Here is a 449,497-nt window from a genome sequence, read left to right as displayed (position 1 = left end):
CCGTGTGCCTGTTGCCCCAGTTCCTGGTGGTTGCAGCAAACGTTCCGTTCTACCTTGGCGGGACCTCGTTGCTGATCGTGGTCGTGGTTGTGATGGACTTCATGTCCCAAGTACAATCGCACCTCGTTTCGCACCAGTACGAATCCCTGATGAAGAAAGCCAACCTGAAGGGTTACGGCAGCGGCATGTTGCGCTGAGTACCCATAAGGTTCGAGGAGTTGGTGATGAAAGTTCGTGCATCGGTGAAAAAGCTGTGCCGTAACTGCAAGATTATTCGCCGCGAAGGTGTTGTTCGAGTAATTTGCAGCGCGGAACCGCGTCACAAACAGCGCCAAGGCTGAGTGTGATTGTGCTTCAAGCCCGGCAGCTAGTGCGCTGCCGGGTTGATTATTTGTTATTACAGCGATATTATCTCGCGCCCTATTTCTTGGCTTCCGGGGCGTAGGTAGCTGTCAATTGGAGTCCCACTGAATGGCCCGTATTGCAGGCGTTAACATTCCAGATAACAAGCATACTGTTATCTCGCTGACCTACATCTATGGTGTTGGTCGCACTACTGCGCAGAAAATCTGTGCAGACACTGGGGTAAACCCAGCAGCAAAGATCAAAGATCTGAGCGACGAGCAAATTGAACAGCTGCGTGGCGAAGTGGCGAAGTTCACCACTGAAGGTGACCTGCGTCGCGAAATCAACATGAAAATCAAGCGCTTGATGGACCTCGGTTGCTATCGCGGTCTGCGTCATCGTCGCGGTCTTCCAGTACGCGGTCAGCGTACCAAGACCAACGCGCGTACCCGTAAAGGTCCGCGTAAGCCGATCCGCAAGTAATCGCCCCAGCGAATCGACAGGAATTTAATCATGGCAAAACCTGCTGCTCGTCCTCGTAAAAAAGTTAAAAAGACAGTGGTTGATGGCATCGCCCACATCCATGCTTCTTTTAACAACACCATCGTGACCATTACCGACCGTCAAGGTAACGCTCTTTCCTGGGCTACCTCCGGTGGTTCGGGTTTCCGCGGTTCCCGCAAGTCCACCCCGTTCGCTGCTCAAGTAGCTGCTGAGCGTGCTGGTCAAGCTGCGCTGGAATACGGCCTGAAAAACCTCGACGTTAACGTCAAGGGTCCAGGTCCAGGTCGTGAATCCGCAGTCCGCGCTTTGAACGGCTGTGGCTACAAGATCGCCAGCATCACCGACGTGACGCCAATCCCGCACAACGGGTGCCGTCCGCCGAAGAAGCGCCGCGTGTAATCCAGGAGATTGTAAAGAATGGCTCGTTACATTGGTCCAAAATGCAAACTCGCTCGTCGCGAAGGCACCGATCTCTTCTTGAAGAGCGGCGTGCGCGCGATCGAATCGAAGTGCAACATTGAAGCAGCACCTGGTATCCACGGCCAACGCCGCGGTCGCCAGTCCGACTACGGCACCCAACTGCGTGAAAAGCAGAAGGTCCGTCGTATTTACGGCGTTCTCGAGCGTCAGTTCAGCGGCTACTACAAAGAAGCTGCTGGCAAGAAAGGTGCAACCGGTGAAAACCTGCTGCAACTGCTCGAATGCCGTCTGGACAACGTTGTATACCGTATGGGCTTTGGTTCGACTCGTGCCGAATCCCGTCAGCTGGTATCGCACAAGTCGATCAGCGTTAACGGTCAGACCGTAAACGTTCCGTCGTATCAGGTTCGTGCTGGTGACGTGGTCGCAGTTCGCGAGAAAGCAAAAAACCAACTTCGCATTGTCCAAGCTCTCGATCTGTGTGCCCAACGTGGCCGCGTAGAATGGGTAGAAGTAGACACTGAGAAGAAGTCGGGCGTTTTCAAGAACGTTCCTGCTCGCAGTGATCTGTCCGCCGACATCAACGAAAGCCTGATTGTCGAGCTCTACTCCAAGTAAGGGCTAGAAAATAGGTGCATCCATGCAGATTTCGGTAAATGAGTTCCTGACACCCCGCCACATTGATGTGCAGGTTGTCAGTCCAACCCGCGCCAAGATCACTCTCGAGCCTCTCGAGCGTGGTTTTGGCCACACCCTGGGCAACGCGCTGCGCCGCATCCTGTTGTCCTCAATGCCCGGCTGCGCAGTAGTCGAGGCCGAGATTGACGGTGTGCTCCACGAGTACAGCGCCATCGAAGGTGTACAGGAAGACGTAATTGAAATCCTGTTGAACCTTAAAGGTCTGGCCATCAAGCTGCACGGTCGTGACGAAGTTACGCTGACCTTGTCGAAGAAGGGTTCGGGGGTGGTTACCGCTGCCGATATTCAGCTGGATCATGATGTCGAGATCGTTAACCCCGATCACGTAATCGCTAACCTGGCGTCTAACGGCGCCCTGAACATGAAGCTCACCGTAGCTCGTGGTCGTGGTTATGAACCAGCCGACTCGCGTCAGAGCGATGAAGATGAAAGCCGCAGCATTGGTCGCTTGCAGCTTGACTCTTCGTTCAGCCCGGTTCGCCGTATCGCATACGTGGTGGAAAACGCCCGTGTCGAGCAGCGTACCAACCTGGACAAGCTGGTTATTGATCTGGAAACCAACGGTACTCTGGATCCTGAAGAGGCTATCCGCCGCGCTGCAACCATCCTGCAACAGCAGTTGGCTGCGTTCGTCGACCTCAAAGGTGACAGTGAGCCAGTGGTTGTCGAGCAGGAAGACGAGATCGATCCGATCCTGCTTCGCCCGGTTGACGATCTGGAACTGACTGTACGTTCGGCTAACTGCCTTAAGGCGGAAAACATCTACTACATCGGTGACCTGATTCAGCGTACCGAAGTAGAGCTGTTGAAGACTCCGAACCTGGGCAAGAAATCCTTGACTGAAATCAAGGACGTTCTGGCCTCCCGCGGTCTGTCCCTCGGCATGCGCCTCGACAACTGGCCGCCTGCAAGTCTTAAGAAGGACGACAAGGCGACTGCCTGATCGTCGTAATCACCGAACGTAGTGTTTGGTAAGGAATGAACCATGCGTCATCGTAAAAGTGGGCGTCACCTGAGCCGCACCAGCTCGCACCGCAAGGCCATGTTCCAGAACATGGCGGTGTCGTTGTTCGAGCACGAGCTGATCAAGACTACTCTGCCAAAAGCCAAAGAACTGCGCCGCGTTGCCGAGCCGCTGATCACTCTGGCCAAGACAGACAGCCTGGCTAACCGCCGTCTGGCTTTCGACCGTACTCGTTCGAAAGCTATCGTTGGTAAGCTCTTCAACGACCTGGGCAAGCGTTACGCTACCCGTGAGGGTGGCTACCTGCGCATCCTCAAGTGCGGTTTCCGCGCTGGCGACAACGCGCCTATGGCGTACGTCGAGTTGGTTGATCGTGCTACTGCTGGCGAAGCTGTATCCGCCGAGTAAGACGTCAGTCTGAAACGAAAAACCGGGCCTAGTGCCCGGTTTTTTGTGTCCGCAAGAAAAAGCGCTGTTCGTACAAGATTCTGACATTGTTCAGTTGTCACTATGTGCTGGGAAAAATCATTAGTAATTATCTATCGATGGATGCAAGTTAATGAATTTGTAGGTGTCACATCGATGATCAATACTTCCCAGCAAGCCGATTAGCCGGCAGTTTCAAGACTGACAGAGGAAGAAGACCGTATGAGCCAGATCAAAACGCTTACGACCGCCAGTGGCGCACCTGTCGCTGATAACCAGAATTCTCGCTCCGCCGGCCCTCGTGGCCCGTTGCTGCTCGACGATTTTCACCTGATCGAGAAGCTTGCCCATTTCAACCGTGAAAATATTCCTGAGCGCCGCGTACACGCCAAAGGCTCGGGTGCTTACGGTACTTTTACTGTTACCCGCGACATTACCGAGTACACCAGCGCCAAGCTGTTCGAATCTGTAGGCAAACAAACCCCGACATTCCTGCGTTTCTCTACCGTTGGCGGTGAGCGTGGTTCGGCTGACACCGAGCGTGATCCGCGCGGTTTTGCCCTGAAGTTTTACACCGAGGAAGGCAACTGGGACATCGTTGGCAACAATACTCCGGTGTTCTTCATTCGTGACCCGCTGAAGTTTCCCGACTTTATCCACACCCAGAAGCGTCTGCCGCAGAGCAACCTGAAAAGCGCGCAAATGATGTGGGACTTCTGGTCGCATTCGCCTGAAGCGCTGCACCAGGTGACCATCCTGTTCTCGGATCGCGGCATCCCCGACGGCTACCGTCATATGCACGGTTTTGGCAGCCACACCTACAGCCTGATCAACGCAAGAGGCGAGCGTCACTGGGTGAAATGGCACTACAAGACCCAGCAAGGGATCAAGAATCTCGCGCCGGCTGAAGCCGCTCGTCTGGCCGGTACCGATCCGGATTACGCGCAGCGTGACCTGTTCGAAGCCATCGAGCGTGGCGACTTTCCGAAATGGCGTGTGTGCATTCAGATCATGACCGAAGCTGAGGCTGCGGCGCATTACGAGAACCCGTTCGACGTGACCAAGACCTGGTCGCAGAAGGAATTCCCACTGATCGAAGTCGGTGAGCTGGAGCTGAACCGCAATCCGCTGAACTACTTCGCCGAGGTTGAGCAAGCTGCATTTGGCCCTAGCAACATGGTGCCCGGTGTCGGTCTGTCGCCGGATCGCATGCTGCAAGGACGCGTGTTCGCTTACGCCGATGCGCACCGTTACCGCGTGGGTACCAATCATCAACAATTGCCGGTAAACGCGCCGCGCAGCCCGGTGAACACTTATCAGCGCGACGGTTCGATGGCGTTCGGCAGCAACGGTGGTGCAGCGCCTAACTACGAACCGAACAGCTACATCGAATCACCGAAGCAAGCCCCGCACTACGCCGAACCCGCGCTGGCCTTGAGCGGTGCTGCTGATCGTTACGATCATCGCGAAGATACGGACTACTACAGCCACGCCGGTGCGCTGTTCCGCCTGATGAATGACGAGCAGAAGGCCTTGCTGGTCAGCAATATCGCCGGCGCCATGAATGGTGTTTCGCCTGATGTGGTTGACCGTCAGTTGCAACATTTCTTCAAAGCTGACCAGGCGTATGGAGAAGCAGTCGCAAAGCTGCTCAACGTACAGCTTAACGAAGTCTAAACGAGAAGCAGAACCGCCCTCATTAGGGCGGTTTTTGCGTTATTTAGGTTGATTTTCTCAGAATATCTTCGCTTTTATTGCGCGATACGGGGTGACCTTCCGGTCAGCTTGGTTCAAACTACAGACTTTCAAGCAGGGAGATGTAGGGCGATGCAAGGCCACCCAGACGTTATCGATTACCTCAACACGTTGCTGACCGGCGAACTGGCCGCGCGTGACCAATATTTTGTGCACTCGCGGATGTATGAGGACTGGGGTTTCACCAAGCTCTACGAACGAATCAACCACGAGATGGAAGAAGAAGCAGGTCACGCAGACGCGCTGATGCGCCGGATCCTGATGCTCGAAGGTACGCCGCGCATGCGCCCGGACGATCTTGACGTCGGTACCACCGTGCCGGAGATGCTTGAAGCCGATCTGCGTCTTGAATACAAAGTTCGCGCCGCACTGTGCAAAGGCATTGAACTGTGCGAGCAGCACAAGGACTACGTCAGTCGCGAGATTCTGCGTGTTCAGCTCAACGACACCGAAGAAGATCACACCTACTGGCTGGAAAAGCAGTTGGGCCTGATCAAACTCATCGGTCTCGAGAATTACCTGCAATCCCACACCTGATTGCACAGACACAAAAAAGCCCCTGTCACTGTTGAAGTGACAGGGGCTTTTTCGTTCCTGGCTTTTAAGCCCGGTCGCGAATCAACAACGGCTTGAGGTAATGACCCGTGTGAGACTGCTTCATCTCGGCCACTTCCTCAGGCGTGCCGGTGGCGATGATCTGCCCACCCTTGGAGCCGCCCTCCGGCCCTAGGTCCACCAACCAGTCGGCGGTCTTGATCACGTCCAGGTTGTGTTCGATCACCACTACCGTATTGCCGTGGTCGCGCAAGCGATGCAGCACGTCGAGCAATTGCTGGATATCGGCGAAGTGCAGGCCGGTGGTCGGCTCATCGAGGATATACAGGGTCTTACCGGTGTCGCGCTTGGACAGCTCGCGTGACAGCTTGACCCGTTGCGCTTCACCACCGGACAGCGTGGTCGCCGACTGCCCGAGTTTGATGTACGACAGGCCCACATCCATCAACGTCTGCAGCTTGCGCGCCAGCGCCGGTACCGCGTCGAAGAACTCCCGGGCTTCCTCGATGGTCATCTCGAGGGTTTCGTGGATGCTCTTGCCCTTGTATTTGATCTCAAGGGTTTCGCGGTTGTAGCGCTTGCTCTTGCACACATCGCAGGGCACGTAGATGTCCGGCAGGAAGTGCATTTCCACTTTGATCAAGCCGTCGCCCTGGCACGCCTCGCAGCGACCGCCCTTGACGTTGAACGAGAAGCGCCCCGGGCCGTAACCTCGGGAGCGTGACTCGGGCACGCCGGCGAACAGTTCGCGGATCGGCGTGAACAGCCCGGTGTAGGTGGCCGGATTGGAGCGCGGCGTACGGCCGATCGGGCTTTGGTCAATGTCGACGACTTTGTCGAGATATTCCAGGCCTTTGATGCTGTCGTGCGCGGCCGCTTCCAGCGTAGTCGCACCATTAAGTGCAGTAGCGCTCAACGGGAACAGCGTGTTGTTGATCAGTGTCGATTTGCCCGAGCCGGAAACGCCGGTCACGCAGGTCAGCAGGCCGATCGGGATTTCCAGGTCGACGTTGCGCAGGTTGTTGCCGCGCGCGCCCTTGAGCGACAGCGTCAGCTTCTTGTTACGCGGCGTGCGTTTGGCCGGCACTTCGATCTTCACCCGCCCCGACAGGTATTTACCGGTCAGGGAGTCCGGGTGCGCCATGACTTCGGCCGGCGTACCTTCAGCCACGATCTGCCCGCCGTGCACCCCGGCGCCCGGGCCGATATCCACCACATAGTCAGCCAGGCGAATCGCGTCTTCGTCGTGCTCGACCACGATCACCGTGTTGCCGATGTCGCGCAAGTGCTTGAGGGTGCCGAGCAAACGGTCGTTATCGCGCTGGTGCAGACCAATGGACGGTTCGTCGAGGATGTACAGCACCCCGACCAGGCCGGCGCCGATCTGGCTCGCCAGACGAATGCGCTGCGCCTCGCCACCGGACAGGGTGTCGGCACTGCGATCCAGCGACAGATAGTCGAGGCCGACGTTGACCAGGAACTGCAGACGCTCGCGAATTTCCTTGAGGATCTTGTCGGCGATTTCGCCGCGACGGCCGGTCATCTTCAGCTCGCCGAAGTATTCGCAGGCATCGCCAATCGGCAGGTTGGTCACTGCCGGCAGGGTTTTCTCGCCAACCCACACGTGCCGCGCTTCGCGGCGCAGACGAGTGCCGCGGCAATCCGGGCAGGCCTGGGTGCTGAGGAACTTGGCCAGTTCTTCACGCACGCTGGCCGATTCGGTTTCGCGGTAACGACGCTCAAGGTTCGGCACGATGCCTTCGAAGGGGTGCGAACGTTTGACGATGTCGCCGCGATCGTTCAGATATTTGAAGTCGACATTCTGTGAGCCGCTGCCATGCAGAATGTGTTTCTGCTGTTCGGCGGTCAGCTCGTTGAACGGCTTCTCCAGGCTGAACTTGTAATGCGAAGCCAGCGAGCCGAGCATCTGGAAGTAATAGACGTTGCGCCTGTCCCAACCGCGAATCGCGCCCTCGGCGAGAGTCAGTTCACCATTGACCAGGCGCTTGATGTCGAAGAACTGCTTCACGCCCAGACCATCGCAGGTCGGGCAGGCGCCGGCCGGGTTGTTGAAGGAGAACAGCTTCGGCTCCAGCTCGCTGATGGCGTGGCCACAGATCGGGCAGGCGAAGCGCGCGGAGAAGATCATCTCTTCGCCCGGCTCATCGTCCATCGGCGCCACCAGGGCAATGCCGTCCGCCAGCTTCAGTGCGGTCTCGAACGATTCGGCCAGACGCTGCTGCAGGTCGGCACGGACCTTGAAACGGTCGACGATCACATCGATGGAGTGCTTCTTCTGCTTGTCCAGTTTCGGCAGTTCGTCGAGCTCGCAGATTCGGCCGTTGACCCGGGCGCGAACGAAGCCTTGGGCGCGCAGTTCTTCGAACACCGACAAGTGTTCGCCCTTGCGCTCGCGGATCACCGGGGCCAGCAACATCAGTTTGCTGCCTTCCGGCTGGGCCAGCACCAGGTCGACCATCTGGCTGACGGTCTGCGCTTCCAGCGGAATGTCGTGATCGGGGCAGCGCGGCGTACCGACGCGTGCATAGAGCAGACGCAGGTAGTCGTAGATTTCGGTGATGGTGCCGACCGTGGAGCGCGGGTTGTGCGAGGTCGACTTCTGTTCGATGGAGATGGCCGGCGACAAACCTTCAATGGTGTCGACATCGGGCTTTTCCATCATTGACAGGAACTGTCGGGCGTAGGCCGACAGGGATTCGACATAGCGGCGCTGACCTTCGGCGTATAGCGTGTCGAAGGCCAGGGACGACTTGCCGGATCCGGACAGGCCGGTGATGACGATCAGTTTGTCCCGTGGCAGGGTCAGGTCGATGTTCTTCAGGTTGTGGGTACGGGCCCCACGTATCAGGATCTTGTCCAAAGTGGCCTCGCTCGGCGGGCGTCGAAAACGTAGGAGTATACGGGCAAATACTGGATGGATGCACACTATCAAACGAAGGGTTTTTTACCTTGCATGAAGAGAGTTTCATCTATACGCGTCATAGCGTCGCGATATACCCCGTCTTTCGATGGGACTGGTAGAATCGCCGCCGGTTCACACGAGGTTTTTCCATGCACGATCCCCACAGCGAACGCATGAGTGGCAGCGAGACCCGCGCAGCGAGCGGTCTGGCCCTGGTGTTCGCCTTCCGTATGCTTGGCATGTTCATGGTGTTGCCGGTACTGGCGACCTACGGCATGGACCTGGCGGGAGCGACCCCGGCCCTGATCGGGCTGGCGATTGGCGCTTACGGCTTGACCCAGGCGATTTTCCAGATTCCGTTCGGGATCATTTCCGACCGCATCGGCCGGCGTCCGGTGATTTTCCTCGGGCTGGTGGTCTTCGCCCTCGGCAGTGTGCTGGCGGCCCAGGCTGATTCGATCTGGGGCGTGATTGCCGGACGTATCCTGCAGGGCGCCGGGGCGATTTCTGCCGCGGTGATGGCCCTGCTCTCCGACCTGACCCGTGAACAACACCGCACCAAAGCCATGGCGATGATCGGCATGACCATCGGCCTGTCGTTCGCCGTGGCCATGGTGGTCGGGCCGCTGCTGACCCGTGCATTCGGCCTGTCCGGGCTGTTCCTCGCGACGGGCGGCATGGCCCTGTTCGGGATCGTCATCGTGATGTTCATGGTGCCGAAATCCACCGGGCCGTTGAGCCATCGTGAATCCGGCGTGGCGCGTCAGGCTTTGATGCCGACGCTAAAACATCCGGATCTGCTGCGCCTGGATCTGGGCATTTTTGTGTTGCACGCAATGCTGATGTCGAGCTTCGTCGCCCTGCCGCTGGCACTGGTGGAAAAGGCCGGGTTGCCCAAGGAACAGCACTGGTGGGTTTATCTGACTGCGCTGCTGATCTCTTTCTTCGCCATGATCCCGTTCATCATCTACGGCGAGAAAAAACGCAAAATGAAACGAATTTTGCTCGGCGCCGTCCTGACGTTGATGCTCACTGAGCTATTCTTCTGGCAGTTCGGTGACAGCTTGCGGGCGCTGGTGATCGGCACGGTGGTGTTCTTCACCGCGTTCAATCTGCTGGAAGCTTCGTTGCCGTCGCTGATCAGCAAGGTTTCACCGGCAGGCGGGAAGGGCACGGCCATGGGCGTGTATTCCACCAGCCAGTTCCTCGGTTCGGCACTCGGCGGGATACTCGGCGGCTGGCTGTTTCAGCATGGCGGTCTGTCGGTTGTGTTCCTTGGATGTGCCGGTCTGGCTGCCATCTGGCTGGCCTTTGCTGTTACCATGCGCGAACCTCCCTACGTGACGAGCCTGCGCTTGCCGTTGTCGCCCGAGGCGATCCGCGAAGCGGGTCTGGTCGAGCGCCTCAAGGCCCTCGTAGGGGTAACAGATGCAGTGATAGTTGCTGATGAAGCGGCTGTTTACATCAAACTGGACAAAGAATTAGTGGATCGCGACACCCTCGAACGCCTGGTGAACAACCCGGCCGAGGCTGCTTGCGAAGCCTAGGAGAACGTTATGGCCCGTGGGGTTAACAAAGTCATATTGGTCGGCACTTGCGGCCAGGATCCCGAAGTTCGCTACCTGCCTAACGGTAACGCCGTGACCAACCTGAGTCTGGCAACCAGCGAACAATGGACCGACAAGCAAACCGGTCAGAAGGTCGAGAAGACCGAATGGCACCGTGTTTCGATGTTCGGCAAGGTTGCCGAAATCGCCGGCGAATACCTGCGTAAAGGTTCACAGGTGTACATCGAAGGCAAGCTGCAGACCCGCGAGTGGGAAAAAGACGGTATCAAGCGTTACACCACCGAAATCGTGGTCGACATGCAAGGCACCATGCAACTGCTCGGCGGCCGTCCTCAACAGGGCGATCAACAAGGCGGTGGCAACAACTACCAGCAGCAGGCGCCACGTCAACAGGCTCCACGCCCGCAGCAGTCGGCTCCGCAACAGCGTTCAGCCCCGGCTCCACAGCAGGCTGCACCGCAACCGGCTCCGGATTTCGACAGCTTCGATGACGACATTCCGTTCTGATTCGATGCTGCATCCGCGCTGAATAAAAAGGCCCGTCGTTCAACACGACGGGCCTTTTTTGTGGCGCAAGGTCCGCGATTAGCGCTGATCTACTGTGGGAGCGGGCTTGCTCGCGAAGGCGTCGGGTCAGTCAAAGCATTTGTTGAATGGCAGTCCGCTTTCGCGAGCAAGCCCGCTCCCACCGGTGCGGATGTATGTCTCAGTCGAGGATCAGGTGCGGCAGAAACCGGCTCGAATCCTTGGTGATCAGACTGTTGTCTTCGCGCACGCCAATCCCAGCCGCCTGATCACCAATCACCCACGAGCCGATCAGGGTGTAGCTGTCATCGAACTTCGGTAATGGCGCAAATTCCTGCAGGATGAACGGCGCATCGGTGTAGGGCCCGTCCTCTTTGACGATCAGACCTTCCGCCGTTTGCAGTTCGATGTTGGCGCCTTCGCGGGAGAAGTACGGTTTGCGTACCCAGCCCTTGGGCACCGCACGGGTCGGATTCGGATCAAGGTGCGCCGCGAGCAGATTCGGATGCCCCTTGTGCAGCTCCCACAGCAAGGGCAGTGCGCCTTTGTTCGACAGGATCGATTTCCACGCCGGCTCAAAGAACTGCGTATCGCTGTCGGCAATTGCAGCACCGAACGGCTCGTGGAAGATGAATTCCCAGGCGTGCAGTTTGAACAGGTGCGGGATCCAGCGATCTTGCAGATCGACGAAGCGACCCTCGGCGGTCAGGCCGATGTCTTCGATGTCGATATGCCGGGATTCGATGCCGACTTTTTCCGCGATCAGGCGCAGGTAATCGGTGGTGCCCTTGTCTTCGACCGAGTCTTTCATCGAGGCAAAGTAGAACGGCCGCTTGAGCTGCAATTCGGCAAAGGCCTGATGCAACTTGGTGTCGATGCTGTTGAACTGGTCGGCGTGACGCGGCAGCATCTCGCGCTCGATGCACTGTTCCAGCCAGCCCCACTGAAACGCCGCGGCCTCATAGAGGCTGGTCGGCGTGTCGTAGTTGAGCTCCAGCAGCTTCGCCGGGCCGTTGCCGCTGTATGAAAAGTCCATGCGCCCGTACAGATGCGGATGACCTTCCAGCCAGGACGTGCGGATCATGTCGTAGTACGGCGCCGGGATGCTCAGGCGATCCAGCAACTCTTCGCTATGCACCACGCGATCGACCAGGTCCATGCACATCTCGTGCAGTTCGGTGGTCGGATCCTCCAGATCGTTTTCAATCTGCGCGAGCGTGAACTGGTAGTAGGCGCTTTCGTCCCAGTACGGTTCGTCGTCGATGGTGTGGAACAGAAAGCCGAGGCTTTCGGCCGTCTGTTTCCAGTCGGGGCGCTCGGCGCAGTGGATCTTCTTCATGGTCAGCTGCTCGAACTGCCCCAGCCGCCCCAACCGCTGCGGGCGGAAGACTGGCTGCCGAAACCACCGCGGGACGTCGACGAAGCGACGTTGACCGGTTTGCTTCGGGAGTTGTCGTAGCGGGTGTCGGTGCGAGTTGCCGGCGCCGATTCGATTTTGCGGTACTGCGTCGAGGTGTTGTAGGTCTGGCGGGTATCGCGGTCGCGATAGACCGTGCGGTTGGCGTTGTTGCTCATCGCATTGCCGATCAACCAGCCTGTGAGCCAGCCGTTACCTGCGCCACCGGAACCGGAAGAGTGGGAAGTGCTTTGCGCATTCTGCGCAGCGGCGGCTTCACCGGCAGGCATCTGCGCATTGGCAATCGCATTCAGGTCCTGCGGCGCCTCACCGCTCTGTGGCACCTTGAAACCGCCGAGCTTCGGCACGAAGCGACCGTCGGAATTCTTCTGGCACCAGTCGGCCGCAAAATCCGCATCGCACTTGGCTTTGTCGTCGTAGGCCGGTGCAATGCGTCGGTGCTCGGTCAATGCCGCGACATAGGCGTTCGAGCAGACATCGGCGGCCACTTCGGCGCCGACGCACTCCTCGACAGTTTGAAAGCGTTGCTGATCCTGCGCGGCAACCTCGCCGGAAATCGCCAGCGCCACCGAAGCGGCGAGAGACAGTTGAACGTACTTGCTGCGTTTCATCGAAGGCTTCCTGCCGATCAGTTGGACGGGGTCATGCACGCGGCGTTGAGCATGCCGACGCTGATGGCCACCGCGGCCACGTAGATACCGGAAGCGATTTCACCGTTGGCGATGCGCTGGGACGTGCCTTTGAGCACCAGCCCTGTGGCGAGGAAGGCCAGCAGTTGCACCACGGCCGCAATCACTGCCCACAGCACGAAATCGAGGACGTTGACCGAAAACGCGATCACGTTGCTGGCCGGAATCGCAAAACCGATGATCGCCCCCGCGAGGGCAATGGCGGCGGCGATGTTGCCGGAGCGAATCAGCTCGAACTCTTTGTGTGGCGTGATGCGGGTGTAGACGAACTGAAACAGCATGAACAACAGCACGGCGCCGAGCAGGTAGATGACGAAACCGACCAGCGCGGTCTTGTTCAGGGAAACGGCCAGCACTTCCAGCATGGAAAACTTCCTTTTTTAAATGGTGCTCAAATCAGTCGTGTACAGCGAAATGCCCAGCGAGGTGCTCAGGCTGACGGTGCCTTCCTCGTCCTGTTCGACGGAGAACAGCAGCAGCTCGCGGCGATCGGTCAGGCCGGTCTCGCGGGCGTAGAGCATCGAGTGGTGCTCGATGGTGTAGGACTCGTCCGGGTTGATCACGTGTTCGGTCAGCGGCACCAGTTCGGTCTGGCCCTGCTCGGTGCCCCATTCGCGGCTGTACTGGACGCCGTCGTGGGTGTAGGTCGGCAGGCCGATCGGGCTGGCGGGGCCGGCCAGGCGCTGCAGTTCGGCGTCACTGTTGACGGTCACGTAACTGAGGTAGTTGAACAGGGTGACCGACTCGATCTGGTCGTCACCGGTGACGTGGATCTGTAGCCAGAAATCCTCGTCATTCATGTAATAGCGGTGCAGTTTGTTGGATTGGCCGAGGTCGACCCAGCCGGCGCTCCAGATTGCCTGATCGAATGGCACTCGCACTGACGTCGAGCCGTCGAGCAGCAGGGCGAGAGTCGAATCGAATCTGACAGCCTTGCCTTGCGCCATCCCGAGTGGGCCACTGGCAACGGTTGGCGTTGGCGCAGCGGACTGCCAGTTGCTGGTGCCCAGCAAATCTTTGAACCATCCCATGGGTACATTCCTTGAGGCGGGTGGAGGTGTTCGTCGTAAAAAGCGCCGCTAGTGTACCGGGCCGGGCGGTAAACAAGCAGAAGCAATTGCATGGCGTAAACCATATAGGAGTGAGCCTGTTCGCGATGGCGGCGGTGCAGACAACGCTGAGGTTGAATGTTCCGGCCTCATCGCGAGCAGGCTCACTCCTACAAAGTATTGCGATGCTGCTTACTGCGCTGATTTTTGCTTCAGACGCTCAAGAATCGCATTGGCGCTGCCTTCGTTCGGCGTGATGCCGGCGTCGCGCAGTTTGCGTTCCAGGTCGTTGCCGGTCGAAGCGTCAGCCAGCTCATCGGCGGCGCTCAGCTCGGCGGCGCGTTGCTGTTGCTTGGCCTGCAGACGGTTCAGGGTGCCGACCGCGGTTTCCAGTTTGCCGTTGGCGCCACCGCTGGCGATGGATGCGCTGACCTGCGCCTTCTGCACGCTTTCACGGGCCTTGGCCATGTCCACCTGCTGGCGCAGGCTCTTGATTCGCGACTCGGCCTTGCTGATGTCCTTGCGCATGTTTTCGGCGTAGGTGCCGAACTCGTCGCTCTGGGCTTTCTCGGCGGTCAGGTCGTTGGTCAGGGTCGAAATCGCTTCGGCCACTTCCATCGCCAGGTCTTCGCGGCCGGCGTTCAGCGCGGAAACAGCCTTGGCTTCCAGATCCTTGATCTTCGCGTCGTACTCGCTCACGCGGTCGGCGGCCAGCTTGTGCTTGGCCATGATGGTGACCAGCTCGCGGCGGGCGTTGGACAGCGCGGTGTCGGCGTCGCGGATTTCCTGGTCGAGGATGCGCAGAGCCTGTTGGTCGACGATCGCTTCGCCGACTTCATTGGCGCCACCGCGCAGCGCGGTGAACAACTTGCTCCAGATGGACTGAGTCATTGGATATTCCCTGTTGATTACTTGAAGAAGTGTTCGAAGGCTTCGCTCGCGCGCTGCACGTTGTCGACCAGGGTTTTCACCTCGGTGACGACGTTGGTCAGGCTCGAGTCGGCGCTGAGGGCGCCAAACATGTTGTAAACGGTCTGGCCGTTAGGCATCGACTCGATACCGATCGACGACAGCGGGAACATTTCCCGGCTGCGCAACACGGCGTCGTTGAAGGCGCGTACGTCAGTGATCGAATCGATATCCACCAGCACGGTGTCAACGATGATCTGTGCACCGGCCACGGCGATGTGAATCGGCAGACCGCCGAATTCGTTCATTTCCAGCTTGATGCTGGGTTCGGAGCTCTGGATCAGAGACAGCGTGATCTCGTGCGAAGCCACCTCGTCCAGTGCCTTGAGGGCGTTGAAGAGGCTATCGATGTTCCAGTTGTTGCCTGCGCTCATGTAATTCTCCGACATGAATGAGCCAGCCAGAATCGGTTGGCGTAGCTGTTGCTCCATCTGCTTGAGCAAGCTTCGGTTTTCCGGAAGTACCCAAGTTTCGTGTTTCACATAACCGGCGGCAGCCAGGCCCGCGCGCATCTGCTTCATGTAGAAGCTCGACGGCTTTTTCGCGGACGGTTTCGAGCGCTCTCCCTTTGGGCTCTCTGACGCAACAGTGGGGGAGCGGCTTTTCATGGCAATGACTCCGTTATGAACATCTCACGCGTGAGCCACACTACAACCAATTCAAAATGCCATCAATGGCTCACGCGTGAGATTTTTATGACAGGCGAAAAAGCGGCGAATATCTAATGTAGGAGTGAGCCTGCTCGCGATTGCAATCTGTCAGCCGGAAATCAGGTGACTGTTCCAACGCTATCGCGAGCAGGCTTACTCCTACAGGGTTCTGTGTGAGCAGCGGTCGTGCAAATTGCCGCGAATTTGCGCTGTTTCGTGCAGATTGAAACGGGCGTGGTGCCATCACCGTTTTAGCAAGCCTTTGATCGGCCAGAGTTTTCCACAGGACGGTCGTTGGCCTGATCTCTGCACCCTTCACCGCTACATTCACCGAACCGCTGCAAGGGGGACGCATGACCCCGACGCCAGGCAGAAAAATCGTCGTCGCACACTCGGTGCGCGCTGGCGCGCCGCAACATGAAGTGCAGACCAACAAGGCACTGGCCCGTTGGCTGGCGCAAATTCTCGGGCTCAAATTTGCTGGTAGCTACGACCCGGAAAAACACCGCGGTCGCGACCTGTACTGGCTACCCACGCAAACCATTGTCGGCGCCAGACAGGCGCAGGCACTGGGCATCAAAGGCGCACAGAACTTGTGGGGCGGATTCGTCGAACACGATTTCATCTGCACCAAGGCCATCAGCCACGGCTTGCGCAGTCATCTGGCTCACGCGCCACAAGGTTGGGCGCCGCAATTCTCTGAGCGCGTGCGCGATGTGGTGCTCGACGGATTGACCGTGTTTGCCGTGGAAGATGCGCGACCCGCTGCCGAGCATCTGCTGTACGGCGGGCCGATCCGTCTGAAGCCGATTCACGCCTGCGCCGGTCGCGGCCAGGAAGTTATCAATAGCCTCGACGCATTCGATGAAGTGCTCGCCCGAGCGGAGGTCGCCGAGCTGTTCCGCGATGGCGTGGTGCTGGAACAGGACTTGAGCAAGGTCTTCACCCACAGCGTCGGCCAGTCATTCATCGGCGACAAAGTGCTGAGCTACTGCGGTGATCAATACTTGACCAAGGATGCTCAGGGTGAAGACGTCTACGGCGGTTCGAATCTGCTGGTCGTGCAGGGCGGTTACGCCGATTTGCTGGCGCTGGACTTGCCGGATGACGTGCGACTGGCCATCAAGCAGGCACAGATTTTCGACCGAGCGGCGGATGAGGCTTATCCAGATTTCTACGCCTCGCGGCGCAACTACGACATTGCCCAAGGACTGGACAGCAATGGCAAACCCCGTAGCGGGGTACTCGAACAGTCCTGGCGCATGGGCGGTGCCAGCAGCGCTGAACTGGCCGCGCTGCAAAGCTTTGTCAACGATCCAGATATGCCGGCGATCCGTGTGTCGACGGTGGAGACCTACAACGATCAGACCCTGCCGGCCGACGCCATCGAAATCTATCGCGGGCCAGCAGAGAACAGCGACTTCCTTCTCAAATACGTAACGGTCAAATCCTATGACGGCTAGAAGCGAAAGCATTCAGATCGACATTGATGACGAGCAGATGAGCGGGACGTTTCTCAGTCCCAAATCGAAAGTCCCCGGCGTGTTGTTTGTTCACGGCTGGGGCGGTAGCCAGGAGCGCGATCTGGAGCGCGCCAAGGGCATCGCCGGGCTTGGCTGTGTCTGCCTGACCTTCGACCTGCGCGGGCACACCGGTGGCACCGGCATTCCGTTGACTCGGGTCACGCGCGAGGACAACCTGCGCGACTTGCTCGCGGCCTACGATCGCCTGCTCGCGCACCCGGCGCTCGACACCTCGGCGATTGCGGTGGTCGGCACCAGTTATGGCGGTTATCTCGCCTCAATCCTCACCTCGTTGCGCCCGGTGCGCTGGCTGGCGCTGCGAGTGCCGGCGCTGTATCGCGACGAGCAATGGCACACGCCCAAGCGTGATCTGGACAAGGCTGACCTGCGGGATTACCGGGCGACGTTGGTCCGTGCTGACAGTAATCGTGCGCTGCACGCCTGTTCGCAATTCACCGGGGATGTGTTGCTGGTGGAATCGGAAACCGACGACTACGTGCCCCACGCGACGATCATGAGTTACCGCGCCGCGTGTCAGCAGACGCATTCGCTGACGCACCGGATTATCGACGGCGCCGACCATGCCTTGAGCGAGCCGGTTTCGCAGCAGGCCTATACCTCGATTCTGGTGGACTGGATTACCGAGATGGTGGTCGGTGAGCGGTTGAGCATCATCCAGTCCACATGATCTTTGGTGCCCTTTCGGACGCCATCGCGAGCAGGCTCACTCCTACAATTTGAAATGCGCTCCCCCTGTAGGAGCGGGCTTGCTCGCGAAGGGGCCATCAGCCATAGCCACAAAATCAGGACGGTTTCTTCTCGATCCGCAACGCCTTGGCCTTGGCCTCCACCAACAAATACATCACCACCGTAATCAACAACGGCAGCAGAAAATAAATCGCCCGATACGCCAGCAACCCCGCCACCAGACTGCCCCGCGAAGCTTCGTGCTGCAGCAGCGCGACGAACACCGCCTCCAGCACCCCGAGTCCCGCCGGAATGTGCGTGATGACCCCGGCTATCGCACTGATCAGCAGTACGCCAAGCACCAACGGATAATCCAGTTTGCTCGGCAGCAGAGTGAAAATCACCGCAGCCATCAGCGACCAGTTCAATGCGCCGAGCAGCAACTGCAGCACGGCCATGCGCAGTGACGGCAGGTTGATTTCCACCCCGCGAATCGACCACTCGCGGCGCTTCGAGAACTGGCACGCGGCGAGGTAACCGGCACTCAACAGCAGTAACAGCACGCCGATGCCCTGCAATGCATCGCTGCTGATTTTCCAGCCCGGCGGCATGCTCACCAGACCGCTGCTGAACACCGCGCCGGCAATCGTCATGTAGCCGAACCAGTTGGTCGCCAGGCTCAGGCCGAGGATTTTGGCGATGTTGCCTTTGCTCACACCCAGGCGCGAATACAGCCGATAGCGCATGGCGATCCCGCCGACCCAGGCACTGAGATTGAGGTTGAACGCATAGCTGATGATCCCCACCGGCAGGATCTGCTTCCAGGTCAGGTCCTGGCGAATGTAGGTGCGGCCGATCAGGTCGAAACTGGCGTAGGTGAGAAAGCTCAGCAGGGTCAGGCTGGCGGCGATGATCAGCGTGCGGACCTTGAAGTCGGCCAAGGTTTGCAGGACTTCCGCCCATTCGATGCGGCTGGCGAACATCGTCAGCAACACGATCAGCGCGAGGAAGAACAGCAGCGTCAGCGGACGTTTCCAACGACTCCATCGAGATTGCACGGCAGGCGCCGATTGCGCATGGGAATGGCTCATGACGTGCGCCCCCGAAACGGCTTGAGCCGCGGTTTGTGCGCCGGCAACCAACCGGCCATCGACGGGAAATGCCGCAGGAAGTGAAACACCAGAAATCCCACGGTCATGTGCCAGATCCGCCCGCGTGGCGACATGTCGGCGTCCATGGCCTTGCAGTGGTTCTGGCTCAGGTCTTCGAGGCGCTGGAACAAATGCTGATTGAACGCGCGGTCGCGGATCAGCACGTTGGCTTCGAGGTTGAGCGACAGGCTCAGCGGGTCGAGATTGCTCGAGCCGACCGTGCTCCATTCCTCATCCACCAAGGCGACTTTGCCGTGCAGGGGGCGCTGGCAATATTCGTGGATCTGCACGCCCGCCTTGAGCAGGTAGTCGTAGGTCATGCGCGCCGCCAGTTTCGCCACCAGCATGTCCGGCTGGCCTTGCAGGATCAGCCGCACCTCGACGCCACGGCGCGCGGCATTGCGGATCTCACGCAGCAGGCGGTAGCCGGGGAAGAAGTAGGCGTTGGCGATCACCACCCGACGTTTGGCCCGACGCAATGCGTGCAAGTACACATCTTCGATGTCGGTGTGATGCTGATCGTTGTCGCGAAACACCAGCCGTACCTGACCGTCGTGCTCATTGAACGCCATGTCCGCCCGGCGCTGACGCCGACGTTGCCACCAGAACCGTGCGCGTCCCGGGCGACCGCTTTGCAGCAGGGCGAAGTGATGGATGTCAGCGACCGCCGGCCCCTGAATCTGCACCGCGTAATCCTGTTTCGCCTCGGGGCCGAAATCGGCCAGGTGATCGCCGGAAAAGTTGATCCCGCCAATGAACGCAATCAATCCGTCGACCACCACGATCTTGCGGTGCAGGCGGCGGAACCAGTTGGTGCGAAAACCCAGATGTTTGGGCGCCGGATCGAACATTTGCAGGTGCACGCCAGCATCGCTCAAAGCCGCGAGATAACCGGTGGACAATTCGCCACAACCAAAACCGTCGAGGCTGACAGTGGTGCGCACGCCACGTCGTGCGGCGTCGATCAGGATCTGCTGCAACTCTGCACCGACCTTGTCTTCGAAAACGATGAAGGTCTCCAGCAGGATTTCACTCTTCGCCGCACGCATGGCGTCGAACACCCGGGGGAAATATTCCTCGCCGTTTTCCAGCAACTCGACGCGGTTGTTGCCCTGCCAGCCATACTCGACATCGACATGCCCGGGCTCGCGCACCGGCGGGTTGATGCTGATCGGTGCCAGGGCGGATTTCTCCAGCGGTGCGCTGCTCATAATTCGATCTCCACCGATAACGGGGCGTGGTCGGAAAGGTGTGACCAGGGCCGATTCGCCAGGACTGTCGGCTGGCTGGCCTTGAGGTTGCGCACGTAAATGCGGTCGAGCCGCAGCGTCGGCAGGCGTGCCGGAAAACTGCGCGCCGGTTTGCCGTGATGCTCGGCGAACACCTCGCGCAGACCGCAGGGTTCGAGCAACGCATCGGCACGCTGGCGCCAGTCATTGAAGTCACCGGCGACGATCACCGGGGCGTCAACCGGCAGCTCCGCCAGACGCTCGCCGAGCAGCTTCAGTTGCGCATTGCGATGGCTTTCGCGCAGGCCCAGATGCACGCAGATCGCATGCACCTCGACGCCATCGCCGGGCAGGCGCAGCACGCAATGCAACAGGCCACGGTTTTCGTGGCCGTTGATCGAGACGTCGAGGTTGTCGTGGCGGATGATCTGGAATTTCGACAGCAACGCATTGCCGTGATCGCCCTCCGGATACACCGCGTTGCGTCCATAGGCGAATTGCGGCCACAGACTGTCCGCGAGGAACTCGTATTGCGGCATCGTCGGCCAGTTGCTGTAGCGTTTTGGATGGTGTTCGTGGGTGCCGTGGACCTCCTGCAAAAACACCACGTCGGCCGCCACGCTACGCACCGCGTCGCGCAACTCCGGGAGGATGAAGCGTCGATTGAGGGCGGTGAAGCCCTTGTGGGTGTTGACCGTCAGCACGGTGAAACGGCGCACCGACACTTCAACGCTGGTCTGCTCGTCGGTGAACCCGACCGGCTCTGGAATACTCATGCCAACACCCCTTCGGCTGCCGGTTCGCCGGGGGTGGTGGCGAGCGTTTTATCCAGCTCAAAACGGTGCAGCAAACTGCGGGCGTCGTAGGGCGCGCGGACTTTGATGTCGTTGTCGAAATAGCAGAACACTTCACGGGATTTACGTGCCCGAGGCTTGAGGCGCGGCGCGATCAGATGCGCATCGCGCGGTTGCTGACCGTGGTGCCAGGCGTCGATGCGTTCGGCCCAACTCTGCAGCGCCGGTTCGCTATAGCCGCTGGCGTAAAGTGCCTCGGCACCGTGCAGACGCAGGTAGACGAAATCGCTGGTGAGGTCTTCGCGGTACGGCCACTTGCCGGCGGTGTCAGCAATCACCAGCGCGGTGTTGTAGCGTTTCAACAAGCGCACGAAGTCGGGGTCGATGAAGCTGTCGTTGCGAATTTCCACGGCATGGCGCAGCGGTTTTTTGCGCCAGGCCTTCAGGCTGGCGTGGCCGTGCAGGTGCGAGTCATGCTGGCGGGCGAGGGCGGCGGCCGCTTCAGTGTCGTGAGGGAGCAGGGCGAGGAAGTGTTCGAAACGCTCGGGATCGAATTTGAAGTTCGGCGGGAACTGCCAGAGGATCGGCCCGAGTTTTTCCTTGAGTTCCAGCACCCCGGAGGCGAAGAAATTCGCCAACGGTTTTTCGATCTCGCGCAAACGGCGAATGTGGGTGATGAAGCGCGGCGCCTTGACGCTGAACACGAAGTCGTCGGGCGTTTCGGCGTACCACTGGGCATAACGTTCGGGCCGTTGCAGGGCGTAGAACGATCCATTGATTTCGATGCTGTTGACGGCCCGCGAAGCGAATTGCAATTCGCGTTTCTGCGCCAGTCCTTTCGGGTAGAAATCCCCGCGCCACGGGGCGTAGCGCCAGCCGGAAATACCGATGTGAATCGTTGCCATGTCGCCCTCCCGTTGTCAGTCCTCGTACAGCCTGTGTCTGTTGATGACTGTGGGCGGTTCGGGAAAGTTTCGGTGGCGTTACGGACGGTACATCCCTGAGAGCAACACAAAGCTAATGTGGGAGGGGGCTTGCTCCCGAAAGCGGTGTATCAGTCGCCATTGATGCTGACTGACCCTCCGCCTTCGGGAGCAAGCCCCCTCCCACAGGGTTACTCAGTGACCCGTGAATACTCGGCTTTGAGCCGGTTTGGCATAGACCGGGCCGAGCCGATCCAGTCGACCGCTCCATGCGGTGAGTGCCAGCGCCACCAGCACCACCAGACCACCGATCCACGCCGTATGAATCAGGCCCAGATGCTCGACGATCAGCCCGCCGCCCCACGCACCGCCGGCAATCCCGAGGTTGAACGCAGCAATGTTCAGCCCCGATGCCACGTCCACTGCCTGCGGTGTGTGATGTTCAGCCTGACGCACCACATACACTTGCAGACCCGGCACGTTGCCGAACGCCACCGCGCCCCACACCAGCACCGTGGCCAGCGCCAGCCATGGATTGCCGGCGGTGAAGGTCAGTACGAACAATACGGCGGCGAGCAGGGCAAAGATGATTTTCAGGGCGCTGATCGGCCCGCGTTTGTCCGCCAGTTTACCGCCCCAGATGTTGCCGACCGCCACCGACACGCCGTACACCAGCAACACCAGACTGACAGTGCCGGCGCTGAAGCCGGAGATGTCCTGAAGGATCGGCGCGAGGAAGGTGAAGGCGATGAACGAGCCGCCGTAACCGATCGCAGTCATGGCGTACACCAGCAACAGACGCGGTTGCTTCAGCACTTGCAGCTGTTGCACCAGGGACGCCGGTTTGCTGTGGGCGATGTTGTTCGGCACATACAGCAGGCTCCCGATGAAGGCGATCACACCCAGCGCCGAGACGGCGAGGAAGGTTTCGCGCCAGCCGAAATGCTGACCAATGAAAGTGCCCAGCGGTACGCCGGTGACCAACGCCACGGTGAGGCCGGTGAACATGATCGCAATCGCACTGGCAGCCTTTTCCTTGGGCACCAGACTGGTGGCAATGGTCGAGCCGATAGAGAAGAACACCCCATGCGCCAGGCCGGTAACGATCCGCGCCAGCACCAGCGATTCGTAACTCGGCGCCATCCACGCCAGCAGGTTGCCGAGGGTGAATAGCACCATCAGCGACAGCAGCAACAGTTTGCGCGGGACTTTGCCGGTGAGGGCGGTCAGCACCGGCGCGCCAATGGCAACGCCCAACGCATAGAGGCTGACCAGCAGCCCGGCGGACGGCAGGCTGACGCCGAGATCGGCGCCAATGGTGGGTAACAGGCCAACGATAACGAACTCGGTCGTCCCGATGGCGAATGCGCTGAGGTCAGCGCGAGCAAGGCAATGGGCATGACAGCACTCCGGTAGAGGTTTGAATGGAGCGCAGTGTCGGGGTTTGGCTTGTGCGGAAAAATACGGGGTTGGGCATTTGATATTTGCCTTGGACGCAAAGGTCAAAAGCGCTCACCCTCACCCCAACCCTCTCCCCCAAAGGGGCGAGGGGGAAGGGAGCTGATCTCGGTTGCACTCAATATTGAGTTCGGCTGGATATTTCAGGTCGATGTAGCTCGAGAGTACAACTCGGTCGGCTCCCTCTCCCTCGGGGAGAGGGCTGGGGTGAGGGTGCTTTTGAACTTGCCAGACAATTACCGATCAGTTCCTTACAGGTTCAGCCAAGGGGGATCGGAGTTTTGATCAAGTTCAGGGTCGCTGTTTTGCTGGGGGCGCTGCTGTTGGGCGCTGGCCAGATGGTGCAAGCCGCCGCGTTGCCGGGCGTTCCGGCCACCGCTGAAGAACCGGCCAAACCCGAGCCGATCGTGCAGGGCGGTCTGCTCGGCGCGATCAGTACGAGCATCGACGACGTGCAGGACAAACTCGATCTCAACGAGCATCTGGTCGACGCCTGGCGCCTGCGTGCCGATCGCGCGGCGGACGAGGTCGACAAACTGGTCAACCAGCCGTCGGATCGTTCGGGCTGGAGCGTCGCCGGGGATTTCCTGATGTTGTCCGGCGTCTGGCTTGGCACTTTTGCGCTGCTCACGGTGCTCGGCAGCCTGCTGGCCAAGCGGCTGAGTCAGGGTCGTTGGCTGCGCACCCGCCAGCGCAGTCAGGACCTGGTTGGCTACCTGCTGCCGTACACGCTGCCAGCGCTGATCTGCTTGCCGCTGACGCTATACGTCAGCCACTTTCTGCAAGCCTCGGTCGGTCGGGCGCTGGCGCTGTGTTTTGCCTACGCCACCAGCAGCGGGATTTTCTCCACCTCGATGCTGTTGTGCGTGGTGGTGATGTTCAACGTCGGCCACAAACGGCCCGCCGCGCGGATCATCCGCGACTACTGCCCGAAACCGCTGTTCCTGATCGGTTTTCTCGCCGCCCTCAGTGACGCGTTGACCAGCCCACAGATCGCCCGTCAGTTAGGCGGCAACATCACCAGCAGCGTCGCGGTGTTCACCGGGTTGATCGCCTCGATCATCTTCGGTCTGCTGGTGATTCGCCTGCGCCGGCCGGTGGCGCACCTGATCCGCAACCGACCGCTGGCGCAGCGTCTGAAACAGCCGTCGTTGCAGGAGTCGCTGCGGATTTTTTCCGGGCTCTGGTACTGGCCGATCGTGTTGATGGTGCTGGTCTCTGCGGTCAATCTGATCGGCATCGGCGAGGACAACCAAAAGGCCCTGCGCTGCGCGTTGTTCACCACGGTGCTGCTGATCGGCACGGTGTTCCTCAGCACCATCCTCCAGCATTTGTTCAAGTCGCGAAAAGCCGAAGCGATCCAGCGCAGCAGTGCCTACAAGGAGCGCTTTCTCAGCCTGTTGCACGCATTGCTGCGGATCGTCATAGCGATTGCCTTCATCGATATTCTCGGGCGGATCTGGGGCGTTTCGCTGCTCGATTTTGCCCAGAGCAGCACGGTCGGACGGGCGATCAGCAATGCGTTGAGCAGCATCGGCCTGATCTTCCTCGTCACGTGGCTGTTGTGGGTGGTGCTCGACACGGCGATTCAGGAAGCGTTGAAACCACCGGTCAGCAAACGCTCGTCGCGTCAGCCCAGCACTCGGGTGAAAACCATCCTGCCGCTGCTGCGTAACGCGATCAAAATCATCCTGGTGGTGATCTGCGCGATCACCACCATGGCCAACCTCGGGATCAACGTTGCGCCACTGTTGGCTGGTGCCGGGGTGGTCGGCCTGGCCATCGGTTTCGGTTCGCAGCAACTGGTGCAGGACGTGATCACCGGGTTGTTCATCATCATCGAAGACACGCTGTCGATCGGTGACTGGGTGGTGCTTGATTCCGGACATGCCGGCACCGTCGAAGGCCTGACCATCCGCACCCTGCGTCTGCGTGACGGCAAGGGTTTTGTGCATTCGGTGCCGTTCGGTCAGATCAAGGCAGTGACCAATCAATCACGGCAGTTTGCCTACGCGTTTTTCTCGGTGCAGTTCACCTACGACACCGACGTCGACAAGGCCATCGAACTGATCCGCGAGACTGGCGATTCGATCCGCGAAGACCCGTTCCTCAAGTACAACCTGCAAGGGCCGCTGGATGTGTTCGGGGTGGACCGGATGGACTTGAACGGCGTGGTGCTGACCGCTCAATTCCGTACCGTGTCGGGCGGGCAATATGCGGTGAGCCGGGCGTTCAACCAGCGTTTGAAAAAGCTTGTGGATAACAGTCCCGACGTGCATTTCGCGCAGACTTATCCACAGCAGGTTTTGTTGCCCAAGCGGCAGGGTGAGGGGGCGCTGTTGGCGAGCGAGGCGCCACAACGGTCGAATACCTGACCGCCGGATTTTGTGGTGGGATTGCCGGCCTCTTCGCGAGCAAGCCCGCTCCCACATTGGATTGGTGAACGCCGCCGATCCCCTGTGGGAGCGGGGTTGCTCGCGAAAGGGCCGGAACTGTCGACATCAATGCCGGATCAGCTTGCTCCGCACCTGCTCCATGGCCACCTGATCCAGATCTGTCCAGAAAACCTGCTTGCCGGCAATCTCGGCAGCAACCGGCGCCCCATCGCGATACACCAACCGATTGCTCGCCAGCGCCGGCACTTTCGCCCCCGGCAACAGCGTCCCGGCCAGGTTCAACGGATCCACCCCGCACACCGCGATCAAGCTGCCGTCATGCGCCCGCCGCCGAACTTCGCGCAGCAACGGAATCGCCTCCGGCAAGGCAAACTGTTCCCCCGCCAGACCACTGACAAACCGCCCGCCGCGAATCTCGCCACGGGCCTCCAGCCGATGAAACGTGCGCAGCAATTCGCGCCAGCTCGGCAGCCAATCCGCCTCGCGCTCCAGCAAACGCCAGAACACCACGCCGTAGCGGCGCAGCAAGGTCATGGCGACATGTTCGAGGGTTTCCGGCGAAGCGCTCTGGCTGTTCTCCATGAGCGGCCCGCGTCGCAATAACGCCCAGCGCCCGGCATCGTCCATGCCGCCGATAAACGCTCCGCGTCCGCGTCGACTGCTGCGTTGCTGGCGCTTGCTCGCCGGGGTGATCAGCGCACGCAGACCGGCGAAGCTGTCGGCGTTTACCAGGCCGGCACCGACCAGTTCCTGCAAGGCGATTTCCAGCTCGGTGCGCAATAGGTGCGCTTCATGGATCAGTTCATCGAAAAACAGCGCGCCGTGCTGACTCAGCGCCTCGTAGACCTTCTGCGTTTTCGCTGACAGTTCGCTGACCGGCGTTTGCTCGGCCAATCCACTCCACAGTCCGACCTGACTGCGCGGCAGCAGCACAATCGGCGTACTGCGCAACGCCGTGCCGCTGACTTTCTGTCGGGCGCTGAGCCGCGTCCACACCAGTTTGCCGTTGCGGCACAGCTCATCCAGCCAGCTCGGCGAGTAGTCCTTCAGGCGTGCCGGGAGAATGTCGCTGTCCCACGCGGAGGCCGCCGCCGGGTAACCTTCGAACTGACCGACAATCGCCGGCAACACCACGCTGCCCTGAGCGCGCGTAGCGGGGGACAGATGCTGCCAGTCGAACAGAAAACGCATGAAATCCTGCAGGGCCACCGGCTCGATTTCCCGGCGCAGACGCTTGACCGTGTAGCGATGAATGCGCGCCAGCAGATGCCGTTCGCACCATTCTTCAACGGCCACATTCGGAGTGAAATGACCGCGCAGCACATAGCCTTCCCGCTCCAGTTGCGCGAGCGCCTGCGCGACTTGTGTGGCGGGCAGCGCCAGCGGTTCGGCAATGGCGGCTAACGGCAGCGGGCCAAACGCGCCGAGCCGCACGCGGACCACTTCGACCAGCGCTTCCTCGAACGTCCACGGCTCGTTGAAACCGGGCAAGGCCTCTTGCTGCGGTTGCAGCGTGGCCTGTGGATAAAGCGCCAACAGGCAGGTCAGGCGTTCTCGCGCCAGCCACAACGAGCCAGGCTGTGGATGTGTAGTGACGGTGAGGCCGTCTTCGCGAGCAGGCTCGCTCCCACAGTTGACTGTGTTCCAACTGGCGGAACGCGGTTGAATGTGGGAGCGAGCCTGCTCGCGAAGCTTTTCTTTTGCCGTTACTGGCGGAACGGCCAAGCGGCAGGCGCGACCGCTCGCAGTCAGCGCGTCAAGCCATTCGCGCCAGTGTTCGCCAGCCTGAACTTCAAGGTCGCTGACGCAGGCCAGGCTCATCAGCGCCTCATGCATTTCATCGATGTTGGCCGGCGTCGGCCACGCTTCTTCACGCACCGCGTTAATGGCGTCTGCGTCCAGCGCACCGAGATCATCGGTGGATTGCGGGTCGCTCCAGCGCCGGTTGAGCACCGCTTGGGTGCGGCGTTCTTCCAGCGGCGCATCGTCGAGAAAGCTGTACGGCCGCGCGCTGAGAATTTCTGCGGCCAGCGGTGAAGGCGCCGGCAGGTCGCGGCTGATCAACCGCACCTCGCCGCGCTCCATGCGCCGCAGCAGATTGAGCCAGCCGTCGCTGTCCATCGCCTCGTGCAGGCAATCGTCGAGGGTCTGTTCCACCAGCGGATGTTCGGGAATTTCCCGTTCGCCGGCGAGGTTTTCCAGACAGGCGATCTGATCGGGAAACACGCTGGCAATCAGGTCTTCGCTTTTCATCCGCTGCAACTGCGGCGCGACTTTGCGCCCGCCGGTGAAACGCGGCAACGCCAGCGCTACCCCGGCATTCCATCGCCAGCGCACACCGAACAACGGCGCGTCGAGAATCGCCTGAATCAGGATGTGCTCGGCGCTGTTGCTGTGCAGGTAACGCCAGACGTCATCCAGCTCGAAACTGTGGCTGGTGGACAGCGACAGGACAATCGCGTCTTCGCTGGCGGCGGCCTGCAACTCGAAGTTGAAGGTGCGGCAGAAACGCTTGCGCAAGGCCAGGCCCCAGGCACGGTTGATGCGGCTGCCGAACGGTGAATGGATGATCAGTTGGGTGCCACCGGATTCATCGAAAAATCGCTCCATCAGCAGCGTGTCCTGCGAGGGCAGGGCGCCGAGGGTCAAGCGAGCGCGGGCGAGATAGTCCACCAGTTGTTCGGCGCTGGCGAGGTTCAGGCCGAGGGTTGCGGTCAGCCAGTCGAGCGCCGGTTGCAGATCGCCGGGGCGGACGCCAAGCAGCTCGTCGAGGATCGCTTGCAGGCGCGCCACTGCCGCAGACAATTCATCACTGCGCCCCGGTGCTTCGCCGAGCCAGAACGGAATGGTCGGCGGCTGGCCTTGGGCATCCTCGACCCGCACCTTGCCGGTTTCCACCCGCAGGATTCGGTAGGAGGTATTGCCGAGCTGGAACACGTCACCCGCGATGCTTTCCACGGCAAAGTCTTCGTTGACGCTGCCGATGTTCAGACCCTGCGGTTCCAGCAGCACGCTGTAGTCGGCGTTGTCGGGGATGGTGCCGCCGCTGGTCACGGCGGTCAGTTGCGCGCCACGGCGGCCACGCAGAGTGCGGCTGACGGCGTCGCGATGCAGATAGGCGCTGCGAATGCCCTGACGACCGTTGTAGCCTTCGGCGAGCATCGTCAGCAGCGCCTGATAGTGTTTTTCGTCGAGATCGCGGTACGGCGAGGCTTTGCGGAACAGCGCCAGCAGCGCTTCTTCCGCCCATTCCCGGCAACTGACTTCGGCGATGATCTGCTGCGCCAGCACATCCAGCGGCGCTTCGGGGATGTGCAGGGTGTCGAGTTCGCCACGGCGCACGCAGTCGAGCAGGGCGGTGCATTCGATCAGGTCGTCGCGGGTGGTGGCGAACAAGCGGCCCTTGGGTGTGCCGCCGACCTGGTGCCCGGAGCGACCGACTCTTTGTAGGAACCCGGCAATCGAACGCGGCGAGGCGATCTGGCAGACCAGATCGACTTCGCCGATATCAATGCCCAACTCCAGCGACGCAGTGGCGATCAACACTTGCAGCTCACCGCGCTTGAGCCGCTGTTCGGCGTCGAGACGGAACTCCTTGGCCAGGCTGCCGTGGTGCGCCGCCACCGCCTGTTTGCCCAGACGTTCACTGAGGTGTCGGCTGAGGCGTTCGGCCAGACGCCGGGTGTTGACGAAAATCAGTGTGGTGCGGTGCTCGCGGGCCAACTCGGCGAGGCGGTCGTAGACCAATTCCCAGACATCGTTGGCCATCACTGCCGACAACGGCACCGGCGGCACTTCGATGCCCAGATCCCGTGGCCGGGCGTGGCCGATGTCGATGATTTCGCAGGGGCGATCAGTGCCGACCAGAAACCGCGCCACGGCATTGATGGGTTTTTGCGTGGCCGAAAGACCGATGCGGGTCAGTGGTTCTGCGCACAGCGCCTGCAGGCGTTCGAGGCTCAGCGCCAGATGACTGCCACGTTTGCCGGCAGCGATGGCGTGAATCTCGTCGATGATCACCGTGCGTGTGCTGCCGAGCATTTTGCGTCCGGACTCGGAGCCGAGCAGCACGTACAGCGATTCCGGGGTGGTCACCAGAATGTGCGGCGCGCGCTTGCGCATGGCGGCGCGGTCTTTTTGCGGGGTATCGCCGGTGCGCACGGCGGTGGTGATTTGCAGTTCGGGCAGGCCCATCTGGCGTAATTGTTCGGTGATTCCCGCCAGCGGGTTTTGCAGGTTGATGCGGATGTCGTTGGACAACGCCTTGAGCGGCGAAACGTAGACGACGAGGGTTGCGTCGGGCAGGCCTTCGGGGTTTTCCAGGCCACGGTGGACGAGGTCGTCGAGTACCGCGAGGAATGCGGTGAGGGTTTTACCGGAGCCGGTGGGCGCGGCGATCAGCGTCGAGTGGCGCTGGCGGATCAACGGCCATGCGCGGGCCTGGGCGGCGGTGACCGTCGGGAAGGTGCTGCTGAACCAGGCGCTGACGGCGGGGTGGAAGCCTGCCAGGGCCGCGTCCTTGGGAATGGGCAGATTCATGGCTCAAGTTATGCGGGTGGGGGCGGCAAGATGCAAGTACCGCTGGGATCTTCAGCGTTTGGCCGGGCCTCTTCGCGAGCAAGCCCGCTCCCACAGGGGAACGCGATCAACTGTAGGAGTGAGCCTGCTCGCGATGGGGCCAGTTGATTCAGCACAATTCCCGGCGATCTACACTTTACGGGTGACGGTTGCGCACTAAACCCGCAAAATGCAACGATTCCGGCAATTATCGATGACGGTGTCACCAGCACCGTCGCTAAAGCCATCGTTCCAATCAGACTGGGCCTGCTGACTCTATGCGAATGCGCCTTATGTTACTGGGCGGCGGAAATGCCCTTGGGCAGGCGCTGATTCGCCTCGGTGCGGAAGAAGACATCGGTTTCCTCGCCCCCCGCCCGCCAGAAGACGGCTGGGATGCCGCGAGCCTGACGCAACTGCTCGACGATACCCGTCCGGATGCGTTGATCAACCTCGCCTACTATTTCGACTGGTTCCAGGCCGAGACCGTCAGCGAAAGCCGTCTGGCCGGGCAGGAACGCGCCATCGAGCGGCTGGCCGAACTGTGCCAGCACCACAACATCATCCTCGTGCAGCCTTCCAGCTATCGGGTGTTCGACGGTTCACGGGCGACCGCCTACAGCGAGAAAGACGAGCCGGTGCCGCTGGGCCTGCGCGGTCAGGCGCTGTGGCGCATCGAGCAAAGTGTTCGCGCCACTTGCCCGCAACACGTGCTGCTGCGCTTCGGCTGGCTGCTCGATGACAGTCCTGAAGGCACCCTCGGACGCTTCCTCGCCCGCGCCGAACAACCGGACGAATTGCTCATGGCCGATGACCGCCGTGGCAATCCGACACCGGTCGATGACGCGGCACGGGTAATCATTTCGGTGCTCAAGCAACTCGATTGCGCCGCGCCGCTGTGGGGTACTTACCATTACGCCGGCCACGAGGCGACCACGCCGCTGGCGCTGGGTCAGGCGATTCTGAGCGAAGCGCGCAACCTGCATCCGCTGGCGATCGAAGCGCCGACCGCGCAGGCCCATGCCGCGCGGCCGGACGCTGCCGAGGAACCGCAACACGCGGTACTCGCCTGCAAGAAAATTCTGCACACTTTCGGGATCAAGCCCCGCGCCTGGCGCGCCGGGCTCCCGGCTTTACTGGATAGGTTTTATCGTCATGGCTGAAGGCCCTGTTTTAATCACCGGCGGCGCCGGTTTCATCGGCTCGCACCTGACGGATGCATTGCTCGCCAGCGGCCATTCGGTGCGGATTCTCGATGATCTGTCGACCGGCAAACGCGCCAACCTGCCGCTGGACAATCCGCAGGTCGAACTGATCGTCGGTGACGTTGCCGACGCCGCGCTGGTTGCGCGGGCCATGCAAGGCTGCAGCGCCGTCGCGCACCTGGCGGCGGTGGCCTCGGTGCAGGCTTCGGTGGACGATCCGGTGAAGACCCACCAGAGCAATTTCATTGGCACCCTGAATGTCTGCGAAGCCATGCGCCAGGCCGGAGTGAAGCGTGTGCTCTACGCGTCCAGCGCAGCGGTGTACGGTAACAACGGTGAAGGCGAGTCGATTGACGAAGACACGCCAAAAGCCCCGCTGACGCCGTATGCCTCGGACAAACTGGCCGGCGAGCACTACTTCGATTTTTATCGTCGCCAGCATGACCTGGAACCGGTGATCTTCCGCTTCTTCAACATCTTCGGCCCGCGCCAGGATCCGTCCTCGCCGTACTCCGGGGTCATCAGCATCTTCAGCGAGCGGGCACAGAAAGGCCTGCCGATCACGGTGTTCGGCGATGGCGAGCAGACCCGTGATTTCCTCTATGTCGAGGATCTGGTCGACGTGCTGGTGCAGGCGATCGACAAGCCTGAAGTGGAAGTGGGGGCGATGAACGTCGGCTGGAATCAGGCAATGAACCTCAAGCAGATGCTGCAAGCGCTGCAGGAAGTGGTCGGCGAGTTGCCCCCGGTCAGCTACGGCCCGGCGCGCTCCGGCGACATTCGCCATTCGCGGGCGAACAACGCGCGTTTGCTGCAACGCTTCCAGCTGCCAGAGCCGACGCCGATGCGTGTGGGGCTGGCGCGGTTGCTCGGCAAGTAGGTTTATCGCAGACATGAAAAAGGCGCCTTTTTACAGGCGCCTTTTTCACGGCCGGAATTTGTCGCTAATCCTGTGGCGAGGGGATTTATCCCCGATCGATCACGAAGTGATCGTCGTCAGTTCTAAGCCTGCTCACCCAAAGCCTCATTCACCACCACGCGAATGTTCGACTGTTGCTTAGAACTTGTAGCCCAGACCCACCATGTACACAAACGGATCGACATCCACATTCACCTTGGCACGGGTGCCCGGCGCCACGGCGTTGTTCTCGACAGTCGCGCGGGTGTCGATGTCCATGTAACGCACCTGGGCGTTGAGCATGATGTTGTCGGTCAGCATGTAGTCGGCGCCGACCTGCCAGGCCAGGCCCCAGGAGTTTTTCGCCTTGAAGTTGCTGAAGCCGTTGGACTGGGCTTCGCTGCCGACGTGCTCGTCATAGATCCAGGTGTAGTTGATGCCGCCGCCGATGTACGGCTGGAACGGCGACTTGGAATCCAGCGGGTAGTACACGACGCTGAGGGTCGGCGGCAGGTGTTTCAGCGTACCGAGTTTGCCGTTGGCGGCTGGCAACGCGGTGCCTTTGATTTTCACGTCATGCTCGAATGGCGAGGCGGCCAGCAACTCGATACCGATGTTGTTGGTCAGCATGTAGGCGAAGTTCAGACCCAGTTGGGTGTCGCTGCTCATGGTCGCCTTGCCGCCCAGGTTGGTGCCGCTCAACGGACCCTGATCGACCTTGACGCTGGAGCTGTCGGCTTTCGGGTTGACGGTGATCGCACCGGCGCGAACGATGATGTCGCCGGCTTCGTGGGCGTGGGCGAGCGGGGCTGCGAGCGCGACTGCAAACAGCGCGGCGCTGAGCAAGGACTTGTTCATGGGAGCTCCAAAAGGACGTTAAAAATGTCTGATGTCCTATGGTATGAAGCCAACTGATACGGTCTTTTGACTCAGCTCAATGAAACAGTGATGGCGGGTTTATTTGTGGAACCTTGGCCGACCCCTTCGCGAGCAAGCTCGCTCCCACATTAGAGCTCGGTCAACTGTGGGAGCGAGCCTGCTCGCGAAGACAATGGGCCGAACAGTGCAGAATTACCGGAATTACTCCGGCAGCTCATACACATAAATCTTGTCCGCCGCCATCTGATACCCGGCATCGGCCAGTTCGCTGGTGGACGCCTTGACCTGCAACGGTCCTTCGACCCAGTACGGCTGATACAGCTCGTCGAGCTTCACGCCCAACTCGCTTTTCACATGCACGATCTGGTTCGACGGCGGTGGCGGCACATGGATGCAGGCGCCGAAGTACGGCACCAGCAGGAAGTCGGTGGTGCGCCCCTCTTCGTTGACTTCCAGCGGCACGATGTAACCCGGCAGGCGTATGTTCTGCCCGTCGAGACTCTGCACCACCGGCGCGTTGGGCATGTCCTGTTTCGCCGCCGGCGCCGACTCGGCGGACAGCGCATCACTCATCTTCGACATGTCGTGCAACGGCGTCATGTTCGGCACTTCCGGCGCGGCGTCCGGCGGGATCATCTCCGACCAGGTCAGGTCTTTCGGCGCCGCTGCCCACACGGGCAGGGCAACCAGCAACAGCAGCGCAAGCACGGCGCGGGGCATGGTGAACATCCTCATAAACGGATCGACAGGCCATCGGCCAGGGATTGGCGATACGCGCGCCAGGCCGGCACGCTGCCCATCAGCAGCGCGGCTGCCAGAATGCCACCGAGCAGCGTCCATTCATACTCGCTCGGCCACGCCAGTGGCAGATACAAACCGTAATTGGCCTGTACATAACCCTGCGCGGCGGCGATGCCGATGTACAGCAATGCCAGTCCGGCGATTACGCCGGTCAGCGCCAGGGCAAAGGCTTCCAGCACCAGCAGGCTTGCGATATGCCAAGGCCGGGCACCGACCGAACGCAAAATCGCCATCTCGCGGCGACGCTCGTTGAGGCTGGTGAGAATCGCCGTGAGCATGCCGATCAACCCGGTCAGCACCACGAACAGCGAGACCACGAACAAGGCTTTTTCCGCAGTACTCATCAGGCTCCACAACTCCTGCAAGGCCACGCCCGGCAGGATCGCCAGCATCGGCTCGCCACGGTATTCGTTGATCTCGCGTTGCAGGGCGAAGGTGGAAATCTTGCTGTTGAGGCCGAGCATGAACGCGGTGATCGCCTGTGGCGTCAGGTCCATGTTGCGTGCCTGATCCGCCGTGATCCGGCCGGTGCCGCGCGCCGGCACGCCGTTGTGCCAGTCGATGTGAATCGCTTCCATGCCGCCGAGGCTGATGTGCAGCGTGCGATCCACCGGGGTACCCGTGCGCTTGAGAATGCCGACCACGGTGAACGGCTTGTCGTCATGCTTGACCAGACTGATCGCCGCCACGCCGTGGGCCAGCACCAGTTGGTCGCCGAGCTTGTAATGCAGCGCTTCGGCCACTTCGGCGCCGAGCACCACTTCGAACGGATCGGTGGCGAAGGCGCGGCCGTCGGCCAGTTCCAGGTGCTGCTGACGGCCGTACTGGTAATGCTCGAAATAGGCTCCGGTGGTGCCCATCACGCGGTAGCCGCGATGCGAGTCGCCGAGGGACATCGGGATCGCCCACTTCACTTTCGGGTTGCTGGCGAAATGTTCGAAGCTGTCCCAACGGATGTTGTTGGTCGCGTTGCCGATGCGGAACACCGAGTACAGCAGCAGGTTCACCGAGCCGGAGCGGGCGCCGACGATCAGGTCGGTGCCGCTGATGGTGCTGGCGAAACTGGCCTTGGCCTCGGTGCGCACGCGCTCGACGGCGAGCAACAGGCAGACCGACAGGGCAATCGCGAACGCGGTGAGCAGGGCGGTAAAGCGGCGGTTGGCCAGGCTGGCCATGGCCAGACGAAACAGATACATCTCAGACCTCGGCAGACGTGGCGGCGCGATTGAGCTCGGCCAGGGACAGGTGACGGTCGAACAGCGGCGCCAGGCTTTGGTCGTGGCTGACGAACAGCAGACTCGATCCGGCCTCGCGGCATTCGGCGAACAGCAGACGAATGAAGTTTTCCCGAGCGTCGTAATCCAGCGCCGAGGTCGGTTCGTCGGCGATCACCAGTTCCGGTTGGCCAATCAACGCGCGTGCGGCGGCAACCCGTTGCTGTTGACCGATCGACAGCGAATCGGCGCGACGACCGAGGATGCTTTCATCCTTCAGGCCCAGGTGGGCGAGCAGGGTGGCGGCGGCCTGATCGACGCTGCCGTGACGCTGTTTCGCCCGTTCGGCACGCAGTCTGGAGAAGTGGCAGGGCAACTCGACGTTCTCGCGTACCGAGAGAAACGGCAGCAGGTTGAACTGCTGGAAGATGTAGCCGGTGTGATCGACGCGAAAGCGGTCGCGGGCGCCGGCACCGAGTTCGGTCAGTTCCTGGCCGAGCAGGCGAATGCTGCCGCGCCCGGGTTTCTGCACGCCACCGAGCAGGCCGAGCAGGGTGGTCTTGCCACTGCCGCTGGGGCCTTTGAGGAACAGGGTTTCGCCCGGCTCCAGGCGAAACGCCGGGATGTCCAGCAGCGGCGGGTGACCGGGCCAGTTGAAGCCCAGGTCGGACAGTTCGATGAGTGCTTGGGTCATGGCACCAATTTCATGAAGTGAACACGTAACCCCTTGTGGGAGCGGGCTTGCTCGCGAATGCGGTGGATCAGCCAAATCCATGTTGACTGACCCACCGCATTCGCGAGCAAGCCGCTCCCACAGGGGATTGTCGGTGTGATCAGAATTTCAGGGCAGCAGCCTTGGCCGTCACTTCCGTACCTTGCTGGCCGTTCGGGCCGATCAGTTGTACCTGAATTTTCTGGGTGGCCGGGAAGGTATTGAAGAGGTTTGCCAGATCCAGAGTCTTCAAAGCCCCCGGTGCAGCGCAACTGAATTGATAGTGCGCGTGGATTTCGCTGTGTTCATGGTGATGCGCTTCACCGCTCTTGGCGGCGGCATCGTGATCATCATCGTCATGCTCGGCGGCATCCGGTTTGTCGCCGAACAGCGGGCTTTCCAGTTCCTGGCTGGCGACTTTGCAACCAGCGGCGGCCGGCAGGCTGAACAGCGCCAGCGGGTTTTCCAGTTTGGTGCGGGCGGCGGCGACTTTGGCCTTGTCGGCGTCGCTGGTGGCGGCGTGTTCGAAGCCCACCAGGTTCATCGCCGGGCTTTCCAGTTCCAGTTCCAGGGTCTGGCCGTCGAGTGCGGCGTTCAGTCGGCCGACGCCATGTTCGTGGGCGCCGAGGCTGCCGTGCTCATGGTCATGATCGTGTTCATCGGCGGCATGGGCGATGGCCAGCGGCAACAGGGCAAACGGCAAAGCGAGCAGCAGACGACGCATGGCGGTCTCCGGAAAGTAAAGTGAAGAGTTTGTTATGTAATCTTATAACGAAAGTCCGCAGAGTTTGCCCGTGCGCTTGGCGTTGCACAAGTCCCGTGGGAGCATGCAGGTCAGAAATGTGCAGGAGCGATGCAGATGTTGCGGATACGCGGAACCGTCGGCGCGATGCCGGTGGATTTGACGGTGGAACTGGATGACAGCGATTGGGCAAAGCTTGGCGCAGCCCTTGGCACGCAGTCGCAGGGCAATCAGCCTGAAGCGGCATTGAGCGCGCCGGCAGCGAAACCGCTGAACCAGGACGATGCGTTGTGGCAGGTCGCGCAGGATCTGTTGCGCAAGGCCAGGCAACTCAGCGGGCCGGATCTTCTGGAGCAGCTTGAGGGCCTGACCGGCAGCGCGGCCGCAGGCAAACGCCTGCTGGTGCGCTTGCGCCACAGTTCACAGGTGAAAGTGGCGAGCGGCGGCGATACGCCGCTCTACAGCTGGGTCGAGTGAGCCGCAAAAGATCGCAGCCTGCGGCAGCTCCTACAGGTCAGCGTTCATCCGCAAATACGGGTGAACACGATCGAATGTAGGAGCTGCCGACGGCTGCGATCTTTTGATCTTAATAAAGCGCAGCGAATACTTTACGGCGGTAAGCGGTCACCAGCGGGTGATCGTTGCCCAGCAGTTCGAACACCTGCAGCAACGTCTTGTGCGGCAGACCCTCGCCATAACTGCGGTTACGGATGAACAGCTTGAGCAAGGCCTCCAGCGCCGCTTCGTATTGCTGACGCGCCAGTTGCTGGATCGCCAGTTGATACACCGCTTCGTCGTCCTGCGGATCTTTGGCCAGACGCGCCTTGAGGTCGGCAGCGTCCGGCAGATCACGGGCAAGTCCCAGGAATTTGATCTGCGCCTTGGCCCCGGCCAGTGCAGCCTTGTGCTCATCGCTCTTGACCGCATCGAGCACGGTTTGCGCTTCGCCCAGTTCGCCGCGTTCGGTCAGGCAGCGGGCGTAGAGGATCAGCGCCTTGGCGTTGCTGTTGTCTTCGGTGAGCATCACCACCAGCGCGGCTTCTGCTTCAGCGAAACGCCCTTCATCGAACAGCGCCTGCGCCTGCTCGAACGGATCGGCGGCGGCCGGCGGCGGCATCTGCACATGCGGCTCAAGCAAGGCGCGTACGGCGGATTCCGGTTGCGCACCGGCAAAACCGTCGACTGGCTGACCGTCCTTGAACAGCACCACGGTCGGCAGGCTGCGGATACCGAAGCGGGCCACGATGTCCTGCTCGATGTCGCAGTTGACCTTGGCCAGCAGCAGTTCGCCCTGATAGCTCTCGGCAATGCCTTGCAGCATCGGCATCAACGCCTTGCACGGCGCACACCACTCGGCCCAGAAATCCACCAGCACCGGTTTGTTGAAGGAAGCTTCGATCACCGACTGGTCGAAATCGGCAGTCGTGGCGTCGAAGATGTACGGCGTTTGCTGACTCATGGGGGATCTCGTAAAAGCGTGGATGGGGCAACTATACGGCTTGGCGGGGGGGGCCGGAAGCGGGGGCAGGTTTAGAGATGTGTTGCCTGATAGGACGCCTTCGCGAGCAAGCTCGCTCCCACAGGGGGAACGCAATCCAAATGTGGGAGCGGGCTTGCTCCGGGCGGCGATCCGACGAAGCTTTTTAGCTCCGCCGCGCGTGGTACAGGCTCACATGCCGAAATTCTTCCGGCTCCGCCAGATCCGGCAAGGTCATCGCCTCAAGCATTTCGATGCGCTCATATAACGGATGACGAAAATCCCGAACCCGCGAATCCGCCACCAGCGCCTCGCGGCCACGGCTGAGAAACGCGTCGAGCAGCGGCAGGTTCTCACGGTCGTAGAGCACATCCGCCACCAGGATCAGATCGAAGCGATCAGCCTCGGCAAAGAAGTCCGTCGAATAACTCATCTGCACATCATTGAGTTCGGCGTTGGCCCGGCACGCAGCAATCGCCTGCGGATCAAGATCGCAAGCCACCACCTCCAACGCCCCGGCCTTCACCGCCGCAATCGCGGCGATCCCGGAGCCGGCGCCGAAATCCAGCACCCGCTTGCCGCGCACCCACTCGGGAAACTCCGCCAGATAGCGAGCCACCGCCAGGCCGCTGGCCCAGCAGAAACTCCAATATGGCGGTTCGTGGAGGATGCGCCGGGTTTCGTCGGGACTGAATTCGCGATCCATGTTGTCGCCGTCGATCAGCCACAGCTGCAAATCGGTACCCGGCAATGCACAGGCCTTGAGCCGGGCATCACCGAGCAATTCACCTAACGCCAGTTGCAGGTCGAGCGGTGGCGTCATGGTGCTTTGACAAATTGCAGTTGGCCCAGCGCCTGAGTGGTCGGCTGGGTAATGGGTTGCGACGGCAGATGCAGGATCAACTGGCCGGACTGCGTGGCGCGGCCGCGCAGCTCAACCCGCGCGCCGGCGGGGAATGCTTCGGGGTTGAAACGCAGACGGAACGGCAACGCCTGGTTATTGCCTATCAGCGTGGAACTGGCGAGCAACTGTTGCGGGCGGGACTTATCGTCGATCACCAGCAACGCCAGTTCGACTTCGGCCCCGGCTGGCACGCCTTGCAGGGTGCCGCTCAGTTCCCGTTGATAAGCCGGCAGCGGACCGAGGTCAGCGGCTTCCCGGGCTTTTTTCTGCGCCTGTTGTGGCGCCGGGCCCGGCGTGGGCGGCTGCGGCTTGGGTTTATCGCTGCCACAGGCCACCAGCAGGGCGAAAAGACTGAGCAAAACGAGCGGTCGTAGCGGCATGGGCTGCTCCAGCAAAATGAAATCCATGGATCAAATGATCATGGCAGTCTGTATACCGCAAACCCTATGGCTTGTCTTGCCACCGGGATGCGCTACCATGGCCCTCCCTTTTTTTGTTGCCAGCCACCATGCACTGTCCCTTCTGCGGTGCCAACGACACCAAGGTCATCGACTCGCGTCTGGTCGCCGAGGGCGAACAGGTGCGCCGCCGGCGTGAATGCCTGGCCTGCGGCGAGCGTTTCACGACATTCGAGACGGCCGAACTGGTGTTGCCGCGCCTGATCAAAACCGACGGCAGCCGCCAGCCGTTCGACGAAGAAAAGCTCCGTGCCGGCATGCAACGCGCCCTGGAGAAACGTCCGGTGAGCGTCGAGCGCCTCGAATCCTCTCTGGTTCACATCAAGCACAAGCTGCGCGCCACCGGCGAGCGCGAGGTCAAATCCCTCGTGGTCGGCGAACTGGTGATGGCCGAGCTGCAAAAGCTCGATGAAGTGGCCTACATCCGTTTCGCCTCGGTGTACCGGCGCTTCCAGGATCTCAATGAGTTCCGCGAAGAGATCGACCGTCTCGCCCGCGAACCGGTGAAAGAATGACCAGCGCCGCCGAGCAGGCGATCCTCGACGCCCACTTCATGACGCGCGCGCTGCAACTGGCGCGCAAGGGCCACTACACCACCCACCCCAATCCACGGGTTGGCTGCGTGATCGTGCGTGACGGGCAGATTGTCGGCGAAGGCTTTCACGAGCGCGCCGGCGAACCCCACGCCGAGGTCCACGCCCTGCGCGCTGCCGGTGAATTGGCCCGGGGCGCCACGGCTTACGTGACCCTTGAGCCGTGCAGCCACCATGGCCGCACACCGCCGTGCGCCGATGCGTTGGTGACTGCCGGGGTGGCTCGGGTGGTCGCCGCGATGCGCGATCCGAATCCACAGGTCGCCGGGCGTGGCTTGCAGCGTCTGAGCGATGCCGGGATCGCCACCGAAAGCGGCGTGCTCGAAGCCGAGGCGCGCCAGCTCAATCAAGGTTTCCTGAAACGCATGGAACACGGCTTGCCGTTCGTGCGGGTCAAGCTGGCGATGAGCCTCGACGGCCGCACGGCGATGGAAAGTGGAGAGAGCCAGTGGATCACCGGCCCGGCTGCGCGTTCCGCCGTGCAGCGTTTGCGCGCGCAGGCCGCCGTGGTGCTGACCGGCGCCGACACCGTACTGGCTGACGGCGCACGCCTGACCGTACGCGCCGACGAACTGGGTCTGGATGCCGAACAAACTGCACGGGCCATGAGCCGTCCGCCGCTGCGGGTGCTGGTCGACGGGCGCCTGCGGGTGCCGCTGGACGCGCCGTTCTTCAAGGCCGGCCCGGCGCTGGTCGCGACGTGCATGGCAGTCGAAGAACAATACGCCAATGGCCCGGAATGCCTGATCGTGCCGGGTGACGACGGTCAGGTCGATCTGCATCAACTGCTGATCGAACTGGCCAACCGTGGCGTCAACGAAGTGCTGGTCGAGGCCGGTCCGCGTCTGGCTGGCGCATTCGCCCAGCTCGGTCTGGTCGATGAGTTCGTGATCTTCATTGCCGGCAAGTTTCTCGGTTCCACGGCGCGGCCGTTGCTGGACTGGCCGCTGGCCTATATGAAGGACGCTCCCGAGCTGAAAATCACTGAAATCCGCGCGGTTGGCGATGACTGGCGAGTCACTGCGACGCCAGTCGTTTCGGCGAGCGTATAATTCCCGGCCATCGCGTTAGCGCTGGCTTCGTTCTCAAGGAGAACCCCATGTTTACCGGCATCATCGAATCCATCGGCAGTATCCGCGCACTGACCCCAAAGGGCGGTGATGTGCGGGTGCATGTCGAAACCGGCAAGCTCGACCTGAGCGACGTCAAACTCGGCGACAGCATCGCCGTCAACGGCGTGTGCCTGACAGCGGTTGAGCTGCCGGGCAACGGCTTTGCCGCCGACGTCAGCCGCGAAACCCTCGACTGCACCGCCATGAATGACCTGAAAAGCGGCAGCCCGGTCAATCTGGAAAAAGCCCTGACCCCGACCACCCGTCTCGGCGGCCATCTGGTCAGCGGTCACGTCGACGGTGTCGGCGAAGTGGTGTCACGCAGCGACAATGCCCGTGCGGTGGAATTTCGCATCCGCGCGCCGAAAGAACTGGCCAAGTACATCGCCCATAAAGGCTCGATCACCGTCGATGGCACCAGCCTGACCGTGAACGCGGTCGATGGCGCCGAATTCATGCTGACGATCATTCCGCACACCCTGAGCGAAACCATCATGGCTTCCTACAAGCCGGGCCGCCGGGTGAACCTGGAAGTCGATTTGCTGGCGCGTTATCTGGAGCGGTTGCTGTTGGGTGACAAGGCCGCAGAGCCTGCATCCGGTGGCACGATCACTGAAAGCTTTCTGGCCGCCAACGGCTACCTCAAATCCTGACTGAAGGGGGTGCCTTGTGGCGCTCAATAGCATCGAAGAACTGGTTGAAGACATCCGCCAAGGCAAGATGGTCATCCTCATGGATGACGAAGACCGCGAGAACGAAGGCGACCTGATCATGGCCGCCGAATGCTGCAAGGCCGAGCACATCAACTTCATGGCCAAGCACGCCCGTGGCCTGATCTGCATGCCGATGAGCCGCGAGCGCTGCGAACTGTTGAAGCTGCCACTGATGGCGCCACGCAACGGTTCCGGTTTCGGCACCAAGTTCACCGTATCGATCGAAGCCGCCGAAGGCGTCACCACCGGTATTTCCGCCGCCGACCGTGCGCGCACCGTGCAAGCGGCTGCGGCGAAAGACGCCAAGGCGGAAGACATCGTCAGCCCGGGGCACATCTTCCCGCTGATGGCTCAGGCCGGTGGCACCCTGGCCCGTGCCGGTCACACTGAAGCCGCCTGCGACCTGGCGCGCATGGCCGGTTTCGAACCAAGCGGCGTGATCTGCGAAGTGATGAACGACGACGGCACCATGTCCCGTCGCGCCGAACTGGAAGCGTTTGCCGCCGAACACAACATCAAGATCGGCACCATCGCCGACCTGATTCACTACCGGATGATCCACGAACGTACCGTTCAGCGGATTGCCGAACAGCCGCTGGACAGCGAACTGGGCCAATTCAACCTGGTGACCTATCGTGATTCGGTGGAAGGCGATGTGCACATGGCCCTGACTCTGGGCACGGTTTGCGCCGAAGAGCCGACCCTGGTTCGCGTGCATAACATGGATCCGCTGCGCGACCTGCTGATGGTCAAGCAACCGGGCCGCTGGAGCCTGCGCGCCGCGATGGCTGCGGTCGCCGAGGCCGGCAGCGGTGTGGTGCTGTTGCTCGGTCACCCGCTCGACGGCGACGTGCTGCTGGCGCATATCCGCGAAACCGGTGAGCAGGCAGCGGTGAAAAAACCGACCACTTACAGCATCGTCGGTGCCGGTTCGCAGATCCTGCGTGACCTCGGCGTGCGCAAAATGCGCTTGATGTCTGCGCCAATGAAATTTAATGCGATATCCGGTTTCGATCTGGAAGTTGTAGAATACGTGCCCTCCGAATAATGACCCGGTGAATTCGGCATTGTTGACGTAGAACGATTGTGGCGAGGGAGCTTGCTCCCGCTTGGGTGCGCAGCGCCCACAAAAGGGGGGCGCTACGCTGCCCAGCGGGAGCAAGCTCCCTCGCCACAGGTTCGTCATCGAACAGCAATGCGGTGTTTCCGGTCATGAATTTGTGGCTAATATCACTGAGGGATGCGTACGAAACGCGTCCCGGCTCTTTAAGAGATCTGACGAATGACCCTGAAGACCATCGAAGGTACCTTCATCGCCCCTAAAGGCCGCTACGCTCTGGTAGTGGGCCGTTTCAACAGCTTCGTGGTTGAAAGCCTGGTCAGCGGTGCAGTTGATGCCCTGGTTCGCCACGGCGTGAGCGAAAGCGACATCACCATCATCCGCGCACCTGGCGCCTTCGAAATCCCGCTGGTTGCGCAGAAAGTCGCTCAGAAAGGCGAGTTCGCAGCCATCATCGCCCTCGGCGCGGTCATTCGTGGCGGCACTCCGCACTTCGAATACGTGGCTGGCGAATGCACCAAGGGCCTGGCCCAGGTGTCCATGGAGTTCGGCGTACCGGTCGCGTTCGGCGTCCTGACCGTTGATTCCATCGAGCAAGCCATCGAACGTTCCGGCACCAAGGCCGGCAACAAAGGTGCTGAAGCTGCCCTGTCCGCTCTGGAAATGGTCAGCCTGCTGGCGCAGTTGGAGGCCAAGTGATTAGCGACGATAGCGATCGTTTCAACCCGCGCGATCCGAAACCTGCGGATGCCGGCAAGCCATCGAAAAGCGTCAAGCGTCGCGAAGCCCGTCAGCTCGCGACTCAGGCCCTGTATCAATGGCACATGGCCAAGGCTTCGCTGAACGAAATCGAAGCGCAGTTCCGCGTTGATAACGATTTTACCGATGTCGATGGCGCGTATTTCCGCGAAATCCTCCACGGGGTTCCGGCGAGCCGCACCGAAATCGACACCGCGCTCAAGCCGTGCCTGGACATCGAAATCGAAGAGCTGGACCCGGTTGAACTGGCGGTTCTGCGCCTGTCCACCTGGGAACTGCTCAAGCGCGTCGACGTGCCGTACCGCGTGGTGATCAACGAAGGTATCGAGCTGGCGAAAGTCTTCGGTTCGACCGATGGCCACAAGTTCGTCAACGGTGTACTCGACAAGCTGGCTCCGCGCCTGCGTGAAGCTGAAGTCAAGGCGTTCAAGCGCTGATCAGCGCTTGATATCGCAATGGGCGAGTTTGAGCTGATCCGCAATTTCTTCGCCGCCGCGCCTTGTGCGCAGGGCGGCGAGGGCGTTGCCCTGGGGATCGGCGACGACTGCGCCTTGCTGGCGGTTCCCCCCGGGGAGCAGTTGGCGATTTCCACCGATACGCTGGTGGCCGGCGTGCACTTCGCCGATCCCTGCGATCCATTTCTGCTCGGTCAGCGCTCGCTGGCCGTTGCGGTCAGCGACCTGGCCGCCATGGGCGCCACGCCCGTTGCCTTTACCCTTGCCCTGACTGTGCCGACGGTGACCGCCGATTGGCTGCAAGCCTATGCTCGCGGTTTGAACCGCATGGCGCAGAGCTGCGGCGTCGCGCTGGTTGGCGGCGACACCACCCGTGGGCCGTTAAGCCTGACCGTCACCGTGTTCGGTCGCGTTCCGGCCGGGCAGGCCTTGACCCGCAGCGGCGCACAACCGGGCGACCTGCTTTGTGTTGGCGGCGAACTGGGCAATGCCGCCGGTGCCTTGCCGCTGGTGCTTGGCCAGCGTGAAGCCGACACTGATATTGCCGAGCCGCTGCTCAGTCATTACTGGGCGCCGCAACCGCAACTCGGGCTTGGTCAGGCCTTGCGCGGCAAGGCCACCTCGGCCCTGGATATCTCCGATGGCCTGCTTGCCGATTGCGGCCATATCGCTCTGGCTTCGCAGGTGCGGCTTGAGGTTGAACGCGAGCGCGTACCGTTGTCCGATGCTTTAGTGGCGTTTCTCGGCCAGCGTGGCGCCGAACGGGCGGCGTTGAGCGGCGGCGATGACTATGTGCTGGCCTTCACGCTACCGTCCGTCGAGTTGCCGGCACTGCTGGCCGATGGTTGGCCGATCCATGTGATCGGGCGTGTGGCGCAGGGCCAGGGTGTGGTGCTGCTGGATCGCGAAGGACACGACATCACCCCGCAAATCCGGGGTTATCAACATTTTCAGGAGACACCGTGACAGATCACCCGAAACAGGTTCCGGCCGAATTCGTTCCGCCGTCGGTCTGGCGCAATCCCTGGCATTTCCTCGCGTTCGGCTTCGGCTCCGGCACCTTGCCGAAAGCGCCGGGCACGTGGGGTTCGTTAGTTGCGCTACCCTTTATTCCGTTGTGGCAGATGTTGCCCGACTGGGGTTACTGGCTGATGCTCGGGATCACCATGCTGTTCGGCTTCTGGCTGTGCGGCAAGGTCGCCGACGATCTGCGGGTACACGACCACGAAGGCATCGTCTGGGACGAAATGGTCGGGATGTGGATCACCCTGTGGCTGGTGCCGGAAGGCTGGTACTGGTTGCTCGCGGGGTTCCTGATGTTCCGCTTCTTCGACATTCTCAAGCCATGGCCGATCCGCTGGATCGATCGGCATGTCCATGGCGGCGTCGGCATCATGCTCGACGACGTGCTGGCCGGCGTGTTCGCCTGGCTGGCGATGCAGGGACTGGTGTGGATTTTCGCCTGATCCGGATTGTCAGGGTTAAGTGGGGAGACTAAGGATGGTTAGTCGCTGGCTGGCGCTGGTGTTTTTTACCTTGCTGGGCACTGTCGCCAGTGCGCAGGAAGCTGCGCCGACGCCCACGGTCATCCATCTGGCCAGCGAAGACTGGGAAGACTATACCGCCGCTGACGGTCACGGCCTGGGCTGGGACGTGCTGCGCAAGGTCTTCGAACCGGCCGGGGTGCAACTCGACATCCGCACCGAGCCTTACACGCGCTCCGTGGGCCTGGCCCAGCGCGGCGAAGTCGATGCTTGCGTCGGCTCGTATAAAAACGAGGCCAGCGACCTGCTATACCCGCGCTGGAATTTCGATACCGACCACATCTACGCCCTGGGCCTGGCGAGCAATCCTTCACCGACCCCGGACACTCTCGGCAGCTATCGCCTGGCCTGGGTGCGCGGCTATGACTATCAGGATTATTTGCCCAATGTGCATAACTTTAACGAAGTCATGCGACGTACCGGGATCCTGTCGATGCTCACCCACAACCGCGCTGACTATTGCATCGATGCGCAGACCGAAATCGATTACGTGGTTGGCCGGGCCAAGGATCCAACGCAGTTTCGCAAGACCCACATCGCCGAATTGCCGCTGTACCTGTGCTTCGCCGATACGCCGCAAGCGCGCACGCTGATGGCGCTGTTCGACAGGCGCATGGAGCAGTTGCTGAAGAGCGGCGAGCTGAAGCCGATTTTCGAGCAGTGGAAGCAGCCGTATCCGTTTGATACGCCCTGATTGCGAATCTTGTGCCCAACACTGTCCCCTCTGTGGGAGCGAGCTTGCTCGCGAATGCGGTAGTTCAGCCAGCCTATTGCCGACTGACACGACGCCTTCGCGAGCAAGCCCGCTCCCACAGGGGGGGCCAGGCAAGTCGGGTGTTATCAAACTTTTTGATCGTTATGCCCGATAATTCAGCCTAAGCGCCTGCCGGAACCTGCTGTTACAATGCCGGCCTGCGAATCTTCAGACTTTTTAGATCAGGAGCACACAGGTGCCTGTCGTTTTTGTCGCCGCTTGCAAGCTGCCAACGCCTTTTGCGCAATTCACCATGCACGGTTTTCTCGATGAAGCCACCGGCCGCGAGCACGTTGTGCTGAGCCTGGGTGAAATTGACGACGGTGCCCCGGTCCTTGGCCGGTTGCATTCCGAGTGCCTGACCGGTGACGCCCTGTTCAGCCAGCGCTGCGACTGCGGTTCGCAACTCGAAGCGGCGCTCAAGGCCATCGCCCGCGAAGGCCGTGGCGTGCTGCTGTACCTGCGCCAGGAAGGTCGTGGCATCGGTCTGCTGAACAAGATCCGCGCCTACGAGTTGCAGGACGGCGGTGCCGACACCGTGGAAGCCAACGAGCGTCTGGGTTTCGCCGCCGACCAGCGTGACTACGCGATGTGCCTGCCGATGCTCGAGCACCTGGGCGTGAAGTCGCTGCGCCTGATGACCAACAACCCGCGCAAGGTCAAAGCCCTGACCGACATGGGCATCGTCGTCGCCGAGCGCGTGCCGCTGCACACCGGCCACAATCCGCACAACAAACTGTACCTGGCGACCAAGGCCAGCAAGCTCGACCACATGATGGGCAACGAGCATCAGGGCGAGGTCGACCGCGCGTGACCCGCGGTCAGGTGCGCCGCCGCCTGGCGGTCGACTGGTGGAAGTATCTGGCGTTGGCGCTGCTGCCGCTGTTCGTGCTCAACGCACTGTTCGGCCAATATGAAGCGTTTCTGCCGGTACTGACCATGCCAATGTTCATTGCCGGTGTCGCCTCGATGTTTGTCAGTCTGAAGTTTTTTGGTGGCTACAAACACGCACTGATCGCCACCCAGAAAGCCCTCGATACGCCTGCCGAGCCGGCGGCCTGGATCGCGCTCGCGGCCCGTCGTCGTGTCGCGTTCCTCGCTGCATCGCTTCCGGCGTGGATCGGTGCGCTGGCGGTGTTCGTCGGCCTCGAAGCCGTACCGCTGATGCTGCTGGCGCTGTCCACGGCCGTGCTGTTCTACCTCTATCGCATCCCGCGTCAACTCGGCTGATGCGTCGTCTGTGGCTGGCGCTTCTGCTGCTGGCCGTCGCCGGCCCGGCGCTGGCGAGCCTGCGGGTGGTCAGCCTCGCGCCTTCGCTGTCGGAAATTGTCGTTGAGCTGGACTCGGCCGATCTGCTGGTTGGCGTGCTCGATGCCGGCGAGCGTCCTGCCGCGCTCAAGGATGTCCCGTCAGTGGGCCGCTACGGTCAGCTGGACATGGAGCGTCTGCTCAGTTTGAAGCCCGATTTGTTGCTGTTGTGGCCCGGCAGTGTCGGCCCCGCGCAACGCGATCAACTCAAACGCCTGAACATCCCGACCTACGTCGCCGAACCGCACAATCTCGAACAGCTTTCTGCACAGATCGAAGCCATTGCCGCGCAACTCGGCCGGCCTGAACGTGGGGTGACACTGGCGGCGGATCTGCGCCAGAAACTCGATGACCTGCGCCAACGCTATCGCCGGGAGACGCCGCTGACAGTGTTCTATCAAGTCTGGGACAAGCCGCTGTACACCGTCGGTGGTGGGCAGATCATCAGCGATGCGCTTGAGGTATGCGGCGCGCGCAATGTGTTTGCCGATCTGAGTTTGCCGGCGCCGCAGGTCAGTATCGAAGCGGTGTTGCAGCGCGATCCCGCGGTGATTCTGGCCGGTGATCAGGCCCAGCTTGATGCCTGGAAAGCCTGGCCGCAGGTGGCGGCGGTGAAGCAGGGGAAACTACTGTTGGTTACTGATAAAGGCCTTGAGCGCCCGAGTGGGCAGATGATCGAGGCAACCGCCAAACTCTGCCATTTGATTGCGCCTGACCGCTGAGACCGAGGTGAATTCTTCGCGAGCAAGCCCGCTCCCACATTTGGAATGCGTTCCCCCTGTGGGAGCGGGCTTGCTCGCGAAGAGGCCAGTCGAAGCAGCGCAAATTCTGGATCAGAGCTCCGGCGTCCAGGTCACCCCAAACACCCAGGCCCGACTTTCCTCGCGATAGCCATACTGGCTGCCGTCATAGCTGTAGAGCGCGCGGCTATAGCTTTTGTCGAACAGGTTCTCGACCTTCATATCCAGTTTGATCTCGCGGTTCAGTGCCCAACTGCTGCGCAATCCGATCAAGCCGTAGCCGCCCAGTGACTGGGTGTTGTCCTTGTCGTCGTAGCTACTGCTTACCGCCTGCCAACTGGCGCCCAGACCCAGTCGGTCAAACTGTCGATCCAGATCCCAACTCATCGTGCGCCGTGCGCGGCGGGCCAAGGTGTGCCCGGTATCGCGATCACGCGGATCGATGATCGCCACGCCGAGATTGCTCTGCCAGCCGAACAGCTCCTGCTTCAATGCCGCTTCGAAACCGTTGATCCGTGCCGAGGCCACGTTCTCCGGGCGTGAGTTGCTGCCGAAGATGATCGCGTCTTGCAGGTCGGTGCGATAAATCGAAGTTTCCAGACGACTGGAATCGCTCAACTGGCTACGCCATTGCAACTCGTAGCTTTTCGAGGTTTCCGGTTTCAGGTTCGGGTTGCTGAAATCCGGGTAGTACAGGTCGTTGAAGGTTGGCGCGCGGAAGCCTTCGCTGTAGCTCAGCAGCAGATCGTTGTCCGGGTTCAGCGGCAGGGTAAAGGTGCCGCTCCAGGTGTTCTGGCTGCCGAACTGCTGGTTGTCGTCGTGGCGCAGGCCCAGCTCTGTGGAGAAGCTGTCGGCCTGATAGCGATGCTGGATGAACGCGGCGCGGTTCCAGCGGCTGTCCTCGTCGAACGCGGTGCTGCTGTTGACCCGGTCTTCGTACCAGTCGCCGCCGAGGATCAGGCTGTTGCGCGCATCCAGAGTCAGGTCGTTCTGCCAGTTCAGCGAATCGCGATAGGTGTTGAACACCGTGCGCTCGTCGCTGAGCTTGTCGAAGGTTTTCTCGCGATTCTCGCTGTGACCGAATTCGACGCGGGTTTTCCAGATTTCGTTGACCCGGGCATCGACGTAGCTGCTGACACTGCTGACGTTGAAGTCGCTGTAGGGCTGCTGTTGCACCGACTCGAAAGTGGTCGTATCGAAGCGCCCGAACGGGTTGTCGAACTCGCTTTTGCCGCGGTTATCCAGCAGGTTGGCGCCGACTTCGATGTCATCGGTCAGCGCATGGCTGAGACTCAGGCTGACGGATTGATTGCGGTACGCATCGTGATCGCCGTCGCTGGGGTAGGACACGTGCGTACGGTCGATACCGGCAGTGTCATCGAGGCTGGCGCCCAGGTTGAAGCGGGTTTTCTCGTCGCCACCCGACAGGCCGAGACTGCGTTCCCAGGTCTGGTTGCTGCCGAAACCGACGTGCAAGCGAGGCTGTAAACCTTGCTGGTTACCGCGTCGGGTGAAGATCTGAATCACCCCGCCAATCGCATCGCTGCCGTAAATCACCGAACGCGAACCGCGCAGCACTTCCACACGTTCGATCTGGTCGATGTTCAGGTGCTGCAGGTTGCTGTCGCCGGAGGTCGAGCTGCCGATGCGCTGGCCGTCGACCAGCACCAGACTCTGCGCCGACTGGGTGCCGCGAATGTAGATCCCCGGCAGGCTGCCGCGCCCACCGGCCTGCGCCACCTGCACGCCCGGCACCCGTTGCAGCAGGTCGGTGACGCTGCCCGGTTGCAGGCGGTCGATGTCTTCGCGGGTAAACACGGTGTTGGCGGCGCTGCTGTCGTTGCGCGCTTCGACCTGGCGGTTGGCGCTGATCAGCGTGTCCGGCAGTTTCAGGGCTTCGTCGCGTTCGAAGGTGTCGGCGAAGGCACTGGCGGCTGGCAGCAGGAGGAGGGGCAGGGCGAGGCGCGAGAGGTTCATCGGTGATCCAGTGGATATTTCTGATGTACACAAATCAAATGTGGGAGCGGGCTTGCTCGCGAAGGCGCCGGCTCAGTCAACTCATCATCGACTGAACCGGCGCCTTCGCGAGCAAGCCCGCTCCCACATGGGTATTGCGTGTTACTTGTTGAGCAGTTCCAGACGCTCACGAATCGAAGCTTCGATTCCCGCTTCGTCCAGCCCACACTCGGCCAGCATCTGCGCGGGTTTGGCGTGCTCGACGTAGATGTCCGGCAAGCCCAGATGCAGCATCGACTTGAGGATGTTCTCGCGCGCCAGGAATTCGCTGACCGCGCCACCGGCACCGCCCATGACCGCGTTCTCTTCGATCGTCACCAGCAACTCGTGGTTGCCGGCGATTTCGCGCACCAGTGCCTCATCCAGCGGCTTGACGAAGCGCATGTCGACCACGGTCGCATCCAGCTTCTCGGCGACTTTCAGCGCTTCGCTCAGTTGCACGCCGAACACCAGCAGGGCGACTTTGCTGCCCTGGCGACGGACGATGCCCTTGCCGATTTCGATCGGCTCCAGATCCTTATCGATGGTCGCGTTCGGGCCAGTGCCGCGCGGGTAACGCACGGCCGCCGGGCCGTTGTACAGGTGGCCGGTGGTGAGCATCTTGCGCAATTCGTTTTCATCGCTCGGGGTCATGATGACCATCCCCGGGATGCAGCGCAGGTAGGACAGATCGAAGCTGCCGGCGTGGGTCGGGCCGTCTTCGCCCACCAGACCGGCGCGGTCGATGGCGAACAGCACGTCGAGGTTTTGCACCGCGACGTCATGCACCAACTGGTCATAGCCGCGTTGCAGGAACGTCGAGTAGATCGCCACCACAGGCTTGGCACCTTCGCAGGCCATGCCGGCGGCGAACGTCACCGCGTGCTGTTCGGCAATCGCCACGTCGAAGTAGCGCAACGGGAAACGTTCGCTGAACGCCACCAGGTCCGAACCTTCCTTCATCGCCGGGGTGATGCCGACCAGCCGCGGATCAGCCGCCGCCATGTCGCACAGCCATTCGCCGAACACCGCCGAATACTTCGGCCCGCCAGCCTTTTTCGGCGCCGCGGCCGGAGCGTCGAGCGGTTCGAGCTTGGTGATCGCGTGGTAACCGATCGGATCGACTTCCGCCGGGGCGAAGCCTTTGCCTTTCTTGGTGACGATGTGCAGGAACTGCGGGCCTTTCAGATCGCGCATGTTGCGCAGGGTAGCGATCAGGGTTGGCAGGTCGTGGCCGTCGATCGGGCCGATGTAGTTCCAGCCCAGCTCTTCGAACAGGGTGCCGGGAACCAGCATGCCTTTGGCGTATTCTTCGGTGCGACGGGCGATTTCCCAGGCGCCGGGCAGGCGCGACAGGACTTTCTTGCTGCCCTCACGCATGCTCGCGTAAGTGCGGCTGGAAAGGATCTTCGCCAGATAATTCGACAGACCACCGACGTTGCGCGAGATCGACATGTCGTTGTCGTTGAGGATCACCAGCATGTTGGCGTTGACTTCCGGCGCATGGTTCAGCGCCTCGAAGGCCATGCCGGCGGTCAGCGCGCCGTCGCCGATCACCGCAATCGCCTTGCGATCGCTGTTTTGCAGGCGGGCGGCAATGGCCATGCCCAGCGCGGCGCTGATCGAGGTGCTGGAGTGGCCGACGCCAAAGGTGTCGTACTCGCTCTCGGCGCGACGCGGGAAAGCGGCGATGCCGTCCTTCTGGCGCAGGGTTTCCATGCGCTGGCGGCGACCGGTGAGGATCTTGTGCGGATACGCCTGATGACCGACGTCCCACACCAGCCGGTCATCCGGGGTGTCGAAGACGTAATGCAACGCGATGGTCAGCTCGATGACGCCCAGGCCGGCACCGAAATGCCCACCGGTCTGGCCGACCGTGTAGAGCAATTCCAGGCGCAACTCATCGGCCAGGGTTTCCAGCTCGGCTTCGCCTAACCGGCGCAGGCCGTCCGGCGTGTTCGCGCGGTCGAGCAGGGGCGTGGTCGGGCGCTTGCGGGGAATCTCATGAAACGTCGTGGGCATCAGGCGAATCGTTATAGGTATAAAAGATGCGGCAGTTTACCTGATGCATCGCCCCCTGCCCACGCGTTGGTCTTTTTTGGCAGGTTGGCGTTCAGTTACGCCGCTCGACGATATACCGGGCCAGGTCGCGCAAAGGCTCGGCTGCCGCGTCAAACGGTCGCAGCGCGTGCAGTGCCTGATCGCGCAGTTCCAGGGCGTAGACCTTGGCCGCGTCCAGCCCCAGCAAGGCCGGGTAGGTCGGTTTGTCGCGGGCGATGTCGGCGCCCTGGCGTTTACCGAGGGTTTCGGTATCGCTTTCGACGTCGAGAATGTCGTCCTGTACCTGGAAGGCCAGACCGATGGCCTGTGCATAAGTCTGCAGGGCATTGAGTTGATCCTGCTCGGCACGGCCGCTGGCCAGGGCGCCGAGTTTGACGCTGACTTCGATCAGCGCGCCGGTCTTGTGCCGGTGCATCTGCTCCAGTGCTTGCTGATCCAGCTTCAGACCGACCGAACCGAGGTCGATGGCCTGACCGCCGACCATGCCCGCCGGGCCTGCCGCGTGCGCCAGCGCCGTGACCTGTTGCAGACGGATGTCAGCGTCGAGGTTGCTCAGGCGCGGGTCGAGCAGGGCGCTGAAGGCCAGGCTCTGCAAACCGTCACCGGCGAGAATCGCGCAGGCTTCGTCGAATTTCTTGTGGGTGGTGGGCTGGCCGCGACGCAAATCGTCGTCGTCCATCGCCGGTAAATCGTCGTGCACCAGCGAATAGGCGTGGATCAGCTCCACCGCGCAGGCCGCGCCGTTGGCTTGCTCAGCCTTGCCACCGAGCGCTTCGCACGCGGCGTAGGCCAGCAGCGGGCGCACGCGTTTGCCGCCGATCATCACGCTGTAGTGCATTGCCTCATACAGGCGCGACAGTTCCGGCAGCGGAGCCTTGAAGAGGATTTCCAGTGCCGCATTGACCCGCGCCTGACTGGTCGCCGAATACGCCGCAATCATTCTGGCTGTTCCGCGTCGAAGGGTTCCTCGGCGAGTTCGCCATCGCGCTCCAGCAGCACTTGCACCTTCTGCTCGGCCTGGGCCAGCGCTGCCTGGCAGTCACGGGTCAGACCGATGCCCTGCTCGAAAGCGGTCAGCGAGTCTTCCAGCGACAATTCACCGTTCTCCAGACGCTCGACCAGTGTTTGCAGGTCGGCGAGGGACTGTTCGAAATCCAGTGCAGCTTTTTTGCGGGCCATGGCGGCGATTTCCGGTTGACGTTAAACCGGCGCGACACTAGCAGATAGGGGGTTTATGGGCAAATGAGGAGCCCCGGACGACCCCGCTTTACTGTGGCGAGGGAGCTTGCTCCCGCTGGGTTGCGTAGCGACCCCAAAACCCGCCGCCGCAGTTCTTCAGGCAGATTGTAATGACCGGATTGGGCCTGCTGCGCAGTCCAGCGGGAGCAAGCTCCCTCGCCACAGTATTTGTGGTGACTTATGAAGGTTGGAGCTTATTCGGCTCATTTTGTGAGCCGAATAACGCTTCTATTCGGCTCACGCCCAACAAACCTGCGTGATTCCCACAGCAAATCCAGATGTATCCGATTGTTAAAAAACTGCCGAATCGCTAATCTTCGCGCCTTCTACGACCCGCTGGTCACGGGGTCTTTCAGACGAAACGCAGTTTCCACCGCTGTGAAGTACCGAGGATCGGGTGCAAGGTTTCGTTCAGGCATGGCAGGAGGCACTACATGCGTTCATTTCTTTTGTTGCTGATCGGTCTGGCTGGCGCGCCTGCGCTGCTGGCGGCGCCGACTGCCGAACTGTCGGAACCGTCGGGCGGTTGGCGCTACAACGGTCTGCTTGATCGCAGTGAAAACCCGCAAGTCGCCTATCCGACGCCGCCAATCGACCGAGGCATCCAGCGCAATCGCACGATGATCCAGGGCCAGCTCAAGGCCATCGGCAATCAGCGCGGGCCGCACACGCTGGCGGTCAATGGCAATCCACTGAATCTGTACACCGACGATGACGGGCGATTTGCCCGCCCGTATGCGTTCGGCGCCGGTTCCAACAGTGTCGAAGTGCGCAGCGCCGAGGGGCAGTCGCTCAAGCGCGTGCAGTTCTACGAAGCGAACAACCTGCGCACTCCGGCGAAAATCCGTGTGGTGCTGGGTTGGGACGATCCCAAGGCCGAACTCGACCTGCACATCATTACGCCCGACGGTCAGCACGCGTTTTTCGCCCACACGGCGCTGACCAACGGCGGCGGTCTGGACCCGGACGGCGTCGATGGCCCCGGCCCGGAAATGTTCACCATGACCGCGCCGCTGCATGGCACCTATCTGGTTTACGTCAACTATTGGGGCAACTTTGGCGACGGCGGCTATAACTTCGAGGAGGCCAGCAATCAGAACGAGGTCATCACCTCGCAAATCACGCTGGTGCTCAACGAAAACACGGTCGACGAAAAACGTGAAACGTTCATCGTGCCCCTGCGGGCGATCGGTGATCTGCTGCTGGTCAAGACTTTCAACTATTAAGCATCCCGCTCCACGGATGAACTTCGGGTTTTGTGAACATGAGTGATAACGCTGCTTCTCCGGCCGTCCCGACACCTGCCGGCAAACCTTCCCGGCGCTGGCCGGCGCTGCTGATTGGCCTGGTCCTGGTGGCCGGGGTAGCGGGTGGTCTCGGCTGGCTGCTGCACAAGCCCAAGTTGCCGGCGGCTCTACTTGCCAGCGACAAGCTCGGCCTGAGCCGCCCGGACGCACTGCTGGAAACCCGCTCCCTGAGCCAGTTGCCCAAGGACCTGCTGACGGTGCCGTTCCTCAAGGCCACGCTCACCGAAGATTTCGTCTTCTATTACGAAACCCACGCTGACCGCCTCGGCCTGATCGGCAGCCTGCGACGGATCATCTACGAGCACGACCTGAAGCTGCAGGACAGCCTGATCGAGCAGCTTTTCGATCAGCCAGCCGATGTCGCGTTGTGGCGCGGCGCCGATGGCCGACTCAAGGATTTCCTGCTGGTGATGGATCGCGGCGGTCTGGCGAAACTGCTGGAGCCGCTGGCGAAAGTCGCGCTGGATGACTCGCAACTGAGCAAGTTCGGCACACTGAAAGTCGGCAGCGACGAGGTGACGCTCTATCAACTCAGCTACAACGCCAGCAAATCGCTGCTGTTCGCTTCGCGCGGCGACAAGCTGGTGGTGCTGTCCAATCCGGCCAAATACTACGACGCCGACAACGGCGCCTCGGAGGAGTCGGGCCACGTGTCTTCACAAGCGCTGGCAGCGTTGCTCAATGGCGACAAACTGTTCCCCGAAGCCTTCGGTTTGGCAACGAAAGCGCCGGAAATCAAACAACGCCTGTCGGTGAGCTCCAGCGTGCTTGCCATGGGGTATCAGCGCTTCATCCCGAACTTCGCCGGACTGCGTTTCGACATGGACGACAAGGGCTGGCACAGCTTTCTGGCCATGGACGAACTGGACAATCAACCGGACTTCGATTTCAAACCGGTGTGGCAGGCCATGCCGCTGGGCGCCAGTGCCTGCGTGACCTTGCCGGTGGCGGCCGAACCGCAGAAACCATTGCTGGTGAAACTCGGCGCCGACGAGGCTGTGGCCGGACGCATGATCACCCACGTCGCCGGTGCCGCCGGGCTGTGCTGGTATGCCGACTCACGCCTGTACACGCCGTTGCTGGTGGCGAGCCTGAAGAACGAGGACACCGGCCGGATCGACGGTGAACTGGGTGCATTGTTCAGTTCGATGATCGGCGCGTATGAAAACAACGTTGAGTACCACGCATTCCCGGTGGTCGAGAAACAGGAAGGCCAGAGCCACGTGTGGCAGCGTCAGGTCAGCTCGAATTTTGGCCAGTACCCGGCCAAGGATGCCGAGAACCCGGACGCGATCACCGGCAAGGCGTTCATGAAAGTCAGCATGGCGCGTCACAACTCGACCCTGCTGTTTTCCCTCGACGACAAACTGGTGGAAAAGGCGATTGGCACCCTCGACAAACGCTTCCCGCCGATGGCCGACGTGCTGCCCAAAGACGTGCTGATGCCGATCTACTTCGGTCCGGATGCGATGGCGCAACTGATGCAGCAGGAAACCCTCGACAGCCTGCCGCAGGACATGGAGCCGGTGTTCTACAACGCCGCGCAAACCTACCTGATCCCGAAACTGCGCACCCTCGGCGGTTATGGCAAATACGCGCTGACCCTGCCCGAAGGCAGCGAGCCTGACGGCCACTGGCAATGGCTGCCGCTGGAATGGAAAGCGCTGTGACGACACTGATCCGCAGCCTCGGCCTGCTCGCGCTGTTACTCAGCGCCGGCGCCCGAGCCGTCGAAGCGCCGGCGCTGGATCCGGCGCAGTCCCAGGTGTTCCGCGCCTGGTTCGTGCGCATCGCTCAGGAGCAACTGAGCCAGGGGCCGAGCCCGCGCTGGTATCAGCAGGATTGCGCGGGGCTGGTGCGTTTCGCTGCCAACGAAGCGTTGAAAGTCCACGACGACAAATGGCTGCGCAGCAATGGCCTGTCCAATCGCTACCTGCCCCCGGAGCTGACGCTCAGCGATGAGCAGCGCAAGCTCGCCCAGCAATGGCAGCAGGGCGGCGGCAAGGTCGGGCCGTACGTCAACGCGATCAAACTGATTCAGTTCAACAGCCATCTGGTCAGCCGTGACGTGTCCCAGGCACGCCCCGGCGACCTGATGTTTTTCGATCAGGGCGACGACCAGCACCTGATGATCTGGATGGGCCGCTACATCGCCTATCACACCGGCACGACCACCCCCACTGACAACGGCATGCGTTCGGCAAGCCTGCAGCAACTCATGACATGGAAGGACACCCGATGGATACCCGACGCAGCCAACCCCAACTTCATCGGCGTCTATCGACTGAACTTTCTCTCCCAATGACCGGTGCCCGCATGCTGCGACTCTGCGCTCGAATTCCCCTGCTGCTGGCGCTGTTGCTGCCACTGGCGACCGTCAACGCCGAAGACTCGGTGGAGCCGAGCGGCTACACGCCGGTCTCTGGCGAAAGCTTTTTCCTGCTGGCTGACAGCAGTTTCGCGGCGGACGAGCAGGCGATGGTGCGTCTCGAAGCACCCGGTCGCGACTACCGCCGCTTCCGCATGGAACCGTACGGCGGTGCCGACATCCGCGTGTACCGCATCGACAAACCGCTGGATTTCCTCAAGCGCCAGAAGAACCTGCACCGCGTGGTCAGCGACGGTCAGTTCAAGGGCGAAGGCCTGTCCAACACCCTCGCGTACCTGTGGGACAACTGGTACCGCAAATCGCGACGGGTGATGCAGCGTGCGTTCTCCTACGAATCGCGCAAGCAGGTCACCGAGGAAGTGCCGGAACTGAAGATGGGCAACGCCATCGCCGCGCCGACCCCGTACGACGCACAGCCGCAATTCGCGTTGATTCCGGGTCTGCCGCTGGTCAGCCAGTTCCGTTATCCACTGTGGCAGGCCAAACCGATCCAGCCGCCGGCCGGGGTCAATCTGGCAGGGTCTTCCAGCGAGTTCGTCAGCGTTGCACCGGGTAACGTCTACATCCCGTTGGGCAAGCTGAAACCGGGCCTGTATCTGGTCGAAGCGCTGATCGGCAAGTACCGCGCGACCACCATGGTTTTCGTCTCCAACACCGTGGCAGTGAGCAAGATTGCCGGTGATGAATTGCTGGTCTGGGCCGCACGCAAACACGAAGGCAGTTCGGTGCCGAAGGTCAATGTGCTGTGGACTGACGGCCTCGGCGTGATGAGCAGCGGCGCCACCGATGCCGATGGTTTGCTGCGTCTGAAACACGTCAGCCCCGAGCGCTCGTTCGTGATCGGCGAGGACGAAGAGGGCGGGGTGTTCGTCTCCGAGAACTTCTATTACGACAGCGAAATCTACGACACCAAACTCTACGCGTTCACTGATCGACCGCTGTATCGCCCGGGTGATTGGGTGTCGCTGAAAATCGTCGGTCGCGAGTTCAAGAATGCGCGGGATTCGGTATTGCCGGGTGCGGCGGACGTCACGGTCAGCGTCCTGGATGCCACCGGCACCGAGCTGCAACGCCTCGACCTGAAACTCGATTCCAAGGCCGGCACGCAGGGCCGGTTCCAGTTGCCGGACAACGCTGTGGCCGGTGGTTACGAGATCCGCTTCAACTACAAGGATCAGGCCTACAGCAGCGCCTTCCGCGTGGCTGAATACATCAAGCCGCACTTCGAGATTTCGCTGAACCTGGCCAAGCAGGATTACCGCACCGGCGAGCCGGTGAAGGGCAGTCTGGTGCTGCTGTACCCGGACGGCAAACCGGTGGCCAACGCCAAACTGAGCCTGAGCCTGCGTGCCCAGCAACTGTCGATGGTCGACAATGAGCTGCAATACCTCGGGCAATTCCCGGTGGAGTTGACCAGCACTGAACTGACCACCGACAGCAAGGGCAACGCGACCCTCGACCTGCCGGCCGCCGACAAACCGAGCCGTTACATGCTCACCGTGTTTGCCAGCGATGGCGCGGCGTATCGGGTCAAGACCACCAAGGAAATCCTCATTGACCGTGGCGCCGCAAGCTTCCGTCTGAGCGCGCCGCAACGCTTCAGCGCGGTCAACGACAAGGTAGCGTTCAGCTACGCCAATGAGGGCGGCAGCGAGCAAAGCAAAGCCGTCACCCCGAGCAGCTACAGCTGGGTGCGCCTGGAAGACCAGAGCACCGCTGAAGGCAAGCTTGCGGCGACGGACAAGGGCTTCAGCATTGCTTTCGAACGTCCGGGTACTTACAACCTGACGCTGAAGGATCAGCACGGTCGCGTCCTCGGCGCCACCGGCCATTCGGTCACTGGCGACGGCGTCAAAGCGGTGCCGGGCACTGTGGAAATCGTCCTCGACAAGCCCGAGTACAAGGCTGGCGATGAAGCGCTGGCGCTGATCACGTTCCCGGAGCCGGTGAGCGATGCCCTGCTGTCGCTGGAGCGTGACAAGGTCGAAGCCACCGCGCTGCTGGCCAAGGGCGGCGACTGGCTGAAACTGGAAAAACTCAGCGACACTCAATACCGCGCACGCATCCCGGTGAAGGATAACTTCGCGCCGAACCTGACCTTCTCGGTGCTCTACACCAAGGGCGGGCAGTACAGCTTCCAGAACGCCGGGATCAAAGTGATCGCACCGCAAATCGACGTGGCGATCAGCACCGACAAAGCGGTGTATCTGCCGGGCGACACGGTCACGGTTGACCTGACCACGCAGTTCGCCGGCAAAGCGGTCCCGGCGCACCTGACCGTCAGCGTCGTCGATGAAATGGTCTACGCGCTGCAACCGGAAGTCGCACCGACCATCGACCAGTTCTTCTACCACCCACGCCGCAACAACGTGCGCACCAGCGCCAGCCTGTCGTTCATCAGTTACGACGTGGCGTTGCCGGGCAGCCCCGGCGCGCCGGGCAAGGCCAACCGCAGCGAGCGTGGGGTGAAAGTGCTGGAGCGTCCGCGTCGCGAAGACGTCGACACCGCTGCTTGGCAGCCGGAATTGTTGACCGGTGCCGACGGCAAAACCCGGTTCACCTTCAAGATGCCGGACTCGCTGACCCGCTGGCGCATCACCGCCCGCGCCATTGCCGATGACGGTCAGGTCGGGCAGAAGAAGCAGTTCGTCCGTTCGGAAAAACCGCTGTACCTGAAATGGAGCGGGCCGAGCAAATTCCGCAAGGGCGATCAGCCGCAACTCGGTGTGTTCGCCTTCAGCCAGGCGGAAAAACCGGTCAAGGCTGAGCTGGTCACCCATTACGCTGGCGCCGAACAACGCCTGCCGGTGACCCTGAATAACGGCATCAACTACGTGCCGCTGCCAGCGTTTGCGCTGGCGACGGGTGAGTGGACTGCCGAGCTGGTGCAGGATGGCAAAACCGCGGACTCCCTGGCTGTGCGCCTGAGCGCGACCGGTGACGGCTGGCAAGTCACGCAAACCCAGAGCCTCGACGTGGCCAGCGGTGACACTCCGTTGAGCCTGCCGGCGGACGCCACTGACATTCGTCTGCGTCTGGATGACAGTCCGCAAGCGCTGTTCCGTTCCGCGCTCGACGATCTGCTGAGCTACCCGTACGGCGGCGTCGAGCAGACGGCCAGTCGTTTGCTGCCGCTGAGCATCGCTTATCCGTCGCTGGCGTCGAGCCCGCAGATCCGCGATCGCCTGCGCCTGATCATGCAGAACAGCCGTCTGCGTCTGGTGCAAATGGCCGGCCCGTCGGCGAGCTTCACCTGGTGGGGCTTCGACGGCGAGCCGGACGCGTTCCTCACCGCTTACGCCTACTACGCCGACTGGAACGCCAGCCAAGTGCTGGAGCTGACCTTGCCACCGGAGCACTGGCAGCGAGTGCTGGAGGTCTACGCCAAGCAAGCGCCGAACACGCCGCTGCTGCAGCGGGCACTGATTCTGTCGTTCGCCAAGCAGATGCACCTGCCGGTGAATACCCTGCTCAGCGGTTTGATGGACGATCTGGCCAAGGCCGGTGAGGGCAATGCCGAAACCCTGATGGACGACGGCGAAGACAGCCTGGTGATGAGCGACCCGGATTCGGCGCTCGGTCTGGCGGCGGCGCGGGTGTTGACCGCGTCGCTGGCGACGCAGTCGAAAGTCGCGTTGCCGGACGCATTCAATCGTCAGGTTGGCGCGGCGCAACAGCGTCTGGCGGTCAGTTCGCAGCCGTTTGCCGAAGCGCTGAACCTGTCGCTGCAAGCGTTCGATCAGGCCCGTGCGACGGCGTTGCTGCAACGTCTGCTGCCACAGCAATCGACCCTCGAACGCGCCCTGGCGCTGAGCTGGTTGCAACGCAGCATCGCCCAGGCCTCGCCGACCATCGCGCTGATGCCGGGTGAAGGCTGGAAGAAAAACTACGGCGCGACCGGCGAGATGTTCTGGACGTGGCAGGGTGCGACGCCGGTGCCGAGCGTGTTGTCGGTGTCCGGCACTCAGGAGCGTCCGCTGCGGGCGGCGCTGAGCTTCCAGACCCGGCAACCGGCGGTCGATCCAATGGCCGTGACCATCACCCGGCGCCTGTCGCGACTGGTGCCGGGCGATGAAGCCTTCACCTTCAAGCTGGAACCGGTCGGCAGCAAACCGCTGTCCAGCGACAGCCTGTACCTGGACGAAGTGATCCTCACCAGCAAGGCGCCGAAACCGCTGCGCTACGGCATGCTCGAAGTGCCGCTGCCACCGGGTGCCGATGTCGAACGCACCACCTGGGGCATCAAGTTGCAGGGCAAGGATGGCACCGAACCGACCGCGCTGGAGAAAGCGCGTTTCGAGCCGGGGCAACTGGCTTATGCGGTGCCGGTGGATGCGCTGAGCGGCGAATTGCGTCTGCGCCATCTGGTGCGTTTCTCGCAGAAGGGTCAATTCAACCTGCCGCCGGTGCGCTTCACTCAGGTCTACGCCCCGCAGCATCAGGCCCAGGAAGCGAAAGCCGCCCTCGGTCAGGTCACGGTCAACTGACATGAACCGGCCGCTGCTGTGGCTGCTGATGTGTGTGATGCCTGCGCTGGCGACGGCGCAGGATGAGCCGTTGCGGCTGGCGTACAAGGGCGAGTTGCTGTCGTTGAATCAGACGCAACTGATCGCCCGCGAGCCCTTGCCGTCGACGCTGGATACGCCGCTGGGCAGTCTGTGGAAATTGTTCGTCTATGCGTGGCTGGTGGATACCGGCGCGCGCGAGCCAGCGTATGAATGTCGCGGGCAGTCGAAGGAGGAGGTTTATTGCTGCTCGGCGGGCGGCAAGATCGAGCGCGATCAGGCGTTGGTCAAATCCTGCGGCTTGTACTTTGAGCCGGCGCGATTGGGCATTGCTGCTGCCGATTGGCGCACGTATTGGCAATCGCGGCAGGCACCGGCGTGGTTGCTGGATTTGCCAGCCGTGCAACCGGCTACCCGGGTTTCCGTGGCTGACTTGCTGAAGGTGTTGTCGGTGCTGCCGGCGCAGGAGCAGATGCGCCGAGTATTGCTCGACGTCGTGCTGAATGCGGCGGATGGCAATGTCGTCGGCGAACTCGGTGGTCGCCTGCGGGTGAAAACCTGGAGCTGGCTCGGCGATCAGGATCCGCAATCGCGGCAGGGTGGTTTCGCCGGTTGGACGGCAGATGGCTCGCCGATCTGGGCCGGTGGACGTGGCACCAGTCAGATGGTTTTGCGCCATTACGGGCAGGCGTTGGCTTCGGTGTTGCCTTCATCGTGGCCGGCGGAAGCGGGGCGTTGTGTCGAGGTCGGACTGTTCTCGCGTTATCCGTTGATGCGGGTTCTGGCTGGCGAGCAGGTGGTGACTTCTGGCCCATTGCAGGGCGACTACCGCGTGGAATTCGCCAACGGCAATGCGCTGGATATCCACAGCGCCGGCGAACTGTTTCTGCTCAACGACAAACTCGTCGCACGGCTCGATCGCGAAGAATACGTCGCCCGCGTCCTTGAGCGTGAAGCCAAACCCGAACCCGCCGAAGCCGCCAAGGCGCTGGCCGTGGCGATCCGCACCTACTTGCTGCAAAACGCCACGCGCAATGGCGATTGTCTGAGTATCGACGACAGCAGTAACCGTCAGCGCGTCGCGCCACGCCCGGCTTCCGCCGAGTCGCGCAACATCGCGGCGTGGACAGCGGATCTGGTGCTGGCCGGCAGCACCGTCACCTATCACTCCGATCAACCCGGCCCGGACAAACTCGCCTGGCAACAAGCCGTCGAACAGGCCAACGCCGGCCAGCGCTACGATGCGATTCTGCTGCACGCCTACCCGCGCGCCAGTCTCAGCCGCTGGGACAACCCGGTCGCCTCCTGCGAAGCACTGCCCGCCGCGCAAGACTGGCTGCAAAAGCAGCGTCGTGGCTGGCGTCCTAAGCTTGAAAGCGAAACCGGCTACAACGAAGTCAGCACCTTCGCCGTGTGCAAACTCGCTTTCGGTCGCCCCTTTGTCGATCGCGAACGCCAACGTATTTACGTGCGTGGCGTGCTGACGCTGCAGGATCGCCTCGACCTGACTCACGAATACCTGCACCTGGCCTTTGAAGCACATCCCAATGGCCAGGATGAAACCTACATTGAAGGGCTCGCCCGTCACCTCTTGCTGGAATAGACCATGACACTCCGTTATCCACAGGTCTTGCTGTTGCTCTGCGCGTTCAATGCATTGCCGATGGCAATGGCCGCCGACAGCGTCAAACTCGACACCCCGGTCGGCGGCTGGCGCACCGGCGCGCCCGAGGGCGAAGGCGAAAACTTCCGCCAGACCGTCAACTACCCGGCCTCCTCGGTCAATACACCGGTTGGCCAGGCCAACACCGCACGCATCAGCGGTGAAATCAAAGCCACCCCCAAGAGCAAGGAGCCGGGCCGACTGATCGTCAACGGCGTCAGCATGCCGCTGAAAATCGACGACAGCGGCCACTTCGACCGTCCGTTCTCCTTCCCCAACGGCAGCAACAGCGTCGAAGTACGCAGCCCTGACGGTCAGCAACGCCATCGCACCCAATTCCTCAACGCCAGCGGCGGCGCCACCCCGGCCAAACTGCGCGTGCTGCTGTCGTGGGACAGCGACGGCACCGACCTCGACCTGCACCTGATCACCCCCGACGGCGCCCACATCTGGTACGGCGACCGCGTCGCACCCAACGGCGGTACGCTCGACGTCGACGTCACCACAGGTTATGGCCCGGAAATCTTCGCCATGCCGGCACCGATCAAAGGGCAGTATCTGGTGTATGTGAATTATTTTGGTGGCGGCTATCGTGGGGATGACGAGGGTGGGGAAGAGGCGGTGCAGCCGTTGACCACGGCGCAGGTGACGGTGATTACCGAAGAAGGTACGCCGAGCGAGAAGATGGAGACGTTTGTGGTGCCGATGCGGGCGGTGGGGGAGTTGACGTTGGTGAAGGCGTTTAGTTATCCCTGAGCAGCTACCTGCTCAGGGTTGCACTAGAAACCGGGCGGAATGTAACCGGGCACGAACGGGACGTTGATGCACTTGCCGTGAATGATCTTTCCGTCCTCGATCCTGAACAGCACGATCTTTTTCGCCTTGTTGACGGTAGCTTCGAGTTTGCAATCCGAGCTGTGGCCGACCGTCTCGTAATACTCGGTATAAACCATGCCGTTGCCGGTGTGATTCATTGAAGTACCGGCCGCTTCCGTGGTGGTCCAACTGGACGATTTATACCAGGTGAGCACAGCCAGATTCTCGCCGTTGGCACCGGTCTGTTTTTTCATCGAGTCCGGTTTGCCGAACAGGTCTAGCGCTTCCTGAACATCACGTCCTTCCCAGCGCGACTGCGCAATCAAGTGGCAGCCATTGATCAGCAAAACAGCGGGCGTTATCAGCAGCGCCAATAACGTTTTAGTCCATTGATTCATCATGATGCCCGCCGCTTACTTGTTACCCAGGATCGAGTCGAGGTTGTCCATCATCTGGCCTTTTTCCTGAATCGGCGCGAGCTTGAAGAACATCTGCTGCAAGCCCTGAATCATCTGCAGATACTCCATCTTGCCCAGCGCAATCATGTCCTTTTTATTGGGTGAGCAAACAAACTCGCTGGTGCGCTGCACCCAGAACTCCTTCGGCTGCTGCCATTGCTCATTAACTTTCAGGTTGCGCATCATGTAAGCGATGCGATCAACCGACTGGCCGTTGAGAATTCGGACCTTGTTCGTTGAACACTGAACTTCGAGGTTGTAGGCATCGATCATCGGTTTGCCGGGTTCCTCATACACCAGCGTTACGGCGACCAACTTGGCCCCCTTGGTTTGCTTCGACGGCACGACTGAAGTGCTGTCGGCTACATACATGATGTTCTTTTGGGGTATGCCATTGCCGTAAATGATCCACCAGTCACCTACGAGCTTCTGCTCCTCTGCCAAGGCTGAAGTGCTAGCGGTCAGGAGTGCGGTCAGTAGAACAGCGAATTGATTGAGTTTGAAAACCGACGACATGGTGTTGCTCCATTCCTTGGCGCTTTTGTAATGCACAAAAACAGAATGGAAATTTAGTGGTGAGGTTGGGCGCGGGGCAATTAGGGCGGATGTGCTAATGGCTTATTGCAATGCCCGTTTCAGTCTGGGGACGGTAAGGGGGCAAGTACTTCTTGCCCCCTTTCATAACGATATCAGGCCGCTAGTTCCGGGCTGAAACTGCTGGATGTCAGACGAGTGATCGCGATTCCCAGTGCCTGATCATCGAATAACTTGTTTTTACGCACCGCAGCTCCTGACCCACCGTCCCAGTTCTTCAGTGCTTTACGTACCGCAGGAACGGTTGGAGCAATCCTTTCCCGAATCAGCAACCAATCAACGGTGGCCAGCAACTCCATGCCGAAAGGTGACTCAAAACCATCGATCAATTCAGCCGTTCGCTCTAAAGCCTGGGAGTATTCCTTGGCTTCGGTTTTGAGGTAGGTCTGCAAAAACGTTTTGCGATCTTGATCAAACCAAATGACATCGGTGATTCCTGCATCACTGATGCGCTTGTCGCAATGTAGATAGCTGCCATCAAGATTGTTGAGCAGATGCTCCAATCGATTGGCATACGGGCCGAACTTATGAGCGACAAATTTGAGGTTTAGCGGATTCTCGGTACCTGGAATTTTCTCGATGGCACGCTCAAGAAACCAAGCCAGTTTCTGAATTTCGAGCAGGCTGCATTCCATGCCTAGAACCCAATAACGCCGGACCAGTTCAGCAATCAGTGCGCGTGCCGGAGTGAGTTGCTCAACGCCATCGCGCTTAGCGACATTCAGATACTGATTAGAGGGTTCGAACACTAATACATCGACATCCAGGTCACCCAGCACTTCTACAATCTGCTCGCGTACTTCAGGCCACTTCAAACCGCCGTTACCAGCACCGAGAGGTGGGACGGCGACAGATTTCACGTCGTTCTCAAGCAGAAACCGACGCAGATCATGCAAGCCTTCAGTTATCCACGCCATTTGCGACGGTGAACGCCAATGGCGTTTGGTAGGGAAGTTCACGATCCAGCGTGGGCCATCGAGTTCATTGGTGGCCGTCACGTGCATCTTGCCGGTTTCTACTTCCCCGGCCTTACATGCCGCTGCATACACGCGGTAATTTTGCGCAAAGCGCTCTTTGAACATCAGCGCGATGCCCTTACCCATCACGCCCACGGTATTCACCGTATTGACGAGGGCCTCGGTTTTGGCTTCCAGCAGGTTGCCTTGGGTGAATCTGATCATTGGAAATACCATTTGGGGCGCGCATGAACCGGCAACGTCAGGCCTCTGGCGGCAACGTCTGCTTCTATGCGTACTTTCATTGCATCGGTGTGGCACATGATGCCCAGTAGTCCCGTAATCGGTAAGTGATGGTGGATCAGAGCCTCAGCCTGATAACGCTCCATTTTTCGAGGGTCATCAGGGTCGCGCTTGAAGTCGCGCTGTTGAAGGATAGACCAATCGATCTGGTCGAGATTCGCCAGATCGCTGTAATAGTTTGTCCAGCTCGGATAGGCGTGCGCGTTTGTGAAGACAAACGGTAGGCCGAGCTCTTCAACGCGATAGAGGCTTGAGACCAGAATCACGATCTCGTCGTTGCTGCGTTGCTGAACACTCCAGCCAGAGTGAATGTTCTGCATCATCACCGAGAAGGGCGTGAAATAGAAGGGCACGTAGTCGGCCAAAACACCTTCGGGAGCGATGGGCACCTGACGGGAACGGCGCTTGTCGATCAAATCGACGTTACCGATATTCACGTACTGAGGTGCCTGTGCTTCCGAGTTTGCGCAATGCAGACCGTTGTCCAGAATCCAGTGCAGGTTATCGCGGTGGACGATACGCCAAATCAGAGCTTTCTCTGGATTCAGGTTGGTGTAGATCATTGATAAAACATTCTCTGGTTCACGCTGGTCTGCACATTAACATCGGCCGCCTGCAATTTAGCTACGCAAAGTGCATCGACTTCTTCGCTGGGGGTGAAGATTTTGAAGAAGGCATCAGGTTTAACAACCCCCGGTGCGAGACACTCTGCCATGCAGATGCTTTTGCAATGAGGGTCCAGATAATCGCGACTGCTCATGACATCCCACTCGATGGCTTCGAAACCCTGTTCATAATCAAGTAGCTGTATTGAGTCGCCTGCTAACGGGTGGCGTGGAATGACTTTCCAGCCGTATTGCTTGGCTGTTGATCTGTAGACCGAGATCAACACAAATTGGGCCTCTGGCCTGTTGCGCTGTACGCTTCCGTCAAATGGATTCTTCGCAAACCAGTGGAAGGGAACGTAGTTGTCGAGCTGCAGAGTCTGCCGCTTTTTCAGGATTTCAGCATCTGCGACGTCTTTGAAGCCCGAGAGGCCGGCGCGAGGTTTCAAGCCCTCCCTGAAAATTCCATCCAGGTTTTCAACTGAAGTGAGATGGTAGAGAAGCTTCTGATCCTTGATGCTCTTAACGTCCGACATAGTGGTCTCCTTGACCTGCACATCAACCTAAGCTGGATTCAGTCCCGACCTTGCCCCGCGCTGATGTAACCCTCGATCCGTGGGGGTTGGTAGAACAGTTGGTGTGATTCTAGTGTGCCATCACTTTTAGCCACAAGCTCAACGTGGAAATTGGTTAGCAGGATCCGTCAGCAAGACCTTTGATCTCACTCTTCATCAAAGTAATCGCGGTCCAGCGTCGGCAGCCGCAACAAACGCGATGTCACGCCCACTTCATGATCCATCATCAGATGCACCAGCCGCGTACCGTCTACCAGCACAATTCCGTCCACCGATTTGGCAAAGTCGACAGCGTGCGCTGTGAAGCCGGACGTAGTGATGAAAACGCCACGCTTGGCTTTTTGCCCCGCGAGCGCTCCGTAGAACGCCTGCAGTTCAGGCCGGCCAACCGTGTTCTGCCAGCGCTTGGCCTGAACGTAAACCTTCTCCAGCCCCAATTTATCGAGCGAGATAATGCCGTCGATACCCGCATCACCGGAACCGCCGACACGTTGCAGATCATTACGACTGGCGCCGTAACCCAGGCGATGAAGCACATCCAGCACGATCACTTCGAAGCGGTTGGGGCTGACTTGCAGCAAGTTATCCAAAAGGTCGGCCGCCGTGGCATCGCGCAATTCTTTTAGCGCTCGCTCCAGTCGGTCGTCGGGGCTTTCGGTGGCGGAGGCCAGATCTGGCTCAACGTTTGGTTGGTTATCCAGTGGCTCGGCATCAGGCGCGACTTTCAGCTTCACATTCATGTAGCCGATTGCTAAATGCTCCACATCCTTGGCCGACAGCGGAAATGCATGCTCCTTGGCGTACTGCACACCTGCATCGGTCAATTTCCAGTAGCCGCGTTTGGCACTGCTGGAAAGACCGGCACGCTTGAGACGGTCGTGTGCCCAGCCTGACCGGTTCTTGTAGGTGAACTGCCCACTCGCGAGCTGTTCTTCACGCCGTGTCTCGGCTCATTTGTATGCCGAATGGCTGAATAGAGCATTTTTTAGCGGGCATTAAAAAGCCGGCTTGTGGCCGGCTTCTCGGGGACTGGCTTGGTTTATTTTTGGTAAACCGCGCCAGCCTTCAAAACGTACACCCGGATCTGCGTCCGGCTGTGGGACTTGGTCAGACGTTGGTCTGCCGCGTCGGGCGTCATCTGGGCCGCGGGAGCGGGGGATGCGCAAATGTGGGGCGCAGGATACTGAGTTTTGTGGGGGATTCCCAGTCTCAACTGCGGAATAGAGCCACTGCGGCGGTCGATATTTGTAATTTGTACTGATTTTCGGGGCCTCTTCGCGAGCAGGCTCGCTCCCACAGGGTTTGGTGCAGGGTTGAAGATCCGTATCCGATCAGAGAAACGGCACCACCGGCCGGCGTTTGCCCAGAGTCGACCACCAGAATACCCAGCCCAGAATGTGTATCCGCTGCTCATCGATCTGCGCCGCGCGAAAGATTTCGTCCGGGTATTCGGCGCTGTTGTGGCTGCGCAGGCGCAGGGCGTTGCCGGGCATGCGGTGCAGGTATTTGATGCGCAGCATGCCGTCGTGTTCGATGGCGTAGATTTCGCCGTCGACCACCTGGGTCAGGCCGCGGTCGATGCCGATGATCGAGCCGTCTTCGATGCGCTCGGCCATGCTGTTGCCGATCATGTGTGCGCAGATGGCGTCGCCGGGGCGGATTTCCAGTTGGGCGAGGTGGGCGCGGGGCAGGCGGACGGTATGTTCGGGGTCGAGGATGACGTGGGTTTTGTCGGCGCCGGCGCTGAGCGGTGTTTCCTTGAAAAACGGCAGTTCGATGTCGTTAGGGTCGATGATCGAATAGACGCCGTTGACGGACTGCGCGTCAAAGATGTCGCCGTTGCTGGCAGGGGTGTGCAGGCGGGGTGACTCCTTGGTGCCTTCGCCGGTTTTCAGCCAGTCGCTGTTGACCGAGAGCAGGCGTGAGACTTCCTCCATGCGATACGCCGGGGCGCCCCGGGTGTACCAGTTATGAATATTTTGGGCTTCCGTGCCCCAGAACTTTGCGAATCCCGTGGTGGTGATGTTCGCTGCTTCCAGGAGTGCCTTGAATCTTGGACCGCTAGTGTTCTTTCTCATAAACACGGAGTCTACGGCCGTGCTAGAGCGGTTTGAATAAACTGGGTGTTCAAAAAGCGGCTGTATTTTGCGACTGGATGTAAGACGTGCTTGTGGGAAATTACACGCCTTAAAACTTTTCTGTAGTCCGTCGTAAACACACTGTTTAAGACGACTTTTCCCAGGCACAAAAAACCCCGGATCAACCGGGGTTTTCTTCAAGCGTCATGCAGCAAGCAGGCGCTTAGCCCTTGTAGGCAGCAACCGACTTGGTGATCGCAGCGCGAGCGGCGTCAGCGCCGTCCCAGCCTTCGATCTTGACCCATTTGCCTTTTTCGAGATCTTTGTAGTTTGCAAAGAAGTGCTCGATCTGCTGGATCAGCAGCGGTGGCAGGTCGGTGTATTCCTTCACGTCGACGTACAGCTGGGACAGCTTGTCGTGTGGGACTGCGATGACTTTGGCATCGCCGCCGCCGTCGTCGGTCATGTTCAGGATGCCGACTGGACGCGCGCGGATCACCGAGCCTGGAGCAACCGGGTAAGGGGTCACAACCAGCACGTCGAGGGGATCACCGTCGTCAGCCAGGGTGTTCGGGATGTAACCGTAGTTGGCCGGGTAGAACATTGGGGTGGCCATGAAACGGTCAACGAACAGGCAATCGCTGTCTTTGTCGATTTCGTATTTGATCGGCGCGTGGTTGGCCGGGATCTCGATCGCGACGTAGATGTCGTTCGGCAGGTCTTTGCCAGCCGGAATCTTGCTGTAGCTCATTGGGCGTTGCCCCCGTAGTTGACCAAAAACACTTGGCCGGATTGACCAAAAAGTGGCGGCGATTATAGGCATATTCCTAAGCCGACGCCACGTACCAGAAGTCGTGCAGCGCTTACTCGTGCGCCTGATAGACCGGGTCTGTGGCCTGAAGTTGCCGCAGCCTGCCCAGCGGATCCTGCCGGTAGAAAAGCTGCAGCTGCAAGTAGACCTGTGGATAAGCCGCGTGCAGCAGATCCGGGGCGCTGAAGAAGTATTCGCTGGTGACCGCAAAGAACTCCGCCGGGTTCTCGGCGGCGTAGGGGTCGATGGCGGTTTCGGCATCGGGGTTGCGGTCGAGCTGGCGGTTGAGGTCATCGTAAGCGTGTTGCATGACCTCGGCCCAGTCGCTGACGCGCATGTCGGCGTGCAGCGGCGGGAGGCCGTTGGCGTCGCCATTGAGCATGTCGAGTTTGTGCGCCAGTTCGTGGATCACCAGGTTATAGCCTTCCCAGCCCCCACTGGCCATCACGCCCGGCCAGGCGAGGATGATCGGCCCCTGTTGCCAGGCTTCGCCGCTGTGCTCGCCGTCCCACTCGTGCTCGACCCCGCTGGCATCGCGATGCCGTTGCGGGCTGAGGAAGTCATCGGGGTAGAGGACGATTTCGTGGAAACCCTGATACCAGTTCAAGTCGCCCAGATTGAGCAACGGCAACTGGGCCTGGGCGGCGAGCAGCAGGCGTTGTTCCTGATGCAGTTCGACACCGGGCAGGGCGGTCAGGTGTTTTTCTTCGAGGAACAGGACGCTGGCTTCACGCAGCCACTGGTCTTCGGCGGCGCTGATGCCGTCGAGAAAGCTCAGGTGATGACGCACCCGTTGCCACATCTCGTCGGCAATCGGGTGCCTGGCCAGAATGCGCCGGCGACGCCAGGCGCTCAGTGACCACATCGGATCAGTGGGTTTCGGCTTTGGCGCCGCCGAAACGGCTGCGCACCACGCCGATGATCATCGGAATCAGCGACAGCAGGATGATGCCGACCACCAGCAACGACAGGTTTTTCTTGATGAATGGCACGTTGCCGAAGAAGTAACCCAGGGTCACCAGGCCGCCGACCCAGAGGATGGTGCCGAACACGCTGAAAGCGAAGAAGCGCGGGTACGGCATTTTCCCGACGCCGGCGACGAACGGGGCAAACGTGCGGATGATTGGCAGGAAACGCGCCAGAGTCACGGTTTTACCACCGTGCTTGTCGTAGAAATCGTGGGTTTTCTGCAGGTAGTCGCGGCGGAAGATTTTCGAATTCGGGTTGCTGAAGAGTTTTTCGCCCGCCGTTCGTCCAATCACATAGTTGGTGCTGTCGCCGAGGATCGCCGCGAGCATCAGCAGACCGCCCAACAGCACAGGATCCATGCCACCGCCCGCAGCAACGGCACCGGCGATGAACAACAGCGAATCGCCCGGCAGGAACGGCATCACCACCAGTCCGGTTTCACAGAAGATCACAGCGAACAGAATCGCGTAGATCCACGGCCCGTAGTTGGTTACCAGCAAATCGAGATACACATCGAGATGCAGGATAAGGTCGAGCGGGTTGAAATCCATGGGGGCACCTGTGGTGATGGCCTGACTCGGCAAGCCTGTGCGGATGATTCGGGTGTAAGCCTACAGCGGGGTGTAGTTTTTCTTACAAGCCGGAAAGCTCGGGATTATACGGGCTGAGAGGTGAAAAGCGCGTTGGTTTTGTAGCGAGGGATGTCGGGGTGTGAACAAATGTCAGGCAGGCATTGATGGTGGCGGCAAGGTGGGTGTGGCGAGGGAGCTTGCTCCCGCTGGAGGGCGGAGCACTCCCAAGCCTTGATTTGCCTGACCTGTTGAGATGACTGAGGTGGGGCCGCTTCGCAGCCCGGCGGGAGCAAGCTCCCTCGCCACAACAGGCCCTTGATGAGTGCTAGAGCTCGTCGCTGATCGGCAGCACGTAGTTCTTGAACTCGGTGTCTTCCTTGAAGCCGATCGACTCGTAGGTCTTCTGCGCCACTTCGTTATTGCTGCTGGTGGAAACGCGCATGCGCACGGCCTGGGTTTCCTTGGCCATTTTCTTCGCGGTGCGGATCAGGTTGTCGGCCACCAGTTGGCGGCGGGCGTCTTCGGCGACATAGATGTCGTTGAGGATCCACACGCGCTTGAGCGACAGCGAGGAAAAGCTTGGATACAGCTGACAGAAACCCATCAGTTTCTTGTCGTCATCATCGGCCAGGGCCAGATAAATCACCGATTCCTTGCGGCGCAGGCGTTTTTCGAGAAACGCGCGGGAGGAATCCGGGTAAGGCAGGGAACCGTAGAACTCGCGATATTTGACGAACAACGGGGTCAGCAAATCCAGGTGTTCGAGGGTCGCTTGAATAATCCGCATGATAGGTCTCGTCTTCAAGTGGCTGTCTTCAACTGCTCTGACGGCGATGGGAAACCCTGCGGCCGTGCATCGATCCTGCCTTAAAGCAGCGCAGAAACGCAATGCGGAAACGGTTCAGGTTGTGGGCGGATCAAGTAGGAAGTTTCCCTTCATGTCCGCACCGGCGTCCGACTCCAGCGTCTGAACCTGTGCTTCGTCCTTCAGATTGACCCCCGACAGCTGCCGCCGACAGGCTTCGCGCATCAGATACAGCAAGCGATGTGCCGCCATCCCGTAACTCAAACCCTCGAGCCGCACGTTGGAGATGCAATTGCGGTAGGCATCGGTCAGCCCGATCTTTGGATTGTAGGTGAAATATAACCCCAGGCTGTCGGGCGAGCTGAGGCCCGGGCGCTCTCCGATCAGCATTACGAGCATTTTCGCGCCGAGCAACTGGCCGATTTCGTCACCGACGGCGACACGGCCCTGTTCCACCAGTACCACCGGGGCAACGGACCAGCCGTCGCTGGCCATTTGTTCCTCCAGACGGCCGAGAAACGGCAGGGTGTGCCGGTGCACTGCCAGTGCCGACAGACCGTCCGCCACCACAATCGCCAGATCGACGCCGCCAGGGTGCGCCGCAGCGTAATCACGCAGGGTCTGTGCCGACGCGTCGCTGAGCTTGCGCCCCAGATCCGGCCGTTGCAGATAGCTGTTGCGATCCGTTGCCGCGCTGTGCAGCAACAGGCTCTCGCGCCCGCGTTCGCGCAGTTGCGCGCTGAGCCCGGCATGATCGAACGGCAGATGCACCGCATCCCGTGCCTGAGCGTGGGCAAACTGGAAATCCAGTTGCGCGCTGGTCGGCAGGCTGGTGCCGGTGCGGCCGAGGGCGATGCGCGCTGGGGTCAGGCGGCGCAGTTCCAGCCATGGGTTTTGCGGGTCGACAGGCGGTTTTTCCATAACACTCATCCCAGTTGCGCCAGCGCCTGGCGGAAGGCCGGCGGCAGGTTGTTGCCAAAGCGAACCTTGCCGTCCGCCTGGGTGAAGATGCCCATGTTCGCCAGCCATTGCTCGAACTCCGGCGCCGGTTTCAGGCCCAGGGTCTGGCGCGCGTAGAGCGCGTCGTGAAACGAGGTGGTCTGGTAGTTGAGCATGATGTCGTCGGAGCCGGGGATGCCCATGATGAAGTTGATCCCGGCCACACCGAGCAGGGTCAGCAGGGTGTCCATGTCGTCCTGATCGGCTTCGGCATGGTTGGTGTAGCAGATGTCGCAGCCCATCGGCACGCCGAGCAACTTGCCGCAGAAATGGTCTTCGAGGCCGGCGCGGATGATCTGTTTGCCGTTATAGAGGTATTCCGGGCCGATGAAGCCGACCACGGTATTCACCAGAAACGGCTTGAAATGCCGCGCCACGGCGTAGGCCCGGGTTTCGCAGGTTTGTTGGTCGACACCATGGTGGGCGTTGGCCGACAACGCGCTGCCCTGACCGGTCTCGAAATACATCAGGTTCTGCCCCAGAGTGCCGCGCTTCAGGCTCAGCCCGGCGTCATAGCCTTCCTGCAAGACATTGAGGTTGATGCCGAAACTGGCATTGGCCGCTTCAGTGCCGGCGATCGACTGAAACACCAGATCCAGCGGCACACCACGGTTGATCGCCTCGATCGAAGTGGTGACGTGGGTCAGCACGCAGGCTTGGGTCGGGATGTCGTAGCGCTGGATGATCGCGTCGAGCATTTCCAGCATCGCGCAGATCGAGGCGATGCTGTCGGTGGCCGGGTTGATCCCGATCATCGCGTCGCCGTTGCCGTACAGCAGGCCGTCGAGAATGCTCGCGGCGATGCCGGATGGCTCGTCCGTCGGATGGTTCGGTTGCAGACGGGTCGACAGGCGCCCGCGCAGGCCGAGGGTGCCGCGAAACCTGGTGACCACGCGGATCTTCTGCGCCACCAGCACCAGATCCTGCACGCGCATGATCTTCGATACGGCGGCGACCATTTCCGGGGTCAGACCGGGGGCGAGGGCGCGCAGGCTGGTTTCGTCAGCGGCGTCGCTGAGCAGCCAGTCGCGGAAGCCGCCGACGGTGAGGTGGCTGACCACGGCGAAGGCTTGTTTGTCGTGGGTGTCGATGATCAGTCGGGTGACTTCATCAGACTCGTACGGAATCAGCGCTTCCTGTAGGAAGTGCGTGAGCGGGATGTCGGCCAGTGCCATTTGTGCGGCCACGCGTTCGCCGTCGTTGAGCGCGGCGACGCCAGCCAGAAAGTCCCCGGAGCGCGCCGGGCTGGCCTTGGCCATGACGTCCTTGAGGCTGTCGAAACGGTAGGTCTGGGCGCCGACGGAATGGGCAAATGTGGCCATGGGGCGGTGTCCTCCTGATTCTGTGGGTAACTCGGTCTCCCTGTGGGAGCGGGCTTGCTCGCGAAGGCGTCGTGTCAGACGACATCGTTGTTGGATGACACGACGCCTTCGCGAGCAAGCCCGCTTCCACAGAGGGATCTTCATGCACTTTTATATAGCGGGCATCGGGCGATGAGCCCGGTGCCGGTGCAACTAGATACCTTCGAGCATAGCGTCTGCCGGGGCTTCGGCGCGTTGCCTGGCGGTCAGCTGGAAGTACAGATAGCCAGCGGCCATGAATCCAAGGAACACACAACCGATCAGCGTGTTGAACCACGCCATCGCCACCAGGCACACCACCGCCAGGAACAGCGCAATCGCCGGCACCAGCGGATAGCCCGGGGCGCGGAAGGTGCGTTCCAGGTTCGGTTCGGTTTTGCGCAGTTTGAACAGGCTGAGCATGCTGATGATGTACATCACGATCGCGCCGAATACCGACATGGTGATCATCGCTGCGGTCAGGGTCATGCCTTGCAGATTGACCAGACCGTCGCTGTAGATCGCCGCGATGCCGATCACCCCACCGGCCAGAATCGCCCGATGCGGGGTCTGGAAGCGTGACAGCTTGGCCAGGCTTTTCGGCAGATAACCGGCGCGGGCGAGGGCGAAGAACTGTCGCGAGTAGCCAAGAATGATGCCGTGGAAACTCGCCACCAGACCGAACAGGCCGATCCACACTAGCATGTGCATCCACGATGAGTTGTTGCCGACCACGGCTTTCATCGCCTGCGGCAGCGGATCGTTGATGTTCGACAGTTGGCGCCAATCGCCGACGCCGCCGGCCATCACCATCACGCCGATGGCGAGAAACACCAGGGTCAGGATGCCGCTGACGTACGCCTTGGGAATCGTGCGTTTCGGGTCCTTGGCTTCTTCGGCGGCCATGGCGGCGCCTTCGATGGCGAGGAAGAACCAGATCGCGAACGGGATCGCGGCAAAGATTCCGGGGATCGAGCCCAGGGTGAACTCGTTGGACCCCGACCAGCCGTTGAGCACGAAGTTGCTGAAGCTGAAGCCCGGCGCGACTACGCCCATGAACACCAGCAATTCGGCGACCGCCAGCACGGTGACCACCAGTTCGAAGGTGGCGGCGATGCTGACGCCGAGGATGTTCAGGGTCATGAACACGAAGTAAGCGCCGACCGCGGCGATTTTCGGATCGAGCCCCGGATATTGCACGTTGAGGTAGGCGCCGATGGCCATGGCGATGGCCGGTGGGGCGAAGACGAACTCGATCAGCGTGGCGATCCCGGCGATCAACCCGCCTTTTTCGCCGAACGCCCGGCGGCTGTAGGCAAACGGCCCGCCCGCGTGGGGAATTGCGGTGGTCAGTTCGGTGAAGCTGAAGATGAAGCAGGTGTACATGGTCGCGACCATCAGCGCCGTGACCAGAAATCCGAGGGTGCCGGCCGTGCCCCAGCCGTAACTCCAGCCGAAGTATTCGCCGGAAATCACCAGGCCGACGGCAATGCCCCACAGATGCAGGGTGCCGAGTGTGGGTTTGAGCTGTGTGGTGGAAGTCATAAGTCCTCTCTGTTTTTTATTGTTCGATCTGTTGGACTTTCGGGTGCAGTGGTTGAGGTGGATGGAAGCTGTTCACGCAGCGGCAGTTTTCACGACAATTCCTGAATGACGGGTACGCAAGGGCCGTGCCAGAGCGGCCAGACCTATTGTTGTGTCATTGAGGGCGCCTTCGCGAGCAAGCCCGCTCCCACAGGTTTATGTGGTGAACCCAATATTGAGATCGAATACAGATCCCTGTGGGAGCGGGCTTGCTCGCGAAGACGATTGAACAGGCAACACAGAATCATCTGTGTTGCCCAGGGTTTTAGAAGAAGCCCAACGGATTGATGTCGTAGCTCACCAGCAGGTTTTTGGTCTGCTGATAGTGATCAAGCATCATCTTGTGGGTTTCACGGCCGACGCCGGACTTCTTGTACCCGCCGAACGCGGCGTGCGCCGGGTACAGGTGGTAGCAGTTGGTCCACACACGACCGGCCTTGATCGCACGGCCCATGCGGTAGGCGCGGTTGATGTCGCGGGTCCACAGGCCGGCACCGAGGCCGAACTCGGTGTCGTTGGCGATCGCCAGGGCTTCGGCTTCGTCCTTGAAGGTGGTGATGCTCACCACCGGGCCGAAGATTTCTTCCTGGAACACACGCATTTTGTTGGTGCCCTTGAGCAGGGTCGGCTGGATGTAATACCCGGTCGCCAGATTGCCCTCGAGTTTTTCCACCTTGCCGCCGGTCAGCAGCTCGGCGCCTTCGCCCTTGGCGATTTCCAGGTACGAAAGAATCTTGTCGAATTGCTGCTCGGACGCCTGCGCGCCAACCATGGTGTCGGTGTCCAGCGGGTCGCCACGTTTGATCTGCAGGACTTTCTTCATCACCACGGCCATGAACTCGTCGTAGATCGATTCCTGTACCAGCGCGCGGGACGGGCAGGTGCAGACTTCGCCCTGGTTGAAGAACGCCAGCACCAAGCCTTCTGCGGCTTTCTCGATGAAAGTCGGCTCGGCTTGCATGATGTCTTCGAAGAAAATGTTCGGCGACTTGCCACCCAGTTCCACGGTGGACGGAATGATGTTCTCGGCTGCGCACTTCATGATGTGCGAGCCGACCGGGGTCGAGCCGGTGAAGGCGATCTTGGCGATGCGTTTGCTGGTGGCCAGTGCTTCGCCGGCTTCTTTGCCGAAACCTTGCACCACGTTGAGCACGCCCGGTGGCAGCAGATCACCGATCAGCTCCATCAGCACGCAGATGCCCAGCGGAGTCTGCTCGGCAGGCTTGAGCACCACGCAGTTACCGGCGGCCAGTGCCGGAGCGAGTTTCCACGCGGCCATCAGCAGCGGGAAGTTCCACGGGATGATCTGGCCGACCACGCCCAGTGGTTCATGGATGTGATAGGCCACGGTGTTGCCGTCGATTTCGGCAGCGCTGCCTTCCTGCGCGCGCAGGCAGCCGGCGAAGTAGCGGAAATGGTCGGCCGCCAGCGGGATGTCGGCGTTGAGGGTTTCGCGGATGGCTTTGCCGTTGTCCCAGGTTTCGGTGATCGCCAGCAGTTCGAGGTTCTGTTCGATGCGGTCGGCGATTTTCAGCAGGATCAGCGAGCGCGCCTGCACGGAGGTCGCGCCCCACGCATCGGCAGCGGCGTGGGCGGCGTCCAGTGCCTTGTCGATGTCTTCGGCAGTGGAGCGCGGGAATTCGGCAATCGGTTGGCCATTCACTGGCGAGGTGTTGGTGAAGTACTGACCTTTGACAGGCGCGACGAACTCGCCGCCGATGTAGTTACCGTACTTGCTCTTGAACGAGACTTTGGCGCCTTCAGTACCGGGGTGAGCGTAACGCATGATTTGTTCTCCTTGGCTTTGTACTTATTAGAGAAACGCGCAAGTGCGCTTGCTATAAGCGTAGAGCAAAGGTCGGGCCACTGCCGTGCAGGGCAGGCAAATCAAGGCCTTGCGTATTTTTTGTCGGACGGGCGGGCGGCGCCTGTGATGGTTTCGGTACAGAGGGGGTGACAGTTTGTACCGCTTTTGGCACAGCCTGTGACCGGGTGGTCTTGCCAGCATTGCAATGCGCCGATGGCTGGAGGATGCTGACTGCCAATCGCCCAGCGGTTGATTTTTGTGGCGAGGGAGCTTGCTCCCGCCGGGCTGCGCAGCAGTCCTGAAATGTTTACCGCTCATATACTTTGGCGAGCGCTTCGCACTCGAGCGGGAGCAAGCTCCCTCGCCACAGGTCAGTGTTGGTAGTCTGAAAGGGTCGACCTTTCGGGGAGAATAATAAGAAATGCACGACAACCATTTGAGTCGCCATGCCCAACAGGTGCTCACCGTCACTCAGGGCAAGCCGCACCTGCACGGGCCCGGTGCCGACCCTTCGATTGCCCGTTCGTGGCTGCGCTGTCTTGAGGACTATCACCTCGATCCGGCCCTGACCATGGCGCCCACCGTGCTTGAGCACGGGCGTGTGCTCGAAAGTCGTGAACGCCTGCAACAGGTGCTGCAGATCGCCGGCAATGAAATGAGCAGCCTGCATCAGCAACTGTCCGGCGCTGGTCATGCGGTGCTGCTGACCGATGCGCGCGGGGTGATCCTCAACTGCGTCACCGCACCTGCCGAGCGCAAGATTTTCGAACGGGCCGGGCTCTGGCTCGGCGCCGACTGGAGCGAGGCCTGCGAAGGCACCAACGGCATTGGCACCTGCCTGGTCGAACGCCAGGCGCTGACCATCCATCAGGACGAACACTTTCGCGGCCGCCACACCGGCCTGACCTGCTCGGCGAGCCCGGTGTTCGACCCGCACGGCGAACTGCTGGCGGTGCTCGACGTGTCCTCGGCGCGCCATGACGTCTCGCGGCAGAGCCAGTTCCACACCATGGCGCTGGTCAATCTGTCGGCGAAGATGATCGAGAGCTGCTATTTCCTGCGCTGCTTCGATAATCAGTGGCTGCTGCGTTTCCATCTTCAGGCCGAATCGGTCGGCCTGTTCAGTGAAGGGCTGCTGGCGTTTGACGGGGAAGGGCGGATCAGCGCGGTCAACCAGAGTGCGCTGAACCTGCTCGGGCATATTCGCGGTGGTTTGCTCGGCAAACCGGTGGAAGCGTTTTTCGATTGTTCGCTGGATGAGCTGCTCGGTCGTGCCAGCGCCAATGCCAGCGCCAGTTGGCCGCTGCGCACCCGCGATGGGCGACATCTGTTTGCCTTGTTGCGCGGCGAATCGCGCAAGCCGCTGCCGATCACCCCGGCCCCAGTAGTGGCCAAGGCTCAGCCACTGGCGGGCATTTGCCTCGGTGACGCAACGCTGCAAGCGGATTTCCGCAAGGCGCTGCGGGTATTCGAACGCGACGTGCCGCTGCTGATCAATGGCGAAACCGGCTCGGGCAAGGAAGCCTTTGCCAAGGCTGTGCATCACGCCAGCCAGCGCGCCAACAAAGCCTTCGTCGCCCTCAACTGCGCGGCGATCCCCGAAAGCCTGATCGAGAGCGAACTGTTCGGTTATCGCGGCGGCAGTTTCACCGGTGCGCGCAAGGACGGCATGCGCGGCAAGTTGCAGCAGGCCGATGGCGGTACTCTGTTTTTGGATGAAATCGGTGACATGCCGCTGGCGCTGCAAACCCGTTTGTTGCGGGTGCTGGAAGACCGGCAGGTGGTGCCGATCGGCGGCGAGCCGGAAGCGGTCAACGTGCGGATCATCAGCGCCACTCACCGTAATCTGCTGGAGCGCGTGGCGGACGGCAGTTTCCGCGAAGATTTGTATTACCGGCTCAATGGCCTGGAGGTCGCGTTGCCGGCGTTGCGTGAGCGCAGCGACAAGTCGCAGTTGCTGGATTTCCTGCTGGCCGAGGAGGCGGATGGCGAAGTGATTGTGATCGACGAACCGGCGCGTCAGGCGTTACTGACCTTCAACTGGCCGGGCAACGTGCGGCAGTTGCGCAATGTCCTGCGCACATTGGCGGCGTTGTGCGATGAGGGGCGGATCGGGCTGGAGGATTTGCCGGCGATGATTCGGCAGGCGCGGCCGACGCTGGAGCTGAAGTCGGTTGAGTCCGAGCATCCGCTGGAAGACGCTGAACGTGTGGCGCTACTCAATGCGCTGGAACAGACACGTTGGCATATGACCCAGACCGCGCAGCAGCTTGGGGTCAGCCGCAACACCCTCTATAGAAAGCTGCGTAAGCACGCGATCTCCCGTTAAACCGCGTCGCGCCATTCGCGAGCAAGCCCGCTCCCAAAGGATTAGCGCCATCCTTGTGGGAGCGGGCTTGCTCGCGAAGGCGTCGGCGCAGGCGAAACACAAGGTGCGATTTCCCCCTCCCTGCGCTAACCTGCGGCCATGTTTTACGAGGTCGACTATGCACATTCATATTCTGGGTATCTGCGGGACTTTCATGGGCTCGATGGCGGTTCTGGCCAAAGAGCTGGGCCATCACGTGACCGGCTCCGACGCCAACGTCTATCCGCCGATGAGCACGCAGCTTGAGGCCCAGGGCATTCAGCTGACCCAAGGCTACGATCCGGCCCAGCTCGATCCGGCGCCGGATCTGGTGGTGATCGGCAATGCCATGTCCCGCGGCAACCCGGCGGTGGAATATGTGCTGAACAAAGGCCTGCCGTACGTCTCCGGCCCGCAATGGCTGGCCGATCACGTGCTGCAAGGGCGCTGGGTGCTGGCGGTTGCCGGTACTCATGGCAAGACCACCACCAGCAGCATGCTCGCCTGGGTGCTGGAGCACGCCGGCATGAGCCCGGGGTTCCTGATCGGCGGGGTGCCGCAGAATTTCTCGGTGTCGGCGCGGTTGGGCGGGACGCCGTTCTTCGTGATCGAGGCCGATGAGTACGACAGCGCGTTCTTCGACAAGCGTTCGAAGTTCGTCCACTACCGTCCACGCACCGCGATCCTCAATAACCTTGAGTTCGATCACGCCGACATCTTCCCCGATCTGCCGGCGATCGAGCGGCAGTTCCACCACTTGGTCCGCACTATCCCGAGCGAAGGTCTGGTGATCCACCCGACCACCGAACCTGCCCTGCAGCGTGTGATCGAAATGGGCTGCTGGACCCCGGTGCAAACCACCGGCGTCGGCGGTCAGTGGCAGGTCAAGTTGCTCAAGGATGACGGTTCGGCGTTCGAAGTGATGTTCGAGGGCGTGTCCCAGGGCACTGTCGAATGGGAGTTGACCGGTCAGCACAACGTCGCCAACGCCTTGGCTGCGCTGGCAGCGGCGCGGCATGTCGGTGTGGTGCCGTCGATGGGCATCGCCGGGTTGAGCGCATTCAAGAACGTCAAACGCCGGATGGAGAAAGTCGCCGACGTGCGCGGCATCACCATCTACGACGACTTCGCCCACCACCCGACCGCCATTGCCACCACCCTCGATGGCTTGCGCAAGCGCATCGGCGACGCCCCGTTGATCGCGATCATCGAGCCGCGCTCCAACTCGATGAAGCTTGGCGCGCACCGTGACGGTCTGCCGGACAGCGTGGTCGATGCCGATCAGGTGATCTGGTACGCCCCGGCCAATCTCGGTTGGGATCTGGCAGCCACTGCCGCGCTGTGCACGGTGCCGTCGATTGTCAGCGATTCGCTCGAAGGCATCATCGAGCGCGTTAAGAGTCAGGCTCAGCCTGGCACTCACGTGGTGATCATGAGCAACGGCGGCTTCGGCGGTCTGCACGGCAAGCTCGCCGAGGCGCTGCAATGAACACTTTTTCCCAGAGCGGCGGCCCGGAACGCATCACGCTGGCGATGACCGGCGCGTCCGGCGCGCAGTACGGTTTGCGCCTGCTCGATTGTCTGGTGCGTGAAGATCGCGAAGTGCACTTCCTGATCTCCAAGGCTGCGCAACTGGTGATGGCCACCGAAACCGATGTCACGCTGCCGCCCAAGCCGCAGATGATGCAGGCGTTCCTTACCGAATACACCGGCGCCGCTGCCGGGCAGATCCGTGTGTACGGCAAGGAAGACTGGATGTCGCCGGTAGCCTCGGGCTCCGGCGCGCCGGCGGCGATGGTCGTGGTGCCGTGTTCCACGGGTACCTTGTCGGCGATTGCCACGGGCGCGTGCAACAACCTGATCGAGCGCGCGGCGGACGTCACTTTGAAGGAACGTCGCCAGTTGATTCTGGTGCCACGCGAGGCACCGTATTCGAGCATTCATCTGGAACACATGCTCAAGCTGTCGAACATGGGCGTGACCATCCTGCCGGCCTCGCCGGGCTTCTATCACCAGCCGCAGACCATCGACGACCTGATCGATTTCGTCGTCGCGCGGATTCTCAATCTGTTGGGCATTCCGCAGGACATGCTGCCGCGCTGGGGCGAACATCATCTGAGCAGCGATGAATAAGCTGTTGGCAATTGCGCTGGCCCTGCAACTGGCCGGCTGCGCCACCGCGCGCACGCTGGATGCGGCCAAGCCGGGGGCGCCGGTGGTGTATTCCGGGACGCGCCTGGATTTGTATGCGATGAATGGCGGGTGCTGCGCGATGGATCGCTTCGGCGCTGAGGCGCCGAGCTATCCGGGCGTGGATCTGCCGGCGAGTGCATTGCTCGATACGCTGCTGTTGCCGTTGTCTTTGCTGACCGTGATTGGCGTGGGATTTCAGGCGACTGGCGGGTTGTAGGGGAGTGTGTCGCACTCCTGTGGCGAGGGAGCTTGCTCCCGCTGGGCTGCGAAGCGGCCCCAAAACCCCGCGATTAAATCCTTCAGATACACCGCATCTTTCAGGGTTGGCGACTGCTGCGCAGTCGAGCGGGAGCAAGCTCCCTCGCCACAAAGTCCCGCTGTTATTTGCCGAGCTTGCGTAATTCATCCGACTCGACTATCCGCACCCCGTCCTGTTCTTCCAGCGCCAGACGCCACATCGCCCGGGCCAGTTGGCAGGCTTCGATGCCGCGGTACTTGCCGGGAATCAGCTTGGAAAACGGCGCCGCAAGCTGTTCGCCCAGGCGCGGCTCGCTGCGATCTCCCAGCAATAGCGATGGCCGGCAGATGGTCAGTTGCGGCCAGTCCTGTGCGCGTAATGCCTGCTCCATCTCGCCTTTGACCCGGTTGTAGAAAATCGACGATTTCGGATCGGCGCCCAGCGCACTGATCACGATCAAGTGCCGCGCGCCCATCTCCCGTGCGCGTTTGGCGAAGGCCACGACCATGTCCAGATCCACCGCGCGGAACGCGGCTTCGGAACCAGCCTGTTTGATCGTGGTGCCGAGGCAGCAATAGGCGATATCGACGCGTCCGCTCAGTTGCGGCAGGAAGGTCTGGGGGTCGCCCACCGGGTTTTCCAGGTGCGGATGTTCCGCCAGCGGCCGGCGGGACGGCGCGAGCACGCGGGTGATCGTCGGCTCGTTGAGCAAACGGTCGAGCAGATGCTCACCGGTCAGTCCGGTGGCTCCGGCAAGCAAAACGTGCTGAGGCGTCAAGTACATAGTGTTTCTCCCTTGATACTGTTCAGCTTAGTTGCTGTTTGTTGCGCCGTCGTTCAATGCAGCACTCTGCAACGCTTTTCTCGCTTGCTGTTTACGCAGCAGTTGCCAGTGCGCCAGTACGGTTTTCGGTGCCCAGATCTGCGGCTCCGAGGCTTCGAAGTTGTCCGCCAGTTCGCGCTCGGCGACGGTGGCCTTGGCCAGTTTGAACGCTTGCTCCAGATCGTCGGTCTGGTTCAGGGCCTGAGCGAACAAGGCGTCGCCGAAGTAGGTGAAGTTGGCTTCTTCCGAGCAACCGAACGACACGCGGTCGGCGCGCGAGGCGGTCATGATCAGGGTGCGCTCATCTTTCAGCGCGGGGATGAAACCGCCGGAATAGCACGAGGAAATCACGATCACCTTGTCGCGATTTTTCAGCGGGGCCAGCACCGTGGCAAGTTCGTCGGCGGGCAGGTCGGCCAGTTCCATGCGCGGCTGGTCGAGCACCAGTTCGTGTTCGGCGGTGCCGTGGCTGGTCAGGTAGATGAACACCAGATCTTCCGGGCCGCTGCGCTCGGCCAGGGTCTGCGCGGCGCGGCGCAGGTTTTCGCGGGTGGCCATCGGTCGGTCGGTGAGATGGTCGCGATGGTTCACCAGGCGGATTTGTCCATAGGCGCCAAACCGCGTGGAGAGCATGTTGGCGACATAATCTGACTCGCGCAGGAACACGCTTTGCTTGCCGTCGCCACCGAGGGTCAGGGTGTACAACTCCACCGCAGGCGTTGACGCGGGCACGGCGGCCAGCGCCTCGTCCAGCAGACGACCCTGGGCCAGCAGGCCGAGTTCGAGGGTGTCGGGCAGCAGCTTGCCGTCGGCGTCACGTACGCGCTGGCCGTTGATCCAGGTGCCGCTGAGGACGGTGCCGTCGGTCAGCACCAGAGTGCCGCGTCCCGCGTAGCTGTCGCTGTCGAATTCGCCGATGTAGAAACTGCCGTCGGCCAGGTTCAAACGGCCCTGTCCGCTGAAGCGCCAGTCGTTGAAGTAGCCGACGTAATGGCTGCCGTCGGCACCGATCAGTTCACCCTTGCCGGTCAGTGCGCCTTCCTTGAATTGGCCGAGCCATACGTCGCCGTCGGCGTTTTCATAGCGGCCCTTGCCGTGCAGCTGGCTGTTCTTGAAGCCGCCGACATAGATGTCGCCATCGGCACTGTTGAAGGTGCCATTGCCTTCGAGCTGGCCGTTGACGAAGTGGCCGCTGAATGTGTTGCCGCTAGAATCGCCGCGCTGGCCTTCGCCATTGGGTTTGCCGTGGGCGAACTGGCCCTGATAGGAACTGCCGTCGTCCATTTCCAGACGGCCGAGACCGGAATACTGGTCAGCCTTGAACTCGCCACGGTAGGTCATGGCGTTTTCTTTCAGCGTGCCTTCGCCATCGCGTCGGCCCTGCTTGAAACCGCCGGTGTAACTGCTGGCGTTGGTGGTCAGGCTGCCCTGACCGTCGAACAGTCCCTGCTGGAACTGGCCGCGATAGACCTCGCCGTTGCTGCCGTGCCACTCGCCCTGACCATGCCACTGACCCTTGTCGAACTGGCCGGCGTACCAGCTGCCGTTGGGGTAGTCGACGCGGCCCTGGCCTTGCAGCAAGCCGTTGACCAGTTCGCCGCGATAGCGTCCGCCGTCCGGCAGTCGTGCGTCCGGGGGCAACAGCGATTCGCCGTCGCCGCAAGCGGTGAGCATCAGGGTCAGGGCAATGGGTGCAAGAGAAGCGAGTGGGCGCATAGCGGGATCCGGGCAATTAGGCGACCGAGTATGCCGCAGCTATGTGTCGCATATATAGAGAGGGAACGCGAAACAGCGTGAGCCGCTTCGCATCCGGGGCACTTAGACGAAGCAGAGCGACAGCGGTTCGGCGATGTAGGCCGGTTTGTCCGAGCCTTCTATCTCCAGTGTCGCGGTGGCCTTGAGCAGCCATTGACCGGGTTTTTTCTCGGTCACTTCGGCCAGATCGACTTTCAGGCGAACTTTCGAATTGACCTTCACCGGCTGGATGAAGCGCACGCTGTCCAGGCCGTAATTGACCACCATCTTCAGGCCTTGCGGCAGCACGAGGATGTCTTCCATCAGTTTCGGGATCAGCGACAGCGACAGGAAACCGTGAGCAATGGTGCTGCCGAAAGGCGTTTGCGCGGCTTTGACGGGATCGACATGGATGAACTGATAATCCCCGGTGGCTTCGGCGAACAGGTTGATGCGCTCCTGATCGATGGTGAGCCATTCGGAACGTCCGAGTTCCTTGCCGACATAATCTTTGAGCTCTGCAACTGGAACATAGGGCATTGAGACTCTCCTTGGGTTCATCGGTTTTATAGTTTTTCAGGTGGGGGATTTGACCGCCCTGCGAACCACTGTAGATCAACATGGCGATTTGCTCCGGTCAACCGACCATGCTTTTGGCGAATGCCGATGCATAGCGCCGGCGTGCTTATAATGCGGGGCGCTTTTTCACAGGGGATGTCGGATGTTGTTACGTGGCCTGACCATGCTGGTGCTGTTCCAATTGCTCGGCACCGCGCTCAACCACTTGCTGCTGCCGGTGCTGCCGGGGCCGATCATCGGCCTGCTGCTGTTGCTGGTGTTCCTGATCATTCGCGGCGAAGTCGCTGAACCGCTGAACCTTGCTGCCGGCAGCCTGCTGCGCTATCTGCCGTTGCTGCTGGTGCCGCCGGCGGTGGGCGTGATGGTGTATGCCTCGGCGATTGCCGCTGACTTCTGGGCGATTGTCGGTGCGCTGGTGCTGTCGCTGATTCTGTCGATGGCGTTCGCCGGGGTGCTGATGCAACGCCTGGTCAAACGTCACGCACCGCGCTCGGAGGAAACCTGATGCTCTTCGATTGGCAAGGTGCCTGGGCTTCGGTCATCCATCATCCGCTATTCGGCATCGGCATCACCCTCGGTGCCTATCAGCTGGTGCTGGCGGCGTTCGAGAAAACCCGCTGGATCTTTCTGCAACCGGTGCTGGTCTCCATGCTGTTGGTGATCGGCGTGCTGGTCGGCTGTGGCCTGACTTACGCCGAGTACCGCAAAAGCACCGAGATCCTCAGCATTCTGCTGGGCCCGGCCACGGTGGCACTGGCGGTGCCGCTGTATCTGAACCTCAAACGCATCCGCCAATTGTTCTGGCCGATTTTTACTACGCTGGTGATAGGCGGGGTGGTTGCCACCGGCATGGGGGTTTTGCTGGGATGGTGGTTCGGTGCCGATCATATGATCCTGATGACCATGGCGCCGAAGTCGGTGACCTCACCGATTGCGATGCTGGTGGCCGAGCAGATCGGTGGCGTCGCGGCGCTGGCGGCGGTGTTCGTGCTGATCACCGGGGTGATCGGGGCGATCTTCGGCCCGGCCATGCTGACCCGGCTCGGTGTCCACAGCCCCGAGGCGCGCGGCATGGCGCTGGGCATGACCGCTCATGCGGTCGGCACCTCGGTGGCGTTGCAGGAAAGCGATGAGTGCGGCGCCTTCGCGGCGCTGGCGATGAGTCTGATGGGCGTGGCCACGGCGGTGTTCCTGCCGTTGGCGGTGTCGATGGTGGTCTAAGGAAATGTCTATGAGTCTGCCGCTTTTTCCGCTCAACACAGTGCTGTTTCCCGGCTGCAACCTCGACTTGCAGATCTTCGAGGCGCGCTACCTGGACATGATCGGCCGCTGCATGAAACAGGGCGGCGGTTTCGGCGTGGTGTGCATCCTTGACGGCCACGAAGTCGGCGTTGCGCCAGAAGGCTTTGCCCTGGTCGGCTGCGAGGCGCGGATCACCGATTTCCAGCAACAGGACAACGGTCTGCTGGGGATTCGCGTGCAGGGCGGGCGGCGTTTTCAGGTGCTGCGCACTGATGTGCAGCGTGATCAGTTGATACTCGCCGACGTCGAGTGGCTGGACGATGAGCCGGAGCAACCGCTGCAGGACGAAGACGCCGATCTGGTGGCGCTGCTCAAGGCCTTGGCCGAACACCCGATGGTCGAGGCTTTGAACATGGGCACTGAGGCCTTGGGCCAGCAGTCACTGGCCAATCAACTGGCGTATCTGCTGCCGTTCGCCGAAGAGGACAAGATCGACCTGCTGCAACTCGACGATCCGCAGCAGCGGCTGGATGCGATCCAGGCGCTGCTTGATGAACTGCAGGGCGAGTTGTTCGCCTGAGCGTCAGTAGGCGTAGCGCAGCATCGTATGCGGCAAATGCCGCAGAACAAAGAAGCCGAACAGCGCGACCAGTGCCGGCAGCACCAGCCACCAGACTTTCTGCGGCATGGGTTCAAGCGGCGTGTTGCGCTGGCTCAGCCACAAGGCAGCAGCGCAGACGCACGCTGCCAGCATCGCCCCGGCCAGAATATCGGTCGGCCAGTGCGCGCCCAGATACACCCGTGACAGCGCAATCGCCATGGCCGGAATACAGCCGAGCAGCAGCCACGTCAGGCGCATGCGCGGCGGTTGTCCGCGTCCGGCCAGCACGGCGAGGGTCAGGAACAACGCAAACGACCCTGACGCATGGCCGCTGGGCATGCTGAAGCTGGTCAGCGGTTCGGTCAGAACTTCCGGTCGAACACGAGCGAAGAATTGCTTGGTCGCGGTGTTTGCCAGCGCCGTGAACAGCAGTGTGCCGCCGACGAAAATAGCCTGTCGCCATTGCTTGCACAGCAACAGCAGGCCGGTCAGCAATGCACTGAACACGAACATGTTGCGGAACTCACCGATCAGCGTGAAGGTGACCGCAATCTCATCCAGCACGGGTTGACGGTGCTCCTGCACCAGCGTCATCACACCCTGATCGAGCGCACTCAGATACGGATAGCCGACGAACAGGCCGAGCAGAATCAACAGACTCATGCTGCTGATCCACAGCGTGGCGCGGCGATGCTGACGCAGGCTGCTGTTGACGCTCAGGCCGACCATCACCGCGATACTGCCGGCGACGATCCCGGCTTGCAGCCAGAAACCTTCCGGTAATGGCAGGCGGATTGCCGCGCCGGTGGCCCAACCCGGCAGCAGGTAGGCGACGCTCCAGCCGGCAGCGGCCAGCAGACTGACGGCGGCGAAGCGTGGGAAGGGCATGTCGCACATGCCGGCGACCATCGGCAGCATTGGCCGCAGCGGGCCAATGAAACGGCCGACCAGCAGGCTGGCAATGCCGTAACGCTGGAAGTAGGTTTCGGCCCCGGCCATCCATTCCGGGTGATGGCGCAGGCCGGGCAAACGGCGGATGTTCTGGTGGAAATGCCGGCCCAGGTAATACGACACCGCATCGCCCAGAATCCCGCCGAGAAAGCCCAGCAGCAAGGTTTCACTCAGCGACAGTGCGCCGCTGCCGGCCAGTACGGCCACGGCAAACAACAACACAGTGCCGGGCACGATAATTCCGGCAATCGCCAGACACTCCACGAATGCGACGATAAACACCGCAGCGGCCAGCCACTGCGGATTGGCGGCGAGCCACCCGGTCACGCTATCGAGCCATGGGCCCATACAAGCAACTCCATCAAATCTTCAAATTGGCCCCAAAGGGTGCAGGCTACTTTCAACAGCACTCAGTTCCCCTGTGGGAGCGGGCTTGCTCGCGAATGCGCTGTGTCATTCAACTTATCCGCTCCTGACACGGCCCTTTCGCGAGCAAGCCCGCTCCCACAGGGGGATTTCATCTATTTCAAATCCGTCACTTCAGGACAGCAAAAAATAATCGCGACCTTCGACCTGACCCCGGCGCAGCGGGTTCCGCGTACACCACTGGGCATACGTGGCGTCGACGAAGCGGTACATCAGGTGTTCGTCACGGCCATGGGGGATGCCCAGGCGAGTGGTCTGGATAATCTGGGACGGCGCCGGCCCGGTGTCTTCCACCAGTATCCGCTCATGATCGAAACGCTTGGCGTCCCACATTGGTACTTTCAGGCCCAGCGCCTTGCACAGCAGCGTCTGTCCGGCGCAAAGCTTTTGTGAAGGGCGCGGCCGACCCTGAGTGTCAGGGTTGTTCAGCAGCATCTGCGCCAGACTCGCCTGCCCGCTGATTTCATCGACCCAAGGGTAGGCGGACTTGATCAGCACCGCGTTGCCTGGCCCCTGGGCGCTGAAGTTCAGCGAATCGCCGCCCCGGGCGTAGTACATATAGATGTGCCCACCGTCCAGAAACAAAGCCTTACGCTTTTCCGTATAACCGAGCGACGCATGACTGCCTTTTTCCGCGCAGTAATAGGCTTCGGTTTCGATGATCCGGGCGCTGAGCCACAGATCGCCGACCCGGTGGCGGATGACTTTGCCGAGCAGATCGCAGGCCAGCACTTGCGCGTCACGGTCGAAAAAAGCGTCCGGAAGGCCCAGTGGCAAGCGCTCGGCGGTGGCGCGAACGGTCAGGTTGGACATGGCAAACGAGGTTTATCCAGGCGGAAGAGGTCGTGATGATAGCAATCCGAGGCTTAATTACGGCTGAACGTCGGCAAATTGCAGTCCATTTCGACCATCCGCCTGTCACCGCTGTTAGTCCCGGGACGCGACAGCTATAATCTGCCGCTTTCCTCTTTGCCAAGACCCCAGCAGACCATGACTGAGTCCGTTCTTGACTACATGACCCGATTGGGTCGCGCCGCCCGCGAAGCTTCCCGGGTCATCGGCCGTGCCAGCACCGCGCAGAAAAACCGCGCCCTGCAGGCTGCTGCCAATGCGCTGGACGCCGCGCGCGCCGAGCTGGCAGCAGCCAATGAGCGCGATCTGGCCGCCGGTCGCGCCAATGGTCTGGAGCCGGCCTTGCTGGAACGTCTGGAACTGACCCCGGCACGCATCGACGGGATGATCGTCGGCCTGCGTCAGGTCGCGGCACTGCCGGACCCGGTCGGTGCGATCCGCGACATGAGCTTTCGTCCGTCCGGCATTCAGGTTGGCAAGATGCGCGTGCCGCTGGGCGTGATCGGGATCATCTACGAATCCCGGCCCAACGTGACCATCGATGCCGCCAGCCTGTGCCTGAAGTCCGGTAACGCGACCATCCTGCGCGGTGGTTCCGAGGCGATTCATTCCAACCGGGCGATTGCCGCGTGCATTCAGCGCGGTCTGGCCGAGGCCGAATTGCCGGCAGCCGTGGTGCAAGTGGTCGAAACCACGGATCGCGCCGCCGTCGGCGCGATGATCACCATGCCCGAGTACGTCGACGTGATCGTGCCACGCGGTGGTCGGGGCCTGATCGAGCGCATCAGTCGCGATGCGCGCGTGCCGGTGATCAAGCATCTGGACGGCATCTGCCACGTGTATGTCAGCGAGCACGCGGATCTGGCGAAAGCCCAGCGCATCGCCTTCAATGCCAAGACTTACCGTTATGGCATCTGTGGCGCGATGGAGACCTTGCTCGTCGATCAAAGTGTTGCCAAGGATTTCCTGCCGTCGATGGCTGCCCAGTTCCGCGAGAAAGGCGTCGAGCTGCGTGGCTGCGAACGCACCCGGGCGCTCATCGACGCGGTGCCGGCCAGCGAAGACGACTGGAGCACCGAGTATCTGGCGCCGATCCTGTCGATCCGCGTGGTCGACGGACTGGACCAGGCCATCGAACACATCAACCATTACGGCTCGCATCACACCGACTCGATCGTCAGCGAAAACCTTGCGGACACCCGGCGTTTCGTCGCGGAAGTCGACTCGGCGTCGGTGATGATCAACACCCCGACCTGCTTCGCTGATGGATTCGAATACGGATTGGGTGCCGAGATCGGCATTTCTACTGATAAGCTGCACGCCCGCGGCCCGGTGGGCCTCGAAGGGCTGACCTGCGAGAAGTACATCGTGGTCGGTGATGGCCAGTTGCGCGGCCAGGCGACGGTCTGACTTGACCGACCTCGACCTGACAGCGCCGCTGCCTGACAGCGAACTCCGACCCCGGCGCATCGGCGTACTGGGCGGCACGTTCGATCCGGTGCACATCGGCCATTTGCGCGGTGCGCTGGAAGTCGCCGAAGCGCTGGCGCTCGACGAGCTGCGCATGATGCCCAGCGCCCGGCCGCCGCATCGCGATACGCCGCAGGTATCGGCGCAGGATCGGCTGGCAATGGTTGAATGCGCGGTGGCCGGAGTGCCGCCGCTGGTGGTGGACGCCCGCGAATTGCAGCGGGACAAGCCGTCCTGGACCATCGATACCCTGGAGTTGATGCGTGCCGAAATGGCCGCCGAGACCCAGGTTTTTCTGCTTTTGGGCTGGGACGCATTTTGCGGCCTGCCCACTTGGCACCGCTGGGAAGAGTTGCTCCAGCATTGCCACATCCTGGTGCTACAGCGCCCGGACGCCGACAGCGAACCGCCGGATGCCTTGCGCAACCTGCTGGCAGCGCGTTCGGTGAGCGACCCGCTGGCCCTGAAAGGGCCGAGCGGACAGATTGCATTCGTCTGGCAGACACCGCTCGCGGTTTCCGCCACCCAGATCCGTCAACTGCTGGCCAGCGGTAAGTCGGTACGTTTCCTGGTGCCCGACGCGGTCCTGGCCTACATCGATGCGCACGGTCTGTACCGTGCGTCGAACTGAACAAGGCGTGCTTCACTGATACGAATCCACGTATCGCCAAGCCGCCGAATACATGAGCAAAACGAGTTTTATATGACTGACAAAGATGTAAGCAAAGTTAAGCGTAAAGGCACGTTCAAGAGCGCGCCGCTGCCGGAAGTGGCCAACACCAACGAGCCGCTGAAAGGCGACGAACTGGTCAAGGTTGCCGTGGCCGCCCTGGAAGACGTCAAGGCACAAGACATCCAGATCATCGATGTTCGCGACAAGCAGAGCATCACCGACTACATGATCATCGCTACCGGTACGTCCAATCGCCAGATCAACGCGATGCTGGACAAGGTCCGTGAAGAAGTGAAAAAGCAGGGCGCCAAGCCGCTGGGCGAAGAAGGCAAGGGCGACAGCGACTGGGTGCTGCTCGACCTCGACCTGGTGATCGTGCACATGATGACTGCCTCGGCGCGTCAGTTCTACGACCTGGAACGCCTGTGGGCCGGTGCCGAGCAAAGCCGTGCGGCAGACGCCAGGCACCACAGCCCGGAAAACACCCACGAGCATTTCACCAAGCTCAACAAAGACCAGCTGTAAGGGATTGCTGTGCGACTGCGACTGATCGCCGTCGGTTCACGCATGCCCAAGTGGGTGGAAGAAGGCTGGCATGAATATGCCAAGCGTCTTCCGTCCGAGCTGGCGCTGGAACTGGTGGAAATTCCGCTCAATACCCGTGGCAAGAACGCCGACGTGGCCCGTTTCATCCGTCAGGAAGGCGAAGCCATGCTGGCCAAGGTCGGGCCGAACGAGCGGATCGTCACGCTGGAAGTCCACGGCAAGCCCTGGAGTACCGAGCAGCTGGCGGTCGAACTCGACCGTTGGCGGCTGGATTCGCGCACGGTCAACTTCATGGTTGGCGGCCCCGAAGGGCTGGCGCCGGAAGTCTGCGCCCGCGCCGATCAGCGCTGGTCGTTGTCGCCGTTGACCTTGCCGCACCCGCTGGTGCGGATCCTGATCGGCGAACAGCTGTACCGTGCCTGGACCGTGCTGTCCGGTCACCCTTACCACAAGTAGTCCTGCCCTCATGTCTCAGCCGATCCGCATCAAGGACCACGAAAAGGACGCCCGCCTGGTGCGTAGCCGCGTCGTGTTCGGGGCCATTGCGGTCATGCTGTTGATCTGCGTATTGATTGCGCGGCTGTACTACTTGCAGGTGATCCAGTACGAGTACCACTCGACGCTCTCGGAAAACAATCGCGTCCACGTGCAGCCGATTCCGCCGACCCGCGGCTTGATCTTCGACCGCAACGGCGTGGTGGTGGCGGACAACCGCCCGAGCTTCAGCCTGAGCATGACCCGCGAGCGTTCCGGCGACTGGCAGCAAGTGCTCGATGTGATCGTCGAAGTGCTGCAGTTGACGCCCGAGGACCGGGTGATCTTCGAGAAGCGCATGCGTCAGGGGCGCCGGCCGTTCGAGCCGGTGCCGATCCTGTTCGAGCTGACCGAAGAGCAGATCGCCCGGATCGCGGTGAACCAGTTCCGCCTGCCAGGGGTGGAAGTGGTCGCGCAGCTGGTGCGCCACTACCCGCAGGGCGCTCACTTTGCGCACTCGGTGGGTTACATGGGGCGCATCAACGAGAAAGAGCTGAAGACCCTCGACCCGGTCAATTACAGCGGCACTCACCACATCGGCAAGACCGGCATCGAGCGTTTCTACGAGCCGGAATTGCACGGGCAGGTGGGTTACGAGGAAGTCGAGACCAACGCCCGAGGCCGCGTATTGCGCGTGCTCAAGCGTACCGATCCGATTCCCGGCAAGGACATCGTCCTGAGCCTGGACATCAAACTGCAGGAAGCGGCCGAGGCCGCGCTGGGCGGGCGCCGTGGCGCGGTGGTAGCGCTCGATCCGAATACCGGCGAAGTGCTGGCGATGGTCAGTCAGCCGAGTTTCGACCCGAACCTGTTCGTCACCGGCATCAGCTTCAAGGCCTATGCCGAGCTGCGTGATTCCATCGACCGGCCGCTGTTCAACCGGGTGCTGCGCGGTCTGTACCCTCCGGGTTCGACGATCAAGCCAGCGGTGGCGATTGCCGGTCTCGATGCCGGTGTGGTGACAGCGTCGAGCCGGGTGTTCGACCCCGGTTACTACATGCTGCCCAACTACGATCATAAGTACCGCAACTGGAACCGTACCGGTGACGGCTTCGTCGATCTCGACACGGCGATCATGCGTTCCAACGACACCTACTTCTACGACCTGGCGCACAAGCTGGGCATCGATCGGTTGTCGGCCTACCTGAACAAGTTCGGCATCGGCCAGAAGGTCTCGCTGGACATGTTCGAAGAATCCCCCGGCCTGATGCCGTCCCGCGAGTGGAAACGCGCGACGCGCAAACAGGCGTGGTTCCCGGGCGAAACCCTGATTCTGGGGATCGGCCAGGGCTACATGCAGTCCACCCCGTTGCAACTGGCGCAGGCTACGGCGCTGGTGGCCAACAAAGGCATCTGGAACCGGCCGCACCTGGCCAAGACCATCGAAGGCGCCAAACCGGTAGACGAAAACCCGATGCCGGATATTGTCCTGCGCGATCCGTCGGACTGGACCAAGGTCAACCACGGCATGCAACAGGTTATGCACGGCGCCCGGGGTACGGCGCGCAAGGCGGCGATCGGTGCGCAATACCGCATCGCCGGCAAGTCCGGTACGGCTCAGGTGGTCGCGATCAAGCAAGGTGAGAAATACGACCGCTCCAAAGTTCAGGAGCGCCACCGCGACCACGCCTTGTTCGTCGGTTTCGCCCCGGCCGACAACCCGAAAATCGTGGTCTCGGTGATGGTCGAGAACGGTGAGTCCGGCTCGGGTGTCGCCGCGCCAGTGGTGCGTCAGGTCATGGATGCCTGGCTTCTGGACCAGGATGGTCGGTTGAAGGCCGAATACGCCGGTCCTATCAGTGCGGAGGCTACGGCCCGTGATGAATAATTTTGATCGCATGCTCTCCAGCGAGGATGTGATGCGTCGCCGCGCGACGCTGCTGCAACGTCTGCATATCGATGGCCCGCTGTTGATCCTGCTGCTGATTCTCGCCGCAGGCAGTCTGTTCGTGCTGTATTCGGCCAGCGGCAAGAGCTGGGATCTGCTGGGCAAACAAGCCACTTCGTTCGGCATCGGCCTGGTGTCGATGATCGTCATCGCCCAGTTCGAACCGCGTTTCATGGCGCGCTGGGTGCCGCTCGGTTACGTGGTCGGCGTGGTGCTGCTGATGGTGGTGGACATCATGGGCCACAACGCCATGGGCGCGACGCGCTGGATCAACATCCCCGGGGTGATCCGCTTCCAGCCCTCGGAATTCATGAAGATTTTGATGCCGGCGACAATTGCCTGGTATCTGTCCAAGCGCACACTGCCGCCGCAGCTCAAGCATGTGGGCATCAGCCTGTTGCTGATCGGTGTGCCGTTCATTCTGATTGTGCGCCAGCCCGACCTTGGTACGTCGCTGCTGATTCTGGCCGGCGGCGCGTTCGTGCTGTTCATGGGCGGGCTGCGCTGGCGCTGGATCCTCAGCGTGCTGGCCGCCGCCGTACCGGTGGCGATCGCCATGTGGTTCTTCATCATGCACGACTACCAGAAGCAGCGGATCCTGACCTTCCTCGACCCGGAAAGCGATCCGCTCGGCACCGGCTGGAACATCATCCAGTCGAAAGCCGCGATCGGTTCCGGCGGTGTGTTCGGCAAGGGCTGGCTGCTGGGCACCCAGTCGCACCTGGACTTTTTGCCGGAAAGCCACACCGACTTCATCATCGCCGTCCTCGGCGAAGAGTTCGGTCTGGTGGGCATCTGCGCGCTGCTGCTGATCTATCTGCTGTTGATCGGTCGCGGGCTGGTGATTACCGCCCAGGCGCAGACGCTGTTCGGCAAACTGCTCGCCGGCGCGTTAACCATGACGTTTTTTGTTTATGTTTTCGTCAACATCGGTATGGTCAGTGGCCTGTTGCCGGTGGTGGGGGTGCCGTTGCCGTTCATTAGCTACGGAGGAACTTCGCTGGTGACACTGCTGTCAGCGTTTGGGGTTTTGATGTCGATTCATACGCATCGCAAGTGGATCGCACAGGTTTGAATAAGGTGAAGAGTTCAATGCAAGTCATGCGCAGCTGGGCGACTCGTTACGCGCCGTGGGTCGGCCTGGTCGGCATCCTTGGCAGCGCGCAGGAAGCGTTGGCCGGCGATTACGAAGGCTCGCCGCAGGTGGCCGAATTCGTCGGTGAAATGACCCGCGACTACGGTTTTGCCGGTGAGCAACTGATGGCGGTGTTTCGCGAGGCCCAGCGCAAGCAGGCGATTCTCGACGCCATCTCCAAACCCGCCGAGCGGGTCAAACAGTGGAAAGAATATCGCCCGATGTTCATCACCGACGCGCGCATCGCCCGTGGTGTGGACTTCTGGCGCCAGCACGAGGCCGTACTGGCCCGTGCCGAGCAGGAATACGGCGTACCGGCACAAGTCATCGTGTCGATCATCGGCGTCGAGACCTTTTTCGGACGTAATACCGGCAATTACCGGGTGATTGATGCATTGTCCACGCTCGGTTTCGACTATCCTCCCCGTGCCGAATTTTTCCGCAAGGAATTGCGTGAGTTCCTGCTGCTGGCCCGTGAAGAACAGGTCGATCCATTGACCCTCAAAGGCTCATACGCCGGGGCGATGGGCTTGCCGCAATTCATGCCGAGCAGCTTTCGCGCCTATGCGGTGGATTTCGACGGTGACGGTCACATCAATATCTGGACCAATCCGGACGATGCGATCGGCAGCGTGGCCAGTTACTTCAAACGGCATGGCTGGGTCGCCGGGGAACCGGTGGTCAGTCGCGCCGATGTGCGCGGCGAGCAGGTCGATGAAGGCCTGACCACCGGCATCGAGCCGACGAAAACGGTCGGAGAGTTGCGGGCGCTGGGCTGGTCAAGTCATGATGCGCTGCGCGATGATATGCCGGTTACTGCATTTCGCCTCGAAGGCGACAACGGCCCTGAATACTGGATGGGCCTGAAGAATTTCTACGCGATCACGCGTTATAACCGCAGCGTGATGTACGCCATGGCCGTACATCAACTGTCTGAAGAGCTGGTAAAAGCACGGGGCGTCAAGTAATGCGGGCATTGCCTATCAATAAACCCCTGAAGCTGGTGGCATTCGCCGCGTTGGCGGTGCTGGTCGCCAGCTGTTCGACCAGCCGCGCGCCAACCCAGAAGACCTCGTCTACCGCCGTACGTGCGCAGCCGGGGCTGGACATCAACCGCGCGCACAAAGACGGCGCGCCGTGGTGGGATGTCGATGTTTCGCGGATCCCGGACGCCACGCCGACCCTGCACACCGGCCCGTACAAGGCCAACCCTTACACCGTGCTGGGCAAGACCTATTTCCCGTTGCAGGAATCCAAGACCTACGTCGCCTCGGGCACGGCGTCCTGGTACGGCACCAAGTTCCACGGGCAGAACACCGCCAACGGCGAAGTGTATGACCTGTACGGCATGAGTGCCGCCCACAAGACTCTGCCACTGCCAAGTTACGTTCGGGTGACCAACCTGGACAACAACAAGAGCGTGATCCTGCGGGTCAACGATCGCGGGCCGTTCTATTCGGACCGGATCATCGACTTGTCCTACGCGGCCGCGAAGAAGCTCGGTTATGCCGAAATCGGCACCGCGCGGGTCAAGGTCGAGGGCATCGATCCGCAGCAATGGTGGGCCGCGAAGGGCCGTCCGGCGCCTTTGATGCTCAACGAGCCGCAAGTCGCGCAGAATAGCGCCCCGGTGATCACGGCGTCGGCCGGTACCATCGAGCAGTGGACCCCGCCGCCGCAGCAACATGCCTCTGACACTGTACCTGTACAGATCAGCGCAAAAAAAAACGCTTCTGCACCAGCGTCTGGCCAGTATCTGCAGGTGGGCGCGTTCGCCAACCCGGACGCTGCAGAACTCCTGAGGTCGAAGCTCAGCGGGATGGTGAGCGCTCCGGTGTTCATCAGCTCGATCGTGCGCAATCAGCAGACCCTGCACCGGGTACGCCTGGGGCCGATCGGTTCGCCGGGTGAAATCGCCCAGGTGCAGAACAGCGTGCGCCTGGCCAACCTCGGTTCGCCGAGTGTGGTCACAGAGTAAGAAACGTAGCACTTGATTGACGGTTCACTTGCGGTTTTGGGGGGTGAACCAGGTTGTTGGCTCGTCGAAGAACAAAAGCCCGGCAAGGGTGACTGGAGTGAGCAACTGAACACGCGATGGCCCGTTAGAAGGCTGTCTGAATAGTTTTGCCCTCGGGCAAGTTTCCATTAGCGATTTCGAGAGACGGATGAACATCACCACCTTTGCCAAACGCCTGTGTCTGCTAGTCCCGCTGCTCCTCTCGCCAGCCGCCTTCGCGGCCGAGATGATGCCGTCGCCACCTCAACTGGCTGCAAAAGCCTACGTGCTCATGGACGCCAGCAGCGGCAACGTGCTGGTGGAGAACAACGGTGACCAGCGTCTGCCGCCAGCCAGCCTGACCAAACTGATGACTGCGTACATCGCTACGCTGGAAATCCGTCGTGGCCAGATCGGTGAGAACGACCCGGTGACCGTCAGCGAAAACGCCTGGCGTACCGGCGGTTCGCGGATGTTCATCAAAGTCGGCTCGCAAGTAACCGTCAGCGACCTGCTGCACGGCATCATCATCCAGTCCGGCAACGACGCCAGCGTGGCGCTGTCCGAGCACATCGCCGGCAGCGAAGACGCGTTCGCCGACCTGATGAACAAGACGGTCGCCGATCTGGGCATGACCAACTCCCACTTCATGAACCCGACCGGTCTGCCGAACCCTGAGCACTACTCGTCGGCTCACGACATGGCGATCCTGGCGCGCGCGATCATCCACGAAGACCCGGCTCACTACGCGATCTACTCGCAGAAAGAGTTCTTCTGGAACGGCATCAAGCAGCCGAACCGCAACCTGCTGCTGTGGCGCGACAAGACCGTTGACGGTCTGAAAACCGGTCACACCGACGAAGCCGGCTACTGCATGGTGTCCTCGGCTGTGCGTGATGGCCAGCGTCTGATCGCCGTGGTGTTCGGCACCAACAGCGAAGTGGCCCGTGCTGCTGAAACCCAGAAGCTGCTGACCTACGGTTTCCGTTTCTTCGAAACCCAGACCTTCTACCAGAAGGGCACCGAACTGGCTCAGGCCCCGGTGTGGAAAGGCACCACCAGTCAAGTCAAGGCCGGCCTGGCTGAAGACCTGACCATGACCCTGCCAAAAGGCCAGCTGAAAAAGCTCGCTGCCAGCATGACCATGAACCCGCAACTGACCGCGCCAATCGCCAAGGGCGACGTGATCGGTAAAGTCGAAGTGAAACTGGACGACAAGGTGGTGCACAGCGCCGACCTGATCGCCCTGGACGCTGTCGAGGAGGGTGGTATCTTCCGTCGCATGTGGGATAGCATCCGTCTATTCTTCTACGGCTTGTTCAACTGATTGAGTGTTGACCTGCATGGCCCCGCCCCGATCCGGCGCGGGGCCATGTGCGTTACCACGGCTTACGCTTACGAGGCCGTTACGCCATGACCGATACCGAAGTAAAGGCGCCAAAGATCGAATTCCCCGCTAAGGACTACCCGATTAAAGTGATCGGTGAGACAGGGGTTGGGAACAGGGACAAGATCGTCGCAATCGTTGAGAAGCATGCGGACATCAATCATAAGCTTGATGTCGAACGTCAAAGCACCAACGGCAAGTACACCACCATCCAGTTGCACATCGTCGCGACCGATCAGGATCAGCTGTACAACATCAACAGCGAACTGCGGGCGACCGGTTTCGTACACATGGTGTTGTGATGCCGGGCACGCTGGGCTTTCGCGAACTTGGCCAGATGGCTTACGAGCCGGTCTGGCATGCCATGCAACGCTTCACCAACGAACGCGGCAGCGATGCCGCCGACGAAATCTGGCTGGTCGAGCACCCTCCGGTGTTCACCCAGGGCCAGGCCGGCAAGGCCGAACATTTGCTGCTGCCGGGGGATATCCCGGTGGTACAGGTCGATCGCGGCGGGCAGGTGACCTATCATGGCCCCGGCCAATTGGTGGCTTACCTGTTGCTGGACGTGCGCAAGCTGGGTTTTGGTGTGCGTGATCTGGTCAGTCGCATGGAACACTGCCTGATCGAACTGCTGGCCAGCTACGGCGTGACCGCTGTAGCAAAACCAGATGCTCCCGGCGTCTACGTCGACGGAGCGAAAATCGCTTCTCTGGGTTTGCGGATTCGCCACGGTTGCTCCTTTCATGGCCTGGCCCTGAACGTGGATATGAACCTGGAGCCGTTTCGACGGATTAATCCCTGCGGCTATGCCGGGCTGGCGATGACCCAGCTGAGCGATCACGCAGGATCGATTGAATTTGCCGAGGTAAGTGCCCGGCTGCGCGCGCAGCTCGTCAAACACCTCGACTATGCTGAGCAGACGACCCTGACGGGCGGAATCGACTGATATGACTACTGATGCAGTGCAAACCATGATCCCGACGCTCGACGTGACCGAGCGCCCGGCCCCGCGTCCCAAGGTTGAAGCCGGCGTCAAGCTGCGCGGCGCCGAGAAGGTTGCACGCATTCCGGTCAAGATCATTCCGACCACCGAACTGCCGAAGAAACCTGACTGGATTCGCGTGCGCATCCCGGTTTCGCCGGAAGTCGACCGGATCAAGAGCCTGCTGCGCAAGCACAAGCTGCACAGCGTCTGCGAAGAAGCGTCCTGCCCGAACCTGGGCGAGTGCTTCTCCGGCGGCACCGCGACCTTCATGATCATGGGCGACATCTGCACCCGTCGCTGCCCGTTCTGCGACGTTGGCCACGGCCGTCCGAAGCCACTGGACGTCAACGAGCCGGAAAGCCTGGCGATCGCCATTGCCGACCTGAAGCTCAAATACGTGGTGATCACCTCGGTTGACCGCGACGATCTGCGTGACGGCGGTGCCCAGCACTTTGCCGACTGCATTCGCGAAATCCGCAAGCTGTCGCCGAACGTGCAGCTGGAAACCCTGGTTCCGGACTACCGTGGCCGCATGGACATCGCCCTGGAAATCACTGCCGCCGAGCCGCCGGATGTGTTCAACCACAACCTGGAAACCGTACCGCGCCTGTACAAGGCTGCGCGTCCGGGTTCGGACTACCAGTGGTCGCTGACCCTGCTGCAACGTTTCAAGCAGATGATGCCGCACATCCCGACCAAATCCGGCCTGATGCTCGGCCTGGGCGAGACTGACGAAGAAGTCATCGAAGTCATGAAGCGCATGCGCGAACACGACATCGACATGCTGACCCTCGGCCAGTACCTGCAACCGTCGCGCAGCCACTTGCCGGTGCAGCGTTTCGTGCACCCGGACACCTTCGCCTGGTTCGCCGAGGAAGGTTACAAGATGGGCTTCAAGAACGTTGCTTCCGGCCCGCTGGTACGTTCTTCGTATCACGCGGACGAGCAGGCGAAACTGGTCAAGGCCGAGCTGCTCGGTTCCTGATCCGGCGCTGATTGCCTCCAAAAATACCCGCCTCGGCGGGTATTTTTGTTTGGGCCTGCCGAGCACTCTTTTGTTTGTCTCTGTACCTGACTACTGTGTGTTCATGAATTCACAGGGAGACCCATGGATGACCGTTCGACCGACTCACACCCTTTTTCCGCATAAGCCTGTGCCGGCGCTGCCGTCCGAAGGGCAGATCGGCGTGATTGCCCCCGCCGGCCCCGGCGTGCTGGACACTGACAAGGCTGTGCAGTGGATGCGTGCCCGCGGCTATGCGCTGAAGGTGTTCCCCGGTGTCTACGAGAAGGACGGCTATCTGGCCGGCAGCGATGACGTGCGCCTCAACGACCTGCACGCCGCTTTCGTCGACCCTGAAGTCGACGCGATCATTTGCCTGCGCGGCGGCTACGGTACGCCGCGCCTGCTGGACCGGATCGATTACGACTTGCTGAGTCGTCACGCCAAGCCGTTTGTCGGCTACAGCGACATTACCGCACTGCATCTGGCGATCAGTCGCTACGCAGGGTTCGTGACCTTCCATGGCCCGCTGCTCAATGCCGACCTGCTGGGCGACAAGGAGCCACCCACCGTCACCTCATTCTTCGCCATGTTGCGCGGTCAGTTGAAGGCGGGGAGTGTGTTGAGCCATCCGGTGGCTTATCCATTGACCACGGTCGAACCCGGCATCGCTCACGGGCGCTTGCTTGGCGGCAATCTGGCGATGATTGCCTCGACGCTGGGCACACCTTATGAGATTGACGTCGAGGGCGTGATTCTGCTGATCGAAGACGTCAACGAGCCGCTGTATCGCATCGACCGTTTGCTCACGCAGATGCGCCTGGCTGGCAAGCTGGCCAGATTGCGCGGTGTGCTGGTGGGGGATGTCGCCGGGGTGGATGTCGAGGCGTTGAATCGCTTGCTCAAGCAGACCTTCGAGCCGTTACGGATTCCGGTGCTGTCGGGGTGGCGCAGCGGGCATTGTGATCCGAACCTGACGCTGCCGATGGGGGCGCTGGTTCGCTTGGATGCCGGGAAGAAGGAATTGATGTTGGAACAGGATGTAGTGATCAAACGCTAGGGTTTGGTTGCCAGTGAGTCAGTCTTCGGGAGCAAGCCCCCTCCCACATTTGATTCGTGTCGTACACAGAACCAATGTGGGAGCGGGCTTGCTCGCGAAGGCGGCTTCAGCCATACGACGATCTTTCTATTGGGAGCGCAGGCTCTCAAGCAGCTTATGCGTCGGATACCCGTCCGCCGGCCAGCCAAACGACTGCTGGGCACTGCGGATCGCCTTGCGGGTATTGGCGCCGATAATCCCGTCCGCCGTGCCCGCATCGTAATTACGCGCGCTCAGCAGGTTCTGCAATTCGATGCGTTCGGAACGGCTCAGTGGCAGGTCGTCTTTCGGCCAGGTGCCATTGATCAGGCCTGCGCCATTGAAACGCTCGGACAACAGACTGACCGCCAGTGCATAGGACGACGAGTTGTTGTACTTGAGGATCGCCCGGAAGTTATCGAGGATCAGGAACGCTGGGCCACGGTAGCCGGCCGGCAGCAGCAGGGCGGCAGACAGCTGTTCCGAGCCGGCAGGGGCCTGACCGCCATTGGGCAGGATCACGCCCAGTTGACGCCATTCGGCAACGGTCTTGCGCATCGAGCCATCGGCCAGGGTGTAGTTGAAACCGCTCGGCAGTTGCACCTCGAAGCCCCACGGCTGACCACGCTGCCAGCCTGAGCTTTGCAGGTAGTGCGCGGTGGAGGCCAGCGCATCGGCCGGGCTGCCCCAGATGTCGCGGCGACCGTCACCGTCAAAATCCACGGCGTGGGTGTTGTAGGTCGTCGGAATGAACTGGGTCTGGCCCATCGCACCCGCCCACGAGCCAAGCATCTTTTCTGGCGTGATGTCGCCCTGTTGCAGGATCTGCAGCGCCGCGATCAGTTGTGCATGAGCAAATGCGGGGCGACGGCCTTCGTAGGCCAGGGTCGCCAGCGAGTTGATCACCGATTTGGTGCCCTGGAACTGACCGAAGTTGCTTTCCATGCCCCATACCGACACCAGTGCCTGGCGATCCACGCCATAGCGCTGTTCGATACTTTGCAGGATGTCGGCGTACTGACTGATCAGCGCCTGCCCCTTGCGCACCCGCAGCGGCGACAGGGCGCCGTCGAGGTATTCCCATACCGGACGGGAAAATTCCGGCTGGCTGCGGTCGGCTTTGATCACGCTGGCATCGAAGCTGACATTGGCAAACGCGCGGTCGAACACATCTGCACGGATACCGGCTGCCAGCGCATCCTTGCGGAAACCTGCCTGCCATTCGGCAAAGGTCTGGGTTGGCTGCAAGTCGAGAGAGTCGGCGGACGGCACTACCGGCGGGATGATCGCTGGGGCCGTGACTGCAGGAACGGTCTGTAATGGTTGCGCATCGGCGGCGGTAGGTTTTTCCGCGCAGGCGACAAGCAGAATGAAGCTGGAGGCAGCGATCAGTTGGCGAACGGGCCAACGACGGGAAAGACTGAAGGGCATGCACAGTTCCAGGGGATACGAATCAGGTGCAGACCTTAACATGACCGGGGGGTACTGTGCTTCAGGCAGCCAGAAAGTAAGAAGCCTCCCAGCTATCAGACTGGAAGGCTTCGCGGCGGTAGCTGCCTTTGCCCTTGGTTGGTCGTTCCTGGCGGCTGCGGAACAGGGGTTGGGCGATGATGGATTTGGCCTTGTTGGGGCCATGTTTCGATGGCTTTTTGCTCATGATGGATCTCTCGGTGGGTGGGTGTTGCGGGGGAAATAATCTGCCGAAGCCGTGCGTCTGTCCAGTCTCTATTGCGTAGGAATATTCCGACGCCTTCGCGAGCAAGCCCGCTCCCACAGTCGATCGCATTCACATGATAGAACTCGGTCGACTGTGGGAGCGGGCTTGCTCGCGAAAGGGCGTTATGCGGTTGAACGTCTTACTCGGCGGGCAGTGAAAGACGCTGGCCGGACATCAACAACGCCAGCCGACTCAGGCTCATCCACGGCGAACCGGCGGCTTGCCCCTTGATCTGCGCATCGATGCGCTGGGCTTCGAGCAGCAACTGCGCCCAGCGTTGTGCCGAATAGCGTTGCAGGGCTTTGCTCATCAGCGGTTTGCGCTTGTCCCAGACCGGTGGTTTTGCCTGGCTGAAGCACTTGTCCAGTGGTGTGCCCTGGCTGTACTGCAGCGAGATATTGGCCAGCAGTCGCAACTCCCGCGCCAGCGCCCAGAGAATCACCGGTGGCTCGACACCCTCACCGCGCAGGCCTTCGAGCATGCGCAAGGCGTGGGCCGGTTCACCGTTGAGCACGGCGTCGGTCAGGCCGAACACGTCGAAGCGCGCACTGTCGGCCACCGCGGCCTGCACGGTTTCGACGGTGATCTGCCCACCTTCGGCCATCAGCTTGAGCTTTTCGATTTCCTGCGCGGCGGCGAGCAGGTTGCCCTCGACGCGCGCGGCGATCAGTTCAACCGCGTCCTGGCTGGCCGACAATCCGGCCTGCGAGAGGCGTTGGCGAATCCAGCTCGGCAGCTGATTGGCATCCACCGGCCAGATCTGAATGAACTGGGTTTGCTGGCCTTCGACCAGCGCCTTGCCCCACTTGGTCTTCTGCGCACTGCCATCGAGCTTGGGCAGACTGATCAGCAGCACAGTGTCTTCGGCAGGGCGCGAGCAGTATTCGATCAGCGCGGCAGCACCCTTGTCACCGGGTTTGCCCGAGGGCAAACGCAGCTCCAGCAGGCGCTTTTCAGCGAACAACGACATGCTGGCGCCGGCCTGCAGCAAGGTACCCCAATCGAAATTGGCATCGGCGGCGAACACCTGGCGTTCGTCGAAACCTTGCTGGCGGACGGCGCTGCGGATGGCGTCGGCGGCCTCCTGGCACAACAGCGGGTCATCGCCGCTGATGATATAGACGGGCGCAAGAGCGCCTTGCAGGTGTTTGCCGAGTTGAGCGGGAGCGAGCTTCATAAGAGAGGGCGAACGGGGCGCCTGAGCGCCCCGTACGTCTTACTGCTGCGGCAGTTCGAGCGGCGACTGACGCGGCGTTTCCGCTTCAGCCTTCTGTGCCGCTTTCAGGGCATCGGCTTCAGCCCGGGCGCGATCGTTGGCCGCTTGCTGCAGTTTCTCCAGTTGACCCGGAGTCAGCTGTTGCAGGCGCAGCATCATGCGCTGAACCAGCTCGCGACGAGTTTCGTTGCGGGCGTCGTTGGCTTCCTGATCGGAGCCGACCAGGTTGTTGCCGTCGTGAATGAACACTTTCTGTACTTCAAGCTTGTCGCTCAACAGGTTGAGATTGTGTTCGCCCACGATGTTGTAGTTCAGCACGGTGTTGACCTGGTATTCGCCAGTACGGCCGGCGCCGGCGTAGCTGAGGATGCGCTGGCTTTCCTGCTCGTCAGCCAGATACAGCTTGTACGGTGCACCGCTGTAGACCTTGACGCCGCTGGACTCCAGCACCTGACGCAGCTGGGTGACGGTTTCGCCATAGGCGTTGCGGGCGCTCAGGTCGAGTTCCTTGATTGCCAGTTCGGTGGTGCCAGTGCCACGCAGCTGGAAACCGCAGGCGCTCAGCAGAACAGCGAGGCCCATCACCAGCAGATTGCGTTTGATCATTGTGTTGCTCCCCTTGAAACCATGTGGGCCGACACTGCGGCCCGAAAGGTTTTACAGTGCGTCAGGCGAACCTGACGCCCAATCCAATTTAGCTGGCGACGATGTTGACCAGTTTCCCCGGTACAACGATCACTTTGCGAATGGTCAGACCGTCGACGAAACGCAGCACGTTTTCGTTGGCGCGGGCTGCCGCTTCGACTTCCTCGCGAGTGGCGCTGGCCGGCATTTCGATCTGGCCACGCAGCTTGCCGTTCACTTGAATGACCAGTTGCAGGCTGTCCTGCACCAGGGCGCTTTCATCAACCGCTGGCCAGCCAGCGTCGATCACCGGGTGAGCGTGGCCCAGTTGATTCCACAGCTCATGGCTGATGTGCGGCGTGATCGGAGCCAGCAGCAGCGTAACGGCTTCCAGGCCTTCGTGAATCAGTGCGCGATCCTGCTCGGTGCCTTGCGCGGCTTTTTCCAGCACGTTCATCAGCGTCATCACCTGAGCGATGGCGGTGTTGAATTTGTGGTTCTGGCCGACGTCATGGCTGGCCTGCTTGATGGCCAGGTGGATGGCGCGGCGCACGGCTTTCTGCTCGTCGTTCAGGCCGGCGATGTCCAGTTTGCCCGGCAGGCCCTGGGTGACGTGGGCCTGAGCCAGACGCCAGACGCGCTTGAGGAAGCGGTGCGAGCCTTCCACGCCGGAGTCGGACCATTCGGCGCTCATGTCCGGCGGCGAAGCGAACATCATGAACAGGCGGCAGGTGTCGGCGCCGAACTGATCGATCATCGACTGTGGGTCGACGCCGTTGTTCTTGGACTTGGCCATTTTCTCGGTGCCACCGATTTCCACCGGCAGGCCGTCGGATTTCAGTTTGGCGCTGATGACCTTGGCCTTGCTGTCACGCTCGAGTTCCACGTCCGCCGGGTTGAACCAGGTGTAGGCACCGTTGGCTTCGCGACGGTAGTAAGTCTCGGCGATCACCATGCCCTGGGTCAGCAGGTTCTTGAACGGCTCGTTGGAGCTGACCAGGCCTTCGTCACGCATCAGCTTGTGGAAGAAGCGCGCGTACAGCAGGTGCAGAATCGCGTGTTCGATACCGCCGATGTACTGATCCACCGGCAGCCAGTGGTCAGCCGCGGATTTTTCCACCAGGCCACCTTCGAAGTGCGGCGAAGCGTAGCGGGCGTAGTACCAGGACGACTCGACGAAGGTGTCCATGGTGTCGGTTTCACGCTTGGCAGGCTGGCCGCATTTCGGGCAGCTGCACTCGTAGAATTCCGGCATGCGCGCCAGCGGCGAACCGGCGCCGTCCGGCACCACGTCTTCCGGCAGAACCACCGGCAACTGGTCTTCCGGGACCGGCACGTCACCGCAAGTGGCGCAGTGGATGATCGGGATCGGGCAGCCCCAGTAGCGCTGACGGCTGATGCCCCAGTCGCGCAGGCGGAACTGGGTGCGCGAGGCACCGAGGTTTTTCTTGATCAGTGCAACTTCCATGGCATCGAACGCGCCAGCGAAGTCCAGACCGTCGAACTCGCCGGAGTTGATCAGCGTGCCGTGCTCGCCGTAGGCGTCTTGCCACGGAGCCGGGTTGGTGTCACCGGAGCTGGTGCGCACCACCGATTTGACCGGCAGGTTGTACTTGTGGGCGAATTCGAAATCGCGCTCGTCGTGCGCCGGAACCGCCATCACCGCGCCGTCGCCGTAGTGCATCAACACGTAGTTGGCGACCCATACCGGGAGTTTTTCACCGGTCAGCGGATGCTCGACGAACAGGCCGGTCGGCAGGCCTTTCTTCTCTTGAGTGGCGACGTCGGCTTCAGCGACGCTGCCGCCCTTGCATTCGGCGATGAACGCTTGCAGCTCAGGATTGTTCTGCGCGGCCTGGGTGGCCAGCGGGTGTTCGGCTGCCACGGCAACGTAGGTTGCGCCCATCAGGGTGTCCGGACGGGTGGTGAAGACCTTGAGGGTGCCTGCTTCGCCGATCGAGTCGACGTTGTACGGGAACTGCACTTCCATGCCGCGGGACTTGCCGATCCAGTTGCGCTGCATGGTCTTGACCTGTTCCGGCCAGCCAGTCAGTTCGTCGAGGCTCTCCAGCAGCTCATCCGCGTAGGCGGTGATCTTGAAGTAGTACATCGGGATTTCGCGCTTTTCGATCAGCGCGCCGGAACGCCAGCCGCGGCCGTCGATCACCTGTTCGTTGGCCAGAACGGTCTGGTCGACCGGGTCCCAGTTCACGGTGCCGTTCTTGCGGTAGATCACACCTTTTTCGAACAGGCGGGTGAACAGCCATTGTTCCCAACGGTAGTAATCCGGTTTGCAGGTGGTCACTTCACGGGACCAGTCCACCGCCAGGCCCAGGCTGCGCAGCTGGGACTTCATGTAGGCGATGTTTTCGTAGGTCCACTTGGCGGGTGCCACGTTGTTCTTCATCGCGGCGTTTTCCGCCGGCATGCCGAAGGCGTCCCAACCCATCGGTTGCAGAACGTTCTTGCCTTGCATGCGCTGGTAGCGGGAGATCACGTCGCCGATGGTGTAGTTGCGCACGTGCCCCATGTGTAGCTTGCCGCTGGGGTAAGGGAACATCGACAGGCAGTAGTAGGTCTCCTTGCCTGGCTGTTCACTGACTTCAAAGGACTTTTGCTCGTCCCAGAACGACTGGGCGGCGGCTTCGATTTCACGGGGCTGATATTGTTCGTGCATGGCTACTTTTGTACTGGATAGGGGTGGCCTAATCCTCTTCAACGCGCCCTCCGGGGATGCTCCGGACAAGCTGGAAGTGGAATTACAGGAAGCGCCGTAGCATACATGACCGCGCTTGGCCTAGGGAAACCCTGATTACAGCTGTCTGGCCCCGGAAAACCGTGGCGAGGGCCGTTGGTCGCGGCGTTCAGCCGGTTTGTGCAGCGAAGCTAAGCTCTTATTGGGGAGTGAGTCTTATCTTCAATGAGGTGAGGGATGGTGGAGCAACGGCAAAAAAACGTGACGAAACCCGAGTTGTACGAACGGTTGATGGATCGTCTGGGCATGGCCCTCGACGCTGCCAAAACCGCTGGCCGGCTGCGCGACGAGCGCCCCCTGGAACTGGAATTGCGTGGCTTGAGCCCCGCCGAGTTCAAACTGGTCAAGGCCTACCTGGATCGCTGTGAACGTGAAACGCATGGAAGCTTGTCTCAGGCAGTGAAGCAGCTCGATGCACCACAATCGGCCAAGGTCATCTGGCTCAAGGACAAGGCGCCCGGCAAAGACACCATCAAGGTTCGCTCTTTGCAGGCCAAGTAAGCGCAAGGCAGCAGGAAACGGATCTTTTTCAACAGGATCCGACCCTATCGGTTGTAACGCTCTATTAACACTCTTAGGCTTCGGGCATCTCTGGAGATGCCCCGATGCCTTTTCGTTACTTCATCAAACAACTTTTATTGCCGCCCGGCATTCTTTTGCTGCTGTTGTTGGTCGCCTGGTGGCTGCGCCGCTCCCGACCGCGGCTGGCCGCTGCGTGTTTCGCCATTGGCCTGGGTGGTTTCTGGCTGATGAGCCTGCCAGTGGTGGTGCAGTGGGGCGCCAAGGCGCTGGAGCGTGAGCCGCCGCTGCCCCGTGACGCGTGGTCGATGCTGGCGCAGCGGGCTGACGCCATCGTGGTATTGGGTTCCGGGCGTGAGCGCGGCGATCTGGCCTGGGGCGAGGATCAGCCGACCGGCGTTGGACTGGAGCGTCAGCGCTACGCCGCGCGGCTGGCCAAGGCGTCTGGCTTGCCGATCCTGACCAGTGGTGGTTTGCATTACGGCACACCGCCGACGGAAGCGAAGCTGATGGCCGATTCGCTGCGCGATGATTTCGGCGTGACAACGCGTTGGCAGGAAGGCGAGAGCCGTACCACATGGGAGAACGCCAAATTCAGCGCCGATATGTTGCTGCCACAGGGGATCAAACGCGTCGTGGTGGTGACCCAGGCCTGGCATATGCCGCGCGCCGTCTGGTGTTTTCAGCAGGCAGGGTTTGAAGTGGTGCCGGCGCCCGTAGGGTTTCTCGGGACCGACAATGCACGACCGTTTGGTGGCTGGCTGCCGGAGTTCAAATCGATCTGGCAGAGCGGACAGTTGCTGAATGAGGCGGTGGGGCAGGTGGGGTATTCGCTGTTTTACCGCTGAATCACTCAGTGGCAGTCAGGCCTTTTGTGGCGAGGGAGCTTGCTCCCGCTGGCCTGCGCAGCAGGCCTGATCCAGGTAAACGCACTGTCTTAGACAGATCGCGTGCGCTGGATTTACGACTGCTTCGCAGCCGAGCGGGAGCAAGCTCCCTCGCCACAGGTCAGTGACCTGCTTTTAAAGGGTTTTCGACATCCGGCTCGCCATCAGTGCCCAGCCAAACAGCAGCACGCACAGAATAATCAGCGGCCACGAACGCCATTCAAGGTACGGCGTCAGGTTGTGCATCGGCACCACTTCGCCATACAGAATGCCCTGCTCGAACTGCGGGATCTGCTCGGTGATCTGCCCGAACGGGTTGATCAGTCCGGTCACGCCGTTGTTCGTAGCACGGATCATCCAGCGGCCTGCCTCAAGTGCGCGCATCTGCGCCATTTGCAGGTGCTGCAACGGGCCGATCGAGGTGCCGAACCAGGTGTCGTTGCTGATCGTCAGCAGCAGATCGCTGCGTGCCGACAAACCGGCGGCGAACTCCGGGTACACCACTTCGTAGCAGATGAACGGCGCGATCTGATAACCCTTGGCCTGCAGCAACGGCTGATCCGCCGGGCCGCGAGCGAAGTCGGACATCGGCAAATCAAAGAACGCAATCAAACCGCGCAACAGATCCTGCAGCGGCACGTACTCACCGAACGGCACCAGTTTCTGTTTGAGATAGGTGCCATCGCCTTCGCCGACCACGGTGATGCCGTTGAAGAAGCGTTTTTCGTGGCGCACCGTCTCGCGGATCGGCACGCCGGTGATCAGTGCTGACTTACGCTCGGCGGCGAAGGTGCCCATCATGTTCAGGTAGCCCTCGGCGGACTCCTTGAGCACGGGTACCGCGGTTTCCGGCCAGATCAGCAGGTCCACCGGTTTGGAGCGGAAACTCAGGTCGCGGTACAGCGCCAATTGCGCGTTGAGCTGCGCCGGATCCCATTTCATGCTTTGTTCGACGTTGCCCTGAATCGCCGCGACAGTCAGCGGTGCACCGGCCGGACTGGTCCAGGCGTGGCCCTTGAGCGCAATGCCCGCCACCCAAGGTCCGACCAGCAACACCAAACCGGCCGCGATAAAACCTTTGCGAGCGGATTGCAGCAGGCGCGGCGCGTTGTAGATCAGCGCGGCAGTCAGTGCCAGAACGAAGGACACCAGCCACATGCCACCGACCGGCGCGAGCCCGGCCAATGGGCCGTCGAGCTGGCTGTAACCGGAGTAGAGCCACGGGAAACCGGTGAGGAACCAGCCGCGAAAGGCCTCCTGACCGACCCACAGTGCAGCAAACGCCAGCGCATCGGCCAACGGTGCCTCGTTGCGGCGCAACCAGCGCGCCCAGACCCACGCGGGCAGGGCGAAGAACAGCGCGATCGCTGCGGTGAACAGCAGCATCAGGAACCCGGCCAGCAGCACCGAGGCGCCACCGAAGTGGTGAATGCTGTAGTAGATCCAACTGGTGCCGGCGCCGAACAGGCCGAAACCGAAACACCAGCCACGGCCCAGCGCCTGACGCGGCTTCAGCTCGCGCAGGCCGGCATAGAACAGGCCGACCGCCAGCAAGGCCAGCGGCCAGATGTTGAACGGGGCCAGGGCGAAAGTGGTGATTGCACCGGCCGCCACGGCCAGCAGGTTACCGGGCCAGCCGGGGCGGGTTGTCCAGCGCATTTCAGTCCTTAGATTTAACGAGCGATTGGCGTCAGTCGCAGCAAATGAATCCGACGGCTGTCGGCATTCAGGATGCGGAAACGATAGGCGCCGATTTCAGTGATTTCGTTGCGTTTTGGCAAGTGCCCGAACGCGCTCATCACCAGACCACCGACGGTGTCGAACTCGTCGTCGGAGAATTCGCTGTCGAAGAACTCGTTGAAGTTCTCGATCGGGGTCAGGGCCTTGATCAGGAAGTCACCGCTGGGCAGCGGCTTGATGTAGCTGTCTTCTTCGACGTCGTGCTCGTCTTCGATGTCGCCGACGATCTGCTCCAGCACGTCTTCAATCGTCACCAGACCGGCCACGCCGCCGTACTCGTCGATGACGATGGCCATGTGGTTGTGGTTGGCGCGGAATTCACGCAGCAACACGTTCAGACGCTTGGACTCCGGCACGAACGTGGCCGGGCGCAGCAGGTCCTTGATGTTGAAGCTGTCGCCGTTCTCCTTGAGGATCAGCGGCAGCAGATCCTTGGCCAGCAGCACGCCCATCACGTCGTCGTGGCTTTCGCCGATGACCGGGTAGCGCGAGTGGGCCGAGTCGAGCACGGCAGGCAGGAATTCACGAGGGGTCTGGGTCGCCTTGATGCTGATCATCTGCGAGCGCGGGACCATGATGTCGCGTACTTGCAGGTCAGCCACCTGAATGGCGCCTTCGACGATGGCCAGCGCTTCGCTGTCCAGCAGTTTGTTCTGATGTGCATCACGCAGCAGCTCAAGCAGCTCCTGACGGTTCTTCGGCTCGTGGGCAAAAGCCTGGGTCAGTTTACCCAGCCATGACTTCTGCCCGTTGCTCGATCGATCTTCGCTCATAGCGATTACTCTGAATCCTTTGTTGTAACGATAGGGGAGGTTTCGGCTTCGTCGTCCGCGTACGGATCGGGATAGCCCAGTTCGGCAAGCAACTCGCGTTCCAGTGCTTCCATTTCTTCGGCTTCGTCGTCATCTATATGGTCGTAACCGAGCAGATGCAAGCAGCCGTGAATGACTAGATGTGCCCAATGGGCCTGGAGTTCCTTGCCTTGTTCGGCAGCTTCGCGCTCGACCACGGCCACGCAGATCACCAGATCGCCGAGCAGCGGGATGTCGAGAAACTCGTCCGGGACTTCGGCCGGGAACGACAGGACGTTGGTCGCGTAATCCTTGTGGCGCCAGGTGTGATTGAGTTCGCGACCTTCTTCCTCGTCGACCAGGCGAATGGTCATTTCCGAGTCGGCGGTGCGCTGGCGCAGGGCCAGTTCGCACCATTTGCGGAAGTCGGCTTCACTCGGGGCGTTCGCTTCGGTAGCGATTTGCAGATCCAGCTCAAGCATCGCGCGAGGTTTCCTTGGCGGCTTCGGCACGGGTCTCGAAGCGCTCGTAGGCCTCGACGATCCGTTGCACCAACGGGTGACGCACAACGTCTTTGGGCTGGAAGTGCGTGAAGCTGATGCCAGGAACGTCCTTGAGCACTTCGATCACATGATGCAGCCCGGACTTGGTGCCGCGCGGCAGGTCGACCTGGGTGATGTCGCCGGTGATGACGGCGGTGGAGCCGAAGCCGATCCGGGTCAGAAACATCTTCATCTGCTCGACGGTGGTGTTCTGGCTTTCGTCGAGAATGATGAAGCTGTTGTTCAGCGTCCGACCGCGCATGTAGGCCAGCGGCGCGACTTCGATCACCTGACGTTCGATCAGCTTGGCCACGTATTCGAAGCCGAGCATTTCGTACAGCGCGTCGTACAGCGGGCGCAGGTACGGGTCGATCTTCTGGCTCAGGTCACCGGGCAGGAAGCCGAGTTTTTCACCCGCTTCAACCGCCGGACGCACCAGCAGGATGCGGCGGATCTGCTCGCGCTCCAGGGCATCAACGGCGCAAGCCACGGCCAGATAGGTCTTGCCGGTACCGGCCGGACCGATGCCGAAGTTGATGTCGTTGCCGAGGATTTCCTTCACGTAGCGCAGCTGATTCAAGCCACGTGGGCGAATCATGCCTTTCTTGGTGCGCAGGGCGACGGAGGCTTCGGCGGGGGCGTGGTTGTCCAGTTCGACGACGGCCGATTCCTGGAGGAACAGGTGCACCATGTCCGGCGACAGCTCGGTACCCTTGGTTTCCCGGTACAGGCGGCGCAGCAGGTTTTCCGCAGACGTGGTGTGTTTGGGGTCGCCGATCAGCTCGAACTGGTTTCCGCGATTGCGGATCTCGATGGCCAGGCGTTGCTCGATCAAGCGCAGGTGCTCGTCGAATTGCCCGCACAGATTGGCGAAGCGGCGAGCCTCAAAGGGCTCGAGGATAAAACGATGTGGTTCTATGGGTGCGTTCAAGGTCGTATTTAGCCGCCCTGGGGCAATTAAGATGAAATCAAGGATAACGCCAGTGGCGTAGGTGCGAAAGCTCTTAAAACGGTCTCACCGGATAACTGTGGCGAGGGAGCTTGCTCCCGCTGGAGTGCGCAGCGCTCCCAAATCCTCCAGCCTCGATCATTCAGGATGATCGAGGTGTCTGGTTTGCGGCTGCTTCGCAACCGAGCGGGAGCAAGCTCCCTCGCCACAGAGGCACTTTGACGCCTTACGTTTACTGGACCAGCGAGCCGCGCAGCGAGTGCGGTTGCGCCGCGTCGATGTGCACGTCGGCGAACTGGCCGATCAGGGTCGGATTATCGCAGCGGAAGTTGACGATACGATTATTCTCGGTGCGCCCTTGCAGCTCGCCCGGGTCCTTCTTCGAATAGTCGGTGACCAGAATGCGCTGGATCGAGCCGACCATTTGTCGGCTGATCTCGAACCCTTGCTGATTCAAGCGATGCTGCAGGGCGTTCAGGCGTTCTTTTTTCAGTTCTTCCGGGGTGTCATCGGCCAGATCGGCCGCCGGGGTGCCCGGGCGCTGGCTGTAGACGAAGGAATAGGAGAAGTCGAAACCGACGTCGGCAATCAGCTTCATGGTCTGCTCGAAATCTTTTTCGGTCTCGCCGGGGAAGCCGACGATGAAGTCCGAGCTGATGCAGATCCCCGGCACCGCAGCGCGCAGTTTGCGCAGTTTGGACTTGTACTCCAGCGCCGTGTGGTTGCGCTTCATCGCCGCGAGGATCCGGTCGGAACCCGACTGCACCGGCAAGTGCAGGTGTTTGACCAGCTCCGGCACTTCGGCATGGGCCTGGATCAGGCTGTCGGAGAACTCCAGCGGGTGCGAAGTGGTGTAGCGAATGCGGTCGATGCCATCAACGGCAGCGACCACACGGATCAGCTCGGCCAGATCGGCCAGGCGCCCGTCGTGGGTCAGGCCGCGATAGCCGTTGACGTTCTGCCCGAGCAAGGTCACTTCACGCACGCCGTTTTCCGCGAGGTGGATGATCTCGGCAATCACGTCATCGAACGGCCGGCTGACTTCTTCGCCACGGGTGTAGGGCACCACGCAGAACGTGCAGTACTTGCTGCAACCTTCCATCACCGACACGTAGGCGCTCGGGCCATCGATGCGCGGCTCGGGCAGGTGGTCGAATTTTTCGATTTCCGGGAACGACACGTCGACCTGTGGCAGCTTGCTGCTGCGTGCCGCGTCGATCATTTCCGGCAGGCGGTGCAGGGTCTGCGGGCCGAAGACCACGTCGACGTACGGCGCGCGATCACGGATCGCCGCGCCTTCCTGGCTGGCCACGCAACCGCCGACGGCGATCACCATGTCCGGATTGGCCAGTTTCAGTTCACGCCAGCGGCCGAGCTGCGAGTACACCCGATCCTGGGCACGTTCGCGGATCGAACAGGTGTTGAGCAGAATCACGTCGGCGTCTTCCGCACGCGCGGTGACTTCCAGGGCCTGATGTTCGCCCAGCAGATCGACCATGCGCGAGCTGTCGTACTCGTTCATCTGGCAACCGTGGGTTTCGATGTAAAGCTTCTTGGCCATGGAGTTGGGTCGTCACGTGATTCAAAGAACCGCGCATTATAGGGAACAAGCCCTCAGGTTCCTACCGCTGTGCGTCCGGTGGCTATGCTATAGTTTGCGCCCTCATTTTTATCCCCGATGTTATCCGCCCGCCATGACCAAACGCGAAGCTCCAATCTACAAGGTGATTTTCCTCAACCAGGGCCAGGTGTTCGAAATGTACGCCAAGCAGATCTATCAAAGTGATCTGTGGGGTTTTCTGGAAGTGGAAGAGTTCGTCTTTGGCGAGCGCACGCAAGTGGTCGTCGATCCGAGCGAAGAGAAGCTCAAGGCGCAGTTCGAAGGCGTGGTGCGCAGCTTTGTGCCGATGCATTCGATCGTGCGCATCGACGAGGTGGAGCGTCTGGGCACCCCGAAAATCAGCGAAGCCCGTGGCGCGGTCGGCAATGTGATGCCGTTTCCGATGCCGATGCCTGAGAAGTAAGCCGCAAAACCGAGTCGTCTCATTCGCGAGCAAGTCGAATCGTCGCACCGTCGCTCCCACAGGGGATCTTCTGAACACTGGAGATCTACTGTGGGAGCGAGCTTGCTCGCGAAGGGGCCGGAAAGGTCGGCGCAAAAATCAGGGAAGTGGCGAAAACGGCGTACGCCCGTCGGCGCTCTGCAGTTCCATCAGGTATTTACGGAAAATTTGCCCGAGCACCTGGGTCGCGGTTTCGAGGTCTTCGCGGGACATTTTTTCCGAGACTTCGTCGGCGGTGTCCAGCGCATCTTCGGCGCCGTTGACCGCGGCCATCTTCAGCACGATGTACGCCTGAATGTTGTTGGCCTGCACGCCTTCGCCGTGGAAGAACATGGTACCGAGCTTGAACTGCGCCTGAGCATGGCCTTGCAACGAGGCCTTTTCGAAATAGCTCAGGGCTTGATTGAGGTCGCGGGGCGCATTCTTGCCGTCGTAGTAGAACTCACCCAACTCGTATTGCGCTTGCGCATCCCCTTCATCCGCCGCTTTCTGGCAGGCAGCCAGTGCCTGCGTGACGTCTTGCGGCTGAGTATTGAGGGTGCAACGACCCATCGCCGGGATCAACAACGAGTTGCCGCCTGCTTGTGCATGCGCGAGCAGGGGCTGAAGGAGCAACAGGCAGCCCAAGGCAAGGGTGCGGCCGGTGCGGTTCATGGGAATCGACTTACCTCTGAAGGGCACGCGGACCCATCGAGGGATCCAATAAGCGCGCATTATGAAATAAGCGGGGCCAACCTTACAAAGTCTTTACTCGTTTTTCTGCTGCGCGGGGAATATATCGCCCACTTTCTGGCGGATTTTTAGCAGAGGCGTGGGAAAAACGGCGTGGGTGTAGGTAAAAGCTGACGCTGGCCATGGCCAACGTCAGCGGGACGGCCATTACTTCAGTGCGGCGAAGGCGCGCTCGGCAGCGTCCAGGGTGATTTTCAGCTCGGTTTCGCCGTGGGCGATCGACGTAAAACCGGCTTCGAAAGCGCTCGGTGCCAGATAAACGCCGCCTTCGAGCATCAGGTGGAAGAAGCGCCCGAACATTGCCGCGTCGCTGGCCATCACGTCTTCAAAGGTGACGATGTCGTCGGCGCCGCTGAAGTACAGGCCGAACATGCCACCCGCTTGCGTGGTCACGAACGGAATGCCCGCGGCATCGGCGCGTTGTTGCAGGCCGTCGAGCAGGCGCGTGGTGTAGTCGGTCAGTTCGGCGTGGAACCCCGGACGGCTGATCAGGCGCAGGGTGGTCAGACCGGCAGCCATCGCCAGCGGGTTGCCCGACAAGGTGCCGGCCTGGTACACCGGGCCCAGCGGCGCGATGCGCTCCATGATTTCACGCTTGCCGCCGAAGCAGCCGACCGGCATGCCGCCACCGATGATCTTGCCGAACGTGGTCAGGTCCGGGGTCACGCCGTAGTGCGCCTGGGCGCCGCCGAGGGCAACGCGGAAACCGGTCATCACTTCGTCGAAAATCAGCACCACGCCATGCTTGTCGCAGAGCGAACGCAGGCCTTCGAGGAAACCCGGCGCCGGCGGTACGCAGTTCATGTTGCCCGCGACTGGCTCGACGATGATGCAGGCGACGTCCTGACCGACTTCGGCGAGCATCTTTTCCACTGCGTCGATGTCGTTGAAGGGCAGGGTCAGGGTGTGTTTGGCAAACGCTGCCGGTACACCGGCGGAGCTCGGCACACCTTGGGTCAGCGCGCCGGAACCGGCCTTGACCAGCAGGCTGTCGGAGTGGCCGTGGTAGCAGCCTTCGAACTTGATGATGCTGTCCCGACCGGTGTAACCACGGGCCAGACGAATCGCGCTCATGGTCGCTTCGGTGCCGGAGCTGACCATGCGCACCATGTCCATCGACGGCACCAGCGAGCAGACCAGATCGGCCATCTCGGTTTCCATCGCGGTCGGCGCGCCGTAGGACAGGCCGTGTTGCAGCTGATTGCGAACCGCGTCGAGAACGTCCGGGTGGCTGTGGCCGAGGATCATCGGCCCCCACGAACCCACGTAATCCACATAGCGCTTGTCGTCTTCGTCGGTGACGTAGGCGCCTTCCGCATGCTTGAAGAACAGCGGTGTGCCGCCCACGCTCTTGAACGCGCGAACCGGCGAGTTCACGCCACCGGGAATGTGTTTTTGGGCATTGGCAAACAGGGTTTCGGAACGAGACATGATCGGGCTCTCAAATCAGATTTTCAGAAGTTCGTTGAAGGCGCGGGCGCGGCGGGTCACTTCGGCGGTGCTCTCGGCACCGAACAAGCCGTGGACCACCGCCAGCAGGTCGACCCCGTGGGCCACCAGCGGCGCGGCGTTGTCGAGGGTGATGCCGCCGATCGCGCAGACCGGCAGGTGCAGCTTGCGTTTGGCCTCGTCGAGCAGATCGAGGCTGCAGCTTGGCGCGCCGGGTTTGGTGTTGGAATTGAAGAAGCGGCCGAAGGCGACATAACTCGCGCCTTCCTTGGCGGCCTGTTCAGCCAGTTCGAGCTGCGCGTGGCAGGTCGACCCGATGATGGCTTTGGAACCGAGCAGGGCGCGGGTCGGTGACAGCGGGCCGTCGGTCTGGCCCAGGTGCACGCCGACGTTGAGACGCGCGGCCAGCTCGGCGTCATCGTTGATGATCAACTGCGTCTTGTAGCGCTCGCACAGGTTACGCAGCGCTTCGGCCTCGCGCAGACGGCGGGCCTCGTCGCTGCTTTTGTCGCGGTATTGCAGCAGGGTGACGCCGCCTTCCAGCGCCGCCTCCACGTAAGACAGAAACTTGCCCGCCAGCAATTGGCTGTCGGTGATGGCGTACAGGCCACGGAGTTTCATCAGGCAGACCTCACGACGTTACGAGCAAAAATCCAGCGGCAGGCGACGCGGCACGAACTGGCCTTTGCCCAGTTGTTCGGCGTCGCGCAGGGTGCGCCAGGTGTAATCCAGTGCAGTACGCACGGCGCTGGCAAGGTTTTCACCCTGGGCCAGCCGACCGGCGAGGGCGCTGGCCAATGTGCAGCCGGAACCGTGATAACTGCCCGGCAAACGCTGGCAATAGAAGGTTTCACGCAGGCCGTCACGGCTGTACAGGCGATTGTGGATTTCAGTTTCGTCGCCATGGCCGCCGGTGATCAGCAGGTTTTTGACGAACGGCAAAAGTTTTTCCGCGCACTCGTCCGCCGTGCCTTCGGGCAATTCGGCGAGAATCCGCGCTTCGGGAAGGTTGGGGGTGGCAATGATCGACAGCGGCAGCAGACGCTCGCGCATCGCATAACCGACTTCGTCCTTGCCCAGGCGTCCGCCGCCGCCAGCACGCAGCACCGGGTCGCAGACCACCGGCAGGTGCGGGTGCGCCGAAAGCAGTTCGACCACGGTGTCGACCATTTCCAGCGAACCGAGCATGCCCAGTTTGACCGCAGCGACTTCGGAGTCGTTGAGCACGGCATTGGCCTGGGCCAGTACCCACTCACGGTCGAGGACGCGGAAGTCAGTGACGTTGACGGTGTCTTGCACGGTCAGGGCGGTGACGGCCGGAGCCGCATGGCAACCCTGCGCGAGCAGGGCTTCGATATCTGCCTGCAAGCCGGCGCCACCACTGGGGTCGTGGCCGGAGAGACAGAGGACAACGGGGCGGGAGCTGTAGATATTCATGGTGCGCGAGCTTACCACCAAACCTGATTTTGGGGTTCAGTCCTGACGGTGTTTGCGAGCAGATTGTCGGACAACACTGCAGCTACCATTGTGGCGAGGGAGCTTGCTCCCGCTGGGTTGCGAAGCAGCCCCCTGCATTTATTCAGGCACCGCGCATTTACAGGTTTTACGACTGCTGCGCAGCCGAGCGGGAGCAAGCTCCCTCGCCACAAAAGCGGATCGCAATGATTGAGCTGACCAACTCAATAGCTCTAGCTCGCTGCTTTGCTCTGAAACGCCCGTTCTAGAGCCTTTGTAGGAAAAATTTCGATGGTGCTCAATGGCCATCAACGGCTATGCTAGTCTGGATCCAAACCAATAACAGGTAATACCGGTTTTACGTCTACTCAAAGGGAATGGGGGGCTTCCTGACACAACCGGACGAGCCACGCTGGGGCTTCAATGCGCTATTTGCTGATGTTGCTGTTCTGCTTGCCCCTCTTCGCAAGCGCCGTCGAGTTCGACGAAAATACCCAGAGCCTTCCCCTGGGTCGCTCATTGCAAGTGTTCGAGGACCCAAGCGGTCAGGCGAGCATCGCCGACGTCCGCGCTCAAGCGGCGGCGGGCAATTTCAAACCCCACGATAAAGCCACGCTCAATGCCGGTTACTCGCGCTCGGCGTTCTGGCTGAAGATCGACCTGCATTACCGTCCGAACAACCCGGCCGCCCAGCGCACCTGGCTGCTGGAACTGGCGTATCCGCCGCTCGATCACCTCGACCTTTATATGGCCGATGCCAATGGCAACTACCGACTGATCCGGCAAACCGGCGACGCCTTGCCGTTCGCCAGTCGCGAGATTCGCCAGAACAACTACCTGTTCGACCTTGAGTTCAAGCCGGAGCAACAACGCACCGTGTACCTGCGCCTGGCCAGTGAAGGTTCGATCCAGGCGCCGGTGACCTTATGGTCGAGCACCGCGTACCTCGAGGATCAACCGGTGCGCCTGTATGTGCTGGGGATCATTTATGGCGTGTTGCTGGGGATGCTGGTCTACAACCTGTTCATCTACCTGAGCGTGCGCGACACCAGTTACCTCTATTACATCTTCTACATTGCCTCGTTCGGCCTTTATCAACTGTCGGTGAACGGCGCGGCGGTCGAGTATTTCTGGCCGGACAATCCGTGGTGGACCAACGCCTCCACACCGTTTTTCATCGGCTGCGCCGGCCTGTTCGGCAGCCAGTTCGCCCGCAGTTTCCTGCAGACAAGAACCCACAGCCGCTGGCTCGACTATCTGCTGATCGCCCTGATCGCATTCGGCGCGCTGGTGGTCGGGCTGTCGCTGATGACCAGTTACGCCTTGTCGCTGCGCCTGGCGACCCTCTTGGCGCTGGTGTTCACCGTGGTGATCTTCGCCGCCGGGATTCTCGCCTGGTGGCGCGGCTTGCGGGTGGCGCGTTATTTCATCATTGCCTGGTCGGCATTCCTGCTCGGCGGCATCGTCAATACGCTGATGGTGCTCGGCCTGCTGCCGAACGTGTTCCTGACCATGTACGCCAGCCAGATCGGCTCGGCGATCGAAGTGGCGCTGCTGTCGCTGGCGCTGGCCGACCGCATCAACGCCATGCGCGAGCAACAGGCGCAGACTCTGTTCGATGCCGGGCAGAAACTCGAAGTACTCAACCAGCAGTTGGCCCATAGCAACAAGCTCAAGGATGAATTCCTCGCGACGCTGACCCACGAATTGCGCACGCCGATGAACGGCGTGATCGGTTCGCTGGAACTGATGCAGACCGTCGAGCTGGAACCTGAACTGGAGCAATACCAGCAAACCGCCGCCGGTTCCGCCCGGGACATGATGCGCATGGTCAACGGCATCCTCACCCTCACCGAACTGCAGGCCGGCAAGCTCAAGGCGACGCCGGGCAGCTTCAGCCTGCGCGCGGTGGTCGAGGCCTTGCGCGTGCAGTTCGATGGCAACGCGGCCAGCAAGTCGCTGGACTTCAAGGTCGAGGTGCTGCCGACCCTGCCGGATCGCTTGCACGGCGATAGCGCCAAACTGGCGCAGTGCCTGGAGTGCCTGCTGGATAACGCGATCAAGTTCACCCGGGTCGGTGGTCTCGCGCTGCGAGTGACCGGCAAACCGTCGGCGGGCAATCGCTTGGCGTTGTCGTTTGCGGTGATCGACACCGGCATCGGTTTCACCGATCTGGGCGAGGCGACGATGTACCAGCGCTTCTTCCAGCTCGATGGCTCGATGACCCGCGAATACGGTGGGCTGGGCGTGGGGCTGGCGATCTGTCGGCAACTGGTGGAACTGCTCGGCGGCAAGCTCACGCACCGCTCCCAACCTGGCAGCGGCAGCCGTTTTCAACTGGATGTCGAGTTCGAGCTGCCGGAAGTCGAAGCGGCACCCACCGCGGACGCGCTGCACGAGCGCAGCCGTGCGCCGCAGGACTGCACGGTGTTGCTGGTGGATGACAACAGCGTCAACCAACTGGTGATGCGCGGCATGCTGCTCAAACTGGGGTTCCGCGTACGCACGGCGGACAACGGCGCGGCGGCGCTGGATTATCTGCAGCGCGAGGCCTTCGATGCGGTGCTGATCGATTGCCAGTTGCCCAGCCACGAAGGGGCCTCGTTGTGCTGCCAGATTCATGGGTTGCCCGGCTGCGCCAATCTGCCGGTGTTCATGCTGGCCCTGGGCACGGATCGCGAGCATTGCGCACCGGGCACGCGCATCGATTACCTGAACAAGCCGGTGAAATTCGAAGACCTGCAAACGGCGCTGGAGCGTCGGGTGCTCAGCGCGTAATAGGGTGAAAGCGCCGGAAGTTCGGCGCATATGACACTTTGATCGGCAGCGGCCCGGTGCTTAACTGGATTCCTTGGCTGACCAAAGGAGCCCCGTCATGAACCTGCATCAGTTCGCCGAAACCCACGAAGTCACCAACCAGCCACCGTCGCTGGAGGGTGCCAACCTTTACCGCATCGACCTGCCATTGCAGGAGTGGTCGCGCCGTTTTGGCGCCGGTTGGGCCGAGTCGCGGATCGACACCTATGGCGCTCTGGCCGGTGGGCCGCTGATGGAAGCCGGGTTCCTCGCCAATCAGAACAAACCGGTATTCGTCAGCCATGACCGCTACGGTCATCGCATCGATCTGGTGGAATTCCATCCCGCTTATCACGAGCTGATGCGCACCGCGATCGAACATGGCTTGACCTCGTTGCCATGGGCGCATCCGCAGGACGGCGCGCATGTCGCCCGCGCGTCCATGAGCTATTTGCACAGCCAGGCCGAGGCGGGCAGCGGTTGCCCGTTGACCATGACCTTCGCCAGCGTTCCGGCCATGCGCTTGCAGCCGGATCTGGCCGAACAGTGGCTGCCGAAGATCCTCGCCACCGAATATGACCCACGCAACATCGGCATGGCGCACAAGGCCGGCGTGACCATAGGCATGGCGATGACCGAAAAACAGGGCGGCACCGACGTGCGGGCCAACACTACCAAGGCCTATCCGGTGGGTGCCAGTGGTCCGGGCCAGGCCTATGAACTGCTCGGGCACAAGTGGTTCTGCTCGGCGCCGATGTGCGATGCGTTCCTCACGCTGGCGCAGACCGACAAGGGCCTGACCTGCTTCCTGCTGCCGCGCCATCGCCCGGACGACACGCGCAATCAGTTCTACATCCAGCGCCTGAAAAACAAACTCGGCAACCAGTCCAACGCCTCCAGTGAAGTGGAGTTTCGCGGCGCGCTGGCATGGATGGTCGGCGAAGAGGGGCGCGGCGTACCGACCATCATCGAGATGGTGGCGATGACCCGTTTCGATTGCATGGTCGGCTCCAGCGCCTTGATGCGTCAGGCGCTGACCCAGGCCAGCCACCACTGCGCGCACCGCAAGGTCGGTGGCAAGCTGCTCAGCGAGCAACCGTTGATGCAGAACGTGCTGGCCGATCTGGCCCTGGAAAGCGAAGCGGCGCTGGCGCTGAGCCTGCGCATGGGCAAGGCGCTGGATCATCTGGATGATCGCCATGAAGCGCAATTCGCCCGGCTGGTGACGGCGGTGGGCAAATACTGGATCTGCAAACGCGCCCCCGGAATGATCAATGAAGCTGCCGAATGCATGGGTGGCGCGGGGTATGTCGAGGAGAGCATTCTGCCGCGCCTGTATCGCGAAGCGCCGGTCAACTCGACGTGGGAAGGCTCGGGCAATGTGCAGTGCCTGGACGTATTGCGTGCGCTGTCGAAAGAACCGGGTGTGCTCGATGTGTTGTTCAGCGAATTGGGCGATGGCCATGGCGATAAGCGTTTGGCCGCGCATATCCAGCAGTTGCAGGCACAGTTCAAGGACACCAGCGACATTCAGTATCGGGCGCGGCAGTTGACCGAGGATATTGCCTTGGGGCTGCAGGCCAAGCTGTTACTGGAGGCCGGAAACTCAGCAGTGAGTGATGCGTTTATTGCCAGCCGTTTGAGCGGTGGTGGCCGGGTCTACGGTGCATTGCCGCGCGGCCTGGACGTCGAAGCCATCGTCGCCCGCTCAACCCCGCAGGGTTTCTGACTCAACACAAATCCCCTTGTGGGAGCGGGCTTGCTCGCGAATGCGTCGGGTCAGTCAATGGATAGGTCGACTGACACTGCGCATTCGCGAGCAAGCCTGCTCCCACAGGGGGATCTCCATTGATAGGGAGATTTGGGTATAGCCACAACGCCACTGTTCCCGTGACGCCACGATGCAGGCAAGATGAAGCTCTGCAAGTCAGAACACAGGAAGCTGATCGTGACCGAAGCGTTTATTGTCGTTCAAACCGCCGAACAAGCCGTGGATCGTCTGGCCGAGCTGCATGAGCGGGCCACCACTGCGCTGAACTCGGCACTCAAGCGGTATCTCAAGGATCGCGTCGAGCCCGACGCCGAACAGCGTGCTCTGTTTCGTTACCCCGAACTGCGTCTGACCTACCTGTGTCAGGGCGAAGTGCCGCAGACCACCCGCGCCTACGCCAAGGTGCAATTGCCGGGCACCTACAGCGTCACCGTCACCCATCCGAAGGCGTTCCGCAAATACCTGCTGGAACAGCTGGTGCCGTTGATGCACGACTTCACCGTGACCGTGGAAGTCGGCGTCAGTCAGCAGAACATTCCGTATCCGTACGTGGTCGAGCAGGGCGATGAACTGGCCGGCTCCGGCGTTACCGCTGCGGTGCTGGCGCGGGTGTTCCCGAGTACCGACCTGTCCGCCGCCACCGATGGCATCGCCGACGGTCTCTACGATTGGGAAAACACCGATCCGCTGCCACTGGCGCTGTTCGACGCCGCGCGCGTCGACTTCTCCCTGCGTCGCCTGGTGCACTACACCGGCAGCGACTGGCGCCATGTGCAGCCGTGGATCCTGCTGACCAACTACCACCGCTACGTCGACCAGTTCATCGTTCATGGCCTGGAACAACTGCGCAAAGACCCGCGTTTCGTGCGCATGGTTTTGCCGGGCAATGTGATCATCGAGAAGGGCATGGATCACGGCGAAGCCTCGGCGATCGCCGCTGGCGTGGTCTGGCACCGCTACCAGATGCCGGCCTATCACCTGATCGCCAACGATGGCCATGGTGTGACCCTGGTCAACATCGGCGTCGGCCCGTCCAACGCCAAGAACATCACCGACCACCTGGCGGTGCTGCGTCCGCATTGCTGGCTGATGATCGGTCACTGCGGCGGGCTGCGTCAGTCGCAGACCATCGGCGACTATGTGCTGGCCCACGCCTACATGCGTCGCGACGGGATTCTCGACCGTGTGGTGCCGCCGAACATTCCGATCCCGGCGCTCGCCGAAGTGCAGCTGGCGCTGCAACAAGCCGCGGCCAATATCACCGGCGAGAAGGGCGAAGAGCTGAAAAAGCGCCTGCGCACCGGCACCGTGCTGACCTACGACGACCGCAACTGGGAACTGCGCTGGGCGCAGGAACGTCCGCTGATCAACCTGTCCCGCGCCGTGGCGGTGGACATGGAAAGCGGCACTATCGCCGCCCAGGGTTATCGCCTGCGGGTGCCGTACGGCACGTTGCTGTGCGTTTCGGACAAACCGCTGCACAGTGAAATCAAGCTGCCGGGCTCGGCCAACGCGTTCTACGAGCGTGCGGTCAGCCAGCACTTGAAGATCGGCATCGAGGCGGTGGATCTGCTGCGCACCGAACTCAACTCGCTGCACTCGCGCAAACTGCGCAGCTTCGACGAGCCGCCGTTCCGTTAACGGTTAGTCGTGGTCATTTGGCGGTCGGCGCACTAGCATTGTCAGCCCAGATCGCCAGATGTTGTTTTACCCATGTCCCGTCCCCCGCGTCCTCCTTCCCGCCGTCCCGGTGCGAAGCCATCCTCCTCAGCTCCGCGTCGTGTCGCCAAGGCGCCGCCGGCCGAGCCGAAGCTGATTCTGTTCAACAAACCGTTCGATGTGCTGACGCAGTTCAGCGACGAAGGCGGGCGGGCGACGCTCAAGGATTACATTGACGTGCCCGGTATCTATCCGGCCGGACGCCTTGATCGCGACAGCGAAGGCTTGTTGTTGCTGACTAATGACGGCCAGTTGCAGGCGCGCATCGCTGATCCGAAACACAAACTGGCGAAGACTTACTGGGTGCAGGTCGAAGGCGTGCCGACAGGCGAGCAGTTGCAGCGTCTGCGCGAAGGTGTCGAGCTGAATGACGGCATGACTTTGCCTGCCGAGGCGCGACAACTGGAGGAACCTGAACTGTGGCCGCGCAATCCGCCGGTGCGCTTTCGCATGACGGTGCCGACCCGTTGGCTGGAGCTGGTGATTCGTGAAGGGCGCAACCGTCAGGTACGGCGGATGACCGCCGCGGTGGGGTTGCCGACGCTGCGGCTGGTGCGGGTGCGGATTGGCGACTGGACGCTCGAAGGGCTTGATCAGGGCCAGTGGAGAGAAGTGCCGGCGCGCCTATAGAGCGCCGGATTCGATCAGGCCGATCACCACGCTCTTGATGATGAATGCGGCCACGCCCAGGCCCAGGACGAAGAACAGGATGAACGAGCCGAAACGCCCGGCCTTGGACTTCTTCGCCAGATCCCAGACGATGAAACCCATGAAAATGATCAGGATGCTGACCAGGCCAGTCATCATCCACTCTTCGAATACTGCAGGATCCATCGGGCATCTCCGGCGCGCACAGGGCTGAAAGGGCTGGGCGATTATACGCCGAGGGGAATTGCGGGCGCATTGACCTGTGTCGGTGTGCCGCAGTGATGGTGGTCGCCTGTGCCGGCCCCTTCGCGAGCAAGCCCGCTCCCACAGTTGGAATGCATTTCCCTGTGGGAGCGGGCTTGCTCGCGAAGGCGATGTCAGCTGCGCAGATGGGTCAGCGGCAGTTCAGTGCTGTTGAGCACCTGATTCAGCACAAAACTGGAGCGCACGCTGGTTACGCCTTCAATCCGGGTCAGATGCCCCAGCAGCAGTTTCTGATAGTGATCCATGTCCGGCACCACCACTTTCAACTGATAGTCGGCATCGACGCCAGTCACCAGGCTGCATTCCAGCACCTGCGGCAGGGTGCGGATCGCCGCTTCGAAGTTCTCGAAACGCTCCGGTGTGTGCCGGTCCATGCCGATCAGCACGTAGGCGGTCAGGCTCAGGCCGAGCATCTTGCGATCGAGCAGGGCGACCTGGCGCGAGATGTAGCCGTCGTCTTCCAGTTGCTTGACCCGGCGCGAGCAGGGGGAGGGCGACAGACCGATGCGCTCGGCCAGTTCCTGGTTGGAGATGCGGGCGTCGCGCTGCAATTCCGCCAAAATGCTCAGGTCATAACGGTCGAGTTTGCTCATGAATCTGTCCTTGGTTGTAACTATTGCGGCGGATTATCTATCCAGGGTTAAAAATTGCGCAAGCGGTGTTTATTTGAGCAATCTTCGCAATCCTCTGTCGCGCTTCGCGGCCTATTCTTATCACCAGAATCACTGCTCGGTAACACAGTCCACTGCGGCCCGCCCAATCAGGCCCGCCGCGGCCGCCACCCCCACCGGGGATGTGCCGGCCCCCGAGCTGCACACTGTCCAGAAGACGGCGTGAGGTGAGCCGACGTCAAAAGCGTCGAGCCAGGACGAAGTTCTCTAAAGGGAGGCCGACGGGTCTCCCTTTTTTCTTGCCTGCGATTTTTGTGCCTCGCTGCACGGCCTTCCTCAATAAATAAGTTTCGTGACTGATAACCTGTCGCAGAACCCGGTGTGCGTATTCCCGGTCTTAGCTACAAGCCCTCTTAATACCCGCAGTGAGGAAAAGCATGAAGTCGCGCATCTGGCGTCTGGCCGGTGTTGGTTTGCTGTGTGTGAGCGTCGGTGCGCAAGCGCTGGCCGACGAGCCGCAGAACCGTGGTCCCGAGAATGACGGGCGTGGTCCGGAGCATCAGGGCAACAATCAAGGCCATGGTGGCAACAATCCGCCGCACGGGCAGAACAATCCGCCGCCGCAAAACCAGCCGCGGCCGCAGAACAATGAAATCATTCGGGGCGACAACAGCCGCCAGTTCGAGCACAACGGCCAGCAGCACAACAATGGCCAGTGGCAGAACCAGAACCGTGCGCCGAACTCGCCTGCTCCGGTTCATCAGACGCCACCGCCACCGGCCAACAACCTGCCGATCCAGCCACGGCCCGACGCCGTGCGCCAGACTCAGGAGCCGCGCCAGGGTTACTACCGCGACGAGCGTCCGCAAAACGGCTACAACAACCAGCACTGGCAGGCCGGCAACAATCGGCCCAACGATAATCGCTGGCCGGGTCGCCCGGACGGGCATGGCAACGGTTGGGGCCCCGGCCCGCAATACCGCCCGGGGCATGTGATCGACCGCTTCCCGGATCGCGAATACCGCGTGCCGTATCGCGGCCAAGACTACTTCTATTCCGGTGGCTACTGGTATCGCCCGCAAGGCCCACGCTACATCGTCGTGCAGCCGCCACGGGGCATTCGTACCCACTATCTGCCGGACTACGCCCGTGAAGTGTGGATCGGCGGTGCGCTGCTGTTCCTCGCTGCCGGTTCGTACTATGCGTATGAGGAGTCGACCCAGGATTACGTGGTGGTCGAGCCGCCGGTTCAGCCGCCGTCACCTCAACCACAAAGCCAGGGGTATGACGTGCAGGCTTATCCGGCCAACGGTCAGTCGCCGGAACAGGTGCAGCAGGACGGTTATCAGTGCTACCAATACGCCGTGCAGCAGAGCGGTTTCGATCCGCGCACCGCGACATATCAGCCGGCGCCCCAAGTGGTGCAGGCGTACCGTCAGGCTCAGGGTAATTGCCTGAGCAGTCGCGGTTATCAGGTGTCTTACTGAATCCGGGTTTGTGCCCGTTCGGTCTTGACCACTTCCTGCGGGTCGGCGTGCACCAGCACTTCGGCCCGCGGGTAGGCGGCGTGAATCGCATCGGCCGCCTGATCGCTGATGCCGTGGGCGACTGACAAGGTCAGCTCTCCCGGCAATTCCAGATGCAACTGCACAAACCAGTGGTTACCCGAGATCCTTGTGCGCAAGTCATGCGCGCCCAACACACCGGGCACCGCGCAAGCCAGTTCGAGCATGTGCTGACTGACATCGGTTGGCAGCTCTTCATCCATCAGCACCGAAAAGCTTTCTCGGGCGATCTGGATCGCACTCCACAAAATGTACCCGGCAATCCCCAGGCCGAACCACGCATCGAGTTGATGAAAGCCCATGCCGGCGAGGATCAGCGCGATCAGAATGCTGCCGTTGAGCAGCATGTCCGAACGGTAGTGCAGCGAGTCGGCGCGCACGGCGTTGGAGCCGGTCTGCTTGATTACTCGATGTTGCAGCGTCAGCAACGCCGCGGTCAGCAGCAGCGAGAACACGATCACGCCGATGCTCAGCCACGGCGCGCCCAGCGGCTCCGGTTGCTGAATGCGCTCATACGCCTGAAACGCAATCAGCACCGCACTGCCACCGATGAACAGCGCCTGCGCCATGCCCGCCAGCGATTCGGCCTTGCCGTGGCCGTAACGGTGATCGTCATCGGCCGGGCGCAGTGCGTAATGCACCGCCAGTAGATTCAGCAACGAGGTGACGCCATCCAGCGCCGAATCGGTGAGGCCGGCGAGCATACTCACCGAACCGCTCAGCCACCAGGCGATGGCTTTGGCGATGATCAGCGTGCAAGCCACCGCCACCGAGGCGCGGGTTGCCAGCCGCAGCAGGCGGGCGTGTTCGGGGCTGGTGGTCATGTGATTTCCTTATGCGGCGGGTTGCAGGCCAAACATCGCCAGTTGTTGAGTGCTGCCCTTGTGCTGGATCAGGCGTGGATCGTCCAGCGGCAGGTTGCGGCCCAATTCTGTTTCGAGAATAGCCTGCAACTTGAGGTTATCGACCTGACCGTCCGGGCCGACCGCCTGTTTGAGCTTGGCCGGATCGACCTGGGCGGTATGGCCCGGTTCGAAATAGATCGCGCCAGTGGTGAAGTCGACCGCGAAAGCGATCAGGCCGGGAATGACGTAGAACAGCAGGCCCACTGCGTCGAGCACGGCAATCGCCGGGTCGATCTTGCCGTCGATCTGGCCACGACGATCCGGGTAGAAAATCGAACCGCAGGCCGTGAGTTGAGTGAGCAGGGTGGCGACCAGTACACCGCCGATCAGGCGAGAAGGTAAGCGCATGGAAAATCTCCTGAGTCATCTATTAACGAAGCTTCGTCTTGTGAAGTTAAGACCCTGACGAACACCACGCAGTTCGCCGTTATACTCGCGCCTCTGTTTGGGAGCCAGCATGATTTCTTTGCCGATCGATGAAGTTTTACCCGCCCTGCGTGAAGCCTTGGCGACACGCCACGAAGCCGTGCTCGAAGCACCGCCCGGCGCCGGTAAAACCACCCGCGTGCCCCTGGCCTTGCTCGATGAAGCGTGGCTGGCCGGGCAGACCATTCTGATGCTCGAACCGCGCCGTCTTGCGGCGCGTGCGGCGGCTGAACGTCTGGCCAGCGAACTGGGTGAGAAGGTTGGCGAAACCGTCGGCTATCGCATCCGCCTCGACAGCAAGGTCGGCCCCAATACCCGTATCGAAGTGGTCACCGAAGGCATTCTCACCCGGCGTCTGCAGGATGATCCGGCGCTGGAAGGCGTCGGTCTGCTGATCTTCGACGAATTCCACGAACGCAGCCTCGACGCCGATCTGGCCTTGGCCCTGAGTTTGAACGGTCGTGAACTGTTCCGCGCTGAACAGCCGCTGAAGATTCTGCTGATGTCCGCCACGCTGGAAGGCGAGCGTCTGGCCGGGTTGCTGGATGACGCGCCGATCCTGCGCAGCGAAGGGCGCATGTACCCGGTGACGATGCGCTGGGGGCGGCCGTTCCAGCCCGGCGAATACATCGATCAGCGCGTGACCCAGACCGTACTTGAAGCCCTGCACGATGAAAGCGGCAGCTTGCTGGTGTTCCTTCCGGGGCAGGCGGAAATCCGTCGCGTGCATCAGCAACTGAGCGATGCCATCGGCGAGCGTGAAGACGTATTGCTCTGCCCGTTGCACGGCGAACTGGATCTGAATGCCCAGCGCGCTGCCATCGACCCGGCGCCGACCGGCCAGCGCAAAGTGGTGCTGGCGACCAACATCGCCGAGACCAGCCTGACCATCAACGGCGTGCGCGTCGTGATCGACGCCGGGCTGGCGCGGGTGCCGCGTTTCGATCCCGGCAGCGGCATGACCCGCCTCGATACGCAGCGCATTTCCCGGGCCAGTGCCACCCAGCGTGCGGGCCGGGCCGGGCGTCTGGAGCCGGGTGTGTGTTACCGCTTGTGGTCGCAGGATCAGCACGAGCAACTCGCCGCTTACGGCAGTGCCGAAATACTGTCGGCGGATCTGGCGAGTCTGGCGCTGCAACTCGGACGCTGGGGCGTGACCCCGGGCGAACTGGTGTGGCTGGATGTTCCGCCGGCAGCGGCCTATGCACAGGCGCAGGATTTGTTGCAGCGCCTGGGCGCACTTGAAGGCGAGGCGTTGACTTCCCACGGTCAGGCCATGGCCGAATTGCCGGCGCATCCGCGCATCGCCCATCTGTTGCTGCGCGGTCAGGCGCTGGGGCTGGCGAACATGGCGTGCGACGTCGCCGCACTGCTCGGCGAGCGCGATATTTTGCGCGGTGCCGGTGCCGATCTGCACAGCCGCCTGGTGCTGCTCTCCGGCGAAGAACGCGCGGCACGCGGTACTCAGGGCGGCGTGCAGCGTGCGCGGCAACTGGCGCGACAATATCGGGGTTACCTGCGCGGCAAGGCCAGCGCGCCGGTCAGCGATCCCGATCACCCGCGCTGGCTCGGAGCGCTGCTGGCGCTGGCCTACCCGGATCGCGTCGCCCAACAGCGGCGTGCCGGTGGCGCTGAATATCGTCTGGCCAATGGTCGCGCTGCGCTGTTCGCCGAAGCCGACAGCCTGATGAAGGAAGCGTGGATCGTTATTGCCGACCTCGGCAGCCGTCAGGGTCAGCGTGAGGAACGGATTTACCTGGCGGCGGATTTCGATCCGGCGCTGTTCGATTCGGTGCTCGCCGAGCAAGTGCACGTCGTCGATCAACTGGACTGGGACGAGCGCGAAGGCGTGCTGCGCGCCGAGCGTCAGCGCAAGGTCGGCGAACTGATCCTCAGCCGCGAACCGTTGACCGGTCTCGACGAAGCGGCGCGCAGTCAGGCGCTGGTCAATCTGGTGCGGCGCAAGGGGCTGGAGTTGTTGCCGTGGACGCCGGAATTGCGCCAGTGGCAGGCGCGGGTTGCCCTGTTGCGGCAATTGGATCTGAACGCTCAGGCTGAAAGCCAATGGCCGGATGTCAGCGACGCAACCTTGCTGAAAACCCTCGAGCATTGGTTAATGCCTTACCTGGGCAAGGTCTCGCGGCTCAGCCATTTCGCCAATCTTGACCTGTCGAGCATCGTCCGCAATCTGCTGCCGTGGCCGTTGCCGCAGAAGCTTGATGAGCTGGCGCCGCACCACATCAGCGTGCCGTCGGGGTCATCGATTCGTCTGGATTACAGCGAACAGCCACCGATTCTCGCGGTGCGTTTGCAGGAGCTGTTCGGCCTCGCCGAGACGCCGCGAATTGCCGGCGGCCGGCAAGTGGTCAAGCTGCACCTGTTGTCCCCGGCGCGCCGGCCGGTGCAGGTGACGCAGGATCTGGCCAACTTCTGGCGCAGCACCTATGCCGAGGTGAAGAAGGATCTGAAGGGGCGTTATCCGAAGCATTATTGGCCGGACGATCCGTTGGTGGCCGAGGCCACGGCGCGAGCCAAGCCGCGTGGTACGTAGATTTCAACGCTTAGTTTTAACGATGACCGTAAATAAAATCGAATCTGAGGGCGACGGGGGAACGCCTTCAGAAAATCCAAGAGCTGAACATAGATGTTCTCGACTCCGCACGAGTGGCGATTTCGTCAGGTAATCAACGATTTCTCAAGTCGATTGCATCTGACAGCTCAGACCTACTGCCCCATATGCTTTGAGTTGCATAGCCAATACGCCGCACTGGTGGTCTTTTCTGCTGGTTGTGACTGCGAAATATCCTTGGTGCCACAGCATATGAAGGTTTGGGAAAAACTGATAGGAGGGCGGAGACGACAATCAAAATGGGCGATGGATGCCTATGGGGCTCAGGATTTCCTCTCACGGCGCACGAGCCTTTCGGATGGTTTGGTGGCACAATGCTACGTCTATTCCCTCACAGGGCAATGGATAAATGGATTGTTTAACGCATTCTTGATTTAGTTTAACGTCGGATAGGGAAAACCCGGATGACCCCCGCTACTTACACGGCGATACTCCCCATCGCTTTGTTATTTATAGTGTTTATTTTGAAATTGGTAATTGGTAGGGCATGTAATTTGTTGGATGTTTGGCGGGCGGCAATGGAAGTGCCTGTTGATATTTCTATTTTTGGTGTTTCTACTTTAATTAGTTTTATGATCTTGGTTGGAGAGGGAGGGAGCTTGTCGAAACTAATGTTCTTTCTCCTTTTGTTCTTTTTTTTGAAAGTCGTGGCTATAGCGGTTTGGCGCAAGTCGATGTTGGTTTTGGATCGGGGGAATCTTGATGGTTGGGATTTGGCAGGTATTACGCTTGGTACCATTCTAAATTTCTTTTTTACTATTCTAATGGCAATTTTCGCAGTTTCACTACTGGTAGGTAAACAAAATGTCGGCTGATTTTGTACCGGAAGCAGTTTTATATGCTGCGATCGCATCTGTTTTTATTTCTATAGTTTCCCTGTTCTGCATATTGTATTTTAGACGTAGCAGGTCTTTCTACAATGAAGATACTAGAAGGGTAGAAATGGACATCATGAGGCGCTCCTTTGAAGAAAAGATATATCAGCTGACACAGCGGATGCAGTCTAATTCAGACAGGTGGAAGGAAGTTAATCACTTGGTTTTGGATGGCAATTCTAGGTCTCCTGCGCACTATGACAGGTCTAGTGGTTCGCCAAAATTAAATCCATTGCATTTTTTAGAAGAGCTAGGTATTGAGGTTGAATCTTTAAAGGTAGTGCCTAATCAGGTTTTTGTATTGACCCCATTTCATGATATGTATGAGTCTACATATCTTGCTATTAAGTCGGCCTGCGCTCTCAATCATCTCGTTGCTGTAAGGGGAGATGAGGTTTTTAAGTCGGGGAATATACTTAAGCATATTATCGAGCAAATACTCGTTTCTCCGTTTGTTATAGCAAATATTAACGGTCGGAATCCTAATGTGCACTACGAGTTGGGGATTGCTCATAGTTTGGGTAAGAATATAGTTTTGGTTTCCGAGACGCTTGAGGATGTTGCGTTTGATCTTCAGAGTGAGAGGATTCTAACTTACAAGAATCACGAAGAGTTAAATGTAAAACTGTATGTTTACTATACCAAGCTACTATCCGCGAAAGTGAAGTCTGAAGCCTCACTCAAAATTAATAATCAAATGGTTTAACGGATCGTTACTAGTATCTTGGCCTTACAATGCATCACCTAGTGCTCTAGTGTGGGCCTTGCCCGTCAGTTGTTCCCGGCAATAATCGGCGAACAACTGCGCCGGTTTGGTCAGTTGCCCGCGTTTGAGCCACGCGGCAACCAGGCCTGAACCGGTGACATCTTCGACAATGTCGACGCACACTACTTTCTTGCCGTCATAGGTGCACTCCGAGTGCGGCTTCGTCACCAGCACCGAGAAGCCAAAACCCTGGCCGACCATGCCGCGCACCATCTCGATCGAAGGCGAGCTGAACTCGATGCGCGGGGTCAGGCCAAGTTCTTCGAAAAGACTGACGAAGTAGGTTCGGCTCGGCTGCACGTCGAGCAGAATCATCGGTTCCAGGCACAGATCGCGCAGCGATACTTGCTTGTACTCGGCGAAGCGATGATCGGCCGGCAGCAGCGCATACGGCCGTTGTGCCGGCATCAGCGGTTCGGTCTGGATGGTGGCATCAAGTTCGTGTTCGTAGAGGATCACCAGATCGAACGTACCCGAGGTCAGGCCTTGCACCAGTTCCTGCTGCTCGCCGTCGCGGATGCGGATTTTCACTCCCGGATACAGCGCGGAAAATCCGGCAATCAACTGCGGCAGGTACAGCGGCGCGACGGTTTCGAAGCAGCCGATGTCGATCTGTCCGGCGACGATATCGTTGTCGGCGAGGGCGTTCTGCTCGAACTCCCGGGCCATGCGCAACAGCTCCTGCGCCTTGCGAAAAAACCGTGCACCGCTGGGCGTCAGGGAAACGCCCTGGGCGTGATGGCGGATCAGCAGTTGCACGGCGAAGCTGTCTTCCAGACCCTTGATCGCCGTAGAGATCGCCGGTTGCGCGATATACAGCTTGCGCGAGGCTTCGGCAACGCTGCCGCATTCGACGGTGGTGATGAAGTATTTCAGCTGACGCAAATTGTAGGCGGCCACGGCAAACCTCAGGACGAGCGGACTCGACTTCCAAGCAATTTGTGCGCCGCCGCGTCCGCTGCGCGACGATGTTTTTGTCCTTGAACAGTAGTCACCCACAGCGTTTTTGGGGAAACCGATTGAGCAGTTTTTTCATTGCCTGCGAAGACATTTTTACTATTTTTCGCCCGTCCGGGCCTGCGCCACCATCGACTGCACAATAACGTCCAAGGAGCATTCGACGTGTTCGAACTTGCAGAGTGGCAGCGCCAGGCCGTTGCCTTGAAGTTTCCCGATAAAGCCGTAATCAATGGTCAACACTGCGCCGCGCAATCGGGGCAGACCTTCGCCGCGATCAATCCCGCCACCGGCCGGTTACTGGCCAATGTCGCCGCGTGTGGCGAGGACGATGTCGACGCGACGGTGGCTAATGCGCGACAAGTGTTCGAGGCCGGCATCTGGGCACAACGTCCGCCTGCCGAGCGCAAGCAGGTGCTGCTGCGGCTGGCCGATCTGCTGATGGAGCATCGCGAAGAGCTGGCCCTGCTCGATTCGCTGAACATGGGCAAGCCGGTGATGGACGCTTACAACATTGATGTGCCGGGCGCCGCCGGGGTGTTTCGCTGGTACGCCGAAAGCATCGACAAACTCTACGACCAGATCGCCCCCGGCGCCGCCAATGTGCTGGCGACCATCACCCGTGAAGCGCTGGGCGTGGCGGCGGCGGTGGTGCCGTGGAATTTTCCGTTGGACATGGCCGCGTGGAAGCTCGCGCCGGCACTGGCGGCGGGTAACTCAGTGATCCTCAAGCCGGCCGAGCAATCACCGTTTTCCGCGTTGCGTCTGGCCGAGCTGGCGCTGGAAGCGGGCCTGCCGCCGGGTGTGCTCAACGTGTTGCCGGGGCTGGGTGAGCAGACCGGCAAAGCCTTGGGCCTGCACCCGGATGTCGATTGCCTGGTATTCACCGGCTCAACGCAGGTCGGCAAGTATTTCATGCAGTACTCGGCGCAATCCAACCTCAAACAGGTGTGGCTGGAGTGCGGCGGCAAGAGTGCCAATCTGGTGTTTGCCGATTGCAAGGATCTGGATCTGGCGGCGGAAAAAGCTGCGTTCGGGATCTTCTTCAACCAGGGCGAAGTGTGCTCGGCGAACTCGCGGTTGCTGGTCGAGCGTTCGATTCATGATGAGTTTGTCGAGCGCCTGAAAGCCCAGGCCGAACTCTGGTTGCCGGGGGATCCGCTCGACCCGCAAAGTCGTGCCGGGGCGATCGTCGATCAGCGGCAGACGGCGAGCATCATGCGCGCCATTCGCGGTGCCGAGCAGGCGGGTGCGAGTCTTGTGTTTGGTGGTCGGCAGCGGCGCTTGAATGGCTCGGACAACTTCATCGAACCGACGATTTTTACCGGCGTGAGTGCCGACATGCCGCTGTTTCGCGAAGAGGTGTTCGGCCCGGTGCTGGCGGTGGTGCCGTTCGATGATGAAGACGAGGCGGTGCGCCTGGCCAACGACAGCGTGTATGGGCTGGCGGCGTCGCTGTGGACCGATGATCTGCATCGCGCACACCGCGTGGCGCGACGACTGCGTGCCGGCACAGTGTCGGTCAACACTGTCGATGCCCTCGACGTGACGGTGCCGTTCGGCGGTGGCAAGCAATCGGGATTCGGCCGTGACCTGTCGCTGCATTCGTTCGACAAATACACCCAGTTGAAAACCACCTGGTTTCAGTTGCGCTGATTGCGGTTGATTCAAAAGCAAAGATCGTAGCCTTCGGCAGCTCCTACATGGGCCAGTGTTGCTCTGTGTAGGAGCTGCCGAAGGCTGCGATCTTTTGCTTTCAAAGCTGTGCACCATCTCCGCTCAGGTCGCGCTTTTACGGTGCGTCTTAAGCAGTTTTTTCATCATTTGCAGCCAACAATTTCCTGATTTTCCTCAGCCCGCACATGGGCCACCATCGATCTTGCCAGCCCGGTGTTTCCCGCCAGAGTCCAGCAGAGACCGCAGCGTGAATTCACCTCATCGGGGCCGGCCGTACTGCCCATGACAAAACTAAATCAACAGCGTCGGGAGTGCTCCATGATCAAGTCCTTGTGTATCCGTCTCACCCATCCTCTGGCAATCACCGCCCTGGCCGCCACGGTCGCGACTGGCGCCCAGGCCGGCACCCTGTCCATCGGCCATACCACCTGGGTCGGCTACGGCACGCTGTACCTGGCTCAGGACCTGGGCTACTTCAAGGAAAACGGTCTGACTGTCGAATTGCCGGTGGTTGAGGAAGCTTCGATGTACATGGCCGCCCAGGCCTCCGGGCAACTGTCCGGCTCGGCCTCGACCATCGACGAAGTGCTCAAGTACCGTCCGCAGTTCTGCTTCAAGGCTGTGGCGGCGCTGGATGACAGCCATGGTGGTGACGGCGTGCTGGTCGGCAAGGACGTGAAGTCGTTGCAAGAGCTCAAGGGCCAGGCGGTGGCCGTCAACGAAGGTTCGACGTCGCAGTTCTGGCTGTCGTACCTGCTGAAAAAGAATGGCATGAAAATGAGCGACATCACCGTGCAGAACATGACGGCCGACGATGCCGCCACCGCGTTCATCGCCGGTCGCGTGCCAGCCGCCGTGACCTGGGAACCGCACCTGTCGATGGTCCGCGACAAGCAGCAGGGCAAGGTGCTGATCGACAGCAGCAGCACGCCGGGTGTGATCGTCGATGTGGTGGCGCTCAATTGCAGCGTCATCGAAAAACAGCCGCAGGACGTCAAGGCGCTGGTCGCCGGTTTGTACAAGGCGGTCAAGTACACCCAGGAACACCCGGACGAGGCCTACGCGATCATGGCCAAAGGCGTCGGCGGTTATCTTTCCGATCCGAAGGAACTGGCCGCTGCCGCCAAAGGTGTGCGTTTCTACGATCAGGCCATGAGCGAAAAACTTCTCGGCTCGCCGGGCAAACCGGGTGACAGCGCCGCGTTGATCAAACTCGCCAACGAGACCGCCAGTGAACTGCAAGGCAAGCCCTACAACGTCAGCCACGACGAGCTGGTCGACAACCGTTTCGTCAGCCCGCTCTAGGAGGTCCGCATGTTCAAGCGCAAATCATGGCTGAGCCGCTGCCTGACGCCCAAGACCGGTTTGCCGGTGCCGGTGGTGTGGAGCGCCAGCGGTCTGGCCTGGGTGTTGTTGATCGGCCTGTGGGCCGGGTTGTCCTACGGCGGCATCGTCCCGGGGATGTTCCTGCCAACGCCCGGCGCGGTGCTCGAAGCGGCGGTGCGCCTGAGCCGCGACGGCACCCTCGGCACGCATGTGTGGGCCAGTGTCGAAGTGGTGATGGTCGGCTTCATTGTGTCGTCGCTGGTGGCGGTGCCGCTGGGGTTGTTAATGGGCAGCTTTCGCATCGTCCAGGCATTCCTCGAACCGCTGGTGAACTTCATTCGCTACCTGCCGGTGACCTCGTTCGTGCCGCTGTTCATTTTGTGGATCGGCATCGGTCTGGAGCAGCGCGTGTCGGTGATCATCTTCGGCGTGTTCTTCCAGCAACTGGTGATGATCGCTGACGTCTCCAAAGGGATTTCCAAGGACCTGATCAACGCCTCTTACACCCTCGGCTCCAATCGCCGCGATGCGGTGCTGCATGTGATCGCCCCGGCCTCGGTGCCCGGCGTGCTCGACACCTTGCGCGTGACCATGGGCTGGGCCTGGACCTATCTGGTGGTGGCTGAACTGGTCGCGGCGTCGAGTGGCCTCGGTTACTTGAGTCTGAAAGCCATGCGCGGTTTTCAGGTCGACGTGATTTTCCTCGCCATCGCGATCATCGGTCTGCTGGGTCTGGTCACCGATCAACTGTTCCGCTTTCTCCGCTTGAGGGTTGCCGCATGGGCTCAGTAACCGCCGCCAATCATCGTTTCATCGAACCGCGTGCTGCCGCGCCGCAAGTGGACAAGGTCAGCCTGCGCTACAAAAAGCCCGATGGCGGTACGTTCACTGCGCTGGAACAGGTGTCGTTCGACGTGCCGGATCAGCAGTTCGCGGTGCTGGTCGGGCCGTCGGGTTGCGGCAAATCAAGTTTGTTGTACCTGACCGCTGGCCTCGCCGAGCCGACTTCTGGCGAGATCTACGTCGGCGGTCAGCAAGTGCAAGGCCCCGGTGCCGATCGCGGCATGGTGTTCCAGAGCTACACGCTGTTTCCGTGGCTGACCGTGCGGCAGAACGTCGAGTTCGGCCTCAAGCGGCGCGGCATGCCGGCGGCGCGGCGCAAGGAGATTGTCGATTATTACGTCAATGAGGTCGGCCTCAGTGGCTTCGCCGACAGCTACGCCAAACAACTGTCCGGCGGGATGATGCAGCGCGTGGCGATTGCCCGGGCGCTGGCCAATGATCCGCAGATCCTGCTGATGGACGAACCGTTCGGCGCACTCGACAGCCAGACCCGTTTGCAGATGCAACAGCTGTTGCTGCGGGTCTGGGGCAACAGCAAAAAGACCGTACTGTTCGTCACCCACGATATCGACGAGGCGATTCTGCTCGGCGATCGGGTCTATGTGATGGGCGCGAAGCCGGGGCGGATCAAGCAGATCCTCGACGTGCCGATCGAGCGCCCGCGCTCACTGGACATGGTCATGGAGCGCTCGTTTATCGATATGAAACGCGAGATTTTCGGGTTGTTGCATGACGACCTCGAGGAAGTGCATTGATCACATGAACCCCTGTAGGAGCTGCCGAAGGCTGCGATCTTTTGATCTTGTTTTTGAAGATCAACAGATCGCAGCCTCGTTTCACTCGACAGCTCCTACAGGGGGCAATTGGTGATCAGGGGGTGGCGGGCAGCAGGAACCGCGCAATCACCGGCAAATGATCGGAGATGCGCAGCGTATCGTCCTGGCGCACCATCGCCTCGATCCGTTTGATCTTCGGGCTGTAGAACAGGTAGTCGACGGTGCGATCCGGGCCATCGAGGCCGGGGTCGTTGGGGTAATGGGTCAGCCAGTGGGCGCGGTCGATGCCGCTGGCTTCGTTGTTGGTCGGGATCATCGGGTACTTGTCCCATAACAGATGCAGCGCGCTGTCCACGGAGTAGGGCTTGCGCTGTTCAGTGGGCAGGCGTTGGTACTGGCCCAGCGGCAGCAGATTGAAGTCACCGCCGATCAGCCATGGCAGGCCCTGGCTTTCGTACGTGTCGAGCACTTTGGCCACCGCCGTTACCTGCGCCCGCAAGGTGTCGTCCGGTTGGCTGGCGCGATCCAGATGGGTGTTGAACACCGTCAGTTGCCCGCCGTCGCTCAGCGGCAGTTTGGTGGCGAGCAGGGCGTCCTTGGGTTCGAACTGGCGCGAGATGAAATTCGCCGGGGGTACCGGCAATTGCAGGCGTTCGGCATGTTCGATGCGATAACGGCTCAGGGTCGCCAGTTGCCGGCCGACGCTGCCGAAGATGTGCGGGTCGGGGACAAAATCGGCCTTCCAGTCGAAGGCGTGGGCGCTGCATGGGTAAAGGTCGGTGACCCGTTCTTGCAGCAACTTGAGCTGATTCTGGTAATCGCTGGCCTTGGCGCCGTCATCCACCTCCTGCAGGAGCACTACGTCGGGCTGCTCGTCGCGAATCACCCGCGCCACTTCGTCGAGGCTGAAAGCCATGTCTTCCAGGGTTGGCGACTCGTCGTCGCCGTGGGCCAGATCGTTCCAGAACACGTAGCGCTTGCCCGCCAGGTACTGCACGTTCCAGGTCATGACTTTCAGGGCTTGTCCGGGCACCAGGGTCGGCGGCGTACCGATGCAGCTGACCGGCAGGGTTTCGCGGGCGCCGGGGCGCCAGGTCAGGCTGTAGATCAGCCCGCCGATCAGGACGCTGGCGAGCACAATCAGCAACAGGGTGTAGCGCAGTAGACGGGGCATGGCTCGGCTTATCGCGTTACAAAGGTGGCTTCGAGCATACCTGACGGTGAACGCTTGGCCCAAGGGCCACGAGGTCAGACCGCGCCGTTACGTTTGTCAGGCAATTCGCTGATCAGCATGAACAGGCGGAACAGCACCACACTGGTGAACAGTTGCAGGAAGCTGTGCGCGCTGTCGATCATGACCGCGATCAGCGGATTCTGTGGGTCGGGGTACACCGCCAGCGTCGCGCCCTTGAGCAGCCACAACGGCCCCATCACACACAGAATGCACAGCAGGATGCGCCAGAAATGCCCGCGCGTCAGGCGCAGGCTTTCCTTCATCGCCTGCAACGGCCCCATGCCGCGCAACACCAGCAGGTATTCACCGAACGCGAGCATCACCATCAGCATCAGGCCCGGCAGGAAATACAGCGACAGCCCCAGCAGGATCAGCAACGTATTGAGCGCCGTGAGCAGGGCGAAGCGCGGCCACAGGCGGGCGGACATCGCCAGCAGGTCGAGAGTGCGCGGGGCTTCGCCACGGGTGCGGGCGTCGAGGAACAGGATCAGCGCAGCGGTGTACAGCGGATACACCAGCAGGCCGACGACCACGCTGGCGGCGGAGAAACTGTCGGGGTCAGTGGCGTGATCCACAACTTGCTGCAGCGCGGCCTCGAAGATCACCAGCGGCAGACACAACTGCACGATGCTGGCCAGATGGCGTTTGAAAAAATACAGCGAGTCGCGCAGTACATCGAAGGCATTCATCAGTCGGTATCGCAGGTCGAAAACAGTGGCTCACTTTAACCGATGATGGGCGGGCCGACACAAACGTAAACATTCGGTAAAGGTCGTTGAAACATCCTGTCACTGCCTCCATTACAGAGGTGCGCCATGTCCACAGTGGACACGGGCAACGTTATCCCCGGCAATCTACGAGGTCGCCATGAACAGCGAAGAGCAAACCCTGATCGATGGACTGTTTTCCCGGCTGCAACAGGCCGAAACGGAGGCAGCCCCGCGCGACGCCCAGGCCGAGGCGCGGATCAAGGAACACCTGACCCGCCAGCCGGCGGCAGGTTATTTCATGACCCAGGCGATTCTGGTGCAAGAGGCGGCCATCAAGAGCCTCGACGAACAGAACAAGCAGCTGACCCAGCAAGTCCAGCAATTGCAGGCTGAACTGCAAGCGGCCAAGTCCCAGAGCGCGGCCCCGGCGCCAAGCGGCGGCGGTGGTTTCCTGTCGAGCATCTTCGGCGGCGGCACCTCGCGCCCGGCACCTGCCCCGAGCGCTCCGGCTTCCACCGGCGGCTGGCGTGAACCGGCGCCACAACAGAATTTTGGTGCGACGCCGCCACAACAGAACTGGGGTGCGCCTGCGCCTAACTATGCCCCGCAGCAAGCAGCACCGGCTGCGGGCAGCAGCTTCCTCGGCGGCGCCCTGAAAACCGCCGCTGGCGTGGCCGGTGGCGTGATGCTGGCGCAGGGCATCAGCAGTCTGTTCCATCACAACCAGCAGCCCGAAGAAATCGTTGAAGTGATCAAGGAAGAGCCGGCGCAAGTGGCTGACCAGAGCGGTAATGACTGGGGCAATGACCAGCGTGTGGCGGATAACGGTTTCTCCGGCAATGACCAGGGCGGATTCACTGACACCGACTACAGCGATGACAACTCGTCGTTCTTCGATGACGACGATTCGTTCGTCTGACTAACGGTCAGGCACCAGGCAACACCGTTTCTGTGGCGAGGGAGCTTGCTCCCGCTGGGGCGCGCAGCGGCCCTTTCTTTTAAAAAGAAGGGCCTGCTGCGCAGTCCGGCGGGAGCAAGCTCCCTCGCCACACTGCTTTTTACTGGCATACTGAGCGCCTTTTTCGGGCCTGGTGCCTGATTCCGCTTCGTGCGCTCGCGCGCTCACAGGAATTCCGGTGAAAAAAATCGCAGTGTTCGCCGATGTGCAGAACCTCTACTACACCGTGCGTCAGGCCTATGGTTGCCATTTCAACTACGCCGCGCTGTGGGCTGACATTAGCAAGCAAGGGCAGATCGTCGAGGCCTATGCCTATGCCATCGACCGTGGCGACAGCAAGCAGCAGCAGTTCCAGCAGATCCTGCGCAACCTCGGTTTCACCGTGAAACTCAAACCCTACATCCAGCGCAGTGATGGCTCGGCCAAGGGCGACTGGGACGTGGGCATCACCCTCGACATCATGGACGCCGCCGACCATGTCGACGAAATCGTCCTGGCCTCCGGTGACGGCGACTTCGACATGCTGCTCGAACGCATCATCAACAAGCACGGCGTGCAGGCAGTGGCCTACGGTGTGCCGGGCCTGACCGCCAACTCGCTGATCCGCGCCGCCAGCCGTTATGTGCCGATCGAAGGCGCGCTGTTGCTCAAAAATTGATTTTTGTACGGAGTTGAACCCGGTTTGGAACGCATTGCAGTCATCGACTTTGAAACCACCGGCCTGTCGCCGAACAGCAGCTGTCGCGCGACGGAAATCGCCGTGGTCATGCTGGAAAACGGCCGTATCGTCGAGCGTTACCAGAGCCTGATGAACGCCGGCGTGCGCGTCCCGGCGTTCATCGAACAACTGACCGGCATCAGCAACGCCATGCTGCGCAGTGCGCCGCCGGCAGAGCGGGTGATGGAAGAGGTCAACGAATTCGTCGGCTGCACACCACTGGTCGCGCACAACGCGTCATTCGACCAGAAGTTCTGGGACTTCGAACTGGGGCGGATCAAACGCACCCGCCTGCAGAACTTCGCCTGCTCACTGCTGCTGGCCCGGCGCCTGATGCCGGCGGCACCGAATCACAAGCTCGGCACCCTCACCACCTTCGCCCGCCTGCCGCACACCGGCCAGGCGCACAGGGCGATGGCGGATGCCGAGATGGCGGCCAACCTGATGGCGCATCTGGCGGAAGAACTGCGGCACAAGCATGGGGTGCGTGAGCTGAACCACGACCTGCTGTGCAAACTGCAGAAAGTCCCCGCCGCCAAAGTCAGCGAGCATCTACAGCGCTACCGCTGATCCCAAGAACGCTACAAATCCCCTGTGGGAGCGGGCTTGCTCGCGAATGCGGTGTGTCATTCGACAAAAACGTTGTCTGACACACCGCATTCGCGAGCAAGCCCGCTCCCACATTTGGATCCTCTGAGTTGCTGATTACTTGCCGTTGCCTTCGATATGGCTCAACGGCACGCGCTTCTCTATTGCGCTCGACAACACAATCGAGGTCTTGCTGAAGCCGAACTTCGCCACCCGATTGATCAACTCTTCCAACTCCGGCATCGAGCCCACCGCGCCCTTCATCATCACGCATGGATCGCCGGTCACTCGGAAGCATTCGGTCAGTTGCGGGATTTTCACCAGTTCGTCATACACCTTCTGGCTGCCATTCTGGTGCAGGCGCAGTTCGATCATGCACTGGATCGGCAAGCCGATTTTCGACAGGTCGATGTTTGCCTGATACCCGGTGATCACCCCGGACGCCTCAAGCTTGGCGACGCGTTCGGCCACCGCCGGGGCAGAGAGGTTCACCTTGCGCGCCAGATCGGCGTAGGACGCGCGACCGTTTTCCAACAGGGCGCTGAGCAGCATGCGGTCGTATTTGTCCAAGGCCGGACTCCTGAAATTGCCAGACTTTCGAAATCGCGGTTAATCCCGTCGATCTCCGTTGTTTCAAAAGTGTACCGGCGCGATAAACAGGTTTTGTAACTTATTTTTGCGCGCCGGCCTTTCTAGAATAATTCACACCCTGCCTCTGACTGTCGAGCTGCCCATGCCTGCCTTGCGCCGTTTTTCTCTGCCGCTGATCGCCGCGTTTTTCGCGCTGTACGTGATTTGGGGATCGACCTATCTGGTGATCCGTATCGGCGTCGAATACTGGCCGCCACTGATGCTCGGCGGCGTGCGCTTCGTGATTGCCGGCAGCCTGATGTATGCCTTCCTGCGCTGGCGCGGGGCGCCGGCGCCGACCTGGGCGCAGTGGAAAGCGGCGGGGATCATCGGGATTTTGCTGCTCAGTTTCGGTAACGGCGCGGTCAGTGTCGCCGAGCACACCGGCGTGGCGTCCGGCGTGGCCGCGTTGGCGGTGGCGACGGTGCCGTTGTTCACGTTGCTCTGCGGCTATTTCTGGGGCGCGCGCAATACTCGGCTGGAGTGGGCCGGGGTGGCGCTGGGGATTATCGGCATCGCCATGCTCAACATGGGTTCCAACCTGCAATCGAGCCCGATGGGCGCGGCGCTGCTGATTTTTGCGGCGGCAACCTGGGCGTTCGGCTCGGTGTGGAGCAAACACCTGCCGTTGCCGCAAGGGGCGATGGCCAGCGCGGTCGAGATGCTGGTGGGTGGCGTGGTGCTGCTGATCGGCAGCGCGGTCAGCGGCGAACACCTGCAAGCCTTGCCGCCGGTGGAAGGCTGGCTGGCCCTGGGTTATCTGATTTTCTTCGGCTCGATCATCGCCTTCAATTCCTACATGTACCTGCTCAAGCACGTGCGTCCGGCAGCGGCCACCAGTTATGCCTACGTCAACCCGGCGGTGGCGGTGTTGCTGGGGATCGTGTTTGTTGGCGAGAGCATTGGCATGGAAGAGGCGCTGGCGATGCTGGTGATCATCAGCGCGGTGGTGCTGATCGGTCTGCCGCAGTGGCGGCGCCCGGCGCGGCCGCTCGTCGTGGAGACGCCGAAGACCGCCATTCCAGCAGAGCAACGTGTGAATTAGGGTAAACTGCGCGCCATTGCACCCTTGTTTTGCGCAACCGCGCTGATTTTTCCTACGGTACTCCCATGACTTTCGCCTCCCTTGGCCTGATCGAACCCTTGCTGCGCTCCCTCGAGAAGCTCGGCTACCAGACTCCAACGCCGGTCCAGGCGCAAGCCATTCCGGCCGTTCTGGCCGGTCGCGACCTGATGGCTGCGGCCCAGACCGGTACCGGCAAGACCGCCGGTTTCGCCTTGCCGTTGTTGCAGTTGTTGGCCATGGAAGGGCCGAAAGTGGCCGCCAATTCGGCGCGTGCGCTGATTTTGGTGCCGACCCGCGAGCTGGCCGAGCAGGTTCATGAGTCGGTGCGCCAATACGCTGAAAACCTGCCATTGCGCACGTATGCGGTGTACGGCGGCGTTAGCATCAACCCGCAGATGATGAAGCTGCGCGGCGGCGTTGATGTGCTGGTCGCCACGCCGGGTCGCCTGATCGACCTGTTCCGCCAGAACGCGTTGAAACTCGATCAGTTGCAAACCCTGGTGCTGGATGAAGCCGACCGCATGCTCGACCTGGGCTTCTCCGAAGAACTGGCGAACATTTACCGCATGCTGCCGAAGAAGCGCCAGACGCTGCTGTTCTCTGCGACCTTCTCCGATGACATCCGCCTGCTCGCCGGGCAGATGCTCAACGATCCGCTGAGCATCGAAGTCAGCCCGCGCAACGTCGCGGCCAACACCGTCAAGCAGTGGGTGGTGACGGTGGACAAGAAGCGCAAGCCGGAACTGTTCGTGCACCTGATGCGCAAGAACAAGTGGAAGCAGGTGCTGGTGTTCGCCAAGACCCGTAATGGCGTCGATGCGCTGGTGGAAAAACTCCAGGGCCTGGGCATCAACGCTGACGGCATCCATGGCGACAAACCGCAGGCGACCCGCCAGCGTGCGCTGGATCGTTTCAAGCTCAGTGAAGTGCAGATTCTGGTGGCGACCGACGTCGCCGCGCGTGGTCTGGACATCGAAGATTTGCCGCTGGTGGTCAACTTCGACCTGCCGATTGTGGCCGAGGATTACATCCACCGCATCGGTCGTACTGGCCGTGCGGGCGCGACGGGCGAGGCGATTTCGCTGGTGTGCGCGGATGAAGTGAACATGCTCTCGGCGATCGAGATGCTCACGCGTCAGACCTTGAAGCGTCAGAACGAGCCGGACTTCGAACCTGAGCACCGCGTGCCGGATACCGACGCCAGCGGTCAGGTGATCAAGAAGCCGAAGAAACCGAAAAAGCCGAAAGCATCCGGCGGCGGTGGCAAGCGCAATCTGGGCAAGTGGGTCGACAGTGGCGACACCCAGGCGCCGGAGCCGTCGATCAAGCCTGTGCGTAAAGTGCCGGTGTTCAATACCGGGCCGCGTAAGCGCAAGCCTTGATCTGATGTGGCGTCTGTAAGGACGCCTTCGCGAGCAAGCCCGCTCCCACATGGGTCTTCATTGAAATGGAGAACTCCTGTGGGAGCGGGCTTGCTCGCGAAGGGCGCGCCGCGGTCTTCAGCGCTGGCGCTGCAACCACTCCAACATCCCCAGTCCCGCCGCCCGCCCGCTGGCAAAACACCCGGTCAGCAGATAGCCGCCCGTCGGCGCTTCCCAATCCAGCATCTCGCCCGCACAAAACACTCCCGGCAACGCCTTGAGCATCAAACGCTGATCCAGCGCTTCGAACGTCACGCCACCGGCACTGCTGATCGCTTCATCCAGCGGCCGCGTTTTTACCAAAGTCAGCGGTAACGCCTTGATCGCCCGCGCCAACAGCGCCGGATCAGCAAACGTTGCTGCATCGCTCAGCTCTCGCAACAACGCCGCTTTCACCCCATCAATCCCGACCTGACTGTACAGATGCTTGGCCATCGAACGCGAGCCGCGGGGTTTGCTCAACGCGGCCTGTAATTTATCCACAGGACGGCCGGGCAGCAGATCGATGTGCACGGTGGCTGAACCCTGCGTATTGATCGCCTCGCGAATCGGTGCCGACAGCGCATAGATCAGGCTGCCTTCGACCCCAGTCGCGGTAATCACGCATTCGCCCAGGCGCGGGATATCGTCGTTCAAACCGATGGCGACATTTTTCAGCGGTGCGCCGGCGAATTTACTGACAAGGAACTCGCTCCAGGCCTGCACCTCGAAGCCACAATTGCTCGGCTGCAACGGCGCCAGTCCTACGCCTTTTTGCTCAAGGGGCAGCATCCACGCGCCATCCGAACCCAGCCGCGACCAACTGCCGCCGCCGAGGGCGAGCAGGGTGGCGTCGGGTTTGACGGTGATTTCGCCGTCGGGGCTGGCGATGCGCAGCGCATCGTGTTCATCCCAGCCGAGCCAGCGATGGCGGGTGTGGATAACCACGCCGCTGTCGCGCAGGCGTTTGAGCCAGGCGCGCAGCAGCGGTGCGGCTTTCATGTCGGTGGGGAACACCCGGCCGGAGCTGCCGATAAAGGTTTCGATGCCCAGATCATGGATCCAGCGGCACAACGCGTCGGCGTCGAAACCGCGCAGCAAGGGCGCTATCTGCGGCGCGCGTTCGGCGTAGCGCGCGAGGAACGCCGGGTAAGGCTCGGAGTGGGTGATGTTCATACCGCCGACCCCGGCCAGCAGGAACTTGCGACCGACCGAGGGCATGCCGTCATACAGATCGACGCGCACGCCGGCCTGGCTCAGCACTTCGGCGGCCATCAGGCCGGCGGGGCCACCGCCGATGATGGCGACGTGAGCGGGAAGGGGGGCAGAAGTCTGGGTCATGGCGTGCGCTGCGGTATGGCGGGATAAGGCGCGCATTCTAACAGCGCAGAGCAATGTGGGAGATCTCTGTGGGAGCGAGCCTGCTCGCGAAGACGTCGGTAGATTCAACATCCAGTTGACTGACACACCGCCTTCGCGAGCAAGCTCGCTCCCACAGGGGTATTTAGTGGATTCGATACCTGGTTAAAAATTAGTCAGTGTGCTGCAGGCCATGAGCGATATGGTCTGTAGTCCCTTTCGCTCAGGTTATCCACAGGCCGTTCCACAGCCATTGTGGGTAACGCAGCACAGCTTAGTGACAACCGTGTGACGTCCAGACCCGTTGCGCACTGTGATGGAGGATGCCGTGGCGGCGGGCGAGGGCGTGGCGATCCTTGCTGTAGCCGCCGCCGATCACGCCGACCACCGGGATGTCGCGGCCCAGGCAGTGACGCATCACGCTTTCATCGCGGGCGGCGACGCCTTCGTCTGTCAGCTGCAGATAACCGAGGGCGTCGTCCTTGTGCACATCGACCCCGGCGTCGTACAGCACCAGGTCCGGTTGATACAGCGGCAGCAGGTAGTTAAGGGTGTCATCCACCACCTGCAGATAGTCGGCATCGCCCATACCTTTGGGCAGCGGAATGTCCCAGTCGCTTTCGGCCTTGCGTGCCGGAAAGTTCTTTTCGCAGTGCAGGGAAACGGTGATCGCCTCCGGGGTGTCCTGCAGGATCCGCGCGGTGCCGTCGCCCTGATGCACGTCGCAATCGAAGATCAGCACTCGGTTCACTCGACCGCTTTGCAGCAGGTAATGGCTGATGATCGCCAGGTCATTGAAGATGCAGAACCCGGCCGGGTAGTCGTAGTGGGCGTGATGGGTCCCGCCGGCCAGGTGACAGGCCAGACCATGCTCCAGGGCTTTTTCCGCCGCCAGAATCGAGCCACCGACCGCACGCACCGTGCGCCGCGCCAAGGCTTCGTTCCATGGCAGGCCGAGGCGCCGCTGATCTTCGCGGGACAACTCGCCGCTCATGTAACGTTCGATATAGCGACGGTCATGGGCCAGGGCGAGGATGTCGTTGGGGCAGATCTCGGGACGCAGCAGGTCGGCGTCGCGGGTCAGGCCGCTGTCGACCAGGTGATCGCGCAGCAAGCGGAACTTGTCCATGGGAAAGCGGTGATCCGCCGGAAACTCGGGGCTGTAGTCTTCGTGGTAGATCAGCGGCAGTGGCATGGTGATTTCGTATGGCTGTTGAAGATTGGGAACGCAGGAAAGAGTGAACGATCCTACCAGCGATGTAGACTTGCGGCATGGAAATGGAGGGGCATGATGGAGCCGATTCAGCAACTCGAAAGCGCACGCCTGTTGATGCGTCAGTGGCGCGACGAGGATTTGCCGGCATTTGCGGCGATGTGCGCCGATCCGCAGGTGATGCGCTACTTTCCGGCCCCGCTCAGCCGCCTGGAAAGTGCGTCAATGATCGGCCGGGTGCGCGGGCATTTTGCCGAGCACGGTTTCGGTCTGTGGGCGCTGGAGCGCAAGGACAGCGGTGAGTTCATCGGTTTTACCGGCCTCGGCGTGGTCGGTTTCGATGCGCCGTTCACTCCGGCGGTGGAAATCGGCTGGCGTCTGGCCCGCGAGCATTGGGGCCTCGGCTATGCCAGTGAGGCGGCGTGGACGGCATTGCGCGCAGGCTTTGATCGGCTGGGGCTGAAGGAGATCGTGTCCTTCACCGCGCAGAGCAATCTGCCGTCGGAGAAAGTCATGCAGGCGATTGGCATGCAGCACGATCCGGCCGATGATTTCGATCACCCCAAAGTTGCTGTCGATCACCCCTTGCGCCGGCATTTGTTGTACCGAATTACCAGGGAGCAATGGCTGCAAACCCTGCATGGCTAAGCCGACACGGACGTTTACAATGGCGCGACAGTGGCTCGCGCCAGAACCTGAATGGGCCGCCGCAGCCAAGACTGCGCGGCATAGCGTTGTGTGAGGAGAGTCTGAATGAGCCAAGTGTTGGAAGATCTGGTCGACCTGCTGACCCTGGAACCGATCGAGGAAAACCTGTTCCGTGGCCGCAGCCAGGACTTGGGTTTCCGTCAGTTGTTCGGCGGGCAGGTGCTCGGTCAGTCGCTGTCGGCGGCCAGTCAGACGGTTGAAGAGGCGCGCCATGTGCATTCGATGCACGGCTATTTCCTGCGCCCGGGCGATGCCAAGTTGCCGGTGGTGTATTCGGTGGATCGCGTGCGTGATGGCGGCAGCTTCAGCACCCGTCGGGTCACAGCGATCCAGAAGGGCCACCCGATCTTCACCTGCAGCGCGTCGTTTCAGTATGACGAGGCAGGCTTTGAGCATCAGAGCCAGATGCCGGTGATGGTCGGCCCGGAAAACCTGCCGTCGGAGCTGGAACTGACCCAGCAACGCGCGCACCTGATCCCCGAGCATATGCGCGAAAAACTGCTGTGCCCGAAACCGATCGAAGTGCGCCCGGTCACTGAAAAAGACCCGTACAACCCACAACCGGCGGATCCGGTGAAATACGTGTGGTTCCGTGCCGACGGCGCGTTGGCGGATATTCCGGCGCTGCACAAATACCTGCTGGCCTATGCCTCGGACTTCGGTTTGCTGACCACTTCGATGCTGCCGCACGGCAAGTCGGTCTGGCAGAAAGACATGCAGGTCGCCAGCCTCGATCACGCGCTGTGGTTCCACAATGATCTGCGCGCCGATGACTGGCTGCTCTATGCGATGGACAGTCCGTGGGCCGGCAATTCCCGGGGTTTCTCCCGTGGCAGCGTGTACAACCGCGCCGGGCAACTGGTGGCGTCGGTGACCCAGGAAGGCCTGATTCGTCACCGCAAGGACTGGGCATGAGCCTGAGCGATGTGAAGCACTGGGTGTTCGACATGGACGGCACCCTGACCGTCGCCGTGCATGACTTTGCGGCGATCCGCGTGGCGCTGGAGATTCCGCCCGAGGACGACATTCTCACCCACCTCGCTTCGCTGCCGGCCGAGGAGGCCGCGGCGAAACACGCGTGGTTGCTGGAGCATGAGCGCGATCTGGCGCTGGGTTCGAAACCGGCTGCCGGTGCGGTGGAGCTGGTGCGCGACCTGCACGGGCGTGGCTATCGCCTGGGCATTCTGACCCGCAATGCGCGGGAACTCGCGCATGTGACGCTCGACGCCATCGGCCTGGCCGACTGCTTCGCCGTGGAAGATGTGCTGGGCCGCGATGAAGCGCCACCGAAGCCGCATCCCGGCGGATTGCTGAAACTGGCCGAAGCCTGGAACGTTCCGGCCAACGAGATGGTGATGGTCGGGGACTACCGCTTCGACCTCGATTGCGGGCGGGCGGCAGGGGCGCGGACGGTGCTGGTGAATCTGCCGGACAACCCGTGGCCGGAGCTGACGGACTGGCATGCGCAAGATTGTCTCGAGTTGCGGCGGATGCTTTTGGCCTGAGATCTTCGGTGCCTGTCAGATTGCCTTCGCGAGCAAGCTCGCTCCCACAGGGGAATGCATTCCAACTGTGGGAGCGGGCTTGCTCGCGAAGAGGCCAGAACGGCCACCGCAAGGATTACTGATCAAACAGCGCTTTCTGCCCCTCAGGCGACGTCAACATCCCATCGCCGTTATGCCCGACACCGGGCACTTCAACCAGCCGCTGATTGACCCCTTCCGGATGGCGGCGCAGTAGGTAACTGAAAAACGCCTTGCCCCGCTCCAGTCGATACGCGCCCTGCGCCTCGGCGGCGCAACTCTTGTCCAGCGCCGGATGTTGCGGGTCGGTGTCCTGCTGCCCCAGCAGATAAATCACCTCGCGTTTGATGTAACTGCTTTCAAGCTGCATCGGCGTTTGCCCACCGGCGTACACCGGCATGTCGGTCAGACCGTATTTCCAGCGATTGAAGCCCGGGCACTGTGCGTGATCGAACGCCACTGGCCGCTGTTCGTTGAAATAAGCGTACGACGACGGATTGGCCACCACATACCGCAGGCGAATGCCGTTGGCCTTCAGCGCCGGCTGATCCTTGACCAGCAGGGCGTAGCGCTGCACCACTTGTCCGCCACCGGAATGGCCGAAAATCACGATCTGCTGCACATCCGGAAACTGTTTGCGATCACTGACCCGGGCGACGATGGCGTCGAGTGCGGCGTAGGAGCTCAGCGGCTTCGGCCCTGTGGATAAACCGCCGCCCATCCACTCGTTGCCTTTCCAGCGCAGCAAAGTGTTGGGCAGGGAGTACAGGGCGACGTCGCTTTCGTTGAGAAACTGCGGCGCGATCACCAGCGTGTGCGCCGTTTGCCCGGCCAGTTCAGTGGCGCGTTCGGCACTCTTGCGGTAGGTCTCGGCATTGCGCAGACGACCGTGAATGACGATCAGCACCCGCTCGATTTTTTCCGGTGCCGGGCTGATGCCGACGGCCATTTCGCCGGCCTCGAATTGCAGGCGTCCGGGGCTGATGGCATCGACGCCCGCCGCATGGGCGTTGCCGCCGATGATCAGTAAAGCCAAAAGCCATTTGCGCATTTACAGGTTTTTCGCCGCGAAGGTATCGCACTGGCCGACCTGGCCTTGGGCGAAACCGGTTTTGAACCAGCGCACCCTTTGCGCCGACGTGCCATGGGTAAACGAGTCCGGCACCACACGGCCCTGACCCTGTTGTTGCAGGCGATCATCACCGATGGCGTTGGCCGCATTCAAGGCCTCTTCGACGTCACCCGGTTCCAGCCAGTTCAGGCGCTTCTGCGCATGGTAGGCCCAGACGCCGGCGAGGCAGTCGGCCTGCAATTCCTGGCGCACCAGCAAACCGCCGTCGCCCTGCATCTGCCGGCCTTGCTGACGGGCCGCCTGAATTTTTGCCGAGACGCCGAGCAACGTCTGCACATGGTGGCCGACTTCGTGCGCAATCACGTAAGCCTGAGCGAAGTCGCCGGCAGCCTTGAAGCGCTGGGCCATTTCCTGGAAGAAGGCCATGTCCAGATAAACCTTCTGATCCGCCGGGCAATAGAACGGGCCGGTCGCCGAAGTCGCCAGACCGCAGGCGGAATTCACCCGATTGCTGAACAGCACCAGGGTCGGGTCCTTATATTGGCGGCCGGCCTGCTGGAAAATCGCGCCCCAGGTGTCTTCGGTATCGCCAAGGATCGACCGCACGAATTCGGCCTGCTGGTCGTTGGCCGGTGGCGCCTGACGGGTTTGCGTCGAAGCCGGTGCCGATTGCTCGGTCATTTGCCCGGTGAGCTGGCCGAGGATCTGCAACGGATCCTGGCCTGTGATCCAGCCGATGCCGACGATCAGCAAAATCGCCCCCAGACTCAGACCCTTGCCGCCACCGAAACGCATGCCGCCGCCACCGCCGGTATCATCGCCACGGGCATCGACGACGTTGTCACTGCGTCGGCCTTTTTTCCATAGCATGTGGGAAATCCTCTTTCTGTACGTGGTGATGAGTGTTGCTGGTGTGAGAGTGTGGCGCCAGTCCGGTCGTCCGTCTATTCGCGCACACGCCAACAGGCCCGGCCTCGGGTGACGAGGGCGGGCCTGTTATTGACGAGCGTGTACGCGACTAATTCAATCCGTTGGCGGATTTCTCTCGGCGCGCTGTGCGTCAGCGATCGAATGCATCCCACACCGGGGCGAAATCCGGGCTGACCTGACGCTGATTCTTCGGCAGTGCGGCGATCAGTGCGCGGTCTTCAGCGTCCAGTTCAACCTGCAGCGAAGCCAGGTTCGCCAGTTGATTGGCGCGGCTGCTGGCCTTGGGAATCGCCGCCACGCTGTCCTGATCCAGCAGCCATTTCAACGCGACCTGAGTCGGCAGCACGCCGTGTTTTTCGGCAATCTGCTGAATCTGTGGAATCTCCGAGACCTTGTTACGCGCCAATGGCGTGTAGGCCGTCAGTGCCAGATCGTGTTGGCGGGCATAGTCGAGCAGGGCGTTCTGGCCGAGCAGGACGTGGTACTCGACCTGGATCGCCGAGAGGGGAATACCGTATTCCTCGACGACTGTGCGCAGCAGCGGCAGAGGAAAATTCGCCACACCGATATTGCGTGCCAGACCCTGTTCCTTGAACGAGGCCAACGTGTCGAGGGTGCGCGGCAGATCCCAGTCAGTGCTCGGCCAGTGGATCATGAACAGGTCGACGTAATCGCTGCGCAAGGCCTTGAGGCTGCGCTGCATCGAGTGGCGCATCGCGTCGGGTTGTAACTGATCCCACCAGACCTTGGTGGTGACATGAATCTGCTCGCGGGGTGTCGGTGTGTTCGCCAATGCTTGTCCGACGGCGTCTTCGTTGTTGTAGGCCGCTGCCGTGTCGATGTGCCGGTAGCCGAGTTCCAGCGCTTGCTCGACGGCACGGGTGCATTCGTCGCCGAGCATCGGCCAGGTGCCGAGGCCGAGTTTCGGCATGTTCAAACCCAGGGCGTTAACGATGTGCTGCATGGTCGATCTCCTGTTCGAAAGCAGTGATGCCGGCGATATGCCGGGCGGCGATGTAACCGAAAGTCAGCGCCGGGCCGAGGTTGATCCCGCCCGCCGGATAGTGCCCGCCCATGATGCTGGCCATGTCGCCACCGGCGGCGTAGAGCCCGGCGATGGGGCGGGCATGGGCGTCGAGCACTTGCGCATGCGGGTTGACCTTGAGCCCGGCAAAGGTACCGAAGCAGCCCGGTTGGACTTTCACGGCATAGAAGGGGCCTGTCTCTATTGGGGCAACGCAAGGGTTGGGAAGGTTCGCCGGATCGCCCTGTTTGCGGTTGTAGGGCGTTGCGCCGCGACCGAACAACGGGTCCTCGCCGTGGCGTGCATGGCGGTTGTAGTCCTCCACCGTGTGGCGCAACCCGCTGGGGTCGATACCGCAGGCGCTGGCCAATTCTTCAAGGGTGTTGCCGGTTTTCAGATAGCCGCTGCGGATAAATCCTGACACCGGTACGGGAAATGGCCGCGACATGCCCAAGCCATAACGCCGTTGAAAGGCGCGGGTGCAGATCAGCCACGAGGCGACTTCTTCGCCTTCAGGCGTGGCGGCAACCATGGCGCTGACGTAGTCGTAGTAACCGTTGGCTTCGTTGACGAAGCGTTGGCCGTTGCGCAGTACGCCAATAATTCCCGGCTTGCCGCGTTCGATGATGTGTGGGAAATGGCCGATGCTGCCGTCGGCATGGGGCACTTGCGAGACCGGCGCCCAGGCCACGGGCGAAGCCACGTCGGTGTTGACCGTGGCGCCGACACTTTCGCCCAGGCGCAGGCCGTCGCCATTCACCGCCAGCGGCGGCAGTGCCCAGTGTTCATGACCCGTGGGCGTGCGCGGAAACAAGGCCTTGCGTCGCTCGATGTCGTTGGCAAATCCACCGGCGGCCAGCACCACGGCTTTGCGTGCATGAATGCGGATCGGACCTTTGGCGCTGCTGACCAGCGCGCCGCAAACCCCTGCTTCATCGCGCAGCAGTTCAGTCACTGGCGCCGACGCCCAGAGCAGGACGCCAAGGTCCTCGGCGGACTTCGCCAGTCGTGCGACCAGCGCCACACCGTTGACCAGTTGCATGGCCCGGCCGTGTACCGCGAGGTCAAGCAAGTGCCGGGTAAAACGCCGGGTTACGTGCCACGCGGCTTTCAGTGATCGGCTGAGATTGAGGAACGCCGCAAGGTCGGCGCCGGCCATGATTGGCATGCCCATGAAGGAGGTTTCGCGCATGGTTGTACGCAGGCGCTTGAGCAGGCGTCCGACTTGTCGTCCGTCGTAAGGCGCCGCGATGACCGAGCGACCGCCCGTGCCCGCGCCGGGTGTATCGCCATGAATGTCGGCGATGGTATTGCCGTCGGCAAATTGCAGAGCGGTGTGCTGTTCAAAAAACGCGACCATGCGCGGCCCGGCGGTGAGGAAGGCATCGACCATTGCCGGGTCGTAATACTCGCCGAGTTCGTGGCGCAGGTAAGTGCGCGGTTGCTCAACGTCCTCGACGATGCCGGCGCGCCGGGCCAGCGGATTGCACGGCACCCACGCCCAGCCGCCGGACCACGCGGTGGCACCGCCGAATACCGGATCTTTTTCAACCACGATGACTTTCAGACCATGCCACGCCGCAGTGACCGCTGTGGATAAACCGGCGGCACCGGAGCCGACGACCAGAACGTCGCAGTCGATTTCGGGAAGTTCGGCAGGCATCAGGCAAAGCTCCGCAGCAGGGTTTATTGGAATTGGATTCCAGAAACTAACCAATGAAGCGTGGCTGCAACAAGGCTTGTTTCAGTAAAGTGGGCGGTTATCGCCCGGCCAGTTCCGGATTTCGCTTTGTGTGAGATGTCTTCTAGAATCGGCAAAATTTCACTTGGATTTCCCCATGGCCGGCAGTCAGATCGAACGGGTTTTCAGCGTGCTCGAAAGCCTCACCAGTGAGCCGCGCGGGCTGCCGATGCAGACCCTCGCCGAACAACTGGACATCCCGAAAAGTGCCACTCACCGGATGCTCGCCGAGCTGATTCGCCTGGGTTACGTGCGGCAGAATGCCGACACTTTGCGCTATCACTTGTCGACCAAACTGGTGGCGATGGGGTTTCAGTATCTGTCGAGCAGCGGTGCCGACATCGTGCAGCCGGTGCTGGATCGACTGGCTCAGGAAACCGGTGAACTGGTGCGTCTGGGGGTGATCGATGGCGAGCGCCAGACCTGGATCGCCAAGGCACAGGGCGCACGCACGGGCTTGCGTTATGACCCGGACATGGGGCGCGATGCGCCGCTGTTCTACACCGCCTCCGGGCATGCATGGCTGGCCTGCATGAGCGATGCCGAGGCGTTGTCGCTGGTCGAGCGCCAGGGCGCGGAAGTACCGGTGGGCGTCGGGCCGAATGCGCCGCGCTCCAATATCGAACTGCTGGAGCGCCTGCGCCTGGCGCGGGAACAGGGTTATGCCTGTGTCGAGGAAAGTTCGGCGGTGGGCACCTCGGCGATTGCCGCGGTGGTCAAGCATCCGGTGGACGGGCGAGTGATCGGCGTACTGAGCATTGCCGGGCCAAGCGCACGGATGCCCGGCGCGCGACTGCACGAATTGGCGCCGTTGCTGGTGAAGTTCACCGAGGAGTTGTCGGCGGCGAGTCTGGCGTCTGAGTTATTCATCTGACCTATCCCCTGTACGAGCTGCCGAAGGCTGCGATCTGTTGATCTTGACCTTAAAAACAAAGTCAAAAGATCGCAGCCTGCGGCAGCTCCTACAGGTCAGGCGTTGGTATGAAGTTGTGCGGTGTTCGCACGGTTTTCCCATCACTGGGTGTTTGATTGTGGAACGTGGTTCTAAATTGTTGCTGGAGTGACTTTTCCAACAACAATCACAAAAGGATCGCGTCTTGACTCCGCCCCTTCGTATCGCCCTGATCGGCGCTGGCAACATGGGCCAGCAGCATTACCAGCACCTGCAAACCCTCAACGAAGCCCGCTTATGCGCAGTGGCCGATCCCGGCCCGCAGGCTGCCGCGCTGGCGGGGCAGTGGGGCGTGGCGTATTTCGCCGATCATCGGCAGATGCTGGAGCAGGCGCGGCCAGACGCGGTGATCGTGGCCAATCCGAATAATCAGCACGTCAGCACCGCCCTGGATTGCCTCGCCGCCGGGGTTCCAGTGTTGCTGGAGAAACCGGTCGGCGTGCACCTGGATGAGGTGCGTGAGCTGGTGGCAGCGGTCAAACGCTGTGGCGTGCCGGTGCTGGTCGGCCATCATCGGCGGCACAATCCGCTGATCGTGCGCGCCCATGAGTTGTTGCGCAGCGGCGCGCTCGGGCGGCTGACCACGGTTACCGCGCTGTTCCAGTTACGCAAACCCGACCGATATTTCGAGATCCCGTGGCGCCGTGAACCGGGGGCGGGCCTGTTGCTGACCAATCTGATTCACGACCTCGATCTGCTGCGTCACCTGTGCGGTGAAGTGCAATCGGTGCAGGCCGTCACCGACAACGCGGTGCGTGGTTTTGCCAACGAGGACAGCGTGGCGCTGTTGCTGCAATTTGCCGACGGTGCACTCGGTACGCTGAGCGGTTCTGATGCGGTCGCCGCGCCGTGGAGCTGGGAGCTGAATTCCGGGGAAAACCCGGTCTACCCACGTCAAGTCGATCAGCCGTGTTATCTGCTGGCGGGTACCGCCGGGGCGCTGAGCATTCCGCAACTCAAGCGCTGGCATTACGCTGCCGATCAAGTCGATGCCGGTTGGCACGAGCCTTTGCTCGCGGTGCAGGAACATTGCGCGGCCGGGGACGCGTTGCGTTTGCAACTGCAACATTTTGTGCAGGTCGCGCGGCGTGAAGTCGAACCGCTGGTCAGTGCCGCCGATGCCGCGCGAACATTGGCGCTGGTCGAGGCGATTCGCGAGGCGGCGGCCAGCGGTCGTACCTGTTCCCCTGCAGTGGTCGAGGCTTGAACATGAACGAACGAATCCTGTCCCTGGCCAGTCTCGCCGTACTCGAATTGTCGCCACCGCAAATGGTCGAGGTGGCGGCGCGTGCCGGTTACAGCCATGTCGGCTTGCGTCTCGAGCCGGCGACGCCCGAGGAATATCACTTTCCGTTGGTGGCCGATGCTGATTTGCGGCGTCAGACACTGGCGCGTTTGCGCGACACTGGCATCGCTGTGCTCGATGTGGAAATCCTGCGCTTGAAACCGCAAACCGTGGTCGCCGATTTTGAGCAATTGCTGGCCGTCGGTGCGGAGTTCGGCGCCAGTGAGTTACTGGTCGCCGGCAACGATCCTGACGAGCAACGGCTCACCGACAATTTTGCTGCGCTGTGTGATCTGGCGGCACCTTACGGCTTGCATCCGCATCTGGAGTTCATGCCCTGGACCGATGCGCGCAACCTCGAGCAGGCGTTGCGCATCGTTGCCAACGCCGACCGGGAAAATGCCGCGGTGCTGGTCGATGCCTTTCATTTCGATCGCTCCGGCTCACGGCTGGAGGATCTGGCCCACGTCGCGCCTGCGCGCCTGCGTTATGCGCAATTGTGTGATGTGGCGGGCCCGAGACCGGCGGACATGGCCGAGATCTTGCGTCAGGCGCGCAATGAGCGGCGGTTTCCCGGCGAGGGCGATTGTGACTTGCTCGGGTTGCTGAAAGCGCTGCCGACTAATCTTGCGTTGAGCCTGGAAATTCCTGCGGTGAAATTGCTCGAGCAGGGCGTGAGTGGATTGCAGCGGGCGCAGATGGCGATTGATAGCACCCGAGCGTTGTTGGCGCAGCTTTAAGCGCTGCTGCGCACCTGTCGCGGGCAACCCCGTTGCCACAGGGACAGGGTTGTTCCAGTGGCGACGAGACTTGCCTGCGAAGATTTTTGATCTTTTTTGCAACACAAGGAAATCCGATGACCGTCAGCACCCCGCTCTCTGGTGTCAACCAACCCTTCAAGGGGATCTTGCTGATTGTCGTGGCGACTTTCCTGTTCTCCAGCCACGACGCCCTGTCGAAATACCTCTCGGGTTTCTACCCGATCATCATGGTGGTGTGGGCGCGGTATCTGGTGCACACCTTGCTGATGGCGGGGATTTTCCTGCCGCAGTCGGGGTTGCGCGTGCTGCGCACCAAGCGGCCGTTGTGGCAGTTGGCGCGGGCGTTGTGCCTGCTCGGCACCAGTCTGTTTTTCACCACTGCGCTGCTGTACATCCCGCTGGCCGAGGCCACGGCGGTCAACTTTCTTGCGCCGGTGCTGGTGACGGCCCTGTCGGTGCCGCTGCTCAAGGAACGGGTGACGCGCGGACAGTGGATCGCGGTGATCTGCGGTTTTATCGGGGTGCTGATCATCGTCCATCCGGGCGGCGAGCTGTTCACTCCGGCGGTGCTGCTGCCGTTCTGCTCGGCGCTGTTTTTCTGCTTCTATCAACTGCTGACGCGCAAGCTCGCAGAAGTCGACAGCCCGACCACCAGCAACTTCTTCGCCGGGTTGTGCAACACCTTGGTGATGAGTGCGCTGGTGCCGTTCTTCTGGCAAGTGCCAACGTTGTCTCACGCCGTGTTGATGCTGGCGCTGGGCAGCTGCGGGATGACCGCGCACCTGTTTCTGACCCAGGCGTTCCGCCATGCCGCGCCGGCATTGCTGGCGCCGTTCGGTTATTGCCAGATCGTGTTTGCCGGGTTGTTGGGGTGGGTGGTGTTCAATCACACGCCGAGTCTGTTGACGGTGATCGGGATTGCGGTGATCTGTTGCAGCGGCCTGGCGGCGGCGTGGCAGCAGAGCCGTAAGTGAGATAAAGACACAACCCTGTGGGAGCGGGCTTGCTCGCGAAGGCGGTGGATCAGTCGACATCAATGTTGAATGTCAATCCGCTTTCGCGAGCAAGCCCGCTCCCACAGGGTGAGGGTGGTGTAGGCAGGTTACTCGGTAACGTCTGGAATCTTGCGCGGCGCCATGAAGTACATCCAGGTCAGCGCCAGGAAGTACATCGCCGGAATCAGCGTGAACAACACGGTGTAGTTGTTGTTGGTGACGGTCAGGATGTGGCCGACGATCTGGGTCATGAACATCCCGCCGATCGCTGCGCACATGCCGCCGAAACCGAACACCGTGCTCATCATGTGCTTGGGCGTGTAGTCCATCACCAGGCTCCAGATGTTCGCAGTCCAGGCCTGATGCGCGCCGATGGCCAGAGAGATTGCCGCGACGGCGACCCACAGATTGCTCGAACCGGCGGCCATGATCACGCCGATGATGCAGCAGGCGAACAGGAACATCGACAGCAGCCGCGCCTTGATCGAGTTCATCCCGCGACCGATCAGGAACGACGACAGAATGCCGCCGCCGACGCTGCCGAAGTCGGCCGTCACGTAGATGATGATCAGCGGAATACCCATCTGGGTCACGTTGATGCCCAGGTTGTATTGCTGATTGAGAAACGGCGGCAGCCAATACAGGTAGAACCAGAACACCGGCGCTGTCAGCGAATAGGCGAGGGCGAACGCCCAGGTGCCACGCATGCGCAGGATTCGTGAAAACGGTACGCGGGCCTGTTCCGGTTCGACTTCCTGCTGGATGTAGTCGAGTTCGGATTTCTTCACTCGTGGATGGTCTTCCGGGTTGAAGTATTTCAAGCCCCAGAACAGCAGCCAGATTCCGCCGAGGGCCGACATGCACAGGAACGCCGCCTGCCAGCCCCACACGTGGAGAATCAGCGGCAACAGCATCGGCGTGAACATGGCGCCGACGTTGGTCCCGGCGTTGAAGATGCCGGTGGCCACCGCGCGTTCACCGGCCGGGAACCACAGGCGCGTGGTTTTCACGCAGGCCGGGTAGTTGGCCGCTTCGGTCAGGCCGAGGATGAACCGGCAGACCATGAAGCCGACGGCCGAAGTCGCCAGACCGTGCGCGCCGGTGGCCAGGCTCCAGAGCAGCACTGCGCAGAAGAACACGCGTTTCACGCCGACCCGGTCGATCAGGCGTCCCTGCAGGACGAAACCAATCGCGTAGCCGACCTGAAACCAGAAGTTGATGTTGGCGTAATCCATCGCCGTCCAGCTCATTTCCTTAGCGAGGATGGGCTGCATGACGCCGAGGGCGGCGCGGTCGATGTAGTTCAGGGTCGTGGCGAAAAACACCAGCGCCAGCATGCCCCAACGGGTCTTGCCGACAGCCATGGCGCCGCGGATCTTGTCGCCGATGCCACCCGTGGCAGTGCTCATGGCCGGGGCCATGCGGGAAGTCTGTGAAGGAATCATTGTTCCACCCGTTTTTGAATTTGTTATGTGGTGTTGTTTGCACGCACTGCGACCGAAGGTTCATTTCCGGACTCAATGTGAAGTCGATGGTGGGCAGTGGACGAAAAATCGTCAATTCGTCGAAACGCCATAGTGTTCGATAATCGCACGCAAAACTAACCGGCTGGTACACTTTAAATTGCTGCTGAAGACGATGCAGCCAATAATTTCCTCACGATAAAAACGATCCCCTGTAAAAAACTGCAGCGCAGTCCCGGGAGTAGAAACATGCAGCGTTCCATTGCCACCGTTTCCCTGAGCGGCACCCTGCCGGAAAAGCTCGAAGCCATTGCCGCCGCCGGGTTCGACGGCGTCGAGATTTTCGAGAACGATCTTCTGTATTACGACGGCAGCCCGCGGGAAATCAGGCAGATGTGCGCTGACCTGGGGATCGCCATCACCCTGTTCCAGCCGTTCCGCGATTTCGAGGGCTGCCGCCGTGATCGACTGGCGCGCAATCTGGAGCGGGCCGAGCGCAAATTCGACCTGATGCAGGAACTGGGCACCGATCTGGTGTTGGTCTGCAGCAACGCCTCGGCGGACAGCATCGGCGATCAACAGATTCTCGTCGATGACCTGCGCCTGCTGGCTGAACGGGCCGGCGCTCGCGGGTTGCGCATCGGCTATGAAGCGCTGGCCTGGGGCCGGCACGTCAATACTTATCAACAGGTCTGGGACATCGTCCGCCAGGCCGATCACCCGGCCCTCGGCGTGCTGCTCGACAGCTTTCACACCTTGTCGCTGAAAGGTGACCCAAGCGCGATTGCCGACATTCCCGGCGACAAGATCTTCTTTGTGCAAATGGCCGACGCGCCGATCCTCGCCATGGATGTTCTGGAATGGAGCCGGCATTTCCGTTGCTTCCCGGGGCAGGGCGAATTCGATCTGCCGGGGTTCCTCGCGCCGATCATCCAGAGCGGCTACACCGGGCCGTTGTCGCTGGAGATCTTCAACGATGGTTTCCGCGCCGCACCGCCACGGGCGAATGCCGCCGATGGTCTGCGTTCGCTGCTGTATCTGGAAGAGAAAACCCGTCAGCGCCTGGAACAGCAAGCAACGCCGGTGGCCAACCGCGAAATCCTCTTCGAAACGCCGCCGGCCAGCGAATACAACGGCATCGAGTTTCTTGAGTTCGCCGTCGACGAAAGCCTCGGCGCCAAACTGAGCAACTGGCTGGAGCGGCTGGGCTTCGTCAAGGCCGGGCAGCACCGCTCCAAGAGCGTGAGCCTGCTGCGTCAGGGCGATATCAACCTGATCCTCAACGCCGAACCGTATTCGTTTGGCCACAGTTTTTTCGAGGCCCACGGCCCGTCGCTGTGCGCCACCGCCGTGCGGGTCAAGGACAGCGCCAGCGCACTCGCTCGTGCGGTCGCTTACAAGGGCCAGCCCTATCGCGGTCTGGTCGGCCCCAACGAACTGGAACTGGCCGCGGTGCGTGCGCCGGACGGCAGCCTGATTTATCTGGTGGATGAAGCGGCGGATGTCTATGGCACCGACTTCAATCTGCTGCCGAACGCTCAGGCCCGTGGCGGCCTCAAGCGCATCGATCACATGGCCATGGCGTTGCCGGCCGACAGCCTCGACAGTTGGGTGCTGTTCTACAAGAGCCTGCTGGATTTCGAGGCTGACGATGAAGTGGTGCTGCCCGATCCGTACGGGCTGGTGAAGAGCCGGGCGTTGAGAAGCCGCGACAGTTCGATCCGCCTGCCGCTGAACATCTCGGAGAACCGTAACACCGCGATCTCCCACGCGCTGTCGAGTTATCGCGGCTCCGGTGTGCATCACATCGCCTTCGATTGTGATGACATCTTCGCCGAAGTCAGCCGCGCCAAAGAAGCCGGTGTGCCGTTGCTGGATATCCCGCTCAACTATTACGACGACCTCGCCGCGCGCTTCGATTTTGACGACGAATTCCTCAGCGAGCTGGCGTATTACAACGTGCTCTACGACCGTGACGCGCAGGGTGGCGAGTTGTTTCACGTGTACACCGAGCCGTTCGAGGGGCGCTTCTTTTTCGAGATCATCCAGCGTAAAAACGGTTATGCCGGTTATGGTGCGGCGAACGTCGCGGTGCGTCTGGCGGCGATGGCCAAATCACGCAGCGGCGCGGTGCGCCAGGCGAAGTTGTAGGAAATTCGTAAACGCGGGATTAAACACGGGTCGCGCAGCTTCCTTAGCGCAGTTGTGCGGCCCATAATCGCCAGCCTGTGCAGTGATGGCCGTGAGCCCGCAATGACAATGACTTCAGAACTCCCCGCAGCCCCCGTCGTATCTGGCATCGAGCCGCGCAAGAGTCGCAAGAACAACCCGGAAAAGACTCGCGAGAACATCCTGCAGGAGGCGATCGTCGAGTTCGTCCAGCAGGGTTTGTCCGGCGCCCGCGTCGACGCGATCGCCGAGCGTATCCACACCTCCAAACGCATGATCTATTACTACTTCGGCAGTAAGGAGCAGTTGTACGTCGAGGTGCTGGAGAAGCTTTACGGCGACATCCGCAGCACCGAAAACCGCCTGCACCTGGCCGAGCTGCCGCCGGTGGTGGCGATCCGCCGACTGGTGGAGTTCACCTTCGATCACCACGACCGCAATGTCGATTTCGTGCGCATCGTCTGTATCGAAAACATCCACAACGCCGAGTTCGTGAAGCGTTCGGACACGATCAAGGCGATGAACAATACGATCCTCGATTCACTGGGCGAGATTTTGCGTCGCGGTGCCGAGGAGGGTGTGTTCCGCGCCGGGCTGGACGCGCTGGACGTGCACTTGCTGATCAGTTCGTTCTGCTTCTACCGCGTCTCGAACCGTCATACGTTCGGTGAGATTTTTCAGATCGACCTGCCGGACGAAAGCATCAAGCAGCGTCATCGCGAGATGATCTGCGAGTCGGTGTTGCGCTACTTGCAAGCCTGACACCCTCCAATGTGGGAGCGGGCTTGCTCGCGAAGGCGATGTGTCAGCCTATACATCTGGCGCCTGACACACAGCTTTCGCGAGCAAGCCCGCTCCCACAGAATTGATGTTGATCTTCAGCTATTCATGCTTTGGAAATGCGCAAGCATCCGCTGCGCATCCGGCACCACGCCGCTGAACAATTCAAACGCCTTCACCGCTTGAAACACCGCCATGTTGCCGCCGTCCAGCGTGCGGCAACCGAGGGCGCGGGCGTTGCGCAGCAGTTCGGTTTCCAGCGGGAAGTAAACAATCTCCGCGACCCATAATTCCCTGCGCAGCAACTCCACCGGCACCGGCATGCCCGGCAGTTTGGCCATGCCCATCGGCGTGGTATTCACCAGACCATCGGCCTGATTCAGCGTGCCCGGCAGATCTCGCCCGGCCACCGCGCGGCCTGAGCCGAAATGCTGGTTGAGGTTGTTCGCCAGACTCTCGGCACGCTCGCGGTCGACGTCGAAAATGCTCAGTTGCTGTACGCCTTCGCTCAGCAGCGCGTGGGCCACCGCCGCCCCGGCACCACCGGCGCCCATCTGGACGACACGCTCACGCGCAGCGTCTGTCAGGCCTCGGCGAAAACCTTCGGCAAAACCCAGGCAATCGGTGTTGTGGCCGATGCGCTTGCCATCCTTGAGCACCACCGTGTTGACCGCGCCGATGCCCCGGGCTTCCGGCGACAGTTCATCGAGCAACGGGATGATCGCCTGCTTGCACGGGAAGGTGATGTTCAGGCCGGTGTAGTGCATGCGCTCGGCGGCCAGCAGCAAGTCGGGCAGCGCGTTGCTGTCGAGTTGCAACTGATCGAGGTCGATCAGTCGATACAGGTAGCGCAGGCCTTGGGCATCGCCCTCGTGTTCATGCAGTGCTGGCGTGCGCGAGGCCTGAATGCCCGCGCCAATCAGCCCGGCGAGTATTACGTTCTTACGGATCATGCTGCGCGTCCTTTCAGCCGTTGACTGAAATGCTCCAGGGCCAGGCGATAGCCATGGCTGCCGAAGCCGCACATCACCGCCGTGGCGATGGCCGAGACGAACGAGTGGTGGCGGAACGGCTCACGCGCATGCACGTTGGACAGGTGCACTTCGATCACCGGCAACTCACTGGCCACCAGCGCGTCGCGGATCGCCACCGAAGTGTGCGTCCAGGCCGCCGGGTTGATCACGATCCCGGCGCAGCGCCCGCGTGCCGCGTGAATCCAGTCGAGCAATTCGCCTTCGTGATTGGTCTGGCGAAACTCCACGGTCAGGCCGAATTCTTCAGCGGCGCGCCCGCACAGTGCAGAAATATCGGCCAGGGTTTCGTGGCCGTAGGTCGCCGGTTCACGGGTGCCGAGCAGGTTCAGGTTCGGGCCGTTGAGCACCAGAACGATAGGGGGCATGGGGGCAAACTCCACTTATTGTTTTTGGCTTGGGCCGAGGGTCTCAGCCTGTGGAGGTAAAATGTACCAGATGGTTACCATGGTCAATTGAGCAACGTTGCGCTTGGCGCTTAGTGTTCGTTAATCGCACAAAACAAAACATCACCCACAAAAAAGCCGTCAATCACGACGGCTTTCTCGTATCTGGCATTCGCTATCAACGCCGGGTCAGCAACACCCCGGACTCCATGTGATGCGTCCACGGGAACTGGTCGAACATCGCGCAGCGGGTGATGCGGTGCGTGTCGTGCAGTTGGGCGATGTTGGCCGCCAGGGTTTCCGGGTTGCAGGAGATGTACAGGATGTTGTCGAAGCGTCGGGTCAGCTCGCAGGTGTCCGGGTCCATGCCGGCGCGCGGCGGGTCGACGAACACGCTGCCGAACTCGTAGCTTTTCAGGTCGATGCCTTGCAGGCGACGGAACGGACGCACTTCGTTCAGCGCTTCGGTCAGCTCTTCGGCGGACAGACGCACCAGCGTGACGTTATCCACAGCGTTTTCGCTGAGGTTGCTCAGTGCGGCGTTGACCGAGGTCTTGCTGATCTCGGTGGCCAGCACGTTGCGCACGCGGGTGGCGAGCGGCAGGGTGAAGTTGCCGTTGCCGCAGTACAGCTCCAGCAGATCGTCGGGACGATCGCCCAATGCTTCGTACGCCCAGTTCAGCATCTTCTGGTTCACGGTGCCGTTGGGCTGAGTGAACGCGCCTTCCGGCTGACGGTAACTGAAGGTGCGACCGCCGACTTCAAGCTTCTCGACCACGTAATCGTGGCCGATCACTTCGCGCTTGCCCTTGGAGCGGCCGATGACGCTGACGTTGAGATCAGCCGCCAACTTCGACGCGGCCGCATGCCAGTGCTCGTCCAGCGGACGGTGATAACACAGGGTGATCATCGCATCGCCGGCCAGGGTGGTCAGGAATTCCACCTGGAACAGCTTGTGGCTCAGCGCCGAACTGGCCTGCCACGCCGCCTTGAGTTGCGGCATCAACTGGTTGATACGCAGGCTGGCAATCGGGAATTCTTCGATCAGGATCGGCGTGCGTTTGTCGTCCTGGGAGAACATCGCGTAGTGCCGCTCACCGGCCTCGCGCCACAGGCGAAATTCCGCGCGCAGACGGAAGTTCTGCAGCGGCGAGTCGAACACGGTCGGCTCTGGCGCATCGAACGGGGCCAGCAGGTCACGCAAACGCGTGACCTTGTCTTCGAGCTGAGTGGCGTAGGCCTGGGAATCGAATGTCATGCGTTGAACCAACCCAACTTGATCACGAACAGAATCGACAGGATCACCAGCGCCGGGTTCAGCTCACGGGCGCGGCCCGACAGCAACTTGATCACGGTCCAGGAGATGAAGCCGAAGGCGATGCCGTTGGCGATCGAGTAAGTGAACGGCATCGCCAGCGCGGTAACCACCACCGGTGCGGCCACGGTGATGTCTTCCCAGTCTATTTCCGCCAGACCGGAAGTCATCAGCACGGCGACGAACAGCAGCGCCGGTGCGGTGGCGAAGGCTGGAACGCTGGCCGCCAGTGGCGAGAAGAACAGCGCCAGCAGGAACAGGATCGCTACCACTACAGCCGTCAGGCCGGTACGCCCGCCAGCGCTTACGCCAGCCGCGGATTCGATGTAGCTGGTGGTGGTCGAAGTACCCAGCAGCGAGCCGGCCATCGCCGCGGTGCTGTCGGCGATCAGTGCACGACCCATTTTCGGCATGTGGCCGTCCTTGCCCATCAGGCCGGCGCGCTTGGCGACGCCGATCAGGGTGCCGGAGTTGTCGAACAGGTCGACGAACAGGAAGGCGAAGATCACGCTGACCAGACCGATGTCCAGTGCGCCCTTGATGTCCAGTTGCATGAAGGTCGGGGCCAGCGAAGGTGGCATCGAGGTCACGCCGCCAAACGGAGTGAAGCCCATGGCGATGGAAATGATGGTCACCGCCAGAATGCCGATCAGCACTGCGCCGCGCACTTTCAGCGCTTCGAGGGCTACGATCAGGGCGAAGCCGAGGGTGGCGAGGATCGGCGCCGGGGCTTTCAGGTCACCGAGACCGACCATGGTCGCCGGGTTGCTGACTACGATGCCGGCGTTGTGCAGGGCGATCAGCGCCAGGAACAGGCCGATACCGGCGGCAATCGCCGAGCGCAGCGGCAGCGGGATGCTGTTGATGATCCATTCGCGGATGCGGAAGATCGACAGCAGGAAGAAGCACACTGCCGAGATGAACACCGCGCCCAGCGCCACTTGCCAGGTGTGGCCCATGTGCAGGACCACGGTGTAAGTGAAGAAGGCGTTCAGGCCCATGCCAGGCGCGAGGGCGATCGGGTAGTTGGCGATCAGGCCCATGATGGTCGAGCCGATGGCGGCTGCCAGACAGGTGGCGACGAACACCGCGCCCTTGTCCATGCCGGTCTCGCCGAGAATGCTCGGGTTGACGAACAGAATGTAGGCCATGGCCAGGAAGGTCGTGACGCCCGCCAGAATCTCGGTACGCACGTTGGTGTTGTGTGCCTTGAGTTGAAACAGCCTTTCCAGCATGTCTGCTCCCCGTGGCGCGCGCGGCGCCGTGAATGTATCGACCTCAACAGCAAAGCACAGACCGTCGCAAGCGCCTGGGAATTTGTGGTGGGCCGGAAAAAGCCGCGCATCATACCAGCAGCGTGAGGAATATGGCGGTTGTTGGTGCCGAACGTCGTCGAAGTTTTGCCGGAGGGTTATCTGCGCCATACTGCGCGCTGAATTTTTGGGGAAATACGATCACATGGGCAAGCGCTGGATAAAGGCTTTGGGGGTAATGGCTGGGCTGATGGTCGGGTCGACGGCGGCGCTGGCAGCCTCGGCGCCACCGTTGACTGAAGTGAAGGTGATCAAGGTTCAGTCGCCGGCTTGCGGCCTCGAAGACATCGGCGATAACCAGCCGCAAACCCAGTGCAATCACAGCGGCCCGAGCATCAAGGTGTATGTGCTGGAAGTCGGCTATGGCCAGAACCAGCCGCACGCCACGCTGGACGGTTTTGAAGTCAACGGCACCCGGGCCCCGGTGTGTGCCTACGATAACGGCAATCTGACCGAGTGCACGCCCGGCAGCAAAACTGTCGGCTCGCTGTATACCTTCGATCTGGCGGGCAAGCAGGAAGGCACCTTCAGCTTCAGCAACACCTCGCTCAACGCGCCGCGCAACACCCTGTCGACCCAGCTTTACATCAAGTAACGGCTATCACCGGACGGGGCAGGACAAAGCTGACTACGCTTGGAAGATCACCCAGCGGATGGCGCCCATGACCTTTAGAGCCCTGATTACCCTCGCCGAGGGCATCGATGATCTGCAAAGCGTGACCCTGATCGACGTGCTGCGCCGCGCCGGTATCGAAGTGGTAGCGGCCAGCATCGAAGGCCGGCGCATGCTGACCTGCGCGCGCGGTACCCGCCTGACGGCGGATGGCATGCTGGTCGATGTGCTGGCACAGACTTTTGACCTGATTGCCCTGCCCGGTGGTGTTGTCGGTTCACAACACCTGGCAGCACATCAACCGCTGCAGCAATTGCTCAAGGATCAGGCCAGCGCCGGACGCCTGTTCGCCGCCATTGGCGAAGCCCCGGCCATCGCCCTGCAAGCCGCTGGCGTATTACGCCAACGGCGCATGACCTGCCTGCCGGCTACCAGCCATCAACTGTCGGGTTGTACGTTTGTTGATCAACCGGTGGTGGTCGACGGCAACTGCATCACCGCCCAAGGCTCTGGTGGCGCACTGGCGTTTGCCCTGACGCTGGTTGAGCAGCTTGGCGGCAAGGCGTTGCGGGCGAAAGTGGCGGGGGAGATGTTGGTGTGATGGCTTCAGGCGTGGGCAGCGATAGGCGTAATGGCTGGTTGCTCCCGATGCTCTGCTTGCCACAGATCGTAATCGGTTTGAACGCCTAGCCACACACGCGCCTTGCCAATGCCTGCTCGCTCCAGCCGTACTGCCAGATCCGGGCTGATCGGTGCATGGCCGTGCAATACGCGGGAAAGGTGAGGGCGGGCGAAGCCCAGATGTCTGGCCAATTCACTCACACTGATGCCTAACTCTGGCAAGACATCCACGAGCAGTGTTTCACCGGGGTGTGGCGGGTTGTGCATGGGAAACCTGAAGGATTTGATCATGGCGGCGAGTGTAAGGCGATACATTACACTCTGTGCGGTAACTATGTACCGCACCTTTTCAATCAATTTGTGCTTGGCGTGTTGATTTCGCTGATGTGCCTCAGACCTTCGCCTCTTCCACCGGCACATGCATCCGGTCGCGTTTGGCCAGGGTCGGGAACAGTTTGATCCAGGTCCCGGTGACCACCAGCGTGCCGATCCCGCCCATCACCACGGCCGGTACGGTGCCGAACCAGTGCGCGGTGAGGCCGGATTCGAATTCGCCCAACTGGTTCGAGGCGCCGATGAACAGGCCGTTCACCGCGCTGACCCGGCCGCGCATTTCGTCCGGGGTTTCCAGTTGCACAAAGGAGGCGCGGATCACCATGCTGATCATGTCCGCCGCGCCGAGCACCACCAGCACCGCCAGCGAGAACCAGAATGAGGTCGACAGGCCGAAGGCGATGGTCGCGACGCCGAATACGCCGACCGCGGTGAACATCACCCGGCCAACGTTGCGTTCGACGGAAAACCGGGCGAGGAACAGCGACATCCCCAGCGCGCCAACCGCCGGCGCCGAACGCAGCAGGCCCAGGCCCCATGGGCCGGTGAGCAGGATGTCTTTGGCGAACACCGGCAGCAACGCGGTGGCACCACCGAGCAGCACGGCGAACAGATCCAGCGAGATCGCCCCGAGAATGTCCGGGCGGCTGCGGATGAAGCGAATCCCGGCCAGCAGCGAGTCCAGCGTGGCTTTGCCTTTGTTCAGCGGCGTCTGCCGCGCGGGCAGATTGAGCATCAAGGTGCAGGCGATAACGTAGAGCAACACCGTCGGGCCGTAGACCCAGACACTGCCAAACGCGTAGAGCAGGCCACCCATCGCCGGGGCGACGATGGTGGCCGACTGCTGTGCCGACTGCGCTGCGGCGACCGCCCGTGGAAACAGGGCACTGGGCACGATGCTCGGCAGCAGTGCCTGGGTGGTCGGCAGCTCGAAGGAGCGTGCGCCGCCGAGCAGGAAGGCGAGGATGAAGATCATTTCCCGGGTGATGTGATCGGTGGCGCTGCCGATGGCCAGCGCCAGGGCGATCATCGCCTGCAACGACTGACAGATCGCCGCGACCCGGCGTCGGTCATAGCGGTCGGCGACGTGACCGGTGTGCAGCATGAACAACACCCGTGGCGCGAACTCGACCAGACCCACCAGACCCAGGTCGAGCACGTTGCCGGTCAGTTGATACAGATTCCAGCCGATCGCCACCGTGAGCATCTGAAAACCGCTGGCGGTGAAGATCCGGGCGAACCAGAACGCGAGAAATGGACGATGGTGACGTAACAGCAGGGGCTCTTGGCTGGGCATCTGAAGGCAAGTCTGGCTCGGGGGGGAACCGCGAGGTTATCACCAGTCTGTAACAGGAAGTTGCTATGACAAAAAATTTAGTTAGCCAGACATCTATCGTCCAAAACCCTCAGTTTCTTGTGGCGAGGGAGCTTGCTCCCGCTGGAGGGCGAAGCACTCCCGAGCATTTCTCTGGATAGGTCAAGGTGGCAGGCTTTACGACTGCTGCGCAGCCGAGCGGGAGCAAGCTCCCTCGCCACAGGGATTTCGCCGCTCCGGGAATGTCTTTCAGAACGTTGCTCAGGCAATGAGGCAACTTGTCACGCGGCAAACGACCACGCCGTTCTTCGTCGGAAATGGGACTACTCTTTCAACATTGCTTGATCCAGATCAAGACCCTCCCGGGCCATGGTCTGGTGGCCCGATGGCCAGACTCCCTGCGTTGCGATGGTTATTAAAAAAGAACGAATCAGAATTCGCCGCACTCGATATTCGTGGGGGCAGTAGGTGCAGGGGCCGCAAGCCCCATCGCCGGTATTACCTGACAGAGGAAGACGTATGTTCGGTTTAGAGGCGCTCGATCTCGCCCGAATTCAGTTCGCATTCACCATCTCGTTCCACATCCTGTTCCCGGCCATCACCATTGGTCTGGCGAGCTACCTGGCGGTGCTCGAAGGCTTGTGGTTGAAAACCCATAACGATACCTACCGTGACCTCTACCACTTCTGGTCGAAGATCTTTGCCGTCAACTTCGGCATGGGTGTGGTCTCCGGTCTGGTCATGGCCTACCAGTTTGGTACCAACTGGAGCCGTTTCTCGGACTTCGCCGGTTCCGTCACCGGACCGTTGCTGACCTACGAGGTGCTCACGGCATTTTTCCTCGAGGCCGGTTTCCTCGGGGTGATGCTGTTCGGTTGGAACAAGGTCGGGCGAAAACTGCACTTCTTCGCCACCGTAATGGTGGCCATCGGTACGCTGATCTCGACGTTCTGGATCCTCGCTTCCAACAGCTGGATGCAGACGCCGCAAGGCTTCGAGATCGTCAACGGTCAGGTGATCCCGACCGACTGGCTGGCGATCATCTTCAACCCGTCGTTCCCGTATCGCCTGATGCACATGGCGACCGCTGCGTTCGTGGCCACGGCGTTCTTCGTCGGCTCGTCGGCGGCCTGGCACCTGCTGCGCGGCAAGGACAACCCGGCGATCCGCACCATGCTGTCGATGGCGATGTGGATGGCGCTGATCGTCGCGCCGATCCAGGCGGTCATCGGTGACTTCCACGGCCTCAACACCCTTGAGCATCAGCCGGCGAAAATCGCCGCGATCGAAGGCCACTGGGAAAACAAAGGCAACGAAGCGACGCCGTTAATCCTGTTCGGCTGGCCGGACATGAAAGAAGAGAAAACCAAATTCGCCGTGGAGATTCCGTATCTCGGCAGCCTGATCCTGACCCACTCGCTGGACAAGCAAGTACCGGCGCTCAAGGAGTTCCCGCCTGAAGACCGGCCGAACTCGACCATCGTGTTCTGGTCGTTCCGGGTCATGGTCGGTCTCGGCTTCCTGATGATTTTCACCGGTCTGTGGAGCCTGTGGCTGCGCAAGCGCGACACCCTCTACACCTCGCGCCCGTTCCTGTATCTGGCGTTGTGGATGGGACCGTCCGGCCTGATCGCGATCCTCGCCGGCTGGTTCACCACCGAGATCGGGCGTCAGCCGTGGGTGGTCTACGGGCTGATGCGCACGGCGGATGCGTCTTCCAACCACAGCTTCATGCAGATGAGCATCACCCTGATCATGTTCGTCGTGGTGTATTTCGCGCTGTTCGGTGCCGGGCTCGGCTACATGATGCGTCTGGTGCGCAAAGGGCCGAAAACCGATGAGGGCAAGGAAACCAACGACGGTGGTCCTGGCCAGAAACGCACACCGGCGCGGCCGTTGTCCGCCGCCGATGACGAAGGCACCGACGCTGACTCGCAGCGCAGCCTGGAAAAGGAGATTTGACTCATGGGTATTGATCTTCCGCTGATCTGGGCCGTGATCATCATCTTCGGCATCATGATGTACGTGGTCATGGACGGTTTCGACCTGGGAATCGGGATTCTCTTCCCGTTCATCCCGGGCAAGACCGACCGTGACGTGATGATGAACACCGTGGCCCCGGTGTGGGACGGCAACGAAACCTGGCTGGTACTGGGCGGCGCGGCGTTGTTTGGCGCGTTCCCGCTGGCCTATTCGGTGGTGCTGTCGGCGCTGTACCTGCCGCTGATCTTCATGCTGATCGGCCTGATTTTTCGCGGTGTGGCGTTCGAGTTCCGCTTCAAGGCCAAGGACGACAAGCGCCACCTGTGGGACAAGGCGTTCATCGGCGGTTCGGTGGCGGCGACATTCTTTCAGGGCGTGGCACTGGGGGCATTCATCGACGGCTTGCCAGTGGTCAATCGGCAATATGCCGGCGGTTCACTGGACTGGCTGACGCCCTTCACCCTATTCTGCGGCGCCGCACTGGTGGTGGCCTATGCCTTGCTCGGTTGCACCTGGCTGATCATGAAGACCGAAGGCAAGTTGCAGGAACAGATGCACAACCTCGCGCGGCCGCTGGCGTTCGTGCTGCTGGCGGTGATCGGCATCGTCAGTCTGTGGACGCCGCTGGCTCACCCGGAAATCGCGACACGCTGGTTCAGCATGCCGAACCTGTTCTGGTTCATGCCGGTGCCGATTCTGGTGCTGATCACCCTTTACGGTTTGATCCGCGCGGTGGCGCGCAACGCCAACTACATGCCGTTCCTGCTGACCCTGGTGCTGATTTTCCTCGGCTACAGCGGTCTGGGCATCAGCCTGTGGCCGAACATCGTGCCGCCGTCGATCTCGATCTGGGACGCCGCCGCACCGCCGCAGAGCCAAGGCTTCATGCTGGTCGGTACGCTGTTCATCATCCCGTTCATCCTGGGTTACACCTTCTGGAGCTACTACGTGTTCCGCGGCAAGGTCACCCATGAAGACGGTTACCACTAGCCTGCGCTCCGCTCACCCAGTGGGAGCGAGCCTGCTCGCGATGGTGTCGTCAGTGACGCCATCGCCTGACGGAGGAACGATGCAATGAACGGCAAACATTCCCTGCACGAGATTGAAGAGGCCGAAAAAAAGCCGCTGTGGCAGCGGCTCGGCTGGTTGGCCCTGATCTGGATCGGTAGCGTCGGCGCGCTGTTCATTGCGGCCAGCCTGATGCGCCTGTTCATGAGCGCGGCGGGCCTGACCACGCACTGAAACATCCCGTCCCGTTGCCTCTGGGCACGGTTTACAACCCTCCGTACCACGGAGGGTTTTTTTTGCCTGAGGTTTTACTTGCGGGCTTTGAGAATCACGAATTTCGGCGTGGCCGCTACTTGCTCGACGCCACGGAACAGCCGCGCCAGTTTGCTGTGATAACCCAGATGACGGTTGCCGACGATGTATAACGCACCGCCCACCACCAGCGCCTCGCGGGCCTGCTGGAACATGCGCCAGGCGAGGAAGTCGCCGACCACTTGCTGTTGATGGAACGGCGGATTGCACAGCACCACGTCCAGCGATTGCGGCTCTTGTCCGGCCAGACCATCGCCGGCTCGCACGATCACTTCTCGTTCGCCCAGTGCCGCCCGCCAGTTCTCGCCGGCCGATTGCACCGCCATGAACGATTCGTCGACCAGCGTGTAATGCGCGTCAGGGTTGTGCAGGGCGCTGGCGATCGCCAATACGCCGTTGCCGCAGCCCAGGTCGGCGACCCGGGCCGAACCAAGGTTTTTCGGCAAGTGCGGGAGGAACGCACGGGTGCCGATGTCCAGCCCTTCGCGGCAGAACACGTTGGCGTGGTTGAGCAACTCGATGGCCGGTTCGTCGAGCAGATAACGCGACGGGTAGGGCGAGACCGTCGGGGCTTTCGCTTCAGGTGTGGCGATCAGCAAGCGGGCCTTCTTCACCGCCAGCGACGCCTGTACCGGACCGATGTAGCGCTCCAGCAGGTCGCCAGCCGCCCGTGGCAAATGCTTGACCATGGCCGCAGCCACCACTTGCGCGCCCGGAGCCAGTTGACCTTGCAGGCGAATCAATTGCTCTTCAAGCAACGCCAGGGTTTTCGGCACACGGATCAGCACCCGGTCGTAGGGGCCGACCAACGGCTCGCTGGCCGGTGTGCCGCGCACGGCATCAAACGCCAGGCCATTGCGCACCAGGTTTTTCTCAAGGCCCTGAAAAGCCAGGAACGAGTCACCACTGCTGCTGACCTGAACCTTGCCCGCCAGGCTGGCCGCGAGGGCGCCGAAGCTGTCGTTGAGCACCAGTACCCGGGTATCCGCTGCCGGTTGCTCGGCGGCCAGATGATTGAGCAGGTATTCGTCGGCCGCATCGAAGGCTTGCAGCGGTTCATTCTGCTGTTCAGGCTGGCGGATCAGATCGAGTTGGGCAAAGGGCGTATCGAGCAAGGGCATGGGACGGGGACTCTGGGTAATCAACGGGTGGCCCGCGGCCCAGGTGAGCGTGCTGCGGAACCGTCCGAGTGGACCACGACGCCAAAGTTGCCGTCATCACTCAGGAAGGTCGCAAATGGTACTTTTTTTTGCGCTCGAATACTCGCAGGTTTTAGCGTTTACGGCGTGTCCAGCAGGCCGATGCGCGTGGCCGCAATGACTGCGGAAATCTTGTTGCACACATTCAACTTCGAAATCACGTTCTGCACGTGATAGTTCACAGTCCGTTCGCTGAGGCAAAGGATCCGCGAAATTTCATAAGCGGTCTTGCCGACGGCCGAAAGCTTCAGCACTTCCAGTTCCCGGGGTGAAAGCTTCGGTCGGGTGAGAGGGTCGCTGTGCCTGGGCAAGGTTCTGGCGAACAACTCGCTCAGATGGCCGGTTACGTAGAACATGTAACCGAAATGCTCGTACAGCTCGAGAGGGCTCAAAGGACCCTTTTTTCTGGCGAGGCTCAGCGTGGTGCAGAGCCCGGATGCTTCATGATGGAACGACTGTGACCAGCCGTGGCGCAAGCCATGTTCTTGCAAGGCCTGCCAGAGTTCTGGTGTTTGCGAGTACAGGTCTTCGCTCCACATCACCGGCAACATACAGTGATTGCAGTGTGATATTACCGGATCAATCTTGCCGTAGCGTTCAAGTTCATAGAGTTCGTTCCACTCTTGAGGGTAGTTGTTGATTTGCAAGGGGTTTAAGTTGTCGTTCCGATTATTCGAAGTCAACGAGATCGCGCAGAAATTAAAACCGATATTCTCAGCGAATCTCAAAAGGATCGGATAGGCAGTCTCTATCTCCTTTGCGAAAGTCAGTTGCTTCAGTTGCGACTCCTTCCACATTTCCATTACAAACTCCGTGAGGCTTTTCCTGGGAGTGCGGTTTGGATCCAAAGGATCCGGCACGAACCCGAGTGTAGGATGTTTCTTACGTGGTGTTCTGATCTTTTCGCTCTTGGCTGCTTTGAAAATTAAATAAAGGGTTATTAGTGGGGTTATTTATAAAATGTCATCCTTAATTCAAAAGCTGAGCGGTTCCAGTTAGTTAACATTCACAATATGAAAATAAATTTAATTGTGAAATGCCGAGCGTACAACAGCACAAACTGTCGGTGTTTAAGCTGTTGATTTTGCGCGACACTGGGGGCATTCGTTGAATGGAGTGCCCCATGACCGCCAGCGCAGATAAGTTCACGGCCCAGACGTTGCTCGACGTGCAGCGCTTGACCCCCAGCCTGTTCACCCTGCGTACCACACGCGACGCCGGGTTTCGATTCAGCGCCGGACAATTCGCCCGCCTCGGCGTGACCAAGGCCGACGGCAGTACCGTGTGGCGCGCCTACTCGATGGTCTCGTCGCCATTCGACGAGTTTCTCGAGTTCTTTTCCATCGTGGTGCCGGGGGGCGAGTTCACCAGCGAGCTGAGCCGCTTGCAGGTGGGGGATACCTTGCTGGTGGAGCGCCAGGCCTTTGGCTACCTGACACTGGACCGGTTTGTCGATGGTCGGGATCTGTGGCTGTTATCCACAGGCACCGGGGTCGCGCCGTTTCTGTCGATCCTGCAGGACTTCGAGGTCTGGGAGCGGTTCGAGCGGATCATCCTGGTGTACAGCGTGCGTGAGACACGGGAGCTGGCCTATCAGCCTTTGATTGCGGGGTTGGCCGAGCGTGATTACCTGGCAGAACATGCCCATAAACTGCGATTCATTCCCACGGTTACCCGCGAACAAATGCGTGGCGCCTTGCACGGTCGGATTACCAGCCTGATTGAAAACGGCGAGCTGGAACGGGCAGCCGGTGTTGAACTGACCCCTGAGCACTCGCGCGTCATGCTTTGCGGCAATCCACAGATGATCGATGACACTCGGGCACTGCTGAAAAAACGCCACATGAGCCTGAGCCTGTCGCGGCGGCCGGGGCAGGTAGCGGTGGAAAACTACTGGTAGAAAAACGGCGCCATCAGGCGCCGATTTCATTCATTACGCGGTCAAGGCCGGTTGTTCTGGGCCTTGAGCAGATCGCGAATCTCGCCGAGCAATTCTTCTTCCTTGGTCGGAACCGGTGGCAGGGAAGGGGCCACGGCTTCTTCGCGTTTCAGGCGGTTGATGGCTTTGACGCCCATGAAAATCGCGAAGGCGACGATCACGAAGTCCAGAATGCTCTGGATGAATTTACCGTAGGCCAATACCACGGCCGGGGCGCTGCCCTCGGCGGCTTTTAGCGTAACGGCCAGATCACTGAAGTCCACCCCACCGATCAGCAGGCCGATTGGCGGCATGATCACGTCGCCGACAAACGACGAAACGATTTTGCCGAAGGCGGCACCGATGATGATACCGACGGCCATGTCGACCACATTGCCTTTGACCGCGAAGGCCTTGAACTCACTTAGCACGCCCATAGGTTATTTCCTTGTTACAGATGAGGTTGGTGTACGCAGTGTAAATCAGCAAAACGCGTCCTGCGCGAAACACCTTCTTACAATGCCCGTTTTTATCGACACATGAATCCACGATTAGTTTGCAAAGTGCCACTAATCGCGCGCGAAATACGCCGTAAACCTCTGATCAGGAAGCCATTTTTTTCAATCGTCGAGTTGCGAACTTTCTATTTATGTTCACCGGCATAGCCCTCTAGCCTCTGGTTGGCGCACCTGGATGCGCCCAAAAAAACCAGAGGAACCTGATATGAATTCCACTCTTGGACTGGGGGCTTTTCCCCATCGCCGTACGCTCGGCGTACTGACCGCCAGCCTGCTGACTTTTTCCGTGAACGCCGCACCCCTGACCCGAGATAACGGCGCAGCGGTTGGCGACAATCAGAACTCGCAGACCGCCGGCGCCACCGGCCCGGTGCTGCTGCAGGATGTGCAACTGATCCAGAAGCTCCAGCGTTTCGACCGCGAGCGCATTCCCGAGCGCGTGGTGCATGCCCGCGGAACCGGTGCCCATGGCACCTTCACGGTGACCAATGATCTCAGCGACCTGAGCAAGGCCAAGGTGTTCGCTGCAGGCCAGGTCACTCCGGTATTTGTGCGTTTCTCCGCGGTGGTGCATGGCAACCATTCCCCGGAAACCCTTCGCGATCCACGGGGGTTTGCCACCAAGTTCTACACCGCCGATGGCAACTGGGACCTGGTGGGCAACAACTTTCCGACCTTCTTCATCCGCGACGCAATGAAGTTTCCGGACATGGTTCACGCGTTCAAACCCGATCCGCGTACCAACCTGGACGATGACTCGCGTCGTTTCGACTTCTTCTCCCACGTACCGGAAGCCACGCGCACGCTGACCGAGTTGTATTCCAATTCGGGAACTCCAGCCAGTTATCGGGAAATGGACGGTAATGGTGTGCATGCCTACAAGTTGGTCAATGCCAAGGGCGAAGTGCACTACGTGAAGTTTCACTGGAAAAGTTTGCAAGGCATCAAAAATCTGACGCCCGAACAAGTTACAAAAGTTCAGGGGAAAGATTACAGTCATATGACTAATGATCTGGTCAGTCATATAAGCAAGGGTGATTTCCCGAAGTGGGACTTGTACATCCAAGTGCTAAATCCGAAAGATTTGTCCAAGTTTGATTTCGATCCATTGGACGCTACCAAGATCTGGCCGAATGTTCCTGAACGAAAAGTTGGACAAATGGTGTTGAACCGAAACCCAGCCAATGTGTTCCAGGAAACCGAACAAGTTGCGATGGCCCCGGCCAATGTTGTTCCGGGTATCGAACCTTCCGAAGATCGTCTGCTGCAAGGCCGAGTGTTCTCTTATGCCGATACGCAGATGTATCGTCTGGGTGCCAATGCCCTGCAGTTGCCGATCAACGCGCCCAAAGTTGCCGTCAACAATGGCAATCAGGACGGTGCGATGAACTTCGCTGCCACGCAGTCCGGGGTGAATTATCAGCCGAGCCGTCTGCAACCGCGTGATGAGCCACAAAATGCGCGCTACAGCCAAATGGCGCTGTCGGGCAGCACCCAGCAGGCGAAGATCCAGCGTGAGCAGAACTTCAAGCAGGCCGGTGATCTGTATCGCTCGTTCAGCCAGCAGGAGCGTCAGGACCTGATCGCCAGCTTCGGCGGCTCGCTGGCCACCACCGATGACGAGAGCAAGCACATCATCCTGTCCTTCCTTTATAAGGCCGATCCGGAATACGGCAGCGGTGTGACCAAAGTCGCCAACGGTGACCTGAGCCGGGTCAAGGCGCTGGCGGCGAAACTGGTCGACTGATCTCGACGCCATGTCATGCGGGGCCTGACTCAGGCCCCGTTCTGCTCAAGGAGACGGCTGATGCGATTTTGTCTGTTATTGCTGCTCGGTTGCCTGTCATTTACAGCGCTGGCCGAACAGAACCCCGAGGCGATCAAGGCCCAGTTGCAGGATTACTATTTCGATGCCGCCCGGCGCGGTGATGTGCCGATGCTCAAAACCTTTATCGAGTCCGGCTATTCCCTCGATACCCGCGACAGCAAGGGGTACACCGCTTTGATTCTGGCGGCGTATCACGGCCAGGGCGCGGCAGTTGATCAGTTACTGGCGGCGGGCGCAGATGCCTGCGCGCAGGATCAACGTGGCAACACGGCGCTGATGGGCGCGATTTTCAAGGGCGAGATGCAGATTGCCCGACGGTTGATGGCCACCGATTGCAGCCCGGATCAGCGCAATGGCGCCGGACAAACCGCTGCGATGTACGCCGGGTTGTTCAAGCGCGTCGAACTGCTCGACGCACTCAAGGCCAAGGGTGCCGACCTCAATGCCGAAGACCCGTTGGGCAACAGTGCCGCGCGTCTGGCCAACGGCGAAATCCGCACCGCCGCGCCGCGCTGAGCGGTGGCTGCGTTATCATCGCGGTTTTTGCCGGGGGATCCAGATGGCCAAGGCCAAGCGCATGTACGGCTGCACCGAGTGCGGCGCAACCTTTCCCAAGTGGGCGGGCCAGTGCGGCGAGTGCGGCGCCTGGAACACCCTGACCGAAACCATGATCGAAAGCGGCGGGGCCACGGCGCCCACCGGGCGTACCGGTTGGGCCGGGCAGCAGGCGCAGATCAAGACCCTGGCCGAAGTCAGCATCGAGGAGATTCCGCGCTTCTCCACCGCGTCCGGTGAGCTGGATCGGGTTTTGGGTGGCGGTCTGGTCGACGGTTCGGTGGTGCTGATCGGTGGTGATCCGGGCATCGGCAAGTCGACGATTCTGTTGCAGACCCTGTGCAACCTCGCCAAGAGCATGCCGGCGCTGTACGTCACCGGCGAAGAGTCCCAGCAGCAAGTGGCCATGCGCGCCCGACGTTTAGGGCTGCCTCAGGATCAATTGCGGGTCATGACCGAAACCTGCATCGAAACCATCATCGCCACGGCCCGCCAGGAAAAACCCAAGGTGATGGTGATCGACTCGATCCAGACCATTTTCACCGAACAGCTGCAATCGGCGCCGGGTGGTGTATCACAAGTGCGCGAGAGTGCGGCGCTGCTGGTGCGGTATGCCAAGCAAAGCGGTACGGCGATTTTCCTCGTCGGTCACGTCACCAAGGAAGGCGCATTGGCAGGCCCAAGGGTTCTCGAACACATGGTCGACACCGTGCTGTATTTCGAAGGCGAGTCCGATGGGCGTTTGCGTCTGTTGCGGGCGGTGAAGAACCGTTTCGGTGCGGTCAACGAACTCGGCGTGTTCGGCATGACCGACAAGGGCCTGAAGGAAGTCTCCAACCCGTCGGCGATTTTTCTGACACGTGCCCAGGAAGAAGTCCCGGGCAGTGTGGTCATGGCCACGTGGGAAGGCACCCGGCCGATGCTGGTGGAAGTGCAGGCGCTGGTCGATGACAGCCATCTGGCGAACCCACGGCGGGTAACTCTGGGGCTGGATCAGAATCGTCTGGCGATGTTGCTCGCCGTACTGCACCGCCACGGCGGCATTCCGACCCACGATCAGGACGTGTTCCTCAACGTGGTCGGCGGGGTGAAGGTGCTGGAAACCGCGTCCGACCTGGCGTTGATGGCGGCGGTGATGTCGAGCCTGCGCAACCGGCCGTTGCCGCATGATCTGCTGGTGTTTGGCGAAGTCGGTTTGTCCGGCGAGGTGCGTCCGGTGCCGAGCGGTCAGGAGCGCTTGAAGGAAGCGGCCAAGCACGGCTTCAAACGCGCGATCGTGCCCAAGGGCAACGCGCCGAAGGAAGCGCCGCCGGGGTTGCAGATCATTGCCGTGACCCGCCTGGAGCAGGCGCTCGACGCATTGTTCGAGTAACCGCTTACGCTCTCTCCAGCCGCAACTACTGCCCATTCCGCGAAAATAATCTGTGGCGAGGGAGCTTGCTCCCGCTGGACTGCGCAGCAGTCCCTTGCTTTTTTAGTGAAGAGCAGGGGCCGCTTCGCGACCCAGCGGGAGCAAGCTCCCTCGCCACGGTGGCAGCGTCCCCCTTACCTGAGCAGCATTATTTTAGATTTCGATCAAGGCACCCAATTCGCGCTCAAGCTCGGTTTCATCCGCCAGATTCAGCTCGATCAACCGCCGCAAGCGCTGGATCGATTCCAGGCTGATATGCCGACAGACAAACCCCAGTTGCCCGTGATCCTCATGGGCCAGATGCACATCCATCTGAATATTCACGTCATCGCTCAGATGAATGTCGACGAAGAAATCCTGCTCCTTGTCCCCCAGCCACGGCTGCGGCTTCTCGATCAGCAAGCCCTTGAGCGACAGGTCGATCAACTTCACCGGCCAGATGAAGTGGCCCTGACTCAGCTCGGTTCTGGCATCGAACGCAATACGTTTGAAGCGACGGCGATTGGCTGGGTGTTCGCTCATGGCGCAATCCTCGGAAGAGTTCGCTGACTATAGACCCGACCGACGGGTGGCGGCCAATCGACAAGGCGTCTAGACCAACGTCGGGGTATGGCCTTTGGCGCCGTAAGCGCTAAACTCGGGGTGGCTGTCTTTCTTGTCCACCCTGGCTGGAATAATAAAATGAAAAATAATAATAGCCTGCTACGCCACTTACCCTGGCTAGTGCTGGCAATCGTAGGAGCGTGCGCCCTGGGCGTAGTGGCATTGCGCCGAGGAGAGGCGATCAACGCCTTGTGGATCGTGGTCGCGGCAGTGGCCATTTATCTGGTTGCGTACCGTTACTACAGCCTGTTCATCGCAAACAATGTGATGCAACTCGATCCGCGTCGGGCCACCCCCGCCGTGCTCAATAACGATGGTCTGGACTACGTGCCGACCAACAAACACATTCTGTTCGGTCACCACTTCGCGGCCATTGCCGGCGCAGGCCCGCTGGTCGGCCCGGTACTGGCGGCGCAGATGGGTTATCTGCCCGGCACGCTGTGGCTGATTGCCGGGGTGGTGCTGGCGGGCGCGGTGCAGGACTTCATGGTTCTGTTCATGTCGACCCGGCGCAACGGCCGTTCCCTGGGCGACATGGTGCGCGAAGAAATGGGCCGCATTCCCGGCACCATCGCCCTGTTCGGCTGCTTCCTGATCATGATCATCATCCTCGCGGTGCTGGCGCTGATCGTGGTCAAGGCACTGGCGGAGAGCCCATGGGGCATCTTCACCGTGATGGCGACCATCCCGATCGCGATGTTCATGGGCATTTACATGCGCTACATCCGTCCGGGGCGCATCGGCGAGATCTCGGTCATCGGTGTGTTGCTGCTGCTCGGTTCGATCTGGCTCGGTGGGCAGATTGCCGCTGATCCGGTGTGGGCCAAGGCCTTCAGCTTCACCGGTGTGCAAATCACCTGGATGCTGATCGGTTACGGCTTCGTTGCCGCCGTGCTGCCGGTGTGGCTGATTCTGGCACCGCGCGACTACCTGTCGACGTTCCTCAAGATCGGTACCATCATCGCCCTGGCGATCGGCATTCTGGTAACCATGCCCGAGCTGAAAATGCCGGCGCTGACCCAGTTCGTCGACGGCACCGGGCCGGTGTGGAAGGGCGGTCTGTTCCCGTTCCTGTTCATCACCATCGCCTGCGGTGCGGTGTCCGGTTTCCACGCGTTGATCGCGTCGGGTACCACGCCGAAGCTGCTGGATAACGAAACCAACGCGCGTTACATCGGTTACGGCGGCATGCTCATGGAATCGTTCGTCGCGATCATGGCGATGGTTGCCGCTTCGGTGATCGAGCCGGGCGTGTACTTCGCCATGAACAGCCCGGCCGCCGTGGTCGGTGGTGACGTGGCTTCGGTGGCGCAGATGGTCAGCAGCTGGGGCTTCGCGATCACGCCGGAGGCGCTGCAAGCGGTGGCGCATGACATCGGTGAAACCACCATCCTCGCCCGTGCCGGCGGTGCGCCGACCCTGGCGGTCGGCATCGCGCAGATCCTGCACAGTGTCCTGCCGGGTGAAAACACTATGGCGTTCTGGTACCACTTTGCGATCCTGTTCGAAGCGCTGTTCATCCTGACCGCTGTGGACGCCGGCACCCGTGCCGGGCGTTTCATGCTGCAGGATCTGCTCGGCTCCTTTGTGCCGGCGCTGAAACGTACCGAATCGTGGACCGCCAACCTGATCGCCACCGCCGGTTGTGTGGCGATGTGGGGCTGGTTGCTGTATCAAGGCGTGATCGATCCACTGGGCGGCATCAACACCCTGTGGCCACTGTTCGGTATCTCCAACCAGATGCTGGCCGGTATCGCGCTGATGCTCGGCACCGTGGTCCTGATCAAGATGAAGCGTCAGCGCTACATCTGGGTGACCCTGCTGCCAGCCGCCTGGCTGCTGATCTGCACCACCACTGCAGGCTTCATCAAGCTGTTCGACGCCAACCCGGCGATCGGCTTCCTGTCGCTGGCCAAGAAGTACAGCGATGCCCTGGCCGCCGGACAAATCATCGCGCCGGCCAAGAGCATCGATCAGATGCAGCACGTGATCTTCAACGCCTACACCAACGCAACGCTTACCGCGCTGTTCCTGTTCGTGGTGTTCAGCATCCTGTTCTATGCGCTCAAGGTCGGCATCGCCGCCTGGGGCAAAAAAGAGCGTACGGATAAAGAATCGCCATTCCAGGCCCTGCCGGACGCGTAACCAGAGGATTGCACCATGTTCAATGACCTGAGTCGCCTCGGTAAATACCTCGGTCAGGCCGCACGCCTGATGGTCGGCATGCCCGACTACGACACCTACGTCGAGCATATGCAAACCAAACACCCGGACAAACCGGTGATGAGCTACGAGATGTTCTTCCGCGAACGTCAGGAAGCGCGTTACGGTGGCAAGGGTGGGCCGAAGTGCTGTTGAGCTGACAGCCTGCGGTTGATGCAATCCCCCCTGTGGGAGCGAGCCTGCTCGCGAATACGGAGTGTCAGTTGATGAATGATTTGACTGACACGACCCCTTCGCGAGCAAGCCCGCTCCCGCATTTGTTTTGTGTTTCTTTCAGGAGATCGTGTTTTGTCTTCTCCCATACCCGTAACGGTACTCAGCGGTTTCCTCGGTGCCGGCAAGACCACCTTGCTGCGCCATCTGCTTAAAGCCGAGCACGGCCTGAAAATCGCCGTGATCGAAAACGAATTCAGCGACGCCGGCATCGACACCCAGTTGCTTGGCGACGAACCGGTGCAAGTCATGACGTTGGCCAACGGCTGCGTCTGCTGCACCATCCACACCGATTTGACCAAGGCCCTGTACCTGCTGCTCGAACGCCTGGACAGCGGTGAAATTGCCTTCGACCGGCTGGTGATCGAGTGCACCGGTCTGGCCGACCCGGCCCCGGTAGCGCAAACCTTTTTTATCGACGAAGAACTGCGCGAACGCTATCTGCTCGACGGCATCATCACCCTGGTGGATGCGGCTCACGCCGACCAGCACCTGACCCAGACCATCGCCCAGGCGCAGATCGGTTTCGCCGACCGCCTGCTGGTGAGCAAGACCGATCTGGTGGATGAGGCCACGTTCACCGCGTTGAGCGAACGCCTGACGCGGATCAATCGTCGCGCGCCGATCCGCGTGGTCGAGCATGGCAACATCGATCTGGCCGAACTGCTCGACGTGCGTGGTTTCAACCTCAATGCCGACCTCGGCGGCGGGGTGAGCCTGCGTCCGGTGAGCAAGGCGCCCTCCATCGACCGCATCTCCAGTCTGGTGCTGCGCACTGACCAGCCACTGGATATCGATCAACTCAGCGAGTTCATGAATGAGCTGCTGGAAGAACACGGCAAGCAGTTGTTGCGCTACAAGGGCGTGCTGAACATCGCTGGCGAGGATCGGCGGCTGGTGTTTCAGGGCGTACTGAAACTCTACGGCTTTGATTGGGACACCGAGTGGGCCGAGGGTGAAGCGCGGGAAAGTGTGCTTGTGTTTATTGCCGATGATTTGCCGGAAGAGAAGATCCGGGCGGGGTTTGCCAAAGTGACTTCTGCCTGATGGGTCTTCGGCGCCAGGGCTGACGTCTTCGCGAGCAAGCCCGCTCCCACAGTAGGCCGCATTCTGTCAGGAGGAATGCAATTCACTGTGGGAGCGGGCTTGCTCGCGAAGGCGATCTAACCGGCGACACGATGCTCAAGGGCTGTACCCAGCAAAGTCTGCTCAAGATGATCCAGGTGTTGATTCATCAGTCGCTCAGCCATGGACACATCCCCAGACGCGACCGCCTCGACAATCGCCAAATGCTCCTGCCACGCGCAGCAACCCGGCGTCGATCCATCACACCGCGCAATCGCCAGCGACGTCAACGGCACCAGGCTGCCAAGGAAATGCGCCAACGGTGCATTGCCCGCCATTTGCGCCAACTGCAGATGAAACTCGCCGGACAACCGAATCGCCGCCGCACGCCGCTCCTGAACCACGGCCAGGCGTTCGCGTTCGACCAGTGCACGCAAGCGTTTCAAACCCTCGACTGATGCGTTCTGACAAGCCAGGCGCACCAGTGTCGCTTCGGTCAGGCGCCGCGCATGCAGGGTCTGTCGGGTCTGCTCGGCATCCGGTGCGGCCACCCGTGGCCGATGATTGGCGCGCAGCACAATCACCTGCTCGTGGGACAACTGCGTCAGCACCCGGCGCACATCGGCGCGGCTGACCCCGAACATCTGCTTGAGACTGTCTTCGGTGAAGCGGCTGGCTGGATCGATTCGCTGGTCCAGAATCGCGTCGAACAGCCGCGGGTACAGATCATCTGCCGGCGTCCGCACGCGGGAGAAGGGCAGGGGCGCCGACATCTGACGAGTGTGCAGCGATGTGGCAAGGCTGTTCATGGCCGGTCTCCAGTGTGAAGAAAGTCAGTTGCTGAGGTGGTCATCCGGAATGTTCAACTCAATGCCCATGCGCTGACCTTCGCGCAGAATGTGCCGGCGCATTTCGGCGCTGGCCTGGGCGCTGTTCTTGCTGCGGATCGCGCGCACCACCGCTTCGTTTTCTTCCAGGCGTTCGGCCAGATGCTCAGGTGAATTGCGCAGCACTTCGGCGCTTTGCTTGAGCGCGTTGCTCGTTTGCTGCACCACGCTCTGAAAGATCGGGTTCGAGGTCAGGGTGAACAGCTCTTCGTGGAAGGCGATGTAGGCGCTGACCCCGGCTTCGCTGTCGCCCGCTTCAAGGGCTTCGCGCATGTCCATCAGGGTCAGGCGCAATTGCCCGACTTCCTTGCTGCTGATCGACTGCGCGACCAGCCCGACGATGAACGGCTCAAGGGTGTAACGCAGTTGCAGCACGTCTTCGAGGCTGGCGCCGGCCACCGCGCTGTCGTGGCTCTGGCTGTCGCTGAGCTGGGCGTCGAGCACCACCACGCCTTTGCCCGGCATCGAGCGCACCAGACCAAGGGTTTCCAGAACGATCACCGCTTCGCGCAGGCTCGGACGGCTGATGCCCAGTTGTTCGGCCAGTTCACGCTGACCCGGCAGCATGTCGCCGGAGCGCCACTGACCGCGGGCCAGCGCTGCGCGCAGTTTTTCTACGACTGAGTTGACGACGGTTGATGTGGTTATCACTTGTCTAGCTCCGTAAGCCCATAGGGGATGCCGCAAACGAGATCAAAAGATCGCAGCCTGCGGCAGCTCCTGCGGGGTTGAAAATCAGAACTCTTGCTGGTGCGCCGGAGTTCCGGTTTTACGCGGTTGAAAGGTGTAGCCCTGCTGACCGCTGAGTACTTTGTTTGCGCGTTGCACATCGATGTCCTTTTCCCAGCGGGCGATGGCCACGGTGGCGACGCAGTTGCCGATCAGGTTGGTCAGCGCCCGGCCAATGCCCATGAACCAGTCCACCGCCAGCACCAGCACCAGCCCGACCACCGGAATCGCCGGGATCGCCGTCAGCGTCGCCGCGAGAATCACCAGCGCCGAGCCGGGAATGCCGTGGGCGCCTTTCGAAGTGATCAGCGACACCAGCAGAATCGTCAGCAGGTCGGTCATTGCCAGTGGCGTACCGGTGGCATTGGCGATGAATACGATGGCCAGCGTCAGGTAGATCGAAAAGCCGTCGAGGTTGAACGAGTAACCGGTGGGAATCACCAGCCCGACGGTCGAGCTGCCGATGCCCAGGTGTTCCAGTTTGCGCATGATCTGTGGCAGCACGGCGTCGGAAGAAGCGGTGCCCATGACGATCAGCAATTCTTCACGCAGGTACTTGAGCAGTGGCCACAGGCGCAGGCCTGACGCACGCATCACCAGCCCTAGAATCACGCTGACGAATGCCATGCAGGTCAGGTAGAACAAGCCCACCAGACTGCCCAGGTGTTGCAGTGAATCGAGGCCGTATTTGCTGGTGGTGAAGGCGATGGCGCCGAAAACGCCGATCGGTGCCAGACGCACGATCATGCCCATGATCCGGAAGATCACATGGCTCAGTTCGTTGATCAGCCGCGAGATCCCGGAAGCCGCTTCGCCCACCAGATTCAACGCACTGCCGAACAGCACCGAGAACAGCAGCACCTGGAGAATGTTGTTGTCGGCGAAGGCACCGATCACCGAGGTCGGGATCAGGTCCATCAGGAACTGCGTGGTGGTGTGCATGTGCTGGCCGCGTTCGGCGATATCGCCCATGTCGGCGGCGGACAACTGCTCCAGATGGATATTCGCGCCGCTGCCGATTCCGGTGCTGAAAGCGAACACCAGACCGATCACCAGGGCGATGGTAGTCAACACTTCAAAGTAGATCACCGACTTGAGGCCGATGCGCCCGACCTTCTTCAGATCGCCCGCGCCACTGATGCCGCTGACCACCACGCAGAACACGATCAGGCCGATGAGCATCTTGATCAGTTTGATGAAGCCGTCGCCCAGCGGTTTGAGCTGAGCGGAATATTCGGGAAGGGTCAGCCCGCAGACGATGCCGAGCACCAGTCCGAGAACCACTTGGAGGAAGATTGAACGCGAGCACCATCTGAGCATGGGAGGAATCCTGGTCGGTGTCCTGGCTGCCGTGTGCGGGGCACATCAGATTCAGGACTTAATTATTGTGGTCTTACCGGTATGTCCAGTGCAGGCGCAGTCTACGCTCGGTTTTTTCGGGATGACAAGTGAAAATCGCTAAATTGGCATGACCGGTCTGACCAGTGGCCAGAGATCAAAAGATCGCAGCCTTCGGCAGCTCCTACAGGTGAGCGCATTCCAAATGTAGGAGCTGCCGAAGGCTGCGATCTTTTGATCTTTCCGACAGGCGAAAAAAAACCGGCCATCGCTGGCCGGTTTTTCATGCTGCGGATTTAACGTCGCTATTACGCGCCGTACACCGGCAGTTTCTTGCAGATGGCTTTGACTTTCTCACGAACGGCGTCGATCACCGCTTCGTTGTTCAGGTCAGCCAGGATGTCGCAGATCCAGCCGGCCAGCTCTTTGCACTCGGCTTCTTTGAAGCCGCGAGTGGTCACAGCCGGAGTACCGAAGCGCAGGCCGGAAGTGACGAACGGCGAGCGTGGGTCGTTAGGCACGGAGTTCTTGTTCACGGTGATGAACGCTTTGCCCAGCGCGGCGTCGGCGTCTTTACCGGAGATGTCCTGCTTGATCAGCGACAGCAGGAACAGGTGGTTCTTGGTGCCACCGGAAACTACGTCGAAACCGCGCTCGATGAACACTTCGGCCATGGCCTGGGCGTTCTTCACCACTTGTTCTTGGTAAGCCTTGAACTCAGGCTGCAGCGCTTCCTTGAAGCAGATCGCTTTAGCGGCGATCACGTGCTCCAGCGGGCCACCCTGGGCGCCCGGGAATACTGCGGAGTTCAGCTTCTTCTCGATCTCGGCGTTGGCGCGCGCCAGGATCAGACCGCCACGAGGACCGCGCAGGGTCTTGTGCGTGGTGGTGGTGACCACGTCAGCGAATGGCACCGGGTTCGGGTAGACGCCAGCGGCGACCAGACCGGCCACGTGCGCCATGTCGACGAACAGGTAGGCACCGACTTTGTCAGCGATGGCGCGGAAGCGCGGGAAGTCCAGAATCTGCGAGTAGGCAGAGAAACCGGCCACGATCATTTTCGGCTTGTGCTCAACCGCCAGACGCTCGACTTCGTCGTAGTCGATCAGGCCGTTGGCGTCGATGCCGTACTGCACGGCGTTGTACAGCTTGCCGGAGGAGGAAACGCTGGCACCGTGAGTCAGGTGACCACCGTGGGCCAGGCTCATGCCCAGAATGGTGTCGCCACCTTGCAGCAGGGCCAGGTAGACAGCGGCGTTGGCTTGCGAACCGGCGTGCGGCTGAACGTTGGCGTAATCGGCGCCGAACAGCTCTTTGGCGCGGTCGATGGCCAGTTGTTCAACAACGTCGACGTACTCGCAACCACCGTAGTAGCGCTTGCCCGGGTAGCCTTCGGCGTACTTGTTGGTCAGTACCGAGCCTTGAGCTTCCATCACCGCAGGGCTGGTGTAGTTTTCCGAAGCGATCAGCTCAATGTGCTCTTCCTGGCGCTGAGCTTCTTGCTCCATGGCGGCAAAGAGATCGGCGTCGTACTTGGCAATAGTCAAATCACGGCTGAACATGGCGGTCCTCAAGGATCGGGGGCAGAAAAGGGGGGCATTCTAACCCAATGGGTTTTGGATGGCATATGAAACGACATCATGTCGCAGACAAGTGGCGTTCATGACAGATGTGCGGTGCTTTTGAAGGCCTCCACAATGGCCGCGTTTCAACCGAAGAATACTGATCTACGGCAAGTCCTTGGGCGAGCCAGCCTGCTGGGGATGACTGCACCGCAGATTTTTCATGCGTCTGTACCGGCCCTTTCGCGAGCAAGCCCGCTCCCACCTTTGAGCCGGTTCCTTCAGGAAAAATGCGGTTCACTGTGGGAGCGGGCTTGCTCGCGAAGGCGTCATGAGCGGCACCGCAAAAATTCAGTCGAACATGAAGAGGGCGTCGTTACTGAACTGCGCCTCGAAGCGGCTCGCCGGCATCGGTCGTCCGAACAGGTAGCCCTGCACTTCATCGCAGCCGTGCTCGCGCAGGAAGTCCAGTTGCTCATGGGTTTCCACGCCTTCGGCGATCACCGCCAGATTGAGGCTGTGGGCCATGGCGATGATTGCTCGAGCGATTTGCGCGTCCTGCTCGCCGGACGGCAGGCCGTCGACGAAGGTACGGTCGATCTTCAGCACGTCGATCGGGAATTGCTTGAGGTAGTTCAGCGATGAATAACCGGTGCCGAAGTCATCGACCGCGATGCTCAGGCCAAGGTTTTTCAGCCCGGCGAGGATCTGCATCGCCTCGCTGACTTCGCGCATCAGGATACTTTCGGTCAGCTCCAGCTCCAGGCACGCCGGCGGCAGTCCGGTTTCGCGCAGGATGGTGGCGATGCGCGTGCCGAGCTGGCCGTCGGAGAACTGCCGCGCCGAGATGTTCACCGAGACCTTCGGCACGCGCACCCGATTCTGGTGCCAGGTCTTGAGCTGACGGCAGGCTTCGCTGATCACCCAGTCGCCAACGTCGACCACCAGACCCAGCTCTTCCAGCACCGGAATGAAATCCCCCGGTGGCACCAGTCCACGACGCGGATGACGCCAGCGCAGCAGCGCTTCGGCGCCGGTCAGGCGTTTGCCGTCGCCGCTGAACTGCGGCTGGTAATACAGGACGAATTCGTTCTGCTCCAGCGCATGGCGCAGGTCGCTTTCCAGCTCCAGACGTTCCAGCGCACTGGCGTTCATGTCGGCCTGATAGAACTGGAAGTTGTTCTTGCCGCGCTCCTTGGCGTGGTACATCGCGGTGTCGGCGTTCTTCATCAGCTGGCTGAGTTCGTTACCGTCCTGCGGGCTCAGGGCGATGCCGATACTGGCGGTGACGAAGAACTCGCGGCCTTCCAGCACAAACGGACGCACCAGGCTGGCGAGGATCTGCTCGGCCACATGAATCGCCCGGTTCAGCGCCATTTCCCGGCTGGAGCGGTGTTGCAGGAGCAAGGTAAACTCGTCGCCGCCCATGCGCGCCACGGTGTCGTCATCATCGACGCAGGCCAGCAGCCGTGTGGCCATGTCTTTCAACATGCGGTCGCCAGCAGCATGGCCGAGCGAGTCGTTGATCGGCTTGAAGCGGTCGAGGTCGAGGAACATCAGCACCACCCACGACTTCTGCCGTTCGGCCGATTGCAGCGCAGTGTGCAGGCGATCCTGGAACAGTGTGCGGTTCGGCAGGTGGGTCAGGGCGTCGTAGTAGGCGAGGCGGTGGATGCGTTGCTCGCTGGCCTTGCGCTCGCTGATGTCGCTGAAGAAACACACGTAACTGGCGAGGTCGCCTTCATCGTCGAGTACCGCCGTGATGCCGACCCACGCCGGGTAATGCTCGCCGTTGCGGCGCTTGAGCCAGACTTCGCCTTCCCAGGTGCTGTGCTGGTGCAGTTGCTTGAGCACATAGCGCAGGTGCGCGTCCTGTTGCTCGTCGACGGTGAGCATGTTCGGCAACTGATCGAGCACTTCCGATACCGCGTAACCGCTGACCCGGCTGAACGCTTCGTTGGCCTGCACGATGTAACCGGCGGGGTCGGTGATCAGGATCGCCGAAGTCGAGTGCTCGAATACCGTGGCCGCCATGCGCAGGTCTTTCTCGGCGCGGCGTTGCTGGCTGATGTCGCGGCCGACACCGAGCACGCCTTCGAACGCGCCGTGTTCGTCCCACACCAGCACCAGACGCAGCTCGATCGGGATCTTGCGGCCGTCGGCGCGCAGGCAGTCGAACAGGAACATCTGGGTCTGCACCTGGTTGCGCAACACTGCCAGTTGTTCAGGTTTGTCGAGCGCTTTGCTGACCCGATCCATCAGGGAGTAGATGCCGCTCAGTTGCTGCGGGTTGGCGATGGTCGATTGCCAGCCGTTCTGGAAAATCCACTCGGCGTCGTAACCCAGTACCGCTTGCACTGACGGGCTGACGTAGTTCAGCGACAGCTTGCTGTCGGTGGAGAAGATCACGTCGCTGATGCTTTCGGCGAGCATGCGGTAGCGTTGTTCGCTGTCGCGCAGGGATTCACTGGCCTCGATCTGCTCGGTGATGTCCTTGGCCACGCCGATGATCCGCGTGACCTGATCGTGCTTGTCGCGGGCCAGCGCCTGTTCGCGGATGTCGAAGCGCCGCCACTCGCCATCGCGATGTCGGAAACGCAGTTGGCATTGCAACAACTGGCTGTAACCGGCGTGACGCTGCATCTGCCGCGAGCGATGGTAGTAGTCGGCGTCCTCCGGGTGCAGGAGGATTTCCCAGAAATACTCGCCCATCTGGTGCAGTTCGGTGCGGTTGTACCCGAGGGTCTGGCCGAGGTGGTGGTTGCTGAAAATCATCCGCTGGCTGATCACGTCCTGCACATACAGATGATCCGGCACGGTGCGCACCACGTCCGACCAGAAGCCTTCGCGTTCCAGCAGCGACAGTTCGATCAGCTTGCGGCTGGTGATGTCGTTGATGCTCAGGATCACCGCTTTATAGTCGTGCTGTTCTTCAGGCAGGCGCAGGACCATCCACAGGTGCTGATCGCGACCATTGATGTCCGGCAATTTGATTTCCAGTTCCAGCTGTTTTTGTTGCTGCAGAACGGCGTCGAGCACCTGGTTGCCGATGGCGCACTGGCTGTGCGGATGACCGTCGATCAGCAACTGCCAGGCGTGCTCGCAGGAATTGACATTGAGCAGTTGCAGCGCCACCTGATTGACCTCGGTGACGCGCAGTTCTTGCAGCAGTTGCTGGCGCTGGGCCGGTTGGTCGAGCCAGGCCTTGAGCTGGTCGCTGGTCTGGATCTGCGCCTTGTCGAACACCTGCTTGAGGCCGGACAGGTCGAGCACGCACAACGCCACGCCAGTGCCTTCGAAAATGTCCTGATAGCGCCGGCGACCTTCATGCAACTGGCGCTGACGGCGACGCATGTTCAGCAGCGCGATCACCGGCAGCATCGAGAACGCCAGACCCAGCAGGCATTTGCCGATGAACGCCGGCAGCAGTTCTTCGAGCACCCGCTGGCGGTCGAACAGCCCGCGCAACTGCCAGTCGCTGCTGCTCAGCGGCACGGTGAGCACGGTGTTGGCCATGTCGTCCGGACTCAGCACGCCGGGCCTGGCTGAGGACAGCGCTTCGTCGCGGCTGATGATCTGATGGTTGAGACGGTTTTCCACCAGCCACAACGGGCGGATGCCGGTTTCGCCCTGCTTGGTCAGCGAGTCGAAGAAGGTCGGGGTCAGGCGCAAAACCCAGTAGCCGCGCGTGCTGCCGCTGGCCTGATGCAATAACAGATGCACTACCGAGCCGTCGTCGGCGTTGCTGAAGTAATGCGCCTGGGCGCGGCTGCGGCGCACCAGTTCACCGAGGTAATCGGCGTCGTGGCTGTCGCTGGCGCTGTCGTTGATGATTTTCCCGGACGGGCTGAGCAGGGCCAGGCTGCGCAGGTCGGGCAGCGATTGCTGGAGCTTGCGCAGCAGTGCCTGCTGTTCGTCGGACGACTGCGGCTGTTCGACGATCGGTAACAGGTTGAGGGCGATCTGCGCATTCAGCGACATGTTCAGGCTGACCTGCGAGGCGAGGTCTGCGGTGTAGTCGATGGTGTACTGGCGCTGGTTTTTCTGGGTCTCGCGCAGTTGATCGAGCAACTGCCAGAACAGCAATGCCAGCAGCAAAAGTACCAGCGTCGCCAATGCACCCTTCAGTGTTCCGCGCAGGGGCGAGCCGGTCCCCGGATTGGACGCGCTCACAGAAGCTGGCGGGGTAACGTTGGACAAGCTGTAATCCTGCGGTTTGGCTGGACTGGCGCGACGTGCACTATAAGCCGGACGCCCGAAGGGCGGCTAGCATGCCTTGAGTTGTGGCGAAGTGCCAGCCCCACTCGGCTGGACTGCCTTCCGTCATTCAGGTAGCTTTGCCGGTTACGCGGGAGCCCAGACACTGTTAAAACTACTGCGCTCGGAAATACTGCGTTGAAAACAGGCTCGGACTGCTCATTTACAACCCGTAAACTCCGCGTCCTCGCCTGTTTCCGCCTTGTCTTTCCTTCGCTCGTTACGTTTTAACAGCGTCTGGCCCAGCTCCTAGACTCAGACTTTTTCAGCGCGCACGCATTGATGACCATCAAGTGAACGACGCGCATCGGTCTGGCCGGGCATCGCCTGCGCTCCAATCATTCATCTGTCACTGACCCAAGGTTCTCCATGGCTCAATACGTCTTCACCATGCATCGGCTGGGCAAAGTTGTTCCGCCGAAGCGGGAAATCCTGAAAAACATTTCGCTGTCGTTCTTCCCCGGCGCCAAGATCGGCGTACTCGGCCTCAACGGTTCGGGTAAGTCCACGCTGCTGAAAATCATGGCCGGCGTCGACACCGAGTTCGAGGGCGAAGCCCGTCCGATGCCGGACCTGAACATCGGTTATCTGCCGCAAGAGCCACAACTTGATCCGACCAAGACTGTGCGTGAAGTGGTCGAGGAAGCGGTCAGCGTGATCAAGGACGCGCAAGCGCGTCTGGACGAGGTCTACGCCGCTTACGCCGACCCGGATGCCGACTTCGACAAGCTGGCTGCCGAACAGGCCAAGCTCGAAGCGATCCTGCAGGCCAGCGATGGTCACAACCTGGAGCGTCAACTGGAAGTCGCGGCCGACGCCCTGCGTCTGCCGGCCTGGGACGCCAAGGTCGAACACCTGTCTGGTGGTGAGAAGCGTCGTGTGGCCCTGTGCCGTCTGTTGCTGTCCGCCCCGGACATGCTGCTGCTCGACGAACCGACCAACCACTTGGACGCTGACTCCGTGGCATGGCTGGAGCACTTCCTGCACGACTTCCCGGGCACCGTGGTCGCGATCACGCACGACCGGTACTTCCTCGACAACGTCGCTGGCTGGATTCTGGAACTCGACCGCGGCGCGGGCATTCCGTACGAAGGCAACTATTCGGGTTGGCTCGAAGCCAAGTCCGATCGTCTGGCGGCCGAATCCAAGCAGCAGTCGGCTCACGAAAAAGCCATGAAGGAAGAACTGGAGTGGGTGCGCAAAGGCGCCAAGGCCCGCCAGTCGAAATCCAAGGCTCGTCTGCAACGCTTCGAAGAAATGCAGTCGCAGGAATTCCAGAAGCGTTCGGAAACCAACGAGATCTACATCCCGGCCGGTCCGCGTCTGGGCGACAAGGTCATCGAGTTCAAGAACGTCACCAAGGGCTACGGCGATCGCGTGCTGATCGACAACCTGTCGTTCTCCATGCCGAAGGGCGCCATTGTCGGCGTGATCGGCGGTAACGGTGCCGGTAAATCGACCCTGTTCCGCATGCTGATGGGCAAGGAAACTCCGGATTCCGGCACCATCGAAGTCGGCGAAACCGTGCAACTGGCCTGCGTTGACCAGAGCCGCGAAGACCTCGACGGCAGCAAGACCGTGTTCCAGCAGATCTCCGACGGTTCCGATCAGATTCGCATCGGCAACTACGAGATTCCGTCGCGCACTTACGTCGGTCGCTTCAACTTCAAGGGCGGCGACCAGCAGAAGTTCGTCAAGGATCTGTCCGGTGGTGAGCGCGGTCGTCTGCACCTGGCGCTGACCCTGAAGGAGGGCGGCAACGTCCTGCTGCTCGACGAACCGTCCAACGACCTCGACGTTGAAACCCTGCGTTCGCTGGAAGAAGCCCTGCTGGACTTCCCGGGCGCCGCCATTGTGATCTCTCACGATCGCTGGTTCCTGGACCGCGTCGCGACGCACATCCTGGCGTACGAAGACGACTCGCAAGCAGTGTTCTTCGAAGGTAACTACACCGAGTACGAAGCCGACCGCAAAAAGCGCCTCGGCGAAGCGGCCGCCCAGCCACATCGGGTACGCCACAAGAAACTGGCCTGATTCGGGTTGGTTGGATGAAAAAGCGGAGCCTTCGGGCTCCGTTTTTTTTTGCCTGGGTTTTTCAGATGCAACCGAGTCGAACCCTTCGCGAGCAAGCTCGCTCCCACAGGGGAGCGCATTTCAAGTGTGGGAGCGAGCTTGCTCGCGAAGGCGGTATAACTGTTGGTGCATCACTTCAATCTGATCTCCCCAATCAGGTGCAAAACCAGCCCAAAAAACCACCTGATTTATATCCTGCGCACCATTTAATTTCATAACTGCGACATTTTGCGCTGTTGCTGTGCGCAAATCGTTTGTTACAGTCCGGCTCAATCGCTTCCAACGACAATAAATTTGCCGAGACTTTTCCCATGATCGAATCCGTCGAATCCTTCCTTGCCCGACTGAAAAAACGCGACCCGGATCAACCCGAATTCCACCAGGCTGTCGAAGAAGTCCTGCGCAGTCTGTGGCCGTTTCTCGAAGCCAATCCGCGTTACCTGACCTCTGGGATTCTGGAGCGCATCTGCGAGCCGGAGCGGGCGGTGGTGTTCCGCGTGTCGTGGGTCGACGATCAGGGCAAGGTTCAGGTCAATCGCGGTTTCCGCATCCAGATGAACAGCGCCATCGGCCCGTACAAGGGCGGCTTGCGCTTCCATCCTTCGGTGAACCTGGGCGTGCTGAAGTTTCTCGCCTTCGAACAGACCTTCAAGAACTCCCTGACCTCATTGCCCATGGGCGGCGGCAAGGGCGGTTCGGACTTCGATCCGAAGGGCAAGAGCGACGCCGAAGTCATGCGTTTCTGCCAGGCGTTCATGAGTGAGCTGTACCGCCACATCGGCGCCGACGTTGACGTACCGGCCGGTGACATCGGTGTCGGGGCGCGGGAGATTGGTTTCCTGTTCGGCCAGTACAAACGCTTGAGCAACCAGTTCACCAGCGTGTTGACCGGCAAAGGCATGACCTACGGCGGCAGCCTGATTCGCCCGGAAGCCACCGGTTTCGGTTGCGTGTACTTCGCCGAGGAAATGCTCAAGCGCCGCGGGCAGACCGTCGAAGGCAAGCGTGTGGCGATCTCCGGTTCCGGCAACGTCGCCCAGTACGCGGCGCGCAAGGTCATGGACCTCGGCGGCAAGGTGATTTCGCTGTCCGACTCCGAAGGCACGCTGTACTGCGAATCGGGACTGAGCGAAGAACAGTGGCAGGCACTGCTGGAACTGAAAAACGTCAAACGCGGACGCATCAGCGAACTGGCTACGGCGTTCGGTCTGGAGTTCCGCGCCGGTCAGTTGCCGTGGTCGCTGCCGTGCGACATCGCGCTGCCCTGTGCCACGCAGAACGAACTCGATGCCGAGGCTGCGCGTACGCTGCTGCGCAACGGCTGCGTGTGTGTGGCCGAGGGCGCGAACATGCCGACCACGCTGGAGGCTGTGGATATCTTCATCGAGGCCGGCATTCTGTTCGCCCCGGGCAAGGCGTCAAACGCTGGCGGCGTAGCGGTCAGCGGGCTGGAGATGTCGCAGAACGCCATGCGCCTGCTGTGGACGGCGGGTGAGGTGGACAGCAAGCTGCACGCGATCATGCAGTCGATCCACCACGCCTGCGTGCATTACGGCGAAGAGAACGGGCGGATCAACTACGTCAAAGGCGCGAACATCGCCGGCTTCGTCAAAGTCGCGGATGCGATGCTCGCGCAGGGTGTGGTTTAAGCCGGTTCGATGCGAATCACTTCAATCACCTGATCGCCGGCGGGGCGCTGCCACAGCACTTCGTCATTGAGCCGGGCACCGAGCAATGCCCGGCCCAGCGGCGAAGCCCAGTTGATCAGGCCCTGACTGGCGTCGGCCTGATCTTCGCCGACCAATTGCACCCGACTTTCGGTGTTGTGTTCGTCGGCGTAGGTCACCCAGCTGCCAATCTGCACCTTGTCGGTGGAAGTCGCGGGGGCAGCGACCTGTGCGCTGGCGAGGCGTTGATTGAAGTAGCGCAGATCCCGTTCCAGATCGGCCAGCCGCTGCTTGTCGGCCTGTTCGCCTTGGGCCGATTGCTCGGCGTGCAGGCTTTGCAGCTCGGCGACTTTGGCCTGCAACTGTGCCAATCCCTGCGGTGTGACGTAATTGGGCTGCGCACTGACCTGCCGTTCGACGGGCTGATCGGCTTGCGCGGCGGCGTTGTCTTCGTTGACGAAAGCGCGGCTCATGGTGTCCTCCTGTTATAGGAATTGGGCCATGGTCGCCGGCATTTGGTTTCACTGGATGTCTGGAAACGACCTATTGCGAGCGATAAGCCCGCCCGGCGTCCTGATCTTTCTGCTGCTGCCAGGCGCGCTCACGTTCGTCCCAGTGCTCGTTGCGATACTCTTCGCGGTCCTTGTTTTCCAGCATCGCCTGACATTGGCGAAAGCCGTCGGTCCAGCCTTCGGCGTATTGCTTGTCCTTGAGATAGCGCGGCACGTTCTTGCGAAACTCGCCACTGATCGAACCGGCGGCTTGCCGGCCACTGACGCAGCCATCGTCAAAACCGTCGGCGAAGGCCGGTGGATAACCTTTGGCGATCAAATCTTCGTGGGTGGTCTGGCAACCCCCGAGCAACAGCACAACACCCAACAGCCCCGCACACCGCCACATCGCACTCTCCCGCGCCGCTTCTCGGCTTATGGGGAAAGTCTAGAAGCGGATTCGTCGGACGTTGGTGAAAGGCATGTGAGTAATTCGTTAAACACCGGAGAACCCTGTGGGAGCGGGCTTGCTCGCGAAAGCGCTGGGTCAGTCGACATTTGAATCGCCTGACACGACGCCTTCGCGAGCAAGCCCGCTCCCACAGGGGTTATGGATTAGGCTTCAGTCAGTAGTGATACCACTTCACCTCAAGCATGACTTCGGTCTCCGGTGTGGCAACGTGGCTGAACTCACGCTGTGCCGTCAGGCGCAAACCGAGGTTGCGCGACAGTTCCCACTGCTGGTTCAGGCTCAGGCTGCGGCGTACCTCGCCGTTGGTGAAGTAATCGCCCTTGGCCTCGACGCTCAGATTGCCCAACGGGTTTTTCCACAGCACGCCGCTGTTGAAACCGGCGGCCGGCGTGACGAACCCGGCGAAGTCATTGTTGTGTTCGATCCGCACCGTACCGAGGGCAAAGCCGAGCGTGTCTTCACCCAGTTGCCAGGTGCCGCCACCGCCGCCGTTGACGTGGCTGACCAGATTTTCGTCATCATGCTTGCCGGGTACGCGCTCGAGGCCGCCGGTGACTTGCCACGACAGTGGCTGCAGCAACTCATTGCGCGGGGTCAGCGAGCGGATGGTTGCGAGATCCAGTTGCTGGAACTGCCATTGATTACCTTCGTACTGGCGTAATTTCATCTGCAGGATTTCGATCTGCGCGCCGAGGGGGAAGCTTTCGGCGTTGTCGTTGAGATCGTGATAGGCCATGCGCAAGCCGTATTCGCCGAAGGCACGATCGCCCCGGGTGCCGATGCCGGCCTGCCAGGTGCGCGATTCATGGCCGTCTTCGGGCAGGCCCGGTTGTGGAATCTGCAAGTCCGGCGCCGGGTTCTTGTTGATTGCCCGCAGCAGTTCGAAGCTGCGCTGCGCCCGTTGCGGATCACGTTCCTGACCGTTGGCCCGATAGCGTTCCAGACGATACGCGGCGTCGATGATCAGCGCCTGGCGATCCCGGGGCAGGGCCTTGAACGTCGGGTCCTGCAACACCTGTTGATCGGCGCTGACCTTCAGCACCCATTGCTGTTCTTCCTTGTTCAACGGCTCGGCGCGGCTGAGCAGTTCACGCTCGCGTGACGGGCGATATTCGATACTTTCCACCAGCCCGGCCTCTTTCACCGCTTTGACCGTGTCGGTAGGGATGGCGGTCAGCGGGAATTGTTCGGTCAGGCGCAGGCTTGGGCGCGCCACCTGCAGCAGTTCGAGCAGGCGATAGGAGCAGTTTTCGTCGAAGAAGAAATAGTCGAACTGGATCTGCTTCAGCTCCCACACGTGCTCGACCATGCGTGCGGTTTCTTCTTGTGTCAGGTTCAGCCGGTATTCCCACAGGTCGCGGTTTTCCAGGCTGCGGTACTCGGAGAGTTTTTCCTGATACGGCACCAGCGCGAACAGCCCCGGGTAGCCACCCATCAAGCCTTTCCAGGCGTAGAGGATGCTGTTGTCCGAGCCTTCGATGTAGGCGCCGAAGTTGATTGCGTAACTCAGCAGCGACGTCTTGTCGGCCTGCACGTCGGCCTGGTCGATGCGCAGCAAAGTGTGGCCAAACATCGACGACGGGCTGTTGAGGTAGGCCGCTGGAAAAATCATCACCGCGCTGTGCGGCGAGACGTCCTTGAACCACTTCTTGAATTCGGCGCAATCGGGGGCGGGCAGGTCGGTCAGATTGAGTTGTGCTTTCAACCAGCGAGTGCGGGCCGGGTAGACGCATTGGGCGTGCTGCTCGCCGAGACTGGCCGGGGCGTATAGCGCTTGCACGGTAGCGGCCAGTTCATGGTCGGGGTGTTCGTTGCCATCGGGCGCGAGAAAGAACTTCTTGTCGCTGACATAGCTGCGCCAGCCGCCGAGCTTGGCGGTTTCGTAGTGACCGAGGGAAATCCAGAAGCGGTCGTTGGCCAGTTGCTGCAAACGTTGAGGGTCGACGTGAGGCGCGGCGGACAGCGGGGCGCAGACACAGAGCGCCAGCCAGGCAAGGCGTTTGAGCATAGGTGGCAACTTAAGTCGAAAGAAAAACAAAGACCCCGGGCGTTAATACAGACAATTCAAACTGCACCAAACCTGTGGCGAGGGAGCTTGCTCCCGCCGGAGTGCACAGCGCTCCCTCTTCTTGAAGATTGGGGCCGCTTCGCGCCCCAGCGGGAGCAAGCTCCCTCGCCACAGGGTTCAGCGCATGTCACAACTGACCTGCATCGCTCAAAAAGGGCGGGCCATAAAAAACAAAACCCGCTTCCCGAAAGAAGCGGGTGGGGTCGAGCTTAAGCTTGAGTCGCGTACTTGGCCAGACGAGGGTCGTTTTTCAGTACGGCCAGAGTGTTGGTATGCACGTCTTCTGCGGTCACGTCAGCTTTGCTGAAGATCTGCTGGAAGTGCTCGTGAGTGACAGCCGCGAAGTGCGCACGGTCTTCCGGCGCCACGCCCAGTACCACGGCGTAGGTCGTCAGCGCTTCGCCGTTGCCCTTGGCCATGTCTTCGGACAGCTCGTTCATCATGCCATTCATGGCGAACCAGGATTTACCGCCGTAGGTCAGCGACGCGTTGGTCGAGCAACCGTTGGTGCCGGAAGTCATACCGAACGTAGCGTTACCGGAGGTGCCGTTGGTGGTGGATGCCAGGAAGTGTGCCGGGGTGCCACGCTGACCTTCGAACAGCATGTTGCCCCAACCGCAATCCGGACCGCCTGGCGCCTGAGCCATGGCGTTGAGGGAAACAACGGTGAAGAGAGTACCGAGAAGAATCCGTTTCATAGCTTTGTTCTCTTTGTGTGCATACCAATGGACAGGGTTCTGGCCCCCCAAGCGCTGTCTAGACAGACTCTTTTGAAGCCAGTGGGCCGGTTATTGTTCCAGCCGCGCAGTTTGGAGTTTAGGCACGTTCCTGTGGTTCCGTGATTTTTTGCTGATTATTCGTTGATGTCCCCGGTTTCACGGGGCCGGCTGCGGAGCAGGGCGCTTGTCTATGCTTTGTCGTGTGGCGCGCCTTGCCAGTGGGGTACGGGCAGCGCCAGAATGCCGCTATCTGCCCCGCCTGATTGTTAAGGAAGCCCGATGCCTGATCCTGTTGCTGCCAGCTTGCGTCTAGCGCCCGAAGCGCTGACCCGTCCGTTTTCCGCTGAACAGTTCAGCTTCACTACCACCAATGATCTGGAGCCCTTTCGCGGTGTGCTTGGCCAGGAACGTGCGGTCGAAGCCTTGCAGTTCGGTGTGGCCATGCCACGCCCCGGTTACAACGTCTTTGTCATGGGCGAACCCGGCACCGGCCGTTTCTCGTTCGTCAAACGCTACCTGAAGGCCGAAGGCAAACGCCTGCAGACCCCGGCGGACTGGGTCTACGTCAACAATTTCGATGAACCGCGTGAACCTCGCGCACTGGAATTGCCTTCGGGCACCGCCGGCGCATTCATCGGCGACATCAACGGTCTGATCGACAACCTGCTGGCGACTTTCCCGGCGGTGTTCGAACACCCGTCCTACCAGCAAAAGAAAAGCGCCATCGACCGCGCCTTCAACCAGCGCTACGACAAGGCGCTGGACGTCATCGAGCGTCTGGCCCTGGAAAAAGACGTCGCCCTGTATCGCGACAGCAGCAACATCGCGTTCACCCCGATGCTTGAAGGCAAGGCGCTGGACGAGGCCGAGTTTTCGCAACTGCCGGAAGCCGAGCGCGAACGCTTTCACGAGGACATTTCCGGCCTCGAAGAACGCCTGAACGAAGAACTCGCGAGCCTGCCGCAATGGAAGCGCGAGTCGAACAATCAGCTGCGTCAGCTCAATGAAGAAACCATCACCCTGGCCTTGCAGCCGTTGCTCTCGCCGTTGTCCGAGAAGTACGCGGAGAACGCCGCGGTCTGTGGTTACCTGCAAGCGATGCAGGTGTATCTGCTGAAAACCGTGGTCGAGCAACTGGTCGACGACAGCAAGACCGACGCGGTGGCGCGCAAGCTGCTCGAAGAGCAATACGCGCCGAGCCTGGTGGTCGGGCATCCGCACAGTGGCGGTGCGCCGGTGGTGTTCGAGCCGCATCCGACCTACGAAAACCTGTTCGGCCGTATCGAATACACCACCGATCAGGGCGCGCTTTACACCACTTATCGTCAGTTGCGCCCAGGTGCATTGCATCGCGCCAACGGCGGCTTCCTGATTCTTGAAGCAGAAAAAATGCTCAGCGAGCCATTTGTGTGGGACGCGCTGAAGCGCGCCCTGCAATCGCGCAAGTTGAAAATGGAATCGCCGCTGGGCGAGATGGGCCGTTTCGCCACTGTGACCCTCAATCCGCAGCACATTCCGTTGCAGGTCAAAGTGGTGATCATCGGTGCGCGCCAGTTGTATTACACGCTGCAGGATCTGGATCCGGACTTCCAGGAGATGTTCCGGGTGCTGGTCGACTTCGACGAAGACATCCCGATGGTCGACGAAAGCCTGGAGCAATTCGCCCAGTTACTGAAGACCCGTACCTCGGAAGAAGGCATGGCGCCGCTGACTGCCGATGCGGTCGCGCGTCTGGCGACCTACAGCGCGCGGCTGGCCGAACATCAGGGGCGGTTGTCGGCGCGGATCGGCGACCTGTTCCAACTGGTCAGCGAAGCGGACTTCATCCGTCATCTGGCCGGCGATGAAATGACCGACGCCGGCCACATCGAGCGTGCGCTGAAAGCCAAGGCAACTCGCACCGGTCGGGTCTCGGCGCGGATCCTCGACGACATGCTCGCCGGGATCATCCTGATTGACACCGATGGTGCGGCGGTCGGCAAGTGCAACGGGCTGACCGTGCTGGAAGTCGGTGATTCGGCGTTCGGTGTGCCAGCGCGGATTTCCGCCACGGTGTATCCGGGCGGCAGCGGCATCGTCGACATCGAGCGTGAGGTCAATCTCGGCCAGCCGATTCACTCCAAGGGCGTGATGATCCTCACCGGGTATCTGGGCAGTCGTTACGCTCAGGAATTCCCGTTGGCGATTTCCGCAAGCATCGCGCTGGAACAATCCTACGGTTATGTCGATGGCGACAGCGCGTCGCTGGGCGAGGCTTGCACGCTGATTTCAGCGTTGTCGAAAACTCCGCTCAAGCAATGTTTTGCGATCACCGGTTCGATCAACCAGTTCGGCGAAGTGCAGGCGGTCGGCGGGGTCAACGAGAAGATCGAAGGCTTCTTCCGTCTCTGCGAGGCGCGCGGGCTGACCGGCGAGCAGGGCGCGATCATTCCGCAGGCCAACGTCGCTACGCTGATGCTCGACGAGAAGGTGCTGGCGGCGGTACGTGCCGGGCAGTTCCACGTGTACGCGGTGCGTCAGGCTGACGAAGCGCTGAGCCTGTTGGTCGGCGAGCCGGCCGGTGAGCCGGACGCCGAAGGCCAGTTCCCGGAGGGCAGCGTCAACGCCCGCGTGGTCGAGCGTCTGCGGGTGATTGCCGAGATGATCAGCGAAGATGACTTGAAAGAGGCCGAGAAGGAACTGGCGCAGGAGGCGTTGGCAGAGGCCAAACCGGCCTGAACGCTGACGTGGTAAACATTGTGGGAGGGGGCTTGCTCCCGAAGGCGGTGTATCAATCAACTAATGTGTCGATTGATACACCGCCTTCGGGAGCAAGCCCCCTCCCACAGTTGTTTTCAAATTGGATTTTGCGGTGATCATCGGGAAAAGTGCCACTACTCTGACGTCAGAATTCACACAATGACCATTCGGCGCCTTCTGGTTCTATCCGGCTTGCTGGGCGGACTTTTCTTCTATTCTCAGCTCAAGGACATCGACAGTATCACTGGATCGAAACAGCCTTCGCGTGAAGGCTGAATACAGGCTTTACCGAGGGTCGCCGCCATGTCGCGCAACCTCTGCCTCACCCGTCAATGCCTGGGTCTTGTGACCCGCATCGAATGCGTCATCAAGCCGTTGGCCGGCGATACCGGTATGTGGACGCTGCTCTTCGCTGCCGGCATGGCCGGCGAACAACCTTCCGCCATCAAGGCCCAAGGTCCGTTTCACGGGCCGGTCGCCGCCGAGTCGATTCTCGACACCATTGTTGAAAGCCTGACGATGCACGGCTACGAACTGGCCGACGATCCGCAGATCTGGAGCCTGCACCTGCAAGCACAGCTGCGCCAGATCAACGGTGGGCGTGGGCGTACGGTCGGCGTGTTCGACCATTAGGCGCCATCATGGCGCAGTGTCGGGCAGCTGCGCCTTGTCGAGCTTGACCTCAAAGCCGTATTGCACGGTATTGAGTTCGGTTCGCTGGTAGGTCTCCACGTGCGTTGGACGGCCATAGAAGTAATGCACGCCGAACAGCGCCGGACCTTGTGCGCTCGCGTCGTGACTGACCGACAGAATCTGTTTCAGGTAGTTGCCACTGTCATCTTTGACGAAGAATCGCCAGGCGTTGGCCGGGAACAGTTTCAGGTCCACCACCAGCATGTTGTTCTTGATCTCCAGGCCTTTGGGCAAGGACTTGGCGTCGTAGGTTTTTTTGTCCACGCTGGCGAGAAACAATGGCATCGAGCCCACGGCAATCGCCGGGGTTTCCGGAAACAGATTCAAATCGTAAGTAATGGTCGCTTGCAGCGGATCGACCTGGTACGCCTCGGGCGGCAGTTCGATCGGTTCATCGAGTTTGCCGCTGCGTTTCTCGGTGAAGAACGTCACGGGGCTGTCGCCTGGGCTGAAGTCATCGCCGAGCAATTCATCGTTGAAGGTGCGTCGGTGGGAGAATTCGATGCGTGCAGCGCTCGGGTCTTCCGTGGACTGATGGATGCGGATGCCGGCCTTCAGCGCTTCCTCGGTGAGGCTCGCGCCCTTGAGCCAGTTCGGCGCCAGATCGTCATACACCACCACCCCCGGGTCCAGCGGCTGGATGGCCTTTTCCGTGGTGTGCTGACTGAAGGTGCGCACCGGTAGATCCAGGGCTTTGCGAGTCACGGTCGCCGATGAGAAGTCGAGCACGCTGATTTCCAGAGTGTCGATAGGGCCGTTGAAGTAGATCTTGTTGTAACGCCGTGGGTGTTGCTGCTCGAAGGTATGCTGTTCGTTCTCGAGCTGTTTTTCCAGGCCTTCGCTCCAGGTTTTCTGTTGTTGCAGGTACGCCAGTTGTTTTTCGTAGAAGGCAACCTGTGCCGGACTTTCATTGATTGAGCCGGCGCGCTCCAGGTATTGCCCGCTGGTGTCGCGAGCCTGAACGATCACTGGATTGAGCTGTGCCCCCTCAACTTCGGGAGCCAGTGGCAGGCTGTTGCTGACTTCGATTTCGGCGTAGTTCTTTTCCAGCTTCAGCAGGGTGACGCTGAGGTTGTCGTCGGTGCGGGTCTGGCCAACATCCTTCTGGTTCAGGTTGAAGCTGAACAAGCGTCGCGGCGCAATCACTTCCACTTTGCCTTGCAGGCTCACCGGCTGCGGCTGGCTCTTCCTGTCCACGTCCAGACCCTCGATGAACGGGTAGGTCACGGTCAGGTCTTCGGGGTTGGTGACGTTGGAGCTGGACGGGCTCAGCTGAATGCCGGGATCGGTTTCCGACCACTCCTGCTGATAGGCAATCACGCGTTTGTTGCTCAGCGTGACTGACTGCCATTCCACACCATGCGGGAACAGGAAGCCGCCGGGAATGTTCAGGTTGAAGGGAAACACCGGTTGCAGGTCGGTGAGGTAGTCGGAGCTGGCATCCTTGTGTAGCACGAACAGGCCATTGATGAAGGTATCGACCAGCGCCTGCGGTGAAGGGTAATGCTTGAGGACGCCGAGAATGTCTTCGCCGTAGACGGTTTTCAGCGGTGCGCCGTCAAGTTTGAGCTGCGCGCGTTCGAGCAACAGCAACGATCCGCCGAGCTCGGTCACGGCCTCCTTGAGCTTCGGGTCGGCGATGGCGTCCAGTGAATGTTCGAACGTTGCCGTCTTTGCTTCGAGGCTGACCGATGGTTTTTTCTCATCACCCGGAGAGCAGCCTCCCAGCAGCAGAGCGAGGCAAATCCCGGCAGTCTTAAACGGCAATCGCACATCCATTTCCAGTCGTCCTGTCCACTTTCGCTAGGTGTTCAATGGTTTGGACAGTAGCAGAAAAAAAATCACATACACACGCAGGTGGCGGTGATTGGAGGTGCGAGCCGGGCGGTTTCTGGCTGTCACAGGGGGCTGGTATACTCGCCTCCGATTACAACCCCCCCCTTGTGTGAGATTCAATGGAACGCTTTTTCGAAAACGCAATGTACGCCTCGCGCTGGCTGCTGGCGCCGATCTATTTCGGCCTGTCCCTCGGGCTGCTGGCGCTGGCACTGAAATTTTTCCAGGAAGTCTTCCACGTCATCCCCAACGTGTTCTCGATGGCCGAATCGGATCTGATCCTGGTGCTGCTGTCGCTGATCGACATGGCACTGGTTGGCGGCCTGCTGGTGATGGTGATGATTTCCGGCTATGAAAACTTCGTCTCGCAGCTGGACATCGACGACAACAAGGAAAAGCTCAACTGGCTGGGCACCATGGACTCTTCGTCGCTGAAGATGAAAGTGGCGGCATCGATCGTGGCGATTTCTTCGATCCATCTGCTGCGCATCTTCATGGACGCCAAGAACGTCGATCCCGAGCACCTGATGTGGTACGTGATCATCCACATGACCTTCGTGATCTCGGCGTTCGCCATGGGTTACCTGGACAAGGTCACCAAGCACTGATCATTGATTGATCGCTGCAAAAACACCGCCCGTCTGTTGCGAAACAGACGGGCGGTGTCGTTTGTGGCTTGTGCTTTGGTGCGTGCGGGCATATCCCTGTAGAGGTCTTGGCTCGCCACCGTGTGAGGTGCGTTCATGAACCTGCAAGAGTTGAATGCGTTTGCCATCGCCAGGAAGGTCGATGAGCTGAACCTGATCTCCATGGAGGGCGGGCTTTATCTGCTCGAGGCGCGGATGCATGGGGCGGCGTATCCGCTGAGTGATCTCAAGGGCAACATGCTGATGCTGCGTTCGGTGGAGCATGCGCGGGATGTGTTGCACAACTTTCCGGTGCTACCGTTCAACCTCGTACACACCTTGGTGCACGATGAAATGTGCGGACTGGTCGTCAGTGCCGATGAAAGCCTGAAAGTACCGCTGGCCTGGCGCTCGGCCCTGTAGGCCTTGCGCGCCATCGCTGGGCATCTGTGCTAGTCTGCTCGCCCTTTTGGTTCCGGGCGCGCCGGGACGCGCTGTGCACGCACGGCAAGTCTGATGGCCGTCCGCACAGCGGAGCAGTGTCATGTCCGAAGTAAATCTGTCCACCGACGAAACTCGCGTCAGCTACGGCATCGGCCGTCAGTTGGGTGACCAGCTGCGCGACAACCCGCCACCGGGTGTCAGCCTGGACGCCATCCTGGCCGGTCTGACCGACGCATTCGCCGGCAAGCCAAGCCGTGTCGATCAGGAAGCCATGTCCGCCAGCTTCAAAGTGATCCGCGAGATCATGCAAGCCGAAGCCGCCGCCAAAGCTGAAGCCGCTGCCGGTGAAGGCCGTGCTTTCCTGGCTGAAAACGCCAAGAAAGAAGGCATCACCACGCTGGCTTCCGGTCTGCAATTCGAAGTGCTGACCCAGGGTGAAGGCGCCAAGCCATCCCGTGAAGACACCGTGCGTACTCACTACCACGGCATGCTGATCGACGGGACCGTGTTTGACAGCTCCTACGATCGTGGCCAGCCAGCAGAATTCCCGGTTGGCGGCGTGATCGCTGGCTGGACCGAAGCTCTGCAACTGATGAATGCCGGCAGCAAATGGCGCCTGTACGTGCCGAGCGAACTGGCTTACGGCGCTCAAGGCGTTGGCAGCATCCCGCCGCACAGCGTTCTGGTATTCGACGTCGAGCTGCTGGACGTTCTGTAAGACCTGGCCTGTCCCTATGACAGGTCAATAATGTGGGAGCGGGCTTGCTCGCGAAGGCGTCCTATCAGGCAACCCATTCGTTGCCTGACACAGCGCTTTCGCCAGCAGACCGGCTCCCACAGTTTTTACCGCGCTGATCATATTTCGATCTTGTGATGCAGCTCATTGGTCGGGCGCAACGCCCGGGCATAGCAGAACAGGAACAGATTGCGCACCAGCTCCTTGAGCACCAGCGGTTCGCTGGAATTCAGGCTGCTGACGTCCAGATCACCCTGATCCTGCAGCTCATGCAGGGCTTCTTCTTCCAGTACCGCACAGACTTCTCCGGTTTCCCGATGCAGGATCCTGAGGTATGGGTGTGGGCGATCCAGCCAGGCGTCGATCAAATAAGTCATGGGTCTCATCTCCTTGAAAGGTTTCAATGAGAATAATTCTTATTCGTCAAATAGCAAGTGCCTATTGGCGGAATGCGATTTTTTCCGGGTAAAGATTGCGTAAGGTCAAAACGCCTGGCGTCTGGCTATCACGCGAGAATGCAGGAGGGGAAAGCGGGGAGGGCGATTCACCATCCCACGCCGGGCGCGGGATGGCTGACAGAAGGATCAGACCTTTCTGACGAACTCGGACTTGAGCTTCATCGGGCCGATGCCGTCGATCTTGCAGTCGATGTCATGGTCGCCATCGCACAGGCGGATGTTCTTGACCTTGGTGCCGACCTTGACCACCAGCGAAGTGCCTTTGACCTTGAGATCCTTGATCACGGTGATGGTGTCGCCGTCCTGCAGCACGTTGCCGACCGAATCTTTCTTCACGGCATCATCGGACGCCACTTCGGCTTCGCCATTGGCCGACCACTCGTGGGCGCACTCGGGGCAGATCAGTTGGGCACCGTCTTCGTAGGTGTATTCGGAATTGCATTTCGGGCAGGGTGGCAACGTGCTCACTAAGGCTCCTTGATAGGGGATCGCTAAAAGTCGCACATTGTATAGGGTTTTATGCGCAGGAGGGCATAGCGCAGAAACAACTGTGGGAGCAGGCTTGCTCGCGAATGCGGTATGTCATTAAACATGAATGTTGAATGACAGGTTGCTTTCGCGAGCGAGCCCGCTCCCACGGAAGGCAGATCAGTGCGTGCGGGCGACCGCAAACTCGCTCAGCTCTACCAGTGCATCGCGGTATTCGCTGGCTGGCAGCGCGTCGAGGCATTTGATCGCACGAGCCACGTAGTCGCGGGCCAGTTGCGCGGTGTATTCCAGCGAACCGGAGGCTTCCACGGCGAAGCGGATGCTTTCGAGGTCTTCGATCCCGCCTTTCTGGATTGCCTGGCGGACCAGTGCAGCCTGCTCAGGTGTGCCTTCACGCATGGTGTAGATCAGCGGCAGGGTCGGCTTGCCTTCGGCCAGATCGTCACCGACGTTCTTGCCCAGGGTCTCAGCGTCGCCCTTGTAGTCCAGCAGGTCGTCGACCAGTTGGAACGCCACGCCCAGGTGATCACCGAAGGTGCGCAGGGCTTCGCTCTGCTCGGCGGTGGCACCGGCCAGTGCGGCAGCGCTGTGGGTCGAGGCTTCGAAGAGCATCGCGGTCTTGCCGCGGATGACTTCCATGTAGGTTTCTTCGGTGGTGCTGGCGTCGCGTACCTTGGACAGCTGCAACACTTCGCCTTCGGCGATGATGCGCGTGGCCTGGGACAGGATCTTCATCACCGGCATCGAACCCAGCTCGACCATCATTTCGAACGAGCGCGAGTACAGGAAGTCGCCGACCAGCACGCTCGGGGCGTTGCCCCACATGGCGTTGGCGGTGGAGCGGCCACGGCGCATGCCGGACATGTCGACCACGTCGTCATGCAGCAGGGTCGCGGTGTGCAGGAATTCGATGGTGGCGGCCAGCAGACGCATGTCGTCGCCTTCGCGACCCAGGGCCTTGCCACACAGCAGCACCAGTAACGGACGCAGGCGTTTGCCGCCGGCCGAGGTGATGTAATCGCCGATTTTCGATACCAGCGGCACTCGGGAAGTCAGCTGCTTCTTGATGATGCCGTCGACGGCGTTAAAATCGTCCGCCACCGCGCGGTAGAAAGCTTGGGGTTGCATCAGCGACAGTTGCTCCAGAAGGGTTGCGCGGCATGCTAGGACCCACACCGGGGCCTGTCAAGGCGCGATGGACGGCCACTTGCGTGACTCTCGCGGCTTGCGTACAATCGCGCACCCTGAACTTCCTGGGCAGCACCTGCCTTACGCAATTGCACTTGGGCCGTTCCAGCCCCATGCAGCCATGCCAGCCAATACCTCTTCTTATAAAGAGCTGGGTGAGCAGGATTATCGGAGAAATACCATGTACGCAGTAATCGTTACCGGCGGTAAGCAATACAAGGTCGCTGAAGGTGAATACCTGAAGATCGAAAAACTGGAAGTCGCTACTGGCGAATCCGTGACTTTTGACCGCGTTCTGCTGGTCGCCAATGGCGACGACGTGAACATCGGCGCACCTGTTGTTGCTGGCGCAACCGTCAAGGCTGAAGTGATCTCCCAAGGTCGTCACGATAAAGTCCGCATCATCAAGTTCCGTCGCCGTAAGCACCACATGAAGCGTATGGGCCACCGCCAGTGGTTCACCGAGATCAAAATCACCGGTATTCAGGCTTAATTACAGCCTAATTCCTCACTAGGAGAATTGAACTCATGGCACACAAAAAAGCTGGTGGTAGTACCCGTAACGGTCGCGACTCAGAAGCCAAACGCCTTGGCGTGAAGATGTATGGCGGCCAGGTCATCAAGGCCGGCAACATCATCGTGCGTCAGCGCGGCACCCAATTCCACGCTGGCTACGGCGTTGGCATGGGTAAAGATCACACTCTCTTCGCGAAAATCGAAGGCGTGATCAAGTTTGAAGTAAAAGGCGCCTTCGGTCGTCGTTACGTGAGCGTTGTCGCGGCTTAATCGCGAGATCGCTGGAAGAGCCCTGTCTTGCGACGGGGCTTTTTCGTTTGTGGGGTGAGTCTCTTGCAAAACTGTTTGTATGGGCTGTCGGCGTGCGATGCAGGTCGTGGTTTGGGGTCGCTGCGCTCATTTTTGCAAGAGTCTTATGTCTTGATTGTTTTTCGGCTCGTCCGTATGGCGAGAGGCGTTGAGTTATGAAGTTTGTAGACGAAGTATCGATCCGCGTAAAAGCTGGTGACGGCGGCAATGGCTGCATGAGTTTCCGTCGGGAAAAATTCATTGAAAACGGCGGCCCGAACGGCGGTGATGGCGGTGACGGCGGTTCCATCTACATGATGGCCGACGAAAACCTCAACACCCTGGTCGACTACCGTTACACCCGGCACTTCGATGCCGAGCGTGGCTCCAACGGCGGCAGCACCGATTGCACTGGCAAGAAAGGTGAAGACCTGATCCTGCGCGTGCCGGTCGGTACCACCGTGATCGACTCGGCCACCCAGGAAGTGATTGGCGACCTGACCAAGGCCGGCCAGAAACTGATGGTGGTGCAGGGCGGTTGGCACGGTCTGGGCAACACCCGTTTCAAATCCAGTACCAACCGTGCGCCGCGCCAGACCACTCCGGGTAAGCCGGGTGAGCAGCGCGACCTGAAACTGGAAATGAAAGTGCTGGCTGACGTCGGTCTGCTGGGCTTGCCGAACGCCGGTAAAAGTACCTTTATCCGTTCGGTGTCGGCGGCCAAGCCGAAAGTCGCCGACTACCCGTTCACCACGCTGGTGCCGAACCTGGGTGTGGTCAGCGTTGATCGCTGGAAAAGCTTCGTCATCGCCGACATTCCGGGGCTGATCGAAGGTGCTTCCGACGGTGCCGGCCTGGGCATTCGCTTCCTCAAGCACTTGGCGCGTACGCGTCTGTTGCTGCACCTCGTCGACATGGCGCCGCTGGATGACACCAGTGCACCGGATGCGGCTGAAGTGATCGTCAACGAGCTGGTCAAATTCAGTCCGTCGCTGGCCGAGCGTGATCGCTGGCTGGTGCTGAACAAGTGTGACCAGATCCTCGAGGAAGAACACGAAGAGCGCGTCAAGGAAATCGTTGATCGCCTGCAGTGGGAAGGTCCGGTCTACGTGATCTCGGCCATCGCCAAAGAAGGCACCGAGCGCCTGACGCGCGACATCATGCGTTATCTGGAAGATCGTGCTGATCGTCTGGCCAACGACCCGGCGTACAAGGAAGAACTGGCTGATCTCGATCAGCGCATCGAAGACGAAGCCCGTGCGCAGTTGCAGGCGCTGGATGACAAGCGTGCCCTGCGTCGCAGCGGCGTGAAGTCGGTCCATGACATCGGTGACGATGACTGGGACGAAGAAGATGTGGATGATGAAGACGGTCCGGAAATCATTTACGTGCGCGACTGATTCGTTGCAGTAAACTTAAGCGCCGCTCAATCGAGCGGCGTTTTAGTATCTGGAAATCGATCGTTGGTCACCAATAGCCACGATTAACGTCACGGGCAGCGCTGGGTCGCGCGGCCCTCAAGCTAAGGTTGAAGATGATGCGGAGCAAAGTGACAGGTGCGCAGCGTTGGGTCGTGAAGATCGGCAGCGCTTTGCTGACGGCGGACGGCAAGGGGCTGGATCGCAAGGCAATGGGTGTCTGGGTCGAGCAGATGGTTGCCCTGCATGAGGCGGGTGTCGAGCTGGTGCTGGTGTCCTCCGGCGCAGTGGCTGCCGGCATGAGCCGCCTGGGCTGGACCTCGCGACCCAGTGCGATGCACGAGCTCCAGGCCGCTGCTGCAATCGGCCAGATGGGCTTGGTGCAGGCCTGGGAATCGAGCTTTGCCGAACATGGCCGGCACACCGCGCAGATTCTCCTGACTCACGACGACCTGTCCGACCGCAAGCGCTACCTGAACGCCCGCAGTACCCTGCGCGCACTGGTTGAGCTGAAAGTCATCCCGGTGATCAACGAAAACGACACGGTGGTCACCGACGAGATCCGTTTCGGCGACAACGATACGCTGGCGGCGCTGGTGGCCAATCTGGTCGAGGCCGATCTGCTGGTGATCCTCACCGATCGCGACGGCATGTTCGACGCCGATCCGCGCAACAACCCCGATGCGCAGCTGATTTACGAAGCGCGCGCCGATGATCCGACGCTTGATGCGGTGGCGGGCGGTACCGGCGGCGCGCTGGGACGTGGCGGCATGCAGACCAAGCTGCGTGCGGCGCGTCTGGCGGCGCGTTCCGGGGCGCACACGATCATCGTTGGTGGGCGTCTGGAGCGAGTGCTCGATCGCCTGAAGGCTGGCGAGCGCATCGGTACGCTGCTGTCGCCTGAGCGCGGCATGCTGGCGGCGCGCAAGCAGTGGCTGGCCGGGCATTTGCAGACTCGTGGCACGCTGGTGCTTGACGAGGGTGCGGTGTCGGCATTGTCGCAGGGCAACAAGAGTCTGCTGCCGGTCGGCGTCAAGCTGGTTCAGGGCAGTTTCCGTCGCGGCGAGATGGTGGTTTGCGTGGCGCCGGACGGTCGTGAGATCGCCCGCGGTTTGGCCAACTATAGTGCTCTAGAGGCGCAAAAAATCATTGGTCAGTCGTCGGACGCGATTGTCGGCGTGCTGGGCTACATGGCTGAGCCGGAGCTGGTTCACCGTGACAACCTGATTCTGGTCTGAGGAAAAGCGCGATGCGTATGGCAAAAGGATTGTTGGGGTTGCTGATGGCGTTGCCACTGCTGGCCTCGGCCGAGGAAATCGGTCAGGTGTCGACGGTATTCAAGTTTGTCGGTCCGAATGACCGGATTGTGGTCGAGGCTTTCGATGATCCGAAAGTCGATGGCGTGACCTGCTACCTGTCCCGCGCCAAGACGGGTGGGGTAAAGGGTGGTTTGGGCCTGGCCGAGGATCGTGCCGAGGCGTCGATTGCCTGTCGTCAGGTTGGCCCGATCAAGTTCAAGGGTGAACTGAAGGATGGCGACGAGGTATTCAAGGAGCGCACGTCGCTGGTATTCAAGACCATGCAGGTGGTGCGTTTCCTCGACAAGAAGCGCAATACGCTGGTGTACCTGGTCTACAGCGATCGCGTGATCGAAGGTAGTCCGCAGAATGCGGTGACGGCGATTCCGATCGTGCCGTGGGTTCCTGTTCAGCAATAACACCGCAAATCCACAATGTGGGAGCGGGCTTGCTCGCGAATAGGTCGTGTCAGTCGCTAGAGATGTCGGCTGACAGATTGCATTCGCGAGCAAGCCCGCTCCCACTTTTTTATGTGCGGGATTTACTAAATCGCAGGCAATAAAAAACCGACCCTAAGGTCGGTTTTTTAATGACTACGTCGATTAAGCAGCTTCTTTCAGTGCCTTGACGTGGCCATTCAGACGGCTCTTATGACGAGCAGCCTTGTTCTTGTGGATGATGCCTTTATCGGCCATACGGTCGATAACTGGCACAGCCAGAACGTATGCAGCTTGAGCTTTTTCAGCGTCTTTTGCGTCGATGGCCTTAACTACATTCTTGATGTAGGTACGAACCATGGAACGCAGGCTGGCGTTGTGGCTGCGACGCTTCTCAGCCTGTTTTGCACGTTTTTTGGCGGAAGGTGAGTTGGCCACCGTCGAGCTCCTCGAAAGACTTTTTAGGAAATAGCAAACAAAATAGGCCGCGAATCATGCCGATGAGTTGAAGTCTTGTCAAGGGCGCTTGAAACGTTCCGCTAAGTGGTAGGTGTAAAGAGGCGGGATATTTATTTCCGGCGCTTGACCTGTAAACTCGCGAGCTTTGGCTCTGTGCTGTTGCGGCGCGGAGTATCGCACAAGTGGGCGCATTGTTCGCCTGCTGTTTATCGACAGGCACTAATTCCCTCAATGAATCTGCTCAAATCGTTGGCCGCTGTCAGCTCTATCACGATGCTTTCCCGGATTCTGGGGTTCGTCCGTGACACGCTCATCGCTCGCACATTCGGCGCCGGAATGGCGACGGACGCCTTCTTCATCGCCTTCAAATTGCCCAACCTGCTGCGGCGAATCTTCGCCGAGGGGGCGTTCTCGCAGGCTTTCGTGCCGATTCTGGCGGAATACAAGAGTCAGAAAGGCGAAGAGGCGACCCGCACCTTCATTGCTTATGTCTCGGGCCTGCTGACCCTGGTGCTGGCGCTGGTCACAGCGCTGGGCATGATTGCCGCGCCGTGGGTGATCTGGGCCACCGCGCCGGGGTTTGCCGATACGCCAGAAAAATTCCAGCTCACCTCCGATCTGCTGCGGGTGACGTTCCCTTATATATTGCTGATCTCCCTGTCCTCGCTGGCCGGGGCAATCCTCAATACCTGGAACCGCTTTTCGGTGCCGGCCTTCGTGCCGACCCTGCTCAACGTCAGCATGATCGTGTTTTCGCTGTTCCTGACGCCGTATTTCGATCCGCCGGTGATGGCCCTGGGCTGGGCAGTGCTGGTGGGTGGTCTGGCGCAGTTGCTCTATCAACTGCCGCACCTGAAGAAAATCGGCATGCTGGTGCTGCCGCGCTTGAATCTGCGTGATACCGGTGTCTGGCGGGTGATGAAGCAGATGCTGCCGGCGATCATCGGTGTCTCGGTCAGCCAGATTTCGCTGATCATCAACACCATTTTCGCCTCGTTCCTGGTGGCCGGTTCGGTGTCGTGGATGTACTACGCCGACCGCTTGATGGAATTGCCGTCCGGCGTGCTCGGCGTGGCATTGGGCACCATTTTGCTGCCGACGCTGGCCAAGACCTATGCGAGCAAGGATCGTCACGAATACTCGCGGATCCTCGACTGGGGCCTGCGCCTGTGCTTCGTGCTGGTGCTGCCGTGTGCGCTGGCACTGGGGATTCTTGCCGAGCCACTGACCGTGTCGCTGTTCCAGTACGGCCAGTTCAGTGCGTTTGATGCGTCCATGACTCAGCGTGCGCTGATTGCCTATTCTGTCGGCCTGCTCGGGATTATCGTGATCAAAGTGCTGGCGCCGGGCTTTTACGCGCAACAGAACATCCGCACTCCGGTAAAAATCGCAATCTTCACCCTGATCGTCACTCAACTGTTCAACCTGGTGTTGATCGGCCCGCTGGCTCACGCCGGTCTGGCGCTGGCGATCAGTGCCGGTGCCTGCCTCAATGCCGGGCTGCTGTTCTATCAACTGCGCAAGCAAAAGATGTATCAGCCGCAACCGGGCTGGTACCTGTTCGGCTTCAAACTGGTGGTGGCGGTCGCGGTGATGTCGGCGGTGTTGCTGCTCGGTATGCATTTCATGCCGGCCTGGGATCAGGGGCACATGCTGGAGCGCTTCCTGCGACTGGGTGCGCTGGTGATTGCCGGTGTGGTGGCGTATTTCGGTATGTTGCTGCTGCTCGGTTTCCGCCTGCGTGACTTCAATCGCAAGGCTTTGAGCTGAGGTTTCAGCCTTTATCAACGGGCGCGGGCCGGCAGTTTTGTCGGCTCGATCACTTTGCGTTACGGTGTTGCCTGTCGTCGACCGTCGGGTGTGGTTATAATCGACCACTTTATGAGCAAGAAGCGCGTTATGCAGCTGGTTCGAGGCCTCCACAACTTGCGCCCCCAGCATCGGGGCTGCGTCGCCACTATTGGCAACTTTGACGGTGTTCACCGTGGTCACCAGGCTATCCTGGCCCGTCTGCGTGAGCGTGCGCTGGAGTTGGGCGTACCCAGCTGCGTGGTGATTTTCGAACCGCAGCCACGGGAATTCTTCGCCCCGGAGACCGCGCCGGCACGTCTGGCCCGCTTGCGTGACAAGCTGCAACTGCTGGCCGCCGAAGGCGTCGACCGGGTGCTGTGCCTGGCGTTCAACCAGCGCCTGAGCAAGCTCAGCGCCAGTGAATTTGTCGATACCATCCTGGTGGACGGTCTCGGCGTGCAGCATCTGGAGGTCGGTGACGATTTCCGCTTCGGCTGCGACCGCCTCGGCGATTTCGATTTCCTGCTGCAGGCCGGGCAGGTTCACGGTTTTACCGTGGAAGCCGCGCAAACCGTCGAGTTGGATGGCATTCGCGTCAGCAGCACTCAGGTGCGCAACGCGTTGGCCGCCGCCGATTTTGCCTTGGCCGAACGCTTGCTCGGCCGCCCGTACCGGATCGCCGGTCGCGTGCTGCACGGTCAGAAACTGGCCCGGCAACTGGGTACGCCCACTGCCAATATTCAACTCAAGCGTCGTCGCGTGCCATTCACCGGGGTTTATCTGGTGGATGTGGATATCGACGGCAAGACCTGGCCCGGCGTCGCCAATATCGGCGTGCGGCCTACGGTCCAAGGTGATGGCAAAGCCCACCTTGAAGTTCATCTACTGGATTTTGCCGGCGATCTGTATGACCGGCGTCTGACGGTGGTTTTCCACCAAAAGCTGCGTGAAGAGCAGCGTTTTGCCTCTCTGGAGGCACTGAAAACGGCGATCAACGCGGATGTCGCCGCCGCCCGTGCACTAGCCGCACCTAGCGCCCATCGCTAATGAAGAGCCTTAAATGACCGACTATAAAGCCACGCTAAACCTTCCGGACACCGCCTTCCCAATGAAGGCCGGCCTGCCACAGCGCGAACCGCAGATCCTGCAGCGCTGGGACAGTATTGGCCTGTACGGAAAGTTGCGCGAGATTGGCAAGGATCGTCCGAAGTTCGTCCTGCACGACGGCCCTCCGTACGCCAACGGCACGATCCACATCGGTCATGCGCTGAACAAGATTCTCAAGGACATGATCATCCGCTCGAAAACCCTGTCGGGTTTCGACGCGCCGTATGTTCCGGGTTGGGACTGCCACGGCCTGCCGATCGAGCACAAGGTTGAAGTGACCCACGGTAAGAACCTGGGCGCGGACAAGACCCGCGAGCTGTGCCGTGCCTACGCCACCGAGCAGATCGAAGGGCAGAAGACCGAGTTCATCCGCCTCGGCGTGCTGGGCGACTTCGCCAACCCGTACAAGACCATGAACTTCAAGAACGAGGCCGGTGAAATCCGCGCCCTCGCCGAAATCGTCAAGGGCGGTTTCGTGTTCAAGGGCCTCAAACCGGTGAACTGGTGCTTCGATTGCGGTTCGGCGCTGGCCGAAGCGGAAGTCGAGTACGAGAACAAGAAGTCCTCGACCATCGATGTGGCCTTCCCGATCGCCGACGAAGCCAAACTGGCTACCGCGTTCGGTCTGCCGTCGCTGAGCAAGCCTGCCTCGATCGTGATCTGGACCACCACCCCTTGGACCATCCCGGCCAACCAGGCACTGAACGTTCACCCGGAATTCAACTACGCCCTGGTCGATATCGGCGACAAGCTGCTGATCCTGGCTGAAGAGCTGGTTGAGTCCTGCCTGTCGCGTTACGGCGTTGAAGGCACCGTACTGGCCACCGCGCCGGGTTCGGCGCTGGAACTGATCAACTTCCGTCACCCGTTCTACGACCGTCTGTCGCCGGTGTACCTGGCCGACTACGTTGAGCTGGGCGCCGGCACCGGTGTGGTTCACTCCGCCCCGGCCTACGGCGTGGACGACTTCGTGACCTGCAAGAAATACGGCATGGTCAACGACGAGATCCTCAACCCGGTGCAAAGCAACGGTGTGTACGTGCCGTCGCTGGAGTTCTTCGGCGGCCAGTTCATCTGGAAGGCCAACCCGGCCATCGTCGAAAAACTGACCGAAGTCGGTGCGCTGATGCACACCACCGTCATCGAACACAGCTACATGCACTGCTGGCGCCACAAGACCCCGCTGATCTATCGCGCCACCGCGCAGTGGTTCATCGGCATGGACAAAGAGCCGGTCAGCGGCGACACCCTGCGCGTGCGCTCGCTCAAAGCCATCGAAGAGACCAAGTTCGTTCCGGCCTGGGGCCAGGCGCGCCTGCACTCGATGATCGCCAACCGTCCGGACTGGTGCATCTCCCGTCAGCGTAACTGGGGCGTGCCGATCCCGTTCTTCCTCAACAAGGAAAGCGGCGAGCTGCACCCACGCACCGTCGAACTGATGGAAGAAGTCGCCAAGCGCGTTGAAGTCGAAGGCATCGAAGCCTGGTTCAAACTCGACGCCGCCGAACTGCTGGGCGATGAAGCGCCGCTGTACGACAAGATCAGCGACACCCTCGACGTCTGGTTCGACTCGGGCACCACCCACTGGCACGTATTGCGTGGTTCGCACCCGATGGGCCACGAGACCGGTCCACGCGCCGACCTGTACCTGGAAGGTTCCGACCAGCACCGCGGCTGGTTCCATTCGTCGCTGTTGACCGGTTGCGCCATCGACAACCACGCGCCGTACCGCGAACTGCTGACCCACGGCTTCACCGTCGACGAGTCCGGCCGCAAGATGTCCAAATCGCTGGGCAACGTGATCGCGCCGCAGAAAGTCAACGACACCCTGGGCGCCGACATCATGCGTCTGTGGGTCGCGTCGACCGACTACTCCGGCGAAATGGCCGTGTCCGAGCAGATCCTGCAACGCAGCGCGGACGCCTATCGTCGCATCCGTAACACCGCGCGTTTCCTGCTTTCCAACCTGACCGGTTTCAACCCGGCCACCGACCTGCTGCCGGCTGAAGACATGCTCGCACTGGATCGCTGGGCGGTGGACCGTACTTTGCTGCTGCAACGCGAACTGCAAGAGCACTACGGCGAATACCGTTTCTGGAACGTCTACTCGAAGATCCACAACTTCTGCGTGCAGGAGCTGGGTGGTTTCTACCTCGACATCATCAAGGACCGCCAGTACACCACCGGCGCCGACAGCAAGGCCCGTCGCTCGTGCCAGACCGCGCTGTTCCACATCTCCGAAGCGCTGGTGCGCTGGATCGCACCGATCCTCGCGTTTACTGCCGACGAGCTGTGGCAGTACCTGCCGGGCGAGCGCAACGAATCGGTGATGCTCAACACCTGGTACGAAGGTCTGACCGAGCTGCCGGAAGGCTTCGAGCTGGGTCGCGCCTACTGGGATCGCATCATGGAAGTGAAGGTGGCGGTCAACAAAGAGATGGAAATCCAGCGCGCGGCCAAAGCCGTCGGTGGCAACCTGCAAGCCGAAGTGACGCTGTTCGCCGAAGACGCGCTGAGCGCCGACCTGGCCAAGCTGAGCAACGAGCTGCGCTTTGTCCTGATCACCTCGACCGCCAGCGTGGCGCCTTTCGTTCAGGCACCTGCGGACGCGGTCGCCACCGAAGTCAGCGGCCTGAAACTGAAGATCGTCAAATCGGCCTTCCCGAAGTGCGCCCGTTGCTGGCACTGCCGTGAAGACGTCGGCGTGAACCCGGAGCATCCGGAAATCTGCGGTCGTTGCGTCGACAACATCAGCGGCGCCGGCGAGGTTCGTCACTATGCCTAATGCCGTTGGCCGTTTCGGACGGTTGAGCTGGCTCTGGTTGAGTTTGCTGGTTCTGGTCATCGACCAGGCCAGCAAGTTCTACTTCGAAAACAAGCTCGAAATGTTCCAGCAGATCGTGATCATTCCCGATTACTTCAGCTGGACGCTGGCCTACAACACCGGCGCTGCCTTCAGCTTCCTGGCTGACAGCTCCGGCTGGCAGCGCTGGCTGTTCGCCCTGATCGCGATTGTGGTCAGTGCGGTGCTGGTGGTCTGGCTCAAACGCCTGGGTCGCAACGAAACCTGGCTGGCCGTCGCTTTGGCGCTGGTGCTGGGTGGCGCGCTGGGCAATCTGTATGACCGCATCGCCCTGGGCCATGTGATCGACTTCATTCTGGTGCACTGGCAGAACCGCTGGTACTTCCCGGCGTTCAACTTCGCCGACAGCGCCATCACCGTCGGTGCGGTGATGCTGGCACTGGACATGTTCAAAAGTAAGAAAACCGGAGAAGCCGTTCATGACTGAACAGGTATTGGCTGAGCAACGCATCGGCCAGAACACGGAAGTCACTTTGCACTTTGCATTGCGCCTGGAGAACGGCGATACGGTCGACAGCACGTTCGACAAGGCCCCGGCGACCTTCAAGGTCGGCGACGGCAACTTGCTGCCGGGTTTCGAAGCGGCATTGTTCGGCTTCAAGGCCGGCGACAAGCGTACGCTGACCGTCGAGCCGGAAAACGCTTTCGGCCAGCCGAACCCGCAAAACGTACAGATCATCCCGCGCTCGCAGTTTGCCGACATGGAACTGTCACCGGGTCTGCTGGTGATCTTCAACGATGCGGCCAATACTGAGCTGCCGGGTGTGGTGAAAGAATTCGACGACGCGCAAGTGACCGTCGACTTCAACCACCCGCTGGCGGGCAAAACGCTGACCTTTGACGTAGAGATCATCTCCGTCAAAGCGATCTGAGTTACACCTCAGAACATTGTGGGAGCGGGCTTGCTCGCGAATGCTGACTGACATTCAACATAGAAGTTGTCTGACACACTGCTTTCGCGAGCAAGCCCGCTCCCACATTGGATTTTTGCTGGATTTGAGCAATGTGCTCGATCAGCAGGACGTAAATTTATTTCGCGCGCAAGACACGAGGCACAGCATGCAAATCAAACTCGCCAACCCCCGTGGCTTCTGCGCCGGCGTGGACCGGGCGATCGAAATCGTCAACCGCGCCCTGGAAGTCTTCGGGCCGCCGATCTACGTGCGTCATGAAGTGGTGCACAACAAGTTCGTGGTCGAGGACCTGCGCAGTCGTGGCGCGATCTTCGTCGAGGAACTGGATCAGGTGCCGGACGACGTCATCGTGATCTTCAGTGCCCACGGCGTTTCTCAGGCCGTGCGTAGCGAAGCCGCCGGTCGTGGCCTGAAAGTATTCGACGCCACCTGTCCGCTGGTTACCAAGGTACACATCGAAGTCGCCAAATACAGCCGCGACGGCCGTGAGTGCATCCTGATCGGCCACGCCGGTCACCCGGAAGTCGAAGGCACCATGGGCCAGTACGACGGCAGCAATGGCGGCGCGATCTACCTCGTCGAAGACGAAAAAGACGTGGCCGAACTGCAGGTGCGTAATCCGGAAAAACTGGCGTTCGTGACCCAGACCACCCTGTCGATGGACGATACCAGCCGCGTGATCGATGCCCTGCGCACACGTTTCCCGGCCATCGGTGGCCCGCGCAAGGACGACATCTGCTACGCCACGCAAAACCGTCAGGATGCGGTCAAGCAACTGGCCGACGAGTGCGACGTAGTGTTGGTGGTGGGCAGTCCGAACAGCTCCAACTCCAACCGCCTGCGTGAACTGGCCGAACGCATGGCCACGCCGGCCTACCTGATCGACGGCGCCGAAGACCTGCAGAAGAGCTGGTTCGAGGGTGTCGAGCGCATCGGCATCACCGCTGGTGCCTCCGCACCGGAAGTGCTGGTTCGCGGCGTGATCCAGCAGTTGCAAGCCTGGGGCGCGACCGGTGCCGATGAACTGGCCGGTCGCGAAGAGAACATCACTTTCTCGATGCCGAAAGAGCTGCGCGTCCGTTCGATCTGACGCTCTTCGCCTTCAGGCACAGCGCCTGCTCAGCCTTTGCGCTGGTCAGGCGCACCCGACCGGTTGCCGCCAGCACCACCTGGAGCTGGCTGACCGGCTCCTGTGCCGAGCAGAGATGTAACGTCCCTGCCTGAAATGCCCGCCCGGGCATCAGCGGTTGTCCCAGACTGCTGAATCGCACGTAACGACTGACCAGCCAATTGCCGACGATCGGTATTCGCCCGTCGCTCGCGTGCTCCAGCAGCAGTGGGTTGCTGCTGTCCAGCGGCCCCTTGCCGCTGATATCCAGAATGATCCGCCAGCCCTGACTCCAGTCGCCATTGATGCCATGGATCACCACGCTCTGATTGCGGGTGATGGCCTGTGTGCGGGCGTTGCGAATGCCCTCGAGCAGCGACCGGGCCGCCAGGTCGCGATGAGTCGATTCAGTGAAGGCCGCGAAGGTCGGACTGACCAGCGACAGAACAATTGCGCCAATCGCCAGTCCCATAAGCAATTCAATCAGACTGAAACCCTGTTGCGGCATGACGACTCCCTCCGTGGAGCATGAAGCCCGGCGCAATCCTTTTCGCCGGCCAGGGCAAATCAACCGACGCAGGCCGGTTGAATGTTCTAGCTTGTAGAAGCAGGTATAGCCGACGGCAACGGAGGGCATCGATGGATCATCGTACAAAAGGTTTCACGCTGCCCGAACTGTTGGCCGCGGTCGCCGTGCTGGTGATCCTCATCACCCTGGCGGTGCCAGGCTTCACTCGCTCGATCCAGAGCAGCAAGGCCGACACCGAAATGGGTGACCTGCAGCGCGCCATCAACTACGCGCGGCTGGAGGCGATTGATCGCGGCGTGACCACACGCTTGCGCCCGAGCGCCGGCGGCAGCGTGTGGACCGGCGAATTGTCGGTCTACGACAGTACTGGCACTCCGGCCAATGTATTACGGGTTGTTCCAGCGATGAGCAGCGGCGCGACTCTGACGCTACCCTCAGGAGTGACCGCACTGGATTTCAACAATCTGGGCGGCCTGGCGGCGCCATCGACGGCGGTGGCCATCAGTTATGTGCTGGGAACACAAAGCAGGACGCTGAACGTGTGTCTGAACGGACGAATTCAATTGGGTGGAAGTTGCGGATGAGGGCAGGGAGCACACAGACACAGGAGGGCATGTCGCTGATCGAGGTACTGGTCGCGTTGCTGATTCTGACCGTCGGCATATTGGGCGCGGCCGCCGTTCAAGTGAATGCGCTGAAGTACACCGACAGTTCCCGGATGACCAGTCAGGCGAGCTTCATCGCCTACGACATGATGGACCGCATCCGCGCCAATTCCGCTGCCGATTACACGGTCACGCCGCCGACCGCAGGCAACCTCAGCGTCGCCCGCGATCAGGATCTCTACGATTTCACCACCAACATCGTCAATTTCGGCGGGCCGACCGCCACCGGTACGATCACCCTCAATCAGCGGGTGTACACCATCACCATCAACTGGAATGACTCACGGGCCGCGAATGCCACCGGTACCACCCGCAGCTTCGTCCTGACCAGCCGTGCCACGGTCGATCCGGTGGCCGGCCCATGAAGCACGCCAACCGGGGTTTCGGCCTGATCGAAATGCTCATCGCCCTGGCGCTCGGGCTGATCATCGTGCTGGGGGTGGTGCAGACGTTTCTCGCCGCTAAAAACACTTACGTCAGCCAGAACACCGCTGCCGCCATGCAGGAAGACGCACGTTTTGTCCTGAGCAAGATGATTCAGGAACTGCGTATGGTCGGCATGTTCGGCTGCCTGGGCACGATTACTGACGCGAGCTCGGCGGGGGATTTCAACGCGGCGCAGATCATCCCGATCAGTTGGGACAACAGCAACCTCAAGCTGACCCTGGTCACTGCCGATGTCGGTGGCAATGGTGGTACGCCAACCTGGACGGTGGTCTCCGACTGCCGCAACAGCGCCACGGCCTATACCGGGTTGCGGGCGGCGGCGAGCGGGCAGATCGCCTTTCCGATCCGCCGCTTGATCTACAGCTTCAGCAACAACCAGATTCTCATGGGCACCGGCAGCGGCACTCCGATCCAGCAGGTGCTGGTGAACAATGTCAGTGCGTTCAGCGTCATGTTCGGTCTGGCGACGTCCGCCACCGATGTCGCGGCGTCCTCCTACAGCGCCAACCCCAGTGACCCGGCGCGCATCCGCAGTGTGCGCCTGAGCCTGACCCTCACCGACCCGAACAACCGGGTGGCCAATCAAACCTTCAATGTGGTTGCCGCTTTGCGCAACCGCTTGCAGTGAGGCCGGAATGATGAGGATCACGTTCAACCAGAGGCAAACCCAGCGCGGCATGGTGTTGCTGGTCAGTCTGGTGTTTCTGTTGCTGCTGACCTTGATCGGGCTGTCCTCGATGCAGAGTGCCAACCTGCAGGAGAAAATGGCCGGTAGCGTCAGCCTGCGTAATCAGTCGTTCCAGACCGCCGAGGCGGCGTTGCGCATCGGCGAGAGTGCGGTGCAACTCGACAGTTATTCGCTGGCGGTGTGCGCCAGCGCCACGCAATGTGCGCCGCCAGCGGAGTCCTCGGTGGTCAGTGCGGCGGGGCTCAACTCGACCTCGGGGGTGACGTGGGTCGCCGCAGGTAACGGCTTTTATGGTGTGCAGAACATCGGTACCACGCTGACGGCGGTGAACGTGCCGAGCAACACCTCGGCGACCTTGTATCGAGTGACCGCAGTCGGCATCGCCGGCACTTCGCGCAGTGTGGTGGAGAGCGTCTATGCGAAGTATTGAGCGCTGCCGGACGTTGTTGGCCGGCATGCTGCTGAGCTTTTATCTGGCAGCGCCGGCTTATGCGTTCACGCCTTCCGACTCGCCGCTGCTGAGTGCCGCTGCGGTACCGCCCAACGTGATGTTGCTGATCGACGATTCCGGCAGCATGAACAGCATCATTTACGCGGCGGGATTCGATCCGACCGTCACGCGTACACCGGCGCGGCAATGCAATGCCTTTCTTGGGCTGTGCTCGGCACTGAATGCGCCAGCGATTACCGGTGATCCGGTGTTTTTATCGAGTCTGCCGACCTCTGGCTGTTCCGGCGGCGCCTTTGCCTTCTACAACAACAGCATTGCGCCGCTGTGCCTGAAGCTGCCTGACCCGGTGGGCGGTGGTAACACCCGCTACACGGGGGATTACATCGCCTACGTGGTCGGGCTGGCGATCAACAATGGCACTCGCGACTTCACCACCGGGGCGATTCCCAACGACTATCGGATCAACGTCGCGCGCAACGTGTCCACCGCACTGGTCACCAGCAACCGTAACTTGCGCATGGGCCTGTCGACCTTCAACCCGGTGACCAGCAACAACCCCGGGAACGGTGGATACATCGCTCGTTCCATCAGTGATCTGTCGCCGGTCTCCGGCAGCGTGACCCAGGCGCAGGCCGACGCCAACTACAATGCGTTGATTTCGGCGATCGGTGGTTTGGGGGCCGTGGCCAACACGCCATTGGCGGAAACCTATTACGAAATCACCCGGTACATGCGCGGCATGACGCCGTACTACAACAGCACACCCACCACTTACACCAGTCCGATCCAGTACCGCTGCCAGAAGAACTATGGCGTAGTGATCACCGACGGCCTTCCGACGTATGACCGCACGTTTCCCACCAATGACCCGTTGGGCGGAAGTCGCTTGCCGAACTGGGACGGCATCAACAATGACGGCAACAACCTCAATGGCGACAATGAAGGCGACACGCTGTATCTGGATGACATCGCCAAGTTCGCCTACGACATCGACATGCGTTCGACCGGCGTCGATGCGGCGGGCAAGAGCTGGAGTTCGGCGGATTTTCCCAAGCAGAACATGAACACCTACACCGTCGGGTTCACCGCGACCAACACGATGCTGTCGGACGCCGCCAGTTACGGGCAGGGCAAGTATTACCTGGCGAACGACAGTACCGGCCTCAACGCCGCACTGTCGTCGGCATTGAGTGAAATCACTTCCAAGGCCGGCTCCGGCGGCAGCGGTGTCACCAGCGGCACCACGCTGGCCAGTGGCACCAGTTATTTCCAGACCAGTTACGACCCCAAGGACTGGCGCGGCACGATCAAATCCTTTGGCTTCACTTCGGCTGGAGCGGTGAACACCTCGGCAGCGTTGTGGACCACCGATACCACCATCGTGCCGGGCGCGACCGCACCGACCTATCAATCGTGGAACACCAGCAGCAATGCCGCCGTGACTCTGGCCTACGGCAACTTTTCCGCGACCCAACAGACGACGCTCAGCCAGAGCCTGCCCACCGGCATCAGCGGCAGTGATCTGGTGGAGTGGAGCAAGGGCACCAACAAGACCGGGCTCAAGGTGCGCAGCGTGTTGCTCGGCGACATCATCAACTCGCCGCTGGTGCTGGCCTCGCCCAGCGACAAAACCGCCTCCGACCTGTCGGGCGACACCACCTACACCACGTACCTGACCACCAAAGCGGCGAACATGAATGCCAATCTGGTGGTGAACGCCAATGACGGTTTCGTCAACGTGATCAACTCGGCCAACGGCACTCGACGCTATGCCTACATGCCGTCCAGCGTGTTGCCGTCGCTGCGGCTGATTGCCGATCCGGCGTACATCAATGGCGTCAGCCACAAGTTTCTGGTGGACGGCCAGGTCGGGGTCTACGATCTTCAGTTCAACAGTGCCTGGAAAACCGTGGCCATCGGCGGCACCGGTGCCGGCGGCAAGACTTTCTATGCACTGCAGCTGTTCGACGCGTCCGCGGGCAATGTGCTCAATGCCCTGTGGGAAGTCAGTGCACCTGCCACGGTGAACACTGCCAACGTATTCAATGATCTGGGTTACGCCTATGCCCGGCCGGAAGTGGCACGCTTGGCCGATGGTCGCTGGGCGGCGTTCATTGCCAATGGTTATGGCAGCAACTCCGGAGTGGCGGCTTTGTATGTGCTGGATGTGCGTGACGGTTCGTTGATCAAGAAGATCGTCATCGACAGTACCGAAACCACTAATGGCCTGTCGTCGGTGAAGCTCAAGGTCAATTCGTCGAACGTGGTGCAGGCCGCTTATGGCGGTGATCTGAAAGGGCGTCTGTGGAAATTCGATCTGAGCGCGACGTCGACCGACAGCTGGGGCGTGGCGTTTTCCGGCAAACCACTTTTCACTACGGCGGGCGGGGCGACTCAGCCGATCACCGCGCAGCCGCTGCTGGCGGACAATTCGCTGGGGGGCAAACAGATCTTCGTCGGCACCGGCAAATTCAACGAGACCGCCGACAAGACCAACAAGGATTTGCAGGCGTTCTACTCGGTGTGGGACGCCGATGGTGGTTCCGGTCAGTTGACCGTCAGCAGTTTGCAGGCGCAAGCAGTGACCGGGGTGTTCTCCGGCAGCGCCGGACAGTTCATCACCACCAGCCAGAACGACACGACCTATCCGGCGGAGAAGGGCTGGTATCTGCCGTTGGTGTACAACAACGTGCTGACCGGCGAGCGGGTGATCAATCAGGCCAGTCTGGTGCTCGGACGCATCGTGTTTACCACCGCCAGTGTCGATACCACCGACCCGTGTGCCAGTTTCGGCACCGGCAAACTGGTCGAACTGGATGCGTTCAGCGGTAAGATGCTCAACTACGCGGTGCTCGACACCAACGCCGATGGCGTGGTCGACAGCAACGACACGATTTCCAGCGGCGTGGTGTTCACCGGCGGAATTCCGACCCTGAACGCCATCGTCAATGGCGCGACCCGCAAGATCGTCAACGATTCCAGTGGCACCGTGACCACGCTGGTGGAAAAACCCGGTGGCGGCAGCCGTCGTATCATGTGGCGACAAATACAGTAAGTGAGAGTTTGAGGCATGCGCAGATTCAACCGGGGTTTCACCCTGATCGAAATCATGATCGTGATTGCGATCATCGGGATCATCATCACCATCGCCGCACCGAGCTACACCGAATACCTGAAAAAAGGTCGGCGCGCCGAAGTGGTGTCGCTGCTCTCGGAACAGGCGCAGATCCTCGAGCGCTTCTACACCAAGAACAATGTTTATACCGGCATCACCGGTCTGAGCACGGGCAATGATTTCTACACCATCACCCCGACGATCACTGACCAGACCTTCCTGCTGACGGCCACCCGTAATGCTGGCACGACCATGGCCACCGACAAGTGCGGGGATTTCACCCTGACCAACACTGGCGTCAGAAGTATGAACAACGCAACCACCGGGCTGACCACCAAGGATTGCTGGGGCCGCTGAGGTACCTTCTCAAGGGCGCCTTTTTGCGCCCACTGTCTTTTTTACGGTTGGATCAAACATGACCAGGCAACAGCAAGTGGTGATTGTCGGTGGCGGGGTGATTGGCCTGCTGACCGCCTACAACCTCGCCTCAGAAGTGCGCAGCGTGGTGCTGCTGGATCGTTCGAATGTCGGTCAGGAGTCGTCCTGGGCCGGCGGCGGGATCGTTTCGCCGCTGTACCCGTGGCGCTATAGCCCGGCAGTCACCGCGCTGGCGCATTGGTCGCAGGATTTTTATCCACAGCTGGGCGAGCGGCTGTTTGCCGATACCGGGGTTGATCCCGAAGTGCATACCACCGGCCTGTACTGGCTGGATCTGGATGATGAAGCCGAGGCGCTGGCCTGGGCCGAACGGGAAAACCGTCCGCTGCGGGCTGTGGATATTTCGGCGGCGCACGATGCGGTGCCGGTGCTGGGTGGCGGATTCTCCCGGGCGATCTACATGGCCGATGTGGCCAATGTGCGTAATCCGCGTCTGGTCAAATCGTTGAAAGCCGCTTTGCTGGCGCTGCCGAACGTGACCATCCACGAGCAATGCGAAGTCAGCGGGTTTGTTCGCGAAGGGGAGCGAGTGGTTGGCGTCGAGACGTCCAAAGGCCTGATCCGCGGTGAGCAGATCGTGCTGACGGCCGGGGCATGGAGCGGTGATCTGCTCAAGACATTGGATCTGACGTTGCCGGTCGAGCCGGTCAAGGGCCAGATGATTCTCTACAAATGTGCGGCGGATTTCCTGCCGAGCATGGTGCTGGCCAAGGGGCGTTATGCGATTCCGCGTCGCGACGGGCACATTCTGATCGGCAGTACGCTGGAGCACGAAGGCTACGACAAGACGCCGACCGATGTCGCGCTGGAGAGCCTCAAGGCTTCGGCGGTCGAGCTGCTGCCGGCGCTGGCGGATGCCGAAGTGGTGGGGCATTGGGCCGGGTTGCGTCCGGGCTCGCCTGAGGGGATTCCGTATATTGGCCGGGTGCCGGGGTTTGAGGGTTTGTGGCTGAACTGCGGGCATTACCGCAACGGGCTGGTGCTGGCGCCGGCGTCATGTCAGTTGTTTGCCGATGTGATGCTGGGGCGTGCGCCGATTATTGATCCGGCGCCGTATGCGCCTGCAGGTCGCATTTAGTCAGATTTTTCTCTGCTGGCTGGCAGACCGCTTTCGCGAGCAAGCCCGCTCCCACAGTTGATTTTTGTCGTTCACAAAATCCAATGTGGGAGCGGGCTTGCTCGCGAAGGGGCCTCAATCCAGACCTAGTTTCTTCAGCCTGTAGCGCATCGAGCGAAACGACAGACTCAACCGCTGCGCCGCCGCCGTACGATTCCAGCGCGTTTCCTCCAGCGCCTGCAGGATCAGCTTGCGCTCGACGTTCTCCAGATAATCCTCCAGGTTATCGATCTGCGTCAGGTCGGCAATACCGCCCTCGACCGTGCAATTACCTTCGCTGAGACGCAGATCTGCGGCCTCGATCAACTGGTTTTCACACAGCGTGTGCGCCCGTTCAAGGACGTTTTCCAGCTCTCGAACATTTCCCGGAAAGCGGTAACTCTTCAGCGCCTCAAGCGCCTGCGGGTGCAAACGAGCCGCCGCGCGGCCGCTGCCTGCCGCCAGACGCTGGAGCATGTGCGCCGCCAGCACTTCGATGTCATCGCGCCGTTCGCGCAGGGATGGCACGCGCAGTTCGATCACGTTCAAGCGGTAATACAGGTCCTGGCGAAAGCGCCCGGCGGCGACCTCGGCGTCGAGATCCTTGTGGGTGGCGCAAAGAATGCGCACATCGACCACCGTTTCCTGCTGGCCGCCGACGCTGCGCACGGCTTTCTCCTGAATCGCCCGCAGCAATTTCACCTGCATCGACAGCGGCAGGTCCGCCACTTCGTCGAGAAACAGGGTGCCGCCGTGTGCGGCCTGGAACAGCCCAGGTTTGTCCTCCACTGCGCCGGTGAAGCTGCCTTTGCGATGGCCGAAAAATTCGCTTTCCATCAATTCGGACGGAATCGCCCCGCAGTTGACCGGCACAAACGGCTTGCTGGCGCGTGGCCCCTGTTCGTGGATCAGCCGCGCGACCAGTTCTTTGCCGCTGCCCGATTCTCCACTGATGTAGACCGGTGCCTGACTGCGCGCCAGTTTGTCGATCTGTTTGCGCAGATTGCGCATCGGTGGCGAATCACCGAGCAGGCGCCGGTCGATCGAGGTCACGCTGCCTCCGGCTGCCGGCATGCGCAACGCAGTGCTGACCAGTTCGCGCAGGCGCGTCAGATCAACCGGCTTGGTCAGGAAGTCGAAGGCCCCGGCTTTCAAGGCGTTGATCGCTGTTTCCAGACTGCCGTACGCGGTGATCATCGCCACCGGCAGTTGTGGATAACGTTGCTGGATGTGCTGCACCAGGTCCAGCCCCGTGCCGTCGGGCAGGCGCATGTCGGTCAGGCACAGGTCGAAGGTGTTGTTGTGCAACAGCGCCTGGGCTTCGCCGAGGTTGCGTGCACTTAGAGTGTCGAGTTTCATCCGACCCAGGGTGATTTCCAGGAGTTCGCGGATATCCGGCTCGTCATCGACGATAAGGATTTTTTGCCGTGGGCTCGTGTTCAACTTTGTTTCCGTCCGTGAGCAAAGGTGATGCGAAAGCAGCCGCCGCCTTGGCGTGGTTTGAAGTCTAGGCGCGCCTGGTTGCTTTCGCACAGCTCACGGGACAGATAAAGCCCAAGGCCGGTGCCCTGGCTACTGGTGGTGAAGAACGGCTCGAACAGATCGGCCTGCTGATCGGGTGGTACACCGGGGCCGTTGTCCTGCACCTCGAGCACCGCCAGCTGGCTGTCGGGGTCGATGAACAGTGCCAGCCAGACCTCGGCCTGCTCGTGCAGCAGGGCGCTGTGCCGCCAGCCGTTGCGTAGCAGATTGTCGAGAATTTGCGTCAGTTGGTCGGGGTCCATCAATGTGATGAAGTCCCCGGAGTTGATCCGCAAATGAATCAACTGGCGCTCAGTCGCCTGTTCGCGGCTCTCGCAGACGAAGCGTTCCAGCCACGGTTTGAGATCCAGGCGTTGCGGAGCGCTCTGCTGGCGGCGCGACAGTTGCAGGACGTTTTCGATGACTCGGTTCATGCGCTGGGAGTGGTCTTGAATGATCTGCGTCAGACGCCGATCCGCGCCATCGAGTTCCTCGGACTCACCCAATAGCTGCGCGGCGTGACTGATGGCGCCCAGCGGGTTACGGATTTCATGGGAGATGCCGGCGGTCAGGCGCCCGAGCGCGGCGAGCTTGAGTTGCTGGGCTTGCTGGGCGACTTGTGCAAGGTCTTCGAGAAACACCAGGGTTTGCTGGTTCGGACTCTGTGCGAGGGCGATGAAGTTCGGTTGCAGTTCCAGGCCGTTGCCGGGAATCTTCAGGCTCTGCGGGCGCAGGGTCGGGTTGCTCAGCCACAGTTGCAGACGCTCGACCAGTGCCGGCGAGTAGTCATCGATCAAATGCCCCTCAAGGTGCGACTGCGCCAGCAGGCTTTTCGCGCTGTGATTGGCCAGTTGCACCCGGCGCTGGTCATCGAGCACCAGGATGCCGGTGCGCATGCGCTGCAGAATCAGGGCGTTGAGGGCTTCGAGGCCGACCACTTCGCTGGCGCGCTTTTCGGCGAGGTTTTCGCTGACTTCCAGGCGTCTGACCAGACCCTGTACCAGCAGTGAAGCGGCGAAACACAAGGCGCCCAGGGTTCCGGCTTGCAGGTAATTGTTGGCGCTCAGGGGGTGGTTGAAACTCAGCAGGAAACTTGCACCAATGATACCGAGAGCGCTGATGGCGGCTATCAGCAAGCCGATGCGTCGGCGCAGCAGGGTGTTGGCGATCGCCACCGAGACAATCAGCAAGTTACCGATGGCGCTGGCCACGCCGCCCGCCGCGTAGAACAGGCCGCACAGCAAGAGCACATCGACCAGCGCCAGGGTGAACAGCTGCGCCGGGCGGCGGGTGTTCTCCAGGAACACCACCAGCAGAATGTTCAGCACCAGATACAACCAGCTGCCGCTGCGCAGCAGTTCGTCGTCGGCCGACGTCAGCAGGCGGTTGTCCATGTTGCTGGAGATCAGCAGCACCAGGGTGATGCCGACGCTTAAACGGTAGAGATGATAGAGGCGCAGCAGGCGCTGCGCCTGTTTACTGTCGGCGTTGGCGGCCTCAGCGATCACTGGTGCCTGGGCCTTGCTCAAGGTGAGCCTGGCTGCAATACCACTGTTGCTGAAGGTTCAGCGCGCGATCGCGGGGCAGGTGCACGCCGCAATGAGCGCAACGCACCATCGGCGCGGCGTCTTGCTCGCGGGGCGATTGGGCAGACGCGGAGGGCGCCTTGAATTTTCGCCACAACCATACTGCAGCGAAAATCAGGACAATCCAGAACAGTAAACGAAGCATGATGGGCGGCTTTTCGGCTAATGATTCGGCAGTTTAGCCAAGGAGTCGTCAGGCGCACAGACTATTAACGCCCGGCAATGAAAAAGGGAGATCCGCAGATCTCCCTTTTTTGTGTACCCGGTGTGATCAGTCGAAGATGCCGAAAGTCATGTAGCTGAACCACGAGCGGTCGTCGTTGTTGCCGGCGGCTTCGTGAGTTTCTTCGATCACTTCGCCGTTTTCGTCTTTTGGCTTGAGCTCGTTCGGGATTGCGTCTTTTGCATCCTGGAACTGCTTCTGCACGTCCTGGTTGGCGCGGGTTTCTCCCGGCGGCAGCGGCGGACGCGACTCGATCAGGCCCAAAGTCGCCTTGCTCAGGAACGAACGGTTGTCGGCTTCGGCGACCGATGGCACGAACTGACCGTCCTTCAGGCTCGGGTGGTTCGGGTAGTTGAGCTTCAGGGTTTCCAGACTGGTGGCGGCCAGCTCGTCCAGGTGCAGACGCTGGTAAGCCTCGGTCATCACCGCCAGGCCGTCGCCGACCGATGGGGTTTCCTGGAAGTTTTCCACTACATAGCGGCCACGGTTGGCGGCGGCGACGTAGGCCTGACGGGTCAGGTAGTAGTCGGCTACGTGGATTTCGTAGGCCGCCAGCAGGTTGCGCAGATAGATCATGCGCTGCTTGGCGTCCGGCGCGTAGCGGCTGTTCGGGTAGCGGCTGGTCAGCTGCGCGAACTCGTTGTACGAGTCGCGGGCAGCGCCCGGGTCACGCTTGGTCATGTCCAACGGCAGGAAGCGCGCCAGCAGGCCGACGTCCTGGTCGAAAGAGGTCAGACCCTTGAGGTAATACGCGTAATCCACGTTCGGATGCTGCGGATGCAAACGAATGAAACGCTCGGCGGCGGACTTTGCAGCTTCCGGCTCGGCGTTCTTGTAGTTGGCGTAGATCAACTCCAGCTGTGCCTGATCGGCGTAGCGACCGAACGGATAACGCGACTCCAGGGCCTTCAGCTTGGCTGTGGCGCTGGTGTAGCTGTTGTTGTCCAGGTCAGTCTGAGCCTGCTGATACAGCTCGGCTTCGCTGAGGTTTTCGTCTACGACTTCCTTCGATGAGCAAGCAGCGGTCAATGCGAGGATGGCGATCAGCAGCAGGTGTTTCACTTGCATGGCGGCTTGCGTCCCTATGACGGCCGCTGTCTTGGGCGGGGCCGTCCTGTTATGATGAGCGCCCCGTTGAAAAGCCTCGGGGCAAAAGACGCCGTATTTAACCACAAGCGCGCAGCCGAAACCAAAGGCTGTGCCGACGCCCAGTCAGAGCATGTCCGATAAAATTGAACTTCGCGCAGAGGTGCCGTCCGATTTGGGCGGCCAACGCCTCGATCAAGTCGCCGCCCAACTCTTCGCTGAGCACTCTCGCTCGCGCCTTTCCGCCTGGATCAAAGAAGGTCGCCTGACTGTGGACGGGGCGGTCATCCGCCCGCGCGACATCGTTCATGGCGGTGCCATCCTTGAGCTGACTGCCGAGCAGGAAGCCCAGGGCGAGTGGATCGCCCAGGACATCGAACTCGACATCGTCTATGAAGACGACGACATCCTGGTGATCAACAAGCCTGCGGGCCTGGTGGTGCACCCGGCTGCCGGTCACGCCGATGGCACCTTGCTCAATGCCTTGCTGCACCACGTGCCGGACATCATCAATGTCCCGCGCGCCGGTATCGTGCATCGCCTGGACAAGGACACCACCGGTCTGATGGTGGTGGCCAAGACCATTCAGGCGCAGACCAAGCTCGTTGCCCAGCTGCAAAGCCGCAGCGTCAGCCGGATCTACGAGTGCATCGTGATTGGTGTCGTGACCGCCGGGGGCAAGATCAACGCCCCGATCGGCCGTCACGGCCAGCAGCGCCAACGCATGGCAGTGATGGAAGGCGGCAAGCCGGCCGTCAGTCACTACCGCGTGCTGGAGCGTTTCCGTTCGCACACGCACGTGCGGGTCAAACTGGAAACCGGCCGGACTCACCAGATCCGTGTGCACATGTCGCACATCAACTTCCCGTTGGTCGGCGACCCTGCGTACGGCGGGCGTTTCCGTATTCCGCCTGCTGCGAACCCGACCATGGTCGAATCGCTCAAGCACTTCCCGCGTCAGGCATTGCACGCGCGCTTCCTTGAACTGGATCATCCGACCAGCGGTGAGCGCATGAGCTGGGAATCGCCGCTGCCGGAAGATTTCGTCTGGCTGCTGACCCTGCTCAAGCAGGATCGCGAGGCATTCGTCGGATGAACTGGCTGACGCCGGACTGGCCTGCGCCGGCCAGCGTCAGGGCCTGTGTCACCACCCGCGAGGGGGGTGTCAGCGAGGCACCGTTCGACAGCCTCAATCTGGGCGATCACGTCGATGATCGCCCGGAAGCAGTAGCCGAGAATCGTCGGCGTCTGACCGAACACTTCTCGATCAAGCCTGCGTGGTTGCAGCAAGTGCACGGAATTGACGTGGCTCATGCTGATCCGGGCGTGGTTGCCACCGCCGACGCCAGTTGGACGGCAACTCCCGGGGTTGCCTGCACGGCGATGACCGCGGATTGCTTGCCGGCATTGTTCTGCAACCGTGCCGGCACCAGGGTTGCGGCGGCCCATGCCGGCTGGCGCGGGTTGGCGGCGGGCGTACTTGAAGCCACCCTCGATCATCTCGATACCGCTGCGGCGGACGTGCTGGTCTGGCTCGGCCCGGCCATCGGCCCGAAAGCCTTCGAAGTCGGCCCGGAAGTACGCGAGGTCTTCGTCAATCAACTCCCCGAAGCGGCAGCCGCCTTCGTGCCCAGCCACAATGCAGGCAAGTTCATGGCTGACATCTATCTGCTGGCGCGCCTGCGTCTGGCTGAACGCGGTGTCACCGCGGTTTATGGCGGCGGTTTCTGCACCGTGACCGACCCGCGCTTCTTTTCTTACCGCCGTGCGTCGCGCACAGGTCGGTTCGCCTCCTTAATCTGGCTCACCCGCTAGACTGACTGATCTGCATCAACTGTCCGCCGCTTGAATCTCCCAGAATCGACCACATCTACAGTGGTATCTGGCAGGTTTCTTTATTCAGGATGGTTTTTAGGTCCGGCCTGCTCAAAAGGAAGGTGACCCCATGCGTATAGACCGTTTAACCAGCAAACTTCAGTTGGCGTTGTCCGACGCCCAATCCCTGGCTGTCGGCCACGATCATCCGGCCATCGAGCCGGCGCACTTGATGCAAGCCATGCTTGAACAACAGGGTGGTTCGATCAAACCCCTGTTGATGCAAGTCGGCTTCGACGTCAACAGCTTGCGCAAAGAGCTGACCAAAGAGCTCGACCAATTACCGAAAATCCAGAACCCGACCGGCGACGTGAACATGTCGCAGGACTTGGCGCGTCTGCTCAATCAGGCGGATCGTCTGGCCCAGCAGAAGGGCGATCAGTTCATTTCCAGCGAACTGGTGCTGCTCGCCGCGATGGACGAGAACAGCAAGCTCGGCAAATTGCTGCTCGGCCAGGGCGTGAGCAAAAAAGCCCTGGAAAACGCGATCAACAACCTGCGCGGCGGTGAGGCGGTGAATGACGCCAACCACGAAGAGTCGCGTCAGGCGCTGGATAAATACACCGTCGACCTGACCAAGCGTGCCGAAGAAGGCAAGCTCGATCCGGTGATCGGCCGTGATGACGAAATTCGCCGCACCATTCAGGTTCTGCAGCGTCGCACCAAGAACAACCCGGTGCTGATCGGTGAACCTGGCGTGGGTAAAACCGCGATTGCCGAAGGTCTGGCCCAGCGCATCATCAACGGCGAAGTGCCGGACGGCCTCAAGGGCAAACGTCTGCTGTCGCTGGATATGGGCGCGCTGATTGCCGGTGCCAAGTATCGCGGTGAGTTCGAAGAGCGCCTGAAAGCCCTGCTCAATGAGCTGTCGAAGCAGGAAGGGCAGATCATTCTGTTCATCGACGAATTGCACACCATGGTCGGCGCCGGTAAGGGCGAAGGCTCGATGGATGCCGGCAACATGCTCAAACCGGCACTGGCGCGCGGTGAGCTGCACTGCGTCGGCGCAACCACGCTCAACGAGTACCGCCAATATATAGAGAAGGATGCGGCGCTTGAGCGGCGTTTCCAGAAAGTGCTGGTGGACGAGCCGAGTGAAGAAGACACCATCGCCATCCTGCGTGGCCTCAAGGAGCGTTATGAGGTTCACCATAAAGTGGCGATCACCGACGGCGCGATTATCGCCGCGGCCAAGCTCAGCCATCGTTACATCACGGATCGGCAGTTGCCGGACAAGGCCATCGACCTGATCGATGAGGCCGCCAGCCGTATCCGCATGGAGATCGACTCCAAGCCGGAAGTGCTGGATCGTCTGGAGCGTCGCCTGATTCAGCTCAAGGTTGAATCTCAGGCACTGAAGAAAGAAAGCGATGAAGCGGCGATGAAACGCCTGGAAAAACTCCAGGAAGAAATCGTCCGCCTCGAACGTGAGTACTCGGATCTGGAAGAAATCTGGAACTCGGAAAAAGCCGAGGTACAGGGTTCGGCGCAGATTCAGCAAAAGATCGAGCAGTCGCGTCAGGAGCTGGAAGCGGCACGTCGTAAAGGCGACCTCAACCGCATGGCCGAATTGCAGTACGGGGTGATCCCGGATCTGGAACGCAGCCTGCAAATGGTCGACCAGCACGGCAAGAGCGAAAACCAGTTGCTGCGCAGCAAGGTGACCGAAGAGGAAATCGCCGAAGTCGTTTCGAAGTGGACCGGTATTCCGGTGTCGAAAATGCTTGAAGGCGAGCGCGACAAGCTGATGAAGATGGAAAGCCTGTTGCACCAGCGTGTGATCGGTCAGGACGAAGCGGTGGTTGCGGTCGCCAACGCGGTACGCCGCTCGCGTGCCGGGCTGGCGGATCCGAATCGTCCAAGCGGCTCGTTCATGTTCCTCGGCCCGACCGGTGTCGGTAAAACCGAGCTGTGCAAGGCGCTGGCCGAATTCCTCTTTGATACTGAAGAGGCGATGGTGCGGATCGATATGTCCGAGTTCATGGAGAAACATTCCGTGGCACGGCTGATCGGCGCACCACCAGGCTATGTTGGCTACGAGGAGGGTGGTTATCTGACCGAAGCGGTGCGTCGCAAGCCTTACTCGGTGATCCTGCTGGATGAGGTCGAGAAGGCGCACCCGGATGTGTTCAACATCCTGCTGCAAGTGCTGGAGGACGGCCGTCTGACTGACAGTCACGGGCGCACGGTGGATTTCCGCAATACCGTGATCGTCATGACCTCGAACCTCGGTTCGTCGCAGATCCAGGAACTGGTCGGTGATCGTGAGGCCCAGCGTGCAGCGGTGATGGACGCGCTGACGTCGCACTTCCGTCCGGAGTTCATCAACCGGGTCGACGAAGTGGTGATTTTCGAGCCGCTGGCGCGGGATCAGATCGCGGGCATTACCGAGATCCAGCTGGGCCGTCTGCGCAGTCGTCTGGCCGAGCGCGAGCTGAAGCTGGAACTGAGTCCGGAAGCGATGGACAAGTTGATTGCCGTGGGTTACGACCCGGTTTATGGCGCACGTCCGCTCAAACGTGCGATCCAGCGCTGGATCGAAAACCCGTTGGCGCAGTTGATCCTGTCAGGGCATTTCCTGCCGGGCGATACGGCGACCGGCAAGGTCGTGAACGACGAAATCGTTTTCGACTGAGCGGCAAAGCCAATGAAATAAGGAAGGCCTCGCTTTGCGAGGCCTTTTTTTCGTTAGGCTGTTGAACTCTAAGGAAAAGGCTTGTAAAGTGCGCCCCGCAGTCAGTCACCCGCAGCATCTCAGCTCACTGAGCTGAAATCTGAAATAAGTTGCAAATCATTAACTTGAAAGCGATTTAGGGGGTTGACAGAGGTGTTCTAGGTTGTAGAATAGCGCGCCTCAGACACACGAACGCAGCGATGCGAACGACGTCTAAGAGCTGTAAGATTCACCGTTGTAAATTGAAATATGTAGTTCCGTGATAGCTCAGTCGGTAGAGCAAATGACTGTTAATCATTGGGTCCCAGGTTCGAGTCCTGGTCACGGAGCCAATTTCAAGCCGGGGTATAGCGCAGTCCGGTAGCGCGCCTGCTTTGGGAGCAGGATGTCAGGAGTTCGAATCCCCTTACCCCGACCATTTTTGGGTCGTTAGCTCAGTTGGTAGAGCAGTTGGCTTTTAACCAATTGGTCGTAGGTTCGAATCCCACACGACCCACCATTTTTGAAACCAGTTAGCGCTGGGATCGAATCTTAAGATCAGAGGCCAAAAGCGCTGATCGAAGAAGGCGATCTTTGAAAGGTCGCCTTTTTTTTACCGGGGTATAGCGCAGTCCGGTAGCGCGCCTGCTTTGGGAGCAGGATGTCAGGAGTTCGAATCCCCTTACCCCGACCATATTGAAAATCCTCGTATCGAAAGATACGGGGATTTTTTTTGTCCTCGCAAAAGACAATTCTCTTCAAGTCATCGTACAACTTGCCGATAGCCCGCTAACGAGAGGGGACTGCCGCTGTTCGCCCCTTCAATCTGGCCAATACAAGAATAAGGGCGTTCCTCATGTTGCTTCGTCAGTTGAATATTGCTCCACGTGCCGCACTGGGTTTTGCCCTGATCGCGGTACTGGTGGCGTTGCTTGGGGTATTTGCCTTGGGGCAGATGTCGAGCATCCGTGACAGTGAAGTTGCGGTAGAGGGCCAGTGGCTGCCGAGCATTCGCGGCGGCGACGAGATTCGTGAGTTGATGCTGCGGATCCGCACGATTTCCCTGCGCATGGCGCTTGATCAGGATCCGAAGAACATCGCGACTTACCGCAGCCAGATGGACACCCGCGACAAAGAGCTGAGCGAGAAGATCGCCGCCTACGACAAACTGGTCACGACGCCGGAAGGCCAGCAGCTCTATGACCAGTTCAAAAAAACCTTTGCCGCGTATCGCACCGGTATCGCGCAATCCTTCACCCTGGCCGATCAAGGCCAGCGTGACGCACTGACCAAACTGCTGCTGATTGATATGAAAACCGTGGTCGACGGCTCCGGCAAGCAGCTCAATGACCTGGCGGATCTGTTCGCCAGACAGGTGGCCGCTGAAAGCCAGAAATCCGCTGACCACTATCAGACCTCGCGCACCATCGTCAGTCTGTTCATCGCGCTGGCGGCGCTGGCCACGGTGGCCCTGGCCATGTTGCTCACCCGCAGCATCGTCCGTCCGCTGAGCACCGCTGTCAGCGCTGCCGAAAGCGTGGCCCGGGGCGATCTGACCCGACCGATCGAAACCCACGGCAACGATGAGGTCAGTCGTTTACTCAAGGCGCTGGCGACCATGCAGCAGAACCTGCGGGAAACGCTGCAAGGCATCAGCGGTTCGGCCACGCAACTGGCCACCGCTGCTGATGAGCTGAATGCGGTGACGCTCGGCAGCACACAAGGCCTGCAACAGCAGAGCAACGAAATCGAACAGGCCGCCACGGCGGTCAATGAAATGACCACGGCCGTTGAAGAAGTCGCTCGCAATGCCGTGTCGACGTCCGATGCCACCCGTCAATCCAGTGAGTCGGCGCAACTGGGACAGGCGCGGGTCAGCGACACCGCATCGGCCATCAATGCGCTGGCCAGCGACGTGCAGCACACCGGCGAGTTGGTGCAATCGCTGGCCAACCAGTCACAGGACATCGGCAAAGTGCTGGATGTGATCCGTGCCATTGCCGAGCAGACCAACCTGCTTGCGCTCAACGCCGCCATCGAGGCGGCCCGCGCAGGGGAGAGCGGACGAGGTTTTGCGGTGGTCGCCGATGAAGTGCGGGCGCTGGCCTATCGCACCCAGCAATCGACGCAGGAGATCGAGCAGATGGTGCAGGGCATGCGCAGTGGTTCAAGCCTGGCGCTGGATTCGATGCAGGCCAGCGCTGCACGGGCCACGACCACGCTGGCGTTGGCCGAGCGCGCCGGGGAGGCGCTGGAAACCATCACCGCGTCAGTGCATGAGATTCATGAGCGCAATCTGGTGATCGCCAGTGCCGCCGAAGAGCAGGCGCAAGTTGCGCGGGAAGTGGATCGTAACCTGGTGAACATTCGCGACCTGTCGGTCCGTTCGGCAGCGGGCGCCGATCAGACCCGCGCGTCGAGTCACGAACTGTCGCAACTGGCCAACGCGCTGCAAGGCATGGTGCGGCGCTTCCAGCTCTGATGAACAGAGATCGATTTTAGGGGTGAGCTGGATTTGTGAGCTGCGCAAAACAATGTGGGAGCGGGCTTGCCCGCGAAAGCGGTGTATCAGTCGACATGAATGTTGAATGACACGACCTCTTCGCGAGCAAGCCTGCTCCCACCGTTTTTAAATCAATGCAGCTTCAGGCGTGGCTCGGTACCGCGACCGATCTTGCTGCCCAGCATCAGCATCGCCGTGCGAAACGGCCCGTACAGCGCCATCTGGTGCATGCGGTACAGCGAGACATAGAACATCCGCGCCAGCCAGCCCTCGAGCATCACACTGCCGGTCAGGTTGCCCATCAAGTTACCCACAGCCGAGAAGCGTGACAGCGAAATCAGCGAGCCGTAGTCGGTGTATTTGTACTCCGGCAGGGTCTTGCCTTCGATGCGCAGCTTGAGCGACTTGGCCAGCAACGAAGCTTGTTGGTGCGCGGCTTGCGCACGCGGTGGCACGTTGCGATCCGAACCCGGTTGCGGGCACGCGGCGCAGTCACCGAAGGCGAAAATGTTTTCGTCGCGGGTGGTCTGCAACGTCGGCAGCACTTGCAGCTGATTGATACGGTTGGTTTCCAGACCGTCGATGTCCTTGAGGAAACCCGGCGCGCGAATCCCGGCAGCCCAGACTTTCAGGCTGGCCTTGATCACGTTGCCATCGGCGGTGATCAGGCTGTCGGCGGTCACTTCGCTGACCGAAGCGTTGGTCATCACATTGACCCCGAGTTTCTCCAGAGTCTTGTGCACCGGGCCGCTGATGCGCTCCGGCAGGGCTGGCAGCACCCGAGGGCCGGCTTCGATCAGGGTGATGTGCATGTTTTCCGGTTTGATCCGGTCCAGGCCGTAGGCCGCCAGTTCGTGTGCGGCATTGTGCAGTTCTGCCGCCAGCTCGACGCCCGTGGCGCCGGCCCCGACGATCGCCACACTGATCTGCTCGATCACATCGGTCTGCCCGGCATGCGCGCGCAGATAGTGGTTGAGCAGTTGCTGGTGAAAACGCTCGGCCTGTTTACGAGTGTCGAGGAACAGGCAGTGCTGCGCCGCGCCCTGGGTACCGAAGTCGTTGGTGGTGCTGCCGACACTGATCACCAGCGAGTCGTAGGCCACTTCACGAGCCGGTACCAGTTCCACGCCATTCTCGTCGTAGGTGGCGGCCAGCTGGATTTTCTTCTGCGCGCGATCAAGCCCGCTCATGCGCCCAAGCTGGAACTCGAAGTGGTTCCATTTCGCCTGGGCAACATAGTTGAGTTCGTCTTCGGAAGAGTTCAGCGATCCGGCGGCCACTTCGTGCAGCAGTGGTTTCCAGATGTGCGTGAGGTTCGCGTCGACCAGCATCACACTGGCCGTGCCGCGCTTGCCCAGAGTCTTACCCAGACGGGTAGCCAGCTCCAGACCGCCGGCGCCGCCGCCGACAATAACAATACGATGGGACATAGGGATAACTCGCAAGGTTTTTAAAGGAAATCGGTGCGGTTACCCGAGCGAGCGCGAGGCAGCTCATAGCGTCAGGTAACTGATTAATCGGCTCAGCAAGCCCAGACCAATGGTCACTGCCAGTACCAGCACCAGGAGCATCCACGGCCGGAAAGGCCGGCGCTCGACACGGTGTTGGGACAACTGCAGGTACTCTTCGACATGCTTCTGGTCTTCGGGGTTCAGGCGGCTGGTCATAAAGGCCTCGTCAGGTAGACGTTGCTGAAGGTGGGGAAGCTACAGCGGTTTTTAACCCGGGTTGAAGGCAGCATAGCCACTGGCCGGAACCGGTTCGACAGAAACACCGTCGTCGAGGCGAATGATCCCGCTTTGTAACACCCGCGCGGTAATTCCGCCATGCCCGCGCACCGCTTGAAAGGTGCCGGGGCCAAGGTTGTTTTGCAGGCGCGCGCAGGGCTGACACCAGCCGGTGGTCTCGAATATTGCCTGACCGATGCGAAAGCGCCGACCCTTGAGACTAAACAGATTGATACCGCTGATGACCAGATTGCGCCGCAGGTCTTCAGGCCTCACGGGTTGATCTTCAGGCCGGCCCATCAACGCGCTGATGACCGCCAGGTGTTCGAACTGAATCAACGTCACTTGCCGCGCATTGCGCACGCCGGGGCGGGCGTGGTCACCTGTCAATCCGGCTTCGAGCCGTGCCTCGACGGCGTCGAGCTCGATCATCGGGCCGCGAGACTCGGGGCGCACGCCGATCCAGCGTACGCGGCCAGTCTGCGGGACGTCGGCAATCAACTGCTGCAGCGGCGTCACAGGCTGATCCCGACATCGAAGACGATGCTGCGACCGAGGTTGCTGCGCAGAAAGTCCGGCGCATCGGGATGGGCGAACAGCACTCGGGCGAAGGTCGGGCCGACCAGCGACAGCGAGCGCCAACCCTGACGCAGATACTCGGTCGGCGGTGGAAAATGGCTGTTCAGGTCCAGCACCTCGCGCTTGAGGCTGGCGAAGGCAATGATGTCCAGTTCACCCAGATCCATACCGCGTTCTTTGTAGTTGTGCGCTTTTTTGCGCAGGGTCGGCGCCAGTCGCAGCAAGAACTCATTGGCCGGGATCCGCCGTGGCTTGGCTTCACGGCGCACCAGTTGGCTGAGGGAAAACGCACTGCGGCGGCGTTGCAGTTCATCGCGCCATTCGTCGTTGAGTCGACGGCCTTCATCGAGAACGAAGAACACTTCGAAATTGGCATCGCGAAACAGCACGTCCGGCGGCTCGCCGGCGGGGGCGAACTCATCGGCGCGGTAAGGGATGTTCAAGCCTTGCAGCAGGCGCTGGCAGACCCAACGCTCACGCTCCCATTTGCGGGCATTGGACAGGAACGCGTTGGCTTGCTCGGCCGCAATGGTCAGCAGGCGTAAGTAATCTGAGTCATCCATAGGCCCAAGCTTAGCGTTCAAATGCGACAAGCAGAAAGCTTTGCATCGGCTGATGCCTGAAAGAGGGCGGTGTAAACTCCGATAAGGGAATCAAACCCATGGAGAAGGTAAGGGATTCATGATCGGTGCAGAACTGCTGTCTTCGACAAGCCTGACACTTGGCTGGCTGATTTACCTGCCGGTGCTGGTCTGGGCGATCTGTCGTGCGCCGTGGGTCGAGTTGTTCACTGACAGTCGCCGCCAGCATCTGCTGTTCGGCACGGTGTTCGCCTTGTTTCTGCTGTGGATGGTGCGCAGGGATTTCGACACCGGGGTTTCTTATCACTTTATCGGCATGACCGCCGTGACGTTGCTGCTCGACTGGCCGCTGGCGATCATCGGCGGGCTGGTGGCGCAGCTCGGGCTGGTGTTGCTCGGGCGTCAGGATCTGGCGGCGGTCGGGGTCAACGGTACGTTGCTGATCCTGTTGCCGGTGTTGATCACCGAGTGCGTGGCGATCATCGTCGAGCGTGCCCAGCCGCGTAATCCGTTTGTGTACATCTTCTGTTCCGGGTTCTTTGCGGCGGCGTTGTCGGCGTTGCTGTGCCTGACATTGAGCCTGGGCCTGCTCTGGTACGACGGTCTGTTCGCCATGCCGGAATGGCTGGAAGACTTCATTGGCTACCTGTGGCTGCTGATTTTCCCCGAAGCCTTTATCAACGGCATGGTGATCAGTGCGCTGGTGGTGTTCAGTCCCGAGTGGCTGGAAACCTTCAACCGCACCCGCTACCTTTCGGCGCCCTGGAAGGACGACGATCCCAAGTCTTGATCCACATCAAACCCGCCACCCGCATGGCATTTCATGCTCGGCCAAATTCCTTCAGGAGCAGCGGTATGAGTGTTTACGAGTGGGCGAGGCAGGAGACACGGCAGAGTCTGGACATGGCGCTGGAGGTGGGCTTCGATCCGGGCCTGAGTTTGCGCGCCTTGCTCAGCGCGGTGGTGCAACAGAGCAAGACGGTGCGCAACGCCGAAGACCTGGCCGACGAGTTGCGCTTTCTCGCGGAAAACCTCGACGACGATCAGGACTACGGCTTCATGCGGCCCTGATCTCAGTGACGCGGGTCGAAATCGCCGGAGAACATTTCATCTTCGGCATCCGGGGCGACCGGAATCTTGTGCTCTTCGGACGCCCAGGCGCCGAGGTCGATCAGCTTGCAGCGATCGGAGCAGAACGGACGGAATTTGTTCTCGGGGGTGAATTCCACGGGGGCGCCGCAGGTTGGGCATTCGACGGTTGTAGGGCTCATGACTGGCCTCCGGATAAAGTCAGATAAAAGTGATGCAGACGCTCGACTTCGCTGTGCAGCCAGGCGAGGTCGCGGTCGTTGACCACGACATCGTCGGCGTGGCTCACGCGATCTTCGCGGTTCGACTGGGCCTTGAGGATCGCCTGGACCTGCTGTTCGCTGGTCTGGTCGCGCTGCAAGGTGCGTTCGATCTGCAGTTGTTGCGGGGCGTCGATCACCAGAATCCGCTGGGTCATCGCGTGTTGCCCGGATTCGATCAACAGCGGCGACACCAGAATCGCGTACGGCGATTTTGCCAGCGCCAGATGATGGGCGATTTCCTCGGCGATCAACGGATGCAGCAGGGCTTCGAGCCAGCGGCGTTCCTCCGGCACTTCAAAGATCAGCTGGCGCAGGGCGGCGCGGTTCAGCGTGCCGTCAGCCTGCAACACATCCGCGCCGAAGTGCTCGGCAATCTTTGCCAGTGCCGGGCGGCCCGGCTCGACTACCCAGCGCGCCGCATGGTCGGCGTCGACCACATGGATTCCGAGATCGATGAAGTGCTGGGCCGCGGCGCTTTTACCGCTGCCGATGCCGCCGGTCAGACCGAGAATCCAGGGTTTTTCCACAGGGGTATTCATTTCAAACCGACAAACTGCCAATAGAAGTCGGTTATTTGACCACCCCAGAGCAAGGCAATCCAGCCGGCAATTGCCAGATACGGGCCGAAGGGGATCGGCGTCGAGGTTTTCTGCTCGCGCAGACGCAACAGAATCACCCCGACAATCGCCCCCACCAGCGATGACAGCAGGATCGTCAGCGGCAGAATCTGCCAGCCACCCCAGGCCCCGAGCAGCGCCAGCAGCTTGAAATCGCCGTGGCCGATGCCGTCCTTGCCGGTCAGCAGCTTGAACAGCCAGAACACTGACCACAGCGCCATGTAACCGGCCACCGCGCCCCATAGCGCCGCGTATAGCGAGACGAACAGGCCGAAACTGTTGACGATCAGCCCCAGCCACAACAACGGCAACACCAGCACATCGGGCAGCAGTTGATGTTCGGTGTCGATCAGACTCATCGCCAGCAGCCCCCAGGTGAGCACGATCAACAGACCGGCCGGCCAGCCGAACCCCAGATGCCAGGCGACGAATGCCGAGAGCAGGCCGCAGGCCAGTTCGGTCAGGGGATAACGTTTGCTGATGGGGGCGGCACACGCCGAACAGCGTCCGCGCAACAGCAGGTAGCTGAGCAGTGGAATGTTCTCCCACGCCCGAATCCGGTGGCCGCAGTGCGGGCACTGGGAGTGCGGCAGCATCAGGTTGTAGGTTGGCAGCGGTGTTTCGCTCGGCAGGCCAAGGACATCCTGCGCCTGCTGGCGCCAATCGCGCTCGAGCATTTTCGGCAGACGCCAGACCAGCACGTTGAGAAAACTGCCGACCACCAGCCCCAGCAGCAGGGCGGCGAGTACGAAGGCCAGCGGATACAGACTGAAGAGTTCGTCGATAGGCATGTCAGATCGCTGAGCCGAGTTGGAAAATCGGCAGGTACATGGCCACGACCAGCCCGCCGACGATGACCCCGAGCACCACCATGATGAACGGCTCCATCAGGCTGGTGAGGTTGTCGACCATGTTATCCACTTCGTCCTCATAAAAACTGGCGACCTTGTCGAGCATGTCATCCAGTGCGCCCGACTCCTCACCGATGGCGGTCATCTGCACCGCCATGTTGGGGAAGACCCCGGTGCTGCGCATGGAAAAATTCAGCTGCATGCCAGTGGCGACGTCCTGGCGGATGCGCAGCACGGCACGTTTGAACACCACGTTGCCAGTAGCGCCGGCCACCGAATCCAGTGCCTCCACCAGCGGTACCCCAGCGGCGAAGGTGGTCGACAGGGTGCGGGCGAATCGCGCCACCGCCGATTTGTACATCAGCGTGCCCACCAGCGGCAGCTTCAGCAGCCAGGTGTCTTTGCGGTCGCGCAAGGCCTGGGATTTCTTCAGCGCGTGACGAATGCCGAACACCGCCGCAATCAGGGCGCCGAGCACTATCCACCACCATTGCTGCATGAACTCCGAAATGCTGATCACCATCAGGGTAAAGGCCGGCAGTTCAGCACCGAAACCGGAGAATACCGCCTGGAATTGCGGCACCACTTTCACCAGCAAAATCCCCGTGACCACCATCGCCACCAGTACCACGGCGGCGGGATAGGTCATGGCTTTCTTGATCTTGGCCTTGAGCGCTTCGCTTTTTTCCTTATAGGTCGCGACCCGTTCCAGCAACGTATCGAGGGCGCCGGATTGCTCGCCGGCATCCACCAGGTTGCAATACAACTCATCGAAATACTGCGGCTTCTTGCGCAGGGCCGCAGCAAAGCTGTTGCCGGCGGCCACCTCTTGCTTAACCTCGTCCACCAGTTTGCGCATCGCCGGGTTGTCGAAGCCTTCGCCAATGATGTCGAACGACTGCAACAGCGGTACGCCGGCCTTCATCATGGTTGCCATCTGCCGCGTGAACAGGGCGATGTCCTGGGCCTTGATGCGTTTGCCGAGGCTGAGCAAGGAGGTGGATTTCTTGCGCACCTTGCCTGGATTGATCCCTTGTTTGCGCAGCTGGGCCTTGATCAGCGCGGGGTTCTGCCCGCTCAACTCGCCCGTGACCTTGCTGCCTTTGCGATCCGTGCCTTCCCAGGCGTAGATGCTGATTTTCGCTGCCTTGACCGCCATGTTCAGTCCTTGGTGACCCGGTTGATTTCTTCCAGGCTGGTGATGCCTTGCATGGCCTTGTGCAGGCCCGAGGTGCGCAGGTCGTCGAAGCCGTCGCGACGCATCTGGCTGTCGATTTCCAGCGAATTGCCTTCGGCCATGATCAGCCGTTGCAGGTCAGGGGTGTTTTTCACCACTTCGTAAATCCCCACGCGTCCTTTGTAGCCGCCGTTGCAGAGGTCGCAACCGACCGGCTCATAGATCGTGAAACTGCCGATCTGTTCCGGCGGGAAACCTTCCTTGATCAGCGTTTCGCGGGGGATCTCGATGGGTTTCTTGCAGTGGCTGCACAGCTTGCGCGCCAGACGCTGGGCGATGATCAGGCTCACCGAGGTGGCGATGTTGAACCCGGGAATGCCCATGTTGTGCAGGCGGGTCAGGGTTTCGGCGGCGCTGTTGGTGTGCAGCGTGGACAGGACCAGGTGGCCGGTCTGCGCGGCCTTGATCGCGATTTCGGCGGTTTCCAGATCGCGGATTTCCCCGACCATGATCACGTCCGGGTCCTGCCGCAGAAACGATCGCAGGGCCTGGGCAAAATCCAGCCCTTGTTTGGGATTGACGTTGACCTGGTTGATGCCTTCCATGTTGATTTCCACCGGGTCTTCGGCGGTCGAAATGTTGATGTCGACGGTGTTGAGGATATTCAGGCCGGTGTACAGCGATACGGTTTTCCCCGACCCGGTAGGCCCGGTCACCAGAATCATGCCCTGCGGTTGCTTCAGCGCTGCCATGTACAGGTCTTTCTGCGCCGGTTCGTAGCCCAGCGCATCGATGCCGATCTGCGCACTGGACGGATCGAGAATCCGGATCACCACTTTTTCGCCCCACAGCGTCGGCAGGGTGTTGACCCGGAAGTCGATGGACTTGGTCTTCGACAGGCGCATCTTGATCCGCCCGTCCTGGGGTTTGCGGCGCTCCGAGATATCCAGGCTGGCCATGACTTTCAGGCGTGCGGCGATTCGCCCGGCCAACTGGATCGGCGGTTTGGCCACCTCGCGCAGGATGCCGTCGGTACGCACCCGCACCCGGAAGTTTTTTTCGTAGGGTTCGAAGTGCAGGTCCGACGAGCCACTTTTGATCGCGTCGAGCAGCATCTTGTGCACGAAACGCACGACCGGCGCGTCATCGGCATCGAGTCCGCCGATGGCGTCCTGGCGGCTGTCGTCGACGGACTCGACATCCACGCCGTCGAGATCAACGTCGGCCATTTCTTCGAGGCCGCTGGCGTGGGTGTCGAAGAATTTCTCGATGGCCTCGGTGAGCTTGTCGTCCTCCACCAGAATGGCTTCGGTGCTCAGCCCGGTGCTGAACTGAATGTCATTGATCGCCTGATGATTGCTCGGGTCGGAAATGCCCACGAACAGTTTGTTGCCACGCCGCCACAAGGGCAGGGCGTGATGTTGGCGCACCAGTTTTTCACTGACCAGGCCTTTGGGCTGGGTTTCCTTGTCCAGGCAATTGAGGTCCATGAAGGCCATGCCGAAATGCTCGGAAGCGATCTCGGCGACCTGTGAGCTCTTCACCAGTTTGTTTTGCACCAGGTAACTGACCAGCGACAGCCGATTGCGCTGCGCCTGTTGCCAGGCCTGCTGGGCGCTTTTTTCCGTAAGCAGTTCGGCCTGTACCAATTGCTTGGCCAGACCGCTCAGAGCGATGTCATTCATGGGGATTCCGGATGCTGACAGTTCATGACTTATAGCCTAGTCAAGTGACAGCGCCAAACACGCCCGGTACAGGTGACAAAAAGTGTCAGATAGTGCGGTTACGGGTTGTAGGAAAGCGCGACACGGCCCCTTTATGCCGAGCGCACGGGGTCTGCAAGCGGTTGGCACGGCCTATGCTGAGCCCTTTGCAGATCATGAGATTCCGACTCATGCATGGAGAGCCTGTCTATGAACAACCAAAAAGGTTTCACTCTGATCGAGCTGCTGATCGTGGTGGCGATCATCGGCATTCTGGCGACCATCGCCCTGCCGCAATACTCCAAGTATCAGGCGCGTTCGAAGGTGACGGCAGGTCTGGCCGAAATCAGCGCGCTGAAGGTGCCGTTCGAGGACACCATTAATCAAGGTACCGATCCAACCCTGTTACTCGTGGCCGGTAGTGCCACAGCGACCACCTCCAACTGCACACTGGCGGCTTCGGGAACAGCTACGACAGGTGCCGGCACCATTACCTGCACACTGGTGAACGCCCCGGGCCCGGTGCTGGGTAAAACCATCACCCTTACCCGCACGGGGGCTGCAACCGGCAACACCTCCGGCGTCTGGAGCTGTGCATCGACCGTCAACCCGGACTACGCGCCTAAAGGTTGTGCGGGTACCGGTGCCTGATCAAGTCAGCAAGCGTCCTGAGATGCCCCGCGATGCGGGGCATTTTTTTTGCCTTTTTGCGCTGGAAAAAGCTTCAATAATTTCAGCGTGTTAGGAACTTTCCAAAAAGCCGCAACTTGCATGTCGATAATGCATGCGTCATGCAAATTGCATGATTCCGAAAATTTGGCTAATTCATAACTAACTGATTTATAACGATTTATTGTCTTTCGAAAAGTTGGCACAGCCTTCGCAATATACCCAGTAACCCTGCTGACAAGACAACCAGCAGACTTTCCAGAAAAACAGGAGTTACTCGTATGAAGAAGTTCGCTATCACTGCCGCTGCTGCTACCGCGCTGACCCTGACCATGGCTTCCGGTGCTTTCGCACAAACCACCCAGGCTACTCAGGCTCCAATGACTCTGGCTGCTGGTGAAATGACCAAGGCTAAAGAAGCTACTTCCGATACCTGGATCACTACCAAAGTCAAAAGCGACCTGGTAACCGAAAAAGGCATTCCAGGTACCGATATCAAAGTTGAAACCAACAAAGGCGTTGTATCCCTGTCCTCCACTGTTGCAGTGACCGAGGCTCAGAAAACCACCGCCGTGGCTATCGCCAAGAAAATCAAAGGCGTCAAAGCGGTCTCCGCTGACGGCCTGAAAGCCGAGTAAGGCATGACTTCTCGCCTGGACCGGGAGAAGGCGCGACAGACGGGCCGAGCAATACGTCTGCCGCAACTTTAGAGTTCATGCGAACGGTCACACGGACGTGACCATTACGGGCCCCGGCACTTGTGTCGGGGCCTGTTCTATTTCAGGTCAGCAAAAGCTAAATGTGGGAGCGGGCTTGCTCGCGAATGCGGTGTGTCAGCAGGCATATTCATCAGCTGACACACCGCATTCGCGAGCAAGCCCGCTCCCACAGGGATATAGGTTGTGGTTCAGTTACCGCGCTTACTGTTGATCTGCCGCAGGCGATTGCCTTCAAAGCGCAGGTACTGGTACATGCCGTTGCTCGGGCCGTAGGTCCATTCCTCGACCTGAAACTCTTCGCGGCGATTGGCGCTGCGCTTGTAACCGAGGACATCGCGGCTGACCGGTTCACCACACTTCTGCAGCACTTCGCTGGTGCGGTCGCCGAGACTGACCAGTTGGCTGCCGCAGCGCAGCGTGTCGGAGGCCAGGGCCGGGCTGGCGGCGAGCATCAGCATCAGCGCAAGCAGCCACTTGTGGTTCATCATTCGGCGTCCAGGTGCATTTGCGTCACCACTCGGCCATCGCTTTCGGCTTCGCCAAGGTTGGCGTCGATGAAGTACACCCGGTCATCCGCCAGTTGGCCCTTGTCGACCAGGTAGTCCTTGATGCTGCTGGCGCGTTCCTGACCCAACTGCCGCAGCAGCACATCGCTTGAACTCCAGAACTTGATTACGCCGTCACGCATTTTCGCCGTGCGTTCTTCCTTGCCCAGATCCTTCCATTCGGCCGGTGGCTGGGTTTTCAGTCGGGTGCGGTAGATGCCTTCGAGCAGCGGGCCTTTTTCGCTGTCCGGCACCTGCAGCAGGGAAGCCTGAGCCGGGACCTTGTCGCCTCGGCGCTGGAGCATCTTGTAGTAGTTGTACTGGTATTCGCGCTCCAGACGCTGTTCGGCGATCAACGGACCGTCGCTGCTCTGCGCGGCGGTGCCTTCGATTTCCAGGCGCAGGGCCGGACGTTCCTTGAGGGCTTGGGACAGTTTGTCCAGCGCCGACTGGGCGTCCTTGCTCAGGTCGCTGGACCCCGGGGCAAAGGACACGGTGCCGAGGTCTTCGGAACCGCCGCCGTTGATCAGCCCGCCAATCAGCTTGAACGGTGCCGCGGCAGCTTTGACGATGAGATTACGCAGGGTCTGCCAGACAATTGGCATCACGCTGAACTGTGGGTTATTCAAATCGCCAGTCACCGGCAGCTCGATGGAAATCTTGCCATCGACGTCCTTGAGCAGGGCAATCGCCAGCTTCAGTGGCAGGCTCACGGCATCCGGGCTGTCGACTTTCTCGCCGAGTTGCAACTGCTCGACCACCACTTTGTTTTCAGCCTTCAACTGGCCCTTGGTGATCAGGTAGTGCAGGTCGAGGTTGAGCCGGCCCTTGCGGATGCGGTAACCGGCGAACTTGCCGGAGTACGGCGTCAGTGTCGTCAGTTCGACACGTTTGAAGCTGGTGGCGATGTCGAGGCTGGCCATCGGATCGAACGGGTTGACCGCACCTTTGATGGTCACCGGTGCATAGCGATCGACCTTGCCCTTGACGTCGACGCTGGCCGGTTTCGCCTGACGGCTGTCGATGGTACCGATCTGGCCGTTGAGCTGTTGCACCGCCGTAGCGAAATTCGGCGTCAGGCTGAAGTCGGCGAAGTTGGCCGAGCCGTCGTTGATCGCAATCGCGCCGATGTGAATGCCCAGCGGCTTGTCCTTGCTGGCCGGCTTCGCCGCGGCGGTTTTCGCACCGCTGTCGGCGGGCTGCGGGATCAGCAGGTCGTCGATGTTGGTGGTGCGGTCATCGTTGATCATGAACCGCACATACGGCTGGAACAGGTTGACCTTGTCGATCGACAGGCTGTCACCGTGTTGATAGTTGATGCCTTCAACCACCACTTGCTGCCACTTGAGGAAGTCGCGGGTTTTCAGGGTGTCGAGGGTGTGCAGTTGATCGATCTGCGCCCGCCCGGTCACGCCGAGTGCCAGGGGGGCGGTGCTCTTGAGGTTGACCTTGAGGTCACTGCCGAGCATGCCGCTGCGCAGCTCCAGGCGAATGAACGGATTGATGTAGGACTGTGCGACGCGCAGGTCGATATCCTGGGTTTTCACGTTGAGCTGAGCGGTGACCGAGGCCAGGTTGACTACACCATCGGCGTTGATCTTGCCCTGTTTGCCCAGACCGCTGTCGAGTCTGACCTTGAAAGGCGAGCCGTTGAGGCTGTCGAAATCCTGCAGGTCGATGTTCAGCGGGGTGATGTCCAGCGCCACCGGCGGGTTGGCCGAACGGTCGGCGAGATGCACGGTGTAGTTGCGTAGCTGTACGTCTTTGAGCAGCACTTGCCAAGGCTTGCTCGGCGCGGCCGGCGCTTTCGGCGAATCGGCGGCGGCCGGAGTGGACTTGGGTTCGGCGGCGGCCTTGGCGGCCGGTTTCGATGGCTGGCTGGCGAACAGTTTCTGCCAGTCGAGCTGGCCGTCGGCTTCGAGCGCGGCCCAGGTTTCCAGTTTGTTGCTGCGGATCTTGCCGACCACCACTTGCTGTTTGGCCAGGTCGACCGAGGTCTCGCTGACATCCAGGCGTTCGAGATTCGCCAGCGGGCGGCCGTCCGGCGCCTTGATCGCGAACGGCGCAATGCTCACCGCGACGTTGTTCAACAGCAGTTCGGTTTCTTTCGACAGATTCAGTTTGTATTCGGTGCTGAGGTTGATCACGCCGTCTTCGAGCACCAAGGGCAGCGCATCGCGCACGTAGGGCCAGAAGGATTTCATCTTGCCGTCGGTGACTTTCAAAGTGCCTTCGGAGGTGAACGGGATCAGGCTGAAGTTGCCTTTCCAGTCGATCTGCCCACCGGCCGGGCCGGCAGCCACCAGGGTCATGTCGGCATTGTCTTCGGGCAGGGTGCTGAGGTTTTTCAGTTCGAAGTCGAGTTTGTCGTAGAGGAACTCGATCGGCTCGCTCGGCCGGGCGTCCTGGAAATGCACGTTGCCCCCGGCCAGTTGAATGCGGTCGATGCGCAGCGGGAACGGCTTGGCATTCGGGTCGGCCGGGGTCGGCTCGCTGGCGGGAATTTTGAACAGGCCCAGCAGATTGAGCTGGCCGTCCTTGGCGAAGAGGACTTCGGTCTTGGGCTTGTCCAGCTCGATATCGGCCAGATGCAGCGCCTTGGTCCACAGGCTGTCGAATTGCAGGTTGGCGTACAGCCGCTCGAAACCGACCTGTTCCTTGCCCGGCTCACCGATGACCAGCCCCCACAGGGTGACTTCAAGGCTGAACGGATTGAGTTCGATGCGCTGGATATGCGCCGGCACCGTGGCGTAGTTGGCCAACTGCTGGTTGGCGATGCGCAGGGCGATGCCCGGCAAAATCAGAAACCCCAGCAGGCTGTAGAGGGCCAGAGCAGTCAACAAGGCGCCAATCGCGCGAATCAATCCTTTGGGCATGTGCGGCTTCATCTGTCTGAATCGGAGTGCCTTGGAGTATGGCACGCGATTCTGGTTCCGAAGTACAACGTGGGCTGCAGGATTGTTCAGATTGTTCTGTAGGACCAAGACACTGTGGGAGCGAGCTTGCTCGCGAAAGCGGTGGATCAGTCGAGAAATATGCTGACTGACACGCCGCCTTCGCGAGCAAGCTCGCTCCCACATTGGATGGTTGCCAGTCCCGCAGGGGGGGTTACAGCTGCAGGATCAGGGTTTTCAGCGGTGGCTGTTGATCCCGCGACGGGAAGTCGGCGCCCGGGGTCATCACGCTCCATTCGCGCACCGGGCGCCCGGCCTTCTCGGCGCAGCGCAGGACCTGTTCACGCCAGTCATCCATGCTGACTTTTGCCAGGTTGTTGCAGCAGATCAGTACGCCGTTGTCGGCGGTGCTCAGCAGTGCCGGTTTGAGCAGGCTCTGATAGTCGCGCAGCAGGTCGACGGTGCCGAACGCGCTCTTGGCCCAGGCCGGTGGATCAAGCAGCACCAGATCGTATTGACGCTGGTCGAGGCGCTGATAGCTCGGCAGTTTTTGCCCGCGCCGCTGGCTGATCGGCAGCCCGGCAAGTTGGCGGATCGCCGGAAAGTAATCGGACTGGATAAATTGCATCTCGGGCAACTGTGGATTGAGCAGACCGTTTTCGCGGCCGACTGCCAGATTGCCTTCGGCGAAGTCGAGGTTGCACACCTCGCGCGCGCCACCGGCAGCTGCACTGAGGCCGACGCCGCAGGTGTAGGCGAACAGGTTGAGCACGCTTTTGCCTTTGGCGTGATCCTTGACCCAGCCGCGGGTGTTGCGCAGGTCGAGGAACAGCAGCGGGTCCTGCCCGGCATGGCGCCCACGCACGCGATAGTTCAGGCCCCATTCGTGCCCGACCAGATCCGCCAGGGCGGCCTCGTCGGCGCGGTAGACGCTGTCTTCGCGATCGATCCGCGAGTTGCCGCGGGAGCGGTCGTTGTAGACCAGCAGCGTTTCAAAGCCCAGGGTCTGGTTGACCATGGCGTGCAGTTGCAGCAGGTCGTCACGCTCCAGCGTCTGGTGAAAACTTTGCACCAGCAATTGCGGGCCGTAGCGGTCGACGGTCAGGCCTCCGGCGCCTTCCTGGCTGCCGTGGAACAGGCGATAGCAATCGGTGCCCTGGCGGTGCAGCTCAGCGAGCAGATCCAGGCGTTGATCGAGGGCGGCGCGCAGCGCCTGATTCAAGGAAGACATGCGTGCGCCTTGCTGGTGAGAATTGGGGCGCGGGAGTTTAGCAGTTACCGAAGCCCTGAGACATTGCGCAGATCTGTGGCGAGGGAGCTTGCTCCCGCTCGAGTGCGAAGCGCTCGCAACATTCCGAGGGTCGCTGCGCAACCCAGCGGGAGCAAGCTCCCTCGCCACAGGTTCTGTGTATAGATCAGGTGAGCAGTCCCATTCGGCGTTTGGCCCGCTGCACCGAACCATTGCGCATCGCCCAGCGCAGCATCGGCGCACTGCGCTTGACGCTGGCGCGGATCAGCTGGCGTTGCAGCGGGTTCTGCCGTATGCCGAACAGGTCACTGGCCCAGTCCGGCAGCAGATCGATGCCGGCCTTCATCATCAGGTCGCCAAACGGCCGGGCCAGAACGCTCGGGGCTGGCGCGTCGAGCAACAGGCGCAGGACTTCGCGGCTGCGCTCATCACAGAGCAATTGCGGGCGCATGCGTTGCAGATAGTCGGCCACGGCTTGCCGCGATTTCGGCACATCCCGCGCACCCAGGCGCTCGGCGACCACGGCGATTTCCGCGTAGTAGCGATCCTGATTCGCCCCCGACAATTGCGGATTGCGGTAACGCAAATGCGCCGCAAGAAAATGGCTGACCTCGGCCACATGCACCCAGGTCAACAGGTCCGGATCGCTGGCCGCATACGGCCGGCCATCCGGCGCAGTGCCGACCACTTGCAGGTGTATGGTGCGCACCTTGTCGATCAGCCATTCGGCATCCCGGCGCGAGCCGAACGTGGTGCCGGAGACAAACTGACTGGTGCGGCGCAGGCGTCCGAGCATGTCCTGACGAAAGTTCGAATGATCCCAGACCCCGGCCAGCGCCAGCGGATGCAGGGCTTGCAGCAACAACGCGCTGATGCCGCCGATCAGCATGCTGCTGAAATCTCCGTGGACTTGCCAACTGACCGAGTCCGGCCCGAACAGCCCGGGATCGCCCTTGGGATTTTCCAGATCGAGCTGACCGAGGGACAGACCGGTCAGGCTCATGAGTTGGTTTTCGATACGGCTGCGGATGAATTCCATGACAACTCATTGGTGGTGGAGGGCGCGGACGGTTGGCCCGCGCCGGAGATGTTACTGATTCAGGCGCTTGTCGATCAGGCCCTGGACCACGCTCGGATCGGCCAGGGTCGACGTGTCGCCGAGGCTGTCGAGTTCGTTGCAGGCGATCTTGCGCAGGATCCGCCGCATGATCTTGCCTGAGCGGGTTTTCGGCAAGGCCGGCGCCCACTGGATCAGGTCCGGTTTGGCGAAGCTGCCGATTTCCTTGCTGACGTGGGCCAGCAGTTCTTTCTTCAGCTCATCGCTCGGCTCGAAGCCGTTCATGGGCGTGACGAAGGCGTAGATGCCCTGGCCTTTGACGTCGTGCGGGTAACCGACCACGGCGGCCTCGGCGATGCTGTCGTGCAGCACCAGCGCGCTTTCCACTTCGGCGGTGCCGATGCGGTGGCCGGAGACGTTGATCACGTCATCGATGCGCCCGGTGATCCAGTAATCGCCGTCTTCGTCGCGGCGTGCGCCATCACCAGTGAAGTAGTAGCCGGGGTAGGGCTTGAAGTAGGTGTCGACCATGCGTTGCGGATCGCCGTAGACGCTGCGGATCTGCGCCGGCCAGCTGGACTTGATCGCCAGCACGCCACTGCCGGCGCCTTTGATTTCCTTGCCGTGCTCGTCGAGCAGCACCGGTTGCACGCCGAACATTGGCTGCGTGGCGCAACCCGGCTTGATGCGTTGCGCACTGACCAGCGGGCTGAGCATGATCCCGCCGGTTTCGGTCTGCCACCAGGTATCGACAATCGGGCAGCGCTGCTCGCCGACCACGTTGAAATACCATTCCCACGCTTCCGGGTTGATTGGCTCACCGACGCTGCCGAGCAATCTGAGGCTTTGGCGCGACGTTTCCTGCAACGGCCCGGCACCTTCGCGCATCAACGCGCGCAGGGCGGTCGGCGCGGTGTAGAAAATGTTGACGTGGTGTTTGTCGATCACCTGCCAGAAGCGCGAAGTGCTCGGATAACTTGGCACGCCTTCGAAGATCAGCGTGGTTGCGCCGTTGGCCAGCGGGCCGTAGACGATGTAACTGTGGCCGGTCACCCAGCCGACGTCGGCGGTGCACCAGAACACTTCGCCTTCGCGGTAATCGAGCACGTACTTGAAGGTCATCGCCGCTTGCAGCAGGTAGCCGCCGGTGGTGTGCAGCACGCCCTTGGGTTTGCCGGTGCTGCCGGAGGTGTAGAGGATGAACAGCGGATCTTCGGCGTCCATCGGTTCTGGCGGGCAATCGTCGCTGACGTCACGCACGGCCTGGTGATACCAGAGATCACGGCCCTCGACCCAATCGACTTTGCCTTGGGTGCGCTCGACTACGACGACGGTGCTGACGTCCGGGCAGCTTTGCAGGGCCTTGTCGACGTTGTGCTTGAGCGGCACGAACTTGCCGCCGCGTACGCCTTCATCGGCGGTGATCACGGTGCGGCAGTCGGCGTCGAGGATACGGTCACGCAATGAGTCCGGGGAGAAGCCGCCGAACACCACCGAATGAATCGCGCCGATCCGCGCGCAAGCGAGCATGGCGTAGGCCGCCTCGGGGATCATCGGCATGTAGATGCACACCCGATCGCCTTTTTTCACCCCACGGCTTTTCAGCACATTGGCCAGGCGGCAGACGTGATGGTGGAGTTTTTTGTAGGTGATCTGCGCCGATTCGGCCGGGTCGTCGCCTTCCCAGAGAATCGCGGTCTGCTCGCCGCGCTGGGCGAGGTGGCGGTCGATGCAGTTGTAGCTGACGTTCAGTTGGCCGCCGGCAAACCAGGATGCTTCACCGGTTTTCAGGTCGTAACGCTGAACGGTTTGCCACGGTGTGCTCCAGTCGAGGAAGCGGGTGGCCTGTTCGGCCCAGAAGGCGCTGGGGTGTTCAATGGATTCGCGGTACAGACGCTTATAGTCGTCCTGACTCAACTGCGCAGCCCGGCGGACGGCATCGGCTTTGGGGAACGTGCTGATATCGAACATGACGGTTCCTTATTCTTGTTGTGCGACAGGAATAAAGATGCGCCGAGCGGCCCGGAGGTTCAAGTCATCGCTAAAACAACTGTGGGAGCGAGCCTGCTCGCGAATGTGGTGTATCAGTCACAAAGATGCTGAATGACACACCGCATTCGCGAGCAGGCTCGCTCCCACATTGGAAATGGGTTGCCCACAGGATTTGTGGGCAACCCATTCACATCACCCGCGGTGACGACCGCGGAAGTAGTTGATCAGGCCCTGGGTAGAAGCATCGTCAGCGGTGGTTTCATCGCTGCCGACCAGACGGTTGTAAACGCCTTTGCCCAGTTCCTTGCCCAGTTCCACGCCCCACTGGTCGAAGGCGTTGATGCCCCAGACCACGCTCTGCACGAACACTTTGTGTTCATACATGGCGACCAGCGCACCCAGACGACGCGGGCTGATGCGCTCGACCACGATGGTGTTGCTCGGACGGTTGCCCGGGATCACCTTGTGCGGTGCGAGTTTGTGCACCTGTTCTTCGCTCATGCCTTTGTCGCGCAGCTCAGCCTCGGCTTCCGGCAGGGTCTTGCCGAGCATCAGCGCCTGGCTTTGCGACAGGCAGTTGGCGTACAGCCACTGATGGTGATCGGAGACCGGGTTGAAGCTGACGATCGGCACGATGAAATCGGCCGGGATCAGTTGGGTGCCCTGATGCAGCAACTGGTGATAGGCGTGCTGACCGTTGCAGCCGACGCCGCCCCAGATCACCGGACCGGTATCGGTCGACACCGAGGTGCCGTCCTGACGCACGCTCTTGCCGTTGGATTCCATGTCCAGCTGTTGCAAGTGCTTGGTGATGTTACGCAGGTAGTGGTCGTACGGCAGGATTGCGTGGCTTTGCGCGCCCCAGAAGTTGCCGTACCACACGCCGAGCAGGGCCAGCAGCACTGGCATGTTCTGCTCGAACGGTGCGCTCTGGAAATGCTGGTCCATGGTGTAGGCACCGGACAGCAGTTCCTTGAAGTTGGACATGCCGATGGCCAGGGCAATCGGCAGACCGATGGCCGACCACAGCGAGTAACGACCGCCGACCCAGTCCCACATCGGGAAGATGTTTTCTTCACGGATACCGAACGCGACTGCCGCAGCGTTGTTGCTCGACACCGCGATGAAGTGGCGATACAGCTCGGCTTCCGAACCACCCTGAGCCAGATACCAGGCGCGGGCGGCCTGGGCGTTCTTCAGGGTTTCGAGGGTGTTGAAGGATTTCGACGAAACGATGAACAGCGTGGTTTCGGCGCGCAGCTTTTGCGTCAGTTCGTGGAACTCACTGCCGTCGATGTTCGCCAGGTAGTGGCAACGCACGCCCTTCTGCGCGTAGGACAGCAGCGCTTCGGAGACCAGCTCCGGGCCGAGGAACGAACCACCGATGCCGATGTTGACCACGTCAGTGATCGGCTTCTCGGTGTAACCACGCCACAGGCCGTCGTGGATGCGGCCGACCAGATCCGTGATCTGGTTCAGCACCTTGTGCACTTCCGGCATCACGTTGACGCCGTTGACCGACAGCTTGTCGCCCACTGGGCGGCGCAGGGCGGTGTGCAGCGCCGGGCGGCCTTCGGAGGCGTTGACGATTTCGCCGTCGAACAGCGCTTTGATCGCGCCTTTCAGATCGACTTCATTGGCCAGACCCACCAGCAGATTGCGGGTCTCGGCGTTGATCAGGTTCTTCGAATAATCGAGAAACAGTCCGCAGCTGCTGAGCGTGAATTGATTGAAGCGCTGCGGATCGGCGTTGAAGGCTTCGCGCATGCTGAAATCCTGCATGGCTTGGCGGTGATCTTTCAACGCTTGCCAGGCAGGCAGAGCGGTAACGTCATGAGGAGTGCGGTAGTACGCCATCGCTGCGGTTTTCCTTTTTACTTGAACGGCCTTTTGAACACAGAACAGACCGATACGCCATGTTTGGGCGAGGGTCAAATGCGTCGACACGATTTTTCAACGCAGGGCGAATACAGTAAACCTCACGCTGCGATCTGTCTTGACTTCTTCTGACCTGTTCCCTGTACTTTTTTAACATCAATACCGGGAACAAGCCGACCAACGGAAGGGGAGTGGCGCGTCGAAGCGGCTCAGGCCACCTGAACCGGAATGGCGTTGCTGGTGTGGCTGAGCTCATTGCCCGGCGCCATGTACAGCATGCGCGGCTTGAAATTCAGCAGTTCCGCTTCGCTGTAATGGGCGTAGGCGCAAATGATCACGCGGTCGCCGACCTTGGCTTTATGCGCGGCTGCGCCATTGACCGAAATCATCCGCGAACCCTCTTCGCCACGAATCGCGTAGGTGGTGAAGCGCTCGCCATTGTCGACGTTATAGATCTGGATCTGCTCGTACTCACGGATGCCGGACAAGTCCAGCCACTCGCCATCAATGGCGCAGGAACCTTCGTAATCGAGTACCGCATGAGTGACTTCGGCGCGGTGCAGCTTGGCCTTGAGCATGATGGCGTGCATGAGGGTTTTCCCGGGTTGGAAGCAAACGGCGGGCAGTGTGCCCGAAGGCTTTGGGGGCGGCAATATGGTCTGTGTGGACACCAGAAACCAATGTGGGAGCGGGTTTGCTCGCGAAGGCGGTGTGTCAGTCAACCTATCTGCTGAATGACACACCGCATTCGCGAGCAAGCCCGCTCCTACAGGGGGTATTGCGCTGTTTTTTAAGTCGGGGTATCGAGGTTCAGGTGCAGGTTGTCGATCAACCGCGTGGTGCCGAGGAACGCGGCCACCAGAATCACCAGATCGCGGTCCTCTGCCGTAGCCGGACGCAAGGTCAGGGCGTGGCGGATTTCCAGGTAATCCGGACGCAGGCCTGCGGCTTCCAGCTGTTGCACCTGCGTAGCGATCAGCGCCGGGTAGTCACGCTCACCGTGCTTGATCGACTCGGCAATCGCGCTCAGGGTGCGATAGACCACCGGGGCCACGGCACGTTGATCTTCGCTGAGGAAACCGTTGCGCGACGACAGCGCCAGGCCGTCGGCCGCACGCACGGTCGGTTCACCGATGATCTGGATCGGCATGTTCAGGTCATGCACCAGCGCGCGGATCACCGCCAGCTGCTGGAAGTCCTTCTGGCCGAAGATCGCCAGATCCGGCTGAACCATGTTGAACAGCTTGCTGACCACCGTCGCCACGCCCTCGAAGTGCCCCGGACGGCTGGCGCCGCACAGGCCTTCGGACAGTTGCGGCACGCTGACCCGGGTCTGCCCGGCCATGCCGTCGGGGTACATCTCTTCGACGGTCGGGGCGAACAGCAAGTGGCAGCCGGCTTGCAGCAGCTTTTCCTGATCAGCCGCCAGGGTGCGCGGGTACTTGTCGAGATCTTCGCCGGCGCCGAATTGCAGCGGGTTGACGAAAATGCTCGCAACCACGAAGTCCACGCGCTGGGTGGCTTTGGTGATCAGCGCGACATGGCCGCTGTGCAGGTTGCCCATGGTCGGCACGAAGCCGATGCGCTTGCCTTCACTGCGGGCGCGGGCCACGGCGGCGCGCAGTTCGCGTACGGTTTTAACGGTGTTCATGCAGAGAATCCGTGTTCGATGCCAGGGAACGTGACGGCTTTGACTTCATTAACATAAGCCTTCAATGCTGACTGGATGCTGTCTTGGCCGTTCATGAAGTTCTTCACGAATTTCGGCACGCGACCGGTGATCGACAGGCCGAGCATGTCGTGCAGCACCAGTACCTGGCCGTCGGTATCGCTACCGGCGCCGATGCCGATGACCGGAATCTTCACGGCCTGGCTGATTTCCGCAGCCAGTTCGCTCGGCACGCATTCGAGCAGCAGCATGGCTGCGCCAGCCTGCTCCAGCGAGATCGCGTCGGCACGCATCTGCCGCGCCTGGTTCTCGTTGCGGCCCTGCACTTTATAGCCGCCAAGAATGTTCACGGCCTGTGGGGTCAGGCCCATGTGCGCGCAGACCGGCACACCGCGTTCGGCCAGCAGGCGGATCGACTCCGCCAGCCACAGCGCACCTTCGACCTTGATCATGTGCGCGCCGGCCTGCATCAGCATGGCGCTGTTGGTCAGGGTTTGCTCAATAGTGGCGTTGGCCATGAACGGCAGGTCGGCCAGGATCAGGGCGTCGGTGTTGCCGCGTTTGACGCAGGCGGTGTGGTAGGCCATTTCTGCGACGGTCACCGGCAGGGTGCTGTCGTGACCTTGCAGAACCATGCCGAGGGAGTCGCCCACCAGCAGCACTTCGACACCGGCCTCGTTGCAGGCGTGGGCGAAGGTCGCGTCATAGCAGGTCAGCATGGTGATCTTTTCACCTTTCTGCTTGAGGCTCTGGAGCGTGGTCAGGGTGATGGCTGGCATGTAAAAAATCCTCGTTCAGGCGCTCTGGAAACTACTGCGAGTAACGCGCGTGATTCTTCATCTACTCAGGCGCACGGTCTTTTGTCGTGCTTATAAGGCCTGGATTGCGCCCGTATGTGCCGGGTTGGCGGCAGCGGGACGCCTATAGTCGTGAGGAGCCAAGCGGAAGTCAATTGCGTGTGTTACCGCATTGTTACGAGGGGAGTGTTACCGGCGTTACTGATGCGATTCAGCGGTGCGGCAGGGCTGATTGACGGGGTTTTTGTCCGACAAAAAATCAGATTTGGAATACTCAATGTGGGAGCGGGCTTGCTCGCGAAAGCGCTGTGTCAGTTGACTGATTGAGTGACTGACTCGACGCTTTCGCGAGCAAGCCCGCTCCCACAGGGGGGACTATTTTCAGGCGTGGGAGAGGCGTTCAAGGCCGACGAACGGGCAGGCGGCGAGCAGATCGGCGAGGGTGCGGCCATCGGCCAGGCGCAGATCTGCGGGGGCCAGTTCGGCCAGGGGATACAGAACGAACGCACGTTCCTGAATCTGATAGTGCGGGACTTTCAGCCGTGGCTGGTCGATCAGGCGATCGCCGAACAACAGGATATCCAGATCCAGCGTGCGCGGCCCCCAGCGTTCCAGTCGCTCGCGGCCCTGATCGTTCTCGATGGCTTGCAGCGCATCGAGCAGGTCCAGCGGCGCGAGGTCACTGTCGAGGGCTGCGACCGCGTTGGTGTAACGCGGTTGCCCTGGCAGCAGTGAGTCGCTCTGATAGAACGCCGAGACGCCAGCGAGGGCGGTCTGCGGCAATTGGCCCAGCGCGTTGAGCGCGCTGCGCAATTGTTCGGCCGGGTCAGCGAGGTTGCTGCCCAGGCCGATATAGATGCGTTCCATGCCTTATTCGCCCGATGCGCTCGGAGCCCCGGCGCGCTTGCGCTTGGAACCGCTGCTGCGACGACGTTTGCGCGGCGCGCCGCTGGCGTCATCACCTTTGCCGCTGAGGTCGCGGATCATGTCGCGACGTTCGCTGTCGTTGGCGTCCTGATAATCCGTCCACCATTCGCCGAGACCGTCAGTCTGCTCGCCAGCGCTTTCACGCAGCAGCAGGAAGTCGTAACCGGCGCGGAAGCGTGGATTGTCCAGCAGCAGGTCGGCGCGTTTGCCGCTGCGCCGTGGCAGGCGTTCCTGCATGTCCCAGATCTCGCGGATCGGCATGGTGAAACGCTTTGGAATGGCGATGCGCTGGCACTGTTCGGCGATCAGCTCGTGCGCACCCTCCTGCATCGCTGGAATCGGCGGCATGCCACGTTCCTGCAGACGCAACACGCGGGCCGGCAGGGCAGGCCACAGCAGGGCGGCAAACAGGAACGCCGGGGTCACTGGTTTGTTCTGCTTGATGCGCAGGTCGGTGTTGGTCAGCGCTTCGCTGATCAGCGTGTGGGTGTATTCCGGGTTGTGCTCGAGTGCGTCGGCACTGGCCGGGAACAGCGGGGCGAACAGTTGCAGATCGACCAGCATCTCGAAAGTGATCGCGCCATGGCCGGAGAGGAACAGCTTGAGCACTTCCTCGAACAGACGGGCCGACGGGATCTCGCGCAGCATCGGCGCCAGTTCGCGGATCGGCTGCACGGTGTGCTTCTCGATGCCGAAATTCAGCTTGGCGGCGAAACGTACGGCTCGCAGCATGCGCACCGGGTCTTCCTGATAACGCTGCTTCGGATCGCCGATCAGTCGGATCAGGTGATTGCGGATGTCGTGTACGCCGTTGGCGTAATCGAGAATGCGCTCGCTGACCGGATCGTAATACAGGGCGTTGATGGTGAAGTCGCGGCGTTGCGCGTCTTCTTCCAGGGTGCCGTAGACGTTGTCGCGCAGAATCCGCCCGCTCTCGTTGCGCGAAGACTGGTTGCTGTCTTCGTCATCTTCATTGACCGGGTGATTGGCGCGGAAGGTCGCGACTTCGATGATTTCGCGACCGAAATGGATATGCACCAGTTTGAAGCGGCGACCGATGATCCGCGCATTGCGGAATTCGGCACGGACTTGCTCGGGGGTGGCGCTGGTGGCGACGTCGAAGTCCTTGGGCGTGATGCCCAACAGCATGTCACGCACGCAACCACCGACCAGATAGGCCTGGTAGCCGGCGCCCTGCAAGCGTTCGACGATATTGACCGCATAGCGGCTGAATTGCCCTTTTTGCAGCGAGTGTTGGCCGCTATTGAGCACTTCAGGGGTGCTGCGGATGTGTTGCGTACGACGCACGGGTGTTCGGAATGACTGGAACAACTTCTTCAGCATGGGATGCACTGTTTGAAGGAATGTTCGGCCATACCAAAGAATGACCGCATGATGGGCGCAGATTCTAGCATTTAGTCGGGGGATGGTGTAGGACGCAGAAGATTTGCGCTGCAAGCCGCAGGCTACAGGCATCGAGCAGGCTAGAAACGGGGGGATTTGCCGGAAGACAGAAACTACAAGGGGAGCCGAAGCTCCCCCAGAAGTAGTTGCGTGCTCTTTTTATTATTGATTCGGGCTTCTTGTTTTTGTTGAGTGCCCTCGCCATGAAGCTGTTCCTTCATGACCCTCCCAATCGGGAGCCAAGAGCAAACGGATTGCTTTGGTCGCTGTGTTGCAGTGATCTTGCGATCCAACCAGTACAGGCTCTGTCTTAGGACAGTTTTTGTTGTTCTCGGCCTGGTCGTGGGGCTAGCCCCAAATACAACGCCTCTCCAAAAGAATCAGTTAGCTGCGCCTCTCGCCGTCTTGTTTTTATTGTGCGTGAGTCGATTCGTCTTATTTTTATTGTCTTGTGCATTGCTTGTTATTGTTCTTGTACCAAACATATAGCAGGTGCCGTGCCAACTTTTGCGAAGCCCAATAAAACAAGGGGTTAGGTCGATATAACGGTTTTCTCGGGGCGAAAAAAAACCGGGGTTTCGTTACCGATAACCCCGGCTTCTGTTACGTGAAAGGACTGAGGTAACAGTTTTTTCACATCCTCAAGCGTTACCCGCACACTCGACAGGTAACGTTCAGCTCTCGCTGGTGACCCCGGTCTTGCGCCGTGGAATACCCAGGCGCTGGCGGCGTTCCCACAGGCACTTGCGGCTGACGCCCAGTTTGCGCGCCAGTTCGGTCTCGGTCATATGATCCTGATGCTCGAGAACGAAGTGCTGGAAGTAGTCTTCCAGTGACAGGTCTTCCGTCGGCTCATGGCTGCTGTTGCTGGTGTTACCCGCGGTTTGCGCGGGCAAGCCGATGAATTCGTCGTCTTCCAGGTCGCTCAGCTCGATGTCGATGCCCAGCAGGTCGGCAGAGATTTCCGGGCTTTCGCTCAGGATCACCGCGCGCTCGACCGCGTTTTCCAGCTCGCGCACGTTACCTGGCCAGGAATAATGCCGGATGGCCTGTTCGGCATCGGCGGCAAATTTCAGGTCGGTACGGTTGATGCGCGCACTCTGGCGAGCGAGGAACGCGGTGGCGATTTCGTTGACGTCGGCGCCACGTTCACGCAGAGCCGGCAATTTCAGAGCGATCACGTGCAGGCGGTAATACAGGTCTTCACGGAACTGGCCGATTTTCGCCAGGCTCTTGAGGTCGCGGTGGGTCGCGGCGATCAAGCGCACATCGACTTTTTGCGACTGCACCGAACCCACACGGCGAATCTCGCCTTCCTGCAGCACGCGCAGCAGGCGGGCCTGGGCTTCCAGCGGCAGTTCGCCGATCTCGTCGAGGAACAGCGTGCCGCCGTCCGCCGCTTCCACCAGACCGGCGCGACCGGCGCTGGCGCCAGTGAACGCGCCTTTTTCGTGGCCGAACAGTTCGGACTCGATCAGGCTTTCCGGGATGGCTGCGCAGTTCACCGAAATCATCGGTGCCTTGGCGCGCTTGGACAGATTGTGCAGGGCGCGGGCCACCAGTTCCTTACCGGTACCGGACTCGCCCTGAATCAATACATTGGAATCAGTTGGCGCGACCTTGCGGATCTTGCTGTACAGATCCTGCATCGGTGGGCACGAACCGATGATGCCGATTTCACCGTTGCTGTTATCGACGGCGGACTTGCCGCTGCCATTGGCCGGTTTGCCGACAACGGCTTCGCCAGCGGCAGGCGCCGACTGGTGATCACGCAGGATCCGCGCGACGGCCTGGAGCATTTCATCGTGATCGAAAGGCTTGGCGATGTAGTCCACCGCGCCCATCTTCATCGAGTCGACCGCCGAGCGCAGGCTGGCGTAACTGGTCATGATCAGCACCGGTTTGCCTTGGCCAAGCTTGATCAGCTCGGTACCGGGGGCGCCAGGCAGGCGCAGGTCGCTGACGATCAGATCGAATGTGGGAATACTGAAGCGTTCTTGTGCTTCCTGCACAGAACCGGCTTCGCTGACCTGATACTGGTTACGTTCCAGCAGGCGGCGCAAGGCGGAGCGGATAATGGTTTCGTCTTCGACGATCAAAATGTGCGGCATTGATTCGATACTCTCGACGGTCTCAGTTCACAGCGGACGTCGCTTCGACATGACGCGGTAAGGTCACCCGGATACGGGTGCCGCGCTGGCTTTGTACATCAGCCGGGCTGTCGATGGTGATTTGTCCATAATGCTCTTCAACGATGGAATAGACCAGTGCAAGGCCCAGACCGGTGCCTTCGCCAGGATCCTTGGTGGTGAAGAAAGGTTCGAACAATCGGTCCATGATGTTCTGCGGAATACCACTGCCTTCGTCCTCGACGATCAGATCGACCGTGTGTTCGCCGGCTTCACTCTTGACCCGCACCGCGCTGCCTGCAGGCGAAGCGTCACGGGCGTTGGAGAGCAGATTGATCAGTACCTGGGCGAGCCGCTGCGGATCGCCTTCGACCCAGTGATCCGGATCGCACAGGTTGTAGAACTGCACCTCGAAGTTGCGCCGGTTCAGCGCCAGCAGGCCAATCGCATCCTGCGCGACTTCGGCCAGGCACACCGGTTCGTCACTGTGCTGGTGGCTGCCGGCGTGAGCGAAGCTCATCAGCGACTGCACGATGCGCGACACACGCTTGGTCTGTTCGAGGATCTGCCCGCTGATTTCCGTCAGCTCGCCGTCTTCTTCACGCTCTTCGCGCAGGTTCTGCGCCAGACAGGCGATGCCGGTGATCGGGTTGCCGATTTCATGGGCCACACCTGCCGCCAGTCGGCCAATGCTCGCCAGTCGTTCGGAGTGCACCAGTTTGTCTTCGAGCATCTGCGTTTCGGTCAGGTCTTCCACCAACAGCACCAGGCCGCTGTTGCCCGGGGCCAACGGTTCATCGATCGCGGCTTTGTGCAGATTGAGCCAGCGGGTCTGGCCGTCGAGGGCCAGGTGCTGTTTGTGCAAGTGTTCGTCGGGCAGGTTGATGAAGCCTTGCAGCAATTGCTTCCACGGATCGGCGATGGTGCTCAGGCGCGAGCCGACCACCCGTTGCGCGGCGATGCCAGTGAGTTCTTCCATGGCCTTGTTCCACATCAGGATCTCTTGATCCTTCGCCAGCGAGCAGACGCCCATCGGCAGCTCCTGCAGGGTCTGGCGATGGTAGCGGCGCAGGGCGTCGAGTTCGGCGGCCAGCCCGGTGAGGCGCGAGTGGTAGTCCTCGAGGCGGCTTTCGATGAAGTGGATGTCTTCGGTTACATAGTTTTCGCCGCCAGCCTTGTATGGCAGGAAGGTTTCGACCATGTCCTGCGCCACGCTCGGCCCCATCAGGCCGGAGAGGTTGGCTTCGATACGGTCGCGCAAGCGGCGCAAGGCATAAGGACGGCGTTCGTCGAACGGCAGATAGAGGTCGCGCAGGGCTTGCTCGACTTCTTTTTGCGCCGCCTTGGCGCCCAGCGGTTTCGCCAGTTGCGTGGCGAACTCCTGGGGCGAGGCGGCGTGCAGTTCGCGACGTTGCGGACGACGCACGTTATCCACCGCGCAGGCTTCGGCGGCGCTGGCTTCTTCCGGGCTGGCGTTGGTGAACAGCGAGATCAGCGTGAACATCAGCACGTTGGCCGCCAGCGAGGCGATGGCCGCCATGTGCCAACTGGTGTCGTCCAGCACGTAGATCATGTTCAGCAGCGGAATGTAGAACCCCTGCAGATTGCCGACCAGCGGCAGCAGCATGGTCACCACCCACACCAGAATCCCCGCCATCAGACCGGCGATAAAGCCGCGCCGGTTGGCGGTCGGCCAGTACAGCACCGAGAGCACGCCGGGCAGGAACTGCAGGGTTGCGACGAAGGCGACGATGCCGAGGTTGGCCAGGTCCTGCCCGGCGCCGAGCATCAGATAAAAGCAGAAACCGGCCATGATGATCGCCACGATCAGCGCCCGGCGGGTCCACTTCAGCCAGCGGTAGATATTGCCTTCGGCCGGCGGCTGGTACAGCGGCAGCACCAGGTGGTTCAGCGCCATACCCGACAGCGCCAGCGTGGTGACGATGATCAGGCCACTGGCCGCCGACAATCCGCCGACGTACGCCAGCAGGGCCAGCGGTTTGCTGTTGGCGGCAATGCCAATGCCGAGGGTGAAGTATTCCGGATCGGTGGTGGCGCCGAGCTTCAGGCCGGCCCAGAGAATCAACGGCACCGCCAGACTCATCAGCAACAGGAACAGCGGCAGGCCCCAGCTGGCACTGACCAGCGAGCGCGGATTGAGGTTTTCGGTGAAGGTCATGTGATACATGTGCGGCATCACGATCGCCGAGGCGAAGAACACCAGCAACAGCGTGCGCCACGGTCCTTCCTGCAGCGGCGTGTGCAACGCAGCGAGGGCGGTCTGGTTTTGCAGCAGCCACAGCTCAAGCTGTTGCGGGCCGTCGAACACACCGTACAACGCATAGAGGCCGACGCCGCCAAGGGCGATCAGTTTGATCACCGATTCGAAGGCAATCGCGAACACCAGCCCTTCGTGTTTCTCGCGGGTGGCGATATGCCGGGAGCCGAAGAAAATCGTGAACAGAATGATCAGCGCACAGAACGCCAGCGCGACGCGGCTCTGGATCGGCTCGCCGGTCAGGATGCCGATGGAATCGGCCACCGCCTGAATCTGCAACGCCAGCAACGGCAGTACGCCGATCAGCATGAAGATCGTGGTCAGCGCGCCGGCCCAGGTGCTGCGAAAGCGGAAAGCGAACAGGTCCGCCAGCGACGACAGTTGATAGGTGCGGGTGATTTTCAGGATCGGATACAGCAGCACCGGTGCCAGCAGAAACGCGCCGGACACCCCGAGATAACTGGAGAGAAAGCCGTAGCCGTACTGATAGGCCAGCCCCACCGTGCCATAAAACGCCCAGGCACTGGCATAGACCCCCAGCGACAGGGTGTAGGTCAACGGGTGGCGAATGATCGCCCGCGGGATCATGCCCCGTTCACTGATCCAGGCAACGCCGAACAGCACCGCCAGGTACGCGGCACTGATCAGGATCATCTGGGTCAGGCTAAAGCTCATCGGCATCTTTTTGGCTCTGCAGGATGAAGGTCACGACAATCAGGATCAACCAGAGCAGATACGGCCGATACCAGGCGCCCGTGGCGTCGATCCACCAATCCATGATGGCTGGCGAAAACAGATAGATTCCCACGACCAGAAGCAGGACCAAGCGATAGATGTACATCCCGGCCTCTCTTTTTTATGCGCGTGCCCGAAAACGTGCGGCGATGGTAACGGATGGCGGCGCGACTGCAAGTGTCGTCATTGCAGTTGCGCTTCGGGCAGGGTCAGTGTGCGCGGGATCTTCGATGCATCCCAGTGGGCTGCGCCCCAGTTGAGCAATTCCTGCGGTGAGGCGTGTTCAAGCTCGGCGCCTGGTTTTTGCCCCAGTGCACGCAGGGCCCGCAGCAACAGCGGGGTGGCTTGATCGGCCTCAAGCGGCGGCGAACGGTAGGATTTGCCGAGCTTGTTGCCGTCCGGCTGCGTGATCAATGGCAGGTGCAGATAGCGCGGCTGGCGCAGGCCCAGCAGTTCTTGCAGGTAGAGCTGGCGCGGCGTGGAGTCGAGCAGGTCGGCGCCGCGCACGATGTCGGTGATGCCTTGCCAGGCGTCATCCAGCACCACGGCCAGTTGATAGGCGTAGAGGCCATCGCGGCGGCGAATCACGAAATCGCCGACTTCGCGCCCCAGATGCTGGCGAAACTCGCCCTGCACGCGGTCGATGAAGTGATATTCCAGCTCCGGCACGCGCAGGCGGATCGCCGCCTCTTGTTGCTCATGGCCGGCGTTGCGGCACAAGCCCGGGTAAATGCCGTGGTACGGCTCCAGCTGTTTGCGCGAACAGGTGCAGGCGTAGGCCAGGCCGTGGTTGAACAGACTGTTGAGAACTTCGGCGTAGGCGTCGTGCCGATCACTCTGGCGCACCATCTCGCCGTCCCATTCGAAACCGTAGCTTTCCAGCGCCTTGAGAATCGCCGCCTGCGCGCCGGGTTCCTCCCGGGGCGGATCGAGATCTTCCATGCGCACCAGCCAGCGCCCGCCGACCGCGCGTGCGTCGAGATAAGAAGCGAGGGCGGCGACCAGCGAACCGAAGTGCAGGTGGCCACTGGGGGTCGGGGCGAAGCGGCCGATGTAGGCGGGGGCGGTTTTGGCAGTCATGTGGACAATATAACTTTTCAGGATTCGCGCAGATTACCCCTGTGGGAGCGGGCGTGCTCGCGAAAGCGTCAGTTCAGACAACCTGGATGTTGAATGGCCGGCCGCATTCGGGAGCAAGCCCCCTCCCACAAAAGCAAGGCAAAAGGGCAAAGGCAAAAGGCAGAAACAAAAACGGAGCGTTCGCACGCTCCGTTTTTCGTTCAGGTCGAGATTACTTGCCGACCTGCTTTTCCTTGATTTCCGCCAGGGTCTTGCAGTCGATGCACAGATCGGCGGTAGGACGGGCTTCGAGGCGCTTGACGCCGATCTCGATGCCGCAGGATTCGCACCAGCCGTACTCTTCGTCCTGGATCAGTTCGAGGGTCTTGTCGATCTTCTTGATCAACTTGCGCTCGCGGTCGCGGGCGCGCAGCTCGAGGGCGAATTCTTCTTCCTGGCTGGCACGGTCGGCCGGGTCAGGGAAGTTGGCCGCTTCGTCTTTCATGTGATCAACAGTACGGTCGACTTCCTGCATCAAGTCCTGTTTCCACTTGTTCAGGATCTTGGTGAAGTGCGCGCGCATGGGGGCGCCCATGTACTCTTCGCCGGCCTTCGGAACGTAAGGTTCGAAGCCGCTGATCGTCGCTTGCTGCTGTTGCTTTGCTTGGGTGGGCATGAAATGGACCGCCTCTACTCTTGTAATCCATTGCGCAGGATTGCTCCATCACCGACACCTGCCGGCCCTGCGGCTGCAAGCGGGCGAACTTACCAGATCAATTCGGCCCGCGCTACTCCCGGATGTCGAGGCCCCGGCGGGTGGCGCTTGCAGATGTTTGGCAAGCCGTGTCTGGCGCTGTTGAAAGCCTGTTCAATCACTGATTTTAGTCAATCCTGGAGCGTACGCTCATATCGTTACAGTCCAGCGTTCTTGAGGCTGTGACCGCGATGGGTTCTCGCTCGTTCCGGCAGATGGGTAGAATCGTTTCTTTTTCCCCGTCGAAGGAAGGCCAATGGCTCAGCCCTACAGTGCGCGCAGTCGTGCGATCGAACCGTTCCATGTGATGGCGCTGCTGGCGCGGGCCAACGAACTGCAGGCCGAAGGTCACGACGTGATCCACCTGGAAATCGGCGAGCCGGACTTCACCACGGCCGAGCCGATCATCCGTGCCGGGCAAGCGGCGCTGACGGCGGGCAAGACGCGCTACACCGCCGCGCGCGGCATTCCCGAGCTGCGCGAGGCGATTTCCGGGTTCTATCAATCGCGTTACGGCCTGAACATCGATCCGCGGCGGATCCTGATCACCCCGGGTGGCTCCGGTGCGCTATTGCTGGCCAGTGCCTTGCTGGTCGATCCGGGCAAACACTGGCTGCTGGCGGATCCGGGCTACCCGTGCAACCGGCACTTCCTGCGTCTGGTCGAAGGCGCGGCGCAACTGGTTCCGGTCGGACCGGAGGTGCGTTACCAACTGACCCCGGATCTGGTGGCGCGGCATTGGGATCACGACAGCGTCGGTGCGTTGGTGGCGTCGCCGGCCAACCCGACCGGTACCATTCTGACCCGTGATGAACTGGCCGGGTTATCCACAGCGATCAAGGCGCGCCACGGGCATCTGGTGGTGGACGAGATCTACCACGGCCTGACTTACGGCACCGATGCCGCCAGCGTGCTGGAAGTCGATGACAGCGCCTTTGTCCTCAACAGTTTTTCCAAGTATTTCGGCATGACCGGCTGGCGTCTCGGCTGGCTGGTGGCGCCGGACGCGGCGGTCAGTGAGCTGGAAAAGCTCGCACAGAACCTCTACATCAGCGCCCCGAGCATGGCGCAGTACGCCGCACTGGCCTGTTTCGAGCCGGACACTATCGCCATCCTCGAAGAGCGCCGCGCTGAATTTGGCCGCCGCCGCGACTTCCTGCTGCCGGCGTTGCGCGAGTTGGGGTTCAACATCGCCGTCGAGCCTGAAGGTGCGTTCTACTTGTACGCCGATATCAGCCTGTTCGGCGGTGATGCCTTCGCGTTCTGCCGACATTTCCTCGAAACCGAGCACGTTGCCTTCACCCCGGGGCTGGATTTCGGCCGTTATCAGGCCAGCCACCATGTGCGTTTTGCTTACACGCAAAACCTCCCTCGCTTACAAGAAGCGGTGGAGCGCATCGCTCGCGGCCTGAAGAGCTGGCAAGGCTGATGCGCTTTTATCCGGCTCTGGAAGAGGCGCGGTTGATTCGCCGCTACAAACGTTTTCTGGCGGATGTTGAAACGGTCAAAGGCGAGTTGCTGACCCTGCACTGCCCGAACACCGGTTCGATGCTTAATTGTCAGGTCGAGGGCGGGCAGGTGTGGTTCAGTCGCTCAAACGATCCGAAACGCAAGCTGCCCGGTACCTGGGAAATCGGCGAAACCCCGCAGGGGCGGCTGTTCTGCGTGAACACCGGGCGCGCCAATGCGCTGGTCGAAGAGGCGCTGCAAGCCGGAGTCATCAGCGAGTTGAACGGCTTTACGGCGCTTAAACGCGAAGTGCCGTACGGCCAGGAAAAGAGCCGCATCGACTTTCGCCTCGAATACCCGAGCGGTCCGGCCTACGTGGAAGTAAAAAGCGTCACGTTAGGCTTCGATGGAACCAGCGTGGCGGCGTTTCCCGACGCGGTCACCCAGCGCGGTGCCAAGCATCTGCGTGAACTGGCGCATCTGGCTCGTGACGGTATTCGTGCGGTGCAGTTGTACTGCGTCAATCTCAGCGGGATTGAAGCGGTGCGGCCGGCCGAGGAAATCGATTCGGCCTACGCCGATGCCCTGCGTGAAGCGGTGGCGTGCGGGGTCGAGGTGCTGGCCTACGGCGTGCGTTTGAACCACGAAGAGATGGTGATCGACCGGCGGCTGGACGTTTTGCTCAACGGTTAAACATCTATCCACAACCCTTGGGCATCTTCGCGGCAGGGGATGGTGGTCAGGGATTGCCCGGCGCAAGGCCCGGCGACGCATTCGCCGTCCTCGATCAGAAACAGTGCGCCGTGGGTGGCACACTGGATCAGGCTGTTGCTCGGGTCGAGAAACTGGTCGGGATGCCATTCCAGGCCCACACCACGATGCGGGCAACGGTTGAGATAAACATAGGCCTGACCATTGCGGCGTACGGCAAACAGTTTGTTGCCGTCGATGTCGAACCCACGGCTGCCGGCCTCAGCGAGATCGGTGCCGGCGCACAAGAACTTCATGGCTATCCTCAAGTGTCGGCTCGTTTCAGGAAATGTCCGAGCTTGACGTTTAAATGCAAACAATTATCAAATGGCCGCCTTCGCCCACTGTGCGCAGCCGCCGCCAAGGATACTTGGCCTGCCGGTTCGCTGCCCGGGAAAACTGTTCAAGGAAAGCTGCGTATGCGCCTGATTACCCGCGTTGCTGTGCTGTGTGTCGGACTGCTCGCCAGCCTTCAGGCGACAGCTGCCGATTTGCCACAGCGTTGGGTCAGTGCCGGTGGGGCGCTTTCGGAGTGGGTGAGTGCATTGGGTGGCGAATCCAAACTGGTCGGGGTCGACACCACCAGCCAGCATCCGCAGTCGCTGAAGAAGCTGCCAAGCATCGGTTATCAACGCAGCCTCTCGGCTGAAGGCATTCTCAGCCTGCGCCCGGACATTCTCATCGGTACCGAAGAAATGGGCCCGCCGCCGGTTATTGCTCAGGTGAAGAGCGCCAAGGTACAGGTCGAACTGTTCTCGGCGCAGCCGGATCTGCCGACCCTGGAAAAAAACGTTACGCATCTCGGACAGTTACTGGGCGCGCAAGCGCAGGCCGCGCAGTTGCTGGAAAACTATCAACAGCAGCTCACCGCGCAGAAAGCGCGAGTCGCCGATTTGCAGGCCAGGCATAAGGCGCCCGGTGTGCTGGTACTGATCGGGCATGCTGGCGGTAAACCGTTGATTGCCGGCAAGGACACTGCCGCCGACTGGCTGCTGCAACGGGCCGGCGGACATAACCTGGCGACGCATACCGGTTACAAGCCGTTCTCCGTGGAATCGCTGGCCGGGCTCGATCCTGAGGTGCTGGTGTTTGCTGATCGCGCGTTGAGCGGCGAGGCGGCAAAAGCGGCGTTGTTCAAGGAAAACCCCATTCTCAATTCAAGCCGTGCGGCCAAGGCCGGACGGGTGCTGGAGCTGGATCCGACGCTGCTGGTCGGCGGGCTTGGGCCACGTTTGCCGGCGGCACTGAAGAATTTGTCTGACGGTTTCTACCCGACCGCGAGCGGCCAATGACCACGCTGGTCAAACCACGAAGCCTGTTTATCGGCCTGACGCTCCTGTGTTTGCTGGCCATCTGGCTGTCATTGGCGCTGGGGCCGGTGAGCCTGCCGCTGTTCGATACGTTGCGCGCGGCCTTGCGCATGCTCGGCGTGCCGCTGGCGCCGGACGGTCTGGAGCAGGCTGAGCTGATTCTCGGGCAGATCCGTCTGCCGCGTACCTTGCTCGGCCTGGCCGTCGGCGGCGTGCTGGCGCTGTCGGGCGTGGCGATGCAGGGCTTGTTTCGCAATCCGTTGGCCGATCCCGGGCTGGTCGGGGTGTCCAGCGGCGCGGCACTCGGCGCAGCGATTGCGATTGTCGGCGGTTCGTTTTTTGGCGGTTTGCCAGAGTGGTTCGGGCCGTATCTGTTGTCGGCGTGCGCGTTTCTCGGTGGCCTGGGCGTGACGGCGCTGGTCTATCGGCTCGGACGGCGCAACGGCCAGATCAACGTCGCGACCATGCTGCTGGCCGGGATCGCGCTGACGGCGTTGGCAAGCTCGGCGGTGGGTCTGTTCACCTATCTGGCGGATGACGCGACCTTGCGCACGCTGACTTTCTGGAATCTGGGCAGCCTCAATGGCGCCAGTTATGCGCGGCTGTGGCCATTGCTGATCATCAGCACCGGCGTTGCGTTGTGGCTGCCGCGTCGTGCCAAAGCGCTGAATGCGCTGTTGCTCGGTGAGTCCGAAGCCGGGCATCTGGGGATTGATGTCGAACGGCTCAAGCGTGAACTGGTGTTCTGCACGGCGTTGGGTGTTGGCGCAGCGGTGGCAGCAGCGGGGATGATTGGCTTCGTCGGGCTGGTGGTGCCGCATCTGGTGCGTTTATTGGCCGGGCCCGATCACCGGGTGCTGCTGCCAGCATCAGTGTTGGCGGGGGCGAGCCTGTTGTTGCTGGCGGATCTGGTGGCGCGGCTGGCGCTGGCGCCGGCGGAGTTGCCGATCGGTATTGTCACCGCGTTTATCGGTGCGCCGTTCTTCCTCTATTTGCTGCTGCGAGGACGTGCCTGATGCTGCGTGCGCACAATCTGCATATCCGTCGCGGGCGCAAGACAGTCCTCAGCGACGTCACCCTGCAACTTGAACCCGGTGAGGTGCTGGGTGTGCTCGGGCCGAACGGTGCCGGCAAAAGTACCTTGCTCGGTGCGTTGTGCGGTGAACTGGCTGCGGGTGAGGGCGAGGTGTTGCTCGATGACAAGGCGCTGAGTCACTGGACAGGTACGCAGCGCGCCCAGCGTCTGGCGGTGTTGCCGCAGGTGTCGACGCTGGATTTTGCCTTCCGCGTGGAAGAAGTGGTTGGTATGGGCCGCTTGCCTTATCAAAGCGGTCGGGCGCGCGACGACGAGATCGTTGCGGCAGCGCTGGCCGCTGCGGATGCCGGGCATCTGAGCGGGCGCAGTTATCTGGCGCTGTCGGGCGGCGAGCGCCAGCGTGTACATCTGGCGCGGGTGCTGGCGCAGTTATGGCCTGGGCAGGCCGGGCAAACCCTGTTGCTGGATGAGCCGACCTCGATGCTCGATCCCTTGCATCAACACACCACGTTGCAGGCGGTGCGCGAGTTTGCCGATCGTGGCGCGGCGGTGCTGGTCATCCTGCATGATCTGAATCTGGCGGCGCGCTATTGTGATCGGGTGTTGCTGCTCGAAGGCGGGCGCCCGGTGGCGCTGGATACGCCGCAGCAAGTCTTGCGACCGGACTCGCTCAAGGCTGTGTTCGGTCTCGAGGTATTGGTGCAGCCGCACCCGGAGCGTGGGCATCCGCTGATCATCGCCCGCTGATTTCTCATCGAGGTGATGGTATGCGCGGGATGTGGTTGTTCGCGGTGTTGCTGCTTGCAGGGTGTCAGCATGTTGCCCCGCCCCCGCCAATCAGTGGCGAAATTCGTGATCTGCACAGCGGCCAGATACTGACGGCACAGGAACTGCTGACGCGTCTGTCGGGGCCGCAACTGCTCATCATCGGCGAGCAGCATGACAACGCCGATCACCACGCCGCGCAGTTGTGGCTGTTGCAGGCACTTGGGGAGCAGCGTCCTCAGGGCAGTCTGCTGCTGGAAATGCTCACGCCGAAGCAACAGCCGAACGTTGACCAGGTTCGCCATGCAGCAGCGCCCCCTACTGATCTTCCCGCCTCGTTGGCCTGGCAGGATGGCTGGGACTGGAATCTCTATGGACCGATCGTTCGGTTTGCCCTCACGCAAGCCTATCCGCTGTTGGCGGCGAATCTGGATGACAGTGAAATCCGCGCTGTCTACCGCCAGTCGCCAGCCATGAGCGGTGTTCGCAGCAATGCGGCATTGGTGAAAGCCACGCTGCTCGAACAGATCAGCGACTCACATTGCGGCTTGCTGCCCAAATCACAGATGCCGGCGATGCTTGCTGTTCAACAACAGCGGGATCGGCGTATGGCCGAACGCTTGATGGCTGCGCCGACGCCAGCGTTACTGTTGGCGGGGGGCTGGCATGCGCGCAAGGATGTTGGCGTGCCGCTGTATGTGCTGGATCTGGGCGCAGCCCGGGCGCCAACGGTGCTGATGCTGGCCGAGCAGGGCGCTGAAGTGACTGCGGCGATGGCTGATTTCGTCTGGTACACCCCGGCCACGCCCGCGCAGGATTACTGCGTGCAGATGCGCAAACAATTTGGCCAATGACTTTTCCACAGGCAAAAAAAGACCCGGTAAAAACCGGGTCAAATAACCGTGATTAGCCTGATGAGGAGATAATCTGAGAGTCCGAACCAAGGGCTTTTCAGAATATCGACTGATCTCGCGACCAGTTGTGATAATCATAGCGATTCTCATTACCGAGTCAACCACTGTTTTCCCGTTTGCTTGATTTAGTCGTGCAAATGGCTGGAATGCCCCGGAAACAAGGGACTCAACGTGGAGCTTTGATCGCACTCAGTTGCGTGATCTGCTGATTGAGCTGGCCGATGCGCCGGGCCATGCTCTCAATCAGGCTGTGCGCGATCTTCGGATTGGTGCGGGTCATGCTCAGAAACTGCTCTCCGGGAATCAGCATCACCGTGCTCGGCTCGCGAGCGATGACCATCGCATTGCGTGGCTCACCGGTGAACACCGCCATGGCGCCGAAAATCTCGTCCTTGGGCACTTCGCCAACCTTGTGTCCATCCACGAACGCTTCGGCATGCCCATCGATGATCACGAAGACGTGATCGGCGGCATCGCCCTGCTGGATCAGCACCTCACCGCTCGCGACCCGTTTAAAACCATTGGTGCTGCGGAACTCCCGCGGTTTCAGCTCGGCCACCGCGTGAGCCAGCAGCGCCATCTGGCCCAGCAGGTACTCAAGCCACTGCTCGGCCCGGCCCGGCTCGGCATATAAATGCTGGAACAGTTCGGTTCGCCGATAGGGCAGCAAGCGCAATGGCCCGTCGCTGCGCAGACGGCAATCGGCCCAGGCGTCACCTTGCTGCAGACCGATCAGATCGCCTTCCTGCCAGTAAAACAGCGCACGGCCGCCGATGTAGCCGTTGATTACGCCTTCTGTCAGTAGAAACAGCTGATCATGTGGGAGCTGTGCCGTCAGGTCGTCAGAGATTTCTGGCTCAAAGGCTGGCCCGCATGGCGAAAGCCCCTCGAGCCAGCTTGCAGGCAAACTCTGCAAACGATTGATCAGTGCATCGACAGGTGCCGATTGTTCCCCGAGCAGATACATGGCCGTCAGCGCCTGTTCAGTTCTTGTGACGCGAGGAGATGGCTTCGAGCTGCTTGTTCAAGGCGTCTTTGCGTTCGGCCGGGATGTCATTCCAGTGCACATCCATCAGCGCCCCTTCGATCGCGTACAACAACACCTTTGATGCGCGAAACCCGCGGGTACGCACGGCCCGATAGGCGTCCACCGCCCCCAGGCGACGCAAGTCCGAGGCGCTGTGGATACCCACGGCATGCAGCCATTGCGCCGACGTCTTGCCAAGATTCTTCAGGTGTTGCAGTTCATCATTCATCAAGCCTCCTTGCGACGGCCGAATGGTGCGTGGGCGATCTTCTCAGGAGTGTAGCCATCAGTAGGAAAAGCGTGGTTGTTTGGTCGGATTCGACGCAAACGCTTCTAAGAAAGGGGCTGCGAACGCAGAAAGGAGGGAAGAAACGCGGAAACATGTAGGAGCGGGGCTTGCTCGCGAAGGCGTCCTGTCAGCCACCAGATGTATCGACTGACACTACGCCTTCGCGAGCAAGCCCGCTCCCACACGGGAAAGGCGTCGGGTCAGAGAAAGATAAAAATTATCAGCGAGTGCGATAGCGCAGGCGGGTGCCGAAATTCATCGACATCAGGATCTCGTCCGCACTCAGTTCCGGCGGGAAGTACGCTCCGGAAATCTGCGCATGGGCCAGGCTCGCGCCTTCGAGTGATGCATTACGGAAGTCAATGCCACGCAAATCGGCAGAGCGGAAGTAGGCGTCCCGGAAATCCACGCCATCGGCGTTCAGTTCACGCAAGTCGAGACCACGGAAGTCGCCACCGACCATGTCGATCGGGCCGTCGTTCGGGCGTTCCTTGTTGAAGCCTGCGATGTCGTCTTTGTGCAGCAAGGCATAAAGCGGGGTGTCGAGAAGTTTCGGCTGGCTCATGTCACATCACCTGTTGGTTTTATGACGCCAGTATAGTGCCACTATTTGACGGCCGTGAAGCAAGCGAGGGCTTCACGGCCGAAATAGTTTCTTACAGGCCTGGCAGGCGCTGGCGGATCTGCGCCACTACGGTGTCGAGGGTCCCGCTTTCATTGGTCTGCACGCGTTTGCTGCGCAGAATTTCTTCTGGCGTCAGCGCTTCGCGGCTGGCCTGCTGGGCCTCGATTACCGCCAGCGTGGCGTCGGAAGGATCCTTCTTGTCTGCCTGACGAATCGCCAGCCAGCTTTCGATCACGGCTTGCGGTGCGTTGCAGTCGAGGATCAGGAACGGCGTGCCGGTGGCTTCGGCGACTTGAGCAGCGTTGTCGCGTTGCTCGCGCTTGAGGTAGGTCGCATCGATCACTACCGGGAAACCGGCGTGCAGAATCACTCCGGCAATCTCATGCAGGCGGGCATAAGTGGCGGCGCTGGCATCGGCGCTGTAAATCCCGGCCTGCACGTCGTTAGCTACTGTCTGCTCGCCGAACAGGCGCTTGCGCTCGACGTCGGAACGCAGGCGAATCGCGCCCAGCGCTTCGACCAGACGCATCGCCACGTGGCTCTTGCCGACAGCCGATACGCCGTGGGTGATGGCCATGAAGCGCGAAGGAATGGTGCTGTAGCTTTCCGCCAGGTTGGCGTAGTTGCGGTACTGGCGCAGGGTGGTTGCGCGCTGCACCGGGGTGGCATCCGCCGGCATGCTGAACAGCGCGACTTTGGCACGAACCAGCGCGCGGTAGGCTTTATAGAAGTTCAGCACTTCCAGGCCTTGATAGTCGCCGGTCAGCTCCAGGTATTGGCTGATGAAGCGGCGGGCCAGGGATTTCAGGCCACGGTCTTCCAGGTCCATCGCCAGGAAACCGGTGTCGGCCCAGACGTCGGTGAAGCGGAACGGTTCGTTGAACTCGATGCAGTCGAAGATCACCACTTTGCCATTGATGACGGTGGCGTTACCCAAGTGGATGTCGCCGTGGCATTCGCGAGTGAAACCCTCGGCCTTGCGCTGGCTGAACAGTGCCTTGAGACGATCGAAGCTGCTTTCGGCCCAGGCTTTCAGTGCCTCGAGTTGCAACAGATCATTTTTGTCGCTGAGGAACGGCAGGATCTGTTCGAAGTTCTGGCGCACCGGGGCCATCACGCTGTCCGGCGTGCCGGCGTCGTGTTCGGCCGGGACTTTTGGCGCGCTGAGGTGGAATCTGGCGATCTGCTCGGCCATTTCGTCGATGTGCTGAGTGGTCAGCTCGCCGTTGGCTTGCAAGGTGCTGAGCAGGCCGGTCTGTGGGAATTGACGCATTTTCAGCACATATTCGATCACCGGGCCGTCGCCGCCCAGTTGTGGCGCTTCGACACTGCCGGTCACCGGCAACACGTCCAGATACAAATCTTCGGTCAGGCGCTGGTTCAGACGCAGTTCTTCAGCGCAGAAGTGCGCGCGCGATTCGAGGCTGGTGAAGTCGAGGAAGCCGAAATTCACCGGCTTCTTCACTTTATAAGCAAACGGGCCGGTGAGGATCACCCACGAGATATGGGTTTCGATGACCTGGAACCCTTCGACGGGGTGCGGGTAGAGGGCCGGGTTTTGCAGGGCAGCGATCAGTGACTGGCTCACGGGCGATCCTTCAGAGACTGGGAAATTCGAGGTCGCCATTATGGCCGCTCGCCAGCCTGACGCAAACCTCGGAGCGCTCCTGTTGAGTATGAATAAAGTGCGTATAATCCGCCGCCATGACTCGAACTCGATCCCCCCGTACCAAGAAAAAACCACCTTCCCAGGGCCTGCGCCCATGGCTGGGTTGGGCCATTAAACTCAGTCTGGTCGGCCTTGTGGTGCTGGCTGGCTTCGCCGTTTACCTCGATGCCGTGGTGCAGGAGAAGTTCTCCGGCAAGCGCTGGACCATCCCGGCCAAGGTATACGCGCGTCCGCTTGAGCTGTTCGTCGGACAAAAGCTCAGCAAGGAAGATTTCCTCACCGAGCTCGATGCCTTGGGCTATCGCCGCGAAGCCGTGAGCAATGGCCCCGGCGCTGCTGCCGTCAACGGCAATACCGTTGATCTGAACACTCGTGGCTTCCAGTTCTATGAAGGCCTGGAAAAAGCCCAGCCGGTGCGCGTGCGCTTCTCCGGCGACTATGTGGCCGAACTCTCGGGGCTCAACGGTGCGAAATTGTCCGTGGTGCGGCTGGAGCCGCTGTTGATCGGCGGTATTTATCCGAAAAACCTTGAAGACCGCATCCTGATCAAGATCGATCAAGTGCCGCCGTACCTGCTCGATACTCTGATCGCGGTGGAAGACCGGGACTACTACAGTCACTGGGGCGTGTCGCCGAAGTCGATTGCCCGAGCGATCTGGGTCAATACCTCTGGCGGCAAGATGACCCAGGGCGGCAGTACGCTGACCCAGCAGTTGGTGAAAAACTTCTACCTCACCAACGAGCGCAGCCTGAGCCGCAAGCTCACCGAAGCGATGATGGCGATGCTGCTGGAGCTGCACTACGACAAGAAGGAAATTCTTGAGGCCTACCTCAACGAAGTCTTCGTCGGGCAGGACGGTCAGCGTGCGGTGCACGGCTTTGGTCTGGCCAGTCAGTTCTTCTTCGGTCAGCCATTGTCCGAGCTGAAGCTGCATCAGGTAGCGTTGCTGGTCGGCATGGTCAAAGGGCCGTCCTACTACAACCCGCGTCGCAACCCGGAACGCGCGCTGGAGCGGCGTAACCTGGTGCTCGACGTGCTTGAGCAGCAAGGCGTGGCGACTGCCGAACAGGTCGAAGCGGCGAAGAAAATGCCACTGGGTGTCACCACTCGCGGCAAGCTCGCCGACAGCTCGTTCCCGGGCTTTATCGATCTGGTCAAACGCCAGTTGCGTGAAGACTACCGCGACGAAGACTTGACCGAAGAAGGCCTGCGGATCTTCACCAGTTTCGACCCGATTCTGCAGATGAAGGCCGAGGCGTCGGTCAATGACACCTTTAAACGCCTGGCCGGACGCAAGGGCTCCGATGACGTGGAAGCGGCGATGGTCGTGACCAACCCGGAGACCGGCGAAGTCCAGGCCATGATCGGCAGCCGGCAGGCCAGTTTTGCCGGTTTCAACCGGGCGCTGGATGCGGTGCGGCCGGTGGGCTCGCTGATCAAGCCGGCGGTCTATCTGACCGCGCTGGAGAAACCGAGCCAGTACACGCTCACCAGTTGGCTGTCGGACGAACCGCTGGCGGTCAAGGGTGCGGACGGTCAGGTGTGGAAACCACAGAACTATGACCGTCGCTCCCACGGCACCGTGTTCCTCTATCAGGGGCTGGCGCATTCCTACAACCTGTCGACCTCGCGTCTGGGCCTGGAAGTAGGCGTGCCGAACGTGCTCAAGACCTTGGGACGCCTGGGCGTTACGCGGGAATTCCCGGCATTCCCGTCGATGTTGCTGGGTGCTGGCGGCATGACGCCGATCGAAGTGGCGACCATGTACCAGACCCTGGCCAACGGCGGTTTCAATACGCCGATGCGCGGGATCCGTAGCGTACTGACCGCCGATGGCGAACCGCTCAAGCGTTATCCGTTCCAGATTCAACAGCGTTTCGATCCGGCCTCCATTTACCTGATCCAGAACGCCATGCAGCGGGTAATGCGTGAAGGTACCGGCAGCTCGGTTTACAACGTGCTGCCCAAGACCCTGACGCTGGCCGGCAAGACCGGTACCAGTAACGATTCGCGCGACAGCTGGTTCGCCGGTTTCAGTCAGGATCTGTTGGCGGTGGTCTGGTTGGGTCGTGACGACAACGGCAAGACCCCGTTCACCGGTGCAACCGGCGCGTTGCAGGTCTGGACCAGTTTCATGCGCAAGGCCGATCCGCTGCCGCTGGACATGCCGCAGCCGGACAACATCGTCCAGGCGTGGGTCGATTCGCGTACCGGGCAAGGCTCCGATGCCAACTGTCCGGGGGCGGTGCAGATGCCGTATATTCGCGGCAGCGAACCGCCACCCGGCGCCTCGTGTGCAAGCGAAACGCCTGCTTCGCCAGAGTCGGTGATGGATTGGGTCAAGGGCTGGATGAATTAAGCAAAGAGGGTTTCAAGTGAACAAGTGGTTGATTCCAGCGGTGACTGCCGTGGCTTTGCTCAGCGGCTGCTCTACCGTACAGCGTGGTTCGATCCCGGTGGTGGATGCCGGCACGACCGTGTCCAACAGCGAACGCCTGTCGGCCAACGGCGGCTTCCGCAAGACGACAGTCAAACGCCCGGTGCAGGATCAGGCGCAATCCCAGGCCATCCCGCAAGGCGACACCGGTGTGGTAGTGATGGTGCCGGGCGGTGGCGCTACAACTTCGACGCCGATCAGCTCGTCGCCGATCGTTCCGGGGCCGGCGTCCGGCGGTATCACCGCGGGGCCGTACAACCCGTCGCCGGTCGAGTCGGCGCCGATCAACTCCGGCAGCTACAGCATGCCTTCGACACCAAGCGGCATTCCTTCGGCCAGCAGTGGCGGCGGTCTGTCGGCTGACGAACAGCTCGATGGCCCGGTGCTCGCCTTGCTGACCACCGCGCAACAGCAGCAGGCGGGTGGTGACCTCAACGGTGCGTCTTCCAGCCTTGAACGCGCTCAACGCGTTGCCCCGCGTGAGCCGCAAGTGCTTTACCGCTTGGCGCAAGTACGCATGGCTCAAGGTGATGCGCCACAGGCCGAGCAGTTCGCCCGTCGGGCGCTGACCATGGCCAACGGTCGTCCGGACTTGCAGGCCAACCTGTGGGAAATCATCGCTCAGTCCCGTGAGAAACAAGGCGATTCCGCCGGCGCCGCTCAGGCCCGTCAGAAGGCCAAGGTTTCGCTGTGATGGATCGCCGTTTCCCGAAAATTGCCGATCAGTTGCTGTTGATCGAGCGCGAACTGCGCGCGCAGGGTTGGTGGGATGACGTTCAGCCATCGGTCGAAGCCTTGAGCAGTGTCGAGCCGTTTTCGGTCGACACGCTGGATTTCGAGCAGTGGCTGCAATGGATCTTCCTGCCTCGGATGAAGATGATTCTCGAGCAGGATCTGCCGTTACCCAATGCCTCGGGCATTCAGGAAATGGCCGAAATGGTCTTTGCCCAGCGCAATCTGCAGGGCAAGGATCGGCAATTGCAGGTGTTGCTCAAAGAGTTTGACCTGCTGATCACCGCTTCCCGCTAGAACCGATCCCCTGTAGGAGCTGCCGCAAGCTGCGATCTTTTGATCTGCTCTTGGAAGCAAGGTCAAAAGATCGCAGCTCCTACAGGTGTCCTATTCGCAGTTCTGCGCAATCTGCTTCTGCGCTTCGACAATGCGCTCTTGCCGTTGTGCATCGTCGAGACGCCTCAGTTCTCCATCCACTTCCTCCCTCAAACGCGGATTGTTCTGCAATTGCGCCAGGTTCGTCCGTGCCTGCTCGCAAAACGCCTTGAGCTGCGCCTGCTGCTCGGTTACTTGTTTCTTCACCTTGTCGTCGATGGCTTTCTGATCGCCCAACGCACCGCTGCCAGGTATGGCGGCAGGTTTCGGCGGGGGCGAGGAGGGCGTCTGCATGGTCGTCGCTGGCTGACCTTGCGGCGGCTGCGCATCGAAGTGAGTGACGCCTTGGGCATCGACCCATTTGTAGATCTGACCGGCCATGCACCACGGGCTGAGACCGATCAGCAGTGTGACGAGGAGCGTTCGCATGCTGATTCCTTGGCAAAATTGCGCAATTGACACTAACAGAGTAGCGGTTTTCAGGTTTTTTCTTGCGTTCTCATGTGCTTACCCACAATTAAGCACATTGACGGCTTGACTTGGAGAGGGCGAAACAGAAGAATCCAAAGTCCGCTGTAGAGGGACTGCCAGAAGCAGACCCACTCGGTAGATCATGAGGCGCATATCCGCGTCGACCTGTTACACCCGCAACGCGTTACCTCGCGCTGGGTGGGAAAGGCCCGCAACACTTGGGACGATCCCAATACTTGCTCAGTCAGTGCTGACGTAGTCGGCGACCACCGTCGCTCATGCTCTGCCGAGAAGTAAACCTATTAAGACCCGCCCCTTTTGTGTGGACGGTATTCTGGCGTTTTAGAGGTGAACAACGTGGAGCTTTTATCTGGCGGTGAGATGCTCGTCCGCTTCTTGCGTGACGAAGGCGTCAAATATATCTACGGGTACCCTGGTGGTGCTCTCCTTCATGTTTACGATGCCCTGTTCAAAGAACCGGAAGTGACCCACATCCTGGTTCGTCACGAGCAAGCGGCTACCCATATGGCTGACGGCTACGCCCGTGCCACCGGTAAAGCCGGCGTGGTATTGGTGACTTCCGGTCCAGGCGCCACAAACGCCATCACCGGTATCGCGACCGCCTATATGGATTCGATTCCAATGGTGATCATTTCCGGTCAGGTGCCAAGCACCATGGTCGGCACCGACGCGTTCCAGGAAACCGACATGATCGGTATCTCCCGGCCGATCGTGAAGCACAGCTTCATGATCAAGCACGCCTCGGAAATCCCGGAAGTCATGAAGAAAGCCTTCTACCTTGCACAATCCGGTCGTCCAGGTCCGGTCGTGGTCGATATCCCGAAAGACATGACCAACCCGGCCGAGAAGTTCGAATACGTCTTCCCGAAAAAAGCCAAGCTGCGTTCCTACAGCCCGGCCGTTCGCGGCCACTCCGGGCAGATCCGCAAAGCGGCAGAAATGCTCCTGGCGGCCAAGCGCCCAGTGCTTTATTCCGGTGGCGGCGTGATCCTGGGCAACGGTTCCGCACCGCTGACCGAACTGGCCAAAATGCTCAACCTGCCAGTGACCAACACCTTGATGGGCCTGGGTGGCTTCCCGGGTACCGACCGTCAGTTCATCGGCATGCTCGGCATGCACGGCAGCTACACCGCCAACCTGGCGATGCACCATGCCGACGTGATCCTGGCTGTCGGCGCACGTTTCGATGACCGTGTGATCAACGGCGCGGCGAAGTTCTGCCCGAACGCCAAGATCATTCACATCGACATCGACCCGGCTTCGATCTCCAAGACCATCAAGGCCGACGTGCCAATCGTTGGTCCGGTTGAGAGTGTCCTGACCGAAATGGTCGCGATCCTCAAGGAAATCGGCGAGACCCCGAACAAGGAGTCCGTTGCCAGTTGGTGGAAGCAAGTCGATGAATGGCGCGGCGATCGCGGCCTGTTCCCTTATGACAAGGGCGACGGCAGCCTGATCAAGCCGCAGACCGTGATCGAGACCCTCTGCGAAGTGACCAAGGGCGATGCCTTCATCACTTCCGACGTGGGCCAGCACCAGATGTTCGCTGCGCAGTACTACAAGTTCAACAAGCCGAACCGCTGGATCAACTCCGGTGGCCTGGGCACCATGGGCTTCGGTTTCCCGGCGGCCATGGGCATCAAGTTGAGCTTCCCGGATGACGACGTTGCCTGCGTCACCGGCGAAGGCAGCATCCAGATGAACATCCAGGAACTGTCGACCTGCCTGCAATACGGCTTGCCGGTGAAAATCGTCATCCTGAACAACGGCGTTCTGGGGATGGTTCGTCAGTGGCAGGACATGAGCTATGGCAGCCGCCACTCGCACTCTTATATGGAGTCGCTGCCTGACTTCGTCAAACTGGCTGAAGCCTACGGTCACGTCGGTGTGCGCATCACTGATTCGAAAGATTTGAAGTCGAAGATGGAAGAGGCGTTCGCCATGAAAGATCGTCTGGTGGTGATCGATATTTCGGTCGATACCAGCGAGCACGTCTACCCGATGCAGATCAAAGACGGCTCCATGCGCGATATGTGGCTGAGCAAGACGGAGCGTACTTAATCATGCGGCACATTATTTCCCTGCTTCTGGAAAACGAACCCGGCGCTTTGTCTCGCGTAGTCGGCCTGTTCTCGCAGCGCAACTACAACATTGAAAGCCTGACGGTGGCCCCAACCGAAGACCCGACGCTGTCGCGTCTGACGCTGACCACTGTCGGCCACGATGAAATCATCGAGCAGATCACCAAAAACCTGAACAAGCTGATCGAAGTGGTCAAGCTGGTGGACCTGTCGGAAAGCGCTCACATCGAGCGCGAGCTGATGCTGGTCAAGGTCAAGGCCACTGGTGCCCAGCGCGCCGAGATCAAACGCACCACCGATATTTACCGTGGACAGATCGTCGATGTCAGCGCCAGCGTGTATACCGTTCAATTGACCGGTACCAGCGACAAGCTCGACAGCTTCATTCAGTCCATCGGCACCGCATCGATTCTGGAAACCGTCCGTAGCGGCGTGACCGGCATTGCCCGCGGCGACAAAGTACTCAGCATCTAAACCAAATTAGCGAATGGCCTGAACGGCCTGGATATATAGGGGAAATTCATGAAAGTTTTCTACGATAAAGACTGCGACCTGTCGATCATCCAGGGCAAGAAAGTTGCCATCATCGGTTACGGCTCCCAAGGCCACGCTCAAGCGTGCAACCTGAAAGATTCCGGTGTCGACGTTACCGTCGGTCTGCGTAAAGGTTCGGCCACTGTTGCCAAAGCCGAAGCCCACGGCCTGAAAGTGACCGACGTTGCTTCCGCTGTAGCTGCTGCCGATCTGGTCATGATCCTGACCCCGGACGAGTTCCAGTCCTCGCTGTACAAGAACGAAATCGAGCCGAACATCAAGAAAGGCGCCACCCTGGCCTTCTCCCACGGCTTCGCGATCCACTACAACCAGGTTGTTCCGCGTGCCGACCTCGACGTGATCATGATCGCGCCGAAAGCTCCGGGTCACACCGTACGTTCCGAGTTCGTGAAGGGCGGCGGTATCCCTGACCTGATCGCGATCTACCAGGACGCCTCGGGTAACGCCAAAAACGTTGCACTGTCCTACGCAGCTGGTGTGGGTGGCGGTCGTACCGGCATCATCGAAACCACCTTCAAGGACGAGACCGAAACCGACCTGTTCGGCGAACAAGCCGTACTGTGCGGCGGTACCGTTGAACTGGTCAAAGCCGGTTTCGAAACTCTGGTTGAAGCTGGCTACGCGCCGGAAATGGCCTACTTCGAGTGCCTGCACGAGCTGAAACTGATCGTTGACCTCATGTACGAAGGCGGTATCGCCAACATGAACTACTCGATCTCCAACAACGCTGAGTACGGCGAGTACGTGACCGGTCCGGAAGTGATCAACGCCGAATCCCGTCAGGCCATGCGCAATGCCCTGAAACGTATTCAGGACGGCGAATACGCCAAAATGTTCATCAGCGAAGGCGCAACCGGCTACCCTTCGATGACCGCCAAGCGTCGTAACAACGCCGCCCACGGTATCGAAATCATCGGCGAGCAACTGCGCTCCATGATGCCGTGGATCGGTGCCAACAAGATCGTCGACAAAGCCAAAAACTAAGTCGTCATCCTTGTACGAAAAACGCGGCTTCGGCCGCGTTTTTTCGTTTGAAACCGATGGTTCTGGTATAAAGCTGCATCGTTTGTGGCCGAACCGTCGTCACAGGCACCTGTCGAAACTTTCCAAACCGTTGCAAGGTAATGTCCATGAGCGAACGTCCCGAAGAGCCGAACCAGGCTTCTGACGCCGAAAGCCTGCTGCCCATCGATGAACATGTCGAGGAAGGGCACGACGCAGAAGGTCGTAAAGTCCGGCATCGTGGTATCTATCTGCTGCCGAATCTGTTCACCACTGCGAACCTGTTCGCAGGGTTTTATTCCATCATCAACTCGATGAGTGCCCAGGCTGCCTTGAGCGCCGGGGACTCTGCGAACGCGAGCAAGTATTTCGCCTTCGCCGCGATCGCAATCTTTGTGGCCATGGTGCTCGATGGTCTTGATGGGCGTGTCGCGCGCATGACCAATACGCAAAGTGCCTTCGGCGCCGAGTATGACTCGCTATCGGACATGGTCGCTTTCGGTGTGGCACCGGCGCTGCTGGCCTTTGGCTGGGCGCTCGGAGACATGGGCAAGGTCGGCTGGATGGTTGCCTTCATCTATGTAGCCGGTGCCGCTTTGCGTCTGGCGCGTTTCAACACCCAGGTCGGTACGGCGGACAAGCGCTACTTCATCGGTCTGGCCAGTCCGGCAGCTGCCGGCGTGGTCGCGGGCATTGTCTGGGCGTTCAGCGATTACGGCATTCAGGGTTCGAAGATGTCGTTCCTGGTCGCGCTGATGGTGGCGGCTGCCGGCATGCTGATGGTCAGCAACATCAAGTACAACAGCTTCAAGGAGCTGGATTTGAAGGGCCGTGTGCCGTTCGTGGCGATTCTCGCCGTGGTGCTGGTGTTCGCCGTGGTGTTCAGCGATCCACCGCGCATTTTGCTGCTGGTGTTCCTCGCTTACGCGGCTTCCGGCCCGGTGCAATATCTGTTGCATCTTCGTCGTCACAAAAACGCCGAGTGATGTAATTTCCCGCATACTCCGCAGTCTATGGGTGCATCTGTCCTCCAAAGCTGCGGAGTCGCCATGCTGATCAAAATCCCCAAAGCGTCCGACTGCCATGAGTCGGATGTCACGCCTGAATCCATTTATCTTTCTCGTCGCCAATTGCTCGGAGCTACCGCTGCCGGTATCGCCGTGAGCAGCCTGCCGCGTTGGGCCAGCGCTGAAGACGCGGCGCGTTATGCCGATGTCGAGCCGGGCAAGGCGCCTGCCTGGTTTGCCGATAAGCTCCCTTCTACCAAGTGGGGCGCAGTCAACGTCAAGGATGAGGCGATCACGCCTTATAAAGACGCGACCCATTACAACAACTTCTATGAGTTCGGCACCGACAAGGGCGATCCGGCTGCCAATGCCGGTTCGCTGAAAACCGAGCCGTGGAGCGTTGTCGTCGATGGGGAAGTGGGTAAGCCCGGGCGTTATGCGCTGGAAGACTTCATGAAGCCGTACCAGTTGGAGGAGCGTATCTATCGCCTTCGCTGTGTTGAAGCGTGGTCGATGGTCATCCCGTGGATTGGCTTTCCGATTTCTGCGTTGCTCAAGCAGGTCGAGCCGACCTCTAAGGCCAAATACATTCGCTTCGAAACCCTGCAGGATCCCAAGAGCATGCCAGGGCAGCGCTCGGGTTTTGCCCTGATCGACTGGCCTTATGTAGAAGGCTTGCGCCTTGATGAGGCGATGAATCCCTTGGCGATTCTGGCGGTAGGCATGTATGGCCGCGAGTTGCCGAATCAGAATGGTGCGCCGCTGCGTCTGGTGGTGCCGTGGAAGTACGGCTTCAAAAGTGTGAAGTCGATTGTGCGGATAAGTCTGGTCAGCGAACAGCCCAAGACCACCTGGCAGAGCATCGCGGCTGATGAATACGGGTTTTATGCCAACGTGAATCCGACGGTCGATCATCCGCGCTGGACTCAGGCGCGGGAACGGCGTCTGCCGAACAGTCTGTTCAAGCCGAATGTGCGTGATACACAGATGTTCAACGGCTATGCGGATGAAGTTGCTTCTTTATATACAGGGCTCGATCTGCGGAAGAACTACTGATGCGATATCCGTTCTGGCGTGTAGGCGTGTTCATTGCGGCGGCGATCTGTCCAATGCTTTGGTTTTATCAGGCGTTTGCCGATGTGCTCGGTCCGGATCCTGGCAAGGTGCTGGTTGATCGATTGGGGCTGGGGACGCTGGTATTGCTGTTGATCACGTTGAGCATGACGCCGCTGCAGAAATTGACGGGGTGGGCAGGGTGGATTGCTGTGCGCCGTCAATTGGGGCTCTGGTGTTTTGCTTATGTGGTTCTGCATCTGTTCAGCTATATGGCGTTTATCCTCGGTTTCGACTGGTCGCAGTTGGGCGTGGAGTTGCGTAAGCGGCCGTACATTATTGTGGGGACGTTGGGTTTCCTTGGTCTGTTGGCGTTGGCGGTGACTTCCAATCGCTACAGTCAGCGCCGTTTGGGTGTGCGCTGGAAGAAATTGCATCGGTTGGTGTATGTGATTCTCGGGCTGGGATTGCTGCATATGCTGTGGATCGTGCGTGCTGATCTCAAGGAGTGGGCGATCTATGCCTTTATAGGTGCGATGCTTTTACTGATGCGTGTACCTGCGGTTGCGCGTCGAATCCCGCGTTTGCTGACCAAAAAGCGGGTTTTGCAATAAAACTGAAATTAACGGTTGACGGCAGATTCTGGAGGTCTATAATTCGCCCCACTTCCGGCGCAGTCGAAACGGAAAACTCCTTGAGATTCAATGAGTTATGCGGTTTTCGACAGCGGCTTGCTTCAGTTCACCGAAGCCTGGAAGGAGTTGAAAGGGCAGTGATGTTTGGCTCTTTTAACGGTTCGATCTTCTCGGTCGAAAGCGGAGAAAAAGAGGTGTTGACAGCAGCGTGTAACGCTGTAGAATTCGCCTCCCGCTAACGAGAGATCGGAAGCGCAAGTGGTTGAAGTTGTTGAAGAAATCTTCGAAAACTTCTGAAAATAATCACTTGACAGCAAATGAGGCTGCTGTAGAATGCGCGCCTCGGTTGAGACGAAAGATCTTAACCAACCGCTCTTTAACAACTGAATCAAGCAATTCGTGTGGGTGCTTGTGGGGTCAGACTGATAGTCAACAAGATTATCAGCATCACAAGTTACTCCGCGAGAAATCAAAGATGTAACCAACGATTGCTGAGCCAAGTTTAGGGTTTCTTAAAAACCCAAAGATGTTTGAACTGAAGAGTTTGATCATGGCTCAGATTGAACGCTGGCGGCAGGCCTAACACATGCAAGTCGAGCGGATGAAAGGAGCTTGCTCCTGGATTCAGCGGCGGACGGGTGAGTAATGCCTAGGAATCTGCCTGGTAGTGGGGGACAACGTTTCGAAAGGAACGCTAATACCGCATACGTCCTACGGGAGAAAGCAGGGGACCTTCGGGCCTTGCGCTATCAGATGAGCCTAGGTCGGATTAGCTAGTTGGTGAGGTAATGGCTCACCAAGGCGACGATCCGTAACTGGTCTGAGAGGATGATCAGTCACACTGGAACTGAGACACGGTCCAGACTCCTACGGGAGGCAGCAGTGGGGAATATTGGACAATGGGCGAAAGCCTGATCCAGCCATGCCGCGTGTGTGAAGAAGGTCTTCGGATTGTAAAGCACTTTAAGTTGGGAGGAAGGGCAGTAAATTAATACTTTGCTGTTTTGACGTTACCGACAGAATAAGCACCGGCTAACTCTGTGCCAGCAGCCGCGGTAATACAGAGGGTGCAAGCGTTAATCGGAATTACTGGGCGTAAAGCGCGCGTAGGTGGTTTGTTAAGTTGGATGTGAAATCCCCGGGCTCAACCTGGGAACTGCATCCAAAACTGGCAAGCTAGAGTATGGTAGAGGGTGGTGGAATTTCCTGTGTAGCGGTGAAATGCGTAGATATAGGAAGGAACACCAGTGGCGAAGGCGACCACCTGGACTGATACTGACACTGAGGTGCGAAAGCGTGGGGAGCAAACAGGATTAGATACCCTGGTAGTCCACGCCGTAAACGATGTCAACTAGCCGTTGGGAGCCTTGAGCTCTTAGTGGCGCAGCTAACGCATTAAGTTGACCGCCTGGGGAGTACGGCCGCAAGGTTAAAACTCAAATGAATTGACGGGGGCCCGCACAAGCGGTGGAGCATGTGGTTTAATTCGAAGCAACGCGAAGAACCTTACCAGGCCTTGACATCCAATGAACTTTCCAGAGATGGATTGGTGCCTTCGGGAGCATTGAGACAGGTGCTGCATGGCTGTCGTCAGCTCGTGTCGTGAGATGTTGGGTTAAGTCCCGTAACGAGCGCAACCCTTGTCCTTAGTTACCAGCACGTAATGGTGGGCACTCTAAGGAGACTGCCGGTGACAAACCGGAGGAAGGTGGGGATGACGTCAAGTCATCATGGCCCTTACGGCCTGGGCTACACACGTGCTACAATGGTCGGTACAGAGGGTTGCCAAGCCGCGAGGTGGAGCTAATCCCACAAAACCGATCGTAGTCCGGATCGCAGTCTGCAACTCGACTGCGTGAAGTCGGAATCGCTAGTAATCGCGAATCAGAATGTCGCGGTGAATACGTTCCCGGGCCTTGTACACACCGCCCGTCACACCATGGGAGTGGGTTGCACCAGAAGTAGCTAGTCTAACCTTCGGGAGGACGGTTACCACGGTGTGATTCATGACTGGGGTGAAGTCGTAACAAGGTAGCCGTAGGGGAACCTGCGGCTGGATCACCTCCTTAATCGACGACATCAGCTGCTCCATAAGTTCCCACACGAATTGCTTGATTCATTGAAGAAGACGATAGAAGCAGCTTTAAGCTCCAAGCTGATAGCTCTTAGCTAATCAGTTACGCGCTCGAAATTGGGTCTGTAGCTCAGTTGGTTAGAGCGCACCCCTGATAAGGGTGAGGTCGGCAGTTCGAATCTGCCCAGACCCACCAATTTTGTATGGGGCCATAGCTCAGCTGGGAGAGCGCCTGCCTTGCACGCAGGAGGTCAGCGGTTCGATCCCGCTTGGCTCCACCATTAACTGCTTCTGCTTGTTAGAGTTTAGAAATGAATATTCCAGTGTGAATATTGATTTCTAGTCTTTGATTAGATCGTTCTTTAAAAATTTGGGTATGTGATAGAAAGATAGACTGAACGTTACTTTCACTGGTAACGGATCAGGCTAAGGTAAAATTTGTGAGTGACTCTTAAGAGTTTTGCGAATTTTCGGCGAATGTCGTCTTCACAGTATAACCAGATTGCTTGGGGTTATATGGTCAAGTGAAGAAGCGCATACGGTGGATGCCTTGGCAGTCAGAGGCGATGAAAGACGTGGTAGCCTGCGAAAAGCTTCGGGGAGTCGGCAAACAGACTTTGATCCGGAGATGTCTGAATGGGGGAACCCAGCCATCATAAGATGGTTATCTTGTACTGAATACATAGGTGCAAGAGGCGAACCAGGGGAACTGAAACATCTAAGTACCCTGAGGAAAAGAAATCAACCGAGATTCCCTTAGTAGTGGCGAGCGAACGGGGACTAGCCCTTAAGTGGCTTTGAGATTAGCGGAACGCTCTGGAAAGTGCGGCCATAGTGGGTGATAGCCCTGTACGCGAAAATCTCTTGGTCATGAAATCGAGTAGGACGGAGCACGAGAAACTTTGTCTGAATATGGGGGGACCATCCTCCAAGGCTAAATACTACTGACTGACCGATAGTGAACTAGTACCGTGAGGGAAAGGCGAAAAGAACCCCGGAGAGGGGAGTGAAATAGATCCTGAAACCGTATGCGTACAAGCAGTGGGAGCCCACTTTGTTGGGTGACTGCGTACCTTTTGTATAATGGGTCAGCGACTTATTTTCAGTGGCGAGCTTAACCGAATAGGGGAGGCGTAGCGAAAGCGAGTCTTAATAGGGCGTCTAGTCGCTGGGAATAGACCCGAAACCGGGCGATCTATCCATGGGCAGGTTGAAGGTTAGGTAACACTGACTGGAGGACCGAACCGACTACCGTTGAAAAGTTAGCGGATGACCTGTGGATCGGAGTGAAAGGCTAATCAAGCTCGGAGATAGCTGGTTCTCCTCGAAAGCTATTTAGGTAGCGCCTCATGTATCACTGTAGGGGGTAGAGCACTGTTTCGGCTAGGGGGTCATCCCGACTTACCAAACCGATGCAAACTCCGAATACCTACAAGTGCCGAGCATGGGAGACACACGGCGGGTGCTAACGTCCGTCGTGAAAAGGGAAACAACCCAGACCGTCAGCTAAGGTCCCAAAGTTATGGTTAAGTGGGAAACGATGTGGGAAGGCTTAGACAGCTAGGAGGTTGGCTTAGAAGCAGCCACCCTTTAAAGAAAGCGTAATAGCTCACTAGTCGAGTCGGCCTGCGCGGAAGATGTAACGGGGCTCAAACCATACACCGAAGCTACGGGTATCACGCAAGTGATGCGGTAGAGGAGCGTTCTGTAAGCCTGTGAAGGTGAGTTGAGAAGCTTGCTGGAGGTATCAGAAGTGCGAATGCTGACATGAGTAACGACAATGGGTGTGAAAAACACCCACGCCGAAAGACCAAGGTTTCCTGCGCAACGTTAATCGACGCAGGGTTAGTCGGTCCCTAAGGCGAGGCTGAAAAGCGTAGTCGATGGAAAACAGGTTAATATTCCTGTACTTCTGGTTATTGCGATGGAGGGACGGAGAAGGCTAGGCCAGCTTGGCGTTGGTTGTCCAAGTTTAAGGTGGTAGGCTGAGATCTTAGGTAAATCCGGGATCTTAAGGCCGAGAGCTGATGACGAGTTACCCTTTGGGTGACGAAGTGGTTGATGCCATGCTTCCAAGAAAAGCTTCTAAGCTTCAGATAACCAGGAACCGTACCCCAAACCGACACAGGTGGTTGGGTAGAGAATACCAAGGCGCTTGAGAGAACTCGGGTGAAGGAACTAGGCAAAATGGCACCGTAACTTCGGGAGAAGGTGCGCCGGTGAGGGTGAAGGACTTGCTCCGTAAGCTCATGCCGGTCGAAGATACCAGGCCGCTGCGACTGTTTATTAAAAACACAGCACTCTGCAAACACGAAAGTGGACGTATAGGGTGTGACGCCTGCCCGGTGCCGGAAGGTTAATTGATGGGGTTAGCTAACGCGAAGCTCTTGATCGAAGCCCCGGTAAACGGCGGCCGTAACTATAACGGTCCTAAGGTAGCGAAATTCCTTGTCGGGTAAGTTCCGACCTGCACGAATGGCGTAACGATGGCGGCGCTGTCTCCACCCGAGACTCAGTGAAATTGAAATCGCTGTGAAGATGCAGTGTATCCGCGGCTAGACGGAAAGACCCCGTGAACCTTTACTATAGCTTTGCACTGGACTTTGAATTTGCTTGTGTAGGATAGGTGGGAGGCTTTGAAGCGTGGACGCCAGTTCGCGTGGAGCCATCCTTGAAATACCACCCTGGCAACTTTGAGGTTCTAACTCAGGTCCGTTATCCGGATCGAGGACAGTGTATGGTGGGTAGTTTGACTGGGGCGGTCTCCTCCTAAAGAGTAACGGAGGAGTACGAAGGTGCGCTCAGACCGGTCGGAAATCGGTCGTAGAGTATAAAGGCAAAAGCGCGCTTGACTGCGAGACAGACACGTCGAGCAGGTACGAAAGTAGGTCTTAGTGATCCGGTGGTTCTGTATGGAAGGGCCATCGCTCAACGGATAAAAGGTACTCCGGGGATAACAGGCTGATACCGCCCAAGAGTTCATATCGACGGCGGTGTTTGGCACCTCGATGTCGGCTCATCACATCCTGGGGCTGAAGCCGGTCCCAAGGGTATGGCTGTTCGCCATTTAAAGTGGTACGCGAGCTGGGTTTAGAACGTCGTGAGACAGTTCGGTCCCTATCTGCCGTGGACGTTTGAGATTTGAGAGGGGCTGCTCCTAGTACGAGAGGACCGGAGTGGACGAACCTCTGGTGTTCCGGTTGTCACGCCAGTGGCATTGCCGGGTAGCTATGTTCGGGAAAGATAACCGCTGAAAGCATCTAAGCGGGAAACTTGCCTCAAGATGAGATCTCACTGGAACCTTGAGTTCCCTGAAGGGCCGTCGAAGACTACGACGTTGATAGGTTGGGTGTGTAAGCGCTGTGAGGCGTTGAGCTAACCAATACTAATTGCCCGTGAGGCTTGACCATATAACACCCAAGCAATTTGACTACTCGAAAGAGCATCAGATTGCGGTGTGTGAAGACGCAATGAACCGAAAGTTCGCGATGCTCACAAACACCTGTATCACATACCCGATTTGCTGAAGCGAGGCCAACAGGTCACGAGTCAGTACCCGAATTTCTTGACGACCATAGAGCGTTGGAACCACCTGATCCCATCCCGAACTCAGAAGTGAAACGATGCATCGCCGATGGTAGTGTGGGGTTTCCCCATGTGAGAGTAGGTCATCGTCAAGATTAAATTCCGAAACCCCAATTGCGAAAGCAGTTGGGGTTTTGTTTTGCCCGCAGGAAAGTATTTTTGCTTAGCCAGCGAACAATTTTGCACAGTTATTTTCGAATCAGAACACTAGAATAGCCCCCATCTTTTTCGGAGCCAGAGCCTTTATGTCAGATCCGGTTGACGCCCCAGGGCTGTCAGATTTACCGCTGGAAGACTTGGTGGCCTGTCATGAGTGCGACCTGCTGATGCGCAAGCCCAAGCTTGCCCATGGCGAGAAAGCGCTCTGCCCGCGCTGCGGTTACGAGTTGTATGCCCATCGTCACAATGTTGTGCAACGCAGCCTGGCCCTGGTCATCGCCGCACTGTTGCTCTACGTGCCGGCGAACTTTTTACCGATCATGAAGCTCAATGTACTCGGGCAGTCTTCGCAGGACACGGTCTGGACTGGCGTTGTCGGGTTGTTCAATACCGACATGCGCGGCGTTTCAGTCGTTGTCTTCCTCTGCAGCATGGCGATTCCACTGCTCAAGCTGTTGTGTCAGCTCATGGTATTGCTGTCGATCCGTTTTGATATCGGCCGCAGCTACGGCTTGCTGCTCTACCGCATTTATCACCACCTCAAAGACTGGGGAATGCTCGAGGTTTACCTCATGGGCGTCCTCGTGGCGATCGTCAAACTGGCGGACATGGCGGCCATCACCGTCGGCCTCGGTCTGGCGTGTTTCATCGGTTTGTTGTTGGTTCAGGTCTGGCTGGAAGTGGTGATGTCACCGCACCAGATCTGGCAGGCGTTATCAGGAGAGGATGCCCATGCGGGCGATTGATGCGGGCATTCTGATCTGTACCGAATGCCATGAATTGAACAAACAGGATGCGGATACCGACGAGCAGACCTGCACCCGCTGCGGTGCGCTGGTTCACGCTCGTCGTCCGAACAGTCTGGCCCGCACCTGGGCCTTGCTGATCACGGCCGCGATTGTCTACATCCCGGCCAACGTATTGCCGATCATGACCGTCAGCTCGTTGGGTCAGGGCGATCCGAGCACCATCATGTCCGGCGTGATCCAGCTGGTACAACACGGCATGATTCCGATTGCCGCCGTGGTGTTCATCGCCAGTATTCTGGTGCCGACCTTCAAACTCGTGGGCATCGCGCTGCTGCTGTTTTCGGTGCAGCGACGTCAGCCGTTGTCCGCGCGGCAACGGATCTGGATGTACCGCTTTATCGAGTTCATCGGTCGCTGGTCGATGCTCGATATCTTTGTGATCGCCATTCTGGTGGCGGTCGTCAATTTCGGCCGGCTTGCCAGTGTCGAAGCCAATCTTGGCGCCATCGCTTTCGCCAGTGTGGTGATTCTGACGATGCTTGCCGCAGTAACTTTCGATCCCCGACTGATTTGGGATAACACGGAGTCGGACGACGACCATGACTGATTTGCCTGTAGCGAAAACCCGACCGGCCTCCAACTGGTCTGCCATTTGGGTACTGCCCCTGATTGCCCTGATCATTGGCGGCTGGCTCGGCTGGCGTGCCTACAACGAAACCGGCATCGAGATTCAGGTGCGTTTCGAAAGCGGTGAAGGCATCCAGGCCAACAAGACCGAAGTGGTCTACAAGGGCATGCCGGTGGGTAAGGTGAAGACGCTCAAACTTGATGACGAGGGCAACTCCAAAGGGGTAATTGCCACCGTCGAGATGAACAAGGACGTCGAGCAATACCTCAAGACCAGCACGCGCTTCTGGTTGGTGAAACCGAGCGTGACGCTGGCCGGTATCACCGGTCTGGAAACCCTGGTTTCGGGTAACTACGTGGCTATCAGCCCCGGCGAAGGCGAGCCCACCCGCAAGTTCAAGGCACTGGCCGAAGAGCCGCCGCTGTCGGACTCCAAGCCGGGTCTGCACCTGACCATCAAGGCCGATCGCCTCGGTTCGCTGAACCGTGGCAGCCCGGTGTTCTACAAGCAGATCAAAGTCGGTCAGATCAAAAGCTACGTGCTGTCTGAAGACCAGAGCACCGTTGAACTCAAAGTGTTCATCGAGCCGACCTACGCCAAACTGGTGCGCAAACACACGCGTTTCTGGAATGCCAGCGGCATCAGCATCGACGCCAACCTGTCCGGGGTGAAAGTACGCAGCGAGTCTCTGGCGAGCATCGTCGCCGGTGGCATCGCCTTCGCCACACCAGAGAATCGCAAGGATAGTCCGCCCACCGATCCAAGCCTGCCGTTCCGTCTCTATGAAGACTTCGACGCCGCCGCTGCCGGCATTCGGGTCAAGGTCAAACTCAGTGACTTCGAAGGTCTGCAGGCCGGCCGTACGCCGGTGATGTACAAGGGCATTCAGGTCGGCAACATGAAAGCGTTGAAAATCGATCCGGATCTGAACAGCGCCACGGCCGAGCTGACGCTCGATCCTCTGGCGGAAGACTATCTGGTCGAGGGCACACAGTTCTGGGTGGTCAAACCGTCGATTTCCCTGGCCGGTATCACCGGGCTCGAAGCGCTGGTCAAAGGCAATTACATCGCCGTGCGTCCGGGCGACAAAGGTGCCGCGCCGAAACGCGAATTCGAGGCACGGCCAAAAGCGCCGCCGCTGGATCTGCGTTCACCTGGTCTGCACCTGGTGCTGTTCACCGATGTTCTGGGTTCGATCGAAGTCGGCAGTCCGATTCTGTACAAACAGGTCAAGGTCGGTTCGGTACAGAGCTATCAGTTCTCCAAGACCAAAAAACAAATCGTCATCGGCGTGCATATCGAGAAGGAATACGAAAACCTGGTCAACGCGTCGACACGCTTCTGGAATGTCAGCGGCATCACCCTCACCGGTGGCCTGACGGGCGGGATTCAAGTGAAGAGCGAGTCGTTGCAGACGTTGATGGCCGGCGGCATTGCCTTTGAAACACCGCAAGCCAAGGCGCCGCTGCAAAAGCGTATTCCGCGCTTCCGTCTGTTCGCCAACCACGATGAGGCGAACCAGAAAGGCACTTTGGTGACGATCAAGGTTGATCGCGCCGATGGCCTGCGCAGCGGCACCCCGGTTCGGTTCAAAGGGTTGGACGTCGGCAAGATCGAAAGTGTTGATCTGGCTGATGACTTGCAATCGGTGCTGCTCACTGCGCGCATCACCGAAGTGCCGGAGCGCATTGCGCGGGTCGGCAGTCAGTTCTGGGTGGTCAAGCCCGAGTTGGGTCTGATGAAGACTTCCAACCTGGAAACCCTGGTCACCGGGCAGTATGTGGAAGTGCAGCCGGCGGCGAAAAACCTCGGCCCACAGAAGAACTTCGTCGCACTGGCCAATCCGCCGGAAGTGAGCAAGCAAGAGGCCGGCTTGAGTCTGGTCTTGAGCGCCGCGCGCCGTGGTTCTCTGAAGCCTGGTGTGCCAGTGACCTACCGCGAAATCACCGTGGGCAAGGTCACCGGTTATGAACTGGGACAGACGGCTGACCGGGTGTTGGTGCACATTTTGATCGAACCGAAATACGCGCCGCTGGTGCGTAGCGGCAGCCGATTCTGGAACACCAGCGGCGTCGGTTTCGACATCGGCTTGTTCAATGGCCTGACGGTGCGCACGGAGTCGCTGGAGACGGCGATTCAGGGTGGCATCGCCTTCGCCACACCGGACGGTGAGCGCATGGGCAACCCGGCACGGCCTGAGCAGACGTTTCCGCTGTTCGACAAGTTCGAGGATGAGTGGCTGACCTGGGCGCCGAAGATTTCGCTCGGTAAGTAATTCTGTGGTGTCTGAAGTGGCGCCATCGCGAGCAGGCTCACTCCTACAGGGGAACGCGTTCCAAATGGTAGGAGTGAGCCTGCTCGCGATAGGGCACTAAAAGTCCGCACAAATCCAAAGCCATAAAAAAGGGCCGTGATCCCAACAGATCGCGGCCCTTTTTGGTTTTCAGCTAAAGCCGATCAAACTTCATCCAGCTCCGGCTCATCGGCTTGCACATTGACGGTGGCTTTCACCACGTCATGGCGGCGGATGTACTTCCAGTCCGCCTCGTCGATGTAGATCCCCGCCGGGCCGCTGCCGCCTTCCAGGTCGATGGCGACACTGGCGCAGACCTGCGGCTTCACACTCGCCAGAATCGGCACAAAGCCCAGTTGCAGGCTGGTTTCCAGCAGGGCTGCCTGGTTCTTCTCGTCGATGTCCGCCGCCTCGTCGAGGTAGTACGGCAGGCGCACGCGACCGGCCAGATCGCGATCCATCAAGTGCAGCAACAAGTACATGTTGGTCAGCGCCTTGATGGTCATGGTGGTGCCGTTGGACGCCGCGCCGTCGATGTCGGTGTGGATCACCGGCTGACCGTTGACCTTGGTGATCTCGAACGCCAGTTCGAACAAGTCCTTGAGACCGAGCTGGTTGTGGTTCGCCGCCACCAGCCGCGCCAGGTACTCCTTGGCCTCTTCGTTCTTGTTGTCTTGTTCCGCGCTCTGGCTCAGGTCGAACACCGACAGGGTTTCGCCTTCTTCGTATTGACCGGCGCTGTGGATGATCTGGTCGATGTGCTTGAGCGCTTCCTTGTTCGGCGCCAGGACGATGCGGAAGCTCTGCAGGTTGGACACCTGACGCTTGTTGATCTCGCGGTTGAACAGCGCCAGTTGATGCTCGAGGCTGTCGTAGTCGCTGCGGATGTTGCGCAGAGTCCGGGCGATGTCGGTGACCGCCGCACGCCGCGCCTTGCCCAAGGTCAGGGCTTCGTCGGTGCGGTGCGCGTAAGCGTTGATCAGCAGCGAAAGACGGCGCTCCATGTCGTCTTCGCTGTCGAACTTGGCCACGCCTTTGAGGCGAACTTGCGCGTACAGCGCTTCGATCTGCCCGTCAGCGCGCAGCAGGCCTTGCCAGCTGTCCTGATAGTCGTTGAGCAGCGGCAGCAGGTTGTCCATCGAATCGTCGACCGGATCCATGAACGGCGTACCGAACGGCAGGTCGGCCGGCAGCAACTGACGACGGCGCAGGGCGTCATCGAGGGTGCGCTGCTTGGCTTCCATGTCGGCGATCTGCCGACCGACCAATTGCAACTTGGCCGACAGTTGCTGGACGCGCTCGGTGAACGCATCGCTGGAACGCTTGAGTTCGTCTTGCGCGGCTTCCATCTGCGCCAGTTGCTCGAGCTTGTCGCCTTCTTCGGCGCTCAGGGTCTGGGTGCGACGGAAATCTTCCAGGGCTTTCTGCGCATCCAGCACTTGCTGGTACAGCGCTTCGGTCTGGGTCTTGCTCGCGGCGCGGTCGGCGGCCACGGCTTGCTGGGTCTTGAGTTGCTTGAGCTCTTTTTCCAGACGTTCTTTCTGATCACGCAGCGCGGCGCGGTCGGCCAGCGCTTGCAGGGCCGGCGGCTCGATGTGCGAGATGTCGATCGACAAGCCCGGCACTTCGAAGCGCTCGCCCTTGAAGCCATCGAGGATCAGCTCGACCGATTTGACCCACTCGCCATCCTCGTCGAGGGTGATGCCATGTTCGCCCAGCGGCAGGCTGAACAGCGCGCTGTTGAACAGGCGCATCAGGCGCTCGACGTCCTGCTGCGAGAACTCCTCACGCAGACGCGCATAGCTGTTGTTGTCGGCATGATCGAGTTGCTGCTTCACCGACTTCAGGCGTTTTTCCAGATCGCGCAGACGTTCTTCCAGATCCTCGGCGCTGAACTGCCGGGACTGTGCCAGCGCACCGGCCAGTTCGTCGTGCGCGTCCTTGGCGGCGAGCAGTTGCTGCTCCAGCACCTTGACGTCATCGACCAGCGCGAAGCGGTTTTTCAGCACCGACAACTCACCGAGCCAGCGCTGGATGCCGGAGATTTCCCGCTCCAGACGCATCAGTTCCTGGGTGCCACCGCGCTGATCGTTTTGCAGATCGTCCTGCTCGCGACGGTAGTGTTCGGCCTGGATCGTCAGCTCTTCCTTGCGCGCCATGGCGTAGTCCGACCAGGTGCCGAGCAACGAATCGAGCAGCGGCGACAGGCGATGCAGTTTGCCGCGCAGCACATCGCGCTGCTTCACGCCGTTGGCCAAGGCTTCGACCAGCGGCCCGGCGGCGACCAGCGAGTTGTAGTCCTGCTCCATCCGGCGTACATCGCGGAAGGCTTCTTCGCACGCGGCGATGTAGTCGACGCTGCCGGAACGCAGGCTGTGCTCGAAGGCATCGAGGAACAGCTGCTTCAACTTGGCCGCGGTGATTTCGCGCATGTGCAGCAGGTTGATGAACAGCGCGCGGAAGGTCTTCAGGCTCTGCTCGCTGGTGGAGCGCAGCGGGATCAGGGTCAGGTCGAGCGGGATCGACGTGTGACCACCGACCAGCAAACGACGCAGTTCGTCCGGCTTGAGTTCGTAGGCTTTCAGGCCTTCCTTCTCAAGGTTGCTGAACAGCTCTTTCTGCCGCAGGCAGGTGTCGTTCTTCTGGTAATGCGCCAGGTCGAGCTTGCCGGCGTAAGCGAAGAACTGGTGACCGAAGCCACCGCCCGGGCCGCGACCGACCACGCCGATCACGTGTGGACCGTGGGGCAGATTGACTTCGACGAGGATATAGCTGGTGTCGGAGGCGAAGTAGAAACGCCGCGATTGTTCCAGGCTGTACTTGCCGAAACTCATGTCCGACATGCGCGCCAGAATCGGGAACTGCAAGGCGTTGATCGACGCCGATTTCCCGAGGTTGTTCGCGCCGTAAACCGACAACGGTTCTTCCAGCGGGAACAGGCCGAGGCTGTAACCGGCGGTGTTCAAAAGGGCAAAGCGGCGGATGCCGTAGCGTTCCTGGCTCATGCGTCGGACTCCTGTTCTTCGGCAATGGCTCTAGCCAATGCGTCTTCTTCGCTCTCTTCTTCGCTCTCTTCCTCAAATTCGCTGAGATCAAGCGGATCGTCGGTTTCGAGGAATTTGGCTTCGGCGGCTTCGTCGATCAGCACCGGTGCCGGCAGCGGCAGAACGCTGTGTACGCTGGCCGCCAGATCGCGGTCCTGCTGCACCGACAGGCACACATCGAGGAAGCGGTGCATCGGCGGCAGGAAACGGTACACGCCGTTTTCTTCACCGGCGAAACCGAGCTGGGTCATGCGGCGCATGATTTTTTCTTCCAGCTCTTCAACGGTCTGCACTTCGGCCTGGATGAACAGGTCGCGGTATTTCTCCAGCAGCGATGGCAGCTCTTCACGGCCGAGGCTGCCGCCGTCGAGCACGGCAATCGGGTCACGGCCCTGATCGGCCAGATGCTCGACGAGGATGAAGGTGAACAGCGCCAGACGCTGGGCCGTCTTGTTCACCGCCGCCGCCGCCATGTCCGGCACGAAGTAGTAGAAGCCACGGGTGTCGCAGACCAGCTCGAACCCCAGCGCCTTGAACAGCGTGCGGTATTGATCCTGGAAGTTCGACAGTTGCGCGTACAGTTCCGGGTCGCGGCGGCTGACGTGATAGCCCTTGAACAGCTCGCGGAAGATCGGCGCCAGTTGGGACAGTTCGGATAGATCAAGATGCATTGGGGATGCTCGCAGAATCCTCGGCGGCGGAGTCGCGGGCCGAGAGCAGGGCGAAGGAGCGCAGGCTGACCTGGTGCTCGTGAGTGTGGTATTCGCGGCGTTCCAGACGCTCGCGCTTGAAGCGTTTTTCCCGCGACAGACGCGAGAACCAGTAGAGCAATTCGTCGGTGGCGCCGTCCGGTTCCTGCTCCAGCAGCCAGGTCATCAGATCCGGCATTGGCAGGGACTCTTCGCAACGCTCGACCATCTCGCGCACGGTGCGCGGTGCACGCGGGGCATCGCCGGACTTCTGGGTTTTGTGCGCCTTGGGGAAACGCGCCGGTTTCGGCTCGAAACGCGCCAGGGCGTAGACGTAAGCCTCGACCTGACTGGCGCTGCCAAGGAAGGTGCTTTGCGGCCGGGTGAACAGCGGCATCGCCGCTTGCGGCACGGCATCGATGCCTTTGCGGCGAATCGCTGCCAGCGCCAGCGCGGCACCACGGGTCACGGCGTTGTGGCGGCGTGCTTCTTCACGCAGCGGCAACAGCAGTTCGCGGGCGTGACGCAGGGTCAACTGGGCGCTGGTCTGCATTTCGAGGATGCGCGCGTGGGTGCGCAGCAGCATGTCGTCGTCGACCAGATGGCCGAGGCGCTGCTGTTCGCTGAGCATCTTCAACAGCACGGTTTCAACCTTGCGCACGCCTTGTTCGAAGGCGCCGTCGGCGTTCACCAGATCGATCATTGGCTCGACGTATTCGTCCCAGGTCGCCAGGACTTCGGCGTAACGCTGACGCAGCGGAATCTGCCGGTCGCTGGTCTTGGCCCGTTCGGCGACGGCCACCAGCGCCTGTTCGTCGTTGTCGAGTTTCTTCAGCACGTCGCGCACGCGCATGTCGAGCAAACGCAGCTGACGGGCGAGATCGTTGCCGTCGCGCACGTCGAACGCGTCCTGAATGTAGCCGGCCAGCCGTTCGAGGTGGCGCAGATAGGCTTCGATCTCCAGGCACAGGCCCAGACGGTGCTCACGGCGCAGGTAGGCGAGGAAGTCGTGGATCTGCGCGTTCAGCTCGAAACGGTTCGGGCTTTTCGCCACGGGCACCAGAATGTCCAGGCGAATCCACACGTCGAGCAGGCTGGTGATGTCCTGCGGCGTGCTGTCCAGTTGTTGGGCGGCCAGTTGCGTGCGCAGTTCGTTGAGGCTCAGGGTGCCTTGGTCGAAGTGCTCGCACAGTGGCTCCAGAAGTGCCCAGTGTTCAGCGAGGGCGCGCAAGACGCGCTTGGGTTCGATCATCGGAATGGCCGGCTGGTTGGCGATTAAAAGCCGCGATTGTACTGCATCAGGAGGGATGCGATTCACTCTCGGGACGGGCTGTCGCTTTTTCCCGGATTAAAGACGGGATCAAGACTATCGATCAACAACGGGCGATCTTGAGCGAAGGGCGGTAGAATCAGCACACTTTCAGTTATCCACAAGTGGCCGACCTTTGCTTATCGAGTCCCGCCGCCGCGCCTATTTGAACGCCATGCAGGTGGTCAACTGGCTGCCGCGCACCGAATTGCCTTTCGCCGCCCCGTCGCGGCCCGAACTGCTGGACATGCCCGAGCCTGAGCCAGAGGTGGCGGCGGTGCCGGTTGTTCAGGCCGAAGCCCCGGTGCAGAGTGCACCGCGCCCGGTCGAACGGCCGAAAATCGAGGTGCCGCGCCCGTCGCTCGCCAGTACCCGTACCGGTGCCAAACCGGTGGCAGAGGTCGAAGAGGCGCCAGTGGTGGTCAAACCCGACCCCGTGCCGCCACCGCGGTTTGCCCTGCAACTGCTGCGCGCCGGGGCTTGCCTGCTGCTGGTCGAGTTACCCACAGGCGAAGCGTTCCAGAGCCGCGATCCGGCCTATCTGTTGCTCAAGGACATGTTGCGCGCCGCCGGTCTGCCGGATGCGCCGCAGATCGTCGGCGAGCCGGTGCGCTGGCCGTGGCTGAACCGCGGCACCCTGGATCAGGGCCCGGAAGCGGCACGCGACTTCGTTCAGGGTTTTCTCTCGGTACAAATAGAAGCGGCGCCTTGCGCCTGCCTGTGGCTGATCGGCCTGCCGGCGGTACGTTTTGCCGGTGAAGCGGACGCCGAAGCGTTCAATAGTGAATTGCAGATCGAAGGCCTGGGCCTGGCCTGGGCCATCCCCGGTCTGGAATTGTTAATGGAAGAGCCACAGCGCAAAGCCGCTGTGTGGCAAGCCATGCGTCGGCTGATGGCGCGCTGGAAACCATCGAATGAGTGAAGCTGTATCGTTCCGCCCGATGACCGAGGCGGACCTGGACGCGGTATTGAAGATCGAATACGCGGCGTACAGCCATCCATGGACCCGCGGGATTTTTCTCGACGGGCTGGGCAAGTACCAGATCTGGCTGATGTTCGAAGGTCAGCAACAGGTCGGCCACGGGGTGGTGCAGATCATTCTCGATGAGGCGCACCTGCTGAACATCACGGTCAAACCGGAGAATCAGGGGCGTGGGCTGGGGCTGGCGCTGCTTGAGCATCTGATGTCGCGGGCATACGCGGCTGAAGCGCGGGAGTGTTTCCTGGAAGTGCGCGACAGCAATACTGCAGCGTTCAAGCTGTATGAGCGCTATGGTTTCAACGAGATTGGCCGGCGGCGGGATTATTATCCGGCGGTGGGCGGGCGTGAAGATGCCGTAGTGATGGCCTGCACCCTGGTCGACTGAACATATTTAAAAGCTTCGCGAGCAAGCCCGCTCCCACATTGGTTTTGAGTAGTGTCTCAATTCCCTGTGGGAGCGGGCTTGCTCGCGAAGGCGTCCTTACAGGCAATACAGATCAGCGATTGCCATCCAGCGGATCACGCCGCGCCAGCTCCGCCTCATCCAGGCCGTTACCCCCGCCAATGTCGTCCTCGTCGACAATGCTCAGATCCCAATCCGCCTGATTGCCTTCGCCAGCCTCCTCGGCGTCACGTGCACCGTCCTCATGAATCAGGGTTTCCGGGCTCAGGTCATCGTCGGTCGGCTCATGGTCAGCGGTTGATGCGCCGGTAAAACCCGCCTCGCGCACCCGTTCGTCGGGCATCAGTTGCTCGCGCTCGCGCTCGGGAATCTCGTCGCCGATTTTTGCGCTGGGTTCGTCTTCATCGAAATCCAGCTCATGCACCGAGCCCATGCGGTCTTCGTTATCATCGATGGGTTCCGGTTGCACCGCATCGAACGGACGTCGTGAATCAGTCATGGCAAATCCTCATACTGTGGGCCTTACTGAGGTGGACACACCGGGAACACGAGAATTCCAACGAAAACACTTGCGATCCTTGCGTGACCCCGACGGGCGGTCGTTTGTCATACCTGCGCATCTTTCTTGAGGCCTTAACCATGCACGACTTACAAGACCTGATTGATAACAACGAGCGCTGGGCTGACGCGATCACCAAGGAAGACCCGGATTTCTTCGCCAAGCTGGCGCGCCAGCAGACCCCGGAATATCTGTGGATCGGCTGCTCCGACGCACGGGTGCCGGCCAACGAGATCGTCGGCATGCTGCCGGGCGATCTGTTCGTCCACCGTAACGTCGCTAACGTGGTGCTGCACACCGACCTCAATTGCCTGTCGGTGATTCAGTACGCGGTCGACGTGCTCAAGGTCAAACATATCCTGGTTACCGGCCACTATGGCTGCGGCGGTGTGCGCGCGTCGATGCAGGATCGCCAGTTCGGCCTGATCGATGGCTGGCTGCGCTCGATCCGTGACCTGTATTACGAAAAACGTGAAGAACTGGCCAAGCTGCCGACCGAGGAAGAGCAGGTCGACCGCCTCTGCGAGCTCAACGTCGTCCAGCAAGTGGCCAACGTCGCCCACACCAGCATCATCCAGAACGCCTGGCATCGCGGCCAGAGCCTGTCGATTCACGGCTGCATCTACGGCATCAAGGACGGTCGCTGGAAAAGCCTGAACACCACCATCAGTGGTTTCGAGCAACTGCCGCCGCAATATCGTCTGCGTCCGGTCGGCGCGTTGTAATCCCGATCAGTGCGCACCTCGCCAGCGCTGTAAAAAGTGCTGGCCCTCGATCGTGGGTGGTTCATCGTAACCGGTGATCCATCCACGACAGCGCGGTGAGCCGCAGTCGCAGGCAAACTGCTGCAGCAAGCGGTCTTCGGTGGAGGCGAAGTCGATGCTCAGGCGTTCACCCGGCTGAATGTCGCGCAGCGCCCACAGCCACAGTTCACTCATGTCCAGAAACACATTCGGATCGCAGGCATGTTCGAGCAACCCGCAAAAGCGCGGGTCGTAGATATGGATGCCGCTCAGCAACTGACGGCTCTGGCGGCAGCGGTAGGGCAGCAGTTGTCCGGAAATGCGGCACATTCTGGTGATGCGCAGGAACTCCCGACGCGCCACAACGGCAGCGCGGCCATGTTCGTCCTGCACGATTTCGAAATCGACAGTGGACGGAAAACCCAGACGCACAGGCAACCCGGCGAACGGGTAGATGCCTGGCGCGTCGCGTGGAACGTGGTGCTGATGTGCCTGGTTTTTCATAACGATCCCTGTCAGCCAGATGCTGCGACTTCTCGGGTCTGACATCCTGTCAGCTCTGCAACATGTTTGGATCCAATCCTCCAGTGTTTGACACAAACCGTCTACTGTCAGATCTGACAGGCGTAATTGGCTGCTTCCCGCGTCAGCAATGGCTGACACGGGAAGTCTTTTCTGCAGATCAGAGGTGTGGCGCGGGAACAGCAGGGGCCGGCAATTCGCCCTGTAGCTGTTGCAACTGGGCCTTGATTGGCGTGGTCGAGCACTTGGCGGCGGCCTGTGCCGGGGTCAGGTTGCGGATCGAGGTGTAGAACAGCTCGCAGGTCTTGACCTTCTGCGTCACTTGCCAGGTCTGCGTACAGCTGTTGAGCAGGGCTTTCGCATCGGTGCCGGGTTTACTGCCCATCCCGGCTTGCCAGCAAGCGGCGCTCAAGTCCTGACCCATGACCTTCAAACCGGCGGCATCGGCTTTCGCTTCATCGCCGTCGTAGCTGGCCGGGTCGGCGGCGTACCAGATGTAGCTCGGGTGGTTCGAACCCAGCACCGGCACGTTCACCCCTGCGCTCGGGCTGATGGTCGCCAGACCCAATACGGCCACGGTCGGGCCGTATTGCTGCTTGATCCAGTTACGCACCGGCGCACCGAAGGCGACCATCGGCAGGGTGGTGCCGGCGGCGGTCTGGCTGAACTGCTTGACCAGCGTGGTCTGGTAGTCCTTGAAGTAGTCGTAGACGCCTTCCAGATCACTGCCGGCGTTGGATGGCGCGGCGATTGGTGCAATGTCGATGATGGTCTGATAGGCCGGCGTCTGGTCGGTCGGGATGCCGTTGACGGTCAGCAGGGTGGCCCAGCGATCGGTGGTGTTCGAGCGCAGATAATCCTGGGCCTGGGTCAGCGAGTAATCCGGCGGGAAGTGCAGCAGTTCGACGCTCTTGCGGTTTTCCAGGGCCATGCCCAGCGGCAGGAACAGATACCAGCTGTACGCCCATTTGCCATCGGCATTGAGCTTGCTGGCGCCGGTATAGGCCAGGTCACCGGCATCCAGCAGCGCCGACAACGGTTTGTCGTAGCCTTCGGGGACGCCGCTGATCTCGGCGTAAACCTGCCCGTTATCGTTCTTCACCAGGACTTTGGCGTTTGTGTAGCCATCGCGCTGCACGCTCTGGCTCAGGTAATGGGCGACGGTCTGCTCCAGCGACCAGTTGCGATAGCAGATCACACTGCAGTTGTTGGGGTAGGCGAAGAGGCGAGTGACGCGCTCGGTGCTGCCCAGCTTCAGGTCGACATCGGCGTGGGCAGCCGCGCTCAGGGTGAGCGCGGCGAGGGTAAGCACTGCGGGGGTAAATCCTGCGAGTTTGAACATGCTCAGATCCTTTTCAGCGTGGGTTCCCCGGGGTTTCGGGGCGCTTCATAGTGGATCAGCCGTGTTGCACAGAGAAGCCGTCATTCACGGATTTTTGCGTCAGCCCGCAGAACTCATTTTTCAGACCTGAAAATGCAGGGCGTTGGTCAGATCGCCCATGGGTTTCTGGCCGCGAGCGATCATCGCTTCATCGCGCTGCTTGAGGCCGTCGAGGGTTTCCAGTTGGAACACTCGGGTGATCAGGCGCAGGATCGACGCCGTGTCGTAGACCGTGTGATCCACCGTGCCTTTGCGGGCGAATGGCGATACCACCAGCGCCGGCACCCGCGACCCCGGGCCCCAGCGATCACCCTTGGGTGGTGCCACGTGGTCCCACCAGCCGCCGTTTTCATCGACGGTGACGATCACCACCATGTTTTTCCACTGCGGGCTTTCGCGCAGCACCTTCAGGGCGCGCACGATGTGCCGGTCACCGGAGGCGACGTCGGCATAACCGGCGTGCATGTTCAGGTTGCCCTGGGGCTTGTAGAACGTCACCGCTGGCAACTTGCCGGCCTCGGCATCGGCGAAGAACTTGTTGGTGCTTGATTCATCGCCCAGGCCGGCATCGCGCAGGCGTTTGTTGCGCTCGTCCGGGTTTTCCGGGCCTTGCTGCTTGAAGTAGTTGAACGGCTGGTGGTGATACTGGAAGTTGGGGATTTTCGGAATGCCGCCGGAATCCTTGTACTGCTCCAGCGTCGCCTGCCAGGCGCCGGCGTACCAGGCCCAGTCGACGTTCTTCTTCGACAGCTTGTCGCCAATGTGCTCGTGGGTCTGCGGCACCATGACGTTCGGCAGATCGGCCTTGGAATATTCCGGACGTTCCGGATCGCGAATCCACGTCGGCCAGTACGGCGGAGCGAGGGTGTTGACGCCGAAGCCGTCCGGGGTCAGCGCACTCGGGCCGAACTGCGGCGGGCCGGTCATGGCGCTGGCGGGTGACTGTTCCAGTGGCTTGAGGCGCGGGTCAGTCGGATCATCGCTTTGCAGGACGGCAATCTGTGACTTGGCCACCGAATTGGCTACGTCCGGATAGAACGGCGCGGTGGCGCTGATCAGGTACTGGTGGTTGAGGAACGAGCCGCCGAAGGCACCCTGGAAGAAGTTGTCGCACAGCACGAATTCCTGCGCCACATCCCACAGGCGCAGCGAGTAGCGGCTCTGGGCGTAGTGCCCCATGGTCAAACCACCGGAGTCGGCCCAGGCGACAAAACCATCGTTCTTGCCGCCATTGATCTGCATCTGGTTCTGATAGAACACGTGCCACAAATCGCGGGTCACCAGACCGAACGGCAAATCTTCGGCATTCGGGCCCTTGAGGGCGAACGGCGCGTTGGGCAGGTTTTCCTGAAACTGCGTGGCGCTGGGGTAGGTCACGCCATCAAGCGTTTGCGGGCCGATCTGCAGCACGCCACCCCAGACTGGCGGCAGCGTCTGCAGCAGGCTGCCGTCGCGGTCACGTTGCTGGTAATCGGCAGGCTTGAGCGCCGACAGCGGTTTCTCGACACCGGGGAAATCACCGAACAGGTTGTTGAAGCTGCGGTTCTCGGCGTAGATCACCACCACGGTTTTCACCTGATCGCGCAGGGCCTTGTCCAGCTCGGTCGGGGTCAGCGGGCGCTCGACTGGTTTACCCGGTTGATCGCTGGCGTTGCCGCAGCCGGCCAGGGTCGCGCCCACGCCGAGGACGGCGACACCGCCGAGAAAGCGGCGGCGACTGGTGTCGGTGGGGTTGTCGGATTCAGGTGCGTCAGTGCCGTCTGTCTCGTCTTTCATCTGTCAGCCCGTTCTGCTTAATTGTTTCAGTTTGTTTCGGGCGGACGCTAGCAAGGCAATGTGACAGTTAGGTGACAAATGGTGCGGTGTCTACTGCTCTTCGGCACTGCTAGACTGCTGCGATATCGAAACTGGCCTGAGTGAACCATGAAACCCTCCATTGCTCTTGATCTGCAACGAGCTGCCGTTCGCGAGGTTGTCGGCAGATTCCGTGTGGCCAATCCGCGAGTTTTTGGCTCGACCTTGCTGGGTACCGATATGGAAGGTAGTGACCTTGATCTACTGGTGGATCCCTTGCCCGGTGCCACCTTGTTTGATCTCGGCGGGCTTCAGGTCGAGCTTGAAGATTTGCTTGGAGTTACAGTCGACCTGGTGACGCCGGGAGACCTTCCGCTGAAATTTCGTCAGCAGGTTCTTGAACAGGCCCGTCCCGTATGATCGAGAACCGGCGCAGCATGCGCGGGATGCGTAACCGGATCGCTCATGGCTACTTCGACATCAATCTGGATGTCGTCTGGGAAACGGTTCAAGTTGCTTTGCCTGAACTGTTGAGATTCCTGCCCTCCGAGCAACATTGATTGCACCTGCCATGAGGCAGGTGCAATTTCGTCAATCTACGGCATCACCGGCGGCGTATACGCCAATGTCGTCCCCAGCACCCACAGCAAGAACAGCACCAGCGGCGTGTGCACCAGCAATTGCACGAACGAGAAACCGATCAGGTCGCGCGCCTTCAGGCCGAGCACGCCCAGCAGCGGCAACATGTAGAACGGGTTGATCAGGTTCGGCAGGGCTTCGGCGGCGTTGTAGATCTGTACCGCCCAGCCGAGGTGGTATTGCAGATCGTTGGCGACTTGCATCACGTACGGCGCTTCGATGATCCACTTGCCGCCGCCGGACGGGATGAAGAAGCCGAGAATCGCCGAGTACACGCCCATCAGCAACGCGTAGGTGTCGTGGGAGGCGATGCTGACGAAGAAGGTCGAGATGTGATGCGCCAGGGTCTGTGCGTCGGCACCTTTGACCGTGGTCAGCAGCGCGGCGATCGAGCCGTACAGCGGGAACTGGATCAGCACGCCAGTGGTGGTCGGCACCGCCCGGGCCACTGCATCGAGGAAGCTGCGCGGACGCCAGTGCAGCAGGGCGCCGAGCATGATGAACAGGAAATTATAGGTGTTGAGCCCGGAAATCGCGGTGATCGCCGGTTTGCTCGAGAACTCGTGGAACAGCCAGCCGGCGGCCAGCAGCACCAGCAAGATGATCAGCAGCGGACTGTGCTCCAGCCATTCGCCGGGCCGGGTGCGCGGTTGCAGCGGTGGCAGGTTGAACGCCGGGTCGATGCCACAATCCTTGGCATCGCGCGCAGAGTTCGGGCCGGGCGCGGTGGCGTAGGCGACTATGATCGAAATCACGATCAGCGCCAGCAGCATGGCGCCGGACTGCCAGAGGAAAATGGTTTGGGTGAACGGAATCACCCCGGTGATCGACAGGATCGCCGGCGGCAGGCTAGCCGGGTTGGCCTGCAACTGCGCCGCCGATGAGGACAGGCCCAGCGCCCAGACCGCGCCCAGGCCCAGATACGCCGCCGCACCGGCCGCGCGGTAATCCATTTTCAGATCGGTGCGACGGGCGAGGGCGCGCACCAGCAAACCGCCGAACACCAGCGACAGGCCCCAGTTCAACAGCGAGGCGACCATCGAGATCAGCGCGACCCAGGCCACGGCAGAGCGGCCGTTTTTCGGGATGCGCGCCAGTTTGTCGATCAGCTTGACCGCCGGCGGCGAACTGGCGACGACGTAGCCGCCAATTACCACGAAAGCCATTTGCATGGTGAACGGGATCAGGCTCCAGAACCCGTCGCCGAAGGCCATCGCGGCATCGGTGGGTTTGGCGCCCATGGCCAAAGTGGCCAGCGCGACAATGATCACCGCCAGTGCGGCGAACACCCAGGAATCGGGGAACCAACGTTCGGCAAAGCTTGAACAGCGCAAGGCAAAGCGCGCGGAGCGGCTATCTTCGATATCAACGGCCACAGGGAGTACCTCGGATTTTTATGGTTATTTTCAGGTCTGCAGCACGCTGAGTGCTTTGGGTGGGAGCGGGCTTGCTCGCGAATGCGGTGTGTCAGTCGACGCTGATTTGGCTGACACACCGCATTCGCGAGCAAGCCCGCTCCCACAGGTTTTCACTGGACTGTGGCTGCAGACAAGCCTCAACAGTAAATCAACCGCCGCCATTTTGTGAGCAGGTTTTGCCCATCCGGGACTATGGTCTAACGGGTTGTCCCCAGGCGGATTTGCGTAGACCATGGGCGCCTTGGTTTTTTGCCTGCCAGAGTTCTTTGCCATGACTGCCCAATCCACAGCGCGACCGGCGCCGTTCAGCCGTTCCGACTACAAGACCCTCGGCCTTGCGGCTCTCGGCGGGGCGCTGGAGATCTACGATTTCATCATTTTCGTGTTCTTCGCCCTGACCCTCAGCCAATTGTTCTTTCCGCCGGAAATGCCCGAGTGGCTGCGTCTGCTGCAAAGCTTCGGGATCTTCGTCACCGGTTATCTGGCGCGCCCGCTGGGCGGAATTCTGATGGCGCATTTCGCCGATCGCCTGGGCCGTAAAAAGGTTTTCAGCCTGAGCATCCTGATGATGGCGCTGCCGTGCCTGCTGATCGGGATCATGCCGACTTATGCCCAGATCGGCTATTTCGCGCCGCTGCTGTTGCTGGCGCTGCGCATCCTGCAAGGCGCGGCGGTCGGCGGCGAAGTCCCGAGCGCCTGGGTGTTCGTCGCCGAGCACGCGCCTGCCGGGCATCGCGGTTACGCGCTGGGCTTTTTGCAGGCCGGGCTGACCTTCGGTTACTTGATCGGCGCGCTGACCGCGACGTTCCTCGCGCAGGTGTTCACCCCGGCGGAGATCCTTGATTACGCCTGGCGTTATCCGTTCCTGCTCGGCGGTGTGTTCGGCGTGATCGGTGTCTACCTGCGCCGCTGGTTGAGCGAAACCCCGGTGTTCATGGCCATGGAAGCCCAGCGTGAAGCGCGGGTCGAACTGCCGCTGCGCACGGTGCTGCGCGGGCATCGTCTGGCGATGTTGCCAGCGATGCTGCTGACCTGCGTGCTGACGTCGGCGGTGGTGGTGTTCGTGGTCATCACCCCGACCATGATGCAGAAAACCTTCGGCATGACCGCCAGTCACACCTTTGCCCTGAGCGCGTTGGGCATTGTCTTCCTCAACATCGGCTGTGTGATTGCCGGGTTGCTGGTCGATCGCATCGGTGCCTGGCGCACGGTCATGCTGTATAGCCTGCTGCTGCCATTGGGCGTTGGCGTGCTTTACAGCTGTTTGATCACGGGCGGCAACTGGGTAGGCCTGGCATACGCCATCGCCGGTCTGGCCTGTGGTGTGGTCGGCGCGGTGCCGTCGGTGATGGTCGGATTGTTTCCGGCGCGGATTCGCGTGTCGGGCATCTCCTTCACCTACAACATTGCCTACGCCGCGTGGGCGAGCATCACCCCGCTGTTGCTGATCGGTCTGATGCCGTGGAGCCCATGGATCTGCGTGATGTTCTGTGCGGTGATGGGTGCGGTCGGCATTGTCAGTGCAGCGTATTTCGGTTCGCGCATGAGCGGTGTCGGGCGCCAATCCGTGGCGCCCTGTTCCTGACGAGTGTCAGGTCAGCCAGTGCCACCACAGCAACGTCCCGACCAGTCCCACCACCGAGACAATGGTTTGCAGAATCGACCAGACCCAGATCGTCTGCTTAAGCTGCAAGCCAAAGTACTCGCGAACCATCCAGAAACCGGCATCGTTCACGTGGCAGAAGAACACTGAGCCGGCGCCAATCGCCAGCGCCACCAACGAGCTCTGCGTCGCGGCGAGTCCGGCCATCATCGGCGCCAGAATCCCCGCCGTCGTCGTGGTCGCGACTGTCGCCGAACCCGTAGCCTGACGCAACGCCACGGCAATCAGCCAGGCCAGCAGCAGGTAGGGCATGTGCGCGCCTTCGGCGACTTTGCTGATGGTCTGGCTGACGCCGGCATCCAGCAAGGTCTGCTTCAAGCCGCCGCCGGCACCAATCGTCAGCAGCAACACGGCAATCGGTGCCAGGCTTTTGCGCAGCGTGCCGCCAACTTGCTCGCGCGGCATGCCGTTGGCCCAACCGAGGCAGATCACTGCCGCCATCACCGCAATGCCCAGCGCCACCAACGGTTCGCCGAGGAACTTCAGGGTCAGGGCGACGCTGCTTTCCGGACTCATCGCGACTTTCGCCAGGGTGCTGCCGAGCATCAGCAGCACCGGCAACAGAATGATCAGCAGCGACATGCCGAAACTCGGCTGGCGCGGCGCTTTCGGTGGGGCGCTGAACAGTGCGCCGAGCTCTGCCGGTTCATCGACGTGCATGCGTTTCGACAGCCAGTTGCCGTACAGCGGCCCCGCCAGAATCACCGCCGGAATCGCGATGCTGAAGCCCAGCAACATGGTCAGCCCAAGGTCCGCATGCAGCGCGCTGACCGCGATCAGCGGCCCGGGGTGCGGCGGCATCAAGGCATGCAGGGTGGTCATCCCGGCCAGGGCCGGAATCGCGATTTTCAACAGTGGCTGACCCGAACGACGGGCCATGACAAAGATGATCGGTACCATCATCACCAGGCCCACTTCAAAGAACAGCGGCAGGCCGATCACCATCGCCACCAGCGCCATGACCCACGGCAGGGACTTGCCTTTACCCAGGCCGAGCAAGGTTGAAGCGATGCGGTCGGCCGCGCCGGACTCGGCCATCAGCGCGCCGAGCATCGAGCCCAGGGCAATGATGATGCCGGCCTCACCGAGAATCGCCCCGGCGCCTTTGCTGAACGCCTTGGCCACGTCTTCCGGGGGCAAACCGGCGCCGACACCGGCAATAAAAGTGCCGATCAGGATCGAGAGAAAGGGCGGAAGTTTGGTGGCGCTGATCAACACGATAATTGTGGCAATCGCCAACAGGCAGCAGAGAATCAGACGGGTATCGTGAACCATCCAGGCAGCGGTCGATAAATCCAAAACGGGACTCCTTATCGGGCAGTTACCGGCAACATGTTGTTGCAATTTTCCCTGAGAATACCTGAAGTGGCCGGTCCAGAGCGGTGGCTTTTGTAACGGCTCAGTGAGGGCGATGAATAGGAGCAAAAGCCCGATGGGATTATTTTTGACCGACCGGTCTCAATCGCTCTTCAGAAAACTTTTCCAAGGCCGATGGTTAGGCTGCATCCCGCTTTCTACCCTGCCTATCGGTACTTTCCCATGTTCAACAAACGCCTCAAGCAAGAGCTGGCCACTCTTCGTGAAGAACTCTCCAGCCTGCTGCAGGTGAAGGAAAGCCTGGAAAGCGAGATGCTGGTGCTGACCCTGGAGGCCGATGGGCGGATCCAGTCGGTCAACCAGAACTTCCTGACCGAGATGCTCTACAAGAGCCAGGACCTGGTGGGGCGTGCCATTGAAGACATCGTCCCGGCGCATGTGAAGTCCGACGAATTCCATCATCGCTTCAAGGCCGCACTGACGCGGGGCGAGCATTTCGCCGGGGCCGTGCGCCTCTCGCGCGGTAATGGCGAAGAGGCGTGGCTGCGCTCCATCGTGCAACCTGTGCGTTCCTCGGACGGGCGGATCAAGCATTTCTCGATTTTCTCCAGCGACCTGACCCGCACCATCGAAGCCTCTCGCGAACACGAAAACCTGATCGGTGCGCTGGTGCGCTCGACGGCGGTGATCGAGTTCGACCTCAATGGCAACGTGCTCAATGCCAACGAGCGTTTTCTCAACGGTATGGGTTACAGCCTGGCGCAGATCAAAGGCAAACATCACCGGATGTTCTGCACACCCGAGGAGTACAACAGCGCCGAGTACCAGAATTTCTGGCGTCGCCTGAACAACGGTGAGTTTGTCGCCGAGCGCTTCAAGCGGGTCGACAGCCATGGTCGTACGGTGTGGCTGGAGGCGTCTTACAACCCGGTGGTCGATGCCAACAACAAACTGTACAAAGTGGTGAAATTCGCCACGGTGATCACCGATCAGGTCAACCGCGAACAAGCGGTTGCCGACGCGGCGAGCATTGCCTACAGCACTTCGCAGCAAACCGACAACACCGCGCAACGTGGCACCACGGTGGTCACCGAGGCGGTGAATGTGATGCGCGATCTGTCGCGACACATGCAGGCGGCCGGTGAGGGCATCGAGGCGCTGAACGAGCAGTCGCAGGTGATCGGCACCATCGTCAAAACCATCAGCGGCATTGCCGAGCAAACCAACCTGCTGGCGCTCAACGCCGCCATTGAGGCGGCTCGCGCTGGTGAACAGGGCCGAGGTTTTGCGGTGGTGGCCGACGAAGTACGGCAACTGGCCTCGCGCACCAGCCAGGCGACCGAAGAGATCGTCACCGTGGTGCGACAGAATCAGGAGATGGCGCGCAATGCTGTGGCGCTGATGACCGATGGCAAGCTGCAGGCCGAGCAAGGCCTGGCGCTGGCGGCGGAGGCGGGCACGGTGATCGTCGAGATCCAGGACGGCGCGCAGAAAGTGGTGGATGCGGTCGGTCAGTTTGCCAATCAACTCTCTAACTAATCTCAATTGATCCCATGTGGGAGCGAGCTTGCTCGCGAATGCGGTGTGTCATTCAACATCGATGTAACTGACCTATCGCCTTCGCGAGCAAGCTCGCTCCCACAGGTTTTTCATCCGCCTTCTTTCTGTGGTCTGGCGCTACAATCTGTTCCTTTTCCCCGGAGCAGATCCCCATGAGTGCTTCCCACCGCCGCCCGGTGCCCTTGAACAAAGCCTATCGTCTGCTCAATCACGGGCCGACCGTGCTGGTCAGCGCTGCCCATGACGGCCAGCGCAACATCATGGCCGCCGCCTGGGCGATGCCGCTGGATTTCGAACCGCCGAAAGTCGCCGTCGTCCTCGACAAGTCCACCTGGACGCGCCAGTTGCTCGAAGCGTCCGGCACGTTTGTGCTCAACGTGCCGTGCGTCAATCAGGCAGACATCGTGCAAACCGTCGGCAATACCTCGGGTCTGGAGATCCAGCAGAATCAGGGGCAGGACAAGTTTCAGGCTTATGGCCTGCAAACCTTCGCCGGTGAAACCGTCGAGGCGCCTCTGCTCGAAGGCTGCGTGGCCTGGCTCGAATGCCGCTTGCTGCCAGAACCGCGCAACCACGAGCAGTACGACCTGTTCCTCGCCGAAGTCATCGCCGCCCAGGCCGATGAGCGGGTGTTCAGCGACGGCCGCTGGCATTTCGACGGGCATGATGGCTTGCGCACGCTGCACCACGTGGCCGGCGGACATTTCCTGACGATTGGCGATGCGGTGGACGGTAAAACCCTGCCGCTGTGACCTGCATCTGATGGAAAACGCGCGCCGGATGTAGCAAGGTGTGGGGCATTGTCGAACCAATCAGGCGCTCGCCCCATGGACCTTTCGCTTTATCTCGCCCCGTTGCTGTCGCTGGCGCTGTTGTGGACGGTCGCGGTGGTCACCCCCGGCCCGAACTTCTTCAATATCGCCCAACTGGCGGTCAGCCGTTCCCGACGCCATGGCGTGGTCGCGGCGCTGGGCGTCGCCACCGGCACCGTGTTGTGGGGCCTGGCCGGCGGTTTGGGGATTCAGACCTTGTTCAGCGCGGCGCCAACCCTGTACCTGAGCTTCAAGATCGCCGGTGGCTGCTACCTGATCTACCTCGGCCTCAAGCAGTTCAAACGCAAAGCGCCGATTGCCGCCGGTACGCTGGATGAGTCGCAACAGACCCTGCTGGGCGCCTACGGGCGGGGCTTTCTGGGCAACATGACCAACCCCAAGTCGGCACTGTTCGTCGCCACCATCTTCGCCACCGCAATGCCGGCCCACGTCCCGCCGCTACTGCTGACACTGGCCGTGCTGACCATGGCCACGCTGTCGTTCAGTTGGTATTGCAGCGTTGCGCTGTTCTTCGCCAGCCGCCGGATCGCGAGTGTTTACGAGCGTTCACGGCAATGGCTGGATCGCCTGGCCGGTGGTTGTTATCTGCTGTTTGGGGCGCATCTGGTGGCTAATCGCTGAGCCGGGTGATATTGCGCGTTAAACCCGTTGCATGAAAAAAGGCTTACCTCGCGGTAAGCCTTTTCTTGTTTCTGCGTAACCTCAATCCCCCAACGCTTCCCCTTCACGCCGCGGATCCGCGCCACCCTCCAAAGACGCTTTACCCTGCGCATCCTTGACCCTAACGATCGCCTGGGTGCCGCTGGTCATGTCGATTTCATTGACTGTGTGGCCCTTGTCCTTCAGCGTCTGAATCAGCGCCGGGCTGAACTGGCCTTGTTCCAGTTCGGTCGGGCCGTTGCGGCTGCCGAAGTTGGGCAGGCTGATGGCGCTTTGCGGGTCGAGGTTCCAGTCGAGCAGGCCGACGGTGGTCTTGGCTACGTATTCGATGATCTGCGAACCGCCCGGCGAGCCGACGCTGGCGAGGAATTCGCCGCTGTTGCGGTCGAAGATCAGCGTTGGCGCCATCGACGAGCGTGGGCGTTTGCCGGGTTCGACGCGGTTGGCGACTTTCTGCCCATGCTCTTCGGGGATGAACGAGAAGTCGGTCATCTGGTTGTTCAGCAAAAAGCCCTGCACCATCAGATGCGAGCCGAACGCCGCTTCGATGGTGGTGGTCATCGACACCGCACCGCCCAAGTCATCCACGGCGACGACTTGCGAGGTGGAAATGCGCAGCGGCGAGCGATCCGGCGCGTAGGCCACTTGCACGCCCGACGGGGTGCCCGGTTGGGCGCTGCCCATGCTGCGTTCGCCGATCAGGCTGGCGCGGTTGGCCAGATAAACCGAGTCGACCAGACCTTTGACCGGCACCGGAACGAAATCGGTGTCGGCGACGTATTGCGCACGGTCGGCGTAGGCCAGGCGTTCGGCTTCGGCGATCAGGTGCACGGCTTGGGGATCGGGTTCGATACCGGCCGGTTTGTTGGTTTTCACAGGTTTTAGTGGCGTCAGCGACAGGCGCGGGTCGCGGCTTTCCAGCGCCTGCAAGGTGCCGAGAATCTGCGCCACGGCGATCCCACCCGAAGACGGCGGCGGCATGCCGCAGACCTGCCAGCGCTTGTAGTCGGTGCACAGCGGTGCGCGTTCCTTGGCCTGATAGCGCTGAAGATCATTCAGCGACAGGCTCCCGGGATTGGCGTGGCCCTGCACCTTGGCGACGATCTCCTCGGCAATCGGGCCTTTGTACAGCGCGTCCGGGCCTTCGTTGGCGATGCGCTTGAGCACGGCGGCCAATGCCGGATTCTGCAGACGGGTGCCGATGGCTTTGACGCTGCCGTCGCGGTTGAGGAAGTAGGCGGCCATATCCGGTGATTTACGGATCGCCGGGTCGGATTCCAGCAGCGAATGCAGGCGCGGCGAAATCGCGAAACCCTGCTCGGCGAGTTTGATCGCCGGCTCGAACAGCGTGGCCCATGGCAGGCGACCGTGTTGCTTGTGTGCCATTTCCAGCGCACGCAGCACGCCCGGAGTACCCACCGACCGACCGCCGATCTGCGCCTGCGGGAATGGCATCGGTTTGCCGTCGGCCTGCAGGAACAGCTTCTCGGTGGCACCCGCCGGGGCGGTTTCGCGCCCGTCATAAGTGCGCACCTGTTTGCCGTCCCACAACACGATCATCGCACCGCCACCGATCCCGGAGGATTGCGGTTCTACCAGAGTCAGCACCGCTTGCATGGCAATCGCCGCGTCGATGGCCGAACCACCCTTGCGCAGCATCTCGCGCCCGGCCTCGGCGGCCAGCGGATTGGCGGCAGCGGCCATGTGTTGACTGGCGTGGCGAGTCTGCAGATCGGTGCGGTAGCCGGAAGCGGCTTCCGGCGCCAGCGGCAAGGTCGAGGAGGGTGGGGCGTTGCACGCGGTGAGGGTCAGGGCGCTGATGATCAGCGTCAGGGCAGGCAGGCGAAAGCGGCTCAGGGGCAGGGCTGGAAACACGTGGGGCTCTCCGTCCGTGGGGTGAAAGGTCTGACGGACTTTATCGACCGGTCGGTCGCGACGCAAACCGGTGGGCATTTTTGTCTTTCTTTTCGGGGCGGATGTTCGCTAGGGTCAACCGCAATTGATCGGACGCATACGATCCCTTGTAGGAGTGAGCCTGCTCGCGATAGCGTCATCACATTCAACATCATTGCTGACTGACCCACCGCTATCGCGAGCAGGCTCACTCCTACACAGGTCAAGCCATAAAAATCACAAGAGGCCGATATGCACAGCGAGTTTCCAACCCAGTCCAGTTACCGCCAACAACGCGAAGCGTTTCTGGCGGCCGCAACAGCTGCCGGCGCAATCCTGACTTCATACGCCCACCCGCGTTGCGGCCCTTTTGGCGAACCGCTGAGCACCGATGTCGCGGTGCTCGGAGACCCGCAAGCCAAGCGCCGGCTGGTCGCACTCAGCGGCACCCATGGGGTCGAGGGCTATTACGGTTCGGAATGTCAGATTGACTGGCTGCAGGCTTTCGTTCCCGGCTTGCTGCCCAAGGATGTTGCGGTGGTGATGATTCACCTGATCAACCCATGGGGAACCGCGTGGCTGCGGCGGGTCAACGAAGACAACATCGACCTCAACCGCAATCATCTGGATTTCACCGCCCCGTTGCCGGACAACCGCGCCTACGCCACGCTGCACGAGATCTACGCCTGCACCGATTTGCACGGCCCCGAGCGTCAGCGCGCCGACGCTTTGCTCGACGCACAGATTGCCGAACACGGCTGGCCGGCGGTGATGTCGATTGTCGAGGGCGGTCAGCACAGCCATCCCGATGGACTGTTCTATGGCGGCCGCGCGCCGAGCTGGTCGAATCGCACGCTGCACCAGATCATCGACGCGCATCTGGCGGACGCGGAAACCGTGATGTGTTTCGACCTGCACACCGGCGCCGGCGAGTACGGCCATCCAATGTTGCTGACCATCACCAAAGCGCCTTACCCGGCACTGACCCAGGCGCAATCGATCTACGGCCCGTGGCTGTACACCTTGCACACCGGCGCCGAAACGTTGAGCGAAACCGGTGTCGCAGCGACGGCTACCGGCTACACCTCACAGGCATTGCTCGATGCGTTGCCGGGCGTGCAGCTGATGCCGTTCGTGATCGAGTGCGGAACGTATCCGGGGCCGCAGGTGCATCGTTATTTGCGTGATGACCATTGGCTGCATCTGCATGGCGATCCGCTGGATGCGACGGGGCGGGCGATCAAGTTGAAACTGCTGGAGCAGTTCTATCCGGCTGATCCGGACTGGCGGGCGATGGTCGGGTTGCGCACTCGGCAGATCTGGGCGAGGGGGTTGATGGCCTTGTCGGCAGAGCAGCCTGAATAGGTCAGGTTTGGCATTGTGGTGAGGAGATAAATTCCCTCACCACAGATGATGTTTTTTCGAGGCATAAAAAAACGGCCTACCTTTCGGTAAGCCGTTTTTAGTACTTGGTGGCTACACAGGGACTTGAACCCCGGACCCCAGCATTATGAATGCTATGCTCTAACCAACTGAGCTATGTAGCCAAGTGGCGCGCATTATTCCCCTGAAATGGAAAAGCGTCAAGCGTAAATTTAAAAATTTTTTCTACGCTTTCAACCGTTTATCAAAATCACTGGCTCAGCAGCGGCGAAGGGCAGCGCTGGAACCAGCGGCTGACCTGTTCATACGCGTACGCCAATTGCAGGACAGCGAAGTCGGCCTGGTGCTTGCCGATGATTTGCAGGCCCATCGGTAAACCATTTGAATTGAATCCCGCCTGAACGTTGGCGACCGGGCAACCCGACAGCGTGCCGGGGATGACCACCTCCATCCAGCGGTGATACGTGTCCATGCTCACGCCCTCGATAGACGTCGGCCAAGGCTGGGTTTTATCGAACGGGAAGACCTGGGCACTGGGCAGCAGCAGGTAATCGTAGCGTTCGAACAAGCGCGAAATCGCCCGATACCAATCGCTGCGCACCGCGGATGCGGCGAACACTTCGCTGGCCGAGAGCTTCAAGCCGTTTTCCACTTCCCAAATCGCTTCCGGTTTCAACAACGCGCGTTTTTGCGGATCGGCATACGTCGCGCCCAATGACCCCGCGACCATCCAGTGTCGTAGCGTCCGCCAACTGCTCCACAGCCGCTCAGGCGCGAAACCCGGCTCAACCGACTCAACATGGCAACCGATGCTTTCAAAGTCGGCAAAGGTTTTCTCACACAGCGACAGCACACCTCTCTCCATCGGCAGATAGCCATTGAAGTCCCCCAGCCACCCCAACCGAGTGCCTTTGAAGTCGCGCTCCAGCGGTTCGGCAAATGCCTCCCCGGATTCGCTGATCGACAGCGGCGCCCGCGCATCGCCCCCGGCCTGCACCGACAGCAACAACGCTGCATCCCTCACGCTGCGCGCCATCGGCCCTTCGTAACCGAGTTGATCGAAAAACAGATCTGCACTGTCATCAAACGGCACGCGGCCCTGAGAAGGTCTGAACCCGAAGATGTTATTGAACGCCGCCGGATTACGCAGCGACCCCATCATGTCGCTGCCATCGGCCACCGGCACCAGGTGCATCGCCAACGCCGCCGCTGCGCCGCCACTGCTGCCGCCCGCCGTTTTGCTCGGGTCATAAGCGCAGCCAGTCGCACCGAATAGCGGGTTGTAACTCTGCGAACCGAGGCCGAATTCCGGGGTGTTGGTCTTGCCGATGATGATCGCGCCGGCCGCTTTGATCCGCTCGACCATGATGCCGTCGCGCTCGGGGATAAAGTCCTTGAACAGCGGCGAACCCAGCGTGGTGCGGATGCCTTGGGTCAGCGACAGATCCTTGATTGCGTGGGGCAGGCCGTGCATCCAGCCACGGTATTCACCGCGCGCCAGTTCGGCATCGCGCGCATCGGCCTGAGCCAGCAGAACATCGGGCGCCTGCAGGCTGATCAGCGCGTTGACCTGCGGGTTGAAACGTTCGATATGGGCAAGATAAGTCTGCATCACTTCGCGGCAGGACACCTGGCGCAGGCGGATGCGGTCGGCGAGGGCGTGGGCCTGCAGCAGGACCAGTTCGCTGATGTTATTGGAATTCATGACAACGGCGCCTTTCAGACGGCTGGAGAAACGCCCCGGCCGCATGCCGGGGCGGGCAGGAATCAACGCATCAGGTTGGTCCAGAGACGGTCGGCGAGGCGGATCGCGCCTTCGCCGCAGGTCTTGCTGAACACCACGTTAGTGCCTTCGGGAATGTGCAATTCCGGCGCATCCTTGAGCGCCGCATCGAGGAACGGTTCGACGCCTTTGATCGGGCTCTGGTGCTTGAGGAAGTTCTGCGTCATCGCCGAGTTTTCCGGCTGGCTGAGGAACGCGATGAACGCCTTGGCATTCGCCGGATTCTTGCTACCGGTGGGGATGACCATGTTGTCGACCCAGGCCAGCACGCCTTCTTTCGGGTACAGGTATTTCAGGCTCGGTTTCATCTCGCGGGCGCGCATCGACGAGCCGCCCCAGAACATCGACATGTCGATTTCACCCGAGGCGAGGTTCTCGCGGATCGAGCCGGCCTTGGAGCTGTAAGTCTTCACGAACGGCTTCTGCGCCTTGAGCAGCGTGAGGATCTGCTGCATCTGTTTCGGGTCTTCGCTGCACAGCGGAATGTTCAGGTACAGGCTGGCCATGTCGACCATGTCGCTGACCGAATCGAACATGTTGATCCGCCCCTGCAACTCGGCTGGCGGCTCGTACAAAACCTTGTAGCTGTCGGCCGGGCCCTGGTAGCGCGCACTGTCGAGCACCACGCTGGTAGTGCCCCAGATGAACGGCACCGAGTACGCGCCTTCAGGGTCCCAGCTCGGTTTTTTCAGGTTATCCACAACGCTGGCGTAGTACGGTTCCTTGACCGGATCGAAACGCTCGAGCAGGTTTTCCTTGATCAGAATCGGGATGAACTGGTGCGACGGAATCGCCACGTCATAGCCCGCGCCGCCCTGTTTCAGCTTGGCCAGCAGGGTCTCGTTGGAGTCGTAGGAATCGACCGTGACTTCGATGCCCGTCTGCTTCTGGAACTTGGCGAGAATCTGCGGCGAGAAGTACCCGCTCCAGCTCACCACGTTGAGTTTTTCCGCGGCCTGAACGCTGCCGGTCATCACCAGCGGCACTGTCAGGAACAACCCGGTGCCGACGCTTTTCATCCACTTGCTCATGTTATTTCCCCACGGTTCGTAGAAGGTTCAGGCGGGCTTTTTGCCCAGCAGGTAAGAGAGGCTGACGAACAGCACCGAGACGCCGAGGATCAGGGTCGAGACGGCGTTGACGTCGGGTGTCACGCCCATGCGCAACAGACCGAAGATGAAAATCGGCAGGGTGGTGGTGCCGGCCTGGGAGACCATCATCGAGATCACGAAGTTATCCAGCGAGACGATGAAGGCCAGCATCAGCCCGGAGAAAATCCCCGGCATCAGCAGCGGCAAGGTCACTTTGCGGAAGGTGCGCCACGGGCCGGCGTAGAGGTCGGCGGAGGCTTGTTCCAGCGACAGGTCCATGTCGTTGAGGCGAGCGCGGATCGGCAGGTAGGCGAACGGAATGCAGAACACCGTATGGGCGATGATCAGGTTGCCGTAACCCAGCGACAGGCCAATGGTGGAGAACAAGGCGAGCGTCGCCACACCGACGACGATTTCCGGCAGCACCAGCGGCAGCATGATTGCGCCCATCGACAATTGCAGGCCCTTGAACCTGGCGCCGCGCGAAGTACCCAGGGCGGCGAGGGTGGCAATCGCGGTGGCGATCATGCTTGCGCAGACCGCGATCAACAGGCTGTTGCCGGCGGCCTGGCGCAGGGCCTGATTGGCGAACGCGGCGCGGTACCAGTCGAGGCTGAACCCGGTCCACACCGTCGCCGACTGGTTGGCGTTGAACGAGAACACCACCAGCACCACGATTGGCGCATACAGGTACAGATAGAACAGGAAACTGAAGCCGCCGAAGCCGGGGAAGTCCTGCACGCCCAGCCCTTTGCGTTTGAATAATCCGAGCATCACGCACCTCCCTTGGCGATGCGCTGGCGCTCGGCGCGCAGGGCATACACGGTCAGCACCAGCATCACGGCGGCCATCAGCACCAGCGACAGTGCGGCGCCGAACGGCCAGTTACGGGCATCGCTGAACTGCCGGAAAATCAGATTGCCGAGCATCATCCGCGTGCCGCCGCCGAGCAGTTCCGGGGCGATCATCGCGCCCAGGCAGGGCACGAAAGTGAGGATGGCGCCGGCGAGAATTCCCGGTTTGGCGATTGGCAACACCACTTTGCGCAAGGTGCGCACGCGGCCGGCATACAGATCCTGAGCCGCTTCGAGCAGGCGGATATCCATCTTTTCCAGCGTCGCGTAGATCGGCAACACCACGAACGGCGCGTAGGTATAAACCAGCCCCAGCAGCACCGCGCCGTCGGTGTACAACAACTGCAACGGCTCGTGGATGACGCCCATGCCCATCAGGCTGTTGTTGATCACTCCGGTGTTACGCAGCAGCAGAATCCACGCGTAAGTGCGGATCAGCAGGTTGGCCCAGAACGGCACGGTGATCAGAAAGATCAGCAAGCCACGCCGGTGCGCCGGTTGCATCGCCAGCCACACCGCAACCGGGAAACCGATCAGCAAGGTGATGATCGTGGTCAGCCCGGCGATGCCGATCGAGCGCAGGGCAATGATCAGATAGGAGTCGGCGAACGCGAGGCTGTCGTCCATCTGGCGTTCGAACAGCAACGAGGTGTAAGCATCGCTGCTGAAGACTTTATTGACCCCGCCGTAGGGGTTGGCTTCCATCAGCGAATAGCCGATGACGATCAGGATCGGCACCACCAGAAACAAGCCGATGGCGAGCAGCGCCGGGCTCACTCCGAGGAAGCTCTGGAAAGCCTTGCGGCGTTCCAGCGTGTTGGCAATCGGTAAGGCGTGCATGGCAACTCCTCGGGCTCAATCGTGCAGGACGCTGGCGCTTCCCCGGTCGAACAACAGACCGGCCTGACTGCCGACGGCAAAGCGCAGGCTCTGGTCGACGCAGTTGGGCGTGCGCACGGTGAGGCGCGAGCCGTCGCTGAGGCTGACCTGATATTGCAGATCGGTGCCGAGGTAGATCTGCGCTTCGATCCGGCACGGCAAGGCGTTTTCCATGTCGGCTGCGACCAGATGCAGGCGCTCGGGGCGCACCGACAAGGTCACGCTGGCGCCGACCGCCACATCGCTGCACGCTTGCGCCGGCAACGGATGCCCGGCCGGCCCGGCGAACCAGGCCATGCCGTCCTCGACTTGCGTGACCGTGCCCTCGATGAAATTGGTTTCGCCAATGAAGTCGGCGACGAAGCGATTGCGCGGGCGTTCGTAAATGTCTTCGGGGCGGCCGACCTGTTGCACTTCGCCTTCGGACAACACGGCGATGCGGTCGGACATGGTCAGCGCTTCTTCCTGGTCGTGGGTGACGAAGATGAAGGTGATGCCGGTCTTGGCCTGAATCGATTTCAGCTCTTCGCGCATGGCCTGGCGCAGCTTCAGATCGAGCGCTGACAGTGGCTCATCGAGCAGCAGCACTTTGGGGTGTGGCGCCAGTGCGCGGGCGAGGGCGACACGCTGTTGCTGACCGCCGGACAGCTGCGCCGGTTTGCGTTGGGCGAAGCGTTCCATCTGCACCAGCGCGAGCATCTCGCGTACGCGCTCGGCGATCTGTGCCTTGTTCAGCACCTTGCCCATCGGCTGCGATTCGAGACCGAAGGCCAGGTTTTCGGCGATGGTCATGTGCGGGAACAGTGCGTAATGCTGAAACACCGTATTGACCGGGCGCTGGAACGGCGGGCGATCAGCGATGTTTTCGCCGTACAGCAGAATCTCGCCTTCGGTGGGAAACTCGAAGCCGGCGATCATCCGCAGCAGGGTGGTTTTGCCGCAGCCGGAAGGGCCGAGCAGGGTAAAGAATTCGTTGTCGTGGATGTCTAGGTCGATGTTTTTCAACGCCACCGGACCGGTGTTCGGATCACCGTAAACCTTGCGCACCGAGCGGATCGACACCGCCAGCGTTTGCAGCGAATGCAGGGCATTCATGCGTTACCTCCGATTCCCCCATCGCCTGCAATGGCGCTGTGAATCAGCGACGTCGTCGGGCCATGGATATTATTTTTCTGGGCAGGATCGAGATTGCGTTCGGGGTGAAACCAGCTGTTTTTTTGTTCTGCTGTGGCTCGATTATCAGCGAGGGCTTGCGCGGGGCGAAACTTCAATTTAAACATGGCAGGTGTTAGTTAATTTAACAGCCAAAGGTGCCAGGAATCATGCCCGACCACCGTTTGCCGCCGCTCAACGCGGTGCGTGCCTTTGATGCCGCCGCGCGCTTGGGCAGCTACGTCGAAGCCTCGAAAGCCCTGCATGTGACCCAGCCAGCGATTGGTCGGCACGTGAAGTTGCTGGAGGAGTGGCTGGGCATTCAGTTGTTCGAGCGTACCTCGCGCGGGGTCAACCTGACGTCGGCGGGGGAGAAGTACCACCGCAAGATCGCCGCCGCCCTGCAGTTGATCATCGAGGCCGGCAAGGAAGCGCAGCCCAAAGAGGCCGAGCGCTGGTTGCGGATCATGGTGGTGCCGGGCTTCGCCAAGCGCTGGTTGATGCCGCGCATCGAAGCGATGCGCCATTTGCGTCCGGGTTTGAAATTCGCCATCGAGCCGAACTCGACCTTCACCGAAGTCGATGGCAAAAGCGCCGATCTGGGCATCGTCTACGGGCTCGACGGGCAGTACGCCGACTCCCGTGAAGCGTTGATCTGCCCGCGCGTGTTTCCGATCTGCACCCCGCACTATCTCGCCAGCATCGGACCTGTGACCAGCCCGGCCGATCTGGTTCGTCACGAGCTGATCCACGTCGATGACGGCGAATGGTGGAACCTGTGGTTCGCCGCGCACGACCTGGATATTCACCTCAATTCGGACATGCTCTACGTCAACAACGATCACGCGCTGTCGGTGGCCGAGAGCGGGCAGGGCATTGCCCTGGCCAACGAAGTGCTGGTTCGCGAGGAACTCAAATCCGGCAAACTGGTGCGCGCGGTGGACGCCCAGGTGAAGCTGGAAAGCTATCGGGTTCTCACGCCGTCCGCCGAACTGTCGGCGGATGCGGCGTGGTTTATTCAGTGGCTGAAGACCGAGCTGGAAGCGGACTTCCCCGAGGCGCGGATCAGCTGAGGCGGAAGCGTGCGGTGTTGTCGCTCAGGGCCTTGCTGCCCTGGCTCAGGGTGTCCGCCGCCAGGTTCACTGCACGGGCGCCTTCCAGCAGACGCACCGCGGCCTGATCGACCTGCTGGATATTGCCGCTGACTTCATCGGCGGTGCTTGCCTGTTCTTCGACGGCGGTAGCGATCTGCGCCAGGGTGTCAGTGACGCTCTGCACCGCGTTGGCGATTTCGCCGAGACGTTCACCAAGACCGGTCACCGCTTCGGCATCCGATTGCGCCTGGCCGCATGCGGCTTCCATCAGACTCACCGCTTCGTTGACCGTGGCGCGCAGGCTGTCGACCGTGCCGGCAATCTGCGCAGTCGATGACTGGGTGCGCTGCGACAGGCTGCGCACTTCATCGGCGACCACGGCAAAGCCGCGTCCCTGTTCGCCGGCGCGTGCCGCTTCAATCGCAGCGTTGAGCGCCAGCAGGTTGGTCTGCTCGGCGACGCCACGAATGGTGTCGACCACCAGTTGAATCTGCTGACCTTGCTCGCTGACTCGACCGAGTGCCGCTGCGGTGTCGTTGAGGCGTTGGTTGAGTTGCTGGATGCTCGCCGTGGTGCGCTGACTGTCGCGGCTGCTGTCAGCGGCGATGCGCCGGGTGTGCTGAGCGCTGCCGGAAGCTTGTTCGCAACTCTGCGCCACACCTTGCGAAGTGGCGGCGAGTTGCGTGGCAGCGGCGGCGATCTGGCTGATCTGCAACTGCTGCGCTTCGACTTCACTGAGCGCGCCGCTGGAGTGATCGTTGAGGCTGCGCACCGCGTGGCTCAGTTGCGAGGTCTCGTGATCGACCCCGAGCATGCTGGCGCGCAGTTGCACCACGGCAACGTTGAGCGCGGTGCTGATCGCCGCCAGCTCATCGCGGCCCACCACCGGCACTTGCAGGCTCAGGTTGCCGTCACGCAGGGCCTCGGCCAGCAGAGTAATGCCGCTGGCGCTGCGGCGGATCGAAGCCTGCAGGCAGACGAACAGGTACAGCGCCGCCAACAGCAGGCAACCGAAGATCGCCGCGACCACGATGAACTGGCGAATCGCCGAAGCGTGGTAGGCGTCCAGACGCTGATCCAGCGACAGCAGTGATTGCTGGCGCAACGACGCAAGATCGCCCAGCAGTGCATCGAGGCTGCGTTCGAAGTCTTCCGGTTTGAGGGTAATGCTGCCGCCGAACACGCCGTCATCCAGCACTTTCAGCCCAGCGTCGAGACGCTTGAGACTGTCGTGGTACTGACCGGCCCAGGTTTGCAGATCGCTCGGCAGGCGCGCTTCGAGCAGGCCTGCCGTTTTGACAAGCTGCTCGCGGGCGTCGCCGATGCGGCCGCGCAGGTCGCGCAACTGCAAGCGGCTTTGCAGAGTGAATTGTCCCGAGACCACCGAAGCTTGACCGACGGCGGCGAGGCGACCCACGCGCTCGATCAGATCCGGCGCATGCTGGGTGGAGATCTGCGTCAGCAGATAGGTTTCCAGCCATGGCGCCAACGTCAGGCGGTTGTCCATGACGATTTGCTCGCGCAAGGCTTGCAGGGCGCTGAGGGCGTTGGTGAAACGCTCATAACCGTCCGGCCACCAGCCGACGCTGCTCAGGCTTTTCGAATCCAGACCGCCGAGTGCGGTTTGCAGAGCTTGATAGCGAGCGAGGGTTTCGCCTTCGGCGCCTTCATTTTTCAGGGCGTTGCCCAGATCCGTGGTGGCTTGCAGAACAGCGGGCTGAACCTTGTCGAACGCAGCCATGGCGGCGAGGGTTGCCGGGGTCGGCTGGCGATTGGTTTCGGTGGCGCGCCAACGGGCGGCGCGGTCGCGCTGGGCGGCGAGCAGGTTGTCCAGCGCATCGAGGCTGAGCAACTGGCGTACACCGGCACGTTCGCCGGAAATCAGGTTGAGCTTGTCGCGATAGTCCTGGCCGATCATCAACAGACTGCCGGCCAACGGCAGAATGAACAGCAGAAACAACAGCTGGAATTTACGCGCGAATCCAAACCGCCCCAGCAATTTGATCCCCGGTGACAAGAAAGCCTGCATGCCTCATGACTCCTCTGGACACCACGCACCAATGGCGTGCATCGCGGTCGTGCGACCTCGATGTCGTGCCCTGCTAAAAGGCCTCGAAAGTTCACTCTCGCCCGCTCTGTAGGCCGGCTCTGTAGCGAAACTTCCCATTCTCGGCTGCCTTTGTAAGGCGGCCGCGTTCGAGGAGAGAAGCAAGGCAAGATTCAGACCATGGCGTTGAGCTATCACCTATCCCATTTAGGAGCTGCCGAAGGCTCGGGCCGCGATCGGACGATCTTTTGATCTTGCCCTTAAAAACAAAATCAAAAGATCGCAGCCTGCGGCAGCTCCTACAGGGGTTGATGAGTTATGGAGTTGGACGTTAGTTAGCTGGCTAAGGGGATGGCGCTGGCGCACCGAAAAATGGCACATTGGCGCACCTGCCTGCGTGCACCCATCTGCTGTACGGAAACTTTCATGGCTATCAGCAACGCTCAGACCGCCGCTGCCTCGGCGTCCGCTCCTCCCCAAAGCAGCCCGTTGGTGATGCGTATCATCGGCGCGGTGGCGCTGGCGCATTTGATCAACGACCTGATTCAGTCGGTGCTGCCGTCGATCTATCCGATGCTCAAGGCCAACTATGGTTTGAGCTTCACCCAAGTCGGTTTGATTACCCTGACCTTTCAACTGACAGCATCGTTGCTGCAGCCGTGGGTCGGTTATCACACTGACCGCCATCCGAAACCGTGGCTGTTGCCGGCAGGTTCGGTTTGCACACTGATCGGCATCGTGATGATGTCGATGGTCGGCAGTTTCCCGTTGATTCTGCTGGCGGCGGCGCTGATCGGTATCGGCTCCTCGACTTTCCACCCCGAGGCCTCGCGGATTGCCCGGCTGGCCTCGGGCGGGCGCTTCGGTCTGGCGCAGTCGACCTTCCAGGTCGGTGGTAACGCCGGTTCTGCGTTCGGCCCGTTGCTGGCAGCGGCGATCATCATTCCGTTCGGTCAGGGCAACGTGGCGTGGTTCGGTCTGTTCGCCGTGTTTGCGCTGTTCGTGCTGTATCGCATCAGCCGCTGGTACGCCCATCACCTCAACCTGTTCAAGCTCAAGGCCGGGCAGGCGGCGACTCACGGGCTCTCGAAGGGCAGGGTGACCAGTGCGCTGGTGGTGCTCGGCTTGCTGGTGTTCTCCAAGTATTTCTACATGGCCAGCCTCACCAGCTATTTCACCTTTTACCTGATTGAGAAGTTCGACCTGTCGGTGGCCAGTTCGCAGCTGCACCTGTTCCTGTTTCTCGGCGCGGTGGCGGCGGGGACGTTCTTCGGCGGCCCGATTGGCGACAAGATCGGGCGTAAGGCGGTGATCTGGTTTTCGATCCTCGGCGTGGCACCGTTCACCTTGCTGATGCCGCACGTCGATCTGTTCTGGACCACTGTCCTCAGCGTGGTGATCGGCTTCATTCTCGCTTCGGCGTTCTCGGCGATTGTGGTTTACGCGCAGGAACTGGTGCCGGGCAATGTCGGGATGATTGCCGGGGTGTTCTTCGGCTTGATGTTCGGGTTTGGCGGGATTGGCGCGGCGCTGCTTGGGCATCTGGCGGATGTCCATGGCATCGAGTACGTGTATTTCCTGTGCTCGTTTTTGCCGTTGTTTGGCGTGCTGGCGATTTTCTTGCCGCGCACCAAAAAAACCTGACCTACACAATTCCAACTGTGGGAGCGGGCTTGCTCGCGAATGCGGTGTATCAGTCGATATTAATGTGGCTGACACATCGCCTTCGCGAGCAAGCCCGCTCCCACAGGGACTTGCTGGTGTTGCATACAAATCTGTCAGGCACAAAAAAGCCGCGTATCAAACGCGGCTTTTTCTTCGGCGTGTCGCTTAGACGTTGAAGCGGAAGTGCATCACGTCGCCGTCTTTGACGATGTAGTCCTTGCCTTCCAGGCGCCATTTACCGGCTTCCTTGGTACCGGCTTCGCCTTTGTACTGGATGAAGTCGTTGTAGGCGATGACTTCGGCGCGGATGAAGCCTTTTTCGAAGTCGGTGTGGATCACGCCAGCGGCTTGTGGTGCGGTGGCACCGACGCGGACGGTCCAGGCGCGGACTTCTTCGACACCAGCAGTGAAGTAGGTCTGCAGGTGCAGCATTTCGTAGCCGGCGCGGATCACGCGGTTCAGGCCAGGCTCTTCCAGGCCCAGGGCCTCGAGGAACATGTCCTTCTCTTCGCCGTCGTCGAGCTCGGCGATTTCCGCTTCGATCTTGTTGCACACCGGAACGACCATGGCGCCTTCTTCTTCGGCGATAGCCTTGACCACGTCCAGGTGCGGGTTGTTCTCGAAACCGTCTTCAGCGACGTTGGCGATGTACATGACCGGTTTGGTGGTCAGCAGGTGGAAGCCCTTGATCACGGCCTTTTCGTCAGCGCTCATGTTCTTCATCAGGCTGCGCGCAGGCTTGCCTTCGGTGAAGTGCGCGATCAGTTGCTCCAGCAGAGCCTTCTGAACCACGGCGTCCTTGTCACCACCCTTGGCGTTGCGCGCGACTTTCTGCAGTTGCTTCTCGCAGCTGTCGAGGTCGGCGAAGATCAGTTCCAGGTCGATGATTTCGATGTCGCGCTTTGGGTCGACGCTGTTGGACACGTGGATCACGTTGTCGTCTTCGAAGCAGCGCACGACGTGAGCGATGGCGTCGGTTTCGCGAATGTTGGCCAGGAACTTGTTGCCCAGACCTTCACCTTTCGACGCGCCGGCCACCAGGCCTGCGATGTCGACGAATTCCATGGTGGTCGGCAGGATGCGCTTCGGATTGACGATGGCCGCCAGAGCCTCCAGACGTGGATCCGGCATCGGCACGATGCCGCTGTTCGGCTCGATGGTGCAGAAGGGGAAGTTCTCGGCCGCGATACCGGATTTGGTCAGGGCGTTGAACAGGGTGGACTTGCCGACGTTAGGCAGGCCGACGATGCCGCAATTGAATCCCATGGTGTTTCCCCTCGGATTAGAGTCAGGCCTTCTGGCTGTGCAGGTTTTTCATCGCGCGGTTCCATTCACCGGCGAGGATATCCGGCAGCACGCCGAGGGCAAAGTCGATGCTGGCATCGAGTTTTTCCTGTTCGGCGCGTGGCGCACGACCCAGGACGAAATTTGAAACCATACTGGCGACGCCCGGGTGGCCGATGCCAAGCCGCAGGCGGTAGAAAGTATTCTGATTGCCCAGTTGCGCGATGATGTCGCGCAACCCGTTGTGACCGCCATGGCCGCCGCCTTGCTTGAGCTTGGCGACGCCCGGAGGCAGGTCGAGTTCGTCGTGCGCCACCAGGATTTCTTCAGGCTTGATGCGGAAGAAACCGGCGAGTGCCGCCACGGCCTGGCCGCTGCGGTTCATGTAGGTGGTGGGAATCAGCAGACGAACATCCTGACCCTGATGCGAGTAGCGCCCGGTCAGGCCGAAATATTTGCGATCGGCCACAAGGTTCACACCTTGCGCGGCAGCGATGCGCTCAACAAAAAGGGCCCCTGCGTTATGCCGGGTCTGTTCGTATTCAGCGCCTGGATTTCCCAGGCCAACGATCAGTTTGATGGCAGTCACGATAGGGGCCCTTCCTTGGAGTGGTGGATAACATCGCCGCAAGCAGTGAAGGCGGCGAAAGTGGACGGAAATTGCTCATTTACCATGAATGTAAACTCCGCGTTCTCGCCCGCTTTCTCGCTACGTTCCAGTCCGCGATGTTTCACTCACTCCGACGAAACAGAGTGAAATTACTCTGCTGCGCCTTCTTCGGTAGCTTCTGGAGCAACACGTGGAGCGTGGACGTTGGCTACTGCCTTGTCATCGCCGTGTGCCAGAGCAACGAACTCGACACCTTTAGGAGCTTTGAGGTCCGACAGGTGAACGATGGTGCCGATTTCAGCGTCAGCCAGGTCGACTTCGATGAACTCAGGCAGATCTTTTGGCAGGCAGGAAACTTCGATCTCGGCAACAACGTGCGAGATTTCGCCGCCTTTCTTCACTGGAGCAGCTTCGTTGATGAAGTGCACAGGAACGATAGCGGTCAGTTTCTGGCCAGCTACAACGCGTACGAAGTCAGCGTGCATCACGTGGCCTTTGGCCGGGTGACGTTGCAGAGCTTTGATCACGACGTTCTGCTTCTTGCCACCAACGTTCAGCTCGATGATGTGGCTGTAAGCCGCTTCGTTTTCGAGCAGTTTGGCAACTTCTTTGGCCAGCATGCTGATGGATTCAGGGGCTTTGTCGCCACCGTAAACTACAGCTGGAACCAGGCTTGCGAGACGACGCAGGCGGCGGCTCGCACCTTTCCCCAGGTCGGAACGCACTTCAGCATTCAGAGTAAAATCGTTCATTTTGTATCTCCAAAATAGCCATGACCGAGTGGCGTTTGCGACCAGCGCCAAACACGGTATGGGCAAAAAAGCCCCGCCCCGACAGGAATGCCGGGGCGGGGCGCTTTTCGTCAACGAGACATTTCGAGAAGGGCAGGGCCCTTAACGGAACATCGCGCTGATCGATTCTTCATTGCTGATGCGGCGAACCGCTTCGGCAACAACCGGTGCGATATCCAGTTGACGGATACGTGCACAGGCTTGTGCTGCAGCGGACAGCGGGATGGTGTTAGTCACCACCAGCTCGTCCAGCACGGAATTTTCGATATTCTCGATGGCCCGACCCGACAGCACAGGGTGTGTGCAGTAGGCAAAGACCTTGGCTGCGCCATGCTCTTTCAGGGCCTTGGCCGCGTGGCACAGAGTGCCGGCGGTATCGACCATGTCATCGACCAGAATACAGGTACGCCCTTCGACATCACCGATGATATGCATCACTTCAGAGTGATTGGCTTTCTCACGGCGTTTGTCGATGATCCCGAGATCCACGCCCAGGGATTTGGCAACAGCCCGTGCACGCACGACGCCACCAATGTCCGGGGACACGATCATCAGGTTTTCGAAGCGCTGATCTTCAATGTCATCCACCAGAACCGGGGAGCCGTAGATGTTATCTACCGGAATATCGAAGAAACCCTGAATCTGGTCAGCATGCAGATCAACCGTGAGAACACGGTCGATGCCGACTACGGTAAGCATGTCAGCAACGACTTTCGCGCTGATAGCCACACGTGCGGAACGCGGACGGCGATCCTGACGGGCATAACCAAAATAAGGAATAACAGCAGTAATACGAGTAGCCGAGGAGCGGCGGAAGGCATCAGCCATCACTACCAGTTCCATCAGGTTATCGTTGGTCGGAGCGCAAGTCGGCTGAATAATGAAAACGTCTTTACCGCGAACGTTTTCATTGATCTCGGCAGTAATTTCGCCGTCGGAAAATTTGCCGACAGAGATGTCACCGAGAGGGATATGCAGCTGACGTACAACACGCCGAGCCAGATCGGGGTTAGCGTTCCCCGTAAAGACCATCATCTTGGACACGCGCAGTACCTAGAGGCTGAGGGTAACCTGGATGAGTATAGAAAATGGCAGGGGCGGCTGGATTCGAACCAACGCATGGCAGGATCAAAACCTGCTGCCTTACCGCTTGGCGACGCCCCTGTATCTGTTGCTTCAAGTGCCTGGCACTTGATTCCTTTTAGAGCAGACTTTGCAGCTTGCGATGCAACATCGAAACGTTGCTTCCTTTCGCTACAAACCCTGTAAGGGTCTCTGTCAGAAGGGCCGAGACTTTATCAGCTTCAGCTTTGCTTGGGAAGCCCCCAAACACACAACTTCCAGTTCCGGTGAGTTTTGCTTCGGTAAATTTACCTAACAAATCCAATGCGTTACGTACCTCTGGATAACGCCTTGCAACCACCGGCAAGCAGTCATTTCGACTGTTTCCCTCGGGAACGGGGCGCACTTTAATGGGCGGCGTGTTACGTGTCAACAAAGGATCGGAAAAAATTTCTGCCGTACTTACAGAGACTTGCGGCACGAGTACCAGATACCACGGTTCTTCGGGGTCGACCGGGGTCAGTTTCTCGCCCACGCCTTCGGCAAATGCTGCATGGCCACGGACGAAAACCGGCACGTCTGCACCGAGCGAAAGGCCCAGTGCCGCGAGGCGATCTTCATCCCAGCCCAGTTGCCACAAGTGATTGAGGCCGAGCAGGGTGGTCGCCGCGTTGGAGCTGCCGCCACCGATGCCGCCGCCCATGGGCAGCACCTTGTCGATCCAGATGTCGATGCCGAGTGTGCAGCCGGACTGTTGCTGAAGCATTTTTGCCGCGCGCACGATGAGATTGCTGTCGTGGGGCACGCCCGCGAATTCGGTGTGCAGCCGAATCACGCCGTCATCGCGTACGGCGAAGGTGATTTCGTCGCCGTAATCGACAAACTGAAACAGCGTCTGCAGTTCGTGGTAGCCGTCTGCACGGCGCCCGAGAATGTGCAGCATCAGGTTGAGCTTGGCCGGCGACGGCAGCGTCAGACGTGGAGCGGTCATGCTTTATTGCCCCAATTTACGCGGTTGCCAGGTCTTGATCACCAGCGTCACGTCCAGATCGGTGCCGTGCAGCTTGATCCGCTCGGGCAGCCAGTAACCGTTTTGCTCGGCATAGCTGAGGTATTCGACCTTCCAGCCGTCCTGTTCCAGGTTGGCCAGGCGACTGTCGTTATCGAGGGACACACTGCTTTTGCTGCTTGGCGCCGGCAGGCCGCGAACCCACCAGGCCAGATTGGACACCGGCAGTTTCCAGCCGAGTTGTTCTTCGAGCAGCGCTTCCGGCGATTCGGAGTCATAGCGGCCCTGGTTGGCAACTTCCAGCGAGACCTTGCCCGGGCGCCCGGTCAGGCGCGCCGCGCCGCGACCCAACGGGCCGGACAGGCGAATGTCGTAGTAGTCCTGGCGTTGCAGCCAGAACAGCGTGCCGCTACCGGAATCTTTCGGTGCGCGGATGCCGATCTTGCCGTCGATCTGCCAGCCGTCGAGGGCGGTCAGCTGTTGTTTGTTCGCGGCCCACTGAGCCGGACTGCCGTGGCCCTCGACCGATTCGCGAGCGCCGAAGCCCGCGCAACCGGCGAGCAGGGCGATGAAGCTGAAAACAATAACGTGGCGCAAAAACATGAGTTAAAGAGTCTCGGATCCGGTCAGGCGCTTGATGGTGCTGCGCAGAATGGTGCTGTCGGGCTGATCTTTGAGGTACTTGCCCCAGATCTGCTTCGCCTCGCGCTGATTGCCCTTGACCCACAGGACTTCGCCCAGGTGCGCGGCGACTTCGTGGTCAGGGAAACGCTCGAGGGCCTGACGCAGATATTTCTCGGCGTCGTCCAGATTGCCCAGGCGGAAATTCACCCAGCCGAGGCTGTCGAGTACCGCCGGGTCTTCCGGATTGATCTGGTGCGCCTGTTCGATCAGCGCCTTGGCTTCAGCGTAACGGGTGGTGCGATCGGACAGGGTGTAGCCCAGCGCATTGAGCGCCATGGCGTTGTCCGGATCGCGCTTGATGATCAGGCGCAGGTCTTTTTCCATCTGCGCCAGGTCATTGCGTTTTTCCGCGAGCATGGCGCGGGTATAGAGCAGATTCAGGTCGTCCGGGTATTGCAGCAAGGCTTGCTGCAAGACTTTCCAGGCCTTGTCGTCCTGTTTGTTGGCCGACAGGGTTTCGGATTCGATCAGATACAACTGGATCGCGTAATCTGGCTGGGCGTCACGCTCGGCGGCCAGTTTGCTCTGGGCTTCGGCGGTCTTGCCGTTGTTCATCAGGATATCGGCCTGACGCAGTTGCGCCGGCAGATAGTCGTTGCCCGGGCCGACCTGGGCGTACTCGATCAGCGCGCCCTGCGGGTCGTTGCGCTCTTCAGCGATGCGACCGAGGTTCAGGTGCGCCGAGTCGACGTGGCTTTCGCGGGCGATCAGGTCTTCCAGATAACCCTTGGCCTCATCCCAGGCCTTGGCTTCCAGGCAGACCAGCGCCAGCGAGTAACGCAGTTCGTCGTCTTCCGGGTATTGCTGAACGAGCGTGGAGAACTCGACCTTGGCGTCGTCCATCCGGTCCTGTTCAACCAATGTACGTGCGTAGGTCAGGCGCAGACGCTTGTCGTCCGGGTACTTCTTGATGCTTTTGCGCAGCAGCGGCAGTGCCTCGTCGCCACGATTCATGGTTTGCAGCAGGCGGGCGCGCAACAGGATCGGGGCGATTTCGCCGTCTTCCGGCGGATGGTCTTCAAGCAGGCGCAGCGCCGCTTTATTGTCGCCGTCCTGCTGCAGCAGCAGGGCCTTGCCGAAAATCAGCTGATTGTTGTTCGGATGACGCTGCAGCAGGCGGTCGAAACTCTTCATCAGGCCGTTGCGGGTTTCCTGATCGGTATCGGCCGCGGACAGCGCGAGAAAATCGAAATGGGTGTCGCCCTTGCCCTGCAGGACTTTTTCCATGTAGACCATGGAGTCGTCATAACGCCCGGCGCGGGCCAGTTGCACGGCGGCGGCGCGTTGCGCTTCCAGATCGTCCGGGGCGTTTCTCGCCCAGATCAGCGCGGTATCCAGCGCAGGTTGGTCGGCACCGAGGTATTCGGCGATGCGGAACGCGCGCTCGGAAACCCCCGGATCCTGGGTGTTGATGGCCTGGGTCACGTAGTTGTCCAGGGCAATGTCGAAACGATTGCGCTGGCCGGCGAGTTCGGCGGTCAACAGGCTGTATACGGTTTCCTCGCTGAACGAGCTGTAAACCTTGGGCTTTTCAGGCGTGGGCGTGGTGTCTTCGACCGGCGGGGTACCGTCCGGCGAAACGGGGGCCAAGGCCTGGCAGCCGCTGAGGAAGACAAAAGCTAGGAGCAACGCGGAAGATCTATTCATATAGGAAGAGGACGACTAACCTGCGGTCGGATCATCATGACACAAGCCTTCGGCCAAACATAACCGAGTCTCAGTTGTGAGCATTATAGGCACCAACCATTGGGACAATAGTCAGCGGTAGTTGTTCTGAATCTGACGAAGTAGGACAATTGCCGGCTTCACGTCACTATCAGCGACCTTGAATGGCCTTCCTCGCACTCGGTATTAACCACAAGACTGCTTCAGTAGACGTCCGCGAGCGCGTGGCCTTTACCCCTGAGCAACTGGTTGAGGCCTTGCAGCAGCTCTGCAGAATGACCGACAGCCGCGAAGCCGCGATCCTCTCCACCTGCAATCGCAGTGAGCTTTATATAGAACAGGATCAGGTTTCAGCTGATCTGGTCCTGCGCTGGCTGGCCGATTATCACCATTTAAGCCTCGATGAGCTGCGCGCGAGTGCTTATGTGCATGAAGATGATGCGGCAGTTCGTCACATGATGCGCGTCGCCTCCGGGCTCGACTCGCTGGTGCTGGGCGAACCGCAGATTCTCGGCCAGATGAAGTCGGCCTACGCCGTGGCTCGCGAGGCCGGGACCATCGGCCCGCTGCTGGGGCGGCTGTTTCAAGCGACGTTCAATGCCGCCAAGCAAGTGCGCACCGACACTGCCATCGGCGAAAACCCGGTGTCCGTGGCGTTTGCCGCCGTCAGCCTGGCCAAACAGATTTTCAGCGACCTGCAGCGCAGCCAGGCGCTGCTGATCGGCGCCGGCGAGACCATCACCCTGGTTGCCCGCCATCTGCATGAGTTGGGGGTCAAGCGCATCGTGGTCGCCAACCGCACGCTGGAGCGCGCCAGCCTGCTGGCCGAGCAGTTCGGCGCTCATGCGGTGCTGCTCTCGGACATTCCGGCGGAGCTGGTGCGCAGCGATATCGTGATCAGTTCGACCGCCAGCCAGTTGCCGATCCTCGGCAAGGGCGCGGTGGAAAGTGCGCTGAAGCAGCGCAAGCACAAGCCGATCTTCATGGTCGACATCGCCGTACCCCGCGACATCGAGCCGGAAGTCGGCGAACTCGACGACGTTTACCTGTATAGCGTCGACGATCTGCACGAAGTGGTCGCCGAGAACCTCAAGAGTCGTCAGGGCGCAGCCCAGGCCGCGGAAGAGATGGTCTCGGTCGGCGCCGACGATTTCATGGTGCGCCTGCGCGAGCTGGCCGCGGTCGATGTGCTCAAGGCCTATCGGCAACAGAGCGAGCGCCTGCGCGACGAGGAGCTGCAAAAAGCCCTGCGTCTGCTGGCCAACGGCGGCAACGCCGAAGATGTGCTCGGGCAACTGGCTCGCGGCCTGACCAATAAACTGCTGCATGCTCCAAGCGTGCAACTGAAAAAGCTTTCTGCCGAAGGCCGCCTCGATGCGCTGGCCATGGCCCAGGAACTCTTTGCCCTTGAGGGCTCACCGGATAGTTTTTCGGATAAAAAACCGCAATGAAAGCGTCACTGCTCAACAAGCTGGACATCCTCCAGGACCGATTCGAGGAACTGACTGCGCTGCTTGGCGACGCTGAAGTCATTTCCGATCAGGCCAGATTTCGCGCTTATTCCAAGGAATACGCCGAAGTCGAGCCGGTCGTCGCCGCTTATAAAAAGCTGCTCGGCGTACAAAATGATCTGGAGAGTGCCCAGGCACTGCTCAAGGACAGCGACCCGGACATGCGTGAAATGGCCGTGGAAGAAGTCCGCGAAGCCAAAGAGCTGTTGATCACCCTGGAATCGGATCTGCAACGCATGCTGCTGCCCAAGGACCCGAACGACGGTCGCAACGTGTTTCTCGAAATCCGCGCCGGCACCGGTGGCGACGAGGCGGCGATCTTCTCCGGCGACCTGTTCCGCATGTACTCGCGTTACGCCGAACGACGTGGCTGGCGCGTGGAAATCCTCTCGGAAAACGAGGGCGAACACGGCGGCTATAAAGAAGTCATCGCCCGGGTCGAAGGCGACAATGTCTACGGCAAGCTGAAGTTCGAGTCTGGCGCGCACCGTGTGCAGCGCGTGCCGGCCACCGAATCCCAGGGCCGCATCCACACTTCGGCCTGTACCGTGGCGGTATTGCCGGAGCCGGACGAGCAGGAAGCGATCGAGATCAACCCGGCGGATCTGCGCGTCGACACCTACCGTTCTTCCGGGGCCGGTGGTCAGCACGTGAACAAGACCGACTCGGCGATCCGCATTACCCACTTGCCGACCGGCATCGTGGTCGAATGCCAGGAAGAACGTTCCCAGCACAAGAACCGTGCGCGGGCGATGGCCTGGCTATCGGCCAAGCTCAACGATCAGCAGACTGCCGCGGCGGCCAACGCGATTGCCAGCGAACGTAAATTGCTCGTGGGTTCCGGCGACCGCTCCGAGCGCATTCGCACGTACAACTTTGCCCAGGGCCGGGTCACCGACCATCGCGTCAACCTGACCCTGTACTCCCTTGATGAAATCCTCGCCGGTGGCGTTGAAGCGGTGATCGAGCCTTTGCTGGCCGAATACCAGGCCGACCAACTTGCAGCGATAGGTGAATAAATGACCATCATTGCCAGTCTGTTGCGCGCCGCCGAATTGCCGGACTCGCCCACGGCGCGTCTGGATGCCGAACTGCTCCTGGCTGCGGCACTGGGCAAACCGCGCAGTTTCCTGCACACCTGGCCCGAGCGCATCGTGCCCAGCGAAGCGGTGCTGATTTTTACCGAGTACCTGCAACGGCGTCGTGGCGGTGAGCCGGTGGCCTACATTCTTGGTCAGCAGGGGTTCTGGAAGCTCGATCTGGAAGTCGCTCCGCACACACTGATCCCGCGTCCGGACACCGAATTGCTGGTCGAGGCCGCGCTGGAACTGCTGGCGGCAACGCCGGCGAACGTTCTCGATCTGGGCACCGGCAGCGGCGCGATTGCCTTGGCCCTCGCCAGTGAGCGACCGGCGTGGAAGGTCACGGCGGTGGATCGTGTGCTGGAAGCCGTGGCCCTCGCCGAACGCAATCGCCAGCGCTTGAACCTGAACAACGCCACGGTGCTGAGCAGCCACTGGTTCAGCGCCCTCGAAGGCCAGCGTTTCAATCTGATCATCAGCAACCCGCCGTACATCGCCGCCGCCGACCCGCATCTGGTCGAGGGCGATGTGCGCTTCGAACCGGCCAGTGCGCTGGTGGCGGGTGTCGACGGGCTCGACGATCTGCGGCTGATCGTCGCCCAAGCCCCGGATCATCTCGAAGCCGGCGGCTGGCTGATGCTCGAACACGGCTATGATCAAGCCGAAGCCGTGCGTGATCTGTTGCTGACCCGCGGTTTCGAAGAAGTTCACAGCCGCACCGATCTGGGCGGCCATCAACGGATCAGCCTGGGGCGCCTGACGTGCTGAATGATCAGGAATTGCTGCGCTACAGCCGGCAGATTCTGCTGCAACACATCGATATCGATGGGCAACTGAAGCTTAAAGACAGTCGTGTACTGATCGTCGGCCTCGGCGGGCTCGGTGCGCCGGTCGCGCTGTACCTGGCGGCGGCCGGTGTCGGTGAACTGCATCTGGCGGATTTCGACACGGTCGACCTGACCAACCTGCAACGCCAGATCATTCATGACACCGACAGCGTCGGCATGAGCAAGGTCGACTCGGCGCTCAAGCGCCTGAGCGCGATCAATCCGGAGATTCAACTGGTGGCCCATCGTCAGGCGCTGGATGAGGATTCCCTGGCCGCCGCCGTGGCCGCGGTGGATCTGGTGCTCGACTGTTCCGACAATTTCTCCACCCGCGAAGCGGTCAACGCCGCGTGCGTGGCGGCGCGCAAACCCTTGGTCAGTGGCGCGGCGATTCGTCTGGAAGGGCAGTTGTCGGTGTTCGACCCGCGCCGCCCGGAAAGTCCGTGCTACCACTGTCTCTACGGACACGGCAGCGAAGCCGAACTGACCTGCAGCGAGGCCGGTGTAGTCGGGCCGCTGGTGGGGCTGGTTGGCAGCCTGCAGGCGCTTGAAGCCTTGAAAGTGCTGGTCGGTTTTGGCGAACCACTGGTGGGGCGTTTGCTGTTGATCGATGCCCTGGGTTCGCGCTTCCGTGAACTGCGGGTCAAGCGCGACCCGGGGTGCAGCGTCTGTGGTTCGCAGCATGCGTGAGGCACCGATCGCGGTGTTCGATTCCGGTGTCGGCGGCTTGTCGGTACTGGCCGAGATCCAGCGCTTGCTGCCCCATGAGTCACTGCTGTATTTCGCCGATTGCGGGCACATCCCCTACGGTGAGAAAACCCCGGAGTTCATCCGCCAGCGCTGCAATGTGATGGCCGGTTTTTTCCGCGAGCAGGGCGCCAAGGCCCTGGTGATCGCCTGTAACACGGCGACCGTGGCCGCTGTTGCCGATCTACGCCGGGATTTCCCCCAGTGGCCGATTGTCGGCATGGAACCCGCGGTCAAACCTGCTGCCGCCGCCACCCGCAGCGGTGTGGTCGGCGTACTCGCCACCACCGGCACCTTGCAGAGTGCCAAGTTCGCCGCATTGCTCGATCGCTTTGCCACAGACGTTCGCGTCGTCACCCAGCCGTGTCCCGGTCTGGTGGAACTGATTGAAAGCGGTGATCTGCACAGCGCCGAGTTGCGCACGTTGCTCAAGCATTATGTCGATCCGCTGCTGGCCAACGGTTGCGACACGATCATTCTCGGCTGCACCCACTATCCGTTTCTCAAGCCGCTGCTCAAGTCGATGATCCCGGACCACATCAGTCTGATCGACACCGGTGCCGCCGTCGCCCGTCAATTGCAGCGACTGCTGGCCGAGCGTGAACTGCTCGCCGAAGGCCCGAACCAACCGGTCAGATTCTGGACCAGCGCCGATCCCGAGTCCTTTCGCAAAACCTTGCCCCTGCTGGGCCAAGTTGCCGGTGACGTTGAAAAATTCACCTTGTAAAAAAAGTGTGAAATATCTAAAAAGTCAGCTGAACTTCTGCTCAAGCGCCGATTTCTATACCGCTGGGTTTACTAGAAAACCAAAACGATCGTTCCGGAAAAGGAAGTTTTCAACGTGAAGCGACTATTCTGCTTGGCCGCGATTGCGGCTGCACTGATGGGGCAAAGTTTTACTGCACAAGCGGCAAACGTTGAGTTTGCAGTGGGGGCAACCAGCGATTCGACAATGACTTATCGCTTGGGCATGAATTTCGATTGGGACAAGAGCTGGCTGCAAAGCGACGTCGGTCGCCTGACCGGTTACTGGAGCGGCGCTTACACTTACTGGGAAGGTGACAAGACTTCCAGCAACAACAGCCTGTCGTTCTCGCCGGTATTTGTTTACGAGTTTGCCGGTCAGTCGGTCAAACCGTATGTCGAGGCCGGTATTGGTGTCGCGGCCTTTTCCAACACCAAATATGAAAGCAACAACATCGGTCAGTCCTTCCAGTTCGAAGACCGTATTGGTTTCGGCCTGCGTTTCAACGGCGGACATGAAGTGGGGATCCGTGCGACGCACTATTCCAACGCCGGTCTGAACAGCAACAACGACGGTGTAGAAAGTTACGCGCTGCATTACTCGATGCCGCTGTAACTGCAGCTTGCACAAATCTTTGTGGGAGCGGGCTTGCTCGCGAACGCGGTGTGTCAGTCGACAACACTATTGACTGACACACCGCATTCGCGAGCAAGCCCGCTCCCACATTGGTTTTGAGCTGCTGTTGAAATCAGCGGTAGGCAGTGGCAATGCCTTTGCGTTCTTCAATGCATTCCGGCGCGCCCATCTCGAACTCGCGACAGATCAGCGGACGTTTCTCGTAGATCGTGCACATCATGCTGTCGCGATCCAGCGCCGCGCACCAGCCGTCGTCCAGACGCAGCATCACCTCACCACCCCATTCATCGGTATCGATAAAACGCTCGGGCACGCCAGTGTCGGTGATCAGCATCACTTCAAGCTGGCAGCAGCACGCCGCGCAGGTCGAACACGTGACCGCTGGCTCGGTGATTTGCTGGTGGGGAATGGTTTTCATGGTGCCAGTGTAAGCCAGTCGCCTGTGGCTGTGTGAAAGGCCTGACAGACGCTCAGTGGCTGAGCCGCCGCGCCATCGCGTGCAGCACCGGAAACAGTACCGCCCACAGCAGGCCGATGCCGATCAGGGTCGGAATTTCCCCGTAAGGAAATTGCACCCCGGCGAGGCGCCCGCCACCGTAATAGGAAACAGCGCCGCCGACCGCGCCCAGCGCGCTTGCCAGCCACCACGGACGAGCCGTCCATTGCAGACAGTGGCGCAACGTGGTGGCAAGCAGTGCCCAGAGCAGCATCAGCCAGAGCGGAATCAGCGGCGACGGATCCTGGAATTCGAACACGCCCGTCGCGCGCAACAGGCTGTCCACCGCTGTGCCGACAATCACTACGCTGAGAATCAAGCGACCCTCCGCCGGCCAACTGCTGATCCAGCCCAGATGGATCACCAGCACCGCCAGCGCCAGCAGCAACCACAGACTGTTGCCGCCGATCACGCAGGCCAGCCAGCCGACCTGGAACAGCACGGCGTTGATCAGCCGCTCAAGCATCGAAGCGGCCGAGCAACGGCGCTGGCATTGCCGCCGGTTTGGCCAACAGCAATTGCGCGGTGCCGATGGTGCGCTCGAGGAACCCGCCTTCGCAGTAGCACAGGTAAAACTCCCACAGCCGCAGGAAGTAATCGTCGTAACCCAACTCGCTCAACCGGCCATGGGCGCGGCGAAAGTTTTCGTGCCACAGGCGCAGGGTGCGGGCGTAGTGCAGGCCGAAGTCTTCCATGTGCAGCAGGTTCATGTCGGTCTCGCGGCTGACCACTTCGAGCATCTTCTGCACGCAGGGCAGGGCGCCGCCGGGGAAGATGTAGCGCTGGATGAAGTCGACGCCGCGCTTGGCCTGCTCGTAGCGCTGCTCGCGGATGGTGATTGCCTGCAACAGCATCAGGCCGTTGCTCTTGAGCAGGTGCGCGCACTGTTTGAAGTAGGTCGGCAGGAAGCGATGGCCGACCGCTTCGATCATCTCGATCGACACCAGTTTGTCGTATTCGCCGGTGAGGTCGCGGTAGTCCTTGAGCAGCAGCGTCACCCGATCCTGCAACCCCAGTGCTTCAATGCGCTTGGCGGTGAACGCGTACTGCTCTTTCGACAGTGTCGTGGTGGTGACGCGGCAACCGTAATGCTGCGCGGCGTAGAGCGCCATGCTGCCCCAGCCGGTGCCGATCTCCAGCAAATGGTCTTCGGGTTTGAGCGCGAGCTTCTGGCAGATCCGTTCCAGTTTGTTCAACTGCGCCTGTTCCAGGCTGTCTTCGGGGCTGAGGAACTGCGCGGCCGAGTACATCATGGTTGGGTCGAGAAACTGTTCGAACAGATCGTTGCCGAGGTCATAGTGCGCCGCGATGTTTTTCTGCGAGCCCTTGCGCGTGTTGCGGTTGAGCCAGTGCAGGCCTTGCACCAGCGGCCGGCTGAGGCGGGCCAGACCGCGCTCCATGGCGTCGAGCACGTCGAGGTTGCTGACGAACACGCGCACGACCGCCGTCAGGTCTGGCGAGCTCCAGTAACCGTGGATAAACGCTTCGCCAGCGCCAATCGATCCGTTGCCGGCGACCATGCCCCAGACCGCCGCGTCCTGGACATGGATTTCGCCGAGCAGGTGGCTGCCCGGCGTACCGAACATCAGGCGTTCGCCGTCCTCCACCACCAGCAATTGCCCGTGTTTGAGTTGACTCAGTTGCCGCAAAACGCCACGACGCAGCAGCGAACCGGTCAAACCGTTGGTGCTGAAGCGACTGGCCGACAGGCTAGAGGATTTCATGGCGGTGCTCCTTGGGAGGCACAGTGGCGATTTGAAAGCTGCCGTCGGCAGCCTGATGAGCAAAAATCGGGGCACGCTTGAGCAACAGGCGCACGGCTTGCCAGTAAATCGCCAGACAGGTTTTCGCGGTCATCCACGGAAAACGTCGCAAGTAGCGGTGCAGGCTGTGGCGGTCGAGGGGTTCGCGCTGCAGATTGAGCGTGGCGTCGAACAGCTTGTGCTCACCCTGCCAGTCGGCCATGTGCACGCCGAGCTTTTGCGCCGCCGGGCTGAAGCTCATGCGGTACTCGAGATCGCGTGGCAAAAACGGCGAGACATGAAAGGCCTTGGCGACCGCAAAGTGCTGGTGAAAGTCTTGCAGGTCGGTCGGTGTGCGGGCCGGCAGCACGTAGTGATAACGCTCGCGCCACGGCGTGTTGGTGACTTCGCAAAGAATCGCCGCCAGTTGCCCGTCGGCCTCGTGGCAATAAAAGAAACTCACCGGGTTGAACGCCAGACCCCAACTGCGTGGTTGGGTCAGCAGGCAGATCGATCCCTGCGGTTGATGGCCGATGGCGGCACCGACTTGCTGGCGTACCGCATCGATCAGGCGCATGCCATTGCCGGTGAAGGTTTTCAGGTAGTCGGTTTCGCGAAACGAAAACGGCGCAAAGCGGCTACGACTGGCGAGCGGCGACAGGCCGAATACGGCGTCCTGTTCCGCCAGATCGAGGTACAACAGACCGATCCGGTAACGGAATTCGTGGCGTCTGGGTGAAAAGCGCCGATGGCCGATCCAGCCGCTGTACAGGGCGCTGTTCATAAGCTTTCCCCGAAGGCGGCAGCCACGCGCAAGGCGCTGACGACACCGTCCTCATGAAAGCCGTTGGCCCAGTAGGCGCCGCAGTAGTGGGTGTGCCGCTGACCGTCGAGTTCGGCCCAACGGTTCTGCGCCGCCACGGCCGCAAGGCTGAACTGCGGATGGGCGTAGGTGTATCGGGCAAGCACTTTGGACGGGCTGATGCCGGCGCTCTGATTGAGGCTGACGCAGAACGTGGTGTCGCTCTGAATGCCCTGCAGGATGTTCATGTCGTAGGTGACGGCCGCGTGCGTATGGCCGGCGCCACTCAAGCGATAGTTCCAGCTGGCCCACGCCAGTTTGCGGGTCGGCAGCAGACGGGTATCGGTATGCAGCACCACTTCGTTATCGGCGTAGGGCAGGGCACCGAGGATCGACCGTTCCGCCTGGCTTGGCGTCGCCAGCAATTGCAGGGCCTGGTCGCTGTGGCAGGCGAGCACAACCTTGTCGAAACGCTCGATGCCGGCCGGGCTGTGGATAACCACGCCGTGTTCGTCGCGATCGATGCGCGTCACCGGGCAACTGAGGCGAATCTTGTCCTTGAACGCAGCGGTCAGCGGTGCGACATAGGCACTTGAGCCGCCCTCGATCACCTGCCATTGCGGGCGATCACTGACTGACAGCAGCCCATGATTCTTGAAGAAGCGCACAAAGAATTGCAGCGGGAAATTGAGCATCTCGGCCATGGGCATCGACCAGATCGCCGAGCCCATCGGCACGATGTAATGCAGGATGAAACGTTCGCCATAACCGCCGGCCTTGAGGTAATCGTCGAGCGTGGTGTCGGCGGCGATCCGCTGTTCGGCGAGGTCGCGCTGGGCTTCTTTGTTGAAGCGCAGGATATCGCGCAACATGCCCCAGAACCCCGGCGACAACAGGTTGCTGCGCTGGGCGAACAAACTGTTGAGGTTGTTGCCGTTGTATTCCAGGCCAGTGTCCGGATCGGTGACCGAGAAGCTCATTTCCGTCGGTTTGAACGACACGCCGAGCTGGCCGAGCAAGCGGATGAAGTTCGGGTAGGTCCAGTCGTTGAACACGATGAAACCAGTGTCCACGGCGTATTCGCGGCCTTCGACGGTCACCTCCACGGTGTGCGTGTGGCCGCCGACCCAGTCGCTGGCTTCGAACACCGTGACATCGTGTTGGCGATTGAGCAGATAGGCGCAGGTCAGGCCTGCGATTCCGCTGCCGATGATGGCGATTTTCACGAGGGTTCCTGCAGCGGTGGCGGTTTACGCACCATGCGTTTGCCGATCGCCAGTTGCACCCGCGACGGCAGTTTCGACAGCGGCCACAACGCCGCCATGAACAATGCCGGGAAAGCGATCTCCAGTGGTCGATCCTTGAGTTTGGCGTAGATGTGCCGCGCGGCTTTATCCACAGGCCAGCTCAGTGGCATCGGGAAATCGTTTTTCGCCGTCAGCGGGGTATCGACGAACCCCGGGCTGATGATGGTGACCTCGATCCCTTCATCCGCCAGATCAATGCGCAGCGATTCGAACAGGTAACGCAGACCGGCCTTGGAGGCACCGTAGGCTTCCGCCCGGGGCAGCGGCAGGTAGGTCACCGAGCTGGCCATGCCGATCAGATGCGGCGCGGTGCCCTTGCGCAGCAACGGCAGGGCGGCTTCGATGCAATAGCTGCTGGCCAGCAGATTGGTACGCACCACGTGCTCGATGATCGACGCGTCGAATTGCCGGGCGTCGACGTATTCACAGGTCCCGGCATTGAGAATCACCGAATCCAGCGAGCCCCAGGTCTCGCTGATCTGCTGACCGATCTCACGCACGGTCTGACTATTGGTCAAGTCTCCGGGCACCACCAGCACTTGGCCCGGGTAGCGCTGGGACAAGACTTTCAAGGGCGCCACCTGACGCGAACTGACGGCCAGATGCGCGCCGCTTTTCAGAATCTCTTCGGCCAGCGCGGCGCCGATGCCACTGCTGGCTCCGGTCAGCCAATAACGCCGTGGAGGTGTACGACTCATCCCATTCTCCTTTTCAGCCAGGCGATCACCCGGCCCAATACGGGTAAATGTTCATACAGCATGGCCCCGGCATCGAAGTAATCCCGGTGGCGATAAACCTTGTCGCGCCAGAGCAGATGCGAACACCCGGCGACGCGAATCAAACGACCACCGGCCAGACGCGGGTGGCGGTAACTCATGACCCAGCGCAGGTAACCTTCACAGTCACCGATCTGGTCGAAGCCGTGGAAATCGAAACGCAGCTCGCTGACGTTGGCGTACAGCTCGCTGAAGTAATGACGCAGTTGCGCCAGCCCCTGCACTTCATGCAGCGGATCGGTGAAGTGAATGTCATCGCTGTACAGCTCGCCCAGACGCTGCAAGTTGTCTTTGTCCAGCTCGGCGAACTGACGGGCGAAGCGGCGCAGGAATTCACTCATGGACTTCTCCCGTGGACGAACGCGACGGCAGGCTCTTGAAGGCCGCCAGCGCCCGTTCGCGCGAAGCCCCGAGATTGACGATCGGCGACGGATAGTTGGCGACGCCGAACAGTCCACCGACACTGGCCGGGTTGTGTACTTCTTTCTTGTTCAGGCCGGCGAGTTCGGGCAACCAGTGCTTGATGAACAGGCCTTCGCTGTCGAATTTTTCCGATTGGCTGATCGGGTTGAAAATGCGGAAGTACGGCGCCGAATCGGTGCCGGTCGATGAGCTCCATTGCCAGCCGCCGTTGTTCGCCGCCAGATCGCCGTCGATCAAGTGACGCATGAAAAAGCGCTCGCCTTCACGCCAGTCGATCAGCAGGTTCTTGGTCAGGAACATCGCCACCACCATCCGCAGGCGGTTGTGCATCCAGCCGGTTTCCAGCAGTTGGCGCATGGCCGCATCGATGATCGGCAAACCGGTGCGTGCTTCTTGCCAGGCCGCCAGATCGCCCGGCGCATCACGCCAGGCCAGCGCCTCGGTTTCCGGGCGAAACGCGCGGTGGCGCGAAACCCGTGGGTAGCCGACCAGAATGTGTTTATAGAACTCGCGCCACAGCAGCTCGTTGATCCAGGTCACCGCGCCGACCTTGCCGCTGTCGAACTCGCCCTGATTGCTTTGCAGGGCCGCCTGCAGGCATTGGCGTGGCGAGATCACCCCGGCGGCGAGATACGGCGAAAGTTGGCTGGTGCCGGGCTTGGCCGGAAAATCGCGCTCGCTCTGGTAGTAGTCGATCTGCGCGTCGGCGAAGGTATCGAGGCGGCGCCGGGCTTCCTGCTCGCCGGCCGGCCACAGCGCACGCAAGGACTCGCTCGGCGTTGCAAAACCGGCGACGGCTGCCGGTACCGGATCGCTGTCGATATTCAGCTTTGCCTGTTTGCCGGGCGTCTTCACCAGCGCCGGCATCGAGCGATGCAGGCGTTCGTAGCAGACCTTGCGGAACTGGCTGAACACCTGAAAGTAGGTGTCGGTTTTGGTCAGCACCGTGCCGGGCTTGAACAGCAGTTGGTCAAGGTAGCTGTGGAAAACGATGCCTTTGGTCTTCAGGGCCACGGCCACGGCGGCGTCGCGCTGGCTTTCGTGGATGCCATATTCCTCATTGACGTGCACGGCCTGGACATTCAATTGCACGCAAAGCTCAAGCAGCACCGCCGGGGCCTGATCCCAATGATCAGCGGTGCGCAGCAGCAACGGAATGTTCAGCTCGCCGAGGCGGCTGCTCAGCTCACGCAGGTTGCGCAGCCAGAAGTCGACCTTGCATGCGGCGTCGTCGTGTTCCAGCCACTGCTGCGGGCTCAACAGATACACGGCAACCGTCGGCCCGCGCGCTGCGGCGGCCGCGAGAGCGGTGTTGTCATGTTGGCGCAAGTCGCTGCGCAGCCAGATCATTTGCATAGCGGATTCCATTAAATCAGCCCACGCTGGACGAGTGCCTGATGCGCCGAGAGCGGATCTTCGGCCAGGATCAAATCAGCGGTTTCGCCAGTTCTTACGGACAACTCGGTCTGGTGGATGCATACCGTTGGTCCGACCAGCAATGTGGGGGCACTGACGCCATTCAGCAGTTTTGGCAGCTGCGCCAGGTTCATCGCCTTGCTGGAATACAGCAGCACGCCGCGCGCTTGCAGATGATCGACCGCCAGCGCCAGTTCTCCGGCCGATAGCGGCCAGTCGAACACTTGCACCGGGCAATCGGCGCTGCTGATCAGCCACGCGCAGAGCCACAGGTGCGGTTCCAGCGGCAGGTCCGAGTGATTGATCAACAGCAGCGGCGCAGTGTGTAACTGTCGATTGTTATGGTAGATGCGCGCGCCGAATTTGCTGCGTAACCAGGAATAAAAGAACACCCGCTCCATCTGCGCACCGAACTGGCATTGCCAGCGCTGCTCGAGTTCGGTCAGCAGCGGCAGCAGCAACTGCTCACACAGGGTGCGCGGCGGATACAGGGCCATGGCCTGGTTGATGCTGTCGTCGAGGTTGCGCTCGTTGAGGTGGGTGACGGCGTCGAGCAATACGTTGCGCTGGCGCTGCCAGTCGTTTTCCACCGTTTCGGTAAAGGCTTGCGGGGTGTCGAGCAACGGCTTGACCTGACTGACCGCCACGCCCCGGTTGAGCCAGGTCAGGATGGTCAGAATTTGCTGCACATGTTCGCTGGAATACAGGCGATGGCCCTTGGGTGTGCGTTGCGGCACGATCAGCCCGTAACGGCGCTCCCAGGCGCGCAGGGTGATGGCGTTGACGCCGGTCTGCCGCGCCACTTCGCGGATCGGCAGCCAGCCCTCGTCGAGGGCTTTCTTGAAGTCTGCACCCAGGTCTTCCTGGGCGCTGGTGTCGAGTGTGTCGTTCATCAAATGGCGTTTCGCAGGCTGAGGTTTTCCGGATGCGGCTGCAAGTAAACCTGCTGCGCAATGTAGGGATCCGGGTGTAGGCGAAAGTGGTGCTTGAGCAAGGTCAACGGCACCACCAGCGGCACGATGCCGTGGCGGTACTGGCCGATCACATGCTGCATTTCCTGTTTGTCTTCAGGGCTGATCGCCTGTTTCAGGTAGCCGCTGATGTGTTGCAGGACATTGCTGTGGGTGCGGCGGGTGGCGCATTTCTTCAACGCGCTCATCAACTCGCTGAAATAGTGTGGGCCGAGTTCGACCGGATTGGTCTTGCCCATGTTGCCCAGCAGTTTGCCCAGGGCTTTGTATTGCTCCGGGTTGTGCGCCATCAGCAGGTATTTGTAGCGCGAGTGAAATTCGGTCAGTGCGCGGCGGCTCAAGCCTTGTTCGAGCACCTGCTGCCAGGCGCTGTAGGCGAGCACGCGGGTGATGAAGTTTTCCCGCAGCACTGGATCGTTCAGGCGTCCGGCTTCTTCCACCGGCAGGTCAGGGTGCTGCGCGCAGAACGCCTGGGCATAGATGCCACGGCCGCCGCCATTCACCGGGGCGCCGTTGGCGTGATAGACCTTGACCCGCTCCAGACCGCACGAAGGCGACTGCTGCATGAAGATGTAGCCGCAGATGTCATCGAGTTCACCGGCCATTTTCTGCCCGTAGGCGGCCAGCGGTTCAGTCACATTGATTTGCGGATTGACTGTGCCGACGGCTTCGGGAGCATCCGGATCGCCGACCAGACGGATCGGTTCACGAGGGATGCCCAGGCCAATGGCAACTTCGGGGCACACCGGAACGAATTCGAAATGTTCAGCCAGGGTGCGGCTGCACAGCCGCGATTCTTTGTGCCCACCGTTGTAGCGCACTTCAGCGCCCATCAGGCAGGCGCTGATGGCGATTTTGGGCCGGGATGCAGAAAGGTCGGACATGCACACCTCGAATCTATTCCTGTACAGACAGTTAGCTCTGTACAACTTTTCTTCAGCATAGATTCATACGTGTACAAGTCAAATCATTTGTATAAGTTTTTCCAGGTTTACACGATCGACTGTGGGAGCGGGCTTGCTCGCGAAGGCGTCAGCTCAGCTGGATCAATGTGACTGACACAGCGCTTTCGCGAGCAAGCCCGCTCCCACAGGGAAATCATTTCCAGCCCAGTAACCAGTGATCGTTGTTCTTCAGCGTCTGCCAATCGAGGCGTTCTGCGCGCTTGGTCAACACCGCCTGCAACTCAATCTCCAGCACCGTACCTTCCTCATCGCGGAACAGCTCGGTGACCAGAAAATGCTTTTCGCGGTTTTGCGGGTGGGCTGCTGTCCACTTCGACAGCAGCAGTTTTTGCGGATTGATACGGTTCACTGCAGGTTCTCGTGCAAGCGGCGCGCGGCTTCCTGACCGCTGAGCCAGGCGCCTTCGACACGGCCGGACAGGCACCAGTCGCCGCAGGCGTACAGGCCCAGGTCGGCATCGGCCAGCGTGCCCCATTCGTGGCCGGTCGCAGGGCGAGCGTAGAGCCAGCGGTGGGCGAGGCTGAAGGTCGGAGGGGGCATTGCACTGTGCAGCAGTTCGGCGAAAGCGCCATGCAGTTGCTCGATCACCGCTTCCTTGGGCAGATCGATGTGTTGTCGGCTCCAGGCGCTGCTGGCGTGCAGTACCCAAGTGTCGCAAGTGGTGTCGCGCCCCGGTTTACTGCGGTTGCGCGCCAGCCAGTCGATGGGGCTGTCCTGCACGAAGCAACCTTCGATCGGCGTATCCAGTGGCGTATCGAAGGCGAGGGCGACGGCCCAGGTCGGGTCCATTTTCACCCCGGCGGCCGCACCGGCCAGTTTCGGCGCCGCGGCCAGCAATGCAGTGGCTTGCGGTGCTGGCGTCGCGATCACCACGTGGCTGAACGGGCCGTGGGTGAAGCCTTCGGCGTCCTGCAGGTGCCAGTGTTCTTCCCCGCGAAAGACTTCGGTGATGCGGCAGGCGAAGTGGACTTCCAGATCACCGAGCAAGCCTCGGGTGATAGCACTCATGCGCGGTGTGCCGACCCAGCGGATCTGCTCGTCCGGCGACAGGTTCAGTTTTCCACCCTGAAAGGTATAGAGCTGCGGCGTCCATTCGGCGACCCAGCCCAGGCTTTGCCAGCGTTGCACCTCGGTGACGAAACGCCGGTCACGGGCGGTGAAGTATTGCGCACCCATGTCCAGAGAACCGGCGTCGCTGCGTTTGCTCGACATGCGCCCGCCACTGCCGCGGCTTTTGTCGAAGAGCTGGACGGTGTGTCCGGCGTCTGTCAGGGCCTGGGCGGCGGAGAGTCCGGCGATGCCGGTGCCGATGATTGCGATAGGTACAGTCATAGGGGCCTCGTTTTACCTTTCTGTACAGACTACGCCGTCAATGAAACCTGTACAATTTTGTTTTTTGGTATAACTTCTAGCGTTCTCGTTCTGACAGCTTGGCCTATGGTTAAACAATAGAGCCTGCCCGATAGAAAAGATCCCTGCTTATAAAAATAGACTAGTGATCCGGGTAAAACGCCACGCGAGGAAGATGTCATGCGCATATTGCTGACCGGCGGTACTGGTTTGATAGGCCGTCAGCTCTGCCGACACTGGTCGGGACAGGGCCATCAGCTGACGGTGTGGAGTCGGCGTCCGGAAAAAGTCGCGAAAATCTGTGGCGCGCAGGTGCGCGCGATTGCGCGTCTCGAAGACTTCGGCGACGAGCCGCTGGACGCGGTGGTCAACCTGGCCGGTGCGCCGATTGCTGATCGGCCATGGACCCATCGGCGCAAGGCGTTGTTGTGGAGCAGCCGCATCACCCTCACCGAAACCCTGCTGGCCTGGCTGGAAACGCGTCAGCAGAAACCGGGTTTGTTGATCTCCGGCTCTGCTGTCGGCTGGTACGGCGATGGCGGTGAACGTGAGCTGACCGAAGATTCGCCGCCAGTGATCGACGACTTTGCCAGTCAGTTGTGCATTGCCTGGGAAGAAACCGCCCAGCGTGCCGAAGGTCAGGGCATCCGTGTGGTGCTGGTGCGTACCGGGTTGGTGCTGTCGGCCGAGGGCGGCTTTTTGTCGCGGCTGTTGCTGATGTTCAAACTCGGTCTGGGCGGGCCTTTGGGCAATGGCCGGCAGTGGATGCCGTGGATTCACATCGATGATCAAATCGCCCTGATTGATTTTCTTCTGCACCGCGATCAGGCGAGCGGTCCTTATAATGCCTGCGCGCCCAAACCGGTGCGCAATCGCGAGTTTGCCAAAACGCTGGGCAGCGTGCTGCACCGCCCGGCGTTCATGCCGATGCCGGCCCTGGCCTTGAAGGTCGGGCTTGGCGAAATGTCATCGCTGTTGCTGGGTGGCCAACGCGCCATGCCGGCACGCTTGCTGGAAGCGGGTTTCACTTTCCAGTTCACGGATTTGCGCGCGGCCCTGGATGATCTCTCCGGCCGCCTTTGAAATAGGACGATGCATGACCGATCACGCCTTGCTTCTGGTCAACCTGGGTTCTCCGGCCTCCACCTCGGTGGCCGATGTACGCCGCTACCTCAATCAATTTCTGATGGACCCGTATGTGATCGACCTGCCGTGGCCGGTGCGGCGGTTGTTGGTGTCGCTGATCCTGATCAAGCGCCCCGAGCAATCGGCCCATGCCTACGCTTCGATCTGGTGGGAGGAGGGCTCGCCGCTGGTGGTGCTCAGCCGTCGTCTGCAACAGCAGATGACCACCCAGTGGAGCCACGGTCCGGTAGAGCTGGCCATGCGTTACGGCGAGCCGTCGATTGAAACCAGGTTGCTGCAGCTGGTCGCAGCAGGGCACAAGCGCATCACGCTGGCGCCGCTCTATCCACAGTTCGCCGACAGCACCACGACCACGGTGATCGAAGAAGCCAGGCGGGTGATTCGCGAGAAGAAACTCGACGTGCAGCTTTCAGTGCTGCAACCGTTTTACGACCAGCCGGAATACATCGACGCACTGGTCGCCAGCGCCACGCCGCATTTGCAGCAGGACTACGATCACTTGCTGCTGAGCTTCCATGGCTTGCCGGAACGGCACCTGACCAAGCTCGATCCGACCGGTAACCACTGCTTGAAAAACGCGGATTGCTGCCAGAATGCTTCGCCGGCCGTGCTTGCCACCTGTTACCGCGCCCAGTGCATGCGCACCGCCTCTGAATTCGCCAGGCGCGCGGGCATTGCCGATGGCAAATGGTCGGTGTCGTTTCAGTCGCGTCTGGGGCGGGCGAAGTGGATCGAACCCTACACCGAAGCGCGGCTGGATGAGCTGGCGAAAAGCGGCGTGAAGAAGATTCTGGTGATGTGCCCGGCGTTCGTTGCCGACTGCATCGAGACGCTGGAAGAGATCGGTGATCGCGGCAAGGAACAGTTCCGCGAAGCGGGGGGCGAGGAGTTGGTGCTGGTGCCGTGCCTGAATGATGAGCCGCAATGGGCGAAGGCGTTGGCGACCCTCTGCGAAAGAGCGCCGCTGGCCCTGTAGCTGTTGTGGCGAGGGAGCTTGCTCCCGCTGGGCTGCGAAGCAGCCCCAAACCCTGCGGACGCGGTTCACAGAAATACCGCATCCGCCGAGTTTATGACTGCTTCGCAGTCAAGCGGGAGCAAGCTCCCTCGCCACAGGTAAGGCGCCAGATTTTAGATCAGCGGCTCATCCGCCTTCTTGTTCTTCCAGCCATCATTGCCTGGCAGGATCAGGTTCAGCGCAATCGCCACCACCGCGCACAGCGCGATGCCTTTGAGGCCGAAGTCATCCGGGCCAGTACCGGTGCCGACCAGCACACCGCCGATACCGAACACCAGGGTCACCGACACGATCACCAGATTACGCGCCTCGCCGAGGTCGATCTTGTGGCGGATCAGGGTGTTCATCCCCACCGCCGCGATCGAACCGAACAGCAGGCACAGAATCCCGCCCATCACCGGCACCGGAATGCTTTGCAGCAGCGCGCCGAACTTGCCGATGAACGCCAGGGTGATGGCGAAGATCGCCGCCCAGGTCATGATTTTCGGGTTGTAGTTCTTGGTCAGCATTACCGCGCCGGTCACTTCGGCGTAGGTGGTGTTTGGCGGGCCGCCAAACAGACCGGCCGCCGTGGTGGCGATGCCGTCACCCAGCAGGGTACGGTGCAGGCCAGGCTTCTTCAGATAGTCGCGACCGGTCACGCTACCTACGGCAATCACGCCGCCGATGTGCTCGATGGCCGGAGCCAGGGCTACCGGAACAATGAACAGGATCGCCTGCCAGTTGAACTCCGGCGCGGTGAAGTGCGGCAGCGCAAACCATGGCGCCGCCGCAATCTTCGCGGTATCGACCACGCCGAAATAGAACGACATGGCGAAACCCACCAGCACCCCGGAAATGATCGGCACCAGACGGAAGATGCCTTTACCGAACACCGCCACGATCAACGTGGTCAGCAGCGCCGGCATCGAGATCATCATCGCGGTCTGGTAGTGGATCAGCTCGGAGCCGTCGCCCGCCTTGCCCATTGCCATGTTCGCGGCAATCGGCGCCATGGCCAGGCCGATGGAAATGATTACCGGACCAATCACCACCGGTGGCAGCAAGCGATCGATGAAACCGGTGCCCTTGATCTTCACGGCGAGGCCGAGGAAGGTGTAGACGAAACCGGCTGCCATCACGCCGCCCATGGTCGCGGCGAGGCCGAACTGGCCCTTGGCGAGAATGATCGGGGTGATGAAGGCAAAGCTCGATGCAAGGAATACCGGCACCTGACGCCCGGTGACGATCTGGAACAGAATCGTCCCCAGACCCGCGGTGAACAATGCCACGTTCGGGTCAAGGCCGGTGATCAGCGGCATCAGCACCAGGGCGCCGAACGCTACGAACAGCATCTGGGCGCCGGACAGCACCGTGCGCCAGAGCGGATCGTTGAACTCTTGCTGCATGCTCACGCGTCCTTCTGCTTGGTACCGAAGATCTTGTCACCGGCATCGCCAAGCCCTGGGATGATGTACCCGTGTTCGTTCAGACGCTCATCGATGGACGCGGTGTAGATGGTCACGTCCGGGTGAGCCTTTTCTACGGCAGCAATGCCTTCCGGCGCGGCTACCAGGACCATGGCGCGGATGTCCTTGCAACCGGCTTTCTTCAGCAGGTCGATGGTCGCAACCATGGAGCTGCCGGTGGCGAGCATCGGGTCGATGATCATCGCCAACCGTTCGTCGATTTCCGGAACCAGTTTTTCCAGATAAGTGTGCGCTTGCAGGGTTTCTTCATTGCGGGCAACGCCCACAGCGGAAACCTTGGCACCCGGGATCAGGCTCAGCACGCCTTCGAGCATGCCGATGCCGGCGCGCAGGATCGGCACGACGGTGATTTTCTTGCCGGCGATTTTCTCCACCGACACCGTGCCGCACCATCCTGCGATATCGTAGGATTCGAGCGGCAGATCTTTTGTAGCTTCATAGGTCAACAGAGCGCCGACTTCCTGAGCAAGCTCACGGAAATTCTTGGTGCTGATATCGGCGCGGCGCATCAGGCCGAGTTTATGGCGGATCAGCGGATGGCGGATCTCGAGGATGGGCATGGAAAAACTCCGGCGGCGGGCAAAAAAACCGGCCTAGATTAATCTATCCGAGGGTGATGTCCTATAGGACATTGAGTACGTTAGTCCATTAAGGCTTGATTCGACCTCACGGGATGCGTACCTTTGCCCGCTTTTCCGAAAACATCCCCCTGGAGAGCGCCATGTCCGCTGATCTCGAGCATATCCGTCAAATCATGCGAGAGGCTGACTGCCTGTACACCGAATCTGAAGTCGAGGCCGCCATCGCCCGCGTCGGTGCACAAATCAACGAACAACTGGCCGATAGCAACCCGGTGGTGTTCTGCGTGATGAACGGCGGCCTGATCTTCTCCGGCAAACTGCTGACTCACCTGCAATTTCCGCTGGAAGCGTCCTACCTGCACGCGACCCGTTATCGCAACGAAACCAGCGGCGGCGACCTGTTCTGGAAAGCCAAGCCGGAAGTCTCGTTCATCGACCGCGACGTGCTGATCATCGACGACATCCTCGACGAAGGTCACACCCTGGGCGCGATCATCGACTTCTGCAAACACGCCGGCGCGCGCAAAGTGCACACCGCCGTGCTGATCGACAAGGATCACGACCGCAAGGCGCGTCCTGACCTGAAAGCAGACTTCGTCGGCCTGCCATGCGTTGACCGTTACATCTTCGGTTACGGCATGGACTACAAAGGCTACTGGCGCAACGCCAACGGGATCTTTGCCGTTAAAGGCATGTAAGAACCCTGCACTATCCCCTGTAGGAGTGAGCCTGCTCGCGATAGCGATCTGTCAGCAATGTTGATGTTGACTGATACGACGCTATCGCGAGCAGGCTCACTCCTACAGTTGTTTTGTGTGTGCTGATCCATCTGCTACCCCCATGCTAGAGTGCTCGGCCCCGCCCCCGGAGCATGTCATGAGCCTTTTGATCCGCAGCCTTGCCGCCCTGTTGCTGACCCTCAGCCTGCCCCTGGCCGCCGCCCCGGCGCCGATGCACAGTCAATTTCTGCCGCCAGACGACCTGACCCTGCGCGATGCCGAGCCCGAGCAGCAACAACTGCTGCAAGTCACCGATTATTCGGTGGTGGTCGGTGCGCAACGCCAGTCCAATCAACAGCCGATTCCGGTCACGTCGCCGCTGATGATCCGCCTCAAGGGCAAGTCGTTGAACAAGGGCGCGACCATCACCCAGGTGCTGGTCAATTTCGATGGCGAAAGCAAGAGCCTGAAAAAACCGGTTTATGACGACAAGAGCAAGACCCTGACCCTGTATTACCCGCTGGCCCAGTACCGGGTAGTGATCGATCTGCTGCGCAACGACACCGTCTATGTGCAATTCCTCAGTTACGCCAACGGCCACATCTGGGCCGATCTGCACACCGGGGCCGTTCGTTCGCGTTGAGCCTTGTAGCGGGGCAGGGGTAAACTGCCCGCCCCGTGTAATGTCTGCGAGCTGGAGTCGGCAATGCGTAAAGATAAGAAACAGGTGATTGGTGACGAGATCGGCGATGAGCAGATCAAGCTGTTCCTCGATTTTGAGCCGGTCGACGCCACTTCGCCGTCGCTGCACAAACTGGTCAAGGCCTATCGCGGCCTGCGCATCGATGACTTCGAACGCTTTCTGACCTTCTTCGTTGCCGCTGGCTACGACGTCGATGGCAAGGATGAGCAGGGCAAGACCTTCGTTGAGCTGATCGCCGATCAGCGCAACGCCCCTGAGTACATCGAGCTGATCGACAAGGCTCGCGGTTAAGATCAAAAGATCGCAGCCTGCGGCAGCTCCTACATGGGATTTGTGCTTGCCCTGTAGGAGCTGCCGAAGGCTGCGATCTTTTGCTTCTGTCAGGCATAAAAAAACGCCCCGGATGGGGCGTTTTTTTATGCTGCAAGATCAAGCGAAGCTTGGGGTCTCGCTGCTTTCTTCAACCAGTTCCAGCGCGATGTTGTTCTGCGTGTTGATCTTGCGATACAGCGCAGCATCGGTTTCCAGGACCTTCTCGCGGGCCGGGAAGATCTCCGCCAGTTTGGCTGCCCACTCACCCTTGGCCTTGGCCGGGAAGCATTTCTCGATCAGCTCGAGCATGATCGAAACGGTCACCGAAGCGCCTGGCGAAGCGCCGAGCAGTGCAGCCAGAGAGCCGTCTTTCGCCGCAACCAGTTCGGTACCGAATTGCAGGATGCCGCCCTTTTTCGGGTCTTTCTTGATGATCTGTACCCGTTGGCCGGCCACTTCCAGGCGCCAGTCTTCGGCTTTCGCCTCCGGGTAGAAGCGGCGCAGGGAGTCCAGGCGCTGCTCCATCGATTGCATCACTTCGCTGACCAGGTACTTGGTCAGGTCCATGTTGTTTTTCGCCACTGCCAGCATCGGGCCGATGTTGCTGGCGCGAACCGACAGCGGCAGGTCCATGAAGGAGCCGTGCTTGAGGAACTTGGTGGTGAAGCCGGCGTATGGCCCGAACAGCAGGGATTTCTTGCCGTCGACCACGCGGGTGTCCAGGTGCGGCACCGACATTGGTGGTGAACCGACCGCGGCCTGGCTGTAGACCTTGGCCTGGTGATGCTTGACCACTTCCGGGTTATCGCAACGCAGCCACTGGCCGCTGATCGGGAAGCCGCCGAAGCCTTTGCTTTCTTCGATGCCCGAAGCCTGCAGCAGCGGCAGGGCCGCGCCACCGGCGCCGAGGAAGACGAATTTGGCGTCGACTTCACGGCTGCTGCCGCTGTTGACGTCCTTGATGCTCACCGTCCAGCCGGCGCCGTTGCGCTTGAGGCCGGTCACGCGCTTGCAGTATTTGACCTGGGTGTCCGGTGCGCTGGTCAGGTGCTTGAGCAACTGATTGGTCAGGGCGCCGAAGTTGACGTCGGTACCATTCATCACGCGGGTGGCAGCCAGCACTTCGTCCGGCGAGCGGCCCGGCATCATCAGCGGCATCCACTCGGCCATCTTGGCCTTGTCTTCGGTGTATTCCATGTCGGCGAAGGCGTGGTGCTTGTGCAACACGTTGAAGCGTTCCTTGAGGAACGACACGCCTTTGTCACCCTGAACGAAGCTCAGGTGCGGCACCGGGCTGATGAAGGATTTGCACGAGCCGAAGGTGCCTTTCTTGGTCAGGTACGACCAGAACTGCTTGGACACTTCGAACTGGGTGTTGATGTGAACGGCTTTCTTGATGTCGACGCTGCCGTCGGCTGCCTGCGGCGTGTAGTTCAGCTCGCACAGGCCGGCGTGGCCGGTACCGGCGTTGTTCCACGGGTTGGAACTCTCCGCAGCACCGGAATCCATCAACTCGACGACTTCCAGCTTGATCGCCGGGTCGAGCTCTTTGAGCAGTACTGCCAGGGTGGCACTCATGATGCCGGCCCCAACCAGAACTACGTCGACTGCTTCGTTATGCGCCATTTAACGCGTCTCCAAAATCTGCAGCACCAAATTGTCGGCATGGCTGCCAGGGAGTGACGGGGCAAGTCAGTTGCGCCCCAGATACCCATGGTCAGGTTCGTCATGTCCGAATCTTCGCAATTTTTCGCAACTTCGACGGATGCATGCGGCCTGGCTTCAAGAGTTGCATGAACTCATTTCAGCACGCGGCTGGCAATTCGACTTATGGTCGAGACATCCGTTTTGTGCAACCAAATCCGTAGCGGACAGGCTTCAGGCTCCGATGTTCGAGGTATCCCCGGTCCTGTGTCGTTGGGCTGTTTCAGACGCTAATGGTGCATGTTCAGACGCAAAACTATTCATTTGCTCGCCACACTCTTGTGAAGTTGTGAAAACCCGTTTTTTTCACGCTCTTTTGAAGACGTGAACCTCAAAAAGGGCTGTCCAGGCCTGGCACCGTGCCCGCAAAGGCAAAACAACGCGGTGGCCGAGCGTATGACAGCTCTGCAGATTCGCGAAAAGCGGGGTTTTGCCGGAAGAACAGGCAAGCGCGCCAACTTCACTCGATCTGTGTGGGCGGCTCTCTGTGGGCGATTTTGATGGCTAATGCTGGGCATTGCCGGTGTTGCGGGGCCCGATCAGGAGACGTCCTTATAATCGGGGGGAGATTGTATCGAAGAAATGCTGGCAGTTGCTCGTGTTTAATGACTTTTATTAGGCATCCGGTCAGATGCTCAACATCGCTTGCACGCGTGCGCGGGGCTGCGACGCTATGACGCGGGCGCTGGCGGGCAGTGGCTGGTGCAACCAGTTGAGACGGATTTCTTCGATTTCCACCCAGCCATCGCCCATCGGTTGCAGGCTGCACTGCTTGAATGCCTGGCAGTGACCGTTGCGGTCGAGCAGGGCAAAGCTGCGGTGCAGCGGACGTGGAGCGAACAACGAGATCAGATAACGCATGGCCAGGTACCTTGTTGGAGGACTGGTTTGAAGCTTGCCAAGTGGCCGTGACGCCAAGGTGTATGGGCGGTGAATAATCTGTGACAGGAACCGCATTCCCATGGGCGGGTCAGACATTCGAGTATTCACTGTCGAGTGCTGGTTACCCGCAGTGGCCCACCGCTATACTGCCGGCCTGTTTGTGCCTGATTCTGGAGAAAAGAGCATGTTGCAACGCCTGTTGTTCGGTTTGATCACTGTGACCAGTTTGACCCTGGTTGGCTGCGCCCACAGCCCGCAACAACTGAGCCCGGAACCCAAGCTGACCACTCAGTTGGCCCCGGTCGGCCATGGCCAGCAAGTGGTGGTGCGCGTGGTTGACGGTCGTCCGTCGCCAACCCTCGGCACCCGTGGCGGCCTGTACCCGGAAACCAGCGCCATCACCGTGCAGCGTGAGCAGATCCTGCCGAAGCTGCAGGCGCAGGCTGAAGCCGCGGTGCGTCTGCTCGGCTTCACCCCGACCAGCAACGGGATGAACGCGCCGCAACTGACCGTGACCCTGACCGAGCTGAAGTACCAGTCGCCGAAAGAAGGCATGTACGTGACCGAAGCCACCATCGGCGCGACCTTCCGCTCCGATGTGCAGAGCGGCAACCGTCGCTACAGCGGCCGCTACGGTGCTTCGCTGGACCAGCGCTTCGGCATGGCGCCGAACCAGGAAACCAACACCAAGCTGGTCAGCGACGTGTTGAGCGATGCCTTGACCCGTCTGTTCAAGGACCCGACCGTAGGTCAGATCCTCGCCGAGTAAGCTGTTCGGCAGATGTGCAAAAGCCCGGCGCCAGTGATGGCGCCGGGCTTTTTAATGTCCACTGATTCCCCGCTAATCCCCTGTAGGAGCTGCCGAAGGCTGCGATCTTTTGATCTCGTTTTTGAAAATCAAAGTCAAAAGATCGCAGCCTGCGGCAGCTCCTACAGGGGGGCGGTGTTATTCAGGCAGCCTGGGAGTAGAAGTCGAGCATGCTCACGCCGGTCAGCAGATCAGTCTCCGGCAAGTCCGCGTGCTGATGCCCGCCGAGGGCGCAATACACCAGCCAGTGGCGATCCTGAACATTGAAGGCAAGACTGCCGACGAGGCTCTGTTGTTCGTCGGTCGGGGTGATGAGGTACAGGCGATCCTGGTTTTCGGCGTGAAGCATGTCGCGTTCCATGTGTGTTTCGAGGCGCGCATGGTGGCCGATGTAAATGACGATGCCGTGACACAGGGCAGCCATCGGGCGATTGTCAGGTTATTTGTCGCAAAGGGTAGGGTAGTGGAGGCGTGTTTCGGTAGAATCCGCGCCGCGGTCGTCGATCTGGCGCCTGCCACACCGATTCAGTTCCGAGGTCTGTGATGTCGCTGCACTTGATGACGCTGTTTACCGCCCATCCCGCCAAATTGATCAACCTGCTGGCACTGGCACTGGCCTTTCCAGGCAGTTGGCTGCTGCACGCGACCCGCCGTCGTGAACAACGTGCTCTGGCCAGCATCGCCGCTCAACGCCAGGCTCAACCGAATGCCGAACCGATTCTGGATTGGGCAACGTTGCGCATGAACCGCTTTTTCTACCGCTTCGGTTTTGCCTGCCTCGGCCTGGCCCTGATCGTTTCCTGGATCAGTACCCGCTTCTAAGGACAGCACAAACCCTTGTGGCGAGGGAGCTTGCTCCCGCTGGGCTGCGAAGCGGCCCCGATTCAGGTAAACGCGGTTTTTCAGGTATACCGCGTGATCTGGTTTTGCGACTGCTGCGCAGCCGAGCGGGAGCAAGCTCCCTCGCCACAAGGTTTGATTGAATCAGATAAAAAAACGGCGCCCCGAGGGCGCCGTTTTTGCGTCGAGTGGAAAGCGCTTACAACGGCAACCCGGCTTTTACGCGGTACTGATTACGCACCGGCGTCGCATATTGCAGCACCAGATACGGACGGTGCTCCTCAGGGCAGGCGTCCAGCCGGCGCTGCCATTCTTCCTGCGCCTTGGCCAGTTCATCCGCCGGGAACACCTCGGCGGCCTTCGGCACGTTCAGTTGCGGATCGGCATCGGCCCACATCGCATACGCCAGGTAATGCACCGGGAACAGGCGATAACCGCCGAGAATCTGCTTGTCCATCTCGACCGCCAATTGCTTGGTGTCTTCGAACAGCTCGGTGATCGGCGCGGCGAAGTTCACGTGTACCCGGCCCTTGTAGCCGGTGATGCCCTTGGCGATGCTCACGTCATCCTCGCCCGGTGCCTTGGTGTAGGTGCCGGTGGTGGCGCGGATGTACAACTCGCGGGCCTTGGCCTGATCGCATGGGTCGTATTCGTAGCTGATCGACACCGGGGTCAGGTTCAGCGACTGAATCACTTCGCCGAACGGCTCGTCCTTGCGGCTCATGTGGAACATCTTGAGGATCGCCGACTCGGTGCGGTCGTCACCATCCTTCGCCCGGCCCTCGGCCTGAGCGATCCAGATCGACGCGCAGTCGTTGCGGATCGAGTGGTTAATGTACGCCGACAGCAACTGATACGCCGCCATCTTCTCGCGGCGCCCGGTGATCGAGCGGTGCACGATGAAGCTCTTGTTCAGGCGCATCAGGTCGCTGACAAAAGGCTTTTGCAGCAGGTTGTCACCGATCGCGATGCGCGGGGTCGGCAGGCCGGCGTGGTACACGGCATAGTTGACGAAGGCCGGGTCCATCACGATGTCGCGGTGGTTGGCGATAAACAGGTAGGCGCTGCCGGACTTGAATTGCTCGACACCGGTGTAGGTCACGCCATCAGTAGCGCGCTCGATGGTGTGGTCGACGTAAAACTCGACTTTGTCCTGCAAAGTGGCCACGGAGGTCACGTCGGCAAACTCACGACGCAGCCGATGGGCTATAAGTGGTTTGAGCATCCAGCCGAAGGCACCGGCAAAACGCGGGAAGCGGAAGTGGGTGAGGATATCTAGAAACGCCTTGTCGCCGAGCAGTCTTGCCAGTACCGCAGGTACTTCGCTGTCGTCGTAAGGTCGGATGGCATCGAATTCGCCCATCATGCTCTCTTGTTGGAAACGGCTAGGGTAAGTAAAGGTTTTGATCGAAAACCAACGGGGCACGGTCTGAAAAGGTAGCCAGACAAAAATAGCCCTGCAAATAGACCGGCGATTATACGCACAAGTCACCTGGGAGACCGCGATGCTGGAAAGCGCACTGTATGAATGTCCGTATTGTGGTGAAGAGGTCGAGACGACAGTGGACTTGTCCGGAGGCGATCAGACCTACATCGAGGACTGTCAGGTGTGTTGTCGACCGATCACGTTTGTCTTGCAGGTGCATGGCGAAGATTGGTTTCTGGAAGTCTTCAGCGAAAACGAATGAGGGGGCGCCCATGCAGCGAATCTACGAGCCGGAAAACCTGATGGAAGGCGAGATGCTCAAGGGCATGCTCGCCAGCGAGGGCATCGAGGCGCACCTGGTGGGCCGGGATCTGCTCGGCGGCACCGGGGAATTGCCGATTTTCGGCCTGCTCGGCCTGTCGGTCGAAAACGACCAGGCCGAATACGCCCGCGAACTGATCACCGCGTACAATGCCGCGCTGCCGCTGCCCGGCGATGAACCGGAGAGCTTCCCCGGGACGCTGGTCTGTTAGGCTGACGTTCGTTTTATTTTTGAGTCGTGTTGCGCCATGTGTGGACGTTATGCCCTGTTTCGCTGGAACCGCGATTTCGCGGCCCTGCCCGGATTTCCCGCCGATCAGCAGGCGCAGTGGAACATTTCCCCCAATGATTCGGTGTTGATGCTGCGTGCCGAGGCCGACGGCCAACGCACCCTGGCCCGCGCCCGTTGGGGCCTGACGCCGCCGTGGCTGACCGATCTGTCGCGTACCCCGGCGCATGCCCGGGCCGAAACCGTCGCCGAGCAACCGATGTTCCGCGAGGCGCTGCGCCTGCGTCGTTGTCTGTTGCCGGCCAACGGTTTCTACGAATGGCGCGGCAATCTGCGCAAGCGCCCGTACTGGCTGACGCCGGGGGAGGGTTCGTCGCTGTTTTTCGCGGCGATCTGGGAAGCCTATCCGGTGCAGGAGCAGGTGTGGCTGAGCACCGCCGTCATCACTCAGCCGGCGGCCAGTCAGCGCCGACCGTTGATTCTCGATGAGGCAGGGCAGGCGGCATGGCTCGATCCTGCGACGCCGCTGCATGTGCTGCAGGGCTTGCTTGCCAGTGAACCGACGGCGTTGCGCGAGCGGGTGTTGGCGAATCTGATCAATGATCCGAAGCTCAATGGGCCGGAGTGCCTGACTCCGGGTTGATTTGATGCTGTGCCGCCCTCTTCGCGAGCAAGCCCGCTCCCACAGGTTTTGTGAACGCCGCAAAATTACTGTGGGAGCGGGCTTGCTCGCGAAGGGGCCTTTGGATCAGACCTTGAACTGATTGATCAACCGCCGCTGCTGCTCCGCCAATTTAGTCAGGCCGGCACTTGCCGAACTCGACTCATCCGCACCGCCCGCGACTTCATTCGCCACCTGACCGATATTGATCACGTTGCGGTTGATGTCATCGGCCACTGCGCTCTGTTCTTCCGCCGCACTGGCAATCTGCGTGTTCATGTCATTGATCACCGACACCGCCTGAGTAATCGTCTCCAGCGCCTCGGCCGCTTTCGCCGCGTGCTGCACGCTTTCGTCGGTGCGGTTCTGGCTGTCCTCCATGACCCGCACCACATCGCGGGTGCCCTGTTGCAGTTGCTGAATCATGGTCTGGATTTCTTCGGTGGCCTTCTGGGTCTTCTGCGCCAGATTGCGCACCTCGTCCGCCACCACGGCAAAGCCGCGACCCTGCTCGCCGGCCCGCGCCGCTTCGATCGCCGCGTTCAGCGCCAGCAGGTTGGTCTGCTCGGCGATTCCGCGAATCGCGGTGAGGATCGCGTTGATGTTCTCGCTGTCTTTGGCCAGCGTCTGCACCACGTCCACCGCTTTGCCGATTTCCAGCGCCAGCGCACCAATCGAGTTCGACGTATCACGGACGATCTGCATGCCCTGACCGGCGGCCTGATCCGCATGGCTCGCTGCCTGAGCCGCTTGGGTAGCGTTGCGCGCCACGTCCTGCGCAGTGGCGGTCATTTCCTGCACCGCGGTGGCGACCTGATCGATCTCGGCCATTTGTTTCTGAATGCCGATGTTGGTGCGAATCGCGATGTCGGCAGTGTGCTCGGAGGAATCGCTGACGCTCTGCACCGACGTCACCACCTGCGTGATCATCGCCTGCAACTTGGCGAGGAAGGTGTTGAAGCCCTTGGCAATCGAGCCCAGTTCATCACTGCGATCACTGCTCAAACGACGGGTCAGATCGCCTTCACCTTTGGCAATGTCATCCAGCATGGCGACCATCTGCTTCAGTGGTCGGGCGATGCCGTGACCCACCAGCCAGATCACCAGCAGACCGATGGCCGCAATGATCAGGCCAACCATGGCCATGCCAAAGGTGTCGGATTTGCGCTGTGCATCGAGATCGGCCTGGAGTTTTTGCAGATCGGCCATCACCGCGTTCAACGGCAATTGCAGCATCAGCGTCCAGCGCGCGTCGGTCTGGCCGATGCCGAACGGCAGGTACAGTTCGATGCGGCCCTTGTCTTTGTTCACCGAGTAGGTGACTTCGCCGCGCTTGAGATTGGCCATGTTGGCGATCTGCTCGGCATCGAGGATGTCGCTGACTTTCTCGCCGAATTTGCTCGGGTCCTTGGTGTAGGCGACGATCCGGCCGTTGCCGCCGATCAGGGCCATTTGTCCGGCGCCGCTGTACAGTTTCTGGTTGGCACCGAGGAGCATTTCCTGGATGAAGTTCACCGACAGGTCGGCGCCGACGATGCCCTGGAATGCGCCGTTGAGCATGATCGGTTCAATAAAGGAGGCGAGCATGACGATCTTGTCGCCGACCTTGTACGGCGCCGGATCGATCACGCAGGATTTCTTGCTCTCTTTCGAGCACAGGTAGTACTCGCTGGCCCGTACGCCAGTGGACAGGACTTTCTGGTCGTCGACGTCCGCCAGTTTGTCCAGGCCCAGGGTGCCGTCGTCATTGCGGAACCACCAGGGCAGGAAGCGTCCGTTGGCCGCGTCGATACCGACCACGCGGGTGCCGACGTAGGCCGCGTCATTGTGGTCCAGGGCGTTTTTTTCCCAGCCGATGTAGGTGCCGAGAATTTTCGGGTTCTGCTCGACGTTCTCCTTGATCAGGCTGATCAGTTGCTCGCGGCTGATGGTCAGTCGCGGCTGGCCGTCGGCGCCCGGCGTGCCGAGCAGCGCGTTGACCCGCACCAGTCCGCCGGCAATCAGCAGCGGTGCTTCGAGTTCGCGCTGGATCTGGCTGACCTGAGTCTGCGCCAGCGAGGTCAGGCGTTGTTCGATGACCTGTTCGAACTGCGCCTGGGTGCGCTGTTGCACCATGTCCTGGGTGCGGGCACCGGAAAACAGCGCGTACAGCACCAGCGCGGCGACCACGCTGAGCACGATGGCGCCGGCCAGGGCGGCGACGGAAAACTGGATCGACTTGAACTTCATGGGAGCTCCGCACGCAAGAGGACGTCTGCGCTGTTGTATCGGCAGCAGGCATTGGGCCATGAGGGCGGTGCGAAGCAATGCGCGGCAGATGTCGCAAATGGATCAGTGTGCGGCGCAGCTGTGCAGGGCTTGCGCAGGCGTATGAATTTTTTCCTACAGGGGCGGCGGCCAATTTCTGAAAGTGCATGCAACGCGTCTGTTGTATCTGGCGTCGATACAATTGACCCCCTACGATACGCGGCATGTTTTCAGGGAGCTTTTGAATGAACAAGACATTGGTTGTAAGTGCACTGAGCGCAGCGCTGTTGCTGGCAGGTTGTCAGTCGGTCAACACCACCAGCGGCGGCGCGGTGGGCGTCGAGCGCAAGCAGTACATGTCCAGCCTGCTGTCCTCGCAAGAGGTCGACCAGATGTATGCCCAGTCCTATCAGAAGACCGTTGGCGAAGCGTCCAGCAAAGGTGTTTTGGACAAGACCAGCCCGGAGGCCAAGCGGGTTCAGGCGATTGCCAACCGGCTGATTGCCCAGGCGCCGACCTTCCGCCCCGATGCCGCGCAATGGCAGTGGGAGGTCAACCTGATCAAGAGTGATGAGCTCAACGCCAACTGCGGCCCTGGCGGCAAGATCATTGTCTACACCGGGCTGATCGACAGCCTGAAGCTGACCGACGATGAAATCGCCGCAGTCATGGGCCATGAAATCGCCCACGCCCTGCGCGAGCACGGACGTGAAGCGATGTCCAAGGCCTACGCGATTCAGATGGCCAAGCAGGGTGCCGGTGCGTTGTTCGGTCTGGGGCAGGACAGCCTGGCGCTGGCCGACGCCGTGGCCAAATACGGCATGACCTTGCCCAACAGCCGCGGCAATGAAAACGAAGCCGACCTGATCGGTCTGGAGCTGGCCGCTCGCGCCGGCTACAACCCGAACGCGGCGATCACCCTGTGGGACAAGATGAGCAAGGCCTCGGAAGGCGCACCGCCGGAATTCATGAGCACCCACCCGGCCTCGTCCAGCCGGATCGCCTCGCTGCAGGCGGCGATTCCAAAAGTCATGCCGCTGTACGAAAAAGCCCCTAAATCCTGATCAGCACCAAGGCAAGGCGAACTTGATTTTGTGGCGAGGGAGCTTGCTCCCGCTCGGCGGCGCAGCCGTCGCAAACCCTGCCAATGCGGTGTTCATGTTTGATCGCATTGGCAGTATCAGGGCTGCTTCGCAGCCCAGCGGGAGCAAGCTCCCTCGCCACAATGATGTGAAAGGCTCAGGGGTTAAATCCAGCCACTGCTCTGCATCGCCTTGTACACCGCAACGATCGCCAGAATGAAGAACGCCGAAGCGGCCAGGCGACGAATCAGGGTCAGCGGCAATTTCTCCGCAGCAAAATTACCCGCCAATACCACCGGCACGTTGGCAATCAGCATGCCCGCCGTGGTGCCGATGATCACCAGCCACAGCTCCGGATATTGCGCCGCCAGCATCACGGTGGCGATCTGCGTCTTGTCGCCGATTTCCGCGAGGAAGAACGCGATCAGCGTGGTCAGGAAGGGGCCGAACTTGCGTGCGGTGCTGGCTTCATCGTCGTCCATCTTGTCCGGGACCAACGTCCACAGCGCAGTGGCGGTAAAGCTCGCGGCAAGAATCCAGTGCAGGACCGAGTCTGAGAAGAAGCTGCCGAACCAGGCGCCTACCGCACCGGCTGCTGCGTGGTTGGCCAGGGTCGCAGCGACAATACCGGCAATGATCGGCCAGGGTTTGCGAAAGCGAGCGGCGAGAATCAGCGCGAGCAGTTGCGTCTTGTCGCCGATTTCGGCCAAGGCAACGATTGCGGTGGGAACGAGTAACGAGTCCAGCATCAGGATTTCCTAAGGGGCGGGTCGACACGGCTATGACACGTACAGCCTTCCCGCCCCGGGTAAGGTGTGCGTGTCATAGGTCTTGTCAAACCCTGCGATCCGTCTGGTGCGGACGCTTGGGTCGCATACGCCATGATCTGAGGATCAAGTATGTTGACGTATGCCGGACGAGCTTGGCGCTCGTGGGAGACTACTCCCCTAGGACGGAGCGGATTCTGCCTAGGCAGAATCCATTCGGCAAGTGCTAATTTTCAGCCGCGCTTGGCCCGGTAAATCCGGAAACCATTGCCTTCGGCCTTGATCGCACACACGCCCAGATGCTCTTCGATCAGTGGCTGATACTTCAGGAAGCTGTTCGCAACCAGGCGCAGTTCGCCACCGTTTTTCAGATGTTTGGCCGCTTTTCGCAGCAAGTTCTCGGTAGCGAAATAATCGGTGTGCACGCCGACATGGAACGGCGGATTGCTCAGAATCGCGTTCAAACCCATCGGTGCAGCGTCGATGCCGTCACCGGTCAGCACCTCGGCTTCCAGACCGTTGGCCGCCAATGTCAGGCGACTGCTGGCGGCGGCGAAGGCATCGACGTCGAGCAGGGTCACCTGATTGTGCGGGTAACGCCGTTTGACCGCCGCGCCCAACACCCCGGCGCCGCAACCGAAGTCCAGCAGGTGACCGCTCGGCAATTTGTCCAGATGCTCCAGCAGCAGGGCGCTGCCGCGGTCCAGTCGACCATGGCTGAACACGCCCGGCAGACTGATGACTTTCAACGGGCCTTCGGCCAGTGGCAACTCATAAGTCTGCGCCAGGCTTTCCAGCGATTTGGCTTCGGGTGCATTGGCCACGGTGACTTGCCACAGTTGGCAGTGACGGGCGCTGTCGAGTTTGCGCGGCTTGCCGAACGGGTTGAGCTGCTTGGACGCACCCTCGATACCGCTGCGTTTTTCCCCGACCAGAAACACCTCGCGCCCGGGCAGACGTGCGGCCACGGCATTGAGGATGTAATCGGTCAGATCCTTGGACTTGGGCAGAAACACCACGGCGCTGTCGAATTCGCGCTCCGGCACATTCACACCGAAATGGCTGCGACCTTCGAAGCGCGCATCGAGTGCCGCTTGATCGCCGGCATGCCAGCACCAGCCGAACGCATTGGGTAGGCGCCCGAGCAAATCGTCGGCAGGCAAACCGGCCAGCAACAGCGAACCCTGGAATAACTCGGCCTGACGAAGCAGTACTTCACTGCGCGGATCCATAACTGCTCCTTGGAAAAAAAGTGTCGCAGTTTATCAACTGACGACCCGCAGCGCTGTACCGCTGAAGAACGCCTGAGCGTTTTCGGTCAATTGGCCGACGATACGCTGCCGCGCTTCGCGACTGCCCCAGGCGTTGTGCGGGGTGACGATCAGCCGCGGAATATCGGCCGCAAGTAGCGGATTGCCGTTGACCGGCGGTTCGACGCTGAGCACATCGGTGGCCGCGCCGCCGAGGTGACCGTTGCGCAAGGCGTCCGCCAGGGCCTGTTCATCGATCAATCCGCCGCGCGCAGTGTTGACCACAAAGGCGCCGGGTTTCATCGATGCCAGCTCGCGGGCGCCGATGAAGTGCCGGGTGTGTTCGTTGAGCGGGCAGTGCAGGGTCAGGGCGTCGATCTGCGGCAGCAGTTCGTCCAGTGGCAGACGATCCGGGCGCGCCGGGCGGCCCGGAATCTGTCCGAGCAATACACGCATGCCGAATGCTTCGGCCAGGCGCGCGACCGCGCCGCCGAGTTCACCGTGACCGAGCAGACCGAGGGTTTTGCCTTCCAGTTCGACAATCGGGTAGTCGAGCAGGCAGAACTGTCTGGCCTGCTGCCAGCGACCCTCGCCGACGGCTTTCTGATAATCCGCCAGGCGGGTGGCGAGGTTGAGCAGCAACATGATCGTGTGCTGCGCCACCGACGGCGTGCCGTAACCCTGACAGTTGCACACGGTGATGCCATGGGCGCGGGCCGCGTCCAGATCGACGTTGTTGGTGCCGGTGGCGGTGATCAGGATCAGTTGCAGATCCGGGTTGGCGGCCATCGCGGCGGCGTCGATGCGGATCTTGTTGGTGATCGCCACGCTGGCACCGTGCAGGCGCTCGCTGACCTGTTCAGGCAAGGTCTGGGCGAACAGTTGCAGATCGCTGAAGCAGGCGCGCAACGGGCTGAGGTCGAGATCGCCGAGATCCAGTGACGGGTGATCGAGGAATACGGCGCGGCGCGGGTTCGTCATCAACTGTACCTTTTGTGCTTGGAACGGAAGGCGTAATCTGCCGAGCCTACCAGATGAAACAAATGGTTACGCACAGCGCCCGCAATACCCTGTGGCGAGGGAGCTTGCTCCCGCTGGGCTGCGAAGCAGACCCAAACCCATTCACCGTACTGTGTCAGGCACACCGGTGTTTCAGGTTTTACGACTGCTGCGCAGCCGAGCGGGAGCAAGCTCCCTCGCCACAGGGTTTGAGCCAGTTGATGAATTGTTTTTACTCATTAAAGAGGAGCCCCCATGTACTGGACCGAGTTCTTGACCGTTGCACTGATCCACCTGTTGGCCGTGGCCAGCCCCGGCCCGGACTTTGCCGTGGTGGTGCGCGAGAGCGTGACCCATGGGCGTCGCGCCGGCACCTGGACCGCGCTGGGTGTGGGCACGGCGATTTTCCTGCACGTGGGCTATTCGCTGCTGGGCATCGGCCTGATCGTGTCGCAGTCGATCGTGCTGTTCAACGCCTTGAAATGGGCTGCAGCGGCGTACCTGCTGTACATCGGCTTCAAGGCTTTGCGCGCGCAGCCGGCGAAAACCGTCACCGATGACTTGCACAAGGAAGCCGGCGTGCGCACCGCGCGCGGCGCCTTCACTTCGGGCTTCGTCACCAACGGCCTGAACCCGAAAGCCACGCTGTTCTTCCTCTCCCTGTTCACCGTGGTGATCAACCCGCACACGCCGCTGGCGGTGCAGGCCGGTTACGGGGTTTATCTGGCGGTCGCGACGGCTGTCTGGTTTTGCCTGGTGGCGATGCTGTTCAGTCAGCAGCGCGTGCGCGCCGGTTTTGCCCGCATGGGCCACTGGTTCGACCGCACCATGGGCGCAGTGCTGATCGCGATCGGCGTGAAACTCGCCTTCACCGAGATGCACTAAGAGCTGAAACCCGATCAAACTGTGGGAGCGAGCTTGCTCGCGAAGGCGTCGGATCAGTCGATATCACAGGTGACTGGAAGATTGCTTTCGCGAGCAAGCTCGCTCCCACAGGGGAGATGGGGAATTCCTACACGAGTTGGCTGAGCTTGCTCAGGGTGTTCAGGTACTCCCGGGGATTTTCTCCAAGCAAACGGCGAAACATCGCGCTGAACGCCCGCGCGCTGCCGTAGCCCAAGTCCCGTGCCACGCTTTGTACGCTGTCCCCGGCGAGCAGGCGCGGCAGGGCTTCCATCAGGCGCAGTTGCTGGCGCCAGGCGTTGAAACTCATCTTCAGTTGTCGCTGGAACAGCCGCGCCAGAGTGCGTGAGCTGGCGCCGACCTGCTGCGCCCAGTCTTCCAGGGTGTTGGGGTGATCGGGGGTGTGCAGCAAGGCCAGGCAGATGTTTTGCAGGCGCCGGTCGGTGGGCATCGGAATGTGCAGCGGCAGGTTTTCCAGGCCGGCCAGTTCTTCCAGCATCAACTGCTGGATCAACGGATTGTCAGCATGCGGCGGGCCCTGCACGGCGCGCAGGATCAACTCGCGCAACAGCGGCGTCACCGCCAGCACGCAGCACTGTTGCAGGCTGGCCGGTGACAGTTCGGGGGCGATGAACAGTGAGCGCATCTGCACATCGCCGGACATGAAAATCTCGTGCGCGACCTGCGGCGGAATCCACACCGCGCGGCTCGGCGGAATCACCCAGGCACCAAGATCGGTGACCACCCGCATGATCCCTCTGACGGCATACAGCAACTGCGCCTCGCGGTGCAGGTGCAGCGGCTGGTGGGCACCGTCCAGATAATCCCGGGGATAGGCACTCACCGGGCCGTGTTCGAAATGGCTGATCAACATGTCGGGTTTGATGACCTGAATGGCAGATATGCGCTTTTTCGCCAACTTAGCATAGGCCGCTCATAACAATCCGCCCACAACACACTCAAGCGTGCTGCCATGAATCAATCCCGAAACGTCATACGCTACGTCAACGCTGCCCATGTGATTGATCACATGTTCATGCTGATTTTTCCCGCCGCCGTGCTCGGCATGACCCAGGCCTTCGGCCTCGACTACGCCGCGCTGATCGGCCTGTCACTGGGTGGCTTCATTGCCTTCGGTGCCTGTTCGCTGCCGGCCGGCTGGCTGGGTGATCACTGGAGCCGGCGGCAGATGATGCTGGTGTTTTTCTTCGGCATCGGCGCCTCGGCGATCTTCACCGGGTTGAGCAGCAGCCCGACGATGCTGGTGATCGGGCTGACCCTGATCGGCATTTTCGCGGCGATCTACCACCCGGTGGGTACCGCGATGCTGGTGGCCTACGCGCAGAACCGTGGCCGGGAAATCGGCATCAACGGCATGTGGGGCAACCTCGGCGTGGCGTTTTCAGCGCTGATCACCGGGTTGCTAGTGGCGCAATTCGGCTGGCGCTCGGCCTTTGTGTTACCGGGCGTGGTGGCGATTGTGCTGGGTATCGGTTTTGCCCTGCAGGTGCGTGAAGAGCCGATCCCGCAGCGTCCGCACACCGTGCTGAAAGGCGCTGCCGGTCAGAAGATTTCGATGCTCATGGTGTTCGGTGTGCTGGCGCTGGCGACGGCCACCGGCGGTGTGGTGTTCAACGCCACCACCATGACCTATCCGAAGCTGTTTCAGGAGCGTTTGCATGACCTGTTCGCCTCGCCGCAAACCCTTGGCGTGGTGGTCAGCCTGGCGTATGCCTTCGGCGCGGTGGCGCAGTTGAGCATCGGGCAGGTGCTGCATCGGGTCAGTCTGAAATGGCCGTTTCTGGTGCTCACGCTGTTTCAGGCACCGCTGTTATACGGCATGGCCCAGGTCGATGGCTGGGCGGTGATCGTGCTTGGAGCGGCGTTCATGTTCGTGGTGTTCGGCCAAGTCACGGTGAACGACTCGATGGTCGCCAATTTCGTTGCACCGCAGTGGCAATCCCGGGTGTTCGCCCTGCGTTACTGCCTGTCGTTCGGCGCCAGCGCAACGGCGATTCCGCTGATTTCCTACGTCGAGCCGCGCCATGGTTTCGTCGGGCTTTACCTGATTCTGGCGGGTTTTGGCGCGTTGACCTTCCTCGCTGCCGTAGCTTTCCCACGCACACCTTCCGAAGCGGCTGTAGGACAAGCCGCCTGAGTGGGGCTGAATACCGGCAAATGCTGGCTCAAAGCTAGCATTTGTACGGCTGTGCAAATCATTCCTTCGGCTGATTTGACTGGGGTATAACGGCTCTAGAGTAACGCTCTCTACGCCAACACCGTGCAGCCAGAAAAGGGATTCATATGTTGCAGACTCGCGTCATTCCCCCGGCCGATGGGGCCTACCAGTATCCATTGCTGATCAAACGGCTGCTGATGTCCGGCGCCCGTTACGAGAAAACCCGCGAGATCATTTACCGAGACCAGTTGCGTTACAGCTATCCGACTCTGATCGAGCGGGTTGCGCGGCTGGCCAATGTGTTGACGGCGGCGGGGGTGAAGGCGGGTGACACCGTGGCGGTGATGGACTGGGACAGCCATCGCTACCTCGAGTGCATGTTTGCTATTCCAATGATCGGCGCGGTGATCCACACGATCAACGTGCGCCTGTCGCCGGAACAGATCCTCTACACCATGAACCACGCCGAGGATCGCTTCGTGCTGGTCAACAGCGAGTTCGTCGGGCTGTATCAGGCCATCGCGCCGCACCTGACCACGGTAAAGAAAACCCTGCTGCTCACCGATCTGCCGGAAAAGACCGCCGAGCTGCCGAATCTGGTCGGCGAGTACGAGCAACTGCTGGCCGCTGCGAGCCCGCAGTACGATTTCCAGGACTTCGACGAGAACTCGGTCGCCACCACCTTCTACACCACTGGCACCACCGGTAACCCGAAAGGTGTGTACTTCACCCATCGGCAACTGGTGCTGCACACCATGGGCGTGTCGACGATCATGGGCGCGATCGACAGCGTGCGCCTGCTCGGCACCAACGATGTGTATATGCCGATCACCCCGATGTTCCATGTGCATGCCTGGGGCCTGCCGTACGTGGCGACCATGCTCGGGCTCAAACAGGTTTACCCGGGGCGTTACGATCCGGAGTTTCTGGTCGAGCTGTGGCGCAAGGAGAAGGTCACGTTCTCCCACTGCGTGCCGACCATCCTGCAAATGCTGCTCAACGCCAAAGGCGCGCAAGGCACGGATTTCGGTGGCTGGAAGATTGTCATCGGTGGCAGTGCGCTCAATCGCACGCTGTATGAGACCGCCAAGGCCCGAGGCATTCAGCTCACGGCGGCGTACGGCATGTCCGAGACCGGGCCATTGGTCTCGTGTGCGCATCTGAACGACGAACTCATGGCTGGCACCGAAGATGAGCGCACCACTTACCGGATCAAGGCCGGTGTGCCGGGGCCGCTGGTGGAAGCGGCGATCGTCGATGGTGACGGCAACTTCCTCCCCGCCGACGGCGAGACTCAGGGCGAACTGGTGCTGCGCGCGCCGTGGCTGACCGAAGGCTATTTCAACGAACCACAGAAGGGCGCCGAACTCTGGGCCGGTGGCTGGCTGCACACCGGGGATGTGGCAACGCTCGATAGCATGGGCGTGATCGACATCCGCGACCGCATCAAGGACGTGATCAAGACCGGCGGCGAGTGGATCTCTTCGCTGGACCTCGAAGACCTGATCAGCCGTCATGTGGCGGTGCGTGAAGTAGCCGTGGTGGGGATTGCCGATCCGCAGTGGGGCGAGCGGCCGTTTGCCCTGCTGGTGATCCGCGAAGGGCACGAGATCGGCGCGCGCGAACTCAAGGAACACCTCAAGCCATTCGTGGAGCTGGGGCACCTGAGCAAGTGGGCGATTCCGAGCCAGATCGCCCTTGTTACGGAAATTCCCAAGACCAGTGTCGGCAAACTCGACAAGAAGCGCATCCGCCTCGACATCACCGAATGGCAGGCCAACAACAGCACCTTCCTCTCGACGCTCTGAGCGTCTGCTGGCGCGCCGAAAACGGCGCGCCAGACCCACCAAGCAAGCGCTTGGCTTGTGAAATCGAAAAAATCAGCCATCCTTGCCGGGCCGACATCTGTCGGACTGGCGAAAGGACTGTTCCAGAGTGGCCGGCAGCTGCAAATCACACTTTAGAGGGATCAAGCAGTAGCACCTGCTGGCTATAGTCCGCTCAAGGATTTTTAAGAACGGGGCACACGCACAAACGGGGCGATGCAATTTTGGAGTGACGTCGGGTGGCTACTGGCTCCCGGTCTTCCAGGCGTTTTTAAAAGTACTCACTGCCATAACAATAATGCACATGGAGTAGCGTCGATGACATCAGTAAACCAGTTCTGGCGCCGGGCTAAACTGCCTCTGGCCGTCAGTCTTGCCTCTACGCTCGCCGGGCCCGCATTCGGCGTCAGTTTCAACGTCGGTGAAATCGAAGGCCAGTTCGATTCCTCGCTCTCCCTGGGCATGAGTGTTTCGACCCAGCAGCCGAACAAGGATCTTATTGGTGTCAACAACGGCGGCAAGGGCTTGTCCCAGACCTCCGACGACGGTCACTTGAACTTCAAGAGCGGGCAAGCCTTCTCGAAGATCTTCAAGGGTATCCATGATCTCGAATTGAAATACGGTGACACCGGGGTCTTCGTCCGGGGCAAATACTGGTACGACTTCGCGCTGCAGAATCAGGACCTGGAATACAAGGACGTCAGCAACCACAACCGCGACGTCGCAGCGCGTTCTTCCGGCGGGCAGATCCTCGACGCCTTCGTCTACCACAACTACTCGATTGCCGATGAGCCGGGTTCGGTACGTCTGGGCAAGCAGGTGGTGAACTGGGGTGAAAGTACCTTCATCGGCGGCGGCATCAACTCGATCAACCCGATCGACGTGTCCGCGTTCCGCCGTCCGGGTGCCGAGATCAAGGAAGGCCTGATTCCGGTCAACATGTTCTACGTGTCCCAGAGCATCACCGAAAACCTCTCGGCCGAAGGTTTCTACCAGATCGACTGGCAGAAGACCGTGACCGACAACTGCGGCACGTTCTTCTCGCAGCCGGACATCGTTACCACTGGTTGCGACGACAACCTGCGGGTGCTGAACAAGCGTTCGACCATTCCGGGTATTGCGCTCGGGCCGTTGGCCAACGCTGGCGTCGACGTCAACGAAGAAGGTGTGCTGGTGCGCCGTTCGCCTAACCGCAACGCACGTGACAGCGGGCAATGGGGTGTTTCCGCCAAGTACATGTTCGACCCGCTGGCCACCGAGTTCGGCGCCTACTTCATGAACTACCACAGCCGTGCGCCGATCTTCAGCGCCACCGGTGCGCCACAGTCGATCTATAACGGCGTCAAGGCATTGCCAGGGCCGTTCCAGGCACTGGGTCCGCTGGTGGTGGCAGGCAACTCGGAATACTTCATCGAATACCCTGAAGACATCCGCCTCTACGGTTTGAGCTTCTCCACTACCCTGCCTACCGGTACGGCGTGGAGCGGTGAGGTCAGCTATCGGCCGAATGCGCCGGTGCAGTTGAACTCCACCGACATTCTGTTCGCCGGCGTACGTCCGCTGGGTGGCGCGTTGACCAATGCGTCGATCCTCAACGGCGTGCCGGGCCAGGATCTGCACGGTTACAACCGTAAGGAAATCACCCAACTGCAAACCACCCTGACGCACTTCTTCGATCAGGTGATGGGCGCCAACCGGCTGACCCTGGTGGGTGAAGTCGGCGTGACCCACGTCGGTGGTCTGGAAAGCAAATCCGAAGCCCGTTACGGCCGCGATCCGGTGTTCGGTCCGGGTGAACTGCCGTCGACCGGCGGCCTCAACACCTGCTCGCAGATCCTCAACACCTCCACCATCAACGGTGCCGGGGCAGGGGCTTCTAACAGCAACGTGGCCAGCAACTGCAACAACGACGGTTTCACCACAGCGACCTCGTGGGGCTATCGCGGTCGGGCAATCTGGGATTACAGCGACGTGTTCGCCGGCGTGAACCTCAAGCCGAACGTGGCCTGGTCCCATGACGTCAAAGGTTACTCGCCTGGCCCTGGCGGCAACTTCGAGGAAGGTCGCAAGGCCGTCAGCCTCGGGCTGGATGCCGAATATCAGAACACCTACACCGCGAGTCTGAACTACACCAACTTCTTTGGTGGTCGCTACAGCACGGTGGATGATCGCGACTTCGTTGCACTCAGCGTTGGCGTGAACTTCTAAGCACAGTTTTTTCAGGACGAACACACATATGAAAATAACAAAGAGTCTGTTCCACGCGGGTGTTCTGGGGCTTTCGCTGCTGGCGACCGGCGTCATGGCGGCAGTGCCTGCTGCCGAAGCCGACAAGCTCGGCAAAAGCCTGACACCCATGGGCGCCGAAATGGCCGGCAACGCCGACGGTTCGATCCCGGCCTGGAAACCGCTGCCGAAGAATGCCGGCACGGTCGACAGCAAGGGCTTCCTGTCAGACCCGTACGCCGGTGAAAAACCACTGTTTACCATCACCGCGCAGAACGTCGAGCAGTACAAGGCCAAGCTTGCTCCAGGCCAGTACGCGATGTTCAAACGTTACCCGGACACCTTCAAGATGCCGGTGTATCCGTCCCATCGTGGTTCGACCGTGCCGGATAGCGTATTCGCCGCGATCAAGAAGAACGCCACGACCACCAATCTGGTCGCCGGCGGCAACGGTCTGGAAAACTTCGACACCGCCGTGCCGTTCCCGATTCCTAAAAGCGGTCTGGAGGTGATCTGGAACCACATCACTCGCTATCGCGGTGGCAGCGTGACCCGTCTGGTGACCCAGGCGACTCCGCAAACCAACGGCTCGTTCAGCCTGGTGTACTTCCAGGACCAGTTCGTGTTCCGCGACAAGATGAAGGACTACGATCCGGCCAACCCTGGCAACATCCTGTTCTACTTCAAGCAGAAAGTGACCGCGCCGGCACGTCTGGCCGGTACCGTGCTGCTGGTGCATGAAACCCTCGATCAGGTGAAAGAACCGCGCAAGGCCTGGGTCTATGCCACTGGCCAGCGCCGTGTCCGTCAGGCGCCACAAGTGTCCTATGACGGCCCGGGTACTGCGGCGGACGGTCTGCGTACTTCCGACAACCTCGACATGTACAACGGTGCACCGGATCGCTACGACTGGGCGCTGGATGGCAAGAAAGAGATCTATATTGCCTCCAACAGCTACAAGATCGATTCGCCAAACCTGAAGTACACCGACATCATCAAGGCCGGTCACATCAACCAGGACCTGACCCGTTACGAGTTGCGTCGTGTCTGGCACGTGGTCGCCACCCTGAAACCGGGTCAGCGCCACATTTATGCCAAACGTGACTTCTACATCGACGAAGACACCTGGCAGGCAGCGGTCATCGACCACTACGACGGTCGCGGTCAGCTGTGGCGTGTGGCCGAGGCGCATGCCGAGGACTACTACGACAAGCAAGTGCCGTGGTACGCGCTGGAAGCCCTGTACGACCTGCAATCGGGTCGCTACCTGGCACTGGGCATGAAGAACGAAGAGAAGCAGGCGTATGACTTCGGGTTCTCTGCCACCAAGAGCGAATTCCAGCCAGGCAACCTGGGCCAGGACGGTATCCGCTAAGCTTTGACCCGAGGCCGCATCCTCGAAAAAACGCCCCGACTGGTTCGGGGCGTTTTTTTGCCCGGCGTAATTGGCTGAACCTTTTTGTAGCCATTTGTAGCAGCAACCTTCATAACCGCTACGTTTAAGGCTAGGCTGCGGACATCTGCTACGCCGCCAACAGCCATTCAAACAAGAGCCGGCCATGACTGATCTGTCCCCGCTTCCGGGTCCTGCAAGCGTTGCCGTCGCGACACTGGACGGACGTTTTTTTCGTCCGCCACTGCCCGACGGCTATGTGTTGCGACCGCGTCTGTGTGAACGCCTGAGCGCCGGGCTCGGTGGACGTCTGTTGCTGGTTTGCGCCCCCGCCGGCTTCGGCAAGAGCTCGCTGGCGGTGGAGTTCTGTCAAAGCCTGCCGGCGCACTGGCAAAGCCTGTGGCTGGGATTGAGCCCGCGGGATAACGATCCGGGGCGCTTTCTAGAGCGCTTGCTGGAAGGGCTGCAGGATTACTTTCCGGATCTGGGCAGTCGCGCGCTCGGCCTGTTGAAGATGCGCCAGCGCCATCAGCCGTTTGCCTTCGAAGAATGGCTCGACGGCTTGCTCGACGAGTTGGCGCTGCAACTGCAACCCACCGCGCCGTTGCTGCTGGTGCTCGATGATTATCATCTCGCCCAAGGCCCGGTGCTTGATCGCTGCCTGCAGTTTTTCCTCAATCATTTGCCCGATGGCTTACTGGTCATGGTCACCAGTCGCCAGCGCCCGGACTGGCATCTGGCGCGCCTGCGCCTGTCGCGGCAACTGCTGGAACTGCATGAACAGGATCTGCGCCTGACCCATGACGAAGCCCTGACCCTGCTTGATCGGCACAGCAGTTCCCTGCGCGGCGAGGCGCTGGAAAACCTGATCCAGCGCAGCGAGGGTTGGGTGGCCGGGCTGCGTTTCTGGTTGCTGGCGGCATCCGAAGCCGGTAGCGAGGCCGCGTTGCCGCAAGCGCTGAACGGCGGGGAAGGGCTGATTCGCGACTACCTGCTGGAAGAAGTCATCGACTGCCTGCCCGCCGAGGTGCAGGCGTTTCTCTACGACACCGCCCCTCAAGAGCGCTTTTGCAGCGAGCTGTGCGACGCGGTGCGCGAAGCCCACGACAGTGCCGAAATCCTGCGGTTTCTGTTGGCTCATCAAGTGTTTCTGGTGCCGTTGGACGAACACGGTCACTGGTATCGCTATCACCATTTGTTTTCCGATCTGCTGCGCAGCCGGCCCGTTGCTCGACCGTTGGTGCCCGCCGCGACGTTACACCTGCGCGCCTGTCGCTGGTTCAATGCGCAAGGCCTGCTCGACGAAGCGGTCGAACAGGCCTTGCGCGCCGGGCATCTCGATGTGGCGGCCAATCTGGTGCAGAACCTGTCCGAGGAACAACTGCTCGCCGAGCAGAACGTCGGCATGCTGCTGCGCTGGAAAATGGACTTGCCCGACAGCCTGCTGATCAGCACGCCACGCTTGATCGTGCTGTACAGCTGGGCGCTGGGGCTGGCCTGTCAGCTTGATGCTGCCGAAGAACTCGCCAGTCATCTCAGCCGTTTTCTGCCGGCACCTTCGGCCACCGCACAGAAATCGATGTTGGCCCAATGGCTGGCGCTCAAGGGCATCATCGCCCGCGGGCGAGGCCATCGCGAGCAGACCATCGAGTATTGCAGCGAAGCGCTGGAAAGCCTGCCGGCCAAGCGCTACGGGCAGCGCCTGATGTGCCTGTCGACCCTGTCCAATCTGGCGATTGCCGACGGTGACCTGTGGCGTGCGCGGGGCCTGAATCGCGAGTCGCTTGAGCTGGCGCAGCGGGTCGGCAATCCGTTGTTCGAAGCCTTGGCGCATTACGACCGGGCGCGGGTCCTGCAATCGCGGGGGGAAATACTGCGCGCCCTGGATGAGGTGCATCAGGGCCTTGATCGTCTGCGCGGGCTGTCGGCGCAACGTCTGTACGCGGTGCGTGCGCGGCTGACGCTGTATGAAGGTTTTCTGCTGTCGATGCGCCTGCAACCGCAGCAGGCCCGAGCCCGATTGCTGAGCGGTCTGGCCGAAGCGCGGGCCTGCCGCGATATCAGCGTATTGATCGGTCACTGCGTGATCGCCCGTCTGGACGGCAGCGCCGGCGAGTTTGCCAAGGCCTTCGCCGAACTCGCTGAAGCCGAGCGCCTGATGCACATCTGGGACGTGCCGCCGATCTACTATCTGGCGATGATCACCCTGGTCAAATGCGAACTGTGGCTGGCGCAGGGCCGTACCGATCTGGCCGAAGCCTGGCTGGCACGTCTGGGGCAGACCTACACCGGCGAACGCGCAGCGGCGCCACCGGAGTTTCATCCTCAGTTGCCGCTGCATGTCGAACTGCAGCAGGCGTTGCTTGATGTGATCAAGGGCCAGCCGATGCTCGCCGAAGGGCGACTGAACGTGCTTCTGGAAAACGGTCAGCAAACCGGACGCCAGTTGCTATGTGTCATGGCGCTGGCGCAGAAGGTCGCCTTGTTGCTGGGCACTGGCCGCGAACCGGAGGCGCGCAAGGCGTTGAGTCAGGCGCTGGAAGCGGCGGCTGGCGGCGTGATACAGCCGTTTGACGCGCTGATCAGAGAATATCCGGACTGGTTACGCAGCCAATTGCACGCCTCACCGGCGTTGGCAGGACAGCCGTTACTGGCGCATTTTCCGCTGGTGGCGACTCGTCCGGTGGTTGAGTCCACCGCTGCCGAACAACTCAGCAGCCGGGAGCTGGCGGTGCTGCGCTTGATTGCTCAAGGCTGTTCCAATCAGGAAATCAGCGAACAACTGTTCATTTCGCTGCATACCGTGAAAACCCATGCGAGTCATATCAACAGCAAGTTGGGGGTCGAGCGGCGTACTCAAGCCGTGGCCCGGGCCAAGGAACTGGGCGTATTGAGCTAGCCACTGGTTTTGACGACCCCAACAAAAACGCCCCGAACCAATCGGGGCGTTTTTGTTGGGGTTCCCGACCTGCGAACAGGTCGGTTACGGTTGTATCAGGCCACCAGATCGTTGGCGCTGAAACTGTTCACACCCACCAGCTGGATCTCGAAGTCCGCACCGGCGTTGCCGCTGACGTTACCCGACAGGATGTGATCAACGAAGCGTACTTGACCTGCGCCGCTGAAGTCGCTGGCACCGATAAAGGTGAAGCCGTTGAAGCCAACAGTCAGCAAGTTGGCATCAAACTTCGTCAGGTCGATCTTGTCGCCTTGCGCACTGCTGAAGTCGGTGATGACGTCACGGTTGGCGCCGATGCCCATCTCATTGACTGCCGAGAACACGAAGGTGTCAGCGCCGGCTCCGCCGGTCAATGTGTCGGTTCCAGCGCCGCCATTTAGCACGTTATTACCGGCATTGCCGATCAAGTTGTTGTTCAGAGCATTGCCGAGAACGGTGAACGGGCTGGTGTTGCCAGGATCCAGTGTGACATTTTCGAGGTTCTGCAGATTACTGTTATTTAGATCAATGACGGTGGTGCCGAAACCTGCGGTGTAGGCGATGTAGAGGGTGTCGGTACCCTCGTTGGCCTGTTCCTGCACCCGTGCCAGCTCACCAAACTGGTCAAGTACATACGTGTCGTTACCTGCGCCGCCGATCATGGTATCCAGACCGCCCATGCCGTTGAGCACGTTGTTGCCTGCATTGCCGATCAGCACGTTATTCAGCTCGTTGCCATTGCCATTGAGGTTGGCACTGCCGCTCAGGATCAGATTCTCCACATTGGCGCCCAGCTGCCAACTCACTGAGGATTGCACGGTATCGATTTCGTTGGGATCGGTACTGGTTTCCAGAACCACATCGTATTGATTGTCCACTATGTAGGTGTCGTTACCGGTACCCCCGATCAGGTTGTCGATACCTGCACCACCATCGAGGACGTTATTGCCTGCGTTGCCGAACAGCGTGTTGTTCTGGGCATTGCCGAGAATGTTGAATGGGCTAGTGTTGGCGGGGTCCAACGTGACGTTTTCGACGTTCAGCAGGTTGGTGCTGTTGAGGTCAATGACGGTGGTGCCGAAACCTGCGGTGTAGGCGATGTAGAGTGTGTCGGTGCCTTCGTTGGTCTGTTCCTGCACCAGTGCCAGCTCACCAAACTGGTCAAGTACGTACGTGTCGTTGCCGGCGCCGCCGATCATGCTGTCAAGGCCGCCCATGCCGTTGAGCACGTTGTTGCCGGCATTGCCGATCAGCACGTTGTTGAGCTCGTTGCCGTTGCCGTTGAGATTGGAATTGCCGGTCAGGGTCAGGTTTTCCAGGTTGGCGCCAAGCTGCCAGCTGACGGATGTGCGAACGGTGTCAATCTCGTTTGGATCGTTGCTGGTTTCCACAACCACATCCAAAGCGTTATCCACGATGTAGGTATCGTTGCCGAAACCGCCGATCATGGTGTCGGCTCCAGCACCGCCATCGAGGATATTGTCGCCGGTGTTACCGACCATATAGTTATTCAGCGCATTACCGGTACCGTTGAGGTTATCGGCACCCAGCAGAGCTAGAACTTCGACGTTGTTGCCCAGGGTGTAGCTGATGGTAGACAGAACCGTATCGATTTCAGTCAGTGAAGATCCTGTCTCGACAACGGTATCGCCGATATTGTCCACATAGTAAGTGTCGTTGCCTGCACCGCCAGCCAAATAGTCGGCGCCGATACCGCCGTCCAGAACGTTATTGCCGATATTGCCGATCAAAACGTTGTTCGATGTATTGCCCAGCACCGTAAATGGTCCGGTGTTGATATTATCGAGCGTGACGTTTTCCACGTTCAGGAGGTTGTTGCGGTTGAGGTCGATGACCGTCGTGCCTGCACCAGCGACGTAGCTGATATAGAGCGTATCGTTGCCTTCATTGGCCTGCTCTTGTACCAGTGCGAGCTCGCCTGCCTGATCCAGGATATAGATGTCGTTTCCTGCGCCACCAATCATGGTGTCCAGGCCGCCCATACCGTTGAGTACATTGTTACCGGCGTTGCCGATCAGAACGTTGTTCTGCGAGTTGCCGTTGCCATTGATGTCGGCAGTGCCAAGAAGCGTCAGATTTTCCAGGTTGGCACCCAACGCGAAATTTACTGCCGAGAGCACGGTATCGATTTCAGTCGGTAGGTTGCTGGTTTCAATCACGGTATCCAGGAGGCTGTCAACGACATAGGTATCGTTGCCCAGCCCACCGATCATGATGTCGGCCCCCGTGCCACCATCCAAAAGGTTGTTGCCTGCGTTGCCTCTCAGAGTGTTGTTCAGGGCATTGCCCGTGCCATTGAGGTTTTCTGCGCCGCCTTGAAGGGTCAAGTTTTCGACGTTGTCACCCAGCGTATAGCTGATGGTAGAGATGACCGTATCGATTTCAGACAAGGAAGTACCGCGCTCTATAACGACATCGCCGGCGTTGTCGACGTAGTAAGTATCGTTGCCTGCGCCACCTTCCATGGTGTCTGCACCACCTCGGCCATTAAGGACATTGTCCAGTGCGTTGCCGATCAGCCAGTCACCGAAATCCGAACCTACGGCGTTTTCGATTTTGGCGCCATACGCAATCCCCAGACCTTCATTGAAAGCGGTATTGGTGGTCAGATTGGTGAACGCTTGGCCAATCTGGCTGTATTGGCCTTCATTGAGGTTGATCCGCACCGAAGCCAGTTGATTGCTTGCGTCAATGGTGTCGTTGCCGCCCGCATCCCAGATTGTTTCAAAAATCTGCTGATTGGGTGCCCAGCTATAGGTGGTGTTGCCGTTCTGCCAGAGGCCGTTTGCACCGTAAAGGGACTGGATTGCCAAAATGTCCAGAACCATGGGCGTTGTTGGCTGGTACGAATAGTTGTCGTTGTAGCTCATGACCGTGTACTTGACGTCATCCAGCAGCGGCTGAATCACCGTCGGATTCAGTGCGCCGGCCGAGAACGGATGCTTGAGGCCGATGGCATGACCGATTTCGTGCACGAAGGTCAGATAGTCGTAAGAGCCCTTCGACGGAAAGAGTTCGTCGGTGGACGGACCGATCCATACATCGCCACCTTTAGGGGTGTTGTCTGGAAGGTATGCCCATGCGGCGGTTTTACTATCCATTCCCGAATAGCCGCCAAACCGCAGATCGCCCACACTGGCAGCGCTTTCGCGGACCATTGTGAAGGTGACGTTGGCAACCGCGCTCCATGTCGAGAGTGCATTGGAAATCGCGGTTTTCTGCCCACTCGAGAGGGAAAATACCGAGTTGTACTCATTGACCGAGCTGTAGGCATTGGCAAAGTACGAAGTGCGCGGAGCAATAATGCTGTAAGTCAGATCAACAGTCGGAGACGAGCCGAATGGAGCCCATTGTGTCCCGGAAATCAGGCTGTTGACGTCTGGGTTGCCTGTAAGGAAGGAGGTGCGGCTATCGGTGTTACCAAGTGGAGAAGGCATACGGGGTTCCTGTTGGGCTGCGACCCTTCCGTAATGCGGTCGCTACAAAAATTTGATTTTGCACGAAAAAATGAGCGGTGACATCAATTGGCCATTAATTTGATTTTTTATGGCGTCAATTTATCGCCTGATGCCCTTTATCGACCCGTAACGTACAATCCTGAGAGATTCGTTATGTTTTTAGTGACCGTCTGTCGACGCTTATCGGGAACCTCATGAATACCCAAGGCTCCGCCCTTGTCCGCGAAACTTTCCCAGTCGGCCCTTTGCAGTGCAACTGCACGATCATTGGCGATCCGGTTACAAAAAAAGCCGTCGTCATCGACCCGGGCGGCAACTCCGACCTGATCATGGCCCGTCTCGATGTCTTGGGTCTGAAAGTGGTCAGCATCATTCACACTCATGCTCATCTCGACCATTTCCTGGCTTCCGGACAGATGAAAGAGAAAACCGGTGCGACCCTGCATCTGCATAAAGAGGATCAATTCCTGTGGGACAACCTCGAAATGCAGTGCAAGATGTTCGGCGTACCCTAAACACCGGTGCCATCACCGGATCGCTGGCTGAGTGACGATGAAGAGTTTGCCTGTGGCTGTGGCGTGGCCTTGCATACACCCGGACATACACCCGGTTCCATGAGCTTTTGGTTTTCTGAAGCTAAGCTGTTGATCGCTGGCGACACACTGTTTCGGCGAGAAGTAGGGCGCACGGATTTGTGGGGCGGAGATCAGGCGACCATAACGCGATCGATCAAGCAGCGGCTATACACACTGGACGAAGACGCGATTGTTGTGGCTGGACACGGTCCGGATACGCGTCTGGGTGACGAGATGCGCGAAAACCCGTTCGTGCGTGCGTAAACATTTTGTCACGAGTACACGGCGGAATTTTTGTGCATTGTTATGATCTAACGCCCGTAATGGTTCGTTTCCAAACGGCCGTTGCACCACAGAATGCAAAAAAGTAGGAGCTCCCATGTTCACCACGCGTCGTTTGATTATTGTCGCCACTGCCGTCGCCGTGCTGTCCGGCTGCGCCTCACCCAACCCGTATGACAATCAGGGTCAGGCCGACGGCGGCTCCCAGGGCGTGAGCAGAACTGCCAAGTACGGTGGCCTCGGCGCACTGGCCGGCGCGTTGGCTGGTGCCGCCATCGACCACAACAACCGCGGTAAAGGTGCATTGATCGGCGCTGCCGTCGTCGGTGCTTCGGCGGCAGGTTACGGCTACTACGCCGACCAACAAGAGAAAAAACTGCGCGCCAGCATGGCCAACACAGGTGTAGAGGTGCAGCGTCAGGGCGATCAGATCAAGCTGATCATGCCGGGCAACATCACTTTCGCCACCGACTCTGCGAACATCGCCCCCAGCTTCTACCAACCGCTGAACAATCTGGCCGGCTCGCTCAAAGAGTTCAATCAGAACCAGATCGAAATCGTCGGCTACACCGACAGTACCGGCAGCCGTCAGCACAATATGGACCTGTCCCAGCGTCGTGCGCAGAGCGTGGCGACCTACCTGACTTCGCAAGGCGTTAGCGGTGCCAACCTGTCGGCTCGCGGCGCCGGCCCGGATAACCCGATTGCCAGCAACGGCGACGTCAATGGCCGGGCGCAGAACCGCCGAGTAGAAGTCAACCTGAAAGCGATTCCGGGCCAGCAATATCAATAATTTGATTGCCGGTTAAAAACCGGTGGCAAAAAAAACCAGCGTAAGCTGGTTTTTTTATGGCCGGAATTTCAGGCTGTTTGAGGCTTACTCATCGCTCGGCTGTTCATTGGTGCAGCATGCATGAATCGGCGCTCGATAAAGACAAAGGACACGGTGGATACAGTAGAGGCGAACGCCAGTGTGCATCCGGCCAGTACGGCGAAATGAGCAAGGGACAGTTCACTGATTTCAACCCAGTAGAAATGCACCGCACCGAATACCAGGAACAGCAGCATTGCATGCAGCAGATAAAAGCTATAACTGACCGAACCCATTGCCACCAACGTGCGCATGGTCAGTACTGAGGGGCGAGCGATTGTCAGCGCGGCAAAAATAACTGAAACGTTCAGGAATTGCTCCAGACCGAAGATGCCCTTGTCACCCATTCGATAGAACATCAGCGAAATCGCCACAATTGCCAGGACCAGAGCGCCCCACCGCAGGTTCTTGCTGAACTCCCGTGCGCTGAACATCGAGCAGAGCGCCCCAGGGATAAAAAACACCCATGCACTGGCGCCGTTGAGGGTCAGATCAAGAATGGCGAAAGCGACAATGGATAGTAGCGTGATGTTGCGGCTTTTCCGGACGGCGATATAAATCAGCGGCAGAACCAGGTAAAACCGCCATTCGATGGCCAGCGACCATGAGACGCCCAAGAGACGGGCAAAGTTAAATTCGTTCAGCGTTGGAAGCGGAAGCAGCCCGAAGCCAAACAGTGCCGGAATTGCCGCGACCATCGAAGTAATGTCCTGATGATTCGGCCAGGAGAACCAGAAGCCAATGGCAGTCGCCAGGAGGGCGGCAGCAAAATAGGCCGGGACAATGCGGCGTATACGCTTGACGAAGAAATCCGACCAGTCAACCAGCTTGCCCGAGAGGATTTTGCTGGCGAATAACAGCCCGGTAATACAGAAAAATATCTGAACACCGATGGCTCCCAGAAACTTCAGCAGTTCACTGTCGGCAGGGTCGAAGTAAAAAACCTTTGGCACCACTTCAAGATTGATCAGTACAAAAGGGGCGTGGTTCAGGGAAACCAAAATGGCGGCCACTCCACGCAATCCGTCCAGCCAGCGCGATTTTGGATGTACTTCAGGCACGAGCGAGGGCGTGGTCCACTGAAAGATGAACATCGGCAACGCTGCGCAAGCGAACAGAAATACCAGAAGTGCCAGGATTTCTGGTGTGTGCACTACGTAAAGGGAATTCATGGTGGGGCTCGGAAAAATTTTGCGGATTCTAACAGACCCGACTTTGCAGTCCACTCAGGACGGGCGTCATAAGTTGGTTCGAAATTAAGTACTAAGCAAATCGTATCGCATGCACACCGCGCAAAAACAAAAAAGCCCTTGGCCAATCACTTGCCAAGGGCTTTTCGCTGATACTGAAGTGAGTTATTTCTTCAAACCATAGTGCTCATCGAGCATGCCCGGCGAGTTCGGGGTTTTCGGCGCGTAGTCGCGTGGCGGCTCCTGATCGCGCGGCGGCGTCAGGCGTTCGCGCGGTGCCTGGGCGGCATCGGCGTGCAAAGCGGCGATCAGGCGTTGACGGGTCTGCTCGTCGAGGGCCAAGCGGTTGGCGCCCTCGGCGAGATGATCCTGCACTTCCTGATAGCTCTGGGTTAGCTTCTTGACCAGCGTCGCGGTGCTGTTGAAGTGGGTGACCACCTCGTTTTGATAGCTGTCGAAACGCTCCTGGATATCATCCAGTTGACGCTGCGTGCGGCTCGGCGCGGCATTCGGTGCGACGCGAGCGATCAGGAATCCAATGGCGACACCCACAACCAGGGCAAGAGTCGGTAACAACCAAACTAAGAGCGAGTGTTCCACGAGTCCTTCCTCTATAAACGGCTTTGCTTTACGTTAACGGCTCGAACCTGCGCTGTATACCGCGATTCACTCGCAATAGATTGGCACAGACAATTTGCTAGACGAGTCGACCCGATTCGAGGTCACGGAGTTCCTTCCTTGCTGATGCGTGAAACCCCTGTAGTGATTGCCGGCCCAGTCGGCCAGATTGAAGCGCTGTACCTGGATAACGAGCAACCAATCGGCATCGCGCTGATCTGCCATCCCAACCCGGTGCAGGGCGGCACCATGCTCAACAAGGTCGTCTCGACCCTGCAGCGCACCGCGCGCGATGCCGGTCTGATTACCTTGCGCTTCAACTATCGCGGCGTTGGCGCCAGCGAAGGTACGCACGACATGGGCAGCGGTGAAGTCGACGATGCTCAGGCCGCCGCCGCCTGGCTGCGGGAAAAACACCCGGATCTGCCGCTGACCCTGTTCGGTTTCTCCTTCGGCGGATTTGTTGCAGCAAGTCTCGGCGGTCGTCTAGAAGCCCAAGGCGTACAGCTCAAGAAGCTGTTCATGGTCGCGCCAGCGGTGATGCGTCTGGGCGATCAGGATCAACTGCCACAGCGCGGCGAGCTGACCGTGATCCAGCCGGAAACCGACGAAGTGATCGACCCGCAAGTGGTCTACGACTGGTCGGCAAAACTCCAGCGCCCCCATGAGCTGCTGAAAGTGGCAGAATGTGGACACTTTTTTCATGGCAAGCTGACCGATCTCAAGGATCTGATCCTGCCGCGTCTCTCGAATTGATTGCAGTCTGACAAGCGATTACCCATGACGAACCGAACCCGTATCCTCACCGGCATCACCACCACCGGCACGCCGCACCTGGGCAACTACGCCGGCGCCATTCGCCCGGCGATCCTCGCCAGCCGCGACAGCAATGCCGATTCGTTCTACTTCCTGGCTGACTACCATGCCCTGATCAAATGCGATGACCCGCTGCGCATCCAGCGCTCGCGTCTGGAAATCGCCGCGACCTGGCTGGCCGGTGGCCTCGATGTTGACCGTGTGACCTTCTATCGCCAGTCCGACATCCCGGAAATCCCCGAGCTGACCTGGCTGCTGACCTGCGTCGCGGCCAAGGGCCTGCTCAACCGTGCGCACGCCTACAAGGCTTCGGTGGACAAGAACGTCGAGACCGGTGAAGACCCGGATGCCGGCATCACCATGGGGCTCTACAGCTACCCGGTGCTGATGGCGGCGGACATCCTGATGTTCAACGCGCACAAGGTGCCGGTCGGTCGTGACCAGATTCAGCACGTGGAAATGGCCCGTGATATCGGTCAGCGCTTCAACCATCTGTTTGGCCAGGGCAAGGAGTTCTTCACCATGCCCGAAGCACTGATCGAGGAAAGCGTGGCAACCCTGCCAGGCCTCGATGGGCGCAAGATGTCGAAGAGCTACGACAACACCATTCCGCTGTTCTCCAGCGCCAAAGAGATGAAGGACGCGATCTCGCGCATCGTCACCGACTCCCGTGCACCGGGCGAAGCGAAAGATCCGGACAACTCGCACCTGTTCACTCTGTTCCAGGCCTTCGCAACGCCTGCGCAGGCTGAAGAATTCCGTAGCGAACTGCTCGGTGGTCTGGGCTGGGGCGAGGCGAAAAACCGTCTGTTCCAGTTGCTGGATAACGAGCTGGGCGAGTCCCGCGAGCGTTACCACCAGTTGATCGAGCGCCCGGCGGATCTGGAAGACATCCTGCAACACGGCGCGAAAAAGGCCCGTGCGGTGGCGACGCCGTTCCTCAACGAGCTGCGCGAAGCGGTCGGTCTGCGTTCTTTCGTCAATCAGGTTCAGGTTGCCGCGACCACCAAGAAGAAGGCTGCGAAAGCCGCACGTTTCGTCAGCTTCCGTGAAGACGACGGTAGCTTCCGTTTCCGTCTGCTGGCGGCTGATGGCGAGCAACTGCTGCTGTCGCGCAACTTCGCCGACGGCAAAACCGCCGGCCAGGTGACCAAGCAACTGCAGGCCGGTCAGGCGTTGGACATTCGCAATCAAGACCTGAGCTTCAGCGTGTGGCTGGAAGGCGAGTGCGTTGGCGACAGCCCGACGTTCGCCGATGCTGCTGCGCGGGACGCGGCCATCGAGGCTCTGCGCGTTGCGCTGACTCCGGTTCAGGACTAATCCGCGGCGCGGCCCGACCAAGGGCCGATTGCCATTCCCACGGGCCGTCGCTACAGTGACGGCCCGTTTTTGTTGCCTTGCTAACGAATTATGACGCCCCTAGAACGATACCAAGCTGATCTGAAACGCCCGGACTTCTTCCATGACGCCGCGCAGGAAACTGCCGTGCGTCATCTGCAGCGCCTGTACGACGATCTGATCGCGGCCGAGCAGAACAAGCCGGGTTTGCTGGGCAAGCTGTTTGGCAAAAAGGATCAGACGCCGGTCAAGGGTCTGTATTTCTGGGGCGGCGTGGGCCGCGGCAAGACTTACCTGGTCGACACCTTCTTTGAAGCGCTGCCGTTCAAGGAAAAGACCCGCACTCACTTCCACCGCTTCATGAAGCGTGTGCACGAAGAGATGAAAACCCTCGGCGGCGAGAAAAACCCGCTGACCATCATCGCCAAGCGCTTCGCCACCGAATCGCGAGTGATCTGCTTCGATGAATTCTTCGTCTCCGACATCACCGACGCGATGATCCTCGGCACGCTGATGGAAGAGCTGTTCAAGAACGGCGTGACCCTGGTCGCGACCTCGAACATCGTCCCGGACGGCTTGTACAAGGACGGTCTGCAGCGCGCGCGGTTCCTCCCGGCCATTGCACTGATCAAGCAGAACACCGAAATCGTCAACGTCGACAGCGGCGTCGACTACCGTTTGCGTCACCTCGAACAAGCGGAGCTGTTCCACTATCCGCTGGACGAAGCGGCGCACGAAAGCCTGCGCAAGAGCTTCAAGGCCCTCACGCCGGAATGCACGGCTGCGGTGGAAAACGATGTGCTGATCATCGAGAACCGCGAAATCCGTGCCCTGCGCACTTGCGACGACGTGGCCTGGTTCGACTTCCGCGAACTGTGCGACGGCCCGCGCAGCCAGAACGATTACATCGAGCTGGGCAAGATCTTCCATGCCGTGCTGCTCAGCGGCGTCGAGCAGATGAGCGTCACCACCGACGACATCGCCCGTCGCTTCATCAACATGGTCGACGAGTTCTACGACCGTAACGTCAAGCTGATCATTTCTGCCGAAGTCGAGTTGAAAGACCTGTACACCGGCGGGCGCCTGACGTTCGAATTCCAGCGTACGCTCAGCCGTCTGCTGGAGATGCAATCGCACGAATTCCTGTCGCGGGCGCACAAGCCTTAAACAGATTCGGCAAATAAAAAGGGCCTGCAATTGCAGGCCCTTTTTTTATGCGACGCAGTACCCCTGTGGGAGCGGGCTTGCTCGCGAATGCGGTGTGTCAGCTAAATAGATGCCAACTGAAAGTACGCTTTCGCGAGCAAGCCCGCTCCCACAGTGGTTTTGTGCGTGGGCAGCGAGTTATGCAGCCTGCTGAAACTGCTGCCGATACTGGTTCGGCGACAGCTCCGTATGCTGGCGGAACAGCCGCGCAAAGAAGCTCGCATCGTCGTAGCCGACCTCATAACTGATGGTCTTGATGCTCTTGCGGCTGCCGGACAGCAAGCCCTTGGCGGTCTCGATGCGCAGGCGTTGCAGGTAGTGCAGCGGTTTGTCGCCGGTGGCGGTCTGGAAGCGGCGCATGAAGTTGCGGATGCTCATGCCGTGCTCGCGGGCCACGTCTTCGAAGCGAAACTTGTCGGCGAAGTGCTCTTCGAGCCAGTGCTGGATCTGCAGGATGATCACGTCCTGGTGCAGCTTCTGGCCGCCGAAACCGATACGTCCCGGCGAGTAACTGCGCTGCACTTCATACAGAATGTCGCGGGCCACGGCTTGGGCGACGTTGGCGCCACAGAAGCGTTCGATCAGGTAAATATAGAGGTCGCAGGCCGAGGTGGTGCCGCCGGCGCAATACAGGTTGTCGGCGTCGGTCAGGTGCTTGTCCTGATTGAGGTACACCTTGGGGAAGCGCTCGGCAAAGGCATTGAAGAAGCGCCAGTAAGTGGTCGCTTCCTTGCCATTGAGCAGACCGGCCTCGGCCAGCCAGAACACCCCGGTGGCTTCGCCGCACAATACGGCGCCGCGGGCGTGCTGCTCGCGCAGCCATGGCAGGATCTGCGGATAACGGCCGCAAAGCGTATCGAAATCGTCCCAGAACGCCGGGAGGATAATCACGTCGGCGTTTTCCAGGGCGCCGTCCACCGGCATCATCACGTCACTGAAACTGTTCACCGGTTTACCGTCGGGGCTGACCAGGCGGGTTTCGAACGCCGGAGTCAGGCCGTGGCCCAGTTGTTTGCCGTAACGCAGGCTGGCCAGATGGAAGAAATCCTTGGCCTGCATGAGGGTGGAGGCGAAAACCCGGTCGATTGCCAGGATGCTGACGCGCCGCAAGGGCGTGGAGACTTGCTTGGACATAATTCAACTTTTGTTTTGTTTTTATAAGGGAAAGTGGTCACCAGACGGCTGGATCGTCTTATTTTTTGTCGGATGTGTCCAGTGTCCTGTATCGGAGGTGAGGCTTAGTCTCTGAAGGTCATATCCCTCCAACAAGAATGAAAGGTGCCGCATGATCCCCAGAACCTTGTTCAGCTCCGAGCACGAATTGTTCCGCGACAGCGTACGAACCTTCCTCGAAAAAGAGGCCGTGCCGTTCCATGCGCAGTGGGAGAAACAAGGCCACATCGACCGCAAACTGTGGAACAAGGCAGGGGAGGCGGGGATGCTCTGCTCGCATCTGCCGGAGGAGTATGGCGGCCTGGGCGCGGACTTTTTGTATAGCGCGGTGGTGATCGAAGAGGTCGGTCGTCTCGGCCTGACCGGTATCGGTTTCTCGCTGCATTCGGACATCGTTGCGCCGTACATCCTGCATTACGGCAGTGAAGCGCTGAAGCACAAGTACCTGCCGAAACTGGTCTCGGGCGAGATGGTCAGCGCGATTGCGATGACCGAGCCGGGCGCCGGTTCCGACTTGCAGGGAGTCAAGACCACCGCAGTGCTGGATGGCGACGAGTATGTGATCAACGGTTCCAAGACCTTCATCACCAATGGCTTCCTCGCTGACCTGGTGATCGTGGTCGCCAAGACCGATCCAAAGGCCGGCGCCAAGGGCACCAGCCTGTTTGTGGTGGAAGCGAATACGCCGGGCTTCGAGAAGGGCAAACGCCTGGAGAAGGTCGGAATGAAGGCTCAGGACACGTCGGAATTGTTCTTCCAGGACGTGCGCGTACCGAAAGAAAACCTGCTGGGTCAGGCCGGGGCAGGGTTTGCCTACCTGATGCAGGAATTGCCGCAGGAACGTCTCACGGTGGCGATTGGTGGTCTGGCCTCAGCCGAAGCCGCGCTGAAATGGACGCTGGATTACACCCGTGATCGCAAGGCGTTCGGCAAGGCGATTGCCGACTTCCAGAACACCCGCTTCAAACTGGCGGAAATGGCCACTGAAATTCAGATCGGTCGAGTATTTGTCGACAAGTGCCTGGAATTGCATCTGCAGGGCAAGCTCGACGTGCCGACAGCAGCGATGGCCAAATACTGGGGCACCGACCTGCAATGCAAGGTGCTCGACGAGTGCGTGCAGTTGCATGGCGGCTACGGCTTCATGTGGGAATACCCGGTGGCGCGGGCGTGGGCGGATGCGCGCGTGCAGCGGATCTATGCCGGCACCAATGAAATCATGAAGGAGATCATTGCGCGGTCGCTGTGAGTTTTGCAGTGAATTGACAGGCCCTTTCGCGAGCAAGCCCGCTCCCACAGGGATTACCGTACCTGTGGGAGCGAGCCTGCTCGCGAAGCTTTTAGCGGTCGATCAAGGCGCCGGATTCGGATGAACCTTGTGAATCGCCTCAATCCCGGCCAGCACTTCATCGGAAAGTTTCAGATCAAAACTGGCAATGTTGCTGTCCAGTTGCTCCAGCGTGGTCGCACCAATGATGTTGCTGGTGACGAACGGTTGCTGGGTGACGAACGCCAGGGCCATTTGCGCCGGGTCCAGACCATGTTCCCGGGCCAGTGCCACGTAACGGCTGCAAGCAGCCTCCGATTGCGGGTTGAAATAGCGGCTGAAGCGGCTGTAGAGGCTCAGGCGGCCTTTCGGCGGGCGAGCGCCACCTTCGTACTTGCCGGACAGGAAGCCGAACGCCAGCGGCGAGTACGCGAGCAGGCCGCACTGTTCGCGAATGGCGATTTCAGCCAGGCCGATTTCGAAGCTGCGGTTGAGCAGGTTGTACGGGTTCTGGATCGACACCGCGCGCGGCCAGCCACGGGCTTCGGCCAGGGCGAGGAAGCGCATGGTGCCCCACGGCGTCTCGTTGGACAGGCCGATGTGACGGATCTTGCCGGCCTTCACTTGTTCGTCGAGGGCTTCGAGGGTGTCCTCGAGCGGCGTCAGGTTGGCTTCGATCTTGTGCTTGTAACCCAACTGGCCGAAGAAATTGGTGCTGCGCTCCGGCCAGTGCAGTTGGTAGAGGTCGATGTAATCGGTCTGCAGGCGCTCGAGGCTGGCATCCACCGCAGCGGTAATGTGCTGGCGATTGTGGCGCAGGTTCTTGTCGCGGATGTAGTCGATGGTGTTGCCGGGGCCGGCGATCTTGCTGGCGAGAATCCAGTCGGCGCGGTCGCCGCGAGTTTTGAAGTAATTGCCGATGTAGCGTTCGGTGGTGGCGTAGGTATCGGCTTTCGGCGGCACCGGGTACATCTCGGCGGTGTCGATGAAATTGATCCCGGCTTCCTTGGCCCGTTCGATCTGGGCGAAGGCTTCAGCTTCAGTGTTTTGCTCGCCCCAGGTCATGGTGCCGAGGCAGATTGCACTCACGTTCAGGTCGGTCCGGCCTAGCTGGCGATAGTCCATCGGGTGCTCCTTGGGCAAAACAATCATAAAAGCAGGTTGAAAAATTTTTCGCAATCTGCATAATTGCCGACCTCTTTCTGCAGTGGAAGTGATGCGCCGCCGCCGAAGAATCTTGCCGTTGAACGGACGCGCCGACCCGAGCCCCCGAAAGCGTCTGTATCCGGCTGCCTTTGACTTGTCAAAGTACGCACTATTCAGTAAGATCCGCCGTCTTATTTACAGGCGGCCCCTGAGGCTATAAAGAATGAAAACTTTTACTGCTAAACCGGAAACAGTAAAGCGCGACTGGTTTGTCGTCGACGCTGCTGGTCAGACCCTGGGTCGTCTGGCCACCGAAATCGCGAGCCGTCTGCGTGGCAAGCACAAGCCTGAATACACTCCTCACGTTGACACTGGCGACTACATCGTCGTAATCAACGCCGAGCAGATCCGTGTTACCGGCGCTAAAACCACTGACAAAATGTACTACTCCCACTCCGGTTTCCCGGGCGGCATCAAGTCGATCAACTTTGAAAAGCTGATCGCCAAAGCCCCTGAGCGCGTGATCGAGACCGCGGTTAAAGGCATGCTGCCTAAAAACCCACTGGGTCGCGACATGTACCGTAAGCTGAAAGTCTATGCGGGCGCTGCACACCCTCATACTGCTCAGCAGCCCCAAGAACTGAAGATTTAACGGAATAGTTCATTATGTCGGCGACTCAAAATTACGGCACTGGCCGTCGCAAGACCGCAACCGCACGCGTTTTCCTGCGTCCGGGTACTGGTAACATCTCCATCAACAACCGTTCGCTGGATAACTTCTTCGGCCGCGAAACTGCCCGCATGGTAGTTCGTCAGCCGCTGGAGCTGACCGAGACTGTCGAGAAATTCGACATCTACGTCACCGTGATCGGCGGTGGTGTAAGTGGTCAGGCTGGCGCAATCCGCCACGGCATCACTCGCGCTCTGATGGACTACGACGAAACCCTGCGTAGCGCTCTGCGCAAAGCTGGCTTCGTTACTCGCGACGCCCGTGAAGTTGAACGTAAGAAAGTTGGTCTGCGTAAAGCGCGTAAGCGTCCGCAGTACTCGAAGCGTTAATTCGTTTCCACGTTCAAAAAAGAACGCCCGATTCCTCACGGAACCGGGCGTTTTTTTATGCCTGCGATTTATTAAAGAATTGCGCTGTGACAACTTGCCACATTCGTAGACCCCCTATACTACAAGGCTTGAGGGTGGGAGCTCCGGGTAATTCCCTTGTCAGAATTGGGGCTTTTCATTACCATCTCGGCAAAATTTTTATAAGTAACATTGATTTATTTAGTAGATGCCTGATTTAACAGGCCACAAAAGCTGATGGGAGAGGACTGAATGAGCAATGACGGCGTGAATGCAGGCCGGCGTCGCTTCTTGGTAGCAGCCACATCCGTGGTGGGTGCTGCAGGAGCGGTGGGGGCTGCGGTCCCGTTCGTGGGGTCATGGTTTCCCAGTGCCAAGGCGAAAGCCGCCGGTGCACCGGTGAAAGTGAATGTCAGCAAGATCGAGCCAGGACAGCAGATGATTGCCGAGTGGCGCGGCCAGCCGGTGTTCATTGTCCGCCGTACTGCGGAAATCCTGGGGAATCTCAAGAAGATCGAGGGCCAGCTCTCCGATCCGACTTCCAAAAACTCCACGCAACCTACCTATGTCGACCCTGAAGTGCGTTCGATCAAGCCGGAAATTCTGCTGCTGATCGGTATCTGCACTCACCTGGGTTGCTCACCAACCTTCCGTCCCGAAGTGGCACCTGCGGATCTGGGTAAAGACTGGGTCGGTGGCTATTTCTGCCCTTGCCACGGTTCCCACTACGATCTGGCTGGCCGCGTCTACAAGTCGCAACCTGCGCCTTTGAACCTGCCAGTTCCCCCGCATTCCTATGAGACCGATGACCTGATTGTCATTGGCGTCGATACGGAGAAAGCGTGATGAGCAAGTTCATGGATTGGGTTGATGCGCGCTTCCCCGCAACCAAAATGTGGGAAGACCATCTCAGCAAGTATTACGCGCCAAAAAACTTCAACTTCTTCTATTTCTTCGGCTCGCTGGCGCTGCTGGTGCTGGTCAACCAGATCGTCACCGGTGTCTGGCTGACGATGAGCTATACGCCGTCGGCAGAAGAGGCGTTCGCTTCCGTCGAATACATCATGCGCGACGTCGAGTACGGCTCGATCCTGCGTCTGCTGCACTCCACCGGCGCTTCGGCGTTCTTCATCGTGGTCTATCTGCACATGTTCCGTGGCCTGCTCTACGGTTCGTACCAGAAACCCCGCGAGTTGGTGTGGGTATTCGGCATGCTGATCTACCTGGCGCTGATGGCTGAAGCCTTCATGGGTTATCTGCTGCCGTGGGGTCAGATGTCCTACTGGGGTGCCCAGGTGATCATCTCGCTGTTCGGTGCGATTCCGGTCATCGGCAACGACCTGACCCAGTGGATTCGTGGTGACTACCTGATTTCCGGGATCACCCTGAACCGCTTCTTCGCCCTGCACGTCGTGGCCCTGCCGATCGTGATCCTCGGTCTGGTGGTGCTGCACATTCTGGCGCTGCACGAAGTCGGCTCGAACAACCCTGATGGCGTCGACATCAAGAAGCACAAAGACGAAAACGGCATCCCGCTGGACGGCATTGCCTTCCACCCTTACTACACCGTGAAAGACATCGTCGGCGTAGTGGTGTTCCTGTTCATCTTCTGCTTCATTGTGTTCTTCTTCCCGGAAATGGGCGGCTACTTCCTCGAAAAGCCAAACTTCGAGCAAGCCAACCCGTTCAAGACGCCTGAGCACATTGCACCGGTCTGGTACTTCACACCGTTCTACGCAATCTTGCGGGCAATCCCGGACAAGCTCATGGGCGTTATCGCCATGGGGGCGTCGATTGCCTTGCTGTTCGTGCTGCCGTGGCTTGATCGCAGTCCGGTGAAATCGATGCGCTACAAGGGCTGGATGAGCAAAGTCTGGCTGTTGGTGTTCTGCGTCGCGTTCGTGATCCTCGGCATTCTCGGTGTTCTGGCTCCGACGCCTGAGCGCACGCTGATCTCGCAGGTCTGCACCTTTCTGTACTTCGCTTACTTCATTCTGATGCCTTTCTACACCAGGCTCGAGAAGACCAAACCGGTTCCGGAAAGGGTGACTGGCTGATGAAAAAGTTATTTTTTGCTCTGATTTTTGCTGCTCTGCCTGTGCTGTCTTTTGCTGCCGAACATGGTCCGGATCTGGAAAAAGTCGACATCGACGTTTCCGACAAGGCTGCCCTGCAGGATGGTGCGCGTACCTTTGCCAACTACTGCATGGGTTGCCACAGTGCCAAGTTCCAGCGTTACGAGCGCGTTGCCGATGACCTGGGGATCCCGCATGACATGATGCTGGAAAAACTCGTCTTCACCGGTGCCAAGATCGGTGACCACATGAACATCGGTATGCAACCGGCTGACGCCAAGACCTGGTTCGGTGCAGCACCGCCGGACCTGACCCTGGTGGCGCGTGTGCGTGGCACCGACTGGCTCTACGGTTATCTGCGCTCGTTCTACGAAGATCCTGCGCGCCCATGGGGCGTGAACAACAAGGTCTTCCCGAACGTCGGCATGCCTAACGTGCTGGTCGGCCTGCAAGGTCGCCAGGTCGTGGGCTGCAAGCAAGTGCAGATCGTCGAGGACGGCAAGAAGCAATACGATCCGCTGACCGGTACGCCGTTGACGCATGAAGCGTGCGATCAGTTGACCATCGTGCCGAAAACCGGTGCTCTGAACGAAGAGCAGTTCGATGAGAAGGTCAAGAATCTGGTAACCTTCCTGGCTTACTCGGCTAACCCGGTTAAGCTGCAACATCAGCGCATCGGTACTTACGTCTTGCTGTACCTGGCGTTCTTCTTTGTGTTCGCCTACCTGCTCAAGCGTGAATACTGGAAAGACGTGCACTGATACGCTTCAAGCATTGCTGTTAATCGCGCGCGCCCAAGCGTGCCTCTGAAAACGCAACGCCTGGTTCGCCAGGCAGTGCGTGAGGCGCCCTCTGGGCGCGCGCGTTTTTCCGGTTCCGATAATTTCAACAAGCGAGGAGGATCGCCATGGGCGTGACCAATCGGTTGGCCTGTTACTCCGACCCCGCCGACCACTATTCCCACCGAGTGCGCATCGTGCTTGCAGAGAAGGGTGTCAGCGCCGAAATCATTTACGTGGAAGCTGGTCGCCAGCCGCCTAAACTGATTGAGGTGAACCCTTACGGCAGTCTCCCGACGCTGGTCGATCGCGACCTGGCGTTGTGGGAGTCGACCGTGGTGATGGAATATCTGGATGAGCGTTACCCGCATCCGCCACTGATGCCGGTTTATCCGGTGGCGCGTGCCAACAGCCGTCTGCTGATTCACCGTATTCAGCGTGACTGGTGTGGTCTTGTGGATCTGATTCTTGATCCGAAAACCAAGGAGGCCGCGCGTGTCGTGGCGCGCAAGGAATTGCGTGAAAGCCTGACGGGCGTGTCGCCGCTGTTTGCCGACAAGCCGTTTTTCCTCAGTGAGGAACAAAGTCTGGTGGATTGCTGCCTATTGCCAATACTCTGGCGTTTGCCGATTCTGGGTATTGAACTGCCGCGGCCGGCCAAGCCGCTGCTTGATTATATGGAGCGCCAGTTTGCGCGTGAGGCTTTCCAGGCGAGTCTGTCTGGCGTCGAACGCGATATGCGCTAAGGCTTAAGGAGCCGCTATGAACTCCAGTCGACCTTATCTGGTCCGCGCGCTCTACGAGTGGATTGTGGATAACGATTGCACCCCGCACATGCTGGTCAATTCCGAATACCCGGCGGTGCAGGTGCCGCAGGGTTTTGCCAGTGACGGACAGATCGTCCTGAACATTTCGCCCAGCGCCGTGCGTCACTTGCACATGGACAACGACGTGGTGACCTTCGAGGGTCGCTTCGGTGGCGTTCCGCACAGTCTGTATGTGCCGATCAGCGCGATTCTGGGCATCTATGCCCGGGAGAACGGGCAGGGCATGGTCTTCGATCTCGAGTCGCCGATGGATGACGAAGACGATATCGAACCCGATGACGACTTGCCGCCACCGGACAGCGAGCCGCCGCGCCCAAGCGGTCGGCCAAGTTTGAAAGTGGTGAAGTAATAAAAAAGGCGATCCGAAAGGGTCGCCTTTTTTATTACGTAGGAGCTGCCGAAGGCTGCGATCTTTTGATCTTGTTTTTGACGATCAAAAGATCGCAGCCTCGTTTCACTCGACAGCTCCTACAGAAGTGCACCTCAGTCGATGTATTCGAACAGCTTGACGATCTTCTGCACGCCGGAAACGCTCTGCACCAGATTGGTCGCCTGTTGCGCTTCCTGCTTGGTCAGCAGGCCCAGCAGATAGACGATGCCATTCTCGGTCACTACCTTGATGCGTGAGCCGGGAATGCTGGCATCGGTCAGCATCTGGGTCTTGATCTTGGTGGTCAGCCAGGCATCGTTCTGGCGGGCGAGGAAGCTCGACGGCGCAATCACTTGCAGCTCGTTGTGCACCTTCTTCACGCGCTGGACGTTGGCGGCGGCCTGTTCGGCCTTGGCCTTGAGGTCTTCGCGCGGCGTCTGGCCGGCGAGCAGCACCACGCCGTTGAAGCTGGTGACGACGATATGCGAGTCCTTGTCCAGGCCTGGGTCGGCCTTGGCCACGTTGACGCCGACTTTGGTCTCGATCAGCGAGTCGTCGATTTTGCTGCCGAAGGTTCGGGTGCCGCGGTCGTCTTCAATCGGCGCTTCACGGCTGGCATTCACCACCGAGGTGCAGCCGCTGATGCCGAGGCACAGGGTCAAGGCCAGAAGGCCAAGGCGATTAGGGGTCATTCTTCACTCCCGAACAGTTGGCTGTCGATCAGATCGCAAAGGCAATGGATCGCCAGCAGGTGGACTTCCTGAATACGTGCAGTGACGTTGGCCGGTACGCGAATCTCGACGTCCTCGGGCAATAGCAATGACGCCATGCCGCCGCCATCGCGTCCGGTCAATGCTACGACAATCATTTCGCGATCATGTGCGGCCTGGATCGCCTGAATAATGTTCGCCGAGTTACCGCTGGTCGAAATCGCCAGCAATACGTCGCCTGGTTGACCCAGTGCGCGGATCTGCTTGGAGAACACTTCGTTGTAGCTGTAGTCGTTGGCGATCGAGGTGATCGTCGAGCTGTCGGTGGTCAGGGCGATGGCCGGCAAGCTCGGGCGTTCGCGCTCGAAGCGGTTGAGCAGCTCCGAGGAGAAGTGCTGGGCGTCGCCGGCAGAGCCACCGTTGCCGCACGAAAGCATTTTGCCTTCGTTGAGCAGGGCGTTGACCATGATCTGGCTGGCTTGCTCGATGTGCGGTGCAAGTACGTCCATCGCCTGTTGCTTGGTGTCGATACTGGCCTGGAAAAGCTGGCGAATTCGGGATTGCATGTCCATCTGTGTGACCTTAAGTGGCGCGGCTGTTCGGCACGTGAATGTGCAGCCCGCAAAGCAAAGAGCAAAAATTGTCGGTGAAAGTGTCCGGGGTGGTGTGCAGAGAATCAACCATCGAACGCATTCTGCAGCCAGTTCAATTGATCCGGGTGCCTGTCGATGGCCACCACGTCGAAGCGGCAAGGGGAATCGGCCCAGCGTGACTCACGCTGAAGAAAATACTGTGCGGCGAAAATCAGTTTTTGCCGTTTGCGCTCATCGATGCTAGCGAGCGCGCCACCCCATTGAGTGTTTTTTCTGTAGCGGACTTCGACGAATACTACTGTATCGCCATCAAGCATGACCAGATCAAGCTCGCCCCGTTTGCATGACCAGTTCTGCGCCAGCAGGCGCAGACCCTGGTGTTGCAGATGCTCGAGCGCTTGGCGCTCGGCATCTTTACCGCTTTGCAGGTGCGAGCTGTCGGGCATCAGCGCGGGGTGTCCGGCAGGCGTTGAACCTGACCGTTGACGAACTGCGCCCATGGCAACTGCCGCACTACACGTTGGGTCTGGGTCATGCCCAGGCTGCCCGACTGACCTTCGATGCGGCTGTCCGGCAGAGCTTTCAATTGACCCAGGCGGGGTGCCAGACGGTAGGCATCGACGCCCATCGCGTACAGGCGACCAAGACTGCCGGCGGCTTGTGGCCACTGTGCGGTGACTTGTTGGCGCAGCGGGTCGTTGGCTTCGAGCAGCCATGGGGTTTCGCAGAAACGCACGCCGTTCATGTCGTTGTACTGGTTCACATCGCCGCTGGCGCTGTAGACGTGGGAGGTCGCGTACACCGGAACGTCACCGGCGTACTGGAAATTCAGGGTCGGCTTGATCTGCTGCGCCTGTTGCGGGGTGGCGGCGAGGAAAATGAACTCGATGTCCTGACGACGCGAAGGCTGTGCGGCTACGTTGGTGCCGGCAGCATTCTGCAGGCTCTTGGCGCGGGCCTCACTTTGACGCAGCTGGAACATGTCGGCGATCTGCTGGGCCAGTTGCACTGGCTGATCGACACGCTCGGTGGCGACGATGCTGCCGCCGTTGGCTTGCCAGTCCTGGCTGAACGCACGCAGTACGCGGTCGCCCCATTCGCCTTTCGGCACCATGATTGCCGCACGGTGCAGGCCGTCGGCGCGGGCACGACGCGAAACTTCGCGGGCTTCGTCTTCAGCCGCCAGACCGAACTGGAACAGTTGCGCCGGACCTTGATCACCTTCGCTGTAGTTCAATGCGAGGGTGGTGATCGGCAGTTGCGGACGAGTGCTCAGTTGTTTGACCAGTGGTTTCTCCAGCGGACCGACCACCAGTTGCACGCCATCAGCCTGGGCCTTGCGGTAGAACTCATCCATCGAGGTCAGCTTGGAGCTGTCGTAGAACTCGATGGCGGGCGGCTTCTGGCCGGCCTGTTGCGCTTGATAGTGCGCCGCCATGAAACCTTCACGCAGGGCCTTGCCGACCGAGGCCAGTGGGCCGTCTTGCGGCAGCAGCAGGGCGATTTTGCTCAGGGGCTGGCTGGCCAGCTCCTTGAGTTTGGTCAGGGGCAGCGGCAGGTTGATTGCCGCCGGGTGTTTCGGGTTTTGTGCGCGCCAGGTATCGATCGCGGCTTGCTGCTGTTCCAGGGTGCCGGCAGTTTTCACTGCCAGGGCCAGGCCCATCCAGCCACCGAGGTCGTCGGAGGTATTGGGTTGCAGTTGATCGGTTGGCAGCGAAGCGATCAGGGTCCAGATCGCTTCGTGGTTCTTGCTCGCGGCTTCGCCTTTGAGCATTGGCGCGATGAAGATGCGCTCGCGAGCGGCCGCCAGGGTCTGGCCATCGGCTTCCAGTGCGCGGGCATGCACGGTGCCGGTGCGCACTTGCTGGTCTTCCGGCATTTCGCTCAGATGCTGCAGGCTCGGATGGCTCAGGGCAGTCAGCGCGGCTTTCGGCTGATTGCGAGTCATCGCCAGTTCAGCGGACAGGGTGCTGGCGAAGATCTGCTGGCCTGGCTTGAGTTGCTCCATCGGCACTTGTTGCAGGATCTGCGCGGACTGGCCGGCATTACCCTGGCGGTAAGCCAGGTCTGCCGCGCTCAAGCGCAACAGGGCGGCTTTTTCCGGTGTCTTGGCCTGGGTAGCCTGTTCGAGCAGTTGCTCGATGCTGGCATCCGGGGTCCGTGGAAGTTCGCCAAGGCTGGAGGAAGGGGAGCTGGCGCAGGCCGCCAGCAAGGCAGCGAGGCAGAGGGCAGTGAACAGCCGCAGGCAAGCGATCATGTAAGTGTTCCTGATACTCGATCAAATTAGCGTGGAATTGTACCCAAGCGCTGGCCGGGGCGCGATGTTACTGGTGTGAAACCGTCAATTTAGCTGGAGCAAATGTTGCTGTGCGGCACAAAGACGCGCAAAACCGGCTTCGGCCGGAACGCATCGCAAGCCTCGTGACGCGCTACAATGCCGGCTTTTACCGATCATGAGGTGTGCGCTTTGACTGCTCCAGGTCCTTTGAATTCCGCTGCTGGCTCGCTTTATGTGGTGGCGACGCCCATCGGCAACCTGGACGACATCAGCGCCCGGGCCCTGAAAATCCTCCGCGAAGTGGCGCTGATTGCCGCCGAGGATACGCGGCACTCGGCGCGGTTGATGCAGCACTTCGGCATTTCGACGCCGTTGGCCGCGTGCCACGAACACAACGAACGTGATGAAGGTAGCCGCTTTATTACCCGTTTGCTGGCGGGCGATAACGTCGCGCTGATTTCCGATGCCGGGACGCCGCTGATCTCCGATCCGGGTTATCACCTGGTGCGTCAGGCGCGGGCAGCGGGGATCAATGTGGTGCCGGTGCCGGGTGCGTGTGCATTGATTGCAGCACTGTCAGCGGCGGGTCTGCCCTCCGACCGATTCATCTTCGAAGGTTTCCTGCCGGCCAAGTCGGTGGGGCGCAAGGCGCGTCTGGAGGCGGTCAAGGAAGAGCCGCGCACGCTGATTTTCTACGAGGCCCCGCACCGTATTCTCGAATGCCTGCAGGACATGGAAGCCGTGTTCGGTGGCGAGCGTCAGGCATTGCTGGCCCGGGAAATCACCAAGACTTTCGAGACGCTTAAGGGGTTGCCGCTGGCTGAGCTGCGTGCGTTTGTCGAGGCCGACAGCAATCAGCAGCGGGGCGAGTGTGTGGTGCTGGTCGCAGGTTGGTCTGCACCGGAGTCCGAAGACGCCGTCAGCAGCGAAGCGATGCGCGTCCTCAATCTGCTGCTCGAAGAGATGCCGCTCAAGCGTGCCGCCGCCCTGGCCGCACAAATCACCGGTGAGCGCAAAAACGTGCTTTATCAGGTCGCACTGGATCAGCAGAAGGGCGAGTAAACCGTCGCGCAGACAGGTTTCACGGCTATTAGCGCTTGTTCTTCGGGCGCTCTGCCGTTAACCTTCGCGGCGGAGAGTCGATCGGACAGTCGCTGCCCTCTATGAAAATTAGGGGGGGGAGGAAAGTCCGGGCTCCATAGGGCGAAGTGCCAGGTAATGCCTGGGAGGCGTGAGCCTACGGAAAGTGCCACAGAAAATAACCGCCTAAGCGCTTCGGCGCCGGTAAGGGTGAAAAGGTGCGGTAAGAGCGCACCGCACGTCTGGCAACAGTTCGTGGCTAGGTAAACCCCACTTGGAGCAAGACCAAATAGGGTCCCAAGGCGTGGCCCGCGCTGGGACCGGGTAGGTTGCTAAAGATGTCCAGTGATGGCCATCGTAGACGAATGACTGTTCAAGACAGAACCCGGCTTACAGATCGACTCTCCACCTTTTTCTTTCCCTGCTTGAATCAATGGCATCAGGGCTGGTTATTATCGGCAGGCCTGCGCTAAAGTCCGGCAGCGGCAAATGCAGTAATAGCCATTTCCCACCTTGCTTCAATCAACAGCAGAAGCGCTTTTGTAATACCGAAAAAATCTTACTCTTAACAAATTACTTTAACTTCCGAGCGCAGCTTTCAGTGCTGCATCAAGTTATTGGTCGAAAGTATCTGCCAAATTGTCGTTACCCCTCCTTTTAAGCTCCTAAATCTCCGTTCTGTAAGGGTTTTCCTTTAATCCGCGCCTTGACGGTGTGGTGGGCGCATTCCTATAGTGTGCGCAAGTGGCGGAAAGTGGCATGAAGTGGGTTTTTTGAGCTCAAAACGATAAAAATTGGAGAAACGCTGACGTGTTTCGCGGAGCTAACGCTATCAGTCTCGATGCAAAGGGCCGTCTCGCCATGCCGAGCCGGTACCGTGACGAGCTCGTTTCGCGTAGTTCCGGCCAATTGATCGTGACCATTGATGCCGTTGATCCGTGCCTGAGTGTCTACCCGCTCGACGAGTGGGAAATTATTGAAACCAAGTTGCGCGCACTCCCTTCGCTTCGCGAAGAGAACCGTCGCCTGCAGCGTTTATTGATTGGTAATGCCGTCGACCTCGAACTCGACGGCAGTGGTCGTTTTCTGGTTCCACCGCGTCTGCGCGAATACGCAAAGCTTGATAAGAAAGCGATGCTGGTGGGCCAACTGAACAAGTTCCAATTGTGGGACGAGGATGCATGGAACGCGGTGTCTGCCGCTGACCTTGCTGCTATTCAACAACCGGGCGCCATGCCTGACGAACTGCGTGATTTGATCCTGTGACTATTGATAGCGGCTTTAACCACATCACCGTACTGCTTGACGAAGCCGTCGAGGCTCTCGCCGTACGTCCTGATGGCTGCTATCTGGACGGTACGTTCGGTCGCGGCGGGCACAGTCGGCTGATCCTCAGCCAGCTTGGGACGGACGGTCGGCTCATCGGATTCGACAAGGATCCTCAAGCGATTGCCACCGGGCAAACGCTAGCGGCCGAAGACGGCCGCTTTGTCGTTGTGCAGCGCAGCTTTGCCGAGCTGGGTTCGGTGGTTGCCGAGCAAGGTCTGAGCGGCAAGGTCAGCGGTATCCTGCTCGATCTCGGCGTGTCTTCGCCGCAGCTGGATGACGCCGAGCGCGGCTTCAGTTTCCTCAATGACGGCCCACTGGACATGCGCATGGACCCGTCCCGTGGCATCAGTGCCGCCGAGTTCGTCAACACCGCGCCGGTGGAAGAAATCGCCCGGGTGTTCAAGGAATACGGCGAAGAGCGTTTCTCCGGCCGCATGGCCCGCGCCGTGGCCGAGCGCCGCGACATCAAGCCGTTCGAGCGCACCGCTGATCTGGCCGAGGTCCTCAAAGTCGCCAACCCGGCGTGGGAGAAGGGCAAGAACCCGGCGACCCGTGCATTTCAGGGCCTGCGTATTCACGTCAACAACGAACTGGGCGATCTGGAGGCTGGCCTCGAAGCCGCGCTGGAGGCTCTGGAGGTCGGTGGCCGTCTGGTGGTCATCAGCTTCCACTCGCTGGAAGACCGCATCGTCAAACTGTTCATGCGCAAACTGGTGAAAGGCGAAGCCGACAACCTGCCGCGCAACCTGCCCGTGCGCCACGTGGCGTTCGAACCGAAAATCAAAATCCATGGCAAAGCGCAGACGGCCTCCGACGCCGAACTCAAAGCCAACCCACGTTCCCGTAGCGCTGTGATGCGTGTCGCGGAGAAGTTGCGGTGAGCAAGCTTTTCGCCAAGCCCCTGCCTGGCGGCAGCTTTATCATGTTGCTGCTGTTTATCGGCGTGCTCGTGTCGGCCATCGGCGTGTCTTACAGCGCGCACTGGAACCGCCAGTTGCTCAACACCCTTTACAACGAACTCAGCGTGCGCGACAAGGCGCAGGCCGAGTGGGGGCGGCTGATTCTCGAACAGAGCACCTGGACCGCGCACAGCCGCATCGAAGTGCTGGCCACCGAACAACTGAAAATGCACATCCCTGGCGCGGCTGACGTGAAGATGGTGGCGCCATGATGAAACTCGAAGGGGCACTCTTCCCGTGGCGCTTCCGTCTGGTCGTTGGTCTGCTCGGTGTCATGGTGGCCGCGATCTGCTGGCGCATCATCGACCTGCAAGTGATCGACCGAGACTTCCTCAAGGGGCAGGGCGACGCGCGCAGTGTTCGTCATATCCCGATTCCTGCACACCGTGGTCTGATTACTGACCGTAACGGCGAGCCCCTGGCCGTCAGTACGCCGGTGACCACGCTGTGGGCCAACGCCAAGGAAATGCAACTGGCCAAAGAAAAGTGGCCAGCACTCGCCGCTGCGCTGGGGCAGGATCCGAAAGCCTTGGCCGAGCGTCTTGAAGCCCAGGCCAACAAAGAATTCATTTACCTGGTGCGCGGGCTGACCCCTGAGCAGGGCCAGGCCGTGCTTGACCTGAAAGTGCCGGGCGTCTATGGCATCGAAGAATTCCGCCGCTTCTATCCGGCCGGTGAAGTCACCGCACACATGGTCGGCTTTACCGACATTGACGATCACGGGCGCGAAGGCGTCGAGCTGGCCTACGACGAGTGGCTGGCCGGGGTGCCGGGCAAACGGCAGGTCATCAAGGATCGGCGCGGTCGGCTGATCAAGGATGTCCAGGTCACCAAGAACGCCAAGGCCGGCAAGCCCTTGGCGTTGTCGATTGACCTGCGTCTGCAATACCTGGCCAACCGTGAGCTGCGCAACGCGATCATCGAGAACGGCGCCAAGGCCGGTAGCCTGGTGATCATGGACGTGAAGACCGGCGAGATTCTCGCCATGGTCAACCAGCCGACCTACAACCCGAACAACCGTCGCAACCTGCAGCCGGCGATGATGCGTAACCGCGCGATGATCGACGTGTTCGAACCGGGTTCGACCATGAAAGCGATCTCGATGAGCGCGGCGATCGAATCCGGCCGCTGGAAACCGACCGACACCGTCGAGGTGTACCCGGGCTCGCTGCAGATCGGCAAGTACACCATCAAGGACGTTTCGAAGACCGAAGGTCCGGTACTCGACATGACCGGTATCCTGATCAATTCCAGTAACGTCGGCATGAGTAAGGTCGCGTTCGATATCGGCGGTGAGACCATTTACCGTCTCGCGCAGAAAGTCGGCCTTGGCCAGGACACCGGTCTCGGCTTCCCGGGCGAGCGTGTCGGCAACCTGCCGAACTACCGTGACTGGCGCAAGGCTGAAACCGCGACGCTGTCGTACGGCTACGGTATTTCCGTGACCGCGATCCAGCTGGTTCACGCGTTCTCGGCGCTGGCCAACAACGGTCGTCTCGCACCACTGACCCTGATCAAAACCGACAAGCCGCCGCAGACCACGCAGGTCCTGCCGGAGGCGGTGGCGAAAACCATGCAAGGCATGTTGCAGCAAGTGATCGAAGCACCGCGCGGCGTGTTCCGTGCGCAGGTGCCGGCGTATCACGTGGCCGGCAAGTCGGGTACTGCGCGTAAGACTTCGGTGGGCACCAAGGGCTACGCCGAAAACTCCTACCGCTCGCTGTTCGCCGGTTTCGGGCCGATGAGCGATCCGCGCTATGCCATCGTGGTAGTGATCGATGAACCGTCCAAGGCCGGTTACTTCGGTGGTCTGGTTTCGGCGCCGGTGTTCAGCCGTGTGATGTCCGGCACTCTGCGTCTGATGAACGTGACCCCGGACAACCTGCCGACCACCCAACAGGCCAACGCTACGCCGGCCGTTCCGCTGAAAGCCAATGGAGGGCGCGGCTGATGTCTCTTAGTCTGAACAAGATATTCCCCCACGCCGGCCACGATCTGCTGATCCGTGAATTGGCGCTGGACAGTCGCAACGTACGCGCCGGTGACCTGTTCCTCGCCGTCCCGGGCGGTAAATTCGATGGCCGTGCGCACATCGCCGATGCCTTGCAGCGCGGCGCGGCGGCGGTTGCCTATGAAGTGGAAGGCGCCACCGTGCTGCCGATCACCGAAGTGCCGCTGATCCCGGTCAAAGGCCTGGCTTCGCAGCTGTCCGATATCGCCGGGCGCTTTTATGGTGAGCCAAGCCATCACCTGAACCTGGTCGGGGTCACTGGCACCAACGGCAAAACCAGCGTGACCCAACTGGTTGCGCAGGCACTCGATCTGCTCGGCCAGCACTGCGGCATCGTCGGTACGCTGGGCTCCGGCTTCTATGGGGCGCTGGAAAGCGGTCTGCACACCACGCCGAATCCGATTGCCGTGCAAGCGACCCTCGGCGACCTGAAAAAGGCCGGGGCCAAAGCCGTGGCCATGGAAGTCTCGTCACACGGTCTGGACCAGGGCCGCGTTACCGCATTGGCGTTCGACGTCGCGGTAATGACCAACTTGTCCCGCGATCACCTGGATTATCACGGCACCATGGAGGCGTACGCCGAGGCCAAGGCCAAGCTGTTCGCCTGGAATGACCTGAAGTGCCGCGTGGTCAACCTCGACGACGATTTCGGTCGGCAACTGGCCGCCGAAAAACGCGATTCGCGCCTGATCACTTACAGCCTGCTCGACAACAGCGCCTACCTGTTCTGCCGTGAAGCGCAGTTCGATGACCACGGGGTGCGCGCCACGCTGGTCACGCCGCAGGGCGAGCATCACCTGCGTAGCACGCTGCTCGGCCGTTTCAACCTGAGCAACGTACTGGCGGCGGTCGGCGCCTTGCTCGGTCTGGATTACGCCCTCGACGAAATTCTCAAGGTGCTGCCGAAACTCGAAGGCCCGGCCGGACGCATGCAGCGTCTGGGTGGCGGCACTCAACCGCTGGTGGTGGTCGATTACGCCCACACCCCGGATGCGCTGGAAAAAGTTCTGACCGCGTTGCGCCCACACGTCAAAGGCCAGTTGCTGTGCCTGTTCGGCTGCGGCGGTGATCGTGATCGCGGCAAGCGTCCGCTGATGGCCGAAGTGGTCGAGCGTCTGGCCGACCGCGTGCTGGTCACCGATGACAACCCGCGCACGGAAGATCCGGCGCAGATTTTCGACGACATCCGTGCCGGCTTCACCGCGGTGGATAAAGTCACTTTTGTTGCCGGTCGTGGTCAGGCGATCGCCCAGCTGATCGCCGCTGCCTCGGCGGATGACGTGATCGTCCTGGCGGGCAAAGGCCATGAGGACTATCAGGAAATCAACGGCGAGCGTCACGCTTTCTCCGATCTGGTCGAAGCCGATCATGCCCTCACCGCATGGGAGGTGGCTCATGCTTAAGGCCCTGAAGTTGAGCGAACTGAGCAACGTGCTCGACGCACGTCTGATCAGCAGCGATGCCAGTTTTGATGGCGTCAGCATCGATAGCCGGGCGATCACCGCTGGCCAACTGTTTATTGCCCTGACTGGCCCGCGCTTCGATGGTCACGACTATCTGAACGACGTCGCCGGCAAAGGCGCGGTCGCGGCGCTGGTCGAGCGTGAAGTGCCCGACAGCACCCTGCCGCAACTGCTGGTCAAGGACACCCGCCAGGCCCTCGGCCAGTTGGGTGCGTTGAACCGTGCCGCGTTCACTCAGCCAGTGGCGGCCATCACCGGCTCCAGCGGCAAGACCACGGTCAAGGAAATGCTCGCGAGCATCCTGCGTACTCGCGGTCCGGTGCTGGCGACCCGTGGCAATCTGAACAACGATCTCGGCGCACCGCTGACCCTGCTCGAACTGGCGCCGGAACACACCGCCGCCGTGATCGAACTGGGCGCTTCGCGTCTGGGCGAAATCGCCTACACCGTCGGGCTGACCAAGCCGCATGTGGCGATCCTCAACAATGCCGGTACCGCCCACGTTGGCGAGTTCGGCGGGCCGGAAAAAATCGTCGAAGCCAAAGGCGAGATCATCGATGGGCTGGCGGCGGATGGCGTCGCCGTGCTCAATCTCGATGACAAGGCCTTTGGCATCTGGAAGCTCCGCGCCGGCGCACGCAAGGTGCTGACCTTCTCCCTGAGCAATCCTCAGGCAGATTTCTACGCCAGCGACCTGAGCACCGATGCCCGGGGTTGCCCGGCCTTCAACCTGCATACACCTGAAGGTGTGGAGCACGTTCAACTGAACCTGCTCGGCACCCATAACGTCGCCAACGCCATGGCCGCCGCTGCTGCCGCGCACGCTCTGGGCGTGTCGCTGTTCGGCATCGCCACCGGGCTTGGCGCGGTACAACCGGTCAAGGGTCGCACCGTCGCGCAACTGGCGAAGAACGGTATGCGCGTGATCGATGACACTTACAACGCAAACCCCACCTCCATGTGCGCTGCCGTTGATATACTCGCCGGCTTTTCCGGCCGCACCGTCCTGGTGCTCGGAGATATCGGCGAGTTGGGCGATTGGGCGGAGCAGGGGCACCGCGACGTGGGCGAATATGCCCGGGGCAAGGTTTCCGCGCTTTACGCGGTCGGACCGAACATGGTCCACGCCGTGAACGCATTCGGCAAAGAGGCGCATCACTTCGGCACGCAAGCCGAACTGATCCAGGCCCTCGACGCCGAGCAGGACACAAACACCACCATTTTGATCAAGGGTTCGCGCAGTGCAGCGATGGAAAACATCGTTGCGGCTCTGTGCGGGTCCAGTCTGGAGAAACATTAATGCTGCTGCTGCTAGCGGAGTATCTGCAACAGTTCTACAAAGGCTTCGCGGTCTTCCAGTACCTGACCCTGCGCGGGATCCTCGGTGTGCTGACCGCGCTGGTTTTGTCGCTGTGCTATGGCCCGTGGATGATCCGCACCCTGCAGAACCGTCAGATCGGCCAGTCCGTGCGCAATGACGGCCCGCAATCGCACCTGTCCAAGTCGGGTACGCCGACCATGGGCGGCGCACTGATTCTGTCCTCCATCGGTGTCAGCACCCTGCTTTGGGCTGACCTGAGCAACCGTTACGTGTGGGTCGTGCTGCTGGTGACCCTGCTGTTCGGCGCCATCGGCTGGGTCGATGACTACCGCAAGGTGATCGAGAAGAACTCCCGTGGCTTGCCAAGCCGCTGGAAGTATTTCTGGCAGTCGGTGTTCGGTCTGGGCGCGGCGATCTTCCTTTATATGACTGCTGCGACGCCGGTGGAAACCACGCTGATCCTGCCGATGCTCAAGGACTACAGCATTCCGCTGGGCGCCGGTTTCATCGTGCTGACCTACTTCGTGATCGTCGGCTCAAGCAACGCGGTCAACCTGACTGACGGCCTCGACGGTCTGGCGATCATGCCAACCGTTATGGTCGGCGGCGGTCTGGGGATCTTCTGCTACCTGTCGGGTAACGTGAAATTCGCTGAATACCTGCTGATCCCTTATGTGCCGGGCGCGGGCGAACTGATCGTGTTCTGCGGCGCGCTGATCGGTGCCGGCCTCGGATTCCTCTGGTTCAACACCTACCCGGCGCAAGTGTTCATGGGCGACGTCGGTGCGCTGGCACTGGGCGCGGCACTGGGCACCATCGCGGTCATCGTCCGTCAGGAAATCGTCCTGTTCATCATGGGCGGCGTGTTCGTGATGGAAACCCTGTCGGTGGTGATCCAGGTTGCTTCTTTCAAGATGACCGGTCGCCGAGTGTTCCGCATGGCACCGATTCATCACCACTTTGAACTCAAGGGCTGGCCCGAGCCACGCGTGATCGTCCGTTTCTGGATCATCACCGTGATTCTCGTGCTGATCGGCCTTGCCACCCTGAAGCTGAGGTAGAACGAGTGTCTCTGATCGCTTCTGACCACTTCCGCATCGTTGTCGGCCTCGGCAAGAGCGGCATGTCCCTGGTTCGCTTCCTGGCGAACCGGGGTGTGTCGTTTGCCGTCGCCGATACGCGGGACAATCCACCGGAACTGGCCACGCTCAAGCGTGACTATCCGCACGTGGAAGTGCGTTGTGGCGAGCTGGACGTCGAATTCCTGTGCCGTGCCGACGAGCTCTACGTGAGCCCCGGCCTGGCGCTGGCGACCCCGGCCCTGCAAGCCGCTGCCACCCGCGGTGTGAAAATGGCCGGCGACATCGAGCTGTTCGCGCGTAACGCGCGGGCGCCGATCGTGGCCATCACCGGTTCCAACGCGAAAAGCACCGTCACCACCCTGGTCGGCGAGATGGCGGCTGCGGCCGGCAAACGCGTGGCGGTGGGCGGCAACCTCGGTACGCCAGCGCTGGAATTGCTCAGCGACGACGTCGAGCTGTACGTGATGGAGCTGTCGAGCTTCCAGCTGGAAACCACTGACCAGCTCAACGCTGAAGTGGCCACCGTGCTGAACATCAGCGAAGACCACATGGACCGCTACAGCGGCCTGCCGGCGTATCACCTGGCCAAGCACCGGATCTTCCGTGGCGCGAAGCAGTTTGTGGTCAACCGTCAGGACGCACTCAGCCGTCCGCTGATCGGCGAGGGCCAGCCGTGCTGGACCTTCGGCCTGAACAAACCGGATTTCAAGGCCTTTGGCCTGCGCGAAGAAGACGGCGAGAAATACCTCGCCTTCGAATTCCAGAACCTGATGCCGGTGCGCGAACTGAAAGTGCGCGGCGCGCATAACCAGGCCAACGCCCTCGCTGCGCTGGCGCTGGGGCATGCGGTCGGCCTGCCGTTCGACGCCATGCTTGATGCCCTGCGCAATTTCGCCGGTCTCGAACACCGCTGCCAGTGGGTGCGTGATCTCGACGGTGTGGGTTACTACAACGATTCCAAGGCGACCAACGTCGGCGCCGCACTGGCCGCCATCGAAGGCCTGGGCGCGGACATCGACGGCAAAGTCGTGCTGATCGCCGGTGGCGACGGCAAGGGTGCCGAGTTCAAGGATCTGCGCGATCCAGTGGCGGCCAACTGCCGCGCCGTGATCCTGATGGGCCGCGACTCCGACAAGATCGGCGCAGCCATCGGCGATGCGGTGCCGCTGATTCGCGCCGGTTCGCTGGTTGAAGCCGTCGAGCAATGCCGCGCGGTCGCCCAGCCGGGTGACGTGGTGCTGCTGTCGCCCGCCTGCGCCAGTTTCGACATGTTCAAGAATTACGAAGACCGTGGTCACCAGTTCGTCCGCGCCGTGGAGGATCTGGCATGAGCCTGCGCAATATCATCAAGCCGTACCCGTCGCCGATCATCACCGGTCGTGGCATCGACCTCGACTTCCCGATGCTCGCCGGTTGCCTGGCGCTGCTGGGCCTGGGCCTGATCATGATTGCCTCGGCCTCCACCGAAGTGGCGGCGGCGCAGTCGGGCAGCGCACTGTACTACATGATTCGCCACCTGATCTATGTGGCGCTGGGCCTGGGTGCCTGCATCATTACCATGATGATTCCGATCGCCACCTGGCAGCGTCTGGGCTGGATGATGCTGATCGGCGCCTTCGGTCTGCTGGTGATGGTGATCGTCCCCGGGATCGGCCGTGAAGTGAACGGGTCGATGCGCTGGATCGGTTTCAGCTTCTTTAACGTTCAGCCGTCCGAGATCGCCAAGGTGTTTGTGGTGATCTACCTCGCCGGTTATCTGGTACGTCGTCAGAAAGAAGTGCGCGAGAGCTGGATGGGCTTCTTCAAGCCGTTCATCGTGCTGCTGCCGATGGCGGGGCTGTTGCTGATGGAGCCGGACTTCGGCGCCACCGTGGTAATGATGGGCGCTGCGGCAGCGATGCTGTTCCTCGGCGGGGTCGGGCTGTTCCGCTTCTCGCTGATGGTGGTACTCGCAGTCGGGGCCGTGGTCTTGCTGATTCAGATGCAGCCCTACCGGATGGCGCGTCTGACCAACTTCGCCGACCCGTGGGCCGACCAGTTCGGCGCCGGTTATCAGTTGTCGCAGGCGTTGATTGCCTTCGGTCGCGGTGAGTGGCTGGGCGTCGGCCTGGGCAACAGCGTGCAGAAACAGTTCTACCTGCCTGAAGCGCATACCGACTTCGTGTTCTCCGTACTTGCCGAAGAGCTGGGTGCGGTGGGTTCGCTGTGCACCGTGGCGCTGTTCGTGTTCGTGTGTATTCGCGGCATGTACATCGGTCTGTGGGCCGAGAAAGCCAAGCAGTTCTTTGCCGCTTATGTGGCCTACGGCCTGTCGTTCCTGTGGATCGGTCAGTTCCTGATCAACATCGGCGTGAACGTCGGTCTGCTGCCGACCAAGGGCCTGACCCTGCCGTTCCTCAGTTATGGCGGCAGTTCCCTGGTGATCTGCTGTGCCTGCCTCGGCTTGTTGCTGAGGATCGAGTGGGAGAGTCGGACCCACCTGGGCAGTGAAGAGATGGAGTTCCATGAGAGCGACTTCGCCGAGGAGCCGAACCATGGGCGCTAACGTATTGATCATGGCCGGCGGCACCGGCGGCCACGTGTTCCCGGCGCTGTCCTGTGCCCGTGAATTCCAGGCGCGCGGCTACACCGTGCACTGGCTCGGCACGCCCCGCGGAATCGAAAACGAACTGGTGCCGGCTGCAGGTCTTGAACTGCATCGCATCAATGCCACCGGATTGCGTGGCAAGGGCAAGCTGTCGCTGCTCAAGGCACCGTTCATGCTGCTCAAGTCGGTGTGGCAGGCGCGGGCGGTGATTCGCCAGCTGCGTCCAGTCTGCGTGGTCGGCTTCGGTGGTTATGTGACCGGCCCGGGCGGGATTGCCGCGAAACTGGCCGGTGTGCCGGTGATCGTTCACGAGCAGAACGCCGTGGCCGGCACCGCCAATCGGTTGCTGGTGCCGTTCGCCGCCCGGGTGTGTGAAGCGTTCCCCGACACCTTTACTCTGTCGGACACCCGCCGTACCACCGGAAACCCGGTGCGCAGCGAGCTGTTCCTCGAAACATCGCGACCGGCTCTGGCCGGGCGCAAAGCGCGTTTGCTGATCCTCGGCGGAAGCCTTGGCGCAGAACCGTTGAACAAGTTGCTGCCTGAAGCCCTGGCGCAAGTCCCTGCCGATTTGCGTCCGGAAGTGTTTCATCAGGCCGGCAAAAACCACGATGAAGTGACTGCAGAGCGCTACCGCGCCGCCGGCGTGGATGCGCAGGTGCAGCCGTTCATCAAAGACATGGCCCAGGCCTATGGCTGGGCTGACCTGGTGGTGTGCCGCGCTGGCGCGCTGACCATCAGTGAGCTGGCTGCCGTTGGTCTGCCCTCGATGCTGGTGCCTTTGCCCCACGCGATCGACGATCACCAGACCCGCAACGCCGATTATTTGGCCCGTGAAGGCGCAGCCTTCGTGATGCCGCAAAGAACGACTGGTGCCGCGGACCTTGCCGCGCGCCTGACAGAGGTCTTGATGCAACCGCAACGACTCGAAGAAATGGCCCAAGCGGCCCGCCGTCTGGCCAAACCCGATGCCACCCGTAGCGTGGTCGATACCTGCCTGGAGGTGGCCCATGGTTGAGAATCAGAAAGCCATGCCACAACCGGAAATGCGCCGCATCCGTCGCATCCACTTCGTCGGTATCGGCGGTGTGGGCATGTGCGGGATTGCCGAAGTGTTGTTGAACCTGGGCTATGAAGTGTCCGGTTCCGACCTGAAAGCTTCGCCAGTGACCGAGCGTCTGGAATCGTTCGGTGCGCACATCTATATAGGCCACCGTGCCGAGAACGCTGCGACCGCCGATGTGCTGGTGGTTTCCAGCGCTGTGAACACCTCCAACCCGGAAGTGGCGACCGCCCTTGAGCGCCGCATCCCGGTGGTACCGCGTGCCGAGATGCTCGCCGAGCTGATGCGCTATCGCCACGGCATCGCCGTCGCCGGTACCCACGGCAAGACCACCACCACCAGCCTGATCGCTTCGGTGTTCGCCGCCGGTGGCCTGGACCCGACTTTCGTTATCGGTGGCCGTCTGAATGCAGCGGGTACCAATGCCCAGCTCGGCACCAGCCGCTACCTGATCGCCGAAGCCGACGAAAGCGATGCCAGTTTCCTGCACCTGCAACCGCTGGTGGCCGTGGTCACCAACATCGACGCCGACCACATGGCGACCTACGACGGTGACTTCAACAAACTGAAAAAAACCTTCGTCGAGTTCCTGCACAACCTGCCGTTCTACGGTTTGGCGGTAATGTGCCTGGACGATCCGGTGGTGCGTGAAATCCTGCCGCTGGTCAAACGTCCGACCGTGACCTACGGCTTCAGCGAAGACGCCGACGTGCGTGCGATCAATGTGCGCCAGCAAGGCATGCAGACTTTCTTCACCGTGCTGCGCCCGGATCGCGAGCCGCTGGACGTGTCCGTGAACATGCCGGGCAACCACAACGTGCTCAACTCGTTGGCGACCATCTGCATCGCCAGCGACGAAGGCGTCAGCGACGAAGCCATCGTCCAGGGCCTGTCCGGGTTCCAGGGGGTCGGCCGACGCTTCCAGGTCTACGGCGAACTGCCGGTGGACGGCGGCAATGTGATGCTGGTCGATGACTACGGTCACCACCCGACCGAAGTCGCTGCGGTGATCAAAGCCGTGCGCGGTGGCTGGCCGGACCGCCGTCTGGTGATGGTCTACCAGCCGCATCGCTACAGCCGCACCCGTGACCTGTACGACGATTTCGTCAATGTACTGGCCGACGCCAACGTGCTGCTGCTGATGGAAGTCTATCCGGCCGGCGAAGAGCCGATTCCGGGCGCGGACAGCCGCAAACTGTGCAACAGCATCCGTCAGCGCGGTCAGCTCGACCCGATCTACATCGAACGCGGTGTCGACCTCGCGCCGCTGGTCAAGCCGCTGCTGCGTGCCGGCGACATTCTGCTGTGCCAGGGCGCCGGTGATATCGGCGGTCTCGCACCAAAACTGTTGAAAAGTGAGTTGTTCGCCGGCGCCGTGGCTGCGTCGGTCGAGGGGAAGTTGAAATGACTGCTGCCTACGCCAACCTGTTCTCCACCATCGCGCCGAAAGATTTCGGCCGTGTCGCCGTGCTGTTCGGTGGCATGAGTGCCGAGCGTGAGGTTTCGCTGAAATCCGGTAACGCCGTGCTCGACGCGCTGCAAAGCGCTGGCGTGGACGCGTTCGGGATCGACGTCGGCGAGGATTTTCTGCAGCGTCTGCTGAACGAAAAGATCGACCGCGCGTTCATCATCCTTCACGGTCGTGGCGGTGAAGACGGCTCGATGCAGGGCCTGCTCGAATGCGCCGGCATTCCGTACACCGGCAGCGGCATCCTTGCCTCGGCACTGGCGATGGACAAGCTGCGCACCAAGCAGGTCTGGCACAGCCTCGGGATTCCGACGCCGCGTCACGCCGTGCTGTGCAGCGAAGCCGATTGTATTTCCGCGGCGACGGAACTGGGCTTCCCTTTGATCGTCAAACCGGCGCATGAAGGTTCAAGTATCGGGATGGCCAAAGTGAGTTCTGCGTCCGAGTTGATCGACGCATGGAAAGCGGCCAGTACCTACGATTCGCAAGTCTTGGTTGAGCAATGGATTCAAGGTCCGGAGTTCACCATCGCCACCCTGCGTGACCAGGTGTTGCCTCCTATCGCCCTGGGTACACCGCACACGTTCTACGACTACGACGCCAAGTACATCGCCAACGATACCCAGTACCGCATTCCGTGCGGGCTGGATGCCGCCAAGGAACAGGAACTCATGGATCTCACGGCCAAGGCCTGTGAGGCGCTGGGTATTGCCGGTTGGGGCAGGGCGGACGTGATGCAGGACGCCGACGGGCAGTTCTGGTTCCTGGAAGTGAACACCGCACCGGGCATGACCGATCACAGCCTGGTGCCGATGGCGGCCCGTGCTGCCGGTCTGGACTTCCAGCAACTGGTTCTGGCCATTCTGGCCGCCAGTGTTGAAGGCTCCGGTCATACAGAGGCGCGAGGTTAAGACCATGCAAGGCGCTCAGCTCAGACATCAGCCACCCGCACCCGGCCGCAAGCCGGTGCCGCGGGGTGCCAGCCGAATGGTGGCCAAAGAGCCGATGTCCGCGCGCCTGCCGAAAGCCAATTTCGGCTTTCTGAAAAGCCTGTTCTGGCCGGTACTGCTGGTGGTGCTCGGGTTCGGTACCTACGAAGGTGCGCAGCGCTTGCTGCCGTACGCCGACCGGCCGATCACCAAGATCGCCGTGCAGGGTGACCTGAGTTACATCAGCCAGCAGGCGGTGCAGCAGCGAATCGCCCCGTACGTGGCGTCGAGCTTTTTCACCATCGACTTGGCCGGGATGCGCACCGAGCTTGAACAGATGCCATGGATCGCCCACGCCGAAGTACGCCGGGTGTGGCCGGATCAAGTGGTGATCCGCCTCGAAGAGCAACTGCCGGTGGCCCGTTGGGGCGACGAGTCGTTGCTCAACAACCAGGGCCAGGCATTTACGCCAAAGGAACTGGCGAACTACGAACACCTGCCACAGCTGTTCGGTCCACAACGGGCCCAGCAGCAAGTGATGCAGCAGTATCAGGTGCTGAGCCAGATGCTCCGGCCACTGGGCTTCTCGATCGCGCGCCTGGAATTGCGTGAACGTGGCAGCTGGTTCCTGACCACCGGTGCCGGCAGTTCCGGCCCCGGCATCGAGTTGCTGCTGGGACGCGGCAACCTGGTGGAAAAGATGCGCCGCTTCATTGCCATCTATGACAAGACGCTTAAAGACCAGATTACGAACATTGCGCGCATCGATCTGCGCTACGCCAACGGCCTCGCTGTTGGCTGGCGGGAACCTGCAGCGCCGACGACAGACAAACCCGCTGTCGCAAAGAATTAAGAAGAGGCAGGACCCATGGCAAACGTGCAAAGCGGCAAAATGATCGTCGGTCTGGATATCGGCACCTCCAAGGTGGTGGCGCTGGTAGGCGAGGTCGCGGACGACGGCACGCTGGAAATCGTCGGTATCGGTACTCACCCGTCCCGCGGCCTGAAGAAGGGCGTGGTGGTGAACATCGAGTCGACCGTGCAATCGATCCAGCGCGCGATCGAAGAGGCCCAACTGATGGCGGGCTGCCGCATTCACTCGGCGTTCGTCGGCGTGGCCGGCAATCACATCCGCAGCCTGAACTCCCACGGCATCGTGGCGATTCGTGACCGCGAAGTGAGCTCGGCTGACCTGGAGCGCGTACTCGACGCCGCCCAGGCCGTGGCGATCCCGGCTGACCAGCGCGTGCTGCACACCCTGCCGCAGGATTACGTGATCGATAACCAGGAAGGCGTCCGCGAGCCTCTGGGCATGTCCGGCGTCCGTCTGGAAGCCAAGGTTCACGTGGTCACCTGCGCCGTCAATGCTGCACAGAACATTGAAAAATGTGTGCGTCGCTGCGGTCTGGAAATCGACGACATCATTCTCGAGCAACTGGCCTCGGCCTACTCGGTGCTGACCGACGACGAAAAAGAGCTGGGCGTGTGCCTGGTCGACATCGGCGGCGGCACCACCGACATCGCGATCTTCACCGAAGGCGCGATCCGCCACACCGCGGTGATCCCGATTGCCGGTGATCAGGTGACCAACGACATCGCCATGGCGTTGCGCACCCCGACCCAGTACGCCGAAGAGATCAAGATTCGCTACGCCTGCGCCCTGGCCAAACTGGCCGGTGCCGGCGAAACCATCAAGGTGCCGAGCGTTGGCGACCGTCCACCGCGCGAACTGTCGCGTCAGGCCCTGGCCGAAGTGGTTGAGCCGCGTTACGACGAACTGTTCACCCTGATTCAGGCCGAGCTGCGTCGCAGTGGCTACGAAGACTTGATCCCGGCGGGCATCGTGCTGACCGGCGGTACTTCGAAGATGGAAGGCGCCACCGAGCTGGCCGAAGAAATCTTCCACATGCCGGTTCGTCTGGGCGTGCCGCACGGCGTGAAAGGCCTGGATGACGTGGTGCGCAACCCGATTTATTCCACTGGCGTTGGCTTGTTGATGTACGGCCTGCAGAAGCAGTCCGACGGGATCTCGTTCTCGGGCATCGGCAGCCGCGACAGCTACAGCAACGATGAGCCGCAGGCGCCGTTGCTGGACCGATTGAAGAAGTGGGTTCAAGGCAACTTCTAAAGCTTTACCGCAACACCGCAACAAAAATGCAGTAGGCGAAAAAACTAGAGAATGTAAGGAGAGGGAAAATGTTCGAACTCGTAGACAACATCCCCGCAAGCCCGGTAATCAAAGTTATCGGTGTCGGCGGTGGCGGCGGCAACGCTGTCAACCACATGGTCAAGAGCAACATCGAAGGCGTTGAATTCATCTGCGCCAACACCGATGCTCAAGCGCTGAAAAACATCGGCGCGCGTACCATCCTGCAACTGGGCACCGGTGTGACCAAAGGCCTGGGCGCCGGCGCCAACCCGGAAGTCGGCCGTCAGGCTGCGCTGGAAGATCGCGAGCGCATCGCTGAAGTGCTGGCCGGCACCAACATGGTGTTCATCACCACGGGCATGGGCGGTGGTACCGGTACCGGTGCTGCGCCGATCATCGCCGAAGTGGCCAAGGAAATGGGCATCCTGACCGTTGCGGTCGTGACCCGTCCGTTCCCGTTCGAAGGCCGCAAGCGTATGCAGATCGCCGACGAAGGCATCCGCATGCTCTCCGAAAGCGTCGACTCGTTGATCACCATCCCTAACGAGAAGCTGCTGACCATCCTCGGTAAAGACGCCAGCCTGCTGTCGGCTTTCGCCAAGGCTGACGACGTACTGGCCGGTGCCGTTCGTGGTATCTCCGACATCATCAAACGTCCGGGCATGATCAACGTCGACTTCGCCGACGTGCGTACCGTGATGAGCGAAATGGGCATGGCGATGATGGGCACTGGCTGCGCCAGCGGTCCGAACCGTGCACGTGAAGCGACCGAAGCGGCCATCCGCAACCCGCTGCTGGAAGACGTGAACCTGCAAGGCGCACGCGGCATTCTGGTGAACATCACCGCCGGTCCTGACCTGTCCCTGGGTGAGTACTCCGACGTGGGTAGCATCATCGAAGCCTTCGCTTCCGAGCACGCGATGGTCAAGGTCGGTACCGTTATCGATCCGGACATGCGCGACGAACTGCACGTCACCGTGGTTGCCACCGGTCTGGGCGCGAAAATCGAGAAGCCTGTGAAGGTCATCGACAACACCGTTCACACCTCCATGGCTTCCGCCCAGGTTCAACAACCGGCTCCTGCGCGTCAGGAAGCTCCGGCGGTGAACTACCGTGACCTGGACCGTCCGACCGTCATGCGCAACCAGGCTCAGGCCGGTGCTGCGACTGCCGCGAAGATGAACCCGCAGGACGATCTGGATTACCTGGACATCCCGGCATTCCTGCGTCGTCAGGCCGATTGATGGAATGTATCAGGGCTATGACGGTGATTGGTGTTCAGCAAAGGCTCGGTCTGCTATTATCGCCAGCCTTTGTTGATACCAGTTCGCAATTTGCGCTGAAGCGGCCCAAGCCATGATTAAACAACGCACACTGAAAAATATTATCCGTGCCACAGGTGTAGGCCTGCACTCCGGGGAGAAGGTCTACCTGACCCTCAAGCCTGCGCCTGTCGACACTGGCATTGTGTTTTGTCGCGCTGACCTCGACCCTGTGGTGCAGATTCCTGCCCGCGCGGAAAACGTTGGTGAAACCACTATGTCGACGACGCTGATCAACGGCGACGTCAAAGTGGACACGGTAGAGCACTTGCTCTCGGCCATGGCTGGCCTGGGCATCGATAACGCCTACGTCGAGCTCTCCGCGTCCGAAGTCCCGATCATGGATGGCAGCGCTGGACCGTTCGTATTCCTGATTCAATCGGCTGGCCTGGAAGAGCAGGACGCCGCCAAGAAATTCATCCGCATCCTGCGTGAAGTGACAGTGGAAGACGGCGACAAGCGCGCCACTTTCGTCCCTTTCGAAGGGTTCAAGGTGAGCTTCGAGATCGATTTCGATCACCCGGTTTTCCGGGACCGCACCCAAAGTGCAAGCGTGGATTTTTCCAGCACTTCGTTCGTAAAAGAAGTCAGCCGCGCCCGTACTTTTGGTTTCATGAGTGACATCGAGTACCTGCGCAAGCACAACCTCGCACTCGGCGGCAGCGTTGAAAACGCGATCGTGGTTGATTCCGATGGTGTACTGAACGAAGACGGCCTTCGCTACGAAGACGAATTCGTGAAGCACAAGATCCTCGATGCGATTGGCGACCTGTACCTGCTGGGTAACAGCCTGATTGGTGAGTTCAAAGGCTTCAAGTCCGGTCATGCACTGAACAACCAGCTGCTGCGCAAGTTGATTGAGCAGACAGATGCGTGGGAAGTCGTGACGTTCGAAGACGCCAGCACTGCACCGATCTCTTACATGCGCCCGGTTGCGGCGGTGTAAGTAAAAAACCTCTCTAGTTTTTTGAAGGCCATCCTTGGATGGCCTTTTTTTATGCCCTGAATTTGATGTTGTCTGTTCTGGCCTCTTCGCGAGCAAGCCCGCTCCCACATTTGGAATGCGTTCCCTTGTGGGAGCGGGCTTGCTCGCGAAGAGGCCAGTTCAATCGCCGCAAAAATCAGCCAGCCACCACCACTCGGTTCCGCCCCCCTTCCTTGGCTTGATACAGGGCCTTGTCTGCGGCAAATAACAATTGCTCCAGCGACATCTCGACCGCAGTTGTCCAGGTGCTGATACCGATACTGACGGTCATCGCCACGTCTGCACCCTCGACCCTCGGCATCTGCTCGACCGCCTGGCGGATATGTTCGGCAATCTGTCGCGCGCCGCTGCTGTCGGTTTCAGCGAGGATCACCGAGAACTCTTCGCCGCCGTAACGGGCGACCAGATCGCCCGGTCGTCGCACGTTCGCCGTGATCACCTTGGCCAATTCACGCAGCGCCTGATCACCGGCCTGATGCCCGTGGCGGTCGTTGAACGCCTTGAAGTGGTCGGCATCGATCATCATCACCGACAACGGCTTGCCCGAACGCTGGGCGCGGAACCATTCGTGGCGCAGCGCCTGATCGAGCATCCGCCGGTTGGCCACGCCGGTCAGCGCATCGGTGGCAGCCAGTTGCGCCAGTTCGCGTTCGGCGCGCTGGCGCAAGCGCAGCTCACGGGCCAGCAGCCAGGTCAGCCACAGCAGCCCGACACACAGCACGCCGGTGGCACCACTGATCAACAGCGCCGTGCGGCGCCAGGTGCCGAACACTTCATCACTGGAGAGCGCAACCATCACCGTCAACGGCAGATTGCCGACCCGCGAATAGGTATAGAGCCGTTGCTGATGGTCCATGCTCGAGGTGCTGGTGAAACTGCCGCTGCCATCCTTGTCGCTAAGAATCCGCACCACGTTGGGACGGTTGCCAAAGCTTTTGCCGATGGAGTCGCTTTGCAGATACGGCTTCTGCGCCAGCAGGACGCCGTCGCTGTTGATGATATTGAGCGTGCTGCCTTTGCCGATGTCGAGACTGTTGAACAACTGATCGAAGTAGTCGAGCTTCATCGACGCCACCGCCACGCCAGCGAACTCACCGGTGTCCGAGGAGATCCGCCGACTGAAGCTGATACGCCACTGGTTGGCTTCGTCGCAATCACAACGGGTCTTGAACGGACGGCTGATGAACATGCCCATGTCGCGGTTGAAGGCATGGGCGAGGAAATAATCACGGTCGGCGAAGTTGCCCGGCTTGGGTTCGACCCGCGATGAGTCGGCGACCACATCGCCATGCTTGTCGAGCAGCAGGATGTCGCCCTTGAAGCGCGCGGTGGTCGAGCGGTCGAACAGCGCCAGATGGCGGATCTGCGGGGTGACGTCGCGCAAGTCATCGCGCTGGGCGGCGGCGATCAGGCCTTGCAGGGTCAGGTCATACAACTCGACCGTGCGCAGGACATCGGCGTCGATCAACTGGGCGATGGTGGTGGCGCTGCGGGTGGCCGACTCCTGAGCGTTGGCGTGCTCACGAATCAGCAGAAAAGTGACGATGCACAGAATCGCGATCACAGTCAGCGAACTGCCGCAGATCAGCAGCAATTCGGGGCGTCCGGTCTTGCCCGCCACAGGTGGGGTACGGCTCGCGATCATGATGGGCTGTCGGTTGAGAGGATCTTATTAGCGTAGTTGCATCAAGTCAGTGACGGTATTCCATTGTGGGAGCGGGCTTGCTCGCGAATGCGCCGTGTCATTCAACATTGATGTCGACTGATGCAGCGCATTCGCGAGCAAGCCCGCTCCCACAGGGTATATCTCTCAATTCAAGACCGTGGCGCAGGGGTGATCTTAGAAGACGTTGATCGGGTAGTCGACAATCACCCGGTATTCATCGGTGTCGGTATCAATCGCGCCATAACCGTTGCCGCCCCGGTTGGTCGCCCATTGCAGGCGTACCGCGAGATTTTTCGCCTGGCCGCTCTGCACCACGTATTTCAGATCGAGGTCGCGCTCCCAATGCTGGGCGTTGCGACCGTCAGCGCTGTACCACGAAGCATAGCCTTTGCTGTCCGGATCGACCTTGGTCAGGTCCACGGTGCCGCGCGAATAGGAGACCGCCGAAGTCAGACCCGGCATCCCCAGCCCGGCGAAGTCATAGGCGTACTTGAGCTTCCACGAACGTTCGTTCGGGCCGTTGAAGTCCGAGTATTGCTGCGAGTTGTCGAGGTAAACGCTGTCGCCCTGGCTGATGTAGTCGAACGGCGTGTTGCCGTTCACGCGCTGATACGCGGCAGTAACGCTGTGGCTGCCGATGCCGACGGTGAAATGCAGGCTGTAGGTGTTGTTGTCGATGTTGCCCAGCAGCGCGTTGCCGGTGTCCTGCGTGTGATAAAAGTGCAGGCCCGGGTTGAGGCTGACCAGATCGTTCAACTGCCAGGTGTAATCCAGGTCGTAGTAGTACTGGTTCCAGATGTCCTTCAACTCGGCAGCGTACAGATTGCTGGTCAGCCCTTCGACGCCGCTCCAGGACACGCCGGCCCAGTTCAGGTGCCGGCTTGCGTCGCCATCGGCGAGTTTGCCGTAGGACGTGCCGATGCGCTGGTGGCCACTCTGGTTGTACGGCTTGGTGAAACTCGCCTGGCCACCTTCAAGCATCCAGCCGTCGAAACTGTGGTTGGTCAAACTGACACCGCGGAAGGTCTGCGGCAGCATGCGCGACTCACCGCCGGCAATCACCGGGTTGGTGAGGAACAGGTCACCGGCCTTCAACTCGGTATCGAACGCACGCATTTTCAACGTGCCGCCCGCGGTCGAGAACGAGCCCGGCGCTTTGCCGTTGCCATCGCTGACCGGCAGGATGCTCGAGCCATCGGTACCGCCACCGCCGTCGAGCTTCAGCCCGAGCATGGCGTGGGCGTCGATGCCGAAGCCGACCGTGCCTTCGGTGTAACCCGACTGGAAGATCCCGAGAAAACCCTGGCCCCACTCGATGTTGTCGTCCGTCTGCTGCAGACGGTTGCGATTCATGTAGTAGTTGCGAGCGTTGAGGTTGAGGCTCGAGCCTTCGACGAAACCTTCCTTGGCGGCTTCGTCGGCATGGGCGGCGGGGGCAATCGTTGCGGCAATTGCAATGAACAGCGGGGTGACGCGGACTGGGTAACGCACTTGCGATGGAGCTCCTTGGGTCAACTGACACTTCAATGTCTTGAGGTGCGGGATGTTTCTTGTTTTTACAGACGAACCAAACGGCTTTCAGACCACAACGAAAAAAGGCCGCTGAAAAGCAGCGGCCTGGAAGGACGACGGTTGAACGGGAAGAGCCAAACAACCGCGTCGAGGGAAATTTTTCGCGGTGCGCGACTCAGCTGTCTTTCTCGGCTGCTTGAGCCTGAGAAGTGGCGGCCTGAGGGGCTTGCGAGGCGTCCTGCGACTTGACCATCACTTCTGCCTGAGACTGCTCGAAGGCGTGAGCGCGCGCGGCATTCTGCGCGACGAACGCCTGCGATTCTTCAGCCATCGCCATGGGCGACAGGATCAATGAGGACAAAACGAAAGCGCTGGCAATACCCATACTGTTGGACATCTGGAAAACCTTCTTGCTTGGCAAGTGCTGTTTGGTGCGGGCAAAGATAAGGTTGCCGGACGTTGGGAAACAGCCTGATTTTCATAAATGACTGTTGCAGTACAAGCAAAGATCAATCACGGGTGAACGCCATTCCTTGTGGCGAGGGAGCTTGCTCCCGCTGGGCTGCGAAGCGGCCCCAAACCCGTCAATCACATTCATTCAGACAAACTGCATGTGCAGGATTTACGACTGCTGCGCAGCCGAGCGGGAGCAAGCTCCCTCGCCACAGGGGTTTGCTTTTCAGTTAAACCGGGAGGTGGATGCCGAACGTATTCATCCCCCGATCACTGCGCACAAATACATCCCCACCATGCATCAGCGCAATCGCCTTGACGATCGCCAGCCCCAGCCCATGGTTGTTGCCGCTGTTGCTGCGCGAGGCATCGACCCGATAGAAGCGCTCGAACAAGCGCGGCAAGTGCTCGCTGGCAATCGGCGATCCGGGGTTGGCCACGCCGATGCTGACCTGATGGTCTTCAACTTCGATGCGCACCTCGATCACCTTGCCCGGTTCGGTGTGCTGCACCGCATTACTCAGCAGATTGATCAGCGCCCGACGCAGATGCGCGATCTCGATTCGCACCTGTGCGTCGCCACTCACATGCACCTGCACTTGCGCGTCTTCGAGGATGAAATCCAGGTAATCCAGCGTGGTTGCAACTTCATCCGCCAGCGAGGTCTCGGTCAGTTTGGTCGCCTTGCTGCCCTGGTCGGCGCTGGCAAGGAACAGCATGTCGTTGATGATCGATCGCAGGCGTTCCAGCTCTTCGAGGTTGGATTGCAGCACCTCGAAATAGTGTTCGGCGGAACGCCCGCGCGTCAGCGCGACCTGGGTCTGACCGATCAGGTTGGTCAGCGGCGAACGCAGCTCATGGGCGACGTCGGCGTTGAACGACTCCAGTCGCGAGTATGCCTGTTCGACCCGTTCCAGCGTCGAGTTGAACGAGTCGACAAACTGCGCAAGCTCCGGCGGCAGCGGCGACATGCGCAGGCGTCCGGCTCGCAATGGCGGCGCCAGACGCTGCGCTTCGTGGGACAGTTTGATCAGCGGTTGCAGGCCAATCCGGGCCACCCAGTACCCGAGGGCCGAGGCCAGCGCCACGCCGATAATTGCCAGACCGATCAAGGCAATCAGCAACTGATGTTGCGTCTGGTGAAACGTATCGGTGTCGATGCCGATCATGAAGCGCAGCGGCGGGCGTTGGTCCTTGGCCGGAAACTGGCTGACCAGCACTTTCAGCGGATAGGGCTGGTCGGGCAATTGCAGGTCGCGCATGCCCAATGGGCCGTTGGCGAACTCGCGAATCTGCGGGGTCAGGTTGCCAAACTCATACTGCGGGTCACCGCTGCTGATCCAGAAACTGATGCGCTTGTCTTCCTCGCCCAGCAGCTTGAGTTTGTTGTTGATCTTCACCCAATGATCGGGCGTGCCGTAACGACCGACGGTGGATTCGAGCACGCTGTACCGCGCATCCAGCTCGGCTTCCGGCAGCAGGCCCAGGCCCTTGTCGACCTGCTGATACAGCGCGCCGCCGATCAACAGAAACACCAGTAGCGCCACCAGCGTAAACATCCCGCTCAGGCGCAGGGCAATCGAGTTACTGGACACCACGGCTCTCCAGCACGTAACCCATGCCACGAATGGTGTGCAGCAGTTTCTCGTCGAACGGCCCGTCGAGCTTGGCCCGCAGACGCTTGATCGCGACTTCGACGACATTCGCGTCGCTGTCGAAATTGATGTCCCAGACCATCTCGGCAATCGCGGTTTTCGAGAGGATTTCACCTTGTCGGCGCGCCAGAACGCTGAGCAGCGAGAACTCTTTCGCCGTCAGATCCAGTCGGGTGCCGGCGCGGGTGGCCTTGCGGCTGATCAGATCAATCCACAGGTCGGCGATGCTCACTTGCACCGGTTCATGGCCACCGCTGCGCCGGGTCAGCGCCTGCAAACGCGCTACCAGCTCCAGAAAGGAAAACGGCTTGCCGAGGTAATCGTCGGCGCCGTCACGCAGGCCCCTGATCCGGTCTTCGACGCGCTCGCGGGCGGTGAGCATGATCACCGGGGTCTGCTTGCGCGCACGTAAGGCGCGCAGCACGCCGAAGCCGTCGAGGCCCGGCAACATCACGTCGAGGACGATCACCGCGTAGTCGCTTTCCAGCGCCAGGTGCAGGCCCTCGACGCCGTCGCGGGCCAGATCCACGGTGTAACCCTGTTCCGTCAGACCGCGGTGCAGATAATCCGCGGTTTTTTCCTCGTCTTCGATAATCAGAACGCGCATGACCCTGCCTCAGTCTGTAGTCGCCAGTGCCGTCGTGGGCATTGGTTTGGGCCTGTGGAACAGCCGCTCAAGCCACAAGTATATGACCGGCGTGGTAAACAGCGTCAGCATCTGGCTGACCAGCAAGCCGCCCACCACCGCGATCCCCAGCGGCTGGCGCAGTTCCGCGCCGGTGCCGTAACCGAGCATCAGCGGCAACGCGCCGAGCAGCGCGGCGAGGGTGGTCATGATGATCGGCCGGAACCGCGTCAGGCACGCTTCGAAAATCGCCTCCTGCGGCGCCAGTCCGCGATTGCGCTGGGCTTCCAGTGCGAAGTCGATCATCAGAATGCCGTTCTTTTTGACGATACCGATCAGCAGCACCAGCCCGATCAACGCCATGATCGAAAAGTCCTGACCGCAGATCCACAGCATGATCACTGCACCGAGCCCGGCCGCCGGCAGGGTCGAGATGATCGTCAGCGGATGCACGAAGCTCTCATAAAGCACGCCGAGAATGATGTACACCGCCACCAGCGCCGCGAGAATCAACCACGGCTGACTGGCGAGCGAACTCTGGAATGCCTGCGCTGCGCCCTGGAAGTTGCCGCTGATGGCGGTCGGCATGCCGATCTCAGCCTTGGCCTGGTTGAGCAGGATCACCGCGTCGCCCAAGGCCACGCCGGGGGCCAGGTTGAACGACAGGTTGGCGGCGGGGAACATGCCGTCATGGGCAATCGACAGCGGGCCGATGGTCGGTGCGTCGAATTTCGCCAGCGCCGACAGCGGCACCATTTCCCCGCTCAACGGCGAGCGCAGGTAGAAATAGTTGAGGCTTTCGGCCTTGCCGCGCTGTTTGGTATCGAGCTCCAGAATCACGTTGTACTGGTTGACCTGAGTCTGGAATTCATTGATCTGGCGCTGGCCGAACGCATCGTACAGCGCCTCGTCGACATCACTTGCGGTCAGGCCGAAACGCGCGGCGGCGCTGCGGTCGATGCTGATGTGAGTGATGCTGCCGCCCAGTTGCAGGTCGTTGGAAATATCGCGGAACGCCGGGATGCTGCGCAGCTTCTCGGTCAGGCGCTGGGTCCAGGTGGCCAGGGTCGCGCCGTCATTGCTCTTGAGCACGTACTGGTACTGGGCGCGGCTTGGCCCGGAGCTGAGGTTGATGTCCTGGCCGGCGCGCAGGTACAGGACGATGCCCGGGACTTTCATCAGTTTCGGACGGATACGGTCGATGAACTGGCTGGCCGAGACGTCGCGGTCGCCGCGTTTTTTCAGGGCGATCCAGAAGCGGCCGTTGGCGATGGTCTGGTTGCTGCCGGACACGCCCACCGAGTGGGAAAACGCTTCGACTGCCGGGTCGGCCGCGACGATTTCGGCCATCGCCAGGTGTTTTTTCACCATGTCGCCGTAGGAAATATCCGCAGCGGCTTCGGTGGTACCGAGCACGAACCCGGTGTCCTGGATTGGGAAGAATCCCTTGGGAATAAAGATGTAACCGGTAATTGCCAACCCGAGGGACAGGCAGAACACGCCGATCATCAGTTTCTGATGGGCGAGGGCGCGGCGCAGGCCTTTCTCGTACCACGCCAGCAGACGTTCACTGAAGCCCGGTTTGTCATGGGCGTGATGCACCGGTTTGCGCATGAACAGCGCGGCCAGGGTTGGCGCAAGCGTCAGCGATACCACCACCGAAATAAGAATGGTCGAAGTCGCGGTCAGGGCGAATTCCTTGAACAGCCGCCCGACCACGCCGCCCATGAACAGCAGCGGAATGAACGCCGCCACCAGCGAGAAGCTGATCGAGACCACGGTGAAGCCGATCTCGCCGGCGCCCTTGACCGCCGCCTCACGCATGCCGTCGCCGGCCTCCAGATGCCGGTGGATGTTCTCCACCACCACAATCGCATCGTCGACGACAAACCCCACGGCCACCACAATCGCCACCAGTGTCAGGTTGTTCAGGCTGAAACCGAGGATGTACATCAGGGCGAAACTGGCCACCAGTGACACGCCGAGCACCGCCGAGACAATCAGCGTCGCCGACAGTTGGCGCAGGAACAGCGCCATCACCGCCACCACCAGCAGAATGGCGATCAACAGGGTGATTTCCACTTCATGCAGCGACGCGCGAATGGTCTGGGTGCGGTCGATCAGCACTTTGACCTGCACCGAGGCCGGCAGCATGGCTTCTAGGCCCGGCAGCGCCGCTTGAATACGGTCGACCGTTTCGACGATGTTCGCACCGGGCTGGCGCGAGATCACCAGGTTCACCCCGGGATGATCACCGGCCCAGGCTTGCACGTAGGCATCTTCCGAACCGTTGACGACTTTGGCGACATCCCGCAGGTGAACCGGGGCGCCGTCCTTGTAGGAAACGATCAGCTGACTGTAGTCCTCGGGATGGAACAACTGGTCGTTGGTCGACAGCGTGGAGATACTCGATTCGCCATACAACGCACCTTTGGCGAGGTTGAGGCTGGTCTGCTGGATCGCCAGACGAATGTCGGCCAGGGTAAGGCCGATGGCAGCCAGTTTGTCGGCCGAGGCTTGCACGCGGATCGCCGGACGTTGCTGACCGGTGATGTTGATCTGGCCTACACCGTCGATCTGACTGATCTGACGCGAGAGCAGAGTTTCCACCAGGTCGCTGAGTTCGGTGCCGGGCATTTGTGTGGAGCTGACACTGAGGATCAGCACCGGGCTGTCGGCCGGGTTGACCTTCTTCCAGGTCGGCAGCGTCGGCATGTCCTTGGGCAGTTTGCCGGCGGCGGTGTTGATCGCTGCCTGAACTTCCTGCGCGGCGGTGTCGATGCTTTTGTCGAGGGTGAATTGCAGGGTCAACAGGCTTGAGCCGAGTGCACTGCTGGAGGTCATCTGGGTCATGCCGGGGATGGCGCTGAATTGCACTTCAAGCGGCGTGGCCACGGAGGACGCCATGGTGTCAGGGCTGGCGCCGGGCAACTGCGCGGAAACCTGGATCGTCGGAAACTCCGCTTCCGGCAGTGGCGCAATCGGCAGGCGCGGGAAGGCAATTACCCCGAGCAGCACCAGGGCGAAGGTCAGCAGAATGGTCGCGACCGGGTGGTCGATACACCATGTGGAGACGCCTTTGTGCTCCTTCATGGCTTGGGCTCCGCTTCGACCACCTGCGGCGGCTCGGTCATCACCTGCACGGTCGAACCGGGTTTGAGCCGCGACTGGCCGTCACTGACTAATTGATCACCCGCCTTCACGCCTTTGATGATGTCCTGGCCGCTGCCCTGATAAACCATCTGCACTTGTACGGCTTCGACCTTGTCGCCGTTCACGCGGTAAACGAAGTGTTGGTCGAGGCCGCGTTGTACGACGGTAGGCGGCACCACCAGCGCATTCTTATCCAGTGCCGTCTGGATTTTTACCGTCACCAGCAGGCCCGGCCAGAGCTTCTGGCTGGCGTTGTCGAATTCGGCCTTGGCGCGGATGGTGCCGGTGTTGGCGTTGATCTGGTTGTCGATCAGGGTCAGATGACCTTCGCCAAGCAGGTTGCCGGTTTCGCCGTCAGTGTCGGCGCCGATGTAGGCCTTGACCTGCGCGTGCTGCGGGTCGTTGATCAGACCTTGCAGGGTCGGCAGCATTTGTTGCGGCAGCGAGAACTCGACGGCGATCGGGTCGATCTGGGTGACGGTGAACAGGCCCTGGGTGTCGGTCATGCGCAGGAAGTTGCCTTCATCGACTGTGCGAATGCCGACGCGGCCGGTGACCGGGGAGCGGATCTGGGTGTAGGAAAGTTGAACCTGCGCGGCGTCAATCGAGGCCTGGTTGCCTTGGGCGGTGGCCTTCAACTGGTTGACCAGCGCCTGTTGCTGATCGTAGGTCTGCTTGGAGACGCCGTCGTCGACGCTGAGCAGTTTGTAGCGCTTGAGGTTGACCAGGGCGACTTCCAGTTGGGCCTGGCTTTCGCCCAGTTGTGCGCGGGCCTGATCAAGACTGGCGCGGATCGAGCGGTCGTCGATGGTGGCGAGCAGGTCGCCTGCTTTGACCAGTTGGCCTTCTTTGACGAGGATCTTTGTCAGAATGCCGTCGATCTGCGGGCGTACCACGACGCTGTGCAATGAGAGAACCGAACCGATGCCGCTGACGTAGCGGGGGACGTCCTTTTCGCTGACTGCCACGACCCGGACCGGGATGGCGGTGGGGGTGGCGAGTTTGGTCTGGGCCGGTTTGGTGGCGTACCACAGGCCCAGAGCGGCGACGATGATCAGCGGGGTGGCGAGCAGGGCGGTTCGTTTCTGGATTCGCATGCGATTGGGGCGCCAAGGGGTTGAGTTTGGGCAGGTTGGGTATTTATAAGCTTGTTTGGGGGTCAGGAGAGTGACGGCTAGCTGTCAGCGCTGTCAGTTTCGTTTGGCTTGGCGGCCTCTGGGCCGACCATGTTGTGGGTTGATGGGGGATATATCCGTTGCTGCGGTAACGGCTTCTTATGGTTCCGCTCTTACAGCGGCTCACTTTTCCAGACGCCGAAAAGTAAGCAAAAGGCTTGGCCCCAACGTTCGGCCCTCGCTTAGGCTCGGGTTCCTTCGCTCCGGGATTGATCCGGGCGCAGCGCCTCCGGTTTGCTTCGCTGCACCTCCTCTCGCTGTGTTTGGCTGCGCCAAACGGTCGCTGCGCTCCCACCCCCGGATCAATCCCTCCACTCAGCCTGCCGACGGGGCCGGCACGGCAAGATCAAGAGCTTTCGGCGAGCTGACACTCGGCCATTTGAGTGGTGAAGAGCGTGCGCTCGGCTTTGGCGCTTTTGTGGGAGCCAGCCTGCTGGCGATGGCGGCCTGCGAGCCGACCAATCTCTATCTGACTCACCCAATTCCACTGTGGGAGCGGGCTTGCTCGCGAAGGCGGCCTGACAGCCGCCCACTCTCCACCTGACCATACCCATTCCAACTGTGGGAGTGGGCTTGCTCGCGAAGGCGGCCTGACAGCCGACCACTCTCCACCTGACCACACCCATTCCAACTGTGGGAGCGGGCTTGCTCGCGAAGGCGGCCTGACAGCCGACCACTCTCCACCTGACCACACCCATTCCAACTGTGGGAGCGGGCTTGCTCGCGAAGGCGGCCTGACAGCCGACCCCTCTCCACCTGACCGAACCCATTCCAACTGTAGGAGTGAGCCTGCTCGCGATGGCGGCCTGCGAGCCGACCACTTTCCAGCAGACCACACCCATTCCAACTGTGGGAGCCAGCCTGCTGGCGATGATGACAGTCCAGCCACCGCCATTCAAAACCGTGACCATCCCCCCAATTCCACCACCCAATATCTCTAAATCGGAACGTTTGTGCCTCGCAACATCTACGCTCCTAAAGATCCGCCCCCACCCGCGGATAAACGTTGTACAGCCCGGCCGTCAAATTGAGCGGGCCTCTTCGGGAGTGTCGTGCAATGAATCTGAAAACCGCTTTGGCGAGTGTGCTTGTTTTGCTTCCATTGGCAGTCTGTGCCGCGCCGCAATCGACTTCCGGCGAGATCCGTTTCACCGGGCAGATTGTCGATTCCGGTTGTGCGGTGGAGCGTGCCGGGTCGTTGGCCTCCGATGTGTCCCGGCAGGTTGAAATCAAACCGGGTCTGCAAGTTGATGTGGATACCTATCGCAATGCTTGCAGTCGTCAGTCGCTGCCGTTTTCCATGACCTATCAAGCGCTGAAGACGTCGAGCGACAAAGGCATCGTCACCATCACTTATCTATAAACCGTTCGGCGAGCGGTGCAAATCTTCAGGTGCCGAGTCTGGGCGCGCAGGTATACTGCGCGCCTTCGCGGCCCACTGTTCGGGCCCGACTTTTTGCTTTGCGGAGCTTTTATGACTTCCCCGACCCAACCGCCGGTTGACGACGCTGTGAGCGATGTCCCGGCTGAACTGGCTGACGCCAGCGAGAGCAAACCCGAGATTGCGGCTTTCAAGTTCCCGTTCAAACCGGGTGAACTGGCGGCGGCCAAGGGTTCGAATCAGCCGTGGTACAAGAACGGCGCCAAGAATGGCCACACCAAGACCCCGGGCATGGCGCCGCCGGGTACCCGTCGTTCGATGGGCAAGCGCTGAGTTTCATCCCGCCTTCAGCCATCGACTGCGATTTTCGGTCGCAGTGATGGCTAAGTGCTCAGATCCTGAGCCAGATCAATATTTAACCAATTGGTGCGCTTAGAGTCAGCAGCCCTGCCGACTCTTCCAATAAAACGAGCGCGCTATTCCATGAAGATCAATCTCCCGGTCACCGGACGTAACGTCGATGTGGCGCACGATGCGAACATTCTTTCGACCACCGATCTGACCAGCGCGATCACCTACGCCAACGACGATTTCATCCGGATCAGCGGTTATAGCCGCGACGAATTGCTCGGCACGCCACACAACTTGTTGCGTCACCCGGACATGCCCGCGCAGGCGTTTGCGCATATGTGGCAGACGCTCAAGAGCGGGCGTTCGTGGATGGGGCTGGTGAAGAATCGTTGCAAGAATGGCGATCATTATTGGGTCAGCGCGTATGTCACGCCGGTTACGCAGAGCGGTGTGGCAGTGGAGTATCAGTCGGTGCGCACCCGGCCTGATGCGCGGCTCGTAGCCGCGGCGGAGCGAGCATATGCGCAGTTGCGCGACGAGCGTCCGGTGCTTCGGCTGCCGAGCCTGGGGCTGCGCGGCAGGATCACGGCGTTGGGCAGCACGTTGCTGGGTCTGGTGTTGGGGATCGAGGCCTGGTTGCGCCCGGAGTCGGCGTGGATTGATGGAGTGGCGTTTGTCGCCGGCAGCAGTCTTTGCGCGTTGGGCGTGCGCTGGATTTTGCGGCCGCTGGAACGCCTGACCGAGCGGGCGCGGCAGGTTGCGGACAATCCGTTGAGCCAGAGCATTTACACCGGGCGCCGCGATGAAATCGGCCAGATCGAGTTCGCCCTGCAGATGATCGAGGCGCAGGTCGGCGCGGTGGTCGGGCGCATGGGGGATGCTTCGCAGCAGTTGGCCGGGCACGCGGCGCAACTGGTTGATCATCTGCAAAGCAGCCACAGCAGTTCGCTGGCCCAGCAGGCCGAAACCGATCAGGTGGCGGCAGCGATTCATCAGATGGCCGCGAGTGTCGCGCAGGTTGCCAGCCATGCGCAGCAGGCCTCGGTGGCGGCGGACATGGCTGGCACGGAAACGCGCGAGGGGCATTGGCTGGTGGGCGAGAGTCGTAGCGCGGTGTTGCGTCTGGCCGAGGAATTACGGCGGGCGACCGAGGTGATTCATCAGCTCGAAGGCCACAGCAGCGAGATTTCCGGGGTGCTGGAGGTGATCCGCAGCATCGCCGAGCAGACCAATCTGCTGGCGCTCAATGCGGCGATCGAAGCGGCGCGCGCTGGCGATGCCGGGCGTGGTTTTGCCGTGGTGGCGGATGAGGTGCGCGGACTGGCGCAACGCACGCAGCAATCGACCAACGAGATTCAGCGGATGATCAGCACCCTGCAAAACGGCGCGCGCGATGCGGTGCGGGTGATGCAGCAGAGCAGCGAGCATGTGGATAACAGCGTCGAACAGGCACAGCGCGCGGCGCGGGCACTGGACGGGATCAGCGAGCGGGTCGAGCAGATCACCGAGATGAGCCTGCAGATTGCCGCGGCGGTGGAGCAGCAGAGTGCGGTGAGCGAAGACATCAACCGCAACATCGTCAGCATTCGCACGGCGTCGGAATTGACGGTGGATGAGGGGCGGCAGAGTCAGCGCAATTCCGAGGATGTGGCGGGGTTGGCGGGGGATTTGAGGTTGCTGGCGCGGGAGTTCTGGGGGCGGCGGCAGGTTCGAGATTGATGCAGCCTGTCCCGGCCCCTTCGGGAGCAAGCCCCCTCCCACAGGTGTATGGGGTGATCATTTATTCTGTGTACAACTCAGATTCCTGTGGGAGGGGGCTTGCTCCCGAAGGGGCCACTGCAGGCAGTACAAAATCCGGATCAAGCCGCCCGCAGCGAAATAAACGCATACGTCTGCGCCGGCTCAGTCACCACTTGCGCTCCGGTCGCCAACACTTGCCCGGCCACATCATCCCCTGACAAATGAAACAGCCATTCACTGGATACTGTG

The 449,497-nt window shown here is 60.6% G+C and carries 409 protein-coding genes, 8 tRNA genes, 3 rRNA genes, 1 other RNA gene, 6 pseudogenes and 1 riboswitch (2 of these 428 running past the window's edge); of the genes and pseudogenes, 227 read left to right on the top strand and 200 right to left on the bottom strand.

What is annotated here, in order from left to right:
* The 9 genes from secY to bfr form a co-directional block, all read left to right on the top strand.
* On the top strand, positions 1 to 197 hold the final stretch of the coding sequence (secY, locus tag ACVHNU_RS21830; RefSeq protein WP_003228718.1) for a preprotein translocase subunit SecY. Its footprint begins 1,132 nt before the window's first position; the window shows 197 of its 1,329 coding nt (coding positions 1,133–1,329); its start codon lies off the left edge, out of view; its stop codon occupies positions 195 to 197.
* Between the two features lie 27 nt (positions 198 to 224).
* A complete protein-coding gene (gene rpmJ / locus ACVHNU_RS21825; RefSeq protein ID WP_002555468.1) occupies positions 225 to 341 on the top strand; it encodes a 50S ribosomal protein L36 in 117 nt (38 codons plus the stop codon).
* Between the two features lie 130 nt (positions 342 to 471).
* A complete protein-coding gene (rpsM, locus tag ACVHNU_RS21820) occupies positions 472 to 828 on the top strand; it encodes a 30S ribosomal protein S13 (RefSeq protein ID WP_008374135.1) in 357 nt (118 codons plus the stop codon).
* A gap of 30 nt (positions 829 to 858) precedes the next feature.
* Entirely contained in the window at positions 859 to 1,248 is a 390-nt protein-coding gene (gene rpsK / locus ACVHNU_RS21815) for a 30S ribosomal protein S11 (RefSeq protein WP_002555466.1), read from the top strand.
* An 18-nt stretch (positions 1,249 to 1,266) separates the two neighbouring features.
* Positions 1,267 to 1,887, top strand: a complete 621-nt coding sequence (gene rpsD, locus ACVHNU_RS21810; protein ID WP_003176404.1) for a 30S ribosomal protein S4 — start codon at positions 1,267 to 1,269, stop codon at positions 1,885 to 1,887.
* A gap of 22 nt (positions 1,888 to 1,909) precedes the next feature.
* Positions 1,910 to 2,911, top strand: coding sequence for a DNA-directed RNA polymerase subunit alpha (locus ACVHNU_RS21805; RefSeq protein WP_003186012.1), 1,002 nt, complete (start codon positions 1,910 to 1,912; stop codon positions 2,909 to 2,911).
* Between the two features lie 42 nt (positions 2,912 to 2,953).
* Positions 2,954 to 3,340 (top strand): 50S ribosomal protein L17, encoded by a 387-nt coding sequence (gene rplQ, locus ACVHNU_RS21800; protein ID WP_003176402.1) that lies wholly within the window; start codon positions 2,954 to 2,956, stop codon positions 3,338 to 3,340.
* Between the two features lie 240 nt (positions 3,341 to 3,580).
* Positions 3,581 to 5,035 carry a catalase gene (locus tag ACVHNU_RS21795; protein ID WP_473018297.1) on the top strand — a complete coding sequence of 485 codons (1,455 nt, stop codon included), beginning with the start codon at positions 3,581 to 3,583 and terminating at the stop codon, positions 5,033 to 5,035.
* Positions 5,036 to 5,185: 150 nt separating this feature from the next.
* The gene (gene bfr, locus ACVHNU_RS21790) at positions 5,186 to 5,650 is read left to right on the top strand and encodes a bacterioferritin (protein WP_003228714.1); all 465 of its coding nucleotides are present in this window, start codon (positions 5,186 to 5,188) and stop codon (positions 5,648 to 5,650) included.
* A gap of 64 nt (positions 5,651 to 5,714) precedes the next feature.
* On the opposite strand, the gene uvrA is transcribed toward bfr, so the two are convergent.
* On the bottom strand, positions 5,715 to 8,549 hold the full coding sequence (uvrA, locus tag ACVHNU_RS21785) for an excinuclease ABC subunit UvrA (protein ID WP_473018296.1): 2,835 nt from the start codon (positions 8,547 to 8,549) through the stop codon (positions 5,715 to 5,717).
* Between the two features lie 191 nt (positions 8,550 to 8,740).
* On the opposite strand from uvrA, the gene ACVHNU_RS21780 reads away from it, so the two are divergent.
* Together ACVHNU_RS21780 and ACVHNU_RS21775 are read left to right on the top strand one after the other, a co-directional pair.
* A complete protein-coding gene (locus tag ACVHNU_RS21780) occupies positions 8,741 to 10,138 on the top strand; it encodes an MFS transporter (RefSeq protein ID WP_003228711.1) in 1,398 nt (465 codons plus the stop codon).
* Between the two features lie 9 nt (positions 10,139 to 10,147).
* Positions 10,148 to 10,666 carry a single-stranded DNA-binding protein gene (locus ACVHNU_RS21775; protein WP_003228709.1) on the top strand — a complete coding sequence of 173 codons (519 nt, stop codon included), beginning with the start codon at positions 10,148 to 10,150 and terminating at the stop codon, positions 10,664 to 10,666.
* Positions 10,667 to 10,865: 199 nt separating this feature from the next.
* On the opposite strand, the gene ACVHNU_RS21770 is transcribed toward ACVHNU_RS21775, so the two are convergent.
* The 6 genes from ACVHNU_RS21770 to ACVHNU_RS21745 all read right to left on the bottom strand — a co-directional run bounded on the left by ACVHNU_RS21770 (position 10,866) and on the right by ACVHNU_RS21745 (position 15,416).
* Entirely contained in the window at positions 10,866 to 12,023 is a 1,158-nt protein-coding gene (locus ACVHNU_RS21770; RefSeq protein WP_473018295.1) for a glutathionylspermidine synthase family protein, read from the bottom strand.
* A gap of 2 nt (positions 12,024 to 12,025) precedes the next feature.
* The gene (locus ACVHNU_RS21765; protein ID WP_003228706.1) at positions 12,026 to 12,712 is read right to left on the bottom strand and encodes a DUF1190 domain-containing protein; all 687 of its coding nucleotides are present in this window, start codon (positions 12,710 to 12,712) and stop codon (positions 12,026 to 12,028) included.
* Between the two features lie 17 nt (positions 12,713 to 12,729).
* Positions 12,730 to 13,155, bottom strand: a complete 426-nt coding sequence (locus tag ACVHNU_RS21760) for a DUF350 domain-containing protein (RefSeq protein WP_473018294.1) — start codon at positions 13,153 to 13,155, stop codon at positions 12,730 to 12,732.
* A gap of 15 nt (positions 13,156 to 13,170) precedes the next feature.
* On the bottom strand, positions 13,171 to 13,821 hold the full coding sequence (locus ACVHNU_RS21755) for a DUF2491 family protein (protein WP_003228702.1): 651 nt from the start codon (positions 13,819 to 13,821) through the stop codon (positions 13,171 to 13,173).
* Between the two features lie 210 nt (positions 13,822 to 14,031).
* Complete coding sequence (locus ACVHNU_RS21750; protein WP_007966153.1) at positions 14,032 to 14,730, bottom strand: PspA/IM30 family protein; 699 nt, start codon at positions 14,728 to 14,730, stop codon at positions 14,032 to 14,034.
* A 17-nt stretch (positions 14,731 to 14,747) separates the two neighbouring features.
* Positions 14,748 to 15,416, bottom strand: a complete 669-nt coding sequence (locus ACVHNU_RS21745; protein ID WP_445261600.1) for a YjfI family protein — start codon at positions 15,414 to 15,416, stop codon at positions 14,748 to 14,750.
* Positions 15,417 to 15,811: 395 nt separating this feature from the next.
* On the opposite strand from ACVHNU_RS21745, the gene ACVHNU_RS21740 reads away from it, so the two are divergent.
* Together ACVHNU_RS21740 and ACVHNU_RS21735 are read left to right on the top strand one after the other, a co-directional pair.
* A complete protein-coding gene (locus ACVHNU_RS21740) occupies positions 15,812 to 16,921 on the top strand; it encodes a DUF3182 family protein (RefSeq protein ID WP_473018293.1) in 1,110 nt (369 codons plus the stop codon).
* Entirely contained in the window at positions 16,911 to 17,669 is a 759-nt protein-coding gene (locus ACVHNU_RS21735; protein ID WP_103483876.1) for an alpha/beta hydrolase family protein, read from the top strand. Before ACVHNU_RS21740 ends, ACVHNU_RS21735 begins: the two co-directional genes overlap by 11 nt.
* A 115-nt stretch (positions 17,670 to 17,784) precedes the next feature.
* Here ACVHNU_RS21735 and ACVHNU_RS21730 read toward each other — a convergent pair whose 3' ends face one another.
* The 5 genes and pseudogenes from ACVHNU_RS21730 to ACVHNU_RS21710 all read right to left on the bottom strand — a co-directional run bounded on the left by ACVHNU_RS21730 (position 17,785) and on the right by ACVHNU_RS21710 (position 23,165).
* Positions 17,785 to 18,759 carry a lysylphosphatidylglycerol synthase domain-containing protein gene (locus ACVHNU_RS21730; protein WP_473018292.1) on the bottom strand — a complete coding sequence of 325 codons (975 nt, stop codon included), beginning with the start codon at positions 18,757 to 18,759 and terminating at the stop codon, positions 17,785 to 17,787.
* Entirely contained in the window at positions 18,756 to 20,030 is a 1,275-nt protein-coding gene (clsB, locus tag ACVHNU_RS21725) for a cardiolipin synthase ClsB (RefSeq protein WP_473018291.1), read from the bottom strand. The genes ACVHNU_RS21730 and clsB overlap by 4 nt, the downstream gene beginning before the upstream one ends.
* Positions 20,027 to 20,824 (bottom strand): endonuclease/exonuclease/phosphatase family protein, encoded by a 798-nt coding sequence (locus ACVHNU_RS21720; protein WP_473018290.1) that lies wholly within the window; start codon positions 20,822 to 20,824, stop codon positions 20,027 to 20,029. Before ACVHNU_RS21720 ends, clsB begins: the two co-directional genes overlap by 4 nt.
* Positions 20,821 to 21,747, bottom strand: a complete 927-nt coding sequence (locus ACVHNU_RS21715) for a DUF72 domain-containing protein (protein WP_201136449.1) — start codon at positions 21,745 to 21,747, stop codon at positions 20,821 to 20,823. Before ACVHNU_RS21715 ends, ACVHNU_RS21720 begins: the two co-directional genes overlap by 4 nt.
* 213 nt (positions 21,748 to 21,960) lie before the next feature.
* Positions 21,961 to 23,165, bottom strand: a pseudogene (locus ACVHNU_RS21710) (MFS transporter).
* Between the two features lie 339 nt (positions 23,166 to 23,504).
* On the opposite strand from ACVHNU_RS21710, the gene ACVHNU_RS21705 reads away from it, so the two are divergent.
* Positions 23,505 to 25,598 (top strand): mechanosensitive ion channel family protein, encoded by a 2,094-nt coding sequence (locus ACVHNU_RS21705; RefSeq protein WP_473018289.1) that lies wholly within the window; start codon positions 23,505 to 23,507, stop codon positions 25,596 to 25,598.
* Positions 25,599 to 25,724: 126 nt separating this feature from the next.
* Here the strand turns inward: ACVHNU_RS21705 and ACVHNU_RS21700 are convergent, their stop codons facing one another.
* Positions 25,725 to 30,158, bottom strand: a complete 4,434-nt coding sequence (locus tag ACVHNU_RS21700) for a DEAD/DEAH box helicase (protein WP_473018288.1) — start codon at positions 30,156 to 30,158, stop codon at positions 25,725 to 25,727.
* A 296-nt stretch (positions 30,159 to 30,454) separates the two neighbouring features.
* On the opposite strand from ACVHNU_RS21700, the gene ACVHNU_RS21695 reads away from it, so the two are divergent.
* Both ACVHNU_RS21695 and ACVHNU_RS21690 read left to right on the top strand, forming a co-directional pair.
* Positions 30,455 to 31,339 (top strand): sugar nucleotide-binding protein, encoded by an 885-nt coding sequence (locus ACVHNU_RS21695; RefSeq protein WP_103483869.1) that lies wholly within the window; start codon positions 30,455 to 30,457, stop codon positions 31,337 to 31,339.
* On the top strand, positions 31,332 to 32,261 hold the full coding sequence (locus ACVHNU_RS21690; RefSeq protein WP_473018287.1) for an NAD-dependent epimerase/dehydratase family protein: 930 nt from the start codon (positions 31,332 to 31,334) through the stop codon (positions 32,259 to 32,261). The genes ACVHNU_RS21695 and ACVHNU_RS21690 overlap by 8 nt, the downstream gene beginning before the upstream one ends.
* A 177-nt stretch (positions 32,262 to 32,438) precedes the next feature.
* On the opposite strand, the gene ACVHNU_RS21685 is transcribed toward ACVHNU_RS21690, so the two are convergent.
* The 5 genes from ACVHNU_RS21685 to ACVHNU_RS21665 form a co-directional block, all read right to left on the bottom strand.
* The gene (locus tag ACVHNU_RS21685; protein WP_003228675.1) at positions 32,439 to 33,137 is read right to left on the bottom strand and encodes an OmpW/AlkL family protein; all 699 of its coding nucleotides are present in this window, start codon (positions 33,135 to 33,137) and stop codon (positions 32,439 to 32,441) included.
* Positions 33,138 to 33,359: 222 nt separating this feature from the next.
* Complete coding sequence (locus tag ACVHNU_RS21680; RefSeq protein ID WP_003228673.1) at positions 33,360 to 33,878, bottom strand: DUF3299 domain-containing protein; 519 nt, start codon at positions 33,876 to 33,878, stop codon at positions 33,360 to 33,362.
* Positions 33,879 to 33,889: 11 nt separating this feature from the next.
* Positions 33,890 to 35,155, bottom strand: coding sequence for an ABC transporter permease (locus ACVHNU_RS21675; protein ID WP_473018286.1), 1,266 nt, complete (start codon positions 35,153 to 35,155; stop codon positions 33,890 to 33,892).
* Between the two features lies 1 nt (position 35,156).
* Complete coding sequence (locus tag ACVHNU_RS21670; RefSeq protein ID WP_003228669.1) at positions 35,157 to 35,867, bottom strand: ABC transporter ATP-binding protein; 711 nt, start codon at positions 35,865 to 35,867, stop codon at positions 35,157 to 35,159.
* 139 nt (positions 35,868 to 36,006) lie between these two features.
* Positions 36,007 to 36,609 carry a DUF2796 domain-containing protein gene (locus ACVHNU_RS21665; protein WP_473018285.1) on the bottom strand — a complete coding sequence of 201 codons (603 nt, stop codon included), beginning with the start codon at positions 36,607 to 36,609 and terminating at the stop codon, positions 36,007 to 36,009.
* 135 nt (positions 36,610 to 36,744) lie between these two features.
* Between ACVHNU_RS21665 and ACVHNU_RS21660 the strand changes: the two genes are divergently transcribed.
* The gene (locus ACVHNU_RS21660) at positions 36,745 to 37,104 is read left to right on the top strand and encodes a hypothetical protein (protein WP_473018284.1); all 360 of its coding nucleotides are present in this window, start codon (positions 36,745 to 36,747) and stop codon (positions 37,102 to 37,104) included.
* Between the two features lie 109 nt (positions 37,105 to 37,213).
* On the opposite strand, the gene trxA is transcribed toward ACVHNU_RS21660, so the two are convergent.
* The 3 genes from trxA to ACVHNU_RS21645 form a co-directional block, all read right to left on the bottom strand.
* Positions 37,214 to 38,086: a thioredoxin gene (trxA, locus tag ACVHNU_RS21655; protein ID WP_003228662.1), complete on the bottom strand. Its 873-nt coding sequence runs from the start codon at positions 38,084 to 38,086 to the stop codon at positions 37,214 to 37,216.
* Positions 38,087 to 38,270: 184 nt separating this feature from the next.
* A complete protein-coding gene (locus tag ACVHNU_RS21650) occupies positions 38,271 to 38,927 on the bottom strand; it encodes a class I SAM-dependent methyltransferase (protein WP_473018283.1) in 657 nt (218 codons plus the stop codon).
* Complete coding sequence (locus ACVHNU_RS21645; protein ID WP_003228658.1) at positions 38,924 to 39,388, bottom strand: YbaY family lipoprotein; 465 nt, start codon at positions 39,386 to 39,388, stop codon at positions 38,924 to 38,926. Before ACVHNU_RS21645 ends, ACVHNU_RS21650 begins: the two co-directional genes overlap by 4 nt.
* A gap of 128 nt (positions 39,389 to 39,516) precedes the next feature.
* Between ACVHNU_RS21645 and nrdR the strand changes: the two genes are divergently transcribed.
* From nrdR to ACVHNU_RS21585, 12 genes are all read left to right on the top strand, one after another.
* Positions 39,517 to 39,981 (top strand): transcriptional regulator NrdR, encoded by a 465-nt coding sequence (gene nrdR / locus ACVHNU_RS21640; RefSeq protein ID WP_003228656.1) that lies wholly within the window; start codon positions 39,517 to 39,519, stop codon positions 39,979 to 39,981.
* The gene (gene ribD / locus ACVHNU_RS21635; protein ID WP_473018282.1) at positions 39,978 to 41,111 is read left to right on the top strand and encodes a bifunctional diaminohydroxyphosphoribosylaminopyrimidine deaminase/5-amino-6-(5-phosphoribosylamino)uracil reductase RibD; all 1,134 of its coding nucleotides are present in this window, start codon (positions 39,978 to 39,980) and stop codon (positions 41,109 to 41,111) included. The genes nrdR and ribD overlap by 4 nt, the downstream gene beginning before the upstream one ends.
* A 47-nt stretch (positions 41,112 to 41,158) precedes the next feature.
* The gene (locus ACVHNU_RS21630) at positions 41,159 to 41,824 is read left to right on the top strand and encodes a riboflavin synthase (protein WP_003228652.1); all 666 of its coding nucleotides are present in this window, start codon (positions 41,159 to 41,161) and stop codon (positions 41,822 to 41,824) included.
* Between the two features lie 16 nt (positions 41,825 to 41,840).
* Positions 41,841 to 42,932 (top strand): bifunctional 3,4-dihydroxy-2-butanone-4-phosphate synthase/GTP cyclohydrolase II, encoded by a 1,092-nt coding sequence (gene ribBA, locus ACVHNU_RS21625; RefSeq protein WP_003228650.1) that lies wholly within the window; start codon positions 41,841 to 41,843, stop codon positions 42,930 to 42,932.
* Positions 42,933 to 43,166: 234 nt separating this feature from the next.
* Positions 43,167 to 43,643 carry a 6,7-dimethyl-8-ribityllumazine synthase gene (ribH, locus tag ACVHNU_RS21620; protein ID WP_003228649.1) on the top strand — a complete coding sequence of 159 codons (477 nt, stop codon included), beginning with the start codon at positions 43,167 to 43,169 and terminating at the stop codon, positions 43,641 to 43,643.
* Complete coding sequence (gene nusB / locus ACVHNU_RS21615; RefSeq protein WP_003228643.1) at positions 43,640 to 44,140, top strand: transcription antitermination factor NusB; 501 nt, start codon at positions 43,640 to 43,642, stop codon at positions 44,138 to 44,140. The genes ribH and nusB overlap by 4 nt, the downstream gene beginning before the upstream one ends.
* Positions 44,141 to 44,158: 18 nt before the next feature.
* Positions 44,159 to 45,124, top strand: coding sequence for a thiamine-phosphate kinase (thiL, locus tag ACVHNU_RS21610; protein ID WP_202370624.1), 966 nt, complete (start codon positions 44,159 to 44,161; stop codon positions 45,122 to 45,124).
* A complete protein-coding gene (locus ACVHNU_RS21605) occupies positions 45,121 to 45,624 on the top strand; it encodes a phosphatidylglycerophosphatase A family protein (protein WP_003228639.1) in 504 nt (167 codons plus the stop codon). Before thiL ends, ACVHNU_RS21605 begins: the two co-directional genes overlap by 4 nt.
* Positions 45,625 to 45,658: 34 nt before the next feature.
* Positions 45,659 to 46,396, top strand: a complete 738-nt coding sequence (locus tag ACVHNU_RS21600) for a substrate-binding periplasmic protein (RefSeq protein ID WP_473018281.1) — start codon at positions 45,659 to 45,661, stop codon at positions 46,394 to 46,396.
* Positions 46,397 to 46,652: 256 nt separating this feature from the next.
* Positions 46,653 to 47,270 carry a GTP cyclohydrolase II gene (ribA, locus tag ACVHNU_RS21595; RefSeq protein ID WP_003228637.1) on the top strand — a complete coding sequence of 206 codons (618 nt, stop codon included), beginning with the start codon at positions 46,653 to 46,655 and terminating at the stop codon, positions 47,268 to 47,270.
* The gene (locus ACVHNU_RS21590) at positions 47,267 to 47,686 is read left to right on the top strand and encodes a hypothetical protein (protein ID WP_007968175.1); all 420 of its coding nucleotides are present in this window, start codon (positions 47,267 to 47,269) and stop codon (positions 47,684 to 47,686) included. Before ribA ends, ACVHNU_RS21590 begins: the two co-directional genes overlap by 4 nt.
* Entirely contained in the window at positions 47,686 to 48,486 is an 801-nt protein-coding gene (locus tag ACVHNU_RS21585) for a cobalamin-binding protein (protein ID WP_473018280.1), read from the top strand. The genes ACVHNU_RS21590 and ACVHNU_RS21585 overlap by 1 nt, the downstream gene beginning before the upstream one ends.
* Before the next feature lie 111 nt (positions 48,487 to 48,597).
* Here ACVHNU_RS21585 and ACVHNU_RS21580 read toward each other — a convergent pair whose 3' ends face one another.
* The 4 genes from ACVHNU_RS21580 to ACVHNU_RS21565 form a co-directional block, all read right to left on the bottom strand.
* Positions 48,598 to 50,481 (bottom strand): TonB-dependent receptor domain-containing protein, encoded by a 1,884-nt coding sequence (locus tag ACVHNU_RS21580; protein ID WP_473018279.1) that lies wholly within the window; start codon positions 50,479 to 50,481, stop codon positions 48,598 to 48,600.
* Between the two features lie 141 nt (positions 50,482 to 50,622).
* The gene (gene dxs / locus ACVHNU_RS21575) at positions 50,623 to 52,521 is read right to left on the bottom strand and encodes a 1-deoxy-D-xylulose-5-phosphate synthase (RefSeq protein ID WP_103521353.1); all 1,899 of its coding nucleotides are present in this window, start codon (positions 52,519 to 52,521) and stop codon (positions 50,623 to 50,625) included.
* A 91-nt stretch (positions 52,522 to 52,612) separates the two neighbouring features.
* The gene (gene ispA, locus ACVHNU_RS21570; protein WP_473018278.1) at positions 52,613 to 53,500 is read right to left on the bottom strand and encodes a (2E,6E)-farnesyl diphosphate synthase; all 888 of its coding nucleotides are present in this window, start codon (positions 53,498 to 53,500) and stop codon (positions 52,613 to 52,615) included.
* The gene (locus tag ACVHNU_RS21565; protein ID WP_003228627.1) at positions 53,497 to 53,739 is read right to left on the bottom strand and encodes an exodeoxyribonuclease VII small subunit; all 243 of its coding nucleotides are present in this window, start codon (positions 53,737 to 53,739) and stop codon (positions 53,497 to 53,499) included. The genes ispA and ACVHNU_RS21565 overlap by 4 nt, the downstream gene beginning before the upstream one ends.
* A gap of 494 nt (positions 53,740 to 54,233) precedes the next feature.
* Between ACVHNU_RS21565 and ACVHNU_RS21560 the strand changes: the two genes are divergently transcribed.
* From ACVHNU_RS21560 to ACVHNU_RS21535, 6 genes are read left to right on the top strand one after another with little or no spacing between them, the layout of a single operon-like run.
* Complete coding sequence (locus ACVHNU_RS21560; protein WP_103521354.1) at positions 54,234 to 55,025, top strand: YfaP family protein; 792 nt, start codon at positions 54,234 to 54,236, stop codon at positions 55,023 to 55,025.
* Positions 55,026 to 55,063: 38 nt separating this feature from the next.
* Positions 55,064 to 56,776, top strand: a complete 1,713-nt coding sequence (locus ACVHNU_RS21555) for a DUF2138 domain-containing protein (protein ID WP_003228620.1) — start codon at positions 55,064 to 55,066, stop codon at positions 56,774 to 56,776.
* Complete coding sequence (locus ACVHNU_RS21550; protein WP_003228618.1) at positions 56,761 to 57,411, top strand: DUF1175 domain-containing protein; 651 nt, start codon at positions 56,761 to 56,763, stop codon at positions 57,409 to 57,411. Before ACVHNU_RS21555 ends, ACVHNU_RS21550 begins: the two co-directional genes overlap by 16 nt.
* Positions 57,408 to 61,982 carry an alpha-2-macroglobulin family protein gene (locus ACVHNU_RS21545; RefSeq protein WP_473018277.1) on the top strand — a complete coding sequence of 1,525 codons (4,575 nt, stop codon included), beginning with the start codon at positions 57,408 to 57,410 and terminating at the stop codon, positions 61,980 to 61,982. The genes ACVHNU_RS21550 and ACVHNU_RS21545 overlap by 4 nt, the downstream gene beginning before the upstream one ends.
* A gap of 1 nt (position 61,983) precedes the next feature.
* The gene (locus tag ACVHNU_RS21540; RefSeq protein WP_473018276.1) at positions 61,984 to 63,603 is read left to right on the top strand and encodes a DUF2300 domain-containing protein; all 1,620 of its coding nucleotides are present in this window, start codon (positions 61,984 to 61,986) and stop codon (positions 63,601 to 63,603) included.
* Between the two features lie 3 nt (positions 63,604 to 63,606).
* Positions 63,607 to 64,419 carry a YfaP family protein gene (locus ACVHNU_RS21535; protein ID WP_473018275.1) on the top strand — a complete coding sequence of 271 codons (813 nt, stop codon included), beginning with the start codon at positions 63,607 to 63,609 and terminating at the stop codon, positions 64,417 to 64,419.
* 23 nt (positions 64,420 to 64,442) lie between these two features.
* Here ACVHNU_RS21535 and ACVHNU_RS21530 read toward each other — a convergent pair whose 3' ends face one another.
* The 15 genes and pseudogenes from ACVHNU_RS21530 to exaC all read right to left on the bottom strand — a co-directional run bounded on the left by ACVHNU_RS21530 (position 64,443) and on the right by exaC (position 78,914).
* On the bottom strand, positions 64,443 to 64,877 hold the full coding sequence (locus ACVHNU_RS21530) for a hypothetical protein (RefSeq protein WP_103522318.1): 435 nt from the start codon (positions 64,875 to 64,877) through the stop codon (positions 64,443 to 64,445).
* 15 nt (positions 64,878 to 64,892) lie between these two features.
* Positions 64,893 to 65,453, bottom strand: a complete 561-nt coding sequence (locus ACVHNU_RS21525) for a hypothetical protein (protein WP_473018274.1) — start codon at positions 65,451 to 65,453, stop codon at positions 64,893 to 64,895.
* Positions 65,454 to 65,626: 173 nt separating this feature from the next.
* Positions 65,627 to 66,712, bottom strand: a complete 1,086-nt coding sequence (darG, locus tag ACVHNU_RS21520) for a type II toxin-antitoxin system antitoxin DNA ADP-ribosyl glycohydrolase DarG (protein ID WP_473018273.1) — start codon at positions 66,710 to 66,712, stop codon at positions 65,627 to 65,629.
* A complete protein-coding gene (gene darT / locus ACVHNU_RS21515) occupies positions 66,709 to 67,353 on the bottom strand; it encodes a type II toxin-antitoxin system toxin DNA ADP-ribosyl transferase DarT (protein ID WP_103522437.1) in 645 nt (214 codons plus the stop codon). The genes darG and darT overlap by 4 nt, the downstream gene beginning before the upstream one ends.
* Positions 67,350 to 67,931, bottom strand: coding sequence for a DarT ssDNA thymidine ADP-ribosyltransferase family protein (locus ACVHNU_RS21510; protein WP_103522438.1), 582 nt, complete (start codon positions 67,929 to 67,931; stop codon positions 67,350 to 67,352). The genes darT and ACVHNU_RS21510 overlap by 4 nt, the downstream gene beginning before the upstream one ends.
* Before the next feature lie 185 nt (positions 67,932 to 68,116).
* Positions 68,117 to 68,917 (bottom strand): annotated as a pseudogene (locus tag ACVHNU_RS21505) (restriction endonuclease); the annotation flags it as partial.
* A gap of 384 nt (positions 68,918 to 69,301) precedes the next feature.
* Entirely contained in the window at positions 69,302 to 70,048 is a 747-nt protein-coding gene (locus ACVHNU_RS21500; RefSeq protein ID WP_473018272.1) for a S24 family peptidase, read from the bottom strand.
* Between the two features lie 223 nt (positions 70,049 to 70,271).
* Complete coding sequence (ppa, locus tag ACVHNU_RS21495; protein WP_003228599.1) at positions 70,272 to 70,799, bottom strand: inorganic diphosphatase; 528 nt, start codon at positions 70,797 to 70,799, stop codon at positions 70,272 to 70,274.
* 112 nt (positions 70,800 to 70,911) lie between these two features.
* Positions 70,912 to 71,724, bottom strand: a complete 813-nt coding sequence (locus ACVHNU_RS21490) for a M90 family metallopeptidase (protein ID WP_003228597.1) — start codon at positions 71,722 to 71,724, stop codon at positions 70,912 to 70,914.
* 4 nt (positions 71,725 to 71,728) lie between these two features.
* Entirely contained in the window at positions 71,729 to 72,379 is a 651-nt protein-coding gene (locus tag ACVHNU_RS21485) for a DedA family protein (protein ID WP_007968152.1), read from the bottom strand.
* Between the two features lie 346 nt (positions 72,380 to 72,725).
* Positions 72,726 to 73,187, bottom strand: a complete 462-nt coding sequence (locus tag ACVHNU_RS21480; protein WP_003228592.1) for a GNAT family N-acetyltransferase — start codon at positions 73,185 to 73,187, stop codon at positions 72,726 to 72,728.
* A 114-nt stretch (positions 73,188 to 73,301) separates the two neighbouring features.
* A complete protein-coding gene (eutC, locus tag ACVHNU_RS21475) occupies positions 73,302 to 74,126 on the bottom strand; it encodes an ethanolamine ammonia-lyase subunit EutC (protein ID WP_473018271.1) in 825 nt (274 codons plus the stop codon).
* 5 nt (positions 74,127 to 74,131) lie between these two features.
* Entirely contained in the window at positions 74,132 to 75,526 is a 1,395-nt protein-coding gene (locus ACVHNU_RS21470; protein WP_003228588.1) for an ethanolamine ammonia-lyase subunit EutB, read from the bottom strand.
* Positions 75,527 to 75,718: 192 nt separating this feature from the next.
* Entirely contained in the window at positions 75,719 to 77,089 is a 1,371-nt protein-coding gene (gene eat, locus ACVHNU_RS21465; protein WP_226501055.1) for an ethanolamine permease, read from the bottom strand.
* Positions 77,090 to 77,393: 304 nt separating this feature from the next.
* The gene (exaC, locus tag ACVHNU_RS21460; protein ID WP_003228584.1) at positions 77,394 to 78,914 is read right to left on the bottom strand and encodes an acetaldehyde dehydrogenase ExaC; all 1,521 of its coding nucleotides are present in this window, start codon (positions 78,912 to 78,914) and stop codon (positions 77,394 to 77,396) included.
* A gap of 442 nt (positions 78,915 to 79,356) precedes the next feature.
* Here exaC and ACVHNU_RS21455 point away from each other — a divergent pair, with 442 nt between their 5' ends.
* The 4 genes from ACVHNU_RS21455 to ACVHNU_RS21440 all read left to right on the top strand — a co-directional run bounded on the left by ACVHNU_RS21455 (position 79,357) and on the right by ACVHNU_RS21440 (position 83,692).
* On the top strand, positions 79,357 to 81,264 hold the full coding sequence (locus ACVHNU_RS21455) for a sigma-54-dependent Fis family transcriptional regulator (protein WP_473018270.1): 1,908 nt from the start codon (positions 79,357 to 79,359) through the stop codon (positions 81,262 to 81,264).
* A gap of 157 nt (positions 81,265 to 81,421) precedes the next feature.
* Positions 81,422 to 82,771: a UDP-N-acetylmuramate:L-alanyl-gamma-D-glutamyl-meso-diaminopimelate ligase gene (gene mpl / locus ACVHNU_RS21450; protein WP_473018269.1), complete on the top strand. Its 1,350-nt coding sequence runs from the start codon at positions 81,422 to 81,424 to the stop codon at positions 82,769 to 82,771.
* On the top strand, positions 82,768 to 83,415 hold the full coding sequence (gene ubiX, locus ACVHNU_RS21445; protein ID WP_134787415.1) for a flavin prenyltransferase UbiX: 648 nt from the start codon (positions 82,768 to 82,770) through the stop codon (positions 83,413 to 83,415). The genes mpl and ubiX overlap by 4 nt, the downstream gene beginning before the upstream one ends.
* Positions 83,408 to 83,692, top strand: a complete 285-nt coding sequence (locus ACVHNU_RS21440) for a YceK/YidQ family lipoprotein (protein ID WP_003228580.1) — start codon at positions 83,408 to 83,410, stop codon at positions 83,690 to 83,692. Before ubiX ends, ACVHNU_RS21440 begins: the two co-directional genes overlap by 8 nt.
* 163 nt (positions 83,693 to 83,855) lie before the next feature.
* On the opposite strand, the gene ACVHNU_RS21435 is transcribed toward ACVHNU_RS21440, so the two are convergent.
* The 3 genes from ACVHNU_RS21435 to ACVHNU_RS21425 all read right to left on the bottom strand — a co-directional run bounded on the left by ACVHNU_RS21435 (position 83,856) and on the right by ACVHNU_RS21425 (position 86,810).
* Positions 83,856 to 84,497, bottom strand: coding sequence for an oxidoreductase (locus ACVHNU_RS21435; protein ID WP_003228578.1), 642 nt, complete (start codon positions 84,495 to 84,497; stop codon positions 83,856 to 83,858).
* A gap of 27 nt (positions 84,498 to 84,524) precedes the next feature.
* A complete protein-coding gene (locus tag ACVHNU_RS21430) occupies positions 84,525 to 86,252 on the bottom strand; it encodes a C13 family peptidase (protein ID WP_003228577.1) in 1,728 nt (575 codons plus the stop codon).
* Positions 86,253 to 86,354: 102 nt separating this feature from the next.
* A complete protein-coding gene (locus tag ACVHNU_RS21425) occupies positions 86,355 to 86,810 on the bottom strand; it encodes a MaoC family dehydratase (RefSeq protein ID WP_003228575.1) in 456 nt (151 codons plus the stop codon).
* Positions 86,811 to 86,991: 181 nt separating this feature from the next.
* Between ACVHNU_RS21425 and ACVHNU_RS21420 the strand changes: the two genes are divergently transcribed.
* Genes ACVHNU_RS21420 through ACVHNU_RS21410 form a run of 3 tightly spaced genes read left to right on the top strand, consistent with a single transcriptional unit; the run spans position 86,992 to position 88,671 of the window.
* The gene (locus ACVHNU_RS21420; RefSeq protein WP_201136485.1) at positions 86,992 to 87,354 is read left to right on the top strand and encodes a CidA/LrgA family protein; all 363 of its coding nucleotides are present in this window, start codon (positions 86,992 to 86,994) and stop codon (positions 87,352 to 87,354) included.
* On the top strand, positions 87,354 to 88,070 hold the full coding sequence (locus tag ACVHNU_RS21415; RefSeq protein WP_003228570.1) for an LrgB family protein: 717 nt from the start codon (positions 87,354 to 87,356) through the stop codon (positions 88,068 to 88,070). The genes ACVHNU_RS21420 and ACVHNU_RS21415 overlap by 1 nt, the downstream gene beginning before the upstream one ends.
* Positions 88,071 to 88,080: 10 nt before the next feature.
* Complete coding sequence (locus tag ACVHNU_RS21410) at positions 88,081 to 88,671, top strand: LON peptidase substrate-binding domain-containing protein (protein WP_103486258.1); 591 nt, start codon at positions 88,081 to 88,083, stop codon at positions 88,669 to 88,671.
* Between the two features lie 3 nt (positions 88,672 to 88,674).
* Here ACVHNU_RS21410 and ACVHNU_RS21405 read toward each other — a convergent pair whose 3' ends face one another.
* Together ACVHNU_RS21405 and ACVHNU_RS21400 are read right to left on the bottom strand one after the other, a co-directional pair.
* On the bottom strand, positions 88,675 to 89,991 hold the full coding sequence (locus ACVHNU_RS21405) for a bifunctional DedA family/phosphatase PAP2 family protein (RefSeq protein ID WP_003228566.1): 1,317 nt from the start codon (positions 89,989 to 89,991) through the stop codon (positions 88,675 to 88,677).
* 192 nt (positions 89,992 to 90,183) lie between these two features.
* Positions 90,184 to 90,882: a DNA-3-methyladenine glycosylase gene (locus tag ACVHNU_RS21400; protein ID WP_262141403.1), complete on the bottom strand. Its 699-nt coding sequence runs from the start codon at positions 90,880 to 90,882 to the stop codon at positions 90,184 to 90,186.
* Between the two features lie 177 nt (positions 90,883 to 91,059).
* On the opposite strand from ACVHNU_RS21400, the gene ACVHNU_RS21395 reads away from it, so the two are divergent.
* The 13 genes from ACVHNU_RS21395 to ACVHNU_RS21335 all read left to right on the top strand — a co-directional run bounded on the left by ACVHNU_RS21395 (position 91,060) and on the right by ACVHNU_RS21335 (position 103,601).
* Entirely contained in the window at positions 91,060 to 92,331 is a 1,272-nt protein-coding gene (locus ACVHNU_RS21395; RefSeq protein WP_473018267.1) for a glutamate-5-semialdehyde dehydrogenase, read from the top strand.
* Positions 92,300 to 93,022 carry a nicotinate-nucleotide adenylyltransferase gene (nadD, locus tag ACVHNU_RS21390; RefSeq protein WP_103486254.1) on the top strand — a complete coding sequence of 241 codons (723 nt, stop codon included), beginning with the start codon at positions 92,300 to 92,302 and terminating at the stop codon, positions 93,020 to 93,022. Before ACVHNU_RS21395 ends, nadD begins: the two co-directional genes overlap by 32 nt.
* A gap of 72 nt (positions 93,023 to 93,094) precedes the next feature.
* The gene (gene rsfS, locus ACVHNU_RS21385; protein ID WP_003228555.1) at positions 93,095 to 93,589 is read left to right on the top strand and encodes a ribosome silencing factor; all 495 of its coding nucleotides are present in this window, start codon (positions 93,095 to 93,097) and stop codon (positions 93,587 to 93,589) included.
* A 9-nt stretch (positions 93,590 to 93,598) separates the two neighbouring features.
* On the top strand, positions 93,599 to 94,066 hold the full coding sequence (gene rlmH, locus ACVHNU_RS21380) for a 23S rRNA (pseudouridine(1915)-N(3))-methyltransferase RlmH (protein ID WP_003185785.1): 468 nt from the start codon (positions 93,599 to 93,601) through the stop codon (positions 94,064 to 94,066).
* 10 nt (positions 94,067 to 94,076) lie between these two features.
* Entirely contained in the window at positions 94,077 to 95,972 is a 1,896-nt protein-coding gene (mrdA, locus tag ACVHNU_RS21375) for a penicillin-binding protein 2 (protein WP_003228554.1), read from the top strand.
* 31 nt (positions 95,973 to 96,003) lie between these two features.
* On the top strand, positions 96,004 to 97,107 hold the full coding sequence (rodA, locus tag ACVHNU_RS21370; protein WP_049827977.1) for a rod shape-determining protein RodA: 1,104 nt from the start codon (positions 96,004 to 96,006) through the stop codon (positions 97,105 to 97,107).
* A gap of 17 nt (positions 97,108 to 97,124) precedes the next feature.
* A complete protein-coding gene (mltB, locus tag ACVHNU_RS21365; RefSeq protein WP_007960589.1) occupies positions 97,125 to 98,135 on the top strand; it encodes a lytic murein transglycosylase B in 1,011 nt (336 codons plus the stop codon).
* The gene (locus ACVHNU_RS21360; RefSeq protein WP_007960588.1) at positions 98,135 to 99,145 is read left to right on the top strand and encodes a septal ring lytic transglycosylase RlpA family protein; all 1,011 of its coding nucleotides are present in this window, start codon (positions 98,135 to 98,137) and stop codon (positions 99,143 to 99,145) included. Before mltB ends, ACVHNU_RS21360 begins: the two co-directional genes overlap by 1 nt.
* 187 nt (positions 99,146 to 99,332) lie before the next feature.
* Positions 99,333 to 100,490 (top strand): D-alanyl-D-alanine carboxypeptidase family protein, encoded by a 1,158-nt coding sequence (locus tag ACVHNU_RS21355; protein WP_003228546.1) that lies wholly within the window; start codon positions 99,333 to 99,335, stop codon positions 100,488 to 100,490.
* 86 nt (positions 100,491 to 100,576) lie between these two features.
* Complete coding sequence (locus ACVHNU_RS21350; RefSeq protein ID WP_473018266.1) at positions 100,577 to 100,852, top strand: DUF493 domain-containing protein; 276 nt, start codon at positions 100,577 to 100,579, stop codon at positions 100,850 to 100,852.
* Entirely contained in the window at positions 100,852 to 101,499 is a 648-nt protein-coding gene (lipB, locus tag ACVHNU_RS21345; protein WP_226501060.1) for a lipoyl(octanoyl) transferase LipB, read from the top strand. Before ACVHNU_RS21350 ends, lipB begins: the two co-directional genes overlap by 1 nt.
* Before the next feature lie 25 nt (positions 101,500 to 101,524).
* Positions 101,525 to 102,523 (top strand): lipoyl synthase, encoded by a 999-nt coding sequence (gene lipA / locus ACVHNU_RS21340; protein WP_160768663.1) that lies wholly within the window; start codon positions 101,525 to 101,527, stop codon positions 102,521 to 102,523.
* Between the two features lie 127 nt (positions 102,524 to 102,650).
* On the top strand, positions 102,651 to 103,601 hold the full coding sequence (locus tag ACVHNU_RS21335) for a S66 peptidase family protein (RefSeq protein ID WP_103520825.1): 951 nt from the start codon (positions 102,651 to 102,653) through the stop codon (positions 103,599 to 103,601).
* Between the two features lie 126 nt (positions 103,602 to 103,727).
* Here ACVHNU_RS21335 and ACVHNU_RS21330 read toward each other — a convergent pair whose 3' ends face one another.
* The 5 genes from ACVHNU_RS21330 to leuS all read right to left on the bottom strand — a co-directional run bounded on the left by ACVHNU_RS21330 (position 103,728) and on the right by leuS (position 109,853).
* Positions 103,728 to 105,050 (bottom strand): lytic murein transglycosylase, encoded by a 1,323-nt coding sequence (locus ACVHNU_RS21330; RefSeq protein WP_400507145.1) that lies wholly within the window; start codon positions 105,048 to 105,050, stop codon positions 103,728 to 103,730.
* A 61-nt stretch (positions 105,051 to 105,111) separates the two neighbouring features.
* Entirely contained in the window at positions 105,112 to 105,276 is a 165-nt protein-coding gene (gene arfA / locus ACVHNU_RS21325; RefSeq protein WP_003228536.1) for an alternative ribosome rescue factor ArfA, read from the bottom strand.
* Between the two features lie 199 nt (positions 105,277 to 105,475).
* Positions 105,476 to 106,513, bottom strand: a complete 1,038-nt coding sequence (gene holA, locus ACVHNU_RS21320; RefSeq protein ID WP_473018265.1) for a DNA polymerase III subunit delta — start codon at positions 106,511 to 106,513, stop codon at positions 105,476 to 105,478.
* A gap of 39 nt (positions 106,514 to 106,552) precedes the next feature.
* A complete protein-coding gene (locus ACVHNU_RS21315; protein WP_003228533.1) occupies positions 106,553 to 107,158 on the bottom strand; it encodes an LPS-assembly lipoprotein LptE in 606 nt (201 codons plus the stop codon).
* A gap of 88 nt (positions 107,159 to 107,246) precedes the next feature.
* Entirely contained in the window at positions 107,247 to 109,853 is a 2,607-nt protein-coding gene (gene leuS, locus ACVHNU_RS21310; RefSeq protein WP_473018264.1) for a leucine--tRNA ligase, read from the bottom strand.
* 255 nt (positions 109,854 to 110,108) lie between these two features.
* Here leuS and ACVHNU_RS21305 point away from each other — a divergent pair, with 255 nt between their 5' ends.
* Both ACVHNU_RS21305 and ACVHNU_RS21300 read left to right on the top strand, forming a co-directional pair.
* Positions 110,109 to 110,432, top strand: a complete 324-nt coding sequence (locus ACVHNU_RS21305) for a hypothetical protein (protein ID WP_003228531.1) — start codon at positions 110,109 to 110,111, stop codon at positions 110,430 to 110,432.
* 104 nt (positions 110,433 to 110,536) lie between these two features.
* Positions 110,537 to 111,298, top strand: coding sequence for a YdcF family protein (locus ACVHNU_RS21300; protein WP_103486247.1), 762 nt, complete (start codon positions 110,537 to 110,539; stop codon positions 111,296 to 111,298).
* A gap of 174 nt (positions 111,299 to 111,472) precedes the next feature.
* Here ACVHNU_RS21300 and lnt read toward each other — a convergent pair whose 3' ends face one another.
* From lnt to miaB, 5 genes are all read right to left on the bottom strand, one after another.
* On the bottom strand, positions 111,473 to 112,996 hold the full coding sequence (lnt, locus tag ACVHNU_RS21295; RefSeq protein WP_103486296.1) for an apolipoprotein N-acyltransferase: 1,524 nt from the start codon (positions 112,994 to 112,996) through the stop codon (positions 111,473 to 111,475).
* A gap of 14 nt (positions 112,997 to 113,010) precedes the next feature.
* Entirely contained in the window at positions 113,011 to 113,850 is an 840-nt protein-coding gene (locus ACVHNU_RS21290; protein WP_003228526.1) for an HlyC/CorC family transporter, read from the bottom strand.
* A 5-nt stretch (positions 113,851 to 113,855) separates the two neighbouring features.
* Positions 113,856 to 114,350 (bottom strand): rRNA maturation RNase YbeY, encoded by a 495-nt coding sequence (gene ybeY, locus ACVHNU_RS21285; protein ID WP_003228524.1) that lies wholly within the window; start codon positions 114,348 to 114,350, stop codon positions 113,856 to 113,858.
* Positions 114,343 to 115,341 (bottom strand): PhoH family protein, encoded by a 999-nt coding sequence (locus ACVHNU_RS21280; RefSeq protein WP_003228522.1) that lies wholly within the window; start codon positions 115,339 to 115,341, stop codon positions 114,343 to 114,345. Before ACVHNU_RS21280 ends, ybeY begins: the two co-directional genes overlap by 8 nt.
* 250 nt (positions 115,342 to 115,591) lie before the next feature.
* Positions 115,592 to 116,920, bottom strand: coding sequence for a tRNA (N6-isopentenyl adenosine(37)-C2)-methylthiotransferase MiaB (gene miaB / locus ACVHNU_RS21275; RefSeq protein ID WP_003228520.1), 1,329 nt, complete (start codon positions 116,918 to 116,920; stop codon positions 115,592 to 115,594).
* 133 nt (positions 116,921 to 117,053) lie between these two features.
* On the opposite strand from miaB, the gene ACVHNU_RS21270 reads away from it, so the two are divergent.
* Entirely contained in the window at positions 117,054 to 117,383 is a 330-nt protein-coding gene (locus tag ACVHNU_RS21270; protein WP_003185742.1) for a DUF1820 family protein, read from the top strand.
* A gap of 138 nt (positions 117,384 to 117,521) precedes the next feature.
* Here the strand turns inward: ACVHNU_RS21270 and ACVHNU_RS21265 are convergent, their stop codons facing one another.
* The 4 genes from ACVHNU_RS21265 to ACVHNU_RS21250 form a co-directional block, all read right to left on the bottom strand.
* A complete protein-coding gene (locus tag ACVHNU_RS21265; protein ID WP_003228518.1) occupies positions 117,522 to 118,076 on the bottom strand; it encodes a tetratricopeptide repeat protein in 555 nt (184 codons plus the stop codon).
* A gap of 225 nt (positions 118,077 to 118,301) precedes the next feature.
* Entirely contained in the window at positions 118,302 to 119,585 is a 1,284-nt protein-coding gene (hemL, locus tag ACVHNU_RS21260) for a glutamate-1-semialdehyde 2,1-aminomutase (RefSeq protein WP_262141408.1), read from the bottom strand.
* A 15-nt stretch (positions 119,586 to 119,600) separates the two neighbouring features.
* Positions 119,601 to 120,224: a thiamine phosphate synthase gene (gene thiE / locus ACVHNU_RS21255; RefSeq protein ID WP_003228513.1), complete on the bottom strand. Its 624-nt coding sequence runs from the start codon at positions 120,222 to 120,224 to the stop codon at positions 119,601 to 119,603.
* An 18-nt stretch (positions 120,225 to 120,242) separates the two neighbouring features.
* On the bottom strand, positions 120,243 to 121,040 hold the full coding sequence (locus tag ACVHNU_RS21250) for a hydroxymethylpyrimidine/phosphomethylpyrimidine kinase (protein WP_007960553.1): 798 nt from the start codon (positions 121,038 to 121,040) through the stop codon (positions 120,243 to 120,245).
* 441 nt (positions 121,041 to 121,481) lie between these two features.
* Here ACVHNU_RS21250 and ACVHNU_RS21245 point away from each other — a divergent pair, with 441 nt between their 5' ends.
* The 4 genes from ACVHNU_RS21245 to ACVHNU_RS21230 all read left to right on the top strand — a co-directional run bounded on the left by ACVHNU_RS21245 (position 121,482) and on the right by ACVHNU_RS21230 (position 127,974).
* Complete coding sequence (locus ACVHNU_RS21245; protein ID WP_473018262.1) at positions 121,482 to 123,836, top strand: 7TM diverse intracellular signaling domain-containing protein; 2,355 nt, start codon at positions 121,482 to 121,484, stop codon at positions 123,834 to 123,836.
* A 97-nt stretch (positions 123,837 to 123,933) separates the two neighbouring features.
* Entirely contained in the window at positions 123,934 to 125,583 is a 1,650-nt protein-coding gene (locus tag ACVHNU_RS21240) for an acyl-CoA dehydrogenase family protein (RefSeq protein WP_473018261.1), read from the top strand.
* A gap of 183 nt (positions 125,584 to 125,766) precedes the next feature.
* On the top strand, positions 125,767 to 127,266 hold the full coding sequence (gene amn / locus ACVHNU_RS21235; RefSeq protein ID WP_161794895.1) for an AMP nucleosidase: 1,500 nt from the start codon (positions 125,767 to 125,769) through the stop codon (positions 127,264 to 127,266).
* Positions 127,267 to 127,338: 72 nt separating this feature from the next.
* Positions 127,339 to 127,974, top strand: coding sequence for a pseudouridine synthase (locus ACVHNU_RS21230; RefSeq protein WP_473018260.1), 636 nt, complete (start codon positions 127,339 to 127,341; stop codon positions 127,972 to 127,974).
* Here ACVHNU_RS21230 and ACVHNU_RS21225 read toward each other — a convergent pair.
* Together ACVHNU_RS21225 and ACVHNU_RS21220 are read right to left on the bottom strand one after the other, a co-directional pair.
* Positions 127,969 to 128,178, bottom strand: coding sequence for a DUF2788 domain-containing protein (locus ACVHNU_RS21225; RefSeq protein ID WP_003228500.1), 210 nt, complete (start codon positions 128,176 to 128,178; stop codon positions 127,969 to 127,971). The two genes, ACVHNU_RS21230 and ACVHNU_RS21225, sit on opposite strands and share 6 nt — an antisense overlap.
* Before the next feature lie 191 nt (positions 128,179 to 128,369).
* Positions 128,370 to 128,849 carry an Lrp/AsnC family transcriptional regulator gene (locus tag ACVHNU_RS21220; RefSeq protein ID WP_007909658.1) on the bottom strand — a complete coding sequence of 160 codons (480 nt, stop codon included), beginning with the start codon at positions 128,847 to 128,849 and terminating at the stop codon, positions 128,370 to 128,372.
* A gap of 455 nt (positions 128,850 to 129,304) precedes the next feature.
* Between ACVHNU_RS21220 and ACVHNU_RS21215 the strand changes: the two genes are divergently transcribed.
* The gene (locus tag ACVHNU_RS21215) at positions 129,305 to 130,354 is read left to right on the top strand and encodes a DUF6515 family protein (RefSeq protein WP_473018258.1); all 1,050 of its coding nucleotides are present in this window, start codon (positions 129,305 to 129,307) and stop codon (positions 130,352 to 130,354) included.
* On the opposite strand, the gene ACVHNU_RS21210 is transcribed toward ACVHNU_RS21215, so the two are convergent.
* On the bottom strand, positions 130,348 to 131,256 hold the full coding sequence (locus tag ACVHNU_RS21210) for a cation diffusion facilitator family transporter (RefSeq protein WP_103521008.1): 909 nt from the start codon (positions 131,254 to 131,256) through the stop codon (positions 130,348 to 130,350). The genes ACVHNU_RS21215 and ACVHNU_RS21210 overlap by 7 nt on opposite strands.
* A 9-nt stretch (positions 131,257 to 131,265) precedes the next feature.
* Positions 131,266 to 131,685 (bottom strand): hypothetical protein, encoded by a 420-nt coding sequence (locus ACVHNU_RS21205; protein WP_003228492.1) that lies wholly within the window; start codon positions 131,683 to 131,685, stop codon positions 131,266 to 131,268.
* 109 nt (positions 131,686 to 131,794) lie between these two features.
* Here ACVHNU_RS21205 and hrpB point away from each other — a divergent pair, with 109 nt between their 5' ends.
* The 3 genes from hrpB (at position 131,795) to ACVHNU_RS21190 (ending at position 135,973) form a co-directional block, all read left to right on the top strand.
* Complete coding sequence (gene hrpB / locus ACVHNU_RS21200; protein WP_473018257.1) at positions 131,795 to 134,314, top strand: ATP-dependent helicase HrpB; 2,520 nt, start codon at positions 131,795 to 131,797, stop codon at positions 134,312 to 134,314.
* A 482-nt stretch (positions 134,315 to 134,796) separates the two neighbouring features.
* Positions 134,797 to 135,207, top strand: coding sequence for a hypothetical protein (locus ACVHNU_RS21195; RefSeq protein WP_473018255.1), 411 nt, complete (start codon positions 134,797 to 134,799; stop codon positions 135,205 to 135,207).
* Positions 135,197 to 135,973, top strand: coding sequence for a hypothetical protein (locus tag ACVHNU_RS21190; protein WP_473018254.1), 777 nt, complete (start codon positions 135,197 to 135,199; stop codon positions 135,971 to 135,973). The genes ACVHNU_RS21195 and ACVHNU_RS21190 overlap by 11 nt, the downstream gene beginning before the upstream one ends.
* Before the next feature lie 24 nt (positions 135,974 to 135,997).
* On the opposite strand, the gene ACVHNU_RS21185 is transcribed toward ACVHNU_RS21190, so the two are convergent.
* Positions 135,998 to 136,933, bottom strand: coding sequence for a LysR family transcriptional regulator (locus ACVHNU_RS21185; protein ID WP_473018253.1), 936 nt, complete (start codon positions 136,931 to 136,933; stop codon positions 135,998 to 136,000).
* 222 nt (positions 136,934 to 137,155) lie between these two features.
* Between ACVHNU_RS21185 and ACVHNU_RS21180 the strand changes: the two genes are divergently transcribed.
* From ACVHNU_RS21180 to ACVHNU_RS21165, 4 genes are all read left to right on the top strand, one after another.
* Positions 137,156 to 138,646 carry an aldehyde dehydrogenase gene (locus ACVHNU_RS21180; protein WP_473018252.1) on the top strand — a complete coding sequence of 497 codons (1,491 nt, stop codon included), beginning with the start codon at positions 137,156 to 137,158 and terminating at the stop codon, positions 138,644 to 138,646.
* 339 nt (positions 138,647 to 138,985) lie between these two features.
* The gene (locus ACVHNU_RS21175; protein ID WP_103486196.1) at positions 138,986 to 139,972 is read left to right on the top strand and encodes an ABC transporter substrate-binding protein; all 987 of its coding nucleotides are present in this window, start codon (positions 138,986 to 138,988) and stop codon (positions 139,970 to 139,972) included.
* 9 nt (positions 139,973 to 139,981) lie between these two features.
* The gene (locus tag ACVHNU_RS21170) at positions 139,982 to 140,785 is read left to right on the top strand and encodes an ABC transporter permease (RefSeq protein ID WP_262141416.1); all 804 of its coding nucleotides are present in this window, start codon (positions 139,982 to 139,984) and stop codon (positions 140,783 to 140,785) included.
* Positions 140,773 to 141,591: an ABC transporter ATP-binding protein gene (locus tag ACVHNU_RS21165; protein WP_473018250.1), complete on the top strand. Its 819-nt coding sequence runs from the start codon at positions 140,773 to 140,775 to the stop codon at positions 141,589 to 141,591. Before ACVHNU_RS21170 ends, ACVHNU_RS21165 begins: the two co-directional genes overlap by 13 nt.
* Before the next feature lie 115 nt (positions 141,592 to 141,706).
* Here the strand turns inward: ACVHNU_RS21165 and ACVHNU_RS21160 are convergent, their stop codons facing one another.
* The gene (locus ACVHNU_RS21160) at positions 141,707 to 142,786 is read right to left on the bottom strand and encodes an endonuclease/exonuclease/phosphatase family protein (RefSeq protein ID WP_473018249.1); all 1,080 of its coding nucleotides are present in this window, start codon (positions 142,784 to 142,786) and stop codon (positions 141,707 to 141,709) included.
* 74 nt (positions 142,787 to 142,860) lie between these two features.
* Positions 142,861 to 143,535, bottom strand: a complete 675-nt coding sequence (locus ACVHNU_RS21155; protein ID WP_045122649.1) for a YciC family protein — start codon at positions 143,533 to 143,535, stop codon at positions 142,861 to 142,863.
* Between the two features lie 178 nt (positions 143,536 to 143,713).
* On the opposite strand from ACVHNU_RS21155, the gene ACVHNU_RS21150 reads away from it, so the two are divergent.
* From ACVHNU_RS21150 to ACVHNU_RS21140, 3 genes are all read left to right on the top strand, one after another.
* Positions 143,714 to 144,475 (top strand): DUF2076 domain-containing protein, encoded by a 762-nt coding sequence (locus tag ACVHNU_RS21150; protein ID WP_473018248.1) that lies wholly within the window; start codon positions 143,714 to 143,716, stop codon positions 144,473 to 144,475.
* Between the two features lie 217 nt (positions 144,476 to 144,692).
* Entirely contained in the window at positions 144,693 to 145,172 is a 480-nt protein-coding gene (locus ACVHNU_RS21145; RefSeq protein WP_217830117.1) for a LabA-like NYN domain-containing protein, read from the top strand.
* 24 nt (positions 145,173 to 145,196) lie between these two features.
* Complete coding sequence (locus tag ACVHNU_RS21140) at positions 145,197 to 145,802, top strand: 3'-5' exonuclease (protein WP_098965754.1); 606 nt, start codon at positions 145,197 to 145,199, stop codon at positions 145,800 to 145,802.
* 135 nt (positions 145,803 to 145,937) lie between these two features.
* Here the strand turns inward: ACVHNU_RS21140 and ACVHNU_RS21135 are convergent, their stop codons facing one another.
* The gene (locus ACVHNU_RS21135) at positions 145,938 to 146,390 is read right to left on the bottom strand and encodes an Lrp/AsnC family transcriptional regulator (protein ID WP_045122648.1); all 453 of its coding nucleotides are present in this window, start codon (positions 146,388 to 146,390) and stop codon (positions 145,938 to 145,940) included.
* Positions 146,391 to 146,553: 163 nt separating this feature from the next.
* On the opposite strand from ACVHNU_RS21135, the gene yedA reads away from it, so the two are divergent.
* Entirely contained in the window at positions 146,554 to 147,495 is a 942-nt protein-coding gene (yedA, locus tag ACVHNU_RS21130; protein ID WP_473018247.1) for a drug/metabolite exporter YedA, read from the top strand.
* A 65-nt stretch (positions 147,496 to 147,560) separates the two neighbouring features.
* On the top strand, positions 147,561 to 148,898 hold the full coding sequence (locus ACVHNU_RS21125; protein ID WP_473018246.1) for a DEAD/DEAH box helicase: 1,338 nt from the start codon (positions 147,561 to 147,563) through the stop codon (positions 148,896 to 148,898).
* Positions 148,899 to 149,015: 117 nt separating this feature from the next.
* Here the strand turns inward: ACVHNU_RS21125 and ACVHNU_RS21120 are convergent, their stop codons facing one another.
* Both ACVHNU_RS21120 and ACVHNU_RS21115 read right to left on the bottom strand, forming a co-directional pair.
* The gene (locus ACVHNU_RS21120; protein ID WP_473018245.1) at positions 149,016 to 150,257 is read right to left on the bottom strand and encodes a TIGR03862 family flavoprotein; all 1,242 of its coding nucleotides are present in this window, start codon (positions 150,255 to 150,257) and stop codon (positions 149,016 to 149,018) included.
* A 292-nt stretch (positions 150,258 to 150,549) separates the two neighbouring features.
* Positions 150,550 to 151,470, bottom strand: a complete 921-nt coding sequence (locus ACVHNU_RS21115) for a histone deacetylase family protein (RefSeq protein WP_003228470.1) — start codon at positions 151,468 to 151,470, stop codon at positions 150,550 to 150,552.
* A 96-nt stretch (positions 151,471 to 151,566) separates the two neighbouring features.
* Here ACVHNU_RS21115 and ACVHNU_RS21110 point away from each other — a divergent pair, with 96 nt between their 5' ends.
* The 3 genes from ACVHNU_RS21110 (at position 151,567) to ACVHNU_RS21100 (ending at position 153,701) form a co-directional block, all read left to right on the top strand.
* A complete protein-coding gene (locus ACVHNU_RS21110; RefSeq protein WP_003228468.1) occupies positions 151,567 to 152,136 on the top strand; it encodes a GNAT family N-acetyltransferase in 570 nt (189 codons plus the stop codon).
* A 105-nt stretch (positions 152,137 to 152,241) separates the two neighbouring features.
* Positions 152,242 to 153,111: an acyl-CoA thioesterase II gene (gene tesB, locus ACVHNU_RS21105; RefSeq protein ID WP_473018244.1), complete on the top strand. Its 870-nt coding sequence runs from the start codon at positions 152,242 to 152,244 to the stop codon at positions 153,109 to 153,111.
* Positions 153,108 to 153,701: an HAD family hydrolase gene (locus ACVHNU_RS21100; RefSeq protein ID WP_473018243.1), complete on the top strand. Its 594-nt coding sequence runs from the start codon at positions 153,108 to 153,110 to the stop codon at positions 153,699 to 153,701. Before tesB ends, ACVHNU_RS21100 begins: the two co-directional genes overlap by 4 nt.
* A 115-nt stretch (positions 153,702 to 153,816) precedes the next feature.
* Here ACVHNU_RS21100 and ACVHNU_RS21095 read toward each other — a convergent pair whose 3' ends face one another.
* The 4 genes from ACVHNU_RS21095 to ACVHNU_RS21080 form a co-directional block, all read right to left on the bottom strand.
* Positions 153,817 to 154,770 (bottom strand): alpha/beta fold hydrolase, encoded by a 954-nt coding sequence (locus ACVHNU_RS21095; protein WP_473018242.1) that lies wholly within the window; start codon positions 154,768 to 154,770, stop codon positions 153,817 to 153,819.
* A complete protein-coding gene (gene ypfJ, locus ACVHNU_RS21090; RefSeq protein ID WP_223007232.1) occupies positions 154,771 to 155,661 on the bottom strand; it encodes a KPN_02809 family neutral zinc metallopeptidase in 891 nt (296 codons plus the stop codon).
* Positions 155,662 to 155,851: 190 nt separating this feature from the next.
* Positions 155,852 to 156,685, bottom strand: coding sequence for an aldo/keto reductase (locus ACVHNU_RS21085; protein ID WP_473018241.1), 834 nt, complete (start codon positions 156,683 to 156,685; stop codon positions 155,852 to 155,854).
* Entirely contained in the window at positions 156,669 to 158,408 is a 1,740-nt protein-coding gene (locus ACVHNU_RS21080; RefSeq protein WP_473018240.1) for an FAD-dependent oxidoreductase, read from the bottom strand. The genes ACVHNU_RS21085 and ACVHNU_RS21080 overlap by 17 nt, the downstream gene beginning before the upstream one ends.
* A gap of 175 nt (positions 158,409 to 158,583) precedes the next feature.
* Here ACVHNU_RS21080 and ACVHNU_RS21075 point away from each other — a divergent pair, with 175 nt between their 5' ends.
* The 4 genes from ACVHNU_RS21075 to ACVHNU_RS21060 all read left to right on the top strand — a co-directional run bounded on the left by ACVHNU_RS21075 (position 158,584) and on the right by ACVHNU_RS21060 (position 162,458).
* The gene (locus ACVHNU_RS21075; protein ID WP_103484811.1) at positions 158,584 to 159,360 is read left to right on the top strand and encodes an IclR family transcriptional regulator; all 777 of its coding nucleotides are present in this window, start codon (positions 158,584 to 158,586) and stop codon (positions 159,358 to 159,360) included.
* 223 nt (positions 159,361 to 159,583) lie between these two features.
* Positions 159,584 to 160,645: a Gfo/Idh/MocA family protein gene (locus ACVHNU_RS21070; protein ID WP_473018239.1), complete on the top strand. Its 1,062-nt coding sequence runs from the start codon at positions 159,584 to 159,586 to the stop codon at positions 160,643 to 160,645.
* 2 nt (positions 160,646 to 160,647) lie between these two features.
* On the top strand, positions 160,648 to 161,463 hold the full coding sequence (locus ACVHNU_RS21065) for a sugar phosphate isomerase/epimerase family protein (RefSeq protein ID WP_473018238.1): 816 nt from the start codon (positions 160,648 to 160,650) through the stop codon (positions 161,461 to 161,463).
* 116 nt (positions 161,464 to 161,579) lie between these two features.
* Positions 161,580 to 162,458 (top strand): DMT family transporter, encoded by an 879-nt coding sequence (locus ACVHNU_RS21060; RefSeq protein ID WP_003228449.1) that lies wholly within the window; start codon positions 161,580 to 161,582, stop codon positions 162,456 to 162,458.
* Positions 162,459 to 162,586: 128 nt separating this feature from the next.
* Here the strand turns inward: ACVHNU_RS21060 and ACVHNU_RS21055 are convergent, their stop codons facing one another.
* Complete coding sequence (locus ACVHNU_RS21055) at positions 162,587 to 163,924, bottom strand: MFS transporter (protein ID WP_003228447.1); 1,338 nt, start codon at positions 163,922 to 163,924, stop codon at positions 162,587 to 162,589.
* Positions 163,925 to 164,191: 267 nt separating this feature from the next.
* On the opposite strand from ACVHNU_RS21055, the gene quiC reads away from it, so the two are divergent.
* Both quiC and ACVHNU_RS21045 read left to right on the top strand, forming a co-directional pair.
* Positions 164,192 to 166,093 carry a 3-dehydroshikimate dehydratase QuiC gene (gene quiC, locus ACVHNU_RS21050; RefSeq protein WP_003228443.1) on the top strand — a complete coding sequence of 634 codons (1,902 nt, stop codon included), beginning with the start codon at positions 164,192 to 164,194 and terminating at the stop codon, positions 166,091 to 166,093.
* Between the two features lie 102 nt (positions 166,094 to 166,195).
* Entirely contained in the window at positions 166,196 to 166,873 is a 678-nt protein-coding gene (locus tag ACVHNU_RS21045) for a TetR/AcrR family transcriptional regulator (RefSeq protein ID WP_201136521.1), read from the top strand.
* Between the two features lie 116 nt (positions 166,874 to 166,989).
* Here ACVHNU_RS21045 and ACVHNU_RS21040 read toward each other — a convergent pair whose 3' ends face one another.
* The 4 genes from ACVHNU_RS21040 to ACVHNU_RS21025 form a co-directional block, all read right to left on the bottom strand.
* Positions 166,990 to 167,844, bottom strand: a complete 855-nt coding sequence (locus ACVHNU_RS21040; RefSeq protein WP_473018237.1) for a shikimate dehydrogenase — start codon at positions 167,842 to 167,844, stop codon at positions 166,990 to 166,992.
* Positions 167,841 to 168,290 (bottom strand): type II 3-dehydroquinate dehydratase, encoded by a 450-nt coding sequence (gene aroQ / locus ACVHNU_RS21035; RefSeq protein ID WP_003228440.1) that lies wholly within the window; start codon positions 168,288 to 168,290, stop codon positions 167,841 to 167,843. Before aroQ ends, ACVHNU_RS21040 begins: the two co-directional genes overlap by 4 nt.
* Positions 168,291 to 168,486: 196 nt before the next feature.
* Positions 168,487 to 169,566, bottom strand: coding sequence for a tRNA (uridine(54)-C5)-methyltransferase TrmA (gene trmA, locus ACVHNU_RS21030; protein ID WP_473018236.1), 1,080 nt, complete (start codon positions 169,564 to 169,566; stop codon positions 168,487 to 168,489).
* Positions 169,563 to 170,858 carry an NCS2 family permease gene (locus ACVHNU_RS21025; protein WP_003228434.1) on the bottom strand — a complete coding sequence of 432 codons (1,296 nt, stop codon included), beginning with the start codon at positions 170,856 to 170,858 and terminating at the stop codon, positions 169,563 to 169,565. The genes trmA and ACVHNU_RS21025 overlap by 4 nt, the downstream gene beginning before the upstream one ends.
* Before the next feature lie 223 nt (positions 170,859 to 171,081).
* Between ACVHNU_RS21025 and ACVHNU_RS21020 the strand changes: the two genes are divergently transcribed.
* A complete protein-coding gene (locus ACVHNU_RS21020; protein ID WP_003228432.1) occupies positions 171,082 to 171,531 on the top strand; it encodes a DUF4879 domain-containing protein in 450 nt (149 codons plus the stop codon).
* Positions 171,532 to 171,598: 67 nt separating this feature from the next.
* A complete protein-coding gene (locus ACVHNU_RS21015) occupies positions 171,599 to 172,150 on the top strand; it encodes a DJ-1 family glyoxalase III (RefSeq protein WP_400507199.1) in 552 nt (183 codons plus the stop codon).
* Between the two features lie 5 nt (positions 172,151 to 172,155).
* On the opposite strand, the gene ACVHNU_RS21010 is transcribed toward ACVHNU_RS21015, so the two are convergent.
* Both ACVHNU_RS21010 and ACVHNU_RS21005 read right to left on the bottom strand, forming a co-directional pair.
* Positions 172,156 to 172,437: a HigA family addiction module antitoxin gene (locus ACVHNU_RS21010; RefSeq protein WP_473020094.1), complete on the bottom strand. Its 282-nt coding sequence runs from the start codon at positions 172,435 to 172,437 to the stop codon at positions 172,156 to 172,158.
* 124 nt (positions 172,438 to 172,561) lie between these two features.
* On the bottom strand, positions 172,562 to 173,800 hold the full coding sequence (locus ACVHNU_RS21005; RefSeq protein WP_400507201.1) for an MFS transporter: 1,239 nt from the start codon (positions 173,798 to 173,800) through the stop codon (positions 172,562 to 172,564).
* Between the two features lie 537 nt (positions 173,801 to 174,337).
* Here ACVHNU_RS21005 and ACVHNU_RS21000 point away from each other — a divergent pair.
* The 3 genes from ACVHNU_RS21000 to ACVHNU_RS20990 all read left to right on the top strand — a co-directional run bounded on the left by ACVHNU_RS21000 (position 174,338) and on the right by ACVHNU_RS20990 (position 177,043).
* Positions 174,338 to 175,780, top strand: a complete 1,443-nt coding sequence (locus ACVHNU_RS21000) for a cytochrome ubiquinol oxidase subunit I (protein ID WP_003228422.1) — start codon at positions 174,338 to 174,340, stop codon at positions 175,778 to 175,780.
* Between the two features lie 3 nt (positions 175,781 to 175,783).
* On the top strand, positions 175,784 to 176,791 hold the full coding sequence (cydB, locus tag ACVHNU_RS20995) for a cytochrome d ubiquinol oxidase subunit II (RefSeq protein ID WP_473018235.1): 1,008 nt from the start codon (positions 175,784 to 175,786) through the stop codon (positions 176,789 to 176,791).
* 84 nt (positions 176,792 to 176,875) lie between these two features.
* Positions 176,876 to 177,043 carry a DUF2474 domain-containing protein gene (locus ACVHNU_RS20990; protein WP_080963309.1) on the top strand — a complete coding sequence of 56 codons (168 nt, stop codon included), beginning with the start codon at positions 176,876 to 176,878 and terminating at the stop codon, positions 177,041 to 177,043.
* 74 nt (positions 177,044 to 177,117) lie between these two features.
* Here ACVHNU_RS20990 and ACVHNU_RS20985 read toward each other — a convergent pair whose 3' ends face one another.
* On the bottom strand, positions 177,118 to 178,242 hold the full coding sequence (locus tag ACVHNU_RS20985) for a methyltransferase (RefSeq protein WP_400507204.1): 1,125 nt from the start codon (positions 178,240 to 178,242) through the stop codon (positions 177,118 to 177,120).
* A 158-nt stretch (positions 178,243 to 178,400) separates the two neighbouring features.
* Positions 178,401 to 179,123: an autoinducer binding domain-containing protein gene (locus ACVHNU_RS20980; RefSeq protein WP_262142178.1), complete on the bottom strand. Its 723-nt coding sequence runs from the start codon at positions 179,121 to 179,123 to the stop codon at positions 178,401 to 178,403.
* 320 nt (positions 179,124 to 179,443) lie between these two features.
* Between ACVHNU_RS20980 and ACVHNU_RS20975 the strand changes: the two genes are divergently transcribed.
* Positions 179,444 to 180,220 carry a ferredoxin--NADP reductase gene (locus ACVHNU_RS20975; RefSeq protein ID WP_262142179.1) on the top strand — a complete coding sequence of 259 codons (777 nt, stop codon included), beginning with the start codon at positions 179,444 to 179,446 and terminating at the stop codon, positions 180,218 to 180,220.
* Positions 180,221 to 180,261: 41 nt separating this feature from the next.
* Here ACVHNU_RS20975 and mscL read toward each other — a convergent pair whose 3' ends face one another.
* Positions 180,262 to 180,675, bottom strand: a complete 414-nt coding sequence (gene mscL, locus ACVHNU_RS20970) for a large-conductance mechanosensitive channel protein MscL (protein ID WP_003228412.1) — start codon at positions 180,673 to 180,675, stop codon at positions 180,262 to 180,264.
* 286 nt (positions 180,676 to 180,961) lie between these two features.
* Here mscL and katB point away from each other — a divergent pair, with 286 nt between their 5' ends.
* Genes katB through radA form a run of 3 tightly spaced genes read left to right on the top strand, consistent with a single transcriptional unit; the run spans position 180,962 to position 184,511 of the window.
* Positions 180,962 to 182,503: a catalase KatB gene (katB, locus tag ACVHNU_RS20965; protein WP_473018234.1), complete on the top strand. Its 1,542-nt coding sequence runs from the start codon at positions 180,962 to 180,964 to the stop codon at positions 182,501 to 182,503.
* A 60-nt stretch (positions 182,504 to 182,563) separates the two neighbouring features.
* Positions 182,564 to 183,100: an ankyrin repeat domain-containing protein gene (locus ACVHNU_RS20960; RefSeq protein WP_473018233.1), complete on the top strand. Its 537-nt coding sequence runs from the start codon at positions 182,564 to 182,566 to the stop codon at positions 183,098 to 183,100.
* 43 nt (positions 183,101 to 183,143) lie between these two features.
* Positions 183,144 to 184,511, top strand: a complete 1,368-nt coding sequence (radA, locus tag ACVHNU_RS20955; RefSeq protein WP_007963764.1) for a DNA repair protein RadA — start codon at positions 183,144 to 183,146, stop codon at positions 184,509 to 184,511.
* Positions 184,512 to 184,703: 192 nt separating this feature from the next.
* On the opposite strand, the gene ACVHNU_RS20950 is transcribed toward radA, so the two are convergent.
* On the bottom strand, positions 184,704 to 185,072 hold the full coding sequence (locus ACVHNU_RS20950) for a PilZ domain-containing protein (RefSeq protein WP_103521675.1): 369 nt from the start codon (positions 185,070 to 185,072) through the stop codon (positions 184,704 to 184,706).
* 159 nt (positions 185,073 to 185,231) lie between these two features.
* Here ACVHNU_RS20950 and ACVHNU_RS20945 point away from each other — a divergent pair, with 159 nt between their 5' ends.
* The 3 genes from ACVHNU_RS20945 to yjiA all read left to right on the top strand — a co-directional run bounded on the left by ACVHNU_RS20945 (position 185,232) and on the right by yjiA (position 188,636).
* A complete protein-coding gene (locus ACVHNU_RS20945; RefSeq protein WP_003228403.1) occupies positions 185,232 to 187,298 on the top strand; it encodes a carbon starvation CstA family protein in 2,067 nt (688 codons plus the stop codon).
* 15 nt (positions 187,299 to 187,313) lie between these two features.
* Positions 187,314 to 187,511: a YbdD/YjiX family protein gene (locus tag ACVHNU_RS20940; protein WP_003228401.1), complete on the top strand. Its 198-nt coding sequence runs from the start codon at positions 187,314 to 187,316 to the stop codon at positions 187,509 to 187,511.
* A 153-nt stretch (positions 187,512 to 187,664) separates the two neighbouring features.
* Complete coding sequence (gene yjiA / locus ACVHNU_RS20935) at positions 187,665 to 188,636, top strand: GTPase (protein WP_473018232.1); 972 nt, start codon at positions 187,665 to 187,667, stop codon at positions 188,634 to 188,636.
* 116 nt (positions 188,637 to 188,752) lie between these two features.
* Here the strand turns inward: yjiA and ACVHNU_RS20930 are convergent, their stop codons facing one another.
* The 5 genes from ACVHNU_RS20930 to morA all read right to left on the bottom strand — a co-directional run bounded on the left by ACVHNU_RS20930 (position 188,753) and on the right by morA (position 197,370).
* On the bottom strand, positions 188,753 to 189,463 hold the full coding sequence (locus tag ACVHNU_RS20930; RefSeq protein ID WP_473018231.1) for a GntR family transcriptional regulator: 711 nt from the start codon (positions 189,461 to 189,463) through the stop codon (positions 188,753 to 188,755).
* A 24-nt stretch (positions 189,464 to 189,487) separates the two neighbouring features.
* Positions 189,488 to 190,192, bottom strand: a complete 705-nt coding sequence (locus ACVHNU_RS20925) for a FadR/GntR family transcriptional regulator (protein WP_045122643.1) — start codon at positions 190,190 to 190,192, stop codon at positions 189,488 to 189,490.
* A gap of 84 nt (positions 190,193 to 190,276) precedes the next feature.
* The gene (locus ACVHNU_RS20920; protein ID WP_401275832.1) at positions 190,277 to 191,590 is read right to left on the bottom strand and encodes a C4-dicarboxylate transporter DctA; all 1,314 of its coding nucleotides are present in this window, start codon (positions 191,588 to 191,590) and stop codon (positions 190,277 to 190,279) included.
* 326 nt (positions 191,591 to 191,916) lie between these two features.
* A complete protein-coding gene (gene glyA / locus ACVHNU_RS20915; RefSeq protein WP_003228394.1) occupies positions 191,917 to 193,170 on the bottom strand; it encodes a serine hydroxymethyltransferase in 1,254 nt (417 codons plus the stop codon).
* Positions 193,171 to 193,521: 351 nt separating this feature from the next.
* Positions 193,522 to 197,370, bottom strand: a complete 3,849-nt coding sequence (morA, locus tag ACVHNU_RS20910) for a cyclic di-GMP receptor MorA (protein ID WP_103485420.1) — start codon at positions 197,368 to 197,370, stop codon at positions 193,522 to 193,524.
* A gap of 426 nt (positions 197,371 to 197,796) precedes the next feature.
* Between morA and ettA the strand changes: the two genes are divergently transcribed.
* Both ettA and gdhA read left to right on the top strand, forming a co-directional pair.
* The gene (gene ettA, locus ACVHNU_RS20905; RefSeq protein WP_003228391.1) at positions 197,797 to 199,461 is read left to right on the top strand and encodes an energy-dependent translational throttle protein EttA; all 1,665 of its coding nucleotides are present in this window, start codon (positions 197,797 to 197,799) and stop codon (positions 199,459 to 199,461) included.
* Between the two features lie 350 nt (positions 199,462 to 199,811).
* Positions 199,812 to 201,149 carry an NADP-specific glutamate dehydrogenase gene (gdhA, locus tag ACVHNU_RS20900; protein ID WP_003228389.1) on the top strand — a complete coding sequence of 446 codons (1,338 nt, stop codon included), beginning with the start codon at positions 199,812 to 199,814 and terminating at the stop codon, positions 201,147 to 201,149.
* On the opposite strand, the gene ACVHNU_RS20895 is transcribed toward gdhA, so the two are convergent.
* The 4 genes from ACVHNU_RS20895 to ACVHNU_RS20880 form a co-directional block, all read right to left on the bottom strand.
* The gene (locus tag ACVHNU_RS20895) at positions 201,146 to 201,640 is read right to left on the bottom strand and encodes a GreA/GreB family elongation factor (protein WP_226501097.1); all 495 of its coding nucleotides are present in this window, start codon (positions 201,638 to 201,640) and stop codon (positions 201,146 to 201,148) included. The genes gdhA and ACVHNU_RS20895 overlap by 4 nt on opposite strands.
* Before the next feature lie 70 nt (positions 201,641 to 201,710).
* Complete coding sequence (locus ACVHNU_RS20890) at positions 201,711 to 202,067, bottom strand: hypothetical protein (protein WP_003228385.1); 357 nt, start codon at positions 202,065 to 202,067, stop codon at positions 201,711 to 201,713.
* Between the two features lie 217 nt (positions 202,068 to 202,284).
* Positions 202,285 to 204,138, bottom strand: coding sequence for an Lnb N-terminal periplasmic domain-containing protein (locus ACVHNU_RS20885; RefSeq protein ID WP_103521671.1), 1,854 nt, complete (start codon positions 204,136 to 204,138; stop codon positions 202,285 to 202,287).
* 269 nt (positions 204,139 to 204,407) lie between these two features.
* A complete protein-coding gene (locus ACVHNU_RS20880; protein ID WP_003228382.1) occupies positions 204,408 to 204,896 on the bottom strand; it encodes a DUF3015 domain-containing protein in 489 nt (162 codons plus the stop codon).
* A gap of 300 nt (positions 204,897 to 205,196) precedes the next feature.
* On the opposite strand from ACVHNU_RS20880, the gene ACVHNU_RS20875 reads away from it, so the two are divergent.
* Positions 205,197 to 207,635: a Lon protease family protein gene (locus tag ACVHNU_RS20875; RefSeq protein ID WP_103520288.1), complete on the top strand. Its 2,439-nt coding sequence runs from the start codon at positions 205,197 to 205,199 to the stop codon at positions 207,633 to 207,635.
* 324 nt (positions 207,636 to 207,959) lie between these two features.
* A complete protein-coding gene (locus ACVHNU_RS20870) occupies positions 207,960 to 208,289 on the top strand; it encodes a PA4575 family protein (RefSeq protein WP_003228378.1) in 330 nt (109 codons plus the stop codon).
* Between the two features lie 6 nt (positions 208,290 to 208,295).
* On the opposite strand, the gene ACVHNU_RS20865 is transcribed toward ACVHNU_RS20870, so the two are convergent.
* The gene (locus ACVHNU_RS20865; protein ID WP_473018228.1) at positions 208,296 to 210,128 is read right to left on the bottom strand and encodes a hypothetical protein; all 1,833 of its coding nucleotides are present in this window, start codon (positions 210,126 to 210,128) and stop codon (positions 208,296 to 208,298) included.
* Between the two features lie 176 nt (positions 210,129 to 210,304).
* Between ACVHNU_RS20865 and ACVHNU_RS20860 the strand changes: the two genes are divergently transcribed.
* From ACVHNU_RS20860 to ACVHNU_RS20850, 3 genes are all read left to right on the top strand, one after another.
* The gene (locus ACVHNU_RS20860) at positions 210,305 to 210,793 is read left to right on the top strand and encodes a TIGR00645 family protein (protein WP_003228371.1); all 489 of its coding nucleotides are present in this window, start codon (positions 210,305 to 210,307) and stop codon (positions 210,791 to 210,793) included.
* Positions 210,794 to 210,928: 135 nt separating this feature from the next.
* Positions 210,929 to 211,234 (top strand): DUF6482 family protein, encoded by a 306-nt coding sequence (locus ACVHNU_RS20855; protein WP_473018227.1) that lies wholly within the window; start codon positions 210,929 to 210,931, stop codon positions 211,232 to 211,234.
* A 121-nt stretch (positions 211,235 to 211,355) separates the two neighbouring features.
* Positions 211,356 to 211,973 carry an FKBP-type peptidyl-prolyl cis-trans isomerase gene (locus tag ACVHNU_RS20850; RefSeq protein WP_003228367.1) on the top strand — a complete coding sequence of 206 codons (618 nt, stop codon included), beginning with the start codon at positions 211,356 to 211,358 and terminating at the stop codon, positions 211,971 to 211,973.
* Between the two features lie 137 nt (positions 211,974 to 212,110).
* Here the strand turns inward: ACVHNU_RS20850 and ACVHNU_RS20845 are convergent, their stop codons facing one another.
* The 3 genes from ACVHNU_RS20845 to ACVHNU_RS20835 form a co-directional block, all read right to left on the bottom strand.
* A complete protein-coding gene (locus tag ACVHNU_RS20845; protein WP_003228365.1) occupies positions 212,111 to 212,368 on the bottom strand; it encodes a PA4570 family protein in 258 nt (85 codons plus the stop codon).
* A 207-nt stretch (positions 212,369 to 212,575) separates the two neighbouring features.
* Positions 212,576 to 212,917 carry a zinc ribbon domain-containing protein YjdM gene (locus ACVHNU_RS20840; protein ID WP_003228364.1) on the bottom strand — a complete coding sequence of 114 codons (342 nt, stop codon included), beginning with the start codon at positions 212,915 to 212,917 and terminating at the stop codon, positions 212,576 to 212,578.
* Positions 212,918 to 213,097: 180 nt separating this feature from the next.
* Entirely contained in the window at positions 213,098 to 214,066 is a 969-nt protein-coding gene (locus ACVHNU_RS20835; RefSeq protein ID WP_473018226.1) for a polyprenyl synthetase family protein, read from the bottom strand.
* Between the two features lie 241 nt (positions 214,067 to 214,307).
* On the opposite strand from ACVHNU_RS20835, the gene rplU reads away from it, so the two are divergent.
* The 5 genes from rplU to ACVHNU_RS20810 all read left to right on the top strand — a co-directional run bounded on the left by rplU (position 214,308) and on the right by ACVHNU_RS20810 (position 218,065).
* Positions 214,308 to 214,619, top strand: a complete 312-nt coding sequence (gene rplU, locus ACVHNU_RS20830; protein ID WP_003228361.1) for a 50S ribosomal protein L21 — start codon at positions 214,308 to 214,310, stop codon at positions 214,617 to 214,619.
* Positions 214,620 to 214,654: 35 nt separating this feature from the next.
* Positions 214,655 to 214,912 (top strand): 50S ribosomal protein L27, encoded by a 258-nt coding sequence (gene rpmA, locus ACVHNU_RS20825; protein WP_003228360.1) that lies wholly within the window; start codon positions 214,655 to 214,657, stop codon positions 214,910 to 214,912.
* Positions 214,913 to 215,106: 194 nt separating this feature from the next.
* Positions 215,107 to 216,330 (top strand): Obg family GTPase CgtA, encoded by a 1,224-nt coding sequence (gene cgtA / locus ACVHNU_RS20820; protein ID WP_003228358.1) that lies wholly within the window; start codon positions 215,107 to 215,109, stop codon positions 216,328 to 216,330.
* A 137-nt stretch (positions 216,331 to 216,467) separates the two neighbouring features.
* On the top strand, positions 216,468 to 217,586 hold the full coding sequence (proB, locus tag ACVHNU_RS20815; protein WP_103521657.1) for a glutamate 5-kinase: 1,119 nt from the start codon (positions 216,468 to 216,470) through the stop codon (positions 217,584 to 217,586).
* Positions 217,587 to 217,597: 11 nt separating this feature from the next.
* Positions 217,598 to 218,065 (top strand): CreA family protein, encoded by a 468-nt coding sequence (locus ACVHNU_RS20810; protein ID WP_003228353.1) that lies wholly within the window; start codon positions 217,598 to 217,600, stop codon positions 218,063 to 218,065.
* Between the two features lie 183 nt (positions 218,066 to 218,248).
* Here ACVHNU_RS20810 and rpsT read toward each other — a convergent pair whose 3' ends face one another.
* A complete protein-coding gene (rpsT, locus tag ACVHNU_RS20805) occupies positions 218,249 to 218,521 on the bottom strand; it encodes a 30S ribosomal protein S20 (RefSeq protein ID WP_003228351.1) in 273 nt (90 codons plus the stop codon).
* Between the two features lie 252 nt (positions 218,522 to 218,773).
* Here rpsT and murJ point away from each other — a divergent pair, with 252 nt between their 5' ends.
* The 6 genes from murJ to ispH all read left to right on the top strand — a co-directional run bounded on the left by murJ (position 218,774) and on the right by ispH (position 226,307).
* Positions 218,774 to 220,312 carry a murein biosynthesis integral membrane protein MurJ gene (gene murJ, locus ACVHNU_RS20800; protein ID WP_003228348.1) on the top strand — a complete coding sequence of 513 codons (1,539 nt, stop codon included), beginning with the start codon at positions 218,774 to 218,776 and terminating at the stop codon, positions 220,310 to 220,312.
* A 129-nt stretch (positions 220,313 to 220,441) separates the two neighbouring features.
* Positions 220,442 to 221,380: a bifunctional riboflavin kinase/FAD synthetase gene (gene ribF, locus ACVHNU_RS20795; protein WP_003228347.1), complete on the top strand. Its 939-nt coding sequence runs from the start codon at positions 220,442 to 220,444 to the stop codon at positions 221,378 to 221,380.
* Between the two features lie 13 nt (positions 221,381 to 221,393).
* Positions 221,394 to 224,225 (top strand): isoleucine--tRNA ligase, encoded by a 2,832-nt coding sequence (gene ileS / locus ACVHNU_RS20790; protein ID WP_473018224.1) that lies wholly within the window; start codon positions 221,394 to 221,396, stop codon positions 224,223 to 224,225.
* Positions 224,218 to 224,730 (top strand): signal peptidase II, encoded by a 513-nt coding sequence (lspA, locus tag ACVHNU_RS20785; protein ID WP_003228341.1) that lies wholly within the window; start codon positions 224,218 to 224,220, stop codon positions 224,728 to 224,730. Before ileS ends, lspA begins: the two co-directional genes overlap by 8 nt.
* 7 nt (positions 224,731 to 224,737) lie before the next feature.
* A complete protein-coding gene (gene fkpB, locus ACVHNU_RS20780; RefSeq protein WP_198286829.1) occupies positions 224,738 to 225,175 on the top strand; it encodes an FKBP-type peptidyl-prolyl cis-trans isomerase in 438 nt (145 codons plus the stop codon).
* Positions 225,176 to 225,362: 187 nt separating this feature from the next.
* Entirely contained in the window at positions 225,363 to 226,307 is a 945-nt protein-coding gene (gene ispH, locus ACVHNU_RS20775) for a 4-hydroxy-3-methylbut-2-enyl diphosphate reductase (protein WP_003228337.1), read from the top strand.
* Here the strand turns inward: ispH and ACVHNU_RS20770 are convergent.
* Complete coding sequence (locus tag ACVHNU_RS20770) at positions 226,264 to 226,833, bottom strand: GspH/FimT family pseudopilin (protein WP_473018223.1); 570 nt, start codon at positions 226,831 to 226,833, stop codon at positions 226,264 to 226,266. The genes ispH and ACVHNU_RS20770 overlap by 44 nt on opposite strands.
* Positions 226,834 to 226,964: 131 nt before the next feature.
* Between ACVHNU_RS20770 and ACVHNU_RS20765 the strand changes: the two genes are divergently transcribed.
* The 7 genes from ACVHNU_RS20765 to thiO are packed head-to-tail and all read left to right on the top strand — an operon-like array spanning position 226,965 to position 233,736.
* Entirely contained in the window at positions 226,965 to 227,438 is a 474-nt protein-coding gene (locus ACVHNU_RS20765; RefSeq protein ID WP_103485409.1) for a GspH/FimT family pseudopilin, read from the top strand.
* A complete protein-coding gene (pilV, locus tag ACVHNU_RS20760) occupies positions 227,435 to 227,884 on the top strand; it encodes a type IV pilus modification protein PilV (protein ID WP_103485408.1) in 450 nt (149 codons plus the stop codon). The genes ACVHNU_RS20765 and pilV overlap by 4 nt, the downstream gene beginning before the upstream one ends.
* Positions 227,881 to 228,594 carry a PilW family protein gene (locus ACVHNU_RS20755; protein WP_473018221.1) on the top strand — a complete coding sequence of 238 codons (714 nt, stop codon included), beginning with the start codon at positions 227,881 to 227,883 and terminating at the stop codon, positions 228,592 to 228,594. Before pilV ends, ACVHNU_RS20755 begins: the two co-directional genes overlap by 4 nt.
* A gap of 10 nt (positions 228,595 to 228,604) precedes the next feature.
* Positions 228,605 to 229,084, top strand: coding sequence for a pilus assembly PilX family protein (locus ACVHNU_RS20750; RefSeq protein WP_045122842.1), 480 nt, complete (start codon positions 228,605 to 228,607; stop codon positions 229,082 to 229,084).
* Positions 229,071 to 232,160, top strand: a complete 3,090-nt coding sequence (locus ACVHNU_RS20745) for a pilus assembly protein (protein WP_103521602.1) — start codon at positions 229,071 to 229,073, stop codon at positions 232,158 to 232,160. Before ACVHNU_RS20750 ends, ACVHNU_RS20745 begins: the two co-directional genes overlap by 14 nt.
* Before the next feature lie 15 nt (positions 232,161 to 232,175).
* A complete protein-coding gene (locus ACVHNU_RS20740; RefSeq protein ID WP_003228325.1) occupies positions 232,176 to 232,577 on the top strand; it encodes a type IV pilin protein in 402 nt (133 codons plus the stop codon).
* Positions 232,578 to 232,635: 58 nt separating this feature from the next.
* Entirely contained in the window at positions 232,636 to 233,736 is a 1,101-nt protein-coding gene (gene thiO, locus ACVHNU_RS20735; RefSeq protein ID WP_473018219.1) for a glycine oxidase ThiO, read from the top strand.
* Positions 233,737 to 233,850: 114 nt separating this feature from the next.
* Here the strand turns inward: thiO and ACVHNU_RS20730 are convergent, their stop codons facing one another.
* The 4 genes from ACVHNU_RS20730 to ACVHNU_RS20715 all read right to left on the bottom strand — a co-directional run bounded on the left by ACVHNU_RS20730 (position 233,851) and on the right by ACVHNU_RS20715 (position 238,152).
* Positions 233,851 to 235,197, bottom strand: a complete 1,347-nt coding sequence (locus tag ACVHNU_RS20730; RefSeq protein ID WP_226501106.1) for a sigma-54-dependent transcriptional regulator — start codon at positions 235,195 to 235,197, stop codon at positions 233,851 to 233,853.
* Positions 235,194 to 236,783 carry a sensor histidine kinase gene (locus ACVHNU_RS20725; protein WP_473020093.1) on the bottom strand — a complete coding sequence of 530 codons (1,590 nt, stop codon included), beginning with the start codon at positions 236,781 to 236,783 and terminating at the stop codon, positions 235,194 to 235,196. Before ACVHNU_RS20725 ends, ACVHNU_RS20730 begins: the two co-directional genes overlap by 4 nt.
* On the bottom strand, positions 236,773 to 237,006 hold the full coding sequence (locus ACVHNU_RS20720; RefSeq protein ID WP_045122641.1) for a PP0621 family protein: 234 nt from the start codon (positions 237,004 to 237,006) through the stop codon (positions 236,773 to 236,775). Before ACVHNU_RS20720 ends, ACVHNU_RS20725 begins: the two co-directional genes overlap by 11 nt.
* A gap of 126 nt (positions 237,007 to 237,132) precedes the next feature.
* Positions 237,133 to 238,152 carry an outer membrane protein assembly factor BamD gene (locus tag ACVHNU_RS20715; RefSeq protein ID WP_003228317.1) on the bottom strand — a complete coding sequence of 340 codons (1,020 nt, stop codon included), beginning with the start codon at positions 238,150 to 238,152 and terminating at the stop codon, positions 237,133 to 237,135.
* Positions 238,153 to 238,303: 151 nt separating this feature from the next.
* Here ACVHNU_RS20715 and rluD point away from each other — a divergent pair, with 151 nt between their 5' ends.
* From rluD to ACVHNU_RS20675, 8 genes are all read left to right on the top strand, one after another.
* Complete coding sequence (rluD, locus tag ACVHNU_RS20710) at positions 238,304 to 239,266, top strand: 23S rRNA pseudouridine(1911/1915/1917) synthase RluD (protein ID WP_003228314.1); 963 nt, start codon at positions 238,304 to 238,306, stop codon at positions 239,264 to 239,266.
* A complete protein-coding gene (pgeF, locus tag ACVHNU_RS20705) occupies positions 239,263 to 239,985 on the top strand; it encodes a peptidoglycan editing factor PgeF (RefSeq protein ID WP_473018217.1) in 723 nt (240 codons plus the stop codon). Before rluD ends, pgeF begins: the two co-directional genes overlap by 4 nt.
* Positions 239,986 to 240,115: 130 nt before the next feature.
* Complete coding sequence (gene clpB, locus ACVHNU_RS20700; protein WP_027612807.1) at positions 240,116 to 242,680, top strand: ATP-dependent chaperone ClpB; 2,565 nt, start codon at positions 240,116 to 240,118, stop codon at positions 242,678 to 242,680.
* Positions 242,681 to 242,975: 295 nt separating this feature from the next.
* Positions 242,976 to 243,051: transfer RNA gene (locus ACVHNU_RS20695), tRNA-Asn, on the top strand.
* A 9-nt stretch (positions 243,052 to 243,060) separates the two neighbouring features.
* A tRNA-Pro gene (locus ACVHNU_RS20690) sits at positions 243,061 to 243,137 on the top strand.
* A gap of 5 nt (positions 243,138 to 243,142) precedes the next feature.
* Positions 243,143 to 243,218, top strand: a tRNA-Lys gene (locus ACVHNU_RS20685).
* A gap of 97 nt (positions 243,219 to 243,315) precedes the next feature.
* Positions 243,316 to 243,392, top strand: a tRNA-Pro gene (locus ACVHNU_RS20680).
* Between the two features lie 162 nt (positions 243,393 to 243,554).
* On the top strand, positions 243,555 to 245,180 hold the full coding sequence (locus ACVHNU_RS20675; protein ID WP_473018216.1) for a methyl-accepting chemotaxis protein: 1,626 nt from the start codon (positions 243,555 to 243,557) through the stop codon (positions 245,178 to 245,180).
* A 152-nt stretch (positions 245,181 to 245,332) separates the two neighbouring features.
* Here the strand turns inward: ACVHNU_RS20675 and ACVHNU_RS20670 are convergent, their stop codons facing one another.
* The 4 genes from ACVHNU_RS20670 to ACVHNU_RS20655 all read right to left on the bottom strand — a co-directional run bounded on the left by ACVHNU_RS20670 (position 245,333) and on the right by ACVHNU_RS20655 (position 248,070).
* Positions 245,333 to 246,631, bottom strand: a complete 1,299-nt coding sequence (locus ACVHNU_RS20670; RefSeq protein WP_003228306.1) for an NAD(P)/FAD-dependent oxidoreductase — start codon at positions 246,629 to 246,631, stop codon at positions 245,333 to 245,335.
* Positions 246,632 to 246,694: 63 nt separating this feature from the next.
* Positions 246,695 to 246,868: a DUF3094 family protein gene (locus ACVHNU_RS20665; RefSeq protein WP_003228304.1), complete on the bottom strand. Its 174-nt coding sequence runs from the start codon at positions 246,866 to 246,868 to the stop codon at positions 246,695 to 246,697.
* A 51-nt stretch (positions 246,869 to 246,919) separates the two neighbouring features.
* Entirely contained in the window at positions 246,920 to 247,447 is a 528-nt protein-coding gene (locus ACVHNU_RS20660; protein ID WP_003228303.1) for an MOSC domain-containing protein, read from the bottom strand.
* A complete protein-coding gene (locus ACVHNU_RS20655; protein ID WP_003228301.1) occupies positions 247,444 to 248,070 on the bottom strand; it encodes a DUF1780 domain-containing protein in 627 nt (208 codons plus the stop codon). The genes ACVHNU_RS20660 and ACVHNU_RS20655 overlap by 4 nt, the downstream gene beginning before the upstream one ends.
* A 118-nt stretch (positions 248,071 to 248,188) precedes the next feature.
* Here ACVHNU_RS20655 and ACVHNU_RS20650 point away from each other — a divergent pair, with 118 nt between their 5' ends.
* Together ACVHNU_RS20650 and ACVHNU_RS20645 are read left to right on the top strand one after the other, a co-directional pair.
* Positions 248,189 to 248,878: an energy-coupling factor ABC transporter permease gene (locus ACVHNU_RS20650; protein ID WP_103484970.1), complete on the top strand. Its 690-nt coding sequence runs from the start codon at positions 248,189 to 248,191 to the stop codon at positions 248,876 to 248,878.
* A gap of 65 nt (positions 248,879 to 248,943) precedes the next feature.
* Positions 248,944 to 249,159, top strand: a complete 216-nt coding sequence (locus tag ACVHNU_RS20645; RefSeq protein WP_003228298.1) for a hypothetical protein — start codon at positions 248,944 to 248,946, stop codon at positions 249,157 to 249,159.
* A gap of 2 nt (positions 249,160 to 249,161) precedes the next feature.
* Here the strand turns inward: ACVHNU_RS20645 and yacG are convergent, their stop codons facing one another.
* Genes yacG through pilB form a run of 5 tightly spaced genes read right to left on the bottom strand, consistent with a single transcriptional unit; the run spans position 249,162 to position 253,770 of the window.
* Positions 249,162 to 249,359: a DNA gyrase inhibitor YacG gene (gene yacG, locus ACVHNU_RS20640; RefSeq protein ID WP_003228296.1), complete on the bottom strand. Its 198-nt coding sequence runs from the start codon at positions 249,357 to 249,359 to the stop codon at positions 249,162 to 249,164.
* Positions 249,356 to 249,979, bottom strand: coding sequence for a dephospho-CoA kinase (gene coaE, locus ACVHNU_RS20635; RefSeq protein WP_473018213.1), 624 nt, complete (start codon positions 249,977 to 249,979; stop codon positions 249,356 to 249,358). The genes yacG and coaE overlap by 4 nt, the downstream gene beginning before the upstream one ends.
* The gene (locus ACVHNU_RS20630; RefSeq protein WP_473018212.1) at positions 249,976 to 250,848 is read right to left on the bottom strand and encodes a prepilin peptidase; all 873 of its coding nucleotides are present in this window, start codon (positions 250,846 to 250,848) and stop codon (positions 249,976 to 249,978) included. Before ACVHNU_RS20630 ends, coaE begins: the two co-directional genes overlap by 4 nt.
* A gap of 1 nt (position 250,849) precedes the next feature.
* Positions 250,850 to 252,067 carry a type II secretion system F family protein gene (locus ACVHNU_RS20625; RefSeq protein ID WP_473018211.1) on the bottom strand — a complete coding sequence of 406 codons (1,218 nt, stop codon included), beginning with the start codon at positions 252,065 to 252,067 and terminating at the stop codon, positions 250,850 to 250,852.
* 2 nt (positions 252,068 to 252,069) lie between these two features.
* A complete protein-coding gene (gene pilB / locus ACVHNU_RS20620; RefSeq protein WP_003228287.1) occupies positions 252,070 to 253,770 on the bottom strand; it encodes a type IV-A pilus assembly ATPase PilB in 1,701 nt (566 codons plus the stop codon).
* Positions 253,771 to 253,998: 228 nt separating this feature from the next.
* Here pilB and ACVHNU_RS20615 point away from each other — a divergent pair, with 228 nt between their 5' ends.
* Together ACVHNU_RS20615 and ACVHNU_RS20610 are read left to right on the top strand one after the other, a co-directional pair.
* The gene (locus ACVHNU_RS20615) at positions 253,999 to 254,439 is read left to right on the top strand and encodes a pilin (RefSeq protein ID WP_338800026.1); all 441 of its coding nucleotides are present in this window, start codon (positions 253,999 to 254,001) and stop codon (positions 254,437 to 254,439) included.
* Positions 254,440 to 254,738: 299 nt separating this feature from the next.
* Positions 254,739 to 255,095, top strand: coding sequence for a BON domain-containing protein (locus ACVHNU_RS20610; protein WP_262143301.1), 357 nt, complete (start codon positions 254,739 to 254,741; stop codon positions 255,093 to 255,095).
* A gap of 269 nt (positions 255,096 to 255,364) precedes the next feature.
* On the opposite strand, the gene ACVHNU_RS20605 is transcribed toward ACVHNU_RS20610, so the two are convergent.
* From ACVHNU_RS20605 to dksA, 16 genes are all read right to left on the bottom strand, one after another.
* Complete coding sequence (locus tag ACVHNU_RS20605) at positions 255,365 to 255,661, bottom strand: DUF2845 domain-containing protein (protein WP_473018210.1); 297 nt, start codon at positions 255,659 to 255,661, stop codon at positions 255,365 to 255,367.
* The gene (locus ACVHNU_RS20600; RefSeq protein WP_473018209.1) at positions 255,661 to 258,609 is read right to left on the bottom strand and encodes a DUF748 domain-containing protein; all 2,949 of its coding nucleotides are present in this window, start codon (positions 258,607 to 258,609) and stop codon (positions 255,661 to 255,663) included. The genes ACVHNU_RS20605 and ACVHNU_RS20600 overlap by 1 nt, the downstream gene beginning before the upstream one ends.
* Positions 258,610 to 258,829: 220 nt before the next feature.
* Positions 258,830 to 259,846 (bottom strand): class I SAM-dependent rRNA methyltransferase, encoded by a 1,017-nt coding sequence (locus ACVHNU_RS20595; RefSeq protein ID WP_473018208.1) that lies wholly within the window; start codon positions 259,844 to 259,846, stop codon positions 258,830 to 258,832.
* 184 nt (positions 259,847 to 260,030) lie between these two features.
* Positions 260,031 to 260,903, bottom strand: a complete 873-nt coding sequence (locus ACVHNU_RS20590; RefSeq protein ID WP_226501115.1) for an oxygenase MpaB family protein — start codon at positions 260,901 to 260,903, stop codon at positions 260,031 to 260,033.
* Positions 260,904 to 260,954: 51 nt separating this feature from the next.
* Complete coding sequence (gene acs / locus ACVHNU_RS20585; protein ID WP_473018207.1) at positions 260,955 to 262,892, bottom strand: acetate--CoA ligase; 1,938 nt, start codon at positions 262,890 to 262,892, stop codon at positions 260,955 to 260,957.
* Between the two features lie 213 nt (positions 262,893 to 263,105).
* A complete protein-coding gene (gene pgi / locus ACVHNU_RS20580) occupies positions 263,106 to 264,770 on the bottom strand; it encodes a glucose-6-phosphate isomerase (protein ID WP_003228272.1) in 1,665 nt (554 codons plus the stop codon).
* A gap of 230 nt (positions 264,771 to 265,000) precedes the next feature.
* A complete protein-coding gene (gene panD / locus ACVHNU_RS20575) occupies positions 265,001 to 265,381 on the bottom strand; it encodes an aspartate 1-decarboxylase (protein ID WP_003228271.1) in 381 nt (126 codons plus the stop codon).
* A 200-nt stretch (positions 265,382 to 265,581) separates the two neighbouring features.
* Entirely contained in the window at positions 265,582 to 266,442 is an 861-nt protein-coding gene (gene panC / locus ACVHNU_RS20570; RefSeq protein ID WP_262141558.1) for a pantoate--beta-alanine ligase, read from the bottom strand.
* Positions 266,439 to 267,239 carry a 3-methyl-2-oxobutanoate hydroxymethyltransferase gene (gene panB / locus ACVHNU_RS20565; RefSeq protein ID WP_473018206.1) on the bottom strand — a complete coding sequence of 267 codons (801 nt, stop codon included), beginning with the start codon at positions 267,237 to 267,239 and terminating at the stop codon, positions 266,439 to 266,441. The genes panC and panB overlap by 4 nt, the downstream gene beginning before the upstream one ends.
* A 399-nt stretch (positions 267,240 to 267,638) precedes the next feature.
* A complete protein-coding gene (gene folK, locus ACVHNU_RS20560; protein WP_226501118.1) occupies positions 267,639 to 268,124 on the bottom strand; it encodes a 2-amino-4-hydroxy-6-hydroxymethyldihydropteridine diphosphokinase in 486 nt (161 codons plus the stop codon).
* 3 nt (positions 268,125 to 268,127) lie between these two features.
* On the bottom strand, positions 268,128 to 269,528 hold the full coding sequence (locus ACVHNU_RS20555; protein WP_047600294.1) for a polynucleotide adenylyltransferase PcnB: 1,401 nt from the start codon (positions 269,526 to 269,528) through the stop codon (positions 268,128 to 268,130).
* A 734-nt stretch (positions 269,529 to 270,262) separates the two neighbouring features.
* The gene (locus ACVHNU_RS20550; RefSeq protein ID WP_003228256.1) at positions 270,263 to 271,699 is read right to left on the bottom strand and encodes a sigma-54-dependent transcriptional regulator; all 1,437 of its coding nucleotides are present in this window, start codon (positions 271,697 to 271,699) and stop codon (positions 270,263 to 270,265) included.
* Positions 271,700 to 271,721: 22 nt separating this feature from the next.
* Positions 271,722 to 274,676 carry a sensor histidine kinase gene (locus tag ACVHNU_RS20545; RefSeq protein WP_003228254.1) on the bottom strand — a complete coding sequence of 985 codons (2,955 nt, stop codon included), beginning with the start codon at positions 274,674 to 274,676 and terminating at the stop codon, positions 271,722 to 271,724.
* On the bottom strand, positions 274,660 to 274,836 hold the full coding sequence (locus tag ACVHNU_RS20540; protein ID WP_003176118.1) for a hypothetical protein: 177 nt from the start codon (positions 274,834 to 274,836) through the stop codon (positions 274,660 to 274,662). The genes ACVHNU_RS20545 and ACVHNU_RS20540 overlap by 17 nt, the downstream gene beginning before the upstream one ends.
* Positions 274,837 to 274,913: 77 nt before the next feature.
* The gene (gene gluQRS, locus ACVHNU_RS20535; protein WP_226501119.1) at positions 274,914 to 275,810 is read right to left on the bottom strand and encodes a tRNA glutamyl-Q(34) synthetase GluQRS; all 897 of its coding nucleotides are present in this window, start codon (positions 275,808 to 275,810) and stop codon (positions 274,914 to 274,916) included.
* A gap of 211 nt (positions 275,811 to 276,021) precedes the next feature.
* Positions 276,022 to 276,465 (bottom strand): RNA polymerase-binding protein DksA, encoded by a 444-nt coding sequence (gene dksA, locus ACVHNU_RS20530; protein WP_003228250.1) that lies wholly within the window; start codon positions 276,463 to 276,465, stop codon positions 276,022 to 276,024.
* A 334-nt stretch (positions 276,466 to 276,799) separates the two neighbouring features.
* Between dksA and ACVHNU_RS20525 the strand changes: the two genes are divergently transcribed.
* On the top strand, positions 276,800 to 277,972 hold the full coding sequence (locus tag ACVHNU_RS20525) for a pyridoxal phosphate-dependent aminotransferase (protein ID WP_473018205.1): 1,173 nt from the start codon (positions 276,800 to 276,802) through the stop codon (positions 277,970 to 277,972).
* Positions 277,972 to 278,685, top strand: coding sequence for a DNA/RNA nuclease SfsA (gene sfsA, locus ACVHNU_RS20520; protein ID WP_473018204.1), 714 nt, complete (start codon positions 277,972 to 277,974; stop codon positions 278,683 to 278,685). Before ACVHNU_RS20525 ends, sfsA begins: the two co-directional genes overlap by 1 nt.
* Here the strand turns inward: sfsA and ACVHNU_RS20515 are convergent.
* Positions 278,682 to 278,999 (bottom strand): Rieske (2Fe-2S) protein, encoded by a 318-nt coding sequence (locus ACVHNU_RS20515; RefSeq protein WP_473018203.1) that lies wholly within the window; start codon positions 278,997 to 278,999, stop codon positions 278,682 to 278,684. The two genes, sfsA and ACVHNU_RS20515, sit on opposite strands and share 4 nt — an antisense overlap.
* A 162-nt stretch (positions 279,000 to 279,161) precedes the next feature.
* On the opposite strand from ACVHNU_RS20515, the gene ACVHNU_RS20510 reads away from it, so the two are divergent.
* From ACVHNU_RS20510 to ACVHNU_RS20495, 4 genes are read left to right on the top strand one after another with little or no spacing between them, the layout of a single operon-like run.
* Positions 279,162 to 280,034, top strand: coding sequence for a heme/hemin ABC transporter substrate-binding protein (locus tag ACVHNU_RS20510; RefSeq protein WP_473018201.1), 873 nt, complete (start codon positions 279,162 to 279,164; stop codon positions 280,032 to 280,034).
* Positions 280,035 to 280,084: 50 nt separating this feature from the next.
* Positions 280,085 to 281,068: a FecCD family ABC transporter permease gene (locus ACVHNU_RS20505; RefSeq protein ID WP_473020092.1), complete on the top strand. Its 984-nt coding sequence runs from the start codon at positions 280,085 to 280,087 to the stop codon at positions 281,066 to 281,068.
* Complete coding sequence (locus ACVHNU_RS20500) at positions 281,068 to 281,835, top strand: heme ABC transporter ATP-binding protein (RefSeq protein ID WP_003228237.1); 768 nt, start codon at positions 281,068 to 281,070, stop codon at positions 281,833 to 281,835. The genes ACVHNU_RS20505 and ACVHNU_RS20500 overlap by 1 nt, the downstream gene beginning before the upstream one ends.
* Positions 281,836 to 281,855: 20 nt before the next feature.
* The gene (locus ACVHNU_RS20495; protein ID WP_473018200.1) at positions 281,856 to 282,707 is read left to right on the top strand and encodes a ChaN family lipoprotein; all 852 of its coding nucleotides are present in this window, start codon (positions 281,856 to 281,858) and stop codon (positions 282,705 to 282,707) included.
* A 226-nt stretch (positions 282,708 to 282,933) separates the two neighbouring features.
* Here the strand turns inward: ACVHNU_RS20495 and ACVHNU_RS20490 are convergent, their stop codons facing one another.
* From ACVHNU_RS20490 to ACVHNU_RS20475, 4 genes are all read right to left on the bottom strand, one after another.
* Positions 282,934 to 283,734 carry a Crp/Fnr family transcriptional regulator gene (locus tag ACVHNU_RS20490; protein WP_473018199.1) on the bottom strand — a complete coding sequence of 267 codons (801 nt, stop codon included), beginning with the start codon at positions 283,732 to 283,734 and terminating at the stop codon, positions 282,934 to 282,936.
* A gap of 16 nt (positions 283,735 to 283,750) precedes the next feature.
* Complete coding sequence (locus ACVHNU_RS20485) at positions 283,751 to 284,023, bottom strand: TfoX/Sxy family protein (protein ID WP_003228231.1); 273 nt, start codon at positions 284,021 to 284,023, stop codon at positions 283,751 to 283,753.
* Between the two features lie 280 nt (positions 284,024 to 284,303).
* The gene (locus ACVHNU_RS20480) at positions 284,304 to 284,648 is read right to left on the bottom strand and encodes a pentapeptide repeat-containing protein (RefSeq protein ID WP_003228227.1); all 345 of its coding nucleotides are present in this window, start codon (positions 284,646 to 284,648) and stop codon (positions 284,304 to 284,306) included.
* A 91-nt stretch (positions 284,649 to 284,739) separates the two neighbouring features.
* A complete protein-coding gene (locus ACVHNU_RS20475; protein WP_226501124.1) occupies positions 284,740 to 286,296 on the bottom strand; it encodes a bifunctional aminoglycoside phosphotransferase/ATP-binding protein in 1,557 nt (518 codons plus the stop codon).
* A gap of 116 nt (positions 286,297 to 286,412) precedes the next feature.
* Between ACVHNU_RS20475 and mrcB the strand changes: the two genes are divergently transcribed.
* The 3 genes from mrcB to ACVHNU_RS20460 are packed head-to-tail and all read left to right on the top strand — an operon-like array spanning position 286,413 to position 289,844.
* Entirely contained in the window at positions 286,413 to 288,737 is a 2,325-nt protein-coding gene (mrcB, locus tag ACVHNU_RS20470) for a penicillin-binding protein 1B (protein ID WP_103484951.1), read from the top strand.
* Between the two features lie 16 nt (positions 288,738 to 288,753).
* Positions 288,754 to 289,509: a tetratricopeptide repeat protein gene (locus tag ACVHNU_RS20465; protein WP_103484950.1), complete on the top strand. Its 756-nt coding sequence runs from the start codon at positions 288,754 to 288,756 to the stop codon at positions 289,507 to 289,509.
* On the top strand, positions 289,509 to 289,844 hold the full coding sequence (locus tag ACVHNU_RS20460) for a YqcC family protein (protein WP_103521357.1): 336 nt from the start codon (positions 289,509 to 289,511) through the stop codon (positions 289,842 to 289,844). Before ACVHNU_RS20465 ends, ACVHNU_RS20460 begins: the two co-directional genes overlap by 1 nt.
* A gap of 90 nt (positions 289,845 to 289,934) precedes the next feature.
* On the opposite strand, the gene ACVHNU_RS20455 is transcribed toward ACVHNU_RS20460, so the two are convergent.
* Positions 289,935 to 290,351 carry a DUF4124 domain-containing protein gene (locus ACVHNU_RS20455; RefSeq protein ID WP_473018198.1) on the bottom strand — a complete coding sequence of 139 codons (417 nt, stop codon included), beginning with the start codon at positions 290,349 to 290,351 and terminating at the stop codon, positions 289,935 to 289,937.
* Positions 290,352 to 290,750: 399 nt separating this feature from the next.
* On the opposite strand from ACVHNU_RS20455, the gene ACVHNU_RS20450 reads away from it, so the two are divergent.
* The 14 genes from ACVHNU_RS20450 to ACVHNU_RS20385 all read left to right on the top strand — a co-directional run bounded on the left by ACVHNU_RS20450 (position 290,751) and on the right by ACVHNU_RS20385 (position 306,217).
* Complete coding sequence (locus ACVHNU_RS20450; protein WP_045122841.1) at positions 290,751 to 292,475, top strand: acetolactate synthase 3 large subunit; 1,725 nt, start codon at positions 290,751 to 290,753, stop codon at positions 292,473 to 292,475.
* Between the two features lie 2 nt (positions 292,476 to 292,477).
* On the top strand, positions 292,478 to 292,969 hold the full coding sequence (gene ilvN, locus ACVHNU_RS20445; RefSeq protein ID WP_003205610.1) for an acetolactate synthase small subunit: 492 nt from the start codon (positions 292,478 to 292,480) through the stop codon (positions 292,967 to 292,969).
* A gap of 48 nt (positions 292,970 to 293,017) precedes the next feature.
* A complete protein-coding gene (ilvC, locus tag ACVHNU_RS20440) occupies positions 293,018 to 294,034 on the top strand; it encodes a ketol-acid reductoisomerase (RefSeq protein WP_003228216.1) in 1,017 nt (338 codons plus the stop codon).
* Between the two features lie 146 nt (positions 294,035 to 294,180).
* Positions 294,181 to 295,038 (top strand): CDP-diacylglycerol--serine O-phosphatidyltransferase, encoded by an 858-nt coding sequence (gene pssA / locus ACVHNU_RS20435; protein WP_003228213.1) that lies wholly within the window; start codon positions 294,181 to 294,183, stop codon positions 295,036 to 295,038.
* Between the two features lie 63 nt (positions 295,039 to 295,101).
* Complete coding sequence (gene msrP / locus ACVHNU_RS20430; protein ID WP_202370498.1) at positions 295,102 to 296,115, top strand: protein-methionine-sulfoxide reductase catalytic subunit MsrP; 1,014 nt, start codon at positions 295,102 to 295,104, stop codon at positions 296,113 to 296,115.
* Positions 296,115 to 296,726, top strand: a complete 612-nt coding sequence (gene msrQ / locus ACVHNU_RS20425; RefSeq protein ID WP_473018197.1) for a protein-methionine-sulfoxide reductase heme-binding subunit MsrQ — start codon at positions 296,115 to 296,117, stop codon at positions 296,724 to 296,726. Before msrP ends, msrQ begins: the two co-directional genes overlap by 1 nt.
* A gap of 553 nt (positions 296,727 to 297,279) precedes the next feature.
* A 16S ribosomal RNA gene (locus tag ACVHNU_RS20420) occupies positions 297,280 to 298,816 on the top strand.
* 124 nt (positions 298,817 to 298,940) lie between these two features.
* Positions 298,941 to 299,017, top strand: a tRNA-Ile gene (locus ACVHNU_RS20415).
* Between the two features lie 9 nt (positions 299,018 to 299,026).
* Positions 299,027 to 299,102, top strand: a tRNA-Ala gene (locus ACVHNU_RS20410).
* Between the two features lie 237 nt (positions 299,103 to 299,339).
* Positions 299,340 to 302,231 (top strand): 23S ribosomal RNA (locus ACVHNU_RS20405).
* Positions 302,232 to 302,385: 154 nt separating this feature from the next.
* Positions 302,386 to 302,501 (top strand): 5S ribosomal RNA (gene rrf / locus ACVHNU_RS20400).
* The 16S, 23S and 5S rRNA genes sit together here with 2 tRNA genes alongside, the layout of an rRNA operon.
* Positions 302,502 to 302,651: 150 nt before the next feature.
* Complete coding sequence (locus ACVHNU_RS20395) at positions 302,652 to 303,311, top strand: paraquat-inducible protein A (protein WP_045122636.1); 660 nt, start codon at positions 302,652 to 302,654, stop codon at positions 303,309 to 303,311.
* On the top strand, positions 303,298 to 303,921 hold the full coding sequence (locus ACVHNU_RS20390) for a paraquat-inducible protein A (RefSeq protein ID WP_473018196.1): 624 nt from the start codon (positions 303,298 to 303,300) through the stop codon (positions 303,919 to 303,921). The genes ACVHNU_RS20395 and ACVHNU_RS20390 overlap by 14 nt, the downstream gene beginning before the upstream one ends.
* Positions 303,914 to 306,217, top strand: coding sequence for a PqiB family protein (locus tag ACVHNU_RS20385; protein WP_003228208.1), 2,304 nt, complete (start codon positions 303,914 to 303,916; stop codon positions 306,215 to 306,217). Before ACVHNU_RS20390 ends, ACVHNU_RS20385 begins: the two co-directional genes overlap by 8 nt.
* A gap of 182 nt (positions 306,218 to 306,399) precedes the next feature.
* Here ACVHNU_RS20385 and mksF read toward each other — a convergent pair whose 3' ends face one another.
* From mksF to mksB, 3 genes are read right to left on the bottom strand one after another with little or no spacing between them, the layout of a single operon-like run.
* Positions 306,400 to 309,240 carry an Mks condensin complex protein MksF gene (gene mksF / locus ACVHNU_RS20380; RefSeq protein ID WP_473018195.1) on the bottom strand — a complete coding sequence of 947 codons (2,841 nt, stop codon included), beginning with the start codon at positions 309,238 to 309,240 and terminating at the stop codon, positions 306,400 to 306,402.
* The gene (mksE, locus tag ACVHNU_RS20375; protein ID WP_003228204.1) at positions 309,237 to 309,950 is read right to left on the bottom strand and encodes an Mks condensin complex protein MksE; all 714 of its coding nucleotides are present in this window, start codon (positions 309,948 to 309,950) and stop codon (positions 309,237 to 309,239) included. Before mksE ends, mksF begins: the two co-directional genes overlap by 4 nt.
* Positions 309,940 to 311,220: an Mks condensin complex protein MksB gene (gene mksB, locus ACVHNU_RS20370; RefSeq protein WP_003228202.1), complete on the bottom strand. Its 1,281-nt coding sequence runs from the start codon at positions 311,218 to 311,220 to the stop codon at positions 309,940 to 309,942. Before mksB ends, mksE begins: the two co-directional genes overlap by 11 nt.
* A 232-nt stretch (positions 311,221 to 311,452) precedes the next feature.
* On the opposite strand from mksB, the gene ACVHNU_RS20365 reads away from it, so the two are divergent.
* Positions 311,453 to 312,199, top strand: a complete 747-nt coding sequence (locus tag ACVHNU_RS20365; protein WP_473020091.1) for an energy transducer TonB — start codon at positions 311,453 to 311,455, stop codon at positions 312,197 to 312,199.
* Positions 312,192 to 312,644 carry a ribosomal protein S18-alanine N-acetyltransferase gene (rimI, locus tag ACVHNU_RS20360; protein ID WP_201136575.1) on the top strand — a complete coding sequence of 151 codons (453 nt, stop codon included), beginning with the start codon at positions 312,192 to 312,194 and terminating at the stop codon, positions 312,642 to 312,644. The genes ACVHNU_RS20365 and rimI overlap by 8 nt, the downstream gene beginning before the upstream one ends.
* 112 nt (positions 312,645 to 312,756) lie before the next feature.
* On the opposite strand, the gene ACVHNU_RS20355 is transcribed toward rimI, so the two are convergent.
* A complete protein-coding gene (locus ACVHNU_RS20355; RefSeq protein WP_003228197.1) occupies positions 312,757 to 313,161 on the bottom strand; it encodes a hypothetical protein in 405 nt (134 codons plus the stop codon).
* Between the two features lie 140 nt (positions 313,162 to 313,301).
* On the opposite strand from ACVHNU_RS20355, the gene can reads away from it, so the two are divergent.
* Entirely contained in the window at positions 313,302 to 313,946 is a 645-nt protein-coding gene (gene can, locus ACVHNU_RS20350) for a carbonate dehydratase (protein WP_003228196.1), read from the top strand.
* Between the two features lie 6 nt (positions 313,947 to 313,952).
* Here the strand turns inward: can and ACVHNU_RS20345 are convergent, their stop codons facing one another.
* From ACVHNU_RS20345 to acpA, 3 genes are all read right to left on the bottom strand, one after another.
* The gene (locus ACVHNU_RS20345; RefSeq protein WP_473018194.1) at positions 313,953 to 314,468 is read right to left on the bottom strand and encodes an SET domain-containing protein; all 516 of its coding nucleotides are present in this window, start codon (positions 314,466 to 314,468) and stop codon (positions 313,953 to 313,955) included.
* A gap of 178 nt (positions 314,469 to 314,646) precedes the next feature.
* Positions 314,647 to 315,828 carry a hypothetical protein gene (locus ACVHNU_RS20340; RefSeq protein ID WP_473018193.1) on the bottom strand — a complete coding sequence of 394 codons (1,182 nt, stop codon included), beginning with the start codon at positions 315,826 to 315,828 and terminating at the stop codon, positions 314,647 to 314,649.
* Between the two features lie 120 nt (positions 315,829 to 315,948).
* Positions 315,949 to 317,643, bottom strand: coding sequence for an acid phosphatase (gene acpA, locus ACVHNU_RS20335; protein ID WP_473018192.1), 1,695 nt, complete (start codon positions 317,641 to 317,643; stop codon positions 315,949 to 315,951).
* 147 nt (positions 317,644 to 317,790) lie between these two features.
* Here acpA and ACVHNU_RS20330 point away from each other — a divergent pair, with 147 nt between their 5' ends.
* Together ACVHNU_RS20330 and ACVHNU_RS20325 are read left to right on the top strand one after the other, a co-directional pair.
* Positions 317,791 to 318,081: a nucleotidyltransferase family protein gene (locus tag ACVHNU_RS20330; protein WP_473018191.1), complete on the top strand. Its 291-nt coding sequence runs from the start codon at positions 317,791 to 317,793 to the stop codon at positions 318,079 to 318,081.
* Positions 318,078 to 318,221, top strand: coding sequence for a HepT-like ribonuclease domain-containing protein (locus ACVHNU_RS20325; protein WP_103486152.1), 144 nt, complete (start codon positions 318,078 to 318,080; stop codon positions 318,219 to 318,221). The genes ACVHNU_RS20330 and ACVHNU_RS20325 overlap by 4 nt, the downstream gene beginning before the upstream one ends.
* Before the next feature lie 36 nt (positions 318,222 to 318,257).
* Here the strand turns inward: ACVHNU_RS20325 and ACVHNU_RS20320 are convergent, their stop codons facing one another.
* Positions 318,258 to 319,676: a short-chain fatty acid transporter gene (locus tag ACVHNU_RS20320; RefSeq protein ID WP_047599146.1), complete on the bottom strand. Its 1,419-nt coding sequence runs from the start codon at positions 319,674 to 319,676 to the stop codon at positions 318,258 to 318,260.
* Between the two features lie 313 nt (positions 319,677 to 319,989).
* On the opposite strand from ACVHNU_RS20320, the gene ACVHNU_RS20315 reads away from it, so the two are divergent.
* A complete protein-coding gene (locus tag ACVHNU_RS20315) occupies positions 319,990 to 321,303 on the top strand; it encodes an MFS transporter (protein WP_473018190.1) in 1,314 nt (437 codons plus the stop codon).
* A gap of 6 nt (positions 321,304 to 321,309) precedes the next feature.
* Here the strand turns inward: ACVHNU_RS20315 and ACVHNU_RS20310 are convergent, their stop codons facing one another.
* Positions 321,310 to 322,680 (bottom strand): GntT/GntP/DsdX family permease, encoded by a 1,371-nt coding sequence (locus tag ACVHNU_RS20310; RefSeq protein ID WP_400509174.1) that lies wholly within the window; start codon positions 322,678 to 322,680, stop codon positions 321,310 to 321,312.
* A gap of 192 nt (positions 322,681 to 322,872) precedes the next feature.
* Between ACVHNU_RS20310 and ACVHNU_RS20305 the strand changes: the two are divergent.
* The 4 genes and pseudogenes from ACVHNU_RS20305 to ACVHNU_RS20290 all read left to right on the top strand — a co-directional run.
* A pseudogene (locus ACVHNU_RS20305) lies at positions 322,873 to 323,697 on the top strand (PAS domain-containing protein); the annotation flags it as partial.
* Positions 323,677 to 324,237 (top strand): methyl-accepting chemotaxis protein, encoded by a 561-nt coding sequence (locus ACVHNU_RS20300; RefSeq protein WP_400498496.1) that lies wholly within the window; start codon positions 323,677 to 323,679, stop codon positions 324,235 to 324,237. The pseudogene ACVHNU_RS20305 and the gene ACVHNU_RS20300, both read left to right, overlap by 21 nt.
* A gap of 173 nt (positions 324,238 to 324,410) precedes the next feature.
* Positions 324,411 to 325,010, top strand: coding sequence for a flavin reductase family protein (locus ACVHNU_RS20295; protein WP_103521180.1), 600 nt, complete (start codon positions 324,411 to 324,413; stop codon positions 325,008 to 325,010).
* A gap of 75 nt (positions 325,011 to 325,085) precedes the next feature.
* Positions 325,086 to 325,712 carry a LysE family translocator gene (locus ACVHNU_RS20290; protein WP_400509177.1) on the top strand — a complete coding sequence of 209 codons (627 nt, stop codon included), beginning with the start codon at positions 325,086 to 325,088 and terminating at the stop codon, positions 325,710 to 325,712.
* Positions 325,713 to 325,793: 81 nt separating this feature from the next.
* Here the strand turns inward: ACVHNU_RS20290 and ggt are convergent, their stop codons facing one another.
* Positions 325,794 to 327,626, bottom strand: a complete 1,833-nt coding sequence (gene ggt, locus ACVHNU_RS20285) for a gamma-glutamyltransferase (protein ID WP_473020090.1) — start codon at positions 327,624 to 327,626, stop codon at positions 325,794 to 325,796.
* Between the two features lie 270 nt (positions 327,627 to 327,896).
* Here ggt and ACVHNU_RS20280 point away from each other — a divergent pair, with 270 nt between their 5' ends.
* Positions 327,897 to 329,009, top strand: coding sequence for a DUF2817 domain-containing protein (locus ACVHNU_RS20280; RefSeq protein ID WP_473018188.1), 1,113 nt, complete (start codon positions 327,897 to 327,899; stop codon positions 329,007 to 329,009).
* A gap of 105 nt (positions 329,010 to 329,114) precedes the next feature.
* Here the strand turns inward: ACVHNU_RS20280 and ACVHNU_RS20275 are convergent.
* The 6 genes from ACVHNU_RS20275 to ACVHNU_RS20250 all read right to left on the bottom strand — a co-directional run bounded on the left by ACVHNU_RS20275 (position 329,115) and on the right by ACVHNU_RS20250 (position 334,729).
* A tRNA-Met gene (locus tag ACVHNU_RS20275) sits at positions 329,115 to 329,191 on the bottom strand.
* Between the two features lie 86 nt (positions 329,192 to 329,277).
* Positions 329,278 to 330,732: an amidase gene (locus ACVHNU_RS20270; protein ID WP_473018187.1), complete on the bottom strand. Its 1,455-nt coding sequence runs from the start codon at positions 330,730 to 330,732 to the stop codon at positions 329,278 to 329,280.
* A gap of 62 nt (positions 330,733 to 330,794) precedes the next feature.
* Positions 330,795 to 331,829 (bottom strand): ABC transporter substrate-binding protein, encoded by a 1,035-nt coding sequence (locus ACVHNU_RS20265; RefSeq protein WP_473020089.1) that lies wholly within the window; start codon positions 331,827 to 331,829, stop codon positions 330,795 to 330,797.
* Positions 331,830 to 331,868: 39 nt separating this feature from the next.
* A complete protein-coding gene (locus ACVHNU_RS20260) occupies positions 331,869 to 332,675 on the bottom strand; it encodes an ABC transporter permease (protein ID WP_003228176.1) in 807 nt (268 codons plus the stop codon).
* The gene (locus ACVHNU_RS20255) at positions 332,675 to 333,595 is read right to left on the bottom strand and encodes an ABC transporter permease (RefSeq protein ID WP_473018185.1); all 921 of its coding nucleotides are present in this window, start codon (positions 333,593 to 333,595) and stop codon (positions 332,675 to 332,677) included. Before ACVHNU_RS20255 ends, ACVHNU_RS20260 begins: the two co-directional genes overlap by 1 nt.
* Positions 333,596 to 333,610: 15 nt before the next feature.
* Positions 333,611 to 334,729, bottom strand: a complete 1,119-nt coding sequence (locus ACVHNU_RS20250; protein ID WP_473018184.1) for an ABC transporter ATP-binding protein — start codon at positions 334,727 to 334,729, stop codon at positions 333,611 to 333,613.
* A 227-nt stretch (positions 334,730 to 334,956) separates the two neighbouring features.
* Here ACVHNU_RS20250 and ACVHNU_RS20245 point away from each other — a divergent pair, with 227 nt between their 5' ends.
* Positions 334,957 to 335,859 carry a LysR substrate-binding domain-containing protein gene (locus tag ACVHNU_RS20245; protein ID WP_473018183.1) on the top strand — a complete coding sequence of 301 codons (903 nt, stop codon included), beginning with the start codon at positions 334,957 to 334,959 and terminating at the stop codon, positions 335,857 to 335,859.
* Here the strand turns inward: ACVHNU_RS20245 and ACVHNU_RS20240 are convergent.
* Positions 335,852 to 337,909 (bottom strand): methyl-accepting chemotaxis protein, encoded by a 2,058-nt coding sequence (locus ACVHNU_RS20240; protein ID WP_473018181.1) that lies wholly within the window; start codon positions 337,907 to 337,909, stop codon positions 335,852 to 335,854. The two genes, ACVHNU_RS20245 and ACVHNU_RS20240, sit on opposite strands and share 8 nt — an antisense overlap.
* 444 nt (positions 337,910 to 338,353) lie before the next feature.
* Between ACVHNU_RS20240 and ACVHNU_RS20235 the strand changes: the two genes are divergently transcribed.
* Positions 338,354 to 339,571, top strand: coding sequence for an MFS transporter (locus ACVHNU_RS20235; RefSeq protein ID WP_003228168.1), 1,218 nt, complete (start codon positions 338,354 to 338,356; stop codon positions 339,569 to 339,571).
* A gap of 186 nt (positions 339,572 to 339,757) precedes the next feature.
* On the opposite strand, the gene ychF is transcribed toward ACVHNU_RS20235, so the two are convergent.
* The 8 genes from ychF to ACVHNU_RS20195 all read right to left on the bottom strand — a co-directional run bounded on the left by ychF (position 339,758) and on the right by ACVHNU_RS20195 (position 346,679).
* Entirely contained in the window at positions 339,758 to 340,858 is a 1,101-nt protein-coding gene (gene ychF / locus ACVHNU_RS20230; RefSeq protein ID WP_003228166.1) for a redox-regulated ATPase YchF, read from the bottom strand.
* 22 nt (positions 340,859 to 340,880) lie between these two features.
* Positions 340,881 to 341,465, bottom strand: a complete 585-nt coding sequence (gene pth / locus ACVHNU_RS20225) for an aminoacyl-tRNA hydrolase (RefSeq protein ID WP_003228164.1) — start codon at positions 341,463 to 341,465, stop codon at positions 340,881 to 340,883.
* 170 nt (positions 341,466 to 341,635) lie between these two features.
* Positions 341,636 to 342,238: a 50S ribosomal protein L25/general stress protein Ctc gene (locus ACVHNU_RS20220; RefSeq protein WP_003228162.1), complete on the bottom strand. Its 603-nt coding sequence runs from the start codon at positions 342,236 to 342,238 to the stop codon at positions 341,636 to 341,638.
* A 141-nt stretch (positions 342,239 to 342,379) separates the two neighbouring features.
* Positions 342,380 to 343,321 (bottom strand): ribose-phosphate pyrophosphokinase, encoded by a 942-nt coding sequence (locus ACVHNU_RS20215; protein ID WP_003171603.1) that lies wholly within the window; start codon positions 343,319 to 343,321, stop codon positions 342,380 to 342,382.
* 45 nt (positions 343,322 to 343,366) lie between these two features.
* Positions 343,367 to 343,441: transfer RNA gene (locus ACVHNU_RS20210), tRNA-Gln, on the bottom strand.
* A 37-nt stretch (positions 343,442 to 343,478) separates the two neighbouring features.
* The gene (gene ispE, locus ACVHNU_RS20205) at positions 343,479 to 344,330 is read right to left on the bottom strand and encodes a 4-(cytidine 5'-diphospho)-2-C-methyl-D-erythritol kinase (protein ID WP_103485744.1); all 852 of its coding nucleotides are present in this window, start codon (positions 344,328 to 344,330) and stop codon (positions 343,479 to 343,481) included.
* A 3-nt stretch (positions 344,331 to 344,333) separates the two neighbouring features.
* Entirely contained in the window at positions 344,334 to 344,951 is a 618-nt protein-coding gene (lolB, locus tag ACVHNU_RS20200) for a lipoprotein insertase outer membrane protein LolB (RefSeq protein WP_473018178.1), read from the bottom strand.
* Positions 344,952 to 344,954: 3 nt separating this feature from the next.
* Positions 344,955 to 346,679 (bottom strand): tetratricopeptide repeat protein, encoded by a 1,725-nt coding sequence (locus ACVHNU_RS20195; protein ID WP_003228155.1) that lies wholly within the window; start codon positions 346,677 to 346,679, stop codon positions 344,955 to 344,957.
* A 182-nt stretch (positions 346,680 to 346,861) separates the two neighbouring features.
* Between ACVHNU_RS20195 and hemA the strand changes: the two genes are divergently transcribed.
* The 6 genes from hemA to ACVHNU_RS20165 all read left to right on the top strand — a co-directional run bounded on the left by hemA (position 346,862) and on the right by ACVHNU_RS20165 (position 352,224).
* Positions 346,862 to 348,148, top strand: a complete 1,287-nt coding sequence (gene hemA / locus ACVHNU_RS20190; RefSeq protein WP_003228154.1) for a glutamyl-tRNA reductase — start codon at positions 346,862 to 346,864, stop codon at positions 348,146 to 348,148.
* Positions 348,145 to 349,227 (top strand): peptide chain release factor 1, encoded by a 1,083-nt coding sequence (gene prfA / locus ACVHNU_RS20185; protein WP_003228153.1) that lies wholly within the window; start codon positions 348,145 to 348,147, stop codon positions 349,225 to 349,227. Before hemA ends, prfA begins: the two co-directional genes overlap by 4 nt.
* The gene (prmC, locus tag ACVHNU_RS20180; RefSeq protein ID WP_473018177.1) at positions 349,228 to 350,058 is read left to right on the top strand and encodes a peptide chain release factor N(5)-glutamine methyltransferase; all 831 of its coding nucleotides are present in this window, start codon (positions 349,228 to 349,230) and stop codon (positions 350,056 to 350,058) included.
* Positions 350,052 to 350,807 (top strand): molybdopterin-synthase adenylyltransferase MoeB, encoded by a 756-nt coding sequence (locus ACVHNU_RS20175; RefSeq protein ID WP_201136602.1) that lies wholly within the window; start codon positions 350,052 to 350,054, stop codon positions 350,805 to 350,807. The genes prmC and ACVHNU_RS20175 overlap by 7 nt, the downstream gene beginning before the upstream one ends.
* Positions 350,800 to 351,591: a glutamate racemase gene (gene murI / locus ACVHNU_RS20170; RefSeq protein WP_003228148.1), complete on the top strand. Its 792-nt coding sequence runs from the start codon at positions 350,800 to 350,802 to the stop codon at positions 351,589 to 351,591. Before ACVHNU_RS20175 ends, murI begins: the two co-directional genes overlap by 8 nt.
* 114 nt (positions 351,592 to 351,705) lie before the next feature.
* Positions 351,706 to 352,224 carry an acyloxyacyl hydrolase gene (locus ACVHNU_RS20165; RefSeq protein ID WP_045122633.1) on the top strand — a complete coding sequence of 173 codons (519 nt, stop codon included), beginning with the start codon at positions 351,706 to 351,708 and terminating at the stop codon, positions 352,222 to 352,224.
* Between the two features lie 133 nt (positions 352,225 to 352,357).
* On the opposite strand, the gene ACVHNU_RS20160 is transcribed toward ACVHNU_RS20165, so the two are convergent.
* The 12 genes from ACVHNU_RS20160 to ACVHNU_RS20105 all read right to left on the bottom strand — a co-directional run bounded on the left by ACVHNU_RS20160 (position 352,358) and on the right by ACVHNU_RS20105 (position 362,475).
* On the bottom strand, positions 352,358 to 352,663 hold the full coding sequence (locus tag ACVHNU_RS20160) for a YkgJ family cysteine cluster protein (RefSeq protein ID WP_007967664.1): 306 nt from the start codon (positions 352,661 to 352,663) through the stop codon (positions 352,358 to 352,360).
* A gap of 52 nt (positions 352,664 to 352,715) precedes the next feature.
* A complete protein-coding gene (locus ACVHNU_RS20155) occupies positions 352,716 to 353,207 on the bottom strand; it encodes a DUF2878 domain-containing protein (RefSeq protein WP_473018175.1) in 492 nt (163 codons plus the stop codon).
* The gene (locus ACVHNU_RS20150; protein ID WP_003228144.1) at positions 353,200 to 354,465 is read right to left on the bottom strand and encodes an SAM-dependent methyltransferase; all 1,266 of its coding nucleotides are present in this window, start codon (positions 354,463 to 354,465) and stop codon (positions 353,200 to 353,202) included. Before ACVHNU_RS20150 ends, ACVHNU_RS20155 begins: the two co-directional genes overlap by 8 nt.
* A complete protein-coding gene (locus ACVHNU_RS20145; protein ID WP_473018174.1) occupies positions 354,452 to 355,267 on the bottom strand; it encodes a DUF1365 domain-containing protein in 816 nt (271 codons plus the stop codon). Before ACVHNU_RS20145 ends, ACVHNU_RS20150 begins: the two co-directional genes overlap by 14 nt.
* Positions 355,264 to 356,511, bottom strand: coding sequence for an NAD(P)/FAD-dependent oxidoreductase (locus ACVHNU_RS20140; protein ID WP_473018173.1), 1,248 nt, complete (start codon positions 356,509 to 356,511; stop codon positions 355,264 to 355,266). The genes ACVHNU_RS20145 and ACVHNU_RS20140 overlap by 4 nt, the downstream gene beginning before the upstream one ends.
* Positions 356,508 to 357,290: an SDR family NAD(P)-dependent oxidoreductase gene (locus ACVHNU_RS20135; RefSeq protein WP_400508418.1), complete on the bottom strand. Its 783-nt coding sequence runs from the start codon at positions 357,288 to 357,290 to the stop codon at positions 356,508 to 356,510. Before ACVHNU_RS20135 ends, ACVHNU_RS20140 begins: the two co-directional genes overlap by 4 nt.
* Entirely contained in the window at positions 357,287 to 357,709 is a 423-nt protein-coding gene (locus ACVHNU_RS20130; protein WP_003228136.1) for a nuclear transport factor 2 family protein, read from the bottom strand. The genes ACVHNU_RS20135 and ACVHNU_RS20130 overlap by 4 nt, the downstream gene beginning before the upstream one ends.
* Positions 357,702 to 359,147, bottom strand: coding sequence for a deoxyribodipyrimidine photo-lyase (gene phrB, locus ACVHNU_RS20125; protein ID WP_473018172.1), 1,446 nt, complete (start codon positions 359,145 to 359,147; stop codon positions 357,702 to 357,704). The genes ACVHNU_RS20130 and phrB overlap by 8 nt, the downstream gene beginning before the upstream one ends.
* Positions 359,148 to 359,158: 11 nt before the next feature.
* A complete protein-coding gene (locus ACVHNU_RS20120) occupies positions 359,159 to 360,100 on the bottom strand; it encodes a MerR family transcriptional regulator (RefSeq protein WP_473018171.1) in 942 nt (313 codons plus the stop codon).
* Positions 360,100 to 361,062, bottom strand: a complete 963-nt coding sequence (locus tag ACVHNU_RS20115) for a YbgA family protein (protein ID WP_473018170.1) — start codon at positions 361,060 to 361,062, stop codon at positions 360,100 to 360,102. The genes ACVHNU_RS20120 and ACVHNU_RS20115 overlap by 1 nt, the downstream gene beginning before the upstream one ends.
* A 214-nt stretch (positions 361,063 to 361,276) precedes the next feature.
* Positions 361,277 to 361,492: a TIGR02450 family Trp-rich protein gene (locus tag ACVHNU_RS20110; RefSeq protein WP_103485753.1), complete on the bottom strand. Its 216-nt coding sequence runs from the start codon at positions 361,490 to 361,492 to the stop codon at positions 361,277 to 361,279.
* The gene (locus tag ACVHNU_RS20105) at positions 361,489 to 362,475 is read right to left on the bottom strand and encodes an NAD(P)/FAD-dependent oxidoreductase (protein ID WP_473018168.1); all 987 of its coding nucleotides are present in this window, start codon (positions 362,473 to 362,475) and stop codon (positions 361,489 to 361,491) included. Before ACVHNU_RS20105 ends, ACVHNU_RS20110 begins: the two co-directional genes overlap by 4 nt.
* 198 nt (positions 362,476 to 362,673) lie before the next feature.
* Between ACVHNU_RS20105 and ACVHNU_RS20100 the strand changes: the two genes are divergently transcribed.
* Complete coding sequence (locus tag ACVHNU_RS20100) at positions 362,674 to 363,576, top strand: TIGR01777 family oxidoreductase (RefSeq protein ID WP_003228123.1); 903 nt, start codon at positions 362,674 to 362,676, stop codon at positions 363,574 to 363,576.
* A gap of 13 nt (positions 363,577 to 363,589) precedes the next feature.
* On the top strand, positions 363,590 to 364,615 hold the full coding sequence (gene hemH, locus ACVHNU_RS20095; protein WP_201136612.1) for a ferrochelatase: 1,026 nt from the start codon (positions 363,590 to 363,592) through the stop codon (positions 364,613 to 364,615).
* Between the two features lie 152 nt (positions 364,616 to 364,767).
* On the opposite strand, the gene ACVHNU_RS20090 is transcribed toward hemH, so the two are convergent.
* Positions 364,768 to 366,042, bottom strand: a complete 1,275-nt coding sequence (locus ACVHNU_RS20090; protein ID WP_003228120.1) for a uracil-xanthine permease family protein — start codon at positions 366,040 to 366,042, stop codon at positions 364,768 to 364,770.
* A gap of 2 nt (positions 366,043 to 366,044) precedes the next feature.
* The gene (upp, locus tag ACVHNU_RS20085; protein WP_007912842.1) at positions 366,045 to 366,683 is read right to left on the bottom strand and encodes a uracil phosphoribosyltransferase; all 639 of its coding nucleotides are present in this window, start codon (positions 366,681 to 366,683) and stop codon (positions 366,045 to 366,047) included.
* A 161-nt stretch (positions 366,684 to 366,844) separates the two neighbouring features.
* Between upp and ACVHNU_RS20080 the strand changes: the two genes are divergently transcribed.
* The 3 genes from ACVHNU_RS20080 (at position 366,845) to ACVHNU_RS20070 (ending at position 368,417) form a co-directional block, all read left to right on the top strand.
* Positions 366,845 to 367,402, top strand: coding sequence for a hypoxanthine-guanine phosphoribosyltransferase (locus tag ACVHNU_RS20080; RefSeq protein ID WP_003228116.1), 558 nt, complete (start codon positions 366,845 to 366,847; stop codon positions 367,400 to 367,402).
* A gap of 178 nt (positions 367,403 to 367,580) precedes the next feature.
* A complete protein-coding gene (locus ACVHNU_RS20075; RefSeq protein ID WP_003228114.1) occupies positions 367,581 to 368,066 on the top strand; it encodes a hypothetical protein in 486 nt (161 codons plus the stop codon).
* 63 nt (positions 368,067 to 368,129) lie between these two features.
* On the top strand, positions 368,130 to 368,417 hold the full coding sequence (locus tag ACVHNU_RS20070; RefSeq protein WP_473018167.1) for a PA4642 family protein: 288 nt from the start codon (positions 368,130 to 368,132) through the stop codon (positions 368,415 to 368,417).
* Positions 368,418 to 368,555: 138 nt separating this feature from the next.
* Here the strand turns inward: ACVHNU_RS20070 and mqo are convergent, their stop codons facing one another.
* Together mqo and ACVHNU_RS20060 are read right to left on the bottom strand one after the other, a co-directional pair.
* A complete protein-coding gene (gene mqo, locus ACVHNU_RS20065) occupies positions 368,556 to 370,064 on the bottom strand; it encodes a malate dehydrogenase (quinone) (RefSeq protein WP_003228110.1) in 1,509 nt (502 codons plus the stop codon).
* A gap of 705 nt (positions 370,065 to 370,769) precedes the next feature.
* A complete protein-coding gene (locus ACVHNU_RS20060) occupies positions 370,770 to 371,003 on the bottom strand; it encodes a hypothetical protein (protein ID WP_007912834.1) in 234 nt (77 codons plus the stop codon).
* Positions 371,004 to 371,208: 205 nt separating this feature from the next.
* Between ACVHNU_RS20060 and ACVHNU_RS20055 the strand changes: the two genes are divergently transcribed.
* Positions 371,209 to 371,793, top strand: coding sequence for a YajG family lipoprotein (locus ACVHNU_RS20055; RefSeq protein WP_003228101.1), 585 nt, complete (start codon positions 371,209 to 371,211; stop codon positions 371,791 to 371,793).
* Positions 371,794 to 371,974: 181 nt separating this feature from the next.
* On the opposite strand, the gene ACVHNU_RS20050 is transcribed toward ACVHNU_RS20055, so the two are convergent.
* Complete coding sequence (locus tag ACVHNU_RS20050; protein ID WP_045122054.1) at positions 371,975 to 372,181, bottom strand: hypothetical protein; 207 nt, start codon at positions 372,179 to 372,181, stop codon at positions 371,975 to 371,977.
* A gap of 194 nt (positions 372,182 to 372,375) precedes the next feature.
* Between ACVHNU_RS20050 and ACVHNU_RS20045 the strand changes: the two genes are divergently transcribed.
* Positions 372,376 to 372,654 carry a hypothetical protein gene (locus ACVHNU_RS20045; protein WP_003228098.1) on the top strand — a complete coding sequence of 93 codons (279 nt, stop codon included), beginning with the start codon at positions 372,376 to 372,378 and terminating at the stop codon, positions 372,652 to 372,654.
* Positions 372,655 to 372,871: 217 nt separating this feature from the next.
* Here ACVHNU_RS20045 and ACVHNU_RS20040 read toward each other — a convergent pair whose 3' ends face one another.
* On the bottom strand, positions 372,872 to 374,035 hold the full coding sequence (locus tag ACVHNU_RS20040; RefSeq protein ID WP_003228096.1) for a 1-acyl-sn-glycerol-3-phosphate acyltransferase: 1,164 nt from the start codon (positions 374,033 to 374,035) through the stop codon (positions 372,872 to 372,874).
* A gap of 142 nt (positions 374,036 to 374,177) precedes the next feature.
* Between ACVHNU_RS20040 and ACVHNU_RS20035 the strand changes: the two genes are divergently transcribed.
* Genes ACVHNU_RS20035 through ACVHNU_RS20025 form a run of 3 tightly spaced genes read left to right on the top strand, consistent with a single transcriptional unit; the run spans position 374,178 to position 375,291 of the window.
* On the top strand, positions 374,178 to 374,360 hold the full coding sequence (locus ACVHNU_RS20035; protein ID WP_020799766.1) for a CPXCG motif-containing cysteine-rich protein: 183 nt from the start codon (positions 374,178 to 374,180) through the stop codon (positions 374,358 to 374,360).
* A gap of 10 nt (positions 374,361 to 374,370) precedes the next feature.
* Complete coding sequence (locus ACVHNU_RS20030; RefSeq protein ID WP_003228093.1) at positions 374,371 to 374,631, top strand: putative signal transducing protein; 261 nt, start codon at positions 374,371 to 374,373, stop codon at positions 374,629 to 374,631.
* A 36-nt stretch (positions 374,632 to 374,667) separates the two neighbouring features.
* On the top strand, positions 374,668 to 375,291 hold the full coding sequence (locus ACVHNU_RS20025) for an SOS response-associated peptidase (protein WP_473018166.1): 624 nt from the start codon (positions 374,668 to 374,670) through the stop codon (positions 375,289 to 375,291).
* A gap of 105 nt (positions 375,292 to 375,396) precedes the next feature.
* On the opposite strand, the gene ACVHNU_RS20020 is transcribed toward ACVHNU_RS20025, so the two are convergent.
* Both ACVHNU_RS20020 and ACVHNU_RS20015 read right to left on the bottom strand, forming a co-directional pair.
* Positions 375,397 to 376,140 (bottom strand): methyl-accepting chemotaxis protein, encoded by a 744-nt coding sequence (locus tag ACVHNU_RS20020; RefSeq protein ID WP_400498180.1) that lies wholly within the window; start codon positions 376,138 to 376,140, stop codon positions 375,397 to 375,399.
* Between the two features lie 111 nt (positions 376,141 to 376,251).
* Positions 376,252 to 376,449 (bottom strand): annotated as a pseudogene (locus ACVHNU_RS20015) (HAMP domain-containing protein); the annotation flags it as partial.
* A gap of 1,352 nt (positions 376,450 to 377,801) precedes the next feature.
* Between ACVHNU_RS20015 and ACVHNU_RS20010 the strand changes: the two are divergent.
* Positions 377,802 to 378,620 (top strand): M48 family metallopeptidase, encoded by an 819-nt coding sequence (locus tag ACVHNU_RS20010; protein ID WP_473018165.1) that lies wholly within the window; start codon positions 377,802 to 377,804, stop codon positions 378,618 to 378,620.
* Between the two features lie 182 nt (positions 378,621 to 378,802).
* Here the strand turns inward: ACVHNU_RS20010 and ACVHNU_RS20005 are convergent, their stop codons facing one another.
* From ACVHNU_RS20005 to ACVHNU_RS19995, 3 genes are all read right to left on the bottom strand, one after another.
* Positions 378,803 to 379,387 (bottom strand): TMEM165/GDT1 family protein, encoded by a 585-nt coding sequence (locus ACVHNU_RS20005; RefSeq protein ID WP_003228090.1) that lies wholly within the window; start codon positions 379,385 to 379,387, stop codon positions 378,803 to 378,805.
* An 87-nt stretch (positions 379,388 to 379,474) separates the two neighbouring features.
* A riboswitch (yybP-ykoY riboswitch) is annotated at positions 379,475 to 379,599 on the bottom strand.
* A gap of 39 nt (positions 379,600 to 379,638) precedes the next feature.
* Positions 379,639 to 380,637: a class I SAM-dependent methyltransferase gene (locus tag ACVHNU_RS20000; RefSeq protein ID WP_003228088.1), complete on the bottom strand. Its 999-nt coding sequence runs from the start codon at positions 380,635 to 380,637 to the stop codon at positions 379,639 to 379,641.
* A 33-nt stretch (positions 380,638 to 380,670) separates the two neighbouring features.
* Complete coding sequence (locus ACVHNU_RS19995; RefSeq protein ID WP_473018164.1) at positions 380,671 to 381,636, bottom strand: 2-hydroxyacid dehydrogenase; 966 nt, start codon at positions 381,634 to 381,636, stop codon at positions 380,671 to 380,673.
* 273 nt (positions 381,637 to 381,909) lie between these two features.
* On the opposite strand from ACVHNU_RS19995, the gene ACVHNU_RS19990 reads away from it, so the two are divergent.
* Positions 381,910 to 382,539 (top strand): LysE family translocator, encoded by a 630-nt coding sequence (locus ACVHNU_RS19990; protein WP_003228086.1) that lies wholly within the window; start codon positions 381,910 to 381,912, stop codon positions 382,537 to 382,539.
* Positions 382,540 to 382,666: 127 nt separating this feature from the next.
* On the opposite strand, the gene ACVHNU_RS19985 is transcribed toward ACVHNU_RS19990, so the two are convergent.
* Positions 382,667 to 383,431, bottom strand: coding sequence for an AraC family transcriptional regulator (locus ACVHNU_RS19985; protein WP_103485764.1), 765 nt, complete (start codon positions 383,429 to 383,431; stop codon positions 382,667 to 382,669).
* A 99-nt stretch (positions 383,432 to 383,530) separates the two neighbouring features.
* Between ACVHNU_RS19985 and ACVHNU_RS19980 the strand changes: the two genes are divergently transcribed.
* The 5 genes from ACVHNU_RS19980 to ACVHNU_RS19960 all read left to right on the top strand — a co-directional run bounded on the left by ACVHNU_RS19980 (position 383,531) and on the right by ACVHNU_RS19960 (position 393,080).
* Complete coding sequence (locus ACVHNU_RS19980; protein ID WP_473018163.1) at positions 383,531 to 384,715, top strand: MFS transporter; 1,185 nt, start codon at positions 383,531 to 383,533, stop codon at positions 384,713 to 384,715.
* A 146-nt stretch (positions 384,716 to 384,861) separates the two neighbouring features.
* Positions 384,862 to 386,544, top strand: a complete 1,683-nt coding sequence (locus ACVHNU_RS19975) for a fatty acid--CoA ligase (RefSeq protein ID WP_103522112.1) — start codon at positions 384,862 to 384,864, stop codon at positions 386,542 to 386,544.
* Between the two features lie 336 nt (positions 386,545 to 386,880).
* A complete protein-coding gene (locus ACVHNU_RS19970) occupies positions 386,881 to 388,770 on the top strand; it encodes a DUF1302 domain-containing protein (protein WP_473018162.1) in 1,890 nt (629 codons plus the stop codon).
* Positions 388,771 to 388,798: 28 nt separating this feature from the next.
* Positions 388,799 to 390,163: a DUF1329 domain-containing protein gene (locus tag ACVHNU_RS19965; protein WP_003228077.1), complete on the top strand. Its 1,365-nt coding sequence runs from the start codon at positions 388,799 to 388,801 to the stop codon at positions 390,161 to 390,163.
* 184 nt (positions 390,164 to 390,347) lie between these two features.
* The gene (locus ACVHNU_RS19960; RefSeq protein WP_473018161.1) at positions 390,348 to 393,080 is read left to right on the top strand and encodes a winged helix-turn-helix domain-containing protein; all 2,733 of its coding nucleotides are present in this window, start codon (positions 390,348 to 390,350) and stop codon (positions 393,078 to 393,080) included.
* A gap of 95 nt (positions 393,081 to 393,175) precedes the next feature.
* Here ACVHNU_RS19960 and ACVHNU_RS19955 read toward each other — a convergent pair whose 3' ends face one another.
* Positions 393,176 to 396,577, bottom strand: a complete 3,402-nt coding sequence (locus ACVHNU_RS19955; RefSeq protein WP_473018160.1) for a M10 family metallopeptidase C-terminal domain-containing protein — start codon at positions 396,575 to 396,577, stop codon at positions 393,176 to 393,178.
* A 215-nt stretch (positions 396,578 to 396,792) separates the two neighbouring features.
* Between ACVHNU_RS19955 and ACVHNU_RS19950 the strand changes: the two are divergent.
* Both ACVHNU_RS19950 and ACVHNU_RS19945 read left to right on the top strand, forming a co-directional pair.
* Positions 396,793 to 397,437, top strand: a pseudogene (locus ACVHNU_RS19950) (MBL fold metallo-hydrolase).
* A 115-nt stretch (positions 397,438 to 397,552) separates the two neighbouring features.
* Positions 397,553 to 398,248 carry a YiaD family glycine zipper/OmpA-like lipoprotein gene (locus tag ACVHNU_RS19945; RefSeq protein WP_473018159.1) on the top strand — a complete coding sequence of 232 codons (696 nt, stop codon included), beginning with the start codon at positions 397,553 to 397,555 and terminating at the stop codon, positions 398,246 to 398,248.
* Between the two features lie 68 nt (positions 398,249 to 398,316).
* On the opposite strand, the gene ACVHNU_RS19940 is transcribed toward ACVHNU_RS19945, so the two are convergent.
* Entirely contained in the window at positions 398,317 to 399,498 is a 1,182-nt protein-coding gene (locus tag ACVHNU_RS19940; RefSeq protein WP_473018157.1) for an acyltransferase family protein, read from the bottom strand.
* 183 nt (positions 399,499 to 399,681) lie between these two features.
* Positions 399,682 to 400,116, bottom strand: coding sequence for a Z-ring associated ZapG family protein (locus ACVHNU_RS19935; protein WP_003228072.1), 435 nt, complete (start codon positions 400,114 to 400,116; stop codon positions 399,682 to 399,684).
* A 144-nt stretch (positions 400,117 to 400,260) separates the two neighbouring features.
* On the opposite strand from ACVHNU_RS19935, the gene ACVHNU_RS19930 reads away from it, so the two are divergent.
* The 3 genes from ACVHNU_RS19930 (at position 400,261) to zapE (ending at position 403,455) form a co-directional block, all read left to right on the top strand.
* Positions 400,261 to 400,890: an alpha/beta hydrolase gene (locus ACVHNU_RS19930; RefSeq protein ID WP_473020088.1), complete on the top strand. Its 630-nt coding sequence runs from the start codon at positions 400,261 to 400,263 to the stop codon at positions 400,888 to 400,890.
* Positions 400,891 to 400,914: 24 nt separating this feature from the next.
* The gene (locus tag ACVHNU_RS19925; RefSeq protein WP_473018156.1) at positions 400,915 to 402,270 is read left to right on the top strand and encodes a tryptophan--tRNA ligase; all 1,356 of its coding nucleotides are present in this window, start codon (positions 400,915 to 400,917) and stop codon (positions 402,268 to 402,270) included.
* Between the two features lie 90 nt (positions 402,271 to 402,360).
* Complete coding sequence (zapE, locus tag ACVHNU_RS19920) at positions 402,361 to 403,455, top strand: cell division protein ZapE (protein WP_041074841.1); 1,095 nt, start codon at positions 402,361 to 402,363, stop codon at positions 403,453 to 403,455.
* Positions 403,456 to 403,632: 177 nt separating this feature from the next.
* On the opposite strand, the gene ACVHNU_RS19915 is transcribed toward zapE, so the two are convergent.
* Positions 403,633 to 404,529 (bottom strand): GlxA family transcriptional regulator, encoded by an 897-nt coding sequence (locus tag ACVHNU_RS19915; RefSeq protein WP_177434775.1) that lies wholly within the window; start codon positions 404,527 to 404,529, stop codon positions 403,633 to 403,635.
* Positions 404,530 to 404,779: 250 nt separating this feature from the next.
* On the opposite strand from ACVHNU_RS19915, the gene ACVHNU_RS19910 reads away from it, so the two are divergent.
* The gene (locus tag ACVHNU_RS19910; RefSeq protein WP_003228064.1) at positions 404,780 to 405,916 is read left to right on the top strand and encodes an acyl-CoA dehydrogenase family protein; all 1,137 of its coding nucleotides are present in this window, start codon (positions 404,780 to 404,782) and stop codon (positions 405,914 to 405,916) included.
* A 102-nt stretch (positions 405,917 to 406,018) separates the two neighbouring features.
* On the opposite strand, the gene ACVHNU_RS19905 is transcribed toward ACVHNU_RS19910, so the two are convergent.
* The gene (locus tag ACVHNU_RS19905; RefSeq protein ID WP_473018155.1) at positions 406,019 to 407,059 is read right to left on the bottom strand and encodes an NADP(H)-dependent aldo-keto reductase; all 1,041 of its coding nucleotides are present in this window, start codon (positions 407,057 to 407,059) and stop codon (positions 406,019 to 406,021) included.
* Between the two features lie 244 nt (positions 407,060 to 407,303).
* On the opposite strand from ACVHNU_RS19905, the gene rplM reads away from it, so the two are divergent.
* From rplM to ACVHNU_RS19870, 7 genes are all read left to right on the top strand, one after another.
* Positions 407,304 to 407,732 (top strand): 50S ribosomal protein L13, encoded by a 429-nt coding sequence (gene rplM, locus ACVHNU_RS19900; protein WP_003228062.1) that lies wholly within the window; start codon positions 407,304 to 407,306, stop codon positions 407,730 to 407,732.
* 14 nt (positions 407,733 to 407,746) lie between these two features.
* On the top strand, positions 407,747 to 408,139 hold the full coding sequence (rpsI, locus tag ACVHNU_RS19895; protein ID WP_003228056.1) for a 30S ribosomal protein S9: 393 nt from the start codon (positions 407,747 to 407,749) through the stop codon (positions 408,137 to 408,139).
* A gap of 270 nt (positions 408,140 to 408,409) precedes the next feature.
* Positions 408,410 to 409,003, top strand: coding sequence for a ubiquinol-cytochrome c reductase iron-sulfur subunit (petA, locus tag ACVHNU_RS19890; RefSeq protein ID WP_003228055.1), 594 nt, complete (start codon positions 408,410 to 408,412; stop codon positions 409,001 to 409,003).
* Positions 409,003 to 410,214 (top strand): cytochrome b, encoded by a 1,212-nt coding sequence (locus ACVHNU_RS19885; RefSeq protein WP_003228050.1) that lies wholly within the window; start codon positions 409,003 to 409,005, stop codon positions 410,212 to 410,214. The genes petA and ACVHNU_RS19885 overlap by 1 nt, the downstream gene beginning before the upstream one ends.
* Complete coding sequence (locus ACVHNU_RS19880) at positions 410,214 to 410,993, top strand: cytochrome c1 (RefSeq protein WP_003228049.1); 780 nt, start codon at positions 410,214 to 410,216, stop codon at positions 410,991 to 410,993. Before ACVHNU_RS19885 ends, ACVHNU_RS19880 begins: the two co-directional genes overlap by 1 nt.
* A gap of 146 nt (positions 410,994 to 411,139) precedes the next feature.
* Entirely contained in the window at positions 411,140 to 411,757 is a 618-nt protein-coding gene (locus ACVHNU_RS19875) for a glutathione S-transferase N-terminal domain-containing protein (protein WP_003228048.1), read from the top strand.
* 16 nt (positions 411,758 to 411,773) lie between these two features.
* Positions 411,774 to 412,187, top strand: a complete 414-nt coding sequence (locus tag ACVHNU_RS19870) for a ClpXP protease specificity-enhancing factor (protein WP_003228047.1) — start codon at positions 411,774 to 411,776, stop codon at positions 412,185 to 412,187.
* Positions 412,188 to 412,321: 134 nt separating this feature from the next.
* Here the strand turns inward: ACVHNU_RS19870 and ACVHNU_RS19865 are convergent, their stop codons facing one another.
* The 4 genes from ACVHNU_RS19865 to ACVHNU_RS19850 all read right to left on the bottom strand — a co-directional run bounded on the left by ACVHNU_RS19865 (position 412,322) and on the right by ACVHNU_RS19850 (position 415,768).
* Complete coding sequence (locus tag ACVHNU_RS19865; RefSeq protein WP_007961621.1) at positions 412,322 to 412,900, bottom strand: BON domain-containing protein; 579 nt, start codon at positions 412,898 to 412,900, stop codon at positions 412,322 to 412,324.
* Positions 412,897 to 413,490: a phosphoheptose isomerase gene (locus ACVHNU_RS19860; protein WP_003228045.1), complete on the bottom strand. Its 594-nt coding sequence runs from the start codon at positions 413,488 to 413,490 to the stop codon at positions 412,897 to 412,899. The genes ACVHNU_RS19865 and ACVHNU_RS19860 overlap by 4 nt, the downstream gene beginning before the upstream one ends.
* 104 nt (positions 413,491 to 413,594) lie before the next feature.
* Positions 413,595 to 413,957: a YraN family protein gene (locus tag ACVHNU_RS19855; protein ID WP_025109296.1), complete on the bottom strand. Its 363-nt coding sequence runs from the start codon at positions 413,955 to 413,957 to the stop codon at positions 413,595 to 413,597.
* On the bottom strand, positions 413,957 to 415,768 hold the full coding sequence (locus ACVHNU_RS19850; RefSeq protein ID WP_003228032.1) for a penicillin-binding protein activator: 1,812 nt from the start codon (positions 415,766 to 415,768) through the stop codon (positions 413,957 to 413,959). The genes ACVHNU_RS19855 and ACVHNU_RS19850 overlap by 1 nt, the downstream gene beginning before the upstream one ends.
* 177 nt (positions 415,769 to 415,945) lie before the next feature.
* Between ACVHNU_RS19850 and rsmI the strand changes: the two genes are divergently transcribed.
* The 18 genes from rsmI (at position 415,946) to lpxC (ending at position 435,498) form a co-directional block, all read left to right on the top strand.
* The gene (rsmI, locus tag ACVHNU_RS19845; RefSeq protein WP_080593268.1) at positions 415,946 to 416,851 is read left to right on the top strand and encodes a 16S rRNA (cytidine(1402)-2'-O)-methyltransferase; all 906 of its coding nucleotides are present in this window, start codon (positions 415,946 to 415,948) and stop codon (positions 416,849 to 416,851) included.
* Positions 416,852 to 416,924: 73 nt separating this feature from the next.
* Positions 416,925 to 417,278: RNase P RNA component class A (gene rnpB / locus ACVHNU_RS19840), an RNA gene on the top strand.
* Between the two features lie 401 nt (positions 417,279 to 417,679).
* Complete coding sequence (gene mraZ, locus ACVHNU_RS19835) at positions 417,680 to 418,135, top strand: division/cell wall cluster transcriptional repressor MraZ (protein ID WP_473018152.1); 456 nt, start codon at positions 417,680 to 417,682, stop codon at positions 418,133 to 418,135.
* Positions 418,132 to 419,079: a 16S rRNA (cytosine(1402)-N(4))-methyltransferase RsmH gene (rsmH, locus tag ACVHNU_RS19830; RefSeq protein ID WP_003228024.1), complete on the top strand. Its 948-nt coding sequence runs from the start codon at positions 418,132 to 418,134 to the stop codon at positions 419,077 to 419,079. Before mraZ ends, rsmH begins: the two co-directional genes overlap by 4 nt.
* The gene (gene ftsL / locus ACVHNU_RS19825; protein ID WP_003228022.1) at positions 419,076 to 419,369 is read left to right on the top strand and encodes a cell division protein FtsL; all 294 of its coding nucleotides are present in this window, start codon (positions 419,076 to 419,078) and stop codon (positions 419,367 to 419,369) included. The genes rsmH and ftsL overlap by 4 nt, the downstream gene beginning before the upstream one ends.
* Positions 419,369 to 421,108, top strand: coding sequence for a peptidoglycan D,D-transpeptidase FtsI family protein (locus ACVHNU_RS19820; protein ID WP_198286827.1), 1,740 nt, complete (start codon positions 419,369 to 419,371; stop codon positions 421,106 to 421,108). The genes ftsL and ACVHNU_RS19820 overlap by 1 nt, the downstream gene beginning before the upstream one ends.
* Positions 421,108 to 422,571 carry a UDP-N-acetylmuramoyl-L-alanyl-D-glutamate--2,6-diaminopimelate ligase gene (locus ACVHNU_RS19815; RefSeq protein WP_262143271.1) on the top strand — a complete coding sequence of 488 codons (1,464 nt, stop codon included), beginning with the start codon at positions 421,108 to 421,110 and terminating at the stop codon, positions 422,569 to 422,571. The genes ACVHNU_RS19820 and ACVHNU_RS19815 overlap by 1 nt, the downstream gene beginning before the upstream one ends.
* Entirely contained in the window at positions 422,564 to 423,931 is a 1,368-nt protein-coding gene (locus ACVHNU_RS19810) for a UDP-N-acetylmuramoyl-tripeptide--D-alanyl-D-alanine ligase (RefSeq protein WP_473018150.1), read from the top strand. The genes ACVHNU_RS19815 and ACVHNU_RS19810 overlap by 8 nt, the downstream gene beginning before the upstream one ends.
* Entirely contained in the window at positions 423,931 to 425,013 is a 1,083-nt protein-coding gene (gene mraY / locus ACVHNU_RS19805) for a phospho-N-acetylmuramoyl-pentapeptide-transferase (protein WP_003228019.1), read from the top strand. The genes ACVHNU_RS19810 and mraY overlap by 1 nt, the downstream gene beginning before the upstream one ends.
* Positions 425,014 to 425,018: 5 nt before the next feature.
* Entirely contained in the window at positions 425,019 to 426,365 is a 1,347-nt protein-coding gene (gene murD, locus ACVHNU_RS19800) for a UDP-N-acetylmuramoyl-L-alanine--D-glutamate ligase (RefSeq protein WP_473018149.1), read from the top strand.
* Positions 426,362 to 427,579, top strand: coding sequence for a putative lipid II flippase FtsW (ftsW, locus tag ACVHNU_RS19795; protein ID WP_003228018.1), 1,218 nt, complete (start codon positions 426,362 to 426,364; stop codon positions 427,577 to 427,579). Before murD ends, ftsW begins: the two co-directional genes overlap by 4 nt.
* On the top strand, positions 427,569 to 428,639 hold the full coding sequence (gene murG, locus ACVHNU_RS19790) for an undecaprenyldiphospho-muramoylpentapeptide beta-N-acetylglucosaminyltransferase (RefSeq protein ID WP_003228017.1): 1,071 nt from the start codon (positions 427,569 to 427,571) through the stop codon (positions 428,637 to 428,639). The genes ftsW and murG overlap by 11 nt, the downstream gene beginning before the upstream one ends.
* Entirely contained in the window at positions 428,632 to 430,092 is a 1,461-nt protein-coding gene (murC, locus tag ACVHNU_RS19785; RefSeq protein ID WP_201136629.1) for a UDP-N-acetylmuramate--L-alanine ligase, read from the top strand. The genes murG and murC overlap by 8 nt, the downstream gene beginning before the upstream one ends.
* Positions 430,089 to 431,063 carry a D-alanine--D-alanine ligase gene (locus ACVHNU_RS19780; RefSeq protein ID WP_086791637.1) on the top strand — a complete coding sequence of 325 codons (975 nt, stop codon included), beginning with the start codon at positions 430,089 to 430,091 and terminating at the stop codon, positions 431,061 to 431,063. Before murC ends, ACVHNU_RS19780 begins: the two co-directional genes overlap by 4 nt.
* Before the next feature lie 4 nt (positions 431,064 to 431,067).
* Positions 431,068 to 431,934 (top strand): cell division protein FtsQ/DivIB, encoded by an 867-nt coding sequence (locus ACVHNU_RS19775; RefSeq protein ID WP_003228015.1) that lies wholly within the window; start codon positions 431,068 to 431,070, stop codon positions 431,932 to 431,934.
* Positions 431,935 to 431,949: 15 nt separating this feature from the next.
* Positions 431,950 to 433,209 carry a cell division protein FtsA gene (ftsA, locus tag ACVHNU_RS19770; protein WP_003228014.1) on the top strand — a complete coding sequence of 420 codons (1,260 nt, stop codon included), beginning with the start codon at positions 431,950 to 431,952 and terminating at the stop codon, positions 433,207 to 433,209.
* A 68-nt stretch (positions 433,210 to 433,277) separates the two neighbouring features.
* Positions 433,278 to 434,474, top strand: coding sequence for a cell division protein FtsZ (gene ftsZ, locus ACVHNU_RS19765; RefSeq protein ID WP_003228013.1), 1,197 nt, complete (start codon positions 433,278 to 433,280; stop codon positions 434,472 to 434,474).
* A gap of 112 nt (positions 434,475 to 434,586) precedes the next feature.
* On the top strand, positions 434,587 to 435,498 hold the full coding sequence (gene lpxC, locus ACVHNU_RS19760; protein ID WP_007961638.1) for a UDP-3-O-acyl-N-acetylglucosamine deacetylase: 912 nt from the start codon (positions 434,587 to 434,589) through the stop codon (positions 435,496 to 435,498).
* A gap of 175 nt (positions 435,499 to 435,673) precedes the next feature.
* On the opposite strand, the gene ACVHNU_RS19755 is transcribed toward lpxC, so the two are convergent.
* From ACVHNU_RS19755 to ACVHNU_RS19725, 7 genes are all read right to left on the bottom strand, one after another.
* Positions 435,674 to 437,182 (bottom strand): sensor domain-containing diguanylate cyclase, encoded by a 1,509-nt coding sequence (locus ACVHNU_RS19755; protein WP_003228012.1) that lies wholly within the window; start codon positions 437,180 to 437,182, stop codon positions 435,674 to 435,676.
* Between the two features lie 195 nt (positions 437,183 to 437,377).
* Entirely contained in the window at positions 437,378 to 438,694 is a 1,317-nt protein-coding gene (locus ACVHNU_RS19750; protein ID WP_473018146.1) for an OprD family porin, read from the bottom strand.
* A gap of 196 nt (positions 438,695 to 438,890) precedes the next feature.
* Entirely contained in the window at positions 438,891 to 439,112 is a 222-nt protein-coding gene (locus ACVHNU_RS19745; protein ID WP_103521034.1) for a hypothetical protein, read from the bottom strand.
* A 286-nt stretch (positions 439,113 to 439,398) separates the two neighbouring features.
* Positions 439,399 to 440,763 (bottom strand): heavy metal sensor histidine kinase, encoded by a 1,365-nt coding sequence (locus ACVHNU_RS19740; RefSeq protein WP_473018145.1) that lies wholly within the window; start codon positions 440,761 to 440,763, stop codon positions 439,399 to 439,401.
* Positions 440,753 to 441,430, bottom strand: a complete 678-nt coding sequence (locus ACVHNU_RS19735; RefSeq protein ID WP_003228008.1) for a heavy metal response regulator transcription factor — start codon at positions 441,428 to 441,430, stop codon at positions 440,753 to 440,755. Before ACVHNU_RS19735 ends, ACVHNU_RS19740 begins: the two co-directional genes overlap by 11 nt.
* Positions 441,431 to 441,439: 9 nt before the next feature.
* Positions 441,440 to 444,541, bottom strand: a complete 3,102-nt coding sequence (locus ACVHNU_RS19730) for a multidrug efflux RND transporter permease subunit (protein ID WP_473018144.1) — start codon at positions 444,539 to 444,541, stop codon at positions 441,440 to 441,442.
* Positions 444,538 to 445,698 carry an efflux RND transporter periplasmic adaptor subunit gene (locus tag ACVHNU_RS19725; protein ID WP_103485649.1) on the bottom strand — a complete coding sequence of 387 codons (1,161 nt, stop codon included), beginning with the start codon at positions 445,696 to 445,698 and terminating at the stop codon, positions 444,538 to 444,540. The genes ACVHNU_RS19730 and ACVHNU_RS19725 overlap by 4 nt, the downstream gene beginning before the upstream one ends.
* Positions 445,699 to 446,833: 1,135 nt before the next feature.
* On the opposite strand from ACVHNU_RS19725, the gene ACVHNU_RS19720 reads away from it, so the two are divergent.
* The 4 genes and pseudogenes from ACVHNU_RS19720 (at position 446,834) to ACVHNU_RS19705 (ending at position 449,227) form a co-directional block, all read left to right on the top strand.
* Entirely contained in the window at positions 446,834 to 447,139 is a 306-nt protein-coding gene (locus ACVHNU_RS19720) for a type 1 fimbrial protein (protein WP_473018142.1), read from the top strand.
* A gap of 111 nt (positions 447,140 to 447,250) precedes the next feature.
* Entirely contained in the window at positions 447,251 to 447,490 is a 240-nt protein-coding gene (locus tag ACVHNU_RS19715) for a hypothetical protein (protein ID WP_003228000.1), read from the top strand.
* 150 nt (positions 447,491 to 447,640) lie between these two features.
* Positions 447,641 to 447,922 (top strand): annotated as a pseudogene (locus tag ACVHNU_RS19710) (PAS domain-containing protein); the annotation flags it as partial.
* A gap of 201 nt (positions 447,923 to 448,123) precedes the next feature.
* Positions 448,124 to 449,227, top strand: a complete 1,104-nt coding sequence (locus ACVHNU_RS19705) for a methyl-accepting chemotaxis protein (protein WP_400508748.1) — start codon at positions 448,124 to 448,126, stop codon at positions 449,225 to 449,227.
* Between the two features lie 140 nt (positions 449,228 to 449,367).
* Here ACVHNU_RS19705 and ACVHNU_RS19700 read toward each other — a convergent pair whose 3' ends face one another.
* Positions 449,368 to 449,497: the end of a YkgJ family cysteine cluster protein gene (locus ACVHNU_RS19700; protein WP_473018141.1), read on the bottom strand. The gene runs 620 nt beyond the window's last position; the window shows 130 of its 750 coding nt (coding positions 621–750); the start codon falls outside the window, past its right edge; the stop codon is at positions 449,368 to 449,370.

This window comes from Pseudomonas sp. Ors-4-3C (assembly GCF_055755035.1).
The sequence above is the reverse complement of the archived record's forward strand: the minus strand, read 5'-3'. Positions and strand labels throughout refer to the sequence as shown.

What these genes read in the sequence shown, in the direction of transcription:
- rpmJ (WP_002555468.1), top strand. Translation starts at nt 225, where the DNA reads ATGAAAGTTCGTGCATCGGTGAAAAAGCTGTGCCGTAACTGCAAGATT.
- rpsM (WP_008374135.1), top strand. Translation starts at nt 472, where the DNA reads ATGGCCCGTATTGCAGGCGTTAACATTCCAGATAACAAGCATACTGTT.
- rpsK (WP_002555466.1), top strand. Translation starts at nt 859, where the DNA reads ATGGCAAAACCTGCTGCTCGTCCTCGTAAAAAAGTTAAAAAGACAGTG.
- rpsD (WP_003176404.1), top strand. Translation starts at nt 1,267, where the DNA reads ATGGCTCGTTACATTGGTCCAAAATGCAAACTCGCTCGTCGCGAAGGC.
- ACVHNU_RS21805 (WP_003186012.1), top strand. Translation starts at nt 1,910, where the DNA reads ATGCAGATTTCGGTAAATGAGTTCCTGACACCCCGCCACATTGATGTG.
- rplQ (WP_003176402.1), top strand. Translation starts at nt 2,954, where the DNA reads ATGCGTCATCGTAAAAGTGGGCGTCACCTGAGCCGCACCAGCTCGCAC.
- ACVHNU_RS21795 (WP_473018297.1), top strand. Translation starts at nt 3,581, where the DNA reads ATGAGCCAGATCAAAACGCTTACGACCGCCAGTGGCGCACCTGTCGCT.
- bfr (WP_003228714.1), top strand. Translation starts at nt 5,186, where the DNA reads ATGCAAGGCCACCCAGACGTTATCGATTACCTCAACACGTTGCTGACC.
- ACVHNU_RS21780 (WP_003228711.1), top strand. Translation starts at nt 8,741, where the DNA reads ATGCACGATCCCCACAGCGAACGCATGAGTGGCAGCGAGACCCGCGCA.
- ACVHNU_RS21775 (WP_003228709.1), top strand. Translation starts at nt 10,148, where the DNA reads ATGGCCCGTGGGGTTAACAAAGTCATATTGGTCGGCACTTGCGGCCAG.
- ACVHNU_RS21770 (WP_473018295.1), bottom strand. Translation starts at nt 12,023, where the DNA reads ATGAAGAAGATCCACTGCGCCGAGCGCCCCGACTGGAAACAGACGGCC.
- ACVHNU_RS21765 (WP_003228706.1), bottom strand. Translation starts at nt 12,712, where the DNA reads ATGAAACGCAGCAAGTACGTTCAACTGTCTCTCGCCGCTTCGGTGGCG.
- ACVHNU_RS21760 (WP_473018294.1), bottom strand. Translation starts at nt 13,155, where the DNA reads ATGCTGGAAGTGCTGGCCGTTTCCCTGAACAAGACCGCGCTGGTCGGT.
- ACVHNU_RS21755 (WP_003228702.1), bottom strand. Translation starts at nt 13,821, where the DNA reads ATGGGATGGTTCAAAGATTTGCTGGGCACCAGCAACTGGCAGTCCGCT.
- ACVHNU_RS21750 (WP_007966153.1), bottom strand. Translation starts at nt 14,730, where the DNA reads ATGACTCAGTCCATCTGGAGCAAGTTGTTCACCGCGCTGCGCGGTGGC.
- ACVHNU_RS21745 (WP_445261600.1), bottom strand. Translation starts at nt 15,416, where the DNA reads ATGAAAAGCCGCTCCCCCACTGTTGCGTCAGAGAGCCCAAAGGGAGAG.
- ACVHNU_RS21740 (WP_473018293.1), top strand. Translation starts at nt 15,812, where the DNA reads ATGACCCCGACGCCAGGCAGAAAAATCGTCGTCGCACACTCGGTGCGC.
- ACVHNU_RS21735 (WP_103483876.1), top strand. Translation starts at nt 16,911, where the DNA reads ATGACGGCTAGAAGCGAAAGCATTCAGATCGACATTGATGACGAGCAG.
- ACVHNU_RS21730 (WP_473018292.1), bottom strand. Translation starts at nt 18,759, where the DNA reads ATGAGCCATTCCCATGCGCAATCGGCGCCTGCCGTGCAATCTCGATGG.
- clsB (WP_473018291.1), bottom strand. Translation starts at nt 20,030, where the DNA reads ATGAGCAGCGCACCGCTGGAGAAATCCGCCCTGGCACCGATCAGCATC.
- ACVHNU_RS21720 (WP_473018290.1), bottom strand. Translation starts at nt 20,824, where the DNA reads ATGAGTATTCCAGAGCCGGTCGGGTTCACCGACGAGCAGACCAGCGTT.
- ACVHNU_RS21715 (WP_201136449.1), bottom strand. Translation starts at nt 21,747, where the DNA reads ATGGCAACGATTCACATCGGTATTTCCGGCTGGCGCTACGCCCCGTGG.
- ACVHNU_RS21700 (WP_473018288.1), bottom strand. Translation starts at nt 30,158, where the DNA reads ATGAATCTGCCCATTCCCAAGGACGCGGCCCTGGCAGGCTTCCACCCC.
- ACVHNU_RS21695 (WP_103483869.1), top strand. Translation starts at nt 30,455, where the DNA reads ATGCGAATGCGCCTTATGTTACTGGGCGGCGGAAATGCCCTTGGGCAG.
- ACVHNU_RS21690 (WP_473018287.1), top strand. Translation starts at nt 31,332, where the DNA reads ATGGCTGAAGGCCCTGTTTTAATCACCGGCGGCGCCGGTTTCATCGGC.
- ACVHNU_RS21685 (WP_003228675.1), bottom strand. Translation starts at nt 33,137, where the DNA reads ATGAACAAGTCCTTGCTCAGCGCCGCGCTGTTTGCAGTCGCGCTCGCA.
- ACVHNU_RS21680 (WP_003228673.1), bottom strand. Translation starts at nt 33,878, where the DNA reads ATGCCCCGCGCCGTGCTTGCGCTGCTGTTGCTGGTTGCCCTGCCCGTG.
- ACVHNU_RS21675 (WP_473018286.1), bottom strand. Translation starts at nt 35,155, where the DNA reads ATGTATCTGTTTCGTCTGGCCATGGCCAGCCTGGCCAACCGCCGCTTT.
- ACVHNU_RS21670 (WP_003228669.1), bottom strand. Translation starts at nt 35,867, where the DNA reads ATGACCCAAGCACTCATCGAACTGTCCGACCTGGGCTTCAACTGGCCC.
- ACVHNU_RS21665 (WP_473018285.1), bottom strand. Translation starts at nt 36,609, where the DNA reads ATGCGTCGTCTGCTGCTCGCTTTGCCGTTTGCCCTGTTGCCGCTGGCC.
- ACVHNU_RS21660 (WP_473018284.1), top strand. Translation starts at nt 36,745, where the DNA reads ATGTTGCGGATACGCGGAACCGTCGGCGCGATGCCGGTGGATTTGACG.
- trxA (WP_003228662.1), bottom strand. Translation starts at nt 38,086, where the DNA reads ATGAGTCAGCAAACGCCGTACATCTTCGACGCCACGACTGCCGATTTC.
- ACVHNU_RS21650 (WP_473018283.1), bottom strand. Translation starts at nt 38,927, where the DNA reads ATGACGCCACCGCTCGACCTGCAACTGGCGTTAGGTGAATTGCTCGGT.
- ACVHNU_RS21645 (WP_003228658.1), bottom strand. Translation starts at nt 39,388, where the DNA reads ATGCCGCTACGACCGCTCGTTTTGCTCAGTCTTTTCGCCCTGCTGGTG.
- nrdR (WP_003228656.1), top strand. Translation starts at nt 39,517, where the DNA reads ATGCACTGTCCCTTCTGCGGTGCCAACGACACCAAGGTCATCGACTCG.
- ribD (WP_473018282.1), top strand. Translation starts at nt 39,978, where the DNA reads ATGACCAGCGCCGCCGAGCAGGCGATCCTCGACGCCCACTTCATGACG.
- ACVHNU_RS21630 (WP_003228652.1), top strand. Translation starts at nt 41,159, where the DNA reads ATGTTTACCGGCATCATCGAATCCATCGGCAGTATCCGCGCACTGACC.
- ribH (WP_003228649.1), top strand. Translation starts at nt 43,167, where the DNA reads ATGACCCTGAAGACCATCGAAGGTACCTTCATCGCCCCTAAAGGCCGC.
- thiL (WP_202370624.1), top strand. Translation starts at nt 44,159, where the DNA reads ATGGGCGAGTTTGAGCTGATCCGCAATTTCTTCGCCGCCGCGCCTTGT.
- ACVHNU_RS21600 (WP_473018281.1), top strand. Translation starts at nt 45,659, where the DNA reads ATGGTTAGTCGCTGGCTGGCGCTGGTGTTTTTTACCTTGCTGGGCACT.
- ACVHNU_RS21585 (WP_473018280.1), top strand. Translation starts at nt 47,686, where the DNA reads ATGCGTCGTCTGTGGCTGGCGCTTCTGCTGCTGGCCGTCGCCGGCCCG.
- ACVHNU_RS21580 (WP_473018279.1), bottom strand. Translation starts at nt 50,481, where the DNA reads ATGAACCTCTCGCGCCTCGCCCTGCCCCTCCTCCTGCTGCCAGCCGCC.
- dxs (WP_103521353.1), bottom strand. Translation starts at nt 52,521, where the DNA reads ATGCCCACGACGTTTCATGAGATTCCCCGCAAGCGCCCGACCACGCCC.
- ispA (WP_473018278.1), bottom strand. Translation starts at nt 53,500, where the DNA reads ATGATTGCGGCGTATTCGGCGACCAGTCAGGCGCGGGTCAATGCGGCA.
- ACVHNU_RS21565 (WP_003228627.1), bottom strand. Translation starts at nt 53,739, where the DNA reads ATGGCCCGCAAAAAAGCTGCACTGGATTTCGAACAGTCCCTCGCCGAC.
- ACVHNU_RS21560 (WP_103521354.1), top strand. Translation starts at nt 54,234, where the DNA reads ATGCGTTCATTTCTTTTGTTGCTGATCGGTCTGGCTGGCGCGCCTGCG.
- ACVHNU_RS21555 (WP_003228620.1), top strand. Translation starts at nt 55,064, where the DNA reads ATGAGTGATAACGCTGCTTCTCCGGCCGTCCCGACACCTGCCGGCAAA.
- ACVHNU_RS21550 (WP_003228618.1), top strand. Translation starts at nt 56,761, where the DNA reads ATGGAAAGCGCTGTGACGACACTGATCCGCAGCCTCGGCCTGCTCGCG.
- ACVHNU_RS21545 (WP_473018277.1), top strand. Translation starts at nt 57,408, where the DNA reads ATGACCGGTGCCCGCATGCTGCGACTCTGCGCTCGAATTCCCCTGCTG.
- ACVHNU_RS21540 (WP_473018276.1), top strand. Translation starts at nt 61,984, where the DNA reads ATGAACCGGCCGCTGCTGTGGCTGCTGATGTGTGTGATGCCTGCGCTG.
- ACVHNU_RS21535 (WP_473018275.1), top strand. Translation starts at nt 63,607, where the DNA reads ATGACACTCCGTTATCCACAGGTCTTGCTGTTGCTCTGCGCGTTCAAT.
- ACVHNU_RS21530 (WP_103522318.1), bottom strand. Translation starts at nt 64,877, where the DNA reads ATGAATCAATGGACTAAAACGTTATTGGCGCTGCTGATAACGCCCGCT.
- ACVHNU_RS21525 (WP_473018274.1), bottom strand. Translation starts at nt 65,453, where the DNA reads ATGTCGTCGGTTTTCAAACTCAATCAATTCGCTGTTCTACTGACCGCA.
- darG (WP_473018273.1), bottom strand. Translation starts at nt 66,712, where the DNA reads ATGATCAGATTCACCCAAGGCAACCTGCTGGAAGCCAAAACCGAGGCC.
- darT (WP_103522437.1), bottom strand. Translation starts at nt 67,353, where the DNA reads ATGATCTACACCAACCTGAATCCAGAGAAAGCTCTGATTTGGCGTATC.
- ACVHNU_RS21510 (WP_103522438.1), bottom strand. Translation starts at nt 67,931, where the DNA reads ATGTCGGACGTTAAGAGCATCAAGGATCAGAAGCTTCTCTACCATCTC.
- ACVHNU_RS21500 (WP_473018272.1), bottom strand. Translation starts at nt 70,048, where the DNA reads ATGAGAAAGAACACTAGCGGTCCAAGATTCAAGGCACTCCTGGAAGCA.
- ppa (WP_003228599.1), bottom strand. Translation starts at nt 70,799, where the DNA reads ATGAGCTACAGCAAGATTCCGGCTGGCAAAGACCTGCCGAACGACATC.
- ACVHNU_RS21490 (WP_003228597.1), bottom strand. Translation starts at nt 71,724, where the DNA reads ATGTGGTCACTGAGCGCCTGGCGTCGCCGGCGCATTCTGGCCAGGCAC.
- ACVHNU_RS21485 (WP_007968152.1), bottom strand. Translation starts at nt 72,379, where the DNA reads ATGGATTTCAACCCGCTCGACCTTATCCTGCATCTCGATGTGTATCTC.
- ACVHNU_RS21480 (WP_003228592.1), bottom strand. Translation starts at nt 73,187, where the DNA reads ATGCGGATTATTCAAGCGACCCTCGAACACCTGGATTTGCTGACCCCG.
- eutC (WP_473018271.1), bottom strand. Translation starts at nt 74,126, where the DNA reads ATGGAAAAACCGCCTGTCGACCCGCAAAACCCATGGCTGGAACTGCGC.
- ACVHNU_RS21470 (WP_003228588.1), bottom strand. Translation starts at nt 75,526, where the DNA reads ATGGCCACATTTGCCCATTCCGTCGGCGCCCAGACCTACCGTTTCGAC.
- eat (WP_226501055.1), bottom strand. Translation starts at nt 77,089, where the DNA reads ATGACTTCCACCACACAGCTCAAACCCACACTCGGCACCCTGCATCTG.
- exaC (WP_003228584.1), bottom strand. Translation starts at nt 78,914, where the DNA reads ATGCGTTACGCTCACCCCGGTACTGAAGGCGCCAAAGTCTCGTTCAAG.
- ACVHNU_RS21455 (WP_473018270.1), top strand. Translation starts at nt 79,357, where the DNA reads ATGCACGACAACCATTTGAGTCGCCATGCCCAACAGGTGCTCACCGTC.
- mpl (WP_473018269.1), top strand. Translation starts at nt 81,422, where the DNA reads ATGCACATTCATATTCTGGGTATCTGCGGGACTTTCATGGGCTCGATG.
- ubiX (WP_134787415.1), top strand. Translation starts at nt 82,768, where the DNA reads ATGAACACTTTTTCCCAGAGCGGCGGCCCGGAACGCATCACGCTGGCG.
- ACVHNU_RS21440 (WP_003228580.1), top strand. Translation starts at nt 83,408, where the DNA reads ATGAATAAGCTGTTGGCAATTGCGCTGGCCCTGCAACTGGCCGGCTGC.
- ACVHNU_RS21435 (WP_003228578.1), bottom strand. Translation starts at nt 84,497, where the DNA reads ATGTACTTGACGCCTCAGCACGTTTTGCTTGCCGGAGCCACCGGACTG.
- ACVHNU_RS21430 (WP_003228577.1), bottom strand. Translation starts at nt 86,252, where the DNA reads ATGCGCCCACTCGCTTCTCTTGCACCCATTGCCCTGACCCTGATGCTC.
- ACVHNU_RS21425 (WP_003228575.1), bottom strand. Translation starts at nt 86,810, where the DNA reads ATGCCCTATGTTCCAGTTGCAGAGCTCAAAGATTATGTCGGCAAGGAA.
- ACVHNU_RS21420 (WP_201136485.1), top strand. Translation starts at nt 86,992, where the DNA reads ATGTTGTTACGTGGCCTGACCATGCTGGTGCTGTTCCAATTGCTCGGC.
- ACVHNU_RS21415 (WP_003228570.1), top strand. Translation starts at nt 87,354, where the DNA reads ATGCTCTTCGATTGGCAAGGTGCCTGGGCTTCGGTCATCCATCATCCG.
- ACVHNU_RS21410 (WP_103486258.1), top strand. Translation starts at nt 88,081, where the DNA reads ATGAGTCTGCCGCTTTTTCCGCTCAACACAGTGCTGTTTCCCGGCTGC.
- ACVHNU_RS21405 (WP_003228566.1), bottom strand. Translation starts at nt 89,991, where the DNA reads ATGGGCCCATGGCTCGATAGCGTGACCGGGTGGCTCGCCGCCAATCCG.
- ACVHNU_RS21400 (WP_262141403.1), bottom strand. Translation starts at nt 90,882, where the DNA reads ATGTCCAACCTGACCGTTCGCGCCACCGCCGAGCGCTTGCCACTGGGC.
- ACVHNU_RS21395 (WP_473018267.1), top strand. Translation starts at nt 91,060, where the DNA reads ATGACTGAGTCCGTTCTTGACTACATGACCCGATTGGGTCGCGCCGCC.
- nadD (WP_103486254.1), top strand. Translation starts at nt 92,300, where the DNA reads ATGGCCAGTTGCGCGGCCAGGCGACGGTCTGACTTGACCGACCTCGAC.
- rsfS (WP_003228555.1), top strand. Translation starts at nt 93,095, where the DNA reads ATGACTGACAAAGATGTAAGCAAAGTTAAGCGTAAAGGCACGTTCAAG.
- mrdA (WP_003228554.1), top strand. Translation starts at nt 94,077, where the DNA reads ATGTCTCAGCCGATCCGCATCAAGGACCACGAAAAGGACGCCCGCCTG.
- rodA (WP_049827977.1), top strand. Translation starts at nt 96,004, where the DNA reads ATGCGTCGCCGCGCGACGCTGCTGCAACGTCTGCATATCGATGGCCCG.
- mltB (WP_007960589.1), top strand. Translation starts at nt 97,125, where the DNA reads ATGCAAGTCATGCGCAGCTGGGCGACTCGTTACGCGCCGTGGGTCGGC.
- ACVHNU_RS21360 (WP_007960588.1), top strand. Translation starts at nt 98,135, where the DNA reads ATGCGGGCATTGCCTATCAATAAACCCCTGAAGCTGGTGGCATTCGCC.
- ACVHNU_RS21355 (WP_003228546.1), top strand. Translation starts at nt 99,333, where the DNA reads ATGAACATCACCACCTTTGCCAAACGCCTGTGTCTGCTAGTCCCGCTG.
- ACVHNU_RS21350 (WP_473018266.1), top strand. Translation starts at nt 100,577, where the DNA reads ATGACCGATACCGAAGTAAAGGCGCCAAAGATCGAATTCCCCGCTAAG.
- lipB (WP_226501060.1), top strand. Translation starts at nt 100,852, where the DNA reads ATGCCGGGCACGCTGGGCTTTCGCGAACTTGGCCAGATGGCTTACGAG.
- lipA (WP_160768663.1), top strand. Translation starts at nt 101,525, where the DNA reads ATGATCCCGACGCTCGACGTGACCGAGCGCCCGGCCCCGCGTCCCAAG.
- ACVHNU_RS21335 (WP_103520825.1), top strand. Translation starts at nt 102,651, where the DNA reads ATGACCGTTCGACCGACTCACACCCTTTTTCCGCATAAGCCTGTGCCG.
- ACVHNU_RS21330 (WP_400507145.1), bottom strand. Translation starts at nt 105,050, where the DNA reads ATGCCCTTCAGTCTTTCCCGTCGTTGGCCCGTTCGCCAACTGATCGCT.
- arfA (WP_003228536.1), bottom strand. Translation starts at nt 105,276, where the DNA reads ATGAGCAAAAAGCCATCGAAACATGGCCCCAACAAGGCCAAATCCATC.
- holA (WP_473018265.1), bottom strand. Translation starts at nt 106,513, where the DNA reads ATGAAGCTCGCTCCCGCTCAACTCGGCAAACACCTGCAAGGCGCTCTT.
- ACVHNU_RS21315 (WP_003228533.1), bottom strand. Translation starts at nt 107,158, where the DNA reads ATGATCAAACGCAATCTGCTGGTGATGGGCCTCGCTGTTCTGCTGAGC.
- leuS (WP_473018264.1), bottom strand. Translation starts at nt 109,853, where the DNA reads ATGCACGAACAATATCAGCCCCGTGAAATCGAAGCCGCCGCCCAGTCG.
- ACVHNU_RS21305 (WP_003228531.1), top strand. Translation starts at nt 110,109, where the DNA reads ATGGTGGAGCAACGGCAAAAAAACGTGACGAAACCCGAGTTGTACGAA.
- ACVHNU_RS21300 (WP_103486247.1), top strand. Translation starts at nt 110,537, where the DNA reads ATGCCTTTTCGTTACTTCATCAAACAACTTTTATTGCCGCCCGGCATT.
- lnt (WP_103486296.1), bottom strand. Translation starts at nt 112,996, where the DNA reads ATGCGCTGGACAACCCGCCCCGGCTGGCCCGGTAACCTGCTGGCCGTG.
- ACVHNU_RS21290 (WP_003228526.1), bottom strand. Translation starts at nt 113,850, where the DNA reads ATGAGCGAAGATCGATCGAGCAACGGGCAGAAGTCATGGCTGGGTAAA.
- ybeY (WP_003228524.1), bottom strand. Translation starts at nt 114,350, where the DNA reads ATGCTTGAGCTGGATCTGCAAATCGCTACCGAAGCGAACGCCCCGAGT.
- miaB (WP_003228520.1), bottom strand. Translation starts at nt 116,920, where the DNA reads ATGGCCAAGAAGCTTTACATCGAAACCCACGGTTGCCAGATGAACGAG.
- ACVHNU_RS21270 (WP_003185742.1), top strand. Translation starts at nt 117,054, where the DNA reads ATGACCAAACGCGAAGCTCCAATCTACAAGGTGATTTTCCTCAACCAG.
- ACVHNU_RS21265 (WP_003228518.1), bottom strand. Translation starts at nt 118,076, where the DNA reads ATGAACCGCACCGGCCGCACCCTTGCCTTGGGCTGCCTGTTGCTCCTT.
- hemL (WP_262141408.1), bottom strand. Translation starts at nt 119,585, where the DNA reads ATGTCTCGTTCCGAAACCCTGTTTGCCAATGCCCAAAAACACATTCCC.
- thiE (WP_003228513.1), bottom strand. Translation starts at nt 120,224, where the DNA reads ATGAAACTCCGTGGCCTGTACGCCATCACCGACAGCCAATTGCTGGCG.
- ACVHNU_RS21250 (WP_007960553.1), bottom strand. Translation starts at nt 121,040, where the DNA reads ATGAATATCTACAGCTCCCGCCCCGTTGTCCTCTGTCTCTCCGGCCAC.
- ACVHNU_RS21245 (WP_473018262.1), top strand. Translation starts at nt 121,482, where the DNA reads ATGCGCTATTTGCTGATGTTGCTGTTCTGCTTGCCCCTCTTCGCAAGC.
- ACVHNU_RS21240 (WP_473018261.1), top strand. Translation starts at nt 123,934, where the DNA reads ATGAACCTGCATCAGTTCGCCGAAACCCACGAAGTCACCAACCAGCCA.
- amn (WP_161794895.1), top strand. Translation starts at nt 125,767, where the DNA reads ATGAAGCTCTGCAAGTCAGAACACAGGAAGCTGATCGTGACCGAAGCG.
- ACVHNU_RS21230 (WP_473018260.1), top strand. Translation starts at nt 127,339, where the DNA reads ATGTCCCGTCCCCCGCGTCCTCCTTCCCGCCGTCCCGGTGCGAAGCCA.
- ACVHNU_RS21225 (WP_003228500.1), bottom strand. Translation starts at nt 128,178, where the DNA reads ATGGATCCTGCAGTATTCGAAGAGTGGATGATGACTGGCCTGGTCAGC.
- ACVHNU_RS21220 (WP_007909658.1), bottom strand. Translation starts at nt 128,849, where the DNA reads ATGAGCAAACTCGACCGTTATGACCTGAGCATTTTGGCGGAATTGCAG.
- ACVHNU_RS21215 (WP_473018258.1), top strand. Translation starts at nt 129,305, where the DNA reads ATGAAGTCGCGCATCTGGCGTCTGGCCGGTGTTGGTTTGCTGTGTGTG.
- ACVHNU_RS21210 (WP_103521008.1), bottom strand. Translation starts at nt 131,256, where the DNA reads ATGACCACCAGCCCCGAACACGCCCGCCTGCTGCGGCTGGCAACCCGC.
- ACVHNU_RS21205 (WP_003228492.1), bottom strand. Translation starts at nt 131,685, where the DNA reads ATGCGCTTACCTTCTCGCCTGATCGGCGGTGTACTGGTCGCCACCCTG.
- hrpB (WP_473018257.1), top strand. Translation starts at nt 131,795, where the DNA reads ATGATTTCTTTGCCGATCGATGAAGTTTTACCCGCCCTGCGTGAAGCC.
- ACVHNU_RS21195 (WP_473018255.1), top strand. Translation starts at nt 134,797, where the DNA reads ATGACCCCCGCTACTTACACGGCGATACTCCCCATCGCTTTGTTATTT.
- ACVHNU_RS21190 (WP_473018254.1), top strand. Translation starts at nt 135,197, where the DNA reads ATGTCGGCTGATTTTGTACCGGAAGCAGTTTTATATGCTGCGATCGCA.
- ACVHNU_RS21175 (WP_103486196.1), top strand. Translation starts at nt 138,986, where the DNA reads ATGATCAAGTCCTTGTGTATCCGTCTCACCCATCCTCTGGCAATCACC.
- ACVHNU_RS21170 (WP_262141416.1), top strand. Translation starts at nt 139,982, where the DNA reads ATGTTCAAGCGCAAATCATGGCTGAGCCGCTGCCTGACGCCCAAGACC.
- ACVHNU_RS21165 (WP_473018250.1), top strand. Translation starts at nt 140,773, where the DNA reads ATGGGCTCAGTAACCGCCGCCAATCATCGTTTCATCGAACCGCGTGCT.
- ACVHNU_RS21160 (WP_473018249.1), bottom strand. Translation starts at nt 142,786, where the DNA reads ATGCCCCGTCTACTGCGCTACACCCTGTTGCTGATTGTGCTCGCCAGC.
- ACVHNU_RS21155 (WP_045122649.1), bottom strand. Translation starts at nt 143,535, where the DNA reads ATGAATGCCTTCGATGTACTGCGCGACTCGCTGTATTTTTTCAAACGC.
- ACVHNU_RS21150 (WP_473018248.1), top strand. Translation starts at nt 143,714, where the DNA reads ATGAACAGCGAAGAGCAAACCCTGATCGATGGACTGTTTTCCCGGCTG.
- yedA (WP_473018247.1), top strand. Translation starts at nt 146,554, where the DNA reads ATGCCTGCCTTGCGCCGTTTTTCTCTGCCGCTGATCGCCGCGTTTTTC.
- ACVHNU_RS21125 (WP_473018246.1), top strand. Translation starts at nt 147,561, where the DNA reads ATGACTTTCGCCTCCCTTGGCCTGATCGAACCCTTGCTGCGCTCCCTC.
- ACVHNU_RS21120 (WP_473018245.1), bottom strand. Translation starts at nt 150,257, where the DNA reads ATGACCCAGACTTCTGCCCCCCTTCCCGCTCACGTCGCCATCATCGGC.
- ACVHNU_RS21115 (WP_003228470.1), bottom strand. Translation starts at nt 151,470, where the DNA reads ATGCCACTGCCGCTGATCTACCACGAAGACTACAGCCCCGAGTTTCCG.
- ACVHNU_RS21110 (WP_003228468.1), top strand. Translation starts at nt 151,567, where the DNA reads ATGGAGCCGATTCAGCAACTCGAAAGCGCACGCCTGTTGATGCGTCAG.
- tesB (WP_473018244.1), top strand. Translation starts at nt 152,242, where the DNA reads ATGAGCCAAGTGTTGGAAGATCTGGTCGACCTGCTGACCCTGGAACCG.
- ACVHNU_RS21100 (WP_473018243.1), top strand. Translation starts at nt 153,108, where the DNA reads ATGAGCCTGAGCGATGTGAAGCACTGGGTGTTCGACATGGACGGCACC.
- ACVHNU_RS21095 (WP_473018242.1), bottom strand. Translation starts at nt 154,770, where the DNA reads ATGCGCAAATGGCTTTTGGCTTTACTGATCATCGGCGGCAACGCCCAT.
- ypfJ (WP_223007232.1), bottom strand. Translation starts at nt 155,661, where the DNA reads ATGCTATGGAAAAAAGGCCGACGCAGTGACAACGTCGTCGATGCCCGT.
- ACVHNU_RS21085 (WP_473018241.1), bottom strand. Translation starts at nt 156,685, where the DNA reads ATGCAGCACATCGTTAACGCCCTGGGTTTGAACATGCCGAAACTCGGC.
- ACVHNU_RS21080 (WP_473018240.1), bottom strand. Translation starts at nt 158,408, where the DNA reads ATGCCTGCCGAACTTCCCGAAATCGACTGCGACGTTCTGGTCGTCGGC.
- ACVHNU_RS21075 (WP_103484811.1), top strand. Translation starts at nt 158,584, where the DNA reads ATGGCCGGCAGTCAGATCGAACGGGTTTTCAGCGTGCTCGAAAGCCTC.
- ACVHNU_RS21065 (WP_473018238.1), top strand. Translation starts at nt 160,648, where the DNA reads ATGAACGAACGAATCCTGTCCCTGGCCAGTCTCGCCGTACTCGAATTG.
- ACVHNU_RS21060 (WP_003228449.1), top strand. Translation starts at nt 161,580, where the DNA reads ATGACCGTCAGCACCCCGCTCTCTGGTGTCAACCAACCCTTCAAGGGG.
- ACVHNU_RS21055 (WP_003228447.1), bottom strand. Translation starts at nt 163,924, where the DNA reads ATGATTCCTTCACAGACTTCCCGCATGGCCCCGGCCATGAGCACTGCC.
- quiC (WP_003228443.1), top strand. Translation starts at nt 164,192, where the DNA reads ATGCAGCGTTCCATTGCCACCGTTTCCCTGAGCGGCACCCTGCCGGAA.
- ACVHNU_RS21045 (WP_201136521.1), top strand. Translation starts at nt 166,196, where the DNA reads ATGACAATGACTTCAGAACTCCCCGCAGCCCCCGTCGTATCTGGCATC.
- ACVHNU_RS21040 (WP_473018237.1), bottom strand. Translation starts at nt 167,844, where the DNA reads ATGATCCGTAAGAACGTAATACTCGCCGGGCTGATTGGCGCGGGCATT.
- aroQ (WP_003228440.1), bottom strand. Translation starts at nt 168,290, where the DNA reads ATGCCCCCTATCGTTCTGGTGCTCAACGGCCCGAACCTGAACCTGCTC.
- trmA (WP_473018236.1), bottom strand. Translation starts at nt 169,566, where the DNA reads ATGACATTCGATTCCCAGGCCTACGCCACTCAGCTCGAAGACAAGGTC.
- ACVHNU_RS21025 (WP_003228434.1), bottom strand. Translation starts at nt 170,858, where the DNA reads ATGCTGGAAAGGCTGTTTCAACTCAAGGCACACAACACCAACGTGCGT.
- ACVHNU_RS21020 (WP_003228432.1), top strand. Translation starts at nt 171,082, where the DNA reads ATGGGCAAGCGCTGGATAAAGGCTTTGGGGGTAATGGCTGGGCTGATG.
- ACVHNU_RS21015 (WP_400507199.1), top strand. Translation starts at nt 171,599, where the DNA reads ATGACCTTTAGAGCCCTGATTACCCTCGCCGAGGGCATCGATGATCTG.
- ACVHNU_RS21010 (WP_473020094.1), bottom strand. Translation starts at nt 172,437, where the DNA reads ATGCACAACCCGCCACACCCCGGTGAAACACTGCTCGTGGATGTCTTG.
- ACVHNU_RS21005 (WP_400507201.1), bottom strand. Translation starts at nt 173,800, where the DNA reads ATGCCCAGCCAAGAGCCCCTGCTGTTACGTCACCATCGTCCATTTCTC.
- ACVHNU_RS21000 (WP_003228422.1), top strand. Translation starts at nt 174,338, where the DNA reads ATGTTCGGTTTAGAGGCGCTCGATCTCGCCCGAATTCAGTTCGCATTC.
- cydB (WP_473018235.1), top strand. Translation starts at nt 175,784, where the DNA reads ATGGGTATTGATCTTCCGCTGATCTGGGCCGTGATCATCATCTTCGGC.
- ACVHNU_RS20990 (WP_080963309.1), top strand. Translation starts at nt 176,876, where the DNA reads ATGAACGGCAAACATTCCCTGCACGAGATTGAAGAGGCCGAAAAAAAG.
- ACVHNU_RS20985 (WP_400507204.1), bottom strand. Translation starts at nt 178,242, where the DNA reads ATGCCCTTGCTCGATACGCCCTTTGCCCAACTCGATCTGATCCGCCAG.
- ACVHNU_RS20980 (WP_262142178.1), bottom strand. Translation starts at nt 179,123, where the DNA reads ATGGAAATGTGGAAGGAGTCGCAACTGAAGCAACTGACTTTCGCAAAG.
- ACVHNU_RS20975 (WP_262142179.1), top strand. Translation starts at nt 179,444, where the DNA reads ATGACCGCCAGCGCAGATAAGTTCACGGCCCAGACGTTGCTCGACGTG.
- mscL (WP_003228412.1), bottom strand. Translation starts at nt 180,675, where the DNA reads ATGGGCGTGCTAAGTGAGTTCAAGGCCTTCGCGGTCAAAGGCAATGTG.
- katB (WP_473018234.1), top strand. Translation starts at nt 180,962, where the DNA reads ATGAATTCCACTCTTGGACTGGGGGCTTTTCCCCATCGCCGTACGCTC.
- ACVHNU_RS20960 (WP_473018233.1), top strand. Translation starts at nt 182,564, where the DNA reads ATGCGATTTTGTCTGTTATTGCTGCTCGGTTGCCTGTCATTTACAGCG.
- radA (WP_007963764.1), top strand. Translation starts at nt 183,144, where the DNA reads ATGGCCAAGGCCAAGCGCATGTACGGCTGCACCGAGTGCGGCGCAACC.
- ACVHNU_RS20950 (WP_103521675.1), bottom strand. Translation starts at nt 185,072, where the DNA reads ATGAGCGAACACCCAGCCAATCGCCGTCGCTTCAAACGTATTGCGTTC.
- ACVHNU_RS20945 (WP_003228403.1), top strand. Translation starts at nt 185,232, where the DNA reads ATGAAAAATAATAATAGCCTGCTACGCCACTTACCCTGGCTAGTGCTG.
- ACVHNU_RS20940 (WP_003228401.1), top strand. Translation starts at nt 187,314, where the DNA reads ATGTTCAATGACCTGAGTCGCCTCGGTAAATACCTCGGTCAGGCCGCA.
- ACVHNU_RS20930 (WP_473018231.1), bottom strand. Translation starts at nt 189,463, where the DNA reads ATGAACAGCCTTGCCACATCGCTGCACACTCGTCAGATGTCGGCGCCC.
- ACVHNU_RS20920 (WP_401275832.1), bottom strand. Translation starts at nt 191,590, where the DNA reads ATGCTCAGATGGTGCTCGCGTTCAATCTTCCTCCAAGTGGTTCTCGGA.
- glyA (WP_003228394.1), bottom strand. Translation starts at nt 193,170, where the DNA reads ATGTTCAGCCGTGATTTGACTATTGCCAAGTACGACGCCGATCTCTTT.
- ettA (WP_003228391.1), top strand. Translation starts at nt 197,797, where the DNA reads ATGGCTCAATACGTCTTCACCATGCATCGGCTGGGCAAAGTTGTTCCG.
- gdhA (WP_003228389.1), top strand. Translation starts at nt 199,812, where the DNA reads ATGATCGAATCCGTCGAATCCTTCCTTGCCCGACTGAAAAAACGCGAC.
- ACVHNU_RS20895 (WP_226501097.1), bottom strand. Translation starts at nt 201,640, where the DNA reads ATGAGCCGCGCTTTCGTCAACGAAGACAACGCCGCCGCGCAAGCCGAT.
- ACVHNU_RS20890 (WP_003228385.1), bottom strand. Translation starts at nt 202,067, where the DNA reads ATGTGGCGGTGTGCGGGGCTGTTGGGTGTTGTGCTGTTGCTCGGGGGT.
- ACVHNU_RS20885 (WP_103521671.1), bottom strand. Translation starts at nt 204,138, where the DNA reads ATGCTCAAACGCCTTGCCTGGCTGGCGCTCTGTGTCTGCGCCCCGCTG.
- ACVHNU_RS20880 (WP_003228382.1), bottom strand. Translation starts at nt 204,896, where the DNA reads ATGAAACGGATTCTTCTCGGTACTCTCTTCACCGTTGTTTCCCTCAAC.
- ACVHNU_RS20875 (WP_103520288.1), top strand. Translation starts at nt 205,197, where the DNA reads ATGCCTGATCCTGTTGCTGCCAGCTTGCGTCTAGCGCCCGAAGCGCTG.
- ACVHNU_RS20870 (WP_003228378.1), top strand. Translation starts at nt 207,960, where the DNA reads ATGTCGCGCAACCTCTGCCTCACCCGTCAATGCCTGGGTCTTGTGACC.
- ACVHNU_RS20865 (WP_473018228.1), bottom strand. Translation starts at nt 210,128, where the DNA reads ATGGATGTGCGATTGCCGTTTAAGACTGCCGGGATTTGCCTCGCTCTG.
- ACVHNU_RS20860 (WP_003228371.1), top strand. Translation starts at nt 210,305, where the DNA reads ATGGAACGCTTTTTCGAAAACGCAATGTACGCCTCGCGCTGGCTGCTG.
- ACVHNU_RS20855 (WP_473018227.1), top strand. Translation starts at nt 210,929, where the DNA reads ATGAACCTGCAAGAGTTGAATGCGTTTGCCATCGCCAGGAAGGTCGAT.
- ACVHNU_RS20850 (WP_003228367.1), top strand. Translation starts at nt 211,356, where the DNA reads ATGTCCGAAGTAAATCTGTCCACCGACGAAACTCGCGTCAGCTACGGC.
- ACVHNU_RS20845 (WP_003228365.1), bottom strand. Translation starts at nt 212,368, where the DNA reads ATGACTTATTTGATCGACGCCTGGCTGGATCGCCCACACCCATACCTC.
- ACVHNU_RS20835 (WP_473018226.1), bottom strand. Translation starts at nt 214,066, where the DNA reads ATGCAACCCCAAGCTTTCTACCGCGCGGTGGCGGACGATTTTAACGCC.
- rplU (WP_003228361.1), top strand. Translation starts at nt 214,308, where the DNA reads ATGTACGCAGTAATCGTTACCGGCGGTAAGCAATACAAGGTCGCTGAA.
- rpmA (WP_003228360.1), top strand. Translation starts at nt 214,655, where the DNA reads ATGGCACACAAAAAAGCTGGTGGTAGTACCCGTAACGGTCGCGACTCA.
- cgtA (WP_003228358.1), top strand. Translation starts at nt 215,107, where the DNA reads ATGAAGTTTGTAGACGAAGTATCGATCCGCGTAAAAGCTGGTGACGGC.
- proB (WP_103521657.1), top strand. Translation starts at nt 216,468, where the DNA reads ATGCGGAGCAAAGTGACAGGTGCGCAGCGTTGGGTCGTGAAGATCGGC.
- ACVHNU_RS20810 (WP_003228353.1), top strand. Translation starts at nt 217,598, where the DNA reads ATGCGTATGGCAAAAGGATTGTTGGGGTTGCTGATGGCGTTGCCACTG.
- murJ (WP_003228348.1), top strand. Translation starts at nt 218,774, where the DNA reads ATGAATCTGCTCAAATCGTTGGCCGCTGTCAGCTCTATCACGATGCTT.
- ribF (WP_003228347.1), top strand. Translation starts at nt 220,442, where the DNA reads ATGCAGCTGGTTCGAGGCCTCCACAACTTGCGCCCCCAGCATCGGGGC.
- ileS (WP_473018224.1), top strand. Translation starts at nt 221,394, where the DNA reads ATGACCGACTATAAAGCCACGCTAAACCTTCCGGACACCGCCTTCCCA.
- lspA (WP_003228341.1), top strand. Translation starts at nt 224,218, where the DNA reads ATGCCTAATGCCGTTGGCCGTTTCGGACGGTTGAGCTGGCTCTGGTTG.
- ispH (WP_003228337.1), top strand. Translation starts at nt 225,363, where the DNA reads ATGCAAATCAAACTCGCCAACCCCCGTGGCTTCTGCGCCGGCGTGGAC.
- ACVHNU_RS20770 (WP_473018223.1), bottom strand. Translation starts at nt 226,833, where the DNA reads ATGCCGCAACAGGGTTTCAGTCTGATTGAATTGCTTATGGGACTGGCG.
- ACVHNU_RS20765 (WP_103485409.1), top strand. Translation starts at nt 226,965, where the DNA reads ATGGATCATCGTACAAAAGGTTTCACGCTGCCCGAACTGTTGGCCGCG.
- pilV (WP_103485408.1), top strand. Translation starts at nt 227,435, where the DNA reads ATGAGGGCAGGGAGCACACAGACACAGGAGGGCATGTCGCTGATCGAG.
- ACVHNU_RS20755 (WP_473018221.1), top strand. Translation starts at nt 227,881, where the DNA reads ATGAAGCACGCCAACCGGGGTTTCGGCCTGATCGAAATGCTCATCGCC.
- ACVHNU_RS20750 (WP_045122842.1), top strand. Translation starts at nt 228,605, where the DNA reads ATGAGGATCACGTTCAACCAGAGGCAAACCCAGCGCGGCATGGTGTTG.
- ACVHNU_RS20745 (WP_103521602.1), top strand. Translation starts at nt 229,071, where the DNA reads ATGCGAAGTATTGAGCGCTGCCGGACGTTGTTGGCCGGCATGCTGCTG.
- ACVHNU_RS20740 (WP_003228325.1), top strand. Translation starts at nt 232,176, where the DNA reads ATGCGCAGATTCAACCGGGGTTTCACCCTGATCGAAATCATGATCGTG.
- thiO (WP_473018219.1), top strand. Translation starts at nt 232,636, where the DNA reads ATGACCAGGCAACAGCAAGTGGTGATTGTCGGTGGCGGGGTGATTGGC.
- ACVHNU_RS20720 (WP_045122641.1), bottom strand. Translation starts at nt 237,006, where the DNA reads ATGCTTCGTTTACTGTTCTGGATTGTCCTGATTTTCGCTGCAGTATGG.
- ACVHNU_RS20715 (WP_003228317.1), bottom strand. Translation starts at nt 238,152, where the DNA reads ATGCAAGTGAAACACCTGCTGCTGATCGCCATCCTCGCATTGACCGCT.
- rluD (WP_003228314.1), top strand. Translation starts at nt 238,304, where the DNA reads ATGTCCGATAAAATTGAACTTCGCGCAGAGGTGCCGTCCGATTTGGGC.
- pgeF (WP_473018217.1), top strand. Translation starts at nt 239,263, where the DNA reads ATGAACTGGCTGACGCCGGACTGGCCTGCGCCGGCCAGCGTCAGGGCC.
- clpB (WP_027612807.1), top strand. Translation starts at nt 240,116, where the DNA reads ATGCGTATAGACCGTTTAACCAGCAAACTTCAGTTGGCGTTGTCCGAC.
- ACVHNU_RS20675 (WP_473018216.1), top strand. Translation starts at nt 243,555, where the DNA reads ATGTTGCTTCGTCAGTTGAATATTGCTCCACGTGCCGCACTGGGTTTT.
- ACVHNU_RS20670 (WP_003228306.1), bottom strand. Translation starts at nt 246,631, where the DNA reads ATGTCCCATCGTATTGTTATTGTCGGCGGCGGCGCCGGCGGTCTGGAG.
- ACVHNU_RS20665 (WP_003228304.1), bottom strand. Translation starts at nt 246,868, where the DNA reads ATGACCAGCCGCCTGAACCCCGAAGACCAGAAGCATGTCGAAGAGTAC.
- ACVHNU_RS20655 (WP_003228301.1), bottom strand. Translation starts at nt 248,070, where the DNA reads ATGGATGACTCAGATTACTTACGCCTGCTGACCATTGCGGCCGAGCAA.
- ACVHNU_RS20650 (WP_103484970.1), top strand. Translation starts at nt 248,189, where the DNA reads ATGATCGGTGCAGAACTGCTGTCTTCGACAAGCCTGACACTTGGCTGG.
- ACVHNU_RS20645 (WP_003228298.1), top strand. Translation starts at nt 248,944, where the DNA reads ATGAGTGTTTACGAGTGGGCGAGGCAGGAGACACGGCAGAGTCTGGAC.
- yacG (WP_003228296.1), bottom strand. Translation starts at nt 249,359, where the DNA reads ATGAGCCCTACAACCGTCGAATGCCCAACCTGCGGCGCCCCCGTGGAA.
- coaE (WP_473018213.1), bottom strand. Translation starts at nt 249,979, where the DNA reads ATGAATACCCCTGTGGAAAAACCCTGGATTCTCGGTCTGACCGGCGGC.
- ACVHNU_RS20630 (WP_473018212.1), bottom strand. Translation starts at nt 250,848, where the DNA reads ATGCCTATCGACGAACTCTTCAGTCTGTATCCGCTGGCCTTCGTACTC.
- ACVHNU_RS20625 (WP_473018211.1), bottom strand. Translation starts at nt 252,067, where the DNA reads ATGGCGGTCAAGGCAGCGAAAATCAGCATCTACGCCTGGGAAGGCACG.
- pilB (WP_003228287.1), bottom strand. Translation starts at nt 253,770, where the DNA reads ATGAATGACATCGCTCTGAGCGGTCTGGCCAAGCAATTGGTACAGGCC.
- ACVHNU_RS20615 (WP_338800026.1), top strand. Translation starts at nt 253,999, where the DNA reads ATGAACAACCAAAAAGGTTTCACTCTGATCGAGCTGCTGATCGTGGTG.
- ACVHNU_RS20610 (WP_262143301.1), top strand. Translation starts at nt 254,739, where the DNA reads ATGAAGAAGTTCGCTATCACTGCCGCTGCTGCTACCGCGCTGACCCTG.
- ACVHNU_RS20605 (WP_473018210.1), bottom strand. Translation starts at nt 255,661, where the DNA reads ATGAACCACAAGTGGCTGCTTGCGCTGATGCTGATGCTCGCCGCCAGC.
- ACVHNU_RS20600 (WP_473018209.1), bottom strand. Translation starts at nt 258,609, where the DNA reads ATGAAGCCGCACATGCCCAAAGGATTGATTCGCGCGATTGGCGCCTTG.
- ACVHNU_RS20595 (WP_473018208.1), bottom strand. Translation starts at nt 259,846, where the DNA reads ATGTCTTCCTTGAATCAGGCGCTGCGCGCCGCCCTCGATCAACGCCTG.
- ACVHNU_RS20590 (WP_226501115.1), bottom strand. Translation starts at nt 260,903, where the DNA reads ATGGAATTCATCCGCAGCCGTATCGAAAACCAACTCATGAGCCTGACC.
- acs (WP_473018207.1), bottom strand. Translation starts at nt 262,892, where the DNA reads ATGTTCGATATCAGCACGTTCCCCAAAGCCGATGCCGTCCGCCGGGCT.
- pgi (WP_003228272.1), bottom strand. Translation starts at nt 264,770, where the DNA reads ATGGCGTACTACCGCACTCCTCATGACGTTACCGCTCTGCCTGCCTGG.
- panD (WP_003228271.1), bottom strand. Translation starts at nt 265,381, where the DNA reads ATGCACGCCATCATGCTCAAGGCCAAGCTGCACCGCGCCGAAGTCACT.
- panC (WP_262141558.1), bottom strand. Translation starts at nt 266,442, where the DNA reads ATGAACACCGTTAAAACCGTACGCGAACTGCGCGCCGCCGTGGCCCGC.
- panB (WP_473018206.1), bottom strand. Translation starts at nt 267,239, where the DNA reads ATGCCAGCCATCACCCTGACCACGCTCCAGAGCCTCAAGCAGAAAGGT.
- folK (WP_226501118.1), bottom strand. Translation starts at nt 268,124, where the DNA reads ATGGAACGCATCTATATCGGCCTGGGCAGCAACCTCGCTGACCCGGCC.
- ACVHNU_RS20555 (WP_047600294.1), bottom strand. Translation starts at nt 269,528, where the DNA reads ATGCTGAAGAAGTTGTTCCAGTCATTCCGAACACCCGTGCGTCGTACG.
- ACVHNU_RS20550 (WP_003228256.1), bottom strand. Translation starts at nt 271,699, where the DNA reads ATGCCGCACATTTTGATCGTCGAAGACGAAACCATTATCCGCTCCGCC.
- ACVHNU_RS20545 (WP_003228254.1), bottom strand. Translation starts at nt 274,676, where the DNA reads ATGCCGATGAGCTTTAGCCTGACCCAGATGATCCTGATCAGTGCCGCG.
- ACVHNU_RS20540 (WP_003176118.1), bottom strand. Translation starts at nt 274,836, where the DNA reads ATGTACATCTATCGCTTGGTCCTGCTTCTGGTCGTGGGAATCTATCTG.
- gluQRS (WP_226501119.1), bottom strand. Translation starts at nt 275,810, where the DNA reads ATGACTGCCAAAACCGCCCCCGCCTACATCGGCCGCTTCGCCCCGACC.
- dksA (WP_003228250.1), bottom strand. Translation starts at nt 276,465, where the DNA reads ATGCCCACCCAAGCAAAGCAACAGCAGCAAGCGACGATCAGCGGCTTC.
- ACVHNU_RS20525 (WP_473018205.1), top strand. Translation starts at nt 276,800, where the DNA reads ATGGCTCAGCCCTACAGTGCGCGCAGTCGTGCGATCGAACCGTTCCAT.
- sfsA (WP_473018204.1), top strand. Translation starts at nt 277,972, where the DNA reads ATGCGCTTTTATCCGGCTCTGGAAGAGGCGCGGTTGATTCGCCGCTAC.
- ACVHNU_RS20515 (WP_473018203.1), bottom strand. Translation starts at nt 278,999, where the DNA reads ATGAAGTTCTTGTGCGCCGGCACCGATCTCGCTGAGGCCGGCAGCCGT.
- ACVHNU_RS20510 (WP_473018201.1), top strand. Translation starts at nt 279,162, where the DNA reads ATGCGCCTGATTACCCGCGTTGCTGTGCTGTGTGTCGGACTGCTCGCC.
- ACVHNU_RS20500 (WP_003228237.1), top strand. Translation starts at nt 281,068, where the DNA reads ATGCTGCGTGCGCACAATCTGCATATCCGTCGCGGGCGCAAGACAGTC.
- ACVHNU_RS20495 (WP_473018200.1), top strand. Translation starts at nt 281,856, where the DNA reads ATGCGCGGGATGTGGTTGTTCGCGGTGTTGCTGCTTGCAGGGTGTCAG.
- ACVHNU_RS20490 (WP_473018199.1), bottom strand. Translation starts at nt 283,734, where the DNA reads ATGTATCTGCTCGGGGAACAATCGGCACCTGTCGATGCACTGATCAAT.
- ACVHNU_RS20485 (WP_003228231.1), bottom strand. Translation starts at nt 284,023, where the DNA reads ATGAATGATGAACTGCAACACCTGAAGAATCTTGGCAAGACGTCGGCG.
- ACVHNU_RS20480 (WP_003228227.1), bottom strand. Translation starts at nt 284,648, where the DNA reads ATGAGCCAGCCGAAACTTCTCGACACCCCGCTTTATGCCTTGCTGCAC.
- mrcB (WP_103484951.1), top strand. Translation starts at nt 286,413, where the DNA reads ATGACTCGAACTCGATCCCCCCGTACCAAGAAAAAACCACCTTCCCAG.
- ACVHNU_RS20460 (WP_103521357.1), top strand. Translation starts at nt 289,509, where the DNA reads ATGGATCGCCGTTTCCCGAAAATTGCCGATCAGTTGCTGTTGATCGAG.
- ACVHNU_RS20455 (WP_473018198.1), bottom strand. Translation starts at nt 290,351, where the DNA reads ATGCGAACGCTCCTCGTCACACTGCTGATCGGTCTCAGCCCGTGGTGC.
- ilvN (WP_003205610.1), top strand. Translation starts at nt 292,478, where the DNA reads ATGCGGCACATTATTTCCCTGCTTCTGGAAAACGAACCCGGCGCTTTG.
- ilvC (WP_003228216.1), top strand. Translation starts at nt 293,018, where the DNA reads ATGAAAGTTTTCTACGATAAAGACTGCGACCTGTCGATCATCCAGGGC.
- pssA (WP_003228213.1), top strand. Translation starts at nt 294,181, where the DNA reads ATGAGCGAACGTCCCGAAGAGCCGAACCAGGCTTCTGACGCCGAAAGC.
- msrP (WP_202370498.1), top strand. Translation starts at nt 295,102, where the DNA reads ATGCTGATCAAAATCCCCAAAGCGTCCGACTGCCATGAGTCGGATGTC.
- msrQ (WP_473018197.1), top strand. Translation starts at nt 296,115, where the DNA reads ATGCGATATCCGTTCTGGCGTGTAGGCGTGTTCATTGCGGCGGCGATC.
- ACVHNU_RS20395 (WP_045122636.1), top strand. Translation starts at nt 302,652, where the DNA reads ATGTCAGATCCGGTTGACGCCCCAGGGCTGTCAGATTTACCGCTGGAA.
- ACVHNU_RS20390 (WP_473018196.1), top strand. Translation starts at nt 303,298, where the DNA reads ATGCGGGCGATTGATGCGGGCATTCTGATCTGTACCGAATGCCATGAA.
- ACVHNU_RS20385 (WP_003228208.1), top strand. Translation starts at nt 303,914, where the DNA reads ATGACTGATTTGCCTGTAGCGAAAACCCGACCGGCCTCCAACTGGTCT.
- mksF (WP_473018195.1), bottom strand. Translation starts at nt 309,240, where the DNA reads ATGAGCCAGGAACGCTACGGCATCCGCCGCTTTGCCCTTTTGAACACC.
- mksE (WP_003228204.1), bottom strand. Translation starts at nt 309,950, where the DNA reads ATGCATCTTGATCTATCCGAACTGTCCCAACTGGCGCCGATCTTCCGC.
- mksB (WP_003228202.1), bottom strand. Translation starts at nt 311,220, where the DNA reads ATGATCGAACCCAAGCGCGTCTTGCGCGCCCTCGCTGAACACTGGGCA.
- ACVHNU_RS20365 (WP_473020091.1), top strand. Translation starts at nt 311,453, where the DNA reads ATGCAGGTGGTCAACTGGCTGCCGCGCACCGAATTGCCTTTCGCCGCC.
- rimI (WP_201136575.1), top strand. Translation starts at nt 312,192, where the DNA reads ATGAGTGAAGCTGTATCGTTCCGCCCGATGACCGAGGCGGACCTGGAC.
- ACVHNU_RS20355 (WP_003228197.1), bottom strand. Translation starts at nt 313,161, where the DNA reads ATGACTGATTCACGACGTCCGTTCGATGCGGTGCAACCGGAACCCATC.
- can (WP_003228196.1), top strand. Translation starts at nt 313,302, where the DNA reads ATGCACGACTTACAAGACCTGATTGATAACAACGAGCGCTGGGCTGAC.
- ACVHNU_RS20345 (WP_473018194.1), bottom strand. Translation starts at nt 314,468, where the DNA reads ATGAAAAACCAGGCACATCAGCACCACGTTCCACGCGACGCGCCAGGC.
- ACVHNU_RS20340 (WP_473018193.1), bottom strand. Translation starts at nt 315,828, where the DNA reads ATGTTCAAACTCGCAGGATTTACCCCCGCAGTGCTTACCCTCGCCGCG.
- acpA (WP_473018192.1), bottom strand. Translation starts at nt 317,643, where the DNA reads ATGAAAGACGAGACAGACGGCACTGACGCACCTGAATCCGACAACCCC.
- ACVHNU_RS20330 (WP_473018191.1), top strand. Translation starts at nt 317,791, where the DNA reads ATGAAACCCTCCATTGCTCTTGATCTGCAACGAGCTGCCGTTCGCGAG.
- ACVHNU_RS20325 (WP_103486152.1), top strand. Translation starts at nt 318,078, where the DNA reads ATGATCGAGAACCGGCGCAGCATGCGCGGGATGCGTAACCGGATCGCT.
- ACVHNU_RS20315 (WP_473018190.1), top strand. Translation starts at nt 319,990, where the DNA reads ATGACTGCCCAATCCACAGCGCGACCGGCGCCGTTCAGCCGTTCCGAC.
- ACVHNU_RS20295 (WP_103521180.1), top strand. Translation starts at nt 324,411, where the DNA reads ATGAGTGCTTCCCACCGCCGCCCGGTGCCCTTGAACAAAGCCTATCGT.
- ACVHNU_RS20290 (WP_400509177.1), top strand. Translation starts at nt 325,086, where the DNA reads ATGGACCTTTCGCTTTATCTCGCCCCGTTGCTGTCGCTGGCGCTGTTG.
- ACVHNU_RS20280 (WP_473018188.1), top strand. Translation starts at nt 327,897, where the DNA reads ATGCACAGCGAGTTTCCAACCCAGTCCAGTTACCGCCAACAACGCGAA.
- ACVHNU_RS20270 (WP_473018187.1), bottom strand. Translation starts at nt 330,732, where the DNA reads ATGAATTCCAATAACATCAGCGAACTGGTCCTGCTGCAGGCCCACGCC.
- ACVHNU_RS20265 (WP_473020089.1), bottom strand. Translation starts at nt 331,829, where the DNA reads ATGAAAAGCGTCGGCACCGGGTTGTTCCTGACAGTGCCGCTGGTGATG.
- ACVHNU_RS20260 (WP_003228176.1), bottom strand. Translation starts at nt 332,675, where the DNA reads ATGCTCGGATTATTCAAACGCAAAGGGCTGGGCGTGCAGGACTTCCCC.
- ACVHNU_RS20255 (WP_473018185.1), bottom strand. Translation starts at nt 333,595, where the DNA reads ATGCACGCCTTACCGATTGCCAACACGCTGGAACGCCGCAAGGCTTTC.
- ACVHNU_RS20250 (WP_473018184.1), bottom strand. Translation starts at nt 334,729, where the DNA reads ATGAATGCCCTGCATTCGCTGCAAACGCTGGCGGTGTCGATCCGCTCG.
- ACVHNU_RS20245 (WP_473018183.1), top strand. Translation starts at nt 334,957, where the DNA reads ATGCCCGACCACCGTTTGCCGCCGCTCAACGCGGTGCGTGCCTTTGAT.
- ACVHNU_RS20240 (WP_473018181.1), bottom strand. Translation starts at nt 337,909, where the DNA reads ATGCAGGCTTTCTTGTCACCGGGGATCAAATTGCTGGGGCGGTTTGGA.
- ACVHNU_RS20235 (WP_003228168.1), top strand. Translation starts at nt 338,354, where the DNA reads ATGGCTATCAGCAACGCTCAGACCGCCGCTGCCTCGGCGTCCGCTCCT.
- ychF (WP_003228166.1), bottom strand. Translation starts at nt 340,858, where the DNA reads ATGGGATTCAATTGCGGCATCGTCGGCCTGCCTAACGTCGGCAAGTCC.
- ACVHNU_RS20220 (WP_003228162.1), bottom strand. Translation starts at nt 342,238, where the DNA reads ATGAACGATTTTACTCTGAATGCTGAAGTGCGTTCCGACCTGGGGAAA.
- ispE (WP_103485744.1), bottom strand. Translation starts at nt 344,330, where the DNA reads ATGACCGCTCCACGTCTGACGCTGCCGTCGCCGGCCAAGCTCAACCTG.
- lolB (WP_473018178.1), bottom strand. Translation starts at nt 344,951, where the DNA reads ATGTTTTTGCGCCACGTTATTGTTTTCAGCTTCATCGCCCTGCTCGCC.
- ACVHNU_RS20195 (WP_003228155.1), bottom strand. Translation starts at nt 346,679, where the DNA reads ATGAATAGATCTTCCGCGTTGCTCCTAGCTTTTGTCTTCCTCAGCGGC.
- hemA (WP_003228154.1), top strand. Translation starts at nt 346,862, where the DNA reads ATGGCCTTCCTCGCACTCGGTATTAACCACAAGACTGCTTCAGTAGAC.
- prfA (WP_003228153.1), top strand. Translation starts at nt 348,145, where the DNA reads ATGAAAGCGTCACTGCTCAACAAGCTGGACATCCTCCAGGACCGATTC.
- prmC (WP_473018177.1), top strand. Translation starts at nt 349,228, where the DNA reads ATGACCATCATTGCCAGTCTGTTGCGCGCCGCCGAATTGCCGGACTCG.
- murI (WP_003228148.1), top strand. Translation starts at nt 350,800, where the DNA reads ATGCGTGAGGCACCGATCGCGGTGTTCGATTCCGGTGTCGGCGGCTTG.
- ACVHNU_RS20160 (WP_007967664.1), bottom strand. Translation starts at nt 352,663, where the DNA reads ATGAAAACCATTCCCCACCAGCAAATCACCGAGCCAGCGGTCACGTGT.
- ACVHNU_RS20155 (WP_473018175.1), bottom strand. Translation starts at nt 353,207, where the DNA reads ATGCTTGAGCGGCTGATCAACGCCGTGCTGTTCCAGGTCGGCTGGCTG.
- ACVHNU_RS20150 (WP_003228144.1), bottom strand. Translation starts at nt 354,465, where the DNA reads ATGAAATCCTCTAGCCTGTCGGCCAGTCGCTTCAGCACCAACGGTTTG.
- ACVHNU_RS20145 (WP_473018174.1), bottom strand. Translation starts at nt 355,267, where the DNA reads ATGAACAGCGCCCTGTACAGCGGCTGGATCGGCCATCGGCGCTTTTCA.
- ACVHNU_RS20135 (WP_400508418.1), bottom strand. Translation starts at nt 357,290, where the DNA reads ATGAGTCGTACACCTCCACGGCGTTATTGGCTGACCGGAGCCAGCAGT.
- ACVHNU_RS20130 (WP_003228136.1), bottom strand. Translation starts at nt 357,709, where the DNA reads ATGAGTGAATTCCTGCGCCGCTTCGCCCGTCAGTTCGCCGAGCTGGAC.
- phrB (WP_473018172.1), bottom strand. Translation starts at nt 359,147, where the DNA reads ATGCAAATGATCTGGCTGCGCAGCGACTTGCGCCAACATGACAACACC.
- ACVHNU_RS20120 (WP_473018171.1), bottom strand. Translation starts at nt 360,100, where the DNA reads ATGAACGACACACTCGACACCAGCGCCCAGGAAGACCTGGGTGCAGAC.
- ACVHNU_RS20115 (WP_473018170.1), bottom strand. Translation starts at nt 361,062, where the DNA reads ATGTCCGACCTTTCTGCATCCCGGCCCAAAATCGCCATCAGCGCCTGC.
- ACVHNU_RS20105 (WP_473018168.1), bottom strand. Translation starts at nt 362,475, where the DNA reads ATGACTGTACCTATCGCAATCATCGGCACCGGCATCGCCGGACTCTCC.
- ACVHNU_RS20100 (WP_003228123.1), top strand. Translation starts at nt 362,674, where the DNA reads ATGCGCATATTGCTGACCGGCGGTACTGGTTTGATAGGCCGTCAGCTC.
- hemH (WP_201136612.1), top strand. Translation starts at nt 363,590, where the DNA reads ATGACCGATCACGCCTTGCTTCTGGTCAACCTGGGTTCTCCGGCCTCC.
- ACVHNU_RS20090 (WP_003228120.1), bottom strand. Translation starts at nt 366,042, where the DNA reads ATGCAGCAAGAGTTCAACGATCCGCTCTGGCGCACGGTGCTGTCCGGC.
- upp (WP_007912842.1), bottom strand. Translation starts at nt 366,683, where the DNA reads ATGCCCATCCTCGAGATCCGCCATCCGCTGATCCGCCATAAACTCGGC.
- ACVHNU_RS20080 (WP_003228116.1), top strand. Translation starts at nt 366,845, where the DNA reads ATGTCCGCTGATCTCGAGCATATCCGTCAAATCATGCGAGAGGCTGAC.
- ACVHNU_RS20075 (WP_003228114.1), top strand. Translation starts at nt 367,581, where the DNA reads ATGAGCCTTTTGATCCGCAGCCTTGCCGCCCTGTTGCTGACCCTCAGC.
- ACVHNU_RS20070 (WP_473018167.1), top strand. Translation starts at nt 368,130, where the DNA reads ATGCGTAAAGATAAGAAACAGGTGATTGGTGACGAGATCGGCGATGAG.
- mqo (WP_003228110.1), bottom strand. Translation starts at nt 370,064, where the DNA reads ATGGCGCATAACGAAGCAGTCGACGTAGTTCTGGTTGGGGCCGGCATC.
- ACVHNU_RS20060 (WP_007912834.1), bottom strand. Translation starts at nt 371,003, where the DNA reads ATGCGTTATCTGATCTCGTTGTTCGCTCCACGTCCGCTGCACCGCAGC.
- ACVHNU_RS20055 (WP_003228101.1), top strand. Translation starts at nt 371,209, where the DNA reads ATGTTGCAACGCCTGTTGTTCGGTTTGATCACTGTGACCAGTTTGACC.
- ACVHNU_RS20050 (WP_045122054.1), bottom strand. Translation starts at nt 372,181, where the DNA reads ATGCTTCACGCCGAAAACCAGGATCGCCTGTACCTCATCACCCCGACC.
- ACVHNU_RS20045 (WP_003228098.1), top strand. Translation starts at nt 372,376, where the DNA reads ATGTCGCTGCACTTGATGACGCTGTTTACCGCCCATCCCGCCAAATTG.
- ACVHNU_RS20040 (WP_003228096.1), bottom strand. Translation starts at nt 374,035, where the DNA reads ATGGGCGAATTCGATGCCATCCGACCTTACGACGACAGCGAAGTACCT.
- ACVHNU_RS20035 (WP_020799766.1), top strand. Translation starts at nt 374,178, where the DNA reads ATGCTGGAAAGCGCACTGTATGAATGTCCGTATTGTGGTGAAGAGGTC.
- ACVHNU_RS20030 (WP_003228093.1), top strand. Translation starts at nt 374,371, where the DNA reads ATGCAGCGAATCTACGAGCCGGAAAACCTGATGGAAGGCGAGATGCTC.
- ACVHNU_RS20025 (WP_473018166.1), top strand. Translation starts at nt 374,668, where the DNA reads ATGTGTGGACGTTATGCCCTGTTTCGCTGGAACCGCGATTTCGCGGCC.
- ACVHNU_RS20020 (WP_400498180.1), bottom strand. Translation starts at nt 376,140, where the DNA reads ATGGCCGAGATCGATCAGGTCGCCACCGCGGTGCAGGAAATGACCGCC.
- ACVHNU_RS20010 (WP_473018165.1), top strand. Translation starts at nt 377,802, where the DNA reads ATGAACAAGACATTGGTTGTAAGTGCACTGAGCGCAGCGCTGTTGCTG.
- ACVHNU_RS20005 (WP_003228090.1), bottom strand. Translation starts at nt 379,387, where the DNA reads ATGCTGGACTCGTTACTCGTTCCCACCGCAATCGTTGCCTTGGCCGAA.
- ACVHNU_RS20000 (WP_003228088.1), bottom strand. Translation starts at nt 380,637, where the DNA reads ATGGATCCGCGCAGTGAAGTACTGCTTCGTCAGGCCGAGTTATTCCAG.
- ACVHNU_RS19995 (WP_473018164.1), bottom strand. Translation starts at nt 381,636, where the DNA reads ATGACGAACCCGCGCCGCGCCGTATTCCTCGATCACCCGTCACTGGAT.
- ACVHNU_RS19990 (WP_003228086.1), top strand. Translation starts at nt 381,910, where the DNA reads ATGTACTGGACCGAGTTCTTGACCGTTGCACTGATCCACCTGTTGGCC.
- ACVHNU_RS19985 (WP_103485764.1), bottom strand. Translation starts at nt 383,431, where the DNA reads ATGTTGATCAGCCATTTCGAACACGGCCCGGTGAGTGCCTATCCCCGG.
- ACVHNU_RS19980 (WP_473018163.1), top strand. Translation starts at nt 383,531, where the DNA reads ATGAATCAATCCCGAAACGTCATACGCTACGTCAACGCTGCCCATGTG.
- ACVHNU_RS19975 (WP_103522112.1), top strand. Translation starts at nt 384,862, where the DNA reads ATGTTGCAGACTCGCGTCATTCCCCCGGCCGATGGGGCCTACCAGTAT.
- ACVHNU_RS19970 (WP_473018162.1), top strand. Translation starts at nt 386,881, where the DNA reads ATGACATCAGTAAACCAGTTCTGGCGCCGGGCTAAACTGCCTCTGGCC.
- ACVHNU_RS19965 (WP_003228077.1), top strand. Translation starts at nt 388,799, where the DNA reads ATGAAAATAACAAAGAGTCTGTTCCACGCGGGTGTTCTGGGGCTTTCG.
- ACVHNU_RS19960 (WP_473018161.1), top strand. Translation starts at nt 390,348, where the DNA reads ATGACTGATCTGTCCCCGCTTCCGGGTCCTGCAAGCGTTGCCGTCGCG.
- ACVHNU_RS19955 (WP_473018160.1), bottom strand. Translation starts at nt 396,577, where the DNA reads ATGCCTTCTCCACTTGGTAACACCGATAGCCGCACCTCCTTCCTTACA.
- ACVHNU_RS19945 (WP_473018159.1), top strand. Translation starts at nt 397,553, where the DNA reads ATGTTCACCACGCGTCGTTTGATTATTGTCGCCACTGCCGTCGCCGTG.
- ACVHNU_RS19940 (WP_473018157.1), bottom strand. Translation starts at nt 399,498, where the DNA reads ATGAATTCCCTTTACGTAGTGCACACACCAGAAATCCTGGCACTTCTG.
- ACVHNU_RS19930 (WP_473020088.1), top strand. Translation starts at nt 400,261, where the DNA reads ATGCGTGAAACCCCTGTAGTGATTGCCGGCCCAGTCGGCCAGATTGAA.
- ACVHNU_RS19925 (WP_473018156.1), top strand. Translation starts at nt 400,915, where the DNA reads ATGACGAACCGAACCCGTATCCTCACCGGCATCACCACCACCGGCACG.
- zapE (WP_041074841.1), top strand. Translation starts at nt 402,361, where the DNA reads ATGACGCCCCTAGAACGATACCAAGCTGATCTGAAACGCCCGGACTTC.
- ACVHNU_RS19910 (WP_003228064.1), top strand. Translation starts at nt 404,780, where the DNA reads ATGATCCCCAGAACCTTGTTCAGCTCCGAGCACGAATTGTTCCGCGAC.
- ACVHNU_RS19905 (WP_473018155.1), bottom strand. Translation starts at nt 407,059, where the DNA reads ATGGACTATCGCCAGCTAGGCCGGACCGACCTGAACGTGAGTGCAATC.
- rplM (WP_003228062.1), top strand. Translation starts at nt 407,304, where the DNA reads ATGAAAACTTTTACTGCTAAACCGGAAACAGTAAAGCGCGACTGGTTT.
- rpsI (WP_003228056.1), top strand. Translation starts at nt 407,747, where the DNA reads ATGTCGGCGACTCAAAATTACGGCACTGGCCGTCGCAAGACCGCAACC.
- petA (WP_003228055.1), top strand. Translation starts at nt 408,410, where the DNA reads ATGAGCAATGACGGCGTGAATGCAGGCCGGCGTCGCTTCTTGGTAGCA.
- ACVHNU_RS19885 (WP_003228050.1), top strand. Translation starts at nt 409,003, where the DNA reads ATGAGCAAGTTCATGGATTGGGTTGATGCGCGCTTCCCCGCAACCAAA.
- ACVHNU_RS19880 (WP_003228049.1), top strand. Translation starts at nt 410,214, where the DNA reads ATGAAAAAGTTATTTTTTGCTCTGATTTTTGCTGCTCTGCCTGTGCTG.
- ACVHNU_RS19875 (WP_003228048.1), top strand. Translation starts at nt 411,140, where the DNA reads ATGGGCGTGACCAATCGGTTGGCCTGTTACTCCGACCCCGCCGACCAC.
- ACVHNU_RS19870 (WP_003228047.1), top strand. Translation starts at nt 411,774, where the DNA reads ATGAACTCCAGTCGACCTTATCTGGTCCGCGCGCTCTACGAGTGGATT.
- ACVHNU_RS19865 (WP_007961621.1), bottom strand. Translation starts at nt 412,900, where the DNA reads ATGACCCCTAATCGCCTTGGCCTTCTGGCCTTGACCCTGTGCCTCGGC.
- ACVHNU_RS19860 (WP_003228045.1), bottom strand. Translation starts at nt 413,490, where the DNA reads ATGGACATGCAATCCCGAATTCGCCAGCTTTTCCAGGCCAGTATCGAC.
- ACVHNU_RS19855 (WP_025109296.1), bottom strand. Translation starts at nt 413,957, where the DNA reads ATGCCCGACAGCTCGCACCTGCAAAGCGGTAAAGATGCCGAGCGCCAA.
- ACVHNU_RS19850 (WP_003228032.1), bottom strand. Translation starts at nt 415,768, where the DNA reads ATGATCGCTTGCCTGCGGCTGTTCACTGCCCTCTGCCTCGCTGCCTTG.
- rsmI (WP_080593268.1), top strand. Translation starts at nt 415,946, where the DNA reads ATGCCGGCTTTTACCGATCATGAGGTGTGCGCTTTGACTGCTCCAGGT.
- ACVHNU_RS19820 (WP_198286827.1), top strand. Translation starts at nt 419,369, where the DNA reads ATGAAACTCGAAGGGGCACTCTTCCCGTGGCGCTTCCGTCTGGTCGTT.
- ACVHNU_RS19815 (WP_262143271.1), top strand. Translation starts at nt 421,108, where the DNA reads ATGTCTCTTAGTCTGAACAAGATATTCCCCCACGCCGGCCACGATCTG.
- ACVHNU_RS19810 (WP_473018150.1), top strand. Translation starts at nt 422,564, where the DNA reads ATGCTTAAGGCCCTGAAGTTGAGCGAACTGAGCAACGTGCTCGACGCA.
- mraY (WP_003228019.1), top strand. Translation starts at nt 423,931, where the DNA reads ATGCTGCTGCTGCTAGCGGAGTATCTGCAACAGTTCTACAAAGGCTTC.
- ftsW (WP_003228018.1), top strand. Translation starts at nt 426,362, where the DNA reads ATGAGCCTGCGCAATATCATCAAGCCGTACCCGTCGCCGATCATCACC.
- murG (WP_003228017.1), top strand. Translation starts at nt 427,569, where the DNA reads ATGGGCGCTAACGTATTGATCATGGCCGGCGGCACCGGCGGCCACGTG.
- murC (WP_201136629.1), top strand. Translation starts at nt 428,632, where the DNA reads ATGGTTGAGAATCAGAAAGCCATGCCACAACCGGAAATGCGCCGCATC.
- ACVHNU_RS19780 (WP_086791637.1), top strand. Translation starts at nt 430,089, where the DNA reads ATGACTGCTGCCTACGCCAACCTGTTCTCCACCATCGCGCCGAAAGAT.
- ACVHNU_RS19775 (WP_003228015.1), top strand. Translation starts at nt 431,068, where the DNA reads ATGCAAGGCGCTCAGCTCAGACATCAGCCACCCGCACCCGGCCGCAAG.
- ftsA (WP_003228014.1), top strand. Translation starts at nt 431,950, where the DNA reads ATGGCAAACGTGCAAAGCGGCAAAATGATCGTCGGTCTGGATATCGGC.
- ftsZ (WP_003228013.1), top strand. Translation starts at nt 433,278, where the DNA reads ATGTTCGAACTCGTAGACAACATCCCCGCAAGCCCGGTAATCAAAGTT.
- lpxC (WP_007961638.1), top strand. Translation starts at nt 434,587, where the DNA reads ATGATTAAACAACGCACACTGAAAAATATTATCCGTGCCACAGGTGTA.
- ACVHNU_RS19755 (WP_003228012.1), bottom strand. Translation starts at nt 437,182, where the DNA reads ATGATCGCGAGCCGTACCCCACCTGTGGCGGGCAAGACCGGACGCCCC.
- ACVHNU_RS19745 (WP_103521034.1), bottom strand. Translation starts at nt 439,112, where the DNA reads ATGTCCAACAGTATGGGTATTGCCAGCGCTTTCGTTTTGTCCTCATTG.
- ACVHNU_RS19735 (WP_003228008.1), bottom strand. Translation starts at nt 441,430, where the DNA reads ATGCGCGTTCTGATTATCGAAGACGAGGAAAAAACCGCGGATTATCTG.
- ACVHNU_RS19730 (WP_473018144.1), bottom strand. Translation starts at nt 444,541, where the DNA reads ATGAAGGAGCACAAAGGCGTCTCCACATGGTGTATCGACCACCCGGTC.
- ACVHNU_RS19725 (WP_103485649.1), bottom strand. Translation starts at nt 445,698, where the DNA reads ATGCGAATCCAGAAACGAACCGCCCTGCTCGCCACCCCGCTGATCATC.
- ACVHNU_RS19720 (WP_473018142.1), top strand. Translation starts at nt 446,834, where the DNA reads ATGAATCTGAAAACCGCTTTGGCGAGTGTGCTTGTTTTGCTTCCATTG.
- ACVHNU_RS19715 (WP_003228000.1), top strand. Translation starts at nt 447,251, where the DNA reads ATGACTTCCCCGACCCAACCGCCGGTTGACGACGCTGTGAGCGATGTC.